The organism is Paenibacillus sp. J31R30, assembly GCF_059692115.1.
Map to the genome: position 1 here is coordinate 574,229 of NZ_JCAUAV010000003.1, position 461,373 is coordinate 1,035,601.

The 461,373-nt window shown below is 44.1% G+C and carries 426 protein-coding genes, 4 pseudogenes, 4 riboswitches and 2 other annotated features (2 of these 436 only partly in view); of the genes and pseudogenes, 351 read left to right on the forward strand and 79 right to left on the reverse strand.

The annotated features are described in order from the left end of the window. The 4 genes from AC58QO_RS14365 to AC58QO_RS14380 form a co-directional block, all read left to right on the forward strand. On the forward strand, window positions 1-348 hold the 3' portion of the coding sequence (locus AC58QO_RS14365; RefSeq protein ID WP_497266500.1) for a DUF2238 domain-containing protein. Its footprint begins 252 nt before the window's first position; the window shows 348 of its 600 coding nt (coding positions 253-600); its start codon lies beyond the left edge, outside the window; its stop codon occupies window positions 346-348. A gap of 107 nt (window positions 349-455) precedes the next feature. Then, a complete protein-coding gene (locus tag AC58QO_RS14370; protein ID WP_497266502.1) occupies window positions 456-800 on the forward strand; it encodes a zinc ribbon domain-containing protein YjdM in 345 nt (114 codons plus the stop codon). Between the two features lie 77 nt (window positions 801-877). Further along, window positions 878-1,201, forward strand: coding sequence for an ArsR/SmtB family transcription factor (locus AC58QO_RS14375; protein ID WP_497266504.1), 324 nt, complete (start codon window positions 878-880; stop codon window positions 1,199-1,201). After that, complete coding sequence (locus AC58QO_RS14380) at window positions 1,194-1,643, forward strand: SRPBCC family protein (RefSeq protein WP_497266505.1); 450 nt, start codon at window positions 1,194-1,196, stop codon at window positions 1,641-1,643. The genes AC58QO_RS14375 and AC58QO_RS14380 overlap by 8 nt, the downstream gene beginning before the upstream one ends. 48 nt (window positions 1,644-1,691) lie before the next feature. Here the strand turns inward: AC58QO_RS14380 and AC58QO_RS14385 are convergent, their stop codons facing one another. Then, entirely contained in the window at window positions 1,692-2,111 is a 420-nt protein-coding gene (locus AC58QO_RS14385) for a cupin domain-containing protein (protein ID WP_497266507.1), read from the reverse strand. 364 nt (window positions 2,112-2,475) lie between these two features. On the opposite strand from AC58QO_RS14385, the gene AC58QO_RS14390 reads away from it, so the two are divergent. The 4 genes from AC58QO_RS14390 (at window position 2,476) to AC58QO_RS14405 (ending at window position 5,162) form a co-directional block, all read left to right on the forward strand. Further along, the gene (locus AC58QO_RS14390; RefSeq protein WP_497266510.1) at window positions 2,476-3,099 is read left to right on the forward strand and encodes an FMN-dependent NADH-azoreductase; all 624 of its coding nucleotides are present in this window, start codon (window positions 2,476-2,478) and stop codon (window positions 3,097-3,099) included. A gap of 166 nt (window positions 3,100-3,265) precedes the next feature. Further along, complete coding sequence (locus tag AC58QO_RS14395) at window positions 3,266-3,673, forward strand: hypothetical protein (protein ID WP_497266512.1); 408 nt, start codon at window positions 3,266-3,268, stop codon at window positions 3,671-3,673. 23 nt (window positions 3,674-3,696) lie between these two features. Next, entirely contained in the window at window positions 3,697-4,167 is a 471-nt protein-coding gene (locus AC58QO_RS14400) for a hypothetical protein (RefSeq protein ID WP_497266514.1), read from the forward strand. Between the two features lie 11 nt (window positions 4,168-4,178). Next, window positions 4,179-5,162: a glycerophosphodiester phosphodiesterase family protein gene (locus AC58QO_RS14405; protein WP_497266516.1), complete on the forward strand. Its 984-nt coding sequence runs from the start codon at window positions 4,179-4,181 to the stop codon at window positions 5,160-5,162. 120 nt (window positions 5,163-5,282) lie between these two features. Here the strand turns inward: AC58QO_RS14405 and AC58QO_RS14410 are convergent, their stop codons facing one another. Continuing rightward, the gene (locus AC58QO_RS14410; RefSeq protein WP_497266518.1) at window positions 5,283-5,813 is read right to left on the reverse strand and encodes a DUF84 family protein; all 531 of its coding nucleotides are present in this window, start codon (window positions 5,811-5,813) and stop codon (window positions 5,283-5,285) included. 99 nt (window positions 5,814-5,912) lie between these two features. On the opposite strand from AC58QO_RS14410, the gene AC58QO_RS14415 reads away from it, so the two are divergent. The 10 genes from AC58QO_RS14415 (at window position 5,913) to AC58QO_RS14460 (ending at window position 12,033) form a co-directional block, all read left to right on the forward strand. Next, window positions 5,913-6,482, forward strand: coding sequence for a hypothetical protein (locus AC58QO_RS14415; protein ID WP_497266520.1), 570 nt, complete (start codon window positions 5,913-5,915; stop codon window positions 6,480-6,482). Further along, a complete protein-coding gene (locus AC58QO_RS14420; RefSeq protein ID WP_497266522.1) occupies window positions 6,469-6,993 on the forward strand; it encodes a hypothetical protein in 525 nt (174 codons plus the stop codon). The genes AC58QO_RS14415 and AC58QO_RS14420 overlap by 14 nt, the downstream gene beginning before the upstream one ends. Continuing rightward, on the forward strand, window positions 6,990-7,787 hold the full coding sequence (locus tag AC58QO_RS14425) for a hypothetical protein (protein WP_497266523.1): 798 nt from the start codon (window positions 6,990-6,992) through the stop codon (window positions 7,785-7,787). Before AC58QO_RS14420 ends, AC58QO_RS14425 begins: the two co-directional genes overlap by 4 nt. Next, window positions 7,774-8,235 (forward strand): hypothetical protein, encoded by a 462-nt coding sequence (locus tag AC58QO_RS14430; protein WP_497266525.1) that lies wholly within the window; start codon window positions 7,774-7,776, stop codon window positions 8,233-8,235. The genes AC58QO_RS14425 and AC58QO_RS14430 overlap by 14 nt, the downstream gene beginning before the upstream one ends. Before the next feature lie 102 nt (window positions 8,236-8,337). Further along, window positions 8,338-8,775, forward strand: a complete 438-nt coding sequence (locus tag AC58QO_RS14435) for a DUF4362 domain-containing protein (RefSeq protein WP_497266527.1) — start codon at window positions 8,338-8,340, stop codon at window positions 8,773-8,775. A 23-nt stretch (window positions 8,776-8,798) separates the two neighbouring features. Further along, window positions 8,799-9,425 (forward strand): stalk domain-containing protein, encoded by a 627-nt coding sequence (locus tag AC58QO_RS14440; RefSeq protein WP_497266529.1) that lies wholly within the window; start codon window positions 8,799-8,801, stop codon window positions 9,423-9,425. Between the two features lie 100 nt (window positions 9,426-9,525). Further along, window positions 9,526-9,660, forward strand: a riboswitch (cyclic di-AMP (ydaO/yuaA leader). A 5-nt stretch (window positions 9,661-9,665) separates the two neighbouring features. Next, window positions 9,666-10,316 (forward strand): SafA/ExsA family spore coat assembly protein, encoded by a 651-nt coding sequence (gene safA, locus AC58QO_RS14445; RefSeq protein ID WP_497266531.1) that lies wholly within the window; start codon window positions 9,666-9,668, stop codon window positions 10,314-10,316. Between the two features lie 355 nt (window positions 10,317-10,671). Beyond that, window positions 10,672-11,097: a DUF2569 family protein gene (locus AC58QO_RS14450; protein WP_497266533.1), complete on the forward strand. Its 426-nt coding sequence runs from the start codon at window positions 10,672-10,674 to the stop codon at window positions 11,095-11,097. A gap of 40 nt (window positions 11,098-11,137) precedes the next feature. Next, window positions 11,138-11,602, forward strand: a complete 465-nt coding sequence (locus AC58QO_RS14455; protein WP_497266535.1) for an SRPBCC family protein — start codon at window positions 11,138-11,140, stop codon at window positions 11,600-11,602. Window positions 11,603-11,745: 143 nt separating this feature from the next. After that, the gene (locus tag AC58QO_RS14460; RefSeq protein ID WP_497266537.1) at window positions 11,746-12,033 is read left to right on the forward strand and encodes a hypothetical protein; all 288 of its coding nucleotides are present in this window, start codon (window positions 11,746-11,748) and stop codon (window positions 12,031-12,033) included. 57 nt (window positions 12,034-12,090) lie between these two features. On the opposite strand, the gene AC58QO_RS14465 is transcribed toward AC58QO_RS14460, so the two are convergent. Both AC58QO_RS14465 and AC58QO_RS14470 read right to left on the reverse strand, forming a co-directional pair. Beyond that, window positions 12,091-12,900 carry a sugar phosphate isomerase/epimerase family protein gene (locus tag AC58QO_RS14465; protein ID WP_497266539.1) on the reverse strand — a complete coding sequence of 270 codons (810 nt, stop codon included), beginning with the start codon at window positions 12,898-12,900 and terminating at the stop codon, window positions 12,091-12,093. A 102-nt stretch (window positions 12,901-13,002) separates the two neighbouring features. Then, a complete protein-coding gene (locus AC58QO_RS14470) occupies window positions 13,003-13,902 on the reverse strand; it encodes a helix-turn-helix transcriptional regulator (protein WP_497266541.1) in 900 nt (299 codons plus the stop codon). A 174-nt stretch (window positions 13,903-14,076) separates the two neighbouring features. Between AC58QO_RS14470 and AC58QO_RS14475 the strand changes: the two genes are divergently transcribed. The 9 genes from AC58QO_RS14475 to AC58QO_RS14515 all read left to right on the forward strand — a co-directional run bounded on the left by AC58QO_RS14475 (window position 14,077) and on the right by AC58QO_RS14515 (window position 22,847). Beyond that, complete coding sequence (locus tag AC58QO_RS14475; RefSeq protein ID WP_497266543.1) at window positions 14,077-16,188, forward strand: glycoside hydrolase family 52 protein; 2,112 nt, start codon at window positions 14,077-14,079, stop codon at window positions 16,186-16,188. A 105-nt stretch (window positions 16,189-16,293) separates the two neighbouring features. Beyond that, window positions 16,294-16,746 carry an NUDIX hydrolase gene (locus tag AC58QO_RS14480; protein ID WP_497266545.1) on the forward strand — a complete coding sequence of 151 codons (453 nt, stop codon included), beginning with the start codon at window positions 16,294-16,296 and terminating at the stop codon, window positions 16,744-16,746. Continuing rightward, window positions 16,746-16,946: a hypothetical protein gene (locus AC58QO_RS14485; RefSeq protein WP_497266547.1), complete on the forward strand. Its 201-nt coding sequence runs from the start codon at window positions 16,746-16,748 to the stop codon at window positions 16,944-16,946. The genes AC58QO_RS14480 and AC58QO_RS14485 overlap by 1 nt, the downstream gene beginning before the upstream one ends. 24 nt (window positions 16,947-16,970) lie before the next feature. Then, on the forward strand, window positions 16,971-17,993 hold the full coding sequence (locus tag AC58QO_RS14490) for a phosphotransferase enzyme family protein (protein WP_497266549.1): 1,023 nt from the start codon (window positions 16,971-16,973) through the stop codon (window positions 17,991-17,993). Next, a complete protein-coding gene (locus tag AC58QO_RS14495; RefSeq protein ID WP_497266551.1) occupies window positions 17,990-18,571 on the forward strand; it encodes a YdeI/OmpD-associated family protein in 582 nt (193 codons plus the stop codon). The genes AC58QO_RS14490 and AC58QO_RS14495 overlap by 4 nt, the downstream gene beginning before the upstream one ends. A 126-nt stretch (window positions 18,572-18,697) precedes the next feature. After that, on the forward strand, window positions 18,698-19,870 hold the full coding sequence (locus tag AC58QO_RS14500; protein ID WP_497266553.1) for an alanyl-tRNA editing protein: 1,173 nt from the start codon (window positions 18,698-18,700) through the stop codon (window positions 19,868-19,870). Between the two features lie 150 nt (window positions 19,871-20,020). Then, window positions 20,021-20,986 (forward strand): right-handed parallel beta-helix repeat-containing protein, encoded by a 966-nt coding sequence (locus AC58QO_RS14505; protein ID WP_497266555.1) that lies wholly within the window; start codon window positions 20,021-20,023, stop codon window positions 20,984-20,986. A gap of 127 nt (window positions 20,987-21,113) precedes the next feature. Next, window positions 21,114-22,001: an ankyrin repeat domain-containing protein gene (locus tag AC58QO_RS14510; protein WP_497266557.1), complete on the forward strand. Its 888-nt coding sequence runs from the start codon at window positions 21,114-21,116 to the stop codon at window positions 21,999-22,001. A 75-nt stretch (window positions 22,002-22,076) separates the two neighbouring features. After that, window positions 22,077-22,847 carry an arylamine N-acetyltransferase family protein gene (locus AC58QO_RS14515; RefSeq protein WP_497266559.1) on the forward strand — a complete coding sequence of 257 codons (771 nt, stop codon included), beginning with the start codon at window positions 22,077-22,079 and terminating at the stop codon, window positions 22,845-22,847. A 65-nt stretch (window positions 22,848-22,912) separates the two neighbouring features. Here AC58QO_RS14515 and AC58QO_RS14520 read toward each other — a convergent pair whose 3' ends face one another. Then, window positions 22,913-23,128: a hypothetical protein gene (locus AC58QO_RS14520; protein WP_497266561.1), complete on the reverse strand. Its 216-nt coding sequence runs from the start codon at window positions 23,126-23,128 to the stop codon at window positions 22,913-22,915. A gap of 166 nt (window positions 23,129-23,294) precedes the next feature. Here AC58QO_RS14520 and AC58QO_RS14525 point away from each other — a divergent pair, with 166 nt between their 5' ends. The 9 genes from AC58QO_RS14525 to AC58QO_RS14565 all read left to right on the forward strand — a co-directional run bounded on the left by AC58QO_RS14525 (window position 23,295) and on the right by AC58QO_RS14565 (window position 33,853). Continuing rightward, window positions 23,295-23,738: an SRPBCC family protein gene (locus tag AC58QO_RS14525; RefSeq protein WP_497266563.1), complete on the forward strand. Its 444-nt coding sequence runs from the start codon at window positions 23,295-23,297 to the stop codon at window positions 23,736-23,738. Between the two features lie 428 nt (window positions 23,739-24,166). Then, a complete protein-coding gene (locus AC58QO_RS14530; RefSeq protein ID WP_497266565.1) occupies window positions 24,167-25,495 on the forward strand; it encodes an ABC transporter substrate-binding protein in 1,329 nt (442 codons plus the stop codon). Between the two features lie 72 nt (window positions 25,496-25,567). Continuing rightward, window positions 25,568-26,464: a carbohydrate ABC transporter permease gene (locus AC58QO_RS14535; RefSeq protein ID WP_497266567.1), complete on the forward strand. Its 897-nt coding sequence runs from the start codon at window positions 25,568-25,570 to the stop codon at window positions 26,462-26,464. 6 nt (window positions 26,465-26,470) lie between these two features. Continuing rightward, window positions 26,471-27,301 carry a carbohydrate ABC transporter permease gene (locus AC58QO_RS14540; protein ID WP_497266569.1) on the forward strand — a complete coding sequence of 277 codons (831 nt, stop codon included), beginning with the start codon at window positions 26,471-26,473 and terminating at the stop codon, window positions 27,299-27,301. Between the two features lie 42 nt (window positions 27,302-27,343). Next, the gene (locus tag AC58QO_RS14545) at window positions 27,344-28,393 is read left to right on the forward strand and encodes a glycoside hydrolase family 43 protein (RefSeq protein WP_497266571.1); all 1,050 of its coding nucleotides are present in this window, start codon (window positions 27,344-27,346) and stop codon (window positions 28,391-28,393) included. A gap of 342 nt (window positions 28,394-28,735) precedes the next feature. Continuing rightward, window positions 28,736-30,085, forward strand: a complete 1,350-nt coding sequence (locus AC58QO_RS14550; protein WP_497266573.1) for an ABC transporter substrate-binding protein — start codon at window positions 28,736-28,738, stop codon at window positions 30,083-30,085. Next, a complete protein-coding gene (locus AC58QO_RS14555) occupies window positions 30,027-31,868 on the forward strand; it encodes a cache domain-containing sensor histidine kinase (RefSeq protein ID WP_497266575.1) in 1,842 nt (613 codons plus the stop codon). Before AC58QO_RS14550 ends, AC58QO_RS14555 begins: the two co-directional genes overlap by 59 nt. Beyond that, window positions 31,861-33,486 (forward strand): response regulator, encoded by a 1,626-nt coding sequence (locus AC58QO_RS14560; RefSeq protein ID WP_497266577.1) that lies wholly within the window; start codon window positions 31,861-31,863, stop codon window positions 33,484-33,486. Before AC58QO_RS14555 ends, AC58QO_RS14560 begins: the two co-directional genes overlap by 8 nt. A 100-nt stretch (window positions 33,487-33,586) precedes the next feature. Beyond that, window positions 33,587-33,853: a hypothetical protein gene (locus AC58QO_RS14565; RefSeq protein ID WP_497266579.1), complete on the forward strand. Its 267-nt coding sequence runs from the start codon at window positions 33,587-33,589 to the stop codon at window positions 33,851-33,853. Between the two features lie 116 nt (window positions 33,854-33,969). On the opposite strand, the gene AC58QO_RS14570 is transcribed toward AC58QO_RS14565, so the two are convergent. Beyond that, window positions 33,970-34,335, reverse strand: coding sequence for a hypothetical protein (locus tag AC58QO_RS14570; RefSeq protein ID WP_497266581.1), 366 nt, complete (start codon window positions 34,333-34,335; stop codon window positions 33,970-33,972). Window positions 34,336-34,683: 348 nt separating this feature from the next. Between AC58QO_RS14570 and AC58QO_RS14575 the strand changes: the two genes are divergently transcribed. The 4 genes from AC58QO_RS14575 to AC58QO_RS14590 all read left to right on the forward strand — a co-directional run bounded on the left by AC58QO_RS14575 (window position 34,684) and on the right by AC58QO_RS14590 (window position 39,278). Beyond that, window positions 34,684-37,533 (forward strand): CBM96 family carbohydrate-binding protein, encoded by a 2,850-nt coding sequence (locus AC58QO_RS14575; RefSeq protein ID WP_497266583.1) that lies wholly within the window; start codon window positions 34,684-34,686, stop codon window positions 37,531-37,533. A gap of 216 nt (window positions 37,534-37,749) precedes the next feature. After that, window positions 37,750-38,100, forward strand: a complete 351-nt coding sequence (locus AC58QO_RS14580; RefSeq protein ID WP_497266585.1) for a zinc ribbon domain-containing protein — start codon at window positions 37,750-37,752, stop codon at window positions 38,098-38,100. A 157-nt stretch (window positions 38,101-38,257) separates the two neighbouring features. Beyond that, complete coding sequence (locus AC58QO_RS14585; RefSeq protein ID WP_497266587.1) at window positions 38,258-38,716, forward strand: SRPBCC family protein; 459 nt, start codon at window positions 38,258-38,260, stop codon at window positions 38,714-38,716. Between the two features lie 16 nt (window positions 38,717-38,732). Next, a complete protein-coding gene (locus AC58QO_RS14590; RefSeq protein ID WP_497266589.1) occupies window positions 38,733-39,278 on the forward strand; it encodes a GNAT family N-acetyltransferase in 546 nt (181 codons plus the stop codon). Between the two features lie 95 nt (window positions 39,279-39,373). Here AC58QO_RS14590 and AC58QO_RS14595 read toward each other — a convergent pair whose 3' ends face one another. Continuing rightward, window positions 39,374-39,655, reverse strand: a complete 282-nt coding sequence (locus AC58QO_RS14595; RefSeq protein WP_497266591.1) for a hypothetical protein — start codon at window positions 39,653-39,655, stop codon at window positions 39,374-39,376. 35 nt (window positions 39,656-39,690) lie between these two features. On the opposite strand from AC58QO_RS14595, the gene AC58QO_RS14600 reads away from it, so the two are divergent. From AC58QO_RS14600 to AC58QO_RS14610, 3 genes are read left to right on the forward strand one after another with little or no spacing between them, the layout of a single operon-like run. Continuing rightward, window positions 39,691-40,785: a GerAB/ArcD/ProY family transporter gene (locus tag AC58QO_RS14600; RefSeq protein WP_497266593.1), complete on the forward strand. Its 1,095-nt coding sequence runs from the start codon at window positions 39,691-39,693 to the stop codon at window positions 40,783-40,785. Next, on the forward strand, window positions 40,782-42,161 hold the full coding sequence (locus AC58QO_RS14605) for a spore germination protein (protein ID WP_497266595.1): 1,380 nt from the start codon (window positions 40,782-40,784) through the stop codon (window positions 42,159-42,161). The genes AC58QO_RS14600 and AC58QO_RS14605 overlap by 4 nt, the downstream gene beginning before the upstream one ends. 2 nt (window positions 42,162-42,163) lie before the next feature. Beyond that, window positions 42,164-43,369: a Ger(x)C family spore germination protein gene (locus AC58QO_RS14610; protein WP_497266597.1), complete on the forward strand. Its 1,206-nt coding sequence runs from the start codon at window positions 42,164-42,166 to the stop codon at window positions 43,367-43,369. Between the two features lie 36 nt (window positions 43,370-43,405). On the opposite strand, the gene AC58QO_RS14615 is transcribed toward AC58QO_RS14610, so the two are convergent. Next, entirely contained in the window at window positions 43,406-44,395 is a 990-nt protein-coding gene (locus AC58QO_RS14615) for a helix-turn-helix domain-containing protein (protein ID WP_497266599.1), read from the reverse strand. Between the two features lie 146 nt (window positions 44,396-44,541). Here AC58QO_RS14615 and kdgD point away from each other — a divergent pair, with 146 nt between their 5' ends. The 7 genes from kdgD to AC58QO_RS14650 all read left to right on the forward strand — a co-directional run bounded on the left by kdgD (window position 44,542) and on the right by AC58QO_RS14650 (window position 51,011). After that, the gene (gene kdgD / locus AC58QO_RS14620) at window positions 44,542-45,468 is read left to right on the forward strand and encodes a 5-dehydro-4-deoxyglucarate dehydratase (protein WP_497266601.1); all 927 of its coding nucleotides are present in this window, start codon (window positions 44,542-44,544) and stop codon (window positions 45,466-45,468) included. Between the two features lie 12 nt (window positions 45,469-45,480). Continuing rightward, window positions 45,481-46,482, forward strand: coding sequence for a mannonate dehydratase (locus AC58QO_RS14625; RefSeq protein WP_497266603.1), 1,002 nt, complete (start codon window positions 45,481-45,483; stop codon window positions 46,480-46,482). Window position 46,483: 1 nt separating this feature from the next. Continuing rightward, on the forward strand, window positions 46,484-47,941 hold the full coding sequence (gene gucD / locus AC58QO_RS14630; RefSeq protein ID WP_497266605.1) for an alpha-ketoglutaric semialdehyde dehydrogenase GucD: 1,458 nt from the start codon (window positions 46,484-46,486) through the stop codon (window positions 47,939-47,941). A 131-nt stretch (window positions 47,942-48,072) separates the two neighbouring features. Then, complete coding sequence (locus AC58QO_RS14635) at window positions 48,073-48,417, forward strand: ArsR/SmtB family transcription factor (protein ID WP_497266607.1); 345 nt, start codon at window positions 48,073-48,075, stop codon at window positions 48,415-48,417. A gap of 347 nt (window positions 48,418-48,764) precedes the next feature. Beyond that, window positions 48,765-49,544, forward strand: a complete 780-nt coding sequence (locus AC58QO_RS14640) for a metallophosphoesterase (RefSeq protein WP_497266609.1) — start codon at window positions 48,765-48,767, stop codon at window positions 49,542-49,544. A 245-nt stretch (window positions 49,545-49,789) separates the two neighbouring features. Then, complete coding sequence (locus tag AC58QO_RS14645) at window positions 49,790-50,248, forward strand: GNAT family N-acetyltransferase (protein ID WP_497266611.1); 459 nt, start codon at window positions 49,790-49,792, stop codon at window positions 50,246-50,248. A 49-nt stretch (window positions 50,249-50,297) separates the two neighbouring features. Further along, window positions 50,298-51,011 (forward strand): SDR family NAD(P)-dependent oxidoreductase, encoded by a 714-nt coding sequence (locus AC58QO_RS14650; protein WP_497266613.1) that lies wholly within the window; start codon window positions 50,298-50,300, stop codon window positions 51,009-51,011. Between the two features lie 58 nt (window positions 51,012-51,069). Here AC58QO_RS14650 and AC58QO_RS14655 read toward each other — a convergent pair whose 3' ends face one another. After that, window positions 51,070-52,410, reverse strand: a complete 1,341-nt coding sequence (locus AC58QO_RS14655; RefSeq protein WP_497266615.1) for a UDP-glucose dehydrogenase family protein — start codon at window positions 52,408-52,410, stop codon at window positions 51,070-51,072. A gap of 22 nt (window positions 52,411-52,432) precedes the next feature. After that, window positions 52,433-53,581 carry a glycosyltransferase family 4 protein gene (locus tag AC58QO_RS14660; protein ID WP_497266617.1) on the reverse strand — a complete coding sequence of 383 codons (1,149 nt, stop codon included), beginning with the start codon at window positions 53,579-53,581 and terminating at the stop codon, window positions 52,433-52,435. Between the two features lie 170 nt (window positions 53,582-53,751). Here AC58QO_RS14660 and AC58QO_RS14665 point away from each other — a divergent pair, with 170 nt between their 5' ends. From AC58QO_RS14665 to AC58QO_RS14685, 5 genes are read left to right on the forward strand one after another with little or no spacing between them, the layout of a single operon-like run. After that, window positions 53,752-54,549 carry a VOC family protein gene (locus tag AC58QO_RS14665; RefSeq protein WP_497266619.1) on the forward strand — a complete coding sequence of 266 codons (798 nt, stop codon included), beginning with the start codon at window positions 53,752-53,754 and terminating at the stop codon, window positions 54,547-54,549. A 46-nt stretch (window positions 54,550-54,595) separates the two neighbouring features. Next, window positions 54,596-55,516: a DMT family transporter gene (locus AC58QO_RS14670; RefSeq protein WP_497266621.1), complete on the forward strand. Its 921-nt coding sequence runs from the start codon at window positions 54,596-54,598 to the stop codon at window positions 55,514-55,516. After that, on the forward strand, window positions 55,513-55,935 hold the full coding sequence (gene fosB, locus AC58QO_RS14675) for a metallothiol transferase FosB (protein ID WP_497266623.1): 423 nt from the start codon (window positions 55,513-55,515) through the stop codon (window positions 55,933-55,935). The genes AC58QO_RS14670 and fosB overlap by 4 nt, the downstream gene beginning before the upstream one ends. Next, the gene (locus AC58QO_RS14680; protein ID WP_497266625.1) at window positions 55,928-56,341 is read left to right on the forward strand and encodes a VOC family protein; all 414 of its coding nucleotides are present in this window, start codon (window positions 55,928-55,930) and stop codon (window positions 56,339-56,341) included. Before fosB ends, AC58QO_RS14680 begins: the two co-directional genes overlap by 8 nt. Further along, window positions 56,338-56,871, forward strand: a complete 534-nt coding sequence (locus AC58QO_RS14685; protein WP_497266627.1) for an ATP-binding protein — start codon at window positions 56,338-56,340, stop codon at window positions 56,869-56,871. Before AC58QO_RS14680 ends, AC58QO_RS14685 begins: the two co-directional genes overlap by 4 nt. 109 nt (window positions 56,872-56,980) lie before the next feature. Here the strand turns inward: AC58QO_RS14685 and AC58QO_RS14690 are convergent, their stop codons facing one another. Continuing rightward, window positions 56,981-57,859 (reverse strand): LysR family transcriptional regulator, encoded by an 879-nt coding sequence (locus AC58QO_RS14690; protein ID WP_497266629.1) that lies wholly within the window; start codon window positions 57,857-57,859, stop codon window positions 56,981-56,983. A 108-nt stretch (window positions 57,860-57,967) separates the two neighbouring features. On the opposite strand from AC58QO_RS14690, the gene AC58QO_RS14695 reads away from it, so the two are divergent. The 12 genes from AC58QO_RS14695 (at window position 57,968) to AC58QO_RS14750 (ending at window position 67,570) form a co-directional block, all read left to right on the forward strand. Further along, entirely contained in the window at window positions 57,968-59,248 is a 1,281-nt protein-coding gene (locus AC58QO_RS14695; protein ID WP_497266631.1) for an adenylosuccinate synthase, read from the forward strand. Between the two features lie 106 nt (window positions 59,249-59,354). Continuing rightward, entirely contained in the window at window positions 59,355-59,807 is a 453-nt protein-coding gene (locus AC58QO_RS14700; protein WP_497266633.1) for a YoqH family protein, read from the forward strand. 127 nt (window positions 59,808-59,934) lie between these two features. Beyond that, window positions 59,935-60,348 carry a hypothetical protein gene (locus tag AC58QO_RS14705; RefSeq protein ID WP_497266635.1) on the forward strand — a complete coding sequence of 138 codons (414 nt, stop codon included), beginning with the start codon at window positions 59,935-59,937 and terminating at the stop codon, window positions 60,346-60,348. Between the two features lie 82 nt (window positions 60,349-60,430). Further along, window positions 60,431-60,871: an NUDIX domain-containing protein gene (locus tag AC58QO_RS14710; RefSeq protein ID WP_497266637.1), complete on the forward strand. Its 441-nt coding sequence runs from the start codon at window positions 60,431-60,433 to the stop codon at window positions 60,869-60,871. A 53-nt stretch (window positions 60,872-60,924) separates the two neighbouring features. Next, the gene (locus AC58QO_RS14715) at window positions 60,925-61,383 is read left to right on the forward strand and encodes a RidA family protein (protein WP_497266639.1); all 459 of its coding nucleotides are present in this window, start codon (window positions 60,925-60,927) and stop codon (window positions 61,381-61,383) included. Between the two features lie 126 nt (window positions 61,384-61,509). Then, window positions 61,510-61,926: a hypothetical protein gene (locus tag AC58QO_RS14720; RefSeq protein ID WP_497266641.1), complete on the forward strand. Its 417-nt coding sequence runs from the start codon at window positions 61,510-61,512 to the stop codon at window positions 61,924-61,926. 46 nt (window positions 61,927-61,972) lie between these two features. Beyond that, entirely contained in the window at window positions 61,973-63,604 is a 1,632-nt protein-coding gene (locus AC58QO_RS14725) for a hypothetical protein (protein WP_497266643.1), read from the forward strand. 59 nt (window positions 63,605-63,663) lie between these two features. Beyond that, a riboswitch (ZMP/ZTP riboswitch) is annotated at window positions 63,664-63,741 on the forward strand. A gap of 55 nt (window positions 63,742-63,796) precedes the next feature. Further along, window positions 63,797-64,639 (forward strand): bifunctional 5,10-methylenetetrahydrofolate dehydrogenase/5,10-methenyltetrahydrofolate cyclohydrolase, encoded by an 843-nt coding sequence (locus AC58QO_RS14730; protein ID WP_497266645.1) that lies wholly within the window; start codon window positions 63,797-63,799, stop codon window positions 64,637-64,639. A 24-nt stretch (window positions 64,640-64,663) separates the two neighbouring features. Further along, a complete protein-coding gene (locus AC58QO_RS14735; RefSeq protein WP_497266646.1) occupies window positions 64,664-65,191 on the forward strand; it encodes a DUF6886 family protein in 528 nt (175 codons plus the stop codon). A 24-nt stretch (window positions 65,192-65,215) separates the two neighbouring features. Next, a complete protein-coding gene (locus AC58QO_RS14740) occupies window positions 65,216-65,584 on the forward strand; it encodes a VOC family protein (RefSeq protein ID WP_497266648.1) in 369 nt (122 codons plus the stop codon). A 165-nt stretch (window positions 65,585-65,749) separates the two neighbouring features. Continuing rightward, a complete protein-coding gene (locus tag AC58QO_RS14745) occupies window positions 65,750-66,514 on the forward strand; it encodes a sugar phosphate isomerase/epimerase family protein (RefSeq protein ID WP_497266650.1) in 765 nt (254 codons plus the stop codon). A gap of 114 nt (window positions 66,515-66,628) precedes the next feature. After that, window positions 66,629-67,570 carry a methylenetetrahydrofolate reductase gene (locus AC58QO_RS14750; protein ID WP_497267490.1) on the forward strand — a complete coding sequence of 314 codons (942 nt, stop codon included), beginning with the start codon at window positions 66,629-66,631 and terminating at the stop codon, window positions 67,568-67,570. Window positions 67,571-67,634: 64 nt separating this feature from the next. Here the strand turns inward: AC58QO_RS14750 and AC58QO_RS14755 are convergent, their stop codons facing one another. Then, on the reverse strand, window positions 67,635-70,265 hold the full coding sequence (locus tag AC58QO_RS14755; RefSeq protein WP_497266652.1) for a WD40/YVTN/BNR-like repeat-containing protein: 2,631 nt from the start codon (window positions 70,263-70,265) through the stop codon (window positions 67,635-67,637). A 157-nt stretch (window positions 70,266-70,422) separates the two neighbouring features. Between AC58QO_RS14755 and AC58QO_RS14760 the strand changes: the two genes are divergently transcribed. Beyond that, window positions 70,423-71,136, forward strand: coding sequence for an aspartate/glutamate racemase family protein (locus AC58QO_RS14760; protein WP_497266654.1), 714 nt, complete (start codon window positions 70,423-70,425; stop codon window positions 71,134-71,136). Further along, entirely contained in the window at window positions 71,126-71,671 is a 546-nt protein-coding gene (locus tag AC58QO_RS14765; protein WP_497266656.1) for a GNAT family N-acetyltransferase, read from the forward strand. Before AC58QO_RS14760 ends, AC58QO_RS14765 begins: the two co-directional genes overlap by 11 nt. Before the next feature lie 25 nt (window positions 71,672-71,696). Here AC58QO_RS14765 and AC58QO_RS14770 read toward each other — a convergent pair whose 3' ends face one another. Next, the gene (locus AC58QO_RS14770) at window positions 71,697-72,803 is read right to left on the reverse strand and encodes an AbrB family transcriptional regulator (RefSeq protein ID WP_497266658.1); all 1,107 of its coding nucleotides are present in this window, start codon (window positions 72,801-72,803) and stop codon (window positions 71,697-71,699) included. Between the two features lie 167 nt (window positions 72,804-72,970). Here AC58QO_RS14770 and AC58QO_RS14775 point away from each other — a divergent pair, with 167 nt between their 5' ends. Continuing rightward, the gene (locus AC58QO_RS14775; protein ID WP_497266660.1) at window positions 72,971-73,627 is read left to right on the forward strand and encodes a hypothetical protein; all 657 of its coding nucleotides are present in this window, start codon (window positions 72,971-72,973) and stop codon (window positions 73,625-73,627) included. Window positions 73,628-73,640: 13 nt separating this feature from the next. Here the strand turns inward: AC58QO_RS14775 and AC58QO_RS14780 are convergent, their stop codons facing one another. From AC58QO_RS14780 to AC58QO_RS14790, 3 genes are read right to left on the reverse strand one after another with little or no spacing between them, the layout of a single operon-like run. Further along, window positions 73,641-74,723 carry a Ger(x)C family spore germination protein gene (locus tag AC58QO_RS14780; protein ID WP_497266662.1) on the reverse strand — a complete coding sequence of 361 codons (1,083 nt, stop codon included), beginning with the start codon at window positions 74,721-74,723 and terminating at the stop codon, window positions 73,641-73,643. A gap of 4 nt (window positions 74,724-74,727) precedes the next feature. After that, window positions 74,728-75,786 carry a GerAB/ArcD/ProY family transporter gene (locus AC58QO_RS14785; protein ID WP_497266664.1) on the reverse strand — a complete coding sequence of 353 codons (1,059 nt, stop codon included), beginning with the start codon at window positions 75,784-75,786 and terminating at the stop codon, window positions 74,728-74,730. Further along, the gene (locus AC58QO_RS14790; protein ID WP_497266666.1) at window positions 75,783-77,126 is read right to left on the reverse strand and encodes a spore germination protein; all 1,344 of its coding nucleotides are present in this window, start codon (window positions 77,124-77,126) and stop codon (window positions 75,783-75,785) included. The genes AC58QO_RS14785 and AC58QO_RS14790 overlap by 4 nt, the downstream gene beginning before the upstream one ends. 119 nt (window positions 77,127-77,245) lie before the next feature. On the opposite strand from AC58QO_RS14790, the gene AC58QO_RS14795 reads away from it, so the two are divergent. The 9 genes from AC58QO_RS14795 (at window position 77,246) to AC58QO_RS14835 (ending at window position 89,570) form a co-directional block, all read left to right on the forward strand. Then, the gene (locus tag AC58QO_RS14795; protein ID WP_497266668.1) at window positions 77,246-77,722 is read left to right on the forward strand and encodes an NUDIX hydrolase; all 477 of its coding nucleotides are present in this window, start codon (window positions 77,246-77,248) and stop codon (window positions 77,720-77,722) included. Window positions 77,723-77,931: 209 nt separating this feature from the next. After that, the gene (locus AC58QO_RS14800) at window positions 77,932-78,861 is read left to right on the forward strand and encodes a phosphotransferase family protein (RefSeq protein WP_497267492.1); all 930 of its coding nucleotides are present in this window, start codon (window positions 77,932-77,934) and stop codon (window positions 78,859-78,861) included. Window positions 78,862-78,960: 99 nt separating this feature from the next. Continuing rightward, a complete protein-coding gene (locus AC58QO_RS14805; protein WP_497266670.1) occupies window positions 78,961-81,213 on the forward strand; it encodes a helix-turn-helix domain-containing protein in 2,253 nt (750 codons plus the stop codon). A 262-nt stretch (window positions 81,214-81,475) separates the two neighbouring features. Beyond that, on the forward strand, window positions 81,476-82,255 hold the full coding sequence (locus AC58QO_RS14810; protein ID WP_497266672.1) for an ABC transporter permease: 780 nt from the start codon (window positions 81,476-81,478) through the stop codon (window positions 82,253-82,255). 42 nt (window positions 82,256-82,297) lie between these two features. After that, window positions 82,298-83,161: a carbohydrate ABC transporter permease gene (locus tag AC58QO_RS14815; RefSeq protein WP_497266674.1), complete on the forward strand. Its 864-nt coding sequence runs from the start codon at window positions 82,298-82,300 to the stop codon at window positions 83,159-83,161. A 58-nt stretch (window positions 83,162-83,219) separates the two neighbouring features. Continuing rightward, window positions 83,220-84,785: a type 2 periplasmic-binding domain-containing protein gene (locus AC58QO_RS14820; RefSeq protein WP_497266676.1), complete on the forward strand. Its 1,566-nt coding sequence runs from the start codon at window positions 83,220-83,222 to the stop codon at window positions 84,783-84,785. 61 nt (window positions 84,786-84,846) lie between these two features. Further along, the gene (locus AC58QO_RS14825) at window positions 84,847-86,202 is read left to right on the forward strand and encodes a sulfatase family protein (protein ID WP_497266678.1); all 1,356 of its coding nucleotides are present in this window, start codon (window positions 84,847-84,849) and stop codon (window positions 86,200-86,202) included. Window positions 86,203-86,275: 73 nt separating this feature from the next. Further along, window positions 86,276-86,496, forward strand: a binding site (T-box leader). 47 nt (window positions 86,497-86,543) lie between these two features. Further along, on the forward strand, window positions 86,544-88,256 hold the full coding sequence (gene argS, locus AC58QO_RS14830; RefSeq protein ID WP_497266680.1) for an arginine--tRNA ligase: 1,713 nt from the start codon (window positions 86,544-86,546) through the stop codon (window positions 88,254-88,256). Between the two features lie 102 nt (window positions 88,257-88,358). Next, window positions 88,359-89,570 carry a CapA family protein gene (locus AC58QO_RS14835; protein ID WP_497267494.1) on the forward strand — a complete coding sequence of 404 codons (1,212 nt, stop codon included), beginning with the start codon at window positions 88,359-88,361 and terminating at the stop codon, window positions 89,568-89,570. Between the two features lie 85 nt (window positions 89,571-89,655). Here AC58QO_RS14835 and AC58QO_RS14840 read toward each other — a convergent pair whose 3' ends face one another. Further along, window positions 89,656-89,988, reverse strand: a complete 333-nt coding sequence (locus AC58QO_RS14840; RefSeq protein ID WP_497266682.1) for a hypothetical protein — start codon at window positions 89,986-89,988, stop codon at window positions 89,656-89,658. 106 nt (window positions 89,989-90,094) lie between these two features. Further along, window positions 90,095-90,268: a hypothetical protein gene (locus AC58QO_RS14845; protein WP_497266684.1), complete on the reverse strand. Its 174-nt coding sequence runs from the start codon at window positions 90,266-90,268 to the stop codon at window positions 90,095-90,097. A 385-nt stretch (window positions 90,269-90,653) separates the two neighbouring features. On the opposite strand from AC58QO_RS14845, the gene AC58QO_RS14850 reads away from it, so the two are divergent. The 5 genes from AC58QO_RS14850 to AC58QO_RS14870 all read left to right on the forward strand — a co-directional run bounded on the left by AC58QO_RS14850 (window position 90,654) and on the right by AC58QO_RS14870 (window position 95,197). Next, on the forward strand, window positions 90,654-91,703 hold the full coding sequence (locus tag AC58QO_RS14850; RefSeq protein ID WP_497266686.1) for a multicopper oxidase domain-containing protein: 1,050 nt from the start codon (window positions 90,654-90,656) through the stop codon (window positions 91,701-91,703). A gap of 20 nt (window positions 91,704-91,723) precedes the next feature. After that, on the forward strand, window positions 91,724-92,932 hold the full coding sequence (locus AC58QO_RS14855; protein ID WP_497266688.1) for a ZIP family metal transporter: 1,209 nt from the start codon (window positions 91,724-91,726) through the stop codon (window positions 92,930-92,932). Window positions 92,933-92,966: 34 nt separating this feature from the next. After that, a complete protein-coding gene (locus tag AC58QO_RS14860) occupies window positions 92,967-93,146 on the forward strand; it encodes a twin-arginine translocase TatA/TatE family subunit (protein WP_497266690.1) in 180 nt (59 codons plus the stop codon). 232 nt (window positions 93,147-93,378) lie between these two features. After that, a complete protein-coding gene (locus AC58QO_RS14865; protein ID WP_497266692.1) occupies window positions 93,379-94,041 on the forward strand; it encodes a class I SAM-dependent methyltransferase in 663 nt (220 codons plus the stop codon). A 139-nt stretch (window positions 94,042-94,180) separates the two neighbouring features. Next, window positions 94,181-95,197: a Gfo/Idh/MocA family protein gene (locus AC58QO_RS14870; RefSeq protein WP_497266694.1), complete on the forward strand. Its 1,017-nt coding sequence runs from the start codon at window positions 94,181-94,183 to the stop codon at window positions 95,195-95,197. A gap of 5 nt (window positions 95,198-95,202) precedes the next feature. On the opposite strand, the gene AC58QO_RS14875 is transcribed toward AC58QO_RS14870, so the two are convergent. Continuing rightward, window positions 95,203-95,421: a hypothetical protein gene (locus tag AC58QO_RS14875; RefSeq protein ID WP_497245183.1), complete on the reverse strand. Its 219-nt coding sequence runs from the start codon at window positions 95,419-95,421 to the stop codon at window positions 95,203-95,205. A gap of 258 nt (window positions 95,422-95,679) precedes the next feature. Between AC58QO_RS14875 and AC58QO_RS14880 the strand changes: the two genes are divergently transcribed. The 7 genes from AC58QO_RS14880 to AC58QO_RS14910 all read left to right on the forward strand — a co-directional run bounded on the left by AC58QO_RS14880 (window position 95,680) and on the right by AC58QO_RS14910 (window position 104,388). Continuing rightward, window positions 95,680-97,182, forward strand: coding sequence for a spore germination protein (locus AC58QO_RS14880; protein ID WP_497266696.1), 1,503 nt, complete (start codon window positions 95,680-95,682; stop codon window positions 97,180-97,182). A 17-nt stretch (window positions 97,183-97,199) separates the two neighbouring features. After that, complete coding sequence (locus AC58QO_RS14885; RefSeq protein WP_497266698.1) at window positions 97,200-98,381, forward strand: Ger(x)C family spore germination protein; 1,182 nt, start codon at window positions 97,200-97,202, stop codon at window positions 98,379-98,381. A 26-nt stretch (window positions 98,382-98,407) separates the two neighbouring features. Then, window positions 98,408-98,617, forward strand: a complete 210-nt coding sequence (locus tag AC58QO_RS14890) for a hypothetical protein (protein ID WP_497266700.1) — start codon at window positions 98,408-98,410, stop codon at window positions 98,615-98,617. Window positions 98,618-98,649: 32 nt separating this feature from the next. Beyond that, window positions 98,650-99,789: a GerAB/ArcD/ProY family transporter gene (locus AC58QO_RS14895; RefSeq protein WP_497266702.1), complete on the forward strand. Its 1,140-nt coding sequence runs from the start codon at window positions 98,650-98,652 to the stop codon at window positions 99,787-99,789. After that, window positions 99,773-101,071, forward strand: coding sequence for an NCS2 family permease (locus AC58QO_RS14900; protein ID WP_497266704.1), 1,299 nt, complete (start codon window positions 99,773-99,775; stop codon window positions 101,069-101,071). The genes AC58QO_RS14895 and AC58QO_RS14900 overlap by 17 nt, the downstream gene beginning before the upstream one ends. 165 nt (window positions 101,072-101,236) lie before the next feature. Beyond that, on the forward strand, window positions 101,237-102,220 hold the full coding sequence (locus tag AC58QO_RS14905; RefSeq protein ID WP_497266706.1) for a YutH/CotS family kinase-like spore coat protein: 984 nt from the start codon (window positions 101,237-101,239) through the stop codon (window positions 102,218-102,220). Window positions 102,221-102,495: 275 nt separating this feature from the next. Beyond that, window positions 102,496-104,388, forward strand: a complete 1,893-nt coding sequence (locus AC58QO_RS14910; protein ID WP_497266708.1) for a rhamnogalacturonan lyase — start codon at window positions 102,496-102,498, stop codon at window positions 104,386-104,388. Between the two features lie 53 nt (window positions 104,389-104,441). On the opposite strand, the gene AC58QO_RS14915 is transcribed toward AC58QO_RS14910, so the two are convergent. Then, the gene (locus tag AC58QO_RS14915) at window positions 104,442-105,287 is read right to left on the reverse strand and encodes a helix-turn-helix domain-containing protein (RefSeq protein WP_497266710.1); all 846 of its coding nucleotides are present in this window, start codon (window positions 105,285-105,287) and stop codon (window positions 104,442-104,444) included. Window positions 105,288-105,493: 206 nt separating this feature from the next. Here AC58QO_RS14915 and AC58QO_RS14920 point away from each other — a divergent pair, with 206 nt between their 5' ends. Then, on the forward strand, window positions 105,494-106,489 hold the full coding sequence (locus tag AC58QO_RS14920; RefSeq protein WP_497266712.1) for a glycoside hydrolase family 43 protein: 996 nt from the start codon (window positions 105,494-105,496) through the stop codon (window positions 106,487-106,489). 57 nt (window positions 106,490-106,546) lie between these two features. After that, window positions 106,547-106,885 (forward strand): L,D-transpeptidase, encoded by a 339-nt coding sequence (locus tag AC58QO_RS14925; RefSeq protein ID WP_497266714.1) that lies wholly within the window; start codon window positions 106,547-106,549, stop codon window positions 106,883-106,885. A gap of 60 nt (window positions 106,886-106,945) precedes the next feature. Here AC58QO_RS14925 and AC58QO_RS14930 read toward each other — a convergent pair whose 3' ends face one another. Then, the gene (locus AC58QO_RS14930; protein ID WP_497266715.1) at window positions 106,946-108,127 is read right to left on the reverse strand and encodes an NAD(P)/FAD-dependent oxidoreductase; all 1,182 of its coding nucleotides are present in this window, start codon (window positions 108,125-108,127) and stop codon (window positions 106,946-106,948) included. A 21-nt stretch (window positions 108,128-108,148) separates the two neighbouring features. Then, entirely contained in the window at window positions 108,149-108,580 is a 432-nt protein-coding gene (locus AC58QO_RS14935; protein ID WP_497266717.1) for a helical membrane plugin domain-containing protein, read from the reverse strand. 366 nt (window positions 108,581-108,946) lie between these two features. Here AC58QO_RS14935 and AC58QO_RS14940 point away from each other — a divergent pair, with 366 nt between their 5' ends. The 3 genes from AC58QO_RS14940 to AC58QO_RS14950 all read left to right on the forward strand — a co-directional run bounded on the left by AC58QO_RS14940 (window position 108,947) and on the right by AC58QO_RS14950 (window position 112,867). Continuing rightward, window positions 108,947-111,517: a chondroitinase-B domain-containing protein gene (locus tag AC58QO_RS14940; protein WP_497266719.1), complete on the forward strand. Its 2,571-nt coding sequence runs from the start codon at window positions 108,947-108,949 to the stop codon at window positions 111,515-111,517. Window positions 111,518-111,649: 132 nt separating this feature from the next. Then, window positions 111,650-111,910 carry a hypothetical protein gene (locus tag AC58QO_RS14945; protein WP_497266721.1) on the forward strand — a complete coding sequence of 87 codons (261 nt, stop codon included), beginning with the start codon at window positions 111,650-111,652 and terminating at the stop codon, window positions 111,908-111,910. A 78-nt stretch (window positions 111,911-111,988) separates the two neighbouring features. Further along, entirely contained in the window at window positions 111,989-112,867 is an 879-nt protein-coding gene (locus AC58QO_RS14950; protein WP_497266723.1) for a hypothetical protein, read from the forward strand. 184 nt (window positions 112,868-113,051) lie between these two features. Here AC58QO_RS14950 and AC58QO_RS14955 read toward each other — a convergent pair whose 3' ends face one another. After that, a complete protein-coding gene (locus tag AC58QO_RS14955; protein ID WP_497266725.1) occupies window positions 113,052-113,513 on the reverse strand; it encodes a GNAT family N-acetyltransferase in 462 nt (153 codons plus the stop codon). Window positions 113,514-113,742: 229 nt separating this feature from the next. On the opposite strand from AC58QO_RS14955, the gene nasC reads away from it, so the two are divergent. Beyond that, window positions 113,743-115,836: an assimilatory nitrate reductase catalytic subunit NasC gene (nasC, locus tag AC58QO_RS14960; protein ID WP_497266727.1), complete on the forward strand. Its 2,094-nt coding sequence runs from the start codon at window positions 113,743-113,745 to the stop codon at window positions 115,834-115,836. Window positions 115,837-115,852: 16 nt separating this feature from the next. On the opposite strand, the gene AC58QO_RS14965 is transcribed toward nasC, so the two are convergent. After that, complete coding sequence (locus AC58QO_RS14965; protein ID WP_497266729.1) at window positions 115,853-116,920, reverse strand: YheC/YheD family endospore coat-associated protein; 1,068 nt, start codon at window positions 116,918-116,920, stop codon at window positions 115,853-115,855. A 209-nt stretch (window positions 116,921-117,129) separates the two neighbouring features. On the opposite strand from AC58QO_RS14965, the gene AC58QO_RS14970 reads away from it, so the two are divergent. The 6 genes from AC58QO_RS14970 (at window position 117,130) to AC58QO_RS14995 (ending at window position 122,881) form a co-directional block, all read left to right on the forward strand. Beyond that, window positions 117,130-118,695, forward strand: a complete 1,566-nt coding sequence (locus AC58QO_RS14970) for a hypothetical protein (RefSeq protein WP_497266731.1) — start codon at window positions 117,130-117,132, stop codon at window positions 118,693-118,695. Between the two features lie 197 nt (window positions 118,696-118,892). After that, window positions 118,893-119,588, forward strand: a complete 696-nt coding sequence (locus AC58QO_RS14975) for a response regulator transcription factor (protein WP_497266733.1) — start codon at window positions 118,893-118,895, stop codon at window positions 119,586-119,588. Then, window positions 119,581-120,678 (forward strand): sensor histidine kinase, encoded by a 1,098-nt coding sequence (locus tag AC58QO_RS14980; protein ID WP_497266735.1) that lies wholly within the window; start codon window positions 119,581-119,583, stop codon window positions 120,676-120,678. Before AC58QO_RS14975 ends, AC58QO_RS14980 begins: the two co-directional genes overlap by 8 nt. A gap of 84 nt (window positions 120,679-120,762) precedes the next feature. Continuing rightward, window positions 120,763-121,626 carry a M15 family metallopeptidase gene (locus AC58QO_RS14985; protein WP_497266737.1) on the forward strand — a complete coding sequence of 288 codons (864 nt, stop codon included), beginning with the start codon at window positions 120,763-120,765 and terminating at the stop codon, window positions 121,624-121,626. Between the two features lie 35 nt (window positions 121,627-121,661). After that, window positions 121,662-122,192, forward strand: coding sequence for a VanZ family protein (locus AC58QO_RS14990; protein WP_497266739.1), 531 nt, complete (start codon window positions 121,662-121,664; stop codon window positions 122,190-122,192). Between the two features lie 158 nt (window positions 122,193-122,350). Further along, on the forward strand, window positions 122,351-122,881 hold the full coding sequence (locus AC58QO_RS14995) for a hypothetical protein (protein WP_497266741.1): 531 nt from the start codon (window positions 122,351-122,353) through the stop codon (window positions 122,879-122,881). Between the two features lie 5 nt (window positions 122,882-122,886). On the opposite strand, the gene AC58QO_RS15000 is transcribed toward AC58QO_RS14995, so the two are convergent. Then, on the reverse strand, window positions 122,887-124,038 hold the full coding sequence (locus AC58QO_RS15000; protein ID WP_497266743.1) for a stalk domain-containing protein: 1,152 nt from the start codon (window positions 124,036-124,038) through the stop codon (window positions 122,887-122,889). A gap of 169 nt (window positions 124,039-124,207) precedes the next feature. Here AC58QO_RS15000 and AC58QO_RS15005 point away from each other — a divergent pair, with 169 nt between their 5' ends. The 4 genes from AC58QO_RS15005 (at window position 124,208) to asd (ending at window position 128,065) form a co-directional block, all read left to right on the forward strand. Then, a complete protein-coding gene (locus tag AC58QO_RS15005; RefSeq protein ID WP_497266745.1) occupies window positions 124,208-124,516 on the forward strand; it encodes a hypothetical protein in 309 nt (102 codons plus the stop codon). A gap of 157 nt (window positions 124,517-124,673) precedes the next feature. Then, a complete protein-coding gene (locus AC58QO_RS15010) occupies window positions 124,674-125,954 on the forward strand; it encodes an L-cysteine desulfidase family protein (RefSeq protein WP_497266747.1) in 1,281 nt (426 codons plus the stop codon). Window positions 125,955-126,052: 98 nt separating this feature from the next. Then, window positions 126,053-126,472 carry a GNAT family N-acetyltransferase gene (locus AC58QO_RS15015; RefSeq protein WP_497266749.1) on the forward strand — a complete coding sequence of 140 codons (420 nt, stop codon included), beginning with the start codon at window positions 126,053-126,055 and terminating at the stop codon, window positions 126,470-126,472. Between the two features lie 92 nt (window positions 126,473-126,564). Further along, window positions 126,565-126,827, forward strand: a binding site (T-box leader). 152 nt (window positions 126,828-126,979) lie between these two features. Further along, window positions 126,980-128,065: an aspartate-semialdehyde dehydrogenase gene (gene asd / locus AC58QO_RS15020; RefSeq protein ID WP_497266751.1), complete on the forward strand. Its 1,086-nt coding sequence runs from the start codon at window positions 126,980-126,982 to the stop codon at window positions 128,063-128,065. Between the two features lie 350 nt (window positions 128,066-128,415). On the opposite strand, the gene AC58QO_RS15025 is transcribed toward asd, so the two are convergent. Then, entirely contained in the window at window positions 128,416-128,844 is a 429-nt protein-coding gene (locus AC58QO_RS15025) for a DUF1801 domain-containing protein (protein ID WP_497266753.1), read from the reverse strand. 147 nt (window positions 128,845-128,991) lie between these two features. On the opposite strand from AC58QO_RS15025, the gene AC58QO_RS15030 reads away from it, so the two are divergent. The 13 genes from AC58QO_RS15030 (at window position 128,992) to AC58QO_RS15090 (ending at window position 141,102) form a co-directional block, all read left to right on the forward strand. Continuing rightward, window positions 128,992-129,900 carry a DUF3221 domain-containing protein gene (locus tag AC58QO_RS15030; RefSeq protein ID WP_497266755.1) on the forward strand — a complete coding sequence of 303 codons (909 nt, stop codon included), beginning with the start codon at window positions 128,992-128,994 and terminating at the stop codon, window positions 129,898-129,900. A gap of 27 nt (window positions 129,901-129,927) precedes the next feature. After that, entirely contained in the window at window positions 129,928-130,845 is a 918-nt protein-coding gene (locus tag AC58QO_RS15035; RefSeq protein ID WP_497266757.1) for an aminoglycoside phosphotransferase family protein, read from the forward strand. A gap of 32 nt (window positions 130,846-130,877) precedes the next feature. Then, entirely contained in the window at window positions 130,878-131,486 is a 609-nt protein-coding gene (locus AC58QO_RS15040; RefSeq protein ID WP_497266759.1) for a LysE/ArgO family amino acid transporter, read from the forward strand. Between the two features lie 70 nt (window positions 131,487-131,556). After that, a riboswitch (ZMP/ZTP riboswitch) is annotated at window positions 131,557-131,637 on the forward strand. 48 nt (window positions 131,638-131,685) lie between these two features. After that, complete coding sequence (locus AC58QO_RS15045; protein ID WP_497266761.1) at window positions 131,686-132,810, forward strand: GNAT family N-acetyltransferase; 1,125 nt, start codon at window positions 131,686-131,688, stop codon at window positions 132,808-132,810. Next, a complete protein-coding gene (locus AC58QO_RS15050; RefSeq protein WP_497266763.1) occupies window positions 132,807-133,313 on the forward strand; it encodes a GNAT family N-acetyltransferase in 507 nt (168 codons plus the stop codon). Before AC58QO_RS15045 ends, AC58QO_RS15050 begins: the two co-directional genes overlap by 4 nt. 227 nt (window positions 133,314-133,540) lie before the next feature. Continuing rightward, entirely contained in the window at window positions 133,541-134,197 is a 657-nt protein-coding gene (locus AC58QO_RS15055; protein WP_497266765.1) for a hypothetical protein, read from the forward strand. Window positions 134,198-134,211: 14 nt separating this feature from the next. After that, window positions 134,212-135,303 carry a toxic anion resistance protein gene (locus AC58QO_RS15060; RefSeq protein ID WP_497266767.1) on the forward strand — a complete coding sequence of 364 codons (1,092 nt, stop codon included), beginning with the start codon at window positions 134,212-134,214 and terminating at the stop codon, window positions 135,301-135,303. Window positions 135,304-135,452: 149 nt separating this feature from the next. Continuing rightward, window positions 135,453-136,277: a DUF6492 family protein gene (locus tag AC58QO_RS15065; protein ID WP_497266769.1), complete on the forward strand. Its 825-nt coding sequence runs from the start codon at window positions 135,453-135,455 to the stop codon at window positions 136,275-136,277. Further along, a complete protein-coding gene (locus AC58QO_RS15070; protein ID WP_497266771.1) occupies window positions 136,274-137,389 on the forward strand; it encodes a glycosyltransferase family 4 protein in 1,116 nt (371 codons plus the stop codon). Before AC58QO_RS15065 ends, AC58QO_RS15070 begins: the two co-directional genes overlap by 4 nt. Window positions 137,390-137,437: 48 nt before the next feature. Further along, entirely contained in the window at window positions 137,438-138,769 is a 1,332-nt protein-coding gene (locus AC58QO_RS15075; protein ID WP_497267496.1) for a sugar phosphate nucleotidyltransferase, read from the forward strand. Between the two features lie 132 nt (window positions 138,770-138,901). After that, window positions 138,902-139,474 carry a DJ-1/PfpI family protein gene (locus AC58QO_RS15080; RefSeq protein ID WP_497266773.1) on the forward strand — a complete coding sequence of 191 codons (573 nt, stop codon included), beginning with the start codon at window positions 138,902-138,904 and terminating at the stop codon, window positions 139,472-139,474. Between the two features lie 82 nt (window positions 139,475-139,556). Further along, entirely contained in the window at window positions 139,557-140,342 is a 786-nt protein-coding gene (locus AC58QO_RS15085; protein ID WP_497266775.1) for a hypothetical protein, read from the forward strand. Window positions 140,343-140,352: 10 nt separating this feature from the next. Beyond that, window positions 140,353-141,102 carry a DUF4184 family protein gene (locus AC58QO_RS15090; RefSeq protein ID WP_497266777.1) on the forward strand — a complete coding sequence of 250 codons (750 nt, stop codon included), beginning with the start codon at window positions 140,353-140,355 and terminating at the stop codon, window positions 141,100-141,102. A gap of 58 nt (window positions 141,103-141,160) precedes the next feature. Here the strand turns inward: AC58QO_RS15090 and AC58QO_RS15095 are convergent, their stop codons facing one another. From AC58QO_RS15095 to AC58QO_RS15105, 3 genes are all read right to left on the reverse strand, one after another. Beyond that, window positions 141,161-142,162 (reverse strand): metallophosphoesterase family protein, encoded by a 1,002-nt coding sequence (locus AC58QO_RS15095; protein ID WP_497266779.1) that lies wholly within the window; start codon window positions 142,160-142,162, stop codon window positions 141,161-141,163. Between the two features lie 37 nt (window positions 142,163-142,199). Continuing rightward, a complete protein-coding gene (locus tag AC58QO_RS15100; protein ID WP_497266781.1) occupies window positions 142,200-142,343 on the reverse strand; it encodes a hypothetical protein in 144 nt (47 codons plus the stop codon). Window positions 142,344-142,463: 120 nt separating this feature from the next. Further along, window positions 142,464-143,276, reverse strand: a complete 813-nt coding sequence (locus AC58QO_RS15105; RefSeq protein ID WP_497266783.1) for an AraC family transcriptional regulator — start codon at window positions 143,274-143,276, stop codon at window positions 142,464-142,466. Window positions 143,277-143,482: 206 nt separating this feature from the next. On the opposite strand from AC58QO_RS15105, the gene AC58QO_RS15110 reads away from it, so the two are divergent. From AC58QO_RS15110 to AC58QO_RS15120, 3 genes are read left to right on the forward strand one after another with little or no spacing between them, the layout of a single operon-like run. Beyond that, window positions 143,483-144,544 carry a peptidylprolyl isomerase gene (locus tag AC58QO_RS15110; protein ID WP_497266785.1) on the forward strand — a complete coding sequence of 354 codons (1,062 nt, stop codon included), beginning with the start codon at window positions 143,483-143,485 and terminating at the stop codon, window positions 144,542-144,544. A 22-nt stretch (window positions 144,545-144,566) separates the two neighbouring features. Beyond that, a complete protein-coding gene (locus AC58QO_RS15115) occupies window positions 144,567-145,064 on the forward strand; it encodes a hypothetical protein (protein WP_497266787.1) in 498 nt (165 codons plus the stop codon). Between the two features lie 21 nt (window positions 145,065-145,085). Further along, entirely contained in the window at window positions 145,086-146,456 is a 1,371-nt protein-coding gene (locus AC58QO_RS15120; protein WP_497266789.1) for a golvesin C-terminal-like domain-containing protein, read from the forward strand. 60 nt (window positions 146,457-146,516) lie between these two features. Here the strand turns inward: AC58QO_RS15120 and AC58QO_RS15125 are convergent, their stop codons facing one another. After that, entirely contained in the window at window positions 146,517-147,902 is a 1,386-nt protein-coding gene (locus AC58QO_RS15125) for an extracellular solute-binding protein (protein WP_497266791.1), read from the reverse strand. Window positions 147,903-148,089: 187 nt separating this feature from the next. Between AC58QO_RS15125 and AC58QO_RS15130 the strand changes: the two genes are divergently transcribed. From AC58QO_RS15130 to AC58QO_RS15180, 11 genes are all read left to right on the forward strand, one after another. Continuing rightward, window positions 148,090-149,019: an ABC transporter permease gene (locus AC58QO_RS15130; RefSeq protein ID WP_497266793.1), complete on the forward strand. Its 930-nt coding sequence runs from the start codon at window positions 148,090-148,092 to the stop codon at window positions 149,017-149,019. A gap of 6 nt (window positions 149,020-149,025) precedes the next feature. Then, a complete protein-coding gene (locus AC58QO_RS15135; RefSeq protein WP_497267498.1) occupies window positions 149,026-149,922 on the forward strand; it encodes a carbohydrate ABC transporter permease in 897 nt (298 codons plus the stop codon). A 117-nt stretch (window positions 149,923-150,039) separates the two neighbouring features. Further along, window positions 150,040-151,665: a type 2 periplasmic-binding domain-containing protein gene (locus tag AC58QO_RS15140; RefSeq protein ID WP_497266795.1), complete on the forward strand. Its 1,626-nt coding sequence runs from the start codon at window positions 150,040-150,042 to the stop codon at window positions 151,663-151,665. Between the two features lie 144 nt (window positions 151,666-151,809). After that, window positions 151,810-153,063 (forward strand): DegT/DnrJ/EryC1/StrS family aminotransferase, encoded by a 1,254-nt coding sequence (locus AC58QO_RS15145; protein ID WP_497266797.1) that lies wholly within the window; start codon window positions 151,810-151,812, stop codon window positions 153,061-153,063. A gap of 24 nt (window positions 153,064-153,087) precedes the next feature. Next, complete coding sequence (locus AC58QO_RS15150) at window positions 153,088-154,818, forward strand: polysaccharide deacetylase family protein (RefSeq protein WP_497266799.1); 1,731 nt, start codon at window positions 153,088-153,090, stop codon at window positions 154,816-154,818. Window positions 154,819-154,833: 15 nt separating this feature from the next. Continuing rightward, window positions 154,834-156,051 (forward strand): DegT/DnrJ/EryC1/StrS family aminotransferase, encoded by a 1,218-nt coding sequence (locus AC58QO_RS15155; protein ID WP_497266801.1) that lies wholly within the window; start codon window positions 154,834-154,836, stop codon window positions 156,049-156,051. A 33-nt stretch (window positions 156,052-156,084) separates the two neighbouring features. Further along, complete coding sequence (locus AC58QO_RS15160; protein ID WP_497266803.1) at window positions 156,085-157,356, forward strand: neutral/alkaline non-lysosomal ceramidase N-terminal domain-containing protein; 1,272 nt, start codon at window positions 156,085-156,087, stop codon at window positions 157,354-157,356. A gap of 201 nt (window positions 157,357-157,557) precedes the next feature. Beyond that, window positions 157,558-158,022 carry a hypothetical protein gene (locus tag AC58QO_RS15165; protein WP_497266805.1) on the forward strand — a complete coding sequence of 155 codons (465 nt, stop codon included), beginning with the start codon at window positions 157,558-157,560 and terminating at the stop codon, window positions 158,020-158,022. A 106-nt stretch (window positions 158,023-158,128) separates the two neighbouring features. Continuing rightward, window positions 158,129-158,641: a hypothetical protein gene (locus AC58QO_RS15170; RefSeq protein ID WP_497266807.1), complete on the forward strand. Its 513-nt coding sequence runs from the start codon at window positions 158,129-158,131 to the stop codon at window positions 158,639-158,641. Window positions 158,642-158,742: 101 nt separating this feature from the next. Further along, a complete protein-coding gene (locus AC58QO_RS15175) occupies window positions 158,743-159,528 on the forward strand; it encodes a GNAT family N-acetyltransferase (RefSeq protein ID WP_497266808.1) in 786 nt (261 codons plus the stop codon). A gap of 158 nt (window positions 159,529-159,686) precedes the next feature. Further along, window positions 159,687-160,802 carry an HD-GYP domain-containing protein gene (locus AC58QO_RS15180; RefSeq protein ID WP_497266809.1) on the forward strand — a complete coding sequence of 372 codons (1,116 nt, stop codon included), beginning with the start codon at window positions 159,687-159,689 and terminating at the stop codon, window positions 160,800-160,802. A 66-nt stretch (window positions 160,803-160,868) separates the two neighbouring features. On the opposite strand, the gene AC58QO_RS15185 is transcribed toward AC58QO_RS15180, so the two are convergent. After that, the gene (locus AC58QO_RS15185) at window positions 160,869-161,273 is read right to left on the reverse strand and encodes a CBS domain-containing protein (RefSeq protein ID WP_497266810.1); all 405 of its coding nucleotides are present in this window, start codon (window positions 161,271-161,273) and stop codon (window positions 160,869-160,871) included. Window positions 161,274-161,404: 131 nt separating this feature from the next. Between AC58QO_RS15185 and AC58QO_RS15190 the strand changes: the two genes are divergently transcribed. Further along, window positions 161,405-161,902: a DinB family protein gene (locus tag AC58QO_RS15190; protein ID WP_497266812.1), complete on the forward strand. Its 498-nt coding sequence runs from the start codon at window positions 161,405-161,407 to the stop codon at window positions 161,900-161,902. Window positions 161,903-161,956: 54 nt separating this feature from the next. Here the strand turns inward: AC58QO_RS15190 and AC58QO_RS15195 are convergent, their stop codons facing one another. Beyond that, on the reverse strand, window positions 161,957-162,688 hold the full coding sequence (locus AC58QO_RS15195; protein WP_497266814.1) for a hypothetical protein: 732 nt from the start codon (window positions 162,686-162,688) through the stop codon (window positions 161,957-161,959). Window positions 162,689-163,039: 351 nt separating this feature from the next. Here AC58QO_RS15195 and AC58QO_RS15200 point away from each other — a divergent pair, with 351 nt between their 5' ends. After that, window positions 163,040-163,687 (forward strand): DUF2238 domain-containing protein, encoded by a 648-nt coding sequence (locus AC58QO_RS15200; RefSeq protein WP_497266816.1) that lies wholly within the window; start codon window positions 163,040-163,042, stop codon window positions 163,685-163,687. A gap of 189 nt (window positions 163,688-163,876) precedes the next feature. Here AC58QO_RS15200 and AC58QO_RS15205 read toward each other — a convergent pair whose 3' ends face one another. Both AC58QO_RS15205 and AC58QO_RS15210 read right to left on the reverse strand, forming a co-directional pair. Beyond that, a complete protein-coding gene (locus AC58QO_RS15205; RefSeq protein ID WP_497267499.1) occupies window positions 163,877-164,689 on the reverse strand; it encodes an ABC transporter permease in 813 nt (270 codons plus the stop codon). 2 nt (window positions 164,690-164,691) lie between these two features. Next, the gene (locus AC58QO_RS15210; RefSeq protein ID WP_497266818.1) at window positions 164,692-165,705 is read right to left on the reverse strand and encodes an ATP-binding cassette domain-containing protein; all 1,014 of its coding nucleotides are present in this window, start codon (window positions 165,703-165,705) and stop codon (window positions 164,692-164,694) included. Window positions 165,706-165,901: 196 nt separating this feature from the next. Here AC58QO_RS15210 and AC58QO_RS15215 point away from each other — a divergent pair, with 196 nt between their 5' ends. The 12 genes from AC58QO_RS15215 to AC58QO_RS15270 all read left to right on the forward strand — a co-directional run bounded on the left by AC58QO_RS15215 (window position 165,902) and on the right by AC58QO_RS15270 (window position 182,533). After that, window positions 165,902-167,380: an Lsa family ABC-F type ribosomal protection protein gene (locus AC58QO_RS15215; RefSeq protein WP_497266820.1), complete on the forward strand. Its 1,479-nt coding sequence runs from the start codon at window positions 165,902-165,904 to the stop codon at window positions 167,378-167,380. A 543-nt stretch (window positions 167,381-167,923) separates the two neighbouring features. Beyond that, complete coding sequence (locus AC58QO_RS15220; protein ID WP_497266822.1) at window positions 167,924-169,468, forward strand: sulfatase; 1,545 nt, start codon at window positions 167,924-167,926, stop codon at window positions 169,466-169,468. 11 nt (window positions 169,469-169,479) lie between these two features. Continuing rightward, window positions 169,480-170,490: a response regulator gene (locus AC58QO_RS15225; protein WP_497266824.1), complete on the forward strand. Its 1,011-nt coding sequence runs from the start codon at window positions 169,480-169,482 to the stop codon at window positions 170,488-170,490. Continuing rightward, window positions 170,487-172,331 (forward strand): sensor histidine kinase, encoded by a 1,845-nt coding sequence (locus tag AC58QO_RS15230; protein ID WP_497266826.1) that lies wholly within the window; start codon window positions 170,487-170,489, stop codon window positions 172,329-172,331. Before AC58QO_RS15225 ends, AC58QO_RS15230 begins: the two co-directional genes overlap by 4 nt. Window positions 172,332-172,438: 107 nt before the next feature. Next, window positions 172,439-174,007 (forward strand): type 2 periplasmic-binding domain-containing protein, encoded by a 1,569-nt coding sequence (locus AC58QO_RS15235; protein WP_497266827.1) that lies wholly within the window; start codon window positions 172,439-172,441, stop codon window positions 174,005-174,007. Window positions 174,008-174,073: 66 nt separating this feature from the next. Then, entirely contained in the window at window positions 174,074-175,036 is a 963-nt protein-coding gene (locus tag AC58QO_RS15240) for an ABC transporter permease (RefSeq protein ID WP_497266829.1), read from the forward strand. 1 nt (window position 175,037) lies between these two features. Continuing rightward, window positions 175,038-175,907: a carbohydrate ABC transporter permease gene (locus tag AC58QO_RS15245; protein ID WP_497266831.1), complete on the forward strand. Its 870-nt coding sequence runs from the start codon at window positions 175,038-175,040 to the stop codon at window positions 175,905-175,907. Between the two features lie 30 nt (window positions 175,908-175,937). Next, complete coding sequence (gene rbsK / locus AC58QO_RS15250) at window positions 175,938-176,858, forward strand: ribokinase (RefSeq protein ID WP_497266833.1); 921 nt, start codon at window positions 175,938-175,940, stop codon at window positions 176,856-176,858. An 18-nt stretch (window positions 176,859-176,876) separates the two neighbouring features. Further along, window positions 176,877-179,015, forward strand: coding sequence for an ADP-ribosylglycohydrolase family protein (locus AC58QO_RS15255; RefSeq protein WP_497266835.1), 2,139 nt, complete (start codon window positions 176,877-176,879; stop codon window positions 179,013-179,015). A 24-nt stretch (window positions 179,016-179,039) separates the two neighbouring features. Continuing rightward, window positions 179,040-180,581, forward strand: coding sequence for a sulfatase-like hydrolase/transferase (locus tag AC58QO_RS15260; RefSeq protein WP_497266837.1), 1,542 nt, complete (start codon window positions 179,040-179,042; stop codon window positions 180,579-180,581). A 299-nt stretch (window positions 180,582-180,880) separates the two neighbouring features. Further along, complete coding sequence (locus AC58QO_RS15265; RefSeq protein ID WP_497266839.1) at window positions 180,881-181,591, forward strand: AAA family ATPase; 711 nt, start codon at window positions 180,881-180,883, stop codon at window positions 181,589-181,591. Window positions 181,592-181,612: 21 nt separating this feature from the next. Next, window positions 181,613-182,533, forward strand: a complete 921-nt coding sequence (locus tag AC58QO_RS15270; RefSeq protein WP_497266841.1) for a phosphotransferase family protein — start codon at window positions 181,613-181,615, stop codon at window positions 182,531-182,533. Between the two features lie 15 nt (window positions 182,534-182,548). Here the strand turns inward: AC58QO_RS15270 and AC58QO_RS15275 are convergent, their stop codons facing one another. From AC58QO_RS15275 to AC58QO_RS15290, 4 genes are all read right to left on the reverse strand, one after another. Continuing rightward, complete coding sequence (locus AC58QO_RS15275; protein WP_497266843.1) at window positions 182,549-182,731, reverse strand: DUF6954 family protein; 183 nt, start codon at window positions 182,729-182,731, stop codon at window positions 182,549-182,551. 273 nt (window positions 182,732-183,004) lie between these two features. Then, entirely contained in the window at window positions 183,005-184,558 is a 1,554-nt protein-coding gene (locus AC58QO_RS15280) for a DUF3502 domain-containing protein (RefSeq protein WP_497266845.1), read from the reverse strand. Window positions 184,559-184,623: 65 nt separating this feature from the next. Continuing rightward, window positions 184,624-185,505, reverse strand: coding sequence for a carbohydrate ABC transporter permease (locus AC58QO_RS15285; protein ID WP_497266847.1), 882 nt, complete (start codon window positions 185,503-185,505; stop codon window positions 184,624-184,626). An 11-nt stretch (window positions 185,506-185,516) separates the two neighbouring features. Beyond that, window positions 185,517-186,437: an ABC transporter permease gene (locus tag AC58QO_RS15290; protein WP_497266849.1), complete on the reverse strand. Its 921-nt coding sequence runs from the start codon at window positions 186,435-186,437 to the stop codon at window positions 185,517-185,519. 218 nt (window positions 186,438-186,655) lie between these two features. Here AC58QO_RS15290 and AC58QO_RS15295 point away from each other — a divergent pair, with 218 nt between their 5' ends. From AC58QO_RS15295 to AC58QO_RS15305, 3 genes are read left to right on the forward strand one after another with little or no spacing between them, the layout of a single operon-like run. Beyond that, window positions 186,656-188,926 carry a helix-turn-helix domain-containing protein gene (locus AC58QO_RS15295; protein WP_497266851.1) on the forward strand — a complete coding sequence of 757 codons (2,271 nt, stop codon included), beginning with the start codon at window positions 186,656-186,658 and terminating at the stop codon, window positions 188,924-188,926. 19 nt (window positions 188,927-188,945) lie between these two features. Next, window positions 188,946-189,845, forward strand: a complete 900-nt coding sequence (locus AC58QO_RS15300; RefSeq protein ID WP_497266853.1) for an aldo/keto reductase — start codon at window positions 188,946-188,948, stop codon at window positions 189,843-189,845. A 31-nt stretch (window positions 189,846-189,876) separates the two neighbouring features. Next, entirely contained in the window at window positions 189,877-191,808 is a 1,932-nt protein-coding gene (locus AC58QO_RS15305; protein WP_497266855.1) for a DUF8034 domain-containing protein, read from the forward strand. Window positions 191,809-191,832: 24 nt separating this feature from the next. On the opposite strand, the gene AC58QO_RS15310 is transcribed toward AC58QO_RS15305, so the two are convergent. Continuing rightward, window positions 191,833-192,870: a stalk domain-containing protein gene (locus AC58QO_RS15310; RefSeq protein ID WP_497266857.1), complete on the reverse strand. Its 1,038-nt coding sequence runs from the start codon at window positions 192,868-192,870 to the stop codon at window positions 191,833-191,835. Window positions 192,871-192,954: 84 nt separating this feature from the next. On the opposite strand from AC58QO_RS15310, the gene AC58QO_RS15315 reads away from it, so the two are divergent. Beyond that, window positions 192,955-193,128 carry a hypothetical protein gene (locus AC58QO_RS15315; protein ID WP_497266859.1) on the forward strand — a complete coding sequence of 58 codons (174 nt, stop codon included), beginning with the start codon at window positions 192,955-192,957 and terminating at the stop codon, window positions 193,126-193,128. Between the two features lie 159 nt (window positions 193,129-193,287). Further along, complete coding sequence (rpoN, locus tag AC58QO_RS15320; protein ID WP_497266861.1) at window positions 193,288-194,619, forward strand: RNA polymerase factor sigma-54; 1,332 nt, start codon at window positions 193,288-193,290, stop codon at window positions 194,617-194,619. Between the two features lie 26 nt (window positions 194,620-194,645). Here the strand turns inward: rpoN and ablB are convergent, their stop codons facing one another. Beyond that, window positions 194,646-195,503 (reverse strand): putative beta-lysine N-acetyltransferase, encoded by an 858-nt coding sequence (gene ablB, locus AC58QO_RS15325; RefSeq protein WP_497266863.1) that lies wholly within the window; start codon window positions 195,501-195,503, stop codon window positions 194,646-194,648. A gap of 187 nt (window positions 195,504-195,690) precedes the next feature. On the opposite strand from ablB, the gene AC58QO_RS15330 reads away from it, so the two are divergent. The 7 genes and pseudogenes from AC58QO_RS15330 to AC58QO_RS15360 all read left to right on the forward strand — a co-directional run bounded on the left by AC58QO_RS15330 (window position 195,691) and on the right by AC58QO_RS15360 (window position 202,862). Continuing rightward, window positions 195,691-195,954 carry a YokU family protein gene (locus tag AC58QO_RS15330; RefSeq protein WP_497266865.1) on the forward strand — a complete coding sequence of 88 codons (264 nt, stop codon included), beginning with the start codon at window positions 195,691-195,693 and terminating at the stop codon, window positions 195,952-195,954. 34 nt (window positions 195,955-195,988) lie between these two features. Beyond that, complete coding sequence (locus tag AC58QO_RS15335) at window positions 195,989-197,341, forward strand: aspartate aminotransferase family protein (RefSeq protein WP_497266867.1); 1,353 nt, start codon at window positions 195,989-195,991, stop codon at window positions 197,339-197,341. Then, on the forward strand, window positions 197,341-198,069 hold the full coding sequence (locus AC58QO_RS15340) for a CoA transferase subunit A (protein WP_497266869.1): 729 nt from the start codon (window positions 197,341-197,343) through the stop codon (window positions 198,067-198,069). The genes AC58QO_RS15335 and AC58QO_RS15340 overlap by 1 nt, the downstream gene beginning before the upstream one ends. Continuing rightward, window positions 198,036-198,698, forward strand: coding sequence for a 3-oxoacid CoA-transferase subunit B (locus tag AC58QO_RS15345; protein ID WP_497266870.1), 663 nt, complete (start codon window positions 198,036-198,038; stop codon window positions 198,696-198,698). The genes AC58QO_RS15340 and AC58QO_RS15345 overlap by 34 nt, the downstream gene beginning before the upstream one ends. A 46-nt stretch (window positions 198,699-198,744) precedes the next feature. Next, entirely contained in the window at window positions 198,745-200,037 is a 1,293-nt protein-coding gene (locus tag AC58QO_RS15350; RefSeq protein ID WP_497266872.1) for a peptidase, read from the forward strand. Window positions 200,038-200,051: 14 nt separating this feature from the next. Further along, window positions 200,052-201,416, forward strand: a pseudogene (gene gabT, locus AC58QO_RS15355) (4-aminobutyrate--2-oxoglutarate transaminase). Between the two features lie 27 nt (window positions 201,417-201,443). Beyond that, window positions 201,444-202,862 carry an aldehyde dehydrogenase family protein gene (locus tag AC58QO_RS15360; protein ID WP_497266874.1) on the forward strand — a complete coding sequence of 473 codons (1,419 nt, stop codon included), beginning with the start codon at window positions 201,444-201,446 and terminating at the stop codon, window positions 202,860-202,862. 285 nt (window positions 202,863-203,147) lie between these two features. Here the strand turns inward: AC58QO_RS15360 and kamA are convergent, their stop codons facing one another. From kamA to AC58QO_RS15375, 3 genes are all read right to left on the reverse strand, one after another. Next, on the reverse strand, window positions 203,148-204,542 hold the full coding sequence (gene kamA, locus AC58QO_RS15365) for a lysine 2,3-aminomutase (protein WP_497266876.1): 1,395 nt from the start codon (window positions 204,540-204,542) through the stop codon (window positions 203,148-203,150). A gap of 132 nt (window positions 204,543-204,674) precedes the next feature. Then, window positions 204,675-205,094, reverse strand: a complete 420-nt coding sequence (locus tag AC58QO_RS15370; RefSeq protein WP_497266878.1) for a hypothetical protein — start codon at window positions 205,092-205,094, stop codon at window positions 204,675-204,677. 176 nt (window positions 205,095-205,270) lie between these two features. Beyond that, on the reverse strand, window positions 205,271-206,728 hold the full coding sequence (locus AC58QO_RS15375; protein ID WP_497266880.1) for a sigma-54 interaction domain-containing protein: 1,458 nt from the start codon (window positions 206,726-206,728) through the stop codon (window positions 205,271-205,273). A 211-nt stretch (window positions 206,729-206,939) separates the two neighbouring features. On the opposite strand from AC58QO_RS15375, the gene icmF reads away from it, so the two are divergent. From icmF to AC58QO_RS15400, 5 genes are all read left to right on the forward strand, one after another. Next, entirely contained in the window at window positions 206,940-210,218 is a 3,279-nt protein-coding gene (gene icmF / locus AC58QO_RS15380) for a fused isobutyryl-CoA mutase/GTPase IcmF (protein WP_497266882.1), read from the forward strand. An 89-nt stretch (window positions 210,219-210,307) separates the two neighbouring features. Then, a complete protein-coding gene (locus tag AC58QO_RS15385) occupies window positions 210,308-211,075 on the forward strand; it encodes a sugar phosphate isomerase/epimerase family protein (protein ID WP_497266884.1) in 768 nt (255 codons plus the stop codon). A 177-nt stretch (window positions 211,076-211,252) separates the two neighbouring features. Beyond that, complete coding sequence (locus tag AC58QO_RS15390) at window positions 211,253-212,155, forward strand: polysaccharide deacetylase family protein (protein WP_497266886.1); 903 nt, start codon at window positions 211,253-211,255, stop codon at window positions 212,153-212,155. 115 nt (window positions 212,156-212,270) lie between these two features. Then, window positions 212,271-212,368, forward strand: a riboswitch (guanidine-I (ykkC/yxkD leader). A gap of 68 nt (window positions 212,369-212,436) precedes the next feature. Beyond that, window positions 212,437-214,125 carry a methyl-accepting chemotaxis protein gene (locus AC58QO_RS15395; RefSeq protein ID WP_497266888.1) on the forward strand — a complete coding sequence of 563 codons (1,689 nt, stop codon included), beginning with the start codon at window positions 212,437-212,439 and terminating at the stop codon, window positions 214,123-214,125. Window positions 214,126-214,321: 196 nt separating this feature from the next. Next, window positions 214,322-215,716: a sensor histidine kinase gene (locus AC58QO_RS15400; RefSeq protein ID WP_497266890.1), complete on the forward strand. Its 1,395-nt coding sequence runs from the start codon at window positions 214,322-214,324 to the stop codon at window positions 215,714-215,716. A gap of 47 nt (window positions 215,717-215,763) precedes the next feature. Here the strand turns inward: AC58QO_RS15400 and AC58QO_RS15405 are convergent, their stop codons facing one another. Further along, a complete protein-coding gene (locus tag AC58QO_RS15405; RefSeq protein ID WP_497266892.1) occupies window positions 215,764-216,813 on the reverse strand; it encodes a rod shape-determining protein in 1,050 nt (349 codons plus the stop codon). Between the two features lie 212 nt (window positions 216,814-217,025). Here AC58QO_RS15405 and AC58QO_RS15410 point away from each other — a divergent pair, with 212 nt between their 5' ends. The 8 genes from AC58QO_RS15410 (at window position 217,026) to AC58QO_RS15445 (ending at window position 222,586) form a co-directional block, all read left to right on the forward strand. Then, window positions 217,026-217,601 carry a histidine phosphatase family protein gene (locus AC58QO_RS15410; RefSeq protein WP_497266894.1) on the forward strand — a complete coding sequence of 192 codons (576 nt, stop codon included), beginning with the start codon at window positions 217,026-217,028 and terminating at the stop codon, window positions 217,599-217,601. An 81-nt stretch (window positions 217,602-217,682) separates the two neighbouring features. Further along, complete coding sequence (locus AC58QO_RS15415; protein WP_497266895.1) at window positions 217,683-218,147, forward strand: VOC family protein; 465 nt, start codon at window positions 217,683-217,685, stop codon at window positions 218,145-218,147. A gap of 50 nt (window positions 218,148-218,197) precedes the next feature. Further along, window positions 218,198-218,992 (forward strand): Nif3-like dinuclear metal center hexameric protein, encoded by a 795-nt coding sequence (locus tag AC58QO_RS15420; RefSeq protein ID WP_497266897.1) that lies wholly within the window; start codon window positions 218,198-218,200, stop codon window positions 218,990-218,992. A gap of 126 nt (window positions 218,993-219,118) precedes the next feature. Next, on the forward strand, window positions 219,119-219,493 hold the full coding sequence (locus tag AC58QO_RS15425; protein ID WP_497266899.1) for a Rid family detoxifying hydrolase: 375 nt from the start codon (window positions 219,119-219,121) through the stop codon (window positions 219,491-219,493). A gap of 37 nt (window positions 219,494-219,530) precedes the next feature. Continuing rightward, window positions 219,531-220,064, forward strand: a complete 534-nt coding sequence (locus AC58QO_RS15430; RefSeq protein WP_497266901.1) for a hypothetical protein — start codon at window positions 219,531-219,533, stop codon at window positions 220,062-220,064. Window positions 220,065-220,160: 96 nt separating this feature from the next. Further along, the gene (locus AC58QO_RS15435) at window positions 220,161-220,661 is read left to right on the forward strand and encodes a hypothetical protein (RefSeq protein WP_497266903.1); all 501 of its coding nucleotides are present in this window, start codon (window positions 220,161-220,163) and stop codon (window positions 220,659-220,661) included. Between the two features lie 159 nt (window positions 220,662-220,820). Further along, window positions 220,821-221,777, forward strand: coding sequence for a D-2-hydroxyacid dehydrogenase family protein (locus AC58QO_RS15440; protein WP_497266905.1), 957 nt, complete (start codon window positions 220,821-220,823; stop codon window positions 221,775-221,777). 26 nt (window positions 221,778-221,803) lie between these two features. Further along, a complete protein-coding gene (locus tag AC58QO_RS15445; protein WP_497266907.1) occupies window positions 221,804-222,586 on the forward strand; it encodes an SDR family oxidoreductase in 783 nt (260 codons plus the stop codon). A 51-nt stretch (window positions 222,587-222,637) separates the two neighbouring features. Here AC58QO_RS15445 and AC58QO_RS15450 read toward each other — a convergent pair whose 3' ends face one another. Then, on the reverse strand, window positions 222,638-224,440 hold the full coding sequence (locus tag AC58QO_RS15450; protein WP_497267501.1) for an ABC transporter ATP-binding protein: 1,803 nt from the start codon (window positions 224,438-224,440) through the stop codon (window positions 222,638-222,640). Window positions 224,441-224,471: 31 nt separating this feature from the next. After that, a complete protein-coding gene (locus AC58QO_RS15455) occupies window positions 224,472-226,220 on the reverse strand; it encodes an ABC transporter ATP-binding protein (protein ID WP_497266909.1) in 1,749 nt (582 codons plus the stop codon). Between the two features lie 149 nt (window positions 226,221-226,369). On the opposite strand from AC58QO_RS15455, the gene AC58QO_RS15460 reads away from it, so the two are divergent. The 12 genes from AC58QO_RS15460 (at window position 226,370) to AC58QO_RS15515 (ending at window position 242,984) form a co-directional block, all read left to right on the forward strand. After that, window positions 226,370-227,215: a P-loop NTPase family protein gene (locus AC58QO_RS15460; RefSeq protein ID WP_497266911.1), complete on the forward strand. Its 846-nt coding sequence runs from the start codon at window positions 226,370-226,372 to the stop codon at window positions 227,213-227,215. A 249-nt stretch (window positions 227,216-227,464) separates the two neighbouring features. Continuing rightward, a complete protein-coding gene (locus AC58QO_RS15465) occupies window positions 227,465-229,222 on the forward strand; it encodes a sensor histidine kinase (protein ID WP_497266913.1) in 1,758 nt (585 codons plus the stop codon). Window positions 229,223-229,230: 8 nt separating this feature from the next. Continuing rightward, complete coding sequence (locus tag AC58QO_RS15470) at window positions 229,231-230,829, forward strand: response regulator (RefSeq protein WP_497266915.1); 1,599 nt, start codon at window positions 229,231-229,233, stop codon at window positions 230,827-230,829. Window positions 230,830-230,943: 114 nt separating this feature from the next. Beyond that, window positions 230,944-232,317, forward strand: coding sequence for an ABC transporter substrate-binding protein (locus AC58QO_RS15475; RefSeq protein ID WP_497266917.1), 1,374 nt, complete (start codon window positions 230,944-230,946; stop codon window positions 232,315-232,317). A 152-nt stretch (window positions 232,318-232,469) separates the two neighbouring features. Continuing rightward, window positions 232,470-233,372, forward strand: coding sequence for a carbohydrate ABC transporter permease (locus tag AC58QO_RS15480; RefSeq protein WP_497266919.1), 903 nt, complete (start codon window positions 232,470-232,472; stop codon window positions 233,370-233,372). A 25-nt stretch (window positions 233,373-233,397) separates the two neighbouring features. After that, entirely contained in the window at window positions 233,398-234,288 is an 891-nt protein-coding gene (locus AC58QO_RS15485; RefSeq protein WP_497266921.1) for a carbohydrate ABC transporter permease, read from the forward strand. Window positions 234,289-234,324: 36 nt separating this feature from the next. Further along, on the forward strand, window positions 234,325-235,455 hold the full coding sequence (locus AC58QO_RS15490; protein WP_497266923.1) for a M14 family zinc carboxypeptidase: 1,131 nt from the start codon (window positions 234,325-234,327) through the stop codon (window positions 235,453-235,455). Window positions 235,456-235,663: 208 nt separating this feature from the next. Next, window positions 235,664-238,495 (forward strand): golvesin C-terminal-like domain-containing protein, encoded by a 2,832-nt coding sequence (locus AC58QO_RS15495; protein WP_497266925.1) that lies wholly within the window; start codon window positions 235,664-235,666, stop codon window positions 238,493-238,495. 86 nt (window positions 238,496-238,581) lie between these two features. Continuing rightward, window positions 238,582-239,403, forward strand: coding sequence for a GNAT family N-acetyltransferase (locus AC58QO_RS15500; protein WP_497266927.1), 822 nt, complete (start codon window positions 238,582-238,584; stop codon window positions 239,401-239,403). Next, window positions 239,400-240,569, forward strand: coding sequence for a M20 peptidase aminoacylase family protein (locus AC58QO_RS15505; protein WP_497266929.1), 1,170 nt, complete (start codon window positions 239,400-239,402; stop codon window positions 240,567-240,569). The genes AC58QO_RS15500 and AC58QO_RS15505 overlap by 4 nt, the downstream gene beginning before the upstream one ends. Window positions 240,570-240,591: 22 nt before the next feature. Then, the gene (menC, locus tag AC58QO_RS15510) at window positions 240,592-241,713 is read left to right on the forward strand and encodes an o-succinylbenzoate synthase (RefSeq protein ID WP_497266931.1); all 1,122 of its coding nucleotides are present in this window, start codon (window positions 240,592-240,594) and stop codon (window positions 241,711-241,713) included. A 35-nt stretch (window positions 241,714-241,748) separates the two neighbouring features. Further along, window positions 241,749-242,984, forward strand: a complete 1,236-nt coding sequence (locus tag AC58QO_RS15515; protein ID WP_497266933.1) for a PKD domain-containing protein — start codon at window positions 241,749-241,751, stop codon at window positions 242,982-242,984. Window positions 242,985-243,145: 161 nt separating this feature from the next. On the opposite strand, the gene AC58QO_RS15520 is transcribed toward AC58QO_RS15515, so the two are convergent. The 3 genes from AC58QO_RS15520 to AC58QO_RS15530 all read right to left on the reverse strand — a co-directional run bounded on the left by AC58QO_RS15520 (window position 243,146) and on the right by AC58QO_RS15530 (window position 245,589). Then, complete coding sequence (locus tag AC58QO_RS15520) at window positions 243,146-244,237, reverse strand: Gfo/Idh/MocA family protein (protein ID WP_497266935.1); 1,092 nt, start codon at window positions 244,235-244,237, stop codon at window positions 243,146-243,148. Between the two features lie 148 nt (window positions 244,238-244,385). Then, window positions 244,386-244,640 carry a hypothetical protein gene (locus AC58QO_RS15525; RefSeq protein WP_497266937.1) on the reverse strand — a complete coding sequence of 85 codons (255 nt, stop codon included), beginning with the start codon at window positions 244,638-244,640 and terminating at the stop codon, window positions 244,386-244,388. 112 nt (window positions 244,641-244,752) lie between these two features. Then, window positions 244,753-245,589 (reverse strand): helix-turn-helix domain-containing protein, encoded by an 837-nt coding sequence (locus tag AC58QO_RS15530; RefSeq protein WP_497266939.1) that lies wholly within the window; start codon window positions 245,587-245,589, stop codon window positions 244,753-244,755. Window positions 245,590-245,706: 117 nt separating this feature from the next. On the opposite strand from AC58QO_RS15530, the gene AC58QO_RS15535 reads away from it, so the two are divergent. After that, window positions 245,707-247,275, forward strand: a complete 1,569-nt coding sequence (locus tag AC58QO_RS15535) for a hypothetical protein (protein WP_497266941.1) — start codon at window positions 245,707-245,709, stop codon at window positions 247,273-247,275. A gap of 83 nt (window positions 247,276-247,358) precedes the next feature. Here AC58QO_RS15535 and AC58QO_RS15540 read toward each other — a convergent pair whose 3' ends face one another. Beyond that, window positions 247,359-248,240, reverse strand: a complete 882-nt coding sequence (locus AC58QO_RS15540) for a PhzF family phenazine biosynthesis protein (protein ID WP_497267503.1) — start codon at window positions 248,238-248,240, stop codon at window positions 247,359-247,361. Window positions 248,241-248,387: 147 nt separating this feature from the next. Here AC58QO_RS15540 and AC58QO_RS15545 point away from each other — a divergent pair, with 147 nt between their 5' ends. The 3 genes from AC58QO_RS15545 to AC58QO_RS15555 all read left to right on the forward strand — a co-directional run bounded on the left by AC58QO_RS15545 (window position 248,388) and on the right by AC58QO_RS15555 (window position 250,374). After that, on the forward strand, window positions 248,388-248,690 hold the full coding sequence (locus AC58QO_RS15545) for a hypothetical protein (RefSeq protein ID WP_497266943.1): 303 nt from the start codon (window positions 248,388-248,390) through the stop codon (window positions 248,688-248,690). Window positions 248,691-248,703: 13 nt separating this feature from the next. Continuing rightward, the gene (locus AC58QO_RS15550) at window positions 248,704-249,162 is read left to right on the forward strand and encodes a type II toxin-antitoxin system VapC family toxin (protein WP_497266945.1); all 459 of its coding nucleotides are present in this window, start codon (window positions 248,704-248,706) and stop codon (window positions 249,160-249,162) included. Window positions 249,163-249,351: 189 nt separating this feature from the next. Then, complete coding sequence (locus AC58QO_RS15555) at window positions 249,352-250,374, forward strand: DUF2332 domain-containing protein (RefSeq protein ID WP_497266947.1); 1,023 nt, start codon at window positions 249,352-249,354, stop codon at window positions 250,372-250,374. Between the two features lie 56 nt (window positions 250,375-250,430). Here AC58QO_RS15555 and AC58QO_RS15560 read toward each other — a convergent pair whose 3' ends face one another. Then, a complete protein-coding gene (locus AC58QO_RS15560) occupies window positions 250,431-251,402 on the reverse strand; it encodes a lipase family protein (RefSeq protein WP_497266948.1) in 972 nt (323 codons plus the stop codon). 104 nt (window positions 251,403-251,506) lie between these two features. Here AC58QO_RS15560 and AC58QO_RS15565 point away from each other — a divergent pair, with 104 nt between their 5' ends. The 3 genes from AC58QO_RS15565 to AC58QO_RS15575 are packed head-to-tail and all read left to right on the forward strand — an operon-like array spanning window position 251,507 to window position 252,919. Further along, the gene (locus AC58QO_RS15565) at window positions 251,507-252,010 is read left to right on the forward strand and encodes a shikimate kinase (RefSeq protein WP_497266950.1); all 504 of its coding nucleotides are present in this window, start codon (window positions 251,507-251,509) and stop codon (window positions 252,008-252,010) included. 19 nt (window positions 252,011-252,029) lie between these two features. Continuing rightward, on the forward strand, window positions 252,030-252,488 hold the full coding sequence (locus AC58QO_RS15570; RefSeq protein WP_497266952.1) for an SRPBCC family protein: 459 nt from the start codon (window positions 252,030-252,032) through the stop codon (window positions 252,486-252,488). Next, a complete protein-coding gene (locus tag AC58QO_RS15575; protein ID WP_497266954.1) occupies window positions 252,485-252,919 on the forward strand; it encodes a hypothetical protein in 435 nt (144 codons plus the stop codon). The genes AC58QO_RS15570 and AC58QO_RS15575 overlap by 4 nt, the downstream gene beginning before the upstream one ends. 12 nt (window positions 252,920-252,931) lie before the next feature. Here AC58QO_RS15575 and AC58QO_RS15580 read toward each other — a convergent pair whose 3' ends face one another. Then, the gene (locus AC58QO_RS15580; RefSeq protein ID WP_497266955.1) at window positions 252,932-253,690 is read right to left on the reverse strand and encodes a GT-D fold domain-containing protein; all 759 of its coding nucleotides are present in this window, start codon (window positions 253,688-253,690) and stop codon (window positions 252,932-252,934) included. Between the two features lie 549 nt (window positions 253,691-254,239). On the opposite strand from AC58QO_RS15580, the gene AC58QO_RS15585 reads away from it, so the two are divergent. After that, on the forward strand, window positions 254,240-255,337 hold the full coding sequence (locus tag AC58QO_RS15585) for a glycoside hydrolase family 11 protein (protein WP_497266957.1): 1,098 nt from the start codon (window positions 254,240-254,242) through the stop codon (window positions 255,335-255,337). Window positions 255,338-255,472: 135 nt separating this feature from the next. Here AC58QO_RS15585 and AC58QO_RS15590 read toward each other — a convergent pair whose 3' ends face one another. Beyond that, window positions 255,473-255,673 carry a cold-inducible protein YdjO-related protein gene (locus AC58QO_RS15590; protein ID WP_497266959.1) on the reverse strand — a complete coding sequence of 67 codons (201 nt, stop codon included), beginning with the start codon at window positions 255,671-255,673 and terminating at the stop codon, window positions 255,473-255,475. Between the two features lie 130 nt (window positions 255,674-255,803). Here AC58QO_RS15590 and AC58QO_RS15595 point away from each other — a divergent pair, with 130 nt between their 5' ends. The 9 genes from AC58QO_RS15595 to AC58QO_RS15635 all read left to right on the forward strand — a co-directional run bounded on the left by AC58QO_RS15595 (window position 255,804) and on the right by AC58QO_RS15635 (window position 265,288). Then, window positions 255,804-256,328, forward strand: a complete 525-nt coding sequence (locus tag AC58QO_RS15595; RefSeq protein ID WP_497266960.1) for a GNAT family N-acetyltransferase — start codon at window positions 255,804-255,806, stop codon at window positions 256,326-256,328. A gap of 89 nt (window positions 256,329-256,417) precedes the next feature. Further along, window positions 256,418-256,861, forward strand: coding sequence for a cell wall hydrolase (locus tag AC58QO_RS15600; protein ID WP_497266962.1), 444 nt, complete (start codon window positions 256,418-256,420; stop codon window positions 256,859-256,861). Between the two features lie 174 nt (window positions 256,862-257,035). After that, window positions 257,036-257,188: a hypothetical protein gene (locus tag AC58QO_RS15605; protein ID WP_497266964.1), complete on the forward strand. Its 153-nt coding sequence runs from the start codon at window positions 257,036-257,038 to the stop codon at window positions 257,186-257,188. A gap of 148 nt (window positions 257,189-257,336) precedes the next feature. Then, on the forward strand, window positions 257,337-257,735 hold the full coding sequence (locus AC58QO_RS15610; protein WP_497266966.1) for a VOC family protein: 399 nt from the start codon (window positions 257,337-257,339) through the stop codon (window positions 257,733-257,735). 74 nt (window positions 257,736-257,809) lie between these two features. Further along, window positions 257,810-260,974: an ATP-binding cassette domain-containing protein gene (locus AC58QO_RS15615; RefSeq protein ID WP_497266968.1), complete on the forward strand. Its 3,165-nt coding sequence runs from the start codon at window positions 257,810-257,812 to the stop codon at window positions 260,972-260,974. 186 nt (window positions 260,975-261,160) lie between these two features. After that, a complete protein-coding gene (locus tag AC58QO_RS15620) occupies window positions 261,161-262,549 on the forward strand; it encodes a Na+/H+ antiporter NhaC family protein (protein WP_497266970.1) in 1,389 nt (462 codons plus the stop codon). Beyond that, complete coding sequence (locus AC58QO_RS15625) at window positions 262,549-263,142, forward strand: YdeI/OmpD-associated family protein (protein WP_497266972.1); 594 nt, start codon at window positions 262,549-262,551, stop codon at window positions 263,140-263,142. The genes AC58QO_RS15620 and AC58QO_RS15625 overlap by 1 nt, the downstream gene beginning before the upstream one ends. Window position 263,143: 1 nt before the next feature. Further along, on the forward strand, window positions 263,144-263,677 hold the full coding sequence (locus tag AC58QO_RS15630) for a DinB family protein (protein ID WP_497267505.1): 534 nt from the start codon (window positions 263,144-263,146) through the stop codon (window positions 263,675-263,677). 243 nt (window positions 263,678-263,920) lie between these two features. Beyond that, complete coding sequence (locus AC58QO_RS15635; protein WP_497266973.1) at window positions 263,921-265,288, forward strand: MFS transporter; 1,368 nt, start codon at window positions 263,921-263,923, stop codon at window positions 265,286-265,288. A 166-nt stretch (window positions 265,289-265,454) separates the two neighbouring features. Here the strand turns inward: AC58QO_RS15635 and AC58QO_RS15640 are convergent, their stop codons facing one another. Further along, complete coding sequence (locus tag AC58QO_RS15640) at window positions 265,455-266,234, reverse strand: hypothetical protein (RefSeq protein ID WP_497266975.1); 780 nt, start codon at window positions 266,232-266,234, stop codon at window positions 265,455-265,457. A 240-nt stretch (window positions 266,235-266,474) separates the two neighbouring features. Between AC58QO_RS15640 and AC58QO_RS15645 the strand changes: the two genes are divergently transcribed. From AC58QO_RS15645 to AC58QO_RS15670, 6 genes are all read left to right on the forward strand, one after another. Continuing rightward, window positions 266,475-267,221 carry a phytanoyl-CoA dioxygenase family protein gene (locus AC58QO_RS15645; RefSeq protein WP_497266977.1) on the forward strand — a complete coding sequence of 249 codons (747 nt, stop codon included), beginning with the start codon at window positions 266,475-266,477 and terminating at the stop codon, window positions 267,219-267,221. Window positions 267,222-267,350: 129 nt separating this feature from the next. Next, complete coding sequence (locus tag AC58QO_RS15650) at window positions 267,351-268,199, forward strand: AraC family transcriptional regulator (protein ID WP_497266979.1); 849 nt, start codon at window positions 267,351-267,353, stop codon at window positions 268,197-268,199. 147 nt (window positions 268,200-268,346) lie between these two features. Continuing rightward, the gene (locus AC58QO_RS15655) at window positions 268,347-269,426 is read left to right on the forward strand and encodes a mandelate racemase/muconate lactonizing enzyme family protein (protein ID WP_497266981.1); all 1,080 of its coding nucleotides are present in this window, start codon (window positions 268,347-268,349) and stop codon (window positions 269,424-269,426) included. A gap of 160 nt (window positions 269,427-269,586) precedes the next feature. Next, window positions 269,587-270,288 carry an FHA domain-containing protein gene (locus AC58QO_RS15660; protein ID WP_497266983.1) on the forward strand — a complete coding sequence of 234 codons (702 nt, stop codon included), beginning with the start codon at window positions 269,587-269,589 and terminating at the stop codon, window positions 270,286-270,288. Between the two features lie 19 nt (window positions 270,289-270,307). Next, a complete protein-coding gene (murA, locus tag AC58QO_RS15665) occupies window positions 270,308-271,600 on the forward strand; it encodes a UDP-N-acetylglucosamine 1-carboxyvinyltransferase (RefSeq protein ID WP_497266985.1) in 1,293 nt (430 codons plus the stop codon). 31 nt (window positions 271,601-271,631) lie between these two features. Next, window positions 271,632-272,036, forward strand: coding sequence for an NUDIX hydrolase (locus tag AC58QO_RS15670; protein ID WP_497266987.1), 405 nt, complete (start codon window positions 271,632-271,634; stop codon window positions 272,034-272,036). 111 nt (window positions 272,037-272,147) lie between these two features. Here the strand turns inward: AC58QO_RS15670 and AC58QO_RS15675 are convergent, their stop codons facing one another. After that, window positions 272,148-272,636 carry a hypothetical protein gene (locus tag AC58QO_RS15675; RefSeq protein ID WP_497266989.1) on the reverse strand — a complete coding sequence of 163 codons (489 nt, stop codon included), beginning with the start codon at window positions 272,634-272,636 and terminating at the stop codon, window positions 272,148-272,150. Window positions 272,637-272,897: 261 nt separating this feature from the next. Here AC58QO_RS15675 and AC58QO_RS15680 point away from each other — a divergent pair, with 261 nt between their 5' ends. The 19 genes and pseudogenes from AC58QO_RS15680 (at window position 272,898) to AC58QO_RS15770 (ending at window position 291,914) form a co-directional block, all read left to right on the forward strand. Beyond that, window positions 272,898-273,641, forward strand: coding sequence for an LbetaH domain-containing protein (locus AC58QO_RS15680; protein ID WP_497266991.1), 744 nt, complete (start codon window positions 272,898-272,900; stop codon window positions 273,639-273,641). A 153-nt stretch (window positions 273,642-273,794) separates the two neighbouring features. Then, window positions 273,795-274,250: a pentapeptide repeat-containing protein gene (locus AC58QO_RS15685; protein ID WP_497266993.1), complete on the forward strand. Its 456-nt coding sequence runs from the start codon at window positions 273,795-273,797 to the stop codon at window positions 274,248-274,250. Window positions 274,251-274,387: 137 nt separating this feature from the next. Further along, window positions 274,388-274,549: a hypothetical protein gene (locus AC58QO_RS15690; RefSeq protein WP_497266995.1), complete on the forward strand. Its 162-nt coding sequence runs from the start codon at window positions 274,388-274,390 to the stop codon at window positions 274,547-274,549. A 140-nt stretch (window positions 274,550-274,689) separates the two neighbouring features. Next, window positions 274,690-275,481, forward strand: a complete 792-nt coding sequence (locus tag AC58QO_RS15695; RefSeq protein WP_497266997.1) for a hypothetical protein — start codon at window positions 274,690-274,692, stop codon at window positions 275,479-275,481. A gap of 85 nt (window positions 275,482-275,566) precedes the next feature. Next, window positions 275,567-276,904, forward strand: a complete 1,338-nt coding sequence (locus AC58QO_RS15700; RefSeq protein WP_497266998.1) for a DUF2252 domain-containing protein — start codon at window positions 275,567-275,569, stop codon at window positions 276,902-276,904. Window positions 276,905-276,976: 72 nt separating this feature from the next. Beyond that, complete coding sequence (locus tag AC58QO_RS15705) at window positions 276,977-277,546, forward strand: 5' nucleotidase, NT5C type (protein ID WP_497267000.1); 570 nt, start codon at window positions 276,977-276,979, stop codon at window positions 277,544-277,546. A gap of 213 nt (window positions 277,547-277,759) precedes the next feature. After that, window positions 277,760-278,560 carry a class I SAM-dependent methyltransferase gene (locus tag AC58QO_RS15710; RefSeq protein WP_497267002.1) on the forward strand — a complete coding sequence of 267 codons (801 nt, stop codon included), beginning with the start codon at window positions 277,760-277,762 and terminating at the stop codon, window positions 278,558-278,560. An 80-nt stretch (window positions 278,561-278,640) separates the two neighbouring features. Next, window positions 278,641-278,814: pseudogene (locus AC58QO_RS15715) on the forward strand (small acid-soluble spore protein H); the annotation flags it as partial. A gap of 245 nt (window positions 278,815-279,059) precedes the next feature. Further along, entirely contained in the window at window positions 279,060-279,854 is a 795-nt protein-coding gene (locus AC58QO_RS15720) for a sporulation protein (RefSeq protein WP_497267004.1), read from the forward strand. Between the two features lie 107 nt (window positions 279,855-279,961). Further along, complete coding sequence (locus AC58QO_RS15725) at window positions 279,962-280,465, forward strand: GNAT family N-acetyltransferase (protein WP_497267006.1); 504 nt, start codon at window positions 279,962-279,964, stop codon at window positions 280,463-280,465. Window positions 280,466-280,546: 81 nt separating this feature from the next. Beyond that, complete coding sequence (locus tag AC58QO_RS15730) at window positions 280,547-281,488, forward strand: RNA polymerase sigma factor (RefSeq protein ID WP_497267008.1); 942 nt, start codon at window positions 280,547-280,549, stop codon at window positions 281,486-281,488. Between the two features lie 251 nt (window positions 281,489-281,739). Then, on the forward strand, window positions 281,740-282,540 hold the full coding sequence (locus AC58QO_RS15735; protein WP_497267010.1) for a phosphotransferase: 801 nt from the start codon (window positions 281,740-281,742) through the stop codon (window positions 282,538-282,540). Between the two features lie 65 nt (window positions 282,541-282,605). Continuing rightward, window positions 282,606-283,043 carry an NUDIX domain-containing protein gene (locus AC58QO_RS15740; protein ID WP_497267011.1) on the forward strand — a complete coding sequence of 146 codons (438 nt, stop codon included), beginning with the start codon at window positions 282,606-282,608 and terminating at the stop codon, window positions 283,041-283,043. A 291-nt stretch (window positions 283,044-283,334) separates the two neighbouring features. Further along, a complete protein-coding gene (locus AC58QO_RS15745; protein ID WP_497267013.1) occupies window positions 283,335-283,793 on the forward strand; it encodes a hypothetical protein in 459 nt (152 codons plus the stop codon). A 149-nt stretch (window positions 283,794-283,942) separates the two neighbouring features. After that, window positions 283,943-284,608 (forward strand): cupin domain-containing protein, encoded by a 666-nt coding sequence (locus tag AC58QO_RS15750; protein WP_497267015.1) that lies wholly within the window; start codon window positions 283,943-283,945, stop codon window positions 284,606-284,608. 372 nt (window positions 284,609-284,980) lie between these two features. After that, window positions 284,981-285,844, forward strand: a complete 864-nt coding sequence (locus AC58QO_RS15755) for a phosphotransferase family protein (RefSeq protein WP_497267017.1) — start codon at window positions 284,981-284,983, stop codon at window positions 285,842-285,844. A 435-nt stretch (window positions 285,845-286,279) separates the two neighbouring features. Next, window positions 286,280-289,831, forward strand: a complete 3,552-nt coding sequence (locus AC58QO_RS15760; RefSeq protein ID WP_497267019.1) for a stalk domain-containing protein — start codon at window positions 286,280-286,282, stop codon at window positions 289,829-289,831. A 70-nt stretch (window positions 289,832-289,901) separates the two neighbouring features. Continuing rightward, window positions 289,902-291,350: a serine hydrolase domain-containing protein gene (locus AC58QO_RS15765; protein WP_497267021.1), complete on the forward strand. Its 1,449-nt coding sequence runs from the start codon at window positions 289,902-289,904 to the stop codon at window positions 291,348-291,350. 69 nt (window positions 291,351-291,419) lie between these two features. Continuing rightward, on the forward strand, window positions 291,420-291,914 hold the full coding sequence (locus AC58QO_RS15770; protein ID WP_497267023.1) for a GNAT family N-acetyltransferase: 495 nt from the start codon (window positions 291,420-291,422) through the stop codon (window positions 291,912-291,914). Between the two features lie 99 nt (window positions 291,915-292,013). On the opposite strand, the gene AC58QO_RS15775 is transcribed toward AC58QO_RS15770, so the two are convergent. Both AC58QO_RS15775 and AC58QO_RS15780 read right to left on the reverse strand, forming a co-directional pair. Beyond that, on the reverse strand, window positions 292,014-292,244 hold the full coding sequence (locus AC58QO_RS15775; RefSeq protein ID WP_497267025.1) for a cold-shock protein: 231 nt from the start codon (window positions 292,242-292,244) through the stop codon (window positions 292,014-292,016). Between the two features lie 64 nt (window positions 292,245-292,308). After that, window positions 292,309-292,509: a cold-shock protein gene (locus AC58QO_RS15780; protein ID WP_056625586.1), complete on the reverse strand. Its 201-nt coding sequence runs from the start codon at window positions 292,507-292,509 to the stop codon at window positions 292,309-292,311. A 319-nt stretch (window positions 292,510-292,828) separates the two neighbouring features. Between AC58QO_RS15780 and desA the strand changes: the two genes are divergently transcribed. The 18 genes from desA (at window position 292,829) to AC58QO_RS15870 (ending at window position 312,547) form a co-directional block, all read left to right on the forward strand. Further along, a complete protein-coding gene (gene desA / locus AC58QO_RS15785; RefSeq protein ID WP_497267027.1) occupies window positions 292,829-293,899 on the forward strand; it encodes a Delta(5) desaturase DesA in 1,071 nt (356 codons plus the stop codon). Between the two features lie 69 nt (window positions 293,900-293,968). Further along, window positions 293,969-295,105 (forward strand): sensor histidine kinase, encoded by a 1,137-nt coding sequence (locus AC58QO_RS15790; protein WP_497267029.1) that lies wholly within the window; start codon window positions 293,969-293,971, stop codon window positions 295,103-295,105. After that, on the forward strand, window positions 295,102-295,701 hold the full coding sequence (locus tag AC58QO_RS15795) for a response regulator (RefSeq protein WP_497267031.1): 600 nt from the start codon (window positions 295,102-295,104) through the stop codon (window positions 295,699-295,701). Before AC58QO_RS15790 ends, AC58QO_RS15795 begins: the two co-directional genes overlap by 4 nt. 37 nt (window positions 295,702-295,738) lie before the next feature. Next, complete coding sequence (locus AC58QO_RS15800) at window positions 295,739-296,134, forward strand: (R)-mandelonitrile lyase (protein ID WP_497267033.1); 396 nt, start codon at window positions 295,739-295,741, stop codon at window positions 296,132-296,134. 231 nt (window positions 296,135-296,365) lie between these two features. Beyond that, entirely contained in the window at window positions 296,366-296,713 is a 348-nt protein-coding gene (locus tag AC58QO_RS15805; RefSeq protein ID WP_497267035.1) for a VOC family protein, read from the forward strand. A gap of 107 nt (window positions 296,714-296,820) precedes the next feature. Next, a complete protein-coding gene (locus AC58QO_RS15810) occupies window positions 296,821-297,696 on the forward strand; it encodes a DUF4846 domain-containing protein (protein WP_497267037.1) in 876 nt (291 codons plus the stop codon). Window positions 297,697-297,859: 163 nt separating this feature from the next. Continuing rightward, window positions 297,860-298,624 carry a DeoR/GlpR family DNA-binding transcription regulator gene (locus tag AC58QO_RS15815; RefSeq protein ID WP_497267039.1) on the forward strand — a complete coding sequence of 255 codons (765 nt, stop codon included), beginning with the start codon at window positions 297,860-297,862 and terminating at the stop codon, window positions 298,622-298,624. A gap of 120 nt (window positions 298,625-298,744) precedes the next feature. Next, window positions 298,745-300,487: a class I mannose-6-phosphate isomerase gene (locus AC58QO_RS15820; RefSeq protein ID WP_497267041.1), complete on the forward strand. Its 1,743-nt coding sequence runs from the start codon at window positions 298,745-298,747 to the stop codon at window positions 300,485-300,487. Between the two features lie 28 nt (window positions 300,488-300,515). Beyond that, window positions 300,516-301,451 carry an ROK family protein gene (locus AC58QO_RS15825; protein WP_497267043.1) on the forward strand — a complete coding sequence of 312 codons (936 nt, stop codon included), beginning with the start codon at window positions 300,516-300,518 and terminating at the stop codon, window positions 301,449-301,451. A 12-nt stretch (window positions 301,452-301,463) separates the two neighbouring features. After that, the gene (locus AC58QO_RS15830; RefSeq protein ID WP_497267045.1) at window positions 301,464-302,666 is read left to right on the forward strand and encodes a CdaR family transcriptional regulator; all 1,203 of its coding nucleotides are present in this window, start codon (window positions 301,464-301,466) and stop codon (window positions 302,664-302,666) included. A 100-nt stretch (window positions 302,667-302,766) separates the two neighbouring features. Continuing rightward, complete coding sequence (locus AC58QO_RS15835; RefSeq protein ID WP_497267047.1) at window positions 302,767-304,509, forward strand: alpha-amylase family glycosyl hydrolase; 1,743 nt, start codon at window positions 302,767-302,769, stop codon at window positions 304,507-304,509. Further along, window positions 304,506-305,669, forward strand: a complete 1,164-nt coding sequence (locus tag AC58QO_RS15840; RefSeq protein ID WP_497267049.1) for a glycerate kinase — start codon at window positions 304,506-304,508, stop codon at window positions 305,667-305,669. The genes AC58QO_RS15835 and AC58QO_RS15840 overlap by 4 nt, the downstream gene beginning before the upstream one ends. Further along, on the forward strand, window positions 305,666-307,024 hold the full coding sequence (locus AC58QO_RS15845; protein WP_497267051.1) for a glycosyltransferase family 4 protein: 1,359 nt from the start codon (window positions 305,666-305,668) through the stop codon (window positions 307,022-307,024). The genes AC58QO_RS15840 and AC58QO_RS15845 overlap by 4 nt, the downstream gene beginning before the upstream one ends. After that, entirely contained in the window at window positions 307,021-308,370 is a 1,350-nt protein-coding gene (locus AC58QO_RS15850; RefSeq protein ID WP_497267053.1) for an ABC transporter substrate-binding protein, read from the forward strand. The genes AC58QO_RS15845 and AC58QO_RS15850 overlap by 4 nt, the downstream gene beginning before the upstream one ends. Window positions 308,371-308,425: 55 nt before the next feature. Continuing rightward, on the forward strand, window positions 308,426-309,328 hold the full coding sequence (locus tag AC58QO_RS15855; protein WP_497267055.1) for a carbohydrate ABC transporter permease: 903 nt from the start codon (window positions 308,426-308,428) through the stop codon (window positions 309,326-309,328). Window positions 309,329-309,340: 12 nt separating this feature from the next. After that, window positions 309,341-310,159, forward strand: a complete 819-nt coding sequence (locus AC58QO_RS15860; RefSeq protein WP_497267057.1) for a carbohydrate ABC transporter permease — start codon at window positions 309,341-309,343, stop codon at window positions 310,157-310,159. A gap of 15 nt (window positions 310,160-310,174) precedes the next feature. Then, window positions 310,175-310,852: an SGNH/GDSL hydrolase family protein gene (locus tag AC58QO_RS15865; protein WP_497267059.1), complete on the forward strand. Its 678-nt coding sequence runs from the start codon at window positions 310,175-310,177 to the stop codon at window positions 310,850-310,852. Between the two features lie 30 nt (window positions 310,853-310,882). Next, window positions 310,883-312,547: an MGH1-like glycoside hydrolase domain-containing protein gene (locus AC58QO_RS15870; RefSeq protein WP_497267061.1), complete on the forward strand. Its 1,665-nt coding sequence runs from the start codon at window positions 310,883-310,885 to the stop codon at window positions 312,545-312,547. 96 nt (window positions 312,548-312,643) lie between these two features. On the opposite strand, the gene AC58QO_RS15875 is transcribed toward AC58QO_RS15870, so the two are convergent. Both AC58QO_RS15875 and AC58QO_RS15880 read right to left on the reverse strand, forming a co-directional pair. Then, window positions 312,644-312,778, reverse strand: a complete 135-nt coding sequence (locus tag AC58QO_RS15875; protein WP_497267062.1) for an IS3 family transposase — start codon at window positions 312,776-312,778, stop codon at window positions 312,644-312,646. Window positions 312,779-312,917: 139 nt separating this feature from the next. Next, window positions 312,918-314,000, reverse strand: a complete 1,083-nt coding sequence (locus tag AC58QO_RS15880; RefSeq protein ID WP_497267064.1) for a phosphodiester glycosidase family protein — start codon at window positions 313,998-314,000, stop codon at window positions 312,918-312,920. A gap of 443 nt (window positions 314,001-314,443) precedes the next feature. On the opposite strand from AC58QO_RS15880, the gene AC58QO_RS15885 reads away from it, so the two are divergent. The 9 genes from AC58QO_RS15885 (at window position 314,444) to AC58QO_RS15925 (ending at window position 320,838) form a co-directional block, all read left to right on the forward strand. Next, window positions 314,444-315,169, forward strand: coding sequence for an N-acetylmuramoyl-L-alanine amidase family protein (locus AC58QO_RS15885; RefSeq protein ID WP_497267066.1), 726 nt, complete (start codon window positions 314,444-314,446; stop codon window positions 315,167-315,169). Window positions 315,170-315,534: 365 nt separating this feature from the next. Next, window positions 315,535-316,176, forward strand: a complete 642-nt coding sequence (locus AC58QO_RS15890; protein ID WP_497267068.1) for a GOLPH3/VPS74 family protein — start codon at window positions 315,535-315,537, stop codon at window positions 316,174-316,176. A gap of 14 nt (window positions 316,177-316,190) precedes the next feature. Next, window positions 316,191-316,451 (forward strand): MerR family transcriptional regulator, encoded by a 261-nt coding sequence (locus tag AC58QO_RS15895; RefSeq protein ID WP_497267070.1) that lies wholly within the window; start codon window positions 316,191-316,193, stop codon window positions 316,449-316,451. Between the two features lie 122 nt (window positions 316,452-316,573). Then, window positions 316,574-317,074 (forward strand): HEAT repeat domain-containing protein, encoded by a 501-nt coding sequence (locus AC58QO_RS15900; RefSeq protein ID WP_497267072.1) that lies wholly within the window; start codon window positions 316,574-316,576, stop codon window positions 317,072-317,074. A 169-nt stretch (window positions 317,075-317,243) separates the two neighbouring features. Then, entirely contained in the window at window positions 317,244-317,822 is a 579-nt protein-coding gene (locus tag AC58QO_RS15905; protein ID WP_497267074.1) for an LURP-one-related family protein, read from the forward strand. A 104-nt stretch (window positions 317,823-317,926) separates the two neighbouring features. Beyond that, window positions 317,927-318,364: a GNAT family N-acetyltransferase gene (locus AC58QO_RS15910; RefSeq protein WP_497267076.1), complete on the forward strand. Its 438-nt coding sequence runs from the start codon at window positions 317,927-317,929 to the stop codon at window positions 318,362-318,364. Window positions 318,365-318,592: 228 nt separating this feature from the next. Then, window positions 318,593-319,327 carry an MBL fold metallo-hydrolase gene (locus AC58QO_RS15915; protein ID WP_497267078.1) on the forward strand — a complete coding sequence of 245 codons (735 nt, stop codon included), beginning with the start codon at window positions 318,593-318,595 and terminating at the stop codon, window positions 319,325-319,327. A 308-nt stretch (window positions 319,328-319,635) separates the two neighbouring features. Then, window positions 319,636-320,334, forward strand: a complete 699-nt coding sequence (locus AC58QO_RS15920) for an RNA polymerase sigma factor (RefSeq protein ID WP_497267080.1) — start codon at window positions 319,636-319,638, stop codon at window positions 320,332-320,334. 87 nt (window positions 320,335-320,421) lie between these two features. After that, window positions 320,422-320,838, forward strand: a complete 417-nt coding sequence (locus AC58QO_RS15925) for a VOC family protein (protein ID WP_497267082.1) — start codon at window positions 320,422-320,424, stop codon at window positions 320,836-320,838. Window positions 320,839-320,969: 131 nt separating this feature from the next. Here the strand turns inward: AC58QO_RS15925 and AC58QO_RS15930 are convergent, their stop codons facing one another. Then, entirely contained in the window at window positions 320,970-322,985 is a 2,016-nt protein-coding gene (locus tag AC58QO_RS15930; RefSeq protein WP_497267084.1) for a hypothetical protein, read from the reverse strand. A 358-nt stretch (window positions 322,986-323,343) separates the two neighbouring features. Here AC58QO_RS15930 and AC58QO_RS15935 point away from each other — a divergent pair, with 358 nt between their 5' ends. The 10 genes and pseudogenes from AC58QO_RS15935 (at window position 323,344) to AC58QO_RS15980 (ending at window position 330,379) form a co-directional block, all read left to right on the forward strand. Next, complete coding sequence (locus AC58QO_RS15935; protein ID WP_497267085.1) at window positions 323,344-324,147, forward strand: LysM peptidoglycan-binding domain-containing protein; 804 nt, start codon at window positions 323,344-323,346, stop codon at window positions 324,145-324,147. A gap of 175 nt (window positions 324,148-324,322) precedes the next feature. Next, window positions 324,323-324,640, forward strand: a complete 318-nt coding sequence (locus AC58QO_RS15940; protein WP_497267087.1) for an Imm32 family immunity protein — start codon at window positions 324,323-324,325, stop codon at window positions 324,638-324,640. 98 nt (window positions 324,641-324,738) lie between these two features. Continuing rightward, window positions 324,739-325,071 (forward strand): HIT domain-containing protein, encoded by a 333-nt coding sequence (locus tag AC58QO_RS15945; RefSeq protein ID WP_497267507.1) that lies wholly within the window; start codon window positions 324,739-324,741, stop codon window positions 325,069-325,071. Between the two features lie 69 nt (window positions 325,072-325,140). Then, on the forward strand, window positions 325,141-325,590 hold the full coding sequence (locus AC58QO_RS15950; protein ID WP_497267089.1) for a GNAT family N-acetyltransferase: 450 nt from the start codon (window positions 325,141-325,143) through the stop codon (window positions 325,588-325,590). Window positions 325,591-325,634: 44 nt separating this feature from the next. Further along, window positions 325,635-326,111, forward strand: a complete 477-nt coding sequence (locus AC58QO_RS15955) for a DinB family protein (RefSeq protein WP_497267091.1) — start codon at window positions 325,635-325,637, stop codon at window positions 326,109-326,111. A 223-nt stretch (window positions 326,112-326,334) separates the two neighbouring features. Beyond that, window positions 326,335-326,703, forward strand: coding sequence for an NUDIX hydrolase (locus AC58QO_RS15960; protein ID WP_497267093.1), 369 nt, complete (start codon window positions 326,335-326,337; stop codon window positions 326,701-326,703). A gap of 267 nt (window positions 326,704-326,970) precedes the next feature. Next, window positions 326,971-327,510: pseudogene (locus tag AC58QO_RS15965) on the forward strand (ribonuclease H-like YkuK family protein). Between the two features lie 313 nt (window positions 327,511-327,823). Then, window positions 327,824-328,183: a MarR family winged helix-turn-helix transcriptional regulator gene (locus AC58QO_RS15970; protein ID WP_497267095.1), complete on the forward strand. Its 360-nt coding sequence runs from the start codon at window positions 327,824-327,826 to the stop codon at window positions 328,181-328,183. 208 nt (window positions 328,184-328,391) lie between these two features. After that, window positions 328,392-329,555: an MFS transporter gene (locus AC58QO_RS15975; protein WP_497267097.1), complete on the forward strand. Its 1,164-nt coding sequence runs from the start codon at window positions 328,392-328,394 to the stop codon at window positions 329,553-329,555. A gap of 134 nt (window positions 329,556-329,689) precedes the next feature. Continuing rightward, the gene (locus tag AC58QO_RS15980) at window positions 329,690-330,379 is read left to right on the forward strand and encodes a YjgB family protein (protein WP_497267099.1); all 690 of its coding nucleotides are present in this window, start codon (window positions 329,690-329,692) and stop codon (window positions 330,377-330,379) included. Between the two features lie 45 nt (window positions 330,380-330,424). Here the strand turns inward: AC58QO_RS15980 and AC58QO_RS15985 are convergent, their stop codons facing one another. The 3 genes from AC58QO_RS15985 to AC58QO_RS15995 are packed head-to-tail and all read right to left on the reverse strand — an operon-like array spanning window position 330,425 to window position 334,112. Further along, entirely contained in the window at window positions 330,425-331,543 is a 1,119-nt protein-coding gene (locus AC58QO_RS15985; RefSeq protein ID WP_497267101.1) for a GerAB/ArcD/ProY family transporter, read from the reverse strand. Then, window positions 331,543-332,604 carry a Ger(x)C family spore germination protein gene (locus AC58QO_RS15990; protein ID WP_497267103.1) on the reverse strand — a complete coding sequence of 354 codons (1,062 nt, stop codon included), beginning with the start codon at window positions 332,602-332,604 and terminating at the stop codon, window positions 331,543-331,545. Before AC58QO_RS15990 ends, AC58QO_RS15985 begins: the two co-directional genes overlap by 1 nt. A 26-nt stretch (window positions 332,605-332,630) precedes the next feature. Further along, a complete protein-coding gene (locus AC58QO_RS15995; RefSeq protein ID WP_497267105.1) occupies window positions 332,631-334,112 on the reverse strand; it encodes a spore germination protein in 1,482 nt (493 codons plus the stop codon). A 209-nt stretch (window positions 334,113-334,321) separates the two neighbouring features. On the opposite strand from AC58QO_RS15995, the gene AC58QO_RS16000 reads away from it, so the two are divergent. Then, window positions 334,322-334,600, forward strand: a complete 279-nt coding sequence (locus AC58QO_RS16000; protein ID WP_497267107.1) for a hypothetical protein — start codon at window positions 334,322-334,324, stop codon at window positions 334,598-334,600. Window positions 334,601-334,982: 382 nt separating this feature from the next. On the opposite strand, the gene AC58QO_RS16005 is transcribed toward AC58QO_RS16000, so the two are convergent. The 6 genes from AC58QO_RS16005 to AC58QO_RS16030 all read right to left on the reverse strand — a co-directional run bounded on the left by AC58QO_RS16005 (window position 334,983) and on the right by AC58QO_RS16030 (window position 340,188). Continuing rightward, window positions 334,983-336,032: a YeiH family protein gene (locus AC58QO_RS16005; protein ID WP_497267109.1), complete on the reverse strand. Its 1,050-nt coding sequence runs from the start codon at window positions 336,030-336,032 to the stop codon at window positions 334,983-334,985. 41 nt (window positions 336,033-336,073) lie between these two features. Further along, entirely contained in the window at window positions 336,074-336,865 is a 792-nt protein-coding gene (locus AC58QO_RS16010; protein WP_497267111.1) for a FadR/GntR family transcriptional regulator, read from the reverse strand. Between the two features lie 202 nt (window positions 336,866-337,067). Then, complete coding sequence (locus tag AC58QO_RS16015; protein WP_497267113.1) at window positions 337,068-338,225, reverse strand: UxaA family hydrolase; 1,158 nt, start codon at window positions 338,223-338,225, stop codon at window positions 337,068-337,070. Window positions 338,226-338,228: 3 nt separating this feature from the next. Continuing rightward, window positions 338,229-338,507, reverse strand: a complete 279-nt coding sequence (locus tag AC58QO_RS16020) for a UxaA family hydrolase (RefSeq protein WP_057305951.1) — start codon at window positions 338,505-338,507, stop codon at window positions 338,229-338,231. Window positions 338,508-338,622: 115 nt separating this feature from the next. Further along, window positions 338,623-339,408: a sulfite exporter TauE/SafE family protein gene (locus AC58QO_RS16025; RefSeq protein WP_497267115.1), complete on the reverse strand. Its 786-nt coding sequence runs from the start codon at window positions 339,406-339,408 to the stop codon at window positions 338,623-338,625. A 33-nt stretch (window positions 339,409-339,441) separates the two neighbouring features. Continuing rightward, entirely contained in the window at window positions 339,442-340,188 is a 747-nt protein-coding gene (locus AC58QO_RS16030) for a GntR family transcriptional regulator (protein WP_497267117.1), read from the reverse strand. A 123-nt stretch (window positions 340,189-340,311) separates the two neighbouring features. Between AC58QO_RS16030 and AC58QO_RS16035 the strand changes: the two genes are divergently transcribed. The 11 genes from AC58QO_RS16035 (at window position 340,312) to AC58QO_RS16085 (ending at window position 351,037) form a co-directional block, all read left to right on the forward strand. Further along, a complete protein-coding gene (locus AC58QO_RS16035) occupies window positions 340,312-341,034 on the forward strand; it encodes a succinate dehydrogenase/fumarate reductase iron-sulfur subunit (RefSeq protein WP_497267119.1) in 723 nt (240 codons plus the stop codon). Continuing rightward, on the forward strand, window positions 341,034-342,770 hold the full coding sequence (locus AC58QO_RS16040) for an FAD-binding protein (RefSeq protein ID WP_497267121.1): 1,737 nt from the start codon (window positions 341,034-341,036) through the stop codon (window positions 342,768-342,770). The genes AC58QO_RS16035 and AC58QO_RS16040 overlap by 1 nt, the downstream gene beginning before the upstream one ends. Window positions 342,771-342,829: 59 nt before the next feature. Then, entirely contained in the window at window positions 342,830-343,243 is a 414-nt protein-coding gene (gene sdhC / locus AC58QO_RS16045; RefSeq protein ID WP_497267122.1) for a succinate dehydrogenase, cytochrome b556 subunit, read from the forward strand. 35 nt (window positions 343,244-343,278) lie between these two features. Next, on the forward strand, window positions 343,279-343,641 hold the full coding sequence (locus AC58QO_RS16050) for a succinate dehydrogenase/fumarate reductase transmembrane subunit (RefSeq protein ID WP_497267124.1): 363 nt from the start codon (window positions 343,279-343,281) through the stop codon (window positions 343,639-343,641). Between the two features lie 22 nt (window positions 343,642-343,663). Continuing rightward, the gene (locus tag AC58QO_RS16055) at window positions 343,664-344,569 is read left to right on the forward strand and encodes a fumarate hydratase (protein WP_497267126.1); all 906 of its coding nucleotides are present in this window, start codon (window positions 343,664-343,666) and stop codon (window positions 344,567-344,569) included. Window positions 344,570-344,584: 15 nt separating this feature from the next. Then, on the forward strand, window positions 344,585-345,190 hold the full coding sequence (locus AC58QO_RS16060) for a FumA C-terminus/TtdB family hydratase beta subunit (protein ID WP_497267128.1): 606 nt from the start codon (window positions 344,585-344,587) through the stop codon (window positions 345,188-345,190). Between the two features lie 92 nt (window positions 345,191-345,282). Continuing rightward, window positions 345,283-346,110, forward strand: a complete 828-nt coding sequence (locus AC58QO_RS16065; RefSeq protein ID WP_497267130.1) for a response regulator transcription factor — start codon at window positions 345,283-345,285, stop codon at window positions 346,108-346,110. After that, window positions 346,107-347,873 (forward strand): histidine kinase, encoded by a 1,767-nt coding sequence (locus tag AC58QO_RS16070; RefSeq protein ID WP_497267132.1) that lies wholly within the window; start codon window positions 346,107-346,109, stop codon window positions 347,871-347,873. The genes AC58QO_RS16065 and AC58QO_RS16070 overlap by 4 nt, the downstream gene beginning before the upstream one ends. A 61-nt stretch (window positions 347,874-347,934) precedes the next feature. After that, window positions 347,935-349,239 (forward strand): ABC transporter substrate-binding protein, encoded by a 1,305-nt coding sequence (locus tag AC58QO_RS16075; protein WP_497267133.1) that lies wholly within the window; start codon window positions 347,935-347,937, stop codon window positions 349,237-349,239. Between the two features lie 71 nt (window positions 349,240-349,310). Continuing rightward, complete coding sequence (locus AC58QO_RS16080; RefSeq protein ID WP_497267135.1) at window positions 349,311-350,210, forward strand: carbohydrate ABC transporter permease; 900 nt, start codon at window positions 349,311-349,313, stop codon at window positions 350,208-350,210. Next, window positions 350,207-351,037: a carbohydrate ABC transporter permease gene (locus AC58QO_RS16085; RefSeq protein ID WP_497267137.1), complete on the forward strand. Its 831-nt coding sequence runs from the start codon at window positions 350,207-350,209 to the stop codon at window positions 351,035-351,037. The genes AC58QO_RS16080 and AC58QO_RS16085 overlap by 4 nt, the downstream gene beginning before the upstream one ends. A gap of 106 nt (window positions 351,038-351,143) precedes the next feature. Here the strand turns inward: AC58QO_RS16085 and AC58QO_RS16090 are convergent, their stop codons facing one another. After that, window positions 351,144-353,726 carry a LamG domain-containing protein gene (locus AC58QO_RS16090; protein ID WP_497267509.1) on the reverse strand — a complete coding sequence of 861 codons (2,583 nt, stop codon included), beginning with the start codon at window positions 353,724-353,726 and terminating at the stop codon, window positions 351,144-351,146. 452 nt (window positions 353,727-354,178) lie between these two features. Between AC58QO_RS16090 and AC58QO_RS16095 the strand changes: the two genes are divergently transcribed. The 29 genes from AC58QO_RS16095 (at window position 354,179) to AC58QO_RS16235 (ending at window position 395,348) form a co-directional block, all read left to right on the forward strand. After that, window positions 354,179-355,528, forward strand: coding sequence for a hypothetical protein (locus AC58QO_RS16095; RefSeq protein ID WP_497267139.1), 1,350 nt, complete (start codon window positions 354,179-354,181; stop codon window positions 355,526-355,528). Window positions 355,529-355,665: 137 nt separating this feature from the next. Further along, window positions 355,666-357,285 carry an extracellular solute-binding protein gene (locus AC58QO_RS16100; protein ID WP_497267141.1) on the forward strand — a complete coding sequence of 540 codons (1,620 nt, stop codon included), beginning with the start codon at window positions 355,666-355,668 and terminating at the stop codon, window positions 357,283-357,285. A gap of 360 nt (window positions 357,286-357,645) precedes the next feature. Continuing rightward, on the forward strand, window positions 357,646-358,362 hold the full coding sequence (locus AC58QO_RS16105; protein WP_497267511.1) for an ABC transporter permease: 717 nt from the start codon (window positions 357,646-357,648) through the stop codon (window positions 358,360-358,362). Between the two features lie 31 nt (window positions 358,363-358,393). Beyond that, a complete protein-coding gene (locus tag AC58QO_RS16110) occupies window positions 358,394-359,260 on the forward strand; it encodes a carbohydrate ABC transporter permease (RefSeq protein WP_497267143.1) in 867 nt (288 codons plus the stop codon). Between the two features lie 15 nt (window positions 359,261-359,275). Further along, a complete protein-coding gene (locus AC58QO_RS16115; RefSeq protein WP_497267145.1) occupies window positions 359,276-361,249 on the forward strand; it encodes a DUF4838 domain-containing protein in 1,974 nt (657 codons plus the stop codon). A 114-nt stretch (window positions 361,250-361,363) separates the two neighbouring features. Next, entirely contained in the window at window positions 361,364-363,169 is a 1,806-nt protein-coding gene (locus AC58QO_RS16120; protein ID WP_497267147.1) for a sensor histidine kinase, read from the forward strand. Between the two features lie 4 nt (window positions 363,170-363,173). After that, complete coding sequence (locus AC58QO_RS16125; protein WP_497267149.1) at window positions 363,174-364,244, forward strand: response regulator transcription factor; 1,071 nt, start codon at window positions 363,174-363,176, stop codon at window positions 364,242-364,244. A gap of 17 nt (window positions 364,245-364,261) precedes the next feature. Further along, window positions 364,262-365,200, forward strand: coding sequence for a GNAT family N-acetyltransferase (locus tag AC58QO_RS16130; protein ID WP_497267151.1), 939 nt, complete (start codon window positions 364,262-364,264; stop codon window positions 365,198-365,200). A 102-nt stretch (window positions 365,201-365,302) separates the two neighbouring features. Next, complete coding sequence (locus AC58QO_RS16135; protein WP_497267513.1) at window positions 365,303-366,139, forward strand: sugar phosphate isomerase/epimerase family protein; 837 nt, start codon at window positions 365,303-365,305, stop codon at window positions 366,137-366,139. A gap of 20 nt (window positions 366,140-366,159) precedes the next feature. Next, on the forward strand, window positions 366,160-367,485 hold the full coding sequence (locus AC58QO_RS16140; RefSeq protein ID WP_497267153.1) for a hypothetical protein: 1,326 nt from the start codon (window positions 366,160-366,162) through the stop codon (window positions 367,483-367,485). Window position 367,486: 1 nt separating this feature from the next. Beyond that, the gene (locus tag AC58QO_RS16145) at window positions 367,487-368,773 is read left to right on the forward strand and encodes a M20 family metallopeptidase (protein ID WP_497267515.1); all 1,287 of its coding nucleotides are present in this window, start codon (window positions 367,487-367,489) and stop codon (window positions 368,771-368,773) included. A gap of 6 nt (window positions 368,774-368,779) precedes the next feature. Beyond that, window positions 368,780-369,175 (forward strand): Rid family detoxifying hydrolase, encoded by a 396-nt coding sequence (locus AC58QO_RS16150; RefSeq protein ID WP_497267155.1) that lies wholly within the window; start codon window positions 368,780-368,782, stop codon window positions 369,173-369,175. A 38-nt stretch (window positions 369,176-369,213) separates the two neighbouring features. Next, window positions 369,214-369,972 carry an SDR family NAD(P)-dependent oxidoreductase gene (locus tag AC58QO_RS16155; RefSeq protein ID WP_497267157.1) on the forward strand — a complete coding sequence of 253 codons (759 nt, stop codon included), beginning with the start codon at window positions 369,214-369,216 and terminating at the stop codon, window positions 369,970-369,972. 14 nt (window positions 369,973-369,986) lie between these two features. Then, complete coding sequence (locus AC58QO_RS16160) at window positions 369,987-371,102, forward strand: alanine racemase (protein ID WP_497267159.1); 1,116 nt, start codon at window positions 369,987-369,989, stop codon at window positions 371,100-371,102. 37 nt (window positions 371,103-371,139) lie between these two features. Then, the gene (locus AC58QO_RS16165) at window positions 371,140-374,841 is read left to right on the forward strand and encodes a hypothetical protein (RefSeq protein WP_497267161.1); all 3,702 of its coding nucleotides are present in this window, start codon (window positions 371,140-371,142) and stop codon (window positions 374,839-374,841) included. A gap of 55 nt (window positions 374,842-374,896) precedes the next feature. Continuing rightward, complete coding sequence (locus AC58QO_RS16170; protein WP_497267162.1) at window positions 374,897-376,633, forward strand: polysaccharide deacetylase family protein; 1,737 nt, start codon at window positions 374,897-374,899, stop codon at window positions 376,631-376,633. A gap of 13 nt (window positions 376,634-376,646) precedes the next feature. Further along, window positions 376,647-377,642 (forward strand): Gfo/Idh/MocA family protein, encoded by a 996-nt coding sequence (locus AC58QO_RS16175; protein ID WP_497267164.1) that lies wholly within the window; start codon window positions 376,647-376,649, stop codon window positions 377,640-377,642. Between the two features lie 45 nt (window positions 377,643-377,687). Next, entirely contained in the window at window positions 377,688-378,965 is a 1,278-nt protein-coding gene (locus AC58QO_RS16180; RefSeq protein ID WP_497267166.1) for a DegT/DnrJ/EryC1/StrS family aminotransferase, read from the forward strand. A 40-nt stretch (window positions 378,966-379,005) separates the two neighbouring features. Then, window positions 379,006-380,694: a polysaccharide deacetylase family protein gene (locus tag AC58QO_RS16185; RefSeq protein ID WP_497267168.1), complete on the forward strand. Its 1,689-nt coding sequence runs from the start codon at window positions 379,006-379,008 to the stop codon at window positions 380,692-380,694. 4 nt (window positions 380,695-380,698) lie between these two features. After that, window positions 380,699-381,442: a creatininase family protein gene (locus tag AC58QO_RS16190; RefSeq protein ID WP_497267170.1), complete on the forward strand. Its 744-nt coding sequence runs from the start codon at window positions 380,699-380,701 to the stop codon at window positions 381,440-381,442. Window positions 381,443-381,473: 31 nt separating this feature from the next. Beyond that, a complete protein-coding gene (locus tag AC58QO_RS16195; protein WP_497267172.1) occupies window positions 381,474-382,346 on the forward strand; it encodes a GNAT family N-acetyltransferase in 873 nt (290 codons plus the stop codon). A 93-nt stretch (window positions 382,347-382,439) separates the two neighbouring features. Further along, window positions 382,440-384,047 (forward strand): extracellular solute-binding protein, encoded by a 1,608-nt coding sequence (locus AC58QO_RS16200; RefSeq protein ID WP_497267175.1) that lies wholly within the window; start codon window positions 382,440-382,442, stop codon window positions 384,045-384,047. Window positions 384,048-384,138: 91 nt separating this feature from the next. Further along, entirely contained in the window at window positions 384,139-385,317 is a 1,179-nt protein-coding gene (locus AC58QO_RS16205) for an N-acetylglucosamine-6-phosphate deacetylase (RefSeq protein WP_497267177.1), read from the forward strand. Window positions 385,318-385,422: 105 nt separating this feature from the next. Continuing rightward, window positions 385,423-386,448 (forward strand): Gfo/Idh/MocA family protein, encoded by a 1,026-nt coding sequence (locus AC58QO_RS16210; protein ID WP_497267179.1) that lies wholly within the window; start codon window positions 385,423-385,425, stop codon window positions 386,446-386,448. Between the two features lie 23 nt (window positions 386,449-386,471). Beyond that, a complete protein-coding gene (locus AC58QO_RS16215; protein WP_497267181.1) occupies window positions 386,472-387,761 on the forward strand; it encodes a DegT/DnrJ/EryC1/StrS family aminotransferase in 1,290 nt (429 codons plus the stop codon). Continuing rightward, a complete protein-coding gene (locus AC58QO_RS16220; protein WP_497267183.1) occupies window positions 387,737-388,636 on the forward strand; it encodes a Gfo/Idh/MocA family protein in 900 nt (299 codons plus the stop codon). The genes AC58QO_RS16215 and AC58QO_RS16220 overlap by 25 nt, the downstream gene beginning before the upstream one ends. 10 nt (window positions 388,637-388,646) lie before the next feature. Next, a complete protein-coding gene (locus AC58QO_RS16225) occupies window positions 388,647-391,574 on the forward strand; it encodes a family 78 glycoside hydrolase catalytic domain (protein ID WP_497267185.1) in 2,928 nt (975 codons plus the stop codon). Next, on the forward strand, window positions 391,567-392,877 hold the full coding sequence (locus AC58QO_RS16230) for an aspartate aminotransferase family protein (RefSeq protein WP_497267187.1): 1,311 nt from the start codon (window positions 391,567-391,569) through the stop codon (window positions 392,875-392,877). Before AC58QO_RS16225 ends, AC58QO_RS16230 begins: the two co-directional genes overlap by 8 nt. A 23-nt stretch (window positions 392,878-392,900) precedes the next feature. Then, window positions 392,901-395,348, forward strand: coding sequence for a hypothetical protein (locus AC58QO_RS16235; RefSeq protein ID WP_497267189.1), 2,448 nt, complete (start codon window positions 392,901-392,903; stop codon window positions 395,346-395,348). A gap of 100 nt (window positions 395,349-395,448) precedes the next feature. On the opposite strand, the gene AC58QO_RS16240 is transcribed toward AC58QO_RS16235, so the two are convergent. The 3 genes from AC58QO_RS16240 to AC58QO_RS16250 all read right to left on the reverse strand — a co-directional run bounded on the left by AC58QO_RS16240 (window position 395,449) and on the right by AC58QO_RS16250 (window position 400,336). Beyond that, a complete protein-coding gene (locus AC58QO_RS16240; protein ID WP_497267191.1) occupies window positions 395,449-397,869 on the reverse strand; it encodes a hypothetical protein in 2,421 nt (806 codons plus the stop codon). Between the two features lie 196 nt (window positions 397,870-398,065). Then, on the reverse strand, window positions 398,066-399,517 hold the full coding sequence (locus AC58QO_RS16245; protein ID WP_497267193.1) for an aldehyde dehydrogenase family protein: 1,452 nt from the start codon (window positions 399,515-399,517) through the stop codon (window positions 398,066-398,068). A gap of 24 nt (window positions 399,518-399,541) precedes the next feature. After that, window positions 399,542-400,336, reverse strand: a complete 795-nt coding sequence (locus tag AC58QO_RS16250) for a creatininase family protein (protein WP_497267195.1) — start codon at window positions 400,334-400,336, stop codon at window positions 399,542-399,544. A gap of 133 nt (window positions 400,337-400,469) precedes the next feature. Between AC58QO_RS16250 and AC58QO_RS16255 the strand changes: the two genes are divergently transcribed. The 14 genes from AC58QO_RS16255 (at window position 400,470) to AC58QO_RS16320 (ending at window position 419,366) form a co-directional block, all read left to right on the forward strand. After that, window positions 400,470-401,402 carry a hypothetical protein gene (locus AC58QO_RS16255; protein ID WP_497267197.1) on the forward strand — a complete coding sequence of 311 codons (933 nt, stop codon included), beginning with the start codon at window positions 400,470-400,472 and terminating at the stop codon, window positions 401,400-401,402. Between the two features lie 20 nt (window positions 401,403-401,422). Continuing rightward, on the forward strand, window positions 401,423-402,451 hold the full coding sequence (locus AC58QO_RS16260; RefSeq protein WP_497267199.1) for a Gfo/Idh/MocA family protein: 1,029 nt from the start codon (window positions 401,423-401,425) through the stop codon (window positions 402,449-402,451). Next, a complete protein-coding gene (locus tag AC58QO_RS16265; protein ID WP_497267201.1) occupies window positions 402,448-403,188 on the forward strand; it encodes an amidohydrolase family protein in 741 nt (246 codons plus the stop codon). The genes AC58QO_RS16260 and AC58QO_RS16265 overlap by 4 nt, the downstream gene beginning before the upstream one ends. A 27-nt stretch (window positions 403,189-403,215) precedes the next feature. After that, window positions 403,216-403,986, forward strand: coding sequence for an amidohydrolase family protein (locus AC58QO_RS16270; RefSeq protein WP_497267203.1), 771 nt, complete (start codon window positions 403,216-403,218; stop codon window positions 403,984-403,986). Next, window positions 403,983-405,104 carry a mandelate racemase/muconate lactonizing enzyme family protein gene (locus tag AC58QO_RS16275; RefSeq protein WP_497267205.1) on the forward strand — a complete coding sequence of 374 codons (1,122 nt, stop codon included), beginning with the start codon at window positions 403,983-403,985 and terminating at the stop codon, window positions 405,102-405,104. The genes AC58QO_RS16270 and AC58QO_RS16275 overlap by 4 nt, the downstream gene beginning before the upstream one ends. 26 nt (window positions 405,105-405,130) lie before the next feature. After that, a complete protein-coding gene (locus AC58QO_RS16280; RefSeq protein WP_497267207.1) occupies window positions 405,131-406,234 on the forward strand; it encodes a DUF4432 family protein in 1,104 nt (367 codons plus the stop codon). Beyond that, a complete protein-coding gene (locus tag AC58QO_RS16285; protein WP_497267209.1) occupies window positions 406,231-407,064 on the forward strand; it encodes an amidohydrolase family protein in 834 nt (277 codons plus the stop codon). Before AC58QO_RS16280 ends, AC58QO_RS16285 begins: the two co-directional genes overlap by 4 nt. Before the next feature lie 27 nt (window positions 407,065-407,091). Further along, window positions 407,092-407,475 carry a RidA family protein gene (locus AC58QO_RS16290; RefSeq protein WP_497267211.1) on the forward strand — a complete coding sequence of 128 codons (384 nt, stop codon included), beginning with the start codon at window positions 407,092-407,094 and terminating at the stop codon, window positions 407,473-407,475. 30 nt (window positions 407,476-407,505) lie between these two features. Continuing rightward, on the forward strand, window positions 407,506-408,291 hold the full coding sequence (locus tag AC58QO_RS16295) for an AAC(3) family N-acetyltransferase (protein WP_497267213.1): 786 nt from the start codon (window positions 407,506-407,508) through the stop codon (window positions 408,289-408,291). A gap of 46 nt (window positions 408,292-408,337) precedes the next feature. After that, the gene (locus AC58QO_RS16300) at window positions 408,338-409,114 is read left to right on the forward strand and encodes an IclR family transcriptional regulator (protein WP_497267215.1); all 777 of its coding nucleotides are present in this window, start codon (window positions 408,338-408,340) and stop codon (window positions 409,112-409,114) included. Further along, window positions 409,111-410,421 (forward strand): neutral/alkaline non-lysosomal ceramidase N-terminal domain-containing protein, encoded by a 1,311-nt coding sequence (locus tag AC58QO_RS16305; RefSeq protein WP_497267217.1) that lies wholly within the window; start codon window positions 409,111-409,113, stop codon window positions 410,419-410,421. Before AC58QO_RS16300 ends, AC58QO_RS16305 begins: the two co-directional genes overlap by 4 nt. Further along, window positions 410,418-411,293, forward strand: coding sequence for an SMP-30/gluconolactonase/LRE family protein (locus AC58QO_RS16310; RefSeq protein WP_497267219.1), 876 nt, complete (start codon window positions 410,418-410,420; stop codon window positions 411,291-411,293). Before AC58QO_RS16305 ends, AC58QO_RS16310 begins: the two co-directional genes overlap by 4 nt. Window positions 411,294-411,333: 40 nt before the next feature. Next, on the forward strand, window positions 411,334-412,836 hold the full coding sequence (locus tag AC58QO_RS16315; RefSeq protein ID WP_497267221.1) for a sulfatase-like hydrolase/transferase: 1,503 nt from the start codon (window positions 411,334-411,336) through the stop codon (window positions 412,834-412,836). Window positions 412,837-413,009: 173 nt separating this feature from the next. Then, on the forward strand, window positions 413,010-419,366 hold the full coding sequence (locus AC58QO_RS16320) for an Ig-like domain-containing protein (protein WP_497267223.1): 6,357 nt from the start codon (window positions 413,010-413,012) through the stop codon (window positions 419,364-419,366). Window positions 419,367-419,487: 121 nt separating this feature from the next. Here the strand turns inward: AC58QO_RS16320 and AC58QO_RS16325 are convergent, their stop codons facing one another. Further along, complete coding sequence (locus AC58QO_RS16325; RefSeq protein ID WP_497267225.1) at window positions 419,488-422,043, reverse strand: LamG domain-containing protein; 2,556 nt, start codon at window positions 422,041-422,043, stop codon at window positions 419,488-419,490. Window positions 422,044-422,629: 586 nt separating this feature from the next. Between AC58QO_RS16325 and AC58QO_RS16330 the strand changes: the two genes are divergently transcribed. The 17 genes and pseudogenes from AC58QO_RS16330 (at window position 422,630) to AC58QO_RS16410 (ending at window position 440,496) form a co-directional block, all read left to right on the forward strand. Beyond that, entirely contained in the window at window positions 422,630-423,724 is a 1,095-nt protein-coding gene (locus AC58QO_RS16330; RefSeq protein ID WP_497267227.1) for an LLM class flavin-dependent oxidoreductase, read from the forward strand. A gap of 186 nt (window positions 423,725-423,910) precedes the next feature. Beyond that, window positions 423,911-424,987 carry a response regulator gene (locus AC58QO_RS16335; protein ID WP_497267229.1) on the forward strand — a complete coding sequence of 359 codons (1,077 nt, stop codon included), beginning with the start codon at window positions 423,911-423,913 and terminating at the stop codon, window positions 424,985-424,987. A gap of 585 nt (window positions 424,988-425,572) precedes the next feature. After that, a complete protein-coding gene (locus tag AC58QO_RS16340; protein WP_497267231.1) occupies window positions 425,573-425,785 on the forward strand; it encodes a DUF2691 family protein in 213 nt (70 codons plus the stop codon). Window positions 425,786-426,080: 295 nt separating this feature from the next. Further along, entirely contained in the window at window positions 426,081-426,590 is a 510-nt protein-coding gene (locus AC58QO_RS16345; protein WP_497267233.1) for a DUF421 domain-containing protein, read from the forward strand. A 149-nt stretch (window positions 426,591-426,739) separates the two neighbouring features. Beyond that, a pseudogene (locus tag AC58QO_RS16350) lies at window positions 426,740-426,805 on the forward strand (glycoside hydrolase family 30 beta sandwich domain-containing protein); the annotation flags it as partial. Window positions 426,806-427,786: 981 nt separating this feature from the next. Beyond that, window positions 427,787-429,100, forward strand: coding sequence for a spore germination protein (locus AC58QO_RS16355; RefSeq protein WP_497267235.1), 1,314 nt, complete (start codon window positions 427,787-427,789; stop codon window positions 429,098-429,100). After that, window positions 429,097-430,182 carry a GerAB/ArcD/ProY family transporter gene (locus AC58QO_RS16360; RefSeq protein WP_497267237.1) on the forward strand — a complete coding sequence of 362 codons (1,086 nt, stop codon included), beginning with the start codon at window positions 429,097-429,099 and terminating at the stop codon, window positions 430,180-430,182. Before AC58QO_RS16355 ends, AC58QO_RS16360 begins: the two co-directional genes overlap by 4 nt. After that, on the forward strand, window positions 430,169-431,221 hold the full coding sequence (locus AC58QO_RS16365) for a Ger(x)C family spore germination protein (protein WP_497267239.1): 1,053 nt from the start codon (window positions 430,169-430,171) through the stop codon (window positions 431,219-431,221). Before AC58QO_RS16360 ends, AC58QO_RS16365 begins: the two co-directional genes overlap by 14 nt. Window positions 431,222-431,330: 109 nt before the next feature. Beyond that, on the forward strand, window positions 431,331-431,918 hold the full coding sequence (locus tag AC58QO_RS16370; RefSeq protein WP_497267241.1) for a glycerol-3-phosphate responsive antiterminator: 588 nt from the start codon (window positions 431,331-431,333) through the stop codon (window positions 431,916-431,918). Between the two features lie 214 nt (window positions 431,919-432,132). Beyond that, window positions 432,133-433,455, forward strand: a complete 1,323-nt coding sequence (locus AC58QO_RS16375) for a sugar ABC transporter substrate-binding protein (protein WP_497267243.1) — start codon at window positions 432,133-432,135, stop codon at window positions 433,453-433,455. A 74-nt stretch (window positions 433,456-433,529) separates the two neighbouring features. Next, entirely contained in the window at window positions 433,530-434,459 is a 930-nt protein-coding gene (locus AC58QO_RS16380) for a carbohydrate ABC transporter permease (RefSeq protein WP_497267245.1), read from the forward strand. Further along, window positions 434,456-435,427: a carbohydrate ABC transporter permease gene (locus AC58QO_RS16385; protein ID WP_497267247.1), complete on the forward strand. Its 972-nt coding sequence runs from the start codon at window positions 434,456-434,458 to the stop codon at window positions 435,425-435,427. The genes AC58QO_RS16380 and AC58QO_RS16385 overlap by 4 nt, the downstream gene beginning before the upstream one ends. A gap of 18 nt (window positions 435,428-435,445) precedes the next feature. Beyond that, window positions 435,446-436,819, forward strand: coding sequence for an alkaline phosphatase family protein (locus AC58QO_RS16390; RefSeq protein WP_497267249.1), 1,374 nt, complete (start codon window positions 435,446-435,448; stop codon window positions 436,817-436,819). Continuing rightward, window positions 436,797-437,681 (forward strand): HAD-IIA family hydrolase, encoded by an 885-nt coding sequence (locus tag AC58QO_RS16395; protein WP_497267251.1) that lies wholly within the window; start codon window positions 436,797-436,799, stop codon window positions 437,679-437,681. The genes AC58QO_RS16390 and AC58QO_RS16395 overlap by 23 nt, the downstream gene beginning before the upstream one ends. Before the next feature lie 492 nt (window positions 437,682-438,173). Then, window positions 438,174-439,112, forward strand: a complete 939-nt coding sequence (locus AC58QO_RS16400; RefSeq protein WP_497267253.1) for an ABC transporter ATP-binding protein — start codon at window positions 438,174-438,176, stop codon at window positions 439,110-439,112. Beyond that, window positions 439,105-440,049, forward strand: a complete 945-nt coding sequence (locus AC58QO_RS16405) for an ABC transporter permease (protein WP_497267255.1) — start codon at window positions 439,105-439,107, stop codon at window positions 440,047-440,049. Before AC58QO_RS16400 ends, AC58QO_RS16405 begins: the two co-directional genes overlap by 8 nt. Window positions 440,050-440,196: 147 nt before the next feature. Then, window positions 440,197-440,496 (forward strand): hypothetical protein, encoded by a 300-nt coding sequence (locus AC58QO_RS16410; protein WP_497267257.1) that lies wholly within the window; start codon window positions 440,197-440,199, stop codon window positions 440,494-440,496. A 140-nt stretch (window positions 440,497-440,636) separates the two neighbouring features. Here AC58QO_RS16410 and AC58QO_RS16415 read toward each other — a convergent pair whose 3' ends face one another. Then, on the reverse strand, window positions 440,637-441,011 hold the full coding sequence (locus tag AC58QO_RS16415; RefSeq protein ID WP_497267259.1) for a hypothetical protein: 375 nt from the start codon (window positions 441,009-441,011) through the stop codon (window positions 440,637-440,639). 297 nt (window positions 441,012-441,308) lie between these two features. On the opposite strand from AC58QO_RS16415, the gene AC58QO_RS16420 reads away from it, so the two are divergent. From AC58QO_RS16420 to AC58QO_RS16435, 4 genes are all read left to right on the forward strand, one after another. Next, window positions 441,309-442,250 carry an alpha/beta fold hydrolase gene (locus tag AC58QO_RS16420; RefSeq protein ID WP_497267261.1) on the forward strand — a complete coding sequence of 314 codons (942 nt, stop codon included), beginning with the start codon at window positions 441,309-441,311 and terminating at the stop codon, window positions 442,248-442,250. Between the two features lie 225 nt (window positions 442,251-442,475). Beyond that, window positions 442,476-443,570, forward strand: coding sequence for an endospore germination permease (locus AC58QO_RS16425; RefSeq protein WP_497267263.1), 1,095 nt, complete (start codon window positions 442,476-442,478; stop codon window positions 443,568-443,570). Further along, window positions 443,567-445,060 (forward strand): spore germination protein, encoded by a 1,494-nt coding sequence (locus tag AC58QO_RS16430; protein ID WP_497267265.1) that lies wholly within the window; start codon window positions 443,567-443,569, stop codon window positions 445,058-445,060. The genes AC58QO_RS16425 and AC58QO_RS16430 overlap by 4 nt, the downstream gene beginning before the upstream one ends. Continuing rightward, on the forward strand, window positions 445,044-446,201 hold the full coding sequence (locus tag AC58QO_RS16435) for a Ger(x)C family spore germination protein (protein WP_497267267.1): 1,158 nt from the start codon (window positions 445,044-445,046) through the stop codon (window positions 446,199-446,201). The genes AC58QO_RS16430 and AC58QO_RS16435 overlap by 17 nt, the downstream gene beginning before the upstream one ends. A gap of 76 nt (window positions 446,202-446,277) precedes the next feature. On the opposite strand, the gene AC58QO_RS16440 is transcribed toward AC58QO_RS16435, so the two are convergent. Next, complete coding sequence (locus AC58QO_RS16440) at window positions 446,278-446,904, reverse strand: TetR/AcrR family transcriptional regulator (RefSeq protein ID WP_497267269.1); 627 nt, start codon at window positions 446,902-446,904, stop codon at window positions 446,278-446,280. Window positions 446,905-447,078: 174 nt separating this feature from the next. Here AC58QO_RS16440 and AC58QO_RS16445 point away from each other — a divergent pair, with 174 nt between their 5' ends. From AC58QO_RS16445 to pepV, 6 genes are all read left to right on the forward strand, one after another. Then, window positions 447,079-447,705: a sterol desaturase family protein gene (locus AC58QO_RS16445; protein ID WP_497267271.1), complete on the forward strand. Its 627-nt coding sequence runs from the start codon at window positions 447,079-447,081 to the stop codon at window positions 447,703-447,705. Between the two features lie 276 nt (window positions 447,706-447,981). Continuing rightward, window positions 447,982-448,179, forward strand: coding sequence for a hypothetical protein (locus AC58QO_RS16450; RefSeq protein ID WP_497267273.1), 198 nt, complete (start codon window positions 447,982-447,984; stop codon window positions 448,177-448,179). A 183-nt stretch (window positions 448,180-448,362) separates the two neighbouring features. Continuing rightward, window positions 448,363-449,508, forward strand: a complete 1,146-nt coding sequence (locus tag AC58QO_RS16455) for an S-layer homology domain-containing protein (RefSeq protein ID WP_497267274.1) — start codon at window positions 448,363-448,365, stop codon at window positions 449,506-449,508. Between the two features lie 282 nt (window positions 449,509-449,790). Continuing rightward, on the forward strand, window positions 449,791-450,996 hold the full coding sequence (locus AC58QO_RS16460; protein WP_497267276.1) for an MFS transporter: 1,206 nt from the start codon (window positions 449,791-449,793) through the stop codon (window positions 450,994-450,996). Window positions 450,997-451,228: 232 nt separating this feature from the next. After that, window positions 451,229-452,080 carry an alpha/beta fold hydrolase gene (locus AC58QO_RS16465; RefSeq protein WP_497267277.1) on the forward strand — a complete coding sequence of 284 codons (852 nt, stop codon included), beginning with the start codon at window positions 451,229-451,231 and terminating at the stop codon, window positions 452,078-452,080. 279 nt (window positions 452,081-452,359) lie between these two features. Next, window positions 452,360-453,766 (forward strand): dipeptidase PepV, encoded by a 1,407-nt coding sequence (gene pepV / locus AC58QO_RS16470; protein WP_497267279.1) that lies wholly within the window; start codon window positions 452,360-452,362, stop codon window positions 453,764-453,766. Window positions 453,767-453,909: 143 nt separating this feature from the next. Here pepV and AC58QO_RS16475 read toward each other — a convergent pair whose 3' ends face one another. Beyond that, a complete protein-coding gene (locus AC58QO_RS16475; protein ID WP_497267281.1) occupies window positions 453,910-455,745 on the reverse strand; it encodes a UbiD family decarboxylase in 1,836 nt (611 codons plus the stop codon). A gap of 206 nt (window positions 455,746-455,951) precedes the next feature. Continuing rightward, the gene (locus AC58QO_RS16480) at window positions 455,952-456,332 is read right to left on the reverse strand and encodes a DoxX family protein (RefSeq protein WP_497267283.1); all 381 of its coding nucleotides are present in this window, start codon (window positions 456,330-456,332) and stop codon (window positions 455,952-455,954) included. Between the two features lie 255 nt (window positions 456,333-456,587). Between AC58QO_RS16480 and AC58QO_RS16485 the strand changes: the two genes are divergently transcribed. The 4 genes from AC58QO_RS16485 (at window position 456,588) to AC58QO_RS16500 (ending at window position 460,723) form a co-directional block, all read left to right on the forward strand. Continuing rightward, the gene (locus AC58QO_RS16485; protein ID WP_497267285.1) at window positions 456,588-457,157 is read left to right on the forward strand and encodes a TetR/AcrR family transcriptional regulator; all 570 of its coding nucleotides are present in this window, start codon (window positions 456,588-456,590) and stop codon (window positions 457,155-457,157) included. Between the two features lie 134 nt (window positions 457,158-457,291). Next, window positions 457,292-458,608, forward strand: coding sequence for a spore germination protein (locus AC58QO_RS16490; RefSeq protein ID WP_497267287.1), 1,317 nt, complete (start codon window positions 457,292-457,294; stop codon window positions 458,606-458,608). Then, window positions 458,605-459,687: a GerAB/ArcD/ProY family transporter gene (locus AC58QO_RS16495; protein ID WP_497267288.1), complete on the forward strand. Its 1,083-nt coding sequence runs from the start codon at window positions 458,605-458,607 to the stop codon at window positions 459,685-459,687. The genes AC58QO_RS16490 and AC58QO_RS16495 overlap by 4 nt, the downstream gene beginning before the upstream one ends. Then, window positions 459,674-460,723, forward strand: a complete 1,050-nt coding sequence (locus AC58QO_RS16500) for a Ger(x)C family spore germination protein (protein ID WP_497267290.1) — start codon at window positions 459,674-459,676, stop codon at window positions 460,721-460,723. Before AC58QO_RS16495 ends, AC58QO_RS16500 begins: the two co-directional genes overlap by 14 nt. A 34-nt stretch (window positions 460,724-460,757) precedes the next feature. Here AC58QO_RS16500 and AC58QO_RS16505 read toward each other — a convergent pair whose 3' ends face one another. Beyond that, window positions 460,758-460,997 carry a hypothetical protein gene (locus AC58QO_RS16505; RefSeq protein ID WP_497267292.1) on the reverse strand — a complete coding sequence of 80 codons (240 nt, stop codon included), beginning with the start codon at window positions 460,995-460,997 and terminating at the stop codon, window positions 460,758-460,760. A gap of 205 nt (window positions 460,998-461,202) precedes the next feature. Here AC58QO_RS16505 and AC58QO_RS16510 point away from each other — a divergent pair, with 205 nt between their 5' ends. Further along, window positions 461,203-461,373: the start of a DoxX family protein gene (locus AC58QO_RS16510; RefSeq protein ID WP_497267294.1), read on the forward strand. The gene runs 240 nt beyond the window's last position; only the first 171 of its 411 coding nucleotides appear in the window; it begins with the start codon at window positions 461,203-461,205; its stop codon lies beyond the right edge, outside the window.

The window sequence follows — 461,373 nt, forward strand, 5'->3', positions numbered from 1 at the left end:
GGCGTTATTCCTTATTTGGATAAAATGGAGCATCTCTTCTCGGGCGTGATCCTCTGCTTCATCGGCTTATTAATTTATAGCAAAGCTGCTGACCATCAAGAGGGAACAGAGCACCTCTCATCGCATGTCCCGGTGTGGTTGTGCTTGTTTTTTTCGATCGCGATGGCAGGCGTATGGGAAATCTATGAGTTTGCGACAGACCACCTCTTCGGGCTAAACTCTCAAAACGGAAGCCTGCTCGATACCATGACGGATATCATTTGCGGCACAGCAGGTGCAATCGTGACGGCTTGTTATTTGGCATTAAAGGCGAAGAAAAGGACACTTCCCCTTGTGGATATAAGGTAATGTGAGTTCGCGGATCGGCAGGGGAGCAGGTTGATTGGCAGTTATTGGCTTGTCATTTCTCCACGTATATGGCACTATAAGCACTATTGAATGGAGGAATGGACAACATGGAAGAGTTGCCGAACTGCCCCAAATGCCAATCGGCTTACACGTATGAAGATGGTGATCTATTGGTGTGCCCAGAGTGTGCGCATGAGTGGTCGTCATCAGGTAGCGATGATGAGAACGGTGAAGATCAGAAAGTGGTAAAAGACGCGAACGGCAATGTATTGAAAGATGGTGACTCCGTAACGGTCATCAAAGATCTGAAAGTAAAAGGAACTTCATCCGTTATCAAAATAGGTACCAAAGTGAAAAACATTCGCTTGGTCGAAGGCGATCATGATATTGATTGTAAAATCGATGATTTCGGGGCGATGAAATTAAAGTCGGAGTTTGTAAAGAAGATATAAGAGGAGATCCGCTTAGTGCGGGTCTTTTTCTTTTGTACACATTGACATGCAGTCAAATGGTTGCATATAATGGATGCATGGACAACGTATTCAAAGCCTTGGCTGACGCAAGCCGTCGACAACTTCTTGATGAGCTTTACAAACGAAATGGCCAAACCTTAAGTGAGCTATGTGAACATTTGGAGATGACGCGCCAATCCGTCACGAAGCATTTGCAGCTTTTGGAGGAAGCGCAACTCATTCTTGTAGAGTGGCAGGGACGCCATAAAATCCACTATTTGCACGTGGCACCGATCGTTGATATTTACGACCGCTGGATTCGCAAATATGAGCATGAACGTATCACACTGATCCAGGATTTGAAGAAAAATTTGGAGCAAGAGGAGAACCCTAATGTCTGAGGTAACTTTTATTTATGTAACTTATATCGCGACAACACCAGAGAAGCTTTGGACGGCATTAACAAGCACGGATTTTACTGAAAAATATTTTTTCGGGACAGCTGTCCAATCCGATTGGGTAGAAGGCGCAACAGTCACCTATTCGCGGGAGGGAAAAGTGACGGATCATGGCATCATTTTGCAATGTGAGCCGTATCACATCCTGTCCTTCACTTGGCATTATGTTGCAGATACCACAGAACGTCCGCAACCGACGAGAGTAACCTTCGAACTGAAACCCATGAAGGACACGGTGAAGCTAACCCTGAAGCATGAAAAGCTTGTGCAAAGCGATATTGTCGAGCGAGACGATACCTTCGAAGGCTTTAATAATGGCTGGCCAGCTATTATTAGCAATTTGAAGAGCTTGCTTGAAACAGGAAACACATTAACATTCATGTAATTCAAATAATAAAGCAGAGGATCCCGGTGGATTCTCTGCTTTTCATGTTCAGATCTTTTTGGAAGCCCATAACGCATCAAGCTCAGGAAGCAGGAGCACACTCTCCTGTTCATTGGGGTCGGTGCGGGCAAGGACACATGTGCAAGACTCCGATTCACTCGGATTATAAGGGAGATGAGGCATTCCAGCGGGAATGTAGAGAAAGTCACCTTTTTCCAGCTCCATATGCTGTTCCAAGTTCTCCCCATACCACATGGCCGATATCCCTTCGAGCATATAAATGGTGGTTTCATGGTCTTGATGAAGATGAGCTGTTGCTCTTTGACCTGGGGGAATAGTTAGCAGCATCATGCAAATGCCTTGCGAATCTGCGCTTTCTTTGGAAATTGCCTCGGCGTAATCGAAGCCTTGCTTCCCATGATAGGTTCGTGATGAGCGGATGAGTCGACATGTACGGTTATTATCCATGTAGCAGCACCTCCTGCAACTATTCTATGCTAAAAATACATATTTTAGCTTCGTGTGACCCATCATAATAAGTAAGCGAATTAAGGGGATTTTGGTATGGAGGAGGGGGAAACTTGCAGTTATTCCATCTAAGTTACATTCTGTTATTTAGCGCTTTACTCGTAGTAGGAACGATCGGCGTTGCATGGTTTGTATTTCATAAGCGGAAAAATAAAGCTCGCTAAAGCCTGCTATATAAGCACTTTAACACATGTGTCAAAAAATTCACTTGAGTAATCATCTCATACGTCCTATAATGTGCCTATGTTAGTTGCAATTAAATTGTACTAATAATACGAGATAGAGACATGGGAGAGATGACGTCATGGCAACAGTACTTTTTGTAAAAGTAAACGATCGACCTTCAGACCAAGCAGTAAGTGTTCAAATGTATGAAACATTTCTGAATACGTATAAAGAAGCAAATCCGACTGATGTGATTTCAGAACTTGATTTGTATCACGTTGAACTTCCTTATTACGGAAATGACGCGATTACTGGAACGTTTAAGCAAAATGCAGGCTATGAGCTTACGGCTCAAGAGCAAATTGCTGCTACAGTGGCTAATCGTTATTTGGATCAATTCCTTGCAGCTGACAAAATCGTCATTGCTTTCCCACTATGGAACTTCACTTCACCAGCTCCTTTGACTACGTATGTTTCCTACCTATGCCAGGCAGGCAAGACGTTCAAATATACAGCAGAAGGCCCAGTTGGCCTTGCTGGCGATAAGAAAGTAATCTTGTTAAACGCACGCGGAGGCGTGTACTCCGAAGGACCAATGGCTGAAGTTGAGTCCGCAATTAGACCACTTCGCGGTGTTTTTGGATTGTTCGGTATTCAAACACAAGTCGTTGTGATAGAAGGACATAATCAATTTAAAGATCGTTCAGCGGATATCATTGCTGAAGGTTTGCGCGAAACCGTGAAAGCCGCACAAGCGTTCTAAGAAATTTGGTTGAAAAGAAGAAGGAGTCATCCCTTGGGATGCTCCTTTTTTTTGTTTTGCAATACATCCGGACCTTCAATTTTACTTACAAACAGGGAATAAGTAGAGTCTCACGAATATCATATAGAGTATACGGTGATATAATTGCACAGGGAGGCAGGAAAAAGTGAAGCTCTACGAAAGATCTCTAAATACCCAGCTCATTATTGTCTGTACCTTACTCTTCCTAACGGCCATGCAATTACTCATAACGATTGGCGCTAATCGACCTGTTGGCTTCGTTTCCTTTTTTAGTGTAATTCTAGGTGTATTCCTCATACTTGCTGTTATTATTTGTATAGATCTCACTCAAAATGACGCGGAGAAGCTGGCAGCTAAAGTAGAATTTCTAGAAGAGTATCGTGTACATATACGGAAGCTAAATGGGAAATTAATGAAGGTACGTGTAAAAGCCGCAGAATATGAACATTTTCAAGTCGAACAGGCAGTTGAATTGCTCGTTGCTAAACGTACAGGTGCGCTGCTATCGATTCACAGTTTGGATAATCCGATAGAACATTTGGATCACAACTAATCTTTATCAATCGGAGGTTACCTATGGGAATTGAATGGTATGACATGATCGCCAGACGAAATGGCGGATACAAGAGCAGAGCGATTTACAAGACAGTAGGAAGATCTGCTGAGGATGTTTTTGAGAATCGCCTGATTGAGATGTTACCTCAATTTCAGTCTGTATTGGATGCAGGTTCAGGTCATGGTGAATTTACTTTGAAAATGTCCGCATACACGAATCGTATTATTGGTTTTGATAATGCTAATGAATTCATAACCATCGGATTCATCGACATCGTTATTGAAGAATTTCAAGATGCCGTCATGCAATTCCCGACAAGGGAAGAACTCGTGCTCTTTTTATCGGACGTGCCTGGGAGCCCGGATTTCACCTTAGCTGAGCATAAGCTTGAACTTGACAAGCTAATCAGTGAACTTGCGTTGCAAGGAAGATTGGCTGGGGACCTCGGTATTAGAGAGCATAAGTATATTTGGCAGGCAAGTAAACCATAACCGGAGGACCTATGAATCGCTTGCGAAAAATATTCAGAAGTAAAATTGTTTGGGCTTTACTCATTCTCATCGTATTTATTTACATCAATAACACGTCGTTACTTACGAAAGAGCGAAGTGGTGACCCTTTTCTGATGGCGCATCGCGGGATGGCACAAGCGTTCCATACGGAGGATCTGAAAAACGATACCTGCACAGCCGAACGGATCTTTGAGCCAGAGCATCCATATCTGGAGAATACGATTCCTTCTATGCAAGCTGCATTTGACGCTGGGGCAGATGAGGTCGAATTTGACATTCATGTGACCAAGGATGATCAATTCGCGGTGTTCCATGATTGGACGCTCGATTGTCGGACGGATGTCAAAGGTCAGTCTAAAGACTACACGATAGCTGAGCTAAAAAAGGTGGATATTGGTTACGGCTACACGGCCGACAATGGGAAAACGTACCCTTTTCGAGGTAAAGGGGTGGGATTAATGCCCTCTTTAACGGAGGTACTCTCGCAGTTTCCAACCCAAATGCTCCTCATTCATATTAAAACCAATGATCCCCATGAGGGAGACTTACTCGTTGAAACATTGGCTAAGTTATCGCCAGAACGTCGAAGCCAATTGACGATCTATGGCGGGAACGTACCTGTTGCTATAGTGAAAGAGAAATTGCCTGACATGCGTGTAATTTCAGTAGATACAATGAAAAGCTGTCTACTCCCGTACCTTGCCTATGGCTGGACAGGGATTACACCTGCTGCATGCGAGCATATTCAGATTCATATACCTGAAAAGTTGGCGCCTTTGCTATGGGGATGGCCGAACAAGTTTCTAAACCGAATGGATAAAGTGGATACGAGAATTATTGTGGTTGGTGGAAATGGCACGGAATTTTCAACGGGGTTTGATACTGTGGCGGATTTGGAGCGTCTTCCGGCATCTTATTCAGGTGGGATTTGGACGAATCGGATTGATCGCATTGCGCCTTTGTATAAGGAGTAGCAGTGATAACCAGAAGGGGGGTACCTAAAGCCATAAAAATGGCGAGGGGCACCCTCTTTTAAATTTGTGATAACTCTAGCATCTTTGACCAATTCTCAAGCAAGCTATCTTCGCATAACCCTACTTATAGAATGACGACCGAAATGGTGTCAATGCCGCAATAACCGCATCTCGAAAAACATCACTCCGCGTAACTCGCCCATCGCTAAATAAGCCATATGCGCCCTCTTTATGATTGCTCCCGACGGTGCTGCTCATTTCATCAATAATATGACGCAGCTCGATGCCGCCCTGCTTCAGTCTCTCGCCAATGTCATTGGGTATGGGAAAATAAAGCCCTTTGCCGACGAAAAGCCGCTTCCCGTCCCATGCTGCACAAACGGAGAAGAGATACCATTGTTTCGTATGGACCTCATCATAGGTTAGTCCACCTTCAAGACCAAGCCCAATATCTGCATTAGGCTCAGCGATTAGCACCTGTTTCGCCCGGTTGATGGCACCGAGGACGGTTTCGTCTTCCGTCAAAGGCTGATCGGACACACCGGAAGGGACGGAGTGACAGATCGGTTCAATACCAGAAGCCAAGACCACGGCAGCGCGTTTCGCTTGATTGTGCGTACCTAGCGCAATGCTTATTTCTTTTTTCAACATAGGAAACCACTCCTTGTAAACGTACTGCGAAAGAATCTGACTAATTAGGACTAGTATATCATGTATTCATTTTAGGCATGAAGATGGGGTATTATGCTTTTGGGAATTGGTTTTAAATGTGACTTAAATTGGGTATATTTGTTAAAAACGACAGTTATTGAAGGGGACCCAGGTGCCGCATCAATGGGAGATATCGTATTAATTACATTTTACATACTAACGGTTATCACATTCTTCGTAACGAAGAAACGCTTGCATTTGTTTGAAATCATTTTCGGCTGGTTACTCGTGGTGTTTCTGCATGATTTCTACTTTATGATCTTTACAATAAATGTTCCGTATATTATTCCTTCACTTCGATTATCGGATGTATTCCTGCGTATTGGGTACCAACAGATTATTTTGCCGATCATTGTGCTATGGGCGATGGAGCAGTGGGTAGCGAAACGTGGATTAATTTATAAGTTAGTGTCAGTAATCTTTTTCTCCGTTGTGCTCATGTTGTTGAAGATTTACTTACATCAGTTGGGAATTGTTCAATATTCAGCAAAGTGGAAAATGGAGTGGTCCTATTTGGAAAGCTTGTTGTTGCTTATATTGACTGTTCTTTTACTGGTTATTTATCGTGGTATCATGCGGAAAGACGGCATATCTTATGAGTCACCTTGATGTCTTATTTCAAAGAAATACGATGTTTACGATGATTTGTCTCGTTCTGAGCTATGGTCTCATGTGGCTATTGCCAAGAACGATGCCAAGATCGGTTAGTCTCATTATGATGCTCTTCAGCTTGGATGCAGCCAAAGGGTTAGACACTAGCATTGGGGTAAAACCGTTCGATTTCTATAACACGAATATCTATCCGTATTTTGATTTCGCCGACCTGTTAACATGGTACCTATATCCGGTATCTGGTTACTTATTTGCCTATTACTACAACAGGTTCCGTATCAGAGGCATCATGATTCCGATTTATATTCTGCTTTGTTCATTCATCGGAATGGCGTTTGAGGCAGTAAATGTTTATTTTGACGTCTTCCAGTATCGACAATGGAAATTAAGCTACTCCTTCTGTATATACCTTGTCGTGCAGACACTGTTTGTTCTTTTATTTACAAGACTGAAAAAGCATTGGATAGAACAAAAAAGTCATTCGATAAGGAGAATGAATCGAAGTTGAGCTCGCACCACGTACAGTCGCCACGCAGACAGCAAGCCTTATTAAGTTCGGACGGTTTAAGCAGCCTGCGTTGGCAGGATCCCAAGATCATTGCCTGGTGGTCTGCCTCTTTTCCAGGATTCGGTCATTTCTTGCTTCATCAGTTTATACGTGGATTTCTACTGTCAGCTTGGGAAGTTGCCATCAATACGCTTGCCCGTATTAATGAAGCCATTTACTATTCGTTCAGTGGTCAATTCGAGTTGGCGGCTCAAGTCATCGAACCTAGATGGGCATTTGCTTATGCGATGGTTTATTTATTTGCAATATGGGATAGTTATATTAAGGCTGTTGATGCGAATAAGCAGTATCATCTAGCGAGGCTGGAAGGAGCAAGAATTACTTCCAATTTGATGAAGCCATGGACTATTACGAGTATTTGTTTCAAAAGACCTGGCGCAGCTCTGTTTAGTTCATTTATTTTTCCTGGGCTTGGACAGCTTTACAATAACCGTTTAGCGCTGGGCTTCTATGGCGTCTTCTGGTGGTTTATTTATATGACAATGTCACGATCACATGAAGCTATGCTTTATTTGATATTAGGTAAGGTGTCCCGATCAACAGCCCTTTTAGACCCACATTGGCTCCTATTTATGCCTTCGGTCATCTGTGGCGCCATGTATGATGCCTATATGACTGCTCATGATCATAATCGACTTTTCCGAATCGAGCAGAAGCAATTTCTGACAGAGACGTATCCTCAATTCCCATTACCCCTGTTTGAAAAGGAGAATGACCCACATGTTGATTATTAGTACATTTGAGCATTCTATCGAGGTGGAGGAAGCACTGGCTGTTCTGGAGAAGATGGGGCTATCGCGACAAGCGATCATGACCGTGATGATGGACAACTATAAGGAGATCTCGGATCATAATTATAATTCCAATCCGAATAAAAAAATGCTGGCTTTCGAGGTTGGGATGGCAACGTCCACTGGTTTTACAGTATTTGGAATCAGTTTTGGCTTCATCCTTTATTGGGGCCCTATTATTTGGGGACTTATCTCCGCTGTTAGCGGATTTATTGTAGGTTATAGTAGTACGCGCGTGATACAAGTGAAGGTCCTTAAACAGGTTATTCGAAAAAAGGAAAGATTACCCGAGTTAGCTGTTATTATTCAATGCCATGAGGGACGATTTCAAGAGGTACAGGATGTGCTTTGGGGGTATCGAGCTTTATCGGTAGGCAAAATTCATAGCTGAATGATGACAAGCTTGAGATTTCAAGCTTATTTTTTTTGTTTCAAAACATTTCCAGCTGCGCTTGCGTCAAACAAGTAGATGGAACGGTTAGGGGGAACTGAGATGAAAATAAACGGTCTAATGTTGATTGTATTGTGTTGTTTTTTGCTTAGTTCATGCTCGGATTCAAAGTACGATATAGACAAAGGTACCGCCAAAGGCGATGTCATTAATATCCATGGCAGAATCATTAATCTGGATCGATTCAATCAATTCTTGAGCAACGTGGAGGGGCACATTGAGAGTCAGATTCGGATCATGCAAATGACGATTGAAGGGGATCCGATTTATTATGATTTTGCTTATGAAAAAGATAAGATCTCTTATACCTATGATAATTCAGCGGATAAACATGGCAGTAAACAACGGCTGAAAACGACATGTACACGTATCATTTCTGAGAAAGTAGAACGAGGTGTTTCGTATAAGCTGGATGGTTGTAAGGATGCTGCGATTGGGGAGACTTTTAGCTTTGTGGTAGCGGGTAGTGGAGGATCGTGAAATTAAATACGAGGAGAGAGACAATGAAAAAGTTTTTGCTTGGCATGACCTGTGGAATTGCTTTAACTGCAACTACAACTGCGTTTGCTTCGGAGACTATCCGAGCGTATTTATTTCCTACTACTTTTGAAATCAACGGTCAAACCAAGGAATTACCTTCTGAATATAAAGTGTTGAATGTGGAAGGGCATGCATACGTACCTATTCGTTTTATCGGTGAGGGGTTAGGCTTAGGCATTTCTTATAATTCTCGTGATCAAGTTATTTCATTGATGAATGAACCTGCAAGTTTTGCAGATGAAACAGCTAAAAGGGTATGGCAGGTCCAATATCGATTGACAGTTGGAAATGAGCAAAAATACGTAAGAGAACTTCTTGGTAATCCTGCGGTAGAACGAACAAATGATGATAAGCAGCAAGCTGTCTGGCGTTATGATATGTTACCTTCTGCAGACTATCAATATTTAGGACTTAATATCGATCTTAAAGGGATTGAGCAAGGCAAATTAGGTGGACAGATAATCTTAACATGGTCAGTTGATGGGAAAGTTGAGAAAGTTGAACTGTGGTATTCCCAAGGGAAAGATAGACAGATTTATACATATTATATGTATCCAGACGGTTCAACAGCTGGGGCTACATACGAGTAGATCATGGTGAATTGGAGTTTATGGGATTTAAATGGAAAATTTTGAGTCATGTATTCATTGATTTCGCATGATACAATCTTAAGGATCCATTTTGGATCAAAAACTTAGAAGGCCGAAGCTTTTTTTGAAGCACGGGGGACCCAATCTTTGGGGTGAAGCCGCAATCTTGCGGCCGGGTGATTACTCTTTGATCCGAATCCGACAGCTAACCTCGCAGGCCGCAAAAAGGAGATGTTTATTTTGAAACGTTACAAAAAGCTTGTCGTCACTGGTGCACTGGGTTTAAGCGTACTAATTGGAGCGAATGCGGCATTGGCTGCAACGGGAACTCATACGGTTGCGGGTAATGATACCATGTGGAAAATTTCCCAAAAGTATGGCGTCAGCCTAACTTCGCTGATTAAAGCGAATCCTCAAGTTTCTAATCCCAACGTGATTTGGTCGGGGATGAAGCTTAATATTCCGGGAAGCACAAACACAACGGCACCTGTCAAACCATCGGTTACACCTGCGCCAACGCAAACAACATTTGCTAATCAAGTGGTAACCCTTGTTAACCAGGAGCGTTCTAAGGCTGGACTGAAGCCTTTGGCCAGTAATAGCGCATTAACGGCGATGGCTCTGGATAAAGCGAAAGATATGTACAATAACGGGTATTTCGATCACACATCTCCAACCTATGGTTCTCCTTTTGATATGATGCGCTCCTACGGCATTAGCTATTCCTATGCGGGTGAAAACATCGCTAAGGGTCAACAAACGCCTCAAGCCGTCATGACAGCATGGATGAACAGCGCAGGTCATCGTCAAAATATTCTAAGCCCTAACTTCACGCAAATAGGTGTTGCTTATTATAATGGTGAGTGGGTTCAGGAGTTTATCAGTAATTAATGAGTAAAATTATTATAATAAGTCGCGGCAGCCTCCCTTATGGAGGTTGCCTTTTTTATTTCATCTGAAAGGAGTTAAGTTGTACATGTCGAATTGGGAATCAACTAGAGAATTGGAGTTTTGCTAATAATTTCACTAATAGCGGAAGTGAGAACTGAAACGACCAAGATGATGTCATGCAAGATCGTTTTGAACCAGGGCAGGCGAGATATCATGTTTACCAGCTATACGATTACCAAACTGACAAATCTTATTACGTAGGAAGTACATTAAACATAGCTATGAGAACAAAATATTTTGAGTCAAATCCATTAAGAAAATAGTAAAAAAATATAAAGATCATGGAGCTGGCTGGATGACTAATTTAGAAAACTACCCAAAACCAATCGGTGGATGGTTACTGATTTATTTTATAACACTTATTATCACTGCGGCGTTATACGGGATGGGAACGATCAATGAAATTAGCCAATTTATTAGAGTTATCACGGAAGGTACTCTGATCCAAATAGTCATTTATTTAGGAACAATTATTAAATTACTCGCTTCTGGTCTGATTTTATTCCTGTTCGTGACTAAACAGCATTTCACCCCTAAGATTATTATAAGCTTTGAACTATTTTGTATTTTCATAAGAATGTTTACTCTCGGTGACGTGATTTTTCGTTATCATGAAATACCAAATTCATATTTTGTATCCATGTTTATTGGATTAATTAGTGTGGTTTGGATTTTGTATTTTCTGAGATCTAAGAGAGTTAAGGAAACTTTTGTGAAGTAAGAATTTTTGCTGAGAATGAAAGAAACTAGAGGTGCATCCAGTGATTAAGGTTTACACAGAAATTGAAATTGAAGCCGCGATTGATATTTGTTTTGACATGGCGAGCAATATTGATATACATACGCAGACGGTCTGGCCGCACACCAAGGAACGAGCGATTGCCGGAACAACTTCAGGCATGATAAGTGGAGGGGAAACAGTCACATTTGAGGCGCGGCACTTCTTCATTCGGCAAAAACACACTTCACTCATTTCAAATTACGTTCGACCGTATCGCTTTGTTGATGAAATGCTGCAGGGTACTTTCAAAAGTATGAGACATGAACATGAATTTATTGATTTAGGTAATAATCGAACCTTAATGAAGGATACATTATGTTTCGAAGCGCCAATGGGATGGCTCGGATGGGTAGTTGAGAGAGTTGTCTTAAAGAAATATATGATGAGATTTTTGACATATCGGAATGAACAGTTAAAGATTTTAGCTGAAAAAAGGTTAGGATAAGGAGTTAGCTGTTCCAGTTTAATGGTTGGGCCGTTTTAAGGTATCACACACATGATACTGATTCCAGATTGCAAGATCTTAGGATACAATTGAAGATCCTTTTGACAAGAGTCGATTGGATTAACTAGATTGGAGGTATCCAATTGAAATTCTACATTGCATCTAGTTTCAAGAACATCGACAAAGTACGAAAAGTCGCTCAACAGTTGGAGTCACGGGGATGCATACAAACCTATTATTGGACGGTTCATACAGGCAATACTACTCTTAATGAGCTCGCAGAGATCGGTCAAATAGAGAAAGAAGCTGTATTGCTCATTTCTCCCGCAAGTAGTGGTCTCATCGAATTATACGAAATTAAGGGAGGCTACTCGATTTCACTGACCACTGAAGAGGCGAAGAAAATAACGATGAACCTCAAACTAAAATAGTTTCCCATAAAAAACGGAAGCCCAAGACGTGTCACCACATCCCAGGCCTCCGTTTTTTCATCGATACATCGCCTCAAACCTCGTCTTAAACGTCTGATACATCCACAAATTCACTTCCCACAAGTCCGTCACTGGTTGTCTTGTGAAGGGCAGCACCTGCATATACGGCGGCGGTCCGAATTCGGGCGTGAAGGTCATCGAATCCGCTCCGGCATCGATTCGGTTCTGGCAGATCTTCAACCATAAGCCGATGAATGCTTCCACATGTCCGGCAAATTCAGGTGCCCTCGGGTCCGACACCTGCGGACCTTCCGGGTACCCAACGCGTCCATGTATGTGGATGGCACGCGCTATGCTCAGCTTCACGTCCTCATCCTCCGGACTCGGCATGCTCTCACAGGTTGCGCACCAATGACTGAAATCGGCGCCGATCTTGAGCTCCGGCAGCTGCTTCAACATGGCCGCCGTTTGCCACGGCGTGAAAAAAGCCCGCCCCCGATGCGTTTCGTGCGCGATCGGAATGCCGACCTCCTGCTCAACGCGGAGCGCCGCTTCGAAGAAGCGCAGCTGATCATCGGATGACATCCGATCGGCTGCGCTGTGCGAATTGATAAGATCAGGTCGCAGCTCAGCTGCGCGAAGCACCTGCTCACGGAAAGAATGAGTGTGATTTGGTCCTCGAGTCACCACTTGCGCTATAAATGACAAGTTCATGTCGTCTAATTCTTTTCGAAAGGGCAGATCATCCTTAGGGTCGGGAGGAGGCGTGTACTCAACACCGGAATATCCTGCCTCAGCGATTCGCTCTAAGTTCCCCTTCCACTTACCGTTCCATTCCCACAAGGACTTATAGCCGACTAGTTTCATATCCATTGCTCCTTATCTAATAGCTCCATAGAAATATCTATGAGTATAGGACAAGAGAAAGGTAAAAATCTTATGATATCTTCAGCAATACCCAACTTATTTTCACCAAGACAGATGTCGATAAGCGGTAGGGGATAAATTCGTCCATCGTTTGAATTGTTTGCTGAATTGCGACAAATCCTTGTAACCCAGCTGTTCCGCAATGTACTCGATCGAAAGTGTTGGATCCATCAGCATCAACTTTGCTTGGCGAAGCTTGACTGTACTTAGATATTGACGCGGCGAGACGCCGTATGCTTTATGAAATACACGATTACAATGCGTGGGACTATAACCAAGCTGCTTTGCGATGACCGTTATGCGGAAGGGCTCCTGCCCCTTAACTGTCGTTGAAGCTTGATGTTCAATCAGCGTTGCCAGCTGTGCGGCTAAGCCGGAATCTTCGTTATGCTGCGTGGAAGCTACAGCTTCTTCTAGTAATAGTTCGCTTAGCGCTGTGAAAATACGAAACGAAGCATGCATCGTCTGAAGCTTCAAGTTCAGGCTGCTGGAGACATGTTCTCTCGCTATTTGTGCAAGATCAAGCAGGATGGGACGGAGATAGATCTCCATTTTGCTGCCAGTAGGGTGAAGTGTTTCCTTAATCTGACTTAGTTGCTGCCTGAGCCAAGGATCGGTGACCTCCAAGTGCACACACACGTACGCCATCATGCTCCCATCGACTGCCCCCAAGCTAGCATGCACCTCATTCGGAAGAATCCAGACCAAGTCACCCTGCTTCTGGACAAAATGTTTCTCCCCGACTCGCATCCGTTGTGAGCCTTCGATGACAAGATTCAGCTCAAACATGGGATGTTGATGCTCGGGGAAGGACCACTGTGCGTTAACCTTGCGAAGATGGGCGGCGAAAATCCGGAAAGATGCCTGCACATCTGGCAGCATGCCCCCGTTAACGACATTGTCGAGACCAGCGGGTAATGCTTCTTGTTGAAGGACTTTCATCTCGATAACTCCTCTGAAAAGGTTATGTACATCTGTTCGTTAAGTTAACTATCTCACTTCCTTAGGGTGGAAATCAAATGTTTGTTTTGTCCAAATGGAAGATCGTATTGCCCATGGGTTCGAGGTTTCCTTCATTGTATAATAAGGGCAAATGACCGAGAGGAGCATCCTGAAATGAAGAATCAATTTTTCAACGCACACCATTCGCCAGTAGGCGCATTCGCAAGCTTTACCCTTGGATTTCCAGGAAAAAGCGGAGGCTTCGATTTAGAACAAGCGCGTCCTCCTAAGCAAAATATATATATTGGTCTTGAATCCCCGGAAGGCGGCAAGTACGATGCACTGCCCTTTTTCGAATTTTCGGTCGAAGATGAGAGCCTTCGCTATGACATCGAGAATCCGGATCCGAAGCCGAAGAAAAAGAAAACAGTGTTCCCTTTTGCTCAAGAAGAGATCCATAGAGATTTCAAAGTTAGCACAGATACATGGAAAGCTGGCGATTTGGAATTCAGCCTCATTTCACCGACACAATCGGTGCCTGATCCAACAAAAGCTAATGATGAGGAGCTGCGCTTAGCTCTCGTCCCAGCCGTTCTAGCGAAGATTACCGTGGATAATACCAAAGGTACTTCATCTAGAAGAGTTTTCTTCGGGTATCAAGGGACAGATCCGTACAGTGCGATGCGCAGGTTGGATGATACGATGGAAGGCGCCGCGGGTGTTGGACAAGGCCGAATGACGGCAATTGTTTCCAAAGATCCTGATGTACGTTCAGGTCTCTACTTTAGTATCGAAGATATTTTGAAAATGAAAATTGTAGAAAACTTAACCTTCGGTCTCGGTACCGTTGGTGCTTTGTTCGCAGATACGCCTGCGGGTGAGAAGCGTACATATGAATTCGCCATTTGCTTCCATCGCTCTGGCTTCGTTACTGCGGGTCGTGATGCATCGTATACGTACGCACGTTTATTCAAAAATATTGAAGCCGTTGCAGATTACGCTTTGGACAATTTCGACAAGCTTGCTGCACTAGCACAAAGCGCAGATGCCAACATCGACAACTCTTGCTTGTCTGCGGATCAGAAATTTATGCTTGCACATGCCATCCGCAGTTACTATGGGAACACGCAGCTTCTGGATATGGATGATGAGCCATTCTGGATAGTCAATGAAGGCGAATATCGCATGATGAATACGTTCGATTTGACGGTGGATCAATTATTCTATGAGCTGGCAGTGAACCCATGGACCGTTCGTAATGAGCTGGATATGTTCGTGAAACGATATAGCTATGAGGATAAAGTGTGTTTCCCTGGCGACCCTACGGAGTACCCGGGCGGTCTTTCCTTTACGCATGACATGGGGGTAGCCAATACCCTTTCACGTCCTAGTTATTCGGCTTATGAGCTTTACGGCTTGGACGACTGCTTCTCGCATATGACGCATGAGCAGTTAGTGAACTGGACGCTGTGTGGAGCAACCTATGTGGCGCATACCGATGATCAAGCGTGGCTGCAAGCGAATCTAGCGATTTTTGATAAATGTTTAACGAGCATGATCAATCGCGATCATCCGAATCCGGAGCTGCGCAATGGTGTCATGTCACTGGACAGCACACGCACCATGGGTGGAGCGGAAATCACGACCTATGACAGCTTAGACGTCTCGCTGGGACAATCCCGTAACAATATTTATATGGCGGGCAAATGTTGGGCGGCATACGTGGCCATGGAAGGCATTTTTGCTCAAAATGGCAGAGAAGATCTGGCTCTTATCGCGAGTGAGCAGGCGTTGAAGTGCGCGCAAACGGTTACGTCTTACGTTACCGAAGCTGGTTATATTCCTGCCGTTGTCGGAGAAGGCAATGATTCCAAAATCATTCCAGCCATCGAAGGCCTGGTATTCCCATACTTCACAGGCAATAAGTCTGCGCTGGATGTGAATGGTCGTTACGGCTTTTATATCGAAGCATTGAAGAAGCATCTGGATGTTGTGCTTGTAGAAGGCACCTGCCTGTTCGAGGATGGTGGCTGGAAGCTTTCCTCAACAAGTAATAACTCCTGGTTAAGTAAAATTTATTTGTGCCAATTCGTAGCACGTGAAATCCTAGATCTGTCTTGGGATGAAAAGGGCGCTGCGGCTGATGCAGCCCATGTCGCTTGGCTAACACATCCGACCCTCTCGATCTGGAGCTGGAGTGATCAAATCATTTCAGGCGAGATTACCGGAAGCAAGTATTATCCACGCGGTGTGACAAGCATTTTGTGGCTGCAAGAAACGAAGTAATGACATCCGAGCAACCGAAGCTAATCACTTTGGTTGCTTTTTTGTTGGTACTATTTGTAAAATGGTAGGGATGGAGCTTTGTTGGACTGGAGGAAGATTGCAGACATGACGAAAAAGGAAATTTCAGCAGGCGGTGTTGTTTACCGTAAAATAGGCCAAGATGTTCAGATTTTGCTAATTGTGGATCGGTATCGGAAGCTAGCCTTTGCGAAAGGTCGCATGGAAGTTGGAGAGACAATAGAGCAGGCTGCCCTTCGCGAGATTAATGAAGAAACCAATATTGTAGGCAAGATCATTCAGCCTCTGACAATCAATTATTATCAGTTTGAGCATACAGAATACGGACAAGTTGAGAAAGAAACGCATTATTTTTTAGTCGAAGCTATCAGTGGGGAGCTCAAAGCACAAACGGAGGAAATCCGAGGAGTCCAGTGGCATAACGCCGCAGAAGCGTGGGAATTACATTATCTGAATGGATATGAGAACAATCGTGTTATTTTGAAAATGGCGCTAGAAAACTTAGGATTCCTAGGCGATGAGAGCGAGCCCACGGTATAATGAAAGCATATCGAATTGGATATGTGTTGGTGATCATTTGGCTCGTTGGGATGTTCTATGGTTTTAACAAATATAACGACACTGATGACGATAATAAGATGTTTCAAATTTTAGCCATTACTGTAGTAGGGCTCATTCTATTTCCGGTTTATTTTCTTGGCGTATGTTTATTTGGTGCTTTGGTAAGGAAAAAGAGGTAGATTGAAACCGGGGTGGACACGTGTATGTTCAGTATCGATCAAGTGCTCGATGAAATAATAGCAAATGTGCAATTGAAATTTGGGATAAGCGTTGTGGATACACACGTTCTAGATAAGGGTTGGTTAAATGTAAAGTGGCGTTTCTTGACCGATTCAGGTACCAACTCCGTGTTTGTTAAATATTATCATCCCAATCGTTATAAGCTGCATCTGCCAGAAAGACGGGATAAGATTGAGAAGACGCTCATATTGCAACAGCGATTACACGAATCGGGCGTGGCTTGTCCGAAGGTTTATTCTTGTAATGGGCAGTTTATTCACGAAACATCGAGCGGGTATCTTTTTGCCATGATGGATTGGGTTCACGGGAGCGTAGCTGAGGCTGGGAAAATAAGCAGATCTCACATGCACCATTTCGGTAAAACGACGGGTTACATGCATCATCTGCTCCGTGAGCAGGAGTTTGATGCTTATGCGTGGAAGCCAGATCAGGCAGCCTGTTTGGCAGAATTGCATAAAAATCTGGAACAGGCTAGAAATGAACAAAGTGGTTCATTAATTGAACTGCTTGAACAAGCTATACGTAACGTTCAGCCACTCGATTTCGGGATTTTTGAAGAGAGTCCAATGGGGTGGACCCATTGGGATTTGTGGGCGGATAATGTGTTGATGGACGAGCATGGTGTCGCAGGCATTGTTGATTTTGACAGGATGGCGGTGGCTTATCCGGAAATCGACGTGGCGCGAGCCATCCTATCCGGCGCTTTCGATGTGAAGGGTATTCGAATGGATGCCGTTCAAGACTTTCTAAGAGGTTATCGTGAACACATGGAAGTACCTCATGGACTTATTTTACGAAGTTTTAAAATGTTATATCTCATTGAATCCACATGGTGGCTTCGTACCTCTGTGCTCCAAGATACGGCTGTTCCTAAGCGGTTTCTAGAGGAAATGATTTGGCTGACGAAGCATTGGGAAGAGCTCCCTGTCATGTTTTCTGATATTGGATGTACATCTTTGTCTACATTAGGAGGCGAAATTCTGTGAACCATAAAAACGTATTACCGCAGCTGCATTTTGAGAATCAACTGGATCTTGAGAAATGGCTTGCGCTTCATCATAACACTTCACCTGGCATTCGATTGCAAATCGCGAAGAAAGGCGCTCGAATGACTTCAGTTTCGTACGATCAGGCGCTAGAGAGCGCATTGTGCTATGGCTGGATTGATAGCCAGAAAGAAAAGGCGGACGAGCAGTCATGGCTGCAGCGTTTTACGCCTCGCGGTATCAAAAGCATTTGGTCCAAAGTGAATAAAGAAAAGGCAGAAGCACTGATTGCACAGGGGAGAATGAAGCCGTCTGGCTTGAAGGCGATAGAAGCAGCTAAGAAGAACGGGGAATGGGAGAAGGCCTATGAACCGCAAAGCAATGCGACCATACCTGAGGATTTTGCCTTGGAATTGGAGAGAAGCAGCGAGGCCAAGGCATTCTATGATACGCTGGACCGGCAAAACAAATATGCCATCACGTTCCGAATTCATACGGCGAAGAAGCAAGAAACGCGCGTGAAGCGCATTAAGGAATTTATTTTGATGCTTGAGAATGGGGAAAAGATTTATCCATAGCGTGGAGTTGATCAAGATGGAAATGAAAGTAATTATTTGATAAAGATGTCAAAAAATATATCGTAATGGAACGATTGTTCCACGGTACTAAGCATATGGATATGGACGGAGAGGAAAACAAATATCATGACAACAAAGCTTTATTATAATTCTGCCTATCAGCAGGAATGGCACACAACCATCAGTCAAAAGATTGAACGAGAAGATGGCAACTATGTCCTCTTGGAGGAGACTGCATTTTATCCGCATGGGGGTGGTCAGCCTTGTGATACTGGTGAAATCAATGGAATTCCTGTGCTCGACGTACTACTGGAGGAGGACGAAGTTCTTCATAAGCTAGAAAGTATGCCAGAAGGCACGAGTGCGAATTGTAAAATAGACTGGCAACTCAGATTCGACCATATGCAGCAGCATAGTGGACAGCATCTGCTTTCGGCAGTGTGTCGAGATCTGTATGAGGCGAACACCGTGAGCTTTCATCTCGGGACGGATTACTGCACAATCGATGTGGAGACGCTTGACTTGGAGCCAGCTAAGTTGGCAGCTATGGAGACTGAGGTGAATCGTAAGATTTATGAGAATCGTACGATTACCAGTTATTTCGTTAGCCCGGAGGAGCTTGCGAAGCTGCCCCTTGTCAAACAGCCGAAGGTGACGAAGAACATCCGTATCGTGGAGATCAAAGGCGTGGAACATAACGCTTGTGGGGGCACACATGTCTCGTCAACTGGCGAAATCGGGATGATTAAGTTGTTGAAAACAGAGAAACAGAAAGGGAATACACGTATTTATTTTCTATGTGGTTTCCGAGCGTTGGCGGAATTTAACGAAAATATCCGTATACTTGCGGCCTTGTCTGGCAAATTCAATACGGGTAAAGATGAAATTATGGACCGTATCGAGAAATGGGAATTTGAGCACAAACAGCTTCAAACGGAGCTAGCAGGGCTTAAAGAGAAGCTTGATGCGTACATGTCTCAAGATTTACTTAATAACTGTGAGGTTGTTGTAGCCCATCAGTTTGAGGATAAAACACTGAAGGACATGCAGAGTTTAGCGACTACGCTTGCTGCGAAGACGGATTTGCCGATTCTGTTCGTGACGACTTCGGAGAACAAAGTTGTATTCGCCCACAATGGCAATTACTCGCAAGCTTGCGGCGCATTCTTCAAAGCTCATTTAGGTGGCTATAATGGCAAAGGCGGCGGCAGCGATAAAATGGCGCAGGCTGGGTTCAACAGCCGAGAGGATGCGTTGGCATTTTATTTGTTTGCGTTGGAGAAGCTCAGAGGGAATTAAAGGAATCAATTAGGAGGACTGATCATCAAGGGGCGATACCTTGAGGGTTGGTCCTTATTTTTTAAATCGACTAGTCTATTGTTCCTTTCTAAGATGTCACGATATGAATTTACTATTTACAGTTAGATTCTTATCGAATGAGGTGATGGAATGGCGATTATTGAGGTATTTCCCAACAGCCCGACTGCATTGCAAGATGCGGTTAACTCGGCGAACGAGGGGGATGTCATTTTGGTGCATCAAGGTGTGTATCATGAGAATGTTCAAGTATCAAGCGCGAAAAACAACCTTCGCATCGTATCTAAGCACATACATGGTGCCATTCTCGATGGAAAGTCGATCCTGCATGTTGCTTTTGAATTAACTGGCGTGGCTGGTGTCGAAATCGTGGGGTTTAAAATAAGAAACTATAAGTTTACTGGTATTCGAATAACCAATGGGAAATCTAATCGTATTATTCAAAACAAAATAAACGATATACACGGGTCGGATAATCCGATTGGTATTTTTGCAAGTGATTCAACGGGGAGTCTTTTGATGAAGAATATAATCGAGCGGATAGGAAGAGGTTGCATAGGCTCGGGTATAAAGCTTCAAGCTGTTTTAGGAAACTGGGTTATTAGAAACAAGCTGCATAACAACTCAGCTCATGGAATCGAGGTCATCAATAGTCACCATTCAGCAATTGTGGGGAATCAGATATCGAATAATAAGAGTGAGGGTATTCTAATGAGCGGGCTTGATAATAACCTATTATTCGAGAATAAGTTAAGTAAGAATGGTGCTAACGGAGTTAAGGCCGACAGCACGAATAACTTTATTTTGGATAGCAAAATAACGGGCAATCACGGGAATGGCCTATTGTTTACGTTTAACTATAACTTTGCTGGATTTAATATGATTAAAGATAATAACCAAAGCGGGATTCATATTTCTTCTGATTTTAATGATATTCAGGAGAATAAAATTGAACATAACGATAACAATGGTGTATTTATCCAGAATCCGCATACAGCCAATTTCGTATTTGATAACAAGCTGAAGGACAATCAACCACATAACATCTTGGATATGGGCGAGAATAATAATATCTTACAGAATAATAACAATGACTAGTCATAGTCCAACGCTCAAGTGTGAAGGGGCTTGCCGCAAAAGGCAGCTCCTTTTACTCATTCATGTTTACTAGCTGCATACATATTGATATGATTTTGGAAGAGTGGTATAAAATGAGGTGACCAGGTTGGCCGAAAATGGTGATGAAATGACAAGTGTACATGCATTGGCAGATGCATTCCCAGTTGCTGTTCATGCTGTAAAAAATGGTAATGTCGAAGAGCTAACGCAACTTCTGATTGAACATCCCGATTTAGCAAACGCACGCTCTTTGCAAGGGAGGACTTTGCTGAATCACTTATGTGATTGGCCGGGACATTTTCCACGGGAGGTCGAGTCTGGACGCGTGTTAATTGCTGCGGGAGCAGATATTAATGCCAGAGCCATCGATCCTGCAAAGGGGGAGACTTCCCTACAGTGGGCGGTAAGTTCTAATGATGTTTCCATGGCAGAGTTGCTGATCGTTTCGGGTGCCTCTGTAAATGGCTTAGATGATGATCTCCGACCACTAGCACAAGCTTTATTCTACGGGTGTAAAAATGTTGCAGAGATGTTAGTATGTCGAGGAGCGACTGTGACCCTAGAGTTCGCTGCGGGACTGGGCAGGATTGACTTAATGCAGGAATTCTTCCATGCTGATGGTCGATTAATCCCCAACGCAAGTTTGCATACGGAACCGATTAACCATGCAATTCAATCAGATACGAACAAAGAAGAATTGTTGGAGCAAGCATTGGTCTATGCCGTGATCAACAACAAAGCTGAGAGTGTCACTTATCTACTTGAGCGCGGAGCTGACATTCATGCAATGCCTACAGGGTTTCATTTTCTCGGAACACCTTTGCATTGGGCTGCAGCCTGTGAATCCATCGCAATTGTAGAGATGTTCGTGCACCATGGCGCTGACATTCATGGGAAAACTCCAAAAGATAACAAGACGCCGCTTGATATTGCGATCAGTTGGAAGCGTCATGAGAATGTTCAGTTACTGATAAAGTTGGGAGCAACGCATTAAATCAGTACGCAGGAGATCGGTTTATTTAACGGTCATTTCATTGTAAATACCTCGCATAAGGATGGTGTATTTCGTTTGATTACTCCAAATAAACAAATTCAGAGCTATCTGGATCGCATCGGTTTTAAAGGCACGCTCGATGGCAGCGCAAAGACGCTGGCCGACCTGCAAGAACACCATCTGTATTCGGTTCCGTACGAGAATTTAGATATTCTGGAGCGTAGAGCCTTGTCGCTCGATCCGCAGGATTTATACCAGAAGATTGTAATTCGTCAACGAGGTGGGTACTGTTTTGAGTTAAATGCCTTATTCGGCTGGCTTCTGCGGGAACTTGGCTACACGGTAACTGATTTCGTTGCTCGGTTTTGGCGCGATGAGACGAATACTCCGCCAAAAAGGCGTCATCACGTACTGAAGGTCGAGGCCGAAGGTGTCGAATATTTGTGTGATGTTGGGGTTGGCGGGATTGTCCCCCGCAGACCTATTGCTTTCAACGAAGGGCTAGAACAGCAGCAAGGTGAGGAGATCTACCGCCTCGAGATGGATCCCTATTTTGGCTGGGCACTTTGCGAGTTGAAAAAAGGCGAATGGCATCGCATATACTCCTTCACAGAAGAGCCGCAACTGCCGAAAGACTATCAATTTGCAAGTTTCTGGTGTGAACATGCTCCGGATTCGATTTTCAATAAATACCCAATCGTAGCGATTCGCACACCTGAGGGCCGGCATTCACTTGCCAACCAGGAGTTTCGAAGCTTCACCTCTGACGGAGTAAAAACATTTACTCCGCAGACGAATGAAGCGTATAAAGAAGCGTTGCTAACGTATTTTGGTATTAAGCTGTAAATAAGAAAAGCCTCAGTTCGTTCCTGAGGCTTCTTGCGTTTAGTAGTGAGTAGAAGGCTAACAATTTATGAGAGGCTATCTTCATCAGCGTTAGCAGATTGTGTCGTTCTTGCTTCGGCTAATTGTGCATGAGATTGATCAAGTTGTTCTTGTGCATTCTGTATGGTCTGTCTTCGATTATTGCTAACGGATTGTGCTTGATTCAATTCGCTTAAGGCATCGGCTACAGCGTTGTGAGCCGCCGTTACGGCATTTTGTTGATCGGATTGTTGGTCAGACATGGGTACACCTCCCAATTGTTATTTTTATGGCTACGTTAATTTTTCCGAGAGTACAAGGAATTATTCAGCTTATGTTCTTCACAATCTTATCAATGTGATGCTAGCTTGATCTTATGAGGAAATTTTAGGTAAAATATAGTTAAAATTAGAGTGAGGCGGTATTAACATGGAATCCAATCATCAGGCAAGAATTACGGTAGAAACAACAATCCAAGCACCAGTTGAAAGAGTATGGAAATATTGGACAGAGCCTGCTCATATTACACAATGGAATCAGCCATCAGATGACTGGCACACACCGATTGCTGAAAATAATTTAAGGGTTGGGGGAACATTTCTATTCAGAATGGAAGCGAAGGATGGCAGCTTTGGTTTTGATTTCTCTGGCGTTTATGATGAAGTGAAACTACATGATCGGATTTCTTATAGCTTGGGAGATGGACGTAAAGTGGAGATCAGTTTCATTAGCCAAGACAATGCAACGAAGGTAATTGAAACATTTGATCCAGAAAGCATTAATTCATTGGAGATGCAAAAAAGCGGTTGGCAAGCAATTGTCGACAATTTTAAAAAGCACGCTGAAGCTTCAGAAGAATTACTTCGTAAATGATCTTGGATGATATCTAAAGCAGAAAACAGCCGCAGTCTGAGACTTTATTTTCAAGTCTTCGTCCGCAGCTGTTTTTTTGTTCCTATTAGCTAATCCACTTACCCTAAAAATATGTCCAATGGTTCATGAATATCGTCATGGTAACGTTTTCTATAAAACCGTATAGTTAAATTGTGGTTAAGATAACAAGTGAAAGGGTGACGCTGCATTCGTAACAGCAAGTGGAGGAACCAGATGATAACAGTACGGGGCTTGAAAACAAAGGAAAGAGCGATCTAAGGTCCATTGGCGTGGGAACTCCTTAGAATCGCTCTCGGTAGTGAGAATGAATTTCTACGAAATTCACAGCTCACTACAATTTTGACACACATTCAGAAGAATAAGCAAGTACAAAAATATGTGTTTAAAATTGAAGGGAGTTCAAAACGATGAGAAAAATGAAAAGCTTACAAATGATGGGTGCAGCAAGTTTGTCGATGGCATTGATTTTAACTGGTTGTTCTTCTACGAAAACAGCAGAAACATCACCAGCAGCGGCTTCCCCGGCAGCTTCACAAGCGGCAGCAGCTACGAAAGCTCCGGAACCAGCGAAAAGCGGAGAGAAAGTAACGGTTAACTTCTGGAATCCGTTCTCTGGTAATGACGGTCCATTCATGAAGAAAATCGTGGATAACTATAATAAATCGCAAGACAAATATACTGTGAAAATGACCATTCAACCAAATGGTGACTACTACAAACTGCTTGATACAGCCATTGCAACGAAAAAAGGTGTTCCTGATGTCGCGATCATGCATCTTGACCAAACACCTACGTACATTGCGAAGGATCAGCTCCAACCTGTTGATGCGATTGCGAAAGCAGTTGGTGTAGAGAAGAGCAATTTCCCACCAGCAACGGTGGAATACTCCACCAAGGATAACAACTGGTACAGCATACCGCTAGATATTCATCCGCTAGTTATGTATTACAATAAAGATTTGTTTAAAGCTGCCGGCATTGCTGCACCACCAACCAATCGTAAAGAATTTGTTGACGCAGCAGTCAAATTAACGGATGCTTCCAAAGGTATTTGGGGGGCGGCGATGCCAACCTTCTGGATTCAAAACTTCTTGTTCCCTACAATTTTGTTCCAAAATGGCGGGGATTTCCTAGATGATAAAGGCAATATCGCATACAACTCCCCAGCAGGTGTTGAAGCGGTTACGTTCATGAGAAGCTTGACAACGATGAAGGTTTCACCACCAACCGTTGCGGCTGATGGCGATTTCAACTTGTTCCAACAAGGGAAAAGTGCGATGCACTTCAATGGTCCTTGGTCGAAAGATGCGTTCGATAAAGCGAAAATCAATTATGGTGTAGCTCCGGTTCCACAACTAGGTACAGTAAAACAAGCTGTGTTCGGTGGATCCCATAACTTCGTTATTCCAAAAGGAACAACGGATGCAGCAGTTCTTGCAGGTGTGGGTGATTTCTTGAAATATGTCAATGCGAATTCCATTGATTGGGCAGAGTCCGGTCAAGCGGTTGCTTCCAAAGTGGTTCGCGACAGCGCAGCTTTCCAGGCGATGACACAGCAACAAACTGAAGTGGCGAAATCATTTGAGTATGTTAAATTTGCACCAAAAGTATTAAATTGGGGTCCAATCTCTGACAGTATCTGGAGCGAGCTTGCGAATGCGCTTCAAGGCAAAAAAGAACCAAAAGCTGCACTCGACGATGCAGCAGCCAAATCAACAGCTGCCATGAAGAAGTAATCATAGCGTAACAACATGGAAAGGCGGGTACCCTGTACCCGTCTTCCCTTTTAAAGTAGAGGAGGGAATCTCGTGCCTACCCCATCAAATTGGAAATCAAAGCTGACGTCAAGCTTATTCATATTACCGTATTTCATCGCTTTCTTAGCTTTCACGCTGATCCCGATTGTATACGGGTTCATCATTAGCTTAAAGCAATACAATCTGCTTGATCCTGTGCATCCTTTCGTGGGCTTCGACAATTACAAAAAGATTTTTACAAGCGGCACGCAAGAAAATGACCTGTTTTTCATTGGAATGAAGGCCACATTGAAATTCGTCGTGTTTTCAGTACCTTTTCTCGTCATTGTAGGACTAGGCTTTGCCTTATTGTTAAATGCACTCCCAGCGAAATTGCGCTCCTTCTTCCGTTCGATCTATTTCATCCCCTATGCAGTTTCGGCAACCGTCATGGCGGTTATTTGGAAGCGAATGTTCGATGTCACAGGCGGATTTATCAATCTACTCCTTGCAAAAGTAGGCATTCGCGAGTTCGATCCCGTTCCTTGGCTGATCGATACGCCGTTCGTCTGGTTTGCTTTAGTTATTGCAACGCTCTGGTGGACCATCGGCTTTAACATGATTATTTTTGTCAATGCGCTCAATGGCGTACCTGAAGATCTCTATGAAGCTGCGAAAATCGATGGCGCGAACGGTTGGGACAGACTGAAGAGTATTACGCTTCCTTTTATCAGACCGGTGCTCATCTTTGTATTAATAACCTCAACCATTGCATCGTACAATATCTTCGCCCAGCCGAATCTAATGAGTAACGCTGGTGATGAGACGAAGGTGCTCCTCATGGGGATTTTGCAAACAGCCTATACAGCAAGAGAAATCGGTTCAGCGTCAGCGATGGCAATTCTTATGGGCTTAACGATCATGATTGTATCTGTTATACAATTCAAAGTCACGAGCAGGAAGGAGTAGAGGACGTTGAAATCACTGAAAATCTTTTATGTGCTGCTTGCTTCACTTCTAGGTGTTATTTTCATACTTCCGATATTGTGGATGTTTTCCAATTCCTTTAAGACCGATATCGAAGTCATGGCGCCGGTATTTCATTTGTTTCCGCAAGAATTTACGTGGGATAATTTCCATACGATTTTTGTTGGAGGAGCTGTCGAGGTTCCGATTTTCCGTTGGATGTTCAACTCCTTTTTCGTAGGCTTTGCTGCGACATTGTTGGTAATCCTCTTGGATGCGATGGCAGCTTACGCGTTAGCGAAGTTAGATATTCCGTTTAAAAGAACGCTTTTTGCTCTATTCGTAGGATCGATGATGGTGCCGGGCATTATCTCTTTTCTTCCTCAATATTTGAATTTCAGTAATTTCAATCTGATCAATACGTATTATGTGTTAATTTTGCCCTATTCGGGTGGGGCGCTTGGCGTTTTTATGTTAATCCAATTTTTCCAGTCGTTTCCAAATGAAATTATTGAAGCTGCTCGGATCGATGGGGCGAATAAATGGCAGGTATTCAAGTCGGTATTGATGCCATCTTCCATTTCCATTGTAACCACATTAGCGATTTTTACGTTTATGAATGTTTTCAACGACTATGTATGGCCGTTTTTTACGGTTACAGACCTCGAGATGCGTACCCTGACAGCAGGGGTGGCGGTTATGGCAACAGGCAGTTTCGTGCAATCGTATGGCAAATTAATGGCGCTTGCTACGTTATCGACGATACCAACACTGATCATCTTCCTAATTGGACAGCGTCAATTTATACAATCGATTACGGCAACAGGTGTCAAGCAATAGTAGCAGAGATGAGATGCGAATAGGTAGAGGTGAGGCTTTTTCATGCGGAAATTAAGTCTGATATGTTGTTTAACCATCTTGCTCCTAGCAGGGTGTACGAAGGGAGCTGTGGAGTCACAAGTGAAGGAAACGAATAGCGCTGTTTCACCGACAAAGGAAGCGAAAACATTTACCAATCCGATTATGGATAATGGAGCAGATCCTTGGGTCACCACAAAAGATGGAACCTACTTTTATACACAAACAACGGGAAACTCCATCCGCGTATGGAAATCGAAGACGTTGACGGGGTTAGCCGAGGCAGAGTACAAAGACGTCTGGTTCCCGCCTCTATCAGGACCAAATACATCCAACATATGGGCACCTGAATTACATTTTATCGCTGGAAAATGGTACATCTACTATGCCGCTGATAACGGCCAGAATGAGAATCATCGCATGTTCGTGCTCGAATCCGTAACGGATGATCCACAAGGTGCTTATGTCGACAAGGGCATGATGGATACAGCGGGCCGCTGGGCTATTGATGGGACGACGCTGCAGAAGAAGGACGGATCACTCTATTTCATATGGTCGGGCTGGGAGGGTGCCGTCAATGTAAGTCAGCATCTCTACATTGCACCTATGAGCAATCCATATACGATAAGCGGCAAGCCAGTTGAAATCTCACGCCCAACCTATGATTGGGAGCTGGTAGGTAATCCAACGATCAATGAGGGACCGCAGGTATTGTTACATGAGGATCGTATTTTTGTGATTTATTCGGCAAGCGGCAGCTGGACGGACGACTATTGTTTAGGCATGCTCAGTACAGACATGAGCAAAGATGTGCTGAATCCGGCTTCCTGGAAGAAGGGGGATAAGGCTGTTTTTACGAAAACGGATCAAGTCTTCGGGCCGGGTCACAACTCGTTTGTGAAGTCCGTGGATGGCAAAGAGGACTGGATCGTGTACCATGCCGCGAAAACGCAAGGCTCCGGCTGGAATCGTAACGTCCGTATGCAGCCTTTCCAGTGGAACAAGGACGGTACGCCGAATTTTGGTACGCCGATTGCGGAAGGCTTACCTGTGAAGGTGCCTGGTGGCGAGTAGGCGATGGTGCGGTTGAGGAGCTTCGGCCTTTTTGGTGTACGCTGGCACGGGTGAGAACTTAGCGCCACTTCTTTGAGCACTATCCCCTTGGCTCAGGATATGAATCGATTCACCCCGACCTGAGCGAAGGGGATAGTGGCGATACATACTTTTAAAGAGAACGTCAATGAGTGAAAAGTGCTAGATCGTGAGCAAAGAAGCTGAAACACCCCTCCGGGCGTTTCGGCTTCTTTTGTCTACAAATCCAAAAATATGTCCATGACTAAAGGAAATAGGTCATTGGCTTGACTCCAGCTAGTTTGTATAATGAAGGCAGAGTTGTATGGCATGGAGGGGATTCAAATGAGCGTAGAGCAACAATCAGATTGGAATCCTAAGCAAGCTGCGAAAGCTACAAAAGTGATGTGTCTACTTCTCATGTTGAGCGTATGCATGGTTGGCTGCGATTCGCAGTCCGAGCTCTCAACCGAGGAGCCTGCAGCTAGCAAGCTGCGGATTACGTTCTGGACACCGTTCAGCGGTGGCGATGGCCAGTTTATGGCTGAATTGATCCAGCAATACAATAATGAGAATCAGGATCATGTGAAAATAGAGCAAATCAACAATAATTCAGGTGATTATTACCCGAAGCTGTCAACGGCGATCGTAACCGAAGAGGCACCGGATATCGCGATTGTGCACTCTGCGAAATATTCGCAATATGCGCCAGCCGGATTTTTGACGGATTTGAATACGCTTGCGGTCGAAGCAGGCGTACATTGGGATGATTTTAACCCGACGATTCTGCAAAGTACGGTGGCCGATAATAAACACCTAGGCATTCCATTGGATACGCACCTGGAGGTTATGTACTACAACAAGGATTGGTTGAGAAAAGCAGGCCTCCTAGATGAAAAGGAAAGGCCAATTATGGCGGAAGGAGAGGCAGGATACCTTGCTTTTCTGGAGAAAATCCGTGACAGTGTCCCGCCGAATGTTACGCCATTAGCCGAGCCTAATGTACGGATCGACTCCTTCTGGCTTTGGTTCTCCTTTTATAATCAAATGAAACAAGATGGCGGAAGATTCTACACCGACGATGGCAAAGCGGCTGCGATTGACAATCCTTCGGCTCTCAAATCCTTGGAATTCGTGAACTCTCTTTATACGAAGAAACTCATTTTGCCGAATATCAATGATCAGTTTCAAAGCTTCGCCAAGGGAAATGCAGCTACTCTAATTTCTGGAGTGTGGGGAACGGGTACATTCGAGAAAGCAGCTGATTTGCACTTCGGTGTAACCAAAATCCCGCAAATCTACGATCACCCGGCAGCATGGGGGGATTCTCATACGTTTTCGCTTCCGTATCATGAAAAGCCGGATAAACAGAAGCAAATCGCTGCGCTTAAATTTGCGAATTGGGTAGCGGCGCATGGGGCTAGCTGGGCGAAGGCCGGTCATATCCCGGCGGTGAAGAAGGCTGTCGCTTCGGAAGAGTTTCAAATGTTGAAATACCGCCCAGACTATGCCAGCGCAGCCGACGATGTGAAATATTTCCCCAATCAACCGCGACAGGGTTCGATCAACGATGAGCTTGTGCGTGAATTTGAGAAGATGATGGCGGGACAAATCACGCCACAAGAGGTGCTGCATAATGCGCAAAAGATCATTAATACCAATCTTCAAATCCAGCAGAATTCGACTGCACAATAGGCTGCAAGTCATCAAAGATTTGCCAATTGCGATGAAATTGATCGTGATGAGTGCTATTTTTATTGCGGTCCCGCTTGGCATTGCGAGCTATTTAACTTTTACGAGCTATTCAGCTTCGATTCAGAAAAATACAGGGAAATATCAGATGGATGTAGTGAAGGAACTCACCGCTAACATCGATACCTACTTGAATGAGCTAAATTTGTTGACGTTATTACCTTATCAATCACCACAAATCATGAAGTTTCTGGAGGTTGGCGAGCAGAATGGGAATCTTTCTTTTAATGATCGTGTAACGATAGAAGACTTCACGAAGCGTGTGTTTGCCAACGGGCGCGTAGATATTTCCGGGTTGACGTTATACCGCACTCGAGGCGGGAATACGTATACGGCTATGTCGGAAGAGCAGGCCAATTATACGCTGCGAGACGTGAAGAATGAGGTCTGGTATGATAAGGTTTCACAAACGGGAAAAGTCGTGTATATCGGGACATTTAACAAAAACGGGTCAGTTTCCACGACCCAAGTGTACTCTTTTGCCAGAAAAATTCGCAGTGTAGATACAGGTGCTGTTCTTGCTTACATCGTGCTAGATGTTGATAAGAATATTATCCGCAATAAAATGGAAGCGATTTCCAATGAAAAAAAGAACATCATGATTGTGGATAATGAAGGCGCGATGATTTATAAAAGCATGGTTAACGGCCTAGATGCTGAGCAAATTAAGCAGTTCAAAGGCGCCGGAACCGTCGTTTATAAGCAAAACAAGGATTCAGAGTTGGTTTCCTATTTTACCTCACCTCTAACGGGGTGGACGATGATTGAGATGGTTCCTCTGGCGATTTTGCTGCAGGATACGGTGTATGTGAGGAATTACATTATTGGTATTGGTGCTGTCTGTTTGCTGTTAGCCATTATTATTTTCACATTGTTTGCCCTTCGTATCACCAATCCGATTAGTGAATTACGAAACCTCATGAAGAAAGTAGTTTTAGGTGATTTAGCTGTTTCCATTCCGATTCATAGTCGCGATGAAATTGGTCAGTTGAGCCAATCTTTTAATATCATGGTGTCGAAGCTAAGTGATTTGGGGTATCGTCTATATGAGTCGGAAATCAGGGAGAAAAATGCCCAAATATCGGCGCTCCAGAGTCAAATTAATCCGCATTTTTTATACAACACGCTAGGTTCTATCAGTATGTATGCTGAAATACAAGGCAATAAAGAAGTCGTGAAAATGACGAATCATCTAAGCAAACTGCTCCGCTACAGTATTAACAGTCATCAGAGCCAAGTTCCTTTACATATGGAATTAGAGCATGTGACAGGTTATATGGCGATTCAACAAATTCGTTTTGAGGATAAAATCAAGTTCCACGTCCGCATCGAGCCTGAGCTGCTGAGCTATTCGGTGATTCGCTTTATTTTGCAGCCGATTGTGGAGAACAGTATTGTACATGGGATTGATAAAGGCAATGGTTATGGAAGCATTAGCTTAATTGGAAAGAAACAGGATAATCATATGCTGATCCAAATTCAAGATGATGGCGCTGGGATGAGTGCAATGCAGCTGCAGAGCTTGATTGATCGGAAGTTCCAAATGACGACAACGGAAGAAGGAACTGGGGGTACAGGTCTAATGAATGTACATCGGAGAATCGCTTTGCGCTATGGGAATCAGTACGGTGTAACGATTGAGAGCGATCTCAAGCAAGGGACGACGATTTCATTAACCTTACCGCTCATCGAGGGTTATCATGAAGGGAGGAAGCTGGATGCCTAGCATATTAATCGTGGATGACGAAACCATTTTCCGCAAAGGGATACGACTCATGATTACAGATATGAACAGCGAATGGTTCGTAATCGATGAGGCAACGGATGGTGCAGAAGCCCTGGAGAAAATCGAAGAGCTGCAGCCTGATCTAATTATTACGGATATCAAAATGCCTAGGATCGATGGGATTCAGCTACAATACATTGTGAAGGATCGATTTCCTCATATCTCATGCGTGGTGATGAGCGGTTATAACGATTTTCAATATGCGCGTGAATCCTTGCGTTTGGGTGCGAAGGATTACTTGATGAAGCCTTTTCAGCGGGAAGAGCTCTATGCTTTGCTCGAGAAACTGCAGGAAGAGTGGATGACGGAAAAAAGGCCCAATAAGTCCAATGGAATGGATCAACAAGTTCAGAATCAGATGCGGCAGCATGTGCTTGCAGGTCTATTGACGGGGAATGTCCATCATGGAGAGGCCGAGCTGTTAGATAACGTTGGGATTCAATTCCCATATGCTTTCATTAGCTGCTTAATTGCTAAGCTGGATCGAGATTCAGTGACGGATGAGCGGTATTATCAATTGAATCCTTCCTTGTTCTCGATTTACATCCAGCAGTTTATCCAGGAGAGCCTCGATGAGAGCTTCAAAGGTTATGTTTTCATACACCATGACACGGAAGTTGTTGCTCTGATTAATCATGATGGTGTTGAAACCATCAACGTCGAGATCGAGAAGCTGACGAATCGAATTCGGAAGGATATTCGGGTGCAGTCTAATTTTACGCTTACATTCGGCTTAGGCAGTCCCGCTAAGGATCTAGAAGCTATTTCCAAGTCGTACAAAGAGGCAGGATTAGCATTGTTATACCGTTTGGTTATAGGCGGGGATCGATTATTCTCTAACGAGATTGTTGCGGAGATGAAAATGGAGAAGCACGATTGGCACGCCGCCGACTGGCATTCGTTGAATCAATTCGTCCAAGAAGGTGACTTGGCGAATGTTCAGCAGCAAGCAAGCCTCTACGTGACGAAGCTCTGCCAACAATGGAAGGATCCTGAAATCATTCACCAACAAATTTGTAAAATGCTGCTGCATTTCTACGAGTTGGCTGTGAACTTGGCTGTCGTGAAGCAGTGGCTGCAGAATACGGATGTGAAGCAGGTTTTGGTAGACATTTACTCGTATTCATCGAGCAAAGAACTGACTGAGCGCTGTCAGAAGCTGCTGGGCGATCTAACCGTGTGCATCGGGAATCGCAAAAAGAAGATGGTGACAAGCCCCGTCGAAATCGTGGTGCGCTACGTGGAGGAGCATTATGCAGAATCGATCACGCTAAATACGATGGCCGACATTGTCTATCTCAGCCCGTCCTATCTAAGCAGCTTATTCAAAAGCAAGCAAGGTCAGTCGTTCATTGACTTTTTGACGGAGAAGCGGATTGAGAAGGCCAAATCACTCCTGCTTTATTCCGATGAAAAGATTCAAGTCATCTCAGATTCTACTGGTTTTACGAATATTAGACATTTCAATCGCGTGTTCAAAACGATCACGAATCGCACCCCATCCGAGTTCCGTGAGGGGAGAATCGCCGGCATTTCCGAACCGTTCAAGGTGAATTAATCTTGAGCGGTTTTTTGTGATTATTTGGAAGGTATCCATACCAATTAAGCGCATTTGAATAAACTAGTAGGGATACTAGAATGAGAGGGTGTGAAATGAGATGCAAAAAGCGAAAGCGGCTATTTTGGAGAATCAGGTGTATTCAAATCGCGTTGCTCGATCGGAATTCGATAACAATTGGAAGACAAGCGTGTCGAGTAGTGGATATGTCGTGTATACAGCGACTAGAAATAACGCGAAGATTATTGTTTTGCTGACTACAGGGTTAAGAAAGCTGATTATTTTCGATAAGGGTGGAAAAGTCCTTGTTGGCTCTGGCGGAGTAAGTCATTATAGTAAACCGCATAAGGCGAGGGATTTGAATTGATTGGTAGATGTATGAAGACACTGTACTCACGGTGTGGATATGAGGAGTTAGTCGAAGATATTGAGTAACTCGGGTGCCGAGGCGCTGACCAGAGCGGAGTTACTCGAAAAACTCGACTAACTTGTTCGCCGGAGCAGCAAATCTAGGATGCAAGTCGAAATAATCGACTTACGCACGCACAGGAGCAGCAAATCTAGGATGTAAGTCGGAAAAATCGACTTACGCACGCACAGGAGCAGCAAATCTAGGATGTAAGTCGAAATAAATGACTTACGCACACACCAGAGCAGCAAATCTAGGATGCAAGTCGAAATAATCGACTTACACACGCAGCGGAGCAGCAAATCGAGGATGTAAGTCGAAATAATCGACTTACGCACACACCAGAGCAGCAAATCTAGGATGCAAGTCGAAATAATCGACTTACGCACGCACAGGAGCAGCAAATCTAGGATGTAAGTCGAAAAAATCGAATTACGCACGCACAGGAGCAGCAAATCTAGGATGTAAGTCGGAAAAATCGACTTACTCGCAACCTCATCTGCAATACTTCAAAAAAAGGCAATCTTCCTTTGAAGATGTAGCCTTTTTTTAATTCTCCAGTAAAGAACAATCCAAGTTAAAACATAGCAATAGCGTGCAAGAACTAAGCAACAAACGACTATAACAGCGCTTACAAAAATGCTACGCTTAATTCAGACGAAGAATAAAAAAGTTAAATGTTTATTTGAGTAAAGGAGGGAATTTGAAAGGTTACATAGCGTTTTTGAAGATATTACTAAGTCAATTTTTGCGTTTATAGAAACAGCCAATATAGGAGGAATTCAAGCATGCGAATATCAAAGCCAAGCAAGCTGCTGTTCCATTCAACACTCGCCTCTGTGTTAATCTCAGCAACCATCGGTCTAACGCCAGCAGTAGCAGCGGTTGATCCAACTTTGCCGAACTGGACAACTGCAGGTTACAAAGGCGGGCAGGCGCTGCCGACAACTGGAACGCAGATTGATCTCACAACGAAAGGCATTACAGCCAACGACGGCATTGACGACTCGAACGCGTTGCAGCAAGTCATTAATGATATTCGCAGCGGTGCGTTGACGGTTAATGGTGCGGTTGTAAGTGATGCCAACCGAGCGATTTTGAAATTTCCTGCGGGGCAAATTGACCTCAACAAGCAAATTCGCGTAGATGCCAGCTATATCACGATTCGGGGTGCTGGGAATAACCCAACGACTGGAACGAAGATCGTGTTCAAGCCGGCAGCCACATACTCCGAAGATCCGGCCAATCCTGGCGCTCCGCTCATCGATGGCAAAATGTGGCCAGGATATGCAGCCTTCCGCGTAGAAGATCGTGCCAAAGACTCTGGTGACACAACGTATGAGGGAAGCATTAACTTCCACTGGTTAACCGGGGAGAGGGTTGCATCAGCAGGCGGAGGAACCAAGGGCGCTACGCTTGTGAAAGTAGCCTCAGGCAAAGGCTCGCAATTCGCTGCTGGCGATACGATTTATGTTGGCGCCGCCAATACGGTTGCCTTTTATGATCAGATGCAAGCGCCACAAGCGTATCGTTACAATGGTCACATGCGTACGCAAATGTTCAAGGTTGTGAGTGTAAGCGGAGATAATATCACGATTGATAAGCCGCTCGAGTTTGATATTCCTTTTAGTAATAGCGGACAGCTGCCAGCAGATCCAGGCGGATCGAATTCAACGTATTACAGTAAAGTCATGAAAGTAACGGCTGTGAAAGGTGTAGGCTTTGAAGATTTTTATTTTACACAAGATATTTCTTATACACCTTATAATGGGCTCATTAATGCCAATGATTACGATGCCGTAACGAACCCAGGCGGAGTTGGACTCAAATATAAGAATGAAGCGCTGGAGTATGCGATCCATGGGATTTTGTTCAAATTTGCACAGGACGGTTGGGTGAAGGGAATCCGCACCTACATGACAGGTTCCCATCCGATCGTGACGGAATTTGCCAAAAATATGGAAATTACCAATAACATTATTTATGGAGCTTGGAATAAAGGTAAAGGCGGTCACGGTTACGTTCGTGGTTCCAAATTGTACGATTCCAAAATCACAAATAACACGATTGATCGTGTTCGTCATTTAACCTTGCAGTGGTCGGCAACTGGCAACGTGATTCAGGGCAATGCGCTGAGTGCGGACATGAACTTACATGGAGGCTGGGAGCGTCATAATTTGATTGAGCAAAATACAATCAGCATCCCTTTTGAGCATAGCTCATGGGGTGAAGGTGAAGGCGGCCAGGATATGCTGGAGGGGACCTGGTATCCAATCTGGTATGGCGCAGGCCCGCATGCTTCCAAATGGTCTGGCGGAACGGGTGAGCAGAACGTATTCTTCAATAATACGATGACGAAGCAGACGACGAAGGGTGGCGCTTACGTACCATTCGCTCCTTACAATAATACGAATACCATCTACCAAATCGGCTGGGATGGCACACAGTGGACACATCTGCAGAAGCCTACAGGGACTTTTATTAGTACATGGGGTCAAAATGAGACCGTCGATTTCTCTCAAGCTCCGAATAAGGGTGTTTATGCTTGTTTGAGTTTTACGGGCAGCTCCTTATTAGGCAGCGGTACTGCAACGAATTCATGTACCGGAGGAGCCGATACACAAGCGCCAACCGTGCCAGCGGGTATGACAGCAACGGCAGCATCCAGCTCGCAAATTAACTTGAGCTGGACGGCGTCTACGGATAATGTTGGCGTAACCGGGTACGATGTGTACCGCGGTGGCACGTTCCTGAAGACGGTAACGGGCACGTCAACAACGGACACAGGCTTAGCAGCGAGCACGGCGTACAGCTACTATGTGAGGGCAAAGGATGCAGCTGGCAACGCTTCAGCAGCGAGTAATACAGCGAGTGCGACGACGCTGGCCGCGACGGATACACAAGCGCCAACAGTGCCAGCGGGTATGACAGCAACGGCAGCATCCAGCTCGCAAATTAACTTGAGCTGGACGGCGTCTACGGATAATGTTGGCGTAACCGGATACGATGTGTACCGCGGAGGAACATTCCTGAAGACGGTAACAGGAACATCAACAACGGACACAGGCTTAGCAGCGAGCACGGCGTACAGCTACTATGTGAGGGCGAAGGATGCAGCTGGCAACGCCTCTGCAGCGAGTAATACAGCGAGCGCGACGACGCTGGCCGGCAGTTCTTCAGCTACATTGAATCCATCGGATGATTCCTATGTACATGAAAGCAATGCGACAACCAACTACGGTAACGATACCACGATGTTCCTGAAAACCTCCTCAGGCTCTAGTCGTTATATTTACTTGAAGTTTGACTTGAGCAGTATATCCAGTGTAACGAGTGCGAAGCTGCGCATTTACGGCAGTGCGTCAGCCGCAACGACAGTGACGGCATATCAAACAACGGATAGTTGGGCGGAAGGTACGATCAACTGGAATAATAAGCCAGCGATCGGCAGCGCAGCTGGAAGCATCGCGATGAATGCGACGAATGCTTACTATGAAATTGACATTACATCGTATGTGCAAGCGCAAGCTGCTGGGGATAAAGTAGTCTCCATCGAGCTGCAAGAGAGCGCAGGGAAATACACGACGCTGAATACGAGCGAAAATGCATCAAACAAGCCACAGCTGGTTATTCAATAAACAGCTACTGTACGAAAACCAGCAACCTTTGAACTGCACCCCATTTGTTAGACACAACTAACAATGGAGGTGCAGTTCACAATGGGTGCTGGTTTTCGCTATGTAACTATTTTGCAAATCGTCTGATCAGGCTTCATGAATAGTATTACTTTCCGACATTTTCGCATATGATTCGTTAGGAAGTGAATATATTAAGGGTCGGGGAGTGGAAGGGGCATGTCTTTTTTTGATAAAGTGAAGCAGGGTGCATCGGAAGCGGCGAAAAAGGCGCAACAAACCGTAGAGATTACGAAATATAAAACACAGATTTCATTGAAAGAGAGAGAAATTGATAAAATTTACAAACTAATTGGGGAATCCGTTTATACTTCGTATCTTTCTGGTGACTACACACAGGTTGAAGTAAATGTGAAGGACTATTGCCAAGGCATATCTCAAATCAATACAGAGATCAGTGAGATTGAACAGAAAATTACGGAAGTTCGGAATGAGAAAGAATGCGTATGCGGTAAAGTGGTTGTCGCTGACACGAAGTTCTGTTCGTCCTGTGGACATCACTTTGTATAAGAAACAGGGATCGGGAGTAATCAAACAGTTTTCGCAGAGAATGGTTCTGTGAAAGCTGTTTTTGTTTTGTTTAAGAATTTGTTTAAGTTTCAGAATAAACCTCCACTTATGCTAAAATAGTTAGAAACAAGTAAGTAGTAAAATGGAGGCATAGAAGATGGCTGAGCTAATCCAAGATCCAGTAGTGAAAGTAGAAATGCTGATTAGAAAACCAGCTCAAGAGGTTTTTGAAGCTTTTATCAACCCAGAAATCACGTCGAAATTTTGGTTTACCCATGGCAGCGGAAGACTAGAAGCTGGAAGTCGTGTGCAATGGAACTGGGCTATGTACGGGGCAACCGCAGAGGTTGAGGTCAAAGAAATCGAGCTAAATAAGCGAATTCTTGTGGACTGGGGCACCTTAGTCGAGTGGTCGTTTATTTCACAAGCGGATAACGAAACTTTCGTGACCATCACGAACACGGGTTTTACGGGCAGCGCGGATGAAATTGTGAAGCAAGCACTTGATTCAACAGAAGGATTTACGATTGTGTTATGTGGCTTGAAAGCCTATCTCGAGCATGGGATCCGCTTGAATCTGGTAGCAGACAAGGCTCCCTACGCAAATATTCAATAGCTTAAGGAGAACATACATGAAAGTTATTACACAAACAAATCGCATGTCATTAGTTCAACTAGACTCCTCACATTGTGATTTGGTCGTGGATTTCTTTAGTCGTAATCGCGACTTTCTTGAGCCATGGGAAATGGTGAGGGATGAGTTGTTTTTTACAGCGGACTTTCAGGCAGAATTGTTGGAGTTAGAAAAGAAGCTATTCGAAGAAGGTTACCTGTTCAAAGTATGGATGCTATACGATAAACGCATTATCGGTTCCATTGCGCTCAATAATATCGTGCGTGGCGCATTCCAATCGTGTCATCTGGGCTATCGTATGGATGGCGAGCTGATCAATCGGGGATTGATGACAGAAGGACTCGAAGCAGTTATTGCATATGCGTTTGATGAGCTGCGGCTGCATCGGATTGAAGCGAATATTATGCCTCGCAATCAAGCCTCGATGAAAGTTGTTCAGAAGCTTGGCTTCTATGAGGAAGGCTTGGCGATCAAATATTTGAAAATTCATGACGTATGGGAGGACCATATTCATATGGTGCTTCGGAATTCAGGGATGGAGTAAATGAATAATCTATATCGTTGTGGAGCAGCGTTTGATAGCTGCTTCTTTTTTGTTTTTCCAAGCCACTCAGTCTGACAATCATTAGCGGTATTTTATTATGAGACGAGTACATTTACCAATTCGTGGCATAATAGAAGTAAATTTTTACTAAAAAGGGGACGTATCATGAGAACTTTGCTGTTCGTCTTAATCTTCGTATTCAGCATCGCTCTCCAAATCGGATTCAATATGATTTCATATGGAGAAAAGCTGGGAATCGCCATAAACGATTTTGTACCCGCAGCAAACAATAGGCCAGAACTTATATGCGTAATCCTCATTGGCTTCGCTGCAGCGTTGCGAGCCGATTGGAAATATAGAAAGCGATCGTGAATCAACTGATTCCTCCGGGCAAGGAGATGAACTTCGGAGTATGGAGAACCTGACCTCAAGACAGCTGTTTACAGCTTTATTTATGTTCCTTCAAGGCAGCGCCATCTTGTTAAATCTAGCTACATCCTCAGGACGGGATGCCTGGATTTCCTTACTGTTGTCTGGATGCTTGGGGGCCATCATATTTACAGTCTATCTGTATGTATTAAAACGATATCCGCAATTAGGATTGTTTGATTTGTTAATTCAAGGGTTTGGCAAGTGGATGGGGTCAATTTTTGTATTTCTGTATATTATCTACTTCGTTTATATTGCTTCACGCGATGTCAGAGACATTACGGAACTGATTTCTAACGCGGTCATGCTTGAAACGCCGAAAGAGATCATAGCAGCTTTGTTTATTCTCCTAGTGCTGTATGTAGCTGTTACAGGAGTAGTTAATATTTTTAGACTGAGTACGATTTATATTTGGGCATTTATGGTTTTATATGTTTTGGTGATCACACTGATCTTTATTACCGGACAATACGAATGGGGGCACCTCAGACCCATCTTGGGTGATGGTGTCAAGCCAGTGCTTCATACGGTGTTGTTTCAAACGATGGAGTTTCCCTTTGGGGAAACCATTGTGTTCATCGCAGTAATTGGTACCTATCTTACGAGTATGAAATCCCCCAACAAGGCCGGTATTTCTGCCACGATACTAAGTGGCGTCATCTTGGCCATTTCCTCCATCATCCAGCTCATATCATTAGGTCTTGCAACCAAACAGCGCACGAATTTCCCGATGCTCAGTGCGGCCAGAAACGTTTCCATCAGTACGTTTCTCGAGCGTGTGGATATCTTAATTGTATTTATTATGCTGCTTGCCATTACGGTGAAAGTTAGTATTTTTTTATTTGCGGCGTTAAAAGGAGTGGAAACCTTATTTAAATTTCCGATTCAACAAATGGCGCTGCCATTCGCGGTCGTCATCTACACGATGTCACTGCTGATGTCGAGAAATATAGCCGATCATTTGCAAATTGGCATCGTGGTCGTTCCGATCTTCATGCATATCCCGTTGCAGTTCGTGGTACCCGCAATTTTATTCGTGGTGCTGCTCGTAAGACAAAGGAGGATGAAAACTTCATGAATGATTCCTTACCGAAGGACGTTGAGATTCCGTTACCTCTTGAATGGCACCAAACCGAGCAAATCATAAATGCATATATAGGGAAAACCGAAGATGCTGTGGTAAATACGATTCGACTCGGCTCGAAGCAAGGGCTGCTGGTTTATTTCAGCAGTCTTGCGGCGACAGACAAGATCACCTCCGAACTCATTCAGCCAATGAACGAAACGGATTTCGAAGCCGATCAAATTCAGATCTTGGAATCCTTTCGCTTGGTTGCTGTAGGAGGCTTGCCCTATAAATACATCCAAAATGTAACTGAAATCGTGAAAGAAGCTTTGCTCGGCCATGCCGTCATCTTGGTGGAAGGAGAACCACAAGCGCTTGCCATTCAAATTGGCGGAATGGAAATTAGGCAAATCAGCGAACCGAAAACGCAGACGACTATATTTGGCCCAAAAGAGGGCTTTGTCGAGTCGTTAGACACGAATATCAGTCTCATTAGGAGAAGAATCAGAGATCCGCGCTTACAATTTCTTCCCATTCGCTTAGACACGGAAAATCACCCTAGAGTTTCAATTGCTTATTTAGAAGGCGAGGCGGACAAGGAAGCCTTAAATGAAATTTTGGGCAGATTGCAACGAATTGCGATTGACTCCACATTCGATATTAGTCAGCTCATGCTGCAGCTGCACCCTCAAAGTAAACTGCAAATTTTTCCGTTAGCGTTAAACTCTGAACGTCCTGATACCGCCGCGGCTTTTTTAATTAGAGGTAGAATTGTTCTACTAATGGACGGTTCACCTTATGCCGTCGTCGTTCCTGTGAAGCTGGTTGATTTTTTTCATTTTCCTGAAGACAGGTACATGATTTCAATTTATGCCAACTTCATTCTGGGGCTTCGTTACTTTGCTTTCTTCTTATCTGTTTTACTACCGGGGGCATTTATCGGAGTAACCAGTTACAATGCAGAAATTATGCCGATTAGTCTCGCCTTGGCGTTATCAGGACAGCGGACGGATGCTCCGTTTCCCTCCGTGTTTGAGCTCATCATGGTCGAAATTATTTTCGAGTTAATCCGTGAAGCGGCTACACGCATGCCAAGGGCCGTCGGCAGCGCGCTGACGATCGTTGGTGCTCTCGTGATTGGACAAGCGGCTGTCGAGGCTGGTGTGATTACGAACATTGTTATCATCGTCGTTGCGACTTCAGCCGTCACGAGCTACCTGGTTCCTTATGATGAAATGGTGGTTGTGGTCCGAGTGCTAAGATATGGGTTTATTATTCTTGCCGCTGCCTTTGGTATCTACGGACTCTTTATAGGAATCGCAGCTTTGGTTTGTTACGTGACCAGTCTGCGGTCGTTCCGTACCCTATATGTGGGAAAAGGAGGCTAAGCATGATGGTACGGCTAGGCGGAAAATGCCTCTTGGTTATCCTGACATGCAGTCTCCTAAGCGGCTGTTGGGACTATATCGAGCTTGGGAATGAATTGATCGTAACAGGTATGGGGATTTCTCCTGGAACCGGAGAGAATTACATCGTGGATATTGAAGCCGCGAATACCTCGGAATTTGTCCAGAATAAACGGATGAACATCTCTAAATCTTTTCTTTACGAGACAGATTTCAACACACTCGCTGATGTCAGCACGCGTATTAACCGGGGGCTGCCTAGGCATGTGGACTTTAAGCATATGCAGCTTCTCGTGATTGACGAGGCATTGCTTCAAAAAGGTGATCTTGTGTTCTTAGATTTTTTGGAGCGGTATAAGGATATTCGGAATATTATTTACATTTACGCGGCGAAAACAGGTACGGTGAAGGATATCCTAACGACCGAATTTTCAGATCTGACTATTCCGACCTATAAAATCAGAGACCAAATGGATCAGTATTCGGATGAGTGGGGAGGTATTCAACCGCTGCAAATGCAGGAATTAATCCGATTACTCACGGAAACGGGCCATCAGCCTGTCATTCCTTTATTGGAGGTGAAAAATCCCTCCGAGGATAGCAAGTCGATGGACTATGCCAAAAAACTTGATCTGAAAACCTATATTCATCTCAAGGGAACTGCTGTTTTTAAGGGGCCCAAATTAGCCGGTCATTTGAGTGTGGAAGAAACAAGAGATTATTTATTAACGCAAAAGAAATTTCGCCGCAGCTCCTTTGATATTCCATGTGGCAAAAATCAGTATTTTAATGTGTATGTGCAGCAACGAGTGAAAGAAATTAAAGTCAACTATCTTAACAAACCCGACATATCTGTTAATCTGAATTTGATTGGCAGACTGGACGAAAATCAATGCAAAGGTTTATTTTCAGGCAATACAAGAGATTTTAATTCAATTGAAAAGCTTACCGAACAAGAGATTGGGCGGAGAGTTCTCAAAACGATTAAGAAGGTGCAGCAACAATATAAAAGCGACATCTACGGATTTGGTGAAATTCTGCGGCAAACGGATTACAAGAGCTTTAAACAAGTCAAAGATCAATGGGATGAAGAGTTTGCAGAAGCGGATGTCAAGGTCAATGTAAATGTTGCACTCCAAGGCTCCGGCATCCGAATGGGCAGTTTTTTAGATCTGATCAAAACCAAATAGCAGTTTGAAACAGCAGCGGCAGACAAGACTTTATTTTCAAGTCTTGTCTGCCGCTGTTTCATAGTTGAGATCCGTCTTTTTCTGATACCGCGTTGCAACCTGCGCCAAATACGTATGAATCCAAGCATCGACGGTTTCGGAGTTCAAACAATTTTTGCGAAAGTGACTGGGTGGCGTTCCCATTTCCCTGGTGTATACCTGGGTGAAATAGTGGATGCTTTCAAATCCGGTATCTTCGGCGATTTGTTTTAACGGGATATCCGTGTAGCCTAGTAAGTAGGCGGCACGCTTAATTCTCTCCGTTTTGACGATGGAAGGGAACGATTGTCCTAACTCATCAGAGATCAGACGGGAGAGCTGTCGCTCCGATAGATGGAGGCTCTGCGCCACATCACTTAGTGCCATTTTATGAGAAAGATGGTCCTGAATATAGGCTTTGACCTTCTTCAGCGTGCCCTGTAATTCCAAATCCGTGGTAGATGAAGCGGTTTCACCCGAGCGGCAATGCTGCAGAAACAAGGCGATACAGCTCATAACAAGCGTATAGGCCAAATGCTCAACCGTTTCCTTGTAGCGATCCCCCGACTCGGAAGCTTGGATGAGAAGCGCTTGCCAAATGAGCGAGGGGGCTGTGCCCTCAGCATTCGGGATGAAGAGATGCGGATACGCGCATAGCTGGCTGAAATCCTGCATAAAAGCATCGCTAGATTCGGATGCCACCGGCTCAAGCGCAAAAAATAATAGCAGCATGCCTTCATTGCTCTGAATGGAGTGACGACTCTCGGGCTTTGAGCAATACAGGGTCCCTGGCCGGAGAGGATAGGTGACGCCATCGTGAAAGTAATGTCCTTCGCCTTCGACAACATAGCAAATTTCAAAAAAGGAATGGGTATGCGGACGATTGCCTTTATGCTGCGGCTTAGCACCCCAGTAATGTACAAAAATGGAGGCGGAGGCACCTCGCAACTGGACCAGATGTTGGTTGAGATACAGGTTGCTTCGCGAATAAACGGTAGGACTCAGCACGCAGGGGGCTCCTCTCAAGTAGACTGAAAACTATTATATCATGGATTTTTTGAAAAAAAGCGGCCAGTTTTTATAAAGACGTAAACGCCTTCATTTTTTATAATTACCTTCATAGGCAGGTAGAATTTGCAAAGGGGCTGTGCACAGTGGGGAAAGATTTGAACATTTCACTCGCAGGAATTATGGGATTTCCGGTAACGCCGTATGATAGTAATGAACAGTTGGATGAGAAAGCATTTCAAGCAAATGTCCGATTTTTAGTGGAAAATGGCTTGGATTCTGTCTTCGTTTGCGCGGGTTCAGGCGAGTTTCAATCCTTGGATATCAACGAATATGGACAATTAGTCACGATTGGTGTTGCAACTTCTGCTGGCCAAGTCCCCGTGTTTGCTGGGGCAGGCGGCAATATCAGAGAAGCAGTGCAGCGTGCCCAGCTTGCTGAAAAGCTTGGTGCAGATGGACTTTTGCTGCTGCCGCCTTACTTGATCATTCCTGAGCAGGAAGGATTATTTAACTACTATCAGACGCTTGCACAGAGCACAAGCTTACCCGTCATCATTTATCAGCGTGATAACGCGATTTTTACCTTAAGCACCTTAGAAAAGCTGACTACCTTACCTAATGTCATTGGATTTAAGGATGGGTTAGGCAATTTCGAGCTCAATATTGAATTCGTACAATCCCTCGGTTCAAGGTTACAATGGATGAATGGGATGCCACTCGCTGAATTAACGATGCCAGCCTATTCGGCTCTGGGTTACCTATCCTACTCGTCGGCAATTTCCAACTATATTCCGCAAGTCTCGAGAACTTTTTATACAAGCTTGCTTGCAGGAGATAAAGAGACGGTCAGTTCCATATATCAAGAAGTGATTTTACCAATCCACCGTATTCGTCAATTGCGCAAAGGGTATGCCGTTTCATTGATTAAAGCGGGCATGAACATTGTAGGGTTGCCGGTAGGTCTCGAAGTTCGAACACCGCTAGTTCAAGTGGAACGTGAGCATTATGTAAGGTTGGAGTCCATTATTAAACGAAGTTTAGACCTGGTCGCGATAGCCAATAACGGTTAGGAGGAAAATGTCATGATGAAGGTATCCATTCAAGTTCCCACATGTGAATTATCCGATAGCGATTTGAGACAAATGTGTCAGCTTGGGGTTGACTGTATCGATTTTACGCAGGGTGGTTCCTTCCCGGGTGTTCGCGAGCAGGGTTTTCCGGATCTGGATAAACTTTTGCAACTAAAACGCAGAGTTCGCTCCCATGGGATGGAAATTAATCGGGTAACACTTCCCGACATGTCGACTAGCTTTATGCTGGAGGAGCCAGGCTCTGAAATCCAGTTGGACAACGTCAGCAATGCGATCAAAACCTTCGGAGAAGCTGGGATCACGCTAGTTCGTCAGCGTTTTGCTGGAGATGTATTTCCCTACATGGCTGAAGAATACACAGCTGTCCACCGAGGCGGCGCGTTAGTTCGCGGGGAGTCTATGAAACGTAATCTGGACAAACAACCTCCAACGGTGGAGCAATTGAATGCATGGTGGAAGCGCTTCGATTTGGTCTTCGGTAAGTTGGTTCCACTTGCGGAAGAGTATGATATGAAATTAGCTGTGCATCCTTCCGATACGCCGTATCATAATACGCCATTCGGTGGACTGGGTTTGAATCGGGTGCTCGATAGCTTCCCTAGTAGAAATGTTGGTCTGGTCTATTGTGTCGGTACACGTGGAGAAGCTGGTGGAACGCCGCTTGTGCTTGATGAAATTTATCAGTATGGCCGGAAGGATAAAATTTTCCTTGTACATTTCCGCAATGTCCGGGCTAGTCTGGCGACAGCAGGTGCATTTGAAGAGGCAATGTTAGATGATGGCCATATGAATATGGCTAAAATCCTGCTAGAGCTACATAAGGTAGGTTTTAATGGTTGTATTAATCCCGATCACATTACCTCGCTCGAAATGGATCGCGCACCTCATCGAAGTGCAGAAAGCAAGATGAATTGGGTCGGCTGGGCTTATGCAATTGGCTACGTAAAAGCATTATTGGCCGCATTAACGGAGTTTAGAGGCGGGAGAGACTAACATGACGGAAATCAAAACGTATCTAAATTACATCAATGGTGGGTGGCAAGCAGCATCAAGTGGTGAAGTAGATGAGAGTATAAACCCAGCCAATAAGCACGAAATCGTGGGTTATGTGCAGAAATCATCCATAGCGGATTTGGACGAAGCTGTTGCCGCAGCGAAAGCAGCGAAGCTGGGGTGGCGCAAATTGGCAGGTTCAGTTCGCAGTGATTACTTAAACAAGGTTGCAGATAAGTTAGAGCGTCGACTGGATGAGATTGCCGAAATGATGACGCGTGAAATGGGGAAGACGTTCCCTGAAGCCAAAGGTGAAACCGCACGGGGCATCGCTATTCTGCGCTACTACGCAGGCGAGGGTATGCGGAAGACGGGGGATGTTATTCCGTCAACGGACAGCGCTGCTTTAATGTTCACGACACGCGTGCCATTAGGTGTTGTTGGCGTGATTACGCCGTGGAATTTCCCTGTTGCTATTCCAATTTGGAAAATAGCTCCAGCCTTAATCTTTGGAAATACCGTAGTATTCAAGCCTGCACAAGAAACCGCCGTGACAGCTGCACTGGTTATGGAATGCTTCCAAGAAGCTGGAATTCCTGCCGGCGTTGTGAATATGGTAACAGGCCAAGGCGAAGTGATTGGTCAAGCGATAGCGGATCATCCAGATATTCAGGGGATTACTTTTACAGGATCGGACCGTGTTGGCAAAGGTGTGGGCCAAAGCGCTCTCGCTAAAGGGGCGAAATATCAGCTGGAGATGGGCGGGAAAAACCCGATCATCGTTGTCAATGATGCGGATCTCGACCTCGCTGTCGAAGCAACGGTTAGCGGCGGATTGCGTTCAACGGGTCAAAAATGCACCGCTACAAGCCGTGTAATCGTACAAAGTGGCGTATACGAAGAATTCAAAACGAAGCTGCTACAACGGATTAAGGAGATCCGCGTGGGTCCAGGGATGGATGCTTCTACGTGGATGGGTCCATGCGCAAGCGAGAAGCAGTATCGTACCGTACTATCCTACATTGCCAAAGGAATAGAAGAAGGCGGCACCTTGCTTTGCGGTGGGGGAAAAGCGCAAGGACAGGGCTTAGAGGGAGGGTTTTTCATTGAGCCTACGGTATTTGAACATATTTCAAGCTCGATGACGATCGCACAGGAAGAGATTTTCGGACCTGTACTTGCTCTAATTAAAGTGGATACATTTGAGGAAGCTGTGCAAATTGCCAACGACGTCAAGTTTGGGCTGAGCGCGTCGATTTTTACGCGAGATTTCTCGCAAATGCTTTCCTTTATACACGATATCGACGCAGGCCTTGTGCGTATCAATGCCGAGAGCGCAGGCGTGGAGCTGCAGGCACCATTCGGCGGCATGAAACAGTCGAGCTCTGGCTCACGGGAGCAAGGGCAGGCGGCTATTGAATTCTACACGGATATCAAAACGGTGTTTATGAAATCTTAAAAAGAGGGCCAGTTGCTGCTGCAGCTGGCTTTTGCCTTTGCAGCAACTTGACACGGCATCTCGTTGCATCGCATAATGATAAGACACCTTTAGGTGCCCCATTATAATATGCAGAGTCAGGAGAGGTGAGTATGAACGAGAAGAATCCAGTACGAGATGTGTATGATGCAGTAGCTGATCCGACTCGGCGTAAGCTCCTTCAACTTTTAGCTGAGTCAGCGGAGTTACCTCTCCACGAGATCACGCTGCATTTTGAAATGGGGCGAACGGCGGTTTCTAAGCATTTAACTATTCTGAAAGAGGCTGGACTTGTCATCGATCGCAAGGTAGGCCGTGAAACACGCTTTCGTTTGCAGGCTGCGCCATTAAGGGAAATTCAGGACTGGGTGGCCTTCTACAGCCAATTCTGGAACGATAACGTGGCGCGGCTGCGGCTCTTGCTGCAAGCTGAGCTCGATGAGGACGAAACCAATTAATCGAGTACCAAAAACAATTTCGCAGAAATCGAAAAAAGTTTAGGTAGAAACATCTACCAACAACTAAGGAGCGAGATTTATGAATGTTGTGAACCCCCTGCCTTCCATAGCGGCGGGTTATCGTCATACCGTCGGGCTTAAATCGGACGCACGGATTTGAATGAAAGCCATGCGTTGATTTCCCACGCATGGCTTATGTTTTGTATGAATAACCAACTGGTTTACATTTCTTTCTAATGTAAATAGATTCAATTTTTTCATGAAAGTGGAATTTGCGTAGAAAAAGATGTATATTGGCAGGGATGTTCTTCATGAGGTGACAAGTAAGTGGAGGTTAGTGTTGTAATATGGTAATCATTGGTATACTCGTTATATTTGTGCTAGGAGCACTCTTTATTGGTTATAGCACTTTCTGGGTCAAATACTCACATATACAACTTGGTGATCCAGTGAAGAAGAACTTCACAGTAGTTCAGCTATCTGATCTGCATGGGCAAAGCCATTTCTTCAATGGTTCATTGAGTAAAATGGTGAACAACGTCAACCCTGACCTTGTGATGATCACAGGTGATATGGCCTCATCCATGGCGGAAATGGAGCAGGTTTTAAAGGAAATTCGTCGAATCAAATGCGCACATTTATTTTTTGTTCCAGGTAACCATGAACGTTACGGCTCAGATGAGAAGAATTACAATGAAATGATTCGGACCATTCAGGAGTCTCATATAGCTGTCTTATCCAACTGCGGATTTCCGATCCAGATGGGTGATAAGAAGTGGCTGGTCTACGGCTTTGATAACTCGATTACTGGGAAGGAACGCCTAACTTTACATGTGGATGAGTTTCACAAATATGATGCTGTCATCCTGCTTGCGCACTCCCCGAGTATTATCCATTCGGCGCAACTTAGCCAAATTCCGTATGATCTTTTGCTCGCCGGACATACGCACGGGGGCCAAGTTAGACTGATGGGACGCACGATTGGCGCCTACAAAGACTATCATATTGGACTAAAACGATTAGATGCACGTAGACACTTTTATATCCACCGAGGACTAGGCACTTCGCGGATTCCGATTCGCGTGGCTTGTTCGCCAGAGATCGCCGTTTTTAACATTGGTGTGTAGGTAAGCAGCAGGAGTAGGCCGTCGTGGCTTTTTGCGGCGGTCTTTTTGCTGTTTGGACAGATTCCATAGCCTCATTTTGGAGAAAAAAGGAAATGAATTCATGGTTAGCGAATTGGTTAACTTAGAAGCTATCTCGAAATACATGGGACAATTGGTATACGCCAACAGACGAATTATCTGAGAAGTGTGCTTTGATTTGTAAATTGGCGGTTGAGAAAATATGGCTAAGATAGCGAGGTCATAACTTGGAAAATGTTCGTATAGCTATACTAGCAGATGTTGATAAGCTTGTGCAGATGCGCTGGGATTTCTCAGAAGAAGATAACCAGAGCGGGGCAAACTTTGAGGAGTTCTACTCGATTTGCAAAGGATTTTTAGTTTCAGCCATAACAGGCGGAGACTGGTACATTTGGGTTGCAGAAGTGAATAATGAAATCGTCTCCCATATGTATCTTCAATTGATCCATAAAGTACCAAGACCCGGTAAAGTGACAGACCCTACTTTTGCCTATGTGACTAATGTATATACACGTCCTGCTTTTAGAAATAAGGGGATAGGTACCAAGATTCATCATGCTATGGAACAATGGTCCAAAGACAATCATGTCGAGTTCCTTATCCTATGGCCAAGCAGCCAAAGCGGTGAGTTTTATGCGAGAAATGGTTTCACTCGAAGTGAAGAAGCGTTGGAGAAGCATTGGTAAGTGTGATAGGTTCGAATCTGAATTGAACGAATTGAAGGAGGTGCTTAGTTTGATTAAACATGTCTACATCATTACGGGGGCATCCAGCGGGTTAGGGGCAGAATTATCACGACAGTTGTTGTCGGAGGAGAATCAGGTGTTCGGGTTATCGCGGACGGTGAATAGGGATATTCAACAACTTGCATTTGACGCAGGTATTAGATATACATGTATCGATGTTGATCTTACACAGGTGGATACCCTAGAAGCAATCATATTGGAGATGATCAAATCCATGGATTCGACAGCTATTGACTCGATAACCCTTTTTAATAATGCTGCAACCGTGGCCCCAATAAAAAATATTCAAGATTGCTCGCAAGCTGAAATTGTCTCAGCCATTCAACTCAATCTGACTGCACCGATAATTCTCACTTCTTGTTTTATTAGGGCAACGGAGAATTGGGCTGCGAAACGTACGATTGTCAACATCTCATCAGGCTCGGGGCAATATCCAGCAAGCAGTATGAGCCTATATTGCGGTACGAAAGCTGCACTGAACATGTTCACGAAATGTGTGGAGCTTGAGCAAGGCGTAGATACGAATCCTGTTCGGTTACTAACCATAGACCCAGGAATGATGAATACAGGGATGCAACAAATAGCACGAGAAACTGATTTCGCGTTAAAACAATATTTTACAAAACAGCATGAAGACGGGAATTTAGATGAACCAGAAGCTGTAGCGCGGAAAATAATACGAGATTTATATATTCAGGTGTAAACGAATCCAAAAAGCAGCAGCCAAAGACTTTTTCATGTCCTTGGCTGCCCTTTTTATATTATCCTGCCGAAATAGCCTTCATAACGCGTTCCTGTTCATAATCGCCACTTCGTACCACTGATCTTCCAACAGGCACGTAAATCACATCTTCTACTGTCATCAACCTCGAAATCAACGCTTCCGATAAGGTATTTCGACCGTCAAGTAGAATACGTTGGTTCATCAACTCAACCATAAGAGCCCAATCCAATTCGGTGAATTGCGGCCATTCTGTCATGATGATGAGGGCATCAGCGCCGGCTGATACCTCATAAGCAGACTCCATCACCATCACGCCTTCCACCGAAACATGCTGAACGACGGGATCATAAGCTTGAATATCAATACCATAGAGGTGACATAGCTGTACCAAAGTGAGAAAAGGCGCATCGCGCACATCATTGGTGTTCGGTTTGAAGGAGATACCAAGCACACCTAACCGCTTGCCACGAGGATTCCCCCATTGCGAAATGAGCTTATCCAGCATCTGCGGGATTCGCTCATCATTGATTTGAGCGGTTGCTTCTAGTAAGGGAAGGGAGCGGCCAATAGCTTTGCCGGAGGTTAACAGCGACTGTAAATCTTTGGAGAAGCAAGAACCTCCGTACCCAACGCCAGCCTGCAAAAATTGAGGCCCAATGCGTCGATCCGTACCTACGCCATGCATGACTTGGCGAATATCCGCGTCATATCCTTCGCACAAATCAGACATCATATTCGCAAATGAAATCTTCATTGCAAGGAAAACATTGGACGCATACTTGATAAGCTCTGCACTGCGTCGATCACAGACTTGTACGGGGGCATCAATCCCTTTGTATAATTGGCGAAGAGCTGCTTCGGCTTGACGTGATCGACATCCAATTACGATGCGGTCGGGATTCATGAAATCGTGTACGGCACTGCCTTGTCGTAAAAATTCCGGATTAAATGCCACCTCGGTCCGAACACCTGACGCAAGTAAACTCGTTTCAAGCTTATCGCAGGTACCCACTGGAACTGTACTTTTCATAATTAATAAAGGAGGACAGACGCCAGCCAGCATCAGCTGGGCAACCACATTCTCCACTTGACTAAGATCTGTCTGGCCGTCCTCACGTGTAGGGGTTCCAACAGCGATCATAAGAGCATCAGCTCCAGCTGATGCTCTTGCTATGTCGGAGTCGAACCGTAAAGTCTCATTGCTTTTACACGCAACAAACATCTCCAGAAGGTCAGGCTCCCAAATGTTCAATTTATTTTCTAGAAAGTTCTGAATCACAGGTTCACGATCGACCGCTGTAACGATATGACCCAGCTTTGCAAAACAAACAGCAGCCACCAATCCCACGTAACCCGTTCCTATGATCGTTAATCGCATGTGTGATCCCCCTTTAAGTTGACTAGAATCCTGAGATCTTCCCAATGCTGCGGGAATCAATAATCTGCTCATAATCATGAAGCAATTGATCAAAGATGGCGTCCCATGAACGCCCGAGTGCGAAACTTCTAGCTTCTGTTCGTAAGCTTGACATGCGATCCATGTCATCCACCAATTGACAAATTTCTCGAACAAAAGATTGCGGCTGACGCGGTGCACATAATACGCCTGTTTCACCAGAGAGTACCATTTCTCGCACACCGCCGCTGTTGGCAGCAACTACAGGGAGCCCGGAAGCCATAGCCTCTTGTACGACATTCCCAAATGTTTCCGTACTGGAAGGGAAGACGAAGAGGTCTGCGGAAGCGTAAATCTGTGCAAGCTCTTCGCCATTTTTATAGCCTGCGAATGTCACATTTGCGGGTGCTTGTTCGCGCAGTTCAGGGAGCTGTGGACCCTCTCCAACAATAAGCCAATGAACGCGATCCTTCACGGAGTCTGGCAAAAATTTCATAATGGCCGATAAGGTGTCGATGTCTTTTTCGGGCGCAATTCGACCTACATATAAGAAAAGGAAAGGGGCCGTAATCCCATATCGTGCCCGAACGTCATCGCTCTTCTTATCAGGTGTAAATAGAGAGCAATCTACGCCGCGAGACCAGAGCAATAGGCGATCAATACCTTGATTTTGCAGGGTGCTAATCGTATCCCGAGACGGTGCGAAGGTAGCATCGCAGGAGCTGTGGAACCATTTTGTATAGCTCCAATAGAGCGGAACAGCTGCCTTCATCCGGTAATAAGTCAGATAACGATCAAAGTGAGTATGGTAGGAAGCTACATGTGATATGTGATGCTTGCGAGCGTAATGCAAGCCACATAAGCCGAGGTTAAAAGGGGTTGCCAGATGAAGTATATCTGGACGAAATTGATCAAGCTCAGCACGAATGGTTGCAAGTTTGGGTAAAGCTAGACGACATTCCGGATAGAGGAAAAAGGGAATGCTCGTAATCGAGCGAATGTGGTCGGAGTACACCATATCTACTGTGCTTTTCGGTGAAAAAACGAGATGCTCCACCCCACGGCGATTCAAATAATCTGTTAGTCGCCCAAGCGTGAGTGCAACGCCGTTCATTTGAGGAACAAAAGTGTCGGTAAACAACGCGAGACGCATATGAATCCCTCCTGTAGTTCCAATTTAACTTTAGCGTAGCAAGAAATTATTCGGGGAATATCATTGGAATATAAAGGTTGTATAAAATAATTTGATTTGTACTTTCGAAACATGAATGTATACTAAGTTTAATCGCATAAATAGAAACGCCAGAGAGGACGTGAGTAGCCATGATTACTCATTATGCTGGACTGCAACTACCTACGGTATCACTGCAAAGCGTGAAACAATTTTATCAGGACCAGTTAAAGTTTCCTGTGATCTCGGAATCGGAGCATGAAATTAGCTTCCAGCCGACAGCCTTTTGCACATTGACATTTAAAGAAACGGAAGTGGCCATACATCCAGCGCATTTCGCATTTGAGGTTCCTTTTACTAAATTTGATGATGTTATTAACGAGCTTAGAGCGACAGGTGTAACCCTTTTAAAATGGCCAGATGGTCGTACCATTGACGATTTCGGAACCGGGAAGAATGTTTATTTTCGCGATGGGGACGGGAATTTACTAGAAATCATCGCTCATCCTTATATCAAAGAGGATATTGTGACAGCTTATGGGGATCTAAAAATCTTATACCTGCGTGAGATCGGATTTCCAGTGGACGATGTTGCATATTTTAGACAGTTGATGGTAGATCTTTTTGATTTCAACTTGGATAAAGTGTACGAGAACTTTAGCTTTGCGATTGGGGGAACTGCACATGTTGTGATTCCGTCTAAGAAGCGAAAGTGGATTCCAATTGCAATGACGGCTTTACAACCGGACATGAAAGCTACTTTTGGGGTAAGCAGCATGTCGTATTTGCAAGAGATCGTAACCAGGCTAGCTGCTAAAGGGATACCATTTGATTGGAAAGAGGATGACAAGCTTTATTTTAAGTTAAACGAGTATAACATCTATTTAAAGCTTACAAATTTCCCGGAAGATGCGGCTGTTCGCTTGAATTTACCATTTTCGATCATGTAAGATTAGAGCTTACAAGGAACATAACTTACACTAGGAGCAAGTGATTTTGATAAAAAGTGAAAAGAAATTAAGCGCATCCCAGAGTCCCTTCGTACTCATGCCTATTTTATTACTGATCTGGGGATCGGTTGCAGCCGTTAGTAATCTGGTTTTGAATGAATTAGACAGCTACCAGGTGTTATTTTATATGTATGGCATTGGCGTGGTCATATTTGCAGTCATTTTAGTAGTCAAAACGCAGTGGAGCACCCTCCTGTTATGGAGGTTTTCAGAATGGATGTTGGTGCTTGCCTGCGGGGTATTTACGTTTTTATATGACTTTCTCTATCTAAAATCACTAGAACTCATACCAGCTGTAGAAGCGTCCATGTTGAATTATTTATTTCCGATTTTTATCGTGGTATTTGCCATTCCGATCCATAAGGAGAAGCTAAATCGGTATAAAACCCTCTCCATTGTCATGGGATTTATAGGAACAATCCTGCTGATAACGAAGGGGGATTTTGCTAATCTTAGCTTTACCAATGTCAAAGGCGATCTGTTCGCGATTCTTGCAGCTGTGAGCTGGGGGTTGTTTACGAATCTTGTTAAGAAAAATAGGAAGGATATGCTAATCAGCACCTTTGTGATCACGGTAGTAGCTTGGTTATTGGCGATTGTTGGGATGCTAGTATACTCTCATGGAACGTTCCTTCAAATAACGGACTTCTATGGCGTATTGTGGCTATGTCTGAGTAATATCGTTTTCGGATTTTTCCTGTATTTCCGGGCATTGAAGTACTCGTCTGCGTCTTTAATCGCGAGCTTCACCTTCTTTGCTCCTTTTGTCACACTTGTGTTTATCATGATTTTGTTAGGGGAAAGGCTGACTTGGATGGATGGTCTAGCAGCTGTTCTTATCCTGTTCAGTGTCCCTGTTCAGAAGCTAGGAGAAGTTATCAATAAGCGAAGGGAGATAGCTTCATGAAAATAGGAGCGATTAATCATTTGCTTTTTTCAGTGTCAGATTTAGAGCAATCGATTGTATTTTATCAACAGGTTTTTGGGGCTAAGCTGCTGGTCAAAGGAAGAAATTTAGCCTATTTTGACTTGAACGGGAACTGGTTGGCTTTGAATCAAGAGAAGGATATTCCGCGTCATGAGATCCAGTATTCGTATACGCATATTGCGTTTACAGTAGATGAGAGTGATTTTGATGCTATCAAAGACAAGCTTATACAATTGAACGTATCGCTGCTTCCTGGTCGAACACGAGACGAGCGTGATAAAAGATCCATTTATTTTACAGACCCAGACGGGCATAAATTCGAATTCCATACAGGAACTTTAGAGGACCGACTATCCTATTACAAAGAGGAAAAGTCTCATATGGTGTTCTATGAATAATCATAAGCCGAGCAAACGTGGCCTCATACACCATATCGAGCTGTATGTCTCCGATTTAAAGCGGTCCATGGCATTCTGGGGATGGTTGTTGGAAGAATTAGGGTACCATCTGTATCAAGAATGGGAACGCGGTCAGAGTTGGAAAATTGGTGAAACCTACATTGTATTTGTCCAGGCGGAGGAAAGGTTTTTGAACATCCCTTATCATAGAAGCCGCGTCGGGCTGAATCATCTTGCTTTTCATGCAAGTTCGCGCGATCACGTTGATGAGCTGACAACGAAGTTGGCCGAAAGGGGAGTACCCATTCTGTATGCGGATAAACATCCTTATGCTGGAGGTAAGGATTATTACGCCGTTTTCTTTGAGGATCCGGATCGTATCAAAGTGGAGTTGGTGGCGCCATGAAACATCATATACATATTCTAGGGGCATCAGGCTCAGGTGCCTCTACACTTGGTGAAGCGTTATCGCTGAAGCTGCCTCATGAACTATTTGATGGGGACGATTATTTCTGGGTTGATAAATTTACGAAGATGAGATCGCCAGAGGATAGAGTTGAACTGTTGCACAATGATCTTTCTAAACATGAGCAATGGATTCTTTCAGGGGCTGTCTGTGGTTGGGGAGATGAACTCAAGTCTTTCTTTGATTTCGTTGTTTTTTTGTATATTCCTCAAACAGTAAGGCTCGAGCGCTTAAAGGAGAGAGAATTTCAAAGATATGGGGAAGACATTTTACCAGGCGGCAGTAAATACGAGCAATCAAAAACCTTCCTTGACTGGGCGGCACGCTATGATGAATCTGGTTATGAGGTTCGAAGCAAAGCTCTTCATGAGCATTGGTTGTCTGATTTGAATTGTCCGATACTCCGATTAGAAGACGATATGTCAGTGAACGAGAGAGTAGATGCGATTTTGACCTATTTGAAAGAGTAACTGTAAGAAATACAGTTATTCTTTCGCCGACTGATTAGACGTTGAAGAGGCTGTCCTACTTGAGTAGCATGATCTACTTGAGTAGGACAGCCTCTCTTTTTTGCTCGCATCAGGGCAACAACGCCATAAAAGACTTCGAAGCCGCCGAGAGGGGAACACCTCGAAAAGTGGCTATCCCTATTTGACGCGCAGGGATTGGCGGAGATAGTGGAATTTCGATTAAGTCGCCATTAGCGAGTTCATCGGCTACATAATTACCGATCACAAAGGCCAATCCGAAGCCGCGCTTGGCAAATTGCGCAAGGAGATCGATGCTGCCAAGCTCGAACTCAGGTGAGAGGCTAACACCGTTGGAGGCAGCGTACTCATCGATATAGCGCCTCGTGCTTGCGCCATTTTCCAATAAAAGCAAAGGGTATTTATGCAAATCTGCAAGTGATAACGGGCATTCTGCGAGCCCAGCAAAACTCTTTCCGCCGACAAGATAGTCTTGAATGGATGAGCTTTCACGGAAATCAATCTGTTTATCCGAGGCCGGAAGGCTGACGATACCAAAATCGATTTTGCCTTCCTTGAGCAATGCCAAAGTTTCAGGAGTGGTACGGTTCGTAACACGAATTCGCACGCCAGGATGTTGCTGGTGGAAAGCCTCTAAATATGGCAAGAGATAATACTTGCACAGCGTATCGCTTGCCCCGATATTGATTTCCCCGCTATGCAAGCTATGCATGTCAGCGATAGCTTTTTCGCCGATTTTCATAAAACTAAATGCCTGCTCGACGTATCGAAATAACACTTCACCTTCAACGGTTAACGTGACTCCCTTGGCTGTTCGGAAAAAAAGTTGACCACCCAACGCGGCTTCCAGCTGTTTAATCGTATGACTAACGGCAGGTTGTGTGATATGCAGCTCTTCAGCCGCTTTGGATAAACTGCCTGTCTTGCTGGTCCAATAAAAGACACGATACCACTCCAGATTAACGTCCATTCCTATTACCTCACCTTATATCAGATATTACTTATATCAATTATTCTAATGCCATTGACGCTATTATAATAAGCTTTGTAAGGTATATCAAGTGTGGAGGCGTTGCATATGACAGTAACTGCGATTGTTGGAGCGAATTGGGGAGACGAGGGGAAAGGGAAGATGACAGATGTGTTAGCGGCACAATCATCTTTCGTTGTTAGGTACCAAGGTGGGAGCAATGCAGGGCATACGATCATTAATGATTACGGCAAATTCGCGCTGCGAATGTTGCCTTCAGGCGTGTTTTATTCTCATATTTTGAATGTGATTGGACCAGGAACAGCACTCGACATAGATATCTTGTTAGGGGAATTGGATGAACTTGACGCAAGAGGTGTACCCAAGCCGAAGCTGTACATTTCTGAGCGGGCGCAAGTGGTTTTGTCGATTCATCGACGCTTCGATGAGCTTGAGGAAGAGCGACTTGGTGCTCATAGCTACGGCTCAACCAAACGCGGGATCGCACCATTTTATTCGGATAAGTATGCTAAGCTTGGCATTCAGGTGGCCGATTTATTTAACCAAGCTCGTTTGCAGGAACGACTTGAGCGTTTGCTCACAGCAAAAAATGTATTGCTCAAGCATCTATATGGACGTCCAGCCATCCAAACAGATGAACTCATGGAGCAGCTGCTGAGTCAGGCTAAGCGAATAGCTCCATATGTATGTGATACGACAACACTTCTCCAACAGGCGAATGCTAATGGAGAACCCATATTGGTGGAGGGGCAGCTGGGTGCATTGCGTGATCCGGATCATGGTATTTACCCGTATTCGACATCCTCTTCAACGCTTGCAGGCTTTGCATCAGTCGGTGCAGGACTCCCTGCCAGTGCGATAAAGAGTGTGTTCGCGATCGTCAAAGCTTACTCTAGCTGTGTTGGGGCAGGGCCTTTCGTCTCAGAGATAGAAGGCAGTGAGGCAGAGGAATTACGTCGTCGCGGCGGCGATGCCGGTGAATATGGTGTAAACACGAAGCGCCCAAGACGAATGGGTTGGTTTGATGCAGTTGCCACGAGATATGGGTGCATGCTGCAGGGAGCTACGGGTGTTGTTTTAACAAATCTGGATGTGCTGGGCTACTTGGATGAAATTCCGGTTTGTGTCGGATATGAATTGGCGGATGGAACGATCGTTGATCGTTTTCCGGTCACCGCATTAATGGATTCGGCTAAGCCGGTTTTAACTCGAATGCCAGGTTGGAAATGCGATATTTCTCAGGTTACACGCATGGAGGAGCTGCCAGAAGCGGCAAAGAACTACATTGATTTCGTGGAATCCGCAATCGGCGTGAAGATTACTACGGTTTCAGTGGGACCAAGACGCGAACAAGTTATTCAACGATAGTCACTGTTTAAGGATTTTAGCCGCCGCGAGGCGGCTTTTTATAAAAACGTCATAGGAATGGGGGAAATGGGAAAAATAACCACAAAACATTTGTGGAGGGTGTCATATGAAGAAAGTTATTGTATTAGCGTTAATTGCGGGGAGTGTCCTGATTCGTCCAGAGCAAGGCCATGCTGATGTACCCATGCCTTGCAGTGCCGTTCTAGAACCAGTAATTGCTGACAATGCTAATGCCAAAGGCGCAGCGCTTGTCTACAAAGTGAAACTTACGCCGAGTTTTCCTCGCACAAGTATCAGCATACATGCCAATCACTTGCCGGTACCTTTTTCAATAGGAGATTATGATGGGTATGAAGGTTTTGCTTATATTCAAAATGAGATTAGTTGGCGCTTCAGATTATACCCAACCCCTCAAGAAGGTGGTCCGACATGGGCAGGGAGAATCGATGATATCACGGCTGATTTAACGAATAGTACGATGGAGGTTCGGCTTTCGAATACGAAAACGGGGAGATTGGGGCCTGTCATTTTAATGAGTCCTATGAATTCTTGTAAATAATGGTGATGGATTGCAACTTATCCGTTTGGGCTTCGTCTAATGAAATGAATTGTTAAAATTTGGATTATTTTTGAATCCAGATATGTTGTATAAAAGCAACTACACATTCATTCTACGAGGTGATGTTATGAAATGGTTGAAAACCATAATCTTACTTGTTAGTGTAAGTTGTGTGGCCGGATGCTCTGCTTATGCTGCTAAAGGATCGAGCCATGAGATGAGTATCCATCAACAAGATGAGTTGAAGCCAATCGTAAGAAAGCTCTTTGCTGAGAAGTTAGAAAAGGATGAGGAATCCACCGTATCCGCAGGCAGAAGAATTTTGAATTATATGATTCATGATGACATGCAGATTTTAAAAAATGATGAGGATACCTATTATATTGTTACCTATGATACATTACCGGCATCCCTCGAGTTCATCCTTACTGGCGGTGGTGAGCGAACTGAGGAGGGTTGGATCATTAACCGAGTGCTTTATGTTACGCTTCAGAAGACAGATGGCGAATACCAAATAAAGAGCTTGAGTTCTGGACCATGAAGAACATATAGGAAAGGCGGCGATTGCCATCAGCTGGGCAGAATCTTATACGGGTAAGCTTCTGAAGCTAATCGGATCACAAATGTTGCTAACGAACTCGGTTCGAGCTATTCTATGTGATGATAAGGGGGACGCACTGTTTATCAAGCGCAGAGGGGATGGCAAATGGGGCATGCCAGCTGGTGCCATGGAACACAATGAGTCTGTCTATGATTGTTTAGTACGAGAAGTTAAAGAGGAGACAGGACTTGACGTTATAAGTGCTACTTTGATCGCCATTTATTCGAACCCCGAAAAGCAAATATATACCGATAGATATGGAAATGAGTATCAAGTGGTTGAGTATCTGTTTCGTGTGGATGAATGGTCAGGTAATCTTATTAAGATAACAAATGAAAGTACAAACGCACAATTCTACCCCATCCATGAGTTACCAGAAGCATCAAACGAATTTTTTGCAAGACATCATGACGAAGTGTTTGAGGACTATAGAAAATTCGATGGGGTTCTGATTTTGAAGTAAGAAGTAGTAGGAATAATGATACATTTCAATTTCATTAATTAGGGGGAACCAACATGCCAGAACAAACCATTGCTCAAAGGCTCGAAGCACTAGGAATCGTACTACCAGTAGCCAGTGAACCAGCAGCGAAATATGCCAATTATGTGAAAGTGAACGGACTTTTGTTTGTCTCGGGCAAAGGTCCATCGGGCAGCCCAAAAGGGAAATTAGGTAAAGACTATACAACCGAAGAAGGTTATCAATTTGCTAGACAAGCTGGTATCGAGATTCTCGCAGTGTTGCAGTCTGCATTAGGCTCTCTGGATCAGGTTAAACAAGTTGTAAAACTACAAGGTTTTGTTAACGCAGTCCCTGAATTTGAAGAGCCGCACAAGGTGCTGAATGGCTGTTCGGATGTGATGTTAGCAGTTTTCGGCGAAAAGGGGATGCACGCGAGATCCGTCTTCGGAGCTGTAACGGTGAGAGATAACTTGCCGATCATAGTGGATTCTATTTTTGAAATTGAAGAATAGGAGGGATCTCATTTGCAAGCAAGATGTGGCGTGAAGGGGATCGTCATTAGGGATCATCACTTACGTACTATCAAGAAATATGAAGCCATTTATATAGCTGATATCAATTAGACCTGGGAGAAGCCCATGATGAATCGATTCATGATAGGTCAATATGGAAATTTAGAGCTTTTATTGAAATATCCAACGATAAAGCTATGTCTAGATACAGCGAGACTTTTCTTGCAGGAAAAGCTTGATCCTTTTTTTGATGCTAAAAAAGTCATTCGAACATTCGCTCGATTTGCCTATTTAGTCCATCTGAGTAATGTACAAGTAAATGCTATCATTTCTAATCATCGTCAACCTGTCTTACCTGAGCTAGATCCTCTTGATGGCTGGGCACCAATTGAAGAATATCTGGAGATAATTGCTGAAGAAAACGATCAAGTGAACATCATGTTTGAACATCGATCAGATTTAATTAGTGATGAACAGTTGAATCAATGTTATCATTGGGTTGCGCGTTTATTGAACAATGGCAAATTAACAAAAGAAACGTGATCACTCTTTTTAGAGGTCAGTTAGAATGCTTTGGAGGTAAATTGAAGTGAAAAGAGCAAGATGGAAGTTGTTTACGTATGTGCCGTTTCTAGCAGCCCTTCTAGTCATCGGATTGATTCAAACATTCATGCTGGCGAATGAAAATGTGAAGCCATATCCGGAGCCTTTCGGCCGAGCAACGGAGTTACCTCAATTGGCTACGTATGGGGGACCTGTCCAAATGCTAGGGGAAAGCAGTTTTACATATCTAGCAGATAAATCACTTATATACATCACGATTGACGACGAGGGACGGAATAGCTCAGAGACGCGCAGTTTGCCTGACTCAGGTGCATTTCGTTCGTATAAGCTGCTGGATAAAGATCATGTGATCTGGATCGGTGAAGACAATAAGCTCTATGCGAGTGAATGGAAGAACGGTTCGTGGACAACTAAGCTCGCAATCAATGAGAATGAGATCTCTGGTATTCAAACTGTAAAGAACACAAAAGGGGAAAGTGTTCTCTTGGTTTACAATGAATCAGCTCTTTATGTGGGTGCATTTCATCCCAATGAAAAGCTGAGTTGGTCCAAACTGGATATTACGAATGTGAAGCAGTTACAAGGTGTAATGGATACCTCTGGGGGCAGTATTTCGCTAGTCTACGCGGTCAATAAGGACGGTGATGAATCCTTTCACTACGCAAAGCTTGCGTCTGACACATGGAAGCCGCTAGTGCAGAATAAGCTTAAGGACTTGGATTTTGCAGCTAGCAGCTTGGATGATATGGCGTTTAGTGTAGATGGTTCCTCATTTATTACTGCGTATACGACTAGCTCTCGCAAATCCGGCAAAAGTACGTTACACATGCTTACCTTCCCATCGAATCAACCAGACAAAGTACAAGATGAAATCCTAAGCATTCCTGTTGCCAAAGGGATAGATTCCGATACGATTTTACATCCCACGTTTACGCATTCAAGTACAGGTGAAGTAACGCTTGTGGTTTCATCGGTTTATGAAAAGAATAGACGTCAAACGAGTCAAGAAGTGTTTAGAGTTGGTTTTAAGGATGGTAAGATGTTAGATGCTACTCGGATTAGTCAATTCGGCGGTTTCGCCTCTTATCCCGCTTACGCTGCAAACAAAGGTAGTTCATTCGCCATTTGGTTGGATGCCGTGAACACGAAATCATTTCGAGTTTACTATGCCACTGATCAGCTTCCTTATGTGGAGCGAATGAACAGTATTCAAGGAGACGACTTACAAAATGCTGCTGGGAATTTACCGCTTTTTTGGGGGATTGGGGTACTCACGGCACTCATAAGCTTAAAATGGATCTTATTACCTGGCCTTTATTTAGTCGTCATCAGTGTATTTTGGCAATATCATTATGATGAGTATGCGAAGAGGCATTTCGGGATATCACTCGCGATGTATTTGGTGGTAAAAGCCTTATTTGTCGGGGATTACCGGAAGACAATCGCACTGCAGGTGATGCCAGATTTCTTGCAATCGATATGGATTAGTCTGCTTTTACTTCTCATTTTTGCCGTGATTTCCTACCTATGCACGAGACTATGGAGAAAAGGGCTGTCCGAACGGAATGTTGGACTGGAGATGTTCTACTTCGTTGCTCTGGATGTTTTCATGACGAATATGTGGTATTCCTACTTTATGTCGCCGGCAGCGTTGTAGCTGTTTTCATACTAATATATTGAAAATTCTGGCATTCATTGTTATGATACTTTTATGATTAAGCGATATGTAACTGGCGGAGCATGGGTAACCATGAGGGAGCATGTCGATAACGGCCGTACGCCTGGGCAGAGGTAAGGGGAATTCCCCTTACCTCTTTATGTTTGCTTCTAACTTGAGAGGGATGATGAGATGACCGCAGAAACATTGATCTTGGATGGTAATCGAGTGGCAACAGACATGAAAGAGGCATTAGTTGGCAGAATCAATCAATTATCGAAGCAAGGAATCATTCCTTGTTTAGCGACGATTTTAGTCGGAGATGATCCCTCATCAGCTACTTATGTGAGGATGAAAGGGAATGCGTGCAAGCGATTGGGAATCCGTTCTATTCGGGTTGAACTTCCAAAACATACAACGACAGAAGAGTTGGTTGCCGAGATCCAGAAACTAAATGCGGACTCCAGTGTACATGGGATTTTGCTGCAACATCCTGTGCCTCATCATCTGGATGAAAGGGCTGCATTTGAAGCGATTCGGATCGAGAAAGATGTGGATGGCGTAACAACGCTAGGGTTTGCTCAAAATGCCTTCGGCTTAGCTGATTTTCCTTCCTGTACCCCAGCGGCAATACTTGCGATTATGGACTATTATCAACTTGCCATAGAGGGCAAACACGCTGTGGTGATAGGAAGAAGTCCAATCCTAGGTAAACCAGTATCCATGATGCTATTACATCGCAATGCAACAGTTACCATTTGCCACTCAAAGACTGTAAATGTAGCTGAAATCGTTCGGTTAGGCGACATTGTTGTGGCGGCTGTTGGTAAACCGAACTTTGTGCAGGGTGATTGGATTAAGCCAGAAGCGATTGTTTTGGATGCGGGATACAATGAAGGGAACATCGGGGATGTTGACTATGAGGCTTGCAAGCAGATTGCCTCCGCGATTACACCTGTTCCTGCGGGAGTAGGGCCTGTCACAATTGCAACGTTGCTGAAACACACCGTAGACGCTGCAGAGAAGTTATCTTAGTTGAATTGATAAGGGGGAGCAGCTGTGAAATTATTTCATGTCAGCGAAGAAAAAGACATTCCTATTTTTCACCCTAGAATTCCCACAAGAAAAGATTTAGACCCTGAGAAAGGGTTGGTATGGGCGCTCAATGAGCGTTGCTTGCCTAATTTTCTAACCCCTCGGAATTGTCCGAGAGTGACGTATCATTGTCATGAAGCAACCACTGCTGAGGATAAAAAGCACTTTATTTCATCGAGCTCAACGCATCATGTCGTGGCCATTGAACATAAATGGTTTGAGATTATGAAGAATACAACGCTATTTCTATATGAATTTGAGTCGACGGATTTTTATTCGCAAGATCCTAGTGCGGGTTATTATGTAAGTGAGAAATCACAAGTACCTATTCATCGTTTTGAAATTCGAGATTTGTTCGGAGAGCTATTTAGAAGACATGTTGAGGTTCGTGTTCTAGACAATTTGTGGGATTTATGCGATAAAATTCAGCAAACGAGCTTCGATTATTCGATGTGCAGGATGGGCTTTGCGCAGCAGCGGTCCAATTGTTAAAATGAAGGTAAAGGAGGTGTTGCTATGAGCAGGATTTTACGATTTGAAATGCAAGCAGCAGATCCTAATCAACTCATTGAGTTCTATTCACGAACTTTTAATTGGGAATTCACAAAGTTTCCAGGACCGCAAGATTATTGGTTTATTAAAACTGGACACAGTGATGTACCAGGCATTGATGGGGGATTATTGAAGTCACCTGATGGCTTGACCCGAACCATTAATTCCATTGAAGTTACTTCGATCGATGATTATTTATCAGCAGTAACTTCGAATGGTGGAACGATTGTTGTTCCGAAAATGAGTATGCCTGGCATGGGCTACCTGGCTTATTTTACTGATCCAAGTGGCACGATTGTTGGGATTTCTCAAGCGGATTCGAATGCACGTTAAGACAGCTACATAGTTGAGTATGTCGTATTAGAGAAGGGCTGCCGCGATGCAGCTCTTTTTTATTCATAGACGAAGTATTCATTAAGCAATTGTATAAATTAATGATCCCAATTACTGGTATATTTTGATATATTGGAGTTGAGATAACGAATAGGAGGAATGTTCATGTACACATTTGGATGGTGCAGTGGAATTCAGGAGGCGGAAAGACTTCAAAGAATTGGTTTCGACTATATCGAGTGCGCTCTCGTATCATTAAATTTAGAGGATGAAGTAGATTTCGCAGCTAAACTTCCTTTGTACTTGAACTGTCCGCTCCCGGTACAGGCGTTCAGCATATTTTTTCCGGGAGATTTGAAAATCGTTGGTCCAGAAGCGGATGAGGAACGGATTCGACGATACGTCCATAAAGCTGCAAGCGCTTTAAATAAAATCGGAGCCAAGACGGCCGTACTAGGGAGCGGGAAAGCTAGGCATATTCCGGACGGCTGGGAGCGAAATCGCGCAGAGCAACAGCTACTGCAACTGCTAGCATTGATCGGTGAAGAGTTCCAAGGAACAGGCGTTTCGTTGGCTATTGAGCCGTTGAATCGCAAAGAGTCCAACATCATTAACACCGTCTCTGAAGCAGCGATGTTTGCCAAACAGGTTAACCATCCGTCCATCCGGGTCTTGGCTGACTTCTATCATATGGATGAAGAGCAGGATCAACTGCATACGCTCATCGAAAATAAAGAGTGGCTGCAGCACATTCATCTTGCCGATACCGGACGATTGTCGCCGGGTACAGGTCAGTATCCATACAATCAATTTGTTACGGCATTGAAGGCGTCAGGCTATAAAGGAATGATTTCGGCAGAGTGTACTATTCATGATCCAGAGAAGGATTTTGCCGCTAGCTTGGCTTTCATGAGAGATAAGTTCCGTTAATAATCGTATCGATTTGAAAAGGATTTTGCCGATTCAGGTCGAAATATAGAATACCGAGTAGTTAACTGTGAATTATTTGTTTTCGGGAATTTGGAAGATAAGGTTGTGACACATATGCTAAAAGACAAAATACTTAGAAGAGAAGCAGGTATCATCACTTACGGGATGACGCCTCCGAAGGAAACACAATCGCTAGAGAAAATGGCTGAGATTTCACAGAAACAATGTGAACGACTCCAAAATCTTCAAATAGATGGCTTAATTCTCTATGATGTGCAGGAGGAAAGTGATCGGATTGATCAAGATCGACCGTTTCCTTATTTGCAAACCGTTGACCCGACAACCTACAGTAAAGAATATTTAGCGGGGTTAAACATCCCGAAAATTATTTATCGCTGTGTTGGTAAGTATTCGGAGGAACAATTGTCAGAATGGATTAAAGCGGATCTCGATGAAGATCGGTTTTCTGTGTTTGTCGGGGCGTCGTCTAGTAAGCAAGAAGTAAGTATGGGGTTGCCCGAAGCTTATGAATTGAGTAAAAAACTGAACGATAAGCTAACTTTAGGCGCGGTCGTCATTCCCGAAAGACACATGAAAAAAGATGACGAACATCTTAGAATGGTCAGTAAAATAGCGAGCGGCAGTCGGTTTTTCATTTCTCAGGCGACCTATAATGTGGAAGCATCGAAAAACTTCTTATCCGATTATTACTATCACTGTCGAGAAAACAACTTAGACATGGTGCCGATATTAATGAATATTGCGCCTTGCGGATCTACCAAAACACTGGAATTTATGAAGTGGCTAGGGATCAGTATTCCGAAATGGTTGGAAAATGATTTGAAATACTCCCATGATGTCTTGGATAAATCAGTCGCATTTTCTAAGCAAATATTTGAAGAAATTTTCGAATTTGGCCTGGAAAAAGGGATTCCAATCGGCTGCAGCGTTGAAAGTGTCTCCACGCGAAAAGTTGAGATCGAAGCTTCGATTCAATTGGTGCATGAGATTAATGCGATGATGGAGAAGAAAATGCGGTCATCGTTTGCTTTTTGAATTTAACTATTAATAAACAAAGCTGCCGACTCTTATAGAGCGGCAGCTTTGTCGTTTCAATTGTCTATTTTCGTTTCGCTTCTTCCCAAGACCGGCCACCGTCATTCGTGACTAAGACGCTGCCGTTCAAAAGTACCCAACCGTAACCATCCGTGCGTAGGTAAAATTGCGTAGCTTTTTGCAATGAAATAGTAGGCTTGATTGGTTGCCAGTTTGTACGGTTATAGGTATCCATCGTGTAGATGGTTTTGCCATCCTGAGAAATCGCTTTGCCCATGAGCAAGTTATCGAAGTGCAACACCGGAATGTCTTGCACATCATCTAGTCGATAAGGGAGAGGTGTCCATGTCTCGCCGGCATCTCTCGATTCATAGAAGACATATGTTTTCTTATTGTCTTGTATGAACTCAGCAATGAAAATAGCATGATAATCGCTTTCTTGATCGAAAAAGGGGGGATAAGCGTTGGCATAGCTCATCTTCAGATCTGCCGGGACGTCGACATGCTGAATCAACCAGGCTTGGCCGCCATCCTGTGTGCGGTAAAGCGGGAAATCCTGATGCCCTTGATTCATTGTGGTCATCCAGCCTTCTTTGGCCTTACGGTAACTGATGCCAGTCGGGGAACCCGCGATATCCGAGTTCACATTTCCTACTCGTGTCCAGGTTTTACCACGGTCATCGGTGCGGTACAGTGACTTTAAGTTTTGACCTGCTGCTGGTGAAGAAGTCAGCATGATATAAGCGGGCTCAAAGTAGAGATTGGCTACATATGGCGTTACTTCCGAGGAGGTTTCCCAAGCCTCTAACGTGGGCAGTACTGCTGTTTCCCAGCCTCCATTGTACAATTGATGGGTTGCAATGAGCCTTGGTTGTTGGTCGTCTGTGAGATAAACGGCATATCCCCAGGTTGGCACTTCAAATTTGGCAGCCATCAAACGATCCTTCTCAGACACGCCGTCAGGTATGACGACATCCCACGAGAGGCCCTTATCCGAGGTTTGCAGTAACTTTCCATCTCGCCAACTGAAGCCTTCAGCATCTTGCATACCGAGAATACGAGGGAGGCTCTCTTTGTAATCGACATAATAACTAGCAACATCGATGTAGGGATTGTATTGACGTGGAGCGGGAATGGACAAGTCAGATCGAAGTGTAACTCGATATCGTCCAGTTCCATGAAGTAGCGGTAGGGATGCTGTAAATTGCGTATCGTCAAAAGGGATTGACGTTGTCTCCGGTTCGATCCAGCTGCCGTTGTCCTCTTTTTCAATAACAGCGTGTAATTCCTTGCCTTGTGCTTTGATCACAGTACCCTTAAGCTCTATCTTGCCGGTATCTGTCTGAATCAAGCCGGATTCTGGCGACGCCAAGCTGATCGAACTGAAGCTGCCCAATCCGTTCGCCAAATCACTGTAATTGATAACGGGGTTCAGAAGTATCGGTGTAAGGGAGTTTACGAAAGTGTTATTGTACAAAATTCGGTTGCCAATGTGGTAGACAATCTGGACTTCATTGTCACCTAAGTCAAGTTGCACCGCGGATGAGAACTGGTATATCGGCGTCCCGGTTGATGATGTTTGTTCCATCAAAGATGTAGATGAATTGCCTCCGAACTTCGTGCCGTCTCTAGTAACAAACATCGAAAGATTCGGCATTTCCATTGTACTTGGTCCATTAAACAGCCCCTTTAACGTGTACCAATAGTTATTCGTATGCTCTGAAATACCGAAATCCTTTACATCGAAATGGGCATAATCAATGTCCAGTTGCCGAATATCCGAATGCCAGATACTTGAATATCCGAATAATTGCTTCAAATCAAACTCGGACACGAAGAGTTCTCCATCACGTTCTATGGTTGGAAATGTTAATTTTCCCTCACTGGTTTTACCATTAAACCAGTAGAAACTGACTGTATCGAGGTTCGGAGCTATATGAAATCCGTAAGTTTTGTCATAAAAATAATGCCCATTATCTTGGCTTTTCGTCTGATAATTAAGTAATTGTGCCATTTTCGTTAATGATAGCATCGCTTTTCCATCTTGACCGAATCCAATGAGGTTGTTACCTACGAAAAGTTCGTCATCCTGAAACTGAATGGACAGACGAGTGCTCGATGTTTGTTCTACCTGTAAGGGGTATTCGACACTTTGTGCTGCCTGCGGATCAGTAATGAAGTTCGTATTCTCTTGGAAAGAAGCGGTGTGTAATTGTTCGTTCCATTCGAGTACGCCAAGTAGCGGGGTAAGATCTTGCAGGAACACGGCTGTTTTGCCGTCTACATTGTAAGAAGGAATCTCTTTTCCTAGGGCAAAAGTGTGAATATTGGTGGCTAGCACGTCAGCGATTTTGACGCCAATTGCTCCCCCAGTAAAGCCGAGATTAGTATTGTCCTCCGACGTATTTAGTTCATTTTTGTCAGGGAAAATGGTGACCTTTCGCTTATTCGGCTCCCAAGCGATATGAAAGCCGTGGCTGCGCAAATCTTCCACATAAATAGCGGTTTTTCCATCGATATTCATCGACTGGATGGCGCTTCCATTTACGAATGCGTGAATATCTGTTGTAAGCACGCTTCCGACGACCGTTCCAACGGGCAGTTCGTTCGCATGTACTTTGGTTAGGGGAAGAGGGGTGATTGCCATTGCTGCACATAGAATCGTAGCTAAACCAGCAGTTGATTTGCGTCTCATTGCATGTAATTCTCCTTTGTTAGGAAAGTAGGAACACTCAGTTAAACGCCAAAAAAAGGAAAAAGTTGCATAATCAAGCATTCTGAGCGGTCTAATTTATCACAAAGCTTAGTTTCTGGTATTATGTAGTAAATCGTTTTTTCTAAGGGGTTTATGTATGAAAACAATTGGCTTAATCGGTGGCATGAGTTGGGAATCCTCTTTACTCTATTATCAAATCATCAATCAACGTGTCAAAGACACATTAGGCGGGCATCATTCCGCTAAAAGTCTCATGTATTCAGTTGATTTTCATGAGATCAAGACGCTCCAACATGAGGGGAAATGGGATGAAGCGACCCAAATGATGATAGATTCCGCTCAAAGGCTAGAAGCAGCCGGTTCGGATTGTATTGTTATTTGTACGAATACGATGCACAAGATGGCAAAAGAAGTTGAAGATGCAGTAAACATTCCGTTGCTTCATATCGCTGATGCGACAGCCAAAGAAATTGTTAAAACGGGTATTAAGAAAGTCGCTTTGCTCGGCACGGCTTTTACAATGGAACAAGATTTCTACAAAGGGAGACTTATCGACAAATATGGTCTTGAAGTCATCGTCCCACATGAGTCATCAAGGAAAATTGTACATGATATCATTTATGAAGAATTATGTCTTGGGATTTTTAAAGAAGAATCTAAGCAATCCTACATAGCGATCATTGATCAATTGGTCAAAGAGGGCGCAGAAGCGGTAATTCTGGGCTGCACGGAAATTACTTTGTTAGTATCTCAACAGGATTCCTCGGTTCAACTATTCGATACCACGAAAATTCATGCTGAGTCTGCGGTGGAATTTGCTCTAAGGGAGAACGAATCGGATGGTTTATGAAATAACATCAAAATGGGATGAAACACTGTGGCTGAAAGCAGAGGAAGTATATAACGCTGCCTTTCCTAAACACGGAAGAAAGAATCGAGCTCTGATTCGCAGCATGTTCGAAAGAGGTTTGTGCAAACTGCATACATGGAGCGATGGTTCAGTTGTAGTTGCGATGGCTCTGACTGCTTGGAATGAGGAGGCCAAAGTTCTAATCATCGACTATATCGCGGTTCGTCAAGCTCAGCGTGGGAAAGGTGCGGGTTTGGCTTGTATGCGTGACATTCGAAATTGGGCAGAATCCGAAGGATGTCAAGGAATCGTCATTGAAGTGGAGGCTGAACCTAGCCAGGAAAATGCGGAGCGAATTCGATTCTGGGAAAAGGCCGGATTTCTTTTGACCGATTATATCCATACCTATATTTGGGTCCCCGAAACGTATCGAGCTATGTACTTGAGCATTAGTGGGTTCGAACAACAAGATGGCAGACAATTATTCACCTACATTACCGAGTATCACGAGCAAGCCTATCGCGTAAAAGGGTGAAAAAGTAAAATAGCCCACTCCTGCATTAGGATGGGCTATTTCTGATCGCTTTTTTTGCCGCGCTGTATTTGAAAATAATGCGCAGGAGTGGCGGCACAGCGAAGAAAATGAAAAATGTACGAAATAACTGATAGCCGACAACGACGGATAAATTAGCATTAATTTCATGGGCGATGATCCCCATCTGATCCATGCCACCTGGAGCGAGGCTGAGCAGAGCCGTTGATTTGGTTACGGCATGCAGCTGCATAAACACGTAACTGAGACCAAACGAGCCAACCAGAAGTACCACACTGCTGCCAATCGCAAGCGAAATAATCTGGAACTTATGGGTTAATTGAGCTGGTTTTAACATGAGTCCAACCTGGATGCCAATCATAATTTGGGCTGCGTTGATGATACTGGTTGGCAGAGCGGGTCCATGAAGTCCAATAAACTGTATGATCGCTGTAATGAAAGCTGGTCCAAGCAAGAAAGCGGTTGGAAATTTAATTTTATTTCCTAGAAGTGCACAGAAGATACTGGCTGCAGCGAAAATGAAAATATTCGGCATGAGTGCTCCCCAGCTTGCAGATGAAGTGGTAGTAACAGTATGAATCATGGATTCATCTGTTTTGTGATTGCCCATGATCGGACTAAACACCAGTAAAGGTACACACACAACAATCATCATCAGACGAATGATTTGTAAGACGGTGACAATCGTTAAATTGATACCTTCAGTCTCTTCAGCCAAGATGACCATTTGGGTAAGCCCGCCAGGTATACTTCCCAGGAGTGCAGTTTTGTAGTTGATGCTGGACATTTTGGATACGAAGTAGGCAAGTGATGCGCAAAGCAGCATTAACAGCAGTGTCATAAGCAGCATGGAAGGCAGCTGGATCGCCATTTCATGCATGGCTGTTGCCGTCATGGAAAGTCCTATCGTGTATCCGACGATGATGAGCCCTGCATTTCTGATTGTGGTAGGCCAAGCATAACGATCTTTGAACACATTCGAACCAATCAATACAGCAATCATCGGTCCGAGCAGCCAAGGAATGGGGATATGCAAGAGTTTGAACAAGGATCCGCCTATAAGGGCAGTAATCAGGGCAAAGATCAGCTTAGCATATGTATTTAAGGTAACCATGTTTGTACCAATAAGTCCATTCACCACCTTGTCATAACTGTACTAATTTTAGCACAGTTATTTTTTGCGTTCAAATGCCATATGGTTTACTAGTTTGGCATTGAAACTAGTGGATAAACTTCCTATTATTAAACTAACCCATAATTTTAGTCAAGGGAGAGTCATAGATGATTACAAGATGCATGTATCGTGCCGAGTGGCAGACAGGTCAAGAGGTTGTGGGCTTGAAAGCTTTGGCCTTAAACCAACAAGCACAATGGCTGGTAGCACAGGGAGAATTAATGACTGCTGCAGCTTTCAGTTGGCGAAATCAAGTATTCCTTTATTATGAGTGTTTGAATCGGGAGGTGTCACCCGATGAGATCGCAGGGGCTGCGGTTCCCTTTTTGAAAGAATGGCCAGGGCAGGAGGATCCACGGAAGTGGATACGGATGATTGATGTGTTTCATTTTAACGAACCAGCCAGCTATGAACACTGGATACGAAAGGCCCCTGTAGTGAAACGTGTAGGGAGGGTCGCCCATTTGAAACCTGAAATGATGAGCAGTTACATTTATTATCATTACCAGCTACAGGAAGAACGGGCCTTCTATGGTGACAAGTATGAAATCATTGCTATGCATGAGAATTTATTATTCGGTTATCAAGAGTTTCCAAAGGTCATAGAGGAGCCGATTGTGTCAGGAAGATTGAACACGAAGGGGACCCCCGAGAATTGGAATGATTCACGAATGGATCTGCATTTCCAGCCCTGGGAAGACGATGGACATTTGTATTTTAAACCGATTGAGCAAGTGTTTGCTTATTATATGGGGGATCTCTAATTCCAAGGAATCCTTATTCCTCTAGCTCCAAGTTCCCAATGCTGTCTACTACAACGTTGACCTGATACGTTACATGTAAGTTTGGGTAATAGTCACTACGCCAATGTTCTAGCTTATCATAGGGAATCGTGCCTCGGAAGTAATTGCCAAAGCCAATGGGGTCGCTGCCGCTCTGTTGAAGCTTTTTCGTTAACTGATTTAGTTCATCCGTCATATGTGATTGAAGTTTGGAAATTAACTCTTCTTTCGTGATCTTGATCTTTATCTCACTGAGCGAAGTATGCACATTCAGCTTACCCTCAAGTGCAGGACCTTCCTTGGTAAGCTTGGATGACCAATGCATTCTAGCAGATTCCAGTATCATATTCGCATCATCTAATACTTCTACTGCTGCACCATGGTAATTATTTGACTCTAGATTAATTAACATCGTATCTTCTTTGCTCAAACGGGATATCATCTTTCCTCTACGCATGACAGCTGATCCGGCAAACGAAAGAACCGTTTCTTTGCCTGGCCGAATAATCGGTAAAATGGCGTCTTCCGTAAATGACTTTGTGGAACGGAAAGCTTCCCAAATACTGGTCGTGGATGTTTTGGGGTTCCAGCCAGCTCTTCGATCGGAATATTTAAAAAATGTCGTAACGTCATTCATGACGGCATTTTTCGTATTTGACAATAGTTCTTTTATATCCGCATCGGAAATCGCTAATAATGCTTTGGGGGATAAGTCTCTGGAACGGATGGCATAATTGAGCTCTTCTTCCAGACCTCCTTCAGCTAGCGTTTGCTGGAAAACTAATAATTCCACGTTCAACAAGTCAACGTAGTTCTCAATGTTTATTTTTAAGTTGTCCACGGCTTCACTGATGGTATTAGCCTCTTGAGAAATGGTTTTAATTGATAAACTCTTCTCAACAGGTATCGGTATTTGAAGGGTAACTTCATAGCGATGGGATTGACCTTTGCCAACGCCCATAATCACGGGCATTGCTCTAAGATTGATATCATGGCTATCCCAACAACCACTTAGTAGCAATCCGCATCCGCTCCATACCACGAATAACCAAATCCTTTTCCGTAATAACGTACGCATTCATTCATCTCCCAAGCTTCATTCGTCCTCGCAGAAATGCTGCAACCAGCGCAATTGCCAATATCAAGCCAAGACGGAAGATGCCTCCCCAATCTAAAATCTTCTCTAACATCCGCCAATCCGAAATAAATAGCGCTAAGGTGATCGTAATCAGGCCCGTCATCAATGGATTTGTTACAAATTTGGCGACGACTGAAGATCCACTGGTAAGCTGTCTGGTCAGCCAGAGAAGTCCACTTATGTTTAGCAGTGTGCTGAACATAGTAGCCATGATATATAGCAGTGATATCCGATCGAAGAAAAACCAATTCACTCTGACCGAATCCATTACGGTTATTAGTGGGAATCGCAGATGCACGGCTACTTCACGACCAAAGACACCAAGAGGGAGGTACACGTAAACCAGCAGAAAAAGTAAGGAAAAGGCCCATGCTCGCCAGATCCATTTCCTGCCGTTTACGGGTAGAGGTCCGAAAAAACCGACTAAACCGATAACATGTGAGAACACGAACAGTAAGGGTAAAATGCCTGGATCAGATAGGAAAGTGAATTTCGGCTGAAGTGGTAATAGCAAGTGAATGGTAACATTTGTAAATGTAGCAGAAAGTGATAATAGAAGCAGAGGCAATCCGAAAAGCCCAAGTAATAAAGCAAGTCGCAAGAGTGAATCTCGACTTGCAAAAGAAACACTTACGGCTGATACGAGTAATAAGGCCATTAAAATCCATCGAGGTGTTTCAGGTAGAAACAGCGTGCTGACGATTTGGGATTGTCCGCGGATAATGATCGTAATCGCAAACAAATTTCCCGCGATCAAAGGCCAGACAAGCAAGATGCGGAACCATTTCCCGGCTTTAATGAAGGAAGTTAATAGATTTTCGTTACCCTTATGGAATCCGCCAATAAGTAAACGCAGCAAGCCACCTTGAATCAGCCAACCGATCAGGATGATGACCCAGTGGCCGGATACTTGAGACTGAATGATGCTTTGGGGATAAATAAACATTAGCAGTCCGTATTGAAGAACGATATAGATAACAGCGAAACTGATCCCTTGACTCATTCAGTACTTTTCCTACCTTCCGTTTGCGGCATGGAAACGAGCGGCTTACTCAGCACGGTTGAGGAGCCTACTAAAGAAAGAAGCAAAAATAACCCACACACGATCCCCATGGGACCAAATAACGTTGCAAAGAACAGCATGAGATATCGCCATATACGAACAGCTAACGCGAAATGATAGCCGATAATCGTGAAATTGGCGATTGTAGATGCTGCCAACACAATGATCAACAGATTACTTACTAGATTGGCCTCAACGACTGCTTGACCGAGTATGATTCCTCCTACCATGGTCATGGCTGGCCCGATACTTTTTGGCAAGCGAATAATGGCTTCGAGCAGCATATCGATTATGAACAATAGAATCAGCGCTTCTGTAATGGTCGGATAAGGCACACCAACCCGACTCTTGGCAAGCGAGTATATCAATTCTAGCTTCATAACATCGGGGTTCACTGACAGCAAGGCGACATAAGCAGCAGGGGCAATGATAGCTATAATCGAACCAAGGATTCGGAAGAAAACGAGCATTGTCGTGAGTGCAATCGGATAATCTCGATCTGTATCCGACATAAACAAGTCGGGGAGATGCACGGGAATAACAATCGCTTCGGCGTAGCCCTCAATCAGAAGAACGATTCTTCCTTGCTTCATGAAGTAAACCGTTTCATGTGGAGATTCCGTTTTTATAAAAGAGGGGATAGGACTCCACATAGGCTTCTTGCATAGCCATTTCGTAATTTGTCTTAGGGAAGTAAAATCCTCACTGCTATGTGCACGAAGAGCTGATTCAGATTCCAAGAAAGCTGCGGAGTCTACTGCACCTTCTAGGGAAAGTAAAATAATTTTTTTCTTGTGAATGGAACCAACGGTCACATGAGCTTGTTGCAAGTAAGTAGATCGAAGTTCATTGCGTATTAAACCAAGATTGGTCAAATGATTTTCGATGAAACCAGTTTGAGAAGATCCTAGTATATTCTGATTTTGTGGGGGCGTAATCGATCGTGAAAGCTGCTGTGGCACAGATTGCATCCAAGCTGCTTTCAAACTATCCTGCTGTACAAGCAGGGTACGGCCCTCTAGAATACCTTGAGCAAAATCATCCTGCGCAAGAGCATCTTCCGAGCCCAGCTTCAGTTGCAGGGTGTCCCAAGAATTTGGTCCTTCTTGATCGATGTCAATGAGTCGACGAAGAGTTCCCGCAATGTCTACCAAGCTGGAAAGAGCGAATACCTCAATCTGCAACCCGCATATGACTATGTTTTGATGATGAAGATCCTGACAGACTCCCAACTTCTCCATCACATGATTTCGTGGCGTATTTCTCGCGTTATCCAACATTACCCATCACCTACGCGATAGTATGAGCAATTTGGAGCTGACCTATGCTTAGGTAAGAAAGGAATCAGAATAATTATGAAGAATACAACACGAGATTCCTTATGAAGGGTGTGGGCTAGTTGGCGGATAATGAGAATTGGCATCGGCATTTGGGTGTGTATGCGATTTGTGAGTTGGATGGAAATCTTCTAGTGATCCATAAAAACGGAGGCCCTTATACAGGCCGCTTCGATCTTCCAGGAGGTACAATTGAGCCCAATGAAACTGTATTTGAGGCATTAAAGCGTGAGATTCAAGAAGAAGTTGGCATTGAGATACTTGTAAATAAAAATATAGGCGTCTGCGACTATTTGGTTCCATATCCTCTTCCCAAGAGGGGGACTACACATATCCATCACATTGCCCTTTACTTTTCCGTGGAATATATAAGTGGGGAATTATCTGCTAATCCGGAAGTTTTTGCTGGACAAGATTCATTAGGGGCAAGTTGGATATCACTGCAGGATTGTACAGCGGACAATTCATCGCCTCTCGTTTTACAAGCGGTGGATTGGGTTAAGACTGGAGAGATGCGAATTCACGGGGTGAAATTTTAACCAGCAAGAAAAAATCCATTGGAGTTCCAATGGATTTTTGTATGCGTATTTTTAAAAAGACCTTATTCAACATCATAAACGAAATGAAATAAACAGTCTATACTTTTTCCTAAATTAACCATATAGTTGGGTTGCCGGCAATTCTTGGAGTGGAGTGTTGTTCAATGGAATACACCAATTATTTTGAGCATGCTGATTTACAGGCCTATGTGACTGCGATCTTTGGATCTAGTTATTGGATCTCTCAAGTTTCCACCATGCACGGTGGTGCGCAAAAGGTCGTCTATAAAGTCGATTGCAGCAATGGATTTTCTTGTGTTCTGTATGTATGGGATCTTACTAAGAATTATTTTCAGGAGGAAATAGCAAAGTCAGAAATTCATGAGCAATCCTATGGGGCTGATTTATTTGAAATAAATAATAAGTTTTTAGTACAACAAGGGATTCAAACTCCCAGATTATATTACCTTAACAAGTCAAGAAGTCGCCATCCATATGACTTTGCTATTGTTGAGTACATCTATGGGCAAAAAGCAGAAGTCTATTTCCACGACACTGATATACAAGTTCAAGAGATGGTGTTACAACGGATTGGCGATATGTTGACAAGTATGCATGGAAACATCAGGGACACGTTTGGAAAAGTGAATCAAACTCGAGTCCAGTCAGACAAATGTCATCATTTGCAATTCAACAATGCTAAGAATGATATAGCCTATGCGTGCCAATATGTAGATTCCTTAAAGGTAAAGCATGATAGAATTCTCGATAAATTGGTTGAGCTTGAATCGAAAATTGAATCTAGAAGCCGATATACCTTTATTCATGGGGAACTAGGACCGGATCATGTGTTGCTTAATGAGAAACTAGAACCGTATTTGATTGATATCGAAGGGGCTGAGTTCTACGACATCGAGCACGAGCACAGTTTTTTAGAGTTCCGATTCGGCGAGTTTTATCGATATTTAAAGAATGATTCGTTGGAGCTTAATCGAATGGCATTTTATCGCTTTCATCATCATATTTCTTTGACTTGTGGTGGGTTGAAGCTGTTACAGCGGGGATTTCCTAATCAACAATTTGCGAGGGAACTTTCTGAGTATCATTGTCGTGCTGTATTGCGGTATGTTGAGGGGTAGCTGCTCCAATTCCTTTTTATACAAAATTCGACACTATTATTACCACGCGTATTGTAAAATAAGAGAAAGAAAGCAACCGCTTACAAGGTGGGGAGTTAATTGAACTTATTCAGGCAAATGTCTTACTTCAAAAAGCTGCTGATTTCCTATATTGCTGTCATTCTGGTGCCTACAGTAGTTTTAAGCGGCGTTTATTTTTACTATTACTCAACTCAAGTAAAGGAAGGACTGAAGTCTGAATCTCAGACCAATTTGCAGTCTTATTCAAGTCTGATTCAAGCCATGACTTCTGAAATGGATCGCGCATCGCTTCAGTTTTCTTTTATTCCACAGCTTTCTCAGATCTTAAAAGATCCACATTATAATGCCTATGATTACCGCTTGCTACAGAACACAATGCAGACTTCGATATCGTCCAACACTTTATTTCATTCTGTGTATCTGTACACCAAGATTAATAATAGGGTCTTAACGACCGGGGAAGGTATTTATCCGATCAATGATTTCTATGATAAAGCTATTATAGATGCGGCCTCAGAAAATGAGAATGTTGCACAGTGGCATGCCATTCGTTCTCTGAAATCAGGGGAAGAGGTCATTACCTTTAGTAGACGAGTGCCAACAGCCTCCAAAGAGTCTCTAGGGATTTTTATTTTTAACATCCGTAAAGATGTTTTTTTTGAGACAGTACAATTGATTCAAAAGAATGAGAAGTTACCGATTCTTGTTATGGATTCTTCCCAAAAGATTGTGTATCCTCGTGCGAATCAGATGACAGAGCAACTAGAAAAACACTATGCTATAGGTGATTATGATACACAAGCATGGAGAGAAATTCAATTAAATGGAAGTCAGTATATTTGGAGCTCAATGAAATCCCCCATGTTAGGTTGGACTTTTATTCGCTTAGTGCCTATGGTGGAATATAGTAAGTTGATTAACAAGAAATTGGTAAGTGTCCTTATTGTCATTCTATCCGTAACATTGGTGTTCACAGCCTTCTCATACCTGCTTTCTTTGATGATGTATATCCCATTCAAGCGCATTGTTTCTGCGATCAAGGATCGTTTGAAAACGATAGAAACATCAGATAAAAACAATGAATTCGATTTTGTTGAACATGCACTCCATCAAATATTAATCGAAAATGAACAGATTAAGTCTGCAGTGCTTCAGAATCAGCCGATCATCAGAGAACGGTGGGTGAATGCGATCCTGAACAGCTTAATCCATGCGGAAAACGATCTGTCAGCCGAGCAAATGAGTGAAACAGGGATTGATTTCAGTAGATCTCATTTCATGGATTTGACGGTTATTATGGATTTGCGCTTACATACGGAGATTGAAAAGAACAAGATTAGGTTAGTTATTTTTTCGATGATTGAAAATGCATTCACACTTGAGTTTGGCATTGCGGGGACCATACTAGATGGTGACAGCTTTGGTTTTATTATTAATACAAATCATACAAGCTTAGATAATGAATTCCGTCAAGTTCTCAAGCAGATCAGCTTTCCGTTAATTGATCTCGCGCAATCAGAGCTTCATATTAATTTGCAGTTTATTTATGGTTCTCTTCATAGTTCACTTAAAGAATTGAGTCTGAAACGAACGTCGGCCAAGAATCTACGATATAATGCCCTCATCAATGAGGTGGATGTTGTCATAATGGAAGATCTGAAGCAAACAGATGCGATTGGCTATCCTTCCCAATACGTACAACTACTGTTGATGTGTATACGATCAGCGGATCAGAAGAAATCACGTGTGGTGATTACACAGCTCTTCCAAACCTACGTGTATCCGACTAAATCATCCCACGATAAGTTGGTAGAAATGTTAATCATGCTGTTAAGCGTAATTGTCCATGAGCTTAGACAAGAAGATGAGCATTTTCATGAACCTCCAGATGGATACTTGTTACACTTGAATGACGCACATAGTAAGCAGGAGTTAGAGACACTAATCGTAAGTTTCATTGGCAGACTGGTTGAAAGCCATCAAACAGGACCGGATGAGAATAGAAACGTCCATATCGTTCGCGCACTTGATTATATCAAGGTGAATTATCAGAACAATATCTCAATAAGTGATATTGCTGATTACCTACAGATTAGTCCCAGTTATCTAAGCAGGATGTTTAAAAACGAGAAAGGGAAGTCACCATTGGAGTATTTAACGGAATATCGCATGGAAAGAGGGAAAGTTTATCTGGCAGACAATAAATTATCCCTTCAGGAGATTAGCACCTTAATCGGGTATAATGATGCACACAGCTTCATTCGTTATTTTAAGAAATATGTAGGAACTACACCTGGTGACTATCGGATGCAGGTTATGAAAAATTTATGAACTTCATGTTCACTATCTGAACTAAACAGCTGTTGGTTCAAACATTATACAGAAACGGCAAAAGATGACCGTTTCTTTTTTTTGTTCACCGTGCTAATAATGAAAGCGTAAACAAGAGAGCGAGGGCATGAGAATGGCATCCATACCATCAAGAAAAGCTTGGAAAAAAACATTTCATAAAACTAAATATTATTATCTGCTTCTTTTGCCGGGGATCCTATATTTCATTATCTTCAAATATATCCCCATGGGCGGCGTTATCATGGCCTTCAAAGATTATAAGGTTTCCACAGGCATTTGGGGCAGTGAATGGATTGGACTAAAATGGTTCGATATGCTGTTTCAACGAGCGGATTTCTGGCAGGTATTAAGAAACACAATTTTGATTTCCTTTTATAAAATAACGTTTAATTTTCCTGCGCCAATTGTGCTAGCCATTCTAATCAATGAAGTCAGGAATCTTGTATTCAAAAGAAGCGTTCAGACAATCATTTATTTCCCTCACTTTGTATCTTGGATTGTCATCGGTGGGATCCTTGTTACGGTTCTATCTCCTTCTAGCGGTTTGATCTCGGCCCTAGGATTTGAACAATCTCCGCTAGTTGTTCCCGAGCATTTCCGCAGTATGCTTGTTCTCTCACAGATGTGGAAGGAAACGGGTTGGGGAACTGTGATCTATTTAGCAGCTATCATAGGCATTGATCCAGGTCTGTATGAATCAGCCAAGATTGACGGTGCTAACCGGTTCAAACAGATCCTACATATTACTCTTCCAGGTATTTCTCAGACGATTGTTTTACTGTTGATATTAAGAATGGGATTCATTCTAAGCGCGGGCTTTGATCAAGTATATATTCTGCTAACACCTCTGGTGACGAGTGTTGGCGATATTCTGGACACCTATGTATATCGGGTCGCTTTTAGTAACGGACGCTATTCCTTAGCAGCGGCTGCAGGACTATTCCAATCCGTGGTAGGACTCCTAATGATCGCCTTTACCAATTGGGTTGCGAAGCGACTGGGAAAAGAGGGACTATGGTAATGGAATCTGCTACCAATCTTACTACGGCCAAGGAGGTATAGCATGCATTCAGTCATAAAAAACGGAGGAACGTTCCAACTCCTGAACAGCTTATTTTTACTCCTTTTTTCTTTAGCCACGTTGTATCCGTTATGGTATGAAATTTCGTTATCTTTTTCCTCAGCGGAAGAAGTTACCAAAGGAGGGGCTTTTCTTTGGCCCAAGGAATTCACGTTGGATTCTTACCGAACACTTGTGAGTACGAACATGATTTGGCACACCTATTTGAATACTGCGTTCGTTACAATCGTCGGTACAATACTCAGTGTGTTACTTACAGCTTCAACCGCTTACCCATTAACTAAGTCCATCGTACCTGGTAGGAAATGGTTGATTTTCGCTATTCTATTTACCATGCTGTTTAGCGGTGGCGTCATCCCAACCTATTTGGTTGTAAAGCAGTTGGGGTTATTAAATTCGCTCTGGTCTCTGATCCTGCCAGGCATGATTTCTGCGTATAATACGCTCGTGATGATGAGCTTCTTTCAAACCATTCCGATAGAGATCGAGGAATCAGCAGAAATGGATGGAGCAAATCCGCTGCATATTTTTGTGAGACTCATACTGCCACTATCCATGCCAGTTCTAGCCACGATATCACTATGGATTGCTGTGGCACATTGGAACGAATTTTTTACGGCACTACTTTATATCAACGAGAGGGCAAGTTACACGTTATCTCTGTTGTTGAGAGATTTAATAAGCGGTCAGGATTACGCTCGATTTACTGGAGAAGTATCCAATACGTCAACAGAATCCGTCATTGGCGCAACGATTGTAGCGACGATTTTACCCATTTTGTGTGTATATCCGTTTCTACAGAAGTACTTTGTGCAAGGTGTTATGATCGGTTCTATCAAAGGGTAATGTCATGCTTGTAATAAGCATGTTGTTATAGGGTCCATCATAAAAAAGGAGGGTTTCTATGTCGCCGAAAAGAATAGGACGTACCGTAATTTGTTGTTCCTGCGCGCTTAGTATGGTGTTAATTGCCGCTGGTTGCACAGGAACGGGGAAAGATGCCGACGGCAGTAAGTCAACTGGAGGACCAGTCACTTACAATATGTTTCGAAATGCCGCGTATATCGTGGGCTACCCAGATGATGGAGGACCTTACAAACAGACCATTCTGGATGCTGCAGCAAAGGCCGGAATTACAGATATTGATTATAAAATCACTATTTCCGGTGGAGCAGAATATTTCACGAAGTTAAATGTGCTTTCTGCATCTGATAATCTTCCGGATTACTTCTCAGTGGATATCCCAACCATGATCAAATATGCAGATGAGGGGCTTATCCTTCCATTGGATGATTTGATGAAGAAAAATGCACCTAATTTGACAAAGCTCCAGAATACAGGAGAACTCGATGCACTCAGGTATAAAGGGAAAATCTGGGCAATATTCCCGGGCTACCGTCCTGAAGCTTTCAACGGTCCATCAGTAGTTGGCTACAATATCAGAACGGATTGGCTAGATGCGGTTGGTATGAAAATGCCAGGGAATCTTGATGAGCTTCACGCTGTGCTGAAAGCGTTTACGGATGGAGATCCCGATAAGAATGGCAAGAAGGATACGATCGGTCTCACAATTGCGAAAACGGATACGTCAGGCCGACAGGAGATTTTTAGCAATATTTTTGGGGCATTCGGCATACAGCCTACATTCTGGTTGGAGAAAAACGGTAAACTGCAAAAGGGATTCACCTTACCAGAAACAAAGGAAGCCTTGAAGGTTCTGCGCGATTGGTATAAGGAAGGCATCATTGATCCGGATTTCCCTGTTAATGAAGCGAAACAGGTGGATGAGAAGGTTGCCAACTCCAAGGTTGGCGTATGGTTAGGCAGCGCATTAGATGTTAACCCTACTACGCCGCGTGCATCTGCGCTCGCTAAGACAAATCCGACAGGTAAAATCGGCTTCTTACCTCCGCCGGCCGGACCACAAGGTCTCCGTGGAGGGGCCGAAACGGCTCCTGGATACGGGGATTTAAGAGCAATCTCCGCGAAAGCGAAAGATCCAAGTCGTTTAGTAAAACTGATTGATTGGTCAGCAGATCAAAGTGATAATGGCGGTTTTTCTCTAGTTACTTATGGTAAAGAAGGCGAACATTACACCTATGATAAAGCGACAAACATACTGACTCAGAAAGCCAATATTTTAGACTTATATAAACTTGGATTAGGCAATCCTGTCCGTTTCGTTCAAGTCGTTGACCGACGCTGGGTGCCATCTGAAGATGCGCGTAAGGCTATCAGTGTGAGTAATCAATATATTACGAAGAATGCTTACTGGAAAACAACACCTACGATGTTTGACTACCCAGATTTGGAAACGAAGCTTTGGCCGGAATATGCTTTAAAAATTATACTTGGCCAGCTGCCAGTTGAAGCATGGGATGAATTCGTTAAGAAATATTACGAGCAGGGCGGCAAAGCAATTGAAGATGAAGTGAACAAGACTTGGAAAGCTGAAAAGTCAGGCAAATAGAGGTCATTATTCATAAAAATTTACTTTTAACAGATGTCCTGTAGGGAGTGAAGCAGTTGTCATGAGTAAAACGAGACATGGGCAGCCGAACGTTATTGTCTTTTTCACGGATCAACAGCGCTGGGATACGACTGGCGTTCATGGAAATCCATTAGATTTAACGCCTAACTTCGACAGAATGGCAGGCTTTGGAACACATATTTATAATTCTTTTACCTGCCAGCCTGTTTGTGGCCCAGCGCGTTCATGCTTGCAGACGGGGAAATACGCAACGACAACTGGCTGCGTCACTAATTTTAATCCGCTGCCAGCGAATGCCAGAACATTAGGACATTATTTTAAAGATGCGGGCTATGAAACAGCCTACATCGGAAAGTGGCATTTAGCAGGTGAAGAGCCAGTGCCAGAGGCGAAGAGGGGCGGATATACGCACTGGCTTGCTGCAGAACTGCTCGAGTTTTCATCTGACTCCTACAATACGGTCCTCTATAACAATGACAATCAAGCTGTCAAGCTCCCGGGCTATCGCGTAGATGCCCAAACGGATGCCGCAATCCGATTCATAGATAGCCATCAGGATGATCCATTCTTTATGTTCCTTTCCTATATAGAGCCGCATCATCAGAACCATATTGACGATTATCCTGCGCCGGATGGGTATCGGGAAAGGTATGCAGGAAGGTGGACTCCTCCAGATTTAGCTGCGCTTGGTGGCTCTACTGCTCAACATTTAGGAGGCTACTTCGGGATGGTACGCCGGTTGGATGAAGCGCTTGGCAGGCTTCAAGACAGCTTAAAGAGTCTCGATTTAAGCGAGAATACGATTGTTCTTTTTAGCTCAGACCATGCTTGTCATTTCAAAACACGAAACAATGAATATAAGCGTTCCTGTCATGAGAGTTCTATTCGAGTTCCGACAGCAATCAGCGGACCTGGATTTGATGGTGGCGGTCGTATTCAAGCGTTGGTTAGCTTGATTGATCTTCCACCTACCTTATTGGATGCTGCGGGAATTCCCGTTCCTGACCATATGCAGGGTAGATCCATTCTACCCTTGTTACAAGGTGGAAAACCGAATTGGCCATCCGAAGTGTTCGTTCAAATCAGTGAGACCCAAGTGGGTAGAGCCATTCGCACGAAACGATGGAAATACAGTGTCTATGCACCTGATAAAAACCCCGTGAGTGACGCTGGTTCTAGTGTCTATGTGGAACAATTTCTGTATGATTTGCTTGCAGATCCGTATGAGCTTACTAACCTGGCAGGGTACGAGTCACACAAAGAAGTATCAGCCGTATTACGGGATCGTTTGATTGAACGGATGGTCGAAGCAGGGGAGGAGCCGCCGATGATTATGCCTGCGCCATCCATAGCAAGTGGTCAGCGAATCGTTCACGGTCACGAGTGCAACCTTTAAGCAATAACGATACGGAGGCAAATTAGGCTTGACATTCCCCCGAATCCCTTGTAAGATAATCGAAATTCATATCGAAATATTGATGAATGGGACAGTAATTCCTAACAGACAGTCACAGCGAGCCGGGTCAGTGTAAGCCGGTACGGATGTTACGAATGAAACGGACCCAGGAAATGGTTTGCTGAACGTGAGTAGGCGAATCCGGTCTTTCGACCGTTACGAAACAGAGGGGTTAAACGTACACGTTTAACACTTAGAGTGGTACCGCGGGAATCTTCAGCTCTCGTCTCTTTATTAGAGACGGGGGCTTTTTATATTTTCAAAAAAAGGAGTGGAAGACCATGTTACATGTTAAGCACTATTTTGCTGGTAAAATCGCATCATTACTTACTGGTTTCGACGCACAGGAGATTGCTGCTTGGATGGAATACCCAGCGAATTCGGATAAAGGAGATGTAACGTTACCGTGTTTTCGACTGAGTAAAGCGGTTGGTAAACCACCACAAGTCATTGCCGAGGAGTTGAAAGCTTCGCTTCAAGATGAAGAAATCGACTATATAGAATCCGTATCAGGATATCTGAACATTTATCTCAAGAAGGCTCATTTTGCGGAATCACTGGTTAAGCATATTATTCAAGCTGGAGATCAATATGGATCGCAAAATCTAGGGCAAGGCAGCACGGTTGTTATCGATTACTCATCTCCGAATATTGCAAAGCCATTTCATGTTGGTCATCTGAGGTCCACGGTGATCGGAAATGCCTTATATCAAATTCATTCCTTCTTAGGGTACGACTGTGTGGGGATTAATCATTTGGGTGATTGGGGAACACAATTCGGGAAACTGATTGTTGCCTATCAGCAATGGGGAAGCAAGGAAGCAGTTACTAGCGGGGCGATTGAGGAGCTTCTTCAGCTTTATGTCAAATTCCATGAGGAAGCAGAGAAGGATCCCACTTTAGAAGATCAAGCTCGTGCTTGGTTTACGAAAATGGAGCAAGGAGATCAAGAAGCGCTTGCCTTGTGGCAATGGTTCGTAGACATCAGCATCACTGAATTCCAAAAGATTTATAAGCTGCTCGGCGTTCAATTCGATGCTTATCAAGGTGAAAGCTTCTACAACGATAAAATGGAGCCCGTCATTCAGGAACTGCAAGAGAAGCAACTGCTCGAGGAAGACGAGGGAGCTTGGTTAGTGCGTTTGGATCCATACGGCATGGCGCCGGTTTTAATGTTGAAAAAGGATGGAAGTTCCCTCTACCATACGCGTGATCTAACCGCAGCAATTTATAGAGCGGATAAGTATGATTTCGCCAAGCTGATATATGTGACCGATTATGCTCAGAATCTTCATTTTCAGCAATGGTTTAAGGTTGTTGAATTAATGGGATACACGTGGGCAGCCAAGCTTGAACATGTTGCTTTTGGCCGTGTGAGTATTGAAGGTGGGACCTTATCGACACGTAAAGGCAATGTAATTAAGCTGGAGAGCTTGCTGATGCAAACTATTCAGAAAATAAGAAATGTTATCGAAGCTAGAAACCCTGGCTTGGCGAATAAAGAACAAGTTGCCCAGCAAGTTGGGGTTGGGGCTGTAATTTTTAACGATTTGAGTGCGAATCGTATCAAAGATATTGATTTTAATTGGGAGGAAGCACTTAACTTTGATGGTGAAACGGGGCCCTATGTGCAGTATACGTACGCAAGAACTTGCAGTGTGTTGAGGAAAGCTCAACAGGCGGTTGGTTATGACATTCACGCATCTGCGCTGGACGGTACCTCTCTCGAAAATAAAGAAGCCATTGCGGTTATTAAAATGCTCTATCTGTTTACTGAGCGTGTCGAACAGGCAATGGTGAAGCTGGAGCCTTCGATCGTCACACGTTATCTCATTGATCTTGCTCAAGCATTTAATCGCTTTTATCACGCATGTTACATCCTTGTGGAGGATTCACATGTGCGTGAAGCTCGCCTTGGCTTGGTTGCTTGCGTACAAATCACATTGCGTAATGGCTTGAAACTGATCGGGCTACATGCACCAAATGAAATTTAAGTTGGCTAGGAATTGGTAAAAATCTTCATTCATGAGAGATTTTCTTAGGGGGAATACTACTGGACAATACTAGGATTGACGCATAAGGAGCTGGTTTTCGTGATGAAGCGAACTGCTGCGATTGTTTCTTCGTTGTTATTGGCAAGCGGATGCATAGGCACTTCCGTGACGCCAAAGGAGACACATATCGAAACGAAGCGAATCTTACCCATTGTCGAGTTACCGTCACCACCAGCCTCACCACCAGCCTCACCGCCAGTCCCGCAATATCACGCTTCCTCTACGAAACAAACAGAACCACGCGTCACTAAGGTTACACTCGGCGCCATCGGAGATGTTCTCATTCATGATAAAGTGTATGTAGACGCTAAGCAGAAAGATGGCACATATAACTTTAAGCCCGTATTCGAAGGGGTGAAGACGTATTTACAAGCACCTGACATTCTTGTTGCCAATCAAGAAACGATGATCGGTGGCAAGGAGCTGCGACTATCTAGTTATCCAACTTTTAACAGCCCTCACGAAATAGGTGACGCATTGAAATATGCCGGGGTAGACGTTGTAACGATTGCCAATAATCATGCGCTGGATAGAGGAGAAAAGGTGATTCAAAGTGCGCTCACCTACTGGGATACCCTTGGGATTCCTTATACAGGTGCATTTAAATCCCAAAATGACCGCGACAGCCTAAGAACGGTCACGAAGAATGAGATTACTTTTGCATTCTTGAGCTATACCTACGGGACGAATGGGATTTCAACACCAGCTGGAAAATCATTTCTGGTCAACCGGATCGAGGATAGGCAAATTCGTCATGATGTGGAACAAGCGAAACAAGTGTCTGATGTCATTGTGGTAGCCCTGCATTGGGGGAATGAATATCAACGATTTCCGGACAATAATCAAACAAGTCTCGCCCAAAAGCTAGCAGACCTTGGGGTTCATATTATAATCGGAAACCACCCGCATGTCTTACAACCGCCGGCATGGGTGAAAGGAAAAGATGGGCATCGAACTTTTGTCATTTACTCGTTGGGTAACTTTTTATCGGCTCAAATCAATTTGTATAAGCAAATAGGTGGAATGGCAACCATTGAGGTGCATAAAACCACAAATAAAGATGCCAAGAAAATTGAGCTGACTGAGCCCAGCTTTCTCCCAACCTACACGTATAGCCGTCAAGGACGTCAATTTCAAATAATAACCATGGATAGGTTATCCAATGAGCAGCTCATTCATGCCGATTCTCAGTATGACAGGATGAAGAAACATATGAGAACCTATATACCTGAGCTGCACATTATTTCATCATAGGGTTCGTAAACGAAACAAACCGCTCTTGCTAATCCAGGGCGGTTTGTTTCAATTTGTTTTGTTTTCGTTCACGCTGACACTGAGCTTAAGACTCCTCTTGCTTTGACACTTTGGCTAAATTCAGCTTCAAAGAAGCTTTCTTCGCGACTAATTCCTTAGCGAATTCTCTCTGCAGACGATCACTTGTTTTAATCTCTTCATTCAGCTTATTCACTCGCGTCATTTTGCTGCTCAAATCGCTATGTGATTGACTTAATTTCATATCTCTTTGAATTTGTTTCATTTTGGCTTGTGCTCGTTCTTTTTTCTTCTTCTCATTGAAAATTTTGCTCTCTAAGTCAGCGATTTCTTTTTTCAACTGACTGATAATTGTATTGGTAAAACTTATCGCCATGCTTGCACCCCGTATCCATTTCATGTAGCTGAAATCTCATTCTACAATAAAAGTCGCCATTACGCGAGAAATGCCCATCCTATCAACACACGTTGAGAGGAGAGGGCATTTCGTTGTTTGCCAATTATTCTTATTTCCACCCTTTGGCGGTTATCGTTATTTTCTTGCGATGAAATAGTTTTTTGAAAAAGCTAACCTTCTTTTTACGTTTGAGAGTTAGTCGAACACCTTCGATTAGCAGCAAAGACCTTAATGAATCGCGGCGATTAAGTGTGTGTAATCTTTTAATAAACTGCTCGTCCATGTCGATCATCCTCCCAAATGTTTGCACAAATGTTTAAGAACCAAATCAACAATCCTAACTTCATTATAAATGACCCTGTCGAAAATATTTGTCAAAATATAGTTGGAAATCCGACTAGTTTTGTCGAAAATGCCATTTCGAATAAGAAATTGTCCAACTTTTTGTGCTCCCCAATACACAATTCTGCTGATTGGAAATGTTTTTTGAATTTTCGGATGAATTTTTTAACAAATAGGTTTACTTTCGTGGTCATTCAGCATATAGTTAAAACACGGTGTTTCCTGTGGTAAACTTTTTGTCCCATCGGAAACTTTATTTTCACCTTAAATGTTTCCCTAGGTAAAAACTATTGTAAACAAGCAATTTAAAATAGGAGGTCAAAGCGATGTTTCAGAAATCAGATAAAAAGCTTTCGAGACGTAATCTTTTGAAGCTAGGAACAACAGGTGCTTTTGCTGTAATAGGGAGCGCATTGTTGAATCCTTCCTCGTTATTTGGCAAACCACCACTTGCACTAGCGCATGATAAGCATGATATTCATCATGCCATGAAAGAACAATTACATGAAGGAATGAAGCATGGCTATGTGCCGAGTGCAGAAGTAACGGAAGGTTTCAAAGCCGCACAACATGCGCTTACGGCTTTTGATTATGGCAAAGTGAGTAAGCTTCCTGACGGAAGAACACTAAGGGAATATGAAATCACGGCTTTTGAGGCCAACGTGGAAATTGCCAAAGGTATTAAATTTCCCGGCTGGACGTTCAATGGAACGATACCTGGGCCAACGATCCGTTGTACAGAAGGGGATGTCCTTCGCGTGAAATTTACGAATGGCACGATGCATCCGCATTCCATTCACTTTCATGGCATGCACCCTACCAATATGGATGGTCTAGAAGCCGTACTTGCTGGTGATTCATTTATCTATGAATTTGAAGCCAAACCAGCTGGTATGCATGTCTACCATTGCCATGTAGCGCCTCTTGCAAGACATATCCATAAAGGGCTTTACGGCAATTTCATTATTGACCCGAAGAAGCCAAGAGCAGCAGCTAGAGAATTCAATATGTTGATGAATGGCTATGATCTGGATCTCGATGGGGAAAATGAAATTTACACCGTGAATGGGTATGCTTTTGCCTATCAGCAAGAACCGATTAAAGTGAAAGTCGGAGAGCTTGTGCGCATTTATTTGAGCAATCTGACGGAATTTGACTTGATCAATTCGTTTCATCTCCATGCCAACTTCTTTAATTATTACGCAACGGGGGCAGACCCTGAAGCTCGCCCTGCGTTTACCGATACGATTATGCAGTGCCAAGGCGAACGCGGCATTCTCGAAATTGTCTTCCCATCGCCAGGGCGATATATGTTCCATGCGCATCAAAGCGAATTTGCTGAGCTAGGTTGGATGGGCTTCTTCATAGCTGAATGAGAAAGGAGGCGGCGTACAAGATGAGTAACAACGATCAAACCATTAAGAAATCATCTCCATCTAAAATGAAAGCCATTCTTTGGGGCATTCTTCCGTTACTATTGTTATTAGCTATTATTACGACGATTGCCAAAGTAGGTACAGGGATCGAGAGCGAGCCCGCTGCTCCAATCGAAGTCCTGAATGTAGAGAAAATTACGTTAAATGATGATGGCATTCATGTAAAAGTGTTGAACTCAGGGCCAGAGGATGTCACGATTGCACAAGTTGTGGTCGATGGCGCCTTTTGGAATGCTTCATTTTCACCTAGTGATACGTTAAAAAGATTTGAACGAGGTACCGTTGATATCCCATATCCTTGGGTACAAGGCGACCCGCATGAAGTGAAATTCATCACGTCCAATGGGTTGATTTTCACAGGGGAAGTTGCCGCTGCTGCTGCAACGCCTATACCGAATGGGAAGCTGTTCTGGCAATACGCGTTAATTGGCTTCTATGTGGGGGTTATTCCGGTAGGCCTAGGCTTGCTGTGGTATCCATTCCTGCGTAGATTCTCGGTTAGAGGCATGCATGCCATTCTCGCTTTAACCGTAGGTCTGTTGTTCTTCCTCGTTATTGATACGTTCGGAGAAGGCTTTGAAATGGCTGCGGAAGCACCTGGCGTTTTCCAAGGATCGGGTCTAGTGTGGTTTGGAGCACTACTGAGTTGTCTATTCCTGATCGCGGTTGATCAGTCGAATGAGCGTAAGCTTAGCAGCGAGTCGTATGCAGGAACAAGAGTGGCGAACAAAATCGCAACGGGCATTGGGCTTCATAATTTTGGAGAAGGTCTTGCGATTGGCTCAGCTTTTGCGGTAGGAGAGGCTGCGCTAGGCACGTTCCTAATCATCGGATTCACCCTTCATAACATCACCGAAGGTGTGGGGATTGCATCTCCATTACTGAAAGATCGTCCAACTTGGCGGACTTTTGTCAAATTAGCACTCATTGCCGGCGGACCTGCTATAATAGGTACATGGGCTGGCGGATTTATTTTCAACGATACACTAGCTGCGCTCTTCTTCGGTATTGGCGCTGGTGCGATTCTGCAGGTCATTTATGTGATTTCTAAAATGATTCTAAGAGAATCCGAGAAGAAAGGTCTATCACCGGTATCTTGGTTAAACTTCGGCGGACTTACAGCAGGAATCCTGATTATGTATGTGACCGCGTTAATGGTAAAATTCTAAGTAGTCTTAATAATGAAAAGGGGAGGTGATTCGCATGCTATCAGGTATTGGTATTCCGGGTCTAATTGTGATCGTGGGTGTCGCGTTACTGTTGTTTGGGCCAACGAAGCTTCCACAATTAGGTCGTGCCTTTGGTACAACGATCAAAGAGTTTAGACAAGGGACGAAGGGTTTGTTAGAGGAAGAAACGAAAGAGAAGCAGAAGGATGAGTAATTGATCTGAAGGAAAGTAGGCGTGCATCTTGCACGCCTTTTTCTTTTTTATCTATAAAATAGAATCCAGATCTTGAATACGAATTTTTGATTAGTGTGATGTGCTAAGGGTGTTACTTATTGTTGCTGTAGTGATTATTTCCGTATATACTGTGGAAAATATTCGAAACTTCATTTCATTTTTGAAGAGATCTAACAATGAAAGAAGAAAAAAGAGCGGATGGGACATGGACATGAAACCATTACAACAATATTGGAATGAAATGTATCAAAAGCTTAACGTGACACCTAAATTTGATAACTGGTTGGACAAATATTTGGATGAGTATTTTTTGAGATATAGGAACGATCTTATTGTTGATCTCGGCTGCGGTGTCGGTAATAACACAAGGTACTTGATCGAACATGGGATGTCCCCAATTGCTTGCGATATCTCGGAAGAGGCAATCAAGAAATTGAAGTCATTCATGCCAGATATTCAAACGTTTTGTTTGGATATGACAGCCGGTCTTCCGTTTCCAAAAGAATCTGTACGGGTGTTGATCGCAGATCTAAGTATTCACTATTTTGACGAAGCTACAACTCGCGATATCATTCGGGATATACATAGCGTGTTAAAAAAAGATGGCTTATTGCTTTGCAGATTGAATTCTACCAAAGAGATTGTAAATATGGGGAAAATAGCCCAAAGCTCGGAGAAATATTTGTTAGAGAACGAAGGAATCTACAGAAGATTTTTTGATCGAGATGAGATCGAACGATTTTTTGATAAACAAATGTGGACTTATATGTATATTGAGGAATATGAAATGGATCGCTATTCTAACAAGAAGTTGCTGTGGGAAATTGCGTTAAAGCCAAGGTGGGGCAGGTGTCCTGTGGTTGAGTTGAAATAGTCATGATAAAGCATGAAGTAGTCAATTTCCGCATGCATAACCTTAAAGGAAATTGTTGCTGTATGAGCGAACCTAGTATAGACATACGAAACATGCTCATGTCGTAGATTTACATTTCCAAGCAGAAGAGGGGATTCCCATGAAACAGATTGGTATTGCACTCATTGGTTGCGGAGCGATTTCCAGTGTACATTTGAACGCCATTTCACAGATCAAGGCAGCGAAATTAGTGGCTGTTGTCGACACGAACGCCGATCTGGCTGCCAGAACAGCGGAAACATATCATTGCCAGTATTATACGGATTATCTCGAGATGTTGAAGAATCCAGATATTGACGTCGTTCATATATGTACAGCCCATTATCTACATGCACCCATGGCGGTTGATGCGCTGAATGCTGGCAAACATGTTCTCACAGAAAAGCCTATGGCAGAAACGAAAGCAGCTGCTCAAACGATGCTGCGTGCAGCGGAAGCCAATCCGAATGTGCAGTTAGGTGTTATTTTCCAAAATAGATATAATCCTGCATCCCAGCTCATGAAAAAGGCCGTTCAATCCGGTGAACTAGGTAACCTGCTTTGTCTCAAAGGGATCGTCACTTGGTGTAGAACGGCATCCTATTATGAAACCGAGTGGAAAGGCAAATGGGAAACAGAAGGTGGGGGTGTCCTCATTAACCAGGCCATTCATACCTTGGATTTATTGCAATGGATAGGCGGCGAAGTAACGAGTATTAAAGGGACGATGTCAACGGATTCACTTGAAGGCATTATTGAAGTGGAAGATACCGTTCACGCACACCTAACCTATCGAAATGGGGCAACGGCCGTCTTGTATGCAACGAATGCCTATGGGGTAAATTCACCGCCAGAAATCGAGCTTGTCTTTGAAAAAGGGAAGCTGCTACTATCAGGAGATACGTTGTATCGCGTGATTGATGGCGAGCAAACCATGCTGACTTCACCAGAAGCTAATAATTTGGGCGTAAAATCATATTGGGGAATCAGTCATGGCGTGCAAATTGCTGATTTCTATGACCATATTCTGAATGATCGCAGCTATGGTCTGAATGGACCGGAAGGCGTCAAAGCTTTTAATTTGGTCATGGATATCTATGAATCTTCAAGATCTGGGTCGAGAATCACTTACATGTAATAAACCTATGTTTCTGCACGAAACACGGTGCCATCATCTCGAAAATAAAAGGCAATCTCATCGGTAATTGTGCTCATTCTAATCGAGATTCGCGTGAATTCTTCAATAATTCCACGGTCGACTTCACAATAAACACCATTTGCGTCAGTCTGCCAGACAGAAACCGTCGTTTGAGATAGCGCGGCTGTAAATAGATCTCCATCCGATGTCAAAGTCATTAACATGAGTATCGCCCTCTCCTTAGGAATCATTAGTTGTACCTCATAATGGTTCAGGTGTTAATTGAGTATATTCGCAGTTGTGTCTGTCATGCGCACGAAAACATATATGTGTTCACAATACTATGTAATTCGAGTCGTTGCCTATTGGTAACGGCTCTTTCCTGTTCATAACAAGAATTGGTGTATTCGTTCGCCTCGGTTTATCTCCCTACCCAAATGGTCATAATGGGGATGGGATGACAATAAGGAGGCACCAACATCATGCCTGATGATGCACCGATTCCTATAGACCCGAATGTTGAACTTAATATAGAGCGTATCTTAAAGGATTTAGGCGGAAGTGACGATGTCGTCATCCGTGAGATTCAAGATGATGAAACGCTGGAGATAGCCGCTGCTGTCGTCTATATCGACGGGCTTTCGGATACGCAAGTAATTAATTCGTATATTTTCGATGTGTTAAAAACGATGTTAAGTACGGATTCACTGGGAACACCTAGAGGCAGTTTGCATACAGAAACACTTGCCAAAGAGCTTCTAACGGGTATTGGCTCGATTCAAACCGTGGAAGACATGTCAGCTTTGTACGATAATTTGCTTTCGGGTGAAGCGATTATAATGTTTAATCATCAACATCACGCTTACCGGGCTGACATTCGTCAATGGAAGGGACGCGAGGTTACGGAGTCTACAAACCAGACGTCCGTACGTGGACCCAGAGAAAGCTTTACTGAGACACTTCGTACCAATACATCGTTAATTAGACGTAAAATAAAGGATCCTAGACTTTGGTTGGAAACAATGTCCATTGGGCGAATGACCAAAACAAATGTGACTATGATGTACATCAATGGGCTTGCGAAACCATCTGTCATCGAATTGGTTCGATCGAAACTAAGATCAATCGATATAGATGGTATTCTGGATAGCGGATATGTCGAAGAATTGATCGAGGATAACAAATTTTCATTGTTTCCTACTGTTTTCAATTCGGAATTGCCTGATACCGCCGCAGCTCAGCTGTTAGAGGGAAAAGTAGCAATTTTGGTAGACGGTACACCCAATTTATTGCTCGTACCTACACAACTCGTTACCTTTTTTCAATCGGCTGAGGACTATTACCAACGAGCGTTCTATGCAACGCTGCTTCGTATGCTACGCTTTGGCTCGGTATTCATCTCATTGCTACTGCCATCTATTTATATTGCGATAACCACGTTTCACCGTGATATGCTGCCAGCTTCGCTGCTGATCGGTCTAGCTGCACAACGAGAAGGCGTACCGTTACCCGCTTTTGTGGAGGCACTTGTCATGGAGCTCACTTTTGAAATCTTGCGTGAAGCAGGCCTTCGCATGCCGCGAGCCATTGGACAAGCGGTATCTGTCGTTGGCACACTTGTGATCGGACAAGCAGCTGTGGAAGCGGGCATCGTGTCGGCTGCAATGGTTATCGTCGTTTCTGTAACAGCTATTTCTACCTTCACTTTGCCGGGTTACAGTATGTCGATACCTATTCGTATCCTTCGTTTCGTGTTTATGGGAGCAGCCGCCAGTTTTGGATTATTTGGAATTGCCATGGGCGTATTTGTGCTATTCCTGCATTTATGTGCTCTTCGTTCCTTCGGAGAGCCTTTTATGTCTCCATTTTCTCCCTTCAATAAAGCGGATATGGAGGACACACTTGTACGCTTACCAAGATGGTTATCGTATAAACGTACAGAGACATCGTTGGGAAAAGGAAGCGATAGGATAGGAAAGCGTTAGTCGGGAGGCGCTTCTTAATGAAAAAGAAAACGGCAGTAATTGTGCTTTGCTTGCTGATGCTTACGGGTTGTTGGAGTAGACGGGAACTAAACGAACTATTAATTGTGGTTGGAATAGGAATTGACTGGGAAAATGGTGAATACTTAGTCTCTTTCCAAGTCGTCAATCCCAGTGAAATTTCTAAGCAAGAAAGAGGAGAGGATCGACCTCCTAGCACACTCTATCAAGCACGAGGCAAGACCATAATGGAAGCTGCAAGGTCTTTAACCGCAGAGGCACCTCGTAAAGTGTATTTGGGCCATTTACAACTCTATGTCATCGGTGAGTCATTAGCAAGAAAGGGAATCAAGGATTTTATCGATAATGCATTTCGTGATAATGAGTTGCGAATGGATTACAACATAATCGTAGCTAGAGGGTTGAAAGCCGAGAATATTTTAAAGCTTTATACACCTCTAGAGAAGCTCCCTAGTTACAGTATGCAGCAATCCTTACATACCTCTCAGAAATCTTGGGCGCCAACAATAGCCATCCAAATGGATGAGGTGCTTAATAAGCTCTCGGGACCTGGTAATGAATTAGCGATCACGGGGATTTCGATTATCGGAAATACGGCTGTGGGTGAATCCCAAAAAAATGTTGAGCTATTCCAACCACCAAGTAGATACCGATATACGGGAATTGCAGCATTTAAGCAAGATAAGTTAGTTGGATGGTTGAGTGAACAAGAAAGTAAAGGATATACCGATATTACCGATCATTTGGACAGTACTTCGATCGAACTTCCATGCGGTGAGAACAAATTTATGGGGGTTGAAGTCACGTCTTCCGATGCTAAGTTAAAAACCAAAGTGCAAGATGGCATTCCGCAAGTCACAATTTCCATACGAACAGAGGGCAATGTGGTGGATAGAACCTGCCGAGATGTCGACTTGACTGATTCTGCTACGATCAAACGTCTGGAAGATGAAACGACCAAAATCATTCAATCGAACGTGGTTGCGGCTGTATCTCGGGCGAAAGAAATAAAGTCCGATATACTGGGATTCGGCTCTCAGCTTGGGAAGGATCATCCTTCTTACTGGAACGAAGTGAAGGACACATGGAATGATGACATGTTCCTGAAAACCAAAGTTATCTATCATATCGATCTGTTTATTAGGAAAACGGGTACTACAGGGAATTCAACGATGAAATAGGTTGGTAGAGAGGACGTGGTTAAAGCATGTCATCTTTTCTTGCAGTAATGGCTATAGCAGCAGGTACCTTCTGGCTTGAAGCGCCTAAACTCATTCGCGGTAATTATCATCGGGAGTTACTTATTTTCGTTATTCTTCTCATTACTGCGACAGCACTTTATGGAGCATTAACGTTAGAAGTGGTCCTTCCGAATCCATTTGAGCTCATCAAATTCATGTTTAAGTGGACGCAATAGACAAGCTATTCACGAAGACAAGGAGAGCCCCCATGAACAGATTTGACAATGCGAGAATATCCGTACGTCAATTTACAATCTTGATTATTCTTGGGATTATTGGAGATTCCATACTCATTCTGCCGACCATGATTGCCTACTCAGCGAAGCAGGATGCATGGCTCTCGATGCTGGCTGCCGTATTCCTAGGACTCGTATTTGGCGGACTTATCGCGGCCATTGCGAATAAGCTTCGTAGACAGAGCCTATTTGTCGTCATCCGACGAAAGCTTGGCATTTGGTTTGGAAGCTTCGTTTGCGTGCTTTTTCTCTTTGAATATTTCATGTGTAATTTAACGCTTCTGAGTGAAATGAGTCAATTCATGACGACACAAATGATGCCCGAAACACCGATTAATGCGATCATTTTGGTTTTCACCACAGTGATTATTATTGCATACAAATACGGAATTGAAGCCTTTGCAAGAATGGGTGAACTTCTTTTTCCGGTTTTCTTAATTTTATTCCTATTTTTGTTTGTTTTCCTATTGCCTCAAATAAACGTCTCTAATCTAAGACCAATTGCTGCTCAAGGTATAACACCCATCTGGCTTGGATTCCTGCCGGCATTTAATACGGGATTCACCGAAATAATAGTCCTGCTTATGCTCGTTCCGTATGTCTCTGGGAGCAAGAGTCTTACTAAACCGATATTAACGGGGATTGCCATCAGCGGTGTCATTTTATTTGTTATTGTACTGTTATGCGTACTCGTTCTAGGTCCAAATTTAATGGAAACCAAATATTATCCAACCTATGTACTCGCACAGAAAATAACAATTGGACACTTTTTGGAGCGGGTAGAGGCGATTATAGCTTTCCTATGGTTCATTTCGGTGTTTTATAAAACGTTACTCCTGTTTTTCTCACTGACGTCAGGACTTTCTGAACTGTTTCAGCTGAAGGAAAGTCATATGCTGACTATCCCCATGGGGATGATACTATTGGTTGGAACGATTGCAGGTACACCTAATATTACGGTTTATAATGAGATACTCGAGCACTACTATAATTGGTTCGACATTGTCTTTTGTATTTTATTACCTATGTTATTACTTGTGTTGTTGTATATCCGAGATAAACCCAATAAAGGTAGGACAAGTGAGGAGGAATCCCATGGATCAGCTGTTTAAAATGAAAGAACGAGGGACAACCGTATCCACGGAACTCATGGCAGGTGTAACTACATTTCTAACCATGGTTTATATCGTTATCGTGAATCCTGGGATTCTGAGTAAGACTGGCATGGATTTTCACGGTGTATTTATGGCGACTGTACTTGCGAGTTTCGTTGCAACGCTTATCATGGGGCTATTTGCGAATTATCCAATCGTGATTGCGCCTGGGATGGGTTTGAATGCCTACTTTGCTTTTACCGTGGTTGGAGGGAATGGTGTTGCCTGGCAAGTTGCGCTTGGTGCTGTGTTTATCGCAGGCATATTGTTCATCGTTCTGTCGCTTACCTCTTTCCGTTATGTCTTGCTTGACGCCATTCCCACCAGCCTCAAACATGCCATAACCGCTGGTATCGGCCTTTTCATCACCTTCATTGGTTTGCAAAATGCGAAAATCATCGTAGGTTCACCTGCAACCTTACTCACATTAGGACATTTGAGAGAGCCCATGACTGCGCTTACATTGATTGGTCTCATGATCTCACTTATTCTGCTAGCGTATCATGTTAGAGGATATTTATTCTTTGGCATGCTGATCACAGCTGTACTTGCATGGATGTTTGGCTTGTTAACACTGCCAGATACGTTCGTAGCAGCCCCTAGCGGCTTAGTCGCAACAGCTTTTCAACTCGATATTCAGGGTGTATTTTCGGGAGGCTTATATGCGGTTATTTTCACATTTTTACTGATCACCTTATTCGATACAACAGGGACCATGCTGGGAGTAGCTGAGCAAGCGGGTCTTCTCAAAGACAATAAATTCCCGCGCTCAAGAGGAGCTCTGTTGGCAGATGCGGTTGGCACAACGACGGGGGCACTGCTGGGAACCAGTCCAACTTCGGCGTATATTGAATCTAGTTCAGGTGTTGCCGTAGGCGGAAGAACGGGACTTACTGCGGTTATGGTTTGCCTTTTACTAGCATTGACCTTATTCTTTTCGCCAATCATAGCTGTTCTAGCAAGTATTCCGGCCATCACGGCTCCAACCTTAATTATTGTCGGCTTTCTAATGATGAATGTGCTGCGCAAAATTGAATGGCAGGACTTGGAGGAGGCCTTCCCGGCATTCCTGATCGTTGTTCTGATGCCGCTAACGTATAGTATTGCGACAGGTATTGGCATTGGCTTCATCGTGTATCCGATTCTAAAATTTGTTCGAGGCAAAAGGAAGGATGTTCATCCTATTTTTTATCTATTTGCGGTCTTGTTTTTTATACAAATCGTATTCTTCACTCACTAGTAAATAGGTAGAAGATCAAGTAAGCAGGCGCCGCGGCGATCTGCTTTTTCGTTTTTCTTAACACGCCTCATCGTTACTTCCGCTTTCATACAAACCTTTGTGGACAAGGGGAATAAACTATTAAGAGCAGCGAATTGAGAGTCTTGCAAATGGGAAGTGGTGCAGTTGGATAATGGACTTCTAGCAGCCGTTGAGAACATGTACACGTTGAGAATCCAACAGGTTGAGATTATTCGTGAAACATCTCGATCCTATGTTTTAAAAATAACTGCCAATCAGGGTTTATTTATTTTGAAAAGTATGAGCATCGAGGAACATCGATTGCAATTTATCCTGGACGCAGAAGACTTTCTTAGAAACCGAGGGATTCAGATTCCATTTGTATATGCTACCAATGAGAACAGGAAATATGTTAACTATAAAGGTGAAATGTATGTCTTACAGCAATGGATTGAGGGTGTTCCTTACCCACTAACTAGCTTAGCTCAAACTGTTCGGTTAGCTGAAATACTGGGCAGCATGCATGCCATTTCAAGAGAGTATCAATCATCTACTATTCCTATTTATATGGGCGGAGTCAGATGGGAGCAGGAGTATGAGGAAGCACTTCGATATTTGGAGAGATGGAAGAAAGACAGTCCGCTTAGAGATGAAGCCAGACGTTCAGCCGTGATGGCCTATCTCGATTTTTATATGACAACAGGTCAACAACTGAAAGAATCGCTTAGGAATAATGCTTGTTACCTATCATGGAAGGATAAAAAGCCGAATTTTGTTCTAAGTCACAGTGACTTTCATCATCAAAATATGTTACAGACAGCGTCCTTCGGTGTGTATATCATCGATTGGGAGTTTGTAAGACTTGACTTTCCTTCTAGAGATTTGAATCGGGTTGTGTATGCGATGATAAAAAAGTCCACCTCTTGGAATCAACAAGCTTTCAATAGAGTGATACGCGCATATCTCAAAAAGAATAGGCTCAGTACGCAGGAAATAAGATTGATGTATCTCGATCTGGCTTTTCCGCACAATCTGTGCAGGAACTTGATTTGGGGTAAGTTCAACAGAATGACTGTGAGTCAAATCAAAGATCTGTTACAGAAAGAACAAGAGAAGACCATTTATTTACTGGAGTCCTATATCAAATAAGTACGGAATCAACAGCAGCTCGCTAATGGCGTGGGGCTGTTTTTTCATTTTACGAGAGACAACTAAATGCCAAAAAGTAGCAGTATTGTGCAGGAAGTTAGCCATTGTCTGCATTAATTCCAGCTGATATTCACGATATAATGAGGAACGAGACGTAATGTAAGCGCAATCATAGCGCCATTGAGAAATGTAGAGGGAGGTGAAACGGGAGGTTTGTGTATGTCCCGAGGCTAAGAAAATGTAAGTCCACTATGGAGAACCTGGAGGTTGTAGGAATGTTAAAAAACGCTAAGCATCTTATTAAAACAGCTTGCTTCATTACATTGGGTTCACTCCTCATTTCTTCATTCGGCTTCCAAGCACCTTCCGCACATGCAGCGGTTGCTAGGCAGATGGAGAAATTAGACCGCGGACTGGTTGCCGTCAAGGTAAGTACTGGTGTACTCGTCAGTTGGCGGCTTCTAGGTACAGAGGCCGCAAGTACATCGTTTAACGTCTACCGCAATGGTGTTAAGCTCAATGCTTCACCGATAACGACGAGCACGAATTATCAAGATAATGCGGGAACAACAAGCTCCAGTTATACAGTCAAAGCTGTGGTAGGCGGTGTGGAGCAGGCTGCTTCAGCTGCAGCTACGCCATGGGCGAATAATTATCTGGATGTTCCCATACAGAAACCAGCAGGCGGTACGACACCAGATGGGGTTAACTATACTTATAACGCTAATGACGCAAGTGTTGGTGATGTGGATGGCGACGGTCAATACGAGATCATTCTGAAATGGGATCCTACTAATGCGAAAGACAATTCACAAGATGGTTACACAGGTGAAGTGTTCATTGATGCGTATAAGTTGAATGGAACACGGTTATGGCGAATTAGTATGGGTAAAAATATTCGTGCCGGCGCTCACTATACGCAATTCATGGTCTATGATTTAGATGGAGATGGCAAATCAGAAATCGCCATGAAAACGGCCGATGGCACGAAGGACGGTACCGGAGTCGTTATCGGCAGCTCCACGGCGGATTATCGGAACAGCGTAGGAAGAGTGCTGACTGGCCCTGAATTTTTAACTATTTTCGAAGGGGCGACAGGAAAAGCCTTAACCTCAACCAGCTACGATCCACCGCGTGGCACAGTAGGTGATTGGGGCGATACCTATGGCAATCGGGTAGACCGATTCTTAGCGACAGTCGCTTATCTGGATGGGCAAAAGCCAAGCATCGTCATGGCACGCGGTTATTACACGCGAACGGTACTGGTAGCTTATAATTGGCGGGGCGGCACATTATCCAAATTATGGACCTTTGACAGCAATGGCTCTGGCAATTCCGCTTATGCAGGTCAAGGGAACCACAACTTAACAGCCGCCGACGTCGATAATGATGGCAAGGATGAAATCGTGTATGGAGCGATGACGATTGATGATAACGGCGCCAAAAAGTACAACACGGCGTTAGGCCATGGCGACGCTCTTCATGTAGGCGATTTGGATCCGAACTCAGCAGGGCTCGAAGTATTCAAAGTCATGGAAAGCACAAGCGCAACGTATGGCGCAGCCGTATGGAACGCTGGCACTGGAGCCATCAAGTGGGGCGTGAATACCGGCGCTGACACAGGAAGAGGTATGGCCGCCGATATTGATCCACGATATGCTGGCGAAGAAGTATGGGCGAGCAATGGTGTCGGTCTGTATCAAATCAACGGTACCAAAATCAGCTCTACCGTTCCTTCCTCCATCAACTTTGGCATCTGGTGGGACGGCGATGTTTCTCGTGAGCTCCTTGATCATAATTGGGATGGCACCAATGGTGTTGGCCGGATTGATAAATGGAACTATACTTCGCTCAATACAACGACCTTATTGACAGCAACGGGTACCAATTCCGTCAACGGCACGAAAGGGAATCCAAGCTTGCAAGCCGATCTACTTGGTGACTGGCGTGAAGAAGTTATTTGGCGGAAGTCGGACAGTACGGCTTTACGTATTTACGCAACACCATACGAAACATCAACGCGCCTGTGGACCTTAATGCATGATCCGCTTTACCGCTTAGACATCGCATGGCAGAATGTGGCGTATAACCAGCCGCCTCATACAAGTTTCTACCTAGGAACAGGCATGGCAACGCCAGCACAGCCGAATATTTACACCACGCCATAACAGCGAGTGGAAGATAAAGAGAAACTTTCGGGTAACTCCGGCGTTTCTTTTTATCATTCTAGTCTTAACTGTTGTATGCGCTTTCTAAATACAGCAGGGGATGTTCCATAGAAAGCAGCAAACTGACGGGAGAAATAGAAGGGGTGGTTAAACCCGACTTCCTCTGCAATTTCAGCAATATTCAATGAGGTTGTTTCGAGCAACTTTCTTGCTTGTCGTAGTCGTATTTTAATTAACATTTCCATGACGGACTCGCCAGTCTGCGTTTTGAAGAGATGAGCGAACCTGGAAGGAGATAGGTTGACCATTGCTGCCAATTCAGCAACCGTATAGGGTTGATTATAGTGCTGTGAGATAAGCTGGATCGTACGATCTACTCGCGTATCCAGTGGATATTGTGTCTGTAGGACACTTTTGGAAATAAGAAGCAGATTTTCTTCTAAAGCGTTGACGGCCAATCTTTCTGAGAAGTGATCCGTTTCTTCGTTGTATTGAATTAAGTTGAGGAAAGCACCTGTTAAACGAACTAATTCCTTCTCTGTATCAAACCGAGCAAATCGAATTCCTTTGATCACCTCTGGCAATTGTAATAGCGGTAACCATTCCTCCTTGGGGACAAAATGACACCAATAAAACTCCCACAGGGTATTCTCTGGCGTGCCATAGAAATGGGGAGTGCCTGGAGTAATTAACGTTACCTCACCTTGCTGGCATTCGTAGGTTTCCTTCCCATTGTTGAATAAACCTCTGCCTTTCAATGTCAATGTCAGATAATAATCTTTGGTACCGTTGGAACGCTTGACCTTGTAGCCAAAGGACTGCCGATAATGTCCAGAAATCAACTTTCCGGGGATTGTAGTTAGATTCTCAGTCGTAGAAAAGGAAATGAATTCAGTCATTGTAAGGTCGCCTCCAATTCCCAGATACGTACTAGTATAAAGGATTTTATGGGAAAATAAATCGGTATTTTTGCTAAGTATATTTACATAAAAAGGAAGTCGAGAATGCTTAACGAATTTTATAACTTAGTTTCTATCTAAATCTAAACATCAATGGATGAAAAGAAGTTTTCTCTGTCGAATCTATGAAATGGAGTTGATTTCATTTGCCTATTTATAATGCGGCCTGCGATGTAAACAACCCCCAAAAGGGTCACCATTTGGCGGATATTCCTGCACATGATCCATACGTTTTGGCTGACAGCCGCACCGGAATGTATCACTTGTATACCGGGGGTTCACCACGGCTGCACGGCATGGATCGATACGGGGTCATCACGTACAAAAGCTCAAATTTATCCGAGTGGGAAGGGCCGTATATCGTATTCACCGTGCCCGATGACGGGTGGGCACATCCGCAACATGGTGCTTGGGCGCCTGAAGTTCATGCGTATAACGGACGATTCTACCTGTTCGTCACCTTACATAACAATGACAAACGACTGGAAGGCGAGCCTGTGAATGGGTACTCCAAGCATTGGAGGGGTACCGTCATAGCCATTAGCGAGTCACCAGATGGACCGTTCACGTTATTGAAACATGATTCACATGTGCTGCCGGAAACGATGATGACTTTAGACGGAACTTTATATGTAGAAGACGGCGTACCTTGGATGGTTTATTGTCATGAATGGATTCAGACGATTGATGGCACGATCGAATGTGTTCGTTTACAAGCGGATTTATCCGAAGCCGTCGGAGAACCAATTCGTCTGTTCAATGCATCTGAAGCACCTTGGATCAATGAAGATGAACTGCCAGAAGGTGATATTCGTGCATTTGTAACGGATGGATGCCAATTGTATCGGACGAAGGACGGCCGATTGATCATGCTCTGGTCCAGTTATCAGTCGGGCAGCTATGTGCAGACCATCGCTCGATCCCAAACGGACAGATTAGAGGGACCATGGGAACAACTCCCTCCATTGGTGAAAGAAGATAGTGGACACGGGATGCTATTTCAAACATTTGCAGGTTCATGGATGCTGATCCTCCATCAGCCTTTCAAAATGCCAAATTCAAGATGTAAGCTGTATGAAATGGAAGACACAGGGGATGGCTTCAGAGTTGTGAGTGCACGAGCAGATTTGCATGGGAGATAGCAGATATCACTTCCGGAACTAGGCATGCATAGCATGGTTCATAGGAGGCGATATGTAATGCCAAAATATCGTATTATCGTCGATTTGTCCGACCGGGACCTGTATGTGCTTGATGGGAATATCGTTGTCAGGTCTTTCCCAGTTGGAATTGGCAAGATGGTTACGAAGACGCCGAAAGGTGAATTTACGATAATAAATAAACAAGCCAACCCTGGAGGTCCGTACGGAGCTTTCTGGATGGGCTTATCTAAACCCCATTACGGCATCCACGGAACGAACGATCCTTCCACAATCGGAAGGGAAATCAGTCACGGTTGCATCCGAATGTACAATGAGGATGTGCTGCAGCTCGCTGATCTTGTTCCTGTAGGGACACGGGTTACGATTCGACCTTAAGTTTGGCTTGTGAAAAAAAGATGTCCCACAATGCCATTTGGCTGTGGGACATCTTTTATGTTAATAGGCTAAAGCGAAAAGACCATGAATATGTGATAAATAGCGTACGTTACTTGCTTCTTTCATCAGCGTCGCGGGCAAACCTTTCAGCTGAGTATTCTTTCCACCGATTGTACCGATGCCGTCTTTTCGTCCTAGGCTGCCCAATGTTCCGGAGAATACAGGTACGAATTTCTCCATCACGCCGCCTTTTAATTGTACGGACAAGTTGTATCCAACGGTTTCACCCATTTGCCAAGCAAGCTGAGCTGTAGGAGGGTAAGGTCGTTCACTTCCTTCTGGGAAGACAACTGCACAATCGCCAGCTAAGAAGATATCGTTGTGCGATGTGGATTGCAGTGTCGATGTTACCGTTGCGCGACCGCGATCTTCTGCAATTCCGCAGCTGCCGACAACCTGGTTGCCCTTAACGCCGCCAGTCCAAATAATCGTATTGGACTCAATCGTTTGTCCACTTTTCAGCGCCACCGTATTGTTCGTAGCTTCTGTGATCGCAACACCTGTCAAGAAAGTAACGCCACGTTTCTCAAGGCTTGTAACGGCACGCTCAATCAGTACTTGTGGGAATACAGGCAGAATGGCAGGGCCAGCTTCAACACAGTAGATCGAAATATCATTGAAATCGATGCCTTTGCTGCGGCAAACTTCAGGCAGTTTATCAGCGAATTCACCTACAAGCTCAACGCCTGTTAGTCCGCCTCCACCAACAACAATCGTTGCATCGGCTTTATTCCCAGAAGCTTTATAAGCATCCAAACGAGCTTCTACATGCTCACGAATACGGTTAGCGTCAGCAGCAGATTTCAGAATAAAGCTGTTCGCTTCCAAACCAGGAATACCAAAGTAATTCGTTTCACTGCCAAGCGCAACAACAAGCGCATCGTAGGTATGAACTGCACCACTGGAAGTAAGAACTTGTTTCTCATTCGGCTTAATCTCTTTAATGGTGTCGACGACGATATTTACATGTTTGTCGCCTAGTAATTTTTGAAGTGGAAGAGCTACGGCTTGCTCTTTAATCGTGCCGCCAGCTAATCGATGTAATTCCGTAATGATTTGATGCGTTGAAAATTTGTTGATGATCGTAATGTTAGCTTCTGAAGATGTCAAATGTTTACGGGCTGTTAATGCGGTCAAGAGACCACCGTAACCACCGCCAAGAATAAGTATTTGTTTAGCCATCGTTATCATCCCTTGTCCGGATTAATTTTTTCTTTCAGCGAGCACATTTAAGAATGCTTGAGCAAAACGAAGTGTCTTCTGCACCTCAGGGTCCTTCAACATTTTCAGCATACCGAAAAGACCGATGGTTGCTCCCACGTCAGCCTGTGAACGTTCGCCAGCTTCAATGGCCGCGGACGCGATGTTTTTCGCTTTCTCTTGAACAGGTTTGACGAATTCACCGATACCTTGTGCAAAATCGTTGATTAGCACTTTATCGGTCGCAACGTTTTGCGCGAAATCGTAGGCTTTCGTTAGCATGGTCACCATTTCAGCTAATTTCGGAAGATTATCTACCAGAAGTGTCAGTGATTGTTGCACCTCGGGCTTCAATAATTGGTCAAGTACGTCTAATGATTTGGGCTCAGCAGCAAGCGTTGCTGCTACTTCTTGATCTAATGTTGTCTGTGACATCTGACAATCCTCCTTTTGCATTCAAAAAAACGTATTACACTATTCTACACCTTTTGACAATTAATTTATAAAAGCAAATATTGCAATTTCATGAACATCTCCTGAATAAAACACAACAGTACCTAGAATAATCCCTGTCTATCTAACTCGGAATGATTTTATAATGAAGTTGTTATCCTGATTGGTAATTGCTGGATGATTTTAACGGGAAAGGCATTTATTTTGTAAAAGGAGTTGAGAGGGAAGCATTATACGAAGACACGTAGCGAGGCAGTTTGCTTTTGACAACTAGAAAGCGCATACATTAGAGGAGGCTCATATTTATAACTTTAGCTAACGCACATTAAACTTAAGGAGCAAACAAACATGAAAATCGTAAAGTCGAAAAAAATGATTCCTTTTGCCCTCAGTTGCATGCTTTCATTCTCTTTACTTCCACTTGCGACACCTGCATTTGCAGCGACACTGTTAAGTGATAATTTTGAATCCTACAGTAGTTTCCCATCAGGGGGATGGACGAACGCTTCGGGGAACGGAACTTGGAGTATTGCGACGGATGGAAGCAAGGTTGCGACCCAAACTTCATCCACTTCGAATACGTACATCATGACAAATGGGACTTCTTCATGGAGCAATTATACCTATTCAGCCAAAGTAAAAGTGGGATCTACAAGTGTTCGCAATGGTATTGTAGCCAGGTACACAAATGGCAATAACTACTATTTCCTTATTTTATATAATGGGAATTTACTTTTGAATAAAAAAGTAAGCGGTTCCACTTCGACGATTCAGCAGGTCCCGTTCACAGCGAACACTTCAACCTTTTATAATCTGCAGCTAGAAGTAAATGGAACGTCGGTCAAGGGCTATGTGGACGGGGTATTATTGGTTCAAGGGACAGATAGCAGCTTAACCAATGGTGTTCCTGGGTTTTATGCGAATGGCGTCGTGGAGTATGACGATGTTTCGGTGACGGACAGTGCCATAAGTGATACGCAAGCTCCAACAGTACCAACAGGTCTATCAGCAACGGCAGCGTCAAGCAGCCAAATTAACTTGAGTTGGACAGCCTCCACGGATAACGTTGGTGTGACAGGCTATGATATTTATCGTGGTGGCTCACTCGTGGGTTCATCTGCAACGACTTCGTATAACGATTCAGGCTTGAGCGCTTCCACGGCTTATACCTATACCATTAAAGCGAAGGATGCAGCTGGCAACGCTTCCGCAGCAAGCAGTTCAGCAAGCGCTACAACGCAAGCTCCTTCAAGTGATACGCAAGCTCCGACAGCACCAACGGGACTTACAGCTACTGCCATTTCGAGCAGCCAAATTAACTTAAGCTGGACGGCATCGACCGATAATGTCGGCGTGACAGGCTATGATATTTATCGTGCCGGTTCTCTCGTAGGATCATCTGCTACGACATCGTACAGCGATTCAGGCTTGAGCGCCTCAACATCGTACAGCTACACCGTAAAAGCGAAGGATGCAGCGACGAATACGTCTGCAGCCAGCGGTGCAGCCTCAGCAACGACGCAAGCAAGTGGAGGCGGTACAGTTGTTAATGTTTCTACATCAGCTCAACTGATAACTGCCATTAGCAGTGCGACAGCAGGGACTACAATTGTACTTGCTAACGGTACATATACCAATGGCAGTAATTTTAGCATCAACGGTAAAAATGGAACGGCTTCGAACCTAATTACCATTAAAGCGGCCAATACGGGACAAGCCATCATATCGGGTGGGGCGTATTTTGTAGTAACCAGCTCCTCTTATGTCACGATTGAAGGCTTGAAATTTACAAACACTGGCAATACGGCAGTAAAGTTGGATCAATCCAATAACATCCGTGTTACTCGTAATACATTTGCTCTTACCGAAAATGGGAATTCACTCAAGTGGGTGTACATCGGAGGCGCGAATAGCCATCACAATCGAATTGATCACAATGAATTCGGACCTAAGCATGATTTGGGTAACTTTATTACGGTTGATGGATCTTCGACCCAAATTTCGCAATATGACACCATCGAGTACAATTACTTCCACGATATTGGTCCTCGTGCAACGAATGAAATGGAAGCGATTCGCTTAGGCGTCAGTACATTATCCATGTCCAATGCATATGCGACAATTCAGTACAATCTTTTTGAAAACTGCGATGGCGATCCTGAGTATATTTCTGTAAAAAGCGGAAATAACACGGTGCGATTTAATACGTTCCGTAACTCGCAAGGTGTTCTTTCTTCAAGACATGGGCATGCTCAGAGCTTCTATGGGAACTTCTTCCTCGGTGATGGGGTGAAATCGGGCATCGGTGGTATCCGTTTATATGCCAATGATCATAAAGTTTTCAATAATTATTTTGAAAATTTAACAGGTAGCGGCTACTCGGATGCGATTAACGTAGATGGCGGGGATTTCGATGGAGGCACGAATGGATCTTCCTATACGAGCTCTGATTTAAGCAAACACTGGAGAGTTTACCGTGCTCAAATTGTGAATAATACCATCGTAAATAGCACAACAGGTATCGTGATCGGCGGAAACTACACACAAGCGCCAGTTGATAGCACGGTTGCAAACAATATCGTGAAAAACTCAACAGGCACGCTGTATAATCAGGTGAAAACAAGTAATACCACATTCCAAGGTAACATTGGTTACGGCTCAACGTTAAGTAATGTGGCTCGTACTACTGCTGAAATTAACAACGTGAATCCACTATTAACAACTTCAGGCGGTTTACAGAAGCTCTCCAGTTCCAGCCCGGCAATTAACGCTTCTTCAGGTTCATTTACATTTGTAACCACAGACATGGATGGCCAAAGCCGCTCGGGAACGAATGATGTTGGTGCAGATGAGTATGCAACTAGTTCAGTTGTCAATGTACCTTTGACCACATCTAATGTAGGTCCACTTGCTCCGTAAATTTTTACAAAAGGGATGCTATACGTGATACGCGTATGGCATCTTTTTTAAATAAATTTGTCCTGAAGGACTTAACTCATTGACAGCGAATACAATATTTGTAAATCAGTCGTGTAAATGGGGATGGATATTATGGTTATGGTGTTTTTTGGGATATTTTTCTTGGTTGCCATTATTAGTGTAGTTGTTTCACTTGTTTCGCAAGGTGGAAGAACAGGCGGGGGGACTGACAGCTCAGATTCAAATTTTAACTTTAGCAGCGATAATATCGATAATAGCAGTTCAAGCAGTATAGACACTAGCAGTAATTGGAGTTCGGATAGCGGTAGCAGTGGCGGATTTGATAGCAGCGGCGGCAGTGGCAGTGATAGCGGGACAAATAGTAGTAGTTAGAGAATCCTTCGGGGTTCTTTTTGCTGCTTATGAGCGTCTATATAATGAAATACTTTGGAAGAAGGAGAGGATGCCTCGTTGATAAAAAAAAGGGGAATGCTCGGCGCCATAATGTCGCTTATTTTTATTGTTGGATGTGAGCAAGAAGCCGTACCCGTGGATCAACCATCGCCAAGTGTAATTGTTGAGACGGATCAAAGCCAACACACGCAACAAATAGAGGCGTTAAACCGAATCATAGCCGCACTCAAACATGAAACGGGCAATTTGGATGAAATCGTCACGAATCAGCCTTGGTTAAATCAATTTAAGCAATCCGGCAAACCGATAAAAAGTCTAAAAGTAACACTAGCCAGTAATGAGGATACTTCTGTTAACGTGACGGATCAAGGCATACTCCATGCTTTTGCCGGAGAATTGGTCATTCAACGTGAGCTATTCGGGCTAAATGCTGGCGGCAACTATAACTCGGACACCCTTCCCTGTAATTATCAAATCAAATATGAAAACAATGAAACCTATGCACTTAACGTACCTGCACGGGGAGTCCTCACGTTCGATCAACTATCTAATCATGCTTTCGGAACAAGTCCGTATCTGCATCAACTATGCAAAGCGTTAGTGAAGAAACCGAATTTCCTGCCAGATCAAACATTATTCGGTAAAATGGCCGCGAGTGGCATGTTAATTACGGATTCGGATGGGGTCATTTACTTCTCGGAAAACCGCATTCAAAGCGTCATTTATGCGCTGTTAAGATATCAGACGATTATGATTCCGCGTCCAATGGATGCGGGTGATTCAGGAGAGAGCCTAATTTTCTATTCCTATGGCGAGAAAATAACGTTGAAACTGTTCAATGAATGTATCCAAATAACAGATGACGAAGAGGAAGTTTGGTACAAAGTAGATAAAGATGTACCATTGCAGCTGATGAGTGTGCTTCATGCAGGGTAGCAGGGGGAACATAGAAATAAGCCCGGAATCCGAGTCTAAAGCTAGTCGCGGCGAAGGGTTCAGACAAAACCATATAACACTTCAAGTATCGATGTGCGTACGCTATATATTGAAAAATAACAAGAGGTTGGTCCGATGAGTCAAGCAGACATCGGACCAACCTCTTTATCTTAACTAGTATGACTTAAATAAGTGCCTTTTCATATAAAAATACTTGGAAACCGTCAATGGTTGCAGGACCTTTTTGCTGATAACCATTTTTCGTGAAAAGCTGCTGAGCGCCTAGTTGGTTGGAAAGCGTGTCAAGAATGAGATGCTTGACACCAAGCTCTTTGGCCGTTTGTTCCAATTGCGTGAGGATGAGCTGACCGTATCCCTTCTTTTGGTGACTTGGATGAACGCGAAGTCGTTTAATTTCGGCTTTGCCTTCTTGAAGAAGCTTCAACCCGCCCATGGCTAATACGTTGCCGTCAGGTCCCGTGCCCACAAGAAATTCCCCGCCATCGTTTAAATATTGTTCAGGGATATGCAAAATATCATGATAATGCTGATGGGTAGGTTCTACTTTTGCCTCAGAGATAACTAATAAATGAATTCTCCATACATCATCGGTATCTACTGTAGAGTAACGACGCGTCTTAATCATCGGAATCCCACCCAACCTTCCATATTTTTCATATTTTTTGGTCATATATGTAATATAAACTAACATTCATGTGATAACAATTCATTTTTTATGATGAGAAATGAATGTTTAATAGGTGTTGAATATAACGACATTGTAGGTTACCATCGGAAAGAGTTAGTCCGTAGCTGATTTGGGAACAGTAGAAAGTAAATTCGCAGCCATGGGCTGCTTTTGATAAGGTGAACTTATGAAAGTGATAGATACACAATGCCCTTTTTGCAGTGTACAGTGCAAATTGCAGGTGATTGAAGAAAAAAGTTCAACGGACGGAGAATTCGTATATTCCGTTGTGCCAAAGCCAAATCAAGCGTCAGAAGGGCGCCTTTGTATCAAAGGCGTGTACGCGCACCAGCATGTGCTCACGGGAGAACGCATTCATTATCCCATGAGGAAGCGGGATGGAGAGTTCGAACGTATTTCATGGGAGGAAGCCTATGAACTCATTGTGAGCAAGTTTAACATGCTCCGATCCGACTACGGCAACCACACGGTGGGTGTGTATGGTGGGGGTTCGCTTACCAATGAATCAGCCTACTTATTAGGTAAATTCGCTCGTGTCGCTTTGCAGACGAAGTTTATAGATTATAACGGCAGATTCTGTATGTCAGCCGCGGCGTCAGCAGGTGTCAAAGTACTCGGGATCGATCGTGGTTTAACAAACCAACTATCTGACATTGAATTATCGGAATGTATCATACTGGCAGGAACGAATATTGCGGAGTGTCAACCGACGCTGATGCCTAATTTTACAAGAGCGAAAGAGAAGGGTGCCTATATTATTGCCATCGATCCTCGAGAAACGGGCACAACGCGGATCGCGGACCTTCATTTGAAGGTGAAGCCAGGCATGGATGCTTCCCTAGCGAATGGGATGCTCAAGGTTCTTCTATCAGAAGGTTTGATCGATGAGGCGTTTATTGCAGCTCAGACGACTGGCTTCCCCGAGTTAAAGGTACATTTAGATTCCCTCGAGATGGAGGAGATTGCCGATTTAACTGGTGTGCCAGCGGAATTGATTCGTCAAGCGGCCTTGCGATATGGCCGAGCGAATACAGGCATGGTGTTCACAGCGCGAGGTGTAGAGCAGCAGACGGATGGCCATATGGCCGTTCGCAATTTCCTGAATCTCGTGCTGCTCACGGGAAAAATCGGCAAACCTGGTTGTGGCTATGGCGCTGTCACGGGTCAGGGCAATGGGCAGGGCGGTAGAGAGCATGGTCAAAAGGCAGACCAGCTCCCAGGATATCGCCTGATCGAAAATCCGGATGATCGCGCTTATATAGCGAGTGTCTGGGGCATGGATCCTCATGAATTACCTGGCAAGGGTGTCTCTGCCTACGAAATGATGCAGAAAGTCCATGAGCAGGAAATACGAGCCTTATTCGTCATGGGATCTAATCCGCTTATATCGAATCCGAATGCTAACTTTGTAGAAGAAGGTTTGAAAAAGCTTGATTTTCTCGTTGTTGCAGATTTTCTCATCTCGGAGACGGCTCAGCTTGCTGATCTGATTTTACCTGTATCTGCCTTTCTGGAGAATGCCGGAACATTAACTAACCTTGAAGGAAGAGTGCTTCTAAGGGAAGCTAACCATCCTGCGCCAGGAGAAGCTAAGCACGATTGGCAGGTTCTGTGTGAGCTGGCTGACAAGTTAGGGAGAGGCCCTTTCTTCCAATTTACAGATGTTGAAGGTATTTTTAACGAGCTCCGCCATGCAAGTCGTGGAGGGACAGCAGATTATTATGGCATTACTTATGATCGATTGCGGAAGGAAGAAGGTATCTACTGGCCTTGTCCAGAAGTGGGGCATCCTGGATCCGAGCGCTTATTCGAATCAGGTTTCCCTCTTCCTGAGGGTAAAGCACTGCTGACTGCTGTGAACAATCATTTGCCGCAAGAGCAGGTCAGTGCAGAATTCCCATTGTATTTGACTACGGGTCGGGTACTCAGGCACTATCTAACTGGTGTGCAAACCCGTAGGAGTCCTTCTTTAGCTGCTCGGGATGCGGAATCTTTCGTAGAGATCCATCCGGAAACAGCGAAGAGGTACCATATCGAAGATGCTGCATTTGTGAAGGTGGCCTCCGCCCGCGGCAACATCGTTGTGCGTAGTCGCTACAGCGACGCGATCCGCGAAGACACCCTGTTCGTGCCCATGCATTGGGGAGATGCGCAGAACGTCAACAAATTGACGAACGATGCACTCGATCCAACCTGCAAAATGCCTGGTTTTAAGGTATGTGCGGTTCAGGTAAGTCCGATAGTAGCGGATTATGTATAAAATGAAAAAACCGAACTCATCGATCTCTTGCAGCGATGAGTTCGGTTTTTTTTGATTGAGTAAGAAAATAAGCATATTCCATAGGTCTACGATACAGATCCTTATGTTTAAAACCCTTTAGATCCTCGTATATACTTTTTTGTGGCTTTCCATTGAGTTCAATAATCCATAATTTACATTGTTTGTCCAAAACAAAATCCACACTCAGTTCTCCTAATGATCCCAGAAGAGTTTCTGCTTCTTGAGCGGCCATTACACTTACTTCATTCAGTGATTGTAGGATTTCATTTGCTTTTTCAGGCGAAAGTATTCGCGAGAGAATTTCTGCTGCATCATAAACGCGTTCACACATACTAGTGTTAAAATAACCCTCGAATGCCACTCTACAAGTGATGTTGTAAATCAACCATTGACCGATAATCCCCTTTTGAACAAGGACACGGATGTCAAAGTATTGACGATCTAATTGACTCATTTGAATCCCTTGTTGGACCAAATAGTTCTTTTGACCGAGAAGTTCATCTAACTTCTCCTGAATGCTTTCATTTTTCCTGCAAATAACGCTTGGAGCTAAACTGTGTAAGGAAATATGAATATCGTTATTCTCCAGACGTTCAATTCGATAGACAGACGCACCTTTAGATCCATAAATCGGCTTTATAAAGAGAAGATTATTTTTGACTAATAGTTCTGATATGTTCACGTCATTATATTGAAATGTGTCGGGTATATATTCCGAAAGATTTGATTGGTGTAGCTGGTTATGAAGATCCCATTTATTGAAATGATTGATTGAATTGAAACACTTATTCTTACCTATTATTTTCTCTAGGTTTTGAATGGTCATTGAGACTTTGTTATAACAGCGGTTATAGACGACAAGTGGGAAAGGAAACATACTTTGTATCCATTTGCCATTTATCAAGCTAAGTCCAATAATACGTCGTTTTTTCCAACGTATATCTGCTGGTGTGAACGCATAAAGTCTCAGGTTTGTATTTTGATATCGTTGGCAGAGATACAAAATTCTTTTTCTTCTATTTCGGTTAGTAACCATAATACCTATGAATGGGCGCTTGTCCAATCTTATCACTCCCTAGTTATCGAACCATCTTTACTAAGTAATGCTAGCGCGTTCATTTTGGTATGGGACAATCACATAAAAGAGCTGATTTTTGTTGAATAAATAGCTTTATTTTCCACTTTTAATAATTTGGTAGGCAAATACTGTGTCTATCTATTTAGGCATTTAATATGATGAAATACGTTTGAAAATAGGGAGATGAGATTAGTATGGGGAAATGTAATTGCCCGCCAGGTCCTCCAGGGCCAGAAGGACCTCGGGGGCCCCAAGGCCCTACGGGGGCATCAGGGGCAGCAGGTCCAGTGGGACCAGCAGGAGTAACGGGAGCTACGGGTCCAGAAGGACAACGAGGTCAAAAAGGGAAAGAAGGGCCTGAGGGTCCACGAGGTCCCAGAGGGCCAGAGGGACAAAAAGGACCAACGGGAACAGTGGGTGCAACAGGAGCTACAGGTGCAGGAGCAACAGGAGCTACAGGATCTGCGGGAGCTACGGGGGCATCAGGCCCAGCAGGAGCTACAGGAGCTACGGGAGCTACGGGAGCTACAGGGGCATCAGGCCCAGCAGGAGCTGCAGGAGCTACGGGATCTACAGGGGCATCAGGCCCAGCAGGAGCTACAGGAGCTACAGGAGCTACAGGGGCAACAGGAGCTACAGGAGCAGGAGCAACGGGAGTAACAGGCCCAGCAGGAGCAGCAGGAGCTACAGGAGCAACAGGAGCAACAGGGGCAACAGGGGCAACAGGGGCTACAGGAGCTACAGGAGCTACAGGAGCAACAGGAGCAACAGGAGCTACAGGAGCTACAGGTACAGGAGCTACGGGAGCTACCGGCCCAGCGGGTGCAACAGGAGTTACAGGGCCAGCGGGTGGTCCGCCGGGACCAACAGGCCCAACAGGGCCAGCAGGTGCAGCAGGTGCAGCAGGGGCAACCGGAGCAACCGGAGCAACCGGAACAGCGGGAACCGCGGGTGCGACAGGAGCAACAGGAGCTACAGGTGTAGGAGCAACGGGAGCGACAGGCCCAGCGGGTGGTCCACCAGGACCAACTGGCCCAACAGGCCCAGCAGGTGGTCCACCAGGACCAACTGGCCCAACAGGCCCAGCGGGAGCAACGGGTGAAGCTGGAACAGCGGGAGCAGCAGGACCAACCGGACCAACGGGAGCAACGGGAACAGCTGGAACAGCTGGAGCAGCAGGACCAACCGGAGCCACAGGCCCCGCGGGTGCGGCTGGATCTGGAGGATTAATTCCATTTTCAACAGGTATCATCCTCAGTGGCGCAACAGTCGTATCAGCTGCTCCAATTTTAATGGGTTTTGGTAATCGCACGGTTGAAGTTATTAATGGTGCTGGAGAATCAACGATGCCACCAGAAGCAGGTGGTTTTGCATTCCCAATTCCCTTTGATGGAACTGTTCAAAATTTGCAAATAAGCGCAGATTTATTGGTTGCTGCAGTGGCTTTTATAAATGTGACACCTCTTATATATGATTTTACAGTTTTTAAAGCAACTTCAGCTCCAAATGATGGGATTAGTCATCTTTCATCATTTTACTTGACAACTGGTCTGACCAGCTCGCTTACTTTTGGAGGTCCTAATAATACGGTTACTGCCGGTAATTTCTATACAGCAACCAATATAAATCTCGGATCATTAAATGTCCTAGAGGGTGATCGTATTGGTATTCGTATAAGGACGAGATTAGCATCTAATCCCTCAGCAGCTGATATCACCCAGCTCTCATTTAGCGCCAGTCTATCTTATACGCCTAATTAAAAACAACGCATCCGCAAATCATGTAAGACTCTGATAGGTTTAAGAATTTCTCAAAGTTGCCATTTGCAATGTCCAATTCATGCAACGTCAGAATGAACAGCTTTGCCATCGGCAGAGCTGTTTTTGTCTGAATCGGTTATAATAGGAATGAATTGTAAATCAAGCGCAGGACAAGTTTTTAGAGGAGCGAGGTAGGGATGAAACGTACAACGATATTAATCGCTGATGATGAGCCGGAAATTGCTGATCTCGTTGCGCTGCATTTAGAAAAAGAAGGCTACCACCTGATTAAAGTATCGGATGGCATCGAGGCTATTCAAGCGATTGAATCGCATGCCATTGATCTGGCGATTTTGGATATTATGATGCCCAAGCTAGATGGCTATGAAGTAACACGGCAAATTCGAGAGCGCTATGCATTGCCGATTATTTTTTTGAGTGCCAAATCGTCCGATTTGGATAAAATTACGGGATTAGTTATGGGCGCTGTTGATTATATGACCAAACCGTTCAATCCGATGGAATTAGTTGCTCGAGTGAATGCACAGCTGCGGCGCTCTATGCAATTAAACCAACCGACAGTGGCAAGCAGCCCGGTGTTGGAAGCAGGTGGCGTGACCATTGATCCTGAGCAAAGATCCATTCTTGTATATGGCGAAAAGGTCGATCTTACACCGAAAGAATTTGATATTCTCTATCTTTTAGCCAGTCACCCTAAGAAAGTGTTTAGTGCGGAGCACATTTTTGGACATGTGTGGGGGGAAGCCTATTATGAAAGTGGTAACACGGTCATGGTACATATTCGTACATTGCGCAAAAAACTTGGCGAAGATATCAACAAAAATAAATTAATTAAAACCGTATGGGGCGTGGGATATACATTCAATGGCTAAACTATTACGCAGCTTTCGATCCAAAATGATCGGTTTATTAGGGCTCAGCCTGCTTATGTCGGGTACGTTTACCTTTATTCTCTATAGATTGTTAAAGCTTTACTACGCAGGCGTTCGAATTGAAGATCCAGTAGCTAGATTACGTCATTTTGTTAACAGGATTGGGGACTTAAACTTCTTTTTGCTGGTCTTTATTCCACTTTCCATTTTGATTTTCTTTTTCCTGACCAAGCGCTATGCCACGTATTTTAATGAAATATCGACGGGGATTCATCGACTTGCTGGCGGTGACTTCCATAGTCGTATTCATATTGATTCTAATGACGAGTTCCAGGATATCGCGGATGATATCAATATGGCGAGTGAGAAGCTGCAGCAAGCGGTAGAACGAGGGGACTTTGCAGAGAGTAGTAAGGATCAGCTGGTACTGAACTTAGCTCACGATTTACGCACGCCGCTCACCTCAGTTATTGGTTATTTGGACTTTATTCTTCAAGATGATCAGTTATCCCGGGAACAAATGATCCATTATACAACCATTGCTTTTAATAAATCGCAACGCTTAGAGAAACTCATTGATGAACTTTTTGAAATTACACGTATGAAATATGGCATGTTAACCATTGTAAAGAAGAAAATTGATCTAAGCGAGCTGCTTACTCAACTAAATGAGGAGTTATTTCCTGTTTTTGAAAAGAGTAATTTGATTAGCAGATTGCATGTTGCACCGCATTTGGAAATTTCGGCCGATGGGGAGCTGCTTGCTCGTGTATTTGAAAATCTATTGACGAATGCCAATCGGTATGGGAAAGATGGACAATTCGTTGATATTCATGCCCTTCGTGATGGGGATGAAGCGGTTGTTCAAGTCATCAATTACGGCAACATGATCTCCCCAGACGATCTGCCTAATCTCTTTGAGATGTTCTATACGGGAGATCAAGCTCGAACTCATCAAGGTGGGAGTACGGGACTTGGCTTATTCATTGCGAAGAATATTGTGGAGCAGCACAAGGGAACGATTTCGGTCCAAAGTAATGTCATTCGTACACTTTTTGAAGTGCGATTGCCCTTCATTGATCAAATTTAAGAAAAATTTTATTTTTGTCCCACTTCTTTTTTAAACAGTTTTCCTTATTCTAAACGCATGCAAGTTTAGGAGGGAAAACAGTCGATGAAGAAGTGGGTTTTTTGGCTTGTTATAGCCATACTGCTAGGCTATGATGCCATACAACAGCATGCCGCTGCCGTGAAAAGTGATCAAGTGATTGAAAACGATAAATCTTACGAGGTGATTTCCCAAGCCAAGGATATGGTAATAAAAGTGTCCAAGGATCATATCTACAAAGGGAATTTAGTGTTGATCAATCAGGAGAATCCAATTCATCAAGTAGGCATGGAATTAGATGTCGTCAATTTATCACAGCATAAAGAGCTGGTTAAAGGATTTGATTTGTTAGATAATACGATCCGTTTATCTCAAAGTGTCGTTCAATCTTTTACGAGGATGATCAGGCAAGCTGAAAAAGATGGAATTCGTCATTTTATGATCAACAGTGGTTATCGAGACTATAAAGAACAAAGTCAATTGTACAAAGACATGGGTGCTAATTATGCATTGCCCGCGGGGCACAGTGAACATAACTTAGGCTTAGCTCTTGATATTGGTTCTACCCAAGGTGAAATGAGTCAAGCTCCTGAGGGAGATTGGTTGATTAAGAATGCTGCGACATATGGATTTATTTTAAGATATCCGAAAGACAAAACAGCCATCACAGGTATCCAATATGAACCCTGGCATTTCCGCTATGTTGGATTGCCGCACAGTGTGATTATGCAGCAGAAGAATTTCGCGTTGGAACAATATTTGGAATACTTGAAACAGCAAAAGAGTGTGACTGCGTCCTTTCAAGGCAAGATATACGAGATTTCTTATTATCCAATTAACCAAGATAGTACCATACATGTGCCAAGCAATCGTGCTTACGAACTATCAGGCAACAATATGGATGGTGTCATTGTAACCGTACTACCATAAAGAACAACTAAGATCTAGGAGAAGGAGAATACGAAATGAAACAAACGAAAGTATGGAATGAGATGATGCTGTCGGCTTTATTTGCCGTTTATATGTACGTCGTGTTCAAAGTTATTTTATTTAAGTTCAGCTCTATCGACTTACCATTTCTGTGGCATCAGCTGCAACGGAATATAGAAAATCCTATTCATATTAAGAGTCGCTTGTCATTCGCGAACTTTATGCCTTTCGAATCTATTTCTGAAAATATCCAAAGGCTATCGCATCATGATGTTGTTAATTTGTTTGGGAATATCGCAGTATTTATGCCGTACGGCATTTTATTAGTGCTTACTTCGAGATCTAAGCAGATTTCACTGCTCGGTGTGCTCATCCGTTCATTTGCTTTAAGCTTCACCTTGGAAAGTTTACAGGTCATTTTGTCGATGGGGAGTTTTGATGTGGATGATCTTATTCTCAATAGTGCAGGGGGCGTGCTGGGGTTTTGTGTTTTCAGATTTTATACGAGGGTCAAATCTGGCATAGTCAGCTTGTTTCAAGCCCCGAACATGAAATTATCTGAATAAAGGATTAGAAAAGGCCGTCCTTCAAAAAGTAGAGCAATCTACTTGAGGATGGCCTTTTTGTACGCCAATCATAGGCGAATGGCTGATCTGAACTTGGATATGGTACTATGATTTGAGAAATCACAAAATTTGCTACGAAATGTCGGGGCGGTTCACATATGGAATTAGAGCAGCAAAGAGCAAAGGAACTTTTTACTTATTATCGCGGCAGCAAAATGCAGATGTTTCGAGAAGGCGCACATGATGAATACAAGTCATTTGCTGTTTCCAAAGAGACAGAAGTGACGTGGGTTCACGAAATGATCGACCACAATTCAAGAGAACTATCCATAAGAGAGTGGGAAGCCTTGAATAGCCTGGAATCCTTAGCACGGGATTATCAAGAAGTAGTCATTTTGAAACATGTAGTAAGCTTCGCATCCAGGCATATTAAGAGTGCGGACAGCATCGTCAAGCTCATGTATGCAGAATCGATCGTCCGCATTTTGACTTCAGTGAAGGGTGTTATCACCAAAGAACAATTATACGAAGCCTTACAGGCTGCGAAATTGATCCTCGATGATATTATGCTAAATCCATTGATTTTAGATCCTGGACACGAGCTGAAATCCTTCGATATGAAAGACAAAAAATCTCTGAACCTGAGAGCAAATAAAAGCATAGAAGCGTTAAAAGGCTTCCTGACATAGCTCAACTATTTCTCAATGGGCCCGGTATCCACGACCTCGAAATCACTGCCTTTGATTTTACCGAGTTTATGTAAATCATCATCGTCCCATTTAGGATCTGGCGCTCCGCTCACATAGAGATCACTGCCGTTGTCGGCGACAATCATCCCGTATTTCTTCATCGCGCGCAGGATGGCTTGATTGGTGACTGAGTAGCTGGAAATGTCAAAATCGGCACGCAATCGAATCCGAAGCCCCATAGGAGGAAGATTAGGATCTGTACTGCTCGATGCAAAATGAGTAGCAGGAGCGATGAATCCACGTTGTGTTTTCCGCACCGTGAATCGCAATGCATGGTTGATTTCTCCGGTTATTGCTTCCTCATAACGTACGAGACCAGGGAAGATAGGTAAGCCGGCCGCGTCAGCGGACGTCCAGTGTTTAGGACGCAGTGCATTCGATTTCAAATCCCACTTCGCGCCGTTTGAGGCTTGCCAGCCATTGGACGTGACGTGTGCGTTGAACAATTCATACAGCATGTCATTGTCCTTATCCACTACAATCACATGTCGATCGCCATCACTAGCTGGGCCGCCCTCAATGGGAGCATTCGCAGGTATTGGATAAGGTCCGGGATCACTTTCATCACCGTAATCTGTAAAAGTTACGTTTACTTTCTGTTGATTGCCATCTACAATCGTATAGGGAATCCCAATCGGTGCACCTTCCCATTCGGTCCCAAAATCCGCGTGAACACTGATATTCAAGCCAATTGCATCGATAAACTGTTTGGATTTCTGGTGAATAGGGAAGGCAGAGATGTCCGTATTCCAAGGATTATCCTTCGGAAACACTTGTAAGGTTGAATTCTCGGTTTGCTTGGGTGGTACTGGCAGCTGTTGGGGCTTGTCCCCTACAAAGATCGAGCTGGTTTGATCGTCCCAACCCACTGGCTTCCCTAATGATTCTGACAAGAATCGAAGCGGTACATAGGTCGTATCTTTGTAAATGAAGCCTTGAAGGTCTGACGGAGGTTGCTTGTTCTCTCCATCGAAATAATACTGCAGCTTACGGAAATATACGTCTATGCCGGTTGGCACTGTCGCCGCATAGGAAAGTCCTGAGAAAAATAATGCACCGCACAAGAATCCAACTGATCCTGATTTCCATTTGCCCACTAATGTTCACACTCCAATTTCTCTGGTTGGCTTTCTTTCTTTTATGTCCTATCATAAGATTATTCGTAAGATCACTATCCATTTGAGTCCTGTTCAAAGAGACATAGACCAATGAAACTCAAACTAATGTTGTCAGAAATCATATACGATCTCGAACGGAGGCACTACGATGAGTCAACGCTATCGCATTACCAAAGCATTTCAACAATTGGAACAAGACGCACAAACCATTTCTTTGGAAACGTGCAAACAATATTTTTCGACACAACCAGATTTTACGTATTCATCCGTTTTTACCGTGACTGGTGCTACTAGCATGTCTATTGAGGGCGATTTTTTCATGTGGAGCTATGGCGATATCAAGATTCCATTCCGACATTATCAGGGTGATCTTTACGTATCAGGCACGAACGAAGCTGTTATTCCGAGGATGTTAGAGGTTGCAAGTGCCTTGGGTGCCGATGTCGCAGAAGGCTAATTTGTTATGATTTTCTAATGATTTCAACATACTCTCCTCATACTTTTCCGTTATAGTAGTAGTTGAAAGTAGGAGTTGAACTCAGTTAAGCAGCTATAGTATATTCTAAATGTTCATTCGAGGGTTATCGCTTCTTGGATGTTAAGGGGGTCCATCTTTGCATACAGATACATTCATCAACATATTAAAAAATGAACTCGTAGTCGCACTAGGTTGCACAGAACCGGTTGCTATCGCTTTAGCCGCTGCGAAAGCCAGAAGCTATGTGAATGGTTCAATAGAGCAAGTAACCGTTCATGCCAGCGCAGGTATCATTAAGAATGCGCTTGCCGTCGGGATTCCTGGTACGAATCTGACAGGGATCGATTTTGTCGCTGCTTTAGGAGCCATTGGTGGAAATGCCGAGAAACAATTAGAAGTGCTTGCCGATATTAATCCCGAGGATGTTGTTACTGCTCAAGCGATGGTTGATCGAGGTCATTCGGTGGTCCATCTGGCGGATACTTCCAGGAAGTTATATATTGAAGTCGTCGTTACCACAGAGCAAGGGTATGCGAAGGTTGTTATTACGGATAATCACACGAATATAACGCTAATTGAGGTTGATGGGAAGGTCGTTGAATCGGGTGGCTGTGCGAATGCAAGCTTCAAGAGTTCCAAAGAGGAACGCGGCGAGCTGACGATCGATGGCATCGTCCAATTCGTGAATACGGTTGATCTCGCTGAACTCCAATTGGTTCAGCAGAGTATTGAACTGAATCGCAAGGCAGGATTAGACGGATTGTCGAAATCTTATGGTCTTGAAGTAGGGAAGACGATTAAAGAGAATGTGCAACGCGGCATTCTGTCAGATGATTTAATCTCACATGCCATGGCACTTGCTGCCGCGGGATCGGATGCACGGATGGCTGGCTCCAGTATGCCAGTTATGGCGAATTCGGGTAGCGGGAACCAAGGCATCGCAGCGACGAACCCGGTTATCGCGGCCGCTGAGAAGCTAGGCGTATCAGAAGAGAAGCTCATTCGGGCCGTGGCTTTGAGCCACTTAGTCACTATTCATATCAAATCCAAGTTTGGGCGGTTATCCGCCTTATGTGGCGTCACGGTATCAGGAACAGGGGCAAGCTGCGGCATTACCTATCTCCTAGGTGGCGGAAACAATGAAATTAAAGCCGCGATCCAAAACATGCTCGGTAATGTCACTGGGATGATGTGTGACGGCGCCAAAGGCGGCTGTGCGATGAAGGTAGCGACCTGTACGAGTGCAGCTGTACAATCAGCGCTTCTCGCTTCTAAAGGGATGACTATCTCATCTACGAATGGCTTTATCGAAAATGACGCTGAGAAAACGATCGACAATTTCTGCCGGATCGGGAATGAAGCAACTTCTGACATGGACAAGCTTGTCCTCGAAATGATGTTGAATAAAGACATATAGGTCGATAATGATCCGCCGAGAGGCGGGTTTTTATTTTACAACCCGCCTTCATATAGGGCAAAAACCTTGATTACACCCTACTGACAAGGAGAATAAGTATGCGAACCATCAGAGAAATGACGATTCAAGATTACGAACAGATGATTGAGCTGTGGAACAGTATTGAGGGATTAGCCTTGAGTGAAGCGGATTCGAAAGAAAATATCAACATGTATCTAGTCAGAAATAAAGGACTAAGTTATGTAATCGAACAAGATAATGAGATTATTGGAACGATTCTGTGTGGTCATGATGGCAGAAGAGGTTTTATCTACCATGTTGCTGTAAGCCCAGCCTACCGTAAACAGAAAATTGGCAACTTGTTGGTGCAAACTAGTTTAGATAAATTAGGCAAAGAAGGGATTCATAAATGCCATATTTTTGTTATCGATGATAATGTGGTTGGGAATCACTTTTGGACTTCTACGGGTTGGGAAAAAAGAAGCGGGTTTTACGTGTATTCAAAGAATACAAAATGATGAATCTGAAAGGTGCAATTATATAGTAATCAACCCATTTCCAAAATTTATTGTTTACGTACCTCCGGTAATTTGATAATATAATCGCAATAACAAATGCGTTGAAGAGAAGAGTAAATAAATGAATTCTTTCACAGAGAGCTCCGGCAGCTGAAAAGGAGTAAAGAGAACTTTATTGAACAAAGCCTCAGAGCAGCACATCGGAACTGATTCAGAAGGGGATGGTGTGACAGGAGCTCCTGTTACAGAGCTAAAGTATACGCATGCCATTGGCTTGTCGTACTTGAAGAGGCTGATATGGCGACATATTGGTGAAACTGGGTGGTACCACGAGGATATTAATCTCGTCCCTAAGACTGGCAATAGTCTTGGGGGTGGGATTTTTTTGTTGTAGCAATAGAAAATTTGCTCATGTGTCGCAACATTTGGCACACCAAATCAGGCAATTTGAATGTAATAGTGAGATACTTCATACCATCATACGAATTTGAAAGGATTGAACTTAACATGTCGAGAAAATTAAAAGTTGGAATTGTCGGAGGCACTGGCATGGTTGGCCAGAGGTTCGTTGAATTACTAGATCAGCATCCTTGGTTTGAGGTTACAGCGATTGCTGCAAGCAGCAGTTCAGCTGGAAAAACGTATGAAGAATCCGTTCGAAATAGATGGAAATTGGCTACCCCAATCCCTGAAAATGTGAAAGCGATCGTTGTTCAAGATGCTTCGATAGTGGAAGAGGTTGCTACTGGCGTTGATTTTATTTTCTGTGCCGTAGATATGAAAAAAGATGAAATCAAAGCGTTAGAGGAAGCCTACGCCAAAACAGGCACACCTGTTATTTCCAACAATTCAGCTCACCGCTGGACACCGGATATCCCAATGGTGATTCCAGAAGTGAATCCAGCGCATATTGAAATCATTGCAGCCCAAAGAAAAAGACTGGGGACTTCGACCGGTTTCATTGCTGTAAAGCCTAACTGTTCCATTCAGAGCTATGTGCCAGCTTTGCATGCTTTGCTAGATTTCAAACCAACCAACGTAGTTGCTTCGACTTATCAAGCAATCTCTGGTGCGGGTAAAAACTTCACGGATTGGCCGGAAATGTTGGATAACGTTATTCCATATATTGGCGGGGAAGAAGAGAAAAGTGAGCAGGAGCCGCTGCGCATTTGGGGAAGTATCGCTAATAATGAAATTATTAAAGCGAGTTCACCACTTATTACGACGCAATGTATCCGTGTTCCAGTAACGGACGGACATATGGCAACTGTATTTGCTTCTTTCGAAAACAAACCATCGAAGGAAGAGATTCTTGCTCGCTGGTTGTCGTTCAAAGGACGTCCGCAGGAGCTTGAACTGCCAAGTGCGCCTAAACAGTTCATCACTTACTTTGAAGAAGAAAACAGACCTCAAACTAATCTTGATCGTAACATTGAACGTGGGATGGGTGTTTCGGTGGGAAGATTGCGCGAGGATTCCATGTTTGATTATAAATTTGTGGGATTATCGCACAACACATTACGCGGAGCAGCGGGTGGAGCTGTTCTTATCGCTGAATTGCTCAAAGCTGAAGGGTACATTCAAGCGAAGTAAGCGAACCTCTATCGGTGCGATTCGCCGGAAGCCGCGGGAAGTCGTGGGAAAGGCAGCGAATCCAAGACTTTAACGCCCTTTTTGGGCGCTAAAGTCAGATCGCAGCCTGTGGCGGGAGCAATAAGGCCCTTTTTGGGCCTTATAGCACCGAATGCCCCCGGAAAGGCAGTGAATCCAAGACTTTAACGCCCTTTTTGGGCGTTAAAGTCAGATCGCAGCCTGTGGCGTGAGCTATAAGGCCCTTTTTGGGCCTTATAGCTCACGGATGCCTGGGCGGCCATTCCCTTACAAAGCAAGAAGGGGCAATCCCCGCGTAGTAGGATCTACGCGGAGACGGCCCCTTTTTTTACTTAGCTATGATCTGGGTAGCGTTCCTTCACAAATGAAACCGAATGGCTGATCAGAGCCTTCAATACCTCAACGTTGATATCGGCGACTTTGTTGATGTAAATACAACCTTTACTTACTTCATGTTTGCCAAAGTCCTTCAATAGTTCCTCTTGGACCGAATCGCCCGTCGCAATATATAAGCTGATTTTGGCTTTGCGAGGTGAGAAACCGGAAAGTGGCGCATCGCCCTCATGTCCGGACTCATATTTATAATGATAGGCGCCGAAGCCAATAATGCTCGGTCCCCACATTTTCGGTTCATAGCCTGTGGTCTCGGTGAAAATATCTAATAATGTATAGGAATCTGCGCGCTTTTTAGGGCTTTCAACACTTTCTATAAACTCATGGACGCTGTTATCAGTTTCTTTCATTTTTGCTTCGTACGCCATAGAAAACACTCCTTATCGATTCCCCTGTGATGGCTTGTCTTTTTCATTTTACCAAAGAAGCGTTTGAATTAGAAACATTAATAAGGGAATGATCGTCTTATACATACAACTCACAAAGATGATGTAGAAGCCGGAGGGGGTTATTTTATGTGGAAAAAGGCCTATTGGTTTCCAACGATGCTTTGTATAATTCTTGTTGGTGTCCTTTTAGCCGGTTGCGGTGAGCGAAATGTAGGAAATCGTAACGATGGCGCTGCTCAGCTCCAAGAGACACCTAAGAAGATGAAATCAGTTTCTAAAGATGATTTACAAAAATATGGTAGTCAACTCGCCACTTTAACGGCAGTCTTTGAAAAACACAAAGTCAAGCCGCAGTCCTCTTATAGCACTGACAAAGAGGCCTTTCTGGAGGTGCGTCGGGTAGGCGAACATGCCAAAACACTGTCGGACACGGATGAAGCCAAGCTAAAACAAGCGATCTATGAGGAGATTGGCGCAGAGTTTCCATTACAGATAACGGTCTACACAATTGATGAGCAAGCCGGAATGAGTGGGAAAATCACAGCTATCGACGAAAAGGGAAGGTTTTTGGTTGTTTCATCCGATAAATTTCTAGATCAAGAAAAGAAGATGCCAAATGCTGCGTGGTATGGTATGTCTGATGATGCACACATTGAGTTTGAAGGGAAGAAGATTCAACCGAGTGACGTACAAATCGGGTCAACCGTCAAAATGTGGGGTGAGGGCATCATGTTATCGAGTTACCCTAGCCAAACCACAGGGCTTCGCCTCGAAATCTTCGAACATGACAAAGGCATTGGTGATACAAGCGGTAAGGTCACTGGCATTGTCACAAAAGGCGAGGGAGTAAACACAGAGCGCACCATTGAAGTAGATGGGGTGCAATATAAACTTCTTCCATTTGCCCAACTCAGGAAGGGGAGCAATACAGCACAATTCACTGACATCACAGTCGGTAAACAGGTGAAAATGTGGTTCGCAGGATATGATTTCGGTACGGAGAAATTTGTGACAAAGATCGTTATCGACGGTTAGATGCGATAGGTGAAAGGTAGTGTATGAATGAGCCAAGTTAATGTGCTGGATATTGACGTAAGACTCGTACAGCAGTTGATCGCTTCACAATTTCCACAATGGGCACACTTGCGTCTTCAGGCAGTTGACTCAGCAGGTACAGACAATGCCATTTATCGTCTTGGCGATGACATGGCGGTCCGATTACCACATGCGGATTGGGCAATCGGGCAAGTGGAGAAAGAGCAACGTTGGCTGCCAATGTTAGCTCAGCATTTACCCCTGCCTATCCCTGTACCGCTCGCAAAGGGGGTACCTGCACCCACCGAAGGATACCCGTGGCACTGGTCCGTCTATCGGTGGCTTGAAGGCGAGAACGCAACGATGGCTACACTCGATAGCCAACACCAAGCAGCGACAGAATTAGCGCATTTCGTTCATGCTATTCAACTCATCGATACCACGGATGGTCCTGCACCCGTTTCGCACAATTCTGGCAGAGGTGTGCCACTCGCCATGCGTGATGCAGCGGTCAGAGAGGCAATCGCCAACTTGAGAGGCATCATCGACACGGATGCGGCAACTGCTGTTTGGGAACAGGCCCTGCAAACGCCGGTATGGCAGGGGAAACCCGTTTGGCTCCATGGGGATCTTCATCCAGGGAATCTGTTAATCGAGCAGGGAAAACTAAGCTCGGTGATCGATTTTGGCACGTTAGGTGTAGGAGATCCTGCCTGTGACCTTATGGTTGCATGGACATTTCTCTCGGCTGACGGCCGCAAACTACTCCGCACCTTGCTTACAAACGATGAAGAGACCTGGTCGAGAGGTCGCGGCTGGGCGCTATCTTTTGGTTTGATCGCTTATGCATATTACATAGACACAAACCCAGGGCTGTCCGCCATTTCAAGACGTACGATTGATGAGGTTCTAAGTGAGTATGGGCAGTTCGTAGGTCCTAATTAACGTTTATTAGATAGGAGTAGGAGAACAACATCATGCTTTCGGCTATCTTTCAAGGAATTCTTTTATCAGCAGGACTTATCTTGCCGTTAGGTGTTCAGAATGTATTTGTATTTAATCAAGGTGTGACACAACCAAGATTTATTCGGGCGTTGCCAGTCGTTATTACCGCTTCCTTGTGTGATACGGCTCTTATTTCGTTAGCTATTTTGGGCATATCAGTCATTATCGTTACACTGCCTATGATTAAAACCGTTCTGTTTGTATTAGGTATATTATTCCTTATTTATATGGGGTTCGTTACATGGAAGAGTAAACCTGCCTCAAGCCAATCCGAAGAAAAAGCGCTATCGCCTAAGAAGCAAATCGCTTTCGCCGCTTCCGTTTCGTTATTAAACCCACATGCGATCTTGGACACAATCGGTGTTATCGGAACAAGCTCAATCCACTATGCTGGGAAGGAAAAACTTGTTTTTGCCGTCGCTTGTATATTAGTCTCATGGATATGGTTTGCAGCGCTTGCGTTAGTAGGCAGACAAGTTGGGAAATTAGATAAATCAAGAACATTTATAACTTTTCTAAATAAAGCTTCCGCCCTCATAATGTGGGGAACTTCCATTTATTTAATCTCACAATTAATCTAATGATAAGTAAGGTACGCTCAAGAATTTCACTTGATTTTCTTGAATTCTTCCGAATATAATGAAGGTAATATTTGGTATGTGTAACTGGCGAAACGTAGATCACTACGGGGGAGCACATATTCCATAACAGCCGTTCGCCTGGGCAAAGTATTTGATCATTGGATCAAATGCTTTTTTTATTTTAAAGGAGGCATTTTCAATGGAACGAGCTAGGCATGTGGCAGTCCTTATTTATGAAAGGGTAGATCTGTTAGATATTGCAGGTCCGTACGATGTTTTCGCCGTGTCGAGTAATTGGGGCAAAGATTTCAATGTATTCACGGTAGAAGAAGCTCAGAGACCTGTTCAAACGGTCAGTGGACTTACGCTTTTCCCCAAATTCAGCTTTGAGAATTGTCCAGTACCTGATATTTTGATTGTACCCGGTGGTTTAGGCTCGCGGACTGCAATGAACAATGAAATGATTACGAACTGGATTAGAGCTGTTTCGCACCATGCTGAACTTATTTTATCTGTGTGCACAGGTGCGCTTTTCCTGGCAAAAGCTAACTTGTTGGATGGACTACGGGTGACGACTAATCGCAACGCATTTGATTTATTGCGAGAATTAGTGCCATCCAGTGCTACTATTGTTGAGGAAGTCCGATACGTCGATAACGGCAAGATCGTCATGTCCGCAGGGGTAACCGCGGGGTTCGATGCTGCACTTCATGTCGTATCTAGATTATTTGGTGAAGAGAGGGCGCTTGCAACGGCTTCAAGGATCGAATATCATTGGCAAAAAAACGAGTTGGCCGAATTGCAGCCGCGGAAGGACTTTGTAATAAGAAAAGCTCAGAGTGACGATTTAGAAATCATACAACTACTCTATGTGGAAGCAGCCGAATGGATATGTGCAACCAAGGGATTCACACAGTGGCGTGAAGATACGTTTACGAGAGCGTATATCGCACATTTTATCCAGGAAAATGAAGTGTTTGTCGCTTGTCTGAATGGTGAGATTATGGGCTGTTTGTCTATACATTGGCAGTATGAAGAGATTTGGGGAGATATGTTTCATGAGGACGCCGGTTATGTACACCGTTTAGTCGTTGCGCGAAAGTATAAGGGGCAAGGGCACGGCAGCCGGATGCTGTCGTGGGCGGAAGCCTACCTGAAAGAGAAAGGCAAAGCTTGGCTGCGATTGGACTGTATGGCGGATAATCCAACCTTGAATGAGTATTACCGCAGTTTGAATATGACTTACCGTGGGAGATATGATGGCCGCGGCTGGAGTGCGAATTTATATGAACGTGAGATTAGGAACGTAGGGGGAACCCAATGAAAATAAGAGAAGCGTGTAAGAAAGATATTGAAGACATTGCTTTTATCCATGTTGAGAGTTGGAAAACGACCTATAAAGGTATTATTTCCGATGAGTACTTGTCCAATATTACCGTTAATAAGCGAGTAAAGAATTGGATATGGACATTTGAAAATCTGAACGAAAATGAACAAATATTCGTAGCAGAAAACGAGGCTGGTGAGATCGTCGGTTTTTCAAATGGCGGGAGAAATCGAAATAAAGAATTTAATTATGGTGGAGAACTATATGCGATTTATTTACTTCAAACATATCAGAGAATAGGGCTTGGAACTTTGCTCTTCCAAGCAGTTAAATCATCACTCATTAAAAGCGATTACGCTTCCATGATGTTATGGGTCCTCAAAGACAACCCCTTTCTTGATTTTTACAAATCCGTAGGGGGACAAATTATTGGGGAGAAGACTGTCGCGATAGGTGGAGACAATGTCGTTGAGTTAGCTGTCGGGTGGGATCATATTTAACCAGAAGTTAAAAAACGAGCGAAAGCTTCTCATCTGAATGAAAGTGATCCATATTGAGTTGTGAAAGCTGTCCTCTGCAGGGCAGCTTTTCTTATCATACAAACCACTGACACCATTTGACGTTTCTCCAACAAGAATATCATTTTCCTGTAACAAATTGACATCAATCGCTGGTGGATATATGATTTTAAGGGGTAACACGAAAGGAACAGGGGTGTGAAGGTATTATGCATAAGCAATTCAAGGTCGCAGCAGGCATCTCCGTTGCAGGATATGTGGCAAGTCTTATAACCGCTACTTTTTTACCAGAATCCATTAATTTATTAGTACCAACGGCTTTATCGATCGGAAGTATTCTTGTACTTAGCCGAACTTCACTAGCATTAAAAGGGACCACAAATCCAGTTCCGCTTAGCGAAACTACCCCACATGCACCAACTACGCGGAGTACTACTCCTGAGAAGGAAACTGCGAAAGATGAAAGTGATCCTTTCTGGGACCCAATAGCGGAATATATCCATGTGATCGAAGAGACGATGATCTCGGAGGGTCAGAAGAATACGCTAGATGACGAGATTGTGGAGAAAACGCTAAGCTTGCTTACAAGGGTAGGTAGATTGATTCCACAGCTGAAAGAATTAAACGATGCAAATATGAATCATAACATACAACGACTGATTTTCAAGGATCTCAATGGTGCGATTAACCCGTTTCTGAAGCTGGGAGGAGAAGCCAAACGATTGAATCGTCGGTTACTTCTTACAGGGATTAAGGACATTAACTCTAAGCTCTCGGATTATGTAGAAACCATTGAACAGAAAGATTTGATTGAGTTACAGACTCGCATGGAACTGATCCAACAACGTTATCGTTCAACAGACTAAGGAGGCATGGAACTGTGACAACCCAATTGGTGCAATTAAAGTCAACGGATTTGCAGAAAGTTGAACAAGAAGCGAAACAATTACTCGAGAAAGTTTCTTCGACCGATACCATGGAGTTAGAAACCTTAATGGATTCTATCGGACGCATGGGTTCCAAGACGATGGAGCAGGCTGGGCAATCACTAGCTATGCTAGAGCGTCCTGTGAATGAATTGATGTCTGGGAAACGCTCAGAGGTCCAAAACAATATTTTGAAGCTGCGCGGCGAAATTGATTCGTTAAGCAAGAGCAAGCAGCTTGGTTTTTTTGAGAAAATGATGAAAAAGACACCGTTAAAGAACTATATTTACAAGTATCAGTCCGTGAAAACAAACGTCAATGCCATCGTACAATCCCTGCGAAATGGGAAAGAAACGCTGGAAGAGAACATGGCGTACATGAAAACGCTGAAGAAAAATTCAATTGAGTCCGTCTACAATTTGCAAATGCGAATCGCGATGGGGGAGAATTTAAAGCAGCTTTTCGAAGTCGAAATAGCCAAGCCCGAGAATGAAAATCGTAAAACACATTTGGAGAGAGGCCTTCGCAAAGTTGTTACGCGTATTCAATCCTTTCAGGAAATGGTCATTCTCTATCAACAGGCGATTGCAGGAACGGATATCATCAATGACAATAACGATAAACTGATTGATGCCGTCGATGCGACGATTGATAAAACGCAGAACCTGCTGACCGTCTCTGCGATGATTTCGATGGCGATCGAGGATCAAGTCCAGACGATTGAAGCGGTAAATTCCGCGAACTCTACTTTGAATAAAATGTTCGAAGATAACTCGCGTTTGTTGAAGGAAACGACGCAAAGAACGAACGAGCTGCTTGGAAAACCAGGCTTACAAATGGACTCGATCGAAAGAGGGATGACCGATCTATTCGCTGCCTTGGATCTCTTTGAACAGTCGAATCGGACAATCATTCAATCGGCTACAGAGCACACGCAGCGGCTTGGGAACATTAGCCAGCAAATGACACAGCGTCTTGGTTTGACGCCAGGGAATAAAACGAATGCGGAAATCAAAGCTTCAGAATTAAGCGGTCTTTTGGAATAAATAGGGTAAAGTTGAATTGGCTGTCAGGGATCCTATCCTTGGCGGCCTTTTTTTCGTTATTTTAGGGCAAGCATCCTACCTCTTCACCCATGCCAATTCATTCTCCTGACATATGATAATCCATACGTTTGAGTAATGGAGTTGAGTAAATGTTCATGCAAATTAAAGAGGAGCCAGCGAGCTCCACTCCAATTGATGTGTTGATCCCAGCAATTGAGAAGGATCTAGGGACTCTCCCTCTTGTGATTGATGCCGTAAGAAAATATGTGAAGCATCCAATAGGTGAGATCATCATTGTAGCTCCGGTGAAACAACGCATTCTTGATCTATGTGAGAGAAAAGGATGTCGCTTCGTGAATGAAGATACAGTTCTCCCTATTACGAAAAAGGACATCCATTATCAATCCAAGACGTGGGATCGGACCGGATGGCTATATCAGCAATTACTTAAGTTAAACGGAGATACGTTGTGCTCGTCGAAGTACTATATGGTTATTGATGCTGATACCGTACTCATTCGTCCACATGTCTTCAAAGTGGGCAGTAAAACGGTGTTTTATTGCCGGAACTGGAGTCAAGGTGAATATTTCAATACGTATCGCAAATTGATGGGAAGAAACCGCTCAGCCCGATTGTCCTTCGTTACCCATTATATGCTGTTCGAAAAAGCGAAAGTTAAGCAATTGAAGCAGTATATCGAGTCCAAACACAACAGCAGCTGGTATATAGCGATTATGAAAAGTATGAACAAATCCAGGCAGTTTGCCTTTTCTGAATTTGAAACGTACGGTAATTTCCTCTATTCGTCCTCGGCCAATCAGATGATACTGAAACCAGCTAGGAATATTAGCTTGCATGTGCCTAATTCAGGGCTTACCTCATCTAGAATGTCATCTCTAGCCAAAAGATATAGGTCCGTTTCCCTGCACAAACGCAAAGGATATGTGAAATCCGCCAAGCTGATGTCACCATGAAGCCCTATGTTGTTGTTTGGAAGGGACCCGTACAGAAGGCAAGTGGTCTAGGCCATGCAAGTAGAACGTATGCAGCGTCCCTGAGACGGCAGGGTGTTGATGTTAGGATCGGTTCATTAAGGTCTAGACTACGTCCCGTCACAGGAAAAAAGGTGCTGATCTATCACGATGTACCGAGCTTTATGCAGTGGAACAGCGATCGCAGTGTATTCGATGCCATTATTTTAAATACCGTTTGGGAAACAAGCAAAACGCCTAATGAGTGGCTAGCTCACATGAACAAATTTGATGCCGTTTGTGTGCCAACGCAGCATAATAAACGGGCACTTCAGAGTAGCGGGGTTACGGTACCGATTTACATCGTTCCTCATGGTGTAAATACGCAGGAATTTCACCCGAATAATAAGAAATTTGTTTTGCCGCGTGCAGCTGGCAAGTTTACGTTCTTATCTGTCTTTGGTTTCCAGCACCGAAAGAACCCAGAAGGCTTGCTAAGAGCCTATTGGGAAGAATTTTCAGCGGCGGATAACGTTATTCTTGTAATTAAAACGAATGGCTATGCATCCTATGAGACTGAGAAGTGGATTCAACAACAAATTTGGCAATACAAAAAGAGATTAGGGGTTCGCAAAGATACGGCTCCTGTTGTCATCATGGGTCGACGGCTCCGTGAAAGCCAACTCAAAGGGTTATACACATTGGCAGATGCCTTCGTCTTGCCCTCGCGAGGCGAGGGTGTGGGACTCCCTTTTCTAGAAGCGTTAGCCAGTGGTATTCCCGTCATTGCAACAGCTTGGGGCGGTCAAATGGACTTCTTAACGCACAATAACTCGTTTCTCATACCCTATCAATTAAAGAACCCTACAGTTAGTATGAACAGTCGACATGCCATTTCACGATCATTCAGTTACCTGTTTGCGGAGAAAGGGCAGCTATGGGCGGAACCGGATCATGCTAGTTTAAGAATAATCATGCGTAAAGCATACGAGAATCCCGATTTATGCAAGCGTAAGGGACGGCAAGGAAGACGTGATGTCCTTCGCTTAACTTGGGAGCGTGCGGGGATGTTGATGAAGTATGTGGTTGAAAAAGTCATGCAATCGAAGAAATAAGGGTGCAGCGTGATGTTCCTCAGGAAAGGAGAATTGGGCTTGCGAATTGTGCTATTGTGCGGAGGGTCGGGAAAGAGGCTGTGGCCTTTATCCAATGAGATTCGCTCCAAAGTGTTTTTGAAGCTTTTGAAATCCAATGATGGGGTCAGAGAATCCATGATTGGGCGAATATGCAGACAATTGGATGAGGTGGGCTTGCTTCAAGCTACTTGTATCGTTACACATCACAGTCAAGTGGAGATTACGCGCAATTATGTGGGTGAGCACATTCCAATCATAAGTGAGCCTTATAAAAGAGGAACATTTCCAGCTGTTTCTTTGGCCGCTACGTATTTACATGAGATCATGCACATAGATCCAGAAGAAACGATATGTATTCTCCCCGTTGATACGTATGTAGATTCCGAGTTTTTCGGGCTGCTTCATCGCTTTCCCGATGTCATCTCTCGTTCTAAGGCTGATCTTGCGCTCCTTGGAACCAAACCGACGATGCCCTCTGATCAATTCGGCTATATCGTACCCATTCAACCGAAAGAGAATGATGAATTTGCATTTGTTCGGCATTTCATAGAAAAGCCGAATGAGCAAGCAGCTGCCCATTTGATCGAGCACGACGCTTTATGGAATTGCGGAGTATTTGCATTTCCTTTAAAGTTCATGCTGAATTACTTGAAGGACAAGGGACATCCGGTCCAAGTGGATAGCTGGATGAGTACTTATAAACAACTTGCGAATACAAGCTTTGATCGAGAAGTCGTTGAGCTTACTCCGCAAATAGCAGTTATGGGATACGAGGGTAGATGGCATGATGTGGGCAGCTGGAAGGCGCTGACGCCTTATTTAGAGGATCATGTTATTGGAACAGGGCGAATATCCGCAGATTCAATTGATACACATCTAATTAATGAACTTCCTTATACCATTGAAATTATAGGCGTCTCAGAGCTGATTGTCGCGGCCAATTCAGACGGCATATTGATTGCTAATAAGGAGAAAGCTCATCTCATCAAGGAGCGGCTCTCTCAAGTGTCACAGATGCCAATGCATGTGGAAAAAAGATGGGGTTCTTACCAAGTCTTGAAATATTGGAAGAATGAATCCGGGAAAGAAAGCATGATTAAACATGTGAAGCTTTCTCAAGGAAAACAAACGAGTTACCACCAGCATTTCAATCGAGAAGAAAGCCTAACAATATTATCCGGCAGCGCGGAGATTCTCATGGAGGACAAACTATATAAGCTTTCTGCGGGAGAAGTGCTGCACATTCAAGCAGGGGTAAGACATGGCATTAAAGCTGTTAGTGATCTGGAGGTTATGGAAGTTTTATTGGGCAATGAGTTACCACAAGAAGATATCATTCGTTTTTCAATAATATGGTAAAATAAGAATGTGATGAATGAGTAGAGGGGCCTGCTTATTGGCAGGTCCTTTTACATTGTTAAAACTTACGGACAAGGTATTGTTAGTTGTCGAGAATGACAAGTCATTATTAACGATGAGTGAGGTGTGTATATGGGAAAGATTTTGTGTTTTATATCCGAAGACTTCGCAGATTTTGAGATCACCTTAGCCTTTCATAAGCTTAAAAATGTGGGCAAAAGAGACATCGTTACCATCGGCTATACCCTTGATGCAGTAACTAGTGAATCAGGTCTGACCTATAAACCGGATTTGACCATTTCTGAGGCATTCGAACTAAATGATATAGAGGGGCTTATTATCCCTGGCGGACCTATTCGTGATCAGCACAATGTGTTAACAGCATTGCTTCAAAAACTGGATCAAGAAGAGAAAATGCTGGCGGCAATCTGCAATGGACCTCAATATTTAGGACGAGCTGGCATTTTACATAGAAGATCATTCACCACATCTTGCTCGGTAGAAAGAATCAACAAACTAGCAGTAAGTGATCCGTTCCCTCGTCACAATTATGTTGAAAAACGTGCAATGAGAGACGGGCATGTGATTACCGCAGGTGGAAGAGCTTTTGTTGATTTCTCCTTCGAGATATTTGATTACCTTGATGTATACAAAGATAAACAGGTAGAAAGAGATCAATTATTTAGAGATATCATGGACCGATAAGTGATGAAGCTAATCTCCAAAAAAGCTAGTTGCGAATAGAATGTAATGTTCCTATTTCGTGATGCTTGAAGGAGGAGACGCTTTGGAACGTTATAATCATTCAAATAACAGGCGTACGATTCGATTCGTCAGGCCGATATCATCGAATAGTCATCAGCAAGAAGCGGAGATTACGCCAGTTAATTGGGGTGGAGTCAACGCAGAAGAACGAGTCGTACAAACAGCTCAAGATATCAGCTTGCAGCATAAGGATAAGCAAACAGGTCAATGGATAACCGACTATCGAAAAATGAAAGATGCATCATTACACTACCGAATGACATCTGGTTATTTTACAGCTTTAAAACAACCTGTTCTTATACTTAAAAGCAGGAGGGGAAGCGGAGGCTATTTAACGTATACTGTCCTAGGCAAAGAAAATGGCAAAGTTGTCTCATTGGTTGACAAAGAGGACCTGTATAAAGGAGACATTTTCCTTGAGGATGGCAGGTTGCTTGAGAAAAGAGATGTCCGCTATTCGGAGTGGGTTGTCAAGAAGTGGCGTTTAACGTTGATTCCGTATCTCATTCCTAAGATTCCTGGAGCAGTTCGGATTGAATATGCCATCCTTCCAGATGGCCGTGTGAAAATTGGAAAGACTCGGTTTTCCGTTCCAGTGGGTAGCATCGTGCAGCTGATCAGAACTGATTTGAATGAAATTAGGGAGCTAGGATTTATCGATGGCGGTGAGGGGAATTCAAACATAATTAAATACCTGGATGCCTACAAGGAAGCATTCCAAATCGTTAAACCAGGTATCGTCGAAGTAAAGCTAGTGCCGGATCTCGATTGGACGAAAGAGTTTACATTTACGATTGAAGCCAAGTAGGAGTTGAACTATGCCATTTACTTTTGCTCATCCTGCTTATACATTTCCATTGAAGTATGCGTTGCCGAAGCATGTAAGCTTGACAGGACTTATTCTCGGGAGTATGGGGCCTGATCTTGAATATTTTATATATCTTGAGCCACATCGTAGTATCGGTCACTCGTTATTAGGTTTAGTCTTACAAGTAATACCCTTATGTTTGTTCATAGCCGTTATCTTTCATTTTTTGGTAAAAGAAGCGCTTGCCGTACATCTACCAAACCGATTTAATCTTAGCCAGAGAGCTTACAATATGCGAAGTGCATGGAGACTGAATAAGCTTAGAGAGTGGATCATCTTCTTATTCTCAGTGTTCATTGGATATCTATCGCACGTATTTACGGATGCCTTTACGCATGAGCATGGTTTTTTTGTATCACAAATGTCAATATTAAACGAATTCATTGTGTATCATCTTCCATTGTATAAAATTTTGCAACATAGTTTATCTTCAGTTGGGCTGTTGGTGATTCTTTATTTTATTATTAATAGTTTAAATAGAAGTCCTGCAATTGCGATGGATATGCCGATCCTGTCCATCAAACAAAAACGATTATTTTGGAGTCTCGCACTACTCATTGCGATCGCTTTAACCGGGATAAAATTACTTTTTACAGCCAGTCCGAACATACTTGGCATCTTAGTCGTTGCGCCTATATCTGGGATGTGTTTAGGGATAGTTACCGCTTCCTTCATCTGGAGGATTAGTAGGAGAACATGACTCGAGCAAAGAAAAAAGACCAATCACTAAACATGTGGTTGGTCTTTTTGCCATTTGGTCAAAACATTATCTTAAAATCAGCCTCCGGGATCCAGGTTTGCCCTTGAAAATCTCGTCCGCGAATATGGACATGATCCTCGAATACGTCGATAACCAAGCCTTCCGAACGATTTCCTTGAATTAGCTGATCGTTGCTGTCGTAAGGGTAACTCACAGACGAACTATTGACCATCGAAAAAACATCTTTGAAGAACGTAGAGGACAACCGCAATTCCCAGTGCGTGTGACCTGTAAAAAATATGACCTCCGGGTATTGAGATAATAACCGTTTCAATTCATCTTTCTGTACGACTCCGCGAGGCGAACTGCCAGAAACGGTGCCCTGTAGAGGCTGATGCAGAAATACGAACAGCGGTTTATGTTTTAAATAGTTTTCTTGGAGTTTACTTTGTAACCAGTTTAATTGTGCCTGCGATAACCAGGCATCTTCCGCGTTCGCTGGATTGGATTGTCTATATTGCTCGGAGCCTAGAAAAATAAAATGATAGCCTTGAATCCAACGATCGTAATAAACGCTAGCCTGTTTGGTATAGGACAGAAATCGAGCTTTAGAGGCATGGTCAGACTCGCCATTAGGAAACGTACTTGGCGACCAGTCGCCGGATAAGTTGTAATAAGCTTTGTAAAAGTCGTGATTTCCGATCGTATAGCAGACTTCCTTCGGAACGGGTTGCTTCTGCAGAATCGAAGCTAACATGGCATAGTCATTGGCACGTCCATCGCCTAGATCTCCATTAATCACTAGTGCATCTAGACTTGGGTTTAACTGATGTAAATCCGCTAAGGCATCACTTAATTTACGTTGAGCTTGCGTATCCCAGTACTGAATGTGAATATCACTGACAACGGAAAAACGTAAGCTTGGAGAATTGTCAGCAGCTTTACGCAGTTCATCAGCTAGCCGGAGAATCTCGTCTTTCTCGCTTTGGGATTGAACGAATTTCAAGCGTGGTTGAAGAAACGATTCTATGATTTTGAGCGCATCTTTCTCATGCAGCACCAGCTACCTCCCCCTCCATCATGATGTCGTATGTCGCTTAATCCTGAGCTTGACCGGATGCTAATCTTAACGCATTGGCAAGTCGGTGAATTTCATCTTTATCCGCTTGGGAAGTGACGAAATACCACATCGGACTCAAAAAGGTCTCAATAATTGTATTGGCATCTTCAGGGCTTAACACGCGCATCGCCTCCCGCAAACTGGTTGTCCAACTAGTACTAGCATATGTAGCATCTTACTAGAATGGAATGAGTAAGGCACACATTTTAATAACTTGGACTGTGGTGGTTTTCTATAGAAATTAGCGATGAAGCTTACGGTATTGGGAGGGACTCATGCTCATGTGCAGGCTAAAGACACGACTGAAATAGTACCCGCTTGTATAGCCGCAAGATTCTGCTATTTTTTCGAGCGTGAGGGTCGTTTCTTGCAAGAGGATTTTCCCTTTTTGAATGCGTAGAGACGTTATGTAATGAATGGGGGTAATGCCGTAATATTTGTGGAATCGTCGTGAAAATTGAACCGAGCTAAGTCCAATCCGCTGTGCGATATCCTTGACATTGATCGGGCTAAACATTTCCTGATGTAGGAAGGTTCGTGCTTTCTCGATAAGCGGATCGGCTTTGATTAACAGATTTTGTTCCAAATTGCTTTCGTTAAAAAAGGCATAAAACAAATTGGCCAGTAAAATGTTACGCCATTGATAAGAAATGGGATCTATGCGTTCTTCCAGTTTGCGTAAATTGGCATAGCTGTTTAAGAGGTGATTCATATCTTGAAAGGACATTTTACCACTTGGCATGGTTGGTTGAATGCTCGGTGATGGCTTAGAGACTGTCGATTCATCCCAAGAAAAAGAGATAAAGTGAAAGGTGAGCGGTTCTATTAACTTGCGAGTCATAGGTACATTTGGCGGACAAATGACGATATCACCAAATCGTGCAGTATCTGCATGCAATCCTATTTCGAAAGAGAAAGAACCGTCTTCAATGGCGAACACGGTCCATTCCGGATATTGATCTGTTTCCAACAGAAAATGTGTCTTTTTTTTCCAGTAAGTGTAGTCGCTGATTGTGGGGAAAAAAGCTTTACTTGCCTGTGCTTCAATCTTCAATATGATCCCACCCCGTTTCGATATAGTCAAACTATAGTGCAGCTTTTGTGGATTGTAAATACAGACAAAGAGGGTGGGCAACAAAGATATGAGAGTGAAATTTTAGATATGAATGTTGTCACTTTTGTGTATTTGCATGCGATTTCACGTCATTTACAATAAATGTAGGCGTTTTCATTATGAAGGAAGTGATGAGGTGCAAATCAATGAAAAACCCGCTTAAGCTTATGCTTGCTATTGGCATCATCATTATCGTCTCGTTAGCTGCAGCTTTATATGGAACTGTCATGGGGAAGCAGTCTACACCGTTATTAACCATTAATCAGGTTCCGATTGATGACCAAGAATTTATGCTTTTCTTGAACACGCAACGGGCGAAAGTATTCGGCTATTTCAAAGATAAATATGGCATCAGTGATCATCCGAATTTTTGGCACACGTCTTACTCGGGAGAAACGCCGATTGAGATGGCGAAGCAACTAGCGCTTGAAGAGCTGAAATCGGTGAAAGTGCAGCAGATGTTAGCCATAGAAAATGGACTACTGAACGATAGCAGTTACGCGACTTTTATCAATCAATTATCCCAAGAGAACGCACGTAGAGAGAAGGCTGTCGCGAATAAACAAGTAATTTACGGACCCGTGCAATATGAGGAATGGGGGTATTATAACTATCTATTTAGTCATCTGGTTATCAACCTGAAGAAAGTGCTGGCTGGGAAAGAAAGCGCGATGACAGATCAAGAAGCGAGGGATGTTTATTCAAGCTTGAAGGAACGATTTTACAAAAAAGAGGATGAATGGACGATTGAAAAACTATTCGTTACCGCAGCAGATGAACAGGGAAATGTCGATCCGTTGGTCAAATCAGCTGCAAGCAGAAAGATGGAGGAAGCCTTGCTAGGCTTGACTAAAGGGCAATCGCTTGAGGCCATTATACGAAATGATCAAGGTTCACCGAGATTGAAGCTGGAGCAGCAGCGGTTTGATGCGACTACAGCCAAAGAAGATGCTAGGAAAAACATGGCATTGAAAGATGCTGCTAAGCAGCTGGAAGTAGGTCAATTTAGCGGGATTATGGAGATCAATCATACGTTATATATCCTGAACAGTTTGGAGAAGCGGGAGGGTGGCTACAGACCAATTGAAGAAGTGAAAGATGATCTCCAAGCAAGATATGAGGATGAGCGGTATCTGAGAAAGGTGGAGCAGTTAAAACAACAAGCGATAGTAACGATTAATTACGATGCTTACAATGCGATAAATTGATTATAAAAAGGAGCTGATCAAGATGAGATTGAATCAGAAAAAGGGCCTTATCTGGACATGTTTGGCGATTATGCTTTGTGGCTTACTGCCATTATGGAATGTTCCGACAGCACTGGCGGTTGGCACAACTTATTACATAGATTCCGCTGGCGGCTCGGATACGAACAATGGCTTAAGTACAGGGACGGCTTGGCAGCATTTGTCCAAAGTCAATGCCACAACTTTCGCAGCAGGGGATACGATTCTGTTGAAAGCAGGCGGCTCCTGGAGCGAGCAATTGTATCCTAAAGGAAGCGGCACCTCCGGCAATCCCATTAAGATTGATAAATATGGCACCGGCAATAAACCAATTATCAGCTATAACGTAGCTGCGGTAAGAGCTTCAGGCGGGGAGTTCAACAGCAATGGAGCTGTATTTTTGAAAAATCAAGATTATTGGGAAGTCAGTAATCTCGATGTAACCAATAATTTGGGAAATGGCGTCACGGTGCTTAACTTTAATGGCGGCAATAAAAACTAAATCAGGCTGCGGAATCTGAACGTGCATGATACGGCCAAGAATGGCATTCTTCTCAGTTCAGATGGAACGACTGCAAGTAAATGGAACGATGTTATTATCGAAAATAACACCATCACCAATGCCGGTGATCAGGCTGCAATTCGAACAGAGGCGAATTCTGTTGCAACGCGAAGCACCAATTTAATTGTGAGATCTAACTCAATAATCAATACCAAATATGACGGAATCGTCGTAACCGACTCGACTTCACCACTCATTGAGTACAATGTATTAAATGGCGCGGGTACAGCTGCTACTGCTTGCATCGCAGGGATATGGAATTACACAACAAGCAATGCCGTCTTTCAGTTCAATGAATCTTTTAACGTGAAAAATACAAATGGGATATGCGACCGTCAAGGCTTTGATGCGGATATCGATACGACTTCAACAACGTTCCAATATAACTACAGTCATGATAATGCTGGCGGGTTTTTGCTCGTGATGCCGAATGCGACGAATGTTGTGGTTCGTTACAACATGATTATGGAGGCAGGCTTTGGAGGTGGTACAACGGGTGCTGTGACAGCTTACAATAATACAATCTTTGTCCCTGCGAATGCTGTAAATCCAGCAGTAACCTCATCCTCGAGTACAGCGAATATGCTGGCTACAGGGGCTTCCAAAAACAACATCGTCTACAAAGCTGGTACCGTTGGTGCGTTGCCATCAGATGGCGCTTCCAAGACGAATAATTTGATTTACGGCATAGCTCTTCCTGGTGGATATAATAGTTCCAATCTCACGTCAAATCCTTTGTTTGTCGGGCCACTTCCAACAACATTGCCGACTGGGATAGCCAACCTGGGGGCATTCAAGCTGCAAGCTAGTTCACCAGCGATAAATACAGGCGTGTTAATGGCTTCAAATGGGGGAAGAGACTATTTCGGAGCTTCCGTGTCTAGCACAAATGCGCCTAATATCGGGGCAGATAACACCTATAACTCAGTGAGCAGCGCCATCATCGTTGATAATGGCACAACCGGATATTCAGAGCTGTCTGGGACATTTGGGGATAGCACATTGTTTGGCTATAATAATTCATCAACACGATATTCCTTTACACCTGGTGCAGGCGTGAAATGGACGCCGACCCTTGCGGCTGGTACCTACAAGGTATCGATTTATCGGATCGTATATCCGACCAGTGACAACAATGCTCAGATTAGAGTGAATTCTGCTGCTGGACTTTCTAGTCCAATATCTGTTGATTATACAACGGGTACCAGTGGCTGGTATACGCTCGGTAATTTCACCTTCACAGCAGGAACCAGCGGGTATGTAACGAATTCCTTCAGTGGGAACACGGGCAAAAACCTTCGCGCGGACGCGGTCATGTTTGAATTGCAATAAAGAGGGAAAAGGACCGCCGGAACGTAGGTAAACCTACTTTCTGGCGGTCCTTATTTTGTTTCATCGGCTTGTCACTTTCTTACGCGGTGTAAGCAGTTTATACAGACGTTTCGCACATTGCTCAGCCGATTCCATACCTTCCCAATAGAGCATCATCTCGTTGTTAACCTCTTGCATAACTTGATTGTCCGAGATCGTTTCATGTTGATAATAAGCATCATGTAATTGACCGTCCGCAATGTGAAGCGACGCCAGATCGTGCCGGTCCCACAGCTGCTCATTAATCGGGTTTAGCACCGAGAGGAAGCGCGATTCGCCAATTTTGGCTTGAACCTCCGGGCTGCACGCTGTCTGTAGGAATTGGATCGCCAGCTCACGTTCTGTGCTTGCGGAATGAACCATTAGCGCATTGGCGATGAGCAATGTTTTGGAAGAGTCGCCGAATGGCATCGGCGCAAATTTAGGCTTAAACGGCAGCTTGTCGCCAAACCCAGCAAGCTCAATTGTCGTCGTCAGCATCATAGCGACTTGCTCGCTTTGGAAAGCGATACGATGCAGCTGCATATGGGAAATGAGTGCGCTCCGTTTGTGATAAATCATTTCGTGCATGAAGGTGAGTGTATCTAGAAGCGCTTTCTTATTCGGCTTATTAAAATCAACGCCGTTCTGCATCGCGATCACATTCCAGCGATTTAACGTAGATGGCAGTGAAAAGCCATAATTATCGATAATGCCGTCTTGATTCGTATCACAGGTCAGTTGCCTTGCCGTCTGAATAAATGTATCTTTGTTCCACCCTTGACGAGGTGATTCAATGTTGAATTTGTCGAACATTCGCGGATTGTAGGCGAGGCAAATACCTGAAAATGTGACAGGAACCGCTTTAATAAGACCGTCCTTGCGAAATCCGTCAAGCAGCTTCGGGTACATACTCGTCAATTCGCTGTCCAGAATCCGATCTAAACTAACGAATTCATCCATGGATTTAAGCTCTTGGAAGATCCCGTCTGTAATAATGCAAATGTCCGGTTGAATACCCATTTCGATACACTTATGTAAGGACTCCCAGAATTGGGCGATGGGAAAGCTGAGCAGCTTAATGTCGACATCGAGGTGCTGTTGTTCGAACGTTTCGCAAATAAACGGCAAGCAGTAATCAACAAAGTACGAAGGCGTAATGGTCAAAATGCGCAGAACCTTCCGCTTCGATTTCCGAACGGTAACGTTAGGGGAGACGAAGGTACCGAGTCCGGCTTTCTTCACAACAAGCCCTTCCTTGAGCAGGAGGTCAAGCGATTTACGGACAGAGCTTCGGCTGAGCTCGTAATACTTGCTTAATTCATTTTCCGACATGAGGAACTCATCCTTCTTGATAAAACCAGACAGAATTTGCTCCCGAAGGATATCGGTCAATGAAGAATAGCAATATTGGTCTTTTTTTCTCATAATCAGAATCGCCACCTATTTGCGCAGTTGTATGTATTCTAAACAATATGTGGAAAATTTACAACATAAAAAAAGTGAGACGCCACAAGGGTTTTGGTCAATTTAAAGACAACATTTAAACATGTATAGCACTTGTATTTTTTTGTACTTATAAATTATAATGGGATTGTAAACGGGGGGTGACCACATGGCTTCCATCGCCAGTACAAAGTCAAGTCGTGTTTTTCGAAAAGTAGTTCGATATCGATGGTTCTACCTGTTAATGGCCCCAGGCCTACTGTACTTCCTCATTTTCCGTTATATTCCGATGGCGGGACTACTCGTCGCATTCAAAGATTACAGCGTCACCAAAGGTATCTGGGATAGTCCCTGGGTTGGATGGCGCAACTTCGAAACCATCTTTAAATCACCTGATTTTCTTCGCCTCATGACCAACACACTCCTCATTAGCGTTTATCGACTCGTCTTCAATCTACTTCCTGATTTAATTCTCGCCTTACTTCTCAATGAAATTCGCGTTAGTTGGTTCAAAAAGATCGTGCAGACCATCACTTACGGACCTTACTTCTTATCCTGGGTCATCGTATACGGTTTGGTATACTCGTTCTTCTCCCCAGGCACTGGACTTGTCACGACATTTTATCAAAATATGGGGTGGGGAGAGCTCAATGTACTTGCGAACTCTGATTTCTTCCGACCGCTCATTATTCTGACCGACATTTGGCGGAATACAGGCTTCGGCGCCATTTTCTTCTTAGCAGCTTTAGCAACGATTAATCCAGAGCTTTATGAAGCTGCAGTTGTGGATGGGGCAGGCCGCTGGAAGCAAATCTGGCATATTACATTGCCTGGCGTCCGTGAAGTATTCATCCTGCTGCTGATCCTGCGGCTTGGCACAATTCTGGATGCCGGCTTCGATCAAATTTACGTGTTCCTAAATGCGCGGGTAACCATTGTTGGTGATATTCTCGATACGTGGATTTTCCGGCGAATTGTGGAACAGAACGATTTCAGCATTCCTGCAGCGATGGGCGTGTTTAAATCAGTCATTGGATTTGTGCTCGTGATTGCCGCTAACCGCATCGCCAAGAAATTTGGTGGTTCGGGAATTTATTAAAAGGTGGTGGAACATTTGTCCTATGCGGTACATAAGACCAAGTCTGATCGTTCAATCGATGTCATCATTTATGTCTTCCTTACACTCTGTTGCTTAACTGCGGTGTTCCCACTGTACTTTGTGTTTATCGAGTCGATTACACCTTATAAAGAGCTAATCCGTAACGGTGGCTTCGTCCTATTCCCTGAGCAGCTGACGTTGCAGGCGTACAAAGCGATTTTCAGCTCAAGACTTGTGCCTGATGCACTGAAGATTTCTGTTTTTATTACAGTGATCGGTACGTTTTTAAGCCTGCTGATTACGACTTGTCTGGCGTATCCATTGTCCAAAAGGGATGTGCCCGGCAGCCGATTTTTTCTGCTAGCCATTGTGTTCACGATGTTGTTTAACGGCGGAATTGTTCCGACCTATCTCGTTGTCAAGGGAATGGGATTAATCAACTCGGTATGGTCACTTATCATTCCAACGCTCGTATCACCGTTCTATATGTTTATCATGCGGACTTATTTCATTAATTTCCCAACAGAAGTAGAAGAGTCGGCGAAAGTGGATGGATGTGGGGACGTCCGAACGTTATTCCAGCTCGTAATCCCGTTGTCCATGCCGATTATCGTCACGATTGGCTTATTCTATGGCGTAATTCAATGGAATTCCTATTTTAATGCGATCTTGTATTTATCTGATCGAGATTTGTATCCGATCCAAGTCATTCTGCGCAATATGATTGTTACGTCCAGCGTGAGTCAAGAGTTGAACGCGAATCCATCTATGCTTCAAACGCTGCCTCCGGACACCATCCGAATGGCAACTGTTGTGGTGACGACCCTGCCGCTCCTGGCGATCTATCCGTTTATCCAGAAATATTTCATAAAAGGAATGCTTGTTGGTTCCATCAAAGGGTGACCTCGCTCGACCAATTGGACTTGAAAGGAGTGATGCCTTGTTTTGCTTCGTATCAGTCACAAATTCAATCAGTGAAGACTTGTGAATGAATTCGAGTACAAATGGGAGGTCATATGCATGAATTTGCGTAAAAATGTAGCATTCGGCGTAATCGCCAGCTTAGTTGTGTTAAGTGGTTGTTCGAAAGACGACTCTACGGCTACTCCGTCCGCTTCAACAGCCACTTCTGCTGCGCCTGAAGCAACAGCGGCAGCTACGAAGGCTCCGCCAATGACGTTGAACTGGCTAACTTTCGTTCCGACAAATGATGTATCATTGCCTTCGCCTGATAAAGATTATATTCGCCAGGCCATTGAGCAAAAGTTCAATGTCAAACTAAACATGGAGTATGGCGTCCCCGGTGAGGATCATAAGACGAAAATCAATCTGAAAATCACGTCAGGCGCTACACCAGATATGTTCCAAGCTGACGGTGCACAAACGAATCAATTTATTATTGATAAAGCTGTCGCCGATCTGACCCCCTATGTGAACCCGCAAACGATGCCCAACTATTACAAGTGGGTAACCCCTGAAATTATTCAACGCTATCAAGTGCAAGAAGTATTCATGCGTGCCCCCGTTCCTTATGAAAAACAGCTATATCAATCGTATTATGTGCGTAAAGACTGGCTGGATAAGCTTGGCCTGAAGGTACCGACGAATTATGACGAAATGATCAATGTTATGAAAGCATTCACGTTCAACGATCCAGACGGCAATGGGAAAAATGACACTTACGGCTTCACCACCACCGGTAACGGAGTCGGCGTATCGAAGCAATTCCCAGAATGGTATAAAAATGGCCTAGGAATCGATCTCTGGTATGATCAAGCGCATGGTGAATATGTCGATCCGCAATCCGATATTCGGGCAGGGAAAGTGCTCGATGATATTCGGGCAACACTCGCGCTTAAAATCGTAGATCCTGACTGGTTCTTAGCTAAACCAGGGCAAGAGCTTGAAAAAGTTCAAGCCGGTAAAGCGGGTATTTTCCAAAGCTTGCTGCGTACGGCTGCTTTTGATAACGTAGCTACGAGCGTGAAGAAGAAGACGATTGATATTAGCGGTGTTAAAACGGCAGATTTCGTTCCGTTCCACATTATGCCAGAAGCCGTTAACTTTGCCGCTTTGCCAGGTGTTCCATTCTTATTTGGGGCCAAAACGCCTCCGGAAAAAATTAAGAAAAGTATTGAAATCATGGATTGGCTGGCAGGACCAGAAGGTTACTTGCTGTCACACTACGGTAAAGAAGGCACGAACTATACGAAAAACGGCAACACCATCACACTTATTCCTGATGCCATTACAAAAGACAATCAAGCAAATGGTAATTTCTTTGATGTGTATAGCTCAATCTTTGCTTATGGTGTGCAAGATCCGAGCCCAATTGGGTTAACGGTTATCGATCCACGCGAAACCGATCATGACCGCGCTATTGTTGCAACGCTGAAAACCTACAAGTATCCAGTACTCGGCACGAACGTCGCTCCCCCTCCAGGCTTTGATATCGGTGCATTCCGTACACAAATGCGTGCGTATATGGTGAAGATCCTCTTTGAAGAGAAGGACGCAAGCAACTGGCCGAAATATCGGAAAGAATTGATGACCACGTACCATGGTAAAGAAATTTTCGACAATTATGCGAAAACCATATCGCAAGTGTTTAAAACGCCTGTTGTCTTTAAGTCTGAAAACCCGTAAGAACTGTGAAATCGTTGTAAGGCTTTCATACACGACTCCCGTGTTCTAGGTGAAGCACGGGGGCGTGCTGTGATTTCATATCTGATTATTCCTATTGAAATATATAGAATTTATCTTATAAATCAACACGAGAGAGGGTTTGGCATGAATCAAGAAAAGTTAGCCATTCTCGGTGGAAGTAAAATAAAAACGACGCCATTCGGTACTGGTAGAAGATTTGGTGAGGAAGAGGTCAAGGAGCTTGCCCAAGCACTTGAACAAAATACACTCTTTTATCATTCCGGACGAAAAGTTAAGCAATTTCTTGAGCAATTCAATACGCTCTACGGCGTAAAACATAGTGTCGCCACATCATCGGGCACGGGAGCTCTGCATGTGGCTATCTGTTCGGCTGGCATAAGTGTAGGAGATGAAGTAATTACAAGTCCTATCACGGATGCAGGCTCCATTATTGGTATTTTGTATCAGAATGCGATTCCCGTATTCGCAGATTTGGATCCACATACGTACAACATGACGGCGGAAACGATTAAAGCAAGGATTACGTCGAGAACGAAAGCGATCATTGTCGTCCATTTAGCCGGCAATCCTGCGGATATGGATCCGATCCTTGAGGTCGCACGCGAGCACGGATTGATCGTCATTGAAGATTGTGCGCAAAGCTATATGACTTCCTATAAAGGCCGATTAGTCGGGACGATTGGGGATTATGGCTGCTTCAGCACCAATGATTACAAGCATATATCGACGGGAGATGGCGGTATCGTCGTTGTGAATTCGCAAGACGAGGTGGATTATCAACGAACGCATGCCTTTGCAGACAAAAATTACAGCCGATTCGGCAATCAAGTTTCGCGGGAAATGCGTTTGCTTGCCCCGAATTACCGTATGACGGAGCTGCAAGGTGCTGTCGGCGTCGCGCAGTTGAGGAAATTGACTTGGATTTGTGACAGACGCAATCGGTACGGCGACAACATATCTGCCGGTATCAACGGCATGCCAGGAATAAAGCATCATCAAGTGACGACAGAGGGGCGGTGCACGTATTGGTTTTACATGTTTACGATTGAACCCGCCGTGCTCACTTGCACGCAAGTTGAATTTGCCGAAGCACTTCAAGCCGAAGGTATCGATTGCTCCGCTGGATATATTCCAAAACCGGTGTATATGCAGCCTTTGTTTTTGAATCGGGAAGCGTATACAGGCAGTCAGTTCCCATTTGACCTGACAGATATCGCATATGGCGAAGGGCTCTGTCCTACGGCCGAACACATTCTAAAGTATGCGATTCGAGTGCCTGTCAGTGAGTTTTTCAGTGATCAGGACATCGATGACATCATTGCAGGTATTCGAAAAGTGGCTGCTCATTACAGTGAGTCGGGGTTGGAAGTCGTGTAGCCGACAGAGGATGGAGGAATCAAAATGAAGATGGCCAAAGTCGGTGTGCTCGTAGAAAGCGAAGCTGCTGAACGCAAATGGACATACGGTCTTAACGTATTTGAGAAATATGTGGAAGAAATTTTGCTGCATGTCGGCCTGCCGTTTGAAACGGTATCCCAGTTGGACGCGGTGAGTCTGCAGAAGTACGACATTCTCATTGTCGCATGCTCTCAAGAGAATGGTGACAAGACTTCCCTATTATGGTCATATGCGGAGCAAGGCGGCACACTCATTAGCTATGCTGGGTTAAACGCCATGGCTCTCCGACTTGGGTACATCCAGACGGGAGAGACGGGTGCTGGTTATGCAGCTATTGAGCCAACACAGGCTGGTCAGCCGGACTCGCTGCGTTTTATATCAGCCAACCCATGGATAGAAGCCGATGAGAGTAGTCGAGAAGCAGCGGGTCAAGTTTCTTATGCGGCTACAGGTATTATCAAACAGTGGCGGCCTGATGGGCAAGAACTAGGTCCAGCACTGCTTAAGTTTAAGATCGGGCAAGGAAGCCTTCATCGCTGGACCGTCAATATCCCGCTCACCATCGTGCACATGCAGCAAGGCACGGGACCTGTTCTCGACGATGGGGTTCCAGCTGCCGATGGGAGTGCGAACGTCAATGAAGATATTTTAAAAGCAGATGATCGCATCGCTCTGGATTGGACATATGACCGTGTGTATACGGAAACTGGAATTCCCTATTTCCCATGGCCTTATGCGGATTATTGGAGAGAGGCATTGGTTAGGCACCTGCTGCAATGTGCGATTGACAAGGACATGACACTTCCGTTCACGGGGTATTGGCCAGATGGCATTCAATCGATCGCGATGATCTCGCATGATAGTGACGCCAATGAAGTTGCGCATGCCGTTGCTGCGCTGCAGCTGCTTGAAGAACTTCAACTTCAAACAACGTGGTGCATGCTTGAACCCGGCTATGGTGCATCTATTTATGAGCAAGTTAGGCAAGCAGGTCATGAGCTCGCCTTCCACTATAATGCATTGGACAAAGACAATGGCAAATGGGACGAAGAGGAATTTAATCGGCAAGTTAGCTGGGTCAAGCAAGCGACAGGCCTGCAGAATGTCACCACGAATAAAAACCATTACACACGTGTGGAAGGCTGGGGCGAGCTGTTTCTGTGGCTTGAACGGAACGGGATTCTGAGCGATCAAACGAGAGGTCCTAGCAAAAAGGGAAATGTCGGCTTCTTATTTGGCACCTGCCATCCTTATTTTCCCATTGCCTTATTCGACGAGAAGAATCGGTTCTACGATGTGCTCGAGATTGGATTCCTGACACAGGATCTGGATCTGGGTCATCTGGCTGACAATACGGTGATTGAGCCGTTTCTGCAGCAAGCCAAGCTAGTAAACGGTGCAGCGCATTTTCTGTTCCATCAGATTCACATCTATACCCGAGAGGAAGTTCGGAACGCAATTCGGATGTTGGTGAATAAAGCAAATGAAATGGGCTTCACGTTCTGGAAGTCGAAGCAAATACAAGATTGGACGCGGTTACGCAGATCGGTTCGAATTACCGCGTGCGATGATGATGGGAATGTTGAGCTGCAGTCAGACGAGGCGGTTCCGGGACTTGTCGTTTGGGTGCCGATGCTGACTTCTGAAGCATTCTTGCCTGATAAAGGGCATGAGATGCAGTTCGGAATCCCTTGTCGCAAGGTTGTCGTGAATATGAATGTTGAAGTTTCATAAGAATGGGGTGAGGACATGGAGAAGCTGGCACTAGCGGTAGATGGCGGAGCACCTGTTCGGACGGCAGGCTTCCCAGCTTGGCCGATATTCGGTGAATTGGAAGAGCAGCTCATACTCGATGTCATTCGATCTGGCAAATGGGGTGGTACGGGCACCGTCTTATCGCCAGAGTATTCACCCAAGCTACCCGAGATGGAGCGTCGATTCGCTGAACTTCACGATGCAGCGCATGCGATCAGCGTCGTAAATGGCACCGTAGCGATAACAGTTGCGCTGCAAGCGGCCGGGGTCAAACCGGGCGATGAGGTCATCGTACCGCCGTATACATTTATCGCCACGGCGGCGGCAGCTCTTGCCTATGGCGCTGTTCCCGTCTTTGTAGATATTGAAGAGGATACGCTTCTGCTCGATCCAGAGAAGATTGCTGGCGCCATCACATCGAGGACGAAGGCTGTCATCCCCGTTCACATAGCTGGTGCCCCAGCTAACATGAGTCGGATCCAAGAAGTGGCGGCGGTTCATCAGCTGCGAGTGATTGAAGATGCGGCTCAAGCAGTTGGGGCAAGCTGGGAGGGGCGAAGTGTAGGGGCGATCGGCGATTTTGGAACGTTCAGCTTACAATCGAGCAAAAACCTGAACAGCGGTGAAGGCGGCATCATTCTTACCAATGATCAGGAGCTTGCAGAAATCGCTTGGTCGCTCTGCAATGTCGGCCGCTCCCGGACAGGAGCTTGGTACCAGCATGATCGCATCGGGCAGAACTACCGGATGACCGAGCTGCAAGCAGCTATTGTGCTTGCGCAGATGAGCCGTTTGGAAGAGCAGATGCAGCGCAGAGAAGCGAATGCGAAGCTGCTCACCGAGCTGTTGAGCCAAATAGATGGGATCACTGTTGTGAAGTCGGATCCACGCATCACACGGCATGCTCATCACCTTTACATGTTTCGGATTGCTTCAGAGGTCACAGATCGGATTGACAAATCAGACTTTATACGCAAAGTGAACGCTGAAGGGATTCCGATGAGCCATGGCTACGTTCCGCTTAATCGAAACGAAGCGATTATTAATGCCTCGCAAGCCTTGACAGGGCAAAACAGGTACTATGCTTGTCCAATCAGTGAACGTCTTAGTGACAAAGAAGTGATATGGCTTACCCAAAATGTACTGCTTGCCGACGAGCAAGCCATGTATGACATCGCGGCGGCCATTCGAAAAGTAGTGGAATCGTATTAAGTAATAATACGTACTCATCTCATACACAAGGGAATGGTGACGAATTTGAAGCCAACTTTTCGACTTGGGGTAAGTAAAGTGGATATTACACCCGAGTTTCCCGTGCCGCTCGCTGGCTTTGCCGTACGCAGCGAGCTTGGCCCATTCGAGAGCAAGTCTCATAGACTGTATGCTCGCATTTTTGTCTTTGTGGATTCGACTGAAGAAAAGGCTGTCCTGATATCTGCGGATTTGCTTTGGTGGGGCAGCGATCGAGTTCCGGGGATCAGACTTCGTATTCGCGAACGATTCGGGATATCCGAGGACGCTATTCTCCTTCATGGTACTCATACGCATTCTGGTCCGCAAACGAGTGGATTGTTCACTTCGTACTTAGGCGTGATGGACTTGAGCTATGTAGAAGCGATGGAAGATCGCGTTATCGAAGCCATTGGAGCGGCATTTCAGCAGGTTGAGCCTGTTCGAATTGAGCAAGGTGTGGGGTATTCTCCGCTCGGAATTAATCGCCGCGGCGTGGTGAAATCGCCGCCGGATACGGGACCGATTGATCACGAACTGCGCGTCATTCGTTTTGTTAAAGAGGACGGCGTGCTGAAAGGGCTGTTCGTTCACTATGCCTGTCATCCTGTCATAACGCGGGAGAATGCCGTTTCTTCCGAGTATGTTGGCGTTGCCATGGAGATGGTAGAGCGAGATTTGGATGAAGGCGCAATCGCTGCTTTCTTGCAGGGAACTTGCGGCGATATTAACCCTAGTGACGGAGAGCGGGTCATCCGTGGAGATAACGAAGTCGTCATACAAATCGGCAAAGCATTCGCTGACAGTGTGATCGGCACGTTAGAAAAGCCGATGAGTACGCTGCTGACCCATCGGCTGCAATGGAGCAAGACTGTCATCGAACTTCCGCTCTCATCGCTGCCTGAGCGAGATCAGCTTGAGATCTCAGCCTTGGCTCCAGGGGTTCTTGGCGAATGGAGCCGTATCATGCTGGAACGATTTGACAGCTTGTCGTCTAGTATTCCGCTTGAGATGACGGTGCTGAAGCTTGCAGAGGGTCTCTCGCTGTTTGGCATGAATGCCGAAGTTGTGGTCGATTACGGACTTTTTATCAAACGGATATCACATGGAAATGTATTACCTATCGGTTATACGAATGGCATGTTTGGCTACATCCCAACAGCGCAGCAGCTTTCAGAGGGAGGCTATGAGACTCATGAGTCGACCTTGTATTTTGCGATGGCATCGAGCTTTGATCACGCAGTTGAGTCGATAGTGAAAGAAGCGCTGAATAAGCTGCTGTCCTAAACGAATAAGACAGAAACAGGAGACGGGTGTTCCTTCCATCGTTGGGGGAGCACCCGTTTTGTATATGTTATATTTAACCAAAATAGAAATGTGACGAATCGATTTTTATTAGATCATGGACAGCATCTGTTACAACACGGAGAGTTGATAAATGATTTCTTTTTGATGGGGAATAGTACCATCGAATGGAGGTTGATTATCGTGCTGAAAAGGGTAGATCTCGTACTATTCCTAGTGGTTACATGTAGTATCCTTTGGGGACAAACCGTTAAAGCAACGGATGGGGCAGAGGCGTTTGATATTTCGAAAGGTGAAATCATGCTGACCATTCCAAACTCAAACTTGTTGCAAAACCAAGTGAAAGAATGGCTGTCTTCCATTACTGGTACCGTTGTATCATTCGATATTGAGCCGCACGATGGGATAGCCATTAAGATTCCGCTAACGCCGCCTTACAAGATGAAGTCGGAGTGGATGACTGGAACCGTTACAGAAGTAGTCATGTTTATCAGTTCATCTAAAACCTATTATCCAACGCTGCTCATTTTTACGAAAGAAAATGGGGTTATTGCTGTTCATTTTAATAGTGAGAAAGTAAAGTCATTTCTAGAGGACCATAAGTTGTACAATTCCAAATTAAACCTTGCTGAACCACCGATTCGGTAAGCAGCATGTATGTCCACTTTATGAATATTTAATAGTTGGTTTAGATGTAGTTAATTTCAATTGATTATCTTATAGGTAAGAAGATAACAAGGGAGATAATGAATCAATGAAAATCTTAACCATGACACAGAAAAAGTGGCTTCTGAGCTTACATATCATATTCTCAGCCATTATGCTGGGGACAAGTGTGACGTTTCTCATATTGAGCATAACCGCTGTGAGCACGAACGAATCGGGATTAATACTTTCTTGTTATAAAGCCATGCATGTGTTATCAGAAACCTCGGTTCGAGCGTCAGTTATCGGGACAATCGTGACAGGAATCCTTTTGTCCTTACGGACTCATTGGGGTTTAGTGAAATATAAGTGGATCATCGCCAAAGAAGTACTGACCTTGATTGCAATTCTCGTTGGACCAATTGGCATGTACTTCTGGACATTGGAAGGCATTACTCTACTGACAGGTGTAGGGGTGGAAAGCGCGAATCAAGGGGCATACGTCGTGAACACGATCTCGCTCTTCATCGGAATAGGTTTACAGATAATATCTTTAGTTTTGATGTTTTTGCTTTCGGTATTTAAGCCTTGGGGGAAGCGGAAAGCTAGAAAAATCGGCTAAAAAATGTTCCAGTATAACTATAATCAAACAATCCTTTGATATGGCATATTCCTTGTTTTACGATGGGATTAGTCCATAAGTAACTGAAGAGGGTGAACTTTTTGATTATAAAAGAGTGCCAAATGAATGACATCCATCATCTCATTCAAGATTATCTAAATACGTTGTCTTCGCCTTTTGATTCGTTTTTAGAAGAACATATTCTCAAATCAACGTTTTATGTGTTCCTTGATGGATTGGAATTCGCAGGTTACTTTTCCATTCATATGCAGGAGAAACTTACCCAATTTTTCATTCGTCCAGCACACCAGAAGCACGCTCAAGCGCTGCTTAGCCAAGTAATTGAACAATTCTCAGTGAAGTCACTTTTCGTTCCAACCTGTGATGAGTTGTTTCTAAGCTTAGCTCTAGACAGCGAATTTACGATCACCAATCAAGCTTATTTTTTTCAAGATAATCAAATAAAAATTGAAGTAAATGATTCCTTACAAGGCGACATTTTTGGCCTAGCGATGTTAGAGGATCTTGTTAACATTCAACAGGTAAGTGGGGATTTTCTCGATCAGCATGAAGCCAGAATTGAGCAAGGAGAGCTCTTCACCTACTATAGAGGTCCTATATTGTTAGGAGTTGGCGTTCTTGAAAAAAGTAAAATGTTAAATGGCATAGCGAGTATAGGCATGTTTACTAATGATGCGTTTAGAAAGCAAGGAATTGGGAAACATATCATCCTTCATTTAAAATCTTGGTGTTATACCCATCATTTGAAGCCAATTAGTGGCTGCTGGTATTATAATGAGGCTTCAAAGAAGACTTTAGAGAGTGCAGGCATGGTAACAAGAACTAGGCTCTTGAATATTAAAGTTACTCTTGACCTTACAAAATGAATGAGGTAGTTTGCTTTTTTGAAATAAAGATTTAAAAAGGGTTGATTGTCAGAATATTTTTTCATCACTTGCAGTGTTCGACAGTTTTTTCGTGATCCACTTCGTATACTTAGGAAGAATACAGATAAAAAATGTATCTTTCGGCGGAGGTTGAGTTCATGATTATAGTTCCTACGGCCCTATGCCAACCGGGCATGCGGATTGGTAAAGCCGTTTTGTCCGAACATGGACGTGTAATGCTTGGACATCGCGTAGAACTCACACAATTTATGATTAAAAAGTTAGTCCAAATGGGACTTGACTTCTTGTATATCGAAGATAGGGAAACCGAAGACATCCCCATAGAAGAAGCGATCGATGAAGAGACCCGCGCCTTACTGCGGATGGCGTTGTCCAAGATTTTCACCAAATTCAGCGCAACCTCCACCTTAGGAGGATCGACGAACTCCGCTGAAATCTCGCGATTGCTTTTCGATGGGATGTCTAAAGTGATTGAAGATATGAGTAAGGGAAGACAGCATCTTGTCTCCATTACCACATTAAATATGGCACCAGCAACGACATTGGAACAGCATTTTTGCCAAAATGCTATCAATGTGTGTATCTATGCCACTAAGCTTGGGATGCTTCATGGGTACTCACCCAAAGAGTTAACTGAGCTAGGGCTAGGAGCGCTGCTTCACGATGTGGGGAATATTCAGATCCCATCCAAGCTGCTTTTAAGCAGCGCAAAGCTGTCCCCGAGCGAATATTTGGAGATTCAAAAGCATACTGAATTAGGCTTTAATATGCTGAAGGAGGATGTCGGCATCCCGTTGCTGACTGCAATTTGTGCACTGCAGCATCATGAACGTATCGATGGCAGCGGTTATCCTCATAATCTCAAGGGGAACCAGATTCATGAGTATGCTCGCTGGATCGGGATGTTGGATTCCTATGATGCTATGACGCATCCAAGAGCCTACCGGAATTCCATTGCTCCGCATTATGCGCTTGAGATTCTTTATGCGAATGCTGGGAGCTTATACGATATAAAGAAAGTAACGCAATTTCGAAATAAAGTGGCCATTTTCCCGGTTGGACAAGGCGTTAAGCTAAGCACAGGAGAATTAGGCGTTGTCTGTCGACAAAATGCCTACATTCCATCTAGACCCGTCGTCAGAGTACTTAAAAACGAGCGAGGCGAGAAGTTAAAGTCACATTATGAGATTGATCTATCGACTTCGCTTCATGTGATGATCGATAATATTAGTGAGAGAGCCATTTATGTTTAACATGGATACAAAAAAGCAGTAGTTATGGGTGGATGAACCCAGTTCCTACTGCTTTTTCCTTTGCAACTAATCCGTAATATTTCTAGTATAATATTCAATAATGTCCTTGCGTCGGATGATACCGAGGAAGACGCGGTCCCTATCGACAACCGGAACAAAGTTCTGGTCAGCGGCGAGAGCCAGCATATCCTCCATATACGCATCAATTGCGACGCACTCATTATATATCCGTTTACGGATGCCGGTAACTGAAATTTCGTCCATATTATCGAAATTTAGGCCGGGCGTGCACTTCAGTTTCCATAACAAATCTCCTTCGGATAAGGTGCCAACGTATTTCCCATCCTCGTCGATAATCGGAATCGCTGTATAATGGCAGGCTTCTAGCCGCTCGATCGCTTCTTTCATTGAAGCAGAAGTCGTCAGGTAAGATACTTTGTCCTTAGGGTATAAAAACGATTTAATTTCCACTTTGTTTCACTCCTTTTCATCCCAAAATACGATAACTCCTTAATTAAAACATAAATTCGTCATGAAAGTGTAAAATGGAAGGGTGTAATAAATGGAAATTGAAATTATTTTAGGGTGGAAGTCCTATTTTCGTGGAGGTGTTTAAGCTGTTAAGTGTGAAACATGTCCTACTCGATCAATTAGCCGCATGCCATAATGATGAGAGTTGGTTTAAATCTTCGACAACGATTTTGAGTGATATCTCCGTAAGTGAGGCTGTTTTGAAATTAAATGACAATCCGCAATCCATTTGGGAGATCACGCACCATCTCATTTTTTGGAATGAGATGTGGCTAGAACGTTTTATGAAGGATGCCCCCTTTGATACAGAGCATATTGTGAACGACGAGACATTTGATATTGAGCACCTGAGTCAGGATGAAGTAGCGTGGCAGGAAACGATTCAGAGGTTAAGTCATGGTTTTTCAAAATGGCGAGAGGCGATTTCGAATTGTGAAGATGCTAAACTGGAGAAGAGGATACCTACTTATTACAATGCTCAGTGGTGGGGTGTGATTTCAAATGTGTGTATCCATAACGCCTATCACATCGGTCAAATCATGCTTCTGAAAAAGCAAGTACAGAAATAGTTCGGATGGCAGCAGGCGCTTCTTAAAGCGCCTTTTTGCTGTTCTCATTGATGGTCATTTATGCTTCTCTTTCTGCTTTAACCAGAAATCAGTTGGTACATAACTGATAAGTGAATAATCCAATTCATCACCAGACGGGGTAGCCAATTGGACGAGTAACATTTCTTTTTTATTAGCGGGTTGCAAGTCACCTGTTTTAATCGTAATGACTTCTACACCGTTTCGCTTCGGATTGCCGACAACAACTACTTGATTTCCTTTCGTATAGACATGCCTAATCTCCGTTTGAAAAACCACGATATACATGTCCAGTGCAGTCTCATTTTGGAACATTTCTATGGGAATCCCCATGTCTTTCTCGAAATTCATCCAACCTGAAAGGCCAATATCATAGTTGGTAAACATACGATGTGAAGCGTAATAGATACGGGAAGGAATGTAACTCCATCTGCCTCCCCAGTATGTACTATGCCAATGCTCTTCATAAACGGGTCTTTTGTAATCAGGCAGGTTCTTTATAACCGTATAAGGCATTGTCGAACCATTATTGATGACATCGCTAATAGGGGCAGTTTGAGAAGGATATTGTTTATTGAGATTCGTTTCAAAAGGAAGTTCATCCATATGCGTGGGTTGCGGCGGTTCTAGACTTTTTAGTCGTTTTTCCAGCTCATTTGTTTGGCTTGTAGGATCTTCAACCTCCACAGCATATGTGTTTATCTGTAAAAGGGCGCAAGCCAGCAACACAGTACAAATGTGGAAGTAACCATTTCTTATTTTTGACATTCGGACACCTCGTGGCTATTTTGATGCTTTTCGAACGAAATTATGTAAGCTGGATTCGCAGTTTGACACACATGGCGAAGTCAGACAGCGGAAAAGGAGTCCTGGATTTCTGTGCCGAGTCCGTCCCCTGAACCGGAAACAACGGCTACCCCTACAACTACTGCGCAATGCTCGTTTAAAATTCATACTCGAATGTGAAATAAGTGGCGAAGCTGGCGTATCGGGCTCGAAGCTGCTTAAGAAATTGCATATTGCTGATCTCATTGTCAACACTATGAAAGCATACACATTTGAATGATGAAGGTCGGTCGACAACATGATTAGAATGTTATTGGATGAGGAACGAGCGATATGCTGACGAGACTCGACATCCCATTTTCGCGAAATTGGCTGTTACATGTGATGATAGGCGTGTTCGTATTGTATTGGGGGTACACGGCTATTTCACCAACGGACCGGATACAGTGGTTAATGGAGAATCTGTTACTCATAGCTCTCGTGATGCTTCTTACATTTACGTATAAAGTTTTCCACTTCTCTAATCTTTCCTACCTGTTCATGTTCATTTTTCTGATCCTGCATACCTATGGTGCACATTTTACTTATCAGAAGACACCATTCGATATGTGGCTGAGAGATTCTTTTCATACGCAGAGAAGCTACTATGATCGGGTTGTTCATTTCTTTTTTGGTCTATTCTGGGCCTATCCATTTCGTGAATTGCTAATTCGGACCGCGTCATTACGTGGATTTTGGTCGTATGCCATTCCCGCGGCAGTTGTACTCTGTTTCAGTGCCACCTTCGAAATAATCGAGATGGGTGCTGCTTATGTGACTGAGCAATACGGTGAGGAATATGTCGGCATGCAAGGAGATGTCTTCGATTCTCATAAGGACATGGGGCTTGGAATAGCGGGTGCGATTATTTTTCTTGGCATTTTGGCATGGGTGCGTTGGAGGAAAAAAACATGGAATGCTGCGAAATTAAAACTGGATTAGGGGGGACCCTCGGTTCAGCTTTTTTCTGCTATGATTCTGCACAAACCTAACGCAAACGGTCAGATGCAGCTGAGGCTCTTCGATATTGTGGAGAAGGGCAGCATGTGGGGAAGATTATTATTCATGTTAATTAATACAAAGGAGCTAAGCGCAAACACGCGCATTAGCTCCTTTTCCATGCCTACATGATTAAGTACGGCGCATGTATGCAATCACCGTGATTGGGGCAAAAATCGCCACGATTACAATAGCTCCGAAGAGCGAAATCGTTAGATCCCAACCTACGGTACCTTGATTCGCAAGCTCTCGGACAGCAGAGACGAGGTGAGAGATCGGATTGATTTTGACAAACCACTGCAGCCAGTTAGGCATAGTGTCTACCGGTACGAACGCGTTGGATAGAAACGTTAACGGAAACAGAACGAGCATTGAAATCCCCTGAACACTTGATGCTGTACGAGCAATGACGCCGAAGAATGCGAAGATCCAGCTGATCGCCCATGAGCAGAAAATGACAAGCAACGCGGCGATCGCAACGTTCGCCAAACCGCCTTCAGGACGATAGCCCATGATGAATCCCATGGAAAATGTGAGAACTGTCGCGATGGTATACCGTATGGTGTCGGCCAATAAGGCTCCCGCGAGAGGAGCTATACGCGCTATGGGCAGCGATTTAAATCGGTCGAAAACGCCTTTATCCATGTCCTCTCGGAGCTGGACGCCGGTGACGATAGACGTTGTGATCACGGTCTGTACGAGGATACCGGGAATAATGACAGGTAAATAACTCACGACATCACCTGAAATGGCTCCACCGAAGATATACGTAAACATCAGGGTGAAGATAATCGGTTGAAGCGTAACGTCGAATAATTGTTCTGGCGTTCGGCGGATCTTCAATAGGCCGCGGTAGGCCATCGTCAACGAATTGCGAATGGATTGACGAAAGCTGGTGTGATTTTTTAGATGACGCTCGGAAACGGGTTTAATATTTGTACTCATGCTCATACTCTTGCCTCCTGTTTGTTACTCGAGATATCAGAAGTCTCTGAATCGTGATTCTCAACACCATGACCGGTAATCGTTAGAAACACCTCATCAAGTGTAGGCTTCTGAACACTCATTTCGGCCAAATGAATACCTGCCGTGCGAAGGGAGATTAACAGATCCGTAACTAGATCGGCGTTCGCCATTGGCGCAGAGATTTTACCAGCAGCCAAAGTGGACGGCACCTTGAGTACCTGCTCAACGGTTCGACGTGCTTGCTCAACGTCCAATGGATTCTGGACAACGAGCTGCAACGAAGAGGTGCCGACGGATGCCTTCAGTTCATCAACCGTTCCCTCTGCGACGACACGACCACGATCGATGACCGCGATTCGGTCAGCCAATTGATCGGCCTCTTCGAGGTATTGTGTTGTGAGCAAAATCGTTGAGCCGGTGTTTACCAAACGACGAATCGTGTCCCACATTTGTGAACGTGTACGCGGGTCTAAGCCAGTTGTCGGCTCATCCAAGAAGATGAGAGGAGGCTGAGCAATAAGGCTCGCGGCGAGATCCAATCGACGTCTCATCCCGCCTGAGAAATTCTTCAATGGGCGCTTAGCAGCCTCAGTCAAACCGAACTCCTCAAGCAATTCCTCAGACTTTTGCCGCGCTTCTTTACGCCCTAGACCGAGTAGTCGGGAGAAAATAATTAAGTTCTCAGTTGCGCTTAACGACTCATCGACCGATGCATATTGACCAGTGACCCCGATCAATTGACGAACGATCTGCGATTCTTTCACCACATCGTAACCGAAGATTTTGGCCGAACCCGCATCGGGTCTAAGTAAGGTCGCCAGCATATTAATTGTAGTGGTTTTACCAGCCCCATTCGGGCCCAGTACGCCGTAAATCGTCCCCGCCTTCACATTCAAATTGACGCCATCTACTGCACGATTTTCACCAAATGTTTTGACAAGTCCACGCGCTTCCACGGCCCACTCGCCTTGTGTATGCTTTTGAAAAGAATCCAATGTAATTCCTCCTAGATAACAATTGATGAAGTGATTGTAACGTACCTTTTTAAACTGAATGTAAACAAATGGGTTGTAGATTAATTAAAGAAATTGTAAACGAGAAGGAGAGTTTCTTTTTAGTAATCCTTTACTTCGAATTGGTAAAACCTATTATGCTATGATGAGTTCAAGCTTAGTATTGGAGGACCCGATCATGTCATTAATAAATGTAACCAACCTAACGTTTGCCTATGATGGCAGCTACGATAACATATTTGAGAACGTCAACTTCCAAATCGATACCGATTGGAAACTAGGATTTACGGGGAGAAACGGGAGAGGGAAGACTACATTTCTTAGTTTATTGCTTGGTAAATACGAGTACAGCGGTCACATTGCTGCGAGTGTCAGCTTTGAATATTTCCCTTTCCAAGTCGAAAATAAATATATGAACACCCTCGATATCATCAATGATATTGTGTCGGACTATCAACACTGGGAATTAATGCGTGAACTAACGTTGCTAAAGGTCTCTGAGGATGTGCTATATCGTCCCTTCGAATCATTGTCCAATGGAGAGCAAACGAAGGTGTTGCTGGCAGCCTTATTCCTTAAGGAGAATAGTTTCCTGTTAATTGATGAACCCACGAATCATCTTGATATGAAGGCGCGGAAATTGGTCAGTGATTATCTGGATACCAAAAGCGGATATATTCTGGTGTCTCACGACAGATCATTTTTGGATAACTGTGTAGATCACATTCTCTCCATCAATAAGACTAATATCGAAGTTCAAAAAGGCAATTTCAGCGATTGGTGGGAAAATAAACAACGGCAAGACAACTTCGAGCTGTCTGAAAACGAAAAGCTGAAGAAGGACATTAAACGGTTATCTGATTCAGCTAAACGAACGAGCAACTGGTCTCACGAAGTCGAGAAAACGAAAAACGGTTCTCGAAATTCAGGTTCCAAGGTTGATAAAGGCTATATTGGTCATAAGGCAGCAAAAATGATGAAACGTTCTAAATCCATCGAACAACGACAGCAATCTGCAATTGATGATCGGTCTAAGCTTCTTAAGAATATCGAAAGCGCAGAAGATTTAAAGATTACCCAACTGGTGTATCATAAAAATCAGCTTGCGGAGCTCGAACACGTTTCGATTTACTATGGTGAGAAGATGGTTTGCCAAGATATCAGCTTTACTATTGAGCAGGGAGAGCGAATTGCGCTTTCAGGTAAAAACGGTTCTGGTAAATCAAGTATTATTAAGTTACTATGTGGTCAAAATATCAACTATACAGGTACTTTCAGGATTGGAAGCCAGCTTCAAATCTCTTATGTTTCTCAGGATACCTCGCATTTACAAGGTAACTTAACGGACTACGCGAAGAAGAATGGGATTGATGAGAGTCTATTTAAAGCAATTTTAAGAAAGCTGGACTTCGCCAGAGTCCAATTTGAAAAGGATATTTCATCGTTCAGCGGCGGTCAGAAAAAGAAAGTACTGATTGCCAAAAGTCTGAGTGAGAAAGCTCATTTGCACATCTGGGATGAACCGCTCAACTTTATAGATGTGATTTCGCGTATGCAGATTGAAGAGTTACTGCTTGATTACGCTCCAACCCTGCTTTTTGTGGAGCATGACAGGGAATTTTGCGACAATGTTGCAACGAAAATAATTGAACTTTAAGGATAAGAGCTAAGCTGCTTAAATGGGGCTTAGCTTTTTTGCTTTAACCCTGCCAACAGGGTGTTAGTCGGCTTTCCGTCGTAAGCTGCGTTAGTCCGATTTTTCCTGACTAAAACGAGAATTACTTGTATAAATGGCCGATTAGTCCGATTCTGTCGAATTATTCATCCATTTTCCTTGTTTGAGTGTTGTTTGGGGCGAATTAGTTGGGCTATTTAGGACTATTTAAGAGTTAATAGTCCTGCCATTGAGATTAGTTCGGCAATGTCTGACTAAACGATGCCGGGGGAGTTTCACCGACTGATAACATGGGCTTTTGAAGTAAGTAAGTCGATTCTTTCGACTTACTGGTCGCTGGGCTTTTGGATTTGAGTAAGTCCTTTTTTTACCTGCAACAATTAGCAATTGTGCCGCACGGGTAGATGAAAAGATTTAGCCTGTTTATGCGGAAAGAGTCTATGCTACAATACAACTGAACACGCTTACATCACTTCATACTTCAACCTTCATCCAACAAATGAAAAGGAGGAGCGCAGGCTATCATTGTTTACTAATCTTTATCACCTGCGCGAAAGACAAATGAAAGCGATTATGATTATGTTTGATTCCTTGAATCGACACATGCTTCCACCCTACGGAGGATGGATCCAAACACCAAACTTTGAGCGTCTCGCGGCGAAAAGTGTAGTTTTCGATACATGCTTCGTAGGCAGCATGCCTTGCATGCCGGCGCGGAGAGAGCTGCATACGGGGAGATACAACTTTTTGCATCGCAGCTGGGGTCCCTTGGAGCCGTTCGATGATTCAATGCCTGAAATCTTAAAACAAAATGGCGTCTACACGCATCTCGTTACGGACCACCAGCATTATTGGGAAGACGGCGGAGCAACATACCACAACCGTTATAATACCTATGAATTCATAAGAGGTCAGGAAGGCGATCCTTGGAAAGGGGAGATTGCGGACCCTGAAACACCTGCTTACAAGGGCGGACATACGACAGGACTTGGAGGACATAGTGCGGGAAGAATGGTTACGCAGGATTGGATCAATCGCCAATATTTCAAGGATTTGCCTGAGTTTCCGCAAGCACTAACATTTGAGTTGGGTACAGAATTTATTCGCCATAATATGGCTGAGGATAATTGGTTTTTGCAGATCGAAACCTTTGACCCTCACGAGCCTTTTTTTGCTCATCAATCGTTCCGCGATAAGTACCCACATGACTATCAGGGCGTACATTTCGACTGGCCACCATACCGAGGTATCGAGGAAACGCCTGAAGAGGTCGAGCATATCCGTTATGAATATGCGGCTCTCGTTAGTATGTGCGATTATCATCTGGGTAAAATTCTCGATCTGATGGATGAGCATGATCTCTGGAAAGATACGATGCTTATCGTCAATTCCGATCATGGGTTCCTCTTGGGCGAGCATGACTGGTGGGCCAAAAATATCCAGCCTTTCTACAATGAAATCGCTAGGCCACCGCTTTTCATATGGGATCCGCGCAGTAAGAAAGCGGGGGAACGTCGAGATAGCCTCGTGCAAATGATCGATATGGCTCCAACCTTATTGGATTTTTTTGGCGTTGATATTCCGGATGACATGCAGGGCAAATCGTTGAAAGAGACGATCGCAGCGAATTATCCTGTACGAAATGCAGCATTATTCGGCATTCATGGTGGACACATTAACTGCACGGATGGCCGTTATGTGTATATGAAAGCTCCCGTTTCACCGGAAAATGGACCTCTCTACAATTACACATTAATGCCATCGCACATGCGGCGACTTTTCACGATCGATGAGTTAAAAAGCTTAGAGCTTGCTGGGCCATTCGCCTTCACGAAACAGCTGAAGACCATGAAAATCAGCGCAAATCCACATAACGAGCTGCATAAGTTCGGAACGCTGCTTTTTGATACGGAAGAAGATCCGCAGCAGCAGCACCCATTGCAAGATGAGCACATTGAGGCCAAAATGATCGCGCATATGCTGCAAGTCATGCAAGAGAGTGACGCGCCAGCTGAGCAGTATGAACGGGTTGGTCTACAGCCTGAGGTGCGAGATACTAAAATGAAATGAGGTGTACAGCCTTGTTCGATGTTTTGATCGCAGAGGATGAGCTTTGGATTCGCAGTGCAATCGGGGAAATGGTCGAGAAGCTTAGCCCTGATTTTCATGTGGTAGGTGAAGTTGGAAACGGGGAAGACGCTTGGCAGTCTATTCAAGAAAGCTGGCCGTCCATTCTGATCACAGATATCATGATGCCTCGTCAGAATGGCTTATGGTTAGCCGAACAAATACATCATCATGAGCTGCCGATGGCAACGATTATCGTGAGTGGCTATGATAATTTTCAATATGCGAAGCAAGCTATGCGTTTTGGTATTTTCGAATATTTATTAAAGCCATTGAACGAAGAAGAACTTCATGGTGCTTTACGCAGAACCGCAGAACGTTTATCCAGCATGTCAGGAACGAGGGAAACCATTACTCGATTACAGCAATTTGCAGAATCCCTGCCTGAGCTTTCACAACAAGATTTACCTAACCAGATGGAAGCCGTACTTCAAGATACCTATCAACTTCGCATTTCTCCAGACGTAAGGAAAAACCTGCTCGACATGCTATCGAGTCGTTTAAATGAACTCATTCAAGGCGTTAATCGGGATTTCACTTGCTTGCCACTGCTTGCTGACAGCAAAGAGGAGGTACACCGTCATTTCAAACGGCTGATCGAAGCTTGGAACGAAATTTACCCGCAATATGCCAACCATCATGTGAAAATGGCGATCCGCAAAGTATGTGATCATCTCGATACGCATTATGCACAAACGTATACGTTGTCGGAAGCCGCAGAAATGGCCCATCTAAGTGTATCTTATTTCAGTGCTTTATTTAAAAAATCAACGGGCCTCACGTATTTGAATTATGTGAATGCACTCCGCATTGAGAAGGCGAAAGCGCTGCTGCTCGTTCCTGAAATCAAAATTTACGAGGTCGCGGACCAAGTGGGCTTTACGTCTTTGCCTTATTTTAACCGCACATTTAAACAAATAACGAGCTTAACGCCCCTGGAGTATAGAAAGAGTCTCGGCATATGAGAACGACACGTTGGTTACACCAGTTACCCATAAGAGCCAAAATGGTCATCGCTTTTCTGAGCGTCAGTATTGCATCCGTGCTTTTACTGGCACTCAGCTCTCACTATTACTACAGCCAAGCGGTAAAGAAGGATTTCTTCAACATTTCGAATGAGGCGACGAACAGACTTAACTATTTCTTGGACTATTATTTCAAACAATTCCAGCGCTCTTCCAGTACGTTGATACAAAGCAATACCGTGCAAAACTGGTTAGATAACAAAGGGCAGCCCAATGATCAAAATCTGGATAATGTCGAAATTATTGAAAGAGAGCTTCGCCGATATGTGGCGCTGAATTTCTCTGAAATTCAGAATATGTTTCTCATCAACCGTGATCATAAGGTTGTATCTATTCGCCAGTCGTATGTAGGCAATAATGATTACTCATCAGAACCGTGGTTTGGACGGCCCTTGCAATCGAAGAAATCGATCATACAAACACATTTAGCCGAGTATCCAGGCAGTATGGGGGAAGGCGTTCTGTCGATCGTTCTTCCGATCTTTAGCGTTGAATCAACAGACCTCATCGGAAATTTGGTCATCGATATTTCATTAAACGAAATTGATCAAGCCTTCCGACGCTCCAAGCTGGGTGAAACCGGCGATTTTTTCATACTTTCTGACAATGATACGATTGTGTATCATGCGAATCATCAATGGAATGGATTATTGATTGCTAAGACGGACTTGAATTCGTTACAGATATCGAAGCAACAGGGTGCGGCGATTCAAACCTTTCATGGCGTCGATTACTTAATAGCAACCGTTATTTCAGACAGCACGCACTGGCGAATCGTTGCGCTAGTCCCTTTTGAGGAAATGGCAGGGGAGCTGCAACTGGCAACGAATTCGACACTCGCCATTCTTGGAATAATTGCATTGTTTATTTTATTCATCGTACCCTTCCTATCCGCACGCTTCGTCGAGCCCATTCTAACCCTGAAAAACTTAATGCGCCGTGTGGCTGGGGGAGATCTGAGTGTACGCTCTTCTCCTGTTCCCGGGCTTGATGAGTTCCAACAGCTCAACCACAGCTTTAATATCATGGTGAGTCGGTTAGAGGAGCTTTTTGAGACGAATGTAAGTCTTAGCGTCAAAGAAGTACAGTCGCAGCTGCTGCAGAAGGAAGCTCTGATCAAAGCGCTGCAGAATCAAATTAACCCGCATTTGCTGTATAATTCGCTTGGCATTATTCAAAGTATGGCGTATTTGGAGCACATGCCGATGATCGAGAAAATGGCCGGTAATTTAGCTGATGTCTACCGATATACGGCACGGTATAGTGGGTTGGAAACGACTCTACGTGAAGAAATGGTACATGTACAAAAGTATCTGGAAATTATTCACATTCGTTTTCCAACTAATTTCCAAAGTCGGCTCTATGTCAATGAGAAGTTCCATGCCTGTCCTGTCGTGAAATTGATCCTGCAGCCGATGATCGAAAATGCGGTTAAATATGCCATTGAGCCAATGGAAGGCAAGGGTGCAATTATCGTTAGCGCTTATGATGACAAGGAAGACTTGGTTATTGAAATTGCTGATAACGGCCCTGGTATTGACGAAGCGAAGTTACGAGAGATGGAAGAGAGACTGAACACCATTTCTTCTTTGAAAATTCCTCCCTATGAGGAAAGCGAATCGCTAGGGATCACCAATGTTCATACGAGGCTTGTGCTCCGATATGGACCGGCTTATGGCGTTCATATTGATTCATTCCCGGGTCGAGGGACGGTCATTTCACTGCGCGTCCCGCTTCCTCGTCAAGGTGCATCAGAAGATCGGATCATACGTACTTCGTAAACTTAGTAGAATCCATTTGGAAATCGTAATTTCAGGCAAGGAAATGAGCCTATGAGCAAATTATAATAAAGTAGTAGCCAATAACGATGCAAATAGGGGGAATACGAGTGAAAAAATGGATGTCTATTTCGTTTGCCATTCTGCTATCTACGAGTGTGGTTGCCGGGTGTTCGAGCAATTCGTCGACAAATACACCAACAGAAAGCCCGAAAGCAACCGCTAAGGAAACGGCCGCAACCACCGCCGCAGCTTCAGCCACTCCCCAAGACGATTTGAAGGAGAAGCTGGAGCTCAACATCATGACGATCAGTTATGAGGGCGGAGGCTGGCCTGCCAACAACTCGATGATTGATTTCCTGAACAAAAAATTCAATATTGATCTCAAATTCCAATGGATTTCACAAGACAATTACAAAGAAAAACTGAATGTGCTGGCTGCCTCCGGCGACTTCCCAGATTCCTTCTTGCTTCTGAAAGAAGATTTCCTGAAATGGCGGGATAAAGGCGTTTTCCTTGATCTTAAGCCTCTATTGAGTAAATATCCGAACTTAGCCAAGCAGCTTGGCGGCGAAGAGCAACTGCAATTCATGAGTCCGAAAGGGAAGTACTACAGTGTTCCATATTATCAAATTGAAACTCAAACCTCGTTGGGTATTCGTAAAGATTGGCTGGATAAGCTAGGGCTGCAAATGCCGACAACGACGGATGAATTTTATAAGGTAGCCAAAGCGTTTGCAACCCAGGATCCGGATGGCAACGGCAAGCAAGATACGTACGGCTTCTCCGCTTCCTTGGTGGCCAACAAAACCGATTTCAAACACGTTGATCAGTTGAAGGCGGCCTTTGGCCTCGTAGATGTGTGGGGATTAAAGGACGGCAAACTGATTAGCTGGCATGTGCAGAACAAAGAACTGAAGGATTTCGCTTCCTACATGGCCAAAGCCTATGCGGAAGGCGTTTTAGATAAAGATATTGCGATTAACAAAGTGAAAGATCCGCAGGATAAATATGAAGCAGGCAAAATCGGCGTTGATGATGTGGTGCCGAATGTATTTTATCAGACCATTGTTCCGAATTTGAAAAAAATTGATCCTAAAGCGGAAACCGTCCAGCTATTACCGCCCAAAGGGCCAACTGGACTGCAAGGAACGGCAACGAATGCCATCACACAGCGGATTGTCATCAATGCGAAGATCGATGCTAAGAAGCAAGATCGTTTGATGAAGTTGTTTGATTATCTCGTATCGGACGAAGGAAATACGTTGACGAAGAACGGAATTGAAGGCGTCCATTATAAAAAAGAAGCCGATAAATATACGAAATTGGAAGCATTCGATAAAGAGCGACCCATCTTAATTTCTGCATGGTATTTGCGCAGATTCGATGTGAATACGCAAATTCGACTTTGGGATGACACGACGATGGTAAATAATGTGAATCAGTGGTTCAAGAACAGCGAGCCGTTCAAATGGCCGAATCTTGCAGCTGGTTTGGAATCGCCAACCGATACGAAAAGCGGGGCAACGATTGATCAGAAATTCATGACGACATTGCTCAAGGTCATTATGGGAGAGCAACCGCTCGATACGATTGACCAGGCCGTGGAACAATGGAAGAAAGACGGCGGCGATCAGATTACGAAGGAATATAACGACGCTTACCTGCAAAGCAAATAAGGTCAGGAGGGGTCCTGCATAAGGACCTCTCTCTATTGGGTCATTAATGCTCCGAGGAGGAGACTTATGAAAAGTGTTAATCAAGTAGATGCCATTCGACCACCGTCTCTTCCACAAGGCCTGGTAAGGAATCGGATGTCAGCGTGGAAGCGCGGAATTCCTTTGTATCTGATGATTTTGCCAGGTTTTCTGTTTTTCGTTATTTTCAAATACATCCCCATGGCTGGACTCGTCATTGCCTTCCAAGAATTTGATCCGTTCCTTGGATTTAGAGAAAGTCCATGGATTGGTTTGGACAATTTCCAACGATTGTTTACAGACCCGGATTTCTTGACGCTGCTTAGCAATACGCTGATCCTCAGCGCGCTAAATTTGTTTTTATTTTTCCCCGCACCGATACTATTCGCTGTTTTGCTGAATGAGGTCAGTCGCGCTTGGTTTCGTAAGACGGTACAAACAATTCTCTACCTGCCGCATTTCTTGTCTTGGGTCATCGTCATGAGTATCACAGTTGTCTTGTTTGCAACGCAAGACGGCGGGATCAACAATTTACTAGATAGTATGGGCTATAGCCGGATCGAGCTGATGACAGATCCGAGCTTCTTCCGCATGCTCTATGTGGGTCAGAATATTTGGAAAGAAACAGGTTGGAACGCGATTATTTTCCTAGCGGCATTGGCTGCCATTGATCCGACTCTCTACGAAGCAGCTGTGGTAGATGGAGCGAATCGGTGGAAGCAGGTCTGGCATGTAACATTGCCCGCACTGAAATCAACTATTGTCATTCTACTCATACTGCGGCTGGGTCAGGTCATGGAGCTCGGCTTCGAGCATATCTTGCTCATGCAGAATCCAGTGAATTTGAGTGTAGCCGATGTCTTCGATACGTATGTGTACCGCAACGGGGTGCTGCAGGGCAATTTCAGCTACTCCACAACAGTTGGTATTTTTAAAGCACTCATTGGCTTGGTCTTAATTCTGATGGCGAATCGATTGGCAAAAGTATTTGGGCAGGAGGGGGTGTATTAGCATGCAAACGTACAATGCGCGAGGCCGAGACCCCCTATTTACACTGATCATCAACTTCCTGCTGACACTAAGCTTAATCGTAGTTCTATTTCCGTTTCTCTACGTTGTCATGACCTCATTTGCAACAAGAGAAGAGATACTAACACGGGGGTTTTTCCTCATTCCGCATGATTGGACGGTTAACGCCTATGGTTATTTAATGACCAGTCCGCAATTCATGGCATCGTTCAAGAACGCTGTCATCATTACCGTTGAAGGTACGACTGTCAATATGGTGCTGACGTCTCTGATGGCTTATGGGCTTTCGAAGCGATGGCTAAAAGGAAGAAGAGTTCTGAATTTCATGGTTTTGTTCACTATGTTATTTAGTGGAGGCATCATACCCACGTACTTGGTTGTCAAAAGTATGCATCTCTTGAACAGCTATTGGGCACTGTTTCTAAGCACAGCAATAGCACCGTTCCACTTAATTGTCCTGCGCAGCTTCTTTCAGAATATTCCTGCCGAGCTGGAGGAATCCGCACGGATCGATGGCTGTGGTGAGCTGCGATTGTTCTGGCGCATTATCATCCCATTATCACTGCCAGCCATTGCGACATTTACGCTGTTCTATGCCGTTCAGAACTGGAATTCCTATTTCAATGCAGTTCTGTATATTAACGATTCGTCGAAATGGCCCTTGCAAGTGTTCTTGAGGCAGATGATGAATGAAGCTAATAATAGCTTGGAAAATATGTCCACAGGCTTTGAATTCAGTCCCGCAGTGAAAATGGCGGCAATCGTGCTAACAGCATTACCGCTGTTGGTCGTGTATCCATTTTTGCAAAAATATTTTAACAAAGGCATGTTAATGGGATCTGTGAAAGGATAAATTCAAGGATGGTTTCCGTGAGGAGGGGAAATGATGATGAGTGAAATTGTTGTCGTTGGCAGCCTTAATGTGGATATCGTAAGTCGTGTCGAGGATTTCCCCGTACCTGGTGAGACACTGAAAAGCAAGTCTACCGTGACTTATCATGGTGGAAAAGGGGCTAATCAAGCTGTTGCAGCCAAGCGGGCTGGGGGTTCAGTTGCGATGATTGGCGCCGTCGGCATCGATTCGTTTGGGAGTGAGGTGCAGCAGTCGCTGCAATCTCAAGGTGTGAGCACGCAGGCGATTGCTGCCAAAGAAGGACCGACAGGAATGGCCTATATCATGGTGAATGATGCCGGTCAAAATCTAATTGTGTTGACGGAAGGCGCTAATGGAGAAATGAAGCCAGAGGATGTGAACGCATCAGCCTTCGATTTGGCCAAAGTGATTCTCCTGCAGAATGAAATCTCCTGGGAAACGAATCTACATGTTCTGCAAATGGCGAAAGCGAGAAATATCCCGGTTATTCTCAATCCTGCACCCGCCATACGGATTCCTAATGAGATTCTACCCTTGATCGGTCTGTTAGTTTTAAATGAATCGGAAGCGCATACTTTAATAGGTAAACCCGTTAATAGCAAGGCTGAAGCCGTACTTGCCGCAAGCAGCTGCATTGAAAACGGCGTTAGCGAGGTCATCGTAACCTTAGGCGCACATGGCTCGCTCTATATGGGCTCTGACGGGGAATACATGTTCATGCCAGCTTTCTCCGTTGATGCTGTGGATACGACTTCGGCAGGTGACACGTATATTGGCTACTATGCCGCAGCCATTTGTTCAGGTAAACCTGTTCATGAAGCATTGCGATATGCCTCGGGCGCAGCAGCCATATCCGTAACGCGAAATGGCGCACAAGCCTCTATTCCCTTGTGGGAAGAGGTTGAAGCGTTTCTTAACAATTCCAGATAAATGAAGGTGGTAGGATAGATGGCTCTACAGCAGGATTACATTGAAAAAGTATATGCAGGTTGGCTAGCTAAGGTAATCGGCGTGAGGCATGGCGGCCTCATCGAGAACTGGACTTACGATCGTATTCAACGAACTTTTGGAGAAATCACGGACTATTTGCATGAATTTATTAATTTTGCAGCGGATGATGATACGAATGGACCTATCTTTTTCTTGCGCGCTTTAGAGGACTATGTTTGTGATACGAGTATTACGGCTGAGCAAATGGGATTAACTTGGTTGAATTATGCGCCTGACGGCCATGGATTCTACTGGTGGGGAGGCTACGGCAAATCAACCGAGCATACCGCTTACTTGAATTTAAAAAATGGGATTATGGCACCGCGTTCCGGATCAGCGGAACAGAATGGCCTTGCGGTCGCCGAACAAATTGGCGGTCAAATTTTTATCGACGTCTGGGGACTTATCGCACCTGGCGATCCCAAGCTCGCCGCACATTTCGCGGAAAAAATCGCTTCGGTCTCCCATGATGGCAACGGGAAATACGGGGGTATGTTTATCGCCGCATGTATTGCTGCAGCCTTTGTAGAGCAGGATATTGAACAAATTATTGAGCAAGGACTTTCCGTAATTCCTGAAGATTGTGCGTATACCCAGGTTACACGCGCAGTCATCGACTTCTATAAGAGGAACCCGGACAATTGGCGGGATGCCTTTCATTTTGTCAAAAACAACTACGGCTACGATAAATACCCAGGACACTGCCATATCATTCCGAATTCGGCGGTTATGATTCTATCTCTTCTATATGGCGAAGGCGATTTCTCAAGAACGATTAACATCTGTAATATGTGTGGATGGGATACGGATTGTAACGTAGCGAATATTGCCACCATTATGGGAGTTCGAGGGGGGATTGCGTGTATTGATGAGAAGTGGCGGAAGCCGATCAACGATTTCCTCTGCTGCTCGAGCGTCATCGGTTCACTCAACATACTCGATATTCCCTGGTGTGCTTCCTATATTGCCAAGCTAGGGTATCAGCTTGCGGGTGAACAAGCCCCTGAGCAATGGGCCGATATCTTTGCCGATACAGATACACGTTTCCATTTCGAATATCCAGGTTCTACGCATGCGTTTCGTCTGGAACATACGGATAATTTGCCGGTCACTGGCTATTTGGAAAACTCAGAGCAATGGTCCGCATCGGGTCAAAGGTCGTTGAAGGTACATTTTAATAATGTGCAAGGTGGCTGTGCCTATCGCGTGTATCACCAAACTTACTATCGACCACACGATTTCAACGACAGCCGGTATGATCCGAGCTTCTCGCCAATGATATATCCAGGACAGACGATGGAGGCGATGGTGGTTCTGCCTGAAGCAAGAGGTCAACGAGTGAAGGCTCGCTTATACGTGAAGGATGGGAACTCGGGAGCCTATCATTATGGTGAAGCCGTGCAGTTAATTGCGGATCAATGGACGCAGCTGCAATTCCATATTCCTAGATTGACTGACAGCTGCTTGGAGCAAGCGGGTATTGAACTCATTCCAATGGATGGGAAAAATGAAAAAGGCCCAAGTCTTGTCTGCTACATCGATGACGTCGTTTTCAAAGGCAAGCCGAATTATGAGATTCATTTTGCCAATGAGAGATTAGAGAAATGGAACGGTTTGCATATCGAAGTTAGTCAACTGTCCTATCTGCGCGGAATTTGGACGTTGGAGGACGGTGAATTGAGTGGAAGCTATTTCGGGGAAACAGCGGAGGCATACACGGGTTTACTGGGATGGGAGAACTATGACTTTAGCGCAACCGTCATTCCTAAGCTTGGCGAACACCATCGAATCAACTTCCGAGTGCAAGGAGGTATTCGTTCTTATGCCGTTGGATTTGCTCCGAATGGCAAGCTGACGCTGTATAAGAACGAGAATGGCTATGGTGTATTAATCGAGATCGATTGTGTTTGGGACATAGGGATTGAAGCGGTGATTAGCGTCAGAGCCGAGAATAATCGCTTTCAAATCGCTGTAAATGGCGTACCGCAACTTGCGTATACAGACGAGGATCAGCCCTATATGACTGGGATGGTTGGCTTCTCCAATGCTGCAGGCAGCCATACCCATTATCGCAGCTTTTCAGTTGTCGGCATTTAATCTGCTAGAAAGAGGTGTCTACCGATGAGCAAGCCCAATATTGTCGTCATTTGCAGTGATCAGCATCATCCGTCGATAACGGGATATCGTGATCATCCCTATATCCAAACGCCGAACCTCGATCAGCTTGCAGCAGACGGGACGCATTTTACAAGTGCTTACAGCAATTGCCCCGTGTGTACACCTAGTCGCATGAGCTTTATTACCGGTAAATATCCGCATCAAATCGATAGCTGGTTTCTCGGCTGTCCACTCGATCCTGAGGAGATGACGTGGTCGCGTAAATTGGATCAGGCGGGAATCACGTCGGCCATGTTTGGGAAAATGGATTTCTGCGGCGACTATCAAGACGGTGGATTTACCGAGTATAAAATCATTAAGAAACGCCCGGCGTTTGCACCGTATCCACGGACGACCCCATTATACTCGCGTCTTGAAGGTCATGTACGTGTCGATAAAAGACAACACATTCTCAATGCCGGCATTCGGGAAGATGTCGTGACAGATGGCGATACGGGCTACAATCGAGATCTCGGCTTCTACGATCATGACCGCGTTGTGACGGACTGGGCCATTGATTTCTTGCAGCGCAAAGGTGGGGAAGAGGAGCAGAAGCCTTGGGCCATGTACGTTGGTCTCATGTTTCCTCACTGGCCGTACAGAGTACCGAAGCCCTATTACGACATCTATTATCCGAATCGTGTAGTGCTGCCGCATGATGCTCACTTCCCAAATGATCAGCTGCATCCACAGGTGCGTAATATGCAGAATGTCCTCGGTCTCGGAGAGATTACAGAAGATCATCTACGCAACGTCATTGCTGCTTATTACGGCATGATTACGGCGCTGGATGACAATATTGGCAGAATTATAGCTGAGTTGAAGGCACAGAACCTATATGACAACACGTATATCGTGTATATGTCTGATCATGGTGAAAATTTAGGTGAGCATGGCTTATTTTACAAGCAATGCAGCTATGAGGCTTCGGTTGGCGTGCCGTTAATCGTGAAAGGACCAGGGTTGCCCAATGGCAAGCGAATTGATCATCCGGTTAGTCTAGTCGACTTGTATCCAACCATCATGGAGATGGCGGGGTTAGAAACAGAGTCAAATCGTCCTGGTAAGAGCTGGCTGCCTTTAATAAAAGAGGGAGTGCAGGAAGGAAGGAACGACTACGCTTTCTCTGAGTATCACGGTAACTTTTTCAAGCAAGACTGGTATATGCTGGTGAAGGATGGCTACAAATATACCTACTATGTGAACGACCGTCCGTCTTTGTTTAATCTGGCGGAAGATCCGCAGGAGGTAAATGATTTGGCTGAAATGGCCGGGTATGAGGAGAGGCTCGCACAGTTTGAAGCGCTGTTGAGGACAATCGTTGATCCAGAGGCTGTCTCTCAACGGTCGAAAGGTCATCTTGGACTCATTGGGCCAGATGGTGAGGATTATACCCTAACGATGACGGATCCTGAATGCAAGGAGCTCATCAAACAAGGTGTGTTTCAGGATGAATTGGAATTTCCGAAATGGCCGGGACCGTTAGGTGTTTTACAAAAGGGATAACTGAATGCAGTGGGGAAGAGCCTGAGAAATCAGGTTCTTTTTTGATGAAAGCAGTGCAAGACGCCGTGAGTGACGTTAGTCCGATATTTCCGAACTAAATCGGGAATTTCGTGCGGAAAAGCATGAATAGTCCGATTCTACCTAACTAAAAGCCCACTTTTGGCTGGTGTGGGGCGTTTGGGGCGATTTAGTTCGGCAAATTCGGACTAATGGACGTTGGGGGGGTGATTCTTTACTTCTCGAAAGAAAACTTTAGAATAGACGTATGGCTTAAAGTATTTGATGGGAGTTGACTACCCTTGTACTTGAGAAGAATTGAACTTCAGAAGAATGATAATATCGATGCTAATAAGTATCCTTTTACAATCCCTTCTATCCACTCGTTAACCTCGCTTACTTTTGAGAAGAATATCACTTTTCTCGTTGGCGAGAATGGTTCGGGCAAATCAACGATTCTTGAGGCCATTGCCTATCAATGCGGATTTAACACGGCAAGTGGAGGAAGAAACAATGTGTATGATGTTGATGCTTCTCAGTCCATACTGGGAGAACATTTGCGTCTTTCATGGATGCCCAAAATTACGAATGGCTTTTTTCTAAGAGCAGAAACTTTTTATAACTTTGCCAGTTATTTAGATACGATGCCAGAAAGCTTACCGTACTATGGCGGCCGCTCTTTGCATGAGCAGTCACATGGCGAAGCGTTTCTCTCACTATTTAAGCATCGCTTTGGGAAAAAGGCGATTTATTTGTTGGACGAGCCAGAGGCGGCTTTATCTCCAGCAAGACAATTGGCGCTCATGCGTGTGATTAAGGATTTGGAGAATGAAGCCCAGTTCATTATCGCCACACATTCTCCGATACTGCTTGGATTTCCAGATGCGCAGATTCTTAATTTTGATGAGCAGTCAATTAGTGAAATACAATACGAGGAAACGCTGCACTACATGATTACGAAACGGTTTCTCGATAATAGGAAAATGATCCTAGATGAGTTGTTCAAAGATTGAGAGGTTGTGAGAGGGAGTAGTATGATATTTGAAAATGAGATCGACATATATAATCACATTGTTCAGCGACATGTAGGGAATGATTCTGTTCTCACCAATTTTAAGGTATTACTGAACAAAACAGACTATGCCGTAGTTCGTTTAACACTTGAAAAACCACCCTACCAGTTGATCGTAAAGTTGGCAGGACCGAACGCGCCCATCGCATCTCCATTTGATCGCACGTATGAGATAAATAAGAGAGTACGAAACGAGACGACCGTTCCTACTTATGAAGCTATTGCAGTAGATATGTCGTGCTCAATTGTAGCCTATCGATACCTATTGATGTCGTACATCGATGGTCAATCCTTGTCAGAGATTAGAAACGACTTACGTAGCGATGATTTAATCCAACTGTATCGACAACTCGGCAATGCCGTGGCGCAGCTGCACACGATCACTTATAACGGTTTTGGAGAAGTGGGAGCTACGAATCTGGCCGTGTCCAATTACTTAACCGCATTATCAAACAGGGCTAAAAAACGCATTGCGAATCCAATTCATCAAGAATTGTTCATTTCCCTCTTACAAGCGAATCAAGGCTTGTTTCAAGAAACGATTCGTCCTCGATTAACACATGAGGATTTAAATCCTGGGAACATCATCGTGAGGAAGAAGAATGGACATTGGGAGCTCGCAGCCATTATTGATTTTGATAGTGCTTGGGCAGGGGGCTATGAATCTGATTTGGCACGACTAGAGTTATGGCGAGGAATGATGGGGGAAGGCTTCTTTGAGGAATATAGGAACATACAGCCAATATCCAATGACTACACGAAGCGCAGGCCACTGTATCAACTGCTATGGTGCCTCGAATTCGCAGTGCCATCCCAACATCACCACAAAGATACCAAGCAAATTTGCGATGAATTGGGTATACCAGCTGTAACCTTTGGTTAAGTAGCGAATTAGGTGTTATCTTCTTTTACGGAAAATGAGGTAGGTTATAGCTGTTAATACGAGATAGATGAGAATGACAACTGCAAGAGTGATCATGCGCTCTTGGGTCGTGCCGTCAGCAAACAACACAGGACCTAAGCCGAAAAAAGTGACCAATGCGTACAAAATAAACATAAGTACCCCGAGAACAACTTTCATGTTCAATTCCTCCTAATATAAATTTAAACTAACCCGTCTCATTGATTTGAAATAGTCATTATTGCCATTCAAAAGTTTCGTTATACAGAATATACGCGCAAGAGTAGAATTCTATTTATTCGGAGTATGATTGGATATCATCGATGGAGAGTAGAACACGTTCTAACGGAAGAACAGTTAATCTTTGTTTTGAAAAAGGGGACAACTCGATAAACGGAAGCTAAAGAAAAAAGTCAGTACTCCCGCTAACGGGAACACTGACTTTTTGTCATATTATTTCGATGTTTTCCAAGCATCAATTTGCTTTTGCATCTCGGCAATGATCTTATCCGCGCCTGCTGTTTTAAGCTTCGCTACGAATTCGTTGTATTTCTCTTCTGTCGTTACACCTAAATCAATCGCTCTAGCATACTCATCGTATACAGCACTTGTTTTACCAATTTCAGCTTTAACCGGTTCAGCATCGAAGGAGAATCCTAATAATTTGGAAGGTACAGCTGCAGCATTAATTTTCTTGGTGTCTTCCCAGACCGTTTTTGGCATTCCTTTTTCCACATTTGCCAAATAGTTGGATGCGAACATCCATGGTACTTGAGGGTTATAACCTTTTTGACCATCTCCAGGAATCATGAAACCATCTGCATCAATTTTGAAATGTTTATCTTTCACGCCGAAGTTCAATAGGTTATATAGTTCTTTGTCGGTGTTCAGAAGTTCAAGCAGCATCATAGCTCGTTCTGGATTTTTGGAATTTCGGTTGATGGCATGCATCGTAGCAATGATTCCGCCAGTTGTCAGATGAGCAGTTCCAGCAGGCACTTCAACATAAGGCTCCCCGCCTAAAGCAGTACTCAGATTTTCGCCACCCGGCTTAAAGGCTCCACCGATGTTCAACACCCATTTACCTGCTTTGCCATCTGCCCAATCATCCGATTTCTTGGAAATCCGCTCTTTGGAGTTCAGATAACCCTTCGCATTCCAATCTCTCATGGTCGCTGCGTATTTTTTCATTTGAGCCGTTTCGAACTGATTTACTACTTTCAGATTTGCATCGGCGTAATCAACGACGCCAGGTACGTTAATACCTGCTATTGCTTCAAAGCTGAAAGCATCCGCGAATTGCCCCATGCCAGAAATAAAGGATTTCTGAGGGTTATCTTTGATAACACTTTGAATAAATGGCTCTAATAAATTTAATGAATCCGCATTAATTTTTCCATTGATGGCATTGAGATCTAACTTGTATTTATCAACTAGTGCTTTCGGGATCATAACGGAAGGTGTTCGTGCCGAAATTTGTTGATTCACAAATCCATAAATTTTCCCTTTTACTTTGGTCGCATCCCAGAACGGCTTAGGTACGGAGGCATAGGAGTTCGGTGCATATTTAGCAAGTAAGTCATCTAGAGGTAAAAAAGCTCCTTTTGCTACGTTTTGGGTGTAATTATTAATCCAATTTGCTGTAAACGCAAGATCATACGGCTCACCAGATGCTATGACGACTTGCATTTTCTGATCATATTCGCCAAACCCGATCGGCTTAAAGTCAACCGTCGCATTGATCTTAGATTTCAAAACTTTATTGACTTCAGCAAAAACTTGATCTTGTTCGGCTTGCGGGAAATTGCCTGGGAAGTACCACGTCAGTTTAACCTCTGGAAGGGCAGCAGGTGTTGTTGATGTTGCTGTAGTAGTTCCAGCTGGTGCTGCTGACGGGCTTGGAGATGGTGTAGAACTGCCACTACATGCTGATAACAGCATGCTGGATATGAGAAGGATACTACTAAAGGTCATACCTGCCTTTGCGAATTTGAATCCGTTTAACATGGCTTGAATCCTCCCTTTTAGTTAAGCTTGTTATATCTTAAAATGGACTTGTATCCATGTTTAAGCTAACCCTTTACCGCACCAACCGTGAGTCCTTTAACGAAGTACTTTTGAAAAAAGGGGAATATGGCAAGCATCGGACCGGCTGCAAGTATAGCCATGGCCATACGGGCTGATTCGGAAGGAAGCACCGTGTTCTTGACCCCTGGTGGAACTAAGCTTGTAGAACTTGTGAGGAATTGAATATTGTTCATCATTCGATACAACATGAACTGCAAGGGAACTAAGCTTTCTTTCTCGATATAAAGAAGGCTTAGCCACCAATCATTCCAATAATGCAGCAGCATGAAGAGGGAAACGGTAGCAAGACCGGGTTTGGATAGCGGTATAATGATTTGAATGAAAATTCGAAGCTCACTCGCGCCATCCATCATGCAGGATTCTATGAGTGAGTGAGGAATCTTTTGCATAAAGGAACGTAAAATCAAGATGAACCACGGAATCGCTAAATAAGGGAGTATTAATACCCAGATCGTATTCTTCAAATGCAGATAGTTGCTGATTAAGATGTAAGTAGGAACCAAGCCGCCATTAAACAGCATGGTGAAAAACACATAAAAACTAAGTGTGTTTTTGAACTTGTAATCTTCTCGTGACAACACATAAGAAATACCTGCCATCACCAATATGGAGATCAATGTACCGAAGAAACTGACAAATAGGGAAACCATGAAAGCGTTTAACAATTGTTTCGGTTGAAAAAGAATATAGCGATAAGCGGTCAAATCAAAGATGGTGGGGATCAATCGATATCCGTTCTTGATGATATCAATTTCACTGCTCAATGAAACGGAAATAATAGAGATCAGAGGGATCAGACAAGCAAGACCAAATAAGAGGAATAGGATGTTAATAAGGATTTGCGGCAGTATTTTCTTATGTAACATGGATTCACATCCTAGAATAATTTGTTTTCTTCATTCACTTTTTTAACAATAAAATTACTCAATAAGACAATAGCGAAGCCCATGGTGGATTGAAACAAGCCAACCGCTGAAGACATCCCAATATCACCTGAGACCTTAAGCATGCGATATACATACGTATCAATAACTTGCGTAACCGGGAATAGCTGACCGATTTCCCTGGGTATAAAGAAGAACAATCCGAAGTCGGAGTAGAATATTTTCCCAATGGATAATAACGTCATAATCGTGATTAAAGGCATTAACAGGGGAATCGTGATGTTACGAATCATTTGAAATTTGGAGGCGCCATCAATCGCTGCAGCTTCAAAATACTCTTGCGATATCCCTAATATGCCAGCGTAAAAAATGATACTGACATATCCAATCCCTTTCCAAATATTAATGAATGTTAAGAGGAATGGCCAAACCCATGTTGTTGTATAGAAATCAAAGCTGTTAAAGCCTGCTTTTTCCATCCAAGATGTAATTACACCATAAGGACCAATGAATGAATACGTCATGTAGGCTACAATGATCCAAGAGAAGAAGTATGGAAAGAAAAAAACCGTTTGATACGTCTTTAATAACGTTCTGCTTACGACTTCATTTAAGAGGATAGCGAAGACAACAGAAAGGAAAGTACCGACAGCAATAAACACAATATTGTAAGCAAGTGTATTTCGTACAACCAGCCAGGCATCATTCGAAGTGAAGAAGAATTTGAAATTGTCAAACCCAACCCAAGGACTATGGAAGATGCCATCTGTATAATTGATGTTCTTAAAAGCGATAAAGATGCCTCCCATAGGAAGATAAGAAAAGACAAAGATGATAATGATTGCTGGAAGCGCTAATAAAGTGAGATGAAAATTCATTTTGAATTTTCGAAAGTTCATGATGTTTTTCTTCATGTCGATGTAAACTCCTTTGACCAGATTGGATACCTTTATACTACCATTGACAACACAAAGTACAATTCCTTATCTAAGTCACGAGTTCTCAATGCTGCAAAATAGAAGTTCAAAATTAACGTTTTTGTTCTAAATATAGCTATTTTAATGATTTTATACGTTTGATATGGAATCGCTTTCAATAGGTGTGATACGCTTAGGGCAGAGGAGATGTTGAGATGCTCAAGAAATTTATTCTTAAAAATCCTTTTCAGCTTTTTCTTACTATTTTATTACCTTTTCTGTTAAGCACGATCGTACTCCTTTTTGTACAATCTTCTTTTTTAAGCAGGAATTTCGAGAACTTCGCATTGGATATGGTCTACAATCAACAAAAAACCGATCTTCAAAATACAAGCAGGAATGTTAGTGTGATGGCCCAATCAGCGAAGTCAGTTTCGACCACTGCTTTTTTCGATGTTACCATTAAAGATCTGCTTTACTCAGAAATAAGGTTTGACGAGTTTGCCAAATATCAGCTCAAATTGGAAGCTTACAAAAATATATATCCTTTCCTCCAGTCCATCTATATTTATAATGGCAAGCAAATGCATGTTATTCCCAGCACCAGTTTTATATATGATCGTACCTCCTTCGATGATAAAGGCATATTTCCTATCCTGGATGACATCCAGAACAATAAATCCCACAGCATGGTACTCAGACGAATTCCTAATGTCCTATACGGGATATCCTCTAATGAGAAAGACATTTATGTGTACTCTTATCTATTCTTCGATTCCCAAGTTTCAAGCGGTAAAGTAAGTGAAGCCATCATTCTTAATATCTCGGAAGAAGCAGTAAGAAAAAGTGTTAGCTCCTCCGATCATAAAAATGAAAATCGAATTTTCATTATTAATCGCGATGGCAAGCTAATGTCCAATGATGATAAACATCCGTTGTTAAGTGATCTAAGTGGAGATGACTACATTAAAATCATTAATTCCTCGCCTGATCCCAGCGGAAATCTTCGCGTGAATGTGGATGGCGTAGATTCATTTATTACGTATGCAGCCACTGATGCCTTTGATTGGAAATTAATAAGCATTACACCGTATCACTACATCGTTCAAGATTTACAGAAAATGAAAGAGAAGACCTATCTCTTTGTTTATTGCTTCATTCTAGGGAGCATCTTATTATCGTTTTATTTCTCCAAAAGGCTCTACGAACCGATTAAATTAGTTATTCAGAACTTTAAAGTACTGGAATCTGAGAAGAGGAACGAGTTCTACTATAGAAAACAAAATTTTTTACGAAAAATGGTACTTTCAGGAGATCTTATCTCGGGTGATACACTTCATTCCCGATTTCATACGTATCAAGTGGATCTCGAACCATCAGAAACCTATTTACTGCTATTAGTTAAAATTGATCGTTTCTCTGAATTCTGTGCGAAGTATAATCTGGGTGATCGCAATTTACTTAAATTCGGAATGGTTAATATCATAACGGAACTGGTTTCCCGTGCCTACAAGCATGAATGTATTGAGGTAGATGAAGATCAAATTCTTGTGCTGATCCAATACAATTCTGAAACCATGTATCCTTCTGAGAATGAAGAACTCATTTCTATTGCCAAAGAAATCCAACAGAACACGCAACGATTTTTACAAATCGCGACATCCATTACGTTCGGAGAAGTATTTGAAACCTTATATCCCTTGAATGTTCAATACTTAAAAACACTTGATTTATCTTATAACCGATTGATCTTGGGTCATGCATGTATCATCTTTCATGAGAAGTTGAATTATGTGACAGATGAATTTAAGTATCCGCATGAGCTTGAGAAGGAATTGACGGATGATTTGATTCAGGGCCAGTTCATTGAGGCGAAACAAGCCTTTTCCGATATGATCGGGAGTGCGGCACCATATAGTTATACCATTCTCAATTCCGTACTCATTCGCATGCTGTTGGCCATTCGTTACGCCATTGAAGTGGTAGAAGCGAATCAATCCATCAAAGTTAATTTCAATTTCAATACCTACCTGGCTAATCTTCAGAAGATGGAAACCTTAGAAGAAATTCAAACTGATTATTATCGGTTATTTGATAACTTATCAATGGAGTTGGAATTGAAAAAAGATAACAAATACATCAAGCTTCTTGAAGATGTGAATCAAATCATTCATACGGATTTTGCCAATATAGCGCTTTCCTTGGATACGATTGCCGATAAAATAAACTTATCACCTTCTTACCTTGGGAAATTGTATAAGAAGCATCGACTTATCTCCGTCACCGATTATTTGAATAACATCAGACTTGCTTACGCTAGCGAACAAATCGCCTCAACGGAAGAAACCATTAATACCATCATGGAAAAGACAGGATTTACAAGTCGAAGCCATTTTTTCACGCTATTTAAGAAAGCTTATGGTGTAACTCCGAATCAATATCGAAGTAATGCCAAAAAATACGTGCCTGTGGAAGATTACAGGTGAGAAGAAAGAGGAGAAGACCATGATCTACACTAATTTTGGGAATACAGGGCTACGGGTATCGAAATTGGGTTTAGGTGGTGCGCCACTTGCTGGTGATTTTGGTAAAACGGATGAAGCTGAAGTACAAAGACTCATTCATGAAGCGATTGATTCAGGCATCAATTTCATTGATACCGCTCCGTTATACGGTTATGGCGAGTCAGAGCGACGGATTGGTAAAGGAATTTTAGGTCGAAGAGATAAGGTAGTTCTTGCAACCAAAGCGGTTCGATCAGATTTATCCTACGACTATAATAGCACTCTTCAATCGGTAGAAGACAGTCTGCAGCGCCTGCAAACGGACTGGATCGATATCCTGCAAATTCATGATGTGGAGAGGCAACCCTTTGAACTCGTTGTGAACGAAACCATTCCAGCACTGCAAAAGCTTAAACAAGATGGCAAAATTCGATTTATAGGCGTTAGCACTCGGAACCTGCCGCAATTAATGACATATATGAAATTGGACTGCTTTGATGCGATCCAATTCTATGCTCGCTATATGCTGCTGGATCATTCGGCCAAGGATGAGGTGCTGCCGCTTGCTAAGCACATGAAGTTAGGTGTTATTAATGGAAGTGTACTAGGTATGGGCATATTGGCAGATACACCTGCTAAATTTCTCGAAGAGGAAATGTTAACTAGAGCTAAGCAACAAATGGAACAGCTTGCATTTTTGCGAAGAACGGAGCCACAAGGTCTCATCGAACCTGGCATGAGGTTTAGCCTGACTCAGCCAGACATCCATATAACGCTCACAGGCATAGCATCCCTTGATACCCTGCGGAAAAACATTTCCTATTGTGATGGAAAAGGCTTGGATCCCGATGATTTGGCAAAGGTGTATGGGTTATTTAATGGTCAACATTTGTTTGATTAATGAAATCGTATATTGTGAGGAGAAGTGAGATATGTCATCATCTCGAGATCTTGAAGTAGTTGCTTCTGTCAGTGCAACAGAACGTGTAACACCTCCGCAGTGGGCGATGCAAGAACAGCTCCTTTTTGAAACATTGAATAAAGCGGCTAAGGAATTCGTGGCAAGGTACACACATCCGGACGGTACGCTCATCTGGTTCGAGCATTGGCCTGGTATGGACGGTTCCGATGACCCGTATGAAGGCTTTATGAATTTGGCGCTATTGTATGTCCTTGGAGGCAGCAGCGAGCTGCACGAAATATCCCGTAAAATATGGGATGGCATTACTTGGCAGTGGACGGAGTATGGGCAGATCCACCGTGAGTTTGATGCGTATTATGACTGGATGCATCACGGCGAGGGTTATTTATATTTGTATTTCTTAGGTCTGGCAGGGCCTTCAACGCTTAAGGATCGCCAACGAGCAAAGAATTTCGCGGCTATGTATACGGGGGATGACCCTGAAGCTCTGAACTATGATACAGAATTGAAGTTGATTCGGTCTCCGCTAAATGGCAGTAAAGGCCCTCGATTCGAGGTGAATGAAGAAGACTGGAGCACGCATCGTGGAATCTTAGATGATTACTTGGCGCCTTATGAAGATATCCCAGGTGTAGATTTCCAAAGTCTCAAATGTGCATGGTCCAATGATGAAGTCTATAAACACTTGATCACGATGATGAACGAGCGAATGAACCGCGGTGATGTGCCGTTAAATTTGAATGCAACAGGATTAATTACCCATGCGTTTCTTCATTCTGGAGATGAGAGTTTGAAGAGCTGGGTGATCGACTACGTGGATGCGTGGCAAGAACGAGCTCGCTCGAATGGCGGGATTATTCCTGACAATGTGGGACTGAATGGACAAATTGGGGAGTACAATGATGGGAAATGGTGGGGGGGTTACTACGGTTGGAGATGGCCGCATGGGTTCATGACGATTCTTGAACCACTCACGAACGCCTGCATGAATAAGGTTCTACTCACTGGAGACTTCAGCGCGCTGCAGCTGGCGAGGGAACAGCTTGACTTAAACTGGGAGCTGCGCCAAGAACAAGATGGGAAAGTGGTTGTTCCTTATAAGCATTTCGATAGCGGATGGACAGATTACCGCGGGGCAAATCCTAAGTATCCGGTTTACTTATGGTCGATGTCAATGTCGGATGAGGATTTGGAACGGATCGAACGGATCCCGAAAGACCATGACTGGAATGAAATCATTATCCCTGAGTTCTCCGGCAGAGACCCTAGAACAGGTCGAGAGACGAAGCATTATATCGGCAATACGCAACCTTGGTACCAATATATCCGCGGACATTTGCCAGAATATCCAGAACGAATACTAGAAGCCAACTATGCAATGATTAGCAATCAGCTTACTCGCATGCGGGCTCCGGAAGGTGATCCGAACAGTTGGACAGAGCATTTCAACGAAGGGATCTACTCAGCCATTCACATTTGGCAGGAAATGTGTCCGCTTTATTTTGAAGGTCTGGTGCAGTTAACATTAGGGGGACCGATGCACATCTCACATGGAGGCTTGCAGCACGGCCGTGTTCGCTATTTCGATGCGATAGCGAAGAGACCGGGCTTGCCAGCCGGGATATCTGCCTTGGTTGAGAAGCTGACACCGGATTCCGTGACGATTCATTTGATCAATACGAACCAGTTCGAAGACAGGGAGCTAATCGTTCAGGCAGGTGTATTTGGTGAACACCAGTTTGTACAGGGTGACATTATCAATGAAAACGATGAAATTGCAGGGTCGGTGGAAGTAAATGGGAAGTGGCTGCATGTTTCACTGCCAGCTGGAACAGGCCTCACATTACGCATGGCGATGGATCGGTATGTCAATCGTCCAACCTATGATATGCCTTGGCCGAATATGCATAACCGATCCATCATTAGAGGGCGAGGAGAATGAAAGCCTGCTGCGCCACGCACTCCTTTAGAATAATCGCCTAGCTGTGACAAAACGCTTCTGCCATTTCTCATCGAAATCCGTGAAGTGAACGCCAAGCTCTTTGGAATAGGTTTGAAGAATTTTACCATCTCCCGCATAAATGCCTACATGACCAATATCGAGCCCGCGAGCTGTGAAAAATAGCAGATCGCCTTTACGAATTTCATTAATTCCGATGACTTTTCCATCCAGTGCTTGGTCGTAAGAGACTCGCGGCAAATCAATGGATAGCACGTTTTTAAACACATATTGAACAAACGAGGAGCAATCGAATGTTTTCGATTGACCGGATGCGGCTCCGAATTCGTATGGGGTTCCTAGGTATTTCGACCCGAAATTGATAATTTCATCCGCTTGCTTCGCAGCTAACGCCGGGCTCGTGTAATCGGTATACATCGAAGCCGCAGAAATGAAACCAATTGTACCGTCTTGGGTCTGTACCTCCAGCCATTCCGTATTTATTTCTCGGATGACGTGAATTTTATCGCTTTTCGGAAGCATTCGGAGAACGCGGGAATCCTGATCCTTGCCTGGTAAGTCGCGCAGGTTGACGCCATATTGGATCGTAGTTTCATAGGAATGAACTGATGAAATGGTGATCGAACGGGAATAGTCATGCCATTTCACGAGATTTCCCAGCGTTTCACTAACAAATCGCAATGGAATCAAAGTGAACCCATCCATAATTTTACCTGGAACAGGCAGTTCCAATCGTTCTTGATTTTTATACGCGTATATATCTCCGATACGGTATGTAAATACATCGCTATTTTTCTTAGCTGTAACTGTTCGTGTGTTGTCGTCCCATGAAATGGATGCACCTTCAGCCTCAAATAAGGCACGCATCGGAACGAGACTATAGCCGTTCTCAATGACAGGTGGTGTCTGAAATGTTAACGGATGTCCATCCAGAAACACAGAAGGAGACACATTCTCAGCGGCTTTTACCGACGTTCCTTGAAGTAGAACCATGCTCAATATTGTTATTTTCACACCTTGAAGGAAACCATTTCTAATCCTCATATAGGTATACCTCTTACTTTCCGATAGTTCCTATATCATTCGTTGAAAACCAATACCTTTAGTCCGTAATTTAGGTGCCAGTAAATGGAAATAGAAAGAGGACTCCTTGCGGAGTCCTCTTTGACGGTGAGTAGATTTGTTGGTACTCTTGCTTTGAACCTTACTTCGCTAGGTCACTACCTCATCACATCATTGCAGTACGGGTACTACAGTAAGTGGTATGCGGCACATCTCCTCGCCTCCATATGGATTCAATAACAAATTCCCTTGTGTAAATTGTCTGCGACACAACACCTCATCACTGCGTCACCGTCATAAATTATTATGTCCGGGTTGCTAAGACATTATACATTGAATTGGCTAAAAGGTTACATCGCTGAATACATATAGAAGCAACAACAAAAAGGGGTGATGTCCATGCGCCCAGGTTACGGTATGTTCCAACAACAAACGTCCAAAATGCGATTGACCCCTCAACTGCGTAAAGCAATAACAATCCTCAAGCTTTCGACACCAGAATTGCTGGAAGTTGTCCAACAGGAGATCAATGAGAATCCGATGTTGGAATTCGCCGGCAACGAATGGGATGCTTATAACATCAAGCCTCAATTATTTCGTGGCAAAGGAAGTAGCAGCAGTGAGCACATCTATGACCCATTACGATCCGCAGCAAGTAACGAGGTATCCTTGGAAAGACATTTAAAGGAACAGTTGAGTTTTGTGAAAAAAATATCGCCAACAATGCGGCATATCGTCTCATTCATGATCGGAAATCTTGACAACAATGGTTACCTTGGTCCCACTTTGCATGAAATTTCCGAAGTGTGTAAAACCGAGATAGCCCAAGCGGAGCTTGCGCTAAAGATCTTGCAGAGCTTTGAGCCCCGCGGCGTAGGAGCAAGAAACTTGAGGGAATGCCTGCTACTTCAGGTGCAGTCCCTGTCCGATAGCTTTCCTTTAGTCTCCGAATTAATTCGTGGACATCTAAAGGATGTAGCTGATTATAGAATTCATAAATTAGCGACGCTCCTGCGAGTAGGCACACAAGAAATTCAGGCTGCGATCGATGTGATCAAAGGGTTGAATCCCAGACCTGGCGCAGCCTATCACATAGAAGCCATTCAATATATCATTCCTGAGGTCATTATCGAGAAGGGGAGTGATCAGCTCGTTGTGCTGCTTCACCAAACAGCGTCCTCCCGAGTTGCGATTAATGGTTATTATGAACGTATGGTTCTGGAGAACAGTGATAAGAACGAAGTAACAAAGTTCCTCACAGGTAAATTACACGCCGCGAAATTCTTCTTGAAGTGCCTGGAGCAAAGACGTAGGACCATATACCGGGTAGCGCACGCCATTGTGGAGGAGCAGGCCGATTTTTTCTGGAAGGGGACGGCCCATCTCAAACCAATGACCTTACATCAGATTGCTGATAAATTGGGTGTTCATGAATCAACAGTCAGCCGCGCTACGGCAGGGAAATACGCCCAAACACCCTGGGGCATCTTCGAACTGAAATACTTTTTCCCCTCGGGATTGCAAATGGAATTAGGAGATTCCGCTTCATCTGAGCGTGTAAAAGCAAAAATAAAGGCATGGATCAGCGGTGAAAACCAGCAAAAACCATACTCTGATCAAAAGCTGGCAGAACTTATGAAACAGGAAGGTATTCACATTTCTCGAAGAACTATAACCAAATATAGGGAAGAGCTTGGTATATCTTCTTCTGTTAGAAGGAAACGCATATAGTTGGAATACATGGTGATAGGAGGTGGTCATTTCAACGACTTGGTCCATAAATTCATGTCTTCAAATTTATCATAGATATCACAATTTTTCGTAAGTCGGCCGTAATAGCGATACCCCATTTGGTAGAAAACAGCATTCATCCCAAAGGAAAGCGCTCTAGATAAGGAATAGGCGCAAGTGATATTTCGTGCAAGCAACTCATCTTCTAAGGCATGCATTAGCAGTCTCATGAGTCCTTGATTGCGATAAGCGGGGAGTGTAGCGCAGTCTGTCATCTCAGCATTGGCATAGACCGTATTGATCTCTGCGGAGGCAGCGCTAATCAGTTGATTCTGCGATTCGACGAGATAATAAATCGTTCCTTCTTGCATGGTTTTCTCGACATAGGTCGGATCATTCATCGGTGTCGGGTACGTTTGGAAAATGTGACGATATAAGTTGGAGAGTGGTTCAGCATCCTCCTGTCGAGCTAGTCGCAACGTACAGCCGTTTGGCACCAATGGTCGATTCGGTTTGGGAGGGAGATCGAGCACTTGCTTAAGAATGTGATCTTCTTCCATCCAATAGTCGCTGGTTCGCCGCTCCAAGTCATCATAGAATGCCATACAATATGCGTCGTCCCCATTGAAATAGCCTTTATAAATGCCCTCCAACATGCAGCCCTTTGATAAAAATAGTTGCCAGTCAACCTCTCGGGATTTGATGAACACTTTGGTCAAAGCATGTTCCTTAGCTAGTTCAACGATCCGCGCATAAATGGCATCGATGTTCCCCAAATAGTCATCTACTCGCAGCCTTTTATTCATAAAATCAAGGCAAATCATGATCGTATAATCGGTAGCGTTCACAATTTGATTCGTGTAGGCCGGCAGTTCATTTGGCATTTAGCATCCTCCTAACACCCTCCATTTGCTGCAAAAAAATAACCGCTGCCAAAAGTTTGGCGGCTTTTCCCATACATGTAACCTGGTAGCTGTACAAATACCCATTGCGAAAAGTTGGCATCTACTTTGCATGATGAAGAGATAGTCGTAAGAATGTTCTATACCATATGAAGGAGGACAGACGCATATGAATTGCATGTGGTGTGAAGCGGAAGATATTCGTGAAAGTGTGAAAGATTGCTATTGGATCCTCCCAGATGGAAGAATGGCCGTTCAGATATTGGAAGTACCGGCGATCGAATGCGCCAACTGTCGTACTTATGTATTGGAAAGCACGGCACAGCACATCGAAGAGACCCTGTATTGGCATGATGTATCTGCGTTAGGAACGACTTTTCGATATGAAGAGCTGTTGAAGGCTCCGCGGGTTAAGAACATCTTTCTGAAGTAGAAACTTCGCAAGAGTGAGCATGTGGGGGTGTCGTATGAAGCGGGAGCATGTCATCAAGCCGGTTTTGGATCACCATTATCCCACCATTCAATCTGGGAAAGGCGTGTTTCTATACGATGATCAAGGCAAAGCCTATATAGACGGATCGTCGGGAGCTGTGACAGCTGGCATCGGGCACGGCGTTCAAGACATCATTGATGCGATGCTGGAGCAGGCAAATAAGGTCTCCTTCGTCTATCGATCACAATTTACCAGTGAACCTGCCGAAAAGCTCGCTGAGAAGTTAAGCGATTTAGCACCCGGCAACGATTACTGGACCTTTTTCGTGAATAGCGGTTCCGAAGCTACGGAGACTGCGATGAAAATCGCAATACAGCACTGGCAAGAGAAAGGTCGGCTGGGCAAGAATAAAGTGATTTCAAGACGAATGAGCTATCACGGGATCACATTAGGCGCCCTGTCGATGTCAGGTCATGTCCTGCGAAGAAGACGATTTATTCCATTATTGGAGGACTTTCCGGTCGTAGTTCCGCCTTATTGTTATCGCTGTCCGCTCGGCAAAATCTATTCAGCATGCGGCATGGCCTGTGCGGACGATTTGGCTACTGCGATCAAGCGGATCGGTGCTGAACATATCGCCGCGTTCATAGCGGAGCCGATCATTGGAGCCGCAGGCGGTGCAATTGTGCCGCCCGATGGTTACTACAAGAAGATCAAGGCGATCTGCGAACAAAATGACATCTTATTTATCGCCGATGAAGTCATGACAGGGATTGCCCGAACGGGAGCCATGTTCGGTTTGGAGCATTATGGAGTTGAACCCGACCTCATGGCGCTTGGAAAAGGCATGAGCGCTGGTTATACGCCGATGGCAGCAACGCTTGTCAAAGATCATGTGATGGAACCCATTTTGAAAGGCACCAAAAGTATCATGTCTGGTCACACATACAGTGCGAATCCCCAATCGGCTGCTGTTTCCTTAGCCGTTCTTCACTATATCGAGAAGCATCAATTAGTCAGTGCGGCCGAGACCCAAGGCAACTATTTGAAGGCTCAGCTTAAGCAAATGGCGGATGGCATCGACATCATTGGAGATGTGCGCGGTAAAGGGCTGCTATTAGCCCTCGAATTTGTGGCTGATCGTAGCAGCAAACGACCGTTTGCACCTGGTATAGGTGTCACGTCACGGATTATCGAGAAAGCCTTTCATAAAGGACTTCTCGTTTATCCCGCGGCAGGCGCGATCGATGGGGAAGGGGATGCAATAATTGTGGCGCCGCCTCTGGTCATAAACGAGGCAGAAATCGATCAACTTGTGCACATATTGGAAAAGTCCATCCGGGAAGTCATGGCTGAGATAACCCCATCCGTAACGGAGGAGATTTGATGATGCCGAACGAACATGCACACGAGGTTGCAGGTGGTAAAGTTAGATCTTTAGAAGAAGCTCTTGAGTCAATTACTGATGGCTGTACATTAATGTTTGGCGGCTTCGGAGGTATCGGTACGCCTCCAACGTTAATTGAGGGGATGTTACAAAAGGGCGTAAAGGAATTAACCCTTATTGGGAATGATACAGGGTTTCCCCATATCGGCATTGGACGTTTAGTTACAGCAGGTTGCGTGAAGAAATTGATCGCCTCTCATATTGGTTCTAATCCTAACGCTGGTCAAATGATGGAGCAGGGCACCATGGAGGTCGTCTTTTATCCGCAAGGTACGCTCTGTGAAAAAATTCGAGCCGGCGGCGTTGGACTTGGCGGGGTATTGGTGGATGTCGGTGTCGGTACGATCATGGAACAGGGTAAGGCGAAGGTTTCCATCGACGAGAAAACCTATCTGGTAGAACCTGCCCTGACGGCGGACGTCGCGATCGTACATGCGAAAAAGGCTGATCCCTATGGGAATCTCATCTACGATAAAAGCGGTAGAAACCTCAATCCGTTGGTCGCGATGGCCGGAAAAATAACGATTGCCGAAGTAGACGAAATTGTGCCGCTAGGTGAGTTGGACCCCGAAAGTATCGTTACGCCAGGCATTTTCGTCGATATGGTGATCTTGAGCAGAGGGGTGAATTGGGCATGGGTATGGGAAAAGAAACCCGCGACCGAATAGCAAAGCGTGCCGCTCAAGAGTTAAAGGACGGGATGGCTGTTAATTTAGGCATCGGGATCCCGACCAAGGTCGCGGATTATGTGCCAGAAGGCATACAAGTCGTATTTCATGCGGAAAACGGGATTCTAGGTGCTGGCGGCGGTCCTCTTCCAGGAGAAGAAGATGCTTTTCTCTGCAACGCAGGCGGATATCCCATCACGATAACGAGTGGGGCTTCCTACTGTGATAGCGCGATTGCTTTTGCCATGATTCGCAGAGGCTGTATCGACATCACCATCCTTGGCGCGCTTGAGGTGAGCGAACGTGGGGATTTGGCTAATTGGATTGTGCCTGGGAAGCGTGTGGCTGGAATTGGCGGGGCGATGGAGCTTGCCCAGAAAGCCAAAAAAGTCATCGTTCTGATGAACCATGTGAATCGGCAGGGGGAGTCTAAGGTCAAAAAACAATGCGACTTGCCGCTTACGGCAGTAGCTTGTGTGAAATTAATTATTACGGAAATGGCTGTGATGGAGGTTACGGAGCAAGGTTTGCTTTTAAAAGAAATCATGCTGCCTTATACAGTTGAAGACGTAGTAGCCAATACGGAAGCTGCTTTACGCATCCCGGAACACATAGCTTACATTCCATAGACGGTGGTACAACGTGATTGGTTATACCCGGAAGGAGAGGTTTCCTTTGTCTAATGAGAACCACGTTCAACTGCAAAAGCAAATTCATGAGTGGATATGGGCTCATCGCAAAGAAGGCATCGAATTGCTGCAGAAGCTGGTAAGGCTTCCAAGTGTGCAAGGCAATGAACAGGATATACAGCTTTTCATTGCTGATAAATTGCGAGAATTGGCGCTCGACGTGGATGTGTGGGAGCCGGATGGAGAGTCTCTAGCATCGCATGCTTATTTTTGTTCCCCGCGAAGCCGTTTTGTGGGCAGTCCCAATGTTGTTGGTGTTTTGAAGGGGGCAGGCGGGGGGCGCTCACTGCTGCTGAACGGTCACATGGATGTCGTACCAGCAGGAGATCGCGAGCAATGGCAGGATGATCCTTACAGCGGCAACGTGGTTGACGGGAAGCTGTATGGTCGCGGGGCGACGGATATGAAAGGCGGGAACGTCTCTCTGCTTATGGCTATCGAGGCTGTTCAGAGTCTCGGGTTGAGGTTGAAAGGCGACGTCATTTTTGAAAGCGTCATTGAAGAAGAAAGCGGCGGGGCAGGGACACTGGCTGCCATTGTAAAAGGGTATCGAGCCGATGCTGCGCTCATTCCGGAGCCTACAAATATGCGTATATTTCCGAAGCAACAGGGCTCTATGTGGTTTCGTATCGAGGTGAAGGGACGCTCGGCTCACGGGGGAACGAGATATGAGGGCGTTAGCGCCATTGAAAAAAGTATGGCTGTCATCCAGCATATTCGCGAGCTTGAGGAGCAGCGAAATGCTCGGATCTCGGATCCGTTGTACGCCAATAACCCGATTCCGATTCCGATAAATATCGGAGTCATACAGGGTGGCAATTGGCCTTCGTCTGTCTCAGATACAGTGAAGCTGGAGGGACGAATGGGCGTTGCCCCGGAGGAAAAGCTTGCTGACGCCAAGGAAGAAATGAGCCAGTGGATCGCGAGCCTTAGCGCGGAAGACCCTTGGTTTGAGAAACATCCGCCTACGGTGGAATGGTTCGGGGCTCAGTGGGTGCCGGGCAGCGTGGATCCTGAGCACGCCTTGATGGAGGTGCTAATGCAGCAATACCGAGAGGTGAAACGGGAAGAACCTACGATTGAGGCATCGCCATGGGGAACCGATGGCGGATTGCTCACACAGATTGGTGAAACACCTTGTATCATTTTTGGCCCAGGCATCACACAAGTCGCCCATTATCCGAATGAACACATTGAATTGGAACGTGTGTTCGAGGTGGCTGAAATCATCGCATTGACGATGATTCACTGGTGTGGTTTGGATGGATTGGAGGTGTAAGGATGGAGATGGATATGAACCGGAAACGATTGAAGTTCATTGATATGAAGACGGCGATTCCGGGGCCGCAAGCACAGCTCTTGCTGGAGAGGCGCATGGCGAGTGTGCCAAGAGGCCCTTTCAATACGGTGCCAACCTTTGCGGCAAAAGGGGAGGGAGCTTTGCTCACTGATGTGGATGGAAATACCTTTATTGATTTCGCTGGTGCAATCGGATCCCTAAATGTCGGACATTGTCCGCCTAAGGTCGTGGAGGCATTGAAGGCCCAGCTGGATCACTATTTGCATCCTTGTTTTCATGTCATGATGTATGAGCCTTATGTGGCATTAGCTGAGAAGCTCAATGTTTTGACGCCTGGGAGTCATAAGAAGAAAACATTTTTCTTGAACAGCGGCGCTGAAGCGATTGAGAATGCGGTGAAAATTGCCCGTAAATTTACGGGACGAAGAGCCGTAATTTCCTTCGAGCGTGGCTTTCACGGGAGAACGTATATGGCGATGTCCTTAACCAGTAAAGTAAAACCTTATAAGAATGGCTTCGGTCCTTTTGCGCCTGATACGTACAAAATGCCTTATCCCTACTACTATCGCGCTCCTTCCGGAATGACACGGGATGAGGTAGATGATCAGTTGTTGCAGAAATTCGATGATTTCTTCTTATCGGAGGTTCCGGGTGAAGAGGTCGCAGCGATTATCATGGAACCCGTTCAAGGCGAAGGGGGATTTGTGATCCCATCTGTTAGGTTCGTGCAAGGCGTGTAGGCAATCTGTGAGAACTACGGAATATTGCTAATTGCCGACGAAGTTCAGACCGGCTTCGGGCGGACAGGGAAAAACTTTGCGATGGAGCACTTCGGCGTTGTACCTGATTTAATGACCATGTCCAAATCGATTGCCGCCGGGCTCCCGATTAGCGCTGTGACAGGACGGGCGGATATAATGGATGCGCCAGGCATCGGTGAGATCGGCGGCACTTATGGCGGCAGCCCGCTCGGATGTGTAGCTGCTTTACAAGTCATTGAAATGCTAGAGGAGGAACGGCTGGCTGAACGTGCAGGAGAGATTGGGGCAGCAGTAAGCGAACGATTTATCAAGTTGCAACAGGAAGTAAACTGTATAGGGGATGTACGTACACTGGGCGCCATGAGTGCAATTGAGATCGTGAAGGATTTGTCGTCCAAAATGCCAGATAAAGAACTGACAAGCAGGATTATACAAGCGGCGCACCAACGTGGTGTTATCGTGATGAGTGCGGGGATATACGGTAATGTGATACGTTTGCTAAGTCCGCTGGTCATTACCGATGAGCAGCTTGTTGAGGGCTTGGAGGTTCTGGAGGAAGCGATCAAAACATGTATTAACCCAAGTGTGCTTTCATGAGCTAATTTGGATGGGGGGGATGACAGCATGAGAAAGCACCTTTTTATCGACGGTTCATGGGTGGAAGCTGAGCAGTATCGGCCCTTATTCTCGCCATACAGTGGAGAGCAAATAGCGGAGGTTGCATTTGCAGTTCCAGCTGAAGTGGAGCGTGCGATTGCAGCTGCCGAGAGAGCTAGACCGCTCATGGCGCGTATGCCGGCGCATGAACGGGCAGCAATTCTAGAGAAGCTGGCAGCTTTGATCCGCGAGAAAAAGGAAGAATGCGCCCGACTGATTGCGCTAGAAGCCGCTAAACCGATAACTACAGCGAGAACAGAGGTAGATCGAACGATTGCGACCTACAAGTTTGCCGCCGAGGAAGCAAAGCGGATTCATGGAGAAACGATCCCTATGGATGCGGCACCTGGAGGTGAAGATCGTGTTGCCTATACGATTCATCAGCCTTTAGGGGTTGTGGCGGCGATAACGCCATTCAACTTTCCGATGAATCTGGTTGCGCACAAAGTAGGCCCAGCCATCGCTGCAGGCAATACGATTGTCTTGAAACCAGCAGGGCAAACGCCGTTAACTAGCTTGTTCATGGCAGAGCTTATGCAGCAGGCGGGATTACCGGCAGGAGCGCTAAACGTAGTTACTGGCAGTGGAAGTGTGATAGGTGACATCTTGGTAAGGGATCCACGGATAAAGGCGGTAACCTTCACGGGAAGCCCTGAGGTCGGGATCGCCATCCGGAATAAGGCTGGCTTGAAAAAGGTTATTCTAGAACTAGGCTCCAATTCTGCGCTAATTGTGGATCAAGGGATTGATGTAGATGCCATGATCGCGAGGTCGGTCACAGGAGCATTTTCTTACGCGGGTCAGGTATGCATCTCGCTTCAGCGAATTTATGTGCATGAGCAGCTTTTTGATGAATTTGTTAGGAAATTCGTAACGCAGACGAAGAAGCTTCATTTGGGTGATCCGTTGGATGCCGCAACGGATGTGTCGGCTTTAATCGGCTCACGCGACGCTGAGCGTGCCATGCAATGGATTGCTGATGCGGAGAAGCTTGGCGCGATTGTCGCAACGGGGAACAAGAGAGAGGGGAATATCGTTCACCCGACAGTCTTGCTTCAAGTTTCTTCATCGGCAAACATATCGTGCCAGGAAGTGTTTGCCCCTATTGTGATGATCAATAAAGTAGCGTCGATAGAGGAAGCCATTGAGTTAGTTAATGACTCCAAATATGGACTTCAAGCTGGCCTATACACCGAAAACATTCGAACAGCTCTTGCCGCTGCCGAAGCTTTGGAGGTAGGAGGCGTCATGATCAATGATATTCCAACCTTTCGCGTAGACCATATGCCGTATGGCGGTGTGAAGGAGAGCGGAACTGGGCGCGAGGGTGTAAAGTATGCCATTCGTGAATTGACGGAGTTGAAATTAATTGTTTTTAAAAAGTAGGCGGACGTGTGCGGCGGATGGGGCAAAATAGCATGTCGCTAAGAAAAAAGGCACCCGAGCTGGGTGCCTTTTGGCATTGAGACACATATATAACCAGTCGTTTACACATACTCCGCAAAACTAACTGGAAAACCTACAGTTAGTTTTGTGTATTTGGGGCTTTCGGGGAAGATTACGCAAATTTAACTGTAGGAAATCCAGTTATTCCGTCAGATGGACTCCCGTAAGATCGCCGTTTCTTACCCACTGGGTGCCAATTCCGCCCAATTTCTACTTGAACGCCATCTACTCCACGGGTATCACCGTTGTGCTCTCTTTTTTCTCCTTGCTCTGTGCTTTCATCAATTTATCCTTCATTTCGTCCCTCATCGGCCGACGATCCTTCAGCGACATGTGCTCCGGTGTTTCCTGATACGTTTTCCTTCTACCGATTCGGCGCAAATTTTCTGGCACTAAGTTGAATTTTTCATCTTTCATGAGCGCAATGATGCCGGTGCTTTCCGGCTGTTTCTGAATGCCGTAGATCTCATTGAAATATTCATCGGCTCGGCCTGGTGTATAGTTTTTCGGTTCGGGATAGCCCACGATCACGCCTTCGTAATTACGCAGGATCACCTTATCCTGACTTTGCGAGATCAGATAGTTGGGTTGAAGCGCAATTTTGCCGCCCCCGCCTGGAGCATCGACTACAAAGGTAGGTACTGCATACCCCGAGGTGTGACCACGAAGAGATTCAATAATTTCAAGCCCCTTGGAAACGGGCGCCCGGAAATGACCAATGCCTTCGGATAAATCACATTGATAAATGTAGTACGGACGAACACGTATTTTCACCAGATCATGCATGAGCTTCTTCATGATATACGTGCTGTCGTTGATTCCGGCTAGAATCACTGACTGATTACCGAGCGGAACGCCTGCATTGGCTAGCATTTCGCAGGCCTTTTTGGCTTCTTCCGTGATTTCCAAAGGATGATTAAAATGCGTGTTCAACCAAACGGGATGATATTTCTTAATAATCGAGCACAAATGCTCCGTAATGCGCTGCGGGAATACGACAGGAGCTCTAGTGCCGATCCGAATGATCTCGACATGGGGAATCGCCCGCAAATTTTTCAGAATATACTCCAAAATATTGTCGTTAATGAGTAAGCCATCCCCACCAGAAAGCAGTACGTCACGTACTTCCGGTGTATTTCGAATATAGCTAATTGCATCGTCCAATTGCTTCTTGGGTACGCCCATACCCACTTGGCCAGAGAAACGGCGGCGTGTGCAGTATCTGCAGTACATTGAGCATTGATTCGTTACCAAGAAGAGAACTCTGTCTGGGTATCGATGTGTTAATCCCGGGGTAGGGGAGTCTTCATCTTCGAAAAGAGGATCCTCGAGATCGTACTTGGTTTTCAATAACTCAGCTGAAATAGGGACCGATTGCATCCGAATCGGGCATCGCGGGTCATCCGGATTCATCAAAGATGCATAGTAAGGCGTAATATTTAAAGGAATGGTCTGCGTTGAAATGCGAACGCCTTCTTCTTCCTCAGGTGTTAGATGTACTACTTTTTTTAAATCATCTAAGGTACGAATGGTATGAGTAAGCTGCCAAAGCCAATCATTCCATTGCTCTTCCGTTACATGTTTCCAAAGTTCAACTTGCTTCCGGTCACGTCGTTCCATCTTTGCACCTCCAACATGAATGTCTTCTTATCTATAGTAAGATGCAAAAAGGATGCCAACATTTCATCATACCCTTTGAACATGCAAAAAAGTCTCCTGGCAGGAGACTTAAATGGTTATCTGATACTAATTTTAAAAGAGAAATCCTCTTCGCCGTCGAATGAAAAATCGGAATGTGGATCTAATTAATAAGAATAACAGTGGACTCTTCTTGTGAACGGGATGACGTACAGAGCGAGGCACTAGATAATTGATAGGCATCACGTATTCGGATACTACTTCTATTTCTGCAGCTTTACCCTGTGTTCCGAGTAGTGGCACTTCCAACGTACTGGCGATCTCGCTTTTATTTTCTAACAGCAAATCTATTTTTCGCTCATATTCCGTAAGACGATTAGTCAGTATAAGATTCTCTTCATTGAGTTTATGAATAAGTTCATATAGTAATTTCATCGTTAGCTTCGGTTTCTCTTGTGATTCATTGGAATCTGCATTGTAAGCGGGGGATGGCAGAAGCGGCAATTCTTCCTCATTTTTTGCTTTGTTTACCACAATACTTCCTCCTCTACGAATGGATTTCGCAATAAACAACATAAACAAGACATGCTAGTAAGCCTTGTCTCTATCGTAAAGGATTTGGCGAGTGATGTTGCTCGAAAACCGTTGTCGTATTGTAATCTTTCTTGGTGAAGATTAGGCTGAAATCTCAAACTTGTATCTTACAATCTTCAAGGCTTCCTAACAATCCCATAGCGATTCAACTTATATTGCAAAGCTTGGCGCTTGATGCCTAGCGCTTGCGCCGTGAGCGTAATGTTATATTGATGAAAAGCTAGCGCATCCGTGATTGCTTCCTTTTCCAATTGCTTCACTTTATCAGGCAATTTAGTGGCACTGGCAGATCGTACGGCCATCGCATCGTTCCTAGCAGCTGTAAGTAGAGATGATGACGGAATTGTACTAGGATTTCCAATGAAATAAGCGGGGAGGTGATGTTCTTCGATCATTTCACACTCCAGCTCCATCATGTTATAGGTGGATTCGATTGCATGACTCAATTCCCGAATATTGCCAGGCCAATGATAATTCATTAAGCAGGCCAAAGCGGATGGAGATACGCCACTAATTCTCATGCCGAACATCTGGTTGAATTTTTCAATAAAGTGAGATGTGAGGAGGGGGATATCTTCTTTTCTATGGACAAGCGGTGGCAGGTATAAATTCACAACATTTAGCCGGTAAAAAAGATCACTGCGCAGCAAGCCTTTGGCTAATGCTTCCTTCGGATCGATATTCATGGCGGTAATGATGCGAACATCGACTTGCTGTTCATGGGTTCCACCGACTCGGCGAACGATGCCATCTTGAAGGACTCGTAATAATTTGGCCTGCAGAAATAAATCCAAACTATTCAATTCATCGAGAAAAAGAGTTCCCCCATTGGCTTGCTCGAACAATCCAGCACGGTCAATTGCCCCCGTAAACGCACCTCTTGCAGTGCCGAACATAATCCCTTCCATCAGCTCGTTGGGAACAGCTGCGCAATTTTGAGCAATAAAAAGGCGGTTTCGACGGGCTCCTGCATTGTGTATGCTTTGGGCGAACAATTCTTTTCCCGTACCGGTTGGTCCCGAAATCAAAACGGGTGAGCTCGTACGTGATGCCTTCTTAGCAAAGGCAATGGTTTGCTGAAATGCTTCGCTTTGGCCAATTAAATCGCTAAAATGGTAGCGAGCCGAGCTTGCATTTTTCTTATCTTTGGACGGAGATTCGTAGATTTGATGCCTCAGATCAAGAATTTGATCATGTAGATGAACAATGCTAGTGATATCTTTCGCTACTTCTAGGGCGCCGATGATTTCACCATTTTCCAATAACGGATAAGTGCTGTTAATGGTCGTAATCCTTTTCCCCGTCACACTTACATAGGTTTGAATTTTCTCTCTTATTTCAATTCCTGTTTGCAGGACTTTCATGAAAGTACTCGTTTCATTCGTCAGGGAAGGAAAGAGGTCGAAGAAGTTCTTGCCCACCACTTGTTCCCGCTTAAAACCGTCCGTTTCTGCCATTTTCTCATTATAAAAAATCGTAATTCCCTTGTTATCAATCAGGTGAACACCGACATCAATGATCGTCAACATTTGCTCAAAATATTTCGTGCCATGCTCGTTCTGATTGGTCATCATGTTCACCCGCCTCACGAAGAGTGTTCTGTGGTTCAATTACTAATTTATGATTTTTCAGCTAGAAAAATGACCTGATTGATCCACAGATTTGCGTGGTACTAATCAGTGCGTACGTACATGATTTGCTTCTAATCTGCATACTAATCGGATAAAACGCGATATCGACGCTTGGTTGCTTCTACGACGACAAGGATAAGAAGGTGGGTTTCCTGTGAACACACAAGTCTATCAGCCCAAGAATCATGTCAGGTTTGTTACGGCATCAGCTTTATTTGATGGGCATGATGCTTCCATTCAAGTGATACGAAGGATTTTACAAGCATCAGGGGTTGAGGTAATTCATCTAGGTCATAATCGCGCTGTCGATGAGGTTGTTCATGCAGCTATTCAAGAAGATGTGCAAGCCATCGCGATCAGCTCCTATCAAGGCGGTCATATTGAGTATCTGACGTATATGTACGACCTTCTCCAGCAGTATGGAGCTGGTCATATTCGAGTTTTCGCAGGCGGAGGCGGGGTCATCGTTCCCTCGGAGATCCAACAATTACACGCTTATGGCATTGCCAAAATCTTCTCACCCGACGATGGGCGTGAACTTGGACTTCAAGGCATGATAAATTACATGATTCGAGAGGTTGACATGCCCACGCCAAGGAAGCTCGCTGATGAACACCCTGTATCGAAGAAGGAAAATCTATGGGGTATCATTGCAAGTGCCATTACTGCTGTTGAAGAAGTCGCTGAAACCGGCCTAATTACGCCATCCTTACCAGAGTCACCCAACGTACAAAACAGCGCGGCAATCGCACCAGTCCTTGGCATTACGGGAACAGGAGGAGCTGGGAAGAGTACGCTCACAGATGAACTGGTTCGACGTTTTCTTGCGCAATACCCGGACAGAAGCTTAGCCATTATCTCGATCGATCCCTCTAAAATGAAAACAGGCGGAGCACTCTTAGGTGACCGGATTCGCATGAATGCTGTGAACAGCCCGCGCGTCTATATGCGCAGCTTAGCCACACGTCACGCAAAATCAGAACTGAGCCTTGCAACCAAAGAAGCCATACAAGTAGTGCAAGATGCTGGCTATGATTTGGTCATCGTGGAAACGAGCGGGATTGGACAAGGGGATTCCGCCATTGTAAATCTGTGCGATGTTGCGATGTACGTCATGACAAGTGAATTTGGGGCAGCGTCTCAACTGGAGAAAATAGACATGATCGATTGCGCTGACGTAATTGTCATTAATAAGTTTGAACGACGCGGTTCGGAAGATGCTTTGCGCGATGTGCGCAAACAATTTCAGCGGAGCCATGGCCTATTTGACACACCTGCCCAGGAAATGCCTGTGTTTGGCACGATTGCCAGTCAATTCAATGACCCTGGAACTAACGTTCTATTTGCCGAAGTCATGAGACTAATTGCGGTCAAAACAGGCGGTGATTGGCTAGTAGATGAACCGGCTAACCTTCAAGCAGTATCATCGAAGAGTATCATAATTCCGCCTGACCGGACCGGCTATCTAGGTGAAATTGTGCAAACGGTCCGACAGTATAAGAAGTTCACATCAGAGCAGGTCAAGATAGCGCGTAAGCTATTCCAACTGCGAGGAACGAAAGAGATCATGATGTCAGATCACCTTGGGCAGGAGGGGGCTGACGAGGAATCGCAAATTGTGAATGCGAAGTTGAACGAAAGAGTAGCTCATTATACGACCATGCTTGATCCAGCATGTAAGAAGTTGCTTCAAGAATGGCCGCTAATTCGTCAAGCCTATGTACAGGGTGAACTTGTCACACGAGTTCGCGATCGAGAAACGATTACAGCTTTGTTTACGGAATCGCTCTCTGGGACGAAGATCCCCAAGATCAGCCTGCCAAGGTTTGAAGATGAGGGGGAAATCCTGGGTTGGCTGCTGAAGGAGAACTTACCAGGATATTTTCCTTATACGGCTGGCGTGTTTCCATTTAAGCGGACCAATGAAGAACCGAAGCGCCAATTTGCTGGAGAAGGAACACCTGAGCGCACTAACCGCCGATTCCATTATCTCTGTCAAAACGAGGAGGCGAAGCGATTGTCGACGGCTTTCGATAGTGTTACCTTGTACGGGCAAGATCCCAACTATCGACCTGATATTTATGGGAAAATAGGCAACAGCGGTGTGAATGTATGTACACTCGCAGATATGAAAAAGCTCTTTGCCGGGTTCGACTTATGCCATTCATCCACCAGCGTTTCGATGACCATTAATGGGCCAGCTCCAATGATTTTGGCCATGTTCATGAATACTGCGATTGAGCAGCAAGTGGACCGCTATGTACAGACACACGGCAATCAACCGACGGCCGAGGCTTATGAGCAAATAAAGGCATCAACGCTGCAAACCGTTCGCGGCACCGTACAAGCGGATATTCTGAAAGAAGATCAAGGGCAAAATACTTGCATTTTTTCTACAGAATTTGCCTTGAAAATGATGGGGGACATTCAGCAATATTTCATCGATCATAAAGTGCGTAATTACTATTCCGTAAGTATTAGCGGCTATCATATCGCAGAAGCGGGAGCGAATCCCATTACGCAGTTGGCTTTCACATTGGCTAATGGCTTTACCTTTCTCGAATATTATTTGAGCCGTGGTATGCGTATTGATGATTTTGCGCCGAACCTCTCTTATTTTTTCAGCAATGGGCTGGACCCTGAGTATACCGTCATGGGAAGAGTCGCTAGGCGGATATGGTCAACCGTCATTCGGAATAAATATGGCGGGAATGAGAGAAGCCAAAAGCTAAAGTATCATATTCAAACTTCAGGTCGTTCTTTACATGCACAAGAAATGGACTTTAATGATATTCGCACCAGCTTACAGGCGCTCATGGCCATTTATGATAACTGCAACTCCTTACACACGAACGCCTTCGATGAAGCCATTACGACGCCGACAGAGAATTCTGTACGCAGAGCGATGGCCATTCAATTGATCATCCATAAGGAGTATGGCTTAACGAAGAATGAGAATCCATTGCAAGGCTCTTTTATCGTGGATGATTTGACTGATCTCGTGGAAGAAGCTGTATTAGCTGAATTTGAGCGGATTCATGACCGGGGCGGCGTATTAGGTGCGATGGAAACACAATATCAACGTGGCAAGATCCAAGAAGAATCCCTTTTCTACGAGCATAAGAAGCATGCTGGAGAGCTGCCGATTATAGGCGTGAATACGTTTATAAAACCAAATGCAGATCAATTTGCGGTGGAAATAGAATTGGCACGCTCAACTGTTGAAGAGAAAGAAACGCAAATTCTTGGGCTTCACGCCTTCAAGGAACAACATAAGCATGCATGTCCTGTGGCTCTGGAGCGACTAAAGCAAACGGCCCGCAGTAATGGGAACCTTTTCGAAGAACTCATGGAAACGGTTAAGGTGGCTTCCCTAGGGCAGATCACATCAGCATTATATGAAGTGGGCGGACAGTATCGGAGGAATATGTAGGATATTGAGGTCAATAAATGCATGTAGCTCTCTCGTCCATTCCATGTTATATATGAAGTGAGTCAAAATTGTTGAATGGAGTGAGATGAATGAGAATCGCCACGCAATTGTATACGCTTCGCAGCTATTTACAAACCCCGCAGGACATTAGCGAAAGCTTGAAAAAAGTAAAGCAAATGGGGTACCAGTCCGTACAAGCATCAGGTGTCGGACCTATCGGCATTCATGAATTTAAAGCGCTTACGGATCAAGAAGGCTTGACCATTTGCGCAACTCACATCGGGTACAACGATTTATTAAACGATATGGATGGCGTCATTGAGAAGCATTTGGCGTGGAATTGCAAGTATGTCGGGTTAGGCGGACTCCCGCCTGAATTTCGAGAGACTAGCCAAGGCTATGCAGCTTTTGCCAAACAAGCATCCGAATTCGGGAGACAACTGAAAAGTGCTGGTTTACAGTTCATCTATCATAATCACGACTTTGAGTTTGCCAAGTATGACGGAAAGACGGGTATGGAGATTATACTTGAAGAGTCGGACCCAACTTCCGTAGATTTTGAACTAGACGTGTATTGGGTGCAAGCTGGCGGAGCTGATCCGATTGAATGGATTCGCAAAGTGGACGGAAGAATGAAGGTTGTGCACTTCAAGGACATGATGATAACGCCGGATCGGAAACAACGCTTTGCGGAAATCGGCGAAGGGAATATGAATTTCAAAGGCATTATTCAAGCTTGCGAGGAGATTGGTGTGGAGTGGGCGGCGGTTGAGCAGGATGACTGTTATGACCGTAATCCTTTCGAAAGTTTAGAGATCAGCTTTGCTAATCTTGCGAAATTAGGCATGAAAGCCTAGTTATAGGTAGATGTAAGTCGAAGAAACAAGTGAATATTTAGGAATGCGAAGGAAGCCCGCCATCCCATGGTGGGTTTTTTTGTTTTATAGAGCTTGTCTAATCATGTGTTCTAACCAATACACCAATGAGTATATTTTTAGGGATGGATTTGGAGATGCTTGGGGAGGTTGATCCAATTGCACGCCTATTTCTTACTTTTGTTTCTTCTATCGGGAGGATGGGGACTGACAGGACAACAGCAGGAAAACCCGTTAGATTCAATTTGCTCAACATCACATGTAAGCGCATCCATGAACTCACAGCTCGACATGAAATCAATCCATTACACCAACAAAGCAGTGTTCCTAACCTATCATCATCTGGATGATCAGGAATCGTTCATCACCATTACACCTACCAAATTCAAACAGCATCTACAAGCATTAAAAGAAAAGCACTACAACGTAATCACGATTGAAGATTATGCTTGCTTTCATGCACATCGAAAAACATTACCCCCTAATGCGGTTGTTATCACATTTGATGATGGATACCGATCGTATTATGAGAAGGCTTATCCGTTGCTTAAGCAGATGGGGTATCCTGCGACGAATTTTCTTATTGTAAGTGATGTTGACTCAGACAATCCTTCCTTGCCGTTTCTGACCTGGAATCAAATACTAGAAATGAAACGCGACGGCTATAGCTTTTATTCGCATACCTATGATCTTCATCAGAAAAAACGTGATGAGGCAGGGAATTTAGTGCCCTCCATGACTAATCAGCTCTTCCTGCCCAAGGAGAATCGAGTTGAATCGGATGAAGAGAGAAGGCAGCGTGTGAAAGAAGATTTACTGTTGGGTGAGGCATTTTTGAAGACGAAGCTCCATAATCCGTTTTCGTTCCTCTGTTTTCCATTAGGGGAATACAATCCGTCAGTTATCCAAGATGCTAAACAGCTAGGATTTACTCTGTTTTTCACAACGAGAGAAGGCATTAACACAGGCAACAGTGGAGAAATCTCACGTATAAGTGCAGGAATGCCGTATGTTTCCTCTGACATTTTGCTCAAAAAAATGCAGCTGTATGATCAGAAATAGTTCAGAAATATATGCAATTCACGTATTATTGATGTTAGAAATAATAACGCAGTAATGCTAATTAAACATTTTTGTTTGAATTTGTCGAATATTGTGTTATATTATCTAACATATATTAAAAGTTTTCTAGGGTTCCGCGATGCATCTATCGGTCAGGTCCGAGAGAAAACTCACAGCGCGCTGTGTTCACGGAGGGATAAAAGCCCGGGAGGTTATCGATTCTGATACCTCTCGGGCTTTTATTTTATCCGTGGATGAGGCGACTCATAGGAGGGGTACTGATGACGATTAGAGTGAAACTTCTGTTAGGCTTTGGTACTATTGTTGGGTTGTTCTTAATTTCGCTTACGATTTTATATGCCTCACTTCGGCAGACGTCGTCCTCATTTGAACGTTTTGCGCAGGATGATGTCCATTTACTGAATCTAGCAAATCAAATTCGCTATGAAGATCTCCGATTAACCGATTCTGTGAGGGGGATTATCATTGATCCCGCGAATAAAGGGGAAAGTGATACCTATAATGCTTATGCCGAACAGATCGATAAACATATCAAGGAAACGGTAGGTCTTTTGCAGACAGAAGAAGAGAAACAAATCTTTCGTGATCTGGACGCTGATAATGTGAAATTGGTAGAGCTTGAAACGAAAATGATGGAGCTGGCTGCTAGCGATAAAGCGCAGACGCTGCGTATTTTCGCTGGTGACTATGCGGAGCTTCGTAATCGCTTTGCTGAGTTGCTGAACCGATTCCAACATTTGCAGGAGCAGCATATTGAGGATCGTTCGATTCAGATGGTGAAATTCGTCAAACTGCGAACCTTCATTGCGTTGACTGTTGTTGCCATCTCTATTTTAGTAGCAGTCGCGATCGCGTTTTGGGTAACGAAGCATATTCTTTCACGGATGAACTTGGTTAAAAGGAAGCTGGAAGAGCTCTCCGGAAGTACGGGTGATTTACGTGAGAGAATCGAGCTGCAGGGTGAAGATGAAATTGCGCAATTAGCACAATCTTTTAATAAAATGATGGATATGATTCAGGGGTTGATTCACCAAGTTAGGGAATCTGCGAACCGTGTTAACCTTGCAACAAAGCATCTGGTTGCATCTTCTGAGCAAACGTCTAAGATTACGCATGAGATTGATCTAAAAGCGATAGATATGGCAGATGGGGCAAATTCCCAAGCGAAGGGAATCGAAGAAAGCTCGATGGCCATGGGAGAAATCGCCTCGGACATCCAACGTGTGGCTGATCATATGTCGACGATGGCTTTGAAATCGGAACAATCGGTTTCCCTTGCGACGATGGGGAGTAAGTCAATCGAAACTGCTGTAACTGGGATGTATGCACTCAAGGAATCAGTCCTGCATGCCAATCAAGCGGTGAAAAAGGTGAATGCCAAGTCACAGGCAATTTATCAAGTGATCGAATTAATGCGGGAGGTAGCCAATCAGACCAATCTCTTAGCACTTAATGCTGCGATCGAAGCAGCCCATGCTGGAGAGCACGGAAGAGGCTTCGCCGTTGTGGCTGACGAGGTAAGAAAGCTTGCGCAGCAAAGCAGCCAATCGGCTCAGCATATCACGGAGTTGATTGGACAAATACAAGCTGATTTGAATGGGGCAGATCTCGCGATGGATCAAGGTGGAGTAGCGGTAGTGACGGGGCTGGCAAGCATGGAGCATGCTGGGGAGATGTTCAAGAACATCCGCGATGATATTCAGATGATTTTCCAAAATACACTGGAAGTATCTGGCGTGTCGCAGCAGATGGCTGCGGGTTCGGAGCAGATCTATGCTTCATTTAGCGAAGCGGCTGAGATCAGTAAGCATACAGGAAGTAACACGAAAAGTGTGTCCGAAATGGTACAAAAGCAGCTTGAAACGGTCGAAAAAGCAACGGAGCATGCGGCAGCGCTCACACAGGTTGCAAATGAATTGCATACGCAGATCCAACGTTTTCATATATAGAAACAATTCCTATTCCGCGAGAATGGTAGATATGTTATAATGCACAAAGTCACGGCTGACTGTCATAATGAAACCTGACTTACAACCTTAACCCGTTGTAGGTCTTTTTGTTAGGTATTTGCTAGATATCGCAATAACATCTTAAGAATATGGCGGAAATCATCAAACAATTGTGATATCGAAAGTAGGTTAATTTATGAATTTTATTCTTATGGCTGCCATGTCATTGGTACCGTTGTTTTTGGGAATGTCTTGTAAAATGTTGTTCAAAACAAAATTAACGAATGCCATGTTAGTTTTCATGTTTTTCATGAGTATATGGCAGCTGGATGTCAGTGTTTTATATAGCAATGATGTCTTGAAAAACGATTGGATATTTTTTCTGTTTAAGTTGTTGCGGATCGGTTCCATCATGCTTCCTCCGGCTTTTTTGTATGTTGGATATGTCACTTTAAAACATCTAACCAAAGAAGAAGCGAAATGGATGAATCGTATTATTAATAAATACACGCTAGGCATTTATGGGCTCTGGTCCATCTTTATTTATATCATCAATTGGACAGAACTTGGTGTAGTAGGCTTAAAGCAAATAGAAGGCTTTGGGAATCAAACGACCGTTCTCTATCCAATCTATGGTGAATGGGGCGGCTTATTTGTAAACCATATTAAACTATTGATTGTCAGCATTTTACTAACCCTCATTGCGAGCAGAAAAGTAACGGATAAATATGTGAGAAACTTTCTAACCTTATTCAGTCTTACGTTCCTATTAACCTATATGATCGGCGTATTAAATTTACAGGCAGGCACATTCATTTATTCAAGTCAAATTGCAGTCATGATTTTTTCGATCATTATTTTCTTTATTTTTGTTCAGATGAGTACAAGGATGATTCGAGACACCTCTCAAATTTTAAAAAGAAAAGATAAAGAAGAGCAAATTGAGATCTCAGCTTCAGGATTAATCCATGAAATCAATAACCCACTAACCGTTGTGAAGGGCTATTCTGATCTATTGTCTCGAAACGATCAATTGGATTCGAATGCCAAAGGAATGGTTAGCCAAATTGAAATTGCTGGCGAACATATGAATAGCATCATTTCGAATTATAATCACTTTATAAAAAGTGGAAAAATACAGACGGAAGAAGTCAGCATCTTGAATGTCATTCAAGAATCCATGGCTTTAACTTCATTACAAATCAAGGATAAACATGTCACCATTGAACTGAAACAACAAAAAAATATCATTGTGCATGTAGATCGCGATAAAGTAAGGCAAGTTTTTATCAATCTAATCAATAATAGTATTGAAGCCATGGAGGATAAAGAGCTAAAAACGCTCAAAATTGACTACTATACGAAGAACAATGAAATCCACGTCCTCTTTATGGACACAGGATCCGGTATTCCTTGTGAGGAATGGGATCGGATTTTCACGCCATTCCATACAACCAAAAAAACCGGAATGGGTCTAGGGATGTCCATTTCCCAACGGATTATTAATTCACACGGTGGATACATTGAGATCGTGAATAGCAGCGAACAAGGAACAGAAATCAAAGTCATCATGCCGCTTTGGGCTGGATAATCAAAAAGCTTAGTCTGCCGGTCAATACCGCACAGACTAAGCTTTTATTATTGATTAACTGCGGTTTGTTCGTCTAACTTATCTTCGTGGATGATAGGTCTGTTCTTGGGTCTATATACGCCCAGCATCATGCCTGTACCTAGCGCTGTACATTCAAGTGGTTGATCCGCTATGTGGACGGCGACGCCAGTCTCTGCGCGAATTCGCTCATCGATACCTTCCAATAACGCGCCTCCTCCGCAAAGTAGGATTCCCTGTTCCATAACATCACCTGCAAGCTCCGGTGGACAAAGCTCCAGAGTCGCTCGAATCGCTTCAATCAATGCGCCTAAGAAATCATTAACCACGGTGTAAATTTCACTCGAGACCAAACGGATGGATCGTGGCAAGCCATCAACCAAGTCACGTCCTCGAATGTCAAGTGTACGTTCATCCGTTGAAGCTATTGCAGTCCCAATTTGTTTCTTAATGAATTCCGCGGTTGGTTCACCGATTTCCATGTTATATTGACGTTTCACATAATCCATAATGTCACGATCAATAGATAAGCCTCCCCGGTTTATCGTGTGACTTGCGACAATGCCTCCGAGGGATAAGACGGCTACTTGGCTCGTTCCACCCCCGATATCGAGAACTAAGTGACCAATAGGCTCGTCTAGCATAAGTCCAGCACCGAGAGCTGCCGCAATGGGTTCTTCTACAGCAATCGCTTTTTTGGCGCCTTTGTGGACGATTGTTTCTTCAATCGCACGCTTTTGCACATTCGTGATCCCACAAGGCACGGTAATATAAATTTGTGAGCTGCGTAGAAAAGAGGGGCGACCTTGAATTTTTTTTATAAAATATTTCAACATAATGCTTGTCTTGTCAAAATTAGCGATGACACCATTTTGTAAAGGATACGTGATATCCACATGGGCTGGGGCTCGGCCAATCATTGCTTGTGCTTCGGCACCTGCAGCCAGCAACTCACCTGTATGTTGATTAAAGGCGATTACCGATGGTTCGTTAAGCACAATCCCTTTTCCTTTTTCGAAAATAACCGTGTTGGACGTACCTAAATCAATTCCAAATAATTTATCAAACTGCTTAAACATTACTTATTTCCTCCTTAGATTGTAATTAGGCATGGCTTGGAGGTGGCATTCACGTCTGTATAGTATTCTTGCTATAACTCGGATTTAAGGGGGCGCAAGCCAAATTACCAGAAAAATGTAATTCGCAAGAGGACTTGCTGGAGCAACCACGAATACCTAAATAATCCAATTCTGTCGTATATACTAAGGTGAAGGTGGAAGCATGAAAAGATATGAAAACAACCATATATTTCGTTCGGCATGGTATTGCTCCGTTCTCACTAGAAACGGAATTACAAGGAGGTGCTAGTCTCTCCGAACAAGGAAAATCAGACGCAATAAGAGTCGCTGAGTTGTTAAAACACGAAGAAATTGACGTCATTATTTCTAGTTCCTATCATCGAGCGAGAGAAACCGTGCACCCGTTGGCAGCGCTTTTACAGAAAGAGATCATTTCCTACAAAGAACTGATCGAAAGACCAATTGCGAGCTTAAATTATCCAGTTTCTGAGGAAAATCTGGTGCTTGGTATTGAACAGTCATTTACGAATATTGATTATTGTATGCCTGAAGGCGAGACCACACGGCAAGCGCAAGAACGGGCGATACCCGTTTTTTTGAAATTATTGTCTGAGTATGAAGGAAAGAAAATGGCCATAGGTACACACGGAAACATCATGACGATTATATTGAATTATTTCGATTCGCGTTACGGCTTTGAATTCTGGAAGCAAACAAGTAAACCTGATATTTATAAACTCGAGTTTGAACACAAGAAGTTACAAAGTGTGGAGCGGTTATGGAGTTAAACGATTACACCTTAATTTGGAAAATATAGGGGAAATGAAGAAGTTTGATATCATATTCGAATTGGAGAGGTGATACTTATCATGAATGAACAAGCTTCGGATGTATCCACTATACAGAAAGCAAAATTTGGTAAAACGATCCAAGTGAGATTGGTTACCGACTTAAAGAAATCACAAGAATATTATCGTGATGTACTTGGTTGTAAGTTAGATGAATGGGGGCATGCGGAGCGAGATGGTATGCTGTTTATTCTACAACAAGCCGTCTCCTCAGATGATGTGCGACCTAATAGCGTTTCACAAAAACGCTCAGATTATCCGACCGAATGGGAAGGACCAGACTTTGGTTGGGACACCTTCATTCATGTTACCTGGGACGATCTCGATTCACTTATTGAAGAGGTGCGTGGCAATGGTGGTGTTATTGCTGTTGATCCATTTACAGGCGTTCATGGGAATTGGGAATTTAAGAATGCCTGTATACAAGACCCTGATGGCTATAATCTAGTTTTAGGTGCGATGCGTCAATGTGGTATGATGGATTAGCTGTTTAAAACGAACCATGCAAGATCATCAAATGATACGAGGGACTGACCATGAGTTTACAAATAAAATCGGTAATCGAAGCGTTAATAGCCCCGGTCGGAAGGCTCGAGCAAACGGTCGATACACTGAAGTTCGGCAATCCTGACACAGAAGTGACTGGGATTGTGATCGCTTTCATGCCGACACAATCTGTCATTGAGCAAGCGATACAGCGAGGAGCGAATTTCATTATTTCGCATGAAGGACCATTTTTTTCACACCATGATGATAGCTTAAAACTTGAGAATGATCCCGTATATGAGGAAAAAAGACAACTGCTGGAAGCATCGGGCATAGCATTATTCCGGTTCCACGATTATTGGCATCGTTATAAGCCAGATGGTATCATGGAGGGGCTAATTCAGGAACTCGGATGGGTGCCTTTCGTTCAAGAGCATCATGCTGCGTCCTCCATCGTGCATATTCCCAATGAAGCGGTTGAGGGAATCGCCGAACATATCAAGAGCCGCCTAGGGATTGAATATGTAAGAGTACTTGGTGATCTTAGCATGTCATGTTCAAAGATTGGCTTACTCGCAGGGTATCGAGGTGGAGCTCAGAATGCGCTTCCTCTTTTTGAAAAAGAGCAGCTGGATCTTATTATTTATGGAGAAGGTCCAGAATGGGAAACACCTGAATATGTCCGGGATGCTGTTTTTCAAGGAAGGCACAAGGCATTGATCGTTCTTGGGCATGCAGAGAGTGAAGAGCCGGGAATGAAGCTGCTTGCTAATAGCCTTTCAAAAATGTACCCTGAGCTTCCTGTTCATTACGTTAAAGAGCGTCCGATTTTTAAGATTGTTTAAATTAAAGGAGCAGGTGCCGCGGCGGCCTGTTCTTTTTATTTTTTAGGAAAATCAACCCAATCCCTTCCCTGAAAATGATAGTATGGAGATATGTTGTAATTTTCAATAAATTGTGGGAGGTATTTTATGAAAGACGTGATATTTACACAGAAAGCCCAAAATCCAGGTACAATGCCTTATAGCCAAGCAATTAAGACGGGGAATACAGTTTATGTTGCTGGCCAAGGACCATTTGATCCCGAAACTGGTTATTTAGTCGGAACAACCCTGGAAGAACAAGCGGTTCGTGCTCTGGACAATCTACAGGCGATACTTGAGGAAGCAGGTGCCAAGCTCTCAGATGTCGTGAAAGTAACGGTACTTCTCGGAGAAGGGGCTGGCTTCGACCATTTTAATGAAATTTACAAGACATATTTCGATCAGCCGTATCCTGCAAGGACCATCAGCCATTCGGATATGGGGTTCATGGTTCAGATTGATGCTATAGCTGTGATTGGCTGATTGCAGTACAAATAGATTGCGAAACGGAGGCGAAAGGATGGATTACATCAGGGATTACGCCATGTATGCATCTGTTTTTGGTTTGTTTAGTTTTGTTTGGTTCGGTTGGGCACAAGAAAATCCCAGATCAAGCTGGCGAATATATCTTGGGATTGCATCTGGTATTGCGCTTGTAGTTTGCTTAATAGGTGTCTATTTAAGCGTGAAGAACTGGGAAGCAGCATCCGCTTTGAATGAGACATCTGCTTTTCGTAATTATTTAATTGCTTTTTATTCTGAATTTGTTGTGGCTGGTGCAGGAGCTTTTGTACTTATCAGAAAGAAGCGTAAAGCATTTGTCGCGCCTTGGGTCGCTTTTGTCGTTGGCATTCATTTTATTAGTTTGAAAAGTGTATTTAATGATCCCAGCTTATGGATTCTTGCGACGCTTCTGGTTGTTGTCTCTATTGTTGCCGTGTTTGTAGCACCGAAGCTCCAAGTGGCGAATAGCGCGATTACGGGCATTGGTGCCGGCACGGTTTTATTCGGTTTTGCTATATTAGGATTGATACGTTTTATGGCGATACAGTAATCGTAATCAGGCAAGCACCTCCATGGCTCGTATACACATACACTGTAATAACTTAGAATACATTATTCTAAGCAGCGGTGATGAGGAGGGGTACATGTGAGATACACAGTGCAATATATACCTCTAAACAAAATTAAGCAGACAGGCAACATCACGAAGACTTCGCCACGAAAGAAAGAGTTTAAAAAAGTTGCTCAGGATCTTATGCACCTTTTAATAGTGTATAAAAGCAGAAAAGATGGCGGTTATATCATTCAAGACGGTCATCAGCATTTCGATTTCATCAAAAAACACACAAATAAAAATCGAGCAGTCTGTCTAGTAGAGGAAAGCAAGCTTTCGGATAACATTGGAAAATGGGTTCAGAACTTTCGAAAAAGACAACTGCCATATGAAGTGCCCTATCTCAAACCAGAACGAATTGAAGTTAACAGTTGGAATATCATTCGAAATTTTCTGAAACGTGAACCCCGTTTTCAAAAGTTGTCCCGCAGACAGCAATTGAAGGTACTTCGATTAGGTATTCAATATAGGAAAACAACTGTGCAATCGATGCAATCAAAAGTAGATGAAATATTAAAAAAGTTGGTTGTCTGATTCAAAATACCGTACAAGAAACCATTTTGAAGGAGCTGCTTGATGCAGCTCTTTTTTGAATTTCGTTGAATTTCACAGAAGTTTACTTGAAAGACAGGAATGGTAAAATAGAGTTTGAGAATGGTGTTATTATGCGTATGTTGAAGGAGGCAAATAAAAATGAAACTTCGCTGTGCGATATTAGATGATTACCAGCAAGTAGCGATGACTGCCACAGATTGGTCCCGAATAATGGACAAGGTGGAGGTCAAGAGTATAGATCGGCATATTGATAAAGAGGAAGAGCTGATTGAACAGATCGCCGACTGCGAAATTGTCGTGATTATGCGTGAACGGACGCCGTTCCGCGCATCGCTGCTTGCCAAGCTTCCCCGCTTGAAGCTGCTTATTACCACTGGCATGCGCAATGCATCGATCGACATGACCGCAGCTAGCTCGCAAGGGGTTATCGTTTGCGGGACCGGAGGGGCTGGCAACGCAACCGCTGAGCTCACGTGGGCATTGATTTTGGGTCTTGCGCGCAACATTGTGCAAGAGCACAATGCGATTCGCAGCGGTCAGTGGCAAAGCACGATTGGAACAGATTTGTACGGCAAGACGCTTGGCGTCCTTGGTCTCGGCAAACTAGGGAGCAAGATCGCCAAATTTGGCCAAGCGTTCGGTATGGATGTGATGGCATGGAGTCAGAACTTAACGAAGGAGCGGGCTGATGAAGTAGGCGTGAGATTCGCTGATTCCAAAGAGGAGCTTCTTGAGAGCAGCGACTTTGTATCTATTCATCTTGTATTAAGCGATCGGACAAGAGGTTTGGTTCAAGAAGCAGATTTGAAGCGAATGAGGGCTTCCGCTTATTTGATCAACACGTCACGCGCACCGATTGTGGATCAATCTGCGCTTGCTGAGGCTTTGCAGAAAGGCTGGATCGCTGGCGCGGCTGTAGACGTTTTTGAGGTGGAGCCGTTACCTAAGGACGATATCTACCGGTCACTTCCGAATCTTCTCACGACACCACATATCGGTTATGTTTCGAAAGCGAATTATGAAGCATTTTATAGAGATGTGGTTAAAGATATTGAAGCATTTCTAGCTGGAACACCTGTTCGAACGCTTTCTTGAATAATGATTGGAGGCGAACATCACAAATGAGTTCCAATATCGGACGATTATCAGGCAGAATCGCTATTGTTACAGGGGCAAGTCGCAGCGCAGGAATCGGAGCAGCTATTTGTAAAGCATTGGCCGCTGAAGGAGCTGATATTTTTTTCACATACTGGGTGAACTTTGATGAACAAATGCCATGGGGAGGCAATACCGAGGAACAAGATCAACTCCGTAATGAGATATTGGCCCTCGGCGTACGTTGTGAACATCATATGATGGATCTCTCGGTTTCCAATAATTATTTGAAAGTGATGGAAAAGGCTGAACAAGTATTGGGGCATCCGTCCATTCTTGTAAATAATGCCTGTTATTCTGTGAATGATGACTTGAACACAATTACCACCGAATCCTTGGATGCTCACTATGCAATTAACGTTAGGGCGGTAACCATGCTAAGTGTTGAATTTGCTAGGCGCTTTTCTAAGAATTCAGGTGGAAGAATCATCAATATGACCTCAGGGCAATCGTTGGGGCCAATGGCTGGTGAAATTTCTTATGCGACGACCAAAGGGGCAATCGATGCCTTCACACGTACATTTGCAGCTGAGGCAGGATCGAAGCAGATTACTGTAAATGCTGTGAATCCCGGACCGACGGATACCGGTTGGATGACTCCAGAAATCCAGCAGCAACTCTCTAGTCATTTTCATGCCGGTAGGGTAGGGATGCCCAGGGACACAGCTCGTTTAGTGGCCTTTCTAGCCACAGATGATGCAGAATGGATAACGGGGCAAGTATTGCATTCCACCGGTGGTTTTCATTAATTAGTATATGCAAAGAGATACCCCCAGCAAGCTGAGGGTATTTCTTTGCGTTTATTCTACTGCATTTTCAAGATTTTTAAATTGATTGGAGAACATTCGAGAGTACGTGCCGTCTTGGCTCATCAACGAGCTGTGATTGCCTTGTTCAGCAATCTCACCACGATCAATGACCATAATCATATTGGCATCTCGAATTGTATTCAAGCGATGTGCGATGATGAAGCTTGTGCGACCCTTCATAATGGAGAGAAGGGCCTCCTGAATATGAAGCTCTGTCCGCGTATCAATGCTGCTTGTTGCCTCATCCAGAATGAGAATGGAAGGGTCGGCCAGTATGACGCGCGCTATGGCAAGCAACTGGCGCTGCCCTTGACTTAAATTGCCGCCATTCTCGGAAAGCGGCGTATCATAACGCTGTGGCAGCCGGCTGATAAAGGTGTCTGCATTTGCTAGCTTAGCCGCAGTGACTACTTCAGCATCCGTGGCGTCAGGCTTGCCGTATTTGATGTTCTCCTTAATCGTACCGGAGAACAAATACGTATCCTGCAGCACGATGCCAAAGCTGCGGCGCAGACTGTCACGGGTATAGGATTTGATATCCCGTCCGTCAATCAAGATCGTACCGCTTGTCGTATCATAGAAGCGTGTCACTAAATTCACGATTGTCGTCTTGCCTGCGCCTGTCGGTCCAACGAGTGCAAGGCTGCTGCCTGCTGGCACCTCGAAACTGACTTGCTTAATAATCGGCATATCCGGCCGATAACCGAAGGTGACGTCCTGGAAGGTGACTTGGCCGATTGGCTTCTGAAGCTCAATAGCTCCAGGCTCATCTTCCACTTCCTCCGCTTCATCCAACACCTCGAAAGCACGTTCTGCCCCTGCCACGCCAGACTGCAGCACATTGTAGGTGTTCGCGATTTCATTCAGCGGTCTAACAAATTGGCGCGAATAGCTCAGGAAGCTCGCAATAACGCCGACCGTGATGTGACCTTTGACGGCAAGAACCCCACCTACTATGGCAACAGAGGAAAAACCAATATTGTTAATGACGCTAAGTAATGGCATCAGAAAACCCGACCAGATTTGCGCCTTTAAGCCAACCGCATACAATCGTTCGTTTACGCTATTGAATTCATCGATCGCTTTTTTCTCGCGATTGAATGCTTTGACAACGAGAAGTCCTGTGATCGTTTCCTCAATATGCCCATTCAGCTTGCCGAGCTGTGCCTGTTGTTCTTTGAATAGAACACTAGTGCGCTTAGTAATAGTTCTTGCAAGCAAGAACACGAGTGGAACCGTAATAAGGCTCGCCAGTGTCAGGGTGGGGCTTAGAATCAGCATCATCACTAAGGAACCGATAATCGCGATTGAACCTGACATTAATTGTGTAGTCGATTGCGAAATCGAATTGCTCACGTTATCAATGTCGTTCGATAGACGACTCATGATATCACCATGCGATCGTCCATCGAAGAAATCCAACGGCAATTTCTGCAGCTTCGCAAACATCGTTTGCCGAAGTCTTTTTACTACGCGTTGTGCAAGCCCAGCCATAATCCAGCTCTGTAAGAAGGTAAGCCCGCCGTCAGCGATGTACGTGGAAATCAGAACAATCAAAACCACATCCAGGACGCTATAATTCACTTGGCCTACAGCCATCGCGTCTACCGCTACACCTATGAGATAAGGGCCGGCCAGCGTCAAAGCGGAGTCTGCAATAATAATGAGAAAAACAATCGTCAGCCATTTTCGTTCGGTATTTAAATAGGACCAGAGTCGGCGGAGGGTGCCTTTAAAATTCTTGGGCTTCACAGCCGGAGTGCGGCCACCTCGCGCAAGAGGTCCTGTGATCATTGGAACGTCAGGGGTTTGTTGACGTGATCCTTCATTCGGCTTCGACATGATGAGGCAGCTCCTTTCCGAATTGGGATTGAAATATTTCGACATACACGCGGCAGCTCTTCATTAATGTCTCGTGAGTACCGATGCCGACAATTTCACCATCGTCCATGACAACGATTTTATCCGCATCCATAACGGAAGTAATGCGCTGCGCAATGATCAAACACGTGACCCCTGAGGCAAATTGTTTGAGGGATTGTTTGATTTTCGTCTCCGTTGCGGTGTCTAATGCGCTTGTACAATCATCGAGAATCAGAATGTCCGGCTTCCGTACGAGTGCGCGGGCGATAGAGAGTCGCTGCTTTTGTCCGCCGGACAAGTTCACGCCTCGCTGACCTAATCTGGTTGCGTAGCCCTCAGGGTACGCAGCAATAAAGCCATGCGCTTCCGCCATAGTCGCGGCGTGCGCAATCTCATCGTGCGTTGCTTGCTCGTGGCCCCAACGCAAGTTCTCTTCTATCGTGCCGCTGAATAGAATCGTTTTCTGCGGCACGATAGCAATACGATCTCGCAGCTTAGCAGGGTCCAGCTGACGGATGTCGACACCATCCACGCTGATCGAGCCAGAGCTTGTATCATAGAAACGGGGGACAAGGCTCACGAGGCTGCTTTTACCAGATCCGGTGGAGCCGATAATCCCTATCGTTTCACCGGGAAAGCACGTCAAATTGATATTTCTCAATACAGGTTCACCAGCTGCTCCTTCATAGGCAAACGAAACATTCACAAAATCTACTCGGCCTCCCGGACGTTGATCAGGAAGTGCAGTGCCGTCATTCCACGTCATTTCATTCACCGTACTGAATACTTCACCGATCCGATTAGCGGATGCTTTAGCTCGAACGAACATATTGAACACCATTGAAATTGTCATCAATGCAAACAAGATTTGCGTCATGTAGTTGACGAACGCGACGATGTGCCCGACTTGCATCTGTTGGTGATTAACCCGCGAGGCGCCAAGCCATAGCACTGCAACGATGCCGAAATTCACAGTCAATAGGATAGAGGGGTTAAAAATAGCAAGCAGCCTCGTCACCTGAATCGATTTGTTTTGGTAATCCGTATTGGACTTTTGAAACTTATCCGCTTCGTGGTCGAAGCGGTTGAAGGCTTTGACGACACGGATACCGGATAAATATTCCCGCATGACTCGATTAACGCTGTCCAGCGCCTTCTGAACGCCAACAAACCGGGCAAAACCCACTTTTAAGTTCAAGGCTACGAGTACACCGACGATTGGTACCACGATGAGAAGCACGACCGACAGTTGCGGATTGAGCCGCACAGCCATAATCAGACTCCCGATACAGAGTAGGGGCGCTTTTACAAAAATACGCATAAGGCCATTCACAAAATTTTGCACCTGTGTCACATCGTTCGTTAATCGCGTAATTAACGATGCGCGTTCGAATTGATCGAGATTCGTGAACGAGAGCGATTGGATTTTTTCAAATAAATCCCTTCTAAGCTCTTTACCGAATTTCTGCGAAACGTGGCTGGCCACTATATTCCGAAGCGATGCCGAGACAGCCCCGAACGCAGTAATTATCAGCATTACGCCGCCCATCCGAAGTACATAATCAAGCCGTTTCTCCGCAACGCCGACGTCCAAAATGTGAGACATGATCGTCGGTTGAAGCAAATCCGCAAACGCTTCCATACTGACAAAAAAGACAGCAACCAGAAAAAGTTTCCAGTGCTTACTGACATACTTCTTCATAAAACCCATCGTGTACACTCCTTTTTCCCTGGTCAATCTCTACATTGAACGATACTCCCATTTGAGCAAATTGTCATCTATAAATGCTTAACAAGCTTGATTGAAATTCTCAAAACCTAATGTTAATCTAATCCCATAGCGAATGGAGGATTATGAGTATGAGATCGAAGTTAGTTATCATTGAGGGTTTACCAGGATTCGGGAAAACAACAACGGCTCAACTCGTTCATGATATTCTTACGGAAATGAACATACCATCTCAGCTTTTTTTAGAAGGAAATCCAGTGCATCCAGCTGACTATGATGGTGTCACTTATTTCGAGAAGCATGAATGGGATGAATTATTGCATACCTATGCACAGTTTAGTGATTTGTTGAGTAATCAAATGATTCAACAAGGTAACAATTACTTGCTAGCATATGGCAAATTAAAAAATGAATACGGATCCAGTATTCCTGATAACTTGCTACATGCTGTTGTCAAAAATGATGTCTATGAATTGTCATTAGACCAGAACAGAAAACTGATCACTGAACGTTGGAAGAAGTTTGCAGAGAGTGCTTTGAATGGGACAGACACCTTTGTTTTTGAGTGCTGCTTTATACAAAACCCAGTAACCGTGGGGATGATTAAATATGGAGCAAAGAAGGAAGACGTTATTAGTTATGTTATAGAACTAGCATCAATTGTGGAGCAACTGGATCCCTTATTGATTTACGTTGAACAGGATGATCTTGGTCAATCTTTCAGAAGCGCTGTAAAGGAAAGACCTATCGAATGGTCAGAGGGATTTATAGCCTATTATACGAATCAAGGGTATGGACAACAGCAGGGTTACACAGGGCTAGAGGGAACTCTGAAGGTACTTGAAGCGAGGAAAGCGCTGGAAGAAGAGATTTTTAACCAACTAAAAATAACCAAGAAAAAAGTGAATAACTCTTCGTATCATAGAGACGAGTATAAGCAAGTATTGATAGGGATTTTATCCGAATATTTGAGATAGAACTATAGTGTGAAAAGAACGGCGCTCAGACTTCTTGCAGTCTTGGGTGCTTTTTTTGCACACGGGACAGTCTGTTCAAGTCATGGGGTGCAGGATAGTTTACTCAGTTCTCGAATACTTATTCTAAGAGAATTACATGAGTAGTTTTGAACGCGCTTACATTAAAGCTTTCGTTTAAAGTAGTATTTCTATCCATACTGTCTGAAGCGCGATTTGTAAATCGCAACCCATAAGCAAAGAAGGGATATTATGAATATTGTACAGCAAGTATCTGGATCGATTCGAGGGAAAATCATTACTACTTACCTTATCATTATTGTGTTGCCTCTTTTGCTGGTCTTTTTCTTCTATAATAATTCGTCCAGGAAAGTGCTTGAGCTTCAAGTACATAACTCCAATAGGGAATTAGTGAATCGAGCGGCCCAAACGATGAATGAAATGGCGGAACGTATGGTTAGCGCATCAAACCTGGTGGCTTTCGACCCTGCTGTTGTTGACTTCATGGCCTCGGATACGAATTGGTCGAGCAATTATAATGCTTACTTAAGAATCATACTTGCTCAAGGGAAATTAGCCAATATTCGTGATTTGCTTTTAGTCAAAGATGCTCAGGTTTCTGTAATTGACTTCAGAGGATATGTATTATCAACCGTAAGCTCTAAGAGTCCTATGGAAGAGTACAATCTCTATGAGAAAGAACCATGGTTTGAGGCAACGCGACACGAAAACGGGTATCCGGAATGGAGTATTCTGAATAAAGATACCCATCAAAATAGTACGATTCAAGAGTCGAATAATTTAATCGTGCTAACTCGAATGATTAAAAGTCAGGTGGGAACTGGTCGCGATGCGATCGTTTTTGTCGGGCTTCCGCTTCAAGAGTTGCTGCAGAGGGCAAGCGGGGAAACGTCCGGTACAATTACAAACTGGTACTTATTGAATGAGAATGAAATGGATTTGGTGATTGGTCACGATTCATTAGGTACCAAACATCGGATCCAATTAGAACCTAATCAAATCCAACAGCAGCTTCGATATGAAAATGAGGATTATTTGGTAAACATTGCACCAGTACCTCAATTAAGCAAAGTTTTGGTCCATCTTACACCGAAGAAGCAATTTCTGGCGCAGCTCAAAGAGATTAAGAATCAGACGCTTTTTTGGATGTTATTTTGTTTTGTTTTTTGTACAATTGCGTTCATTCTCATCATGCTTCGATTAATTAAGCCTATTCATTCTCTGCTTCAGTCGATGAGACGTTTAGGCAAAGGTGATTTCAATTCCACCGTACAAGTGAGAGGTCGAGATGAAATTGCATCCCTCGGGCATCACTTCAATCAAATGGTAAAGCAGCTGCAGGAGTTGATCAGTCATTTATCAGAAGAACAACGAAACAAGGAAGAAGCGCGTTTTCAGGCGCTCCAAGCTCAAATCAATCCGCATTTCTTGTTCAATACATTAAATTCGATTAAGTGGATGGCAATGCTCTCTGGAACGAATCATGTGAGTGAGATGATTACTGCATTAGGCAAGCTGCTCGAGTTCTCCATGAATCACAACCGGGAGATTATCGCCTTGCACGAAGAACTGGAATATTTGGAATTGTATATGGCTTTGCAAAAAATTCGTTATCATGACAATGTTACGGTCAGAATAACTGTTCCCGAAACTCTTCTGGACCAATCCATCCTCAAGATGACGCTTCAGCCGATTGTCGAGAACAGTATTATACACGGGAATCGGACTTCATTAACGATCGATGTTACGGCAATTCAACAAGATAATCTATTATGGGTAATCGTGACGGATAATGGACAAGGCATTCAAGAAGAAAAACTAGAGAAGCTAGAGCATCATATGTCACAATCGAATGCGAAGTTTAGTGGAATTGGTCTACTTAATGTTCATCAACGTCTGCGTATGCATTTTGGACCCCAATATGGGCTTACCGTAAAGAATACAGAAGGTAAAGGCACGCAAGTCACAATAAAATTGCCGATAAAGTAGGTGTCCGAATGATTAGAGTATTAATTGTGGATGACGAAATATTAGTGCGCGTAGGATTGAAAACACTGATTCCCTGGGAGAAGAACGGGTTCGAGCTGGTGGGAGAGGCAGTTAATGGGGTAGATGCCATGCGGATTCTTGAGAATACACCATGTCATATTGTGCTGGCTGATATTCGCATGCCCGAGATGGATGGGTTGGAACTAATCATGCATATACGTGAAAGATGGCCAGCTACCAAGTGTCTCATCCTGTCTAGCTACAACGATTTCGAATATGTTCAGAAGGCTCTCCGTCTAGGCGCGATGGATTATATTCTGAAGTTGTCGATGAATCCAGATGAAATGCTGGTGAAGTTGAACACGTTAAAAAATGAAATTTACAAAGAACGTCAGCGGGACGACGAAGTGTCTCACCTTGAATTTAAGATTGACAGATATGGCAGGGAAGTGAAAGAGAAACGACTCCGAGATATTTTAGTTAAGCCCTCTACGAAGCGAGAAATTCAGCAGATGTTAGAGGAGTTCGACATTACGCCATTTCAGGTGCCGATACATGTTGTGGTTGCCAAATTGGACCAATTTGATTGGGTACTGCTGCAAGGGAAGTTTCAGAGTGAACAACTACTTAGCTATTCTGTCGCGAATATCCTCTCTGAAATTGTGCGTAAATACGGCAATGGCGAGTTAATTGAATTGGATAGTGGTAAATTTGCGATTATTAAAGACGGGTTTGACATCGAGATATTGGAAGAGATGAAAGAAGCGGTGTTTACTTTTCTGAAGATCGATCTGAGTATAGGGGTATCCAACGCTTTCTCCCATATCTTTAGTCTCCATTCTGCCTACATGGAAGCGCTACAAGCCTTAGAGCATCGCTTCTATTACGCTCCAAGCCAGATCATTCATCATACTCAATTATGTTACTTAGAGGATACATATGCGCCGGAATTGGGAGCGGATAAACATTGGTCGAAGTGGTTGGAAAGTGGGGATAGCTCGTCGATCCTTCATCATTTACACACTTGGTATCAGGCCATTCATACAGGCAGTAAAGTACAACCTAGTCGTATTAGAGATCAGCTCATTAAGTTGTTGGATCGGTTCGCCAACTTTGTAAATGAAGAAGGAGGCGATATCTATGCAATTGCGGCTCATGAAGGCAAGTACCCTTACCATGTGATTCGGAGTGCAGAATCGCTCTCAGACATTGTTGAATGGTTATCGGGATGGCTATCGACCTATTTGGACTACGCAAAGCAGCTATCTAAGAAGAAATGGCGCCCAGAAATTCAAATCGTGGTAGATCGCATTCATGAACAGTACTATTTGCCGTTAAAAGTGTCCGATCTAGCCAAGGAAGTTGGATTTGCGGAAAACTACCTAAGTGTATTATTTAAGAAGGAGACTGGCGAAACTTTCATGGATCATATCATCAATCTGCGAATGAAACGAGCCAGAGAATTGCTTAAAGATCCTGCCTTTAAAATTTATGAGATCTCTGAAAGAGTCGGATATAGCGATCCTACGCATTTTAGTAAATTATTTAAGAAAATTGAAGGGGTTCACCCCATGGACTTTCGAAAGCTGTATCATGGCAAATCATAAGCTTGTAAAGATTACAAAGAATCGCAAGGAATTCGCTAAGAATCCGCCATTCGTTTCCATCACTCGCCGCAGTAGACTATAAATGTCAGTACAATGAATCGAGGGGGATATACAATGAAACGAATGGCTACAATTACAGCTGCTTCTGTACTTACTTTCTCGTTGCTTTTAAGCGGTTGCGGGAGTGGGAATACACCAACCCCAGAGGTTACGAAGTCAACTACAGCAACGGCAACAGTTGCGGCGACAGTTGCACCATCTGAGAAGCCGAAGGAAGTTGTGAAGCTGAAATTTTGGGGCGGTGTACTTGAAGAGAATGGTCCTAAAGCGGTTGTTGACAAATGGAATGCCGCTAATAAAGATATTCAAGTGGAATATGTGCGATACGTGAATGACGTTCCCGGCAACACAAAGCTGGATACGGCTTTGCTCACCCCGACGGATGCGCCGGATTTGTTCGTTAACTATGGGGAAAATGATTTGGAACGCAGAGCGGTAGCCGGGATGGTTCAACCACTAGATGATCTTATTACCAGTAGCAAATTCAATGTAGAAGAAATTATTGGGGTCAACAACTTGGTGAAGCGTGAAGGAAAAATTTACTATTTGCCGGGCAGTAAAGGCATTAACTCCATTTTGATAAATAAAGCGGCTCTTGATGAAGTCGGTGAGAAAGCACCTACAGACTGGACTTGGGATGAATTCCTAGCACTAGGGAAGAAGTTGACGAAAGGCGATCGCAAGGGGATGATGTTCAATCCCACATATGGACCTATAGCCCAGGAAGTGCTTCTGTCTTCGCAGCCAGTGAATCCTAACTATGCACCAGACGGTACTTCCAATTTCAATAACCCAGCTTTCAAGAAAGGCTTGGAGCTGCAGAAGGCGTTCTATGACGCAAATGCTTCGGTTTCTTATGCGGAAACAAATGCGAATAAGCTCGCTCCTGCTAATCAGTTACTCACAGGTAAATCGGCAATGGTATACACGGGACTGTGGATGTTAGGTACAGTTAAGGATGAGAAAACGTATCCGAACCGCACTTTTAAGGTCGTATTCGCCCCAATGCCACAGATGGAAAAAGGTAAGAAAATAGATGGCGCCGGTTTATCGGATAAGATCACCATTAACTCAAAAAGTACGCACAAAGAGGAAGCAATGAAATTCCTTGCATGGTATTTACAAGAAGGCAACATGGATATGGTCGCTGGCGGCAGAATGCCTTCCAATAAGAAAGCGGATGTGAACAAAGTTGCAGAACTGCTTGTAGGCAACTTTAGCCATCTGATTGATGTAGACTCTCTTAAAAACTTGATCAAGGCGGATTATACGTTTGCATCTAAACCGATCCAAACGGCAAGCCCTGATATCTTTAAGATCATTGGTGAAGAAGCCGAGAAGTACTTCATGGGTGTTCAGGATATTGACAAAACCGTGGAAATGGCCAAAAAACGTTCTGACGAGAAGATCAAAGCAGCTGCGAAATAAGGCAAAAACATGACGACGAGCTCCTTCAACCTTAGGTGGAGGAGCTTTCTCATTCCATACAGCACATAATCACACGGATAATACAAAGTTTAACCCATTCCTTTTGCCTTCCAAGTATTGAAGAATAAAGAAAAAAAGGAGGAGAGTCGCTCATGAATCGCTTCTGGAACAAGCGGCAATTTAAAGATCATCTGGCGGGATACTTATTCATTCTGCCTAATATATGCGGATTTGCCGTGTTCATTTTATTTCCCTTGTTGTTCAGCCTTGTCCTCACCTTCACGGATTGGGATTATCTGAAGGGACTAAAGGGATTGGAATTCGTAGGTCTGAATAACTTCGTGACTATGTTTCAAGATGCTGTGGTGCTGAAATCGCTTCGCAATAATTTTGTATTTACGATCGTTCTTGTACCGTTATCCATGTCCGTTGGGTTAGTCCTTGCGGTCGTGCTGAATAAATATGTGTATTTGAAAAATACGCTGAAAACGTTGTTCTTCCTGCCCTATGTCAGTACACTTGTCGCTGTTGCGATCGTGTGGAGCATTCTGTACAACTCGTCCAACGGACCGATCAATGGGTTCCTGCGATCTATTGGGATCGCGCATCCTCCGGGTTGGATGGCTAGCACGGATTGGGCTCTTATCGGAATTATTCTTATGACGGTATGGACTTGTATCGGCTACACGATGGTTCTATATTTGGCTGGTTTGCAGGGGATATCCAAAGATCTCTATGAAGCTGCGGATATTGACGGGGCTACCGGAATCAAACAATTGTTCCACATTACGATCCCGATGTTGAAGCCTACAAGCTTCTTAATTGCGATTACGCTTATTATTGGCTCTTTCCAAGTATTCGCCTCGGTGCAGGTCATGACAAGAGGCGGACCGATGCAGTCCACTACGGTGTTGGCTTATTATATCTACACCTTAGCGTTTGAGCTCCACCATATGGGATATGCGGCTGCGGTTTCATGGTTGTTGTTCATGATCATCTTTATCATTACCTTGATTCAATGGCGCGGACAGAAGAAATGGCAGGAAAATTTCTAATTCTCACGTGAAGGAGTTTGAAGCAATGGAAGTCCTTTCTCAAGTCAAACCGATGGAAAGCGGTCGCGCACGCGTCAAACAGAAAAAAAAATCGACCTTTTCAATTCGGAAGCTAGTGACGACGGTGCTGTTTCTTGGCCTCGCCATTGTGATGCTTTTGCCCTATTTGTGGATGTTGTCCGCTTCATTCAAGGTAGACGCTGAGCTGTTCGTTTTTCCCGTGGAGTGGGTACCCAAGAAATGGAACTTTGACAATTATGTATCCGTATGGGCGGGCAAATATCCGTTCTACATCTATTACTTAAACTCGATAAAAATCACGTTTTTCCAAGTTGCTGGCGGGGTCATTACTAGCTCGCTTGCCGGATTTGCTTTTGCCAAAATTAACTTTAAATACAGAGAAGGCATCTTCTTATTGTACTTATCAACGATGATCATCCCTTCTCAAGTGTTGCTTGTCCCGCGGTTTATTTTGTTCGATTGGCTGGGCTTAGTCAATACCCATTCCGCACTCATTCTGCCAGGGATGTTCACGGTGTTCGGAACGTTTCTGATGCGGCAATTTTTCGCCACAATCCCAGATGAGCTATTGGAAGCTGCCAAGGTGGATGGAGCTGGGCATTGGCGAACGTTCTGGCAAATTTGTCTGCATCTGACGAAGCCCGCTCTGGTAGCCCTTATTATTCTCACCTTCACGTGGCACTGGAATGAATACGAATATCCGCTAATTTTCTTAAGAGACAAGATCTTATATACGCTTACATTGGGACTCACGAATTTCATGGACGAACAAGGGATGCAATACGCCAAAATTATGGCGGCTTCCGTCTCCACTTTGTTGCCACTGATCCTGCTTGTCTCGGTGTGTCAGAAGTGGTTTATTGAGGGGATTGCAAATACCGGTTTGAAAGGTTAATTGGTTTGAAACATTTTCGTCAGGAGGTAACAAGAGATGAGTAGATTGAAGATTAACGTCAATTACGCTGGCGGCAATATCATTGTAAACGCCATTGAGGAAAACCACATAAGGTTGGAGCAGGATCTTAGTCATTCGATGGAATGGTGGTGGTATTGGAATTTTTGCACAGAGAGCTCAGCAGCTGACGAAGTTGTATTCGAGCTAACGAATGGGGAAGTCGTCGGTCCTTGGGGACCTGCCGTCAGTTCAGATGGCGTGAATTGGAGCTGGCTAGGCAGCGAAAGCCTGATTGATCGGTGTACTTTCAAGTATCAGTACAAGGAGGGGGATCACAAAGTTTATTTCGCATTCTCACTTCCTTACCAACTTCACCATTTCGAACAGTTCGTGAATCGGTATCAGAAGCATGAACTGGTTGAGAGGCGAATTCTAACGATTTCGGAACAAGGGCGCGCGGTACCGCTCCTATTAGTAGGGAATCCGCAAGCGAGCAAGCACATTCTGCTCACGGCGCGACATCACGCCTGCGAGTCTACAGCTTCTTATTGTACAGAAGGGCTGCTAACTTATTTACTGGAAAGCCATTCAGAGCTGCTAGAGAAGCTGCTTATTCATTATGTGCCATTCGTTGATCTGGATGGCGTTGAGAATGGGGAGCAAGGGAAGCACAGGGCACCGCATGATCACAATCGGGATTACATCGAACAGCCTATCTACAGATCAATCGCAGCCCTTATGGCATATACATCATCCCTGGATATATCCATAGCACTTGATATCCATTGTCCAGGCAAATGGGGCGATCCGGAATGGGGCATACGAGACGATTATCCCTATTTCGTTAAGTTGCCGTCACCTATCAAAGAAGAAATAGAGAAATTCGCCGCCATCTTGCAATCGGTAACCTCACGGAATCCGAATAAAGGCAAACTGGTGTATGACCCGGTACATGATCTTGAAGCCGGCATCATCTGGAATCAACCTGATGCCATGTATGCTGCTTTTCCTTATTATTTTGCCAGACAAAATGTCCCTCTCTCGGTTGCTATCGAATTTCCATACTTCGGAACGAAGGATGCTGCTATCACCGCCGATTCCAGTCGTGAGTTTGGCGCAGATATGGCCCGAGCCCTGGAAGCGTATTTTTCGAAGTTATCCCAATAAGACTTAGAATTGAAATGTTTAAAGCAACACATAATCGCACGGAAATTAAATGTTTCACCCCATTCCATATCATTTTTTTTGAAGGATAATAAAGATATGATGAATGAAAGGGGGATGAGAACTTAATAGGCAAATTTCGGATTGGAAGCGCTTGAAAACATCTGCCATTGAAAACGAGTCCATACAATTATTATGGAGGTGACAGTCTATGAGAAAGATTGTATCGTTTGGTATCGCGTGCGCAATGTTTACGATTATTAGTATTTCGGTTGTTGTATTCGGATCTTCACAAGCGGAAGCAGCAGATACCATATTGACAGTAAACACGGATAAGGTAGTTACTCCAAACTTCGATGGTGTCGGGTTCAATATGGGGCCATATATAAGATTTCCCCTTACTACTACAGAGAAGACGAAGGCTTACGGTAGATTGGATTACTTAAACCCAACTGTAGTCAGAACCATGTTAAATGGCGCTTGGTACACAACGGGATTTGACGGAAGTGGCAATCCGATTTTTGATTTTAACACAACAAAAATGCTTGAGGTTTATGACCAACTTGATTATTTAAAACTTAAGGGAATAGACGTCATGCTAGGGGATTGGACGGATCCGCATCATATAAATCCAGCGTCCGGCGATAGCACAATCATTGATTTGGTTACGGGGCCTGCAGATATCAAATGGGCTAAGATGAGCGCTGGCTTATTGGATTACTTGATCAACACCAAGGGCTACACCAATATTAAATGGTGGAATCAAGGTAACGAACCTCAAGGCGGAGGGGCTGCCTGGACGGATACGAAACTGGCGCTGCAAAACATTAGAACTGAACTTGCCGCTAAGGGGCTGCTTAGCGTTATCCAAGTGTATGGGCCGGATAACTTTGGAACTGTTGGCATATCTTCAGTGAGAGATGCGGTAGATCAAATTCCAAGTACGCTTGATATGTATGGACTTCACTCGTATTCATATCCAGTCGTCCAACAACTCGGACATACAAGAGATTATATGTATGCAATCGATCCAAACGGAAAAAATAAACATTTGTGGATGACGGAGGCAGGTGTCGGCAACGTAGATGTTGCACCAACGACAAAAAGTTATAACTATGGCGTAGACATCATGCAACATCTAGTCAATTCTTTAAAGAGCGGAGTAAGCGCTTCCTTAAGTTGGGATTTTGACGATGCTGCTTTTGTGACTAGTTTTCCCGTGGCAACTTCACCTCCCTTTAATCTCAAAAGGGCTGGGGTTATTAATTCATTAGGTACGAGGGAAGGAAATCCATCGGAAGAAAATCCGACTCCTGCTTTTTTCAACCTTTCCCTAGCCTCTAGAAACTTAGTTAAGGGCTCATCGATCATTTATCCGAAGTTCTCAACTTCGATCTCTAACGTCGATGCCGTAGTAGCGAAAAAACCAAATGGGGCTAATCATGATTTGACAGTTGTTCTCACAAACAAAAGTACAATAACCCGAGTGGTTACTGTAACCGTTCCGAATGCTGGAAATCAGCCCACGCTCAAGCAATATCTGTATAGTCCTTCTGAGTATCTTAGGGATGCGAACGGGTATCCATTACCTAAACAGACCATCGCCAATGCAAATTTAGCTGTTGGCATCGATGTGACTATACCTGGGAATAGCGTGATGTACCTGACGACTAGAGAAGGCGGTACTCCTGTATCGTTGAATCAAGTCACGACTGGCAATCTGGCGATCAATCAGAATTTGTATGTAAGCTCGCTTGGTTCTACTTCAACCTGGAGCCACTATGCAGTGGATGACTCCCTGACGACAATGGTGTCCTCGAGCACGAATGCAACTCAATCGTATACATTGGATTTGAGTTCTATGTATTCGATAAACAATGTACAAATGAATTGGGGCAGTACCCTATTCCCGAAAAATTTCACAGTAGCGGTATCAACAGATGGAACTGCTTATACGACTGTAAATACAACTACGAACAACACAAACAGCAGTCACAATATTACTTTTTCCAGCCAAAATGCAAGGTATGTCAAGGTTACGGTTACTAGTTTGAACTCCACCTCGTTGGAATTGTATGAGTTAGGCGTATATGCCTCCTCTTCACCAGCTCCTGGAGATATCATCATCGATAACACTTCCGCAGAATTTACCGGAGCTTGGACAGCTTCTACATTTGTGCCCAATTATTATGGAACCGACTATGTCTATAATGATTCAGGAACGGGTACAGAGAAAATGAGATGGAGGCCAACGATCACGACGGCAGGTAATTATGATGTGTATTACCGATTGTCGGATCCCTATTCGAATCGAGCTACCAATGCGCCTTTCACCATTTACTATAATGGAGGCTCGCAAACCTATCTCGTTAACGAACAAACAGCGCCGGGTGCGACGTGGATTTTGTTGGGAACGCAAAATTTTGCCGCAGGAACAACGGGGTATGTTGAATTAACCGATAATGCAAATGGTTATGCAGTCGGTGATGCAATTAAATTCACGCCGTCGAGCAGCACAACGCTCTTTTCAGATGACTTCAATGATGGGAATGCTGCAGGCTGGACGACAACCGGAAGCACGTGGAGCATCGTAACAGACGGAACTCCTCGATATCAAGGCAGCAATAGTACCGGGGAAATAAGGTCGATAACCGGCAATTCCGCATGGACGAATTATAAAACCAACGTTAAGGCGAAAGTGTCGACTGTAGCGTCCGACGGTGCTGGACCTACCATTATTATGCGCTATGTAGATACCAATAACTTTTACAGATTTGGTTACAGCAACTTCGCTGGGGCATGGAAAATTTACAAAAGGGTTGCTGGGACGTACTCGGAGTTAGCTTCAAGCTCCGCGTTTACACTGAATCCCAATACCGAGTATAGTGTAACGGCGGAAATTAATGGATCAACATTAAGGCTGTATGTAGATGGTGTTTTGCAAGTGACGGCCAGCGATTCTGCTTTCAGCAGTGGTATGACCGGCCTATTCATTTGGAAATCAACGATTACTTACGATGATGTTGTTGTGTACCCACTCTAGTACAATGGCATGGACAGCTCCTTCATTCTTATGGATGAAGGAGCTGATTTCGAGTAAATCCATACGCGTGGAAGGAGCGGCTGCAGTTGATTGAAACGCAAGAGATTTCATATCGGGCCATGACGGAAATTCTGGAGCTGCAAGAGGCGGTGGAATTGCAAAAGACAGCTTGGTCGCAAGAAACGATTACCTCCTTGCCGCAGATGGCAGCTGCAATTCTTCATGGTGGAGCAGTGATCGGAGCTTTCGACGGAAATAAGTTAATTGGATTTAACTATGGTTTTGCCGGCTTCGATGGACGCGAAGTTTACCTTGGTTCTCACATGATGGCCATTCATCCGGATCATCGTGATCGTGGAATTGGCATGCGTTTGAAGTTGGAACAGCGAAACTGGGCCATGCAATATGGATATAAGAAAATCGTTTGGACATTTGATCCGTTTGAGTCCCGCAATGCTTATTTGAATTTGTGTAAATTGGGAGGAATCGTTCGTAAATACATTCCTACTTTCTATGGAACAGACGGGATGCTGCTTCCGACAGACCGTTTCTTGGTTGAATGGGACCTTCATTCCGAGAGAGTTGAGAGAGCAATAGCGAAGCAAGACGAGAGTTCCAAAAACAGTGCGCATTATCCAAGTTTACTGTCCTATGAAATAGACGGAAATCATATCACAGAGATAGATCTGAATGATAATCTTTTATTAGATGGGAGCACTTCAGGCTGTTTGATCCCGATTCCAAGAATGGTTAGAGAACTAAAAAGGGAACAATTTTCACTTTTTGTAACTTGGCAAACCCATCTGCGACAATTGTGTTTGGAAGCTTTTTCACATCAGTATCAAGTAAGTTCCTTCATTCGGGGTGATGGACTGGTTGATTATTATGTGCTTGAGGTAAAAACATGAAGCAGGAGATCATGCGTTGGGTTGATGAGCATAAGGATGACTTGGTGAAAACCTATCAATATTTACATTCGATCGCAGAGATCAGTTGGAAAGAGGAGCGGACGACCCATTATCTCCAACAGGAATTGACTCGTATGCATGTAATAAACCGAACCTTCGATCAGCATACAGGCGTGGTAGCTATGTGGTCAGGGACAGGTACAGGGAGCTCAACAGAGCGAGTTGTAGCCATGCGAGCTGACATCGATGCCTTATGGCAAAATGTCGATGGTATTTGGAAGGCCAATCATTCCTGTGGGCATGACGCCCATATGACGATGGTTTTATTTGCTTTAAAATGCTTGAAAGATATCGGCTTTCAGCCGTCAGGTAAGCTGGTCGTTATCTTTCAGCCTGCGGAGGAGACGGGGGAAGGCGCCAAAAAGCTGCTGCGGCAAGGTGTTTTGGACGATGTAGAATTTCTTCTAGGGATTCATCTTCGCCCATTTAAGGAAAATAGATTTGGAGAAGCGTCAAGCGCGATCTATCATGGTGCTGCTGCTTTTTTGGAGGGGAAAGTGGCTGGAAGACAGTCCCATGCTTCGAGACCGAACGATGGAATCAATGTGATCGATGCGTTGGCTGCCATTATTCATGCGGTAAATGCAGTGAAAGTGGATCCGATGGTCCCAGCATCCTGCAAAGTGACTAGACTGCTTGTTGAGAATAAAAACACCAATATCATCCCTGACATTGGCAATTTTGCAATCGACGTACGAGCACAGACCAACGAGGCTATGGACGCCTTGTTGGACAAAGTCGATGCTGCTGTACGAAGTGCTGGTGTAGGGAATGGGGCAACTGTCGAATTGGATATCGTGGCACGAATGGCAGCGGCTGTGCCTAACCGATATATGGAAGTAATTGTTGGCGAAGCAATTGCAGACGTGTTGGGGGAAGCGGGGGTTGTGAAGCCTCCGGTTACACCGGGTGGGGAGGATTTTCACTTTTACCCCATTGAAAAGCCAAACATTCATGCAACCATGATTGGTTTGGGGTCAGATTTGGTACCCGGTCTGCATCACCCGCAAATGAGCTTTAATTTGGACGCCTTACAAGTAGGAACAGCGATGTTGGCTGTATCGGTCATGAAGTTATTTGCTTCAGATAGAGTTGATTCCGTATAGCTGATTAAAAGGTGGCAGAGACATGCAAATTGACCGCATTATTTTAAGACATCTGAAAATGAAGTTAATCCATCCCTTCACTACCAGTTTCGGAACCATGCGGGAGAAAGCGTTTATTCTCGTCGAAGCCGTAGATCGAGAGGGAAGATCCGGGTGGGCAGAATCGGTTGCATTTCCAGAGCCGTCATATAACGAAGAGACCTTAACGACGAATTGGCATCTTTTGGAGCGTTTTTTAGTACCTATTTTGCAGCAGGCCGAAATCACTCATCCGAATGAAATTTCGGAACTTTTTAAACCTATACGCGGAAACTATATGGCTAAATCGGCAATAGAAGGTGCGTATTGGGACCTATATGCTAAGAGGGAAGGAATCACTCTCTCACAAGCGATCGGAGGAAAGAAGCGGGAAGTCGAAGTTGGAATCAGTATAGGAATTCACAATACACCGGCTCAATTGTTGGAAAAGATCGAGCTCAATGTGTTAAAAGGATATAAACGCATCAAAATGAAAATCAAACCGGGTTGGGATGTGGACGTTGTTGCAGAAGTGCGAAAGCAGTTCCCCCAAATTGATTTGATGGTAGATGCTAATTCTGCCTATACGTTGTCGGATGTAGAGCATTTAAAGAAATTAGATCGTTACAACCTTATGATGATTGAACAACCTTTTGCCTACAACGATATCATCGATCACAGTGAATTGCAGAAACAATTAATAACACCTGTATGCCTGGATGAAAGTATTCATTCAAGCGATGATGCGAGGAAAGCGATCCGAATGGGAAGCTGTAAAATCATTAACGTAAAAATCGGCAGGGTTGGCGGCATTGGTGAAGCCATCAAGCTTCATAATCTTTGCCGCGATTCTGGTATCCCGGTTTGGTGCGGCGGTATGCTTGAATCTGGGGTAGGGCGCTCACACAATATTGCCATTTCCAGTCTGTCTAATTTTATATTTCCCGGCGATACGGCAGCCTCCTCCAACTATTGGGAGGAAGATATTATTGATCCTGAAGTAATCGTACAGAACGGAATCATTCAAATTCCCGATCAAGCTGGTATCGGATTTACGCCAAATAGGAAACGAATTCAGGAACGGACATTATACGAGCAAACCTATTATTTTGAAAATAATGTTTAAGCTGATCTGAATGTTGGTGAAAGGAGGCAACGAACATGTCCAAACCTATATCCAGCGCACAAACTCCTGTCCTATTTGAATTGTGGGAAATGGAGTCTTACACGAGCTTCTTCGGCGGAACGGATGAAATAACGGTACGTTTATTAGCCATAGAGCACCTCACTCAGCCCTATTATGACTCTGTATTGGGTTTCATCCCGGCTTCTTACAAGAGTCTAATTACGATTGAAGTTTGCGGAACTGTTGCGACCCTTACGTGCGGACCATTTCGCATGCCTGTAGTAGTGGAAGGCATAGCACTTTCCGTCGATTTGACAGCTGTCTGTTCTGGCGGATTGCATAGTGTGCCATTGGAGAGATCGGTTCGGCTATCCGCGTTATCCGCTTCCTTACCATGGTCAGGCGGCCTAGATATGTACCTTCCAGTCCAGCATTACCGCTGGATGTCAGCTTCGTATTACAATACTTGGCTTGGAATCGTCCCTAATCAGCCCAGGTTGTATTATCACCGGGGCGAAGATTTCGGGGCGCTGCCAGACCGGCATGATGTGGTTGCCCCGGTTGATGGTGTACTGACTGTGTATGAACCAGACGGTGACGGTATGTCGAATCTGTTCGCTCTTAACGATGGTGTGTATCAATATAGCTTTGTCCACTGCAATACGGCGACGATGTTGAATGATTTGTATGCAGGTGCCAGGTTGAAGATGGGGGAACGGTTAGCCAAAACGGGAGATCTATGGCGAGGGATGAAAGTTAGTGATCCTCATCTGCACTATGAAGTTCGAACGCCTGATAATAAGACGAAGTTGAATTGTTGGCCCCTTGTGGTGGAGGCCTACGGCAGACAGTATCCTTCCGAAGTAATGGCGGTTTATAAAGGTCAACAATACGGTTATGCAGGCCACTCAATTGAATTGGATGCCAGTGGCTCAGTACCGAGCGAGAGTGGTAAACTATCCGGCTGCCATTGGTCATTTGTGGATGGGACTTCCGCTAATGGATGGCATCTGACTCGCATTTATGAGGAGCCAGGCGTGTACACAGAACGATTCGATGTCATGGATAGTAATGGCCGAAGTGGAACTGGGTTTGCTATACTAACTATCTATGAACCGTCGACATATTCGGCTATGCCTTATGCTTTCATGTTCGTTTATCCGATGAGGGGAGTTCTACCCGGTACCCCCGTATTGGATCTCTGGCGTAATTGCCTGAGAGAAGTGGTAGGTGAAATAGGGGGGAGTATGTTAAATGATCGATTATCGTAAAACAATTCTGGATGGTGTTCATCAAACGATAGGAAGCACACCTATTGGCTATGCCAAATTTGGGAGTTATAGTTCAAATTACATATTGATAATAAAACAGACTGCCTACTTATGAATATCGGGCAGTCTGTTGATGTAACTAGGTTATTAGATTCTATCCGTTATTCTTCGAAATCAGCCCAAGGTTGTCGAGTCGACTCTACGGTTTCACCTGATTGAATAGCTTGCTCAATCAGCATACCGATATAGTGATCCTGAGAAGCTTCTGGCAGACCATAAAACCCTGGGCCACCCTCGGCATAAACCGCCATCTTCTTCAAGCATTCGGCGATCGCAATTTCATCGTCATATAGCCTAGCAGGCATGTACGGGTTTTCGTATACCCACCGTTCCCCCGCCATAATTCCTTTCAGAAAATAACCTTCTGCGTTCTCATACTCGCCTTTATTGATACGTTTAAACTCCATTTGAATCTGTGTGCAAGAAGGATCCTGGATGCTAATTCGATTATCGAATATTTCCCCGCGTTCCCCCCGAATACATAAGTGGTTGGAACGGGTCCAAGAACGATGTTGATCCTTAGTGAAATCATAAATCCCTAGTTTTCCGCCAAAATCCAACCAAGCCATATCTCGCTCTGATTTGATTAATTTATCTTCTGTAGGAGGACCACCGCGGTTCGGACCAGCAACCCAATCGGATTCAAATCTCATCCCCTTAATACGGACATCGTCGAAGCGGACGCCTAACATTTTCCGAATTAAGCTAACTGCGTGATATAACTGAGAAATGGATACGGTCACTTGATTGACATTGCCTAACTGTCCTGACTTAATCATCATCTGTCTGGCTTCTTGTATAGGATGAAATTGATATTGCTCGGCAACCTGAATTCGCGCACCCTGACGAGTTAGCTTGTCGTGCAGCAACAGTAAACCATCAAGATCAGGTGCCGGAGGTGTTTCTGTTAATACAGGAATTCCTCGTTCGGCCAACTGCAGCATATAATCGCTAGCAGCCGATACTTGAATGGAGAGTACAACAAAGTCTGGTTGTTCATTTGCCAAGAGCTGATCCATTGTCCGATAAGTAGACACTTTCCATAAGTCTTCCATTGCTTTGCCCTTGGATTCGTCACGAATGACCATTCCGCTAACACGAAATTGTTCAGGAAGTGCCTGAGCAATTCTTAGAAAATATTGTGCGCGAAAGCCTCCGCCGCCTATGATACTGAATGTTATTGGTTTCCCCATCAATCACACCGCCTTCTTCAGTCGTAGCTTCGTTTTATCAGATATAAATTGCAGAGTCAAGCTTTACAAACGATAAAATACAAAGGCTGCCATATTGGCAGCCTTTGTATTTGTTTCAATAGTTTTGACTGAAAAAGGAAGAAAACAATTAGAATACGCCTCCGCATGGGAAGAATGGTCTTCTATCTATAAGGAAAATAGCTAATAAATCAAATAGAACTAAAGGAAGGATGAAAGGGAGAAAGGAGATCTGCGCTTGCTTACCGTTTCGTGTCGGTTTTAAATACACAGTATTGCTGTCCACTTTCACAATTGTTCCTTTAAATGTGCCTTGTGTCGTTCTGATCATAACTTCTCGATTGAGGTACTTTTTACAAATCAAATAGGATTCGGATCGCTTCAAAATGAATACCCCCCTTCTAGCATTATACTCTAGTATATGTCCGTCCAATAGAACTAGTGTGTGTATACACAACTAATAATTTTGGGGGAGGGTTGGGAGGTAGACTGATAAACTATTTCATATTTTTATACCTCTGGGGCGTCATGCCCGTTTTTATTTTAAATAATCGACTGAAATATCGCTGATCCTCATAACCGATCATATCTGCAATTTCCGCACAACTCAGAAGTGAATTACGTAACAGATCGCAGGCGCGATTCATTCTTTGCAGGAGGATATATTCATAAGGTGACACTCCTAAGTTCTCGGTAAAGACAGTCCGGTAATGACTGATGCTTAGATGTTCCATCTCAGCAAGCTGCTGTAAGGTTAATTGCTCATGAAAGTGTTCATGGATATAGCGTAACGATGTCTCGATTCGATTGTGATTGTGGTAAAAAGGCGATTTGGTATGCTGCGCGGATCGTCCGATTAGCGCTAGCAATGAAATTAGTTGTTGTATGGCATCCATCTGATATAAGGAATCCCGATTGGAAAATGCTTGAAATATAGCCTGGAATGTCTTTATGACATTTTCCATACTACCGGCATATATGATCATCCCCGTGGGTAATTCGGATGATTTCAACACTTCTACAACGGCACTTCCTGAAAAATGAACCCATAAATACACCAATTCCTGAGCCTCTGCACTTTCAAAAAAGAACGGCAGGTTAGGCGTGAAGATGATGCATTCTCCCGGCGTCATGACAGCGGAAGTTTCTCCTGCTTGTACGCGAATATTTCCTTTAACCATATACAATAAAAAGTAATCCTTACGTACAGCATTGGCCACATAGTGTCTTTGCATAACCTGGCAACCGGCACAGTTCATGATTAGATAAGTATCCATAACGGCATAATCATTGTCTTTTTCTAAAATATTACGATAATAAGCCTGTTGCTTCACGAATTCACTTCCCGTTGATTTGTCCACATTTTAAGTCGGTTTCTTGCTCCCTCGATTGCATTCTAAGTTATATGATGGAATAAATCAAACACAACATCGTAGAGAGAAGGGAATCCAATGAAAAGACAAATCGTCAACATTATCAACTTTATTCGCGCTGTTGAACCGAGACCAGGAAAAGATATTGATCTAGTTAAACCTGTTCAGGAGCAAATTAAACTTCTGAAGAAGCATGAGCTAAAAGGAACTTTTTTATTTCAATATGATGCCTTGATAAACCCAGTATTCACTTCGTTGTTTGAAGAGATGAATGCTGAGCAAATAGAGCTTGGCCTATGGCTGGAAGTTGTAGAGCCGCTTGCCGTTAAAGCTGGAATCCCATGGAAAGGCCGCTACGCATGGGATTGGCATGCACATTGTGGATTCACTGTCGGATATACATGCGAACAACGCGAGCGGATCATCGACACGATGATGAATGACTTTCATGCCATTTTTCATAAATACCCGAAGTCTATTGGTTCGTGGTCCCTAGATGTTCATTCGATTACCTATTTGGAAGAAAAATACGACATTGATGCGATTTGCATTTGTAAGGATCAATGGGGAACGGATGGGTATAATCTGTGGGGTGGCTACTATAATCAAGGTTACTACCCTTCCCGGAACAATCATTTCAGTCCTGCGCAGACACCAGAACAACAAATTAACATTCCGATATTACGGATGCTGGGATCCGATCCGATTCACCAATACGATGTCGGCTTAAAGCTGGATACGGGCGCGCCTGCCCACCAGCCTGTCATCACGCTCGAACCCGTTTATCATGAATTAGGGGGTGGCGTAAATGCTTGGACAGACTGGTATTTTCAAGAAAATTTCAGCGGCAACTGCCTCTCATTTGGGTATACGCAGGTTGGTCAGGAAAATAGTTTTGGCTGGGAGAAGATGAGTCAGGGATTGATTTATCAGTTCGAGCAGTTGGCAATACTGCAGCAAGAAGGCAAACTTGAGGTTGAAACTTTAGGCGAAACAGGACGCTGGTTTAAGCAAACCTACGAATCAACACCTGCTTCTGTAGTAGCTGCCTTTAGCGATTCAATTGACGAAGGGCATAAGTCGGTTTGGTTTAACAGCAAGTATTACCGGATTAATTTGTATACAGAGAAAGAACGATTCTGGATCAGGGATATTCATATATTCTGTGAAAATTATCGTGAACGTTATTTGGATGAGCCTTGCCAAGGCAATCAACTTCAATTTAACAACTTGCCCGTTATGGATGGCTATCGGTGGACAGGCAATCAGATTCGGGCTGGTATTTATCCGTTTTTTGGCTCGGACGGTGAGCCTCAGTCGTTAACTTTCGAAGAGGTATCGTATAAAGAAGAGGATGGCTGCGCTGTGATCTCTTTTAGGGGGACAGCTTGCGGAACAATTACTTTCCTCCTAACGGAGAGCGAAATGACGATTACAATCGAAAAGAATGCTGATCAACTCGTTTGGATGCCAACGTATGATGAGAACTCGCCAAATTTGCCGCAGATCGCCTTTGCATCAGAACGGGAATTGCAGCTGGTTTATGATGATTTTACCTATACCGCTGTTAAATTACAGCAGGGTTGCATGGATGCCAACTATTCGATAAGAGCAGAGGATGAACAAATCAGAATGTCTTTAAAGTAACCAAAGTCCTTCGCCAAAAACCCTCAGGTGAACGCTCCTGAGGGTTTTTACGTAAGAATCTGATTTGCAAAGAGGGAGGAACTTTACAGCCATTCGCCTTTTGCGACTTGTATTGTTTTGCCGCCAATATGTATAATAATGCGCTCGTCTTCCTTGTAAGCTCGTTGATATAGAATGGAAGGACGCTTGATTTCGAAGCCTTGTTCCACACGAATATCAATGGCATCTTTGCCGAAGTAACGATGTTTGATTAAATAGCCAGCTAAATCCCCATTCGCACTGCCAGTAGCAGGGTCTTCAGGAGCGCCATAATAATCTCCGAAAACTCTCGTGTTTAAATGATTGTCATTGCGATACGTCTCCGGACAAAAGACAAGTACCATCTTAGCTGTAAGCCGTTCGATTAAGCGGAAATATAACTCTCGGTTCACTTTGCATGTTTTTATTGCTTCAAGATTTTTTAGCGGCACGATGAGCGCTGCTAAGCCTGTTGAAACCTCTTGAATGGGGAAACGGGTATCGATGGACGAGATGGGTAAGTCAAGCATATTTGCGACAACTTCAGCATCCACAACTTCACCAAAAATCGGCAGCTGTTGCTGCATCCAAGCCATACCGCTCCTATTTGTATCGAAAGTGACAGGAATAGTTCCTACTTTAAGCTTCAACCTTATTTGTTCTATTGGTCTTCCAATGATCTCATTTTGAATAACGAATGCCGAGCCAAGTGTGGGATGTCCGGCAAACGGAACTTCTTCGCTTGGTGTAAATATTCGGACATCGTATCCTTCTGCCGTGGGCTCATCAGACATAATAAACGTTGTTTCCGAGTAATTCATTTCACGCGTGATCGCGAGCATTTCTTCAGATGTTAAATGTGCTGCATGCCTGAATACAGCGAGTTGATTACCTTCATATTTATTTTCAGCGAATACATCAACAATCGAAAAGGTAAGCGGCTTAATGGTCATTTCTTCAACTCCTATCGACGAATTCATATAACAAGTCTAACATACATTTGTACAAAACGAGTCCTCATTGAGTACCTGACCCCCTGAAAACGAAATATTTGACGAATCGTTATAAAAGCTATGCAGAAGGAGTGAATCACGATGGCGAATAATTACAAACGTTTCTTTCAAAATCAATTTGATAAAGCGAAAGCTACCGCATCTGAGTTCATTTCATCAAGAAGTGAAGAACAAAAAGAGAATACGATTGAACTCAATCCGCAATATGTTGCTGAGCTGCAAGCAATTGCAGACGTCCAGCATACTACCGTACATGCAATTGTCAATGGAATCATTGTGCAATACCTGGCAAGCGCACCCTACGAATTAACCCCGATCTCCGTGGATCAAAAAGAAGATAACCCGCTTCTGTATTTGGATGGCATATGTAAAATTGAGGAATAAGGAGTGCTGACAGATGGATGATCACTTGAACACACAGGATGCTATTTTCATTGATGATACAGCATTAGCCGCGCTAATGAACCCCGAGGACCCAAGGTATGTGAAAGCTCGTTCCTTGTTTTTGGATTTTCATGATCTTGAACGTAATTACGTAACAACGAATTCCATAATATTTGATCTTCACGAATGGCTTCGCAATGAATACAGCTATGAGCAGGCGGAATATTTTCTCAACGCCATTGAAAAAGCTGTGAGTAAAGGCAAGTTGGCGGTCATCTCCAGCGGCCACGAATTTGAGAGAGAATCACGCAGACTGATTATGGACAGACCCGAGCTCCGTTTCTCACTCAGCGAAGCACTCACGGCTGTGACCATGTCCTATTATCAAGTAAAACGCATCTTTACGTTCAATCGCAATTTCAAGATGATGGCCAATTTGGATAAGGATATTCGGATTATTCCATCAAATTGAAAGACGTCAATACGAGACTGATTTGATGAAACTTGAAACATTAGAAGTAGGCTGCCAGAGTAAAGTATGGCAGTCTTTTATTTTCCTGCTGATAAATATTATTTATATGAAACATTAAAATATTGAAGTTTTAATTATTGAACATTCGTGATACTATACCACTAATTGGAAAATAAGGTGGTGAGTGATTTGGATTTGAATATACTATCGGATCGTTTTAAGTCTTTTGCTGAAAGGGAATGTAAGGATTCTAGCAGTCTTTATGGGCATCTCGCAGCTAACATTGCAAATGATACGAATTTGCTTAAACTAGCGTCTCATTCGAGACTCGGACAACCCATACCCAACCTCTTACTTGGTGCCGTTCACTATTTGTTATTAGGGGGAGTAGAACATGAATTAGCTGAGTATTACCCCAGTATCGTAAGCGAACCTAGAGAGTCAATAGCTGCAATAGCTAGTTTCAGGGACTTTTGTAGGTTATACGAGCATGAGATTATTCAGATACTAGAAAGCAAGCTTGTACAAACGAACGAAGTGAGACGCTGTGCCTACTTATATCCAAGTTTTTGTCACATATATCGAGTATCAAAAAAACCATTAGCTCTCGTAGAAATAGGAACAAGCGCGGGCCTGCAACTCCTTTGGGATACATTCAGCTACTCTTATAACTCTAACCAAAAGTACGGAAGCGAGAATTCAGAGCTAGTTATTTCCTCAGAAATCAGAGGTGATACAATGCCATTTCTTCTTAACCATAGTCCTCCAGTATCATCCAGAATCGGTCTGGATTTACATGTAAATGACTTGCATAATCCTGAAAATTATTTGTGGCTGAAAGCCTTAATTTGGCCAGAACATAAGGAACGAAGTTCCTATTTCGAAAAAGCTGTTAAATGCTTAGAAATGCAACACTTAGAGTTAATAGAGGGAGATGGCATTGCTTTACTTCCAACTCTACTATCGAGGATACCTAAGGATTCAGCCATATGTGTATTTCATACCCATGTAGCAAACCAACTATCTCACGAGGCTAAATCAACATTGAGCGAGCATATGAAAAGCTTCGGCAAAGAAAGAGACGTGTTCCACTTATATAATAATATGTGGGATCTTAAACTACATCTTGATTACTTTGTAGACGGTGAAGAACATATAGAAACACTGGCAGAAACAGATGGCCATGGTCGATGGTTTCAGTGGATGTTATGAAACACCTTAACCTCTGAAGGGCTGCCACGCGGCAGCCCTTTTTCATATCTCATCCATCAGCCTTTAGCTTCACCATATTGCACAGACTGCCATACTTTGATCAAACCGTCGCTTATCGTTTCAACAACTACTTTATCGGTAAAATATCGGTGATGCGACGCAATGCCCAATCCGAATAGCAACACTCTCGAAATAACTTTGATCAGCTGCCTGATTCGATTAGAAAACGGAGAAAAAATCGAAAAAGGAAGAGAAATAATAGGAAGAAGAATAGATATCATCTTCCGCAATCCGTTGTTGCTACTCAGCTTCATGTCCTTCACGTTCAAGTTTGCATTTTGATTGAATTGTGAAATGGGATAACCCATAATATCGCGATCATAATACATATTGACCCATTCCCCGTAACGATACCTGTTTGCTTCCTTGGCAGGGATTTGAATCGATTTCTCATCTGAATGCATAAATCTTAAGCTGAAGAGTGAGATCGGACTGCCGAGTGAATAAAAAGAGGCGATGGTTTGGCAAGCTTCGAGATGATTACTTTCCACGGGTGGAACGACGTTTTTATGATATTGCATGTCATAAATATAATTGCTGGATACAACGGAGCCGAGGCTATGAGCAATGACGCAGACGGGAGCATCCGGCCCAATCTTACAGCGGAGTTGATGGAGCGATTCTGCAATTCTTTGATGAATGGCCGTATACGTTGAGTTAACAATTTGGCTGTCATCCGTTCTATTAGATCCGAGGACGTCAACCGCGTATTTGACAATAAAAGATCTGGCGAAGTCAAACTCAAGTTCATCATCAAACTCTTCTTTCATCGTTTTCCTTACGATATCTCTTTTTACCTGGACGATATCCGCCCAGACAACCTCTTCAAATACAAAATCCCGAATAGAAATTTCTATCCCTGCAAGCTCGGTAAGCCGTTTGCGGAGCAATAATTGCATAGGCTTTGAGTAGCCCATCTTTTTCTTGCCCATTCCATGGATGATCAAGATCCCAACCTGTTTATTCATAGTCTCTACACTCCAGTACATGACAATAGTTAATGAAGGATATTTATGGGAAATGCCGAATCTCTTAACGAAACCAATCCCAATTAACAAAAGTGAGGAAGAAGATGAATATTGTTCTTATAGGTATGTCTGGAGCTGGGAAAAGTACGCTAGGTGTGTTGCTTGCCAAAGCTTTAGGCCTGGCATATGTGGATACAGATATTGTTATTCAACAGCGTGAAGGCAGGTTGATACAAGACATTATTGATCATGATGGTATTGAGAAATTTATGGAAACGGAAGAAAAGATTGTGTCTGAGTTGCAATTAATGAATTGCGTTATTTCTACAGGTGGAAGTGTTATATATTCTGAAAAAGCAATGAATGTTCTTATGCAGGGTGGACAGATTATTTATTTACATGTCCCATTTGAAGAAATTAATAAGAGGCTAAACAACATAACATCTAGGGGCATTGTAATGAAAAAAGGTTTTAGTCTTAAGGACGTTTACGAGGAAAGAGTACCTTTATACAGGACGTATAGTGATAGCATTCTAGATTGCTCAAATAAGGATATAGAACAATGCGTTAGTGAAATTATTCAGAAAATACATGAACGTGAATCCTAGCAAAAGGAGAGAGTCTTGTATGAAACGTATTACCTTTCATAATCGCATATCCATTCGTGCGACTGCCGCAGATATCTACTCCTACTTGATGGATCCTGGGAATCTTACTCACCTGCACCCGCTCATTATTGGCGTCAAGCCACTTCGAAGTGAAAGCCCAGGGAGCACCCGGGTCGAGATACAAGATAAGATCATGCTGTTTGGACGGATTCCTTTTTATAAAAAATACGAAGCTTCATTCACTCCGATTGAGGAAAATCGGCAGATGATTTTGGAGACATTCACTTCACCAAATATTCATATTCAAAACACGATTACCCTTGTCGAATCGAACGACGAGATACTGGTGGAAGAACAAGTAAATATTGAAGTTTCTGCGTTAATCGCGGGTTTCGTAATGAAGCAAATCGAATTTTCACACGGTGAAATGCTAAAATCGCTCAAAAAAAGTTTAGAATCAGGGGGTTTCATTCGATGAAACTAACTTCGCTTCGTGTTCAAAATGCTTCTGGCTGGACAATTTTTATTTTTGGATGTCTCGCATTTCTACTCGGACTCATTGGATTGCTTAATCCTGCATTTCTATTAACTCTCCTTGGTTTCACAGTCGTAGAACCCGCTGCACGTGCCGAGGGAGATTATACCCAAGTCTTTATGATGGCTTCATCCATGGCTTCCTTTAACATGGGAGCGTATTACATCCTAGCAGCATTAAAAAATCTTAAATCCTTCTATTACTGGACAGTCCCCTTCAGATTAATCACATTTACGGTCTTCACGCTAGCGGCATGTAATGATCTTGCTCCAATGCGATTCATCGGAGTGGGGGCGTGGGAGGGCGCAGGTGCACTTGCAACAGGAATTGCCCTGTACATAGAATCGCGTAATCGTGTTTCTCAATCAACGTGATCTGATCTTTGCTTACTTTCTTTGTAATTTCTGCATCCACTTGTGCTTAAACTTCAGACGATTGTCCTCTTTCACTGACCAAGATTTCGGATCAGAAAGCGCGTCCATCATATGGCCAATTTCAATGGCAGATATACCGAGACGTTTGGCTATTTGGGGGACCATAATTCTCCCTGGAACACTGGCGCCGACCAAAACAAGATCTATGTCTTTCCGGTGTATACTGAGTTTGCGCATCGCCGAACCGATCTCGTTATAGTGATTGAGAGGTATGGTCATAGCTACGCGTATTTGCTGAGACTCCAGTTGTTTGGCAGCCATCGGAGCTGCTCTCCCAATAAGTGCTACACGATGGTCACGAATCAATCGATGCAGGTACTTCTTTTCGTACAGCTGGTCGTTGATGAAGGCATCGGTTATGATCTCAGGGTGCCAACCTGTTTTCCTCATATACAATTGAATAAGTGGAATGCTAGGGCCAAAGTGAGATACACCAACAATATCAGCCTCGCGGACGGATTGATTTAATTCCTTCAACAGTTTACGAGAGGGGGGAAGATCAATCCCGAGAAACGCTGACACTTCATTCAAAGATTTGATCTCTCTGCGAGCAAGAAGTTTTGCCACAACATCCCCGATGCGAATGATGGAAATCGGTTTATGCAACCGAATGGATTGTTCCAAACGCCTGTACACGTAAGTAGGCCCGACCGTTTTGCGTCCATAACGTGCTTCTATGATTTTTCTCCGTTTTTCTGCGTTAAATATCATTCCAATACACCTCCTTATTAAGATTGACCAAGGTATTCTATGATTTTGGCGAAACAGGGTGCACCTATTTTGTGGATTGAGAAGAATTAGACTCTTTAATTGGGTTCGCAGCAAACAATAGGGTTGATAGATACAAAAAAGAGTGATTGAACTGTTTCCAGTTCACACTCTTTTTTCATTTGACATTTTAAGCAATCATGCATATCTCTTGTATCATATGTAAGTGCGAATTCCAAAGGGATAGATATTGTCCCAATTTTTAAAGATCATCTAGAAAAATAGGTATTTATCAAGAAGTATTTGTTTTTGGTTATCATATGAGAGGAATATGGGATAAAGATGCTTCCATTTTTATTCCATAAGATCTAAGGTTTTTACAGTATATACTAAATTTTATCAGGTGAACGATCCAGAAATGCTTTGATAAAATAAAACTTGTAATCGCTTTCAATACAAATACTGGAAAGGAGTTGAGGCGGCAGCCAGCTACAGGATGCATAGCATCAAAGTACGACTATTCACAATTTAACCCAAATGGAGGAATACCAATTGAAACAAAAAAGATTGAGGTTATTTGTAGCTTTGTTACTTTGTTTAGCGCTTACAATTCCTGCAGTAATGGTCCAGGCAGCAACTACGATTACTTCCAATCAAACTGGCACCCAAGATGGGTACGACTATGAGCTGTGGAAGGATTCCGGAACAACAAGTATGACGCTCAATAGCGGAGGCGCTTTCAATGCCCAATGGAGCGGCATTAACAATGCACTATTCCGTAAAGGGAAGAAATTCGACTCAACTAAGACACACGCTCAACTTGGAAATATTTCAATTAACTACAGTGCAACCTTCACGCCAGGCGGCAATTCCTATTTGACTGTCTATGGCTGGACGAAGGACCCGCTCGTAGAATTTTATATCGTTGATAACTGGGGCACTTATCGTCCAACAGGAACGCAAAAAGGCACCATTAGCGTTGACGGAGGTACATATGACATCTATGAGACTACTCGAACAAATCAACCATCTATTATTGGTAATGCAACGTTTAAGCAGTATTGGAGTGTCCCTCAGTCGAAACGCACCAGCGGTACCATTTCTGTTAGCGAACACTTTAAGAAGTGGGAGAGCTTAGGCATGCCAATGGGTAAAATGTATGAAGTCGCATTTACAGTTGAAGGCTATCAAAGCAGCGGTAGTGCGAATGTAACAACGAATATTCTGACGATCGGCGGTGGCGGAACGAATCCTTCACCATCTCCTTCTCCAACTCCTCCACCAAGCTCAGGTACGAAAAAAGAAGTTGAGAGTATGACGAAAGGTGGTCAGTACACAGCGAATATCAGTACGCCTTTCACTGGAGTTGCCTTATACGCCAACAATGATTTGGTGAAATACACGCAGAATTTCACGAGCGGTACCCATAATTTCTTACTCCGTGGTTCATCGAATAACGCCAACATGGCCAAGGTTGACTTGAAAATCGGCGGGCAGACGAAAGGTACCTTCTACTTCGGCGGAAGCAGTCCAGCTGTCTATACCCTTAACAATGTCAGCCATGGAACCGGAAATCAAGAGATTCAGCTCGTTGTAACAACCGACGACGGGACTTGGGATGCTTACATTGATTACTTGGAGATTCAATAATAATTCCGAATCGATAATTCCACTTGATTGCTGATCACTATTCAAACAAACTCCCAGCGGGATCAACCCCGCTGGGAGTTTTGTGGTTTTGCATAGGAAGCATATACTTTTCGAGCGGATATCATGATCGAAGGATCACTGCTTCTTTTTCCGCGAGTTCTTTTTCACCAGCTTCGGCAAATGCTTGATACTCTTGAGCATGCTGCCTTTGCACAATGGGCATTCTGGGGTAAGGGACGTAGCCATTTCCTCTCGCATCCATGCTTTGCAGTCGTTATTTTTGCATCTCCATATGGGTATCGGGGATAATTCCGGTTTGGTCAGTTCTGATTCCAAATCATCACACCTCCTGCATGCATTAACCTACCCGAATGGAATAATCTTCATTCAATGGAGGAAGGAAATGGAGCGAATTTTGGAGAAATTACCTACATGACATTGAAGTAAGCATAGGAGGAAGTGTACGTTGATCATCCATTATGAAGTCATTTCTGACGATAATATAGTTAGCATCAAGGATTTATGTAATGAATTAATGTCCTATCAAAAGTCAAAAGCTGTTTTCCGACCGGAGTTGTTTGATGGCATGAGTTTTGAAACGAGATTGATACCATCCGTGAAGAATGCCAAAGATAACCACATCGTTATCGCAAAAGATGAGAATGAAATTGTTGGCTATGTGTATAGCAATATCTCATCGAAGATGACCTATTCGAATGAATTTGCTACTTTTTTTGACTTAGATTCCGTTAACAGAGAGGATGTAGGGTGTCTTTCTCAGTTTTATATCAAAGAAGGTTATCGAAATTCAGGCATGGGTACCGTGTTGTTCGACAAGTCGATGGCATGGTTAGATTCCTTTGCGAACATAGATGATCTGTTCATATTCGTTTCTAATGGTAACGATGGCGCATTGAAATTTTATCAAAGCAAAGGGTTTCGAATAAGTCACCAGATCCTCGACGGATTTATTACCGTGTTACGAAAGTAGAAAATAGGAAGGAGCTCAAAGCCAGAGTAACACATCCGCTTCACCTACAATATGATGGGTCTAGACATATATTCAAAAGAGGTGAGCCAATGGCAGTCGTAAAAGCTAGGGAGCAGGATATTAACATGTTGGCAAGGTTGCTACGAGCCGAAGCTGAAGCTGAAGGCGAACACGGTATGCTCCTTGTTGGGAATGTTGGCATTAACCGCATTAGAGCGAATTGCTCCGATTTTAAAAATCTCCGTACAATTCCCCAAATGATCAACCAGCCGCATGCATTCGAAGCATTGCAGCATGGGATGTACTATCAAAACGCAAGAGAGAGAGAACGCCGTCTGGCGCGAAGGGCTGTGGACGGGGAGCGGCATTGGCCGGCCAAATTCTCACTCTGGTATTTCCGTCCGGGAACGTACGATAAACCAGGACCATGTCCGTCAACCTGGTATAATCAGCCGCATGCAGGACGATACAAGAAGCACTGTTTCTATGAGCCGACCGCGGAAGAATGTCAAAATGTATATAATACGTTTTAAGGATGACAATACGTTGTGCAACGGCACTCAGACTTTAAGAAGTCTTGGGTGCTTTTTTTGTCGCTTTATAGAGTGCGTACACATATCAAAACGAAGAAGTAAGAATAAACTTGCTCTGCATCACCAATACTAAGACTATAACCAAAAGGTATATAAAGGAAGGAACTCCAAGCCATGGACATTGATGCTTTCTTAGCTGAAGTCCTCAGCTCAAATGAGGATTGGCATGTAACCACGAAGGATGCCGTATCGATCATAGATCCGCTTATTGAGAAAGATATCCTTATTTTCGACAACCATGATGATTACTTAGAATCAGGATTTTAAGTTAAGAAGCCGCGCAATTGCGGCTTTTTTTATTTTGCGTTGATAGTTAAAATGTACAGAGATTATTTCAATGAATATCTTTACAAACGAACATACATTCGTTATTCTGATTATGGGGGAATTTCCCAATAGCCAGAGGGAGTGATAAATGATGGAAGTTATCAAAACGAAGGTCGAGAATTCTCTTACCGTCTTATTAGTAGCCAATTTTGAACAGTCTAAGAAATATTATGAAGAGGCCTTAGGCTGTGAGGTCAATGAGCATTGGGCAATTCGAGATAACTTTGGATTAGGTTTTAAATTGATCCAAGCAGCAGATATAAATGATGTTAAACCGAACAAGGGTACATGGAATACGTATGCTTATGTAAAGACACAAGATGACTTAGATGCTTTATATAATGAACTTAAAACAAATGGTGCAATTATCGTATCTGAGCCTAAATTAACCGAATATGACTGGGGTGTTTGGAAGGATTTTTCGGTTCAAGATTTAGATGGATATGTTATCGGTTTCGGTTCGGGTAATAAATTAGCTGCAACATAGACCACAGATGTTCCAATATAGTTTCTGTGCTAATATGGAAAGAATAAGTCTATACAGATTGAAAGGATGTACCCATGCAAATAAATCAATTAATTTCGAACAATATTAATTTGTTAGACGCAACACTACCCGTAGATAAATCCTTAGGAATTGCAGGATTGTCTGGATCTGGTAAAACAACTTTCTGTCAAACCATTGGTGAAGAATCCAAGAAGCGTCTCGTTTCGTTGTTGCCAAAGGCAGAATATCAGTATTTATTTCCTGAAATTATGGAAACTAATTTCAGTGCCATCAAGATGAAGGAAATGCCGTTAGTCCTTTTTCTAGGAAAATCATCGATTTCATCCAATCCGCGTTCAACCATTGGCACACATACTGGCGTATTTAAAGAGATTCGCGTGTGCATGGCTGAAAAGTATGATCAATCTCCGGAAGTTTTCTCCTTTAATAATCCGATGGGCTGGTGCCCAGATTGTAAAGGGCGCAGTACGACCCAAAATGTCGAATGTCCTAAGTGTCAGGGCAGGCGCTACAATCAAGAAGTTGAGCAATACAAGATGGACTTATTAAACCAACCACATAGCATTTCTGATATCAATAACTTAAGCATTGAAACAATTCTTTCACTTGCTGAAGTGTTACAAATAAGTGAAGGAAAGCAGCATATTCTCCAAAATATCATAAATATGAATATTGGTTACTTAACTTTGAACCGCATTATGGGTACTTTGTCAGGTGGCGAAATAACACGTCTATACTTGGCGGAATTCATGGCTACAAGTGAAAATACGGTAATTATCATTGATGAGATCTCCGTTGGACTTGATCACCAAACGCTATTGAAAATTTTAGAACAGATTAAGCAATTAGGGTTTAAGAATCAAATTTGGCTCATCGATCATTCCGACACGGTGCTGGATACGACAGATGAGCAATTGTTCTTCGGACCTGGCAGTGGTAAATATGGCGGAAAAATTGTTGAAGAATCACCTCGGCCAAAACCAATTATTCGCGAACGTAATCAGGAAGTGCCAACAGACTACTACCAATTCCAAGATCTTTATTGTCGTAACATTCAAATGACTGACATACAGATTCCCAAAAACAGACTTATCACTTTTACTGGGGAATCGGGATGTGGTAAATCTACACTAGTCAATGAGTGTATGGTTAAAGATTTTCAGAAGCGTTATTCCAAAGATAAGCTGGTAGTGGTTGGACAGGATCGAAACCAATCGATTTCAAGTCGGTCAACCATCGCTACTTTTCTTGATATTAAAAAGAAACTCACTAAATATAGTGAGGATATTGATGATATTTTTCAACGCTCGATTGAAGATATTATTGATGAATTGCCGGGAGAAGATATCGCTCATAAACGTTTGAGCTTATTGATCAAACTTGGACTTGGTTATTTGACACTAGAAAGAAAAACGCAGTCCCTATCGACGGGTGAATTTCAATGTGTCCATTTAGTTTCTGAGTTGTTTGGCAACTCTAGAACCCCGCATACGCTTTTCATTTTTGACGAGCCATCCAAAGGATTATCACAAAATATTTTAAACCAATTCATTGATAGTGTAAGGGACATTCTCCAAGATGAATCTGTCTCTATCCTGATGATCGAACATAATGCCTATATGTTAGACAGCTCTGATTTTATTGTTGATTTTGGCAAAAGACAGACAGAACCTGTTACGCATCTTGATGTTGTCAGTCATGCTGAATATTATCGTCAAGAAAACAGGGAGGATAGCCATGCCCCATTACCTATTTCATCTACACTCAAGCCGCAAGAAGGAATTCAGTATTTACTAGAAAATCAGTTGGACTATTTTAAAAAGGCTGAAAACGTCTATAAAGGCGGCATCTTAAAAAGCTTATCGCCAATAGCCCGTGTGATTTATGGTGAATATGAATCTGACACCATTGCACCGGTCATCGCGATTGACCTTGAACGACACTTGTATAGTCAATATAGTTTCCTGTACGAAATAGGTGGACTGATCAACCATATTGTGGCTGCACATCCGACCAACAAAGATACAAGAAGCTTCGATTTCTATTATCAAGACAATCATTGTCCAAGTTGTTCGGGTCGTCGAGTTATTGAACGATTTGATTTGGGTGTTCTCATTCAAGATAAAACAGTGCCATTCTGGGATGGTATGTTGCTTCCTGAAGTCATGGATGTCTTGAAATATTATCAACATGCCAAATTGCACTTCTTATTTGAAGAGATCAAGAACGAACTTGGTCACGATATGAATAAAAGCTTTAATGAGATGTCCGAAGCTGAAAAGAATACTTTTTTATATGGCTATTGGGAAAAGTCGTTTTATGATAAAGCAGGGAAGGCTTCAAGAACGTGGGAAGGCTTTAATCTCATACTGGGCCGTTATATGGTTATTTCGAAGAACCTCCCGCTTAAAGAGCAGATGAAAGCTTCCAAAGAAATGATTGGCTGCCCTGTATGTCATGGAACCGTGTTAAACCATCATAAGAAGCTTAAGTTTGGCAGCACGGATATTCGTGAGATTATTCAACAGCCGATTGATCAGGTCATTAAAATTGTAGGCATGATACCTGAACTTGAGAAACTAAAATCCATTGTCGGCGGCGATCTTGCGCTATCGGAAGATGTCTCCTTGCTTCCAAGGGAAACCCAAGTTGCGCTGAAGATGCTTGAACTAGATCTAGCAAGCTTTGTAGGCTATGAAGTGGTTTTACAAAATGCCGTACCTTTTTGGGACAAGATGAAAAGTAACGTAGAGGCGATCAGCAGCAAAAACTTGATTACCATCTGTGATTTTGCCAATATTACTGAAACGAGAGAGACCATTATTGATAAGTATTTCACTAATGGGAAATATAAAAAGCTAACTTATGTCTATGAAGCGTTTGGTTACACGAAAATTGTGACCCAAATTAATAAAATTAAAGCTAGTCATCCATGCCCATTCTGTGGCGGTAAGAGAGTCATTTCAGAAGATGGACTTCATGATGGCGTACAAAAATTATCGGTGCCATGTGTGAGCTGTTATGTAAGTGGTATCAATGATGATGGACGCAAGGAAGTCGTCGATGGCGTAGAAGTCCAAACATGGCTGACTGGCAAAGTAAGTGATGTTGTTCCAGAAAGCTTACGAACGGAGGCCGTTGCAGATATTCCGATCTTCAATCGTATTCGTGAGTTGAATAAACGAGATATGATGGCGGTTTATCATTCCCTGAAGTAAATGGACTTTGTTGATTAACAAAAAGACGGATTTCCTTAGTAAACGGGAAATCCGTCTTTTTGCAGCGGCGGTGACAACTATAAACGAATGGCTGCGCTCCTAACATATTGCAAATATGTGGGCAAAGAAATATGATTTATTTGGAGAAAAACTCATCTAGGCATTTCATGATCAAGGAGATTAGACATGCGATTTAGCCCATTCCAACTTAGCATCACGATACTTACCACGATAGTAGGTCTGGGTGCCGCGTATTTGTTTCACATTCCGTTGGCTATTGGATTTGTATTCGGTTTAGGTGTATTGATTGCTCTAACATTGCTGCAAGGTGTGTCTGTAAGGACACTTGTGCACAGTATGAAAACTGGCATGCTGCATACCAAGGAAGTAATGTTTATTTTAATGCTCGTTGGTTTCTTAATCCCTGCATGGACGGCTAGTGGGACCATTCCTTATCTCATTGATACAGGATTAGGGCTGCTTGATCCCGCTTATTTTGTTAGCTTTTCATTTGTATTCGCAGCAGGCATATCCCTGATTTTAGGCACGTCTACGGGTGCACTAAGTACAGTAGGTATACCGCTAATAGGGATGGGAGCTCTGTTACATATTCCACTCCCGCTTGTAGCAGGCGCACTTGTATCCGGCGCATTTGTCGGAGACCGAACATCGCCATTTTCGAGCGCAAATCAGCTTGTCGCTTCATCGACCGGTATGACGGTCAAAGGGCAATTCCGGTATTTGCTGCCAACGACGCTTTTAGCCTTCGGAACCGCGCTCGCATTCTTTGTGATACAGGATGTACAAGGGGATTGGAACGGCGCTTTACCGCTTGTCAGTGCGTCGAATAGCTCGATCATCTCGGTTGATTATGCGACTCACTTTCATTACAGTCTCTGGCTTTGGCTGCCGGTTGCAGTGCTTCTAGGAACAATCCTGCTGCGATTCAAAACCCGGCATGGGTTCATCCTATCCATTGGTATCAGTATTGTGCTGGGAACGCTTCTTCAAGGTGTCGATGCCTTCCAATGGCTGCAATATTTGTGGAATGGGTATTCTGCAGAGCAGCTGCCATCCTTGCACAGCAAAGGGGTGTCCAGCATGATTGGGTTAATTGTCTTGATCGCACTTGCTGGCGCCTACAACGGTATTTTGGAAGAAACAAAAGTGATGCAGCCTTATATGATTAGCTTGTTCGGGACGTCCTCATCGCTAGGCACGGCTACTGTTCGTACCGTCATATTCGGACTGGCCCTAGCGTTGCTAGCATGCACACAGACACTTCCAATCATGATGACTGGACGCAATTTGCTGCCGCTGTGGGAGCGCAAATTTCCCAAAGGGCATCTATCCCGCGTAGTGGCAGATGCACCACTTATTTTATCTGCTATGGTGCCTTGGAACTTGCTAGCTATCCTGTGTGCAACGATTGTAGGGGTCCCTGTTGAAAGTTATGTAGGCTACGCGGTATTCCTTTGGACGCTTCCTCTGTATACATTCATCGTTTCCTATATACTGGATAGAAAGAAGAGTAAGATTTATCAAAAAAGAAATATGGAAGAGGAGTGTTCTTGATGACATCTAGCAGCATGAGTCGTAAAGTTGATGGATTTTTAAATAAAGAAAAAAAGTGGAAAGAGGAATTTGAGAAATTGAGAAGTATCGTCCTTGACTGTGAGTTGACGGAAGATTTTAAGTGGATGCATCCGTGTTACACATTTCAGGATAAAAATGTCGTTTTAGTACATGGATTTAAAGAATACTGTGCGCTTCTGTTTCACAAAGGGGCCTTGTTAAAGGATCCCGATGGTATTCTAATTCAACAAACAGAAAATGTACAAGCAGCGCGCCAGATTCGGTTCACCGATGTTCGGGAAATCATTGCTCTGGAAAAAGTATTGAAAGACTATATTTATGAAGCCATTGAAGTTGAAAAATCCGGATTGGAAGTTACTTACAAAAAGACAACGGAATACGCGATTCCTGAAGAATTTCAAACTAAATTAGATGAAATCCCTGCCTTGAAAACGGCTTTTGAAGCATTGACGCCAGGCAGGCAAAGAGCTTATCTATTTCATTTTGCTGAACCGAAACAATCCAAGACTCGAGTAGCTAGAGTCGAAAAATATATGGAGCAAATTCTTGCATGGAAAGGAATAAATGATTAGTATGCTAAACATGAATAATATCTATCTCATTTCAGATATACCAGGTTATCCGCCTCAAATTAGCCGGTTACTGTCAATGATGAATTATGCAAGATATATTACTTTAGAATCTACGAAAAATTTATCTGTGCAGCAATTGGATTTCTTATTAGATGCTGAAAGCAATTCAATAGGCGCATTGTTGATGCATTTCGCGGGGGTAGAATACGCCTATCAAGTGGAAACTTTCGAAAAAAGAGAATTGAATGAGGAAGAGATGTCGATCTGGGGAGCAGCTCTTGATCTCGGTAAAGAAGGTCGGGAAAAGATTAGAGGAAATGATTTAAACTTCTATGTAAATAAATTAAATGAAGTCCGAGATCGAACGTATGAATTATTCAAAACCGTGGATGATGACTGGTTATACAAAGAAGAAGATTTCTGGTATAACAAAAAAGCTAATCATTATTTCATGTGGTTTCATGTTCTAGAAGATGAAATCAATCATCGCGGGCAGATCAATTTGATTAAGAAAAGGGCACTTGTCGCCAACTAATTGAACTGCGGTAGGTTATTCGTTGTGCGAGGTAACAAGAACATACAAGGAGTGAGGCCGCATGTTTGCGGCTCTTTTCATTTTAACAAGAGGGTGAGATGCACTACGTATCACTTATGTGATAAGATTATTGCCTTTACCTATAAAGATAATATGAATAATATATTAGACCAATAGAGGTATTGGATATATGCTGAACTAAGTAATATCCGTATCCAATAACTTGAAAATCGAGGTGACATCATGTCGCTCAAACAGACCACGATCAAACGAAAAGAAATGCTGCTTATTACTGCAGTTGCTTTGGGTACTTTGCTTAATCCGCTCAATACGACGATGATTTCAGTCGCTTTGGCCCGGTTACAGGAGGATTTCCAGCTAACATTTGCCGACGTATCATGGCTAATCTCTACCTATTATTTGGTTAGCGCGATCGGTCAGCCACTCATGGGCAAGTGGAGCGATTTGTTCGGCCGCAAAAAAGTGTTTATGCTTGGGCTGCTCCTCGTCACTTTGTCGTCGAGTCTTGCTCCGCTGTCTCCCAGCTTCGGGTGGCTGATCGGATTTCGGATTATTCAGGCCTTAGGCAGTTCAGCTTTGTTTCCGTCCGGCATGGGGATGATACGTAGTCAAATCACTTCCAATCAAGCGAAGGCGCTTGGCATCATTTCGATCTTCTCCAGCACTTCTGCTGCATTCGGTCCTTCGCTTGGCGGATTACTATTGCACTACGGAGATTGGCCACTCATTTTCCTTTGCAACTTTCCATTTATTATTGCTTCATTTTTGCTCGCGTGGAAACTATTCCCGAGTGATCCTAAAGCCACCGGAAGCGCGGCTGATATGGATTGGCGAGGGGTAGCGTTATTTTCTGCAACCATATTCATGTGGCTGTTGTTTTTCCTATCGCTGATTGATGGGTTAAGCCTATGGAAGCTCATAGTCAGCGCGGGATTGTCGTACTGGCTTTACCGATATGAGCTCGGTCAAAGCAAGCCGTTCATCAATGTTGCTTTTTTACGGAAAAATATGAATGTTACCCGTATCTACGCGCAGTTTATTTTGACGAATATCGCGTTTTATTCCATTATGTTTGGTATTCCATCTTACTTGCAGAGCGTGCAGAAGATGGATCCGCAGAAGACGGGCCTTGTTATGTTGTCTATCGCCGGCTTAAGCGTGCTTGTTACCCCGCTTGTCAGCCGCTGGATTGACAGGAGCGGATCCAAACCGCCATTGATCACCGGAACGGTATTAGTCGTTTGGGGAAGCTTGCTGCTATTGCTCATACAGGACCAAGCAAGTTCGGTCACGATCTTTCTTGTTCTTTGCGTGCTAGGGATCGCCAACGGCTTTAACAATTTGGGGATGCAGACTGCGCTTTACGATTTTGTAACCAAAGAAGAGACCGGCATTGCCTCAGGACTTTTCATGACTTCCCGGTTCATCGGAACAATACTCTCTTCGAGCCTACTCGCGTCGCTCTTCGGTAAGCACATTACGACCCCGCATCTGCACAGTATGGCGTGGACATGTGCGGGAATTGGCGTTTTGATGCTAGCTTTGACGGTGCGAATGCCCAGAAGGAACATGCTTAAAGCTTTTGAATGACATCGATAGAAGAAACTAGCGTTGAGGGGCTGCTATGTTAGCAGCTCTTTTTTTTGTATATCACGTTATTAAAATATTTTTACTACGTGCAAGTTAAAAAAACGAAGTGAGAAAGGCAACAATCCAGTGGATTGTTGCCTTTTCTTAACTAAAAAAGCAGCATGATCTATCTGTCGTAAACGATTTGGTTGAAGCTAGTACAGTCACGTAAAAAGTCAATAGGAGGTCCGATGCATGCTCTACCACTCAAGATCAGTCTGAAATGACCATGAGCAATATCTCCAAATTCCCCTCTAAGCGTCAATTCTGCAAGGAATAGACCAAATTCTCCGCCAATGCTAATTGTTGGATTTTTTAAACTTATCGTTTGAGATAAAACGGGTGCCCCAAACACTTTCAACGTGACTTTAATACTTGGTTCACTTGGATCAATATCTAAGTCTAGACCTAATCCATCGATTAATCGTACAGGAATACAAGTATGACCCGCAGGGCATGAGACAGGCGGTGGCTGAAGTAAATTATCAACAATACGTTGACTAAGAACTACGTTCCTACTTATTCTTTTAAGTTGGTTACTGATCATTCTCAAACTCTTTTTGATATCGGCCGTATATTTGGTACACGCTAAGAGACGGTCTACCATCTTTTGATTCATAAGAACATTTTGGTTGATGACCTTAAGTTGATTTAGAATTCTTTTCAAAGCATTTTTATCGAATTGTTTGCGAGAGAGAACAAGTTTAGTTCCAATCGTGTGCTGATTAATAAGAACTCTACGGTTGATAAGCCTTAGTTGTTTTCTAATCTGTAGCAAGAGCTCTTTTCTCGATGTCTGTTTAAATTCAATTATTGTCTTTCTATTAAGAAGAACGGCATTGTTAATAGCTATCAGTTGTTTTTGAATCCTTACTAAACTATCATTATTTGTTCTCTTAACTGACACTGTTAGCACCTCCTTTTCAATACAATAATATATGTGATATTTCATATTTTGATATAGGACAAACACTCAAATTAGTGCTGAGATTGAAAACATGATGGAACAATTTGAAAAAATCTAGTGAAGTAAGAAAATGTGGAAAAAACACAATGAAATGCTTGAACCTGTAAATTGAGATCGATGCTCAAATCCTTGATGATAGAGCTACAAGCAATTCTAACTTATTCATAGGGAGTGAGCGTCATGTTAAACACAGATCAGCTTAAGCAATACGAAGAAAAAGGTTATATCGTTTTTGAACATTTATTCAATGCGGAAGAGATTGATCGCGTCCGACAAATCATCGACGAGTTTGATGAAGAAACAGAGAGACAGCTGAAGGAAGTTGGGCAAAAAAATTGGAGCATCCCGAATCAGATTAACTTCACGTCGGGGTTGAACTTTATGCATCAAGAGATTCAGCGTTTTATCGCAGATGAGCGATTCGTCAAGCTGACAACGACTGTGCTCGGAGCTGATATCCGACTATATTGGGATCAGTCCGTATATAAACGTCCAGAAGCGAAACGCGATTTCCCTTGGCATCAAGATAACGGGTATGTGCCAACGGATCCTGTACACTATATGACTTGTTGGCTGGCGCTGGAAGACACGACGATAGAGAATGGATGCATCTGGGTGCAGCCGGGCACGCATCATAAAGGGCTAGTTGAGCATGTGAAGACGGATATCGGAAGGTTGTGCTATTATGGGGATGTGGAAGGGATTCCTGTTGAATTGAAAAAAGGAAGCATGGTCGCCTTTCATTCGCTCTTGTTCCACCGCAGTACGCCAAACCGCAGCCAATCGACACGAAAAGGGTACGTCATTCAGTACTCAGTTGACGGTGCTAAGCATCCAGATACAGGTGTTATCTTCAAGAATGGGCCTGTTGTCGCTCGCGATGGCAAAGTCGCATATGAGAAGTTCCTCACGAAAGCGGAAGTTTGAGATGAGTCAGATGGGCAAGCAGGTTCGATGTTGTGTAAACAAGTTCCAACAGTTTGTTTATGGGCCAGTTCTGCAAGAGGAAAGTACATGAACACGTTCGATACAGGGGAGTAGGGTGAAGGCGGAGGAATGGGTGACGGTAAGCTAATGGATGATACCTGGCAGGTTCGGCTCTATCGGGTCGAGAATGCCGCCTATGATTCGATCGATTTGCAAAATCGCACATTTCCATATTGGTCCATCAGCTTCGTCAAAGAAGGTTATGTAGAAATCTCACATGGCGGGATCAGTCGGATAGCTCGTTCTGGACAAGTGATGATACATGCACCGGGCATTGCTTTCTCAGAACGGGCGACCGTACCCGGTTTCCATCAATGGCTCCAGTTAGAAGCCTATAACAGCTTCCATGTCGATTTATTCCGATTGTACGCGATTAGCGAGGTTGTGAGTTTGCAAGATCCGAGCGACTTCTCAGCAATCTTCGATCGGATGTTGCGTGCTTGGAAGAGAAAGGACTCGCCCTTCCAGGAGCTCGAGCTCTCGGGACTTGGACTACAGCTGATTCATCTGCTGCTCCAAAATTGGCACCGTGAAGGAAGCGTCCAAAGAAGCTTTCAGCCTAATAAAAACGATGAACGTTTGGACAAAGTAATTACTTATTTGCATACTGCTCTGAGTGAGAAAATCACGAGGAAGACTTTGGCGGAATTAGTCCATCTGAATCCGAATTATTTGGATAAAGTTTTCTCGGAGAAATTCCAACTGAATCCGATGCAGATGCTTCGCGAACTTCGCTTGAAGAAGGTAAGAAAGATGCTGGAAACTAGCGAATTTACGTTAATGGAAATTGCGGAGCAATGCGGTTTGGGAGACGCTCCTTATTTAACCCAGCAATTTTTTAAGCGTTTTGGCATAAATCCAGGGAAGTATCGCCAGCAAGTGCGGCTAGCCGACCAAACCTATTACAAAAGCCCTTGATATAAGGGTTTTTTTGTTTATCGAAGTAGGCAGATCTAGTTATAACTATTCAGGCATAGAATTAGCTTTATTAAGTATATCGTTAGTATAAATAGGCTTCACGGTAGGGGCAGAGAAACGATCTATTTTATTTAACAGGAGGTTACTATGAAAATCACATCTGTTAAAACGAAGCTTATCTCAGTACCATTCCCGACACCCATTCGAGTATCGACGTTATTCATTACGAAAAGAAATGCAATTATTGTTGAGATAGAGACGGATGAAGGGATTTCCGGAATGGGATATTTGCCAATCCTCGGTGTAGGCAGCGAAACGATCAAAACATGTATGGATCATGACATTGCCAGTTTGTTAATCGGTGAAAACCCGTTGTATCGGAATAAAATATGGGAAAAGCTTTGGTGGGCGCTAAACATGATTGGCCGAAAGGGAGTTGCGCTTTACGGGATATCAGCAGTGGATATCGCACTCTGGGATTTGGCCGGTAAGCTTCAAAACACGTCGATTCATGCGATGCTTGGACCGTATACGGATCAAGTTAAAGCCTATGCAAGCGCGGGATTCATGTCATTATCTGAAGGGGAGCTCGTCGAAGAAGCAGAAAGTTATATTTCTAGAGGATTTAAAGCGTTCAAGATGAAAGCAGGGTTTTCGGATTTAAGAATCGACCTTAACCGAGTGACCGCCGTTAGAAAAACGTTGGGGGCGGATATCGACATTATGGTCGATGTAAATCAGGGGCTTGATGTGGCAACAGCCATTCAGTTCGGAAGAGAGCTGGAAAAGCTTGGCGTATACTGGTTCGAAGAACCTGTTCCTGCAGATGATATAATTGGTCATTCGGAGATCGCCAAAGCGTTGGATATCCGGATTACTACTGGAGAGACCGAGTATTCACGATACGGGTTTCGTGACCTGATTGACAGGAAAGCCGGAGACATTCTGATGATTAACCTCAGAGCAGGGGGGATTACCGAGGCGCTTCGCATCGCTAATATGGCAAGTGCACATCGAATCCCGGTCACGCCTCATCTGGCGTGGGAACTTCAAATCCAGATCTTTGCCGCTATTCCCAATGGTGTCTACATCGAGTACATGAATTGGTACGACGATTTATTCGAAGAGGTTCCTCAGATCAAGGACGGTATGGTTACTGCTTGGAATCGCCCCGGGCATGGGCTGAAATTTCGTGAGGAAATTATCCGTAAATATGTTATTAATTAATTGTTGGCAGACAAAAACATTGTCCGAATCAAGTCCGCGGAAGTTTGCGGCGTTACTGAAATGTGAGCGAAGCGTCAGTAAGAAGTGATTTTATTCAGCCACAGTTTAGGGTACGATATATAATGGAAACATTCCCCAGACAGCAAATGGAGGTACGAAAATGGAAGAAGGTTTTGCATGCCTGTACGTCATTCGTGGAGAGCCTTACCGTTCGGGCACTTGTGTGAATCTGAACGAGGATGAAACGCTCGTCGGCAGGGTATCCAATCAGTTGACACCTGATTTGGCCTTTACGAATGCTTTTATTTCCCGACAGCATTTCGTCATTCGTAAGGAACAAGACAAGGCAGTACTTTACGATTTGGGGAGCCGCCACGGAACTGAGATTAATGGGGAACGGCTAACGCCGCACACCCCATATCCCCTAAACAATTTTGATATCATTAGGCTTGCCAAAGGAATGACCGTCCTCCACTTTTCTTATATGTTTGCCGATCAAACCCTTGAAATCGAACCGCTTAGCATGACAAGGCAGCTAGAAATTCCGGAATTGCCACTGACGATTCATTGGGAGAAAAGGGAGTGTGTGGTGGAAGGAAAGCGGATTTCGATGTCTGAAAAAGAGTATTTACTGATTCGTGTTCTGCATGAGAAAGTGAACCAGCTTGTTACACTAGAGGAAATTAAATCTAGAGTATGGCCGGAACGCTCGTTAGGTATGGAAAGCGTCTCGGATGTGTCGTTCGACGAATTGAATGCTTTGATATACCGAGTGCGCAAGAAATATGGCAAGGACACGTTTCTTATTAGTGCGGTGCGTGGGAACGGCTATGTGCTCGAATCGGAATTGATATCGTCATAACGAAAGTAGGAAACCATTTATGAAATATATTCAAGCGGAGTATTCAGGCCCATTGAACGGAAGTGTACATATACCAGGTGCTAAGAATAGTTCCCTTGCCCTGCTTGCCGCCGCCTGTCTGGCGGACGATATTGTAACGCTGGGAGGCATTCCGAACATAGATGATGTCCGTATTATTGGTGGGATCAGCCGAGATATCGGCATGGAGATGAACCAAGAGGGTACACAAGTTATCATCGACCCGCGTAGGATTCACAGTGCCGTGATAGACCCGGGCAAGGCTTCGAGCTATCGAGCGTCCTATTATTTTGCAGGCGCTCTACTTTCCAAATTCGGTAGAGTCACAATCGGATTCCCGGGAGGTGATGATTTCGTATCACGACCGATCGATCAGCATATCAAGGTGTTTCGAGCACTCGGAGCTCAAGTTCAAATCTTCAAAGAATACTACGTAGTCGAGGCAGCCGAGCTGAAGGGCGCAGATATTTACTTCGACACCATTACCTGTGGAGCAACGATTAATGCGATGCTGGCGGCTGTGCGGGCCAGAGGTCGGACACAACTTTTCAACGCGGCTGTGGATCCGGAAGTTGTTGATACGGCAGTCTTCCTGAACAGGATCGGTGCGAGAATTTATGGTGCAGGAACCGAACGTATCCGGATTGAAGGCGTCTCCTATTTAAACGGGGGAGCGCATGTAGCGATACCGGACAGGCTGATTGCGGGGTCTTTTCTGATGGCGGCAGGGCTCCAAGGGGGTCAGGTTACGGTCAAGGATGTCATCCCTGAGCATCTTGGTGCCTGCCTCGCCAAGCTGGAGGAGATAGGGATTCATGTGGAATGCGGCGAGAGCCACATTACGGCTTACGGTTCGGGTTCGCTCAAAGCAACGCGAATTCGTGCAGGCATGTATCCAGGCTTCGCAACCGATTTACAACAACCGATGACCGCGCTATTGCTGCTGGCCAAGGGCAAGAGCATCGTTACAGACCGAGTCTATCCGAAACGCTTCGCTCACGTGACTCAGCTTCGTCGGCTCGGTGCAGAGATTGAGCTGCGGCAAGAAAGTGCGTTTATCCGCGGAGGATTTCCACTGAAAGGCGGCTGGGTCCACGCTACTGATGTGCGTGCTGGTACCTGCCTGCTGCTTGCTGGATTAGCGGCCGAAGGCAGCACGTGTATTACAGGCGTCGAGCATATCGAGCGCGGATATGAGGACATCATTGGCAGCTTCTCATCCATCGGGGCCAAGCTCTCCATGCGTGAGTTGGATGCGCAAGTTTTGCCTGACTTGATCCAACTGAAAGTGTAGATCTATATGAAGCTGAGAACGAGGTGGTAAGGTGGATCCAAAGCATTTTGTTTCTGCGGCGACTATTGTGATCAATGAACGTAACGAAATATTATTAATTAAAGGTCCAATGCGAGGTTGGGAAATGCCAGGAGGGCAGGTTGAAGAAGGCGAATCGTTGAAAGATGCTGCGATCAGGGAAACAAAAGAAGAGAGCGGTTTAGATATAGAGGTAACCAAATTTTGTGGTGTTTTTCAAAATGTGAGTCAGTGTATCTGTAACACTTTATTTTTAGCGAGACCAGTCGGGGGAGTATTAACAACAACCCCAGAGTCTTTAGAAGTAGGATTTTTCCCAATCGAAGTAGGTTTAGAGATGGTCACCTGGAAAAATTTTAGGCAGAGAATAGAGCTTTGTTTAGATGAAGGGCATCATCCATTTTATATAGAATTTTGACTTCGACAGAGTAAAATTTATGTAGAAATTGAAAATACCAAGGAGCAGATTGCCGGACTGGCAGCTGCTCTTTATTTCTTTTTAAAGTAAAGCAAGGTAAAGGGCTATGAATCAGCAGTTGCCCTTGCAGTTCCTGTAGATGGCTTCGCCTTCCCTTAAGCACTCTATCGCCGGTCTGCCCCTGAGCCTGCAGGCAATGATGTATTGCGTTTCTGTTATACGGCATAATGGGATTCTAAGAAAGCAAGGAAGTGCCAACGCAACCGATTTATTCTTTTCGAACGCGTTCAACTCTTTTCCCAGTTTTCCAAATACCAGGGCCAGTGCATTGCTGAGCTCATTGATCATTTTGCCATTATAGACAAGGAATTGCCGCCGGATGCATTTCGATCTGCTCCCATCCTTCTTCGGTTTAACGCTACTCGAAGAGATAACCAAAGGTTTTCCGTTCAAGGAGATCTGCAGCACACCGTTCAAGTTGCCATTGGGTAAATGTTGGGTTTCTACTAAACTCACTTCTAAGAGGCCATCTTTCGTCTTGACTTCAGCTTCCGCTGAGAATATAGCCGTTCCCCCTACTTGTTTGAAAATAACCGCCATTCTAGTTCTCCTCCTATATTTACACATCCTTTCATTAAATGAAGGAGAAGGAGGATAGGAAACTGGTAAATGATCTATTTTTAATAGAAAAGGCTTACAACTAGGAACAATCAATTCCAAATAAGAATAAACATCAACTGACCAGGCTGTTGAGTAATCTCTTCAATATTTATTATGTCTACATTGAGTGGAGTTGTGACATTCGCCTATTTCCTGAATAGTTTAATGTAAGACATGGAGAAATTTTGTAGGAGTGAACGTATGAATAAGATCAAAAATCTTTGGAAACCACTTTCCACAAATAAGCTTAAAATTAACAGATACACAGGCGAACTACCCCGCGGACCTTATAACTTATTCGCTCGTTTCATTGGGCCGAATCCTATTACAACCTTCACTCCCGTCGAGCGTTTTCCTACAATTAATGACACTGCTTTTATCAGCCAGTATTCCAGCGTTATTGGTGATGTAACGATTAATAAAAATGTCTTTATCGCACCTAGCGCCACACTCAGAGCAGATGAAGGAACGCCTTTTTATATCGGTGATAATTCGAATATTCAAGACGGGGTCATCTTGCACGGAATAGCTCACGAACAAATCTTAGTCGGGAACAAAAAGTACTCGATCTATATCGATAACAGCGTCTCCATCGCCCATGGAGCCATTATTCATGGTCCTTGCTTTATCGGGGAAAAAGTATTCGTAGGATTCAAATCTATCGTCTTTAATGCCTATGTAGGTCATGGGTCATTCATATCGACCGATTCCGTAGTTACCGACGGAGTAAGAATTGCACCCAATCGATTCGTACCGCCTGGAGCGCATATTGATACGCAAGCCAAAGCTGATTCCCTGCGTAGAGTGCCGAAAGATCGAACTGAATTCGCTCGCGAAGTGCAACGTGTAAACCGGGAGTTTCCACATTCTTATAATCTATTGTTTGGTACAACGCGATGCTCCTGTGGCGTAGCTTATGACCCAGGATGCTTATTGAAGAAATGATGATTAATAATGAAGGGCTGCCTTTGAGGCAGCTCTTTTGTTATGTCTTTCAGAACCACGTTTACAGATAAAGGAAGTTAGGAATTTAAATCGAATAGTATATATTAGTTCAATCAACAGGCCTTTAAAATTAATTATGAAAGGATGTTTGCATTGTCACTTACTGAAAAGAAAGTAAAGGATTCAAATAATGGGCTGGAATTGCAAGATTTAAGAAACGAAGAGATAAATAAGGTTTGTTTTAAAGGGGCCACATTTAAATATAATGATATGAGGGACACTTCCATTGCTCATTCGAATTTTGTGAATTCGAAGTGGAATCATATTTATTTTTCGAATGTATCTATTAATAGTATTCAAATGGGAGGAACTATTTTTGAGAATATTGTTCGCCCATCAGCAGAAAAAAGTCAATTAAGTGAGGAGCCTGGAACAGACAATTGGGTAAACATCGAACCAGTAATTTTTAAAAACAGTGATTTGAGTACAGCTATATTTGACACATGTAATCTTACCAACGTGGAGCTCAAGAATTGCAATGTTGATGGCTTAAGTATTGATGGAATACTGCTTAAAGATTTATTAGAACTATATAAGAATAGGAACTAAGCGATACTTGTGGAGGCAGCATGAAGGTTTTTTTGTTTCCCAAGGAGAGAGTGTGCTAAAATATGGATAGGCAGATTCATACTCTGCGTATGCTAGCGAACAGAGATTTCCAAAATATTAATTTGGGAGGTTATCGTATGGATGATTATTTTGTGGTTAAGGATGGACGAATTGTACGATGGGACGGGCTCACACTAGGGGGAACCAAAATCCGTGCTGATGAGCTAATTGAGTCTTTTGGACGTAAGGCTCTTGAAGAAATTGAACGTTTTGGATTTTACACAATAAAGAAACCTTAACAAATTTCATGAAATTTGCTTTCAAATAATAAACTAAGGAGCATGCTATGAGGCAGCTCCTTTTTCGTTTATAAAAAGAAACGACTAGTAATAGAGGGTATTCTTGTTATAGTAAGCCATAAATTTGGGAGGTATTTCAATTGGAACGGATTAGCGAGCTTACATTTGTTTTCCCGCAGAACACGGAAGTGGAGCGAGAGTGGGGTACCCATTTTCGTAATCTACTGACATGTATCCCTCCATTTAGACAAGACAGCACGGCGTTGCCTCGAATTGGATATCGGTGGGAGAATGGGGCATTCCCCGCAATATATTGGAGCACTAGTGAAGACTCGGATAAACCTTTTCCGATCGGGTATGATGTTGAGAGTATGGCGTCCGTACATGAGGGAGCACTTTCGATGGAGCAACTATACAGGCGACTTGAAGGCAGGTTGATCGGAATGGATCACGCTGGCGTGAATTTACCTGTTGCTTCAATCACTCCATCGGATTGGACTGACTTGCTTTCGGAACTGGGAAAAAGGGCCAATCTGTATCGTTACCCAGGCGAGGACTGGCCATTCATCCTGCCAGCTGAGGAAGAGGAATTCGAGTCTGATATTACCAACTTCTCAGTCAAACGAACGCCTAAGTTTGAGCTTGTTTACGATAAGTATACGAACAGACCGATTTTTCAATTCGCTTTGGAGACAGATCTATCGAGAAAGGAGTCCGAGGCACTTTTCCCTGACCCGATAGGCTTCGCGATCCCAGGACTGGACGAGATTTTTCGATCCTTATTCATTCGTCATCCTTGGGAAAGGAAGATGGCCATCCGGTTCGATTTATATTATAAATCGGAAAGCTTAGCGTTGTCGGATTGGGAGACTGGGGAATGGCTGGTTGTGAACGGTGGACGAATGGTAGGAGATCCTCCTCTAAGCAAATAAACAGCAGCTGTGTTGACACGTTGTCGGCGCAAAGGCTAACATGGATAAATATACTATTTTTAATCGATATAAGGAGGGGGTGCGTATGAAGACGGAATTACTTACGGAACGCGTCCAAATAACGCAAAAACGGCTGCGCAAAGAGCTGCTTAGCAGCGTGCTCGACGAGTTCGACGGACAGTTAATGGGGCTTACCGAAGGAAAGCGACTGCAAAAATACGCAAAGATGTCGGGGAGCCCGTTTTCGTTTTTCCGGGGAAGCGCATATCTGTTTTATTTTGACGTCAGTCGGGAGTGGTTTCCTTATCACAGCCCGCAGGAGCGGCCTACGTGGATTCAGGGGGATTTGCATTTCGAAAATTTCGGGGCGTTCCGCAGCGAAGAAGGTCGGATCGTATACGATGTGAACGATTTTGACGAAGGATATCTGGGCTCTTATTTGTATGATTTGCTTAGGATGTCGGTCAGCGTAGCACTGGTATGCCGAACCAAGCAGATCGAAGAGGATGGTCAGAAGAATGCGATCACTACTTACTTGGAAGCGTATGTGAATCAGATTCGCCGGTTTGCGAAACGCAAGGAAGACCCACGCACGCTTGTCTTTGACAAGGACAAGACAGTAGGGCTGATCCGCAAGCTTTTGAAAAAAACGGAGAAGCGACTAGCTTCGCAATTTTTGGAGGATGTTACCACGCTGACGCGTACTTCAAGACGGTTTATGAATTCAGAGGAGATTCAACCGGCTACAGAGGAAGAGCGCCTGAAGCTGGAAGATGGCTGGCCAGATTATATGGCGTCGCTGGCTGAAAGTACTAAACGTCCTGACCGGTATTATGCAATTAAGGACGTGGCTGTGAAGCACGGCTCGGGTACTGCCTCTATCGGATTAGACCGCTATTACGTCCTCATCGAAGGGGATGGCGGCGAGCATGCGCTCGATGATATTATCATCGAGGTGAAAGAAGTTCGGGCCCCGGTTCCTGCGTATTTTATGCCGTTCAAAGAGTCATTCTGGACATATTTCGGCCATCAGGGCAAACGAGTTATCTTCACACAGCAGGCAATGCATCACAAAGCAGACCCATTTCTAGGTTATTTGACGATTGACGATCGTGATTTTTACGTACGGGAACGATCTCCCTACAAGAAGCGACTGAAGGTAGACAAGATAACGGGAACCGAAGACCTGATGCCAGTGTTGGAAACAATGGGACGGATTACGGCGAAGCTTCATGCGCGGGCCGATGCAGATATGGAGCACGGGCTGATCTCTTATCATAGCGAGGATGAGATTCATCGTGCAATCGGCGCTGATACGGACGCATTTTGCGATTATATCGCCAATTGGGCAATTTCTTACGCGCATCAAGTGGAAGAAGACTACGCCTTGTTCAAGGATTGGCTCGGCGAGCGGGAAGTATAATAAAGCACTTAGAGACGGTAGCCAGTGCATGGTTGCCGTTTTCTCATTGCACCATATATAGGGGGCGCTGCATTGCATATTGGAGTTGATTTAGACAATACAATTCTTGATGCCACTTCGTCATATTTACATTTTTATAATAAAGCTTCTGGTTTATCATTCACCTCCGAAGATGTTAACGATTTTTATTTTTACCGACTATATGGTTGGGACAATACAGAGAGAGAAAAAATTTACCATAAATACGGTCATGAAATTCATTGGAATTCTACACCTTTCCCAATGGCAGTAGAAGTTTTACGGGAATTGTTTTTACATCATGAAATCTCGATTATTACTGCACGTCCTGAACGGTTTCGAGACGTTACAATTGGTTGGCTTGAACATCACGAAATAAAATACCACAATATAGCATTTACTGAAAATAAACTACAAGCGTGTATGAACTCCAAGGTTGATTTGCTGATTGATGATGCTCCTCATTATGCCAATGAGTTTGCACTTCGTAATAAGCCAGTTATTTTATTCGAGCAGCCTTACAATACTTCTATTATCATGGACTTGGTGTATCGTGCGCCTAGTTGGCTGGAAGTGAATGAACTTATTACTGAATTAGAAACCTGTAATAATACAAAAGCCTGATAGCCTGTATCGAAAGTGATCTAAAACCATATCTCACTATTGGTGAAAGACCACTTTCGACTACGGGAATAAGTAGTATTACATATAAAGCACAGGCATACTGGAACGAGCTATCCGTATATCTTGTTATACATTCAGTCCTTCAAGAATAAATTCTTTTAGTCTGCTGCGAGCGGCTTGTCAAAGACAGATTATCAGAAGGGAGAATGATCCATGACTGATTATACGGAACATAACCGCGTGCATTGGAACGCCCGTACGGCCATTAATGCCGCCAGATACGATATCGCGGGGTTCAAGGCAGGCAAATCTACTCTAACCCCGATTGAACAAGAGGAACTGCGCGATGTAGCGGGTAAATCGTTGCTGCACCTCCAGTGTCACTTTGGTTTGGATACGCTCTCCTGGGCTCGTCTCGGTGCGCACGTTACCGGGGTAGATTTCTCCGAGGATGCGATTGCGATTGCCGAGCGATTGAGCCAGGAAACAGGGCTAGACGCACGTTTTCTCTGCACGGACATCTACGAGCTGCCCCAGGTACTTGACGATACGTTTGATATCATCTTTACATCAGGCGGTGTCTTGTTTTGGCTCTCCGATCTAGGTCGGTGGGCGAAGATCATCGCGCATTACCTCAAACCAGGCGGCATCTTGTACCTACAGGAGGAGCATCCGTTTCTCAATGTCTTTGATGATACGGCCGATGTGACGGACTTACACACACGCTATCCTTACTTTCACACGGAGCAACCACTTGAGATTGAGGGTCTCCTGCCATATTCTGATCCAGCGGCTAATCAGCGAAGCGTCGAGTATTCTTGGAGTTTCAGTTTCAGTGACATCCTGAACGCCTTGATCGCTGCTGGTCTGCGCTTGGACTATCTCCACGAGTTCAACCACGGGGGCAACCGACGTTTCCCGTTCATGGCTCAAGGCGAGGACGGACGGTGGCGATGGAATGACCCCGCCAACGATATTCCACTCACGTTCTCGCTGCAGGCGACTAAGATATGACAAGAGAGAACTCCTGAACGCATGAATACATCCTTTCACTTTTACAAATAATGTAACTAGTTCGTGAAGGAGGAAAAAAAATGAACAATCAACGCGCTCAAGAGATTGCAGTTTCACCTGCCATGGTTGATGTCACATATAATGGGACGCCAATCTACATCCAACATGTGGACGAAAAGAATGATACGGCCAGAATTTATCCACTGGATCAACCAGAAAACGAGCAAAGCGTCCCTTTAAGCAGTTTAGTCGAGAGCTCTCAAATGTTAGATATGGAAGACATCAAAATGATATGCCCATCGCCAGAATAATTGAAAAGAAATAAGGAAAAAGAAAGAGGATACCTCGGCGGTATCCTCTTTACTAATGTTACATGAAAGATTTCTATGAAAATTGTTATTCTTATGCGTTGATAGAGGTATTTTTTGCACGTTGTAGAACTGTAAAGCATTGGAATTATATCTATATGGGTTTTACTGAAACCGAGGGAGGATTAAATATGTCATTTTTTAAGAAAATGATGGCTAAAGTAGGGATCGGAAACATTGACATCGATACACAGTTCCATACAGAGGAGTTTGTCCCTGGCGAGTTGGTAGAGGGTGTCATTATAGCCAAAGGCGGCAGTGTACAGCAGAAAGTGGACAAAATCTATTTTCAAATTATGACCGAATATCTCAAGCCCGTTGAGAACGATTCGGAGCGTATGCAGAAAGAAACGGTTGTGATAGCTAATATCCTGTTGGGAGAAAGTATTGTTATTGAACCAGGGGAATCTATCGAAATTCCTTTTCATTTCGTGCTGCCGCATGAGACACCCATTTCAATTGGCGTAAGCCCAATCTGGATTCGTACAGGCATGGATGTGGACAACGCGGTAGATCCATCAGATCGTGATCATATGAATGTGTTGGCTCATCCGCACACTTCGGTTATTTTTGAAGCGTTGGAAGAATTGGGCTTTCATTTACATAAAGCAGAGAACGAATATTATCCGCAGCGCAATTATCACCTGCCATTCATTCAAAACTTTGAATTTATACCTTATCAAAATGGTGAGTATCGCAGTTCCGTTGATGAGCTGGAGCTCGTGTTCTACCCTGATGAGAACGGAGTTGAAGTCCTCCTGGAATTTGACCGCAGAACGCGTGGCTTTAGCGGACTGTTAGCAGATATGATGGACACGGATGAGTCCCATCACCGTTATTATTTCAGCTGCGAAGAGCTGGAGGAAGGCACGGAATCCGTGGCTGATCAGTTCCGAGGCATCTTTGACGATTTGTTGGATGTGTAACAGGTTTGCTGGGTGACAAGCGTATATATATTTAAAAGTCGCGTAGTTGCGGCTTTTTTGTTATAACGATATAAGAATTTGGAACAATGAGTCAGGAGGAAAGGAAAATGAATATTCGAGTTTTGGATGGTAACGATGCCAGGTTATATCAAGCATTACGTTTAAGTTCACTTAAAATCAATCCTGAGGCTTTTGGCTCAACTTATGAGCGAGAAGTAAATTTCTCACTTGAAACTGTCGTAGAGCGAATAAAGCCCACTAGTGACAAATTTGTACTTGGGGCTTTTGATGATAGCGGCTCACTAGTTGGGAGCGTAACCTTTGTACGAGACAGCGGTCTAAAAACTGCCCATAAAGGTAATGTTTATGGGATGTATGTGGCTCCTGTTATGAGAGGGCAAGGCTTGGGGAAGTTACTTCTGCTTGAACTCATTAGAAAAGCAAGAGATTGCGATGGGATAGAGCAAATAAACTTAGCAGTCATGTCTGAAAATGACGCTGCAAAAAAGCTTTACAAGTCTTTAGGGTTCAAGGTCTATGGTGTAGAAAAAAATGCTTTAAAGTATAACGGGAAGTATTTTGATGAGGATTTTATGGTTCTTAACGTATAATCAAAAAAAAAAAAGATGACCGTATGGTTTTCGACTTTCTACTCGTCTTATATAAGGAAAACTATTGTAGGAGGAGATACCTTGTCCAATCGTTATGATTCAATTATTGGAGAGACTCGAGCATTGAATAAAAAATTCGAGGAGTTGATAGAATCCCATCGTCAATCCCTATGGAGTTATTGCCGTTACTTAACGGGTTCTCCTTGGGATGGAGAGGACTTGTTTCAAGAAACGGTATTGAAGGCATTCGCAACAATGGCCCAAATATGGCATCCGCTCGCCTATAAATCCTACTTGTTTAGGATCGCCACTAATACTAGAATTGACGGGCTTCGAAAGAAGAATCCGATGGATGGCTATAGTGAACTGGACTCACACGATATTTCCGAGGCGCGCACGATTGATCCATTGGAAATGATTGAAGCAATTGAAGTACTCGTACAGCATCTGCCGCAAAGGCAAATCGCAGTTTTCCTGCTCATGGAGGTGTACGGTTTTACCGCAGCCGATGTAGCAGGCATGGTTCGAATGACAGTGGGATCGGTATATGCAGCACTTCATCGCGCAAGAGCAAATATTCACAAGTACCGTAATATACAAGCGGATCATCCACAAGAGGAGTTTAAAGAACCCAACGCATTATTGCTAAATACAGTGCTTCAGGCCATGAGAAGTGGTGATCCGGATAGCATAGTAGAGATGTTTGAGGACAGTATTCATAATGATGCAAATCCGGGCTTTCAAGAATATTCGAAGAAAGAGATGTTCGAAGGTTCCTTACAACATAGAGGTCCTGCGTTACATGTTTCATTGGAAATGTTGTGGGGCAAAAGTGTATTCGTTGTACTGGCTGAAACAGAGTTGGGGATGGCTCTCCACGATATTCGTGAATTTGACTTTGAGAACAATCGGATTGTGTATCACCGGGGATATTATTTTTGCAAAGAGTTGCTCCTCGAAGCAGGAAAAACACTAGGCTTGCCGGTGCAACTACAAAAAGGGCCAAACTTAGATTGGCGATAAGAAATTCACGTTGAAGAAAGGGTTGTTCCAAAGGTCATCATTGATGATTTTTGGAACAGCCCTTCTTGGATTGAACTTGCCTTAATAGATGCAGCTGTTCCACTTTTATTAAGCGAAAGGGAGTTTAGTTATAATTGATTTCTATAAGCAATGACTTGTAACATTTTGTTATGATTAGGGGAGTAACCTCATACTTAACAGGGCGAAAATATGCAATAGTTAACACAGTGAAATGCGAGGAGTGAAAACTTATGACTCACGAAGAAGTTTTGAAAGGCGGCAATGTAAATCACATCGTCCGTATGGCGAACACGGTTCGCCGCCCTACAGGTTATTGGAGTGCGAGTGTTCATGAGCTGCTTAAACATTTGGAAAAACAAGGATTCGAGGGAGCACCAGGATTTCTCGGAATTGATGACGCTGATCGTGAAATATTGACATTTATTTCTGGAGAAGTTGCTGGAAACCAATATCCAAATCTTGAACCGTATATGTGGTCGGACGAAACACTTGTGGGTTTGGCACGACTTTTGCGTCATTTCCATGATGCGAGTAAAACGTACTCTCCCGGTACTAATGACAGATGGCAGCTTAGCTATGCTGACGATGGCGAGCACGAAGTGATCTGTCACAATGATGCAGCGTTATATAATGTTGTCTTTCAAAAGGGGGAACCTGTAGCGCTGATTGATTTTGATATGGCAGGCCCAGGTCCACGTATGTGGGACATTGCATACACTCTCTACACATCTGTTCCGCTTGCGAGTTTCGCGCCTGACCATTCTTCTGGAACAACGGTTGCCTATCAAAATGAAATACACGCTAGAGAGCGCCGTCGGCGAATTCAGCTGTTTTTTGAATCTTATGGAATACCCGTCTCTACTGATCTGGGGCAGTGGATTATTCAACGGTTGATCGTACTGTGTGATACGTTGAGAAATGGTGCCCGCGACGGGAATCTAGCCTTCCAAAAAATGATTGATGAGGGACACTTGGCGCACTATGAGCGGGAGATTCGTTTTGTAACTGATCATTTCGAAGATTGGGTATAGAGATAGAATATCCGTTATCGCGGAATGATATATGATTAAAATTTTTATTAATTGGAGGACTACTTTTGATAAGGACTGCTGGTAAAGCAATATTAATCCATGATAATAAACTGCTTACTATAAAATATCAAGATGAACACGGTGTGTTTTATTCTTTACCGGGTGGTGGTCAGGAATATGGGGAAACCTTACCTGAGAATGTTCGACGTGAGTGTATAGAAGAACTAGGGATAGACGTCTATGTAGGAGATCTCATATTTATCAGAGAATTGATCGTTGAAGCTAAAAAAATTCATCAAGTTGAGTTTATATTTTTATGCTCATCCAATTCCATTGAACGCGCCGGAATGGGCGATGTTCCAGACCAAGGTCAATTAGGAGTTGAATGGTTGCCTTTAGAGCACTTATTAGATTATCGAGTTTTCCCGCTAGAGGCACGAAATTACTTGAAAGATTTATCAGAATGCCAAACATCATATCCAATTTATATAGAGTCTAGATAGAAGTCAATAACCCGAGATTTCAATAATTACATGTAAGGGCAGGTGCATAATTGGTTAAAAAAGGAAACATAATCTATGATTTATTGAGGGGAGTATCGGGATGTCACTGGAGGTTCGATCGTATAATTCAGATCTAGAGGATCGTGTAATGAAGTTAAGCCATAAGGCATGGATTCTTTTTAAATACAACAAAGACTTTGAGTATCAGAAGATGCGCTGCGATTCAATGAGGACGGAACTTTAGTCGCGGCGGGCTATTTGCGTCATGGAATAGCTGATCTTTACGACGTCATGGAAATTGTGATACACGTAAATGAATTAGGTTTAAAACGCATATCTGAAGTAAGAATAACTCTATTTCCTTCATTTATTGACATTTGTCATGCCATTCGAAATCCATTCAAGAAAACAAAGTTGGTTGCTTGGAATGAATTTGAAGGCGATCGCGAATATTTCACTGAACAAGGTTTTTCCCCTTTTCAAAAATATGATTTGGCGAAGAGATCGCTCGATACATCCATTCCGGAGGTCAAGATGCCCCTTGGCGTTGATGTCCGTCATTATCCGATGACAGCGAGAGAGGAACGAGTTAAATACACGGAAGTTGAAAATCAATTTTTTCAAGGAGTTGTATACAGAAGCGTCAATATGCTGGAATGGATGATGGGTGGTCCAGAACTTCATACGATTTCGGCTTTTGAAGGCGATGAGCTTATTGGCAGTGAACTATTAGCATTGGATATTGTATAGCAACTGCAAACGAAAAAAGGCTACGGACATACGCGGTAATTATGATAACCAGATTATTTAATATAGCAGGACAAAGTACATTAGTCATCGCTGTAGATGCTGTGGAATACGCTTAGTAAAGATGATTCCACAATCGGGAGGCTGAGCGGATGGCTGTATCCTACATGGATTTTAATTCTCCGAATGTACAATATTTCTACGATTTAAGGAACAATCGTTCATTTACGAAGGATGGGAACAATTTCATTAACGCTTTGAGTATTCAACAATTGAATACGCTGGGGAACGTGTCTCTGCTCGACATCTATTTAACCAAAGGGAATGTAGTCGAGCCGCACATTCATCAGAACGCCTCAGAACTGGTTTATTGCATTCGAGGTGCAGCGGTCGTGTCGCTCTTGAATCCGTTCACCAAAACCGTGCTAAACTTCAATATAACACCCGGCCAGGTCGCTAATATTCCCCAGGGGTGGTTCCACTGGGAGGTGGCTACGGAAGACGATACACATCTGCTCGCGATCTTCGACGCGCCAGTTCCGGAATTCATCGCGGTATCGGATTTCCTCAGGCTGGCACCGAGAAACATGCTCGCTCATACTTACTGTCTAGATCAAGCGATGATAACGCAGGCACTTGCGCCAATCAAGAGTACGACGACGATCGGTCCGCCGCTCGATTGCCCGAAACAACGTCAGGCAAAGCCGGACATCTACCCACCGCAGGAGGAGCAACATCCGCAAGTTTCTTATCCTGTATATGGGGCGCGGCAAACTTCTTACCCCGGCATTGGCAACGGCTACAATCGGCAGGGGTAGTTATGTACGTATTGCCGATGGTATAGAAAACCTATACGTTTAACACGAACACCTACTATACGTTCAAGTCGGTAGTGAAAGACGGCTATCTGAAGTTCTATGTGAACGGCGTAGAGGAGTTATCGGCTTATGATCCAATGCTCTCTAGGGGAAGCTTCGGGCTGCTCGCCTCGAAAGGTCAAGTACGGTTTGATGATGCGAAAGTGGATTTACTTCCTTAAGAAAACCTCTCGGTCTTGGCCGCCTTCCTTTGAAGGCGGTCATAATAAGAGCTAGCAGGATAACGCAGTAAATATGTTGAATTCTCTGGAAGAACTATATCACCAGAGGTGAAATATGAACCTTTTTGAAGGTAAGGTAGCAGGAAATGTCATGATCAACTCATTGTCGGTTATTGATTGGCATGAAACAACCCCAATTTTGAACATCCTGCTTACTTCAGGGGCTGAATTAACACTTAGCCCGCTTACGCCTGGGCTTGAGGCGGATGTGGTTAAGATCACGCAAGGGGAAAATCATTTTGTGCTGAAGGTATGGAACAAACCTTCAAAACCTGACGTCATGCGCCAATATCGACTATTGGAAGCTCTTCATCGTCAGGGAATACGCGTATCCGTGCCGATAGGCTATGGGCGAACCGAATCTGGGGAAGCTGTGCTGCTGACCCGCTTTCACGGAAATGCAGTAACGAAGGTGAGTCCGAGCATTTTTAAGAGAATTACCGCTGTTTTAGCCGACATTCACCGGCTGCCTCCGGATGGATTGGAGAGTGGTGTGCTAGCTAAGTATGATTTTGTTGGCTATTTTTTCCCCGGGATCGAAGCGTTTCCTGCGATGAAAGAGGAACTGAACCGTCTCGTCGATTCTGCGGATATGAAAATGGAACGGATTATTCACGGCGATTTCAATTTAGGTAATATTTTAGAAGAGAATGGACATTACACGGTTATTGACTGGACGAACGGGCAATTAGGGGATCCTAGGTATGATCTGTCGTGGGCTTGTCTGCTTCTGCGAATCTATTTGAGCGAGAGTAAAAGCCTTACTTTTCTGTACAAATATCAAGAGGAAATGCCCGTAGCGACAGAGGAGTTGGAGATTTTTGAAGCGCTTGCCTGCCTAAGGTGGCTGTTGCTTGACCGAATCGCTGGAGTGCCCAAACACGCAGATACGATGAAGCAAGTAAGAAAAATCATTAGAGAAAATCGATTTCTAAATGAGAAAATGCTGCTGTAAGGACAGTTCTCGATTGGATGCTACCAGATAACCAATCGTCCCAAAGCTATTGTTTTGGGGCTTTTTTAAATTGAAGGATTAATTTGGTTGTAAAATGTGATGTCCGGCGACACAAACATGAACGCTTTTAGATCCCCGTCAATCGGGGATTTTTTATTTCATTTGGACCTGTTCAGTATGAAATCGAGAATCCTTAATGAGTGTCAGTACAACGACCTCTTCTAATCGCATCGCAATACAACAACATTAAAACACAATGCAGGGCAAAGACAATAGGATAGTAAGAAGCTAAAATGGAATCACACATAAATAATGACAACTCGGTATTTTGACAAGTAACTGTACGTGGAAGGGGGCATATAGTTGCTAGATGTTTAAGAAAGCGTATTCATTGATGATTGTAATTAGCAAATCATTAAGGAGGATTTCATCAAAATGGTACATAACATGAAACCAAGGTTGAGATTATTACTTATTGTTGCATTGTTAATTTCACTTGTTATTCCTAATTCAATATTTGCAGCTTATGTGCATGAGCCTGTAGATATTCAAGAACCAGCATCACCTATCAAGTTAACGGTAAACGGCAAAAATTTGAAATCGGATGTGCCGCCTAAGTTTATTGACGGTAAAATATGGGTATCTGCTGAGGCAATAGCTCATTATTTATATTCGGTATTCTATGAGTCTATCGATGGTAAGGAATTTGTTTTGAAAAATGATTATTATGAAATGACAGCTTCGTACGGAAGCAATAAAGTTACTTTGAAAGACGGAACAACTGTTGCGACTGAAATGCCTTTTAAAGAAGGCGTTAGAAGTTTTATCCCTTTGGATACGCTCATGTATGCGTTTGGAGCAACATACACCTGGGATGCATTAAGCAATACGGCAAATGTTCTCTATGATGAAAACCGGCATATTTCCGCTGATGCTGCTTTGCCGGTAGGCGTACCGGGTGTTGATATTACAGTCGTGGGAAAATCGAGAGACGGCTATTATAGTATTCCGAGCAACGATCCGAATGCCGAAGTAACGGTATGGCGGAAGTCAGCTGATCCGGCAAACTATGTAAATGGTAATGTACCGAGCCCGAGAAGTACCGGAAACGCATGGGTAATACAGCCTAAGCCCGGATATAATGCATCGACAGGTGCCTTTGAAGGTGGACTTAATTATTTGGCCGGCGGACAAGGTACTGACGAAATCATTAGAGTAAGAATTCACTACTCAGAAGGCAGGGCGGATAAGGAGTTTAAAACCACGATTACCACTACAGCGCAACTCGGAACTGGAACGCCCATACCCAATACAGGCAATGATTTACTGTTAAGAACTACGTTTAATAATATAAGTATGTATCTCAATTATAATGGATACTCTTCCGAAGATACGATTCCATACAAGATTGCATCAACACCTGCCGCCACCACTATACAGGTTGTCTCTGACCCTGCAAATGAGGTGCATTTCAGAAAAGTAGGAGCTGCTACATGGGAAGATGGCCTTGCACTGGCATGGGATTCACCTAATAAACAGTTCAGAGGCTCTATCGTCGGTCTTGAACCTGACACAGCATATGAAGTGCAAGTTAAAGTTCTGAAAGACAATTCTACGTACACCCAAACCATAAGAACATGGAAAGAAGACGTACCCATAGCAAAGGATATTCCAATCGCATCCATCTATGAGCCTGGAAAACCGCTGTCTGTTCAAGGGTTAAGAGGGACAGCAAACGGATATATCCGTATCATTGGAGACGGAAAAACCGTTATCGATGTAACCGATGAGTTCTGGTCAGCGGTAGTGATCGCGCAGTCCGAATATGTGATTTTGGAAAATTTGATTATCCGTGGAGGCAAGCGAAGCGGGCTCGCTATTCTCAGTTCAAGCCACCATATCCGAATTATCAATAATGATATTTCCGATTTCGGAAGACCAACAACACAATACTTAGGTCTGCAAAAGATCGTCGCAAATGCAGATCCAAACCTGGCTGTTGACTTGCGTACAGGGCAACTTTACACAGCTAACGCCACGCCTGTTAACAATGACTCCGGTATTTTTATCAGCGACGTAAGCAATCTCATCATTGAAAAGAATTATATTCATGACCCAAAAACAAGCAGCAATGCCTGGAATGGGGGCGGAGGCAGAGATTTTTGGCCTAACTGGAACGAGAAGCATCCACAAGGTGTCAGCGGCATGTACGCAAGAGGCGGACAAGGCGTCGTTGTTCGATACAATGACATTGTTGGAAGCGATGATCACCGTTTCAATGCGGGCATTGAAACTTTTGTAAATGGCGATAAAGACGGCGGTATTGGCACAGATTCCGATGTATACGGTAATTATTTGGCATATGCACAAGCCGACAGCATGGAATTAGAAGGCGCGGATATGAACTTAAGGTATTACAACAACAAAATTGAAGGGGTCTCTGGCGGCATCGGCATGGATTCGAACTATGTAGGCCCTGTATATGTGTATAGAAATCTTATTGAAAACTTGGGTGACGAATGGGGCTTGATTGCAGGAGTTACAAAGTACGGAACAACTCTTAATGAAGCGGTTTCTAAAGGTATAGGTGTTAACTATCTGTTCAACAATACCATCCTTAGTTCAATGGGTCATATCACCCGAAAAGACAGTCAAATATACAGAGTGTACCAAAGGAATAATATTATGGAATCCATAGATAGCCCACTTCTCAGTGGCCAATACGAAATTACGATCAAACATATGTTCAATTATCCGGGAGTGAGTTACGATTATGACTTATTTAACGGAACCGGGGTAACCCCTAATGTCTACAGTACTACGGGTGGACCTCCGCCTATTGTTGAGCCTCATGGGATAACTGGGGCCAAAACCGGAAACCCGGTCACAGCAATAGCTGCTGATAACAGCAAAAAGGCAACTTTCACTAACAGAGCTGAAGGTGATTTTAGTCAAACAAGCAGCAGTCTAGGCTTTGATAAGGGCACAACGATTCCCAATTTTGTAACCGCGGCTGACTACGCAGGCGCTGCACCTGATATTGGAGCGATAGAAAGCGGTAAAGATGTGATTATGCCTACCCGACCAACCGCTTTAAGGTCAGGCAGCAGCAAGTATCAGGTGAACATTACAGGGAATGCGACTAGGCAAGTCATTATTAAAACAGCTGGTATTCCGACTGGCACAAAGTATGATTTAACGAAGAACAGAGATTATGATTGGTTTACCGTTACAAATGCAGAAGGAAAGACCGAAGGCACGATTACGCAAGGTGTTGATTTGGTGCTTACTTTAACAGGAGACCCTAAGAAAATCGGTAAAAATTTCTTGGGCGAACAATTCGGAACAACAATTACCAAAGGTCTTGCTGACTTTGCTAATTCAAAAGCTAGTGTATTAACAGGTCAACCAGCAAAAGGAAAAGGAGCTTTCCTTGTTAAATTGAACGATGGACTTTCTCTGCCGATTTCAGTTTATGTAACGGAAGGTAACTATGATGCGAGCTATAGTCTTACCTACAAATTCAATGACGGCGATACATCTGATACAACTGTACCGGTTCATGCAATCGGCATGTCACTCGGCGAAAAGGTTACACCTCCGACGCCGACAAGGGAAAATCATATCTTTGTAGGTTGGTTCGACGAAACGTTTGCGCACGAATTTGATTTCAGCAAAGCCGTCGAAGCGGATACTATTCTTTATGCCAAATGGAAGCCGGGTATAGTAATTACAAGTGTGTCTCCAGGGAATGGACAAAGCGATGTAAATTTTGACATCGTTTCAGCGAACGGCAAGGGTTATAAAGCGTTTATAGCCAACAGCAACGATGGAACATTCACCGAATACAGCAAAGTAAATTTCAACTCTAAAGGCGCCCACATCAAGGGACTTACAAACGGTCAGACCTACTATGTGTATATCCAATATACAGATGATACGGGTACAATTAAAAGCGGGACTGTTGAAATTAAACCGAGTAAGTAAATAAAAGAGATATCCCCCTGTCGATCAGGGGGTATATTTTATTTATTAAAAAAAGAAAGGTGTGTCATCCATGGCAGAAAAGAATGAATTGCCGACGGGGATTCCAGAAGAGGTGGGTATTCCATCAGCATCCATCCTTCATTTTATCAATCGCTTAGAAGCTAACCAGTTGTGTATGCACAGCATTATTATTTTGCGCTCAGGAAAAATGGTGGCGGAAGGCTACTGGAATCCTTTTACTGCTGACAAAAAACATCGTATGTTTTCAGCCAGTAAGAGCTTTGTTTCTGTAGCCATGGGTTTATTGGAAGGAGAAGGACTGCTGTCTCTGGATGATCGTGTGACGACATTTTTCCCTGAAAAGCTTCCCCTTGAGGGCGTACATCCGTATATAGAAAAAATGACGATTCGCGATCTGCTGATGATGGCATCAGCCCATGAAAAGACTACTTTTAAGCAAGTTGATGATGCTGACTGGGTGAGGACATTTTTTACAGTTCCGCCAACGCATCTGCCAGGTACTGTTTTTTCGTATGATACATCCGCGACAGTTACACTTACTGCGATTGTAGAGAAAGTAAGCGGCATGTCTCTGCTAGCCTATATGCATCCTCGTGTGCTGACGCCAATTGGTTTTTCGGAAGATGCTTACTGTTTAAAAACCCCATTAGGGGTCTCAAATGGAGGCTCAGCCATTTTCTGTACCTCGCGTGATCTCGCAAAATTTGCATTAACTTGCATGCAGGAAGGCAAATTTGAGGACAAACAGTTAATTCCTGCGGACTATATGAAAGCTGCAACGTCTTACCAAATCGATAGTACCAATTCGATTTTCAATTCTATTGACAATCAGCAGGGTTATGGTTATCAATTTTGGAGAACTCGCAATAATGGGTTTTGTTTCCTGGGAATGGGAGGACAGCTGGCTGTCTGTTTGCCTGACAAGGAACTGCTAATTGTGACTACGGCAGACACGCAACCGAATCCCGAGGGGATACAAACTATTTTTAATGCGATCTGGGATGACATATATCCACATCTTTCAGATAAACCATTGATGTCAGACGAAAACTCCTATAGGGAATTGTGCGAGAAAATAAGCCATCTTTCTATTTTGCTTCCGGAAGGACGGTTAACTTCTCCAGTTATAGAAACTATAAACGGAAATTCGTATCAATTAACCGATAATCCGATGAACATAAGTAAGTTAAGATTCGTTTTCCATGACGAAGAGGGGATAATGGAATTTGAAAAGCCTGATGGCAAATATCAGATCGCTTTCGGTTTTGGAAAAGCAATTGCTCAAAAGTTTCCTGGATACGATTATGACTGTATAACAGCTGCAGCTTGGAAAGATGAACATACACTATATATAAATCCAATGATTATTGATGAAACCTTTGCACATCTAAGAATAACCCTTTGTTTCAAAGACAATACCGTTACAATCGTAATGAAAAAGTTTGCTGAGCGCTTTTTAGATGAATATTCCGGTATTACCAGTGGAGTGAAAATTTAGTTTCCCGTCAATTCCACGTACAACTTCTAACTCGTTATTTTTATAATAATTTAAAATGGGGTGATAAATATGGGAAAAGATGGGCAAATTGAAATCCTTGCTCCTGTCAATGAAAATGATAAGGAATGGCTTAAAAAGCTGTGGTTAAGCGAGTGGGGCGGCGAAATCATGATCATGAGAGGGGAGTCGTATCATCTGAAAGACATCGAAGCCGTCATCGCTTGGTCAGATGGTGAGCGAGTCGGAGCAGCCACTTATCGAATTAACGAGCACGATGGTGAGTTGATGAGTATCAATGCAATGAAGCAAGGACAAGGCATCGGAAGTCAATTGATTTCGGAAGTGGAACAAAGAATCAAGCTTTCGGGGAAGCATCGTATCTGCCTTGTTACAACAAATGATAATTTGGATGCGCTGAAATTTTACCAACGAAGCGGGTATCGAATAAGCGCCATAAATCTAAACGCAGTTGACGAGGCTAGAAAGCTGAAGCCAACCATCCCCAAAGTGGGTTATTACGATATTCCGATTCATGACGAAATTGAACTCGATAAAATTCTATGATAATTCTAACGGGGAACAATAGCTCAGGACAGATCAGGCATTATCAATGACTGTAAAAAGGAAGCTGCCGAGCATTCGGCAGCTTTTTCAATTTGCTGACTAGGAGATCAGTCTGCCTTTATGAAGAGACTTCATATTTTTATTGGAGTTAGAAATGATAGGAAGCATTTTCAAGCTACTAATCATGGGTGAAAGGCAGTGATGGCAAGTGGGGACGTACTCAAACGAAAAATTGTCCCGAATCCACACCTTACAATCTTCGTTATTACATGCCCAGACTTTGGTGTTTTCCTGAATGAGATCCTCTACCGATTTTCTTTGAAAATACATAATTTTCTCCTCCTTCTATTAAAAAAACTGCCCTTAACGCTTGTTAAGGACAGTTCACTGTGTATTATAGTTTTACAACATTTTCGGCTTGAGGACCGCGGTTGCCTTGAGCTACATTAAATTCAACGCGTTGACCTTCGTCCAACGATTTGAATCCATCTCCTTGAATTGCGGAGAAATGAACGAATACGTCATTTCCGCCTTCCATTTCAATAAATCCAAAGCCTTTCTCTGCGTTAAACCATTTCACTGTTCCTGTTTCCATAATAATATTACCTCCAAATTGTTATTAACATGCTTTTTTAAACAAAAAAAATCACACATTGAAAAAAGTACCATTACACAAATGATCACTTTTTCAATATGTGAGTTTATGTCAAAGCTGTTTATAACTTAATACTAGCACACAAAAGTGTGATAAGCAAATGCGTGTGGTTCTCCCTTTCCTATATGACATATGTCATACCGTCTACATGATGTTTATGACTGCAACGAATTGAAAGCGATATCTATAATGAAGATAGGATGCTACAACTGATATTCGCTAACAAGTCCTGCGCACCATATCGAGGAGGAACTATACGATGACACAACCCACGCTAACTAACTTAAAAAAACAGGTTGCCCCTTTTGAAAAATCAAATACGAGGGCTAGTATCAAACAGCTAATTAACACCTTAGGACCTTTATTCGGACTCTGGTTAGCTGCGTATCTAAGCCTATCTATCTCCTATTGGATCACACTGCCGATTACGATCATCGCATCAGGTTTCGTTATTCGAACTTTTATCATTTTCCATGATTGTTGTCATCAATCGTTCTTCAAAAGCCGTAGAGCTAACGAAATCATTGGTACGATTACCGGTATACTTACACTATTTCCCTATCAGCAATGGAAGAATAGTCATTCTATCCATCATGCTACGAGCAGTAACCTCGAGAAGCGTGGAGTGGGTGATATGTGGGTACTTACCGTCGACGAATATGCGGCCTCTTCCATATGGGTTCGAATTGCTTATCGGTTATACCGTAATCCATTTATTATGTTCGGACTGGGTCCCATCTTTTTGTTCCTATTTACGAATCGCTTTAATACGAAAGGTGCAAGACGCAAGGAAAGAATCAGTACTTACATGACGAATATCTCCATCCTTGCTTTATATGGATTACTGATCTGGATGATTGGATGGCAGTCGTTTGTTCTGGTCCAAGCTCCAATCATGTTCGTAGCAGGCTTGATGGGAATCTGGCTGTTTTATGTACAGCATCAGTTTGAAGACTCCTACTTCGAGAATGAAGACGAGTGGAGTTATGTGAAAGCCGCGGTTGATGGAAGTTCCTATTATAAGCTGCCTAAGCTTTTGCAATGGATTACTGGAAATATTGGGTTTCATCATGTCCATCATTTGAGTCCGAAAGTGCCTAATTATTATTTGGAAAAGGCGCATAATGCAACGCCTCCACTTCAAAAAGCAACGACCATTACAATCGGCACCAGTTTGAAGTCGCTAAGTTTCCGTCTCTGGGACGAGCGTAACAAAACGTTTGTCGGTTATAAAAATAATAAACAGGTGCACCTTAAGGAAGATGAGCATGATCCTTTGGCTAACAAAATAAAAGTAAAAGTCCGTAAATCGAGCTTACAAGGGCAGTAAATACATCGTTTCAGGTTTGTGCTAAAATATAATTAAATCTACGTTGAAGAAAAAGAGGCTAAACGGACTATGCAAAAGTGGTATCAAATTTTTCACAAAAACACCGGTCTTAGTCCGTATATATGGGTTGTCTTTTATATCCTTCCTTTTTATTTCATATTTCGTTCTTCGGCCACATACCAAATTGTATTAGGCACAATCATGATCTTGGTTTTCTTTAGCTGCTATGTGCTATCCTTCGTATCTAAAGGATGGATTGTGTACTTTTGGACTAGCGTACAAATTATTATTTCGATTATCATGGCGATCGTATTCAGCTATGTGTACTTCTCACTGTTTTTAGCATTTTTTATTGGCACCATGAAAAGTCGAGCAGGATTTATTACGTTGTACTGCATTCATTTAGTAACCACGATTGTTACGATTAACTATGGATTGGTCTCCCAAAATCCTGTGTATTTTACACAATTGCCTTTTATCATCATTAGTGTCATTGGCGTTATTCTCATTCCAGTCACCACGTTCGCCCGAAATAGGAGTGAAAAACTACAGGGACAACTAGAGGATGCAAATAAGCGTATTTCCGAATTGGTAAAGTTAGAAGAACGTCAACGAATCGCTCGAGACTTACACGACACACTTGGTCAAAAACTGTCATTAATTGGTTTGAAGAGTGATTTGGCTGGGAAATTAATTAGCAAAAATCCAGCGCAAGCACAAATCGAAATCAATGATGTTCGTCAGACAGCTAGAATTGCGTTAAAGGAAGTTCGGGAAATCGTTACACAAATGCGCGGAACGAGACTAGTGGAAGAGATGTTTCGGATCAAACAGATTCTGAAGGCTGCAGAGATCGACCTCATTGTGGAGGGAGATCCGAAGTTAACCAACACTTCCTTGATAAATGAGAATGTGTTGAGCATGTGTTTGAAGGAATCAATTACGAATATTATCAAACATAGCAGTGCTACTTCGTGTTCGATTTCCATTGAGCCTTCACCAAGCGATCTCGTTCTCAAGGTCGGGGACAATGGGATCGGCATGACGAAAGAATGTCTTGTGTTACTTGGAAATGGATTACGGGGCATGAAAGAGCGCCTTGAGTTTGTAAACGGTTGTATGGAAATTGTCTCAGACAACGGAACAATGATTGTTATAAAAGTGCCGAATGCCATCATACCACCAGACAGGGAGGTGAGGATATGATCCGAATTGTGATTGCCGAGGATCAACGGATGCTGTTGGGCGCACTTGCGTCCTTACTTGATTTGGAAGAGGATATGCAGGTCGTTGGTAAAGCAAGCAATGGCGAAGATGCTGTGAAACTGGTTAAAAAGCATAAGCCAGATATTTGTGTCATGGATATCGAAATGCCAATAATGAGCGGATTAGATGCGGCGGAGGAATTAAAGGGATTAGGATGCAAAGTCATCATATTAACGACGTTTGCTCGTTACGGGTATTTTGAGAGGGCCGTGAAGGCAGGTGCCAACGGTTATTTGTTGAAAGATAGCCCAAGCGAGGAACTGGCTACCTCGATTCGAAGTGTGATGGCTGGCCGGCGAATCTATGCCTCAGAACTGGTTGATGAGACGTATAATGAAGAAAATCCTTTGACCGAAAGGGAAAAGGAAGTGCTGAACCTGATCGCCGACGGTAAAAATACAAAGGAAATCGCTGATCATATGTACATCACAAGAGGTACAGTACGCAACTACATCTCCGTTATTCTCGATAAGCTCAATGTCAGTAATCGAATTGAGGCTATTATGCGTTTCAAAGAGAAGGGATGGTTCAAATAGAAGGCCAATACATTACTCTACCGGAGGGATAGCAAATATGGAAATCAGAAGAGTAGGGTCCCAAGCTTCGGGCAAAGGATCCTCTGATTATTTTACAGGCACGGTTCGCGTCGATCCACTGTTTGAAGCAGCGGATCCTGCGCGCGTAGTTGGAGCCAGCGTTACATTCGAGCCTGGTGCACGGACAGCATGGCATACTCATCCGCTAGGTCAAACGCTTATCGTAACGGCAGGTAAGGGACGGGTTCAACGCTGGGGAGGGCATATCGAGGAAATTAGTCCCGGCGACGTGGTTTGGTTCCCGCCAGGCGAGAAGCATTGGCATGGAGCTTCGCCTACCGCAGCAATGACTCATACAGCCATTCAAGAACGTCTTGACGGCAAAACAGTCGAATGGTTGGAAAAAGTCACTGAAGAGCAATACCAAACCTAAAAGACATACGTACATAACCTTCTTCGCTAAGAGATAAAAATTGTATAAAAACCCCGTCGATTATTATTTGACGGGGTTTTTATTACAATATAATACTTCCATACCCATGTGGAGTTGTTCCCTTTTCTATAGAAATGGGCAGTATAGTAGAAAAAGGAATCTAAATGTAATCCTCGAATATTTAATGGATTCAAGAGTTAAAAATTTGATGACAGACAGGAGTTAGAATCGATGATAAAAGGTTTCGGAGGCATATTTTGGAGAACGAAGAATCTTGAAGTTACAAGAAAATGGTACAGTGAAGTATTGAAGCTTGAAATCGAAAATTGGAATGGGACTGTGATAAAACCTCAATCAGGAAATGAGACGATCTTTTCTTTCTTTACCGAGAATGACAGTTATTTCCCAACAGAACAACAAGTGATGTTAAATTTCCAAGTATATAATCTAGACGAGACTATTAAGCATCTTGAACATATTGGAGTACCTCTAGCAAAGAAAAAAGAGAGTGGTGAATATGGAAAGTTTGTTTGGATTGAAGATCCTGAAGGTCGACTGATCGAGCTTTGGGAGAAATAAATCAATCAAGCAGTAGCAACAACTATTCGCTCCAGAGGATCGTCTATTTAACGACTCCTCTAGATAGAGAGATTAGACAAGGTCCATGAACGGAGCTGCTGTTGTTGATGAAAAAATGGATAACGGTTACTGCCCTTTCTGCGCTGCTGCTCAGTTCCTGCTCAGCCGCAGGGGAGGAACAGTCGAAAGCCGCGGATACTGTTACGAAAACCAAATCCCACAAACAACAATTGATTCATGCAGAAGGAACAAACGTGATGGAACGGATAGCCGTTCCTAACGGTTATGAGAGGGTTCCTGTAGAGGTTGGGTCATATGGGGATTATTTGCGGAATCTGCCTTTGAAGCCCCATGGCTCCAAGGTACATTTGTTTAATGGGAAGCTCAAGGCTAAAGAGGTTTACGAAGCTGTGCTCGATGTGGATGTAGGCGAGCGAGATTTGCAGCAGTGCGCCGATGCAGTAATGAGGCTGCGGGCGGAATACCTGTATGGCAGTGGCAAATATGATAAGATTCACTTCAATTTTACAAATGGCTTTAAAGCGGACTATGCAACATGGCGGAAAGGGAATCGGATTGAAGTTTCCGGCAACAAAGTCTCATGGACCAAACGGGGAGCGGCCTCCGACAGCTACGAGGTGTTTCGTAGTTATCTGAACATGGTATTTGCGTACGCGGGAACGTTGTCCTTATCGAAGGAAATGAAGCAGGTGCCGCTGTCAGAGATGCAGGCTGGAGATGTGTTTCTGGAAGGGGGTTCGCCGGGACATGCAATCGTCGTATTGGATATGGCGCAGAACACCAAGACCGGTGAAAAGCTCTTTATCTTAGCACAGGGCTACACGCCTGCACAAGACATACACATTCTGGAGAATGAGGTTAACGGGGAGGGGAATCCTTGGTATTCCACTGCGTTTGAGGGGAAGTTGAAATCCCCGGAATGGACATTTACTAGGGAACAGCTGTACAGGTTCACAGATTAAGCCAAGGGAGAAGGTCCAATAGGATCTTCTCCTGTTTTTTGTCTTTATAGAATTTTTTGTAGAAAAAGTCAGCAAACCTGTTGTATTTTCATTTTACGAAAACCTCTTGGTGTGTTATGTTATGTGATAATTATACACAATTTATTCAATGAGGTGTTCGATCGTGTTACCTATCCAAAGAAGGCAAGTTATCAGCGAATATTTGGCTCGCCATGGAGGCGCTACGATTAAGGATTTTAGTAACCAATTTGGCGTATCGGAGATGACGATCAGGCGTGACCTTGAGCTTCTAGAGCAACAAGGATTGGTCGCGAGGTCTCATGGCGGAGCGATATACGTAGATAAGCTTATTGGAGAGCCCGCGCTGCCGGATAAGCAATCGCGGAATCCTGAAGTGAAGGAAAGGCTCGCAGCCTACGCCGCAGAGCGGTTTGTATCTGATGGGGATGTCCTTATTGTGGAGGGAGGGACGACAGTGTCCAGAATGGCCGCGTATCTTAATCACGCCCATTTGACACTGATGACCAATGGATTGGATGCCCTCCAACAGCTAAGGGATGTAGCCGGATCGCATACGGTCTTATGTTGTGGAGGTGTGTTACGAGAGCCTTCAGGTACATTTGTGGGACCCGTGGCAGAAGCTTTTTTCTCACAGTATCACGCGCGCACAGCGTTTCTGTCGTCACTTAGTTTTACAGTAGAGGCAGGGTTCACAGATCCGAATATGATGGATACACAAGTCAAGAAAACCATGATTCAATCGGCGGCAAGAACCATTATGTTACTGGATTCCTCCAAAATCGGCAGTCGCTCATTCGCTACGGTAGCTCAGTTAAATGAAGTGTCGGTGCTGATTACAGATAGCGGAGTGAATGAACAAGTACGTGAAGCGTGTGAGTTAGCAGACGTAGAATTACACGTAATCTAACAGGATATGCATCGATCTCTTTGTAGCTAATCTGTTACAAGGAGATTTTTTTGTGGTCGAACATGTTAGTTTATGTTATATTATGTTATATAATGATAAAATTTATGGAGGTAACCATTCATGACGATTACATACAACAAGAAACCATCGATTCGAATTCAAGGGCACGAGCAAGAGGTACGACGAGGTTACATGGATATTGGTGAGGTTCTGAATGCTCGTTTGCACAAAAAGCAGAAAGAAGTACTTGTTATTGAATGTTATCCAGGTGTTCGAAAGCAGGAGATTCTAGAAGGACTTCAACCTTACCTTCAACCGACAGTCGTTATCGACGTGGAAGCAGCCGCTATGGACGCAGCTGAAATGGAAATCATGCTGGAACGTTATCTAACGGATGACCGGGTATTCGGATACATGTCTCCTTTTCATATTGAAGATTTGTATGACCCATTGAAATTGGCAAAACTGAAAGAGCAAGTGGATGCGGTGTCAGAAGGGACTGTCGTACTGATTGGTTTTGGTGCTTCACTTGTTTCCAAAGGTGATTTGCTCGTATATGCAGATATAACACGATGGGAAATTCAGCTTCGCTACCGTTCAAAGGAATTTGGTAATTGGCTTGCTCGTAACGAAAATGAAGATATGCTGCGTAAATACAAGCGGGGTTATTTTTACGAATGGCGCATGGCGGATCGATTGAAGCGGTCGCTGTTTGAACATATCGACTATTATCTCGACACGAATGTGAAGGACGATCCGAAGCTTGTTTCATGGGAATCCTTGCTGGATGGTATGGAGCAAATCGCTAACAGACCCTTCAGACTTGTCCCTTATTTTGATCCTGGTGTATGGGGCGGCACTTGGCTTGAGGAGAAGATGTCTTTGGAACCCAAAGAGCATCCGTATGCGTGGGGCTTCGATGGCGTGCCAGAAGAAAACAGCTTGTGTCTGGAGTTCGGTTCGATTCAATTGGATGTGCCAGCGATTAACCTCGTATTCTTACAACCAAAGTCGCTTCTTGGAGAGCGGGTATTTGCCAGATTCGGCGCGGAGTTTCCGATCCGTTTCGACTTCCTTGATACCGTTGGTGGTCAACATTTGAGTTTACAAGTACATCCAACAACCGATTATATTCGCAACCAATTCGGAATGAACTATACACAGGACGAGAGCTATTATATTTTAGATGCTAAGCCTGGGGCTGAAGTTTATTTGGGCCTCAAAGATGATGTAGTGCCTGAGCAGATGATCGATGATTTACGAAAAGCGGAGCAAGGCGTACCCTTCCCAGCCGAGCAATATGTAAATATTTTTCCAGCTGAGAAACACGATCATTTCTTGATTCCTGCAGGTACAGTGCATTGCTCAGGCAGTGATTGTATGGTGCTCGAAATTAGTGCGACGCCTTACATTTTCACGTTTAAACTGTGGGACTGGGATCGCGTAGGTCTAGATGGAAAGCCGCGTCCTGTTCATATTGATCATGGTTCGAAAGTGATTCAATGGGACCGTACGACAGCTTGGACCGAGAAAGAATTAGTAGGTAGAGTAGAACCGGTAGCTGAGGGAGAAGGCTGGCGGGAAGAGCGCACAGGTCTTCATGAGTTCGAATTTATCGAAACACGCCGTCACTGGTTCTCAGAGCCCGTGCTGCATGAAGGCAATGGCAGTGTTCATGTACTTAATCTAGTTGAGGGCGATGAGGCTGTCGTGGAAAGTCCTGAAGGTTTGTTTGAACCTTTCATTATTCATTATGCGGAAACGTTTATTATACCGGCATCGGTTGAGCAATACGTCATTAAGCCTGCGGGCCCAAGTATCGGTAAGACGATAGCGACGATCAAGGCTTTTGTTAAAGGATGACATACAGCTTCAGATGGAGGGAAATAGTATGCAAGAAGGTATTTATTTAGCTTTCGATGTTGGCGGTACATCCATTAAAGCAGGAGCAATTGATAGCTCGAGACGGATTATGGAACACACGATTTCGGAGTATCCATCCAAATCGAACGAGTCCGCTGTGAACATCTTTGATCATTTTGTACAAATAGCTGTAGACCTGCTGGGATTAGCAGATCCTGACGGCCAAGAACGGATAGCTGGGATAGGTTATGCCTTCCCCGGCCCGTTCGATTATGAGCAGGGGATCAGCTATATTCAAGGCTTGAATAAATTTGATGCTTTATACGGCATGCAGGTTGGCGAACAGCTGCAGAAGATGATGCAGTCGGACACGCGATTAAAGGATAGAATCATGCCTGATTTCTTGCTTCGTTTTGAGAATGATGCTTCACTTTTTGCGATTGGAGAAGCCCAATTCGGGCAAGCCGCAACATTTCGGAAGGCCGTTTGTCTTACCCTTGGAACGGGAGTCGGATCGGGGTTTGTGGAGTCAGGTAAGTTGGTTACACAACGAGATGATGTTCCAGCGGGCGGTTGGGTGTATGCGATCCCATACCGTTCCAGTATCGCTGACGATTATATCTCGCGGCGCGGGTTACTAGCACTTGCATCCGAACAAGGAATTAACCTGATGGGGCGGGATGTCAAAGAGTTAGCCCAATCCGCACGTGCTGGAGAGGCCTCAACTCAGCAACTGTTCGACGCGTTTGGCGATCGAATTGCAGAGGCATTAGCAGCTGTGCTGAAGACTTTTAACCCTGACATTATTGTGCTAGGTGGTCAAATTTCCAAAAGTGGTGAACTTTTTATCCCAAGCTTTCATCGTCAATTGATTTATAAAGAGATACAGGCCTCTGTGGTCGTTAGTCACGATACCTTACGGAGTACGCTCATGGGCATATACCATCTGCTGCAAGAGCTTTAGGAGCTGATTCCAATGATCTCGAGTGAAAAATCGCAATATATTGTGAAAGAGCTTTCCAAAATTATTAACCGAAATATTAACTTCATGAATGATGAAGGGATTATTATCGCGAGTACAGATCAATCTCGTATCGGTTTAGTGCATGAGGGAGCTCTGGTCGTTCTTAAAACGAAAAAAAAGCTATTAGTTAAAGATAATCAATTCGCGGGTTCCAAAGCAGGCATTAATTTGCCTGTTTATTTTGAGAATCGTGTTATCGGTGTAATTGGCATAACGGCTACCGAACCGGAAGTATTAAAGATGGCAGAGATTATCCGCAAGATGACGGAGATATTGATCAAGGAACAGCTCATCGATGAGCAAAATGAGATCATTAATCAGTCGAAAGAGGTTTTTATTCGTGACTGGTTGGAGGGGAGATGGCAAGAAGATAAGGTCCTCTCCTCAAGGGGGTGGATGATCGGACTTAACGTTAATTTGCCGCGTGTCGTCATCACTGTCCATATTCATTACAACATCGATATTCAAAAAGGGGGGACGTCTTACGATCTGCAAAAAGAGCAAAATCGCTATAAAGGCTATTTGCAAGAAGCCGTAAAATTTAATGACCAAGATGTCATTATTCCAGTTGGGTTCATGAAATTTTCCTTGCTCCTCACTTGCCAAGGTTCCAGTGAAGAAACAAGAAAAGATGTCATCTCTCATAAAATCCAATATATTCTTAGACAATTCCCAAAATCAGAGAATTACACGATTAAGGTGGGCGTCGGGGGATACTATGATTTCATTCGGGGAATACCGATTTCCTATTTGGAATCAGAAAAAGCCGAATCTTACGCGAGATCATCGGATGAATGGAGCCTTTTATTTTATGACGATCTACGGCTCGAAATGCTGTTAGATAGTGTACCTGTGGAAAGCAGCCATGATTTTGTGCGGAAAACGTTAAATGCAGCGGCTTTCTCGGATCCCAAAGAAGTCATTGAAACATTGAGTTTATTTTTTGCTTGCAATCAATCGATCAATAAGACGGCCGAAAGGCTGTTTATTCATAAGAACACCCTTCAATATAGGTTGATCAAGATAAAGGAAATAACCGGGTACGATCCCCGTGTGTTCGAGGAAGCTGTGTTGCTTTATTTAGCCATCTATTTTCACCCAGCCAATAAAGCTTATTCTCCTGGCAATAGTCTTGGTACAGGTAACAATAAATAGAGCGATTATGGAGTGAATGATTGGTACGTGTAATATGTTATGCGCTTACAGAACCTGTTACGATTTAGGTATACCAGAGAGTAAAGGTGGTTCTCAGCAAATGGCAATTGACCAATCCCATGCACTACTAGAGAAACTTAATATCATATATGGCAATGAGAAGGCGCCTGCTATTTTTGAACAAATCAAACATACGCTGGACAGATATGCATTACAGAAGCCGAAAGATAAGCGTTGGGTATCGGAAAAGGATGTCATGCTTATCACTTACGGTGATTCCATCCGAAGCGAAGAAGAGGCACCGCTGCAGACACTTCGAAAGTTTTTGCTTCGAAATTGCCAAGGCATGCTGTCATCTGTTCATATTCTTCCGTTCTACCCCTATTCTTCCGACGATGGCTTTTCAGTTATCGATTATCGTGAAGTGAACCCAGAACTAGGCGATTGGAATGATGTTACGGCATTGTCACAAGACTTTGATTTAATGTTCGACGGCGTCATCAACCATATCTCACAGCACAGTGTCTGGTTCCAACAATATCTGCTCGGCAATCCAGACTATGCGAATTATTTCGTTGAAGCGGATCCAGAAGCGGATTACAGCAGTGTTACACGCCCGCGTGCTTTGCCATTGCTAACCAAGTTCCAAACGCCTGCGGGAGAGAAGCACATATGGACAACCTTCAGCGATGATCAGATCGATTTGAATTTTGCCAGCGAGAAGGTACTGCTTGAAATCGTAGAAATTCTGCTTATGTATGCAGCACGCGGAGCTCGTTACCTCCGGTTGGATGCGATCGGGTTTATGTGGAAGAAGCTTGGGACAACATGTATGCATCTAGAAGAAACGCATGCTATTGTACAGGTCATTCGTGAGGTGTTGGAAACAGCGGTGCCTGACATCGTGATCATTACGGAGACGAACGTGCCGCATCATGACAATATCAGTTACTTCGGCAATGGCTCGAATGAAGCGCACATGGTGTATCAATTCCCATTGCCGCCACTCACGCTGCATACGCTGCATACAGGGAACAGCAGTAAGCTTCAGGCATGGGCGGATTCACTCGGAACGACAACACAAGAGACAGCGTTTTTCAACTTCCTTGCTTCGCATGATGGCATTGGCGTACGTCCAGTGGAAGGCATCTTGACCAAAGAAGAAGTAAACACCATGGCATTAAAGGTGCAGGAACATGGCGGATTTGTTTCTTACAAAAACAATGGTGACGGAACGAAAAGTCCTTATGAGTTAAATATCAACTACTTAAATGCCTTATCTCATCCGGATGATGCTATTGCGCTTAAGGTCAAACGCGTTGTCGCGGCTCATTCCATTCTCTTGTCTTTCATGGGTATGCCAGCGATCTACATTCATAGTTTATTGGGATCTCAGAACGATCAAGAAGGTGTGAAGGCGACAGGCCGTTACCGCTCAATTAACCGAGAGCAGCTGCTTCATGATCAATTGCAGCTGGAACTGGACACAGAAGGTTCACTGCGGGAGCAAGTTTTCCAAGCACTTAGAAAGCTCATTGAGATTCGGGTTATACAACCAAGCTTCCATCCGAATGCAGCTCAGCGCATTTTGACGAGTGACAGCCAGTTATTCGCTTTACTTCGTACATCTTTGCAAAACCAAGAGCTGCTTGCCATCGTGAATATTACGAATGAAACGGTACAGCAAAGCTTCTCGGATTTACAGACGGGATGGAAATATGGACAAGCGGCTATTGATTTGATTTCTGAGCAAAATATACGCATTGAAGATTCACTGCAACTTACTTTAGCGCCTTACCAAGTGATGTGGATCAAGCGTCTTGAAGGGGGTGATGACAAGTGAAGATCATCATTTCTCCAGACTCCTTTAAAGGGTCGATGTCCACAGTCGATGCTGCCAACCAGATCGAAGCCGGCATACTCACTGTGTTTCCTTCCGCTCAAACCATCAAAATTCCAATGGCAGATGGAGGGGAAGGTACGGCGGAAACGTATCGAATCATTGCTGGAGGAGAAATGATCTGGCACGAAGTGATGGATCCCTGTCATCGGACCATTCAGGCTTGTTACTGTTGGATTGAGAAAGATAAGACAGCCGTCATCGAGACGGCGGCCGCTTCTGGGTTAACACTATTGAAGGAAAGTGAACGTATGCCAGCCGGACTCTCCACCTATGGAACAGGACAGCTCATTCTTCACGCCTTGGAACGTGGAGCCAGGAAGATCATTATCGGGCTGGGGGGGAGCGCAACCATCGATGCGGGAATTGGTTGCCTACAAGCGTTAGGGCTTCAATGCTTTGATGGGAACGATAACGAGATAAGTGGAGAGAATTTTCATTTGGATGCCATTGTTCGCCTGGATGCCAGCCAATTGGATGCTCGTCTCCATGAAGTCGAGCTAGTCGTTGCATCCGATGTCAAGAATCCGTTGTTGGGATCAGAAGGAGCTGTCCATGTCTTTGGTCCACAGAAAGGCTTGCAGCCGCATGAGTTAGCCGTCTTCGAACAACGGATGTGCCGAATTGCGGAACTCGTAACCCAAACTGCAGGATGTGACATGCGGGATCAGCCTGGTGCAGGAGCTGCTGGTGGATTTGGATTTGCCTTACTTTCCTTCTTTGCCAATTTAACGATGATGAGCGGTTTTGATTTGATTGCTCAATTAAGCCGCTACAAGGAGCAATTGAAGGACGCTGACCTGGTCATCACCGGTGAAGGTAAGTTTGATACCCAATCGCTTTATGGTAAAGCACCGATCGGCATCTCTCGATTAGCCAAGCCGTTTAACGTTCCGGTTGTCGTCTTCACAGGCATATCGGAGGGGAACGAGCAAGTGATGAGACGTGAAGGCATTCAAATGGTCATTCCGATCATTGATCGCGTTATGACCCTAGAAGACTCCATGAAACAGGGAGAGAAGTTGTTGAAAAAAGCCGTCATTCGGTTTTTTGAAACAATTCAACTAGCGGGACACTTTAAGGCTAAGGGGGTGGAAAGTTGAAAATAGCACTAGCCCACTTTAGGGTCGGTGAAACAGATGGTGTTTCTTTGGAGATAGAGAAGTGGAAGCAAGTACTGAAACAAATGGGGCATGAGGTACTATTGTTGGCAGGAAGTGAAGGCCAAGTTCGTGCGCATGTGATCGCAGAGCTACATTATAAACATCCGATGAACGAGAAATTTGTTTACAACGCTTATGACAACATGATTGATTATGATTCGGAAAAAGAGTTTGTGGACGACGTGGCAGGCTTCGCTGACATCATGGAGCGAAAGATCATCGATTTCATAGCATCGGAATCCATCGATTTGCTCATTACCCACAATTTGTTCTCGTTAGGTTGGAGCTTACCTGCTGGAATCGCCTTCACGAATGCGCTAAAGTCAACCGGGATTCCTTGTATCGCGCTTCACCATAATTTCTACTGGCAACGAGATCGATACTTAAATCCGACATGTCCTACGGTAACGGAATGGTTGGAAACACTGTTTCCACCAGACCTGCCGAATGTCACCCATGTCGTTACGAATCGACTGTATCAAGATGAACTCATGCAACGTCGTAAATTGAGTTCTGTCATCATTCCAAACGTATTCGATTTTAATGCCAAGGTTTGGGCAAGAGACGATTGCAATGCATCGCTGCGTAGAGATATTGGCGTCAATGAAGACGATATTGTGATTCTGCAAGCTACCCGTGTAACTGAGCGAAAGACAATTGAGCTAGGTATCGATACAGTGGCGGAGTTGCAAGCACAATTAGCTTCGTTAAAACAACGGGGGGCCACTCTTTATAATGGGAAAACGCTTTCTGATCGCAACCGACTCGTATATGTCCTAGCGGGCATGCCGGAATCCAGTTACGAATATACGGAAAAACTAAGAATTAAAGCGGAAACCCTTGGAATCGACATTCGGTTTATCAACCCATTGATCGATCAATCGCGTTCTTATTTTAACGGACAGAAACGGTATTCACTCTGGGACGCTTATGTCATCGCAGATTTCGTAACCTTTCCAAGTGTGATTGAAGGTTGGGGCAACCAATTACTCGAAGCCGTGTTCGCACAGAAACCGCTCCTGATCTATGAATATCCGGTCTATGAGAAAGATATTAAGGAATTCGGATTTGATATTGTTTCCCTAGGTAACACGCATCAGATCGAAGCGAATGGGTTAGCTAGTGTGAATAGCATGAACGTGAAGGCAGCGGCCACCAAGATGGCACGGCTGCTTACCGATCAAGACGCGTATGCACAGATGGTTCAGCATAATTTCAAGATTGGTAAAATGAATTTCTCCTATGAATCGCTACACTTACTTTTGGAACCATTAATTGAGGAGGTCAAACGATGAACAAAAAGTTAGGTCTAATATCAATGACATGTCTAATGGGAATCATGACAGCTTGCGGCAGCACGAATACGAACGAGACATCTTCCGCTGCACCAGCAAGTACACAGGCAGCTAGCAATGGCAAATTGACAAACATTAGCATGCAGATTGCATGGGCAAGTGATTCAGGCAGAGGGAAAGCGATTCGAGAAATGCTGGATCAGTTCGAGAAAGAGAACAAAGATGTGAAAGTTGAATTGCTAGGCGGCGTGCAAACGGGGCAGAAGCTTCTTACACAAATTTTAAGCGGAAAATCACCAGAGGTACTTCAGGTCGCATACGGCGATGCTAAACCATTGGCAGTCCAAGGGGCATTCGTGGATTTGATGAAGGATTTCGGCGCTGAGAAAAGCAATTACATGCCGCAAATTTGGGAACTTGCTGTGAATGAAGGCCAACTGACAGGCATGCCGTGGCTGGGTCACACCATTCAAGTTATTTATAACAAGAACCTATTTGAGAAAGCTGGCATTAAAGAAGTACCGAAAACGTGGGATGAATTTTATGCAGCGGCTAAGAAATTAACCGTGGATACGAATGGAGACGGCAAGCCGGATCAATTCGGTATCGGGTTGTCAGGTAAACAAGGCGCCGACTTGGGCTGGCAGTTCGGTCTGTTCGCGGGCCAAGCGGGAGCTAAACTTGTCACTACAAAGGACGGGAAAAGCGAAGTTGCTATTAATTCCCCCGAAGGGATCAAAGCTTTAGAATTTTTCACGAAGCTGTTAACCGAAACATCACCTCCGGATTCATTAAATAAAGATGGCGCAGCCATTCAAACGGATTTCAGAAACCAAGTCGTCGCGATGGAATTGTCGGGTCCTTGGGGCGTTTCCGAAGCTTGGAAAACGAATGGTAAGTTCGAAGCGGGTGTAGCTGAAGTACCAACAGGCCCAGCTGGTAAAGCGACTGAAGTGACCTCCTACCTGCTTTCCGTTCCAACTGGGGTTGAAGGGGATAAACTCGCGGCATCCAAGAAGCTGATCAAATACTTGAGCTCCAAACCAGCACAGGAAATGGTCATGAAGGGTGAAAAAGCCGAAGATGGTAAATACTATCCATTCCGGATTCCAATTCGTAAAGATATGGCCGACACACAGTTTTATAAAGACCACCCTGAATTTAACACGTTTATGAAGGGCGTCGAATATCCCATTTCCCTATTCCCGATTCCACAATGGGCACAAATCAGTGACGAAGTATACACAAGCGCTTTAAATCAAGCCGTATCCGGCAAAATTTCGGCAACGGATGCGCTGAAATTAGTTCAAGAAAAAGGTAACACAATTATTAAGAATTCGAAGTAAACAAGTGGGGAGCACCCGTAGTCTGGGGGCTCCCATTTCTGAAGGGGGACTCGCAGTGAAGGTTTTAAGAAGCAAGCTCGGAGATCTCAACGCATATCTTTTTTTATTACCTTCTTTCATTATTCTAGGTCTCTTTCTGATTTACCCGATCATTTGGTCTGTCATCGTCAGTTTTAAGAACGTAAAGCCGATTGCACTCAAAAATGCAGGTCTATTCGAAATTCCGGGGACATTTGTTGGTTGGGATAACTATTCGGCAGCCATTCACAATCCGTTATTTTTCAAAGCTATTGCGAATACAGCCTATTTCGGTGTTCTATTCATTCCATTATCTATGTTTGGCGCTGTTTTTCTTGCCATACTTGTGAATCAGAAACTCAAAGGTGTAAACTTCGTCCGATCGGTTTTCTTTATCCCTTATATTATTTCAATTGTAAGCGGCAGTTTAATTTTCATGTTCTTGTTTAATGGGGACAAAGGTTTAGTCAATGCGTTGCTATTAAAGTTTGGTCTAACAGGGCCTAACTGGCTTGCTAATGCGACTTGGGCGATGCCAGTCATCGTATTGATGTCATGTTGGAGAAATATCGGTTACTATATGCTGATTTACTTATCCGGATTACAAAATATCCCAAAAGATCTTTATGAAGTAGCCGATGTGGAAGGCGCAACGAAATTCCAAAAATTCCGCCTTATTACCTGGCCATTGCTAGGGCGTATCTCGTTAGTCGTTATGATATTGCTGTTAATTCATTCGTTAAACGTGTTCCAAGAAATATTCATTATGACAGGTGGCGGCCCGGGAGATTCGACCATTACGGTTCCATTCCTTATTTACAACAGGGCGTTTAAATATTATGAGTTCGGTCCTGCTGCCGCGATGTCTTACTTGTTGTTCATCTTTGTCGTAGGCGTGGCTATTTTTCAAAGAAAGCTAGTAGATCGAAGATTAGGCTAGGGGGCTCGTAAAATGAAAAACAAAAACGTACTGCCCACTGTCACTCTTTGGGCAATTGGCATCGTATTTCTGATTCCTATTTACTGGGTATTGGTTTCCAGCTTGAAAAGCGATGAGGACATTGTAAAATTTCCGCCAACGTTTTTCCCAGATACATTAGTTTGGAATAACTATCCTGATATTTGGAGTAAGCTCAATTTCGGCGTGACCTTTACGAACTCACTAGTTGTAGCAGTTCCTACGGTTATTCTTACGGTGCTGTTCTCTAGTATGGCGGGATTTGCGTTTTCCAAGAAACGCTTTCTCGGTAAAGATGTCCTATTCTCAGGTTTGATAGCGACAATGATCATTCCACCAACGGTCTTGATGTTGCCTGTTTACTTCATTATTACGAAGCTAGGCATGTTCGATTCGTTACTTGGTTTAATTCTGCCGTTCTCAGTGACTGTTTTTGCTATATTTTTCACGAAGCAATATATCGATGACATTCCAGATGAAATGCTTGAGGCAGCCAAAATGGACGGCGCAGGAGATTTCCGTACATTCGTACAGATTATTATTCCATTGATCCGACCTGCGATAACCGCTTTAGTTATTATCGATTTCGTACAGAATTGGAACTCATTCACGATGCCGCTCGTCCTGCTGCAAAGCGAGTCTCACTTCACTTTACCGCTAAAGCTGGCCATGATGCTAAGCAATTCTGACAACGTTCCATGGTCCAAAATATTAGCGGCCAATGTCTTGTCATTAATCCCAGCACTTGCGGTGTTCCTCATACTTCAGAAGCAATTTGTGACTGGTTTGATGGCAGGGGCTGTAAAAGGGTAAGAAGGAGATACGGATATGAAACGCAAATATAAAATCGCTTGTCTAGGTGATTCCATGACGGCATTTTGGGGAACAGAGATGCCCGAACTTAAGGCTTCCTTAGAAAGCAAATTTCCGGAGCAACCTTTCGAACTTTTTAATTACGGTGTAAGCGGTACTCGGGCGGAATATGGGATTTATCGCGTTTCGCATGACTTCCCGAGTCCGTCCGGAACTGGCATTCAGAAGTGCCTTTCTTCCGTTAGCCCCGACTTAGTTGTCGTGGAGTCATTCGCTTACAACCATCGGCTGGATGGGAAGCATCGTATTGAAAACTACCATCAAGTATTGCGCAGGTTATTAGAAGAAATCAAAGCAACAACACCAGCTCAGGTGGTGTTTCTCATTACGATACCGCCTGATAAAGAAGATTTCTTGGATCATATCCCGACGTATCGGAACGTCGCCAAAGATTTAAGGCAAGAATGGGCGGCATACAGTGAGATGTACCTTCAAGCTGCAGTCCAATTTGCGCAAAATGAAAATGTGCCGTATATCAATGTGTTTGAGCGTGTTAGCGAAAAGGTGAGCTCTGGTGTTCCGATCCGTTGGTTTATCGACCAAAATGACCATATTCACCCAAGTCGATACGCTTATGAGCTCATTGCCGAAGAAATTACTGAAGCGATCATTCGTTATGACTTTATCAAATAAAACATGTTCATCGGAGTAGGAGAATCATACATGCCAACTACTAATCATACCCAACCAGAACAATGGACTAGAGGTTTGTATTTTAATAAAAAAGCTTATGCGGATACGCCGCTTTTGACTTTCGAGGAGGCGCGCGCTTTTCTCCCTTCTCCAATATTCGATAGCCGTCCTGATTATATCGAATGTTACTGGCGCACATGGGAAATTGCCTATCGAAATACTTTCGTGCCAACCAAGGAAAGTGGATTTGTAAGTAATTTCATTGACGCCGCATTTAATGATAAAATTTTCTTATGGGATACGGCTTTTATTACGATGTTTTGTAATCTAGCACATCCCTATATCCCGGGAATCCGTTCCTTAGATAATTTTTATTGCAAACAGTTGGACGACGGCGAAATTGCGCGTGAATATGTGACAAATTCCGGTGTCGAGTTCTACAAATGGGTAAATGCCGAGCGCAAACCACTGCATTCCTTCTTCCATAATCATTACAAGCACCGGGGACTCGCACAAGTTAATGATCTTGACTTTGATGTGATGTACAAACCAGATTTGGGTCGGACTGTTGAAAACCCACCCTACTTCAGACTAGACAATTTAAATCACCCGATCGTTTCCTGGGCGGAGTTAGAAAGCTTTAAGCACACGGGAGATCTGGAGCGATTGGAGCTGGTTTGGGAACCTCTTGTGCGATACTACGATGCACTCTGTTACCACCTCTATAACCAGTACGGTTTATTTGTGACAGATTGGGCGAGTATGGATAATTCCCCACGAAACAAATATTTGGGCAGCGGGGTTGATATTAGCTGTGAAATGGTGCTAGTTGCCCGAAGCTTGATCGAGATCGGGGGCATCCTGATCGATAAAAAATTCGATGAAGGCTCCAAAGAGGCTAAAGATCTTGCCAGTCAAATCGCACGATTGGAAAAAGATGCTGCGACGTTTACGACAGCGATTAACACACTTATGTGGGATGAGGAAAGCGGCTTCTATTATGATGTTAAGAATGACGGGCAGCGCGCTCCCGTCAAAACAATTGCAGCCTACTGGGCGCTGCTTGCTGAAGTCGCAGATGAATCTCAGGCTGCCAAGCTAGCCGAATGGTTGAATGATCCGAACACCTTCAACCGTACACATCGTGTTCCGGTGTGTGCTGCTGATGAGCCGGGTTATGATCCGCAAGGCGGTTATTGGAGAGGTTCCGTCTGGGCTCCGACGAATACGATGGTTATTCGCGGCTTGGAAAAATACGGATATCTGGATTTAGCCAGAGAAATCGCACTCAACCACCTGAATAATGTTGTGCAAGTTTATATGGATACTGGTTCGATTTGGGAGAATTATCCGCCTGATTCGGTTGACTCAGGGAATGCCGACAAGAAAGATTTTGTAGGCTGGTCTGGTATCGCTTCGACGCTTTATCTGTTGGAGCATGCAATTGGTCTCAAAGGAGATGCTTCAAAGAACGAATTGACATGGCGACTTCAATCGGGAATGGGTACAATTGGGTGCAATCGATACTGGTTTGCCGGCAAAACCATGGATCTGATTGCAATTGAACAGACAGATGGGTCCTATCTCCTTACAGTTTCTAGTGATGCTCCAGTAAAACTTAACGTTGTGTATGGCGGCAATGAAATCAAGACAGAGGTTAATGGCACTATTGAAATTAAGATTAATCTTGAATAGAGAAGTTGTCTTTATCTATTCTTATAACAAGAGACTACTGAAGCTGACGCTTTGAACTGCACCCTATCAAGTAGACAAGACAAATAATAACAACGATTAAGCGGCCTTAGTCCTGAATTCCACTGGACTAAGGCCGTTTATTTTTGCCTGCAATCGCTCGTTGTAGTAAAAATAAATGTAGGCATCGATGTTGAAGTTTTTCAAAAATTTGGTAATTTCGACGCGAATCATACTTAGGGGAGCATATCAAAGACTTATTTCGATAGCCCGTTCCACAAACGGACATTTAACAGTTTCTTATTGATTATTTTGTTCATCCTAAGTAAGGATGATTCTTTTCATTATCAATTTGAATAGATTTCACTCATTCTTATTTATTTTGTTCCGCAAGGTAACCTGGATGATCATAAGCGCCACCCGGATCAATATGAGTTACACCTTCCCAAATATTGGGGACTTTAACCTGATCAGGATGTTCGAAAATTAGGAGTCCTGTTGGCAATCTTCTTTCACCATAACGGCTTGATGGATGGGTAATTAAATCACCTCCGACAACCATCTCAGAGGAAGCACCACCGTCTAAGAAACCGGCATTTATACAGCCTTCTTTCAGTAACAGTTCCTGAACGTCTTTTAATGAAGCTCCGATACTCTTAGTCTGACGACCATCAATAACGACGATGACCATGACACCATCAGCGCGTTGACCGATGGCTGTCCGCGGGTTAAGGCCATCTCCTACGATGGGCAGTGCTTTTCCATTTGCAATGATGCGCGGATAGAACGAAACGGCATCAGTCACATGCAAATCTAACAGCTCTTCAATCGAATATTTGCCGATGATTAATTTACCGGTATTGTCAAAAGCGACAACTTGTTGAGGTACAGTTCCATCAACGCTCGTATACAAAATCTTGCCGCCTGACATAATAACTCCAATAGGTGCAAATCCGTTACCTAGTCCTTGAGGGTCGTCAAAGCCTCCGCCATTCACACCGGCTAATGCTCCTGTACGTTTCACCATAGAACTGATCGTTTCACCTTGACCCACTACACTGGGCACAACTACTCGGATAGCTCTTGGATCGTATACGTACATTTTTTTCCCAACCCAGCCATGTCCAGCAATATCTTCAACGTCTATTACCTTGCCATCTTGTTTTTGTATGCTGATGGCATTCATATCTTGTTTCTCTATTGAGTTATTTTCACTCATTTGTATAACATTTTGAATCATCTCATCTCGTTTCTTTACGCCAACAAAAATCCATGCCCAGTCCCGATGCTGTGTGGCAATAACAGTATCCGCAAGAAACAGGCGGATGTTCTTTCCAGGTGGTGTTATGAAAAGAAAACTGACGAAAAGACTTATGAATAACATACAAATCAGTACCGATCGCTTCAGCCAGCTTCCGCTTTGCTCATGTTTGTAATTAACTCCTGCTAGCTTCATATTCATCGATTCCTACTTTCTATATTATTTAAGTGTGATCCGATACGACATAGATAAATCTTCGAACACACTTCTGTGGCTTACATGATAGTTGTAGATCGCATAATGCTACTCAAAGTATATAAAACGAATATGTATTTGAGATGAAAATGAGATTAATATTTGAAAAACCAAGCAGTGTAAATAGATCCAATTTAGCTAAATAATTCAAAGTAAACTTTGAAAGCAACGCAAAAAAGGCAACCACAATGGGAAGCCTATATAGCTTAAAATCGCCACTTTTCTTGACGTGTTTTCTTTCGTCTTGGAAGGTGGCTTTTTTGCAGCAACTTCATCTCATCTTTATCTCAATTCCGCTTCATTTTCATCTGCCTCTTTTAGAATAACTCTATGAAATGAAATTTCAACTAGATAGAGTTTGCATAATGAGAGGAGATCCACCGATGAAAAAAAATGGCATTCTTGCCTTCACTGCAATTAGCACACTTATATCCGGCTTTATTGTATATAACGTACAGGCGAATAGCCTTCTAAGGAGCGTAACTGCCCCGTCTACAGTACAGTCTGCAGTACAGCTTGGTACCCAGTCGTCTGTTAGTAACAACTCTATGAATAAAGAAGAGCGTATTTTAGAAGGGAAAACGATCGTCATTGATGCAGGGCATGGTGGAAAAGATGTAGGTGCAACAGGACAAACAGGCATTCATGAGAAGAATCTGACGCTTCAAACGGCTATTAATATTCAAAAGGAATTAGCTGAAAAAACGGGTGCGAATATTGTTTTGACGCGTGAACAGGATGAGTTTTTGACGCTTGAGGAGCGAGTGGAGATTGCAGAGAATCACGCAGCCGACTTATTTATCAGTATCCATTTTGATGCGTTTACAAGTCATGATGTAGCTGGCATAACAACTTATTACAACAAACCAGGGGATCGACAATTAGCAACTCTGATACATGAAGAGATATTCGAGCAAGACATTGATACCAGAGATCGTGGCGTGGCGCAAGGAAATTATCGTGTACTCCGAGACAATCAAAGCCCATCCCTTTTACTCGAGCTAGGATATATATCCAATCGGGCTGATGAACAGCGAATTCAAACAAAAGATTTTCAAAACAAGGCAGCTTCAGCGATTACTGAAGGAATTATCTCTTATTTAACTTAATAGTTTTCGACCAGAATATTATGGAGAAAACTACCAGATAAGTGATTTCATTAACTGGTAGTGAGCAGCCGCCGGCAACAATCTCCTTGTCGGCTGATAACAACAAATAAGCTAATAAAGTCGCGTAGATGCGGCTTTTTTTTGTTTTAACAAAATAAGTTCTTGTCTATTTAGCAAGACAAGAACTTAATGAACAGCTTCGAGGAATTGGCGAATTCACAAATTAATAATTTAAAAAATTTGTTAATAAACCTTTTGACATTATTTATTTAGTACAATATTATAAGTGATAAGTAGTAAGTAATAAGTAGTAAGTAGTAAGTAGTAAGTAGTAAGTAAAAAGTCCTCGAAAGGATGATACTATCATGTTAACTAATTTATCATTACCCCAAGAATTTGCCTTACTTGCATTAGATAGTGAAACCAATAAATTGAAGTCTATTTTTCGAATGCATGTTGCCTTGTATACGGTCATTGCTTGTATAGTGGAACTTTCTATCAATGGCAACCTTACATTTGATGCAGATGATACGATCAGAATTTCTAACTCAGCACCCACAGGCGAAAAATATCTTGACAGAGTACTCGAAATTATAATTGCTGAGAAACCAAAGAAGCTAAAAAAGTGGGTTTCTTACTTTTACTACTTTAAACAAAAAGAAATTTATAATATGGTTGTAGAAAGCCTTGTAGATAAAGGAGTTCTAGAAATTGAAAATACGGAAGTATTTTTTGTTGTTCCAGTAAAAAAATATTCGGATGTAGCAAATACTCGGAACCACATCGTGGAAAAAATTCGAGCTGAGTTATTAGAACAAGGGAATGTAGACGAACATACCGTAGCCTTGGTGTTATTTTTAAATATTAAAAGTATGTTAAAAGATTACTTTTCTGAATATGAACAAAAAACGTTAAAGCAAAAACTAGAGATATTGTGTAAAGAGGACATTTATAAAAAAATTAGAACAGTTCATGTAGCTATCTCAAATATCGAATCTGGCTTATAGTTTAGGAGAAAATTATGGGGAGAAAAAGAAATTTAGATAACATTTTATCATCAGAGTATGTGAGTATCAGTGAATTGGTTGAACTTTCTGGAGTTCGATACAGTACCATTAAATATTACACGGAAGAGGATATGATCCCATTTGAGCAAGAGGATACAAGACTGACAAGAAGATACCCACGTGAATTAGCACTAAAGCGACTCGAGGAAATTCGTGTAATGAAAGAAGAAGAAGGATTGACTATAAAACAAATTAAAGAAAAATTATCATTGTGAATGTTTAGAGAAGTCCGTTTTCATACAGGTCAAATCATCTATGCTGCCAAAATTAGAAAAGGTCGGCTAGCTTGGAAGTGCGATTTACAAAACATAACTGACATTAGGGGCTGGATAAAAGCGTGGATATAAATTTATTACGAGAAGCAATAGTAAGTAACAACATGGATACAGTTGAAAGCATATTAGAGGAGATAGGCAGAAATAAACGAAATGAAGCAATTCCCGTACTTATTGAGTATTTAATAAGCACCGAGAATAACATTTTGCGAAATTCTATTGCAATTACTTTAAGTGATATTGGAAACGAGATAGCAATTGAGCCACTAATCGATATGATAAATCACCCCAAAACATTGGGAGCAAGAGGTACATTGTTATTTGCATTGAAGCCATTTAATTGTTCTTCACATTTAGAAACATTAGTGTACCATTTATTAACAGGAAATTTTGAGGTCCAACTTCAAGCTTATGAACTTATTGAGGGGATTAATTCAAGGGTATCGGATGAAGTATTACTAAGATGTCTCCTAAAAGTAAAGGAAGGAATAAACGAAATAGAACGACAACACGAAATATTTTCAGATACTTTAGAAAGGCTATTTAGCCTCAAGAGGATTTAGCATCGACTTCACTTCGTTTTGCGCGAAACAGAGGGTTACTTACTGATAATTAAAATGATTAACTCATGGTCATCGGATGAGTTATTATGTAAGTATCCTAAGCCATATGGATTGGTTAGTAGCCAGTCATTAAAGTAAAAGTATTTACAAGCAAAAAGGGGGCGAAGACTTGAATCGGAAATTCAATCATCAAAAATACGTTGTTAGAAAACAGATCCTTTCTCTAGTTGGTGCTAAAATCGATATTTTCGACATTGATGAAAAGGCAATTCTATTCTCAAAGATGAAAGCCTTCAAGTTGAAGGAAGACATCCGAATATACGGGGATGAAACAATGCAAAATGAGTTAATAAGCATTCAAGCGCGAAGTGTCATTGATTTTTCCTCAATCTTCGACGTAGTTGATGTCGAAACCGGGAGCAAGATAGGTTCTTTGCGACGCAAAGGGATGAAGTCGATCTTCAAGGATGAATGGGCGATTTTAAGCCCAAATGATTCGGAAATCGGATTGATTAAGGAAGATAATGCACTGCTTGCTCTGTTGCGAAGATTCCTTACGAATTTGATTCCTCAGCATTACTACTTAGAGATGAACGGGACCAAAGTGGCAGAGTTCAAACAAAATTTCAACCCATTCGTCCAAAAGTTAAATCTCGATTTCTCCACTGACCACAACGACAAGCTTGATCGCCGCTTGGGCCTAGCCGCCGCGGTGCTGCTGATCGCCGTCGAGGGCAATCAGGGATAGATGCGTAATCGATTACAAAACAACGTCACCACGAGATGTGGTGACGTTGTTTTGTAATAATAGTTCTCACAATTAAACTATTCTAACAATCAGGAGGATTTGTCATGATTCGAGAAGCGAAATCAAAGGATGCCGATATCCTTGAAGACCTTTACAGAGCCTTGGCTCCAAATAGCAAAAACATAAAAGTATTGCCCGAAAGAATAGAGCAAATCATCGCTGATCCGAACAATTTTTTATTTGTTTATGAAGAAAATGGAATTGCTGCTGGAACAATATTTGTGACTATATGTCTTGACCCCATGTACCAATACAGACCTTACGCAGTTGTAGAAAATGTCATTGTAAAAGAAGGTTTTAGAGGGACTGGTATTGGTAATAAACTATTAGAACACGTGGAACAATTATGCATTTCAAAAGCCTGCACCAAGATAATGTTATTAAGCAGTGCAAATAGGATTGATGCACATAGCTTCTTCACGAAAAATGGGTATAGCGGTACTGTTAGCAAAGGATTCAAAAAATATATTCCGATAACTTGATTCAACAGAAAACGATAGCTCAAGAGTTGCATTAAAAGTATCTCGTTTGTTTTTTGAAAGGGAAGGTCAGAAATGGACTTGCTTATAAAGAATGGATTTTTAAAACTGTTGGCAGTATCACGGATTATGATCCGAATGCTGATGAATATTAGGTTTATAATCATTCGATAGAAGAGAAGTTCTACCCAAAGAAACCAGTGACATAGAAAAGTGAGAGGAAGTATTCAAATGAAATTAAGAGTTATTGGCAGATGGGGCGCATTTCCAAAAGCAGGTGAAGCGACTTCAAGCTATCTATTAGAAATAGGCAATCACAAAATATTACTCGATTGCGGAAGTGGTGTATTGTCAGCTTTACAGAAATTTATTGAACTAAGCGAATTAACATCTGTATTTCTATCTCACCGACATTATGATCATATGGCAGACTTAGGTTGCCTTCAGTATGCATGTTTAATTGATATGGATCTACAACGTCGAGATACCCCGCTGAGACTCCTAACTTCTGAGGAGTTTGAAAAAGAATGGTCAATTCCTATTATGAAAGGCACTCATGAAATAGGAGTTAACGAAAGTGCTACTGTAACATATGAGGATGGTTTAAAGTTAACTTTCTTTCGAACCAATCATGATGGTTATTGCTTAGGAGTAAGGGCTGAATTTGAAGGGAAAGTATTGGTATATACTGCTGATACTCGATACGATGAGACGCTAGTTCCTTACCTAAAAGACGCGGATTTACTTATTACTGAATCATCTTTTTATGCAGACTTCAATGCAGCTCAGTACGGCCATATGAATTCGCATGAAGCTGGGAAGCTAGCTTCGAAGGCAGAGGTAAAGAAGTTGCTGTTATCGCATTTGCCTCATTTTGGTGATACTCAGTTATTGAAGGAAGAAGCAGCTGTTATGTTTAATGGTGAGATACTTTTAGCAGATTTCGGTTTGCAATTGGAAATATAGCGAAGCTCTTTTTACTTTTTGACGGATCTGTACACCAGAATAATGAGAATAAAAAAGAAGCACATGAAAAAAATGTGTTTCTTTTTTATATACACAATGTCGGGTGACAAGAACATAGTCCTATTAAATACCGCGTAAAACGCGGTCTTTTTATTTTATAATATATAGAGAAATTATGTGGTAAAATTTTACTATAGAAAAATTAATAGTTAACAGTAATGATAGATTTTCGCGTATGGCATCTGTTAAGTTACAAGCTTATACTTGAAGAATGGGCAAATATGATTATTAATTAATAGGAGGTGGAGATGTCGGAGTCTAATCTTGATTTTAACCAACTTAAACAGAAGATTTATAAATATTGCCTGAAAATAACTTCAAATTCTTGGGAAGCGGAAGACTTAACGCAAGAAGTTCTTCTAAAGGTGTATCGAGCGACTGAGGCGCTCCCCTCTAGAATCATAACGAATGCTTATCTTTATCGAATCGCTAGTAACACCTGGAAAGATAAATTAATGAGGGACAAAAATTATTCGCGAATGAGCAATGTGGACTTACTAGAGTCAGCAGCAGAAGATGACGCCCTCTCCACAAGAGAATTACTAGAAGTATTGGCCAATCGATTATCACCCCGAGCGATGATCATTCTTTTGTTAATGGACGTATTTGATTTCACGGCGAGAGAGACGGCAGAGTTCTTGTCATCCGCAGAAGGGACCATACAAGTCACTTTGGGGCGTGCAAGATCAAGATTAAGAAAATTAGCTAACTTGTCCGTTATGGATGATGAACCACTTAAAAAGAAAGTCCTAGGCACCGAATCCACTCAATTGGACTTCAACACTTTAGTAGCAGCATTTAAACGGAGGGATCCAAAGGCCATATGCAGTGCTTATATTGGACTTATCAAACATCAGATTAAGATTAGTAAATTAGTTTGCATAAATGGAAAATTCTCATTTTATATCGAGGACCCTGATGGTAACCGATTTATGATAACTGGATAATATTTTTTCAAAGCGATGTTTGAAATCGGCTCTAAATGTCGTTTATTGAGTTGCAATGCTCATAATCATTAATTTGGAGGTTATAACATGGGAGTTCAATCATTAGGAGCCATTTTTATTCGGGTAACCAACTTGGAGAATTCGATTCCGTTTTATTCTGCCCTTGGATTGCGATTCCGAGGAATTGAGGACTGGGATCCGGGACGTGCAGCGACTTTTTACCTAGCACAAAATCATGACGGATGGCCGTTAATGACTTTGGTAGAATCAGATCATGTGCAGGTGCAGGATTATCACAGTTATAATCTCAATGCGGTCAATGTGGTAGAAATGTATAGAGACTTGGAACTTAGCGGGTATAAGTTAAAGCCGATAGAGGAGTGGACCTCGCCTTGGAATCACCATATTATGTTTGATGTATACGACCCTGACGGACATGTAATTAATATAATTGAAGTAATTCCGATAGTAACCAAATTGCCTGTCGCACACGATGGGGAATAGTTTTACTCAAGATCATACTAATACTTAAAAAGGTTCACACCAAGATCCTGATGGATGCCAGCCATAATGCTCGCCATATATACGAATTGAAAGAGTATGCTGCCTATGATCGGCAGCATACTCTTTTGTGATTACTCAACTACCCCATACAGATCGACGCCGTCCAAATTGATCGAAACTCGGATTACCGTGTCGGACACGCGCTCCACAACCAACTCGCGCGATTCCGCACCAAGCTCGGGGCTGCGGACAAAAGCGCTCGTCCATGGTGCGCATCCGGTGCCGCAGAAGTCGATCTCGTAGCTCAGCCGGTTATTCGTGCTAAGCGAGCGAAAATCCTTCAGCACGACCGCGTGGTTGTGTTCGTCTTTGAACTGCGGATCAGGAATCGCTTCGAGCAAGCGGTTCATCAGATGCAGCACCGGGCCGTCGTCGTGCACCCGTAAGCGCAGCGCCCAGCCGGTGTCGCCGGCGGTTTGCCGAATGCGCGGCGAAAACGCGCCGCTCTCGACGAGCTGCTTCAACGCCGCCGTCGCACCAGCCTCGCTTGCCGTGTCCAGCAGTCGCAGGCTCGAAAAGGACGCGGCAAAAAGCGCATCCGACAGCGGTTGAGCGCGCAGGAAGCCGCGCTCATCGTGCGTGCCGAACGGAAGGCTCAGCCACACCTCACCGCCTTCGGCTAGCAACCCCGTCACCGCCGCGAATTGAGCATCGGAGACGCAACCGACCCCGTCGAGCACGAGCGGGGTGCGCTCCTGTTGAAGCGCGGCCGCATCGGCCAGCTCATCGGTCCGGACGATGCGGTAGCCGATGTTTCGCTCAACGAAGGCGCTGGACCAGCGCTGGACGCAATCCCAGTGTTCGCGGCCTTCCGCATCCCGCCAACCGTTGTCGCGGCAGTACCGGTTGCTCACGAGTCGCACCTCCGCGACGTCTCGTCCCGCTTGACCGTCCAGATCGCTGTAAACCTTCTCCCAGTTATTGATCGGTCCTATGATCTCATGAGTTTCTTTCATCTCAGATGGATCTTCCCGTAGTCGGCCGGGGAGCGTGCTGCTCCAGTTCACGACGCCCCAAAACCGGCTCAGGCCCCAGCCCAAATAGCCGCCTTTGTCGTAGATCGTGTAGCTGAGCGCGATCGCAGGGGCATTGCCCATGTTGACGGCGATGTCTTTTTGCTGCAGCGCTTCGGCGTCGGTGCGGACCCACTGCACGCTGCCGGTGCCGATGCCGCAGTTTTCCAGCATGACCAAGTCGAGGTGGGGCACCATTTTCTCCAGATTGAGCGAGACGGCATTGAGAATAATCGGACCGGTGCTGGAGCAGCAAGTCGTGAGCGGCTTGTCGTGAAAGTAGCCCTTGATCATCTTCACATGATCGGCGATGATATCCGTTCGGAAGCTAACCCAATCACGGAACACCGGATTGTCATAGTTGCCCCATGTGAGGGGAGTGCCGGATGTGTCACCCCAGAACGACTTGTCACTGAAGTCGGGCAATGCGTGCCCGTAATCCCGTAGGAACCGCTCACGGCAATATGCGCACGCGCACGTCGAGAACCAGCCGTAGTCCGCCATGTCATCAATCTGTGCACCGTCGAGATCGACATCGCGGAGCAGTCGCTCCAAATAGTTGCCGTGCATTTCTAGGAAATACGGATTGTTATGGCAGAACAGCTCCGCTTGGTAGGACGGGCTGTAGCCCCGGCTTCCGTCTCGCACGTCAACCTGACATAGGTCGTTGAACCGGTAACCGGCATACCCGGCGTACTTGGCGGCGATCGGATCATGGTGGAGCAGGACGTGATGCCGTTGTGCAGCGTGCAACTTCAAGAATTCCTCCGCATTCCGGGGGCGTTCAATTGTGTTGCAGGAGTAGTGGTCGAGAAACTTGATGTCGTACTTGTGCAATTCCTCGCAGACGTTGTTCAAATAACCGTGCAATTGGCCAAAATAGTTGGAAAAATCGAAACGAATATGGAAGCCGAAATTCAGAGCCGTGTCGATTCCAGCTTCGGCAAAGCCTTCCGCGCGGCGTTTGATCTTGTCCTTGATCGACTTTTGGGGCCATAGGATGTCTTCCAGCGTGGTCCACCAGCTTGCAGCCCGACGGGGTTTGAAATAGGGGTATGGCGCTCTTGGTTCCATAAATCCTCCTCGAAAATATAAGTGACAGGTATTACACAGGTGTTGAAATTACTCCTTTTTCAGCAAATCTGAACAGAGCCTACACCAATTTTTGAACGACACAAACAAAGGTACATAATCGTTTTACGACACAAACATATGCAAATAATTGCGAATATATAACGGTTCAATTTTTGATAGTCTCATTACGCTAGCAGGCAGCATTCCTATTATGAGGAAACTTACAATCTAGATTAGCCTAACGTTAACGAGGAACAATAGTGCTTTCAGTGCTGATATATTTTCAACGGTAATCACGTTAACGGGCGAATACGGCATATGATGGGTATAAACCTACTTAAAGAGGAGTTGCGTTTCAATGCCGATTTCATCAGGAACCCACTTGCTGTATACTGTTCACCCGGGTGACACCTTGTATAAGATTGCTGAACAATTGGGCACCAACGTACCGTCGCTAGTGCAGATTAATGCGTTATATCCATCTGTTGCAGATCCGAACCGAATCTTCCCCGGTCAAGTATTGTTAGCGCGATTGCCAGGTATGGCAGAGCAAAGTTCTGTGTTATATCAGGTTCAGCCGGGAGATACACTATTTAGGATCGCCGAACGTTTCTCTGTAAGCGTTGATATGTTAGCCGGACTCAACCAAATTCAGCAACCGGATATTCTCCGAGTCGCACAGCTTCTATTTGTTGTCTCTTTCGTTTATGAAGTAGAGCAGGGAGATACTCTGTACAGCATTTCCCGCCGTTTCGGTACACCAATGAGCGAATTGATTCGAGCTAACCGTGGCCGCCAGGGATTATCACCTAATGTCATTTATCCCGGTTTCCGTTTGGTTGTCCCGCTTCCGTCCTCGACGAATATCGTAGTGCTTGAGCCATTGCCTGGTACGAAAATTGCTTCCGGACAGCATTTGAGGGGTAGCGCTCGAGCGTTCGAAGCGACGATAAATTACCAAATTCACGACGCGATGGGGCATATCATTGCGAAAGAACGGGCTGCAACAGCGGCACAAGGTGCTCCAGCCTATGGAGTATTCGATGTACAGCTCCAATTTGATCAAACGCCCACTATGCCTAACGGTTCATTGATGGTGTATACACGCAGCGCCCGCGACGGCAGCATTCAAGATTTGGTGGAGGTTCCCGTCACTTTTTAATAATTATAAAAATATACGGCTGCCGGGACGATTGTGTTTAACTATGAAACGAATGTATTAGTCTGAAGGGCTGCCACGAGGCAGTCCTTCGTCCCGTTAACGGGCAGCTTAGTCCAAAGCTGATTTGTGATAAAATGAGACAAATGGCTAATTCACATTTATAGGGGTGAAGAGAATGGATTCCGTAGTTGTTAATTTACATATTGATGATGACACTCCCGAGTTTACAAACAAAGATAACGTAGGACAGGTTGATATTTTAAGAAATAATCGAGTGATGATCACATTAAGTAAAAATGGGCTTATTGGTTTTGCACAGGAATTACTAAGACTGGCTCATAATGATTTTACAAACGGCTATCATGTACACGTCGATCCAAGCGAGAAAGGATATGTTTCCCAAACAATGGGCTTTTTCTCAATGCCTAACAGTGCTGAGCTAATAATTTCTTGCGGCGATTTTGGGCCGATTGATTCTTATCTGGAAGAGTAAATATGTAAGGCAAGCAACTTTGAAGAACAGTTTGGGAACAAAACTAACGGCGAACGATAGTTAAAAAATATCTTACTAGCATTTATACGGAGGGGATAATTTTGACCGAGGATTTTTATTGTGATGAGGTATTAAGTGGTCGTACATCTGTGCAAATGGTACTGGAGACTGATAACGTGCTTGCATATCACCACACTCGCCCTTATTATCCCGTTCACATTGTTACGATTCCGAAGAAGCATATTTCGTCTCTTCTTACTCTGGAACAAAGGGATAATGAGCTCTTAATTGAGTTGATAGACGTTGTTAAAAAGGTTGCATCGCAGGTACAGTCTGAGCATGGAGCCTGCAGGGTGCTGACAAATTTGGGGGAATATCAAGACTCAAAGCATCTTCATTTTCATGTGTTTTACGGCGAGCCATTACGATAGATGCTTTCAGTACTAACGAGGAACTGTAGATGAGAGGCTTACATCGCGATAGAATTGAGGCAATTAAATATGAAAGAATACAAGGTCAGGGAGATTCAAGAAACCGATTTTCATGATATTTATTTGCTAAATCAAGCCTTTAACTCAAATTTACATGTATTTTCCGCAGAGAGAGTAAGAGAGAAGATTGAAATCATTACAAAGAAAACAAAAGATATCATCTTTGTTTATGAACAAGACACTGAGGTTATAGGATATATTCATGGAAGCCAGTATGAATTACTTTTTTCCGACTCTTTAGTGAATGTTCTGGGATTTGTTGTTAAAGAATGTTATAGGAATCAGGGTATAGGTGGTATCTTGATTGATCACCTTGAACTGTGGGGAAAGGAAAATGGATATTCTGGAATAAAATTGTTATCCCACCCAAGTCGAATACATGCTCATAAGTTTTATGAGAGACGAAGCTATATGTTTACAAAAGATCAAAAGAATTATATAAAAAAATTCGAAGACTAAACAAACATGGAACGAAAGTTATTAACAAAGTGGGAGTGAGGACGATGGAACACCATTTATTTAAGCAGATGGCATTTGTAAGAGGCCAAACCTTAAAGATCATGGAGGGAGTCACAGAGGAAATCGCGGACCGGATCCCCGAAGGATTCCGAAACACGATACGCTGGAATTTGGGGCACATTTATGTTGTCTTGGAACGGTTCGCCTTTCAATACTTGGGACTTCCACAACACTTGCCCAATGGGTTTAATGAACAATTTGAATACGGGACTTCACCTGTAAACAAACCAGTTTCCATTCTCGTACCGACCTTGCAAGAGCTAGAGATTCTGCTAAAAGAACAACAAGAGCGGATAAGTAAAGTTTTGGAACATCGCTTGCAGGAAAAGATTATTCCGCCATATACCACGTCTGCTGGGATGACCCTGGAAACGCCGGAACAATTCCTTAGCTTCAATTTATACCATGAGGGTATGCATTTGAGCGTCATTAAACTTTATAAATCGTTGTTATCCCGCTAATGAAATGATGAAAAGCCTCTTTTTAGGGGCTTTTTTGCGTAAAAAAGAATATCTAGTCATTCAGAGAAGAGTTCTGTCAAAATCCTTCATTTGTAAATTGGTGATATAATAAGGCGACAGCTGAATGTAGAAGTTTGTCATCTAATTTGATTGGCTTCTACAGATTAAATGTCACTTTAAGTTTGGAATGAAAACCAATTGTATATGAAGGGGAACGATATAAATGATTTCACAAGCGTTGATTGTCCAGGATGATAAAGTTCTTATGGTTCATCAGTTTGTTGAACGTGGAGATATAGTATGGAATTTTCCAGGTGGCGGCATTGAGGAAGGGGAAACAGCCGAACAAGCATGTGTAAGGGAAGTGAAAGAAGAAACAGGATATGATGTTGTTATCGAACAACTTTTGGACTTTTCGGACAATAAGTACACGTATTTAGCTAAGATTAATGGGGGAGAAATGTTTCTGGATTCTGATAATGAAGCGAATGAAGATATTATTGAGATTGCTTGGGTATCAGCCGACGATGTAAATAAATGGGATAATTATACGAGTCCTATATTCAACATTTATAATAGATTAACTACATAAAACATGGAATTCACTCAACTAAAGGGAAGGAACGCAATTTTAAAACGGATAACAGGCGCGGACCACAAAGAAGCACAGCTTCTCATGGCCAAAGTAACGGGAAATTTCAAACGAGGAAATGAAAAGGATCCGACACGGTGATGAACTAACCCATTTGCCTTATCCGTGAACGAGAGATTTATTTTATAGCATGTTCTGTCAAAATTCTGGGTTTGAGGTATAGGTGATGATAGGAAGAGGAACCCTAAAATACCCTGGATTCACAACATGGAATTTACGAACACGAGCGAGCGAAGAATTGAAATCGACACCGTCTTCTCACGCATCGAGTCCTTCATGAGAAAGGAGCCGCATGCAACCTACAATCTGATCATTGGTACTAACGGACATGTCCATCGAGGATTTACCAAGATGATCACAGGCATAATCATACGGCGCGAGAATAGAGGGGCATAGGCGTGTTACCGGCAAGTTTTTATCCCTCGTGAAATTATGTCGGTACGAGATAAGCTTTCAACGGAGACCAGCTTAAGCGAAGAAATTGCTTGCTACTTCGATGATCAAAAGAGAAATCAGTTGGAGAACATAATCCTTCCTTTCGTCTACCATGGTGCTGCTCTTGAAAACTTCATCCATATTGATGCAGGCCACGATAAAGCTGTCAGCAAAACGGCGCTCTATGTTTCGGAAATGGTCGATCGTGTTGAATCTCTGGGATGGCGACCAGTTATAAAACCAGATTCCTATGCGGCTTCCTCCTACGCAGACCGATATTCAAAAAATAGAAAAATCCCCGTATTGAGTTAATGGAGAACGAGCATACTTTACCATTGCGGATACGGGCAAAAGTATTAGCTGCCGCGAGGTTGCGGTATTTATTATTTTTACGAAGAGAAGACTGTCAAGAACCTTGAGGAGGATAAAGCAGATTGCCGCGTGATAAAAATCCCCACTTGCATTTACGGGCATATGAGACTAATATTGTTTTATCAACACGAATCCATAGGGTGAAAATGATAGGGGTGAGAAAATAGCTATAGATATCAACATACCAGCAATATGCAATTGTACGAAGTTAAGACGAGCTCAACGCCATATTACACGACTTTATGATACCTGCTTGGCAGAATCGGGGGCAGGGCTTAAAGCAACCCAATACTCCATACTAGGGTTTCTTAAGAATGAAGGGCCAAAGACTATGATGGAGCTTGCTCATCTAATGACTATGGATCGTGCTACAATTGGACACAATCTCCGGCCGCTTGAGCGGGATGGTTTAGTGGAGATTAAGGTGAGTGAGACGGATCGGCGTGCACGTATCGTTTCTATAACCGATGAAGGTCTTCGCAGGCTTGAAATTGGAAGACCTGGATGGGCTAAGGCTCAAAATGAATTCGAAAAGCAGTTCGGAACTGAACATGCAAAGTCAATGAGGAATATGATGGATGACATCATTAACCTTTCTTTTTCTAACGAATGAACAATTCATGAATATCGACGGTCATATCCATCGTCGATTATTTTCAACAAATAGGGGCATATAAGACTAATTTAATTATAAGTTTGTTCCTTTACTGAAGGACATACTAATTTTGTTATGCTTGTGCTACCGGCAGTCAATGATTGCAAGTGAATATTTCGAGTCAAGTCGCGGCGATTGTGATTGGAAATGATAAAGGAGAGAATGTATGCGGAAAATGCTTTTAGTTGTACTTATGATGTCTTGCGGAGCGACGTACATTTCTTCGCTATTCCCTGTTTATGGGGAGTATTACAAGCTCAGCAGTTTGGAAATTACGATATTGTTTGCGGTGTATGCCATATTTTTGTTACCAACCTTGCTAATTGTTGGATCAAGAGGGAGCTACTGGGGTTTAAAGAAGGTCCTTCGGTACAGTATCTGGATTTCCATTGCCTCTACACTGCTTTTTATTATAAGTACTAACGTTTGGATGCTTTATGTATCAAGAATTTTGGAAGGTATTGCGTACGGGGCTTTCACTGGTGTCGCAAGTGCATTTCTATTAAAGCAAACTGCCCAAGATAAAGTGGGCTCGGCACTAAAATTATCCGGTGTAACCGTCAACTTCGGTTTTGGTCTTGGACCGGCTATATCGGGTTTAATTGTGCAATACCTGCGTGTGCAGCCGCTTCGTTTACCGTTTTGGATCTTGCTTGGATTGTTATTGATTTCATTGGTTGTATTGGAACTGCTGCCAAAACATGAAGATCAGCTTGCACAAAAGCATAAGATTTCACTTGGTATTCCGAACAATATAAAGACTCCATTCTGGTCGTTTATCGGCTTGCCGATCTTCACCGTGTTTACGTTAGGCGGCGTTGTATTCTCGCTTATTCCATCTTTCGTGAAAAATGTCCTTCATTCCAGCAATCTTTCGATTTCAGGATTATTGATATTGCTGCTTCTAGGCGGAGGGGCACTGCTGCAGTTTCTCCCATGGCCTAATCATCCCATTACACGGATGCGCATTAGCATCATCGCACTAACCGTAGGATCATGGCTCATCGTTATTTCCGGAGAAACAGCGAGTTTGTTTTTACTCTGGATTGGTATTTTTATTCAAGGCCTTGGAGCAGGTTGGACTTTTCAAGCCGCGTTGACGTTTGCCGGTCAGTTGCCGAAGCCGGAAGAACGACCCCGTGTCATTTCAGCATTTTATTTGTGTGCATACGCCGGATTTATTGTTCCTCCGGTTGCAGTAGGCTTGCTGACACAATTTTATAATTTAAATGTATCACTGGTCATTATTAATTTGTTTGCCGCAATAATTGTGATCTATATGTTGATTTATTCCGTTTCATTCCAGCGCTTTTATTTAAAACGAACTTAAAGCAGCTAAAAACTTGAGAAAATGTTAGTTGTACGATTGTTAATCTTATCCATGCCTTTGATTTTGCAACAATACTAATCTTTTAATCGTTTGAATATTGTAAGTCCTTAAACATTTAGGAGAGAAGGCGTATTATGAAAAGGTATAGTAAAAAAGCAGCGGTATTTCCAATGTTATTTGCGAGTATGCTTATGTTTACTGCATGTGCATCAACTGAAAAACCAGCAGCGAGCGCAGCTGCTCCAATAACTAGCACCACGCCTAGTCCAGTAGTTGAACCTTCATCAACGCCTTCAGCTGTACCTAGTGCGACTCCGACTGCTTCAGCAAATCCTGTATCAACGCCTAATGGTAACTTAAATGTAAAACCAGTATCAATAGAAACAACGTCCGTTACTAAGCAAATTAAAGATATGCTTGAACTAGCGAAGTTAGGTAAGGTGGCTGGCATAGAGTTTGCTGCAGAGACAAGATTTATCGAAGATGTGGAGAAATCATGGGGGAAACCGGATCACCAAGAAGCGGTGGGAAGCGGAATATATGCGACCTACTCCAAGAAAAATGCAGTTATTGGCTTCAATAAGGGAGATCAAATCATTGATATTCGTTCCAGCGATCCAAAGCTACAAACATTAACATTGAGTCAAATTGAACAAGCGCTAGGAAAGCCTATGGATACAAAGGTAAACGGGGATGACATGATTTATATTTATAAAGCATCCGATATGTTTCAACTTAAATTTATAATTCCTAAATCAAGCGGAAAAGTACACCACATTTCTGTTTTTGATACGAAGCACTCAATCAATAACATGGCAGGCTAATAAAAAAATCAAAGGGGTAAACCCCTTTGATTTTTTTATTTACGCTCAAGCATCGGCTTGTTGTATTGTCTTTATTTTTTTTCGAGAGATTTTGCTGTGAATCAAATACAGGATAAATAATATTGGAATATAACCATAAATAAAATAGAACCCAATCTCAACAACATTTTTTCCTAACCAGTCAATCTTAACGCGATCGTTGAAGGGCAGAGAAGCCAAGAAGACTGCAATAAGGATAAGGATGAGTGATACTGTGGGTTTAAGATTCGTAACTCTTTTTATAATCCTTGTGCAGCTCCAAATCGAGAGACAAAGCATTGGGATAATAATCAGAAGCCAGATGCATATGAAAATAAATTCAATTCTTGCAATAAGTGAAAACTCAATGACTTTGATCATGACCAAGGTTGGCCAGTAGGTATGCCTTAATAGCCCCTGACTAAAATATAAAATGGTTACAAAAACTAGTACGGAGTACTTGAGTGTGACTAAAAATAAACCGAGATGAGCCCATTTTATATTTTTCTCGGGGGCTTTGATAAATGGAAAATAAATGAGTACACTTTCGAATCCCATAAAAAAGATGCCTGAATTTTTTGAAGACGTGAATAAATCTTTTATAGAATGATTAAACACAGGCAATACATTAAAAAAGTGTCCATACTTAATATTGAAGTACATTAACAATGGCAGCAGAAAAGAGAATATGACCCCAAAAAAGCAATAGCCCGCTAATACACGGAATCCTCCAGAGACGATGTAATAGATAATACAAATAAGTAGGAAGGCAAGAATCCACGTTCTAAGGGTTGGAAACATCCAAATTTGTATGATTTCAATGTAGCCGCGAAAGACCGTTAAAGCTAATATAAAATAGTATCCGACCATAACTAAGGAAACCGCACTCCCTAGGAATTTACCAAAAAGGATGCGATGTAAGTCGATGACATCTTTGGCTGGATTGCCGAGCATCTTAAATATCATCCAAATAATGACATGAAGGCTTAACCCCATTATAAGAACCGAGATCCAAGCATCGTTGCCTGCATATGCAAAAATAAAATGTTGAAAATTTAAGGCGCCAACCCCTACCAAAGAAGCATGGATGAGGAAAAATACAAAGAAACCGGAGATTAAGTAGTTTTCCTTAACCACGTTCTGCACTAATGCCCAACTCCCAATGATAATATTTTAACTTCTGTCTGAACATCAAATTTTATGTTTGGGTAAATTTGAGCAGTAAATTTCTGCTCATTCCAATCCCTTTGGCGAGTACTATGAAGATTACCTATCCCAATTGGATCGACAAGATTCTTTTGGAAATCTTCCAGCATGGCTTTAATTTCGGCTGTTAATTTATTTTCGATTTGTCTCTTTAAATCAAGCATATCGTTGTTGTTTTCAAAAATATTTAAGGTTGTTGGATACTCTCCAAGGTTAATATCTAGCTTAAGTGAAACTGAGGCTTTTTCATTTTCTACGATCACTTTTCTTTTTGAGTAAATAATTTTAAATTGAATTTGTTCGTCTTGATCATTCTTGAAGTTATATGTGCTTGATTGGATGTCGATTTTATCATCTTTAAGGAGTTTAATAAATAAACCTGTTTTATTGGTCAGCAGAAGCTTTAATTTATCACCTTGAAAAATACCTACACCATCCATTTGCAAAACATCTTTGGGACCTTTTACCAAAATGGGTAAAAAAACATCTTGTCCTCTTCCAAAGTATTGATCAAGAAATATATGGCCATTTGTGGAAGGTGTATTCCCGTTCTCCATATTTTGTTTGATCAGATTTGACAAATAGATGGGTGGATGTTTTAAAGTTTCAACTAAGATATCACTAGGCTGATCTGTTGTTATTACAAGCGCAGAACGATTACTAATAAGGGGATCTCGCACAATGGTGCTAGCAAGCTCTGAAATGCCTTTTCTTGCTAATTTTTCACTAATTACTAACGTCCGCAATTGACCGACTGCAATAGGAAGATCCGATTGCGAAGTGAAAGGTGTAAGTATCTCATTAAACGATTTAACTTCTCCGTGGAGCAAAAATAATCCCTTACTCTTTTCATATGCTCGATAAGTACCGCTAACCTTTAATGTATCTCCTTGCAAGTCGCAGCCAATACTTTGTATGAGTTTAATCCGATCTATGATCTGTTCTTTTGCGCATCCGGATAGTATGAAGCAAAAGAACAGGAGAGTGACATATCTTTTCATTGATACTAATTCCCTTACTTAGAAATTTATTCGTTATTGTATTCATCACTAGTATCTTTTGACTTACTTACCTTATACCTTTTGTGCTTGAGAGGGCGTAAAAAACTTGGTCGATTAGTAGTAAGGCTTAACGAAGATCGAATAAAACTATCTGTGAAGTTACCCGGACGAAATGGGTACAAAGGAACTAAGTAGGGAGTACCTAAAGATTTTAATCGCAACAAATGGCCTAAAAGGATCACTAACCCAATCGTAATCCCTAACAACCCCCATGCTGCCGCCAAGAAAATCAATGGAAACCTTAAAAAACGGATCGTATTAGCCATTTTGAAAATAGGGGTGGCAAATGAAGGGAGGGCAGAAAGTGAAACAATGATAATTAAGATGTTGCTTGTGAGCGCGGCTTGCACGGCTGCTGTACCAAGTACAATACCGCCAACGATCCCCAACGTTTGTCCGACTTTAGTAGGTAATCTGGCCCCAGCTTCGCGTAACATCTCGACTGTAAATTCCATAAGCAATACTTCAAGAAATGGCGCAAAGGGAACGTTCGTTCTTGATTCGATGATCGGGCCTAGAAGAGATTGCGGTATGACGGAATAATGAAAGGTTAATATGGCTACATAGGAGGGAGATGCAAGAATAGAGAACACCACTCCCAAATACCTTATGCACCTAAAGAAAGAACCCAAAATCCATGGCAGATAATAATCTTCCGGTGAGACGAAAAAATCAAATAAGGTGGTAGGTCCGGCAATGAAATATGGAGACCCACCGCTTAATATGACCACTTGGCCGTTTAACACACTATATTTAGCCCTGTCTACGCGTTCCGAAGAAATAAATAGAGGAAATGGTGAATTTGCATTATCCGCTATGACCTGGTCAAGAATAGAACTATCAAATAACACGTCAAAATTAGCATCTACTATTCTTTGTCTTACTGTATTTATATGCTGGGGATTGCAAACATCATCCATATAAACAATCGCTACTCTTGTTTGTGAAGTTGAACCTACGATGAGCTCCTCAAATCGTAAATTCTCAGAGACAAGCTCTTTTCGGAGTAAATTTAGATTGGTATCGAGATCTTCGACAAAGCCAACTTTCGGGCCAATGACACTGTATTCGTTATCGGCTTCATTATTACTCCGATACCCGCGTTTTAAATCCGCAATATTTATTAAAAGCCCTTCATTCAAATCAGTTTCCAGCTGAACATAAATGAAGCCTTTGATCAAACTTTGTAAAACCTCGTCCACATTTGATGAGTACGTGATATTCTCCAGCGGAATCAAATTTTTTAACGCAAGAAGATGATTAATTTCTGCTTCTGAAATTTGAATACGGTGCAATAATTCGTGGTGAAAAAGTTGCTGGTCTACAATAGCTTTGCAATATGTAAAGTGAATCCGTTTACCATGGATAGTATGCAAAGATTGCACCAAATCATTCGATTTGATGGTATCTTTCAAAACCGAGTGAATATTTTTTGGAATTGGAAACACACCTCCCGGCAGTATCTTACCTTATTATGAGCCTGGATAAATATTACTATACCCAAGAATTTTTCTCAGATAAAATAGCCCAGGTGGATTGGTTTCCTATTCTCAATAACGGGCAGAATACCGAAGTTCATAGGCACAAAATATAGGAGTTAGAATAAAATGTCTCTATGCAGGTGACAATGTTTAAAAAGGAAATTGAGGGTGTATACATGAGACAACGAAATGATGATATGATGATCCACGAAAATGACGCAATTTTAGCAGAAATAACACTTAAGCATATCCGTCAGGGAAGTTACGAATTAAAGGCATTTTCAGAAGCAGCTGAGCGTATTGGGAGCAGTATCAGCGCGTGTTCATTCAGATGGAATTGTATAGTTAGAGAAGAGCATGAAGAGGCAATTAATGCGGCTAAAGCTGAACGTATACAACTAAGAAATAGCGTGCGAAATAAATCAGGATCATTAATTCTGATCAGTAATCGGTGATAAGGTTTAAATGATTAAAAAGCCACTTGCCTAGGTGGCTTTTTTCGTCTGACCAAGTGGGGAATTGGTAGCTCCTCAATATCCATCATTATTTTAGTTGATTGACAAAATGTAAAATTATATGTATCATTAATACAAGTAAACCAATCGGAATTAAAAGAAAGTGAGGACGATCTTTATGTTATTACTTAAAGAAATAATCTGCAGTTTTTTGTTATGCGTCGCATTTCTTTGTTATTTTAAGGAGTTTAAGCAAGGTGATTGGCGATCAGAAGTGTAATAGGCAAAGGTGAAGGCAGTATTAAAAACAAAAAACGGCATACCATCAGATTGACGGCTACCGTTACTGTCGAACACCATTTGTACATATAGATGAAAAGAATTAGTAAAAAACGGATATAAGAACCTGCCCCAGTATAGTCAACGCTACAAATCCCACAATAGCCATTACAATGGTATTTCTTCCTACTTTTTTGAAATCCGTCATGTTAATACTCAGTCCAAGTCCTGCCATTGCAACTGACATTAAGAATACGCTTGCCGCAACTAAGAAGTGAATAACCATCGAAGGCAGTAGACCAGTTGTGTTTACCAAACTCATAGCTAAAAAGCCGAAGATGAACCAAGGAACGGGTAAATTTCTCCAACCTTTTTTATCCGTTGCTGTTCGCTCGCCAGTACGGTAGAAGTAACTCAATACAAGAGCAACAGGGATCAAAAGAGCTACTCTGCCAAGCTTAACTAAAATTGCAGTCTCACTGCCTATATCTCCACCGGGAGCTCCAGCTGCTATGACGTGTGCCAGTTCATGCAGCGTAGAACCTGCAAAAACTCCGTAAGTATAAGGATCAAGCCCAAAATAGGGGTATAAGAAAATATAGAAAACAGCTCCAATAGTCCCCAAAATTGCGATGCAAGCGATAGAAATAGCCGTTTGTTCTTTTTTTGCTCCTATTAAAGGTGCAACAGCGACAATCGCAGCTGCTCCGCAAACCGCGGTACCAACGGCAATCAAAACCCCTAACGTCTTATCTACCCGTAACCATTTACCCAAGAAGATCATGATAGTCAAAGTAAATGCAATCACGATTATATCAATCACAACGACTCGGATTCCAGCATTTAGAATTTGATTTAAATTTAAGCGAACTCCCATCAAAATGATTCCTGCACGAAGTAAAAACTTGCTGCTGAACGTTATGCCGATACTGGCACCTATAGGGACATCCATCACGGACTTCCATAGGACACCAAGCATGATGGAAATAATCATAATTCCCATTATGGAAAAGAATGGAGCTTCCGCTATTCGGCCCGCCAAAACAGCGAGAGTAGCTGTCAAAGCGATACCTTTTAAAGGCTTTTTCCAACTGGCCATATCACTTACAGCGGTTGTTCCGAGAGGACCCGGCTGTGTATTAGGAATATGCAATACTAACATCTCCCATCGCCAAATTTCAATCTACCAATTAATTAGAGCGGCCTCGTAGTTATGTCCGTAGATTCTTCGCTTTCATTATTTAAACTGACCGGTATTCCTGCAAGTTCAAGTTCAACGAGAAGAGTTCTTTCGACACTGCTCAGATGTTCGAACATTCTCGAACGCGCTAGCTTAGCGTTTCGATCTTTAATAGCCTCTGCAATAAGCATATGTTCCTTCAGCGATTGCTCGACCCGCCCCGGAATTTTCATGGATTGCATCCTGCTTTCCCGCAGCAAATCAATCAAATTGGTCATGATTCGCATAACAACTTCATTTCCTGCTGCCTCAGCGACTGTCAGGTGAAACTGCTGATCAGATTCGGCCAAAAACTTATCACGTTCTTCTTTAGTTTGAAACTGTTGCTGCACGATGACTTTATGATAACAATCGCGTGTTGTTTCGTAGATTTGTTCCAAGAAGTCAGACGTTCCTCGTTTAGCCGCTTTGGCGGCACTCTCCGTTTCAATCATCTTTCGAACCTCGAACAATTCATATATCGTGTCAGTCTGCAGAAACAAATAGGAGGCTAAATTGTCAAGACGCGCGCTTTGATCTGCAACAAAAACGCCATGACCTTGGCGAATGTTAAGTAAATTCATGGCTGATAGTATTTTGAATGCTTCCCGAATCGTTGGCCGACTAACATTCATCATTTCCGCCAATTCACGTTCAGAGGGAAGCTTATCACCTGGCTTCAGCTGACCTGAAGCGAGTAGTTCATGGATATGTTCGACCACTTTGCGTGAAAATGTTTTACGTTCTTCATTAATCGATTTAAACACGCGTACCAACCTTCTTTCTCTTAACCCTGCACAAGGGACAGACTTAACTTCGTGAATGAACGGATCCATTATAGCAAAATAGTGATCTAAAGACATCCATGTCACGATACTCGGAAGGATGAAGCTCACAATACATGTATAGTTGGATACCTCGGAGGGCATCCAACTATGATGAATTGTTGCGTATTTGAACTAAGGTAATTTACGCACTTCGATACAGCTTGGTCATGACGAATTCTTTATGTCCAAGCGCTTCTGCCGCAGTCAAACGTCCGTTTACAACACGGCAGAGGTAATCCATTAGCAGATCGCCTGCCTCAGTTAAATTGATTTCACGGGATAATAGTCCACTGCAGTCAACATCGATATGTTCGCTCATTGTATTTACTGTTTTTGGATTTGCTGTAACTTTGATAACGGGCTCAATCGGATTGCCGATAATGTTGCCTTGACCGGTAGGGAAGAAGTGAAGAACGGCTCCACCTGCGGCCATTAGCGTAATGCACTCGGCGGCTGCAGAAGAAGTATCCATAAAGTAGAGTCCAGGCCCGTTTTGCGGCATTTCACCTGGTTCAAGAGCGCCAATTACCGGCTTACAGCCTGTTTTCTCGATATTGCCAAGTGCTTTTTCCTCAATCGTTGACAATCCTCCGGCAATATTACCTTGCGTCGGTTGAGAACCAAGAAGGTCGACACCTTGAGATTTAATTTCTGAAATGTAATCGTCGTAAATAGACATAAACTTCTGGCGGACTTCTGGCGTAGCACAACGATCAGCAATCAGATGCTCGCCGCCTGTCAGCTCAGAGGTTTCGCCGAAAAATACAGTTGCACCAGCATCGACTAGACGATCTACGGCTTGACCTACAGTAGGACAAGAGCCTAATCCTGTCGTTGTATCAGACTCACCGCATTTAATGCTAACTTTCAGTTCGCTTAATTCGATAGGTTCACGCTGCAACTCAGAAGCCCATTGAACGAATTCTTTCGCTTTCCAAGAAGCTTGGCGAATAATTTCCAAATCGCCGGTTCCTTCGATGGAAAAAGAGGCAACTGGCTTACCCGTTTTGGCAATACCATCAGCGATGACTTTTGTCCAATTCGGCTCAATACCAATGACGATTACTGCTGCAACGTTAGCGTTGCAACCTGTACCGATCATAGTACGGAAATGCAGCTCAAGATCTTTGCCATATTGAAGGCGCCCGTAAGCGTGGGGAAGGGACATAACGCCTTGAATGTTACGTGCTACCGCTTCACAAGCCGTATTGGAAATATCGTCTACAGGAAGAATAATTACATGATTGCGAATACCAACATCGCCGTTTTCTCTACGATAACCATAAAGTTGTTTTGTCATCTTCTACCACCTCAAAGTTTTAATATTGTGGGTATGAACATAATCACCGATTTTAAAACCATCTGGAGCATATCCGATAGGCAAGCCATATTCCAGAACATGACCTTTTGGAGCTAATTCGGCAATGGATACTTTGTGACCAAGAGGGATAGAGCTATTGGCGATAACCTCAATGGTTGATTCGTCATCCATATAGACGCCGATTACTTTCTCGCCGGATTCGATGTCCGATGTAGCCACACCGACATGATCTCCTTGTTTGTGAATTAGAAACTTGTGCATCGTGTAAGCCTCCTTGAAGGATGATTTTTGCACCTACCACAATGGTAATGGGTAAGTGGTATTACCAATTATGAGTTCAGTATAATCTGACAATTCGGTTTTGACAATAACAATTTCAAAATTTTGGAACAAGCCCGTAAACATAAAGTAGATCTCCCCAAATTTTGATCGAAACGCAAATGATCGCAATAGCCATAATGGCATGTAAAGATTTGGCTTTGATCCTTTTTCCGAGTCGAGATCCGATTAGTCCTCCAGGAACAGCACCAATGGCTAAAATGAAACCTTCGAGCCAAGGGAAACCTGTTCCAGCAGTTCCAACCGTTTTTCCGATGAGGGCACCAACCACAAGAAATAATCCAACCGCTAGACCAGTACCTACGGCTGTTCTAGATTCAATTTTAAACAGATTTATCATGACCGGCAAAAATAAAAAACCAGCTCCTAATCCAAACATACCGCCTAATGAACCGATGCCTATGCCTAAACAAACAGCCCATGTTTGGTTACGATACGGTGTGGAGTTCGTTTCAACCCGCCGCATAAACATGGAGGCTGTTGCAATCAAGGCTAGTATCGCAAAAATGGCGTTCAGCAACTCATGGCTCATCTGTTCCGATAAAGCGCTGCCTAAAGCTCCGCCAATCAAAGAGGGTGGTCCCATATATCGAATCAGATACTTATCAAGGAGACGGCTTCTCCAGTAAGTAACTAATCCCGAGCTTGAGGAGAACAGAGTCTGAACGATAACCATACCAGCTATCATATGCATGTTGTATTCCTGTCCGAACAAAGGAGGGGTGAGCAGCAATAAAAAAGTTAGAATTAACCCGCCTCCAACTGACATTAGCCCCGTTAAAATGCCACCGATTAATCCAATGGGTATCAAAGCAAATGACATGTCATTCAACTCCTCATTAGCTGCTGATTTGTCCTATTTTCTAATCCCATCTACCAAGAATGAATTCCCGGGCACATTCATGTTCAGTTCACATAAGTCAGACCGCAAATAAAGCTTGATATGCTCAATAGGCTGCTCATCTTGGGTGAAGCTAGTTCGCGACAACTGGAGCAATGGATCTTTGACCGAAATTTTCAAGAGTTCAGCTTGTTCTTTATTGGCAGAAAGGGCTCGTATGGTCAGGCTGGCATTTTTCAAAGAAAATCCTCCATGCTTAGTGAGCAGTGTATAGCCGGCATTTTGTTCGGCCAATGGCCAGGTTACGGTGGAAGCTAGACTCACTGGTAAATACATCAGACTGAAACCAAAGATTTCTTCATCGCGATAGTACATCCTTTTTAAGAAAAGGGATTGTGAAAACTGTTCCCCCAAAATGCTCACAACATCATCCGGTGTATCGGTAACCTTCATTTCAAGAAGCTTGGGTACAAGATCTTTTTGCAAGAAAGAATCATAAAACGCTTCCATGCCGCCTAACTCTTGTTTCAGCATCGGACCAATGACGAAAGTTCCTTTCCCTTGCTTTCTGACAACTAATCCTTTTTCATGCAAAATTTCAATAGCCTGCCGGGAAGTCATACGGCTAACATTGTATGTTTCCATAAGCTCTGCTTCAGTAGGAATCTTCTGATCAGGTTGAAGCTCACCTAATTGAATGGCAGACTCGAGAATTGCTGCTATTTGAGCATACATACTGATGTGGCTAGTGCGATCTATCATATAAAATATCAGCCCCCTCATTTGAAAATTAATGATTGACGAATCGTTCTATAACATTATAATACAAATTATAACGATTGAATACAATGGAAAAGCAAATAGATTTTGAAATGGGGGATCTATATGGCAAATGTGAAAATTAAAGTCCTTCGCTATCATCCAGATGTCGATACGGAGGCAAGGTATGACTCATATACCGTGGATGCGAAAGAGAATATGACAGTGTTGGATGCGCTATTTATTATTCTAACCGAACAGGATCAATCGATTTCATTTCGCTGTTCCTGCCGTCTTGGCATGTGTGGTTCTTGCGGAATGATCATGAATAATAAAGAAGGACTCGCTTGTCGAACGAAAATTGCGAAGCTTGGCTCGGAGATTACGGTGCGCCCACTAAGGAATTTGCCGATCATTAAAGATCTTGCCGTGAATATGGATCCATTCTTTAAACAGTGGCAGCGGATCAAACCTTATTTTGTACCAACTGCTGAAGCGGAAACTGACTTTGCTGTGATTCCCCCAGATTCGGGCAGCCGTGAAATTATTGATCAAAACATAGACTGTATTACTTGTGGAGCCTGTTATTCAGCTTGTACTTTAGTATCGTTAGACGATAGCTACATCGGTCCTGCCGCATTAAATCGCGCTTATACACTTGTTGCGGATGAAAGGGATCAAGGGACTGGACAGCGGATGGAAGTGGCTGCAAGTGAGGATGGCGTTCTCCGATGTCATACTCTTTTCAACTGCATGGAAGTTTGTCCGAAAAAGCTAGCTCCAACTTGGTCCATCCAAAAATTGAAATCACGCGCGGTTACCGCTGCATTAAAAGGAGGTAGCAAATAATGGAACGTGTCCAATGTGATATTCTCATTCTTGGCAGTGGAGGTGCGGGGCTATTTGCTGCCCATCACGCATACGACCGCAATCCAAAATTGAAGATTATTGTAGCTGCCAAAGGATTGGTCGGGAAAAGCGGATGCACCCGTATGGTTCAAGGCGGTTATAATGTCGTTCTGAATCCAAACGATTCCCTCGATATGCATTTCAAAGATACACTTAAAGGCGGCGGTATGATCAACAACCAGGAATTAGCGTGGACGCTAGTCAGCGATGCACCCAAACGAATTCGTGAGTTGGAAACGAAGATGGGCTGTTTTTTTGACCGTAATCCGGATGGAACGATACATCAGAAGGCTTTTGCTGGACAATCGTTTGACCGCACAGTACATAGAAGAGATTTAACGGGAATTGAGATTATTAATCGACTCAGAGATCAACTTTATGCCAAGGAAAGTGTCATTTGCTGGGATGAAGTACGTGCTGTTGAGCTTTTATATAACGACGATCAAAGTGTTGTTGCCGGGTGTTTAATGTTAAATTTACGTACAGGAAAATTTATAGTGGTAGAGTCTTTGGCTGTCATTATCGGAACTGGCGGCGGAGCAAGCATGTATCGAATTGCTGCTCCATCTCTGGAAAAAGCCGCAGACGGCATGGCAATGGCTTATCGGGCGGGGGCTAATTTCATTGATATGGAAATGATGCAATTCCACCCAACGGGTCTGCTAGCCGAGAACTCGCGTTTGAATGGCGGCGTATTAGAGGAAGGATTACGTGGCGCTGGCGGCCACCTTTATAATTCACTCGGTGAACGATTTATGCAAAAGTATGATCCGGAACGTATGGAACGTTCGACGCGGGACCGTGTTGCACGAGCAGCCTACATGGAAATTATGGCCGGACGCGGGACTCGTTTGGGCGGTGTACAAGTATCCGTTGCTCATTTGGGGCGTGAAAAAGTGTTGCAAATGTTCCCAGGCATGGTCGATCGATGCAAAGATGTTGGTCGCGATCTAAGTATGGAGCCTGTGGATGTAAGTCCTACTGGACATTTCCACATGGGTGGAGTCACCATTGATAAGGATTGCTTTAGCGGAATACCCGGGCTGTTCGTTGCCGGTGAGGATGCGGGTGGGATTCACGGTTCGAATCGTCTTGGAGGAAACGGAGTAGCTGACTCCACAGTGTTCGGAGCAAGAGCAGGAGATGCTGCAGCTGAATATGTGATGGCAGTAAAACGCCATAAAGTTTCTGAAAGCCAAGTTGATATTTTTGTTGACCAAATGATGCAGCCCTTCAAACGTGAAAAAGGTGAGAACCCTTTTCAACTCCGTAAAGAAGTTGGTGACTTGATGTGGGAGAAAGTAGGACTCGTAAGAAATGGCCCTGATCTCCAAATTGCCATTGAAAAGTTAGCGGAATACGCTGAACGTGTGAATCGAATTAGCGTAGCTGGGGTAAGGGATTATAATCTCGCATGGCATGAAGTGTTGAATGTTAAAAACATCGTGCAAATTGGACAAATGATCGCATTAGCTTCCTATTTGCGGACAGAAAGCCGTGGCTCCCACTTCCGTACGGATTGTCCGGTAACAGATAATGAGAATTGGTACAAAAATATTTTTATGAAGCAAGGTCAAGAAGGCCCTGAGACGGAAATTCATCCTGTTGAATTTACGCATGTGCAGCCTGAAGAAATTTTCGGTGAAGTTGCTAGAGTTAAGTTCGCTGCAAGTTAATCAGGTTAATTTTACGATGAAGGCTTTCCTAAAGAAGGCCCTTAGAAAGGGTGAAACAAATGGCGGAATTTAAAATAACGAAGGATCATAAATTAGTAGATGTCGATCCCCAGATTCACAAGGTAGATGTCTTGCGACGCCATTCCGTAGGGATGAAAGCTTGGCTGGTTCATCGTATTTCCGGAGTAGGATTATTACTATATTTACTATCACATATTGGCACGATGGGAACGGCGATGTTTATGGGGGAGGACGCTTTTCAAGGAGTATTTCAAGTTTTATTTCATAATCCTGTCTTTCTATTTTTCGATTTAATCATTCTTGCCGGTGTTATTATCCACTCATTAAATGGGATTCGATTGGTGTTATTGGATATGGGTATTTTTGTGAAAAGACAGAAAGAGTTGTTTGCGCTCATTTGTTGTCTTGCTATAGGTATATTTATATGGCTGTTTATTCGAGCATTCCTTTAACCAAACCCCAACCTAATTAGGAAGGAGATATATCCATGGATACGACATCTAAAATAAGAAGAAATGTTCTTACTTGGTTTTTTCAAAGAGTCACGGGTGTTGCACTTATTTTTTTAATCGTGATTCATATGTGGAACTCGCATTATGCTCATCCCGATGTACATCCAAGTTATCCAGATTTAATAGAACGTTTACGTACAATCGGGTATATCGCCTTGGATTTTAGCTTGCTTGCTCTTTCGTTATTTCATGGGTTAAACGGAGTCCGCAATATCGTGCTTGATTATACAAGTAACAGACGTGTAATTAAACGTTGGAGCGTTGGTTTGATGACAGTCGGAATTGTTTTTTCCCTTTGGGGTGGGGCTGCATTAATTAAAATTATGACCATGGGTTAACAAAACTGAGGGGGGTATGGGAATGAGCAACATGCAAATGAGCTGGCAAGTCGAGGAAAAAACGTATAAGGAAATAGAGAACGCATGTAAAGAAATTTATATTCGGTCTTTAAAAGATCTTCCTCCTGATATTCGGGCCGCCGTACAACGCGCTTATGATAAAGAAACTTATGCAACCGGGAAACAAATTTTGAGTACAATCTTAAAAAATATTGATGTAGCGGATGAAGAAAATATGCTGATTTGCCAGGATACGGGCATACCTGTGTTTTTCATTAAAATTGGCAGAAATGTTCGTTTCGATGGAATCCGACTGGAAGAAGCCATTCGTGAAGGCACGAAAAGGGCCACCCTAGAGCATCCTTTACGCTCAAGTGTATGTGATACGATTACTCGTAAAAATACAGGAACTGCTATTGGTAAGAAAGTTCCAGTGCTCAATTGGGAGTTTGTTGAAGGATCGTCCATCGAGTTGATGGCGCTGCCCAAAGGATCCGGATCTGAAAATATGAGTTATCTCAAAATGTTATATCCGGCAGAAGGACTTAACGGCGCGAAAAAGTTTATCATTGACTGCGTAATTAATTCAGGAGCGAATCCATGTCCTCCAACCTTAGTAGGTGTTGGTATGGGCGGTACGGCGGATCTCTGTACGGCATTGGCCAAGAAAGCTGCTGCAAGAGAGATTGGTAAACCTAATCCTGATCCGACCATCGCGGCACTTGAAGAAGAACTGCTAGATGCGATCAATCTGACAGGCATTGGTCCGAATGGATTGGGAGGAGCTGTGACAGCGCTAGCCGTTCATATCGAAACGGCTGATACTCATATAACGATGAATCCGGTTGCTGTCAATATGATGTGCTGGCCAGCACGCAGAATAAGAGCTACCTTTGAAGATAGTCAACCGGTTGTCATTAGTTATTAATGAAGGGAGAATCCCATGGCACATCATCAACTTCAAACGCCAATGACAGACGAATTCGTTAAACAGCTTCGTGTAGGAGACACAGTTACAGTCAACGGACATATCTTCGGTATTCGCGATGCGAACCTGATCCGGATGTTTGATCATAAGATTGATCCGCCGGAAGATTTAATACCACAACTTAGAGGAGCCGTAACCATTCATACAGCTCCAGGTGTCAAGAAACTGGAAAATGGAAAGTACGAAAAGGTATGTATTGGTACAACAACAAGTACGAGAATGGATCGTTTTGTAGAAGGTTTGTTCGAACGATTCGGCGTTAAGGCGATTACCGGAAAAGGGGGTATGCTTGAACCTGGTGCAAATGCTTGTGTCAATGTGGGCGGTGTTTATTTCTCCATCGTAGGGGGAGCAGCAGCGCTGGAAACCACACAGATTGAAGAAATTGAAGATGTATGGTGGGAAGATTTAATGCCGGAAGCGATTTGGAAACTGCGAGTTAAAGATTTCGGTCCACTGCTCGTTTCCGTGGACAGCTATGGTGGGAATTTGTATAAAGATGTGAAAACCCAAGCAGTGAATAATCTCGATAAGATTTATGAGCGGTTAGGTATAAAATAGCAACAGAAACGGAGCCAGCGAGATTACTGGCTCCGTTTTTCAACTTTTTCAGTAGTATCCAGATTTGACCTATCGGGAAAGGGGTGCTCTGTATGCGAATTGTAGTTGTGGAAGATCAACAAGAATTGTGCAATGTATTGGCCAAACGAATTTCGAGACTTCACAATGACTATGAGATTGTTGGTAAGGCGTACAATGGTTTGGATGGTTTGAAGTTGATTCAAGTAACGCGGCCGGATGCGGCCTTTATTGATATTCGCATGCCCTTTATGGATGGCTTAGAGCTATTGGAGCGGTTAGGCAAGGAAGAGAAGCTGCAAACGAAATGCATTATTTTATCAGCTTATTCCGATTTCCCGTACACGCAACGATCTATTCGCAGCGGTGCGTTCGATTACTTATTGAAGCCCATATCCAATTCTATTCTTGAAGAGGTGCTGTTACGGCTGGCGGATGATATGGATGCGCGAATCGGATTGATTACAGCCAGCACGGCAACTTTGTTTGGTTTTCCTCAATATCCTCTGGGAGCATATGCAGAGAAGCAGTTAAACCTATTGATTCAAGAGAAGAAAATTACGGATGAGATCGTCCTACAGGTGCTAAGAATAATTAGCACGGAGTATATGCATGCCATTACGCTGAACAGTTTGGCTGAGAGATTACATGTCAGTGAGAGTCACTTATGCCGCATATTCTCTAGAAAAGTAGGGATGAACTTCATTCAATTTCTGAACAGTTTCCGTATCCATCTTGCTAAAATCCTTATGGACGAAACAGAAATGAAAATCGGCGACATCGCCAAAATGATTGGTTTTAGCAATTTCACCTACTTTGGCCGACTATTTCGTAAACAAACGAGTTTGTCCGCTTCGGAATACAAACAAAAGTCTAGTATACCCAATGAGTTTTCGATATGAGGGAATCCTTATATCCATCCCATATGAAGTCGTCCCTCCGTAAAAAAATTGTGATTGGTTTTATTGTTTTTATTACGATTCCTCTCTTATTCTTTGAAATTGTACTGTTTCGCTCTTGGCTAAGCATCACTCGGGGGATTGTTGTCCATCAGTATGAAACGATACTCGGAGAATCCATACAATCTCTTCGTCAAAACCTCGTTTCCATCGAGAAAATGAACGACACCATTTACAGGGATTATCAAAGCGATAACTTGCTCTTCAATAAGTTGAAATTGTTAGCGGACAACCCTTCTCCAACAAATGACTCCTATGTGAACGCGGTATTTGCTCAACTAAGCAATCAATTCTTCAGCCAAATGAATGCTCAGATCATGTTTACCTACCTCTCCATGCAAGGCAATATTATTTATCAACGCTCCAATCAATCCGCTCAAGTGCATGTTTCAAACTTCTTATCATCCTACAAGGAAGTACCGTGGTTTCAACAAATTAAAGCCAACGGTCCAGTCAATTCAGTATTCTCGGCACATAGATCCTTTTTTCAAGAGGATGATCCTACCACTTACATCTCATTTGGTCAAGTGATTCGCAGCCCGATTGATCTGCGGCCCTTGGGAGTTAGTTTGATAACCGTAAATACCTCTATGTTCGACCAATTACTAAAGTCGCCTTCAGATAACAAATTGATCAAAACGGTTGTGACTGACTCGCAAGAGAAGCCCATTTATACGAATGACCATACGGAGCGTATCCCGGTGGATGGTTCCCATATATTTAAGCAAACGATCCAACCTTACAACTGGGAAGTCAAGGCTTATCTCTCTAGTGAGCGTCTTTCACGGAGTTACATCGTACCTCTAATCCAAAACAACGGGTTATTTGTCATTGCTAACCTCCTCATGCTGGCTATGATTATCGGATTTGTAACTCGTCAGTTAAAGCCTCTGTACATATTGGCAGACAAGATGGTGAAAGCCAAGGAAGGTCATTTTCATGTGAAAATTGGAAAATATTCAACTGACGAGCTTGGGATGCTATGTGATATTTTCAATGAAATGACGACAGAGATTCAGCGTCTATTCGACAATCAGAAGAAGGAATATCAGGAAAAGCTCTATTTCCAGATGAAGTCACTGGAGTCGCAAATCAACCCTCACTTTATCTATAATATGCTCGACTTGATCCAATGCCGTGTATACGAGGGAGATCCAGATAAATCATCGGATTTGATCGTAGCGCTGTCCGTTATTTTGCGGTATACGACGACCCGTCCCGGGGAGAAAGTGACATGCGCAGAAGAACTCAAATGGTTGAGGGATTATATCTTTTTACAGCAGCAGCTGATTGGCAAGCGGGTGGACGTTCAGATTGAATTCGAGGACCGGATCATGTCCTTCAAGGTGAATAAGCTCATTCTACAACCCATAATCGAGAATGCATTTATTCACGGGTTCGATCAAATAACCCAAAATGCTAAACTGCTTATAAAAGTCTATGAGGATGCCGGCAGACTTTGCATTGAAGTAAGGGATAACGGACGAGGCTTTCCGGAGCCGATCGATCTGCAGTTGACCCGGGATAACGTAGACGAGTTGAAAGATTGGGGAACAGGGCTATACGTGACAGTACAACGATTTTTGCTTCTATCTGACAATGCAACTATTCATTTATGCAGTGTCCCTAGCGTGGGTACGTATATCATAATGAAGCAAGATGATGTTTCTCAGCAAATCTGTACGAATGATATGCAAATTCCGTAGGATAGGACGAAATAGGAATGCCTTTTATAATTAAAATAATATATAAAAGGAGGTTATGCATGTGTTCCGTAAATCTATTTCATGGGGTGTCATCTGTTCACTGCTGCTAGTGTTGGCTGTAGGTTGCTCAAGCAATGAATCGACCGCTGTCGTATCTGAAAAGCCGCAAAGTAGCTCCAAGCCAGAGGCGAAGAAGGAACCAGTTACTCTCACAATGCAGATCGCTGAAGGTTTAATTGTCAATAGAGATATGGTATTAGGCATGATCAATGAGTTCAAGAAAATCCATCCTGAAATTAATGTGGAACTGGAGACTCTTCCCGCCGATCAAAGAAATGCTAAGCTGCAAACGATGATTACGACGGCTGAAATGCCGGACATTTACCAGCTCAATGCGCTACACGAGTTGACCGCACTGTCTAACAAGGCGGGTTATCTATATGATATGAGTCAGTTGGAAGCAGCCAAAAATTTCTCGGAGGATGTTCGCAAAGGTGTTACTGTGGACGGGAAAATGGCTGAATTTCCAACTGGTCTTGGCTTCGTGGGTTTCGCGTACAACATCTCCCTCTTTGAATCCATTGGCTATTCGAAGCCGCCGCAAACTTGGGAGGAATTGATGGATGCCGGAGAAAAGCTTAAAGCGAAGAACGTACCGCTTCTTGTATACGCCGGCAAATGGGCGACGGCAATCGGTAACGTGTTCCACTGGACTTTCGGGAATAAAGGGCTAACGGATAAGGATTTCCAGACCGCCTATCTAAACAATAAAGTAGATTGGACAAAATATAGGGATGTCTTGTTGGAAGGTTATGACCGCTTCAATAAGTTGAATAAATACGTGCTGACCGGTAGCTATACCTATGCCATAGAACAAGGTTTTCAAGCATTTGCAAAAGGCCAGGCGGCTATGGTGCTTGGTGGCACGTGGTCTACGCCAAATATCGAGCAGAATAACCCGAACTTCAAATGGGGCTTCATGAACTTGCCTTATGCGCCAGATAAGGATAATAGCTATGTATATACGATTGAGGACGGTTTGACTATAAATGCGAAGTCGAAACATCTGGAAGAGTCCAAAACGTTCATGAACTGGTTCTATAGCAAAGAAAATTTCGCCAAGATTATTAAGGCCAAACAAAACATGTCGGCGATGCCTGGCATTGGCGAGGTTTCACCGGTATTTGCCGATACGCAAAACTGGCTGAAATCCGGTAGAGTCACTACATTCGCCAACCTGAAACCAATGACGAACCCGGTTTTCATCAAGTTGGCTGAGACGGCGCAAGGCGTTACATTCGGCAGCGATGTGAACAAGGCGGCAGATGAGTGGATCAAGGAATACAACGATAAAATTAAAAAATAAACCGATGTTTCGGTTGGAGGGAAGACTTCATGTTTCTCTCCTTTTTGCTAATAGTTTGGAGGAATGCGCACATGAGAAGCAAAGGATCATTAAACCTCAAAACGTTTTGGATCGGCATTCTGTTCTTGCTTCCTATTTCGGTCATGATTGTCACGTTTATGCTCATCCCCGTATTTCAAACCATGTACTACAGCTTTACAAATTGGGACGGACTGGGGGAGTACCGTTTTATCGGCTTCAGAAATTATCAGCGAATTTTTTCGGACGCGTCTTTCGTCAAGACGATGTATCGTACACTTTGGATGGGAGTCGCCATCGCCTTGCTGACGAATGTTATCGGTATGCTGCTCGCTCTCGCTGTGAACCAGGCATTCAAGACGAAAAACTTGATGCGGACGTTGTTTTATTTTCCTAAACTACTTCCAATCGTTTTAGGGGCGTACGTGTGGGGCTATATTTTGGACACGAATAATGGTTTGATGAACAAAATCCTCAGCAGTCTAATGGGAAAACCGGTAAAAGTTTTATGGGTTGATTCGCCTGACTTTGTGGCCTACACCATCATCCTTGTAGCGGTTTGGCAGCTGACGGGGCCGATAATGATCGTCTACTTGGCTGCCTTGCAGTTCGTTCCCAACGAGATAAAAGAAGCGGCCATCATGGATGGGGCTTCGCCCAGCCGAAAATTTTTTAGCATCATCCTGCCGATGATTGCACCCGGTATTACGGTAAACACCCTGATCGGGTTGGCGTCTGGGCTCAAGCTGTTCGACCTGCCGTTTGCCTTGACGGGGGGAGGCCCTGCACGTGCTAGCGAGACACTCGCGATCCGAATTTACAGAAACGCTTTTCAATCGCTTGATTTGGCCTACGGAATGGCGGCAGCCTGCGTCCTGGTCATATTTGTACTTGCAATTACGCTGCTGTTCGTCGTCGTGACCAAGAAATATGAAGGGAGGGCTTACGAATGAATCCGCGAATGAAAAAAAGACTGTTCGAAGGATCCGTCCTTCTGATTGCTCTTCTATACAGCATCCCCTTGTATTTAATAGCGGTCAATTCGCTGAAATCTAATAATCAAATTCAACAGCACCCATTGTCTTTCCCAGATTTCAGTATCGGGCTGGATAACCTTGTTCGAGCATTTAAAGCAATGGAAATACTTAAAGCTTATGCCGTTACTTTTACCATTGCCATGATAAGTTTAACGTATATCATTTTTTTCTCCGCAATGGCCGCGTACGCCATCGCTAGAATCAATCATTGGTTTTTTCAATCCGTTTATTGGTTTTACGTTTCGCTCATTTTGATGCCGATTCAGGCGGCTTTTATCCCTCTTATCTTTGTCTTGAAAAAATTTCATCTGTATAACAACTTGTTCGGCATCTCCGCTGTTTATATCGGGGTGCTTTCCTCGTTTAGCATTTTTATGTTTGTCGGATTTATCCGGGGAATCTCCATTGAGCTGGAGGAGGCCGCCAAGATAGAAGGCTGTTCAACGATCCGTCTATTCGTTCAAATTGTCTTTCCGCTGATGAAGCCGATCAGCGCCACTCTATTTATTTTCCAATTCGTACACATCTGGGATGACCTGTTGTTGCCCCTTGTCCTACTAACATCGAATAAATATCCCACGGTTACATTAAGTTTGTACAAGTTTTTCTCAGACCTAGGTCAGACAGATCTAAGCTTGCTGTTTGGCGGATTTATACTCGTATTGGCGCCGGTTATCGTCATGTTCTTATTTTTGCAAAAATACTTTGTCAGCGGGCTGCAGGCGGGTGCTTTAAAAGGGTAAGGCTAACAGATGAGGAGTAAGGAGTCGAAAAGTATACAATGAATTCACGATATTCGGAAAGAGCAGCATGCCGAGAAAAGCTGGCAGCTGCTCTTTTTTACTGGAATTAACGTCCCAGCTCGTATTGATCCGAGATTTCGGTACTACTTAGTGCACGATTGTATACTTGCGTATCATCGATCCAACCCTTCCAAAGGTTCCCGAAAGTTTTGCTTGCGCCAATGATCATCCCACTAGCTTCGGAGGCGACGGTTCTTGCAGCGGAATTCTCCAGAATACCGTTCATGTAGACTTTGGCCGTCGTTCCATCGTACGTTACTGCAAGGTGGACCCATTGGTTAATTGGAATGTTTGTAGTACCGATTAGCGGTAACCCGCCGAGGTAGGTTCCGACAACGCCTGTGCTATCGCGATACAACCAAATCTTACCGTTTGTACCATCTTGTTGTAATACGTATTTTGCAGTACTGGCAGCACCATCATGTTTCACCCAAGCAGTTGCAGTGAAGCTGCTAGTGCCTGGATTTGCAACGTTAGGAGTAGTAGCATAGTCGTTCACGCCATCCAAGTAAAGGGCATTACCAACTCGACCTGCAGCGAAGGTAGCTCCGTTAATCAAGGTGGCTGCTTGGCTGTAGCTTGCGGAGTCGCTGCCTACAGTACCGGAAGCCTCGTTGAACTTCCACCAAGTGCTATTGTACTGGTCCCTGATCTCATTCGCGGTCAACTGACGGTTGTAAATGGAAACTTCGTCAAGACCACCGTTGAAGAGGTTGCCGAGAGTCTTACTTGCACCAATGATCATTCCGCCAATAGGCTCAGAATTCATTGCGATCGTGCGAGTACCATCCTGTACACCATTCAAGAACAGGCGGACCGTCGTGCCATCATAAGTCACGGCAACGTGTGTCCACACATTGAGCGGAATTGTGCCCGTCGAGAACGTTCCAATACCGCCGAGGAAAGTTTCAAGGCGACCGTCAAGGTAACGCAACAACCAGACCTTACCATTGGTTCCGTCCTGCTGGAGGATGTATTGTGAAAGTCCTGTGTCCATGTCCGGTCTCACCCAACCCGAAGCGCTAAATGCGCCATAGTTCGATGGGGAAGCTGGGTTCAAGATGTGCGGAGTAGTCACATAAGTGGAGGAACCGTTGAAATCCAAGGCATTGCTAATCTTGCCACCGATCCAACCGCCACCGCTTACCACAGTGCCATTACGAGCATATTCCGTGCCGTCAGCCGCAACTGCACCACTGGTTTCATCGAACTTCCAATAAGCTTGACGTTCCAAGTCGGTAACATTCAGCGTCGTAAATGCTGCAAAACTTTGCGAATTTAGGCGAACTTGGATATGTCCGATAAAGTCAGCCGAAACGATACCTTTATCCGTAATACCTCCATCACCATTCTCATTCCAAACGAACAATCGGAACGCTGTATTTGCGCCAACTCCGTTAAATGAGATGGTTGTCGCAGCACCAGTGTCGTTCAGTGCGTAGACTGCCAAATTACTAGAGTTTGGATCTTTGAGCGCATTCACAATCTTGCCGCTAACCGATCCTGTTACACTCACGAGATTCCAGTGGCTGTTAGCCGTGTGTGTGAACAACCGCGTTGCGTTATACACCGGCTTCAAGGGGTAGCCATCTGTTCCACTGCCGATTTCGCTGTGGTACTGTGTACCATTATCATACTTCGCTTTGTAAGCATCCCATTTCGTCAGGGCAACAAACTTTCTCTTCATTGCATTCATTGTAAATTCAGCATGTTCATAAGCGCTGATTACGGTATCTCCGATAGGGGTAGATGTGCCGTTTAAGCAACCTGGGTCGTAAGTGCAAGTGGTTTTCTCACCGCGTACCCCATACTCCATGATGTACACCGGCTTCTGCCCAGCTGCCGATAAACCATTAATAATCGTGCGGACGCCATCTAGACGATCTATTCCATACTGAACATCATCATAATCCCAGTAAATGTGAATGGAGTAACCATCAAGGATATCGGTCATGTGGGCATCCATGTAATCGAACCAGGATTGTTGATTAGTAAGCAAAAGATCGCCACCGATAAACTTGATGCCGCTCTTAATTCCTAGCGATGTCAGCTGCGTGTTCAGAGTTCGGTAGAATGTTTCATAATCACTTTGCGTAATGGAGGTCGAGTTGACTTCGTTCTGAATCGTTACGTACTTGACGTTGGAATAACCTAACGTAACTTTCAGACGGTACAACTCGTTGGCAAAAGCCTGCATCTGCGTCGTGATATTGGTGTAAGGACCATGCCAATAGGTGATGTTAATTTCAGCACCAGAGCTTTGTGCCAATGCCACAGTTTGCTCGAAAGAAGTCATATAATCCGGATAAGTGACGGTATCTTCGCCTCTGGAATCGTAGAAGATTCGAACGATCTGCGAATCTAGCGCCCTTACTTTACTTTCCAACAGACCAACATTACCGGTTGTTATCCCGTCTGCTGCACTGATCGCAGCGTATAAGTTCTGATTATACTCCGTACCACTGCCGATAAAATCGGATTGCAGCACGGTACCTGTATTTACTGTGAATTCGGATGCAGCGAATGCATTTTGAGGGGGGAGAGTTAGGACAGCTGAAGCAACAGTTAGAAGAGTAACAGCAGCAGATATTACGGACTTCTTAAACATCTTGAAAGATATCAAACTCATCACCGTTTCACACTCCATTTCCGGATTTGTGATCGGGACATCCAGATGCAATCATCTCTTGATGGCAGTCAGTATAAAAAAATACGATGACTACATACTTGATATACATCCGACCAATGGGTAATTGGCACATTTGAAACCTTGACCTTGGAAACTAGCTGTATTGTTGAAACTCTGCTTCCTTACTTAAGGCCTCCTTTCCATGAAATAGGTTCCCTGCATCTCTAGATATAGAGGAAATGGAGTGCCCTGTATATGTGTTTTTTTATTAATTCATGGCGAAATCAATTGTGGAGGCGTTTATTCTTAAAATCAATAAAATTCACTTATTGGATATAGTCATAAAAACACATGATTTTTACCTAATGTTCATATTTCTTTTTCATCGCTGCCAGTACTATTAAGTTAAGTGATTGATTAGGTCTAACTTATGTAAATAGGAGTTGAAACATTTGAAATTCGCGGTTGCAAAACAAAGCATTACGCCAGATACTCCTGTATTTTTAGCTGGCTTCGGAACCAGGGATCGTAAGAGCGAAGGGGTGCTGGATGACATCTTCGTTAAAGTTGCTTGGCTTGAAAGCATGGATCCGCTAGTAGTGATTACTTTGGATGCACTTGGCGGGGATCGCAGCTTTGTAACAGGTATAAAGGAAGCTTTACGAGAAGGCTATGGATTAGAAGCCGAGCAAGTGCTGATTAATTTTTCCCATACACATTGCTCTGTATTTTTGACAGGAGAGGCAAGTGAAGGACGCAGAGGCGGGTACAGTCTTGGCCAGAAGCAATGGCCGGAGAAGGACGAGGATATCGAGTATACAGAGGATATCCGCTATTTTCGATTTATTCGCGATACCATAGTCAGCCTAGTGCAACATTGTTCGGAAAACCTTTCAGAAGGCACACTTCAACTGTTTAAAGGGATTTCTAAAGCAGGAGTAAGTAGACGGCTCATGACGGAAGATGGCTTGATGTTCAAGCCGAATTTCCAAGTGGATACAGATCAAGACCTTTTTGTGCTCCAATTGCTGGATTCACTGGGTGATCTTAAAGGATTATTGTTCAGCTACGGATGTCATCCGACCTGTATCGGGCCAAATAAGATTTCAGCGGAGTTTGTTGGTCAAGCATGCACGGAATTGGAAGCGTCGTTTCCTGATAGCATTGCGATCTTTTTACAGGGCTGCGGCGCGGACATAAAACCGCTGAAAACCGTAATCGGAGACCGCTTTAAATCATGCACGGTAGAAGAAATGCGAGAAGCTGGAGTGGAATTGGCGGAAGATGTAAAACAGACGATGTCCAAGTGTGAAGCTCTACAGCTTACAGGAGCTACGCTAACAGCTGAGGTGGGAGTAAGACTTTTCACAGAGCCATGGGGACTTACTGAAATGCTCGCCATCGTAGAGGACGAAACGAAAACTGATTATAGAAGACGAGCGGCCAGACGAACTGTCGATGCCATTAAAGAGGGCAGTGTGCGCCAAGTACTTCCTTTTACAATTACAGTATGGGGTTTGGGAAATTGGTTCAGGCTGATAGCGTTGGAAGGTGAGATTCCCTCTCAATATGCCATATCTATCAAAAGAAGGTTTTCATCTATGAACGTAATGGTACTAGGTTATAGCAACGGAGTTCCTACCTATATTCCTACACGTCAAATATTGAATGAAGGCGGATACGAAGCAGAGGCATTCGTCCTTCACGGGTATCGTGGACCTTTCGTACCGGAGAATGAATGGATAATTCTAGGTGCGGTTATAGAAGCAGAGGAAAGGCTTCATGCTCCAAAAGAGAAGTAAATATAGTAAATAAGTCATAAAAGCACATAACATGAACTATTTCTTCCATATTCGAATGTCTATATCTCTTATAAGCTAGAAGAAACGTATAACGTTTAATTATAGCCAATATGAAGCAAGGTAAAGGGGGAAAACGCATGAAAAAGTGGTTACCCGCAGCACTCACAGTCACGATGAGTATTTCCGTATTGCTTACAGCATGTAGCTCTAACGATGCGCCTTCAGCTACAGATACTAAAGCAACAGCAACAGAAACATCCAAGGCAACAGAGGCACCTAAGGTTCAGGCAACGTTTAACGTTATATCCAACGATGGTGGTTACGCATACGCCAAGACGGCGACAAAAGAAGATCCGTATCACACGGAAATGGCAAAATTATTTTCCGAATTTTCAGGTCAGCCGACTACGATTAAGTATGAATTTATCCCATCGGCCGATTATACACAGCAAGTGACTGTTCGTTTCGCGTCTGGTGACATTCCAGAAGTTGTAACATCGGACTCCATTCTTAACTCTGCACATGCTACTGCGGTGGAGAATGGCATATTTCTTCCATTGAACGATTTAATTGATAAATACGGAAAAAATATTAAGGCGAAAGTTCCAGAAGCGACTTGGACACTTCCCGCTTTGAGCAAAGATGGCAAAATTTACGGGATTCCGAAACTATTAACACCAATCAACCCTCAAGCACTTCTGATCCGTAAGGATTGGCTCGATAAATTAGGCATGAAACAACCTGAGACGATGGAAGAGTATCTTGCTTTCTTCGAAAAGGTGAAAACGACTGATCTGAACGGCAATGGAAAAAATGACGAAGTCGGTTATGAAATTCGGGGATTGTTTGGTTTCAGTAACTTCTTCTTCTATGCTCAAGGTATTTCACCAGGTGAAAATGGCGCGCTTGTTTGGCACGATGTAAACGGCCAATTCATCCCGGATATTATTAATCCGAAAATGAAAGAAGCTATGCTGTTTTACAAAATGTTATACGATAAAGGCTATATTAACAAAGACTTTATTAACGTGAAAGACGCGGATTGGGTGAAAGCGATTCAAGACGATAAAGTTGCGACTTGGAGTCACGATTTGCGGAATTTAAATAGTTGGACACCAGATAAATTTGCTGGTAAAAGCGCGAAAATCGATTTGCTGCCAGGTGTGAAACAAGCCGATGGCAAATATATACTCGGACCAAAAGGAACTGGCATCGCCAAAGTGTATATTCTGACCAAAAACGCGAAAAATCCAGAGCGCTTTATCCAATTCCTTGACTGGACCTACTCGGATAACGCGAAGAAAGACACGTTCTTCCGTTACGGTATTAAAGACCGTAACTACACAGAAGCCAACGGTCAAATTACTTGGGATCCTAAGCTACCTGCTAATGCGAATGAAAAGCTGCAATACCAAACAATGGTGAATCCGTCTGGCGATACACGGATGGATCCTGATGTGATTAAAAGAGAAGGCGTAATAGATCCTGAGTTGGTTAAAAAAGGCGTTGGATACGAAGAAAAGAACTTGTTCGAGATCCCAAGTATGAGCATGCCAACGCCAGATTCGATCAAAACAAAACCAGAACTAGGATTCGCTGCGGGTTCTTTGTTCCTGGATACTCTTACTCAAATTATGATTGGCAAGATTGATCCCGATAAAGGCTTTGACAATTTCGTGGCTGATTGGAAAAAACGCGGTGGAGATCAGGCGATCAAGGAAGCAAATGACTGGTATGCTAAAAATAAAAAGAAATAATGAGTATCAACTTGAGGGGGAAGTGAAAACTTCCCCTTTCATCTCTAATTTCCATCATTCCAAGACAATACGTTATACGCTGTTGAGCAATCAAGTAAAGGTGGTTTTCTGATGAGCAACACTTCACCAACTAAAAATATCGCTCCAAATCGGAAGCTGTCAAGTTTTATCCCCTTACTAATTAACAAGATCAGTTCCAATCGCAAACTGGCACTATTTCTTATTTGCATGCCCGGGTTAATACATTTTGCCATATTCAAATATATCCCTTTGTTTGGGAATGTGATTGTTTTTCAAAAGTATGACATTTTCAAAGGTGTTTTCGGCAGTCAGTGGGTAGGCTTTTTGCATTTCAAGAACATGTTTTCATTGTATGATTTTTACCATCTTTTAAAAAATACCCTAATTATCAGTTTTTATAGGTTGTTTTTTAGTTTCCCAGCACCGATTATTCTCGCATTGTTTCTGAATGAGATCAGGCACATGCTATTCAAACGTACAATACAGACCCTGTTATATTTCCCTCATTTCTTGTCATGGGTAATCGTTGGAGGGATTTTCTATCAGCTGCTTGATCCTCAAGGCATTATTAATGATCTCCTCGCATGGTTCGGCATGGATAGAATCATCTTCCTGCAGGATTCCCGGTTTTTCAGAGCAATTGTAGTCAGTTCTGCGATATGGAAAGAAGTTGGCTGGGGAATGATTCTTTATTTAGCAGCGATTGCTGGGATCAACCCTAATATATATGAAGCTGCTACTGTTGATGGTGCGAACCGTTGGAAGCAAATGTGGTACATTACGCTGCCTAGCTTGATGCCCACACTTGTCATCTTGCTCCTGTTGCGCATCGGACACATACTGGATACCGGTGTTGAAGAAATCTTGATTTATGCCAACTCGCTTAACCGGAATGTTGCGGATGTGTTTGATGTCTATATTTATCGGGTTGGTATTCAAGGAGCCCAATACAGTTATACGACGGCCCTCGGCTTTTTCAAAGCAGTCGTAGGACTTATTTTAATTTTTGGAATGAACAAGTTAGCTAAGCGGGTAACAGGAGAGAGCATCTACTAAGGGATCTTTTGGCGAGAGGAGGGACTGTACATTGCCAATTTATAAATCTGAACGATTGTTTCATTTCATTAACGGTTTGTTGTTTACAGTGCTTAGCCTCACAATGCTTGCTCCTATGCTGCATGTGCTTGCAGTTTCTCTAAGTTCTAACGAATTTGTGAAATTAAATCAAGTCTTCTTATGGCCTAAAGGGTTTAATACATCAGTATATCAAATTATCCTTACACAATCCCATATGTGGAGGGCTATGGCTGTTACTTGCTTCATTACTATTATGGGGACGCTTGCCTATTTGTTTTTCACCTCCACGATGGCTTATTCGCTTTCAAGATCGATGATGCCAGGACGTAAACTAATATTGAAACTCATTATTGTTACCTTCATTTTCTCAGTGCCGCTCATACCAAAATTTCTAGTCATCAAAAACTTAGGAATGATCAATACGTACTGGGCTTTAATTCTTCCAGGAGCAGTGGGCGCGTTCGGCGTCATTATTATGAAAACATTCTTTCAGGGTATCTCATCTGAGTTGTTCGATGCTGCATCAATTGACGGATGTTCTGAATTCGGCATTTTTGCCAGAATTACGATCCCGCTATCTCTTCCCGTATTCGCTACGTTAGGACTTTTTCATGCGGTAGGTGAGTGGAATTCCTATTTTGATGCTTTGATTTACATCCGAGATAAACAAATGTATCCGCTACAAATTATTTTGCGGGGCATCGTACAAGATAGCCAACTTTCGCTTGAGTTCGACCAATCACAAATACTTGAACACACCGTCGAATCGATGAAGTCCGCTGTCATCATATTTGCAACAGGCCCAATTATTCTCGTCTATCCATTCTTGCAAAAATATTTCGTCAAAGGCGCCACGGTGGGCTCATTGAAGGAATAGGAGGAGATTCCGCACATGGTATTGAACAAAGCACAAGTTAAAATAATGACGATTGCAACAATCAATGATCAACCGACAATCCATTTTGCCATTGAGGAGCTTTCCAAATATTTACTTCTCATGTCCCCCGAATACCAAGTAGATACACGGAAAGTATCCTCCTATACCGAGAGTGGAGCTGCTTACCTTTGGGTAGGCTTGTTCGGTGAAATGGGCATTTCCATGCCTGAATTGGCTGATTCCGAGTTAGACGATGCTATATACATCAATGTCAAGGAAGCGAAGGGACATATTGCCGGTTCCAATCCACGCAGCGTTCTGCTTGGTGTGTATCGGTTTCTTGAAGAGGCAGGGTGCCGCTGGCTGCGTCCCGGAGCAGATGGAGATTATGTGCCGAGGAAAGCTCTTGAGACCATCCATGTAAAAGTAAATGAAAAAGCTACCTATCGGCATAGAGGGCTTTGCATCGAGGGAGCAGTCAGCATCGAAAATATGCTGGACAACATACATTGGGCGCCGAAGGCAGGCTTCAATTCCTACTTCCTGGAATTCAAGACTCCGTATACTTTCTTTGATCGTTGGTATGGTCATCGGCATAACAAATACAAACAACCCGAGACCATTACCGTGGAACAAGTAGATGCTTTTACGGTCGAAATGGAAAAAGAAATAAAAAAACGTGGTCTTATCTACCATGCTGTAGGTCACGGTTGGACTGGCGAACCCCTTGGACTTCCTTGTCTAGGCTGGGATTCCGTTGATTATGCGGTTGATGAAGAAAAATCCCGTTTTTTCGCCTTAGTTGATGGCAAACGGGAGCTTTGGCACGGTGTGCCTTTGAATACGAATTTATGTTTTTCGAATCCAGAAGCGAGAAGGCTAGTTGTTCAATTCGCAGCTGATCATGCAGCAAATAATTCCCATATCGATATGCTGCATTTGTGGTTAGCAGATGCGTTTAATAACCATTGTGAATGTGAGAACTGCGTAAAAGCGCTGCCGTCAGATTTTTATATGATGTTATTAAACGAATTGGACGAGGAATTGACTAAAAGAAATCTGAGCACCAGAGTCGTGTTCCTGCTTTATTTGGATCTACTGTGGGTGCCAGAGACCGAAACATTGAAAAATCCAAGCCGATTCATGCTTCTGTTCGCACCCATTAGCCGGACGTACAGCCAAAGCTACGACTCGGATACAACGGGTATCGAAATTCAACCTTTTGTTCGAAATCGTCTGAAGTTCCCGACGAATATTCGAGAGAATGTGGCTTTCTTGAAAGAGTGGCAGCACTTATTTGATGGTGATGGCTTTACTTACGAGTATCATCATATGTGGGATCATTATCTGGATCCTGGCTATTTCCAAATGGCGGATATGATCAGCCAAGACGTGAAAAATTTAAAGATGCTTCGATTAAATGGCATCATCAGTGATCAAACGCAGCGATCCTTTTTCCCGACTGGCCTGGGCATGTATGTGCTTGGAAAAACGTTATGGAACGATGAAGCGGACTTCAGACAATTAGCCAAAGAATACTTCACTGCTTCTTTCGGGGACGAGGGTGAAGCTGTTTTAACATATTTGGAAACAATCTCAGACCTTTTTGATCCACCTTATATGAGAGGTGAGAAGCCGAGAGTCAACAGCGAAGCAGTCAACAAACTACGGTCTGTACAAGAGGAAGTGAACGCATTCCGACCTGTTTTGGAGAGAAATCTTGGTTCTGAGCTCCATCCAACGATTACGAAATCATGGGATTATTTACAAATTCATGCGGATATCATTAGTCTTCTTGCATCTGCTTTAGAGGCTAGAGCAGATGGCAGGGCAGAGGAAGCACGACAACTTTGGGCGCAGACGTCCGACTATGCCCAGCGGAATGAAGATTTGTACCAGTCAGTCTTTGATGTTTTCCTATATATTCAAACGCTGCACAAGATGTTTGATGATGAAACAAAAACTCATTTCGGCGGAGAAGTCACCTAAGAGTCTGTCCGACAAAGTATTTTCATTTACAAACTTCTAAGCCGAGAAAAGGTTGTCCAAAATGAAACGCTTCCATGTTATAATAAGTTTTAAAAGCAGCTAGGTGGGATAAGGATGGTCCGAATTAGGAAGCTATCGATGCATGTGAAATTGGCCATCCTGGTTCTTGGCTTTGTCTGTATCCCTTTTTTAGTATCTGGCATGATCTGGTACGAAAAGTCTACCCAAAGTATCGAGAACAACGCCATACACTACAGCCGTCAAATTGTAGAACAAATTAATGACAACCTCGACTCCTACTTCGTGGAGCTTGGCACCATCACATCACCCGTTTTAACTTCTCCATTAGTGAATCAGTTTTTAAATTCAAAAAATAATGCAGACACTTACGACATGTACCTTATGAAAAGAAAAATAGACAATGAGCTATTTTTAAATATATTGTCAGTACGAACAGATATTATTAATCTCTCCATTGTCTCGGATGACGGTTTGATCGTTAGCAGCTACGAAGACCGCGGATCTCTTGAAGCTTTTAACGAATATAAGGGGAAACGTACATCGAACCGGACATTTAAAAACTTCAACATCGAAGGAGTACGGAAAGTTAACTCCACGAATGTGCTTACGATCACGCGCGATTTGCGAGATATCTCCAAAAACAAAATAGTTGCAATGCTTATCATTGACGTGAACTATAAAGTGATTCCCCGTTTGCTGGAAAACGTAAAGCTAGGCAATTCCGATTTGATCTGGGCGATGGATTCGGAGAATCGAATCATCTATCACCCGGATGAACATTTGTGGGGAAAGTACGTTAATGAGGCAGTTCCAACTTACACTGGTCTGCAAGGAGAAGAGAAGAGCGGCTTTTATATCGATCAGTCATCAGGCAAGAAGAATCTAGTCATTTACGATGATCTTAAATCTACAGGATGGATCATTGTGGATGAGCTCCCGCTAGAGGAGCTAATTGGCAGCTTGATGAATCTGCGTTATCTTACGCTTGCTATTGGTATAGTTTTAGTTGTTCTGGTTCTAGTTGCAGTTGGGACTTTTACACTCTCCTTAACACGTTCATTGCTCCTCCTACAGAAGCTTATGCGTAAAGCTGAAGACGGTAATTTGGATGTTCGTGCGCCTGTGCATAAAGGTAAAGAAATTGGCAGTTTGTTCGGCAGCTTTAACAACATGGTCTCGGAGATCAAAAGGCTAATTGAAGTCGTACATCTGGCTGAGTTGAAACAAAAGGAAAATGAAATCAAGCAAATGGAGTCCAGCCTGCTTATCTTGCAGTCGCAAATTAATCCACACTTCCTTTATAACACGTTGGAGGTAGTGAATTCGTATGCCATTGAGGCTGGAGTAAGACCGATTAGTAAAATGGTGACCTCCATCGCCAAAATGTTCCGTTATAATGTTGGAAATCCACAAAAAACGGTCACACTTTTAGAAGAAATTGAGCACATGCAGACGTACTTGTCTATTCAAAAGGAACGTTATGTAGGCCTCAACGTTGAATGGGATGTTGATGAAGTTGAAGTGATGCAAGTTTCAACCGTTCGTCTCATTTTACAACCGCTTGTAGAAAACGCCTTTCAGCACGGTTACGAAGATCATGATCGCAAGCCGGAGTATTTGAAAATATCCGGATGTTTCACAGATGATCGGGCGTACGTCATTTCGTTAATTGACAAAGGGAACGGAATGACGGAGGAGACGTTGAACCGATTGAACCGATTATTTACGGAAGTCACTATTCAGCAAATGGTTCGCGAGCATCAGTTTCAAGAGAAGAATCTTGGATTGTGGAACGTGCACAGCCGCCTTCGACTTACGTTCGGAGAACCTTACGGACTATACATCCGTGAATCTGGGCGGAACGGTACACATATGGAAATTACATTGCCAGGGAGGTAAAGGCATGTATAAAGTGATCATTGTGGATGATGAGCCATCTGTGAAACGCAGTTTAAAGACAATCATCGAGAAGGAGACTTCTTCATTTGAAGTAAGTGCGTTTGCAGAGAATGGACAAGAAGCGCTGGAACTCATTAGTGAGTCCTTACCGGACGTTGTCATTACAGACATTCGGATGCCGGTGATGGATGGGTTGCGACTGGCTGAGGAGATCGTAAGCCGTGGAATCCAGACCGAAGTGATTATCATATCCGGTTATAGCGATTTTAGCTATGCCAAACAGGCACTCCGGCATGGCGTTTCCGATTATCTGCTTAAGCCTCTTGATGTTGACGAAGTACTAAGAGTGCTTTCTTTAACCGAGAAGAAACTCGGCAATGAACGTAAAGGCATCGTTGAGCGGAGTGAATGGATTGCTGTGTGTAAAGTAGAAGCGGAGTCCATGGCGAAGCACATGTGGGTCCTCAACGTGACCGCTGTATGGGAGCAGCTTGAAGGGATACACGAACGATTGCAGACGTATCGAGCAAACTCAGCGAGACTCAAGGAAATGTATATTCACTTGTTTTACTTGCTGCAAGCGGAAATAGCAGGTCTGAGCGGAAACAGAATTCAGTTGAAAACGCTACCCGACTATGAATGGAACGGTCAAGCTGAGCTATTGGAGCGACATATTAAGCTGGTTTTACAATGTGCGATGGAAGAAATCCGACATATTCGGAATTGGGGTTCGCACAAAAATATGTTGGAATCCGTGAAACAGATCAATCAGAATTTTTCGAACGAATCTTTTTCCATGATGAACGCAGCTGAACTTGCAGGGATGTCGCCTACATATTTCAGTAAGTCGTTCAAAGAAGAAGTGGGAGTTAGCTACACCCAATATATAGCCAAATTGCGAATGGACAAAGCGATCGAGCTATTGAGTGATCCGAACAATAAGGTGTACGAGGTTGCCTATGCAGTCGGCTACAATGAATACGCTCATTTTGCTAAAGTATTCAAGAAGTATTTCAAGTTTTCTCCGACGGAGTACCGTCATTCCTTAGAAATATCCCAAACCGGGCTAAATTAAGGATGAGGAGGTTGGAAATGCGAACGGTAAAGCTAAGAGCTAGCCATATGGAAGGAATTTGTAAGCTGTGGAATCGGGAGATAGGGAGCGATTTTCCGCTCCGCACTCGTCTATTGCATCAAAACAGTTTGAACCACCCGGATTTTTTATCGGAGGGTTCTTTTGTCGTTGAGCAAGAATCTTCCGACTTTATGGTGGGAGTTGTCATAAGCAAAGTTCAGCGATTCGGTGTGGGTTATATATCAGTGCTACTCGTTGATTCTTACTATAGAAATTTAGGTATAGGTGGCACATTGCTAAAATTAGCTGAAAAAGCATTAATAGATGCTGGAGTAAGCTCTATTGCCCTAGGTGGGGATTCTGGACATTTCTTTCCCGGAGTTCCCTCCCAGTACGTAGGGATGGAACGTTGGTTTGAGAACCGTGGCTTCAAACAACGGGGAAGCACTTACGACCTGTTAGGTGATTTTCGCGGTAAGTTTCTCGTAGAGGAGAATGTCGGGGCGGAAGTTACCGTGTCTGTTGCTGGGGAAGCAGATCGTGAAGAATTGCTCGCATTCATGTGCTTACACTTCCCTGGGCGTTGGGAAGAGACGACGAGCAGGTATTATGCATCAGGAGGGATAGGCAGAGAATTTGTCCTGTTACGTAAGTTGGGTAAGATTATTGGTTTTTGCCGTATTAATGACGAGTATTCTCCCATACTAGCCGGGAATCAATTCTGGAGTCCATGCTTTGAAGAACCATGCGGTGGCATCGGTCCACTTGGCATTGCGGCTCCATATCGTGGTTGTGGGTACGGCAAAGCCGTTCTTATAGCAGGCATGCGGGTATTAAAGGAACGGAATCATCATTTAATGGTCATAGATTGGACGTCCGAAGTCGATTTCTATGCTAAAACAGGGTTTTCTATCTGGAAAACCTATCATCTATATGCCAAAGAAGGTTACTCATGAAATGACATATTTCCATATAAAATACCATCCCTATACAGAAATAAATAGGATAAAGTTAGGATATCTCCCAATGGGTAAAAAGGAGGAGTACTGGTGTTGAAGATGAAAGTATCCTGCCACTTAATTACGTGGGAAGAAGATTTCGTTAGAGGGATGGAAGAAGCGTCGTCTCTGGGCTTCCAAGCTTGTGAAACTTTTACAAGAATCGCACTGAAATACGAAGATCGCATTCATGAGTTCAAAGCGTTGTTCGAGCGATATGGTCTTGCTCTGTCCGCATTATACGGTGGGGGCCGATTCAGCGATGCTTCGCAATTCCATGAAACAGTGGCATATAATACGCGTGTCGCTAGATTTGCCGCTCAGAACGGCAGCGATCGGATCGTACTTGGACCAAGAGGACCGCGAACAGCGGGAGGTACGACGTTAGAGGATTTAAAGACCGCCGCAACAGCAATTAATGAATCAGCCAAACGATGCTACGATCTAGGTGTGAAAGCCTGCGTGCACCCGCATCTAAATACGGAAATTCAAGATGAAAACGAACTCGATGCCATTATGGAAATGACGGACCCGAACTTCGTTTTCTTTTGTCCAGATACAGCCCATCTAACGAAGGCGGGTATGGATCCAGTCTCTGTGATGCGGCGATACAAGGATAGGATTGCCTATATGCATATCAAAGACGTGACTCCGGATGAACCGGATCGTTCTAAGTTTCCTGTTTTGTCAGGGGACGAGGCACTGCCGATTTTTTGCGAACTGGGGCTTGGATCTATTGATTTCCCAGCTGTTGTTCGTCTTTTGGAAGAAATCCAATACGACGGCTGGATGACCATTGAAATTGATCAATCAACAAGCACCCCTCTGAACAGTCTGATGGTCTGCAGGGACTATGTCGAGCAGAAACTCGGTATAACCGTGAGTAACCGGATGTAATAGAGAGGAACGAACAAACCATGATTGAATGCGGCTTATGCGAAATTGATATCACACCCCCGTTGGGGTTTGCCATTCCAGGTTATTTTACTCCGAGACCTGCCCTTGGGATCAAAGACAACCTGTACGTCAAAGCCGTTGTAATCGGAGATGGCAAGAGATTGTCGGCCATCATTGTCCTCGATACGATAGGGATAGAGAAGGAAGAAGTGGAAGCTATCCGCAAACGGGTGACAGCAGATACCGGAATTCCTGCATCCCATATTTTGGTTGCTGGTACACATACCCATACAGGCGGTCCCATTTATCGGGATAATGGTCCGGATGGTGACGAGTATAAGGCGTATTTAGTCAAGAAGGCAGCGGATGCAGCGATTTTGGCTTATAGGAACAAGCGTAATGCCCAAATTGGTTCTGCTAAAGGTATTGCTGAGGGAATCTCTTTCAACCGCCGTTATTTTATGCAAGATGGCAGTCTAAGGACGAATCCAGGGTTTAACAATCCTGACATTGTGGAGCCGGCAGGTCCCATCGATTCAGACGTATTCGTGATTCGACTAGATGGTGAGGACGGCAGTCCGCTTGGCGTCATAACGAATTTTGCCTGTCATCCTGACACGATAGGTGGAAAACGGTATAGCGCAGACTATCCAGGAGAAATTAGCCGTGTACTGAAAGCGGTTTACGGTGATTCATTCATAAGTCTTTTTCTTAACGGGGCTTGTGGGAATATTAATCATCTTGATTTTATGCATACCTTACATCCCGAGCCTAACGCCTTTCGCCAATTAGGGAGAGTGTTAGCGGGTGAAGTTATCAAAATTAGAGAAAAAGCCGTCACCGAGAATTCGCTGTATGTAGATGGGCGATGCGAGCAGCTTTCACTTACTGTTCGGAAGCCGTCATCAGAGGATCTCCAGAAAGCTGAGAATCTGCTGCGTGCGACTGAACATCCTGAGAATAAGAAAGCAATCACGGAGGCGGACTCCTTTTTTGCCAGGCAGCTTCTCACACTCAGTGAGCGGCAGGAAACGGAAGTATTGGTTGAAATTCAGGCGCTTCGAATTGGAAAGGCTGCTATTGCAGGCTTTCCATGTGAATTATTCGTGGAATTCGGTCGCGACCTTAAACAAAGATCACCCTCACTCCATACACTTATCGCTACTTATGCCAACGGCATCAACGGATATGTAGCAACCCGAGAAGCGTTCGTTCAAGGCGGATACGAGACGCGTTTAACGTCTCGAACCCGGCTGGCCCCTGACTCCGGAGAACGAATGGTCGATACGGTGCTTGGGCTTTTACTACAATTATGCGATTCGGATGGAGGCAATAACATTGCGTAGAGTGATACTAACTGATCAAGATTTAGAAAGCTGGGTACAGAAGCAAAGAGACCATCTGGTAAAGAGGCTTTTGGAAATGGTATCTATACCAAGTGAAAATAAACCTCCCAATGGGAATGAATTGCCCATGCAGATATACCTAGAGAATGCGTTAAAGGAGCTTGATTTCAATGCGGAGTTGTACGCATTATCTGACGTAAATGGACTGAGAACCCATCAGGCTTTCTGGGGGGATCGCAACTATTCAGACAGACCGAATTTATATGCATCCAAAAAGGGAATGGGCGAAGGCAGATCGCTGCTCTTCGCCGTTCATGCGGACGTCGTTCCTGGTATTCCCGGCAAAACGGCGGAAAATCCCTTCCAACCTGTGATCATTGGAGGTCGTCTATATGGTCGAGGTTCGAATGACATGAAGGGTGGTACCGCTGCCGTTCTGCTTGCTTTTCAATATTTGCAGGAAAAAGGAATCCAATTGCTCGGTGATCTCAGCTTCGAAAGCGTAGTGGATGAAGAGATGGGCGGTGCCAACGGAACTTTGGCAGGACGCGTTCGCGGGAATCGAGCAGACGCTGCGATCGTTCCGGAACCTACTAACATGCGGGTCTGTGCTTCACACATGGGTGGAGCTGCCTGGAGGATCAGTGTTCGAGGCAAAGGTGGCATGGGTTTCGGCGGTGAAGAACTGCGAAATCCGGTTTATGGAATGGCACACCTTATTCGAGCTATTGAGAGCTACCAGAATGACATGCAGACACGTAAATGTTTCGTGACACCGACAGGCGAGTCCCAAAGTCCTGCGGTCGTGCTTTCGGTGATCCAAGCAGGGAGCTTTGAGCCTGGAATGGCAGACGGGATCCCAGACACTTGCATGATTGAAATTTGGGTCGAATGTTTGCCCGGCGAGTCATTTGCAGCTCTGGAATCTGAATTTATTGGTGTGATTCGCACCTTAAGTACACAACCGGAACTGGCTGGGCTTGAGGTCGATTGGGAGTTGATCACCCGGTTTATTCCCGGTAGTCGTGCTGAGACACCTCTAACTAACATTTTGCTGCAACAAGCAGAAGAGGAATGGGGAATGCCAGTTGGTGATTATACGGCACCCTTCGCTTGTGACGCTTTTATGTTCAATTGCCATTCGGATACGCCAGCTGTTGTCCTTGGACCGGTCGGTGAGAATGCCCACGCTCCAGACGAGTTTGTAGACATTGAAAGCTTGATTAAACTAACCAAAATATATATTGCCGCCATTGTTGAATGGTGTGGAGTAGAAAGCGGGAGGTAATTTCAAATGGCAAACAAGTGGGTTAAAGAAGAGATTAGCACAACCGGAGCGCCTCAAAATACGGGGCCATACTCACAGGGGATTCGGGTAGGGAATCTTATTTATACATCCGGAGAAGGTCCGTTAGATCCCGTAACTGGAGAGATTGTGGAGGGTACAATCGAGGAGCAGACACGGCTTGTGTTTCGTAACTTAGAAGCGATTCTAAATGCGGCAGGAGCTACATTGCAAGATGTGGTTAAAGTTACGGCACATTTAGCAGATATAAATGATTTTGAACGGTTTAACAGTGTATATAAAGAGCTTTTTCCAGGACCCGTTCGGCCGGTTCGCACTACGGTCGGCAGCCAATTAACCGTACGCGTTGAAGTGGATGTTGTAGCTGTCGTACCAGAGGGTTAAGAGTTCGCGGGAACAGGTGTTGATTAGGAGGAATCGCAATGAGGCTTGAAGGGAAAGTGGCGGTCATTACAGGTGGTTCGCTCGGCATTGGACTGGCAACGGCCATTCGATTCGCTAAAGAAGGTGCTAAGGTGGCGATCGCAGGACGCAGCCTTACCGCTCTAGAAGAGGCGGCAAGTCATATTCGAAGCGAAGTCGGCGAGGTTATGACGATTCAGGTTGATGTTCAGGTGAAGAGTCAAGTTGACCGATTGATTGACGAGGTTATCGAGCGCTGGGGTGCTGTACATATATTAGTTAACAATGCAGGCATTTGTGGATTAAGTACATTTTTAGACATCTCAGAGGAAGATTGGGATGAGCACATGAACGTGAATTTGAAGGGTGCTTTTCTCGTCGGTCAGCGAGTTGCTCGAGAAATGATGGAGCGACGAACAGGCGGCTCTATCATTCATATGTCAAGCGTGAATGGCATTAACGCGGAAGCCATGCAGGCACATTACAATGTGACAAAAGGCGGCATGAACCTGCTTAGCATGTCCATGGCGCTTGAGTTGGCACCTTACGGAATCCGGGTGAATGCGTTATGTCCCGGCTTTATTGAAACTCGACTTACAAAGTCGATGATTGACGATCCTCCAGCTATAGCTGATTATGTCAAAACGATACCGATGGGCCGAGTCGGTCAGCCGGATGAGATAGCGGATGCTGCCTTGTTCTTAGCATCAGACGAATCTCGTTACATGACCGGCCATAATCTCGTGGTGGATGGCGGCCAAGTCATCAAACTAGCGTAAGGGGAGGATTAATAATGAATGAAATCTTTGAAGTACCAGAGATGCTCCAGACAATTGAAACACCTAGTGTCTTCGTAGATTTGGACATCATGGAGCGTAATCTTCAGAGGATGGCGCAATCGGCTCAAACTGCCGGGGTTAAGCTGCGACCTCACACAAAAACCCATAAAAATACATGGATTGCCCATAAGCAGCTAGAATTAGGGTCCAATGGGATTACGGTGGCCAAGATTAGCGAAGCGGAAGTGATGGCCAACGCTGGGATTCGGGATATCCTGATTGCCTATCCCATCGTTGGGAAAACAAAGCTCGAGCGTTTGCGCCAATTAATGCTTCGTGCGGATGTGACCGTCAGTACAGATGATCTTGAGGTAGCGCGTGGATTGTCCCATCTAGGGGAGGCCATGGGATGCAGAGTGGCGGTTTACGTTGACGTCAATACAGGACTGGACCGCTGCGGAAGAGAGCCTGGCGAGGAAACAGCGCTACTAGTGAAGGAAATGAGCCGTCTTCCCGGTTTAAGAATTACCGGGCTCATGACTCATGCCGGAAATTCGTATGGATCCAAAAATACGGAAGAATTACGTACTGCAGCCAGAAACGAAGCCGAGCTGTTAGTGATGACGCAGGAGATGTTGAAGCGTGATGGGGTCAATGTCGAACAAATTAGCGTGGGGTCGACACCAACTGCATCTTTCATAAATGAACAAATCGGTGTAACCGAAATGCGTCCTGGTTCCTATGTGTTTAACGATGGCATTCAAAGGGATCTTGGCGTAGCCGGAGCTGATGATTGCGCCCTTTTTGTAGCAGCTACAATTGTGAGTGCTCCACGTGACGGGATGGTCATCATCGATGGGGGCTCCAAGACTTTTTCCAGTGATTTAAATCCCCATCGGAAGGGCTATGGAACGTTATACGGGCGTGAGGACGTAATCATTGAACGGCTAAGCGAAGAACACGGAACTGTTAGAGTTCCAGCAGGCATGAAGCTATCTGTTGGACAGCAGCTTCTGTTTATCCCGAACCATTGCTGTATGACGACTAATATGCATGACCAGTTAATCGGCATTCGTAACGGCCGAATGGAAAGGGTGCTACATGTAGATGCGCGTGGAAAAATTCAATAATCGAGCGTCTCTTGAACCGAAAGGAGATCAGTCGATCATGACAACTGCGGACAATGCTTATCCTATTTATTTGGCACATGAATACAACAGCTTCTTCGAAGCTCCCCAATCGGAGAAGTTTAAGGTTGCCGATCTTGGCTTCCGAGCGAAGATTGTTAAACTAAAAGACTCGGATCACGCTATTTCATTCCGTGCGTATACGGAATTAGATCATTTCTGCCTGAATTTGCGTTATGAGTCTGTCCCTCCCGAAGCCGACGGCGAAGTCGTGCTTTTTTTCGATTTTGGCCATACGCGCAGGAAACGTCATGGGGCATTTTCGATGAAGTTCAAACAGGATGGCAGCGCGGTGTATGAGGAGTTCCTATATGAACTTGAACAACTGGAAATTCCTCCCGACATTGAACATACGATTTCGACTTCGGAAGGGTTTGTAAACCTCACGTTGCGAATGCCGCTCCGATTCTTACGGATCGAGTCACCTGATCAACGAATCCTCGGGTTTAATGTGGTTCGTACGCTAAAAAGCGGAGATGAAACCACGCTGATTACATGGTCGGGTATTCCAGGCGATCGACCGACGATGGGTTTAGGGATGGGTGATTTGCTGCTGACCCGGGGGCTGAAAGAAGAGGAGATCGAGACGAGAAAACACCAGGTTCAAGCGGAGAGTACGTTCTTTTTTACGCGATGGGAGAAGTGGAAGATTCCTCAGGAAATATACGGCTATATGACGGAGAAACGTAAGGGCTTTACGGCTAGATTATCTAGAGACGACGTCAACCAAGCTCGAAAGTCTGCAAACACGACGCTTTGGGGCGGACGAGTGAAAGAAGAGATCCTGCAAATTGCAGATTACTGGGCTGCCAAAAGTGACGATGAGTTGTTCGAATTGGTACCTGTAGGCAATCCAAGGGCGCTTTCAGTTGGCCAATATTTCGGGGATCCTCTCGAAGGCGGCAAACGGACAGCTTATCAGCTTTGTCTAGAGCGGCCGTATCAATATTATAACCCTACGACCCAAACATGGTGGTATAACGGGATGAAGCTGCACAACCCAACTACGGGTGAGGAGCTTGTAATGGATGACGACGGTCAAGGTTTTTTGGCACCAGAAGGATTTCCAAATCCGGGTGTCCGGTATATGTTTACGGCATCGTACCGTCTATTCATCTTCTCCATGTTGATGGGAAATCCGTATTGCTCCGTCTTAGAGGATAAAAATGTCTGTGCAGAGACAACAGGCATGCAAAACGCCGGTGCGATCAATAACTTGGCTTATGCTTATCTGCTGACTGGCGAAACGAAATATGCCTTCAAAGCTTTACTTTTAATTGGACGAATTGCCGAGTTGGTTCCGTATATGAACGGCAACTATGGATCGGGCTACTACGATACGGTTCAAATATCCGAGCCGACAACGACGGAGTCCCACTGGCTTTCTAACTTCTTTGAAGCAGCAGACCTGCTTTATGAAGCAGGGGAAGCGTTTCGCCCTGAATTAGAACGCTTTTTTGCAGCCAAACCCGATGCAGAAAATAAGACGAGAACGGTTCCATTCCATGTGAACACCGCAGTACACGAAATGATTCCTTACATTTTGTACAGTTGCGAAATTGAGAAGACTCGCGATGCCGACTGGTCTCTGCGTTGGATTTATTTACAGTTGCTTATCGCCTCATATATGCGAAGCGGCAAGCTTATGCATCATATTTTGTATGGTGGAAAATATAGCTTGGAATCTAAGTTCCGTAATAATTTTTTCCGAGATGGCCGTTATATTTACGATTCATTGGGCTATATGGCAGCCATTTGCGAGCAAGTGTCCATGATGGCGAACAACAATTATGGGTTCACCGATGAGGAGTATTTTCCAAACGGAATTGATCTGTTTGAAGACTCGAATTTCAGTCTGAAGCAGGTGATCGGACTGTTTGCGAAGCTTCGTTCGGGAAGCCTGATACCTATGTTTGGTGACACACTCGCGGATAATGTAGAGCCGATATCCGAAGATCGTCGGAAAGGCAAAATCACTTATACACCTTCCTATGAAATCATTTACCGCCGTTCGCCATCGCTTCGTTCGGTCATAGGCGGGCTTTTATCCGGATATGATCAGGAGGAGTTAACCGCCTATCGCCTCAGGAGCGTCCGAGAAACGAACAATAAGCACTCGTTCTTACTGCTTGCTACAGCGGCCGAGTGGGAGGAATATCAACAGTATGAGTCAAATTCGGATCAGCTTCAACCATCTTTCCTTCTGCAAGACTCCGAAACGAGTATGTTCCGTGTAGGGACGAATGCTCACAATTGCAAGCATGTGATGCTGTACGGACAGCCGACCGCAGGACATCATCATGGTGATAAGCTGGGTTTGTGGATTGGGGGCTACGGGTATCATCTGCAAGCCTCAGGCGGAAGATATCCGTTTACGTGGCTCAGTCCCAAATATGAGGCGTGGGAAACACATGCGGCTGCTTGTACTGTTGCTATAGTCGATGGTAAGGATCAGATGCATTCTTATTCACGCCAAAAAAGCCACTACGAGGGTAATATACTCCAAATGGCGGGACTTGATAATACAATTGCATATCCGGGAACGCTTTACGAGCGTTGGTGTTGGGTCATTCAAGCTCCTGATCAGGAGAACGCATATATTGTTGATTTTAATGGTTTATCGGGTGGGAAAACGTTCGATTATAATACGGTAGGAATGGACTGTACGCCAGAATCCATACTATTCGAAGGTATCGAGGAAACGGAATGGCTGCCTATGGAAGGCACACTAGCCGGATCGGATGTTCCTTTATACAGCAAGCCTGGCTACGGATGGATGAAGGCATTACGCAAAGCTAAAGTGAATAGACCCATCTCCTGGACTTTTCCATATGGTGCTGCTTCCTTGAAAATTCATACCGTTCCAAAAGGGGAACAGCGCGAACTCATCCTATGCCTAGGAGAAAAAGGCGGGGAGGAAATGCGGAAATCCCGCTGGGAACCCTTTGTTTTATGGCGGGACGAAGACAATTTGGACGCTGCGACTCATTCAGTAGGTTTTATTAGCGTATTGGAGCCGTTTGAGGGTGCGTCGTTCCTACAATCTGTCCATCCGCTGGAACTAGTTTCGGACTCAGCCTCTCAACACCCTATGTCTACGGGCATAGAGATTCGGTATAAAGACGGTATTTATCGGGACATTGTACTCAGTTCCTATACGGAAGGGGAGAAGGTTCGTTACTGTGATTCCCAAGGTCGTATCTTTGAAACGGATGCTAAGGCATTGGTGCTGCGCTATCGGGATAACCAGCTCGTTCAACTTGAAGCTGTTCGTTATTCACTAATCCGAACTGCGGAGGGCGAATGGAGGGCAGGCGCTTCTACTTATCGTGGGCTTGTAACTGAAGTCGACGCAGAAACTCGTACCATTGGAGTTAAGCTAGACAGAACTGACGAGAACTTGGAACAAGCATTTCTAGGGCAGGCAGCACTAATTGACTCAGCGGATTACTTGAAGCCATCTGCCTACTTCCTGTTTGATCCTCAGATAGACGGACGCTCTCTGAAGTTTCACTCAGACATGACGCTTATTAAATTAGAAGAAGGCTGGCCATCTCCGCATAAGCGGCTTGGATTGGGGAATAAACAGGTCATCGAATATCGTGGTAAAAGGGTTCACATGGACGTGAAGCTCGGGGATTCGTTCGCGCTTTCTAATGTGCTTCGCCTTGACTTAAGCTAGAGCGAGTAACCGGAATAATCGGAAGGCTAGAGCATTGCTATGGAGGGAACCGCATATGAACATCGCTAGAGTCGGAATTTTACTTGATCGACGCATAGAGGAACAACGGTTGAAATACGGATTAAACGTGTTCGAACGGTACATTGGAGAAGTTCTATCCCATGCTGGCATTCCGTTTGAATGGTTGGATAGCGTCCATCATATGATGGAAAGATTCTATGATTTGATTATCGTAGCAGCAGCTCCAAATGATGAAGCGACATCTCAATTGATTTGGGCTTACGCGGAGCGTGGCGGGATTGTCGTTAGTTATGCGGGGATCAACCCATTGGCGAAGCGGCTTGGCTATATGAAATCAGTCCCGCTCCCGACAGGTTACGCCGAATTGCCAGAGAGCCTCGGGGATACCCGGCCGCTCCGATTTCTCGGTGCCGTTCCGTGGGTGCCCCCCCAGCAACGTGCGGAAGGGGGCGATTGGGGACCCGGTGTCCGTGACACGAATGGATCGCATCACGGAAGTATGGAATGGGGCTCGATCGCCTGCGAGCCGAAGGGGAAGAAGCTTGGACCGGTGTTCCAGCAATTTCAGGTCGGCTCTGGATCGATCGAACGATGGAGTGTCGATCTCCTGGGCACTATCGTAGGGCTGCAGCAAGGGACAGCACCTGTCTTCGACGACGGAGTTCCCGCTCCTGACGGCAGCGCACCTGTAGATGAAGGTTTGTGGAAAGCAGACGACCGAGTAGAGATGGATTGGACGCATGACCGCGTACTAACGGAACAAGGGGCTCCCTATTTCGCCCATCCTTACGCAGATTTGTGGCGAGAGGCCATCGTTTCCCACATCTTGCGAGGCATGGCGCAGAAGGGTAGAATATTGCCATTTGTCGATTATTGGCCTGAAGGAATATCAAAGATAGCCATGCTATCCCATGACAGTGACCGCAATTGGGACGAAGACGCCATTGCAACTTTGGAAATTCTCGCGGAACACGGGATCCAATCGACATGGTGCATGATGAAGCCGGGCTATAGCGCATGGGTCTATCCGCGGATAAAGGAAGCTGGACATGAGCTTGCGCTCCATTTCAACTCAAACGTGAACGAAGGCGGAAATTGGACGGAAGGGGACTTCAAACGGCAAGCCGCATGGTTACAAGATAACGTTATTCAAAAGGCGGTCACCAACAAAAACCACATGACCCTCATCGAGGGCTGGGGAGAGTTGTTTGTGTGGTGTGAAGCTTGCGGCATCGAATCGGATCAGACGCGGGGGCCGAGCAAGAAAGGGAATGCCGGCTTCTTGTTCGGAACGTGCCACCCTTATTTCCCGATTGCTTGGTCAGATGAAAGGAACAGGCTGTATAACGTTCTGGAAATCGGTTTCCTTACTCAGGACCTTCCCCAATTTACCGATACGGGTGTTATCGTTCCTTTCTTGGAGCAGGTAAGCCATGTTCGGGGAGTAGCTCATTTCTTGTTCCACCAGGGGCGAATTCAAAGGTTCCCTGAAGTGCGGGAAGCCTTTCGACAAGTCGTCAAGGAAGCGCGGGAGCGCGGCTTCACATTCTGGACCGGCAGACAGATCAATGAATGGGAACGAGCTCGAAGAACCATTCGGATTATTGGCGTGACCGAAGACGATTCCGTCATACTTTGTGCTGTCGACCATGCAGCTCAAGCTGTTTTCTGGCGTCCGCTTCGCGAGAATGAACAGGCAAGCCCAGATGACATCGTTGAAAAGAAATTCGGAATTGCGTGCAAACGAATGTCGAGGAGCAAATCAAAATAGGAGTTGAACAAACATGAAATTTGCTATTGTCGGTTGTCAGCACTATCATATCAAGTCATTTATCGAAGAAATGATCAAAGAAGGGCATCAGTTCGCAGGCATATTCGACCAGAGCGATTATCATATTCCAGGGCAGTATGCGGCTGCTTATGGAGTACCCCTGTTCCAATCCATGGATGAACTTCTTAAACAGGGAGTAGAAATCATTGGCAGCGCAGGACCCAATATAAGCAAAATCGACGTGATTGAATGGGCTGAGAAACACGGGATCCACGTCATGACGGATAAACCGATTGTCCTCGACCAGAACGGCTTGACAAGACTCCGCCAGGTAATCGACAGGAATAGAATTAAACTGGGAATGATGTTGACGGCCCGCTTTGCCCCTGCCCAATATACGCTGAAATCAATGATCGACGAGGGGCTGTTAGGTGAAATCGAGGATTTCACTTTCTTGAAGCCTCACAAACTTCATCCAGCCACCAGACCAGCATGGTTTTTCGATAAGGGGCTGAACGGAGGTCTGATCATCGATCTAATGATTCATGACGTCGATATGCTGTGGTGGTTTACGGGCAAGGAAATCGTTGGGCACAATAGCATGTTAGTTAAAAATAGGTTTCCAGAGTATCCTAGTCTGTTTGAAAACGCTGTTGTTAACGTGCTTCTGGAGGACCATATAACCGCTACGATGAAATCAGATTGGTTGATGCCGGAAGCGTTCGAATCTTGGGGGGACGGCCGCATCTTTGTTTCAGGTACGAAAGGCAGAGCTGAAATCCGCACGTCCGGCGACCCGCTTGGACAACCGGGACCATTCGTTGCTTTTACCGATCATAATAACAAGACAACACGTTGGGAGATCAAGACCCCTCCCGCCACACTGGCGGCGGATTTCTTGAATCAAATTGCAGGCAAACCGCACCGTTTGACAGCGGAGGACATTTATCGCGCGAATGCGGCCGTTTTGAAAATTGACCACGCCAGCACAAAGTTAATTCGTATGTAATTACCACTTTAATAGTTAAAGTTAAAGTTAAAGGAGGAAATGAATATGGAAAAGTTAGCGATCGACGGAGGACAACCGGTTAGGAGCAAACCGCTGCCTCCACCTTATAGAGGCTCGATGTTGATCGGTGAAGAGGAAATCGATTCGGTCTCTAAGGTGCTAGCCGCCCAATCACCGTTCCGTTACTATGGCCCGGATTTGCAGTATGCGGTAAAAACTTTGGAAGACATGATTGCACGGGACTTGAATATCCCTTATGTTCTGGGGGTCTCTTCTTGTACGGCAGGTTTGGTGGTTGCTATGAAGGCGCTTGGAATCGGTTACGGCGATAAGGTGATTGTACCAGCAAATACGTTCATTGCAACGGCAGGAGCTGTCGTAAGCAGTAATGCGGTGCCCGTATACGTTGACATGGACGAAACGCTCAACATGGATGCTGACGATCTAGAACGGGTTTACGATGAAGAAGTCAAAGCGATCATCGTGGTACACATCAACGGCAGTCCGTGTGACATGGATAAAATAATGGCTTTCGCCAAAAAGCACAATATCTATGTGATTGAAGACGTAGCCCAATCCCAAGGCTGTACATACAAAGGACGTATTTGCGGTACAATCGGGGACATTGGCGTATTTAGCTTTCAAATGAATAAAATGTTGACGGCAGGCGAAGGTGGAGCGGTTATCACTTCGAATCCCGACCTGTTCGAACGTGCTGTCCGGTATCACGATCAAGGAATGTTCCGGGACAAAGATCGTTTCCAAATCGAACCTCAATACATCATGTCTGGGCAAAATTACCGAATGAGCGAGCTAACAGGCGCTGTCATGATCGAACAGTGGAAGAAGCTCGATACCGTGATCGGTACGATGAGAAAGCATCACCGAAAAATTCGCTCGTTCATTGCGGCGGAGATGCCGAATGTGAGGTTCCGAGCGGCCGTTGATGACGACGGCGATACTGGCTGTGTACTTGGAATCGTTCATTCTACACTGGAACTGGCTCAAGAATACGCAGCAGCGATGAAAGCCGAAAATGTCTCTACTCATGCGATGTACGATGGGATTCCTTGTTATATGATTCCTTGTTTCTTCGAGCAGCGCACCGCCGAGAAGGACAATTTTCCGTATAATTATCCATTCAAGTACCCGGTCGTATACACCAAAGACATGTGTCCGAAATGCGATGACCTGCTTGGCAGAATAACAATCACCTTGATCAGTCCGATTCTCAGTGATGAAGAGGCAGACGAAATCGCTATAGCGGCTGTGAAAGTTTTAAAGGCACTGGAAGCCAAACAAAGCGCAAAGGCTCACGGTTGAATAAAGGAGTTTGAACTGTATCGGAAAGGAAGAATGACGCATGAACATAGCGAGAATCGGGATACTGCGGGACAAACGATTCATTGAGCAGCGATTGACTTACGGGCTCAATACGTTCGGTCTTTATGCTGGCGAAGTACTTTCCCATGCAGGCATCCCGTTCGAATGGATCGATGAGCTGCACCAGATTCTTGAGAATAAGTTTGATCTCATCCTTATTGCTGCAGCGCCAAGTCATGAGACCGCCAATGATACCATATGGCGATATGTGGAGCGTGGCGGTATAATTGTCACCTTCGCCGGATTAACGGGTATGGCACGCCGGCTAGGTTACGCCGGAACTGAGCCACTTACATCAGGCTATGCTCATCTGCCGGAGGGGAAGGGCGACACGAGACCGCTGCGCTATTTAGGGGCATCACCTTGGGTGAAGCAGAAAGAGCCTGCAGAAGCATGCAAGGAGTGGGGGACCATTGCAAATGTTCCCCTTGGCGTTTCTTGTGGGCCCTTGCTGCAACAATTCACAATCGGTTTAGGAACAATCGAACGTTGGAGCGTCGATGTGATGGGAACGATTGTTGGTTTACAGCAGGGAACAGGACCCGTTCTGGAAGACGGGACACCAGCTTCTGATGGGACTGGGAACTTGAACGATGGTCTCCTTAAAGCTGAAGACGGGTTAGAGCTGAATTGGGAATATGATAGAAAAACGACAGAAACGGGAGCAGCTTACTTCGCACATCCGTACGCGGATTTATGGCGAGAAGCGGTTATATCTCATATTCTCGAACGAATGGTTGATAAGCAAAAACCTATTCCTTTTTCCGACTATTGGCCAGAAGGAATAGATAAAGTAGCCATGATTTCACATGATAGCGATCGGAATTTTGACGAAGACGCGGTCACTACCCTGGAAACACTAGCAACCGCGAGCATTCACACATCTTGGTGCATGATGAAGCCTGGGTACAGTGAATGGCTTTATGAGCGAATTGTGGGAGCGGGTCATGAGCTGGCCCTTCATTTTAACGCCAATATCAACGAAGGTGGCAGCTGGAATCACGCGGATTTCAAACGGCAATTCGAGTGGCTTAGGGACACCGTCCCGAGCAAAGTGATCAGTAATAAAAACCATTTCACCCGATTTGAGGGCTGGGGTGAGCTGTTCCAGTGGTGTGAAGAATGCGGCATCGAATCGGATCAGACGAGAGGGCCCAGCAAATCGGGAGCGGCTGGGTTCCTTTTCGGAACCTGTCAACCGTATTATCCAATGGCTTGGTCCAATGAAAGCAATCGGCTATATGATGTGCTGGAAATTGGATTTTTGACGCAGGATATTCCGCAGTTTACCGATGCGAGCGTCATTGTCCCCTTTTTAGAAGAGGTGGAAAATGTTCGCGGTGTAGCGCACTTCTTATACCATCAAGGACGCATCCACAGCTCCCCGGAGGTTCGTGAGGCTATGCTCTTAACAGTGCATATTGCAAAAGAACGCGGATTCACGTTCTGGACAGGGGGACAAATTAACCGCTGGGAGCGAAAACGAAGACAAATGAAAATTACCGGTTTGGATGAAAAAGGGTATGTCATCATCAGAACTGAGAACGATGAACACTTTACGGAGAAAGCTGTTTTTTGGCGTCCAATTTTAATAGAAGATGAGCTAGATGCAGCGCAACGTGTTGAAGTACGCTTTGGCGTCAAGTGTGTACAACTGAAAAGAGGGTGAGCCTATGCTTACAATGTACAATAATCGAAATGATTTTCAGAATACTGAATGTGACACTGCGATTTTGCCAGTAGGCGCACTGGAGCAGCACGGAAGTCATCTTCCGTACGGTACAGACACTATTATTGCCGGTGCGCTGGCAGAAAGACTAGCCATAACGCTAGATGCCTACCTGCTTCCTCCAATTAGTATTGCTTCTTCCATCGAACACCGTGCTGCTAAAGGTACCGTTTATCTCAAGGCAGATACGCTTGCGCTTGTCATCAGAGATATTGCTGAATCTCTGTTATTCTCTGGCTTTAGACGCCTTCTTCTCATCAACGGACACGGTGGAAATTGGATACTAAAGCCGACAATTCGGCAGCTTAACAGGGACTTTACAGACCGCTTAGCTGCGATGGAAGTCATTCTCATCCATACTTCGGTAGCGCAAGGACGACAGCATGAAGTCATGGAGCATACGAAGCTCGATATCCACGGTGGTGAAAAAGAAACCTCGCATATTCTGCATCTGTGTCCTGAACATGTTAAGGATTACGTACCGCAAGCTGCTCCGACGACGGTGCCTCAGGATTTCATGGATTATTTTGATGTGACCGAATTGACAGAGGATGGTTACTGGGGTTATCCAGAGGCTGCTAGCGCAGAGAAGGGCCAAAAAATGATGGACTTAATGGAAGAATGCTCTTTAGCATATTTGCAACAAATAGAGAGGGAAAGAGAAAGAATCCGCAAATTGAAGAACTAAAACTCGATCATTCAAGAAGTGAGGGACATCCATGAAAGAGAGTGGTTTGAGCATACGGGTAATGATAGAGGAAGATATTCCTTTTGCCATGGAATTGAAAAATATGGCAGGTTGGAACCAAGTGGAGAACGATTGGCGGGGATATAGGCAATATGCCAAAGAAGGCTGTTTTCTCGCAGAAATAGGTGGAGAGAGAGCGGGTACTGCAACGGCCATCCCTTATGAGAACCGGTTCGGCTGGGTAGGCATGGTACTCGTACATCCTTCTCATAGAAGATTCGGCATTGGGACTGCCCTGCTCCAGAAAACGATCAATTTTCTAGAAGATCACGGCGTTGACAGCATTAAGCTGGACGCTACACCAATGGGGAAGAAGGTCTACATTCCACTCGGGTTTCAGGATGAGTATGAAGTTTCAAGATATCAGGGAAACTCACCCATCCTGCCTCTTCATCAGATGGACTCAGAACGATCTGCGGAGCCTATCACTCATGGAGACTTGGATGAGATCACTGCCTTTGATGCACTTAGCTTTGGAGCCAATCGCGGAGAAATTCTGCATACACTATTTAAGCGGCATAAAGAACTGGCATTTTATGTGAAGAAGGACGGCGTTGTAGTCGGATACCTGCTTGCCAGAGTTGGTTTCGAAGCGGTGCAGATCGGTCCATGGGCAGCTGTTGATGAATGGACGGCAGAGGCGCTTTTTGTAGAGGTCTTGCGAAACACCCCAGGCAAAGGAATATTTTTGGACGTTCCTAAACCAAACCATTCAGGTATAGCTTTGATGGAAAAGTACGGTTTTGAAGTACAAAGAGAGTTTTGCCGGATGTTTTTAGGAGAGAATCGGTATCCTGGGCAACCGGAGCATATCTACGGAACCTCTGGCGCTGAAAAAGGCTGAAAATTCTAATAAATATATTTACTTGATGATAGGTTATTCGTTAGAATTAAAGGAGATGAAGATCGCTTTCTTCAAAGGGGGAACGAAAGGATCATGAACAAACGTCTTCTTATGTTTTTGATTACCGTTTTGGGCACGAGCAGCCTTCTAACATCTTGCCAAGGTACGGATAAAGCAACACTTACGCAACCCGTTAATAAGGTTTCAAAAAAGCCGATCGACATCACCATTCTCATGCAGGACGGCGGTAATCAATACGCACAGAACATAACAGAGGACGATAAGTATTTTAAGGAAATGTCGAGGCTTTTCAGCCAATTTACCGGTACCCCATACAATGTTAAGTTTGAAATGGTTAGCTCCAGCATTTATGATAAACAGCTTGCCATTCGTTTTGCTTCTGGTAATATTCCCGAAGTTATGTGGTCGTCCCGCATCGACAATCCAAGTCATCCCAACGCGGTCGAGGACGGTGTGTTTCTAGAGCTTGGGCCGCTCATTGACAAATATGGTCCAAACTTGAAAAAGGATATTCCCCCTGGAGCCTGGGATGATCCTCGTGTAAGTAAAAACGGAAAAATTTATGGAATTCCCAAAATGTCAGCACTTCCGAACATGCTTGTATTGTTATACCGTAAAGATTGGCTGGACAAGCTAGGCATGAATGAACCGAAAACAATGAATGAGTATTTGGCGTTCTTCGATGCGATTAAGAATCTCGATATGAACGACGATGGCAACACAACCGATGAGGTACCTTTTGCCATGCGCAAAGGGCTTGCTTTCTCCGAAGCCTTCTTCGGATATTTCGGTGCCCATCCAGATGCGTGGCAATATCGCGAAGGTCGCTTTGTTCCGAATTTGATTATACCTGAAATGAAGGATGCGATCCGTTTTTACAAAATGCTGTACGATAAGGGCTACGTAAATCGAGATATGTTCACGATGAAGGAAAATGATTGGGGAGACCTGATTCATCAAGGCAAAGTGGGTATGTGGTTTCATCAAGTGCAAGTTCTGACAAGTGGAGGTCAAGATTATTTGTTCACCGATCCGAACGCTAAAGTAGGGGTCCTGCCAGGCCCGATGAATGCACAAGGAAAAGTGAATTTGGTTCCAGAAAGAACAGGTGTGAACAACGTCTATACCATCTCGTCTAATGCTGCGCACCCAGAGGATATCATAAAGTTCTTTGACTGGGTACACTCGGATGATCCGGCTAAAACCAAGTTTTTTGCTTATGGGATAGAAGGGGTCAATTATAAGGTAACGAATGGTAATGTCGAGTGGGACCCGAATGCGAAAGTCAATCTGGACAAAGGTACAAGGGCCTTTTACCAAGTTATGATTAACCCAGCCGGTGATTCTAGGATGTCTCCACTTGTCGTTAAGGCAGGCAAATTTGCCGACTTGACTCAGAAAGGGATCGACTATACGAAAATGAATTTCTTTAAAGACGAGTCCATGTATATGCCAACCCCGGATTTACTGAAAGCGAAGCCAGAGTTGGGATATCGAGACGGCTCCTTATATATGGATATGTTTATAAAAGTGTTGACGGATCGAGAACCCCTCGATACTGCTTTTGACAAGTTCGTTACAGACTGGAAAAAGCAAGGCGGGGATCAGGTTATTCAAGAGGCAACGAAATGGTATAAAAGCTATTATGAGAAAACCTCTATCGGAGCCATTCAAAAATGATGCTTTCTATTGTGTTAAAAAAATAATATTCTGTCTAACAGCCCGTTTATGTACGCGATAAACGGGCTGTTTATTTAGGAGGAGAACGCTTATGCAAGAGATACAAGCTACACATTATAAAACCGGTGAATCGATCATCGTTACTGTGAATAAAGGCATCATTACTGACATCCGTGCTGTACCTAATGATTGTGATTACAAAGACCAATGGTTGGTTGCACCTGGGCTTGTTGATTTGCAAATGAATGGCTGCATGGGTATTGATTTAAACGTGTTTCCAATAGATTCAAAGCGTGTACATTCGATGGTACGCGAGGTGTGGAAAGAGGGGGTTACGACATTTTTTCCTACGATCACGACGAATTCGGAGGCTAACATATCGGAAGCGATGACAGCGATTGCTAAGGCTTGCGATGAAGATTCTTCGACGGATGCAACAGTAGGCGGCATTCATCTGGAGGGACCGTTCATATCACCTGAGAATGGCCCTAGAGGAGCTCATAAACGGGAATATGTTTGCGAGCCCGATTGGGATGCCTTCCTGCGTTGGCAGGAGGCGGCAGGTGGACGAATAAGGATAGTTACATTATCCCCTGAATGGTCAAGTTCCACTGATTTCATTCGTCGATGCTCAGAAAGCGGAATTATAGTCGCAATCGGGCATACTGCCGCATCTCCGGAGCAAATTAGGGATGCAGTCTCTGCTGGTGCCCGGATGGCGACCCATTTTGGAAACGGAGCCCATCTAACACTTCCCCGTCACCCAAATTATTTATGGGAACAGCTGGCCCAAGACTCACTTTGGGTTTCTTTAATTGCGGATGGGTTCCACTTGCCTGAATCTTTTCTTAAAGTCGTGATGCGAGTGAAGCAGGAATGTGCCATTCTCGTTAGTGATGCGGTGCATCTAAGCGGGATGCCTCCCGGCAAATACTTCTCTCACAATCGCGTGCATGTTGTGAAAACAAACGAAGGCCGTCTTCACTTAGCGGATGAACCTCAGCTGCTAGCCGGTTCAGCACAAATGCTTCCATGGGGGATCGCGCATTTGATACGTAAGAAGCTGAGCTCCTTGCACGAAGCGTGGGAAATGGCTTCTGTTCGTCCGTCGACTTTGATGAATTTGCCATCAAAAACCGGGCTGCAAATAGGAGGTCCAGCTGATCTTGTTCTTTTTAAGCAGGCGGTTGACGGAGCGATTTCTATCTGCGAGACCTATAAACAGGGGATTTCCCGGTATGCAATTGAAGCACAAAAAGACATGTTTTAACGCTAAAAACCATGTTCAAACCCGCTCAAATTGACTAATCTGAATATGAATTTAGGGAAAGGGTGCTTTCTAATATGTTGAACAAATCGAGAAGTGGAAGTTAACATGACAAATTGGGGTTTCGGTCTTATAGGCTGCGGTTCCGTTGCTGACGTTCATTTAGAAGCTTTACGGGGTATCGAACATGCAAGAATTGTTACAGTTGCCAGTAGAAATGAGCAACGTGCACGGGCGACGAGCGAACGCTATGCTTGCGGATGTACAACCGATTACCATGACATTTTGGATAACCAGGAAATTGATATCGTTTGCATAACGACAGGCAGCGGCAGTCATGGCCGCATCGGTATGGAAGCCCTGCATGCGGGCAAACACGTACTGGTTGAGAAACCTATTGCTATGTCAGCGGATGAGGCTTCAGCGATGATCCGTTTAGCGGAGGAGAAACAACTGACTTTGTCTGTCGTGTCACAGACGCGATTCTTTCCGCATCATCAGCTGCTCAAGCGGACGATTGAAGAGGGGCATATCGGCAGCCTGCTGCTTGTGGAGGTTTCTCGACCATTTTATCGATCACAGGCCTATTATGATGAAGCGGATTGGCGCGGGACGAAAGCCGAGGATGGTGGGGCCTTACTTAATCAAGGTATCCATTCGATTGATCTGCTGCTCTGGCTTGCTGGTAAGGTGAAGTCTGTAGCTGGGCGAACAGCGACGCAAACGCATCATATGGAATCCGAGGACATGGGGCTCGCTATGTTAACCATGGAGAACGGAGGATTCGCCACCCTTATGTGCACAACCTCCGCAATACCTGGATTCCCACCTAGCATTAATGTTTACGGAGATAAAGGAACGATCAAAATTGTAGGTCAAGAGATCACCCATTGGACGGTTCCTGGCAGCCCTCTTCCAAACTATGAGAATGACAAGATAAGTGGAAATGCCGGTGCTGATCCCCGAAATCTTAACTCCGCTTATCATAAAATGCAAATCATCGATTTTATCGAATCCGTAAGTCAAAGGCGAAAGCCAGCTGTAACAGGTGAAGCTGGCAGAGACGCAGTTCGCCTAATTGAGTTGATCCACCGCTCATCGGAGCAGGGTGGAATACCCGTTCCATTCGAATAAAACCAGTCAAGGAGGAATATTCCATGAAGGAACAATTAGCTATGAATGGTGGAGAACCGGTTCGCAGTAAACCGCTGCCGCCGATGTTGAGAGGTGCAATGCTTTACGGAGAGGAAGAGACGACGCATGTAGCTAATGTCGTGGCCGCAGGCTCGCCGTTCCGTTATTATGGACCGAATCTACAGGGAGCTGTTGAGGAGTTTGAACGGCTTATGGCGGAACGGTTGAATGTTTCCTATGTGCTTGGCGTTTCGTCTTGTACAGCGGCACTCATTGTTGCATTAAAAGCTCTTGGTATTGGCTATGGGGATAAAGTGATCGTTCCAGCGAACACATTCACCGCAACAGCGGGAGCGGTCGTGTGCGCGAATGCCGTTCCGGTATTCGTGGATATGGACGACACGCTAAATATGGATGTGGATGACTTAGAAAGAGTGATGGATGACGAAGTGAAGGCAATCATCGCGGTTCATATCAATGGGAGCGCTTGCGACATGGACCGAGTAATGGCATTTGCTCGTAAGTACGATCTTCCGGTTATTGAAGACGTCGCGCAATCACTTGGCTGTACCTATAAGGGACGCTACTGTGGCACGATCGGGGATATCGGCGTATATAGCTTTCAAATGCAAAAAATTCTCACTGCTGGTGAAGGCGGTGCAGTAGTCACGAATTCGCCGGAACTGTTCGAAAGGGCAGCCCGCTATCATGATCAGGGTAATTTCCGAGACAAAGGCAAGTATCAAATTACGCCTCAGTTTTCGTTCATCGGACAAAATTACCGGATGAATGAAATGACCGGTGCTGTCATGATTGAGCAATGGAAAAAGCTTGATTCGGTCATCTCCGCTATGCGGAAGCATCACCTAACGATTCGCGAAGCTTTGAATACGCAATTGCCAGGTATTCGAATTCGTCCTTCGATTGATCTGCAGGGCGATGTTGACTGCGTTTTTGCGCTGCAGCATGCTACGAAAGCAGCTGCAGATGCATTTGTGAAAGCGATGAACGCGGAGAACATCTTCTGCTTCAAAATGTACGGAGGAGAGCCGATTTACATGCAATCATTTATTCTTCATCAGCAAACAACGGATAAAGATAACTTTCCTTTTAACTATCCGTTCCAAAAACCGGTCGTCTACAGCAAAGGGATGTGCCCGCACGCGGAAGACTTACTTCAGCGGACTACGCTCCTGCCAGTAAGCCCGATTATGACGGACGAGGACACACAGGATATCATCAACGCCGTGGTTAAAGTGTGTAAAGGTCTGAAGCTGGAGGGAATCTCATGGCCGAACTCAAGCTTGGCTTAATTGGTTTAGACACTTCCCATTGTAAAGTGTTCTCCAAAATTTTGAACGATCCACATGATCCTAATCATATCTCAGGGGGCCGCATAATTGCGGCTTTTCCCGGTGGATCACCAGACTTTAAAGCGAGCGCAACACGAGTGGAGGGATACACAAACGAGCTTCGAGACGGGCTGGGGGTTCACATTGCGGAATCTCCTGAAGAAGTGGCCTCGAGCTGCGACGCGATACTAATCACCTCCGTAGACGGTCGGGTGCATCCTGAGCAATTTGCCAAGATTGCTCCTTTTGGAAAACCTGTTTTTATAGATAAACCTTTTGCAGTCAGTCTGAAGGAAGCCCTAACGATAGCCCATACCGCAGAGCAGTTCGGCGTTCAATGGATGAGCGGTTCAGTACGCCGATATGCGGATGCCTTGAACACGTCGCTGAGCAGGGAGGACAGCTGTAACATAACTGGGGCTGACTGCTATGGTCCGATCGAATTCACACCTACACAGCCTGGCTATTATTGGTACGGTATTCATCTTGTTGACGTGCTTTATCGGGTACTTGGAACTGGTTGCCATTCAGTCACGGCTTTCTCTGGGAATGGTCATGAAACGGTTACTGCGGTCTGGCAAGACGGTCGTATCGGAACTTTGCGGGGGAATCTGCACAATGGCACACACGGAACTTGGATTCACCGGGACAAGACCTCGGAGTACGTGGACACGGCCGCTGATGGGCTGCGAAAGTATGCGAATTTAATGCAGGATATTCTGCATATGTTTCGAACTAGAGAGCCCCGCATTAACCCGCAGGAGACCTTGGAAATTATTCGGTTCATAGAAGCGGTCAATGAAAGTCGAGTAAGTGGAAAAACCGTAACGCTCTAGGGGGCTTCATATGCAATTAATAGCAGATGGATTAGCACATTGGATCTGGTCAGATACAGAGGAGAGTCCACGAAACGAGTGGAGATGTTTTCGTAAATCGTTTGAAATGCCGACTGAAGGTTGGGATTCGGCTAAAATAGCAATCACAGCGGATTCACGATACGTGCTTTACATAAACGGGGAGCTATTAGGCCGTGGACCTGCTCGCTCGTGGCCTTCCGAGCAATTTTATGATGTTTATGATATTGGTAGGTTACTAAAACCAGGTAAGACTAATACCATTGCTGTTCTTGTACAGCATTTTGGCTTATCCACCTTTTATTATTTGAGAGGGCGGGGCGGTCTAGTTGCACAGTTTGAGCTCCATTCGCAGGATCAGAAGGTTCATTCCATGGGCACGGATGCTTCGTGGTTGACGTCACGCCATCTAGGGCAGGACCCTCGTGCGCCAAGAATGTCGACGCAGAATGCTTTTGCAGAACGAATCGATGCAAGAAAGTGGGACAGCACTTGGGTAAATTCTGACTATAACGATACCCATTGGACACCGGCAACCCGAATAGGGTCTGTTGGAATGGAACCGTGGACAAAGCTTGTTCCTCGTGATATTCCTTTCCTGACCGAGGAGCTAATTTATCCAGCGCGAATTGAAAGTTTAAGCAAAGTTAAGCCAATTCGATGGAACGCTTATATTGACATTCGCTGTCAAATGGTACCCGGCAGTGAGAGTCACATGAACGCGGTCACGTTTGGCGGATATCTGGCTACGGTTATTCGTGTGCCGAAAAAGACGAAAGCCATCCTTGGTTTTCCCAACTCAAGTATTTTCGGTCCCCTTGCGATAGGGGGAGTTGTATACACGACTGAACAATTCTACGGGTCTAAACCGGAGAAATATGTAGAAGTTGAGCTAGCGGAAGGTGACAACCTGTTTTATATGGATATCACCGGAGCTGATCATTCGGTAGGCTTTTATATGGGAATTGACTGTGAAGAGCCATTCGAGATCGCATCCCCGCTTCCATCTGGTGATTCAGAATCTCCGTTCATTACGATAGGGCCGTTTGAGTATGAAGTTGTTGCCAGCCGCCCCGTTGATCGAAAAGTCGTTTGTTCTCATCCTGACTATATCAAAGCCAAAGGCATATCTTCAAAAGAAGAGTTAGCGGACTTTCAGAAATGGGTGAAGCCAGTATCGAAGACGCTCGTCGACGATGATAATATTTTTACGCTAAGTGTGTGGAAAAACCGAACGGACGCACTTGCCGTGCCGAATCAGCTGCAAAATATCGTTAAAGCAAGCCCTATACCTGCTGAAATTCCCTGCTTTAATGGGCTAGATACGGAACTAATCATCGATTTCGGACGAATTACTTCCGGTTTTATAACATTTGAGACAGAATGCCCCGCCGGTACGATCCTAGACTTTTATGGATTCGAATTTATGGAAGACGGGTGGCGGCAGGAAACATACAAGTTAAACAATACACTGCGCTACGTGTGCCGAGATGGTTTTCAATCCTATGTGTCTTCAGTTCGCCGGGGCCTTCGCTATTTGATGGTGACTATACGTCATGGGCAAATGGAAAAGCCAGGACCTGTTCGCCTGTATAACGTGGGAATGAGGCAAAGCACATATCCAGTTGCTGAGATTGGACGGTTTCAATGCTCCGATTCGCTGCTTACAAAAATATGGGAAATTAGCCAGCATACCGTCCGGTTGTGCATGGAGGATACCTTTGTAGATTGTCCCACCTATGAGCAGGCGTTCTGGGTTGGAGACGCGCGCAACGAAGCGTTAATCGGGTATTACTTGTTTGATGCGGAGCCTCTTGTTCGTCACTCTCTGAGCTTAGTACCTGGCTCTTCAGGACAATCACCTTACTATGTCAGTCAAGTACCAAGCGGTTGGAGTTCCGTCATACCGAATTGGACGTTTTTCTGGGTAATGGCTTGCAAAGAATATTATCAACGTACGGCTGATGTGGCTTTCGTAGAACAGATTTGGCCTCACATTCGATTTACCTTAGATCATTACCTATCTCATCTGAATGAACAAGATTTATTTGATTTCCAAGGCTGGAATTTCTTTGACTGGGCTGAAATTGATCAGCCTAATGACGGGATTGTCACGCATCAAAATTTATTTTTGATGAAGGCCCTGCAAGAGGCCTCGGAGTTAGCACAACTAACAGGTGACCAACAAACATACGCGCTTTATGATAAGGCTGCCACCAAGCTAATGACAGCGATCAACCTATATTTATGGTCGGAGGATGGCAAAGCCTATTTCGACTGTATTCATGCAGATGGCCGTAAGTCGGATCGCTTCAGCATGCAAACCCAAGTAGTGGCTTCATTATGTGAGGCAGCAAAAGGAGATCGTGAAGCGATCATCGATCGTTACCTCGTGGCTTCTCCTTCTGAGTACGTACAGGTTGGAAGTCCGTTCATGTCTTTCTTTTATTATGAAGCTTTAGCCCAAAAAGGTCTCTATAGTCAGATGATAGATGATATCCGGACACGGTTCGGGCAGATGATCGAGCACGACGCAACGGCTTGTTGGGAAATGTTCCCGAATTCTACAAATCGGCAAAATGATAAATTTCTTTCACGCAGTCATTGTCATGCATGGTCGGCTGCGCCCGGATATTTTTTTGGAGCTTATATACTGGGGGTTCGAAGCAAGATCCCGGGTTGGCAAGAAATTATTGTTGAACCGAACCCTTGCGGATTGGAGTGGGCGCGAGGCAGTGTGCCTCTGCCTGTGGACGGACGAATTGATGTTTATTGGAAAGTCGAGGAACAGGGTAAGATTACGATTCGTGTCGAGGCCCCGTCTCATATTCATGTAGATATTCGTGTTCCGAACGGCTTTGAAGGACGTGTAGTGCTCTTACAAAATATTGCGGTAAACGGAGGGGACACCCATGAATAGCTACGCTCAATCGAAGTCCCGTTATGACACATCCTCTCAATATTTAGCAGGGGGAGTAGCCAGTTCGCTTAGGGCAGCAATGAAACCTGCTCCACTTTTCGCTGATTCGGCTTCCGGCGCTTATATTCGTGACGTCGATGGTAATGAATATGTCGATTATTTGCTAGCATATGGACCACTTATTCTGGGTCATGCCCATCCAGAGCTAACGAATCGTGTCCATAAGGCTATGCAGGGCGGATTCACGTATGGGCTTCAGCATAAAGGAGAAATTGAACTGGCGAAGCGTCTTGTAGAGGTGCTTCCAGGTGCAGAGCTTGCAGCATTCAGTGGTTCTGGCACCGAGGCCGTCATGCTTGCGCTGCGCGTAGCGAAGGCTTACACGGGTAAACGCAAAATCATACGGTTCCACGGTCATTACCATGGATGGTCGGATTCAATATTCACCTCTTTCCCGAGTGCTGACATGAAAAAAGGAGTCGGACAGGCGATCGCAGATTCTGCCATCCTTCCAGGAACAGGAGGACAGAGTGAAGTTAGTCTACAGGAAATCATCTTGCTGCCTTGGAACGATCCTCAAGCGCTGGAAGACACCTTAAGAACGCATCACAATGAGATTGCCGCAGTCATTACAGAGCCTGTCATGTGTAACTCTGGCTGCCTCGCTCCTCGGCCTGGTTACTTAGAGACGATGCGAAAGCTAACCGAAGAACTCGGTATTACGCTTATTTTCGATGAAGTGATTACGGGATTCCGACTTGGACTTGCAGGTGCTCATGGGCGTTTCGGCATCCTGCCTGATTTAATTGTCATGGGAAAAGCTTTAGCTGGCGGTATCGCGCTTAGTGCGGTAGCCGGTAAAAAGGAATGGATGAATCTTATCGCTACAGGTGAGGTTAGTCATTTAGGGACGTTGAACGGTAATTGTATCTCGACTTCGGCGGCCCTAGCTGTACTAGATGTGCTTTCACGGGATGAAGGAGCTGCTTTTCATCTGATGGAAACCACCGCAAATGCGTTAGTCAACGGACTTCGCGGATTGCTGCAAAAACATGGAATCCCTGGCGTGGTGAATCAGACTGGGCCGGTATTTCACATGATGTTCGTCGACCTGCCGGAGGTAATTGATTTTGCTGGGTTCTCCAAACGGGATGCTAGTAAATATACGACGTTTGCGGAGCGAATGCTGCATCAAGGGGTGTTAGTAAGGCCGAATGGTTTATGGTACGTTTCCGCAGTCCACGGAGAAGAAGAAGTGAAAAAGACACTCCGTGCCGCTGACATTGTACTGAGCAGCCTTTAATATCGAGATAGGAGAAATCGTTCATGTCCAACGAAGAGAGCATACGTATTCGAACGATCGCTTGGCACAAAGCTTCCGAGAACGAAATGTCCGCACGCATACGCCGTATTTTGCAAAAGTGGCTGCCTTATGCTGACAAGCAGTTTGCAAATTGGTCTTGGCGCGATTCGTGCGGGCATTTTTTTGGCGGTGCCTATTGGTATGGGCTGGAAACCGCCTATACGGCATCCGTCTACGCTTTGCTTGCAAAGCTTCCGAATTATGAGGAAAAGATGACTGGAATACCTCGAGATGAGGTCAAGCGGAAAGCTATTGCAGCGATCCGCTATTTAGGCTTCACTCATGATTCAGGACCGGAGGACTGTGTACGGGCTGAAGGTAGGAACCGTTTTTGCAGTTTGACAAAATGGGGGGGAAGAGGACAAAAGTTTTTCCCCGCCAGCCAAACCGGCGTGACCGTTGCTTCCTTCGGGTTATCGTCATGGCTGCTTTGGGAAGATCTAGACAACGAAACACGCTGTTTAGTCCAAAACGTGCTGACCGAATATGCGGACCGCTGGAGCGAAGAAGATCCGAGAAATGGTGCTTATCATGACACACAGACAGAGGAAAATGCTTGGACTGCAGGCGGAATTGCAGCGGCACTTGCGCTTTTTCCTAACCACCCACGACATGTAAGTTGGAAAAAAGGTTTTGAAGCCTGGTCACTAAACGCGATCACAACGCCAATCGATCGAGCTAGGGAACCGAAGTCGATAAAAACCGTAACGTTTCACCCAGACTTTACAACGGAAAACCACGGGTTCGCACACCCCGGATATATATGTGCAGGCATAAATCTTCGAGGGATTCATGCTATTTTTTCCTTAATAGGTGATGAACCCATTGCGGAAACAGTGCTGTATAACAACGAACGTCTCTACAATAAAACGATTAAAGTGTGGGCGCAGTTTGACGGTTTGGCTGTCCCTGTCCAGGGCCAGGATTGGTGGTATAACAGGCAGCATGAACGTCAATTTACGCATGCATTTATGAATGTAATACACGGCGACAGCGATGCGTCTTTGTTAGAACGAAGAGCTCTTGCCGTTATCGAAGGTATTCAGAATAGTAATGAAGAGGGTTGCCTTCTAGAGGAAAATGGGGAGCAGTGCATTATCTCCGGTTATCAAACGGCAAAGGATATGGAGCATACATCCGCCAAGGACCTGGTCGCTTCCTGCCTGCTGCATTTATTTGGCGGGGCAGGTGCTGAACCCAGTGATATGGACGAGATGGCCGATAGGTTGAGTGGCGTCTACGTATATCCCTATGGCTGCTCGGTGATTCACAGGACGCGTAACAGCTTCTCCAGCTTCAGCTGGCGTAACCGTGTGATGGGACTTACGATCCCTGCAAAAGGTTGTTGGAGCATCACACCGCTGCCCGCTAGTTACACGGGTACGGTTCAGTTTGAGGTGGATTCACAAAGAACTTTATACTCGAACGAACGATATATTCTGCAAACCGAGAGGGAAAACATTCGTGATTATGAGGATGCTTTCGGTGCGATAGCTTCGCTAATGCGTGGAGTCGATGAGCTTCGCCAGGATGTGGCTTTCGTATCTTTGCCGGATGGGAAAACCGTCTACGTAGAATGTATTCAGGTGTTGAAATCTTGTAAGATTGCAGAAATGAATACGGGAATGATCGGAATCCGCAATGAGCGATTCCGTGCATTGCCGGACTTGGCCCAAGGACACAAGACGATTTACTTCCCAGATCAAACTGCTTGCTTCGAAGGATTTTACGGTCGTGAACTGAATGGGATTACAGATTATGCCCCCGCAGAATGGATACAGGTGGAGGATGAAATCGGATATGTTTTGTTCGGTTCCCACGGAATACGTTACATCAATCAGCATGAATATCAGAAATGGAAGGGCGTCGAGGATATTCTAATTTTAAACCGGCGCAGTGAAGAAACGTACAACGGTCCGAGCACATTGGAGCCTTTCGTCGTGGTTTCCCTGCCGAATCGAACCAAGGAAGAGACGAAGGCCATCGCGACTCTCACGCACCTTTTTACTTGTGAAGAAGAGGGTGTAGTGTTGCTTGGTTGTGAGGGGCAGCTTATATTTGCGAATTTCAATACGACTGCTTTGACTGTCCGTGCCAAAAGGGAATGTAAATTGAATCTTAACAGAATTCCTTTATACGAAGGGAATAATCGGATTGAAGGGCATACCTACTCTTGGAGTGGCAGATTGGACGGGTTTACAAGCGGATTTCGAAATAGTGATTGGGTACTGGAACGTTTGGACGCTGGTCAAGAGGATACATGTCATGTAGAGATATCAGTGCTGCCTGATCGTCTTTATGTGACGAACAGTTGTGAAGAAAGCATCTCTATTGTGCTTCAGCAAACTGATGACGGGCATCGGCGAATGATCGAGCTTGCGCCAGGCTTAACGGAAGTTTTAGAGTTTTAAATAAAGGCAAAAAGAGGGAAGTGATTGGATAAACAACGGAAAGAAGCCCTTGAATACCTCCTGACGGAAGTTTCGAGGGCTTTTCGTTAGTTATAACCGTTTAACGATAGTCGGCACGAATATTGAGTTTGCCCGTAAGTCCAGTCAGATCAATCGTCTCTGTACTAGTATTGAATTTGTTGTAAGGTTGACCGTTCACTTTGACGCCGATTAGCTGCTTGTTTGCAGGAACACGTAGTCGCAGTTGGAGGTTACCGATAGGTTTCTGGCTAGGTATATCAAGGTCAGCCACAACTTGATTATGCTTGATGTTGGAAGTAATGGCATAGCTAATAGGTCCGAACAGGGAAGGGGCATTGTTAATTTGAATTTTCTTCCCATTTTCAAGCCAGCCCCTCGGCGTAGAAAAGGCCAGTTGCATGCTTTGCGGTTCGCCCTTGTTGTTGGTCACATCATTGATCAGCATAAGCCGCAATAGTCTTAAGAAGAAGCCGTTGTTGGCGCTGTTCGGCGAGAGATACATTCCCCGGTAATACTCGTTTGATCCCCAACCGGTATCAAAGCTAGGCGGCGGGCAGGGGTCTTTTGCACAAATGCCAAACTGCTTTGGCCATTTGGAGGCAAGTGGGCCAACATTAGCTGCTTCGCCGGTAATAAAGGTGTTTCTTGTCATGCCGTGAGCCAGATGATTGTAAAGGCTCAGAACCATCTGATCGGGTTGATCGTTATCTGCTAAAAACTTGATGTGCTCAGCCTCGTAAACGGTGTTGATTGCGCCGTCTCGAACCTTTAGCAGCCCCATCAGACGAGAACCATGGTTATAGAGATATTGGAGCGTTGCTTTCGCCTCAGGAGTACCAGGAGCATATGCTTGAGCAGCAAATCCGTAATGAGCAACCAGATTCCAATAACTGCCCAGTACAGTTACTGGCAGATGGTCATAAGGATCTTCATTATCCAGCAGCATCGCCTTCGTGAATAGGCTGCCATCCGCCATTAAAGTGCTAGATTGTTTTATAGCTTTATCAAACCAGACTCGCAGATCGTCTGCAATCGGGCCGTATTGGTTGGCCAGATCTGTTTGACCCAGTTCTTTCCATACGGAAACCATATTTTGCAAACCGAAGAGCGCCGTCCCGATTTGGTGCAGTCCATAGACTTTGTTGGGAACATCACTGGAGTATTGCTGACGTTCCAGTAGATGATTGGAATCGCTAGCATGTTGGGTTGCCAGATCGACTGCATAAGCTTTATACGCCTCTAGATTTTCAATAATCAGAGAAGAGTCTCCCGTTAATCGGTAATAGTCAGAAGCATAAGAAAGCTTCTCGCCAATTTCCCAGTTGCGACGGGTGATGCCTTTGGATTTGGGCAATAAGTCTTGAAGAGCTTGTTTATAAACGTTGGTGAATCCATAGCGTCCAAGCGTCCCCATTGTGGTACTGCTTTCCGGCTGATAAAAGGCCTCGTAAGCATTTCCCAAGCTATAGCGCCAATTCATAAGCAGATCCTGAATCAAAAGGTTACGCTGGGCATCCATGATATTACTCTCAGGGACTTGGAAGAGATTCCCTTCCGACAACCTATTCTCCCAGTATGTCGTAGAATCGACCCGGGCCTGATCCTGTCCGCTTTTATTCGCCTGGACCGCGGGTGCATTGGCGATCGGGGTGACCGGTCTCACGATGTAGACGGAATCACCAATTCCATTATTTAGTTTATCAAGGTTGTAGACTAGATCAGAATTGCTGAACGTGGCACCGGGGCTGAAATACAGATAGGTGCGACCCTGATCGTCGATCAGTTGATTCCCCACTTGGTGAAGATTACAGTTGCTACATACCTGGAATCTGATGCTAATTGGCTTGTGTTGCGTTTTACCATGGCCGCGTTGGGCTGTAATTTTTATGTAGCTGGCTACAAGATTGGTATCTGGAAGGTTGGTCGCGAGTGACTCCTGTTGATATTCAATCCCGTCATGATCGCGATATTGCAGCTCAAGGATCGGAAGATATCCTTTGTACAATACTGGAGTGCTTAGGTTGGTCAAACATGAGCCGAATTGTTCTTGACCACCCGCACCGACAAAAATTCTAGTGCTAAGACTTGTGTTATCGGCTTTATTCGAAATAATCTGACTGCCATCGGCTGAAGTCAAAGCCAAATCTCCGCGGGCGGTTGGCTGTTGAGGCTGCCCGAACGGGATGTAATAGACTCCTGTGTCCGTCAAAAAACCTCCTTGCGCTGCAGGGGCGATCGCGTACATGATGGGTGTGAAGAAGTCCTTCACGTTGTCAAAAGTGGGACCCTCAGGCTTGGCTAGAATCTGTTGACCGTATACATCCTGCGTTGTAGTCAATGCCTCAACTACTCGGTTTTTGTACACGGCGCTGAGAGTCGGTTCCTGTGTACCGGGCGGGCATCCGATTGTTCCGGGGTTAAGTCCTATCGTGATCGCCGATTCTGAACCTTCTGCATAAGCCGGAAGAAGAGCAGTCGTTAGGAATAGGCACAGAATCATGAAGCACATGAGCATTGGTTTGATTAATTTTTGCATTAGCTATAACACACTCCTTTACTTAATTAGGATTGCAGTTAATAGACATAACCGACCAAATTCACATGAAGATCACATCCCTTCATCAACATACGATGAATTAAGGAACTGACGTCTGTTGCAAGAACGAGTAGAAACATTAATCGCCGGAACTTTTTGCTTATTCTGTTATGGCAGGTCTATCGAAGTAGACGGTCTTGACTTGGGTGTAAAACTCACGAGCCGATTTCCCTTGCTCACGTGAATTGGAGCTTGATTCCTTCATTCCCCCGAATGGGACATGTGGTTCTGCACCAGCTGTTTCGGAGTTCACATGGACAATACCGCATTCAATTTCATCGACGTAACGCATGGCTTTACCGATATCACGAGTGAAAACAGCTGTACTTAGACCGAACTGACTCGTATTAACGAGAGAAATGGCATCACTTAGATTAGCTGCTGGCACGACCGAAACGACAGGTCCGAAGATCTCTTCGGTAGCCAGACGACTGTTAGGATCGACATCGGTGAATACCGTTGGCGTTACAAAGAAACCTTCTGATCCGAGAGTTTCGCCTCCCGTGACTAGTTGAGCTCCTTCTTCTTTTCCGATTTGTATGTAGTCTAATACGTTTCGTTGCTGAGCAAGGGAAGCAAGCGGACCCATGTAAGTTTGTGAATCTAACGGGTTCCCCACGACTAGCTTTCGGCAACGCTCGGCTAGCGCTTCGGTGAATGCGTTCAATAATGGAGCTTCAACGATGACACGGCTGGTAGCGGTACATTTTTGTCCGGTCGAGCGCATGGCTCCACGGATCGTCATTTCAACGGCTAAATCCAAGTCAGCATCTGCTAGAACGACAACGGCATTCTTACCGCCCATTTCTAGCTGATACTTCTTACCAAGCTCAGCACTGGCAATAGCGATGCTTCGACCAACACCATTGGAACCGGTAAAGGAAATTCCTCGCACTTGATTGTCTGTGGTAAGAGCGGGTCCGAGAACGGATCCCGGACCGAACACGACGTTGAGCACGCCATCCGGAAGCCCAGCATCCACTAGAGCACTAGTTAAATGATAGGCTGTCAACGGAGTGAGATCTGCTGGCTTCCAAACCACGGAGTTGCCGTAAATGAGGGCTGGTGCGATTTTCCATGCAGGAATTGCGATAGGGAAGTTCCATGGTGTTATGACACCAACTACGCCAATTGGATCCCTGCGTGTGTATAGAAGTGTACTCGGATCGGATGCACCGTAGACTTCGCCGGTTTCCTGACGGGCTTCTCCGGCGTAGTAACGAAAAATCGCTGCAGCCCGCATCGTTTCTCCAATGGCTTCAGGTAATGTTTTTCCTTCTTCCAAAACCAAATCCTTGCCAATGATTTCGGCACGAGCTGTGAGTAACTCAGCTGCGCGATATAGAATCTCACCGCGAGCGACAATACTCATGCTGCGCCATTTGGGGAATGCAGCTGCCGCTGCAGTTGTAGCATTCTGAAGATCATGGGCATCGCTGTCTGGAAATTCAGACAAAATCTCTGAAGATTTCGTAGGGTTTATATTTGGACGCTGGCGTCCGGATTGGGCTCCGACCCATTGGCCGGCAATTAGATTATGATAACTTTTCAACGATTCCAACTCCTATTCGTAGTTTTAGTTCAACTTCAGTTGATGAAATCTAACGAATTCAGCAGCAAGGGTTCGGGAGATAATTTCGAGAATTTTCTGCCCGCTTTCCGCGCTTGCTGAGCCCGCATCGTCGCTGTAGCCGTCAATCGCTGCCCAACTGCCATGGCGTTGGATAAGCGGGCCAGTAGAAGGATCTCTAGGTGTTAAAGGGATGGGGCGGTGGTTCGGTAAAGGCAGCAACTCGGTTCTCACCAAATCAGGTCGTAACGCAAGAAGTAAAGAAGTTTCAAAACCACCAGCATGGCCGGGGACGATTCCCAAGCTCCCAGCTTGCCCTTCCTGTACGATTTGATCCCAAGCGATTGTCCAATAGGAGACGGCTCCAGCAATAACGGGGTGACGAAGAGCAAGTTCACGGGCCGCGAGTCGCACGCATTCTTCATTTCCGCCATGGGAATTGATCAAGTAAATTCGGCGAAAGCCACTGCTCACCAAGGAATCAGTCAAGTCGCGCAACACGCTAATTAACGTATCGCCCGAAAGTGACATTGCTCCCGGATAGATAAGGTGATGGTGCGAGGAACCATAAGTCACGACGGGGCAGACCAAGATTGGAATCTCATCATTAGCTCGTGCTGCAGCTTGAAGGGTAATGCTTTCTGCTAATAGGGAGTCCGTCCAAACGGGCAGATGCGGTCCGTGTTGTTCAATCGCAGCCACAGGTAAGATGACGGTTGCATCAGGAGCCCATTTCCCGATTTCATCCCGGTTCAATTCTTGAAAAAGCAGGCTCCCTGGTCGATCTGAAAACGTATACATTTGGAAAAATCCTCCTTTACACCCGAACTCACTCCTATTATACTTGGAATATCAACATTTTTGAAGTGGATTTCAATATACTGAACTAAATTTATTTGTCTGATCTATTTACAATAAAACCGGGGGTGCTGTTATGAATGAAACGCGTGATTTTTTGGCGAGTTTAGGTTATCCGACGGGAGATGCTCATCATCTTCCAACTTCATCCAAACGTTTTGCAGATGGGGCGCAAGTTCGATTTGAAATTCCGAGTGTAGAAGGACCTAACGCTCTCGCGGCTACTTTAGAAACAGCCAAGGAATACGGCGTAATCATCCACCGTGTTTCGCAAGGCAGCGGAATCATGATGCACACCGATTCAGAAATTCGCGAGATGCTCGAACTTGCGGAGGCTGCTGGTGTTGAGGTCAGTTTGTTTGTAGGACCTCGTACGACATGGGACATTACAGCGGCAAGTCACACCCCTGCAGGTAAAGGTCAAGCATTGCGACACGAAGGGATGGATCAATTAATCTATGCCGTTGAAGATATTAAGCGGGGCTGCCGTTTGGGACTGAGGGGTGTACTCATTGCCGATGAAGGTCTTCTTGCAATTGTTGGCCAAATGAGGAAGGCAGGACAACTGCCAGCTGAATTGGTCGTAAAAGGCTCAGTTTCACTTGGAGCAGCAAACCCTGTCTCCATTAAGCAAATGGAGACGCTTGGCGCAGACACCTATAATGTACCAACGTCACTTACATTAGCCCGTTTGGGAGCAATTCGTGAAGCTGTTGATATGCCAATTGATATTTATGTGGAAGCACCTGACGATTTTGGCGGTGCTATTCGCTTTTACGAAATTCCGGAAATTGTCAGGGTTGTTTCACCGGTTTATGTGAAATTCGGGCTAAGAAATGCGGCTAATGTATACCCAAGCGGTATGCACATTGAACAAATGGCAATAGCCCAATGCAAGGAGAAGGTTCGACGGGCTGCATTAGGATTGGAAATTTTACAGCGCTATTATCCTGAAGCCATTATTTCCAAGCCCGGAGCAGCAGGATTGGCTGTACCGAAACTCCGATAATGAAAGCAGGGGGAATTCAGTTGGGCGGAAACCTTGTAAAACTAGCCGTGATCGGATGCGGAGACATTGTGATGGGGCAGCATCTTCCGACTCTCCTTGAGAACCCGTCTGTTCACGTGATTGCGGTATGTGATAAAGACCCAGTTCGAGCTGCGGCGGCTGGTTCTGCTTTCGGCAGCTCCTATCATACAACCGACTACAAACGAATTTTAGAAGATAAAGAAGTGCAGGCCATTTTGGTATGTACGCCGCCTTGGGCAACACCGAGTATCACAATGGAGGCTCTACATGCTGGCAAAGATGTTCTCTGTGAAAAGCCGATGGCTACTTCGCTCGATGCTGCCGAACAAATGGCGGAAGCAGAACGCTTGAGCGGGCGCCTTCTACAAGTCGGTTTCACCTATCGGCACGGCCCGTTAATGGATGGTTTACGGGGATGGATAGAGAGCGACAGACTTGGGCGTCCGCTGCAAATTCGATTAAGCACATTTGATGAAGTGTGGGATCCTGAGGGGAATCAGGAGCACTACGAACGAATATTAAACACCTTGCGCCACGGACCGCCCTGTATACATGACGGAGCACACGCAGCTGATCACCTTGCTTTCTTGACTGGCTCTACGCCAGTTAGGATTACTGCTCGGGGTCTGACTAGCAGATCGGAGTTTCCTTCACCTAATTACAATTCAGCTCTGATTGAATTCGTTAATGGAGATCAAGCTAAACTGGAAATTGGCTGGTTTTTTCCTGGATTTCCGCTTGGTGAATTTCAGATTCTGGGTCCTAAAGGAATGGCCTATTTAGATCGAGCCAAAGGCGAAGCCGTATTGATCAGTGATCGGTTAACCGAGCGCGTTCAACTATCCGAGAACCGTGTAAGCTCCTGTTTTCGGGCTCAGCTACAGAAATTTCTGACATCCATAACGTTACGCCAAACACCTGTACCTGGCAGCCTGGAAGGCATCTCAAGCCTGCGTCTAACGCTAGCCTTCGCAAAAGCTATGGAAACAGGGGAGTCGGTATGGTTAAGTGAGGAGGGAATAGCGTGATTATTGATGCACATGTGTTAGCTGGTAAAGGACAGTATCATCAGGCAGATCCAGAACAATTGATCGATCAGATGGATCGAAGCGGGATTGACATGGCCATAATCAGCCCGATAGATCGTGAGATGGCCATTCATAACCGAGAAGGCAATGACCGTGTGCTAGCACTTTCCCGTAAGTTTGCAGGGAGGTTTCTTGCCTATGCCACAGCAAATCCATGGTATGAGAGCGGGGCTGTAGCTGAACTTGAGCGAGCTTTGGGAGAAGGTGCGGCGGCGGTCAAGCTTCACCCACCTTTGCAAGGTTTTATGATTCTCGAGAAGCTTGTCTATCCTTTGATCGAAGTGGCAGCACGTCACCGTGCGCCGGTCTATGTGCATACAGGGACTCCGGCAAATGCGCTTCCTTTGCAGCTTACCGAATTGGCTCTGAATTATCCTGAAGTCTCTTTTATTATGGGTAAAAATGGGAAATCCGACTTCTGGATGGATGTGATGCCAGCGCTTGAACGGGCAACAAACATATACGGGGATACCGCCCATGATTTTCCGGAACGGGGGATGGCGCGCATGTATGGAGGAATCGGGTCACACCGAATGATCTTTTCCAGTAATCACCCTGTTGCCCGCATGGTACTTGAAGTCGATAAGGTACGAGGCATGGATGTGCCCGATTCAGATAAGTCAGCCATCTTAGGTGGAAATGTGGAGAGATTACTAGCTGAACGATTTCGCCAATAAGCGACTTCACAGATAGGAGGCATTTGTATGAAAATAGACTTTCACGTACACCAACCCGCTAGACGGGAGGACGGTACCTATCCTTTTTCGGCAGCAGAATATGTTGCATATATGAACGAACTGAGCATCGACATAAGTGTCATATTTACGATTGACGGCTTCTGGCAGAACGCCAAAGCGTGCAATGATTATTTAGCCGAGTGGTGCTCGCCATTTCCAGATCGCCTTGTTCCCTTCTGCACGGTAGACCCTAGGCGACGAGGAGCGGCTGAGGAAGTATATCGCTGTGTAACCGAATTAGGAATGCGTGGCGTGAAACTGCACAACTGGCTGCAGGGGTTCAGTCCTTTAGAATCCTTCATGGCACCCGTATGCGAAATAGCATCAGAGTTGGGTATTCCTATCCTTTTTCACGACGGTACTCCGCCATACGCTTCCTCACTTCAAATCGCTGAATTGGCAATTAGGCATCCAAAGTTAAAGGTGTTGCTTGGACATGCAGGATTGCATGATCTTTGGCCGGAAGCGATAGCAGCAGGAAAACGACACCGTAACGTATATTTATGCATGTGTTCAACCCCTCCTTTTGCCATGGAACAGATTGTGGCTGAAGTTCCTTTGGAGCAGATCGTATTCGGCACAGACGGAGGTTTGTTCCATAAGCCGCAGCAACCGTATGTCGATTACCGGTTCCGAGAATTTGAGTTACTCGATATTCCTGAAGAAACGAAAAGACAGATCCTAGGTTCCAATGCCATTCGACTATTAGGGATGGATGGGAAAGGGGCATCGCAATGAATATGAAGATCACCAGCATCGAAACGATTCCCGTACAGGTTCCCATACATCCGGAGCGTGCGATCCGATCAGGTCGGGGAAGCCACCTAGTTTCACCATTTCTATTGGTTAAAGTTCATACGGATGAAGGGATCACCGGACTGGGTGAAGTGTCCTGCACACCGGGATGGAGCGGAGAGGATAACATTACTGCGGCGCATTTTATCCGCAATTTTTTGGGTCCCTTGCTGATCGGTGAAAATCCGCTGCATATTGAACAGCTAACGCACAAAATGCAGAAACGCATCGCGCATAACGTGTTCACGAAGGCAGCACTCGAAATGGCTTTATGGGACATTTTAGGGAAAACCGCTAATTTGCCGATTTATCAACTTTTAGGGGGACCTGTACGAGATTTCGTTCCTACTAAATTTTCTATAACTGGTGTGGAGCCTGCACAAGCAGCAGAAATCGCTGTATGGGCTGTAGAACAAGGTTTTCGCACCATGAAAGTCAAAGTGGGTACAGGACCCGAGAACGATATCGCTCGAGTGAAAGCAGTTCGAAATGCGATTGGGCCATCCATCCGGTTGGGCGTTGATGCAAATGGCGGTTGGACGCCCCGTGCGGCAGTTACTACGATTAGACGTCTATCCGAAGAAGGCATATATTTTGCTGAACAACCGGTACCTTCGCTGGATATATCTTGGTTAGCCGATGTGCGAAATCAAGTAAACGTGCCGATCATCGCAGACGAAAGTCTGTATTCACTGCAAGATGCCATGGCGTTGGCACGATCTTGCGCTGCAGATGTGTTCTCCCTTTATATTGGAAAAGGCGGAGGCATCGGACCTGCGAGAAAAGCCGCCGCAGTTGCGGAAGCAGCCGGTCTTACCTGCACCGTGGGCAGCAATCTTGAGCTTGGCGTAGCAAGTGCGGCGATGATTCACCTCGCCATGGCTACTCCGGGGATCGGCGCAGAAGAGTATCCTTGTGATATTTTGGGACCTTTTTTCTATGCGGATATGCTCTTAGCAGATCCGTTACCAATCCAAGGTGGAGAGGCGCGACCTCATGAGCGGCCTGGGTTAGGCGTGGAGTTAGACGAGGAGAAGGTGGAGCATTACCGGGTCAAATAATGCCAGAGGGACTAGGAGGCGAAACCGTGTATTTACCAAGGAGCAACGGAGCGCGTATCAGCTGTGATGTCATGTATCAGGGGCATCGAATGGCTGTTCTAGAGAATGAACTTTTATCCGTCACTCTGTTATTAGATCAGGGGGGCAGTATTGTAGAATTTCGTTACAAACCTTTGGATGTAGATGTGATGTACCGGGCTCCGTGGGGAATGCGGACATGGGGGAACTGGGTTCCAACCACATCCAACCCTCGCGGCAACTGGATGGACCACTATCCAGGCGGCTGGCAAGTCATCTTTCCGGCGGGAAGCACCGCTTCCACTTATAAGGGGGCTGAGCAAGGCATGCATGGCGAGGCCAGTCTAATGGCTTGGGCGTATGAAGTAATTATGGATACGCCTGACGAGGTCGCTCTGCTGATGCGTGTAGAGACGCAACGGTTGCCGTTCCGTATGGAGAGAGAGCTGCGACTCAAGCGGGGAAGCAGTGCTCTGCAAATTCGGGAAACGGTCGAAAATGTTAGCCCCGTAGAAGTTCATTGCATGTGGGGTCAACATCCAGCGCTTGGTGAGCCTTTCCTTGGTCCAGAAATGGAGCTGCATTTGCCGCCTTGCCGTATTACTCGTTCGGCAGGCGGAGAAGACTTGCCGGGACGAGTTGTTCCTGGGACTTCCGGCGAATGGCCTTATCTGCCAGGTAGGGACGGACAGCCAGTCGATTTAAGACGAATGCCGCCTCGCGAGCAGTTGGCTGCCGATATGCTTTTCGCTGCTGAGCTAGAAGAAGGTTGGGTAGCGGCATGCAATCCAAAGCTCGGGTTGGGGTTTGGCTTGAGCTGGCCTCTCGAGATTTGGCCGCATCTGTGGATTTGGCAAGAGTTCGGCGGAACAACCGGCGCTCCTTGGTTCGGTCGAGCCTACACGATGGGGATCGAGCCTTTCAGCAGCATTCCTGGGCCGGAATTGCCTGGACTTAGTGGTGCGGTCGCCAATGGCACCGCTTTGGCATTTGCCCCATTCGAGAAGAAATCCATGACATTTAACGCAGTAGCATTTACTTATGAAGGGAATTTGCAGCGGATTACGCCAGATGGGAACGTACAATGGCAGGATGGAGGCAATGAACAATGATCGATTATCACACTCACTTGGGTGAGCCTAAGCATTATAGTCCAGCGTACTTGGCAGAGGGTTTCAAAATGAGAGGTAAGCCGGTACAACGCACGACACCTGATGAACATTATGAAGCGATGAAAGCTGTGGACAAATGCATTGTGCTAGCTTTTCGCAGCCGGCATCTGGGCTTTAATGTCCCTAACGAATATGTAGCGGAATATTGCCAGAGGGATCCGCAGAAGCTGATCGGATTTGCTTGCGTCGACCCCCATGATTACAATGCATTGGATGAATTGAAGGAATGTTATTTCAATCTGGGTATGAAGGGCCTCAAAACTAGCCCCATCTATCAAGCCTACGATCCTATGGATGAGCGTATGCTGCGTATTTATCGGTTCTGTGAGGACAATGGGCTTCCGATTCTCACTCATCAAGGTACTACCTTTCCGCAAAGGGCTCCCATGAAATGGGCTCACCCCGAACAATTGGAAACAGTGGCACTGGCCTACCCTGAGCTGAGGATCATTATCGCTCACCTAGGTCATCCGTGGGAAGCTGAAACCATCAGTGTGATTCGCAAGCATCCCAATGTGTACGCGGATGTATCGGCACTTTATTATCGCCCGTGGCAGCTTTATAATTCCCTGATGCTTTGCAAAGAGTATGGCGTATGGAAAAAGCTTATCTTCGGAACGGATTATCCAATTTGCAACTTTGAGGACTCGGTTAAAGGGCTTCGTAAAATGACGGAATACGCCCAGCAGATGCCTTTTCCAGGCTTTACGACAGAAGATATGGAAGCGCTGCTGAACAACGATATTTTGGCAGAGCTAAATTTAGCTTAAATATGTAGTTTTGTAGGAGGCGGCAAAATGAAAAAGCAAGCCATATTAACCGATGGGGCACCGTTACCCGTTGGGGCTTATTCGCAAGGATTAAGGGTTGGAGACTTTGTGTACGTTTCCGGTCAAGTTGGGCGTCATCCCGTAACCGGAGAGCTTGCAGAGGGCATAAAGGAGCAAACAGCGCGCACATTGGAGAATGTCCTTGCTATTCTTCAGGCAGGTGGAGCGACTTTTGAAGATGTGGTGAAGTCTACCGTTCACCTGAAAGATATGAGTGATTTTGCTCCTTTTAATGAAGTTTATGATAGCTATTTTCCCGATCCCAAACCTGTACGGACGACAGTGGGCAGTTATTTGCCCAAAGCGTTGGTAGAAATTGACGTCGTTGCCTATGCACCGATTCAAAAATAGCTCCGGTAGCAGGAATGGGGAGGTACGCTGATGGAACCACTCACGAAAGAATCACTAGTTGAGTCTTTTAGAAGCTTAGGAATTGCTGTTGGGACTCGTCTTGTCGTCCATAGTGCACTACGTAATGTAGGGCCTGTTGAAGGCGGTGCGGAGACTGTCTTAGATGCGCTATTATCATGTATTGGCACCCAAGGTTTACTGGTCATGCCTACGTTTACCTATCAGATCGATGGATTTAATCCGGATATTTCCCCTAGTAAAACAGGCATTTTATCCGAAATGCTTCGTAAACGTCCCGATGCCGTTCGATCCCTTCATCCAACCCATTCCATTACTGCGGTGGGGGAAGGGGCTGCAGCACTTTGCAAGGAACATTATTTGAAACCGGGTCTCGGCATAGAAAGTCCACTTGATCTTTTGGCCAAAATGGGTGGTGGAATTCTTCTACTGGGTGTGGGTCATACGAGCAATTCAACGGTCCATGTAGGTGAGGCTTATGCTAAAATGCCATATTTGGACATTCCTTTTCGTCCGAGTGATGCAAGACATATCCCTATAATCGGTTCCGTTCAAATGGAGGTGGCGTTACTCGATCCGCCTGGATGCAGCCGAGCCTTTGGCGTCATTGAGGACTTGCTGCGGAAGCGCGGAGTTATTCAAGATGGTCTAATTGGCAAAGCGCTAGTCCAGTGGATACCAGGCGATGAAGTAATATTGGCTACTACAGATCTACTACGGTTGGATGATGCAGCTCTGCTCTGTAGTGATTCTACTTGTTATCGCTGCAGCAAGAGTCGTGAGAGATTATGGCAATAGAACGATGGTATAATCAGCATCAAAGAGATAGAGAAGGTGGGTTCGAATGAATAAACGCGTGTCAAAATCCCAATTAATACCAAACGTCGATCGGGCATTTAAAATTCTGGAGCTTCTAAGTGCCTCTCCTGACGGGCTTCGGTTTGTCGATATCTATGAACGGCTCTCTCTTGCCAAAAGCAGCACTTTTGTTCTCCTAGATAACTTAGAGATGAAAGGGTACGTCGAAAAAATGTCCGAGGGTAAATATCGGGCGACACTGAGACTTTTTCATTTAGGCAGTCAAGTTCTGAAAAATATGGATATCCGCGCAATTGCGCTTCCCTTTATGACCGCTTTACGTGACGATACAGGTTTTCCAGTACACCTGGCTATGGTGGATGGATTGGATGTCGTATATTTGGAAAAAGTCGAGGGCACGAGCTTCATCCGCTTCGACACTTATATAGGCAAGCGCTCCCCGTTACACTTAACGGCAGTAGGCAAGGCTATCGCGGCCTTTCTACCCGAACCGCAAACGGATGAAATCCTTGCAGCTCGAGGTCTCGGAGGAGGAACGGAAAAAGCGGCCGCTACTTTGGCCGAATTCAAGGCGATGCTGCAAACCATACGTGAGAAAGGTTATGCGCTTGAGGACGAGGAAGAAGTACTTGGTGTACGCTGTATGGGCGCACCGATTCGGAATCACGAAGGTAATATAACGGCCTCCATCAGTATCATCGCTCTTACTCATGAGATGCCGGCATCCCGTTTTACCGAGCTCAGCTCCAAGATTATTCATACGGCAGGACTAATTTCATCAGCACTTGGAGGCTCAAGATGATAAAGTTAGGTTTTTCCGAGTGCAATGTTACCCCCCCCGTGGGGATTTGGCTCGGTGGATTTTCTAACCGGACGGAGCCGTCAAAAGGGGTTAGGGACCACCTTCGCGCTCAAGTCATGTGGCTGCAGAGCACAGATAGTGAAGATGAACATGTAGTAGTCGTAGTCGATCAAGTTGGATTAACCCGAAGCTGGACAGATTCGCTGCAGGAACGGATCCAAGATATATGGGGACTTCGTTCTGAACAAGTGTTGGTTCACTGGACTCACACCCACTGTGCACCACTTTATCGGGAGCCGACTCCCGGTTTTGAGCACGCTGTATTTTCAGCAGATTATTTCAAAGCACTTATAGATGCAATCATTGAAGTATGCAGGGCCGCCCGGGACGATTCGGAACCAGTCTCCTTATTCTTCGGCACAGGCAGCAGCGATTTGGCAGTTTCCAGACGTCTCATTGTGGACGGTCAGAATATATTTGCTGCAAATCCATACGGTGTTGTAGACCATGATGTTCCCGTGGTAAAAGTCTGCCGTTCCGATGAGAGCTGCAAGCTCGTCCTGTTTAGCTATGCCTGTCACCCCACTATGACCAATGAGCTTCTCATTTCTGCGGAATTTCCTGGTGTGGCGCGTAGTTTGATTGAGAAACGCATACCGGGTACCCGAGCGATGTTTCTACAAGGCTGTGGAGCTGATGCCGTTGTTGGCGTTCTCAGCAGCGAGAAAGAACGCTATCTTCTCCAAGATCAATGGGAGGATGTAGAGGCTGCTGGACGGAGTTTAGCCTGGAAGGTACTGCTCACATTAGCTCACCAAATGGAGCCTGTAATCGACGATACGCTTGCATGCTTCACTGAAAGTTGTTATCCCACATTCGAATATTTCCCGACGAGAATGGAACTTGAAGAACGCGCAAAAGGCGAACATGTCGGAGATTCCCGCTGGGCAAACTATCTTTTGCAGCGCTTCCCGAGTGAACCAGTCTGGCCATTAAACATCGAAGCACGCGTTCATGGACTTCGACTCGGCGATATATACATCCTAGGCCAACCAGGTGAGGTTGTTGCTGCATATGGCTTGCGGCTAAAGGAGCGTCACCCCCGACTCCGTTTGATCACCTTAGGTTATTGCCACGCTCAGATCGGATATATACCGCGCCGATCTATGTACGATGAGGGGGGCTACGAAGTGGATGCTTGGAGGACCTGGGGCTATCCATCCCGTTGGGATCGTAATGTCGAGCAAATGTTTGAATCCACAGCGGAAACCGTTTTGTCAAAATTGAAAAGGGGTGAGACGCCATGAATTACACGGCTGAACTTGCTGTTGACGCACATTGTTCCTTAGGGGAAGGGCCTGTCTGGGACCTCACCGGGCAACAGGTACTTTGGATTGATTACGACGAAGGAACACTGCACGATTATATTCCTTCCAGCGGTGTTCATCGCGTACGCAAGCTGCCGATGAAGGTTGCTTCGTTTGCTTTAAGAGAGGGCGGAGGCATCCTCATTGCGGGTGACCGAGGTTTGGCTTATTACAATCATCAAGATGAAACCATGGAATTCGTATGCGATCCGGAAAGCCATCTTCCTCAGACCCGGTTCAACGACGGAAAATGTGATCCGAGAGGTCGTTTTTTTGCGGGTACCGCTTCCAAGGGAAATACTAGGGAAGGGGCACTATATGTCTTCTTTTCAGATGGGAGTTACAAGCAATTGGATTCAGGCATTGGTTGCTCCAACGGCATTACCTGGTCCCTTGACGAAAAGACGATGTACTATATCGATTCACTTGCCTACCGCGTGGACGCGTTTGATTTCGACATAGAAACGGGACTCGTCGCCGGTAAACGTACGGTGATCCCTTATCAGGGAACGGAGATTTTACCCGACGGGATGACCTCTGACGAAGAGGGGATGATCTGGGTAGCGGAATGGGGCGGATGGAAAGTGAGCAGGTGGAATCCTGCAACTGGAGAACGATTGGCCGTCGTTGAGTTGCCGGTAAAATATGTAACATCCTGCGTTTTCGGTGGTAAGGATATGGACGAATTGTATATCACGTCCGCCAGTTCGCCTTTATCGGATGATGCTCACGCCGAACAACCATCAGCAGGCGGTTTATTCCGTGCGAAAATCGGCATCAAGGGCCGTCCGACTTATCTCTTCAGAGGGTAGAATTCTTAGCTCATAATTAGTTGGCAAAGGAGCAACGGGAATGAACGAGAAACAGCAAAATATTTTGTTAATTTTGACCGACCAGCAGCGTATCGATACGATGAAATGCTATGGGGGCACGGTATGTCAGACGCCTAATCTCGACCAATTGGCGGAAGAGAGCATCATTTTTGATAATGCTTATGCAAGCTGCCCAATCTGTACGCCAGCCAGAGCGTCTTTGCAAACAGGATATTATCCGTTCAACGTTGGCATGCAGGCCAATACATATGGAGCTCATTGTCTAATTCGCGAGCTGCCTGATGACCCGATGCTGCTCAGCCGTCAGCTTTTGAAGCAAGACTATAGTGCTGGATACACCGGGAAATGGCATCTAGGCCACGGCAAAGAGATCGTCGAAACCGAGGATTTCCGAAGATATGGCAAGAAATCGATTACGTTTCCCGAATTTCAATACAATATTCGCAGCCTGCCCACCGACTTGGGTTACGAAGGCGACGATTTCCCTGGGCACGGAGACGGCGGTTACGAATATCCGGAATATCTACGTTACTTGGAGGAATACAGTCTCCACTTCGAAGCGGTAAACACGTTATCTGGCAATTTTGACGTACATACCGCATCGGAGGTCGTATCTCCAATTGAATCAACAGTGGAGTATTATTTAACCGAGAGGGCTATTCATTACATCGACCGTTTCCGTCGGCGCAAGCGTCCGTTCTTCTTCGCTTTGAATTTTTGGGGGCCTCACGAGCCCTATATGGCCCCGACGAAGCATCTCGATCTGTACCGGGATCAGCAGCTGGAACCATGGCCTAATTTTTATGACACCAACGAGAATAAGCCGTCTATTCATAAAGCCCGAATGGCAAATTCCAAGGATTGGTCGGCTTTTGAGCCTTACGTCAAGCACTATTATGGTTTTATGAGCTCGATTGATGAACAAATAGGGAGACTTCTCGAATATTTAAAACGAAACGATTTATTTGAGAATACGACGATCATCTTCTCAGCTGACCATGGCGAATCGCTTGGCATTCACGGTGGTTTGAGCGATAAAGCGTTCTTCATGTATGAAGAGACTTGCCGCATTCCGCTGCTCGTAAAGCCCGCTGGTTCCAAGCAAGAGTACCGAAGAGAAAATCGGTTCATCGGCACCTGCGATTTGTATTCTACGATTTTGGAGCTGTCTGGGGTACCACGTGAGACGGCAAACTCCCGTGACGGACGTTCATTCGTGCCGCTTTTGGAAGGGGAATCCGTTACCGATTGGCCGGATTGCGTCGTGACGGAATGTTCTGGCCTTGAAAATGTACTGTTCACGCAGCGGATGATTCGGCACGGAAATCTGAAGTACGTTTTCAACTGCGGTGATTTGGATGAACTATACGACCTTAGTCAGGACCCGCATGAAATGTCCAATCTAGTCGCTAATCCAGCGTACGCATCCTCGCTCACGTCCATGAGAGGAAGGTTGGCGGAATGGATGAACGAGCACCAAGACGGGTTGCTAAAGCTTTTCAAAAGAATGAGAGAAGTGTAAGGATGAACGACATAAAGAAGCCTTCGAATACCTCCTGACGGAAGTATCGGGGGCTTTTTAAATTTGTTTATAAAATAACATGCTTCTGCCATTTCATCCATACCTCAAAATGAGAGGGAGATTTATGATTAAGATCTTGCTTCATTTACTATTTTATAAGAGGAGGGATAATCGTGAGAAAAGGTTTCACTCGTAAGGCATTTAGTATTATTATTGCAATTGCCATTGTAATGACGTTGGTCATACCAGTCTCGGCGCATCCTAATATTTCCAACGAAGATGGCAGTACAAAGCATATTCAGCAAGTAGTTATGAACACGTCGAACTCTTCCGCTACATTCGGCAATACGGCGCTTTTGGTTGATGGAAGTGTGTACATGCTGGGGGGAAACGGGAACGGTCAGCTTGGAAACGGTACGACAGGCGGCTCAAGCGCAACAGTCTTTACAAAAGTCATAACCAGTGCAGGCACGCCGCTTACCAACATCACACGCATTTACCAAAATAGCGGCACGATGTACGCCTGGAGTCAGCCCGAAGGCAAACTTTATGGATGGGGGCGCGCTTACGGAGGTAAATTGGGTGTACTCGGTGGCACGAGTGCAACTCCAACAGATGTTTCATATGCAACCGAACTCAAGTTTTATGGCAATAAAACACTAACGGAACTCGGAATTAGCTTTGATGGCTCTAACGAACAGACTTTAGGCGGCATTGCCGGTGGATTAGGAACCAATCCCAGCACGATATTGGCAATAGCGACTGACGGAAAGGCATTTTCATGGGGCTCCAGTGGCACAAGCAGCCTTGCGACATATGACTTTCGACTTGGCCGCGATATCAGTGTTGCTGAAGCTGTTTATTCGATGAACGGGACACTTAGCAGTGTATTGCCGGCTCAAGTTACTTTCAACCCTGAAAATCCAAACGAACGGGCGATTTCGGTTGCCGGTAGTGATGAGCTGCCAGGTGTCAATTATATCCTTTCTGAGACAGGCACCCTGTATGGATTTGGTAAAGGGCTTTCAACCTCGGCTAACACGATATTTGTTAAAGTCGAGCATCCTGACAAAGCTGCAGGCAGAAAATTTGTAAAAATGAGCGTATCTTCCAGTGGGATAGCTATTCTGCTGGACGATCAAGGATATATCTATACGGTATTTAACTCAGGCATCGCCAATAATGTGTATTCGGCTGCCGCGAGTATTGCAACCCGTCCTTCGGCTGTGTACGGCAACGGGATGACTGGCGGTATTAACGGGAATGCCGCTTCAGGGATAACATTCAAAAAAGTTTACGCGATCGGTCCAACAAACAACCATGTCATGTTCGCAATAGCAAACGACGGCACCGTATATGAGTGGGGTTCGTCAACAAATGGCGGGGCTGCCCATGGTGTACGTTTCGGCGATGGGACAGCGGCAAGTAAGGACATCACTACTGCAGTTAAAAATGATTCTTTAAAAGATGTTGAATATATGAGCATGTTCCGGACAACGGGTGCTGCGGTGAAGGGCAATGTCATTTATACTTGGGGGTATAACGCTGCCGTCGATCAGCTAGGAAACGGTTCCGGTATCGGCACCACTGTTACTCAAGGCACACCGAAACCTATTAACGAAGCGGCACTCGTTAATATTACAGCACTCGCAGCTCATAGTAATGACGAAACGCCTCTTGCAGTAAACTATTCGCCTTCGAATAGTTCAACCGGAGTTGCTCTTGATGTTGCTCCGAGCATAACCCTTAATAAGATCCTTTATCTTGCGGGGGGTAGTTCGCTTGCCGATACAGTAAAAGTATACAAGGGCACTAATAATACAGGAACGTTACTTACGCCAAATGCTTATATGGTAACAAATTCCGGTAAAGTACTCACGATTACATTTGCAAACGCGCTTCAAGAAATGTCAGATTATTATATAGAAATTCAAGCGGGTACACTCAAAGATTTCAAAGGGACATCCATTGCAGCACAAGGTACAACCTTCAAAACAGTCGGACAGTTATCGGCTGCAGCACTGCCGGTCCACAATGCAACAGGTGTTTCGATCCAAATAAAGCCTACAATTACATTCACAGGCGCATTAACCAGCATTGGCAGCTTAAATACATCGGTTGAGCTGCATCAGGGTACGTCTGCCGGCACGCTTGTCCAATCAACGGCTTCGTTTGAAAATCAGAACACAATGGTGAGGATTTCGCCGGTATCCGCGCTTTCCTATAACACCGACTATTATTTGGTCCTTAAGGCTAACGCCTTTACAGACCCCAATAATACCATGTATCCAGCCACAGACATGGTCTACAAATTTACAACAAAAGCCCCGCCCGCTTTCACGTCAGCTGTAATCAAGCAGGCCGTGACTTTTAGCGGCTCGGACGCGGATGGAAACGCGACAGCGCTTTTAACAACCGAGGGTAAGGTATACGTCAACGGCAATAACGCTAACGGAATCTACGCAAACGGTTCTATTTCAATGCCGAACGGCGGATTAACTGGCGTATTCAGACCAGCTTATACAAGTACGGGCGTCGAACTCAGCGGTATTGATATGATTTACACCGCTCAGGGCAGCCTGCTCTATGCTTGGGATGAGGATAGCAATAAACTGTATGCTTGGGGCAAAAACGGCTTTGAGCGTTCAGGTATTCTGGGCTCCGCAACATCGGTTCAATGGGCTACCCATTCAAACTTCCACAATACCCCGATTCATTTTGCGGGTGGACGCCGCTCTCTTACCGCAAGTGTCGGCAGCACTTATGTGATTGACAAAGATGGTGCGGTATGGTCGTGGGGGCAGGCTTCGGCCGCCAATGCTGGCAATGAGTCAACTGGGTGGACGAATGACTATCGGCTTGGTCGTGACCTTCCCGGTATATCTGCAGCAGCAGGCGTATTAAGGCCGGTCTGGGAAGCACAATCCTCGAATGGGATCAAATATTTGGATGCCGGTAAGGCGTGGTATTCGACAAAGCCGGAAAAAGTTTTATTCACATCCGACCCGAATGAAAAAGCAATTGAGGTAGCCGGTGCCGGTACGACCTCGAGTTTCATTTTGACAAATTATGGAATTATTTATGCCTTTGGAGGTACAGGTACTAATCAGTTCTCATCCATTTCAACAAATCGTTTTGCTAAGGTAGTTCACCCAGTTTCGGGGCGTAAATTTATCGGGATAAGCGCATCAGTCAACGGCACGGCAATCATGCTTGACGATATAGGTCAGGTCTATGCCTTATTTGCCGGTACCTTCTCAAACAATAAATCCAACCTTGCTCCACAGAAGCCTGCGGCCATTTACAATGCTGCCAATGGCATACCGAACGCGGAAAACCTTATTTTTGATGACATCTTGGCATTTGGCACTGGCACCAATATCACTTATATGGTCAAGACTTCCGATGGCAAAGTCTATGTATGGGGCAGTAACCAAAGCGCCAAGCTTGGTCTCGGGATCGCGGACGTTAGCAACACTTCTGTTGTTCAGTTTGCTACCGAGAACACTGCGCTTAAGGATGTAGAAGGTTTCTTTGGGATCAATGATACAGCCATCGCCTGGAAAGGCGACATTCTTTACACTTGGGGTTCTAATCCTTACAACACCTTGGCCAATGGCACCAACATAGCGGACTTCAGCTTGTCGCCGTTGCCGATTACCAAGCCCTATCTTGTGAGTATACCTAGCTTGCAGGCTATCGCTCCTGACGGCGATCCGCCGACTGCGCCAGATTCTGCTCTTGACGGGACAAACGCAAACTTTGTTTACAAGCCGGCCGTATCACAAGACATCAATAACAACATATTGGTTGAAGACTTTATGGGCTGGGGCGGCCAGTATAACCATCAGCTTTTCTCCGACCTCAACAGGACGGTTTACGACGCCACTGATCCCAATCTTAAAAATCTCGAAGATAAACTCATCAATCTGAATCCGAAGTATACCCGCATTTTCTATGACCCGGACCCGCAAAGGGCAGTTCCTTATATCAATAACGCGGCAGGCGGCAATTCCGGATATACGGCGCTCTACGGCGATCTGAATTTCGAGTCGCTGGAAAAAACGCTGCAGCTTGCTATGGACACCCACTCAGCCGTAAATCTCACCTATTGGCATCCGGCTACTGAGTTGAACGGTCAGGTTGTGGCTAGCAGTGATACCAGTTGGGATATCAGCACGGGTATGGCGCGCTGGGCCAAACATCTGAAGACATTTATTGTAGATAAAGGGTTTACCAACATTAAAGCCCTTACGATTTACAATGAGCCGAACGACGGCATCCCCATGGATAAGTATGTGCAAGTTTACAAAGCGCTTGACACCGCTCTTAAGAACGAGGGCATAAGAGATCGCTTGAAGATTGTAGGCGGTGACCTGCTGACTGGAAACCAGGCGGCTTGGTTCAAGCTTATGGGTGAAAATCTTAACGACGTGGTTGACGAATATTCGATCCACAGATATTGGTTCGATGGCTCGACGAGATACAATATGCTGCTCACCGTGCAGGCGATTATTAACTCTCTGCCCGAAGACCAGCGTAAGCCGGTCCAAATTACCGAGTTTGGTCCAAACAAAGGCTATATGAACGCTAGCTACAGCGGAAGCACGGCCAATCTTCTCAAATACGCTTACGAAACTTCAGGTTTTAACATTATGTCGGCTGCGCTAGGCTTTGACGGCACAAGCAAGTGGGACATCTACCATGCCAAGTATGATGGGGATATCCAGGATCACAGCATGATTATGGACGCAAGGAATGGGTACGCGCTTCGTCCCGAGTATTGGGCGTTCTTGCTTCAATCCATGACGTCGGAAACGGGCTGGAACAACGTAAAAGTCCGCTCAGGCAATGGCGACGGCGGTTCCAGCAACAAGATTGTTGCGGCGCTTGAGAGCCCAGACCGTTCTGAGCAAAGTTTCTTCCTTCTCAATCAGTCTACAACTGCGGCAACGGATATAAGCGTGGAAGGACTTGATACTTCCAAATCCTACTACGTGTATATGTGGAATGAAAACGGTGACGGTAAGATAACTGAGAAGGGAGTACTTGGTTCGTCCGGCACAGCATCTGTGCAATCTTCAAATGCTTACGGAGGTGTATACAAAATTTCGGGGATCAAAGGGAATTCGTTTGCTGTGTTGACTACAAGACAGCTAGACCCGACAAGATGGGCTGATGATTGGCAATATGACGATACTCCCGATGTGTTTATAACCCCATCTAACAACAAGACAGGCGTATCGGTTCAATCAGACATCGAAATCGGCTTTAATGTCGAGTATCTAAACAGGGCCGGGATTGGCGACATCAACAAGCTCGACCCGACAAGCACACCACAGGTTTTGGAAGGACCTAATTTCGCGGGTATCGTGAAGGTTTACAAAGGAACAAACAATAACGGTACGGCGCTTGTTGAGGGTACTGAATTTGTGGTCAAGTTCAAAACAGGCGTAAACTATACCTATAAGGATAAGAAGCTGGTTGTCAGTTTCCCGAATGGACTTGAACCGAATACCGACTACTATGTTGAGGTTCAGCCAAACGTGTTAAGGCATGTCAGACCCGACCCGACATCCATCCCGTACTCGTTTATTAACACTGTGCCGGTCGGTTCGACCTTTAAAACGGATTCGTTGACGACCGTTGTAGACACAACGCCGCCAGTACTTTCCCTGCCTGGAGGTATTACAGCTGTGGCTACCGATCCTACAGGTGCGGCAGTATCATTTACACCAACTGCCACCGACATGATAGATGGTTCTATCGCTGTAACCTGCAACCTGAGCTCCGGTTCTACCTTCCCATTGGGAATCACAACGGTAAACTGTTCAGCTCAAGACAATGCTGGTAACGCAGCAACAGGCAGTTTTACAATCACGGTAAACGGGACTCTCATTAGTAGTAAGGATAGCTATTTACGACAAGGATCTCCGAATACCAACGAAGGCGGCAATCCAAATCTGAGAATTCAAGCTAGCGGTAATAACCGCGTGCTGATTGGATTTGATGGCATAGATCAAATTAGTACGGTCGGTTTGAAAAGTGCCACCCTCGTTCTTACGATTATGGACAATTCAGATAACTGGGGAAGAAACGACATTCGCAGTGTAGAAGCACATCGTCTCCTAGTGAATTGGACGGAGGGGAATGGTTCAAATGATGAAGTTAAGCAATCGGTTCGCGGGACCGATAATGGCGTTACATGGAACAGTCCAAGTGATACAGACATAAGCAATCAAAATGATGATGGAAACAAATGGGATATGCTTAATCCAGGAAAAGTGAGCAAGCAAGGCGGAAAATATGCGGATCCTACAGCAGCGGGGTTTAGTCATTATAACGGTCTAAGTGGTAAAGTCACTTGGAATGTTATTGAAGATGTAAGGGTTGGAGCTGGCTTTGGCTGGATTATTAAAAAGACAGAAGAAGGTGCAAGTGGAAAAGTAATTTACTATTCCAGAGAATATGCTATTGACCATAACGATATGGATTTAGCTCCGCGATTAATACTGGAATATGGTCCTTGATTCGGTGTAAATGATTACTTAACATGCTATTGGCAGCGTTCAACACAGTATTCAAATGCAAAAACAACCACGTCATGGCTGAGCCAATGGCGTGGTTGTTTTGTATGCACTTATGCAATTATTAGCGGTTCTGATTGTAAAGGTCTTTTATTTCGCTATCGAGCAATTTGCGACTGTAGATCCTCATATTATCGATCAGTCCATTCCAGCGCTGATCATTTACTTTGCTGACACCGACGAGCATACCGCTGGTTGTCGACTCTGCAGTACGGGCTGCGGAACCATCTAGCACGCCGTTTAAATAAAGGCGCGCGGTAGTGCCGTCGTAGGAAACGGCGACGTGTGTCCAAGTTGATAACGGAATAGTTCCGGTGGATATAAGCGGTGTGTTGCCGATATAAGTCTCAAGGTTACCGGCTATCGTACGGCACAGCCAGATGCGCCCGTTCGTTCCGTCTTGTTGCAGAATGAACTCTGCATTTCCGGAAATGGTGTCCATCTTAACCCAAGCTGCTGCTGTGAATGGTGACACGGAAGGATCAAGCATGAACGGCAAGGTACCATAGTCATTGACGCCATCCATATCAATTGCATTACCCATTTTGCCAGCTACCCATGTCGGACCATTGATAAGTGTTCCGGCATCATTGAAGCCAGCCGAATCATTTGCTGTCGTTCCTGACGTTTCGTCAAACCGCCAGTAACCTGCATTATAAATATCCTTAATATTCTCGACCGTCAATTTACGGTTGTAGATTGACAACTCATCGATATCCCCATTCCAAAAGGAGGTGGAAGTCAGTGGTTTATCTGCCCCAATTAGCATGGTATCTGGGGAGGACTCTAATGTTCTCGTTGCTGTCGTATCAAGCTTCCCGTTAATATAGAGCCTGACTGTTGTGCCGTCAAATGTCACTCCAACATATGACCATTGACCAATCGGGACGGTACCTACCGAAATCGTGGCGGCGTTACCGAGATAGGTTTCAAGTGTCCCATCCGCTCGGACACAAAGCCAAATGCGGCCATTGGTACCCTCTTGCTGCAAAATATATTTGGCAGTAGAGGATGTCGCTGCCATTTTAACCCAAGCCATCGCCGAAAAGCCACTCGATTTTCCAGGATTCAGAAAGTTCGGCGTTCGAACGTAATCGTTAACGCCATCTAAATGAAGAGCTCCGCCAAATTTTCCACTAGTCGTCCATGTAGCACCATTGTTGAGTGTGCCGTTATGGCTGAATAAAGTAGCATCCGCTGCAGTAGTGCCGCTTGTTTCGTTAAAATGATAAGTCGCTACCTGTTCCAGATCGTTGGTCGCAACCGTGGTTAGCGCTACAAAACTTTGATTCGCAAGCGTGACTGTAATCTGCCCTGATGAATTCGTCTGAACGTCCCCAATCGACTTCGTGCCGCCCGTACCTTCATCGTTCCAGATAAACATCGAGAACTTCTTGTTCGCAGCAAGTCCGCCGATCGACACTGTCGTTGAAGCTCCCGTGTCATTGAGTGCATAGACGGCCATGTCGGATGTCGTCGGACTTTTAAGCGCTGTCACCAGCTTGCCCGTGGCCGACCCGCTCACGCTAACTACCTGCCAACCCGGTTTTGCTGTTTCCGTTAGAAGACGAGTAACATTATACGATGGTTTGAGCGGATAACCGTCTGTACCGCTGCCGATTTCGGAATAGTACTGCGAGCCGTTGTCATATTTAGACTTGTAGGCGTCCCATTTGACGGTTGCAACGAATCTGCGGTTGAGTGCATTAAAATGAAACCAGGCTTGCTCGAACGCACTTATTGTCGTATCACTAATCGGAGTCGACGTACCGTTCAAGCAGCCTGGGTCAGGACAGGTCGTTTTATCACCGCGCACTCCGTATTCGTTAATGTATACCGGTCTTTGCGCACCAGAGGGTAATCCGCTTACGATCGTTCGAATATCGTCTAGACGTGTAATTCCATAGCTCTTATTGTCGTAGTCCCAATAGATGTGTACAGAATAACCATCAAGCACATCACTCATATTGTTACCCATATAGGTGAACCATGACTGTTGATTCGTGGCGACGAGGTCACCGCCAATTAGCTTGATGCTGCTGCGAATACCATACGTAGTCAAATCTGCCGAAAGAGCTCGATACAGGGATTCGTAGAGGGACTGAGTGATGCTTGTACTGTTCACTTCGTTCTGAATTGTCACATATTGTACAGCCGTAAGTCCTCTTGTGACACGCAGATCATAGAGTACATCTGCGAATGCTTGCATTTGTGTGGTTACATTGGTATAGGGCCCATGCCAATATGTGATGTTCACGGTGGACCCTGAATTTTGAGCGAGCTGCACAGTATTAATAAATGAGCTCATATAGTCCGGATAATTCACTGTGTCAAACGCCTTGTCATCGAAGAAAATACGGACATGCTGCGAGCCGAGTGCATCCACTTTTGCCTCAAGGTCGGGAAGATTCCCTGTCGTAATCCCGTCTACGCTACTAATGGAAGAGTAGAGATTCTGATTGTATTCCGTACCATGCCCAACATAATTAGAAACTAGCACAGCACCGGTATTAACCGTAAACTCTGGTGCAGCGAGCGCGACATCGACCCCAATTAGGGTGTTCGCTGCAATGAAAGGAATCAGAAGCAGGCTACGCGTTTTATTCCATGCCTTTCCCATATCATTAAACCTCCTAACATATTTTACTAAGTGGTATTAGGTAAAAGGTCATACCACTTAACTCCTATGATATTACGAATAAAAATGGACAATTATGACTAGCTTCTTATGTCATTCATATAATCACATATTCCTGAAAATACACCATATTACCCTCTGCTAGGTTGTTTCGATTGTCGCAATAGCGACGAATGCTTCCTCGATTGGCATTTTGACTGCTGACGGACATGTGTTTGTAAACGGGGACAATACGGTAGGATTGTATGGGATCAACGCCACAACACCTACATGTACAAAGTCGAGCGGTACGGGCAGCACGGTGCCCTTGTCCGGGATTGACCGTCTGTATGCCACACAAGGGGCGGTCATGTATGACTGATTCAGACAAATTAAATATCGATTTGAACAAAGAAATGGATTGACGCAGAAATTCGTAAGATGCTATAGTTATACTAACTTAATAAATCTTAGTATTCTCATCGGATATATAATAATTAACGAAAACATTGAATGAATCTACCAGATGACTGGAGATGCATTCCCCATTAGGGGGTGCGTCTTTTTTTTATGAAAAGAGGGGGAACGCATGAACGTTCAGTTTTATTGGTTTGCGCCGTCCAATGGGGATGGCAGTCAGTTAGGTTTGAAAAAACCGGAGCGAGCGCCGACACTTGACTATTTGGTAAAGGTTGCACAAACCGTGGAGGAGCAAGGCTTTGACGGTATTCTGGTACCTGTGGGGATACCGTTCCTAGATTCCTGGATGGTGGGTTCAGCCATCGTACATCACACCACACGATTGAAACCGCTAATTGCTTTTCGACCCGGATTTATAGCTCCTTCTCTGGCTGCGAAGATGGCGTCAACTCTGGATCAGTTCAGTAAAGGAAGGTTAACGATCAATGTGGTCACAGGAGGATCTCCCTATGAATTGGGTCAAGATGGTGATTTTACGGAACACGATGAGAGGTACCTGCGGACGGATGAGTTCTTAAGTGTTATCCGAAAATTATGGGAGCAAAGCGCAGTGGATTATGACGGTGACTACTTCAAACTCAGGCAAAGCACACTCATTCCTTCACATGTTGATGGACGCAAGCCACCTATATATTTCGGTGGTTCTTCACCCGCAGCGCTGGATGTAGCGGCAAAGCATGCAGATATTTATCTCCAGTGGGGCGAGCCGGTCGCCATTGTTAAGCAGCAGATTGCGGAGCTGAGACGCAAAGCGGAAAGCTACCAAAGAGGCCCAATCGAGCTGGGCATCCGCATTCATGTCATTGTTCGTGAGACAGAAGAAGAAGCATGGGAGGCAGCGGAGCAATTGCTGGAGGGCATTGAACCAGAAGTTGAGGCTAAGATGGCGGCTTATTTCAAAGAAGCTGATTCGGTTGCTCAGAATCGAATGAACGAGCTGCTTAAGGGCGATTATCGCTTTGATAAATATAAATGGGCAGGCATCGGCCGAGTGCGCAAGGGGGCAGGGACAGCTGTTGTAGGCACCCCTCAGCAAGTATGGGAAGGTTTGAAGGAATACATCGACCTTGGCGTTACGCATTTTATTTTATCAGGGTTTCCACATGTGGAGGAAGCTGAACGATTTGGCAAAACGGTTCTCCCACTTATACAAAAAAACTTAAAGGAATATACCAAACATGAAAAGCATCCTTCACAGATGTAAGGAAGATTCATTCTGCTTTTATTGAGGTAAATCAGAGGGTTTGTTCATTCAAATTAGCGATCTCAGAGGGGATGAAGCTGCAGAGTCGGATGTCTATCTAGAAGAATTTCTCTATGCTCTGAAAACCCACCCCTATGAACTGACGAATCTTATGGATATTACTTTGCCAGCGAGGGAGGTAACGGCGTGTATAAAGTGATTATTGTGGATGATGAACCATCAGTCAAACGCAGTTTAAAGACAATCATTGAGCGGGAGGCTTCTTCTTTTGAAGTAAGTGCATTTGCTGAGAATGGTCAAGAAGCGCTGGATCTCATTAGCGACACCTTACCGGACCTTGTCATTACAGATATTCGAATGCCAGTGATGGATGGGTTGCGACTGGCAGAGGAGATCAGAAGCCGTGGGATCCAGACTGAAGTGATTATCATTTCCGGATACAGCGATTTTAGCTATGCTAAACAGGCACTTCGACATGGTGTTTCCGATTATCTGCTTAAGCCGCTTGATGTTGACGAAGTATTAAGAGTACTTTCTTTGACCCAGAAGAAATTGGGCAATGAACGTAAAGCCATCATTGAGCGGAGTGAATGGATCGCTGTGTGTAAGGTAGAAGTGGAGACATTGGCGAAACACATGTGGGTCCTCAACGTGGCTGCTGTTTGGGAGCAGCTTGAAGGAATACACGAACGATTGCAGACATATCGAGCCCATTCAGTGAGACTCAAGGAGATGTTTATACACTTGTTTTACTTGCTGCAAGCGGAAGTAGCGGGTCTGAGCGGCAACAAAATTCAATTAAAATCTCTAACCGACTATGAATGGAATGGTCAAGCCGAGTACTTGAAACGACATTTTGAGCTGGTGCTGCAATGTGCAATGGAAGAAATCCGGCGAATTCGGAATTGGGGTTCGCATAAAAATATGATGGAATCCTTGAAACAGATCAATCAGAATTTTGCGAACGAATCGTTTTCCATGATGAACGCAGCTGAACGTGCAGGGATGTCGCCTACGTACTTCAGTAAGTCATTCAAAGAAGAAGCTGGCGTTAGTTACACACAATATATAGCCAAATTACGAATGGACAAGGCGATCGAGCTATTGGGTGATCCGAACAATAAGGTGTATGAGGTTGCCTATGCGGTCGGCTACAATGAATATGCTCATTTTGCTAAAGTGTTCAAAAAGTATTACAAGTTTTCTCCGACGGAGTACCGCCATTCCTTAGAAGGCTCTATTCAAATAGACAAAATGGGTTAATTAGATAAATAAAATAACTTTTAAGGAGATAATCCATGGAAAGAATGGACATCATTCGATCTCGGGTTTTATTTTATAGATGTCGAGTGTAAAGAATATAGACCGATAAGCATCCGCAGAAACTGCGGTTTTTTTATTTTATCTTAACAAATTCTTGTCATTTCTCACCGGAAAAATTGTGGATCACAAGCAACTAATAGTTATAATGATATGGGTAAGTGATCAAGGATAATAAATAACATTAGTGGAAAATAATGTTCGATAGTGAGAATCGTGTGATATATCGAATTAGGGGTTACCTGGTTTCTTCTCAACTAAAAGGGAGAATATTTCCAATTAAAGGAAAATTTCTATGTAGAACCCTTTGGTAAGCATGAGGATGTCTTGTTCATTAGACCGCTTTCTGATTTGGGAAAGCTTCCAACTTTTTGTATACCCAAGTTGGCTCATGCTTAACAACTAAACTAACATAGTTCAGGAGCTGCATCGAAGTAGCTCCTTTTTGATTTCATTGGAGTAACGGATAGAGTTGCGTAATGTTAAAGAAATCATGTACAAACAAAGAATAAAACTGGAGGAAAAAATATGAAAAGAGGAATTAGTTTCGAGATTCCTAATAAGTACGGAAGTTTTCTGGGAGATATATTGAAGCCCTTCGATACGACAGCATTCAACTGGTATATTGGTGGCGAGGAGTCATATTTCGTGAATGAAGGTACTTTAGGGGAACCACTTTTCCCAGAAGAAGAGTACGGTATGGATGGCGTAATTCTTAAAGGAATCATAGAGTTACGATAACTTTGAAACGGGTGGTGGTTACATGGACAGAACTGACTTTCTACTTGAAAAGTATGGTTTAGAACCAAGGATAGAACACAGGGATATTCTTAAAGAATTGCTCGGTAGAGAGTCCATTTGTTGGGCTATCACCCCAAAGCTGATATTTTGAAATTTGCAAATAGCACTACTCACTTGAACTAACGGAAAACGAGAGCTGATGATCATGATAAATTACGTTACGAGCCTCCGAATTCCATTGCGTATAGTGGATGCTGAGCACGTGGAATACTATTCCAAAAAAGGGGTGTGTATCATGCATTACGACTGGATTTGGAAAGCCGTACTCATTATTACCGCTGGCTCGCTGCTCCTCCGACTTACCGGTCGAACGTCAATCGGGAAATTAACGATTGTCGACGTGCTGCTAATGCTGATTCTTGGTCCGTTATTCATTCGACCTGTTGAGAACGAGAATATATGGACAACCTTCGGCACCGCGGTCGTTCTCATTCTGACATTACGGATTATTAGAGCTTTGCTCATACGCTGTGCGCCAATTCGCGCTTTATGGATCGGCAAACCAATACCAATTATCGTGAGCGGAAAGTTGGAGATCGAAGCAATGGAATCGCTAAATCTTACTGACGAAGGTCTTAACGCACAGCTACGTACCGTGGGGATATACGATCGCGATGATGTTGAGTACGCAACTATCGAAGCCGGCGGTCAGCTGACCAGTAAACTGAAGTCGCATAAATTGCTTGCGACGAAGCAGGATATTGAACAGTTGAAGCAGTTCATTGAGGTCAGGCTTTCCCGCTAGACTGCAGAACGGAAAGAAGAACCCAGGATGCAAATAGCCAGAGCCCTTATCAGGACTCTGGCTTTATCTGTTTGCTTTTCCTAATTCCGTTAGCTGATATTGTGGCAGATTTGGTCTAATTAAAGTTTAGTTGAACATTATTTAACGAGAATATTGAGGATGTTGCGTTCCGAAATCCAGACGGATCCGAGGTGCTAATCGCATATAACTCGTAGAACTACTCTTTTATAGGTAACGAGTACTATTCAGCCGCTATGTCGGTAAACAGCTAATGAGGCAAACCGCCTGCGCGCTCAAACATACTGGAGTGCATAAGACAGCGAAGATGCCGCATGCAGCCTTGCATGAGTTTCCAATACGTATACATCTTGCATTGCATTCGGGATCAGCGGTCGCGCTTTTGCCTCTCTTCGGAGTTAGCTTTTTTAATACTCGCTCAAGTTTAGTAAATAGTCGTGTAAGGGCAAGTTGGAGCGATTTATCCATGCTGATCTTTAATATTGTGCCGTCTTTAAATCGTATTTTCTTTGTACGCGTGCAAGAGCAAGAGCAACCACATTGACAACCGCTTTCAAGTTTAACGGGAACAATTGCTTTCTTATTAATGAATCCTCTAGCAGTGATATTGCTATTCTTATCGTGGAGAATAATGTTGGCACTGGATACGCCCTTCACTTGTTTACCAAAGGATGCAATGAGTCTGCTGCTTGTACGATTCAGAGATAGTATTTTGAATGTTACTAAGTTACATGCATTCTGCGTGATGTTCAGAAAGATGTCGGAGACACCTCGACTGGCATTTAAAACCAATTCGATGTTCGCGCTTAAGATGCCTTCTTGCTTGGATTTTATGCTTGCAGTTGCAAAAAGGGTGGTTGTTCCGTTGACTGTGCGTAGTAGTCCGGGCATAGCTATCACTCCCACAATTCGATTGGTGTATACTCTCACAACATATGTGGAACCAAAAGACTCGGTGTGGGTGAATAACTAGAAAGCCTAGCCACTAATAGTAATAGGATCAGACGTCACAATATTTAAAATAGCAATTCTAGTGAAAGTTATCGCAAATTTTTGGCGATATTAGGAGACTTCTGAAATCGTTGCGTTATAACCTAAAGTTTCAAACCTTAATTTCTGTATAAAAATTCCATTCGCCGCTCAAACTAATATCACGTCAAAAATTAGGGGTTTAATTTATGCTTAATTTGATCCAGGAAATTAAATCCATATTCGCTGATCATGATGATTTTTTCATTCAGGAAGAACAATTTGATCAAACAGCCATTTTTCTTATGGGATTTAACACGCTGATAGATTTCACCAATTCAAATTTATATATTCGACAAATGGCGAAACTGTCTACTTCTGTAAATGATCTATTCACTAACCTTAGTGATCAGATTGACGTTGATGCAGCACAAATCATAAAAGCCGTTATAGAAGGCAAATTAGTAATCTTATCAGAAAGCAATCGCAATGCCGTACTGGAACCAATCTCCCGCAACCTAAGACGAAGCATTGATCAGCCCCAAAATGAAAGTATAATTCAAGGTCCTATAGACGCCTTTGGAGAGGATATTGATATTAACTTAGGGTTGATTCGAAAGGGGCTGAACACAGAACGTCTGTGCCATTGTTCTTATCAAGTTGGAGAACTGGCTAAACGTAGGATTTCAATGCTTTATATTAAAGGAAAAGCTCCAAGTGCTCTTATTGAAAAAGTTGACCGGCATTTAAAACAAATTGAAACGGATATTGAAACGATTGATGACCTGAATAAGCATTTTGGTCAACGTAAGTTCAATCCTGTCAGTAATCTATTCTCAACTGAAATTCCGATTCAAGCCATCGATTCGTTAAAAAAGAACAGAGTCGTTCTTTTTTTAGACAATTATCCCTTCGCGCTAGTTTTTCCTCATCTTTTTTTGGATATGTTGAGTACTGTAAACGACCGCAATTTCCCCTTTGGGTTATCACTAATGATTCGAACTCTAAGAGGACTAGGAGCTTTGGCCACACTTATACTTCCCGCTTTATATGTTGCCTTAACGTCAGTTAACCCTGATGTATTAAAAATTGATCTCGCCTTGTTTATCTCAGAAAGCAGAGAGGGAATTCCATTAACCCCTATAGTTGAAACCCTTACAATGGTCGTGTTAGTTGATTTAACACTAGAAGCAATTGTGAGACTCCCTAAAAGCGTAGGTCCTACGATTACAATGGTTGGAGGAATCATACTTGGCCAGGCGATGGTTGAAGCGAAATTAGTCAGTAATTTATTAGTCATTGTGATCACCGCGATGCTAATTGCAAGTTCATCAGTAGTAGGAGTGCAAAATTCATTGTATATTCGCGCTCTAAAATACCCCATTTTAATTTTGGCATCTGTTTACGGTATTTTAGGTTTATTTACTGGTTTAACTTTTGTATGCATATATTTGGCAAGTTTAACGACATGCGATATTCCGTATATGACATTTCGCATCGAAGGAAAGGGCGACACAAAGTGACTCAAAGGTTACAGATCGGATTGGTTTTTATTATCATGTATATGGCATTTGGTTTTTTGCAATATCCTAATCTCATATATAAATTAACGAATACCGGTCAATGGGTAGTGGTTCTTTCTTACGGAATGGTGCAACTGATTCTAATGATGATCTACAAGAAAGGGTTAAATTATTTCCCCAATAAAGATGTTATTGATATTTTTTTGGAAATGGGAAGATGGGCTGCATTCATTTTTCTAATCCCATATGTACTCAATCTGACTGCGCTGGTTGCGATGAGTCTTCGTAACCATGCTGAAAGCATTGGTTCGATTTTTTTGATTCAGACACCTAGTTGGTCCATATTGATCCTTCTCCTCGTCATTTCAACGTATACAGCTATAAAAGGCTTAGGCACGATTTTACGTTCTTCCGTTTTCATTTTCTTTATCGTAAATTTTTTGGTGGTTTTTGTCATTATTACCTCGATTGTAAATTTTGATTTTAAGAACGCTTTGCCGGCTTGGCCGTCATCGTCATCTCTCGATTTCTTAACGGATATAAATTTTTTCTATCTTATTGGATTCTCGTCTTTATTTTTAGGATTTGTACCACCCGAAACCAATTTGACGTTCGGCCAACTTTTTGCGGCATGGACTTATGTGATTTTATTCTATCTAGCTGTTGTGTATATTCCGCTTTTTATTTTTGGGCAAGAAACAGTCGTTACTTTTCCTTTTCCTGCAAAAGAGGCGGCGGATTCCATTGACATGAATTGGTTTGTATTCAACCAGCAAACAATATTTTTCGGCATATCATTAGTGGGGTTCACAATTCTATTAAATGCCGTTTTACTATGGATGATCGCACAAATCATTCAGAAATTGTTCAATTGGCAGAAAATCAAAACCTCTTATTGGATTAGCGCCTTTTCACTTATCGCATTTATTTTCGCTGTATCGGTTCCGAATCAGGCCTGGATTGAAAAACTCGCTTTATGGAGTGCAGGTGCTCATGTTTTTTCAATTGTTATTCTTCCAATTACCATTGTTATCTATGGTGTCTTAGCTGGTAGGGGGATGGCGGGTTATGAAAATAAATAAACATATTAAAAATGTTGTTGTTCTTATGTCTTTAACCCTTCTCTGCGGGTGTTGGGATATTAAAGAAATAGATAAGCGTGATATTCCTTTAATTATCGGGATTTCCAAGGAAAACGATGACCAATTCAAAGTGACATTGTATACGCCAATAACAGAAAAAGGCAGCAAATTGTCAAGAACAGTAACCCATAAAGGTGCAAACGTTTCAAGTGTTCTGGGACAGCTGAAAACAAATGCTGAAGATGCCGTGTACTACAAACAAGTACGATTAATTATCATCCATAACAATTTGGCAAATAACAAAGAAGATTTGAGTGAAGTGTTTAAGTTTTTAATGAAATCACAGGAATTACCGTCAGTAGCTATGCTAGCCATGACAGATGAAAATATCGAAAAAATGTTTTCAAATGTTAAGGAAAAACTTGATGTACATGCAACTTCTATAATTGACTATTTTTATAAAGGGGCCGATTGGGCACCGGAGGTCTCGAGCATCCGTATTTGGGAAGTTTATCGGAGTTTGTTTTCATATACAAAAGATATAGCCGTTCCTATTGTTAATTCCGGAAAAGATACTTTATTAAGCTTTGAGGGTTCCACTGTATTGAGAAATGGAATAATAATGGATAGAATTAGCCCGAGTGAAAATCAATTAGTTAATTTGTTCCAAAACCATAATACAAAAAGAATGATAGAGAGTCTGGGCTACGCCAGCATCTTGGTAACAAAAAGCTCATTGCAAATTAACACGTCGATGAAAAATAGTGATCCACAGGTGTCAAGCGATTTATATATGAAGATAGACATTTTAGAAAGAAAAGAAGGCGTCACGAATGACCGGATACAAAGTGAACTTGAAAAGCTGATCGAAAAGCGATTTTACCACATGTTCGAGCAAGCCCAAAGAAACAAAACGGACATTTTCGGATTTGGACAACATTTCCGTAATCAAATTCCTTATCATGAATTGAAAAACTGGCGAGAAGAATATTATCCTAATATAAAAGTGAATTTTCAGGTCCATGTAAAAATGGATTAAACCCGTTTGAGGGATTTTACAAAACATTATTACTGAGTTAACACAACTATGAAAAATGCAATGTACAATGATGTTGTTACGATCGTTTCAATAAAGAGGGGATTTGGCGATGACTCTGCTACATGTGATCGGCAAAAAGCCAGTGATCGCAGCGGTGCGCAAGATGGCTGATTTGAATAAGGCACTGGACTCGGAAGTCGACAATGTCTTCTTCATGGGAGGCAATGCCGCTGAGATTATCGATGCTGTTCGATCTACACATGCAACCGGGAAAAACGCATTTGTGCATCTTGATCTGATTCGAGGGTTGTCGAGCACGGACAAGGAAACGATAGACTTGGTGACGCAGTTTATCGGCGCCCGTGGTATCGTCACGCCGAAGAGCCACTTGGTCAAGGCTGCTAAACAAGCTGGCCTGTTTGCAATACTTCACCTGTTCGTGATCGATACGTTGGCGGTGGAGAACGGCTTAAAATTGGTAGAATCGGTGGAACCTGACTGCATCGAATTGATGCCGGGCGTCATTCCGAAAGTGATTGAACGGTTTGCGACGGCCAACGAACAGATTCCGGTAATCGCAAGCGGATTGATTCATACGCTGGAAGAGGCTAAGATGGCATTGAATGCAGGCGCTACATCGTTATCCGTCACCGAAGCTAGTTTATGGTCAAAAAGCTTCGAAGACATTCTTCAATAATTACATATCAAACCAAATGAGTTTGTGAGATGAGAGAAAACTCAAAGGGTTGCAGACTTCCGAATTATACGTCGGAGGCTGGACTCTTTGCGTCTTCTCTCATTTTTTTGTTGCGAGAGGAGTGATGCAGCCAACATGAGTGGCAAAAGCAGTGAGTAAGTACAGATATTGTGAAAGCCCTACTACAACTATACTTTTGGAGGTTATCCCTATTATGACTATTCGTCGATTGTCTCGACTTTTATGCTTAACGCTTGTCGTTATCGTGATATTAACCGCATGTGGCCGCACCGCAACTACTACTGTCGGTAGCTCAACCCAAGCTCCTGCTTGGACAGGGGAGATTACCGTATGGGATGGTCCTCGTTGGTCCGACGCTGCCAGTAACAACAAATATTTCTGGTTAGAACAAAAGAAAGCAGAGTTTGAATCGAAACACCCCGGCGTTACGATTAAGATCGTACAAGTGCCATGGGCTGAGATGGAAGACAAGTTGAATGTAGCGATCGCGGGAAAAGCTTGGCCAGATCTGGGTTACAACATAAGCAACCGAATAGCAAGCGTTAAAAATATTCAACAAGGTGTCATTGAACCGGTCGATGGTGTCTACACAAAAGAAGAATGGAACGATTTTTTCCCGAACACATTAGAACAATTCCAATATGAAGGTCATACGTATGGAATTCCAATTAGTTCGCGGGTACACACGTTGTTACTTAACTTGGATATTTTCAAGGAAAAAGGGGTAGAGCCTCCTAAAGATGGCAAGTGGACATATGAGCAGTTTGTCGAGAAAATGCAGAAATTAACAGGTAATAACAAATTCGGCGTGTCGACCTACATCATGCCCAGCTATTATGAAGCTTGGCCGTTCATCATGATGGATGGAGGCAAACCACTTAGCAATGATATGAATCAATACACATTTGATTCTCCTGAAGCGATTAGCGGATTACAGAAATTCCTTGATCTAAAGTTTAAATACAAAGTGGCTCCGTCTGACATGGGTACTGTCAACGTAGGGGATGCCTGGAAACAGTTCGCGGCTATGGACAAACGATTAATGGCCGTGATGCCGTGGAACTCTTGGGCGATTGCTTCTGCGCAAAAGGATCCTTATAAAATGAATTTCACCGTAGCGGAATATCCTACCGGCTCGACAGGCAAGTCCATGACTGTAGGGGACGTGTTAGGATGGGTCATGTTCAAACAAAAAGATGACGCGAAAAGTAAAATGGTTGCTGAGTTCATGAAGTCACTTTCAACAACAGAAGAGATATATACGACGGCTAAGTATTATGGCGTGTTCGCCTCCCGAAAATCTTCTGCTGAGAAGCGTCCATTCCAGGATAATCCTCAAATGGAGATAGCTCAGAAAATCGCTGAAACTGCGGTAATCATGCCTCGCCATCCACAATGGGCGAAGATTGATGAAGCGATCCAGAAGGAAATGCAGCTTGCTGTGAACGGCACTAAATCAGCCGAGCAGGCGCTTAAGGACGCGCGCAAGGTTATCGATCCATTGTTGAAGAAGTAAGTTGAAAAGCCAAAGGTTACCTTGTTTTTATCTACCGTTACCTTGCATTATTTAGATACGAAGGAGGGTTCGGCTTGAATCCTATTATACAGGCTGCGAAGAGCAAGCCGACTCTCGGGAAGCTTCTGTTCCGTGGGTTCAGACATGCAGCACCGGCCTATGCCTTTCTTATACCTAAGCTGCTCTTATTTGCTTTATTTACTGTAATTCCAGTAGTATGGTCGCTTGTGCTTTCTTTTCAGGAGTTTGGAGTTTTCACGACGAAGTGGGTTGGTTTTGCCAATTATATCGATGCATTCCGCAATGAAATGTTCCAGACATCGATCTGGAATACGGCTCTCTACACCGTTGCTACAGTACCTTTTTCTGTAGCGACGGCATTAATAATTGCTTCCCTGGTATACCCCCTTCGCCCCAAGGCAAGGACGTTCTTCCGTGCGGCTTTCTATATTCCATCTGTGACCTCAATGGTCGTTATTGCGATGGTTTGGCGCTGGATGTTCAATTATAGGTTTGGTTTGTTTAATGACTTTTTGGCTGTATTAGGACTGGAGCCGATCGATTGGTTGGGGCAGACGTCGATGGCGCTTTGGTCGCTTGTAATCATGAATCTGCTTATCCCGCCTGGGGCGGGGATTATCATTTACCTGGCAGCCATGGGAGCCCTTAATCCGAATTTGTATGAAGCGGCTCGCATTGACGGAGCGTCATCTTTCCAGATTTGGCGGAGTATCACTGTACCTTTGTTAAAGCCGACTACGTTTTACTTGATGATACTTTCGATGATTGGTTCATTCCAGGTGTTCACCCAGATTGTGATGATGACAGATGGAGGGCCGGGCAATGCAACGGAAACAGTCGTTCATGTCATTTATAAGACAGCGTTCCGTGACTTTGAATATGGGCTTGCTTCTGCACAATCTGTGATTCTGTTCCTGATCATTCTCTTGTTCTCCGTCATACAATACCGCCTATTGGGTGATGAAGGGGGTCGAAACTCTTGAGTTATAGTGCTCGCAATCGACTGAGCGCAGCCCTCGTATACGGAATGCTGACGATCGCCGCCTTAATCACTCTACTACCGTTGTATTGGATATTCACCACCTCGCTTCAGCTGTCAACTTATCAGAATGAAGTGATGAAAGTGCCTGTTTCCTTTGTTGAAGCTGATCCACCCAAGATGTATCCCTACGGGATGGTGGAATATGTCTCTCAGTGGAACAAGAAGCATATGGCAGAGCAACAGGGAGATGTAACTCAGGTAAAATATCATGCTGCAAAAATGAAGGAAGTGGTGGATTCCACTTTCACGACATATGTGTACTTGTTCAAAAGCACACAGGTCGTTCGTTGGATGTTGAACACATTATTCATTGCTGTGATTGGAGCGATCGGAAATATCGTTTTCGATACGATGGCAGGGTACGTACTAGCTAAGAAGCAATTTCCGGGTCGCATGGCGGTATTCTGGATCATACTCGCAACGATGATGATTCCAGAGCAGGTCACGTTAGTGCCTACGTTTATGCTTGTGCAGAAGATGCATCTGTTTGATACGCAGTGGGCGATCGTATTGCCTGGTTTGGCCGGTGCTTTCGGTGTGTTCCTCATGCGCCAATTTCTGCTAGGCACTCCAACCGAGTTAATAGAAGCAAGCAAGATCGACGGAGCATCGGAATGGCGGGTATTTGTCAACGTCGTCGTGCCAATGGCACTTCCGGCTATGGCTTCGTTAGGAATCTTTACTTTCGTTGCTCAGTGGAACTCCTTCCTGTGGCCGATTATCGTGTTGAACGACGTAAAGCTGTTCACGCTGACTGCGGGTCTTAAGACGTTGCAAGACGCCAATCTAGCTAACTTTAAGTTACTTATGACAGGTGCTGCTGTGGGGGCGCTTCCGGTTATTGTTATGTTTCTTATGCTTCAAAAATATTTCATCCAAGGCCTGACAATGGGCGGGGTTAAAGAGTAGGGAAGGAGTCTGAAATTAATGGAAGAGAAAATGCACATACAAGAGCGGACTGAGCTTCCTTACGTATTAGTCGTAAGCATTGATGGTCTTGGTTATTCGAATTGGGAGCGGCCAAACGTGCCGATGCCTAATCTCAAGCGCCTTGCTGAGCTTGGGGCGAGCGGGAAACTGCGAAGCATCGCTCCTACTGCTACTTGGGCAATTCATACAAGCCTTGTCAGCGGGACGCATCCTCGCAAGCACGGCATATTGGGAAATTGGGTAGTGGATCGAGAGACGAACCAAGTGGGAGAACACTTCGGAGAGCGTATGTACCCAAAGGAAGAATCAGTAAAAGGGTTAACGATCTATGATGCGGTACACGAACTCGGTGGGAAGACGGCAGCTTTGTGCTGGCCGAAAACATATGGAGCGAAAGGTCTCGATGACGTAATTCCGGAGTGCTACGAGCAAGATCTAATGGAAGCGGGAAGCACGGAATCGCTATGGCAAGAGTTGGTTAAACTTGGACTTCCGATGGATCGTTACGCCACTTGGAGCAAAGACCATGCTCGCGGTTCGATGCAGGATTGGCTGACGACTGAAGCTGCTAAACATCTCATCCGGACCAGAATGCCGAATCTATTGCTGGTGCACTATTTACTGCCCGACAGCTACCAACATGACTTCGGTACACATTCGGCTGAGCTAGATTGGGCACTTCGGTATACGGATGAACGAATCGGCCAACTACTCGAGGAGCTGGACAACGCGGGATTAAGCGAGAAGACATATGTAATTGTGCTTTCCGATCACGGGTTTAGCGATGCAGCTAAAACGTTTTACCCGAATGTACTGTTCAAGAAGTTAGGTTGGTTTGATGCAGAGAATCCCGAGTGCAGCAGCGTCATGGCAGTATCGAACGGTGGATGTGGCTATGCCTATGTGCTGGAGCGGGAACCGGCTCAACGCAAAATTTTATTAGCTGAGTTGCGCGATCAGCTGGCAAATGCCGAAGGTGTAAATCGACTGTTGGAGACGGATGATGACTTTTCTAATTGGGGATTGCCAATTGGAGAAGAGCATGCGCGCTTCAAACCAGATTTCGTGTTCGAGATGGAACTGGATTGGTTCGTTAACTTTGGTCACACAGGTGATGAGGTGAAGGCGAAGCGGGCAAAATTCGTCGGCATGCACGGATATTTGCCGGATCACGAAGCAATGAAGGCCATGTTCGTCATGACCGGGCCAGGAATTGCAGACGGTCAGGAACTGGTAGAGATCCAGGCGGTCGATGTGGCACCAACGATCGCGAGCTGGTTTGGAACACAACTGCCAGAAGCGGACGGCCGAGAAGTGCAGCTAAGAGGGAAGGACAGAGGAGAGGTCTATGAGCGAGCTGGAACCAAATGAAAAATCAAAGAAGACGAAAGCTGCGATGGCAATGCTGGAGCAGGCTGAAGCCGTGTTCTTCGATCTGGATGGATGCATATATTTTGGAGATCGGTTGGCTCCGGGAGCTAAAGCGGTGTTGGAGCGACTGCGATGGATCAAGGGCAAACATATTCGGTTTGTGACCAACAATTCGACGGATACTGGCGCTAAGGTGGCGTTACGACTGTCTGCGATGGGTCTGGAGGTTGACCCGGAGCACGTATTGACTGCAACAGAATTGGTTGGGCAATATTTATTAGAAAAACATGGCGCGTTATCGTTGAAAGCCATCGGAAGCGAATCTCTCCTGTCTTCCCTTAAGTGGTATGGTCATCGGCTCGTTTCTCTGGATATCGAAGGCGGGGCAGATGCTGTGGTTATTGGCAGAGATCTGAAATTCGATTACGCAAAACTGCAATCGATCGTAAAAGAAATGGATCAAGGGACACCAATCATTGCGACTAACCCCGATCTGTTTCATCCGGGCAGCAATGGTGAGAAGGTTCTTGAGACTGGGGCATTATACAAACCTGCGGAGGCTATCACAGGCGGGGTCGTTGAGTACTTCGGCAAACCTGCGCCGCATATGTTCCGTCTGGCGATAAGGCACTGCGGGCTTACGCGTCCGGAATCCTGTGTTATGGTCGGAGACAATCCGCATACCGACATCGCCGGCGGGCGGGCGGCCGGACTCCGAACATTGTGGTTACATGGGGCCGCTTTGGGCTCTTCCGATACTGCAAATCTTGGTGTAGTCGATTACAGTGTCGATGCTACCATGTCGGCAGGCGACGTTGCGGACTTTGCAGTGGCGGATTTACTTGAACTTGTTAGTTGCTGACTCTAGATCCGGAAACGATCTTTATCTTTATCTTTATAAACTTAGTTCAATGAAGAAACATAAGAAGGCTGCCGACAATTTTGAACGGCAGCCTTTTTATTGAGAAAGTTTGGCAGAGATCCGAAATTCGACTACGCAATATAACCTGCGCCGCATATGTTCCGTCTGGCGATCCGTGCGGCCGGGCTCACCATAGTTCAATGTAAGAGGACAATAGCATATATCTATAAAGATCCGCGCGCAGCGCGGTTTTTATTATTTTATGGATGTAAGTTCAACGCAAGACAAGTAAAACACTAACCAAAATCGATACTTCATCGCAGCAGGCTATCGCATATTAGGTAACCTGTTGCTAATGGTTTGATATTACAATTGTATTTGTAACAATAATTATATATTGTAATTCGATAAATTTTGTGTTAAATTCAAGCTGTTATTAACTAAAAGTGTACATGTTAAGGAACATCTTTAGGTAAAGGAAGGAAGCCGTGTATGAGCAACGAACCTATCATCAGTTTGCAAAATGTGACAAAACGGATCGGCCGAACCACAGTCATCGACGACCTTACGTTTGATGTGCCGCAAGGCGAGATTTTCGGCTTTCTTGGCCCGAACGGGGCCGGCAAAACAACGACCATCCGCATGATCGTCGGACTGATGTCGACAACCAAGGGGCAGATCCTGATAAAAGGGAAAAATATCAAAACCGAATTCGAGCAAGCAATCCAACACGTCGGAGCCATCGTTGAAAATCCTGAAATGTACAAGTATTTGAGCGGGTACCTGAATCTCGTTCATTACGCCCGTATGGTGCCAGGTGTGACAAAAGAAAGGATCGACGAAGTGGTTAAGCTGGTCCGACTTGAGAACCGTATTCACGACAAAGTCAAAAAGTACTCTCTCGGCATGCGTCAGCGTCTGGGGGTCGCTCAGGCGTTGCTGCATCGACCATCCCTGTTGATTCTGGATGAACCTACGAACGGTCTGGACCCGGCAGGGATTCGGGAGTTGCGCGATTATTTGAGGCAGTTGACCCGTTCGGAAGGAATCACAATAATTGTCTCCAGCCATCTGTTGTCCGAGATGGAACTCATGTGCGACCGGGTCGCTATCCTGCAGAAGGGTAAGCTGGTCGACGTGAAGCCTATTGGGCATTTTACCCATGATAGCGAGCAGACACCAACGTATCGGATTGAAGCACAGCCGACGGAACAAGCGTTGGATGTCTTGGGACAAATGGAAGGAATCCAGGGGATTAAGCTCCTCGACGAGGGTCTCATAGAGGTCACGACCGACCGGGAACGCATTCCGGATATGCTGGCTGCGTTGATGCAGCACCGTATTAGAGTCTATGGTGTACAGCTGGTTCGTTTGTCACTGGAGGATCGTTTCTTAGAAATTACAGGTACAGGGAGGGAGCAGATTGGTTAATCTGGTGCGCAATGAAAATATGAAGATCTATCGAAGGACGAGAACATGGATTCTGGTCGGATTTATGATCGCATTGGTGCTTTTTGTCAATATTATTGAGTGGCATTCTGATCGAAGAGAAGTGCAAAGTGAAAGCTGGCAAATGGAATTGCAGCAGGAGAAAGTTCACCGAAACGAACTCTTGACTAAACCAGAGCTTTCTGAAGAAAGCCGCACTTATAATCTACAACGTCTCGCCCTCATCGACTATCACCTTGAGAAAAATATTCCCACTACTGATGGTACGATGTGGGATGGCATAAACGGTTCGGCGTCTATGGTGCTCGTGATTACCGTGTTTACAATCATCATAGCAGGAGACAGCCTGGCAGGCGAATTCTCAACGGGCACGATTAAGTTGCTGCTGATCCGACCGGCTAATCGCCTTAAAATCCTTATAGCCAAATATATCTCTTCCTTGATGTTCGGCCTGCTTTTGTTACTCACGCTTTTTGTCGTATCTGTCACGGTCAACGGTATCTTATTCGGCCTTGGAGATCTGAATCTACCTTTAATCGAAGTGACCTATGATGGATTTATCGTCGAGAAAAATATGGTTCTCAACTTGTGGAAAACATATATGTTAAACGGGGTATCTACGATTCTCTATGTTACTATGGCCTTTATGATCTCGTCCGCTTTTCGCAGCAGCATTATGGCCATTGGGTTCTCCATTGTCGCCCTGTTTGGAGGCAATATTCTGCTTGAAGGGCTCCAACGGTTCGATTGGAGCAGGTACCTGTTGTTTGCAAATACCGATCTCACCCAGTATCTGAGTGGAAGACCTTATCAAAGTGGCATGACGCTTTCGTTCTCCATCGGTGTGCTTGCGGTTTACTTTCTTGCATTTAATCTAATTTCCTGGCTTATGTTCACGCGAAGAGACGTGGCGGCCTGATATTTTCAAGGGAACAGTTTCATACTAATGCAGATTAAAAGGAGCTTGGGCAGCGAAATTAGTTGTTATTCTGGTTGCAAACCACCCGAGGACATTATTCAGGTATTTATGCTCCAAGACGTTTGTACCGAATAGGAGATTGATGACATGGCTTTCGGAATATCCAGACAAGAACTGAACGAATGGAAAAGCAAATGCTCACAGGGAGAAATTGCCTTTTTGACGCATTATTGGGTAGAACCTCGCTTTCCAGGAGTGAAGACGATTACTAAGGTTGGCTGCTGTGATCTGGAACGATTGAAGGAATGGTGCTTGGCGAATGGTTTAAATCCAGTTTACATACATCTTCGTGATGAATATCCACATTACGACCTAATAGGGAGCAAGCAGATTGAAATCTTAAAGAGAGAACATTTGACCGAACATCTGCTCAGATTCAAGCTTTGATGAGATAAATAAGCCTAATTATGCTCGTTAAAATAACGAGAAACAATAGTTCAATATTAAAAAGGGCTGCCGCGAGGGCAGCCCTTCTTTTAAGTAATGGGTAAGATACCAATAATTGGTATCGAACAACCAGCTTCTACTCAACATTGAACTGAAGTGACACGGTTTGACAGTCCGAGAAGCTGAGTCGATTGGAAACTGCCCCCGACCATTTGATCATCATAATGAGTCAAATAAAATGAGAGCGAAATATGATTGGGAAGAACAAGCTGGACCCATTGACCCTTGCAAACCTCTGCCTGTTGTGAATTTTGAATGGCAGTCCCGTTGCAAACTAACGAATTATAAGATTGGCGGGTTAAAAATCCTGTTGCATAATTGAAATCGGCAGAGGTCACGTTTACTTGTAAATTAGTCCCATCATCTAATTGGATGGTCACCCATTTATTCATACATTGTAAAATGTTTGAAATCCCTCGTCTGTTATCGGGATATGATGGGAAGCTATTCCACATATGATTATCTCCTTTGAAATTAAAGTTGGGACTATACTCCTCCGAGTGAACTGATCAAATATTGCTTCCAACATATGCAATGGAGTGGGCATATGTGCATATTACATTCATGTCCAATGATAAATGTGAAAAAGCAAATATTTCTATGTTTGAGTTGTATTCTGCTGGTGCCATATCGCATAATACTTGAACTAAAAATGGAAGGGAAGAGTTTACTTAAGGGTCGTACAATAGGTAATAACTTCGAAAAGTAAGCATAGGAATGAGCTAAAGCCTTTTTCGAAAGGAAGTTGATTCATGTATACTTATTATCGTCCTTGGAATTATTATCCGATTCAGGTTGAACGTCATATACAGCAACCACAGAATCATACGCCAACCAACGAACCACAACCATATTCAAATGCTCACTCAAATTATCACTCCAATTATCATCCAAATTTTCATCAGCCTTACATACAATCTTACTATCACGATAGCAATGAGCTTTATCGCGCAAGACAACAACCATTGACTTTTGTACTTGTTCACGGATCGTGGGCTGACAAGAGTTTCTGGAATGGTGTGGCTTCAGAACTTCTAAAAGAAGGTCATACGGTTTTCGTTCCTGAGTTACTAGGACACGGGGCAGATCCCAATAAAAATGTTAGTCATCAGGATATCGATGATGCTGTTGCCAACTATATCATCTCCAGGAACCTTAGAAACATAATTTTAGTTGGACATAGTTTCGGTGGATCTGTAGTCCAAAAAGTTGCTGAACAAGTTCCAGACCGTTTAAAGAGAATTGTTTTCATTGATGGGTTTGTATTAGCTGACGGTCAGTCTCTTGGAGATCAGTTTCCTCCTTCTGCACAACAAGGTTTTAAACAACTAGTAGAGGCATCTGGAAATAATACAATTATGCTGCCATATCCTATCTTTAGAGACACATTTGTTAATCTTGCTGATAGCGAACTGGCTAAATCTCTCTACAGCAAAATCACTCCTGAACCAGCAAGACCATTATTTGAGAAACTCGATTTAAAAAAATTCTATTCACTACAGACCCCAAAAAGCTATGTTTTTTTAACAGAAGACAATGTTCTACCGCAAGGTGAAGGATATGGTTGGCATCCTCACATGTCTAGCCGATTAGGCACCTTTAGGTTAATAAAGGATCATGGGGATCATATGACTTTTTTTAAGACTAATCCGAAGCGTATTGCGTTGAGACTCTATGAAGCTGCCCGTGATTAAATGCTTTCTTCAAGCGTGCTAGTCGAGATATTGAAAAAAAAAAAGAACACCTACGTCAAGCTATTTCTAGCGCTTGGGTAGGCGTTCTTTCTTATTTTGTGAATATCGCAGCGCTTAGGTTTTGGTGGGCATCATTTCCCAACGAATTCCATTTAAGTATAAATAGTGTACTGTATGGAACAATATATACGTTTCATAATTGTAGGTTTAGGCGGTGATGGGGCTATGGATAAGGCACTCGGTAAAATCAGTATTTTACAAGTCTGCATGATTTTTATGCTAATGAATGGGCTTATGAATCATGTAATCATTAACCCGTTGCTCTTTGATGCAGCTGGAAGAGATGCCTGGATTTCTGTTTTATTAACGGGGCTATTATATCTTCCTTGGTGTGCCCTCCTTGTTTTGTTTATGAAGAGATCGGGACAGGAGAAGCTACAGCTTTGGTTAGCTAGTAAGACCAACAACATAGTATCGTGGATGATTGTAATTCCGATCTGCTTGCAGTTGTTCCTGATCGGATTGACGACTGTCTTCTATACCACAACCTGGAGTAATGTAGATTACTTGCCAGATACACCTAAATTTTCATTGCTCATTATTTTATGCTTAGCTTGTCACTTTTACGCTACATCTGGCATACGGATGATTGCTATCAGTGCGGGTATCCTGCTTCCTATTGTGATTGCCCTAGGGTATTTTGTGGCTTTCTCGAATACCCCGCATAAAGATCTTACACTTTTAAAACCGATTATGGAGCATGGATGGCAGCCCGTCATACATGGCATGCTTTATGCCGGAAGCGGGTTTATTGAACTGCTGATGATTATAGCCATCCAACATCGTCTGAAGTCCAATGTTCGGGTGTGGAAAATCGCCATTTTGGCAGTGATAATGGTTTATATCTCGATTGGCCCCATAATTGGAGCTGTGACCGAATTCGGTCCGGTTGAAGCTGCTAAACAGTCTGAGCCTCCGTATGAACAATGGCGCTTGGTCACATTAGGCAGCAATATCGAACATGTCGATTTTTTATCCGTCTTCCAGTGGCTGTCCGGCGCGATTATTCGAGTCGGCTTCGCGCAATTTTTACTGGGGGAAATGATGCCTTTTACAAATTCGAAACAACGCAATTGGTTTAACCTGTTGGTTACGCTCAGCTATATAACACTATCCTTGATTCCTATTGATAAATATACGGTTTATTTAATGCTGTATCGATTTTATTTTCCAATTTCCTTAGTTGTGGCTTTGTTCGTATCGATAGTTTGTATTTCGATCTCGTTATTTTCTAAGAAATTCAAGGAGGAAACTGCATGACTGGGACTCAACTTGAACCAGTTGAAGGTTGGAACAAGCAGAAGATCAAGGCGCTATTTCTTCACTCTGCGGACGTTGAATTACAAGAATATCAATTTGAAGAAGGCAGCACTGCCGAAGTTACTATCATCTATAGCGGAGGATTATGTGACTCCTCACTGATTGCAAAAGTCATTCTTCCAGAGCTGGAAAGCTTGTACCGGCAACAGAGGTTAAGAGATTTACTATTGGATCATAAATTCATTTCATTACCATTAACAGCAATAGAAGCCACTGCTTCGCAGGAGCAAATATCTGAATGGATCTTTCAAGGCGATCTCCTTCTGCTTTTCTCACAGACGAACCGTTTATTTAAAATGTGTATAGCCAGTCGACCAGAACGTAAACCCGAGGAATCAAGCACGGAGATTTCCATCAATGGACCCAAAGATGGATTTGTGGAAGATATCGCTGTCAATGTGGCCTTAGTTCGAAAACGTATTCGCAGCCATTCCCTCTGTTATGAAACTTTTACATTAGGAAGGAGAACAAGAACAAAGGTAGGCTTGTTATACTTTACGGATATTATTTCTCCCGACGTGCTGAATGAAGTTCGAAAAAGACTGAGTAATATTGATATCGACGGGCTTCAAAGCATCAATCAACTAGAGCAGAAGATTACTGATAAGCCGTACACCATTATGCCTTTATTTGATTATACCGGCCGACCGGACAAGGCAGTCACCAGTTTGCTGAACGGAAGATTTGTCATTATCGTTGACGGTAATCCAATGGTTCTAATTGGGCCTGGGACCTTTTTACTTTTACTAAAATCACCTGAAGATATCTATTTCAATTTCCAGTATATTTCGTTTGCACGTTTGTTTCGTGCAATCAGTTTTCTCTTATCAGTCTTATTGCCGGGCATTTGGGTAGCACTCACTTCATTTCACCCGGATCAGATTCCCTTTCGTTTGATGGCAACCATTGCCACGGCACGCATTGGTCTGCCTTTCTCTGCACAAATTGAAATGTTTATATTACTGATTTTGCTGGAGATTTTTAGAGAAGCCGGTCTTCGCCTTCCAAGTTCCATTGGACAGACATTGACCGTTGTAGGCGGGTTAATAGTTGGGGATGCAGCCATTCGAGCTGGATTAATTTCACCAAGTGTCATCGTTGTTGGGGCCATTGTAGCAGTTTCGGGCGCAACTTTAGTCAGTCAAAATTTAAGCGCAGCCGTTAGCGTCCTCCGATTTACGTTTTTTTTCATTTCTGCCGTTTTCGGGATGTTTGGATTAATCGTTAGTGTTGTGCTGTTTATTGGATATATGTGCAAACTGAGCTCCTTCGGAGTTCCTTACATGTCACCTCTTTCACCACCGGTGTTTAAAGAGATGGCAAGATCTATTTTACGACTTCCTTGGAGCCAATATAAAAAAAGACCTGCTGACCTATACACCCAAGATTCTGATAAGCAAGGGGAAGATCCGCATGAAAGTAATCATTAACACGTTTGTCGTTCTGGCTATACTTTTAGTGGTGTCAGGATGTTGGGATTCCAAAACAATTCAAAATATGGCTTATGTTGCGGCTCTTGGGCTTGATTATAAGGATGGACATTTTATAACGTATGTACAGGTTCTTAATTTTTCGAATGTGGCAAAGAGCGAGAAATTAGAGTTAGGTAAAAATGTGCCAGTATGGATTGGGAAGGGAGAGGGGGCGACGATGATAGAAGCATTTAACTCGATTTATGCGAGTTCGCAATTAAAGTTATACTGGGGGCACATTAAAGCAATTGTCTTAAAGGAAGGCATATTGAAAAACAAATTTGCGTTCAGGCAAGCCTATGATGCGATAAATCGCTACCATGAAGTCCGATATAATATTTTGCTGTTTACTACGAAAGAAAGCTTTTCCGAAATCTTATCACAAAAATCCCTATTTAATCTTTCACCCCTGGATACGCTCATGGATACACCTGAAGAAACCTATGCGCAAAGATCCTTTATTCAGCCTCAGTATGGTTACAAACAGATTGCCGAATTAAACGAAAAAGGCAGAACAGCAATACTTCCAACGCTCTCTATCACGAAAGAAGAATGGCAGGAAGATCAGAAAAAGAAGGCCATGTTTAAAATAAACGGTGCATACGCAATGCACGAACATCAATTGACGGGATGGTTTTCAGAAGACGATCTCAAAGGAGTGAGATGGTTTAATAAGAAAGCGAAGCGCATTCTTGTTAAAATTCCCGATAATAAAAACCCGGCAGGAGCGTTAGTATTAACTAAACCTCATCATAGGATACAGTTGTTAATTAATCGAGATGAAGTACGTTTTAACATATACATAAAGGCTCATGCAGAAGTTAAAGAAATGACTGAAAATGTTTCTATTAAGACGATGGAAGAACAAGCTGCACAAGTGGTTCGAGATGAAATCCTAACGACATTTAGAAAAGGCCTTTCCACGCAGTCGGACCTATTGAATTTATTTGGAGAGATTTATAGAAACAAACCCCAAGAATGGCATCGCTTAAACAACGGAGACCGTTTGGTTTTAAAGGAGGACACCTTAAATCAGGTGGATATCAAAGTGAAAATTATGCAAACTGGAAAATATAAAGGCAAGGTGCTTCCTGATTAGTGGATTCCGTAATATGGATAGCGAAAATGAGTGAAGGGAAAATAAGGAAACTCTTCCACTGGGCAGTTCTTAGAATTTACATATGGTTGGTTAATACCTTATGTTCTCCCTTCAATCCGAAGGTCTGTAAGGGACCGAAGGTGGTCATGCGGGTTATCAGCAAAGCCATCTCTAGAGGAGAAAGCTGCATACCGCTTTCCAACCAATGCTGAATGACACCCAAATTTGCGGATGCCAAATAAGCAATAATGAACTCGCGTGGCACCAGTATATGCTCGGACTGAAGCAAGGACAGCTTATTAAAAATATGTGTTTGCATAATCTGTTTCACTTGGCCAGGATAAGCAGGATCACCTTTAGATCCCAAGAGAACTTTGAAAAATTCAGCATGCAACGTAAAAAAAACGAACAATTCCAGGAAAGTCGGATGAGGCTCGTTACGTGCGGCATACTGCATTATTTGAATAGGGTCGATGTTCTTGACTATTACTAGAATGTTTTTGAGCATATCCTCTTTGCTCTGTTCCAGCAGATCGTATTTATCGCGGTAGTGCAAATAAAATGTACCCCGATTCAAGCCGGCCTTCTGCATCAAGTCCCGGATGGTAGTGCCTTCGAAGCCTTTTTCGACGATTAAGTCGATTAAGGCATTCCTAAGCAACAGTTTCGTTCGAATGATTCTAGGATCCGTCTTGTCTTGCATGTTCTTCCGCCTCTCCGGCAACCTTTTTTGTGAACTAATGAACATCCTTTATGCAACAGTCGGATAAGCGACTTTTGCAGGTATGTTGATCATTGAATTTGTCCTCCAACTTATTATAATAAGCTGTGTAAGCAATTATCAACACTAAGTTCATTAAATAGGAGGAGATCGATTATGAGATCGGAAACACCTTTTATGCAATATGTAAAAGAATTTATGAGTCAGCGACTTATTTTGTTTCTATTCTCTGTTTATTTTATTAGCTGTTGCGGAGTCATTGCGACTTTTGGAAGTATCCGGACGGCGGCAGCAATGTGCGTAGGTCCCATTTTTGTTGTCTTCATCGAATATACCGTCCACCGATACATTCTTCATGAATTTCCGCGCATTGCTCCCTTTGCATATAAGGGGCATGTTGCCCATCATCAATCTCCTAATGATGTGAAATATTTGTTTGGACCAGTCTCGTTCGATATATGTGCGTACATGGTCATTTTTTTGGCGGCATTTATTGTGACAGGATTTGATTGGCATCTGTCTTTTGCCGTCGTGTTCGGTGCATCTGGCTTTCAAATCTATTATCAATGGAAGCACTATATTTCACATCGCCCAATCAAACCTTTGACCCCTTGGGGCAAATGGATGAAGAAAAGACATCTGCTGCATCATCATTTGGATGAGAAGGCGTTGTACAGCGTAACCAGCCCTGTGTTGGATATCGTCATGAGAACAAACCAGCCAAACGCGTCCAAATCGCGGCCAAAAACTTCCTATAACGATAAAGGCATGCCTTTATTGTAAAACGGAGATATGCTGGAGTCCGGGAACTCTTATTTGGTGGCCACTAGCCAAAGGATGCAATTCTGTAATAATAGTATTTCCTTCGTCATTGTTATCATCCCTTGTACGTATACTTTTTGAGTTCATCCTAAAAGCTAGCATTCACAGTTGCCATGATGTCACATACCTACCTTTATTATTTTTTTGGAATGAACTCCCAAAGAGAAAAATTAATTAACTTTCTTCTCGAATACACTCACTTGATTATACAAAACTAATTGGATGGAGATGTTGAACATGAAAGAAATGACAGGAAAATGGCTTGGCTGGATCGGCATCATTTTAGCTATTATCGGGTTTTTCTATGCACCAGTATGGATGGCCAGCATTGCAGTTCTCCTCGGACTCATTTGCTTGGCTACCCCTAAAAAGGGACTGGCGTGGTGGTCGATCGCTCTTGGAGTAATGGCGTTTATCATTCCTTACTTTAGATAAGCAAACCCGGTACGGAGAGAACCGTTCTGAAAGGTAGGTATGTGACATCATAGTAACCCTTGCGATGCAAGGGTTCTTTGATTTTCAACCGAAAATTCTTTTTGATACCCAATTTTTTGCAACAATTACAACCAATCATACGTTTGAGGAACTGTAATCAAAAACTCAACGAGGTGATAGAAAGTGAAATCCCGTAATAAACTTCTTAGCTTATCCGCTGCCGCCGTTTTGTCCCTTACCTTAGCTGGGCAAAGCCTTGCTGCAACTGCAGTTTTCACCGATCTGGACCAAGTTGCGGCCAAAGATAAAATTATTTCTCTTCAATCGCAGGGGCTCGTATCGGGTGTCAGCAATGACCTGTTTCAACCCAATGCTACCCTGTCAGCTGCTCAAGGCATTCAATTAATCGTCAAGGCGCTTGGTTTGAACTTAGACGCTATCCGATTTGTAAAAGCGCCGCAGGCCACCGACTATTTTGCAAAAGCAAAAAATGACGCATGGTACTCGCAAAACATCATTATTGCGGCAAATAACGGCCTGAAGCTTCCTGCCGATCTCGATCCCGATCAAAAATGGACGAAGGCGACTTTCACCAAAGAATTGCTCATTGCGCTTGATGGTCATAACATTTTGCACATGATGAAGCTCCCGGCAATTGAGATCAAAGACAAGGCTGAAATTGCCCTTGACGATCTCGGTCCTGTCCAAGCCGCTATTTACAAAGGAATTGCAACGCTTGACGCCGACGGCAATTTCCATCCGAAAACGGAAATTACACGCGCGCAAGCCGCTGAGATGATATTTAACGTGCTTAAATATGTACACCCTGCTTCGAATCAATCTCCAACGCCTTCATCCAACGAAACTCCGAGGGATGGAAGCAGTCAACCGATGATCCCAGTCGGTGAACAAACGGGTCAAGTAGGACAAACCATCTATGAGAATACCCAATATGGCTTCCGGTTCACGTTGCCGGACAGTTGGAAAGGGTACACGATCGTAACGGACAAATGGGAGGGGCTTTCCGTAGGCGATGCGCAAGGCGATAAAGGCGTAGAAAGCGGTGCGAAACTCAGTATCCGCCATCCCGAATGGACCGCTGAACAGCCTAAACAGGATATCCCTATTCTCGTTTTTACTGTCGGCCAATGGAATGAGCTTCAGCAAGAAAAGTTCCACATCGGCGCATCGCCTATCGGGCCAAGCGAATTGACACGCAATGAAAAATACGTGTTCGCACTTCCGGCACGCTATAACTTTGCTTTTCCTGATGGCTACCAAGAAGTGGAAGACATCTTGAAGAGCAATCCAATTCAACCAATGAAGTAATCAAATCTTATAAAAAAAGGTTACCCTAGGCCGATACGGACTAGGGTAACCTTTCATTTTTACTTGTCACTATCCGTCACTGGAAGTGGAAAGTGACTTCGGGGTAATTATTCATCATAGTGCACTTAATATCGGGGGATAATTAGATGGATAACGAAAGAAATTTTGAACATTTTAGAACTAACGTTCTTATGAAAAATATGCACTCTGCGTTGGCTTAAAGCCGAAGAGTTCGCTCACATATTTAATAATTTCAACTTGTATAGGAGTGTTACAACTATCATGAAGAACATCTCGAATAAAACATCATTTTGGATTGTCGCTTGGGTACTCACGATCAGCTTATGGTCGAGCACGGCCTCTTCAATTGAGTTTCCGGTCTACGCAGCGCAGTGGCACCTTGAGAAATCCGTAACGACGGGTATATTCTCAATCTCTCCGGCCGTTCTTATCTTGGTACTCTTATTGTTGGGTAATATTTCAGATTACATCGGACGAAAGAGTACTTTAATTATCGGGCTCGTTTTTCTTCTCATCGGAGCGTTGGTATTTGCATATGCTCCAAGCACAATTTGGTTGTTTATCGGTCGTGCGCTGCAAGGCATTGGGGTCGGATTGACGGCCGGATCTGGTGCCGCGGCGCTTGTGGAATTCAACCCTACTTCAAATAAGAAACTACCGGGCTCGATTAACACCATTACTCAAGCGGTCGGTCTTTTCCTTGCGACGATTATTGGTGCAGCTCTAATTAAATACGCGCCGGCTCCATTGTATTTAAGTTATCGGGTTCTTGCCACTCTTGTATTCCTAAGCATCATACTTTGCTTATTCCTTCCGCATAAGAAAGTACTGAAAGCTGGCGGTTGGAAGGTTCAAGGGATTAAGGTACCGCCAGGACTATGGGGTGTTTATATCCTGGCAGCCTTAGCTGTCGCAACGGGCTTTGCCAACGGTGCGGTGTTCTTATCACTCGGAGCCCAAATTGCACGAGATGTCGTTGGTACTAAGGACATTTTAGTTATTGGAACCGTACTCTCCATCTCATACTTACTGGCCGCGGTAAGCGCCACGATTTCTGGGCGTTTGGAACCCGTAATAGCGATTCGCTACGGGATGTCTTCAATCATCTTGACTATGATTTTACTAATCGTTTCGGCGGAATTCCATTCTTTCTTCCTCTTTATTCTTTCAGCGATTCTTGGCGGACTTGCTTATGGGTTCTCGGCGGCCGGAGGAATCGGCATTGCCGCCATCAGCTCACCTGCCGAGTATCGAGTACAGTTTTTGTCGGCTGTTCTTGTTGTTTCCTATTTTTCACAAGGGAGTAGTGGCTATTTCGGCGGCATTCTCACTGCGACTTTTGGCTTTAGTTCTGCCATCTGGATAATGGCCATCATCGTTGCAACTATTGCTCTGATTACCCTAATGGTATCGTTAAAAAAACGCACTGCAGCGCTTCCTGTACCTGCTGTATTAAAAAACAGTTAAACAAAAAGCAAAGGATAACGGCAGCAGTAGTGTGGATACGTACAAGACTGTGACCGAACTTATGGAAGTCAGTCAATCAAGGTTCTGTACTTTCCGAATTAAATGCAACAGCACGGGTAGAATAATAAAAACGTGGCAGGTGATGTCGAATCCCTGACGAAATCATCGCGATAGTGAAATGCCAGCGCTAAGAACGTTTATTCTAATAATATCTAAGGGGGGAGAAGATACCATGAGTGCAATTGAAGTAAGAGCAGAAACAATTGAAACATTGTATATTGTTGCTAAAGGAATTCGATTCGCATACCGGACATTCGGTAAACCATCTGAAGTTCCGCTAGTATTTTGCCAACGTTTTAGAGGTACGATGGATGACTGGGATCCTGCCTTAGTCAATGCTTTGGCGGAGGAACGTACGGTCATCCTGTTTGATAGTGCAGGTATCGGTTTGACATCGGGAGAAGTTGCAGAATCATTCTTTGAAACAGGGGAATATGCAATCACTTTTATTGAAGCGCTTGGTCTTAAACAAGTGGATCTCATCGGTTTCTCTATGGGGGGGTTCATTGCGCAGGTAGTGACAGTGGCTCGCCCTGATTTGATCCGTCGTTTAATCTTGGCAGGTACAGGTGGCGGTACCGGAGAAGGTACACAATCTGGTAAGCCTGAAGTGTTCAAAGTTGCTTTTAAGCCGGTGAACGAGCCGGAAGATTTCCTTTACTTGTTCTTTGAACCGACAGAAACAAGCAGAGCGTCAGGATTACAGTATCTAGACCGGCTTACTAGTAGAAGAGAAGACGACCGTGCGCCACTAGTTAGGGCTGAGTCGGTTCAAGCGCAGATAAAATCGGTTGCGGCGTGGGGGAAGGATTCGACTTTTGAGAGACTCGGGGAGATTAAGCAGCCCGTGTTTGTAGCTAATGGAAGTAATGACATCATGATTCCGACTATCAATTCTTATATTGTTTCCCAACGCATACCGAATGCGCAATTGATTATTTATCCGGATTCAGGTCATGGGTTCTTGTTCCAATACGCAGATTTATTTGCCGAACATGTTAATTTGTTTTTAAACAGAGCTTAATGAAGAATTTGTACACTACAAGCAGCAAGCGCAATTAGGATTACTTATTTTAATAATTACATGAAAAATAGAACTATACAGTGTTTCCGATTGCCGAATGTCGGGTGACAAGAACATTTTCTCATTAAAAGCCGCGATAATAGCGGCTTTTTTTTTAATTCGACAAAAAATAGATGGAAATGGGTGAGAATTAAGGACAGGAAACTTGTCCATAATTTGATATGCTTTTTCCAATAATTTGATAAAATTAAAATAATTATGAAGGGAGTTGAGGATGTAATGGAAATCAATTGGCTGGCAGAAGTGGAAAAAAGAAAAGATGATCTTTTAAAGGACTTGGAAGGCTTATTGCGTATTGCGAGTGTTCAGGATCTAACAACGAGTACTCCCGAATATCCAATGGGGGAAAAGATTGGCGAAGCATTGGATTATGTTTTGGCATTAGCCCAAAATGAGGGTTTTAAAACTAAAAACTTAGACGGTTATGCCGGGTTTGCTGAATGGGGAGAGTCTGAAGAATATATTGGGGTACTTGCTCATGTCGACGTAGTTCCAGCTCCCGGAGAATGGACAACACCACCTTATGAGCCAACTATACGAGAAGGAAAGCTCTATGCCCGTGGTACCATTGATGATAAAGGACCGGGAATGGCTGCATTTTATGCGTTGAAGATATTGAAGGACCTAGGCCTTCCTTTAAAAAGGAAAATCCGCATGATCTATGGCACAGATGAGGAAAGTGGTATGCGCTGTGTGCAACATTATCTTGACGTAGAGCCCGAGCCAACTTACGGTTTTTCTCCTGATGATGTATTTCCGATGGTGTACGCCGAAAAAGGACAAATTAACGTGAAACTGACTTTAAGTGGCAGTGAAGAAGAACAACATGGAACTATTTTAGTAAACTTTTCTTCGGGTGACAGGGGAAACATGGTACCTGGACAAGTCACTGCTGAAATTATAACGAATCAACCTGAGGAACTTATGAATAGTTTTAAAATTTATTGTAAGGAACAGGCGCTACATGGTGAGGTCAGCAAATCCGATGAAACGATTACTTTAACCCTTTACGGTAAAACCGTGCATGGTATGGAACCGCAAAATGGAGTGAATGCCGGGCTTGAGTGCCTGCATTTCTTAAACACATTAAGCTTTGCGGGTAGTGACCATTCATTTATCACATTTGCCGAAAACTGCCTATATAGAGATCCTTTTGGGGAAAAGTTGGGAATCCAGTACAGTGAAGATGTGCTCGGACCTTTAACGGTTAATGCCGGCATTCTCAATTACAATCATGCAGATGGTGGTTCAATTCATTTGAACATTCGCTTCCCATTAAATAATGATTACCAACGTACCATTGAAATGATCACGAAAAAAGCTGAGACCTGCCATTTCACAATCGCTGATGCGCGGCAATTCTCTACACATTATATCCCTGCCGATCATCCATTGATTAAAACACTACAATCGGCTTATCAATCGATTACAGGGGATGAACCCACACTTTTAACATCGGGCGGGGCAACGTATGCGACGTTAATGAAAAATGCGGTGGCTTACGGTGCGCTTTTCCCAGGTAAGGTAGATAGCTCTCACCAAATTGATGAATTTATAGAAATCGATGATTTAATCAAAGCGACTGCCATCTACGCCAAAGCCTTATATGAATTAAGCCACTTATAAAATCAAAGATATTTTTATCTGATGTTTGCAAGCGAGTGGTAACAACTGCGCTGGTACTACCACAACAAGCTGACTTGCTACCGTGGCTCCAAAAGAAAACAGCAACACAATCCCTAAGGGTGTGTTGCTGTTTTTGCTCTTTACTACTCTTGAAAGCCGCCTAAACTGGCGCCTTTGGCAAATAATCGCATGATGTTTTTTTCAACCGTTGAATCCGGTATTAATGGCGGTGCTTGGTGCGGTTTAATTCGTGCATCAAGCACAACATTATCGCAAGCCCAATGCTTATTCACATAAAAACTGTTCACGCCATATATATCATGGGAAGGATTACTGCGAGTGAATGTAGCCCAAACAAAGTTGTTAATGGACTCACTCAAAAAATGGCTGTCATCACATACGATGATCAATGGACAAGCAGGTAGTGGGCCCTTTGATCCAATTGCCTCGCATAAATCTTTCATTTGAACCTGTGTCTCGCCGTAACTTTCAAATTCAGAAAGCTGAATCGCGACGATTCCCGGCATTACCAAACGCTCATGATGGACCCCCGGTATTTCATTGAAAACGCCAGGAACCTCTAGGCATAAATCCCTTTTTATATCTCCAACTGCTGCGAATACAACCTTACTGCCGCTATTCAAACCTGTACCTGAGTAATCTAGGGTATCGATCGTCGTATTGGTATAAAAATGAAGGTCCCGATGAAGGTCTATTCGAGCCAACATATAAGTTAAGAAATGCTCTACATCATGAGAATCCAAAGGCTGGCTTTCTTCTGCTGTGATGAATAAGTACTTAGCTAAGCTAACTTGTCCTGTCCCTAAAATTCGATTAGCTATCGTGAGTAGCTCTGCCGGCTGCTTGACTTGTTGATAGGGCGTGTAACGTTCGCTGCCAATCGCAAAGAGCAGGGGGTGTACGCCCGCAGCATCTACGGCATGAACTTCTTTAACACCTGGAATTTCTTGCTTGATTGCATCGCCTGTGAGTTCATGAATTAATGCTCCGAACGCCGTGTCCTCTTGAGGGGGCCTTCCCACGACAGTAAATGGAAAGATCGCATTCTTCTTGGCATATACTTTGTGGACTCTCATGAGAGGAAAAGGATGCGTAAGGCTGTAGTAGCCCAAATGATCGCCGAAAGGGCCCTCCGGCTTGGTTTCGCCAGGATATATTTCTCCTGTGATAACAAAATCAGCATCATGACTAATACAATAGCCATCAATATAGCTGTATCGGAAGCGGCGCCCTGAGAGCAGACCCGCAAAGGTAATCTCACTCATGCCTTCGGGTAAGGGCATAACCGCTGACAACGTGTGTGCTGGTGGCCCGCCAATAAAACAGCTTACTTTTAAAGGGGCTCCTTGCTTAGTTGCCTTTGCCTGGTGGACTCCGATGCCGCGATGAATCTGATAATGCAAGCCGATCTCTTTATTTAATTCATACTCGTTCCCGCTCAGTTGAATCCGATACATCCCCAGATTGGAATTCATAATTCCTGGTTTCTCCGGATCTTCTGAATACACTTGAGGCAGGGTGACGAATGCACCGCCATCATCAGGCCAGTGCTTGATGAGTGGGAGGTCAGCAATGCTGATTTCCTCAAAAGCAGCCGGCAGACCACCGGATATTTTGATCGGCAGGGCTTTCCAGGCAGCAAGCCCCGTACCGATATGTTTAAGTGGGCTTTTCATTGCCTTCATGGGATCATTTCGCAAAGAGATTACGTTTTTCACACTTTCCCAAGTATCTCGGAATATATATTTGCTGCGCTCTACTGTACCGAAAAGGTTGGATACCGCCCGAAACTTCGAACCTTTAACATTTTCGAATAATAAGGCCCGGCCACCGGCTTCATGAACTTTCATATGAATGGCTGCCATTTCAAGCTCAGGATCAACTTCTTCATGAATGCGAACCAAATGTCCGTTCTTTTCTAAATCAACTAAGCATTCTTCTAAATTTCGATAGATCATTATTATTCTCCAATCAGATAGCTATTCCCCAAAAGGTCTATGTAATATTGTCATTCTACAACAATTTTCAAAAATAAAAAACTCGTCACATCGATGGCATTCAACCTTTCTTGCTGTAAATTTCTTCAATGGAATAGAAAAAGCACACCAATTGTAGTAGGCGTGCTCATTATTGGTAATAAATCTAATTCCTTACTGAGTAGGATTTAACTCAAGCTTAAAGGACCAGAACCGAAATAGAGAATCATTAATGATGCACCCATAAGAGAAAGGTTCTTAAAAAAATGAACTGTCTGAATTTGCTTTTGATCATCTGGCAATCCCCAAAAACGGTGGATGATAAAAGTTGTCGGTATTAAAAAAACAATAAGAAGAATTGCACCGAATTTTGAATAAAAGCCAAGTGCAACACTTAAACCACCAACAAGAGCAAAGAGACTCATAGCTGCAGCTGACAAATGGGGAAAAGGAGCTTTGGTTTTCTTCGCCATCTCTACTGTGTGAGTAAAACTTTTTATATGATTAAATCCTGCAGATATAAAAATAATTGAAAATAATATTCTTCCAAGTAATAGTACAAAATCCATAAATGTCATCCTTTCGTGTATCCCTCATATTTAGTCTATTTCAGCAGGTGATCCCAAAATTTTGTAAATTAATCTCTCCTACACCACAAAATCAACTCCAGTTCTAACTCCTGTTGCATATGGAACAGTTGTTGTATAAATTGGATTATAGAACATTACTTCAACGCCACTCAACCAACATAATCTTAATATTGTTGCATAAGCCACATTTTATCTAAACTGTCTAAAATTATTGCTGGAATGGAGGCGTCTTTGATGGAGGGCATTAAAGACCTACGTACGATTCGAACAAGGAAATTCATTATTGATTCCTTTATGCAACTTTTGATGAAAAAGGATTTCAAAAGTATCAAAATCAGTGATATTACATCACTAGCCATGATTAATCGGGCAACCTTTTATCACCATTTCGTCGATAAATTTGATTTGCTCGAAAAAGTGGTTAAAGAAGAATTAATGGCGAATGTTCTTCAGGAAATTTCAAAAAATGAAGAGTTTAATGATGAAATGCTTAAAAGTGTATTTTTATCCATAACTAAATTTCACTCTAGTTTATCTGAACGCTGTCAACGGAGTTATGATGATATGAGTGTGAATGTAGAAGCCATAATAAAAAAAGAACTTGGACACATTATTTATCAATTGCTGTTAAAAAAGTATCTGGGTGAAGGTAATGAAAAGCTAAGAATTGTCGCAACCATGCTAAGTTGGATGATTTACGCAGCTGCAGTTGATTGGAAGCAGAACAGCAGTAAATCACCAGAGGAATATTTTGATTATGCAATTTTGTCTATTAGGCAATTATTAGGGAATGGAACAGCTTAACATTTTGTGATTTTCCCCGAACTTATAAAGGATCGTCAGGGATATGGTATCTATTCCCATGAAACCGTCATGTGCATAATCATTCCAATTGCTGGAAATGATAGGGTTACGCGTTACTTGAAGGAGCAGGTTTTATGGGCAATTTCGTTCAGGAAATGAAATCCACATTCGCCGAGCAAGATGATTTTTTCATTCACGAAGAGCAATTTGATCATACGGCTCTTTTTCTTATTGGATTTAATTCGCTCATCAATTTTTCCAAGACCAATTTATACGTTCGGCAAATGGCGCAATTGTCTGATTCCGTTGATGAACTATTTACGAATCTCAGTGATCAGCTTGATGTTGATGCTAAACAAATCATGAAGGCTGTACTAGAAGGCAAATTGGTCATCTTAACAGGAGATGATCAACGTAACGCCATTGTGGAACCAGTCCCCCAAAATCTGCGGAGAAGCATTGATGAGCCCAAAAATGAAAGCCCTGTTCAAGGTCCTTTGGACGCATTTGGAGAGGATATCGATATTAACATAGGGCTGATCAGAATGAGACTGGGCTCTGAGCGTCTGATCCATAGCTCCTATCAAGTCGGAGAGCTTCCAAAGCGAAGAATTTCCATGCTTTATCTTAAAGGAAAAGCTCCGGAAGATCTAATTGAAAAAATAGACCAGAGGTTGAAACAAGCTCACTCAGATATTGAAACGATAAATGACCTGAATAATCTTTTTGGTGCCCATAAATTTGTACCTGTCAGTCATTTCTCCATAACTGAACTTCCACAACAAGCCGTCTATTTATTAAAACGGAACAGAGTCGTTCTTTTTTTGGACAATACGCCCTATGCCGTTATTCTTCCGAATCTGTTCTGGGATATGTTGTCCACAGCCAATGATCGCAATTTCCATGTCAGTTTCACATATCTGATTCGAACCCTCAGGGGATTGGGGATATTGTGCAATCTCATCCTTCCCGCTTTATATATTGCCATAACATCAGTCAATCCTGAAGTATTGAAAATAGACCTCGCCTTGTTTGTAGCAGAAAGCAGAGAAGGGATTCCCCTTACACCTTTTTTTGAAACCCTCGCTATGGTCATATTAGTTGATTTAGTGATTGAAGCGATTATCAGACTCCCCAAAACCGTAGGACCGACCGTTACGATGGTTGGAGGAGTCATACTAGGCCAAGGGATGGTGGAAGCGAAATTGGTCAGTAATTTATTGGTTATTGTCATCACTGCCATGTTGATTTCAGGTTCAACAATCGTGGGAGTTCAAAACTCGTTGTACATTCGTACGCTAAAATACTTTATTTTAATTGCGGCATCCGTTTTCGGCATAATGGGTATATGTACCGGATTATTATTTGTATGCATAATTCTGGCAAGTTTTAAGACATGCGATATTCCATATATGGCATTTCGAATAACGGAAAAGGGGGATGCCAAGTGAACCATAGGGTACAACTTGTGATGTTGGTTTGTGTCATGAGTGGGGGCTTCGTTTTTTTGCTGTATCCCAAAATCATAAATTCAATCACGGTAGGTGGTCATTGGGTAGTAATTCTTTGTGCAGGATTGCTGCAAATGGCATTTATGCTGATCTACAAAAAAGGATTGGATTATTTTCCGAAAAAGGATGTGATCGATATATTTAGGCAAATGGGAAAGTGGGCTGCATTCATCGTGCTTGTCCCTTTTGCATTTGTTCTTACAGCGATGGTTGGATTCAGCCTTCGAGCTCACAGCGAAGAGATCATAGCCATTTTTTTGAATCGGACTCCTTATTGGGCGGTTCTGGCTGTTTTCGTTTTTCTAGCTGCTATGGCAGCAGTAAAAGGGTTGGAAACGATGTTGCGTGCTTCTGTCGTTGTATTCATTATCGTTAATTCATTGGTATTGTTCATCGCATTTACTGTAATCATCAATTTTGATGTGCATAATGCTTCACCCGTTTTGCCTTCATCTCCAAAATTTTTATTCAACACACAGTTTTACTATCTATCGGGTTTTTCATCGTTATTATTTTTAGGCTTCGTGCCTTCCGAAAACAATTTGAAGTACGGTCAACTGTTTATGGTATGGACCTATGTGACGTTGCTCATTCTCCTAACGGTTTATCTTCCGCTTTTCACATTTGGACAAGAAACGGTTGTCACGTTTCGTTATCCATTAGCAGAAGCGGTGAATTTCGTTGACTTGAGATGGTTTGTAATCAGCCGGCAATCGATGTTCTTCGGTATCTCATTAATCGGATTCACGATCTTCTTGAATGCCATAATGCTATGGATGACCGGACAAATTATGCAGAGAACGTTCAATTGTCAAAGAACCAAATCGTATTATTGGATCATTGCTTTCGCTCTAATCGCATTTCTTATGGGAGTATATGTCCCCAACCGGGACATGGTTGAAAAACTTTTGTTGTTGAGTACAAGTGCTCACGTTTTGTTTATCGTCATCCTTACATTTACTATTTTTATCTATGGCGTCTTAGGTAATCTAAGGATGGCGAGTTATGAAAATAAATAATCGATTCAAACTTTTCATTGTACTTACGGCTTTAACCCTTCTCTGTGGTTGTTGGGATGTCAAAGAAATCAATTTGCGTACCCCCCCTTTACTTATCGGCATAGCCAAGGGAAACGATGATGAATACAAAGTGACATTGTTTGTTCCCATAACGCAAAGAGGCAAAACAGCTTCAAGAATAGTAACGGGAAAAGGCAATTCAATTTTCAATATTCTGCAACAAATGCAGACAAACTCTGATGATGCCCTCGATTTCACACAAGTACAATTCATTCTTATCCAAAACAATTTGGCAGAGAACGAAGAGGAAATGGGTAAACTAGTTAGACTATTAATGGAGTTAGAGCAACTGCCGTCCAAAGCGTTGGTTGCAATTACAGATGAGGATATCGAGAAAATGCTGTCGAATATTGACAAAGTGGCAGGTGTTCGAGTTACCTCTATTAATGATTTTTTTACTAAAGGGGAGTGGGCACCAGAGGTTTCGAGTACCCGCATCTTGGAATTGTATCGGAGTTTGTATTCCTATACGGAGGATATAAACGTTCCAATTGTCATTTCCGGCAAAGAAACAGTATTACACTTCGAAGGCTCCGCCTTTTTCAAAAAAGAGAAAATGGTGGGACGGATCAACCCCATGGAAAATCTGCTGGTTAATTTGTTTCATCACCACAGTGCAACCGGCGAGATTGAGAGCCTGGGCTCTGCCGATATGATTGTAAAAAACAGCTCATTGCATATCAAGTCGTCAATGAAAAAGGATGAACCGTTAGTGTCATGCGATTTGAAATTAAAGATACACGTTATGGAAAGAAAAGAGAGCGTGACGGATAAACAGATCCATGAAGAACTCGAAAAGCTGATCGAAAAGCAATTTAATAAGATATTTGAACAAGCCCAAAAAAACAAATCAGATATTTTTGGGTTTGGCCAACATTTTCGGAATCAGATTCCATATCAGGAATTAAAAAACTGGAGAGAAGAATATTATCCAAAGCTAAAAGTGTATTTTCAGGTCCATGTAAGCCATGTGTAATTTTCAAAAGAACCTCCATATCATCATGAGAAGCTCATCTGGATATACGAACCCCCGTTGCTAGCACTTTTGCAGGCAGCGGGGGTTCTGTTTTGTGCCGCGATTGCGACCCTTGATAAGCAGGGTCAGCCATCTTCACCAACTGCTTGCCTTTGTTTTGGCCCTTCAGCATGTCGATAAAAGCCCGGGGTGCGTTCTCAATGCCATTTTGTAGTCCTCCAATACCAACGTAGATGATTAAGACATCATGCTGCAGATTCCACAAGTCCAGCATGCCGAGACAGCACTAGTCTGCCCATACCTTCATTAACTTTTTCATTGAATGTTTGTTGCGAATGTACATTCGCTTATGTCGAACCCAAAGGGGTATTATGGATAGTTCAATTCAATAATATAGTTACTTGACAAAAGTAAGTTAGCATATTATTATACTTGTATAAAGTTTATAACTTTAAAAAAATAAGCAAAGGAGTTTAGGAATGAGAAATTATCCTCAACTAGGTGTATTACTTTTAAGATTAATTTTGGGGATTACCTTCTTCGCGCATGGGGTTTCTAAGTTTCAAGGAGGGATCGGCAATATAGCGAATTGGTTCACCAGTATTGGTATTCCGAGTTATATGGCTTATGTCGTTGCTCTAATAGAATTA

Coding starts and splice junctions, on each gene's coding strand:
- AC58QO_RS15775 (WP_497267025.1), bottom strand. CDS start 292,244: ATGTATTTTCAAAGAAAATCGGTAGAGGATCTCATTCAGGAAAACACC.
- AC58QO_RS14740 (WP_497266648.1), top strand. CDS start 65,216: ATGAGCAGGATTTTACGATTTGAAATGCAAGCAGCAGATCCTAATCAA.
- AC58QO_RS16250 (WP_497267195.1), bottom strand. CDS start 400,336: ATGTATACGTTTTCAGATCGACCAGGGAGCCTGCTTTTTCAAGAATTG.
- AC58QO_RS15345 (WP_497266870.1), top strand. CDS start 198,036: ATGGGTATGGGAAAAGAAACCCGCGACCGAATAGCAAAGCGTGCCGCT.
- AC58QO_RS15700 (WP_497266998.1), top strand. CDS start 275,567: ATGAAGACGGAATTACTTACGGAACGCGTCCAAATAACGCAAAAACGG.
- AC58QO_RS15710 (WP_497267002.1), top strand. CDS start 277,760: ATGACTGATTATACGGAACATAACCGCGTGCATTGGAACGCCCGTACG.
- AC58QO_RS15400 (WP_497266890.1), top strand. CDS start 214,322: ATGAATTTTATTCTTATGGCTGCCATGTCATTGGTACCGTTGTTTTTG.
- AC58QO_RS15200 (WP_497266816.1), top strand. CDS start 163,040: ATGCTGACGAGACTCGACATCCCATTTTCGCGAAATTGGCTGTTACAT.
- AC58QO_RS15145 (WP_497266797.1), top strand. CDS start 151,810: ATGAATCAAGAAAAGTTAGCCATTCTCGGTGGAAGTAAAATAAAAACG.
- AC58QO_RS16305 (WP_497267217.1), top strand. CDS start 409,111: ATGATAAAGTTAGGTTTTTCCGAGTGCAATGTTACCCCCCCCGTGGGG.
- AC58QO_RS14930 (WP_497266715.1), bottom strand. CDS start 108,127: ATGGCTAAACAAATACTTATTCTTGGCGGTGGTTACGGTGGTCTCTTG.
- AC58QO_RS16490 (WP_497267287.1), top strand. CDS start 457,292: ATGGGCAATTTCGTTCAGGAAATGAAATCCACATTCGCCGAGCAAGAT.
- AC58QO_RS15285 (WP_497266847.1), bottom strand. CDS start 185,505: ATGTTACATAAGAAAATACTGCCGCAAATCCTTATTAACATCCTATTC.
- AC58QO_RS15295 (WP_497266851.1), top strand. CDS start 186,656: ATGCTCAAGAAATTTATTCTTAAAAATCCTTTTCAGCTTTTTCTTACT.
- AC58QO_RS14655 (WP_497266615.1), bottom strand. CDS start 52,410: ATGCGATTAACGATCATAGGAACGGGTTACGTGGGATTGGTGGCTGCT.
- AC58QO_RS15955 (WP_497267091.1), top strand. CDS start 325,635: ATGGAACACCATTTATTTAAGCAGATGGCATTTGTAAGAGGCCAAACC.
- AC58QO_RS14935 (WP_497266717.1), bottom strand. CDS start 108,580: ATGTCACAGACAACATTAGATCAAGAAGTAGCAGCAACGCTTGCTGCT.
- AC58QO_RS16440 (WP_497267269.1), bottom strand. CDS start 446,904: ATGCAAGACAAGACGGATCCTAGAATCATTCGAACGAAACTGTTGCTT.
- nasC (WP_497266727.1), top strand. CDS start 113,743: ATGAAAGTGATAGATACACAATGCCCTTTTTGCAGTGTACAGTGCAAA.
- AC58QO_RS14790 (WP_497266666.1), bottom strand. CDS start 77,126: ATGTTGGATAACGCGAGAAATACGCCACGAAATCATGTGATGGAGAAG.
- AC58QO_RS15025 (WP_497266753.1), bottom strand. CDS start 128,844: ATGGCGTACGAAGCAAAAATGAAAGAAACTGATAACAGCGTCCATGAG.
- AC58QO_RS16040 (WP_497267121.1), top strand. CDS start 341,034: ATGGAACGTGTCCAATGTGATATTCTCATTCTTGGCAGTGGAGGTGCG.
- AC58QO_RS16285 (WP_497267209.1), top strand. CDS start 406,231: ATGATCGATTATCACACTCACTTGGGTGAGCCTAAGCATTATAGTCCA.
- AC58QO_RS16085 (WP_497267137.1), top strand. CDS start 350,207: ATGAATCCGCGAATGAAAAAAAGACTGTTCGAAGGATCCGTCCTTCTG.
- AC58QO_RS15470 (WP_497266915.1), top strand. CDS start 229,231: ATGATTAGAGTATTAATTGTGGATGACGAAATATTAGTGCGCGTAGGA.
- AC58QO_RS15650 (WP_497266979.1), top strand. CDS start 267,351: ATGGGTGACGGTAAGCTAATGGATGATACCTGGCAGGTTCGGCTCTAT.
- AC58QO_RS14450 (WP_497266533.1), top strand. CDS start 10,672: ATGACTAATTTAGAAAACTACCCAAAACCAATCGGTGGATGGTTACTG.
- AC58QO_RS15255 (WP_497266835.1), top strand. CDS start 176,877: ATGGCTCTACAGCAGGATTACATTGAAAAAGTATATGCAGGTTGGCTA.
- AC58QO_RS16430 (WP_497267265.1), top strand. CDS start 443,567: ATGACTGGGACTCAACTTGAACCAGTTGAAGGTTGGAACAAGCAGAAG.
- rpoN (WP_497266861.1), top strand. CDS start 193,288: ATGCGCCCAGGTTACGGTATGTTCCAACAACAAACGTCCAAAATGCGA.
- AC58QO_RS14390 (WP_497266510.1), top strand. CDS start 2,476: ATGGCAACAGTACTTTTTGTAAAAGTAAACGATCGACCTTCAGACCAA.
- AC58QO_RS15245 (WP_497266831.1), top strand. CDS start 175,038: ATGCAAACGTACAATGCGCGAGGCCGAGACCCCCTATTTACACTGATC.
- AC58QO_RS15915 (WP_497267078.1), top strand. CDS start 318,593: ATGAAATTAAGAGTTATTGGCAGATGGGGCGCATTTCCAAAAGCAGGT.
- AC58QO_RS15545 (WP_497266943.1), top strand. CDS start 248,388: ATGGCGAATAATTACAAACGTTTCTTTCAAAATCAATTTGATAAAGCG.
- AC58QO_RS14565 (WP_497266579.1), top strand. CDS start 33,587: ATGCAAAAAGCGAAAGCGGCTATTTTGGAGAATCAGGTGTATTCAAAT.
- AC58QO_RS14690 (WP_497266629.1), bottom strand. CDS start 57,859: ATGGACGTTAATCTGGAGTGGTATCGTGTCTTTTATTGGACCAGCAAG.
- AC58QO_RS14520 (WP_497266561.1), bottom strand. CDS start 23,128: ATGTCTGACCAACAATCCGATCAACAAAATGCCGTAACGGCGGCTCAC.
- AC58QO_RS15290 (WP_497266849.1), bottom strand. CDS start 186,437: ATGAAGAAAAACATCATGAACTTTCGAAAATTCAAAATGAATTTTCAT.
- AC58QO_RS16275 (WP_497267205.1), top strand. CDS start 403,983: ATGAATATGAAGATCACCAGCATCGAAACGATTCCCGTACAGGTTCCC.
- AC58QO_RS15885 (WP_497267066.1), top strand. CDS start 314,444: ATGAAAAAAAATGGCATTCTTGCCTTCACTGCAATTAGCACACTTATA.
- AC58QO_RS15045 (WP_497266761.1), top strand. CDS start 131,686: ATGGAACGAGCTAGGCATGTGGCAGTCCTTATTTATGAAAGGGTAGAT.
- AC58QO_RS16025 (WP_497267115.1), bottom strand. CDS start 339,408: ATGTCATTTGCTTTGATACCCATTGGATTAATCGGTGGCATTTTAACG.
- AC58QO_RS16340 (WP_497267231.1), top strand. CDS start 425,573: ATGAAAAGAGGAATTAGTTTCGAGATTCCTAATAAGTACGGAAGTTTT.
- AC58QO_RS16230 (WP_497267187.1), top strand. CDS start 391,567: ATGAATAGCTACGCTCAATCGAAGTCCCGTTATGACACATCCTCTCAA.
- AC58QO_RS15455 (WP_497266909.1), bottom strand. CDS start 226,220: ATGGGTTTTATGAAGAAGTATGTCAGTAAGCACTGGAAACTTTTTCTG.
- AC58QO_RS15780 (WP_056625586.1), bottom strand. CDS start 292,509: ATGGAAACAGGAACAGTGAAATGGTTTAACGCAGAGAAAGGCTTTGGA.
- AC58QO_RS15875 (WP_497267062.1), bottom strand. CDS start 312,778: ATGATTCGCGTCGAAATTACCAAATTTTTGAAAAACTTCAACATCGAT.
- AC58QO_RS15750 (WP_497267015.1), top strand. CDS start 283,943: ATGGCTGTATCCTACATGGATTTTAATTCTCCGAATGTACAATATTTC.
- AC58QO_RS15490 (WP_497266923.1), top strand. CDS start 234,325: ATGAGTAGATTGAAGATTAACGTCAATTACGCTGGCGGCAATATCATT.
- AC58QO_RS16460 (WP_497267276.1), top strand. CDS start 449,791: ATGAAGAACATCTCGAATAAAACATCATTTTGGATTGTCGCTTGGGTA.
- AC58QO_RS14915 (WP_497266710.1), bottom strand. CDS start 105,287: ATGACTGAATTCATTTCCTTTTCTACGACTGAGAATCTAACTACAATC.
- AC58QO_RS14995 (WP_497266741.1), top strand. CDS start 122,351: ATGGAATTAGAGCAGCAAAGAGCAAAGGAACTTTTTACTTATTATCGC.
- AC58QO_RS14850 (WP_497266686.1), top strand. CDS start 90,654: ATGTTTCAGAAATCAGATAAAAAGCTTTCGAGACGTAATCTTTTGAAG.
- AC58QO_RS14840 (WP_497266682.1), bottom strand. CDS start 89,988: ATGAAATGGATACGGGGTGCAAGCATGGCGATAAGTTTTACCAATACA.
- AC58QO_RS16480 (WP_497267283.1), bottom strand. CDS start 456,332: ATGGATTTTGTACTATTACTTGGAAGAATATTATTTTCAATTATTTTT.
- AC58QO_RS16185 (WP_497267168.1), top strand. CDS start 379,006: ATGAACATAGCGAGAATCGGGATACTGCGGGACAAACGATTCATTGAG.
- AC58QO_RS14745 (WP_497266650.1), top strand. CDS start 65,750: ATGTACACATTTGGATGGTGCAGTGGAATTCAGGAGGCGGAAAGACTT.
- AC58QO_RS15620 (WP_497266970.1), top strand. CDS start 261,161: ATGCGATTTAGCCCATTCCAACTTAGCATCACGATACTTACCACGATA.
- AC58QO_RS16115 (WP_497267145.1), top strand. CDS start 359,276: ATGGTATTGAACAAAGCACAAGTTAAAATAATGACGATTGCAACAATC.
- AC58QO_RS15980 (WP_497267099.1), top strand. CDS start 329,690: ATGAAAAGGTATAGTAAAAAAGCAGCGGTATTTCCAATGTTATTTGCG.
- AC58QO_RS15760 (WP_497267019.1), top strand. CDS start 286,280: ATGGTACATAACATGAAACCAAGGTTGAGATTATTACTTATTGTTGCA.
- AC58QO_RS14815 (WP_497266674.1), top strand. CDS start 82,298: ATGCATTCAGTCATAAAAAACGGAGGAACGTTCCAACTCCTGAACAGC.
- AC58QO_RS16415 (WP_497267259.1), bottom strand. CDS start 441,011: ATGTGGAATAGCTTCCCATCATATCCCGATAACAGACGAGGGATTTCA.
- AC58QO_RS14685 (WP_497266627.1), top strand. CDS start 56,338: ATGAAACATCATATACATATTCTAGGGGCATCAGGCTCAGGTGCCTCT.
- AC58QO_RS15215 (WP_497266820.1), top strand. CDS start 165,902: ATGTCATTAATAAATGTAACCAACCTAACGTTTGCCTATGATGGCAGC.
- AC58QO_RS15140 (WP_497266795.1), top strand. CDS start 150,040: ATGAATTTGCGTAAAAATGTAGCATTCGGCGTAATCGCCAGCTTAGTT.
- AC58QO_RS16205 (WP_497267177.1), top strand. CDS start 384,139: ATGCAAGAGATACAAGCTACACATTATAAAACCGGTGAATCGATCATC.
- AC58QO_RS14600 (WP_497266593.1), top strand. CDS start 39,691: ATGGAGAACCTGACCTCAAGACAGCTGTTTACAGCTTTATTTATGTTC.
- AC58QO_RS15675 (WP_497266989.1), bottom strand. CDS start 272,636: ATGGCGGTTATTTTCAAACAAGTAGGGGGAACGGCTATATTCTCAGCG.
- AC58QO_RS14475 (WP_497266543.1), top strand. CDS start 14,077: ATGAAGAATCAATTTTTCAACGCACACCATTCGCCAGTAGGCGCATTC.
- AC58QO_RS15975 (WP_497267097.1), top strand. CDS start 328,392: ATGCGGAAAATGCTTTTAGTTGTACTTATGATGTCTTGCGGAGCGACG.
- AC58QO_RS15610 (WP_497266966.1), top strand. CDS start 257,337: ATGATGGAAGTTATCAAAACGAAGGTCGAGAATTCTCTTACCGTCTTA.
- AC58QO_RS15090 (WP_497266777.1), top strand. CDS start 140,353: ATGCCATTTACTTTTGCTCATCCTGCTTATACATTTCCATTGAAGTAT.
- AC58QO_RS15015 (WP_497266749.1), top strand. CDS start 126,053: ATGCGAACCATCAGAGAAATGACGATTCAAGATTACGAACAGATGATT.
- AC58QO_RS15420 (WP_497266897.1), top strand. CDS start 218,198: ATGAGTTTACAAATAAAATCGGTAATCGAAGCGTTAATAGCCCCGGTC.
- AC58QO_RS16180 (WP_497267166.1), top strand. CDS start 377,688: ATGGAAAAGTTAGCGATCGACGGAGGACAACCGGTTAGGAGCAAACCG.
- AC58QO_RS14375 (WP_497266504.1), top strand. CDS start 878: ATGGACAACGTATTCAAAGCCTTGGCTGACGCAAGCCGTCGACAACTT.
- AC58QO_RS14470 (WP_497266541.1), bottom strand. CDS start 13,902: ATGAAAGTCCTTCAACAAGAAGCATTACCCGCTGGTCTCGACAATGTC.
- AC58QO_RS15440 (WP_497266905.1), top strand. CDS start 220,821: ATGAAACTTCGCTGTGCGATATTAGATGATTACCAGCAAGTAGCGATG.
- sdhC (WP_497267122.1), top strand. CDS start 342,830: ATGGCGGAATTTAAAATAACGAAGGATCATAAATTAGTAGATGTCGAT.
- AC58QO_RS15505 (WP_497266929.1), top strand. CDS start 239,400: ATGAAGCAGGAGATCATGCGTTGGGTTGATGAGCATAAGGATGACTTG.
- AC58QO_RS15360 (WP_497266874.1), top strand. CDS start 201,444: ATGAGAAAGCACCTTTTTATCGACGGTTCATGGGTGGAAGCTGAGCAG.
- AC58QO_RS16105 (WP_497267511.1), top strand. CDS start 357,646: ATGTTTTCATTGTATGATTTTTACCATCTTTTAAAAAATACCCTAATT.
- AC58QO_RS14680 (WP_497266625.1), top strand. CDS start 55,928: ATGAATAATCATAAGCCGAGCAAACGTGGCCTCATACACCATATCGAG.
- AC58QO_RS16215 (WP_497267181.1), top strand. CDS start 386,472: ATGAAGGAACAATTAGCTATGAATGGTGGAGAACCGGTTCGCAGTAAA.
- AC58QO_RS15645 (WP_497266977.1), top strand. CDS start 266,475: ATGTTAAACACAGATCAGCTTAAGCAATACGAAGAAAAAGGTTATATC.
- AC58QO_RS15005 (WP_497266745.1), top strand. CDS start 124,208: ATGAGTCAACGCTATCGCATTACCAAAGCATTTCAACAATTGGAACAA.
- AC58QO_RS15960 (WP_497267093.1), top strand. CDS start 326,335: ATGATTTCACAAGCGTTGATTGTCCAGGATGATAAAGTTCTTATGGTT.
- AC58QO_RS14560 (WP_497266577.1), top strand. CDS start 31,861: ATGCCTAGCATATTAATCGTGGATGACGAAACCATTTTCCGCAAAGGG.
- AC58QO_RS14405 (WP_497266516.1), top strand. CDS start 4,179: ATGAATCGCTTGCGAAAAATATTCAGAAGTAAAATTGTTTGGGCTTTA.
- AC58QO_RS15825 (WP_497267043.1), top strand. CDS start 300,516: ATGCAAGAAGGTATTTATTTAGCTTTCGATGTTGGCGGTACATCCATT.
- AC58QO_RS14970 (WP_497266731.1), top strand. CDS start 117,130: ATGGGGAAATGTAATTGCCCGCCAGGTCCTCCAGGGCCAGAAGGACCT.
- AC58QO_RS15040 (WP_497266759.1), top strand. CDS start 130,878: ATGCTTTCGGCTATCTTTCAAGGAATTCTTTTATCAGCAGGACTTATC.
- AC58QO_RS14530 (WP_497266565.1), top strand. CDS start 24,167: ATGAGAAAAATGAAAAGCTTACAAATGATGGGTGCAGCAAGTTTGTCG.
- AC58QO_RS15635 (WP_497266973.1), top strand. CDS start 263,921: ATGTCGCTCAAACAGACCACGATCAAACGAAAAGAAATGCTGCTTATT.
- AC58QO_RS14525 (WP_497266563.1), top strand. CDS start 23,295: ATGGAATCCAATCATCAGGCAAGAATTACGGTAGAAACAACAATCCAA.
- AC58QO_RS15615 (WP_497266968.1), top strand. CDS start 257,810: ATGCAAATAAATCAATTAATTTCGAACAATATTAATTTGTTAGACGCA.
- AC58QO_RS15130 (WP_497266793.1), top strand. CDS start 148,090: ATGGCTTCCATCGCCAGTACAAAGTCAAGTCGTGTTTTTCGAAAAGTA.
- AC58QO_RS15460 (WP_497266911.1), top strand. CDS start 226,370: ATGAGATCGAAGTTAGTTATCATTGAGGGTTTACCAGGATTCGGGAAA.
- AC58QO_RS15485 (WP_497266921.1), top strand. CDS start 233,398: ATGGAAGTCCTTTCTCAAGTCAAACCGATGGAAAGCGGTCGCGCACGC.
- AC58QO_RS14500 (WP_497266553.1), top strand. CDS start 18,698: ATGACAACAAAGCTTTATTATAATTCTGCCTATCAGCAGGAATGGCAC.
- murA (WP_497266985.1), top strand. CDS start 270,308: ATGAAATATATTCAAGCGGAGTATTCAGGCCCATTGAACGGAAGTGTA.
- AC58QO_RS15630 (WP_497267505.1), top strand. CDS start 263,144: ATGCTAAACATGAATAATATCTATCTCATTTCAGATATACCAGGTTAT.
- AC58QO_RS15260 (WP_497266837.1), top strand. CDS start 179,040: ATGAGCAAGCCCAATATTGTCGTCATTTGCAGTGATCAGCATCATCCG.
- AC58QO_RS14550 (WP_497266573.1), top strand. CDS start 28,736: ATGAGCGTAGAGCAACAATCAGATTGGAATCCTAAGCAAGCTGCGAAA.
- AC58QO_RS15315 (WP_497266859.1), top strand. CDS start 192,955: ATGGAAATAGAAAGAGGACTCCTTGCGGAGTCCTCTTTGACGGTGAGT.
- AC58QO_RS15050 (WP_497266763.1), top strand. CDS start 132,807: ATGAAAATAAGAGAAGCGTGTAAGAAAGATATTGAAGACATTGCTTTT.
- AC58QO_RS15110 (WP_497266785.1), top strand. CDS start 143,483: ATGAAAAACCCGCTTAAGCTTATGCTTGCTATTGGCATCATCATTATC.
- AC58QO_RS16070 (WP_497267132.1), top strand. CDS start 346,107: ATGAGGGAATCCTTATATCCATCCCATATGAAGTCGTCCCTCCGTAAA.
- AC58QO_RS14875 (WP_497245183.1), bottom strand. CDS start 95,421: ATGTTAATGACTTTGACATCGGATGGAGATCTATTTACAGCCGCGCTA.
- fosB (WP_497266623.1), top strand. CDS start 55,513: ATGAAAATAGGAGCGATTAATCATTTGCTTTTTTCAGTGTCAGATTTA.
- AC58QO_RS14855 (WP_497266688.1), top strand. CDS start 91,724: ATGAGTAACAACGATCAAACCATTAAGAAATCATCTCCATCTAAAATG.
- AC58QO_RS14870 (WP_497266694.1), top strand. CDS start 94,181: ATGAAACAGATTGGTATTGCACTCATTGGTTGCGGAGCGATTTCCAGT.
- AC58QO_RS16015 (WP_497267113.1), bottom strand. CDS start 338,225: ATGACAAAACAACTTTATGGTTATCGTAGAGAAAACGGCGATGTTGGT.
- AC58QO_RS15745 (WP_497267013.1), top strand. CDS start 283,335: ATGGAAATTGTGATACACGTAAATGAATTAGGTTTAAAACGCATATCT.
- AC58QO_RS14730 (WP_497266645.1), top strand. CDS start 63,797: ATGACCGCAGAAACATTGATCTTGGATGGTAATCGAGTGGCAACAGAC.
- AC58QO_RS16485 (WP_497267285.1), top strand. CDS start 456,588: ATGGAGGGCATTAAAGACCTACGTACGATTCGAACAAGGAAATTCATT.
- AC58QO_RS15950 (WP_497267089.1), top strand. CDS start 325,141: ATGAAAGAATACAAGGTCAGGGAGATTCAAGAAACCGATTTTCATGAT.
- AC58QO_RS15810 (WP_497267037.1), top strand. CDS start 296,821: ATGAAAAAATGGATAACGGTTACTGCCCTTTCTGCGCTGCTGCTCAGT.
- AC58QO_RS15475 (WP_497266917.1), top strand. CDS start 230,944: ATGAAACGAATGGCTACAATTACAGCTGCTTCTGTACTTACTTTCTCG.
- AC58QO_RS14925 (WP_497266714.1), top strand. CDS start 106,547: ATGCCAAAATATCGTATTATCGTCGATTTGTCCGACCGGGACCTGTAT.
- AC58QO_RS15125 (WP_497266791.1), bottom strand. CDS start 147,902: ATGAGAAAAAAAGACCAATATTGCTATTCTTCATTGACCGATATCCTT.
- rbsK (WP_497266833.1), top strand. CDS start 175,938: ATGATGATGAGTGAAATTGTTGTCGTTGGCAGCCTTAATGTGGATATC.
- AC58QO_RS14585 (WP_497266587.1), top strand. CDS start 38,258: ATGGCTGAGCTAATCCAAGATCCAGTAGTGAAAGTAGAAATGCTGATT.
- AC58QO_RS16060 (WP_497267128.1), top strand. CDS start 344,585: ATGGCACATCATCAACTTCAAACGCCAATGACAGACGAATTCGTTAAA.
- AC58QO_RS16505 (WP_497267292.1), bottom strand. CDS start 460,997: ATGCTGGACTTGTGGAATCTGCAGCATGATGTCTTAATCATCTACGTT.
- AC58QO_RS16140 (WP_497267153.1), top strand. CDS start 366,160: ATGATTGAATGCGGCTTATGCGAAATTGATATCACACCCCCGTTGGGG.
- AC58QO_RS14715 (WP_497266639.1), top strand. CDS start 60,925: ATGCCAGAACAAACCATTGCTCAAAGGCTCGAAGCACTAGGAATCGTA.
- AC58QO_RS14545 (WP_497266571.1), top strand. CDS start 27,344: ATGCGGAAATTAAGTCTGATATGTTGTTTAACCATCTTGCTCCTAGCA.
- AC58QO_RS14485 (WP_497266547.1), top strand. CDS start 16,746: ATGAAAGCATATCGAATTGGATATGTGTTGGTGATCATTTGGCTCGTT.
- AC58QO_RS16400 (WP_497267253.1), top strand. CDS start 438,174: ATGAGCAACGAACCTATCATCAGTTTGCAAAATGTGACAAAACGGATC.
- AC58QO_RS14910 (WP_497266708.1), top strand. CDS start 102,496: ATGTTAAAAAACGCTAAGCATCTTATTAAAACAGCTTGCTTCATTACA.
- AC58QO_RS15600 (WP_497266962.1), top strand. CDS start 256,418: ATGGCAGTCGTAAAAGCTAGGGAGCAGGATATTAACATGTTGGCAAGG.
- AC58QO_RS16175 (WP_497267164.1), top strand. CDS start 376,647: ATGAAATTTGCTATTGTCGGTTGTCAGCACTATCATATCAAGTCATTT.
- AC58QO_RS14880 (WP_497266696.1), top strand. CDS start 95,680: ATGCCTGATGATGCACCGATTCCTATAGACCCGAATGTTGAACTTAAT.
- AC58QO_RS15655 (WP_497266981.1), top strand. CDS start 268,347: ATGAAAATCACATCTGTTAAAACGAAGCTTATCTCAGTACCATTCCCG.
- AC58QO_RS15940 (WP_497267087.1), top strand. CDS start 324,323: ATGGATTCCGTAGTTGTTAATTTACATATTGATGATGACACTCCCGAG.
- AC58QO_RS14785 (WP_497266664.1), bottom strand. CDS start 75,786: ATGAGTCAAGGGATCAGTTTCGCTGTTATCTATATCGTTCTTCAATAC.
- AC58QO_RS16465 (WP_497267277.1), top strand. CDS start 451,229: ATGAGTGCAATTGAAGTAAGAGCAGAAACAATTGAAACATTGTATATT.
- AC58QO_RS15910 (WP_497267076.1), top strand. CDS start 317,927: ATGATTCGAGAAGCGAAATCAAAGGATGCCGATATCCTTGAAGACCTT.
- gucD (WP_497266605.1), top strand. CDS start 46,484: ATGACGGAAATCAAAACGTATCTAAATTACATCAATGGTGGGTGGCAA.
- AC58QO_RS15800 (WP_497267033.1), top strand. CDS start 295,739: ATGGAAATCAGAAGAGTAGGGTCCCAAGCTTCGGGCAAAGGATCCTCT.
- AC58QO_RS14705 (WP_497266635.1), top strand. CDS start 59,935: ATGAAATGGTTGAAAACCATAATCTTACTTGTTAGTGTAAGTTGTGTG.
- AC58QO_RS16120 (WP_497267147.1), top strand. CDS start 361,364: ATGGTCCGAATTAGGAAGCTATCGATGCATGTGAAATTGGCCATCCTG.
- AC58QO_RS16255 (WP_497267197.1), top strand. CDS start 400,470: ATGAATGAAACGCGTGATTTTTTGGCGAGTTTAGGTTATCCGACGGGA.
- AC58QO_RS14975 (WP_497266733.1), top strand. CDS start 118,893: ATGAAACGTACAACGATATTAATCGCTGATGATGAGCCGGAAATTGCT.
- AC58QO_RS14505 (WP_497266555.1), top strand. CDS start 20,021: ATGGCGATTATTGAGGTATTTCCCAACAGCCCGACTGCATTGCAAGAT.
- AC58QO_RS14490 (WP_497266549.1), top strand. CDS start 16,971: ATGTTCAGTATCGATCAAGTGCTCGATGAAATAATAGCAAATGTGCAA.
- AC58QO_RS16100 (WP_497267141.1), top strand. CDS start 355,666: ATGAAAAAGTGGTTACCCGCAGCACTCACAGTCACGATGAGTATTTCC.
- AC58QO_RS15180 (WP_497266809.1), top strand. CDS start 159,687: ATGATTATAGTTCCTACGGCCCTATGCCAACCGGGCATGCGGATTGGT.
- AC58QO_RS14755 (WP_497266652.1), bottom strand. CDS start 70,265: ATGAGACGCAAATCAACTGCTGGTTTAGCTACGATTCTATGTGCAGCA.
- AC58QO_RS15550 (WP_497266945.1), top strand. CDS start 248,704: ATGGATGATCACTTGAACACACAGGATGCTATTTTCATTGATGATACA.
- AC58QO_RS15880 (WP_497267064.1), bottom strand. CDS start 314,000: ATGAAGCTAGCAGGAGTTAATTACAAACATGAGCAAAGCGGAAGCTGG.
- AC58QO_RS16235 (WP_497267189.1), top strand. CDS start 392,901: ATGTCCAACGAAGAGAGCATACGTATTCGAACGATCGCTTGGCACAAA.
- AC58QO_RS15720 (WP_497267004.1), top strand. CDS start 279,060: ATGTCATTTTTTAAGAAAATGATGGCTAAAGTAGGGATCGGAAACATT.
- AC58QO_RS16030 (WP_497267117.1), bottom strand. CDS start 340,188: ATGATAGATCGCACTAGCCACATCAGTATGTATGCTCAAATAGCAGCA.
- AC58QO_RS16035 (WP_497267119.1), top strand. CDS start 340,312: ATGGCAAATGTGAAAATTAAAGTCCTTCGCTATCATCCAGATGTCGAT.
- AC58QO_RS14380 (WP_497266505.1), top strand. CDS start 1,194: ATGTCTGAGGTAACTTTTATTTATGTAACTTATATCGCGACAACACCA.
- AC58QO_RS15850 (WP_497267053.1), top strand. CDS start 307,021: ATGAACAAAAAGTTAGGTCTAATATCAATGACATGTCTAATGGGAATC.
- AC58QO_RS16130 (WP_497267151.1), top strand. CDS start 364,262: ATGCGAACGGTAAAGCTAAGAGCTAGCCATATGGAAGGAATTTGTAAG.
- AC58QO_RS15735 (WP_497267010.1), top strand. CDS start 281,740: ATGACTCACGAAGAAGTTTTGAAAGGCGGCAATGTAAATCACATCGTC.
- AC58QO_RS14885 (WP_497266698.1), top strand. CDS start 97,200: ATGAAAAAGAAAACGGCAGTAATTGTGCTTTGCTTGCTGATGCTTACG.
- AC58QO_RS16065 (WP_497267130.1), top strand. CDS start 345,283: ATGCGAATTGTAGTTGTGGAAGATCAACAAGAATTGTGCAATGTATTG.
- AC58QO_RS15270 (WP_497266841.1), top strand. CDS start 181,613: ATGATATTTGAAAATGAGATCGACATATATAATCACATTGTTCAGCGA.
- AC58QO_RS14955 (WP_497266725.1), bottom strand. CDS start 113,513: ATGATTAAGACGCGTCGTTACTCTACAGTAGATACCGATGATGTATGG.
- AC58QO_RS15495 (WP_497266925.1), top strand. CDS start 235,664: ATGAGAAAGATTGTATCGTTTGGTATCGCGTGCGCAATGTTTACGATT.
- AC58QO_RS14985 (WP_497266737.1), top strand. CDS start 120,763: ATGAAGAAGTGGGTTTTTTGGCTTGTTATAGCCATACTGCTAGGCTAT.
- ablB (WP_497266863.1), bottom strand. CDS start 195,503: ATGCCAAATGAACTGCCGGCCTACACGAATCAAATTGTGAACGCTACC.
- AC58QO_RS16210 (WP_497267179.1), top strand. CDS start 385,423: ATGACAAATTGGGGTTTCGGTCTTATAGGCTGCGGTTCCGTTGCTGAC.
- AC58QO_RS16450 (WP_497267273.1), top strand. CDS start 447,982: ATGAAAGAAATGACAGGAAAATGGCTTGGCTGGATCGGCATCATTTTA.
- AC58QO_RS14430 (WP_497266525.1), top strand. CDS start 7,774: ATGTTGATTATTAGTACATTTGAGCATTCTATCGAGGTGGAGGAAGCA.
- AC58QO_RS15890 (WP_497267068.1), top strand. CDS start 315,535: ATGTTAACTAATTTATCATTACCCCAAGAATTTGCCTTACTTGCATTA.
- AC58QO_RS16330 (WP_497267227.1), top strand. CDS start 422,630: ATGAACGTTCAGTTTTATTGGTTTGCGCCGTCCAATGGGGATGGCAGT.
- AC58QO_RS14720 (WP_497266641.1), top strand. CDS start 61,510: ATGATGAATCGATTCATGATAGGTCAATATGGAAATTTAGAGCTTTTA.
- AC58QO_RS15150 (WP_497266799.1), top strand. CDS start 153,088: ATGAAGATGGCCAAAGTCGGTGTGCTCGTAGAAAGCGAAGCTGCTGAA.
- AC58QO_RS14435 (WP_497266527.1), top strand. CDS start 8,338: ATGAAAATAAACGGTCTAATGTTGATTGTATTGTGTTGTTTTTTGCTT.
- AC58QO_RS16310 (WP_497267219.1), top strand. CDS start 410,418: ATGAATTACACGGCTGAACTTGCTGTTGACGCACATTGTTCCTTAGGG.
- AC58QO_RS15930 (WP_497267084.1), bottom strand. CDS start 322,985: ATGGAACCAAGAGCGCCATACCCCTATTTCAAACCCCGTCGGGCTGCA.
- AC58QO_RS15055 (WP_497266765.1), top strand. CDS start 133,541: ATGCATAAGCAATTCAAGGTCGCAGCAGGCATCTCCGTTGCAGGATAT.
- AC58QO_RS16200 (WP_497267175.1), top strand. CDS start 382,440: ATGAACAAACGTCTTCTTATGTTTTTGATTACCGTTTTGGGCACGAGC.
- AC58QO_RS15070 (WP_497266771.1), top strand. CDS start 136,274: ATGAAGCCCTATGTTGTTGTTTGGAAGGGACCCGTACAGAAGGCAAGT.
- AC58QO_RS16160 (WP_497267159.1), top strand. CDS start 369,987: ATGAATGAAATCTTTGAAGTACCAGAGATGCTCCAGACAATTGAAACA.
- AC58QO_RS15160 (WP_497266803.1), top strand. CDS start 156,085: ATGGTGACGAATTTGAAGCCAACTTTTCGACTTGGGGTAAGTAAAGTG.
- AC58QO_RS16240 (WP_497267191.1), bottom strand. CDS start 397,869: ATGATTCTGTGCCTATTCCTAACGACTGCTCTTCTTCCGGCTTATGCA.
- AC58QO_RS16295 (WP_497267213.1), top strand. CDS start 407,506: ATGGAACCACTCACGAAAGAATCACTAGTTGAGTCTTTTAGAAGCTTA.
- AC58QO_RS14750 (WP_497267490.1), top strand. CDS start 66,629: ATGCTAAAAGACAAAATACTTAGAAGAGAAGCAGGTATCATCACTTAC.
- AC58QO_RS15830 (WP_497267045.1), top strand. CDS start 301,464: ATGATCTCGAGTGAAAAATCGCAATATATTGTGAAAGAGCTTTCCAAA.
- argS (WP_497266680.1), top strand. CDS start 86,544: ATGTTACATGTTAAGCACTATTTTGCTGGTAAAATCGCATCATTACTT.
- AC58QO_RS15770 (WP_497267023.1), top strand. CDS start 291,420: ATGGGAAAAGATGGGCAAATTGAAATCCTTGCTCCTGTCAATGAAAAT.
- AC58QO_RS15280 (WP_497266845.1), bottom strand. CDS start 184,558: ATGTTAAACGGATTCAAATTCGCAAAGGCAGGTATGACCTTTAGTAGT.
- AC58QO_RS14610 (WP_497266597.1), top strand. CDS start 42,164: ATGATGGTACGGCTAGGCGGAAAATGCCTCTTGGTTATCCTGACATGC.
- AC58QO_RS15205 (WP_497267499.1), bottom strand. CDS start 164,689: ATGAGTACAAATATTAAACCCGTTTCCGAGCGTCATCTAAAAAATCAC.
- AC58QO_RS15870 (WP_497267061.1), top strand. CDS start 310,883: ATGCCAACTACTAATCATACCCAACCAGAACAATGGACTAGAGGTTTG.
- AC58QO_RS16135 (WP_497267513.1), top strand. CDS start 365,303: ATGAAAGTATCCTGCCACTTAATTACGTGGGAAGAAGATTTCGTTAGA.
- AC58QO_RS15430 (WP_497266901.1), top strand. CDS start 219,531: ATGGATTACATCAGGGATTACGCCATGTATGCATCTGTTTTTGGTTTG.
- AC58QO_RS15230 (WP_497266826.1), top strand. CDS start 170,487: ATGAGAACGACACGTTGGTTACACCAGTTACCCATAAGAGCCAAAATG.
- AC58QO_RS14770 (WP_497266658.1), bottom strand. CDS start 72,803: ATGGTTACCTTAAATACATATGCTAAGCTGATCTTTGCCCTGATTACT.
- AC58QO_RS16390 (WP_497267249.1), top strand. CDS start 435,446: ATGGAAGAGAAAATGCACATACAAGAGCGGACTGAGCTTCCTTACGTA.
- AC58QO_RS14440 (WP_497266529.1), top strand. CDS start 8,799: ATGAAAAAGTTTTTGCTTGGCATGACCTGTGGAATTGCTTTAACTGCA.
- AC58QO_RS15065 (WP_497266769.1), top strand. CDS start 135,453: ATGTTCATGCAAATTAAAGAGGAGCCAGCGAGCTCCACTCCAATTGAT.
- AC58QO_RS15625 (WP_497266972.1), top strand. CDS start 262,549: ATGACATCTAGCAGCATGAGTCGTAAAGTTGATGGATTTTTAAATAAA.
- AC58QO_RS16345 (WP_497267233.1), top strand. CDS start 426,081: ATGCATTACGACTGGATTTGGAAAGCCGTACTCATTATTACCGCTGGC.
- AC58QO_RS15080 (WP_497266773.1), top strand. CDS start 138,902: ATGGGAAAGATTTTGTGTTTTATATCCGAAGACTTCGCAGATTTTGAG.
- AC58QO_RS15660 (WP_497266983.1), top strand. CDS start 269,587: ATGGAAGAAGGTTTTGCATGCCTGTACGTCATTCGTGGAGAGCCTTAC.
- AC58QO_RS15835 (WP_497267047.1), top strand. CDS start 302,767: ATGGCAATTGACCAATCCCATGCACTACTAGAGAAACTTAATATCATA.
- AC58QO_RS15790 (WP_497267029.1), top strand. CDS start 293,969: ATGCAAAAGTGGTATCAAATTTTTCACAAAAACACCGGTCTTAGTCCG.
- AC58QO_RS16225 (WP_497267185.1), top strand. CDS start 388,647: ATGCAATTAATAGCAGATGGATTAGCACATTGGATCTGGTCAGATACA.
- AC58QO_RS16020 (WP_057305951.1), bottom strand. CDS start 338,507: ATGCACAAGTTTCTAATTCACAAACAAGGAGATCATGTCGGTGTGGCT.
- AC58QO_RS15450 (WP_497267501.1), bottom strand. CDS start 224,440: ATGATCACAGGACCTCTTGCGCGAGGTGGCCGCACTCCGGCTGTGAAG.
- AC58QO_RS16475 (WP_497267281.1), bottom strand. CDS start 455,745: ATGATCTATCGAAATTTAGAAGAATGCTTAGTTGATTTAGAAAAGAAC.
- AC58QO_RS16370 (WP_497267241.1), top strand. CDS start 431,331: ATGACTCTGCTACATGTGATCGGCAAAAAGCCAGTGATCGCAGCGGTG.
- AC58QO_RS14700 (WP_497266633.1), top strand. CDS start 59,355: ATGAAGAAAGTTATTGTATTAGCGTTAATTGCGGGGAGTGTCCTGATT.
- AC58QO_RS16375 (WP_497267243.1), top strand. CDS start 432,133: ATGACTATTCGTCGATTGTCTCGACTTTTATGCTTAACGCTTGTCGTT.
- AC58QO_RS14775 (WP_497266660.1), top strand. CDS start 72,971: ATGATTACAAGATGCATGTATCGTGCCGAGTGGCAGACAGGTCAAGAG.
- AC58QO_RS14665 (WP_497266619.1), top strand. CDS start 53,752: ATGATTACTCATTATGCTGGACTGCAACTACCTACGGTATCACTGCAA.
- AC58QO_RS15860 (WP_497267057.1), top strand. CDS start 309,341: ATGAAAAACAAAAACGTACTGCCCACTGTCACTCTTTGGGCAATTGGC.
- AC58QO_RS14480 (WP_497266545.1), top strand. CDS start 16,294: ATGACGAAAAAGGAAATTTCAGCAGGCGGTGTTGTTTACCGTAAAATA.
- AC58QO_RS14895 (WP_497266702.1), top strand. CDS start 98,650: ATGAACAGATTTGACAATGCGAGAATATCCGTACGTCAATTTACAATC.
- AC58QO_RS15115 (WP_497266787.1), top strand. CDS start 144,567: ATGAGATTGAATCAGAAAAAGGGCCTTATCTGGACATGTTTGGCGATT.
- AC58QO_RS16420 (WP_497267261.1), top strand. CDS start 441,309: ATGTATACTTATTATCGTCCTTGGAATTATTATCCGATTCAGGTTGAA.
- AC58QO_RS14660 (WP_497266617.1), bottom strand. CDS start 53,581: ATGCGTCTCGCGTTGTTTACCGACACTTTTGTTCCTCAAATGAACGGC.
- AC58QO_RS14980 (WP_497266735.1), top strand. CDS start 119,581: ATGGCTAAACTATTACGCAGCTTTCGATCCAAAATGATCGGTTTATTA.
- AC58QO_RS15560 (WP_497266948.1), bottom strand. CDS start 251,402: ATGAATAAACAGGTTGGGATCTTGATCATCCATGGAATGGGCAAGAAA.
- AC58QO_RS15330 (WP_497266865.1), top strand. CDS start 195,691: ATGAATTGCATGTGGTGTGAAGCGGAAGATATTCGTGAAAGTGTGAAA.
- AC58QO_RS15155 (WP_497266801.1), top strand. CDS start 154,834: ATGGAGAAGCTGGCACTAGCGGTAGATGGCGGAGCACCTGTTCGGACG.
- AC58QO_RS14465 (WP_497266539.1), bottom strand. CDS start 12,900: ATGAAACTAGTCGGCTATAAGTCCTTGTGGGAATGGAACGGTAAGTGG.
- AC58QO_RS14400 (WP_497266514.1), top strand. CDS start 3,697: ATGGGAATTGAATGGTATGACATGATCGCCAGACGAAATGGCGGATAC.
- AC58QO_RS14410 (WP_497266518.1), bottom strand. CDS start 5,813: ATGTTGAAAAAAGAAATAAGCATTGCGCTAGGTACGCACAATCAAGCG.
- AC58QO_RS14845 (WP_497266684.1), bottom strand. CDS start 90,268: ATGGACGAGCAGTTTATTAAAAGATTACACACACTTAATCGCCGCGAT.
- AC58QO_RS15035 (WP_497266757.1), top strand. CDS start 129,928: ATGAGCCAAGTTAATGTGCTGGATATTGACGTAAGACTCGTACAGCAG.
- AC58QO_RS14820 (WP_497266676.1), top strand. CDS start 83,220: ATGTCGCCGAAAAGAATAGGACGTACCGTAATTTGTTGTTCCTGCGCG.
- AC58QO_RS14590 (WP_497266589.1), top strand. CDS start 38,733: ATGAAAGTTATTACACAAACAAATCGCATGTCATTAGTTCAACTAGAC.
- AC58QO_RS14825 (WP_497266678.1), top strand. CDS start 84,847: ATGAGTAAAACGAGACATGGGCAGCCGAACGTTATTGTCTTTTTCACG.
- AC58QO_RS14385 (WP_497266507.1), bottom strand. CDS start 2,111: ATGGATAATAACCGTACATGTCGACTCATCCGCTCATCACGAACCTAT.
- AC58QO_RS15405 (WP_497266892.1), bottom strand. CDS start 216,813: ATGTTTAAGCAGTTTGATAAATTATTTGGAATTGATTTAGGTACGTCC.
- AC58QO_RS15340 (WP_497266869.1), top strand. CDS start 197,341: ATGATGCCGAACGAACATGCACACGAGGTTGCAGGTGGTAAAGTTAGA.
- AC58QO_RS16055 (WP_497267126.1), top strand. CDS start 343,664: ATGAGCAACATGCAAATGAGCTGGCAAGTCGAGGAAAAAACGTATAAG.
- AC58QO_RS15480 (WP_497266919.1), top strand. CDS start 232,470: ATGAATCGCTTCTGGAACAAGCGGCAATTTAAAGATCATCTGGCGGGA.
- AC58QO_RS14695 (WP_497266631.1), top strand. CDS start 57,968: ATGACAGTAACTGCGATTGTTGGAGCGAATTGGGGAGACGAGGGGAAA.
- AC58QO_RS14890 (WP_497266700.1), top strand. CDS start 98,408: ATGTCATCTTTTCTTGCAGTAATGGCTATAGCAGCAGGTACCTTCTGG.
- AC58QO_RS14580 (WP_497266585.1), top strand. CDS start 37,750: ATGTCTTTTTTTGATAAAGTGAAGCAGGGTGCATCGGAAGCGGCGAAA.
- AC58QO_RS15170 (WP_497266807.1), top strand. CDS start 158,129: ATGAAAATCTTAACCATGACACAGAAAAAGTGGCTTCTGAGCTTACAT.
- AC58QO_RS16315 (WP_497267221.1), top strand. CDS start 411,334: ATGAACGAGAAACAGCAAAATATTTTGTTAATTTTGACCGACCAGCAG.
- AC58QO_RS14835 (WP_497267494.1), top strand. CDS start 88,359: ATGAAGCGAACTGCTGCGATTGTTTCTTCGTTGTTATTGGCAAGCGGA.
- AC58QO_RS15920 (WP_497267080.1), top strand. CDS start 319,636: ATGTCGGAGTCTAATCTTGATTTTAACCAACTTAAACAGAAGATTTAT.
- AC58QO_RS16435 (WP_497267267.1), top strand. CDS start 445,044: ATGAAAGTAATCATTAACACGTTTGTCGTTCTGGCTATACTTTTAGTG.
- AC58QO_RS15415 (WP_497266895.1), top strand. CDS start 217,683: ATGAATGAACAAGCTTCGGATGTATCCACTATACAGAAAGCAAAATTT.
- AC58QO_RS15690 (WP_497266995.1), top strand. CDS start 274,388: ATGGATGATTATTTTGTGGTTAAGGATGGACGAATTGTACGATGGGAC.
- AC58QO_RS15795 (WP_497267031.1), top strand. CDS start 295,102: ATGATCCGAATTGTGATTGCCGAGGATCAACGGATGCTGTTGGGCGCA.
- AC58QO_RS16000 (WP_497267107.1), top strand. CDS start 334,322: ATGAGACAACGAAATGATGATATGATGATCCACGAAAATGACGCAATT.
- AC58QO_RS15765 (WP_497267021.1), top strand. CDS start 289,902: ATGGCAGAAAAGAATGAATTGCCGACGGGGATTCCAGAAGAGGTGGGT.
- AC58QO_RS16270 (WP_497267203.1), top strand. CDS start 403,216: ATGAAAATAGACTTTCACGTACACCAACCCGCTAGACGGGAGGACGGT.
- AC58QO_RS15565 (WP_497266950.1), top strand. CDS start 251,507: ATGAATATTGTTCTTATAGGTATGTCTGGAGCTGGGAAAAGTACGCTA.
- AC58QO_RS16125 (WP_497267149.1), top strand. CDS start 363,174: ATGTATAAAGTGATCATTGTGGATGATGAGCCATCTGTGAAACGCAGT.
- AC58QO_RS14640 (WP_497266609.1), top strand. CDS start 48,765: ATGGTAATCATTGGTATACTCGTTATATTTGTGCTAGGAGCACTCTTT.
- AC58QO_RS16090 (WP_497267509.1), bottom strand. CDS start 353,726: ATGAGTTTGATATCTTTCAAGATGTTTAAGAAGTCCGTAATATCTGCT.
- AC58QO_RS16290 (WP_497267211.1), top strand. CDS start 407,092: ATGAAAAAGCAAGCCATATTAACCGATGGGGCACCGTTACCCGTTGGG.
- kamA (WP_497266876.1), bottom strand. CDS start 204,542: ATGGAACGACGTGACCGGAAGCAAGTTGAACTTTGGAAACATGTAACG.
- AC58QO_RS14940 (WP_497266719.1), top strand. CDS start 108,947: ATGAAAATCGTAAAGTCGAAAAAAATGATTCCTTTTGCCCTCAGTTGC.
- AC58QO_RS15535 (WP_497266941.1), top strand. CDS start 245,707: ATGAAAAGACAAATCGTCAACATTATCAACTTTATTCGCGCTGTTGAA.
- AC58QO_RS15680 (WP_497266991.1), top strand. CDS start 272,898: ATGAATAAGATCAAAAATCTTTGGAAACCACTTTCCACAAATAAGCTT.
- AC58QO_RS15520 (WP_497266935.1), bottom strand. CDS start 244,237: ATGGGGAAACCAATAACATTCAGTATCATAGGCGGCGGAGGCTTTCGC.
- AC58QO_RS16080 (WP_497267135.1), top strand. CDS start 349,311: ATGAGAAGCAAAGGATCATTAAACCTCAAAACGTTTTGGATCGGCATT.
- AC58QO_RS14860 (WP_497266690.1), top strand. CDS start 92,967: ATGCTATCAGGTATTGGTATTCCGGGTCTAATTGTGATCGTGGGTGTC.
- AC58QO_RS16410 (WP_497267257.1), top strand. CDS start 440,197: ATGGCTTTCGGAATATCCAGACAAGAACTGAACGAATGGAAAAGCAAA.
- AC58QO_RS15515 (WP_497266933.1), top strand. CDS start 241,749: ATGTCCAAACCTATATCCAGCGCACAAACTCCTGTCCTATTTGAATTG.
- AC58QO_RS15240 (WP_497266829.1), top strand. CDS start 174,074: ATGAAAAGTGTTAATCAAGTAGATGCCATTCGACCACCGTCTCTTCCA.
- asd (WP_497266751.1), top strand. CDS start 126,980: ATGTCGAGAAAATTAAAAGTTGGAATTGTCGGAGGCACTGGCATGGTT.
- AC58QO_RS14865 (WP_497266692.1), top strand. CDS start 93,379: ATGAAACCATTACAACAATATTGGAATGAAATGTATCAAAAGCTTAAC.
- AC58QO_RS14760 (WP_497266654.1), top strand. CDS start 70,423: ATGAAAACAATTGGCTTAATCGGTGGCATGAGTTGGGAATCCTCTTTA.
- AC58QO_RS15300 (WP_497266853.1), top strand. CDS start 188,946: ATGATCTACACTAATTTTGGGAATACAGGGCTACGGGTATCGAAATTG.
- pepV (WP_497267279.1), top strand. CDS start 452,360: ATGGAAATCAATTGGCTGGCAGAAGTGGAAAAAAGAAAAGATGATCTT.
- AC58QO_RS15385 (WP_497266884.1), top strand. CDS start 210,308: ATGAGAATCGCCACGCAATTGTATACGCTTCGCAGCTATTTACAAACC.
- AC58QO_RS16050 (WP_497267124.1), top strand. CDS start 343,279: ATGGATACGACATCTAAAATAAGAAGAAATGTTCTTACTTGGTTTTTT.
- AC58QO_RS16165 (WP_497267161.1), top strand. CDS start 371,140: ATGACAACTGCGGACAATGCTTATCCTATTTATTTGGCACATGAATAC.
- AC58QO_RS15310 (WP_497266857.1), bottom strand. CDS start 192,870: ATGAGGATTAGAAATGGTTTCCTTCAAGGTGTGAAAATAACAATATTG.
- AC58QO_RS14575 (WP_497266583.1), top strand. CDS start 34,684: ATGCGAATATCAAAGCCAAGCAAGCTGCTGTTCCATTCAACACTCGCC.
- AC58QO_RS14780 (WP_497266662.1), bottom strand. CDS start 74,723: ATGCGTACGTTATTACGGAAAAGGATTTGGTTATTCGTGGTATGGAGC.
- AC58QO_RS14625 (WP_497266603.1), top strand. CDS start 45,481: ATGATGAAGGTATCCATTCAAGTTCCCACATGTGAATTATCCGATAGC.
- AC58QO_RS14710 (WP_497266637.1), top strand. CDS start 60,431: ATGTTGCTAACGAACTCGGTTCGAGCTATTCTATGTGATGATAAGGGG.
- AC58QO_RS15395 (WP_497266888.1), top strand. CDS start 212,437: ATGACGATTAGAGTGAAACTTCTGTTAGGCTTTGGTACTATTGTTGGG.
- AC58QO_RS15195 (WP_497266814.1), bottom strand. CDS start 162,688: ATGTCAAAAATAAGAAATGGTTACTTCCACATTTGTACTGTGTTGCTG.
- desA (WP_497267027.1), top strand. CDS start 292,829: ATGACACAACCCACGCTAACTAACTTAAAAAAACAGGTTGCCCCTTTT.
- AC58QO_RS16220 (WP_497267183.1), top strand. CDS start 387,737: ATGGCCGAACTCAAGCTTGGCTTAATTGGTTTAGACACTTCCCATTGT.
- AC58QO_RS16425 (WP_497267263.1), top strand. CDS start 442,476: ATGGATAAGGCACTCGGTAAAATCAGTATTTTACAAGTCTGCATGATT.
- AC58QO_RS15925 (WP_497267082.1), top strand. CDS start 320,422: ATGGGAGTTCAATCATTAGGAGCCATTTTTATTCGGGTAACCAACTTG.
- AC58QO_RS16445 (WP_497267271.1), top strand. CDS start 447,079: ATGAGATCGGAAACACCTTTTATGCAATATGTAAAAGAATTTATGAGT.
- AC58QO_RS16355 (WP_497267235.1), top strand. CDS start 427,787: ATGCTTAATTTGATCCAGGAAATTAAATCCATATTCGCTGATCATGAT.
- AC58QO_RS15575 (WP_497266954.1), top strand. CDS start 252,485: ATGAAACTAACTTCGCTTCGTGTTCAAAATGCTTCTGGCTGGACAATT.
- AC58QO_RS16155 (WP_497267157.1), top strand. CDS start 369,214: ATGAGGCTTGAAGGGAAAGTGGCGGTCATTACAGGTGGTTCGCTCGGC.
- AC58QO_RS15865 (WP_497267059.1), top strand. CDS start 310,175: ATGAAACGCAAATATAAAATCGCTTGTCTAGGTGATTCCATGACGGCA.
- AC58QO_RS15580 (WP_497266955.1), bottom strand. CDS start 253,690: ATGATATTTAACGCAGAAAAACGGAGAAAAATCATAGAAGCACGTTAT.
- AC58QO_RS14945 (WP_497266721.1), top strand. CDS start 111,650: ATGGTTATGGTGTTTTTTGGGATATTTTTCTTGGTTGCCATTATTAGT.
- AC58QO_RS14635 (WP_497266607.1), top strand. CDS start 48,073: ATGAACGAGAAGAATCCAGTACGAGATGTGTATGATGCAGTAGCTGAT.
- AC58QO_RS16190 (WP_497267170.1), top strand. CDS start 380,699: ATGCTTACAATGTACAATAATCGAAATGATTTTCAGAATACTGAATGT.
- AC58QO_RS16195 (WP_497267172.1), top strand. CDS start 381,474: ATGAAAGAGAGTGGTTTGAGCATACGGGTAATGATAGAGGAAGATATT.
- AC58QO_RS15335 (WP_497266867.1), top strand. CDS start 195,989: ATGAAGCGGGAGCATGTCATCAAGCCGGTTTTGGATCACCATTATCCC.
- AC58QO_RS15570 (WP_497266952.1), top strand. CDS start 252,030: ATGAAACGTATTACCTTTCATAATCGCATATCCATTCGTGCGACTGCC.
- AC58QO_RS14765 (WP_497266656.1), top strand. CDS start 71,126: ATGGTTTATGAAATAACATCAAAATGGGATGAAACACTGTGGCTGAAA.
- AC58QO_RS15030 (WP_497266755.1), top strand. CDS start 128,992: ATGTGGAAAAAGGCCTATTGGTTTCCAACGATGCTTTGTATAATTCTT.
- AC58QO_RS14990 (WP_497266739.1), top strand. CDS start 121,662: ATGAAACAAACGAAAGTATGGAATGAGATGATGCTGTCGGCTTTATTT.
- AC58QO_RS15465 (WP_497266913.1), top strand. CDS start 227,465: ATGAATATTGTACAGCAAGTATCTGGATCGATTCGAGGGAAAATCATT.
- AC58QO_RS15410 (WP_497266894.1), top strand. CDS start 217,026: ATGAAAACAACCATATATTTCGTTCGGCATGGTATTGCTCCGTTCTCA.
- AC58QO_RS14370 (WP_497266502.1), top strand. CDS start 456: ATGGAAGAGTTGCCGAACTGCCCCAAATGCCAATCGGCTTACACGTAT.
- AC58QO_RS15820 (WP_497267041.1), top strand. CDS start 298,745: ATGACGATTACATACAACAAGAAACCATCGATTCGAATTCAAGGGCAC.
- AC58QO_RS15805 (WP_497267035.1), top strand. CDS start 296,366: ATGATAAAAGGTTTCGGAGGCATATTTTGGAGAACGAAGAATCTTGAA.
- AC58QO_RS15375 (WP_497266880.1), bottom strand. CDS start 206,728: ATGATGACCAATCAGAACGAGCATGGCACGAAATATTTTGAGCAAATG.
- AC58QO_RS15990 (WP_497267103.1), bottom strand. CDS start 332,604: ATGAAAAGATATGTCACTCTCCTGTTCTTTTGCTTCATACTATCCGGA.
- AC58QO_RS15935 (WP_497267085.1), top strand. CDS start 323,344: ATGCCGATTTCATCAGGAACCCACTTGCTGTATACTGTTCACCCGGGT.
- AC58QO_RS15755 (WP_497267017.1), top strand. CDS start 284,981: ATGATCAACTCATTGTCGGTTATTGATTGGCATGAAACAACCCCAATT.
- AC58QO_RS16300 (WP_497267215.1), top strand. CDS start 408,338: ATGAATAAACGCGTGTCAAAATCCCAATTAATACCAAACGTCGATCGG.
- AC58QO_RS14605 (WP_497266595.1), top strand. CDS start 40,782: ATGAATGATTCCTTACCGAAGGACGTTGAGATTCCGTTACCTCTTGAA.
- AC58QO_RS15895 (WP_497267070.1), top strand. CDS start 316,191: ATGGGGAGAAAAAGAAATTTAGATAACATTTTATCATCAGAGTATGTG.
- AC58QO_RS16170 (WP_497267162.1), top strand. CDS start 374,897: ATGAACATCGCTAGAGTCGGAATTTTACTTGATCGACGCATAGAGGAA.
- AC58QO_RS16325 (WP_497267225.1), bottom strand. CDS start 422,043: ATGGGAAAGGCATGGAATAAAACGCGTAGCCTGCTTCTGATTCCTTTC.
- AC58QO_RS14900 (WP_497266704.1), top strand. CDS start 99,773: ATGGATCAGCTGTTTAAAATGAAAGAACGAGGGACAACCGTATCCACG.
- AC58QO_RS15445 (WP_497266907.1), top strand. CDS start 221,804: ATGAGTTCCAATATCGGACGATTATCAGGCAGAATCGCTATTGTTACA.
- AC58QO_RS16365 (WP_497267239.1), top strand. CDS start 430,169: ATGAAAATAAATAAACATATTAAAAATGTTGTTGTTCTTATGTCTTTA.
- AC58QO_RS15305 (WP_497266855.1), top strand. CDS start 189,877: ATGTCATCATCTCGAGATCTTGAAGTAGTTGCTTCTGTCAGTGCAACA.
- AC58QO_RS15425 (WP_497266899.1), top strand. CDS start 219,119: ATGAAAGACGTGATATTTACACAGAAAGCCCAAAATCCAGGTACAATG.
- AC58QO_RS14810 (WP_497266672.1), top strand. CDS start 81,476: ATGGCCTTCAAAGATTATAAGGTTTCCACAGGCATTTGGGGCAGTGAA.
- AC58QO_RS14555 (WP_497266575.1), top strand. CDS start 30,027: ATGCGCAAAAGATCATTAATACCAATCTTCAAATCCAGCAGAATTCGA.
- AC58QO_RS16150 (WP_497267155.1), top strand. CDS start 368,780: ATGGCAAACAAGTGGGTTAAAGAAGAGATTAGCACAACCGGAGCGCCT.
- AC58QO_RS16500 (WP_497267290.1), top strand. CDS start 459,674: ATGAAAATAAATAATCGATTCAAACTTTTCATTGTACTTACGGCTTTA.
- AC58QO_RS15605 (WP_497266964.1), top strand. CDS start 257,036: ATGGACATTGATGCTTTCTTAGCTGAAGTCCTCAGCTCAAATGAGGAT.
- AC58QO_RS15725 (WP_497267006.1), top strand. CDS start 279,962: ATGAATATTCGAGTTTTGGATGGTAACGATGCCAGGTTATATCAAGCA.
- AC58QO_RS15275 (WP_497266843.1), bottom strand. CDS start 182,731: ATGAAAGTTGTTCTCGGGGTACTTATGTTTATTTTGTACGCATTGGTC.
- menC (WP_497266931.1), top strand. CDS start 240,592: ATGCAAATTGACCGCATTATTTTAAGACATCTGAAAATGAAGTTAATC.
- AC58QO_RS14420 (WP_497266522.1), top strand. CDS start 6,469: ATGAGTCACCTTGATGTCTTATTTCAAAGAAATACGATGTTTACGATG.
- AC58QO_RS16395 (WP_497267251.1), top strand. CDS start 436,797: ATGAGCGAGCTGGAACCAAATGAAAAATCAAAGAAGACGAAAGCTGCG.